This is a genomic window from Erwinia sp. JH02 (genome assembly GCF_013074405.1).
GTDB classification, from domain to species: Bacteria; Pseudomonadota; Gammaproteobacteria; order Enterobacterales; family Enterobacteriaceae; genus Erwinia; species Erwinia rhapontici.
Window position 1 is genome coordinate 1 of the sequence record NZ_JABANZ010000002.1, and the last position, 461,373, is coordinate 461,373.

Genomic DNA, 461,373 nt, shown 5'->3' on the forward strand with positions numbered 1-461,373 from the left:
ATCCCTGAATAACCTGACGCCGGAAGAATACAGATTGATGGCCGAAAACACGGAAATCTCAAAAAGTGCGTGGAACTAAAACGGGTGTGCTTACAGTAGGACCATCATAAATGTTTATCGTATAGTATTTAAAGAAATCAGAGAACACACCATTCTGTACTTTTAGATTCTTCTGGTTATCCCATTGTAATTGAAAATCGCCCGAATCAGTGACATAAAGGCCATCTGTTGCGTTAGCAAGGATCAACCCTGTCACCGATGGCATTGTAAAGTTAAAGGATGGGATCAATCCATTAATCGTGAGTCTACTTGATAGTAATCCAAGATTATTATATGCTACAACTGAGAAATCATATTCTTCTGTATCTGATAATCCAAATAAATCATAGTCTGTTTTTAATGGTGATGTACTCCCCGCATATGTCCAATTCATAGCTGATGATAACTTGTAATAGACATAATAACCACGTAGATATGGGTCTACCGAAGCAGTCCATGACATGGATACCGCACTACCAGTTGAAGTAGTACCATAACGTGTCACATCCAGATCTGTTGGTGGAATTACGGTTAGTTCTGGTAATGCGATAGTACCGCCCGGTGACCATACACCCTCGTCGTCAGTATCGTCATAAATCCCATTAGGGGCTTCAACAGCAGTGATAGTTACATATCCTGCATTTTCTTGATCTGTTGATACATCTTTTGAAAGTACTTTAAACTTACCACTAATGGATAATTCATCATTGGATACTGTGATAGTATCCCATACCTTCACATCCCACCCTTCTGATGTAGTGAAGCTAATAGTACGAAGTGCATATTTTGCTTTACGTATTTCAGTATTAACTAAGCGAGTCACCGTGGCTTGATCATAGCACCATGAATAATCACGACTAAGAGTAATCACCTGACCATCAGATCGGATCACTTCATCCTGTGAAATGTCACTTGGAATACGAAGAATATCAGTTGTGTACATACTTTCAGTTGCCGTATACTTGGCATCAATAGTATTGAAATAATCAGTACTACCAGATGTAGATAACTGAACTGCACCAAACATATTACTTTCATTATATGAATGTACTGATAATGTCTTTCTGTCGGTTGTCATGCATATTTGACCAGCATGAACATACATAATACCACCGAAGGATTGAAGTACACCTTCTATATTCTCTTTATAAGTACTTTGATAACCCATTGAACCGTTTGCATAGTATCCATATTCTTTACAGTATTCAGCAACAGTACGGAATGTATCGATATTAATCAAACCAGGATCAATTGACATACCATAAATGCCATTGGTCAAATAATCATAAATGATACTTGGTGGATTGGAAGTAGCGAATTTAGTACCAGTACTTAAATCATCAATCACTTGACCTTTCATTTCACATGTCAATGTGAATTCATCATTAACAAGTCTGTTTTTTTCTAATGATTCCTGAGTCTTTTTGATTACAACAGAGATACTAACAACACCCTTTCCAAGAAATCTATTAGTCCATTTACCGCCTGCATATTGTGCCGCAAGTGATTTAGTTGAGGTATAGTTCCCACCGAATCGTACTTCAAGTTGAAGATTATCACGATATATCCCCGCTATATTATTAAGCGGTACAACACCATCAGCAGTGATAGGACCATTTAGTACTGGTTCATTGTCTATGTAAATCTGATTGATGTACTTCTGTACACCCGTATAAGCTACTGCCTGTTCACTGAATAGATATTGTGAAGAACCACCTGGTATGTTGTACCAACCATTGATTGAACCTGACAGTACGAATGAACCACCACTAACACCATTTTTATGTGGTAGCTGACCACCGTAAATTACTGGCAATCCAGTGTTTGGGGATACCGAACGTGTAGCACTTGTAGATACGTCCTGACTTGCCGATAAGCCAATTTGACTCAACATGCTGGACGCTACTAATGATACCGCACCCGCCGCAGCCCCCCAACCAACAGCAGCCAATGCCGTACCGCCAGAGAAGTATACCGCAACTGCTACAATTACTGCTGTTACTATTGCACCTAATACATTACCCAGTTTTCCCATGATGTTTCCTTACTCTATAATATCTTCCATTTGTTGGTAATCTTTGTAGTTCAAATCCATCATGTGTTTCATTTACACCAAGAATCCGTTCACTAACTACTACTGCCATCACTAATGGATTATCTGGACATAACCAGATATCCCCATCGATAGGCACTTCTACGGGGTCACAGTACGCTTCAACTATCTCGCCCGTATGATTCCATCCTTCTTTTTTAAGCCCTGCTAATCCTTGTTTAATTGTCTTATACTTACGATCCGCAATAGTAGTACCTGCAAATAAATCAATTACTTTCATGACAGTTAAGTTACAATCATTAGTACCGTTTTCATGTGGTGTTTCTAATGACCATTCGATGATTTTGATAAGTTCTTTATGTTTCATTACTTGTATTTCCATTCTTGTGATTGGTTAACCTGACCAAGTAGACTGAAGTACTGGTCACCTTTGTAATAAGATTGATAAACTGAATTAGCTGCTAACAGTGGCGGTTGTCGGTCAAGTTTCTTATAAACACTATTGACATATATCACCATCTCATTTGTTTTTTCATTTGGATTAGCAGTTGCCTGTACATAGTCAATGAACCCAGAAAAGACCAACATCGAATCAAGTACTGAACTATCCCAGGGATTTAAAATTACTAAGCGTATATTCATCTTGGCATCTTTGAAGAAACCCCCAAGAGCAAGTGATCGTACTGCCTGATTCACGTTAGATACTTTGAAGTTCACAGAATCATTATTGATATTTTTCACTTCTGAAAATGTAGGTAATGAGTCGTTTATGATTTCTGGAAAACTGATATAGGGATTACCGTTTAATTGAATATCAACAAGTCCATCAGTCCAGTAAAAAGCATTTGAACCATTCGGTATTACATCAAAACATGAAACATGAACACCAAGACTCATTACCTCAGTTTCGGTTAAACTTGTCTTAGAAGTACCCCTAACTAATTCCCAGTACTTTAATAAATCACTATTTGTTAATAATGCACTATTCATTAGATGATGTTCTCCGTTGCTTTAAGTTGGATTGACATTACCTTTTGAACACCCAATGTATAATCATTATCAGGATCTAATACGGCTTCAATCATAAGGTTGTTGTATTTGATTGGTTCACTCACTTGTATTGTGTTCTGTAGTGCGGGGAATAGTGTTAATGTGGTATCAGTACGGTCGATAATTCGATATAGTTTATTGTGATTTGAAAATTGAATCATTTCTCCAACTGCCATTGAGTTATTATCAGTAGTGATTAAACGCGTCCCTTTGGCGGCTGTTGCGGCACTTGTCAATGCACCAACCTGTGAACCTCTATACGTTGATATGTGCCCTAAACTAAGGGTGAAAGGCTTACCCTGTGAATACTGAGCTATAAAGTTATTGTATTCACTAATATCTTCAACATTAAAAGCCAATTGAAACTGAATCTGAAAGTACTGAATGCCAGTACTACGCATGATACGTTGTCCTGTCCATGTCTGGTTTGAATAAATTGGTTCAACACTTTTCAATTGAAAGTTTGAAACCTTAATGTTTTTTGAAAAAACTGTCATAAAAAGAGTCCTCTTAATTTATATTGTATTTATACGAGAAAAGGACTATACCCATAAGATATAGCCCTTCTATTATGAATTGCGTTTCTGACTGCTTCGCAATGCCTGAGTGACTGAGTTAGAGTGTTTCTTAAGCATTTCATTGAACTTGGCATCATCACCAGCCACATCACCCTGTATGATTAGGGGGGCATTAACCGTGATATCACCTGCTGTGGATTGACCACTATTCTGTTTATCAAGGAAAGCGGTTAGCTTTTTGTTAGCGGCTGGCTGTACAACACGTTCACCTGCTTTAAGTACGAATGATTTGTTATCATAACTACTTGGCAATTCATCCACACCACCGTGGAACTGACCTGATGATGCACCTTTGGCAGTACTGATAATCGACATACCCAATGTTGCCACCTTTGCGTAAGCCGCAAGTGATGCAGGGAACGGTGTTGCCAGTGCCTGAGCAAGAGCTGACTGAATAGACAAGATTGTCTGAGCCATCGTAATACCCTTGCTGATAGCGAATGCCGCCTGAGCTGCACCAGAGGATTCACCAAAAGCCGCAGTCATACCAGCCGTTAAACTGGTCGCCGCATCAGAGAAGATCTGTAGTTGTGCCTGGCTGTTTTGATTACTAATCGTGATTGCCTGTGCGTTGTACTTGGCCGTGATCTCTGCCTTGCGTTTCTCGTAGTCTTCATGCCCTTTAAGTAGTAAATCATTCTGAGCAAGTTCAGCATTCATCGCGGCAGTATTGTTCTGTTGATCTAATGTCTGTTGATCACTGGCAGCACTACTAAATGGATTATCACCACTAATACGCTGGTTCTGTTGGTTAGCAAGAAATGACTTTTGACCATCATTTAAGTTACCAGATGCGATTAGACTATTAGTGTCTTTGATGCCCTGATTTGGGTCTGAGTAACCAATCATCGAATTAGTCATATCAAGACGTTTTGCCGCACCACTTGCCATTTGATCGTTTAGAAGACCAGAAAGTTTATCATCTGAAAGTCCAAGAGTTTTGGCTGACTTCTTGATTGAATTAACAAGTTCCATTTGCTGACGGTCGAATTCTGCCAATTGACGGGCATTAGAACCGATGGTCATGTCACTAATGGCTTTGTTGAGTGAGGCTTGTGCTGTTAAACGATCTGTCGCTATCTTCTTATTGAGTGCTTCTGCTTTCTTTGCTTCTGCTTCGGCAGTTTTAGAACGTTTCTCAGCGGCTTTATCTTCATCAGCAGTAAGCTTTTTGACTAAAACTTCACGATTTGATTTATAACCCTGGGCAAGAGTATCTAAATCTTTTTGCATCTTATTCTGGTCATTGCCATATGCCCGTACTACTGACTTTTCAATAGCCTCTTTTGTCTGTTTGTATTGGACGTCAAGAGCATCAATCTTTGCCTGTGTCTTTTGCTTTTCAGTTTGGAATGTCTTCATTGAAGCGGTGATAGTACTTTTATCAATACGTTCATTATATTGCTTATTCAAGGTTTTGATATCGTCTTGCATCTTTGTAGCCATATCAATAGAACTGGAAATATTATCCTGAAATGCTTTCTGATCTGCTTTCTGTTGATCTACTATCTGTTTTCCGTATATAGAACTATTAGATAGAAATTCCTGTTGTGATTCCTGTTGGTACTGTTTAACGAGGTCTATACCTTGTTGACTCGCAGCCGTAGCCGCCCCCGCAACAGGTTTACTGTTCAGGATCTGTGTGATTAGGTCGAGAATACCCGCTAAACGTTCGGCAACTGGTGCCAGTGCGGCGTTGTTCCAACTCTCCCATGCATTACTGAGTGCTAATGTTGATTTGCGATATTCTGCGAATTGGTCTGATTGTTGTTCAGTTAATTGTACCGATTGCCCAGCCAGTGCATTCTGATAGTCCTGTTCATTGTTAAAATCCTTGAGTACTGTCAAACGTTTAGCAGCGTCATTACCCATCGTTTCGAACATGTTGACCATTTGAGATGTACTAAGTCCCTGTGATTTTGCCGCAAAGTAAATCTTCGCATAGACATCATCACCGGCATCTGCCATCTTTTGTAATTCCAGGATGTTCAACTTTAGCGGCTGGATTACATCCGTATACATACTGCCTGCCTGATTAGTCAGGGCATCCCCAATACGATCTTTGATATCCTTTTGATGGTCAGCAATCTGCTCCATTGTAAGCCCGACTGAGGCATACATGTTTGCCATTTTCTGTACTTGAGTGATACCCATCTGAGATAATGAGGCATTCTGGAATACTTCAAACGCCCGTTCCGCACGATTCTGTACAGCAGTAAACGTACCAGCAATGGCAAGTCCCGCAATCCCAACAGCACCAGCAAGACCAGTAACGGCCATCCCTGCTTTGGACATACCACCACTAAATTTACTGGCTACGTCACCTACTACACCACCAGTACTTTTACCAAAATTATCAACCGACTTGGCCCCACTGTCTAATGCTGTTTGTAAGGGCTTTGCATCACCATCAATTGTTATTTTAATACTATTATTTTTTGCCATTACTTCCCCCGGCCATTTGTTTAATCATCTTCCCTAATTCAGAAACACTATTAGATTGTTTTTCGAGTTTTTCAGCTTCACGCTTTACATGTTTTTCATGTGCGGTTAATTCTGGATTATTGAGAATATCCATGAAGTCAAAATCAATCGGTTTAAGCGACTTTCGCATTTCGGTTGTTAAGTTAGAATTATTAATTGTCGTGTTATATAAACTTTGGGTATGAAAATGCATGTCATACATGATACCGCTTGGTTCAATAAACTGATCGAAAACCATTAAGTATTCAAATAGACCATCGGGTAATGCGTCGAATTCTACTGGAGTAAGGCCGCGTTTGTTGATCATCTTTAGTACATAATAAAGTTCTCGATCAGACCTTACTTTTTTTCAATATCACCAATATCACTTTTAATAACAAGATTTGAAATCGCTTCATATAGTTGGTTCTGATATACATAATCGATTGAACCAATATTAATACGACCTTCAATGTCTTCATCTGCGAAAATTGGATCACCATTCTCATCTTTAGTACAAAGAATTACGGTACTTGCCATATCAGTACATTTTGCTAAATCACGACCAGTGGGACGATGAATGTAGAGTTTAGTACCTTCAAGATCGATTTCTATAAGTTTAGGTTTTAGTTTGTTCTTTAGTTCATTAATGTTCATTATTCACTTCCAAAAAAGGGGGCTTTCACCCCCTTGTTAGTTATTATTATAATTATGGTACTACTGGTAGTACGCCAGATTTAACCGCACCGCCATCTACGGCAAGTGTAAATGCCTTAGTTACAACGGCATCTTTATCACCTGCGATAGTTGTACTCGATACGAAGCATTGATATACAACGTAGAAACCAGTTGTATGAGTAGCATCTTCGTAATAACTTAGACGTACTTGACAGCGTTTTTGTTCATCAGCAAGAGTTTCCATTTGCTGATGTACTTCATTATCTGCCAAATAGTTAACTTGAAGTTCAATATCAGGGATAGACTTAGTACCCAATAGTTTGCGATTAAATGCACTATTAAATGTAACAACATCGATAACAGTACTTTCAAAACCAGAGGTTGTGAATGCTGCCACTTCGGGTACAATTTCAAAATCGGTTGCTAATGTAGTTCCGGCGGTTCCTACTTCAACAGTAAGATTAGCACCAGACATGATATCCATAGCCATGTTTTTATTTCCTTATATAAGAGGGGGAATCCTTTCCCCCATTGGTATTATTATTTATAGTGGTGAGACAGGCCATTCAATATCAGGGGCGGTAGTTAAATCTAATTGATCTAAAGCATCCATATAATCCAGTACTGCATTGTACGATGTCTTGTCTTTCTCACTTAGCCGACCAAGTGCTAACTTACTCGGCCATTGTTTTGAGTTGATGAAGCTAAGAGCATCATCATATAGTTGATCCTTCTGACCTTGTGCTTCTTCTATGTAATCACGGTCTGGGATAGGATCACTTGTCCATATTCCAGTATTTGGATCGTAGGTTTTATTACCGCCCGAAAAATCTTCAGGCACAATAACTTTAATTACATTTCCATTCCATAGTTCAGAACTGAATCCATATGATCTATGGTCCTCAGTACTTACGTAAATTATCATTGTGTTACCCTCCATACATGAATTCTTACCGGGGATGGTGTGGCGTAGTTTGCACTGAGGCCCGCAGAGCATGTTGCATTAGTTAAGAATGACGTGGACCCCGTTAGAAGTGATATGCCTTCTGATTCAACATAAAAGGCTTCACATGCGTGCCACGCTGATGCGGATAAGAACAAGATTTCGCCGGATAACCATTTATTTAGAGTTGCGTGATAAATCTCAGCTTTACATATAACAGGAACATTATTCCCGAATGGGTTAGTGAAAATCAGTCTTGAATTTAATGCGACATTACCCGATGAGCTTATTAAAGCATAACCAATTCTATTGCTAACTGCTGTAACGGACTGGGCAACTTCTTCAATTCTATTAGCTAAAGCAAGTGCATCAATACTACCTACATTATTAGCCACACCAGCATATTGAATGATATAACAACCCACAATACTATTCATTCGAACTTCTGTAGTACCATCACGACCATAAGCATCATTGGAACGGGAAGCATCGAAACTATAGTGTGTAGGTATCTGAGCTGTTCCAGTATTATGTTGAGCGGCATAGTAATTATTACCAGAGGCACGGAAGGCACCTGTAAGAGTTTGTAAGGCAACTGCCGCCGCTGCATCCATATCCCCTGTAATGTTAGGTGATGCGTTCTGTTGTGCTGTACCATCAACTAATCCACCATCCCCACGTAATACAGGTGCGGCGAATGAACCATTTTGCGTACCATTATAATCTGGTAGACGGAAAGTACTTGAACCATCACCAGTTGAATAGAAACCACGCTTAGTAGGATCTGCTAACCAAACTGCCTCAGTGACACTTGGTAGACGTCCGGCACTTACCTCAGCCCACAAATCACCATATATACCCAAACGGTTGACAACTTGACCATCACCAGCAACTAAACCACCCGGAATACTTGAACGTAAGGGATGCCATGTAGTTTTACCAAGATATGAAGTAATAGTAACTTTTTGTACTTGAGTTGCGATTGTTTCAATTCGGTTTGATAGTGCTAAAGCATCAATACTGCCAGAATTGTTAGCAACTCCTGCATATTGAATAATATAACAACCGACAATGCTGTTACTGCGTACTTCTGTAGTACTGTCGCGTCCATAAGATAAACTTGATTTACTCGCGTCAATACCAAACTGGTGAGCGTACTGAGCAGAAGAGTTGGCAGTACCAAGAGCGGCATATCTATATCCTGGTGATTCAGTTGCTGCCCCTCTCGATAATATCCACGCTCCTAACGTTGCAGCCGGGTTATTTGCTTCAGCCGTATCAGCAATACCTGCATAAGATCGATAGAATCCAGTAATGTTAGGTGCGGCGTTCTGCTGAATAGTACCGTCAGTCAGACCACCGTCACCACGCCAAACTGGGGCAGCAATTGAACCACTTTGAGTACCGTTATAATCTGGTAGACGAAAAGTACTTGAACCATCACCAGTTGAATAGAAACCACGCTTAGTAGGATCTGCTAACCAAACTGCCTCAGTGACACTTGGTAGACGTCCGGCACTTACCTCAGCCCATACACTGGCATATGTTCCAGTACGGTTTACGGTTTGACCATCTGCGACGACTTGACCACCTGGTACGCTCGAACGTAATGGATGCCATGAGGGCTTACCGACATAACCACCAGAATTAGCATTCACTCGGTCATCAACATACTGTTTAGTGGTGGCGTGCATATTTTCTACTGGTGCTGCCACTAATGGTAATGGTAATGCGTTTTGTAGATTGATTAGTGCCTGTGCTGCTGTTGTAGCACCAGTACCACCTTTTGCTATTAGTACTGTACCTGTTACATTACTTGCGGTTCCAGAAATGTTACCAGTAATTGTATTAGTAAAGGTCTGTACTCCTGCCCATGTATTGGCAGTACTCAATAGTGGTATTACTGATCCAGATGTACCAGTATTCACTGTTGCTGCTGTACCTAAACCAAGATTAGTACGAGCTGTTGCTACATTAGCAAGATCACTTAGATTATTTGCCTTTAGTAGTGAATCAGTACTAACTCCGATATCAGCGGCAGTAAGAACGATATTACCTGATAGTGGTTTGCCGTTTACAGTAGTAGTCTTTGGCACGTAATCAGTTTTTATGTTTATAATGTCAGTACTATTCACTGTTACATTCGCATTGGTAGTAGTGAACTTACCATCGACTTCTGTTTTTGAATATACACTTAGATTACTTCTTGCGGTTGCAACATTATCAAGATCACTTAGATTATTAGCCTTTAGAAGGGTATCAGAACTTACACCAATATCTGCTGCTGTTAGTACAATATTACCTGATAGTGGTTTGCCGTTTACGGTTGTTGCCTTTGGTACATAATCAGTTTTTATTGCTGTGATATCATTGGTATTGGTTGTAATGTTAGTTGCATTAGTAGAAATATCAATTGTATTCTGTGCAATCTTAGTAGTATTATCGCTGATATTATTTGTGTTGGCAGTGATGGCTGTAGTATTTGAATCGATATTGCTTTGTAAAGTACTAACATCACTATCAACTTGATCTATAGAATATACCCCAAGATTAATACGAGCTGTTGCTACATCACTAAGATCACTTAGATTACTTGCTATTTTCAATTGTGGAGCGTTGACTACATCACCAAGTCCAATATCATGATTGGTTAGTACTATATTATCCGTTAATGGTTTAGCATTGATAGTACGGGTTAGTGGTACATATCGACCATCAATCTGTGTTGCTGTGTAGATGCGAGTCCATGCGGTACTACCATTCTTGACGAACACCGCTAATGAACCGGTTTTGCTAATTGCTAAACCTGAGATAGTATTATCATCAACAAGTCCAATACCCATCATATCAGCACCCAGAGGATTCCCCGCCTGACTTGCTGGTACTTTGATAAAAGAGTTACCTGATGGCGTAGCAGTATCATATTGTGGGATCAAAGAACCATTTGAGCCAACACCATAATCACCCTGATATAGTGGTGCTAATAGGTTAATAGAAGTACTTCTTTGTACTAACTCAGTTGGTGTAAATTGGTATGTCTTGGACAGTACCGCATCTTTATCACCAGCAACAGCAGCACCAGTAATGACACCATTAAGAATTGCGTACTGGATGGTTTCGCCATCTTCCTTGTAAATCAATACAAGTTGAAATTCATCCTGTGAATCAGATTGTGAATCAAGAAATGTATGTGTTTGTGAATCTGGTAGATAATTAACAACAATCTCAATTGTATTGATGTTAAATTCTGCCAGTAGTTTTTGTTGGTAATCATCATCGTATGTTTCAATATTAGAAACACTGCTGTCGATAGTTAGTACCGGGAATGCTGCTAATTCTTCAACCGTAATATTACCAGAACTTTGTGGGGAACGATTTCCCGTGTCTGTGTTGTATGCTACTTTGAAATTAGTCCCTGTGAAAATCCCTGTCATTTGTTATCCTTATCTTGTTTTCTCCGTCACTCGAATATTTATACTAAAAGCAAGTGATACTGTTCCCGTAATAGGATCAGTTACGATATCGCTATCTTCATATGCGTATGAAATAAGTATTAGGCCCGAATCTACGAATGCTAATGCTTTTGCTTCATCAAAGGATGTAATGATCTGGTCATAGCTTATTGATGGTGCGGTATTAGTACTTTCTGGTTTTGGAGAGACTACATATTGAATAGTGAAGTTACCAACCTGACGTTGTACACCGAATGTAATACTTTCCATATTGTAATTAAATGCTGATTCAACAAAGATATCCGTATCACGTCCTGTGGTTAAGTTCTTGGTAGCACCAATTAGTGTTTTCATGGTTTTTCGAACTTTGTTTACTATTTCCATTAGTAATCCTCTGCGAATGATTGTCCTTCTTTAGTACGGAAATATGCGTTTACCATCCCTGATAAGTCATCAACGATGTTATAGATTTCATATTCAATAGTTTCGATTACTATTTCAGTACCTATGTGTATTTGATTAGGTATCAAATCGACCGTTTTAAATGTGATGTAATTCTCAATACCTTCGACATAACCACCACCAGTATCAATAGAAACGGGAACGGCCTCTACAATTGCTGTAAATTCCGCTCCCGTTGAGGTTTTAATAGTTTGTCCGAAGGCTTTTAAGAATGTATCACCCTGTGATGTACTAAAAGCCCTCATAGGTCATTACGCCAATTTAACTACGTAGAATGCTTCTGCGTGTGCGACTGCGTGGTCGATGTATGCGAAGGTACGTAGAATAATGCCCTGTGATGCACGTAGAGTTGTGTCGTCACGATCTACGGTTAGACCACCCCAAGATGCCAATACGACATTAGAGAAGTCACCAAGAACGATTGAGCCAGCAGCAACCTGAGTACTCTCGATTACGCGTACTGAATCAGCTAACCAAGCGTCAAAGCGGAAACCTTCGATCATGTACTTAGCCGCAGTGTTCGCACCGACAAGAGTAGAACGTAGAACCGCAGCGGTAGCAGGGTGTACGATTGCCACAACATCAGAGATACGGACGTTAGCAGTAGCAAGTACAGCCAATGCTTCCTGAATGTCTTCCTGAGTAGGAGCAGCAGTTAGGGTAGTACTTGGAGCAGCAGTAACGATTTGAGTCAAGATTTCCTTCTCAAGTCTCAAACCAGCACCGCGTACCATTGCATCCTGGGTATAGCGTTCTGCTGTATCCGCAGATTTGATTAGAGTACGGGTCAATGGCACAGAACCAGAGAAAGTCTTAGGAGCAAGTACGATCTTTTCGTATGACGCATCAACTAATGGACTATCAGCACCTTCAGCAATGAAAGCGAACATTTGAGTAAAGTCGCTGGAAAGTTTTGGTAGTACTAAATTACCTTCACCTTCAAGACCAGAATAGGTTTGAATAGGTAGTTGTGCGAAGATAGAATTTGCACGTAGTACATCGATATAAGAATCTACATATACTTCTTTAACTAATGCAGCACCGCCAACGGTAGTTGAAGTACGTACTAATTGATTTACTGGTACTTCAAGACGAGCACCTTCGAATGGTTTACCTTCAGCGGCAGCACGGATTAGACCATTGATTACAGATTTTTCCATTTTGTTATCCTTAACGTTATTGGATTTATTTGAATTTAATGAACGTTTAAAATCAGAAATTGAAATTCCTTTTTCAATTGCCTCTGACACGTCGATTTTTAATACTACACCAATAGAATTTAGTTCCCGTTTGCGTTCAGTTTCTTCTTCACTTTCGCGTTGATCTTCAATTTCACTTGGTTCTTCTTTATTTAGGGTTTCTACTTCCACCCCTTGTTGTAGTTTCTTCATTAAGTCTGGACGTTTAGAGATCATCTCTTCTAATTCACCATCACTTAATTCAATATTTGCTACACCACCTTCTTCATCATTGACAACTTCAAGAGTTTCTTTAATGTCATATGCTTCTTCATCAAGGCGGGTTTCTTCCATTTCTGGTTGTTCTTCCATGAGATGTTCCCCATCATTAGTATCTTCTGTACTATTTATGGATTCATCTTCATGTGCTTCTGAGAGTTCTTCGGCGAAATCATCATCGCGACCTTCAGAACGACCAATAGAACAATTAACATCGGCGGGAACAGTAACTAAACTAATTTCTGATGGTTCCCAACGAGTAACATAAATGTTGTTACCATCCATGCGGTAATCGTAAATGTTATAACCTACGGATACATGACTTAGAATTCCTTCTTCAATCATTGCCCACATAGTACTTCCAAGTCCTACATTACTAATTTTTAGTACAGCACGGCATACTTTATCAGCATCGATTGAAGTACTTACTACTGTTCCTAATAGTTTGTCTCTGTCATGATTGAATAGAACGGCACCTTTATTATTAATTCTCGTTAGGTCTACGGATAGATCATCACATAATAGAATTTCATAATATAGTTGTTCATCTATTTCACGACTAACGGGGGTTTCTGTTGCGAATGCTACTTCAATAGTACGGTTGTCAATATTAATTGCCGTTACTGGTAGGTTCATCTCCCGCTTCTGGTTCTTCTTTAGATTCAAATCCATTTGATTCTATTTCCTTATTTTGGTTTTTCTCTTTTTCAATTTCCTCTAAAGTAATTCGAGGGTCGCCACCCATTTCACTAATGATCTGTGTCTTTGATTTAAGTCCGGCATCAAGTAGCATAATCTCAGCCTCGATATCCTTTACCGGGTCTAATGAGATTGGTTTCACTGGTATGTAACGAGCACAAATCAATTCATCAAAATCTGAGAAAGAAAGATTAAGATCATTGTTTGTAAGCATTTCATTCTTTAACCATGCAATGTAAATCGGCTTCAGTACTTTATTAATTAGGGTATTAGTACGAGTACGGAAAGTTGTAGCCTGTAGTCGTTCTGCCAATTTAGCAGCACTGAATGAAGCATCTGCTGTACTTCCCATTAGTGACTGCTTGGTTACGTTCAATCCCATACTGATCTGATCCATTAGTTCACTGCTGAATTCGCTGATGTTATCAACACCGCTACTTGGGTTTACGGTTTTAATGTCTTGGTCATTTGAAAGTTCAAAGACAGCACCCGGTTCTAAGTACTCTGTATAGGTTGCAGTTACATTAGATTCACCAGCGGTTAGTTGTACTTCATCAGATTGACTGTTACTGTTCGTGATAAACGCCGTGGTACTGGCTGCTACACGTTTAGCGATCAATGCTGCTTCAGTAAAGTTCTTCAAATCTTCCATTGTCTTTGAAGTTGAAATCATATCTGGAATACCACGTTCCTGACCTGCTTGATCGGGGATGAAGTAATGATAGATTTCACTTGCTGGTACTACATCAAATGCGGTTGCATCGTATGTATAGGTGATTGGATTGTAGATACAGAAGTTATAATTCACTGGTCTGTGATATTGATTATATTCAATGCCGTTGCTTATGTAGTTGCCATTATCTAACCACTGGTTATTCAATTGCGTTAATCTTGCGGTGTCCATTATTTCAAGTTTAATTGTGCCATTGATATTATGTATTCTGATAAAACATTCACCGTCTTGCACGCGGATCTTTTCAATCGTTTGTTGGAATATATCGAACTGCATTGAACCATCAAGGCTAAAACGTTCGGCATTATAAGCCCAACGGTCAAACCGCTTTTCAAGTTTCTGTGATAGTTTGTGTAGTTCTTCCTGGTCTATGTCAAGTTCTGGACTTGGTTTTACGTAAACCCCTTCAGCACCTACAACGCCATCAACAGACAAGGACATATACTTACGTCCAATTGGATTCTTAATGATTGCTTCGCGGCTGGTGTTTCGCCAGTCACTCAAGAACCAACGAATTAAGTTATTAAGGTTTTGTGAACCAGTACCGGAAGTAAAACCGAAGTTGATTACTGGAGTACTCATTCCGCGTACTGCCTGTAAGTCACGCTTTAGTGTTTGTTGTGGATTATTCACATAACGCTTTTGAACTGATGGTTTATTATGAGGGTTAAGACTCATTTTACGTTGTCTCATTATCGTGTACCCCATCTATTAGGATAATTAGGATCACGAAACACCGTTACACTTTTGAAAGGTTTACCGTTCCCATTTACTGGTTCATCATTCATACTGGCCCATAAGGCATTAGCTCGTTTGATATAACGGATACGCATATTTTCAAGATTAGTTAATGTTTCACTTACTAATGTTTTATTATTGATTGTCATGCTGTATACACCACCACCTTTGATACGTACTGCTATCACTTCTTCAATCTCACTTATAAGTTGAATTAGTTGTGAATACTCAGTAGTAAATTTAGTAGGGTCGATTAGTTCAGAGACAAAGTTTGATGTAGTACCGTTAGCATTATTAAATAGAATACAAAACATCTTGTCATTACTACCCGTAATTTCAAAGGTGATTAGTGTTGCTTCGGTTGTTGTCTTGAAGTTCTCGATTGTTGTACTCTTACCGTTAGAAAGGTAATTAACGATTAAAGTACTATGTGGTGGCATGTTTACGTAAAAATCATATGGGTTATTGGTCATATAGATTTTTTCTGGTAATAGGTTCGCCATTTATTATTCCTTTATTTGCCGAACCAGTTATTTCTACTTCTCCGTGGTTGTTTAATTGGAGTTGCTTTATTTACTTCTTGTTCGACTTTGGTTTCTGTAGTATTTATAGTTACCGTTTCACGTTCTGTTGCTCGGTGTTCTCTTAACTTTCTATATGGTTGTACTGTACCAAGCTTACTAACTGCGTATTCGCGTGCTATCAATGCATAGCAAAGACAGTCAAGAGCTTCGTTTCTTTTGATACCTTGTTTAAGTCTCCACTGTAATTTACCACCACGCGGTTTTAGTTCTTCGGCGGTTAACTGTTCAAAGTAATCTTGCGGCAGGGAAGAACTGAAATGTAGTTGTGTTGGTGCTAATTCAGGTTCATCTGATAGTTTATGGTTTAGTAGTTTACGAATTGCTAACTTACCTTCATGTACATTCAGTATCTGTAGTTTGTATCCTGCTTCGGTTGACTTCTTAAACAATGGTGAAGTAGTAGAGCTTGAACCTTTGATTGGATGGTACTTAACCCAACGACTTGTGAAGCGTTTTACGGTTTCTGTGGCATTACCATTAGAACTATCAACAAACACGGCTAAGGTGGGTATGGTGCGTCCTGATGGTGTTTTAAATTGCTGTCTACAGAACTTATCTAAATTGCCCCAGGCTGGTGATTCAATTTTAGTACAGTCATGTCCATAGAAGAATTCATGACCGATTACCCATGCATTTTTTTCATCGAATGCGAGTACTGTTGCTTCAAGTCGGTCTAATTGCTGGTCTACTGCGATTACGATACCTAAACTTTCTTCGGGGATATTATGAAGGTTGATTGAATCATCACGACTCTGTTCAAGTGCGATTACATCAAGTTCCTTTTCATACTCGTTTTCATAAATTTCACCCAATTCGTTATTGAAGAAGGTTTGTAAATTGAAGGTATAAAGAGCATCAGCATAACGTGATACCATTTCTTCGATGGTTCCAAGTGGTGAATACATACGGCTGATCTGATACCCAACTACACCTTTTTCACCATCTGGATTAGTTGCGATCCAACGTCCCGCATTAACCATTTGATGCCGTGTGTGTTCATCAATTTCTTGATTACAATGAGGACATAATAGTTTAGTAGTAGTAGAATCTGGTATTGCTCGGTTGTTTTCTATTTGCTTGAACTTGAAACTTACTTGTTCCCATTCGAATGTGTATTCATGACCGCATGTATGTGTTACGTGCCATCGACGCTGATCACTTAGATTGTATTCAGCATTAATTAAATCGTTCTTGTATAGTGGAGTACTGGCAACTACTACTAACGCATCATCACCAAATGTACTGGTACGTGCCTCGGCCAACTTAATTGGGTTTCCTTGTTCACCAATTTCAACGTTTGATACTTCATCAAGTAGTACTACGCGTGTCGTAATACCGCGAAGGTTGCCAGGTGTATTGAGGTTTAACCAGTAAATGAATGTTCCCATTTTGGTTTCTGTTTGCTTGGCGTTGTTCGCGGCGTTCTTGTCTGCTTTGTCAGTGATTAGTTCTGAAAGTACTGAACTCATTTCAATGGCTGGCATGAACTTACCAAGACGAAACTTTTTAATTTCATCTGCTGAACTTGAAGCGAATGCGAAATTTGCTGGATCATTGGCAAGTATGTTAAAAGAAATGGCAGTTAGTACCTGGGTCTTTAGGAGCTGGGAACAAGCCTGTAGAACTATCTTCTTTGTACTACGTTCCTGAGCGATATCCATTGGTTCACGTTGAAAAGCAAATGGTATGAATGGCATTCCCATGCCAGGACCATCAATTAGTTTAACTATCCCCGTCGAGATCCAATCCGATGTTTTCTGTATCTTCGGTGGATTGATCGTCGGTACTACTTTCTTCAATAATGTTGTCAGTTTCTTCTGGTTCTGGTTCTTCATGTTCTAAAATATCCATATCTTCTGGTAATTCGAATTCCATTTCTCCCAAATTAAATAGTGTCTGGTCGATTTCTTGTTTTAGTCTATCCCTTAGATCCTTGGCGTCAGTCATTGCGAATAACTCAAGATAGATTTGATTTGGAATAGTTCTTAATGTTGTTTTGATTTGATGAAGGTAAGCAGTTAGTACTGTTTCAACATATCCAATGTCGATAATCAGTCCTTCCTTTTCTTTCAATTCAATCTGAGTTAATGCCGTTTCGGCAGTAATCTTTTCAAGACGTTTATTTTCAATCTGTTCTCTAACATCCGTATTTCGCAATGGTTTTAGTATGTTATCGCATATCCACTGATATACTTCCTGGTCTGATTTAGTAACATCCAATCCGTTACTAACCCAAATTTTCCGTATAGTTGATTCATCGTAACCATATTGTTTTGCCAATTGATTTATTGAAATCATATTTGTATAATCCTTTTCTGTTTAATTATATTTATAAGTATATCGCATGAGTAATTACGATTTTGAAACTGTCAAAGATTCGCTGTATAAATTCTTCTCAGACAAAAACACAAAAGTTAAGCTCGCACATATTTTAGATAAAGGCACAAATGATTGGGAAAAATGGTTTCAAATTGAATACGAATTCTTTTTAGAGAACAGTTTAGACTACAAAGCAAAACGTGAACTTAGAGCAATTGCAGATAGAAGGCATCAAACAGGCAGATCACATATGTTTGTAGACCTAATTTTCAGAAAAAAAGGGTCACGTCTTGATAGGTTTATCTATCTTGAATTCAAACTTGGTAAAAAACCAACAACTTTAGTTAACAATATGAAAGAGGATTTATTTAAAAATTATGAAATTGTTGAGTCTCACTATAAGAAAACAGGACTCAAGCGGAGGTCTGTATGGAGCATTGGTTTTTATCGAAACTTTAGTACGCTGACGATTAATCGAGCTGAAGATGAATTGAAATATATTCGCAGTAAGCACTTTTCAGTTTTACACGATACCTTATATATATGTAAGTGCCGTGGTAAAAATCATACTGATGAATGTCACAAATTAGGCTTAGTAATAATCGGTTCGGGCACATGATATTATTTCATTTATAAGTAAAACAAAGCGTGGCCGAAAACTCGCGATCAAGCCCAGCCCCAGAGGGACCCAAAAATAAAGTAATGAAAATTAATGATTTATGTAACTGGCTAACATATTGCATCATTTTGGTGCGTTCTTGATAAGCTGTCATGATATGCAATCAAAGTGAATATTCATTCTTTATCAACCCGCTCGTTATAGTCACGTAGTGTGATCATTCATTGTACTGTGTGAGTACTGTACTTATTCGCCAATCATTGATCGGTACGCTGTCGAGTGAATTTTGTTGTATCAATTCTTCTAAAAGAGTATTCATATTGGTCAGGTGTTTATGCTCTTGATTACTACCCATAGCGGTTAATGGGTAACGCCAACGCCCTACGGTGAAGTACTTACCATGTCTTATGTGAATGTATTTATATCTAATCGAAATGCCATGTGGATCTAAATCAATGGTGTAGGCTTGATGTTTGATTGTGATTGATTGGAAGGATTCAGTACGTGATGGTTCATAGCCTTGATGATTGCCATCGGTGTGATGTGAAGTGTGCGATCCTTGAAATGTTTGTAGATGTCCATGTCAATACCTCGCGTTTGTTTAGTATTTACCTCATGAATTAAGATCAAAAAAAAGGCCCTACATGGCCTTTTATGTATTGTCGCTTGAGCACCGGATCTGCGTGAAATCGTTAGCGTTAACCCAGGGATATAAGAATCCTGGGGAATCGGTGCGGTACTCATACGAACATGGATTATGCTGTACTGTTCTGATACGTCACCCTGCCATGTTTTGCAGAACATCCCATCAATGATGGCAGCAGGGTGACGACCGAAGTTTACTAATTTTCTGAAAGTACACAAGGTTATCAGCACACACTGCCCAAATTTTAAACTACTTATCATCTTCACTAATCCTATGTTTTATGGTATCTATGTTAATACTGAAGAACAAACCCATCCGCAAAAATGAAAATCAATCTGTCTAAGATATGGAACGTCTTCTTCCACGCATTAATTGTATGCACTCTGTTACTTTGTTTATTTATGATGACTAAGTACTTTTTTTTCAAAGATAATAAACCTCTTGAACTAGGTAATCTCAGCGACTGGGTTAGTAGTTTAAGTACTCTTGGTACTCTGGTTGTCGCATACAAAGCATTTAAGGCGGCCCCAAATTGGTTATCACAGAAATTTGATGAAGAATCTTTAAAAAGTGGACTTTCCATTAACAGAATTATAAAAGTTGATTATAAAAATGCTGTGATAAATTTAAGAAACTACCTTTCTACTAACAAAATAACTGAAGATGTTCATCTTTTATACTACCACAACACTTTAATACACAGCGAAAGAATAAAAATAATCAACACATCGTTTAATAAAATAAAGTTTTATCTGCGTTTTAATATTTGCCACGAGGTTTCAGAAGTTACTAATAAACTCGAAAGTGAGATTACTAAACTAAACATGATTGAATGGCATATTCTTCCAGAAAAAAACATCAACATTAATTCCTTACATGAAAAAATAAAGAAAATAAAAAAACTGGAAATGAAAGCTAAAGAAATAATTTCAGTAATTTTTGATCAAACAGAAACAGGCTTTTATAACTACAAATCACAAAAGATTGAGATTGATAATTTAGAAAATATCCGTGATGAAATAATATCAATTGAAGCAGAAATCCATTCATTAACACGTGAAATTATAGAATGCATCGATGAATATGGAAGCACTAAATCTTTTCGTTCATATTTTCATAGAATAATTGAATAGGTGGTAACCATGCACTGGTATGAACATTGGTATGACTACACTGGTACGTTAGCAGACTGGGCTATGGCAGGGTCTGCTATAGGTGCTTACTTTCTTGCTCGTGATTATTTCTCTGATATAATCAAAAAAGATGGATATGAATTAATAAAGAAACTTCATTTGGAATTACTGCCTAGTCTACAAAAGAATAATACATTAGCAACCATCAATGCACTAAACATTGATGTATTATCTTACATAAATGGTGGTGTTGGTGTATTTGATGATGATGATGATGGTGAGGGTAACTGTCGGTTACGGGCTAGTCTGACGGAGGACTTACAAACAATTGATCGTCAATGGAAAGAAAGCATTAGACTTGAGAGAGAAATTAATGAGTTAATCCAATCTTTAGAGACTTATGGTTGGCATATGGTGAAGGAAAAAGAAGATGAATTACTAAAAGCACTTTTGATAGTTAAAAAACTTTATCGGTACGTGCATAGTATAATAATCTATCTCAGAGAAATACTCTCTCGTGAAGCACCGCATTTCTTACCCCTGGAGAAAAATGCAGTTTTTTCGAATTATAATTCAGATGATCCTAATTCTCCCTTAGACTGTCAGAGTATAAATTTGCTCAGTCGCAAATTAGCAGGGTATCATCAAAAACTCTACGATCCTGAAAAAGAGACACCCTACACGCAGGCGATATCTTCACTGAACTTATACTTCAAAGACGGTAAACATCTAAAAATATTCTTCAAATATAAACTGTGATTTTTATTCATTTTTTTAATTAAGGAAAATTTATAATGACAACTGTAAATGGTGTTAATCCTCCAATTCGAGTTGGCTTAACCAAATCTACTTCTGAACATTTCGAAGATAACAAAGCATACTTCAAATCTTTATTGTCTAAAGACTTTAGCGATCTCAATACTCAAGTTGAGCCAGAAGACCTTGACAAAATCAAAGAAGCATACGAGAAAGCACATAAAACAAGAGAGTTCGAAATCGGGCTGTACTGGCAGAGATTGAATTACTTATGGGCCATTACTGCTATATTATTCGCTGGCTGGGGTGTATTAGTAAACAACCTTTTCCCAACCGGAGATGCTGCAAAAGATCCTTCTTCTTTAGTGTATCTAGCAGTATTTCTTGTGTCAATAATTGGCGTAACACTTACAATACTTTCCAGCTTCATTACTGCGGGTGGCAAGTACTGGCAAGAAGTTTGGGAATATCACCTTTTAATGCTCGAACCTTTTGAGTCTGGGAAATTGTATGGTATGCAGTTCCAAGATATAAGTGAAGGTAAGGTAAATAGGAAAAGACCATCAATTAGTAGATCAGTTCATGCTTTTCATATTGGACTATTACTTATATGGACAGCATCGGCAGCTTTATCAATAGCAATTTCCTTTAAGAACAACAATATATTGTTTCTTTCTATAGAAGTATTTTCATCAATTTTAATTCTCGCTATTTACTTTATTGTGCGTAATTCTGTTTGTAGCAGTACTGACCTATCAGTAAAACCAAAAACTCAACAGTAAATCGAACATACTCAGTGACGTTTTCACCATCATATTAGAGATGAGATTATAGATGTTTCACTCTGTATGATGGTTTTTCTTTAACAGATGTTCACATTTAAAATTTTCCATTTTACCATCATCTACTGATGATTTTAGAAAACCCCGGCTATCTTCTAAAAACCATAAAGTGAGATGTGTTTTCAATTGAAATTAATCGCAAGGAAAATACAAGTGAAGTTTTTAAACTTTAAATTCATATCCATTCTTTTGATAATTATTCTATTGCTTCCTGTTTTCATTGTTTCTGTCTTCCTCGTTAAAAACAGCGTTTTCCCTACATGGGAGGGTGGTAACTTGTCCGATTGGGCTAGTACTTTATGTAATTTGGTTATGGCTGTAAGTGCTGTATACGCCATCATAAAAGCAAAAGACTTTTTAAGTGCCAAGTTACACTCAGATGCTTATGAACTATCAAAAAAAATAATAGTCTTTCAAACAAATGATTTAATTTTTGCATTAACTACATCGCTTAGAACATGTAATAAAATCAAGGATGTTTTTAATAACATACCTCTTGGAGAAACAAACAGAATTGCAGATAAACTTGAGGAATTACTAGATCATATATCGTCAATTGGTAAAATCCAAAATGATATTACTTCAAATCTAAGAGTTTTAAATAAACTAGGATTCAGCATGAATTTAGACTGTAAACCTCAATATGAAGAATATATCAGAAATATCGATTCTTTTGTCGATTGCGTTATTGATTGCTCAGACACGTTTTTATCAATAATTAAAGACAGTAACAATATAGAGAAAATTGAATGTTCAAACAATGAAATAGAGCACCTTACTACTTTACACCGTGAATGCTCTCAATCTCATGCGTGTTTCTATTATCATAAAGATGGTTTTTTTGAATATTTCACTCCTAGAAAATAAACTTCATCCATAAGGAATTAATATGGCTTTTTACGATTACAGTGGTACTTTAGCTGATTGGGTTATGGCTGGTTCAGCATTCTACGCAGCATGGAACGCTCGTTCGTGGTTCAAACAGTCTCAGATAAATTTGGGGTTTGAACAAGCAAATAATTTCATATTAAATCTTGAAAAAGCAGTACTCACAGCTGTTAACGAATCTTATTCCATACATGATGATATCTATACCTTCAGGAAAAATGAACTCAATCCAGATCATGACGTCCAGATCAGGATGGGTAAAAAGTACCAAGATACTGCTGAATCAGTAATTGCACTTAGAGTATCACATGACAACTTAGTACGAATGGGAATCGAAGAAAAGAAATCTATACGGTTACGCTTGATAGTAGATAATTTATTAGAGTGTGCCTTTAACAATCAACACGCTTTCTACAGTTGCATCTATAGTGAACTTAAAAATCACGAATTAGAGAACGCTCGACCACTCGCTAACAAAGTCGATAAATTATTCAAAGACACGTTTAAAGATAAAAAGGCAATATGGGACTTTTTTGAAGTTTCAAAATAAAACCATGTACAAGTATCCATTCTGCGGCGTGACACGGTGGCTAGTTCGGGATATTTTCTGATTACTTTGAAGTACTTATTAAGTATTTTCTGTGAGTTCAACACGAGCACACAAGGCAAAGCCGCGTAGTTACTCCAAAAGACGGCAGACCCAATAACTTCTTCAGTAGTCGAAAGACAAGAACATCACGTGCGGGTTTTGGTAGTTCCTTCAGGGACTGGCAAAAACGCAATTATCGATCTTATTATTGAGTTTTACAGAGACTACCGACCAGAGGGAGATAGGCTCTATGAGACTGAAAAATATGTAAGTCGAATACACTTTAAGGTAATGGGTATGGGTTTATATTATATTAAGTTACGGCTATTCATGATTGTGCATAAAAGCACTATATATAGTACTAATAACGACTAAAAACACTATATATATGCATAATTATGCATAGTGAGATATAATAACCGTATTGGAGGTGTTTTCAATACGGTTATAGTTACGGTTATTCATAGTAGGGATTGAAGGTAAGCAATACGCTCTTGTACTGACATCTTGCCTACTGACATCTGTACGTATACTGCTTCCTGTTCATCTGTAAGCATTTTAGCAGGCTTAAACCTATCCATGCCGTTCAAAGAAATGCCTTTATCTAAAAGCTCTCCAAATGCGATACAGACCAGTGTAACGACTCTTTTGTACTTCTCTATCGAAGATTCGCCATGTATAGTGTTCTTGTTCTTATTATGGCGGTATGCATTCAAATGATACTCTACTAATTCTTTACTGATTTCATAGCAACCACGCACAAGATAGTACACGTCACCTTCTGGTACTTTATTCTTACCTAAGAATGTACAGGATTGAATTGTTTCTCTCAGTACTGATTTCGCTTCCTTTGATAAGGTAGTGAATGACTGCTTATCTAAACTTTCGAACAAACGCCTATTATCAAAAATTATTTCTTTCTTTGCCACAGTAATACTCTCCATTTAAAATGGGTAACATACTCCACATGTCACCCTTGTTTACTTAGTTCTTTGCTATTTTTGTATATGTTGATCTTGCTGTTGTTCTTCCCCATAGTTTATTACAATATTCTGTAATCTGCACGCAAGACATGCCTCCAGTATATAAATCTTTTATTAACTGTAGTTGTTGCGTTGTGAATTTTGGATTTCTTGATTTTCGTGAATTCAAAGATAACTGTACATTCTCGCTTTGAGTAACCCAACGAAGATTACTTAGATTGTTGTTCAATTTATCCTCATCTTCGTGATGGACAACTTTACCAGCCTGAGAACCTAAGAATGTAACAGCTACTAAGCGATGTACTTCTATTGGTTTTGATTTCCCACCTACTGATAGCGTTACTTTATAGTATCCGTTACTTCTTCCTAGACTATTTGTTAGTATCTTACCTGTCTTTGAATTCCTTACATTACCTAGGTTACTTACTTCATAATTTACATACTGAGTGTTTTTCCAAATTTCCATTTATCATCCATGAATATTTTAGGTAACATCCTGTCACCCGCCCATACTTTTCTAATGTGAAAGTATAAAAACCATTTCTTGCTTTACTTACCTTTTATAGCGTAGTTATTAATCAAGTACTGAATAGCACCAGAAACAGTTTTCGCAAGTCCCTGTTGAATAATGTGCTGTAACGTTTTTTCTTGTGTGCCACTCAGACGGACACCAACACCTTTCGATTTTTGTTCCTTCATTTATGCTTCCTTTTTTGTTCACATTTTTCGTTTTCTCAAAAAACAAAAAAAGCACCCCGTAATGTTACTAACGGGGCTACCTTATATTGGAGAGATAACTATATTATACCAGAACATTTTTTTTCGTTCCGTTTTTCTGCTTTATGTTTATTCATTTTTTTCATTACTGAAGATATGACTTATCAGTACTGCCAGTACTATTCCGCACCAAACAAAACCTACTACTACTATTGCCCCTGAAAAAACTAACCAAGTACCGATTATCAGTACTGCCATTGTTACTATTAAATCAAACATAAACACTCCTATTCTATAGAAGTATTTATCTGGAAACTTAAAAAATGGGTTATAATAAAATTACTGTAACCCATGTCCCAAATCGAATGGATGGGGTTAAACTTTATTGGCCAAAACATCCTGTGCGAATGCAACATAAGAATGGAACCATTCAGGATCAACCTCAGTTTTCACCTCCCCGTCTACGTAGGTGGCAATGTTCCCATCCCCACGAACAAAATAGAAAGAATCATCTACGTGATTGTGCTGAATAGTACAACCCTCTTCGAACTCGTAAACTGTCTGTATTGGCTCCCCTTCGAATGGGGAGTCAGACTTCTTCCCTTTCACGTATTCTTGTTCTACACCTTCCTTACAGGTGTACGTAAGGAAACCATTAACCCATACTTCTTCATCTTGTTCTTCAACGTGGGTTTCCTGTGAAAAGTAAACGCGTTTCTGTGTGTTATTCATTATTCATTTTTCCTATATAAGATAGCCGCTACAGTTAAGTAGTGGAATTGGGTAATTTTTTATTTAATCAAGTAGTTTACTTGACGATGATCATAATAAACGGTGCCCTCCGAAACTCCAAATTTGACTTAAGCACAAATAAAACCAATTTTTGACAAAATTGGATCGGATCTGATATTATTCTCGCGAGTAAACTCTAACCTTTAATAGGTGGGAGGATGTGATATCTTAACTTGACTTTTATCACACTTGCTGTTCTTAGCACCTGGTATCAATAGACCCAACCTATCAATTTATTTTCCTTTTTTTTAACCCTTCTTTTAGCACAATATTCCAAAACTCAATCTAAAATATTGATTACAATGCATTTCATACGCTCAAATACTTCCTGTAACGCATTCTAAGCCCAACGCCCACAAAGCCACATCAGCACACCCCATACGCAAAAAAGCCCCGCATACGAGCGTACACGAGGCCAAAACTTGAGTATGTCTATCCATCAACGATTAAAGAGGAAATTTAGGTTGTTGCGTAGCCATATTGCGAGGATGTCAGACTCTGATGCATCTGCGTAGTTGAGTAACATCGAATAATCAATAAGGCTGATGGGTTCTTCCCCAGTATATGTCTCAATCAGACCATCAGATTTGACCAGTATGCCAAAACTCGGCGTATAGTACGCCATATCATCCCCAGTACGCTCTATACGCACCTGAGAAACCATTGCCGTACCTTTTATCATAAGTACGTGTTTCAGTACTCCCAAACTTTTGTAGCTAATTTCAAGGATATACGCATCACCATATCGATAGAGCATAATCACATCTACAATCTTTCCGATCTCACGTTCTACCCTACTACGTACCTCAACATTAGACACATCATACAGTTCATCTGTTGATACAGATGCAAGTACATCAGTATTCACATTAATTTCTTCAAACACCAATGCAGACTTTTCAAGTTCATCAAGACGAGCTATCGCATCTTCCAGCTCACTAAGGATATCGAAAGAAACCTTTTTACCTTCAGCCCTTCTTTTGTTGATACCCCTTTCATAATCTTCAATATGTCGTCTTTCTTCTTCAATTTGTATCCGTACTAACTCAACTTCTGGATTAGCCTCATTTGGTTTTATGATCTGGCTGAAATCCATACCTTTGATATGTTCTACTAAGTACTTTTCGATAATGTCATACTTCAATGATTTATTATCACAAAGTTTATCACGTTCACCAAGACAACGAATGTATCTGTATTCTTCAGTAAATTCACCACGTTTAACCGACTTTCGTTTAGATACAACCACATTGTGATACATCGGTTCACCACACATTCCGCATCTGAACATACCACCAAATATGTTAGACTTCTTTATTTCCTTACCTGTATTAACTTCCAGTTCAATTACATTACCTTCGCGGTCACGATATGGTTTACCATGAAAATCATAATATTTCTTAGTAAAAGTACCACCTTGTATACGACCATTACCCGGCCTTCTACTTGATAGTAACTTACCTACCAATTCAAATTCTTCTTTTGAAATGATTACTGGATAAACATCAGCCTTTGATGTTTTTGGGGTTATTGGATCGCCTGATTTTTCAAAATTACGCACACTCTCAGAGATGAATATAGTACCCGTTACTCTCTCGTTCTTCAGTATCTTGTGTACTGCTTCCCCTCTCCATTTACGGCCAGGGGACATCCTCCATTCAGTACCTTTATCCTGTAACAATTTAGCAATCGTCGGACATCCAATCCCTGTTTGGTACAATCTGAAGATTTCACGAACGATTAAAGCTTTATCATTCAGTACATACTTATCATCTACAACATCTATCCATGCTGGACGTTTGTGAGTAACTACTGAACCGTTCTTTAATGCATTCTCTCTACGTGCTTTCCAACCTGCTCTAATCCTGATGCTTTTATACTTACTCTCATCGTATGCCCGTTGTGCATTCATTGTCACCATTGATAGCAACATACTATTCTGATAACTAATAATCATATTAGCATTCACATCATGAATGCTAACTCCATGTTCTATTAACTCAGAAATCCAGGGAACTACCGTAAACGGATTCTGGCGACTAAAGCGGTCGATGTTCTCCACCACGAGTACCGAATCATCCCACATCCCCTTCCGCACTTGCTCCATCCATTGGCCTAACTCACCGTGCGTAAGGTTGTGCCCCTTAAACGCTGAAATACCACCATCAGCAAGTATAATAGGTTCAGGATCATCCATCTCTGAACATAATCCAGTTCTGATCAGATATGAATCAAGTAAATCAGCCTGACGTTGCATTCCCGAACCATCAGTTTGCTGGTCAGAACTAACCCTATGATAAACAAAGCATCTTTTCATTAATCACCACACACCTAAGTTTTGTATAGCGTACCACTCATTTGTATGATTATCAGGCAAAAACAGTCTTGCAAAGTGACCCGTTGCCCAAAGAACAGGCGCTGCGCGTGATTGAGATGCTCGACACCGCGGGGATCCACGGTCTGCTTTACGTCGATGATGCGATGCTGTACCAGACAGAAACCGGCCATGTGACGCGCACCATTAACTGGGGGCTGTCACTGCCTGAAGCCCAGCGTCCGACATTCTTGCAGGTCAATAGCCTGGCAGATGCGGCAAGAAATGCGCAGTCGATCTGGAAATTTGCCCTGTCTCATGCAGACACCACAGCGCTGCAACAGTTCGCTGAAAAGGTCGAAGCCGAGATGGGCCTGGCCTGTGAATGGTCATGGCATGATCAGGTGGATATCGCCAAAGCGGGCAACAGCAAGGGTAAACGACTGGCGCAATGGGTGGCCGCCAACGGTTACCAGATGAGTGACGTGATCGCTTTTGGCGATAACTATAACGACCTCAGTATGCTGGAAACCGTGGGGTTAGGCGTGGCCATGGGCAACGCCGACGAAGCCATTAAAGCGCGGGCAAAACGCGTGATTGGCACCAATCTGGAAACCGGGATTGCCGACACTCTCTATCAGGAAGTGCTGTAATCAGGTGGTGATCGACACGCTTTTGATTTGAGCAAACAGCCACATATTCGGTTTTATCATCAGTTCATCGCGAGCCCAGGGCGTGATACGCGCCCATAGCTCGCTTTGCCCCACCAGCAGCTTCACTTCCACCTGGTTATCAATCTCCAGCAGTTCAGCCACCTGCGCCGGGATGACGTTGCGGATGCTACTGTTCACCGGTGGCTTGAGCACCAGCGATACATCTGCTGCCTGGATACGGATACGTAACGGCGTGCCCGCCGGGGAATCCACCCGATTCACCCAGATATGCTGATCGCCCAGCGACAGCGCCGTCATCTGATAATGCGGATGCTGTTCCAGCACCTGCACGCGCAGAATGCTGCTCTGATCACTTCTTGGCAGCCACGGACGCATGGCGCTGCTGGCCCAGACTCTCTCCAGTGCACCAAACGCTTTTACCTTCCCCTGATCGAGCACCATGACGTTATCGGCCAGATGCAGCAGTTCATCCAGGCTGTGGCTGACATAGAGGATTGGCGTAGAAACCTGGCGCGCCAGCGTTTGCAGCCAGGCCAGCAGTTCGCGCTTACGCGGTAAGTCGAGGGACGCCAGGGGTTCATCCATCAGCAACATGTCCGGGGCGGTCAGCAGCGCCCGGCCAATGGCAACGCGCTGTTTCTCACCACCGGATAATGACCACGGAAAACGATCGAGCAGGGATTCAAGCCCCAGCAGTTTGACCAGTGCATCGAACTGCGGGCGCATGCTTTTTACCATGCCGTATTCCAGATTACCGCGCACCCGGTAGTGCGGGAACAGGCGGGCATCCTGAAAAACATAACCAATACGCCGCTGCTCCGGCGGTAACCAGATGCCGGTGGCCGTATCACTCAGCACCCGATCGTTCAGCGTAATGCTGCCCTGCTGCGGTACGGTTAGCCCGCCAATGGCATTGATTAGTGAGGTTTTTCCCGCACCGGATACGCCAAAAATGGCCGTGACACCGCTGGCATGCAGACTGGCCTTTACCGTCAGGGTGTGGTCGCCCTGCTGTTGAGTAAAATCGAGGATCAGCATCAGAGCCCTAAACGCTTACGACCCCAACGGGTCAGCCATTCGGAAAGGAGCAGGGAAACCAGCGCCAGCAGGATGGCGATCACGCACAGGCGCGCTGTCGCCCCTTCGGCCCCCGGCGTTTCAATCAGGGTATACATGGCAGAAGGCAGCGTACGGGTTTCGCCCGGAATATTGGAAACAAACGTAATGGTGGCGCCAAACTCGCCCAGCGATCGGGCAAAACCCAGCACCGTACCGGCAATAATACCCGGCAGCGTGAGCGGCAGGGTAATGGTGAAAAAGACCCGCCAGCGCCCGGCCCCGAGGGTACGTGCTGCCTGTTCGAGTTTGGTATCCACGGCCTCAAGCGCCAGACGGATAGCGCGCACCATCAGCGGAAAAGCAATCACCGCTGAGGCCAGTGCGGCACCGCGCCAGCTAAAGGCAAAACTGAAGCCGAACCAGTCATAAAGATATTCGCCAATAAAGCCGCGACGCCCGAATCCCAGCAGCAGCAAATAGCCCACCACCACCGGTGGCAGCACCAGCGGTAGATGGATAATGCTGTCGAGCAGGGTTTTTCCAGGGAACTGACGGCGCACCAGTAGCCATGCCATCAGGATCCCAAAAGGCAGACTACAGGCGACTGCGACCAGAGAAACTTTAAGACTCAGCGCTACGGCCTGCCATTCAGGATCGCTTAAAAACATCGTTTTAACCTTTATCTTTTAACCTGCAGCAGTGTTGGCTGCACTCCCTCACCCCAGTCACTGACTTTAGTCAGCTCCTGGGGATTCACTCACTTGCCGCCTTGCTGCAGCTTAAAATATTTTGGTTAATTTATCTTTTTAACCTGCAATTATAATGGCGCGAACCCGTACTTTTTGAACACAACCGCCGCTTCCGGCCCTTTCAGATAGTCATAAAACGCCTTCACACGGGCATTGTTATGGTCGGTGACGATCGCCAACGGATACTCAACCGGTTTATGGCTCTCTTTCGGGAAGATGCCGACCACGGTGACTTTCTTACTGGCTATGGCGTCAGAGCCGTAAACAATTCCGTAAGGGGTTTCATTACGCTCCACCAGCGCCAGCGCCGCACGCACGCTGTTACTGCGCGCCATTAGCGGGGAAAGTTGCTCCCATGCGCCCAGGTTTTGCAACGCTTCTTTGGCATAAATTCCCGCAGGAACATGGTCCGGGTCCCCGACGGCCAGACGCTGACCTTTTAGCAGGCTTTTCCAGTCGGTTGTTTTACTGATGTTCACCGGCTGTGGCTGACTGGCCGTTGGGGCCACCAGCACCAGGTCGTTACCCAACAGGGTCACACGACTGCCATTATCGATCGTTTTCTTCTCGCTGGCATAGTCCATCCACTGCTGATCGGCAGAGATAAACAGATCGGCCGGCGCACCCTGCTCAATCTGGCGAGCCAGCGTTGATGAGGAGGCAAACGAAGAGACGATTTTCACGTCCTTGCCCTTCTCATACTCGCTGGCAATATCCTGCAGCGCATTGGTCAGTGAAGCTGCCGCAAATACAGTCACGTTTTCTGCCGCGATGGCATGGCCACCAACGCTCAGACTGACGGCGGCGGCGGCCAGCCAGTGATTCCATTTTACAGACATGTTTTCTCTCCAGTGGGTTCGTTATGTACTGAATAATATAACGATGCACTGGGATCTGTAACCGTAATTATCGGCATCTGAGGCGAGAAGTTTAGTGGGGCAGAAACGACAACGCCCGGCAGAGCCGGGCGCCGATCAGAAACAGGAGAGATTTACTGGGTAATCTGGTTTTTTTTCGCTGGCTGGTCTTTGCGGTGACCAATTTTGGAAATAACGTTGAATACTTCGCCCAGACCCCAAATCAGACCGAGGATAATCGCCATGACGATTGGCACCATGATAATGGCAACGGCAAGGCCTTTCAGTAACTCCAGCATGGAAACCTCATCTTACGGGACAAAAGAAGCATTGTAGCGGGCATGGTTAAGAAAGCACTGACCTTTTGTGCCTTCGTGCGCAATTTATTTGCCGCGCACTGATAGAATCAACCCAGACCCTTTATCTTGCCCCCTTCCGGAGTTCCTATGCAGGCCGATATTTCCCTGATCCTGAAACTGCAACAACGACTGTTTGCCGACCCACGCCGTATTGAACTGCTGCGCCAGGTGAAAGAGAGTGGCTCGATCAGCCAGGGGGCCAAACTTGCGGGCATCAGCTATAAAAGTGCCTGGGATGCGATTAACGAAATGAATCAGCTGGCCGACCGGACGCTGGTGGATCGCGCCACCGGAGGAAAAGGCGGCGGCGGTGCCGTGGTCACCGCCTACGGCGAGCGCCTGCTGCAACTGTATGCCCTGCTGGAGCAGATTCAGCAAAAAGCGTTTGATGTCTTGCAGGATGACGCACTGCCAGGCAGTCTGTTAGGTGCCATTGCGCGCTTTTCACTGCAAACCAGCGCACGCAATCAGCTTTTCGGCACGCTTATCGCCCGCGATGAGCGTCCGGTGCAGCAGCATATAAGAGTGCAACTGGCCGACGGGCAGACACAAATCCAGGTCGCCCTGACGGAAGTAAGTGCCAATCGTCTGCAACTGACCCACGGCAAAGAGGTGCTGGTGCTGATTAAAGCGCCGTGGATTGAGGTGACTCGCGCTCCCACCCAGGCGGATAATCAGCTGGCCGGAACCGTGAGTCAGATTGAGCAGGGGGAAACCCACAGCGAGGTGTTGATTGCCGTGGGAGGCGGTGAAATCCTGTGCGCGACCGTGGATAATCTGCATATTGTGCAGCAAAAAATCGAACCGGGCGCCACTGTGACCGCCAGTTTTAATGCCGACCGCGTCATCATCGCGACGTTACTGTGAATCGAAAAGGGAAACGAGAATGCCAGTATTGCAGATTCGCCAGGGTATCTTCCGTCTGAACGATACCCGGGTACTTAACCTCAACGACCTGACCCTGACGGCCGGTGAAAGCTGGGCGTTTGTCGGCGCTAACGGTAGCGGTAAGTCCTCACTGGCCCGCGCCCTCTCAGGTGAACTGCCGCCCTCGAAAGGCAGCGTGACCAGCCAGTTTCAACGCCCCACCCGTTTATCGCTGGAGCAGTTACAAAAACTGGTAGCCGATGAATGGCAGCGTAATAACACCGATTTGCTGAGTGCTGATGAAGACGATACCGGCCTCACTGCCAGTGAAATTATTCAGGAAGCGGTACGCGATAACGTTCGCTGCCAGCAACTGGCTGCTCAGTTTGGTATTGAGCACCTGCTGACACGCCGTTTTAAGTATCTCTCGACCGGGGAAACCCGCAAAACGCTGCTCTGTCAGGCATTGATGGCGCAGCCCGATCTGCTGATCCTCGATGAGCCGTTTGACGGTTTAGATGTGGCGTCACGCGCCAACCTTGCCGATGTCCTCGGCAACCTGCAACAGCAGGGATTAACGGTGGTGCTGGTGCTTAACCGTTTTGATGATATTCCTGATTTCATCGATCGGGTGGGCGTGCTGGCTGAATGCACCCTGACCCACACCGGTGAACGGCAGGCGATCCTGGCGGAAGCGCTGGTGGCGCAGCTGGCGCACAGTGAACAGCTGGCGGGCATGACACTACCGGAAGCCGATGATGCCAGCGCGATCCCATTACTGGCGGAGGACGCACCGCTGATTACGCTGCGCGATGGCGTGGTGTCTTACAACGACCGTCCCATCCTGCATTCTCTCAGCTGGCAGGTGGAACGTGGCCAGCACTGGCAGATCACCGGCCCTAACGGTGCCGGAAAATCGACACTGCTCAGCCTGGTGACAGGCGATCACCCGCAGGGCTACAGCAACGATCTGACGCTGTTTGGCCGCCGCCGTGGCAGCGGGGAAACTATCTGGGATATCAAACAGCATATTGGTTATGTCAGCAGCAGTCTGCATCTCGACTATCGTGTCAGCAGCAGCGTGCGCAATGTGGTGATTTCCGGCTACTTTGACTCCATCGGGATTTATCAGGCGGTGTCCGACCGTCAGCAGGCGCTGGCAAAACAGTGGCTGGCGCTGCTGGGCATGAGCGGAGCCGTGGCGGATTCCCCTTTCCACGATCTCTCCTGGGGTCAGCAACGGCTGGTATTGATCGCCCGGGCGCTGGTGAAACATCCGGCGCTGCTCATCCTCGATGAACCTCTGCAAGGCCTGGACCCGATAAATCGCCTGCTGGTGCGCCGCTTCGTTGATGTGCTGATTGGAGAAGGCCGTACCCAACTGCTGTTTGTCTCGCACCATGCGGAGGATGCTCCGCAGTGCATTACTCATCGTCTGAGCTTTGTCGCTGATGGCGAGGGATATCGTTACACGCAGGACGCGTTGTCACTCTGACCTTTCGGGTCGATCGGAAAAAACGATCGACCCCTGCAGTTCGTGGCAACCTGACCGTTGCTTTTTTGGTGTAACCGCTACCATTATTCACCCCACCCTGCCTGATAACTCTCCAAGCCCGCACTATTTTTATTGATACTTCGGATTTTTCAGCTTGTGTAAACGATTCCATTTATACAAACTCGATCACGCTTTCAGCGCGTAGATTGTGCTATTTTTCTTTGCAGTTCAGAAATGCATAAACCCGGTTATCAGGACACAACATGCAGAAATTTAATCCGGTCGATCACCCTCATCGACGTTATAACCCGCTGTCCGATCAGTGGATTCTGGTTTCCCCTCACCGTGCCAAACGACCATGGCAGGGTGCACAGGAAACACCGTCGCAGGAAAAACTGCCTGCACACGATCCCGATTGCTTCCTTTGCCCGGGAAATACCCGTGTGACCGGGGATAAAAATCCCGATTACACCAGCACGTACGTTTTCACTAACGACTTCGCTGCGTTGATGACCGACACCCCTGATGCGCCAGAGAGCGACGACATCCTGATGCGTTGCGAGAGCGCACGCGGCACCAGCCGGGTGATCTGCTTCTCTCCGGACCACAGCAAAACGCTGCCCGAACTGACGCTGGCAGGCCTGGTCGATGTCGTAAAAACCTGGCAGGAACAAACGGCGGATCTGGGCCAGCACTATCCCTGGGTACAGGTGTTCGAGAACAAAGGCGCCGCAATGGGCTGCTCTAACCCGCATCCGCATGGCCAGATCTGGGCCAACAGTTTTCTGCCGAATGAAGCGAAGCGTGAAGACGATCTGCAACGCGCGTATCTTGCGAAACATGCCTCCCCGATGCTGGTTGATTACACGGCTCGCGAGCTGAACGATGGCAGTCGTACCGTAGTGGAAACGGAGCACTGGCTGGCCGTGGTGCCGTGGTGGGCGGCATGGCCGTTTGAAACACTGCTGCTGCCGAAAGCCCACGTGAAGCGCCTGCCCGACTTGAGCGAGGCACAACGCAGCGATCTGGCGCTGGCGCTGAAAAAGCTCACCAGTCGCTATGACAATCTGTTCCAGTGCTCTTTCCCCTATTCCATGGGCTGGCATGGCGCGCCGTTTAATGACGATGCCAATGACCACTGGCAGCTACATGCACATTTCTATCCACCGCTGCTGCGTTCAGCCTCGGTGCGTAAATTTATGGTCGGCTATGAAATGCTGGCTGAAACCCAACGTGACTTAACGGCCGAGCAGGCAGCAGAACGTCTGCGCGCCGTCAGCGATATTCATTTCCGTGAGGCGGAATAATCATGAGCTTACAGACCGCTACCCAACAGATTTTCAGTACCGTGTTCGGCTACGCGCCAACCCATACCCTTCAGGCACCGGGCCGCGTCAACCTGATCGGTGAGCATACCGACTACAACGACGGTTTTGTGCTGCCCTGTGCCATTGACTACCAGACTGTTATCGCCTGTGCAAAACGCAGCGACCGTCAGGTGCGGGTGATTGCCGCCGACTATGACAATCAGCAGGACATTTTCTCGCTGGATGAAGCGATCGTCAGCCACCCGGATCAGATGTGGTCTAACTATGTACGCGGCGTGGTAAAACACCTGCTGAAGCGTGCACCCGATTTTGCCGGTGCCGATATGGTGATCAGCGGCAATGTGCCACAGGGTGCCGGATTAAGTTCCTCAGCCTCGCTGGAAGTGGCCGTCGGTACCGTGTTCCAGCATCTGTATGAACTGCCTCTGGACGGTGCCGCCATTGCGGTAAACGGACAGGAAGCTGAGAATCAGTTTGTCGGCTGTAACTGCGGCATTATGGATCAACTGATCTCGGCATTGGGTGAGAAAGATCACGCCATGCTGCTCGATTGCCGCACGCTGGGCACGCGCCCGGTGCCGATGCCATCCGATATCGCGGTGGTCATTATCAACTCCAACTTCCGCCGCAGCCTGGTAGGCAGTGAATACAATACGCGCCGCCAGCAGTGTGAAGCCGGAGCACAATTCTTCGGCGAAACCTCACTGCGTGATGTGGAACTGAGCCAGTTTACCGCGCAGCAGGATCAGCTTGATCCGCTGGTGGCCAAACGTGTTCGTCATGTTCTGACGGAAAACGCTCGTACCCTTGAAGCCGCCGATGTCCTGGCGCGCGGCGATCTGGCCCGCATGGGCGTGCTGATGGCCGAGTCGCACGCCTCAATGCGTGATGACTTCGAAATCACCGTACCGCCGATCGACCAGTTGGTTGAGATTGTCAAAGCCACGCTCGGCGATCGCGGCGGCGTGCGCATGACCGGCGGTGGTTTCGGGGGTTGCATCGTAGCGCTGATGCCGTTCGATCTGGTGGACGAGGTCAAAGCCGCCGTAGCAGAACAGTACGAAGTAAAATCTGGCATTAAAGAGACCTTCTACGTCTGCAAAGCCTCAGCAGGAGCCGGCGAATGCTAACCCCAAATTCTCACGCGCCCGATGGGCAACCGTGGCGCATCACTACCCTGCGCAATCGCAATGGGATGGTCGCGACATTTATGGACTGGGGTGCCACCTGGCTCTCTGCCCGGGTCCCGATGGGCGATGGTCACGTTCGTGAGGCGCTGCTCGGCTGCGCCACGCCGTCAGACTATCTGGCACAGAGCGCTTACTTAGGTGCGACCGTAGGCCGCTATGCCAACCGCATTGCCCATGCACAGTTGCAGCATGACGGCCAGCGCATAGCACTCGCTGCCAATCAGGGTGCGCATCAGTTGCACGGAGGCCCGGAGGGCTTCCACAACCGTCGCTGGCAGATTGTTGGTCAAAGCGACAGCGAAGTGGAATATCGCCTGGACTCTCCCGATGGCGATCAGGGATTCCCGGGCACGCTGCTGGTATCGCTGCGCTACCATCTGGATGATGACAACACGCTGTCGATTCAATATGACGCTACCGTGGATAAAGCCTGCCCGGTTAACTTGACGAATCATGCCTATTTCAATCTGGATGCGGAACACGGTGATGCACGTCAGCATCGCCTGTACCTGAATGCCGATCATTATCTGCCGGTGGATAGCGAAGGGATCCCCAATGCCCCACTGAAAGCCGTGGCAGGGACCAGTTTTGATTTCCGCCAGGCAAAATCGGTTGCACAGGATTTCCTCAGTGATGCCGATCAGCGTGCGGTAAAAGGCTACGATCACGCCTATTTGTTAAATGACAGCGCGACACAGCCCGCTGCCACGTTGTGGTCTGCCGATGGCAAACTGCAACTTAATGTCTTTACCAGCGCCCCGGCATTACAGCTTTATAGCGGGAATTATCTGGAAGGTACTCCGGCGCGCGAACAGGGCGTCTATACTGCTTTCCAGGGTATTGCGCTGGAGAGTGAGTTCTTACCCGACTCGCCTAACCACCCTGAGTGGCCACAGCCCAACTGCTGGCTGCAACCAGGTGAATCGTATCAGTCGATAACGCGTTATCAACTGACTGCGGTTTGACAAAGCGCATGAAAATCGCGCATCGCGAGCGTTACGGACTTACGCGCTGCGCAGAATTCAGCTATGGTAATGCACATTAAAATTGCCGCGTTGTCGTCTCCGGCAGTTTACCGGTCACCATTATCATAGAAACGTAAAGTTATTAAGGAGTTAAGCTATGGCTGTAACTAAGCTGGTTCTGGTACGTCACGGCGAAAGCCAGTGGAACAATGAAAACCGTTTCACCGGTTGGTATGACGTTGATCTGTCAGACAAAGGCCGCACCGAAGCGAAAGCTGCTGGTCAGTTGCTGAAGAAAGAAGGCTTCACCTTCGATTTCGCTTACACTTCTGTGCTGAAACGTGCCATCCACACGCTGTGGAACATCCTGGATGAAGTGGACCAGGTGTGGCTGCCAGTGGAGAAATCCTGGCGCCTGAACGAGCGTCACTATGGTGCGCTGCAGGGTCTGGATAAAGCTGAAACCGCGAACAAGTACGGTGATGAGCAGGTTAAGCAATGGCGTCGTGGTTTTGCCGTGACCCCACCAGAACTGGATCGTGCGGATGAGCGTTTCCCTGGCCACGACCCACGTTATGCATCACTGACCGCTGAACAGCTGCCAACCACCGAGAGCCTGGCGCTGACCATCGATCGCGTGCTGCCTTACTGGAATGAATCTATTCTGCCACGCATGAAAAGCGGTGAGAAAGTGATTATCGCCGCCCACGGTAACTCCCTGCGTGCGCTGGTGAAATACCTGGACAACATGAGCGAAGAAGAGATCCTGGAACTGAATATCCCAACTGGCGTGCCATTGGTGTATGAGTTCGATGAAAACTTCAAACCTATTAAACATTACTACCTGGGTGATGCTGACGAGATTGCTGCGAAAGCCGCTGCCGTTGCTAACCAGGGTAAAGCGAAGTAATCCTTTAGCAATAGAGGATTCGCTGATATAAAAAACCCGCCAGACGGCGGGTTTTTTTATGTACGTTAACGGATTAACCGCGACGTGTTTTCACCGCATCCGCCAGTTGACGCAGCACGGTTTCAGTATCTTCCCAGCCAATACAGGCATCGGTGACACTTTTGCCATAGACCAGCGGCTCACCGCTCTCCAGGCTCTGATTTCCTTCAACCAGATGGCTTTCGATCATCACACCAATGATTGCGCGATCGCCGCCCGCGATCTGCTGTGCCACATCCGTTGACACCTCCAGCTGCTTTTTAAACTGCTTGCTGCTGTTGGCATGGCTGAAGTCGATCATTATCTGTGGATCCAGACCGGCTTTTTCCAGGCCGGATTTTACGGCGCTGACGTGGTGAGCACTGTAATTAGGCTCTTTGCCGCCACGCAGGATAATATGGCAGTCTTCGTTACCGGCGGTCTCAACAATCGCCGAATGCCCGTATTTGGTCACCGAAAGGAAGCAGTGAGGGGCGCTGGCTGCGCCGATGGCGTCAATGGCGACCTTGATGGTGCCGTCAGTACCATTTTTGAATCCTACCGGGCAGGAAAGGCCGGACGAGAGTTCACGGTGCACCTGAGACTCGGTAGTACGTGCGCCAATGGCGCCCCAGCTCATCAGGTCGGCGACATACTGCGGGGTGATCATATCGAGGAATTCCCCCGCCGCTGGCAGGCCGCTGTCGTTGATCTCCAGCAGCAGCTGACGTGCGATGCGCAGGCCATCGTTGATCTGGAAGCTGCCATCCATATGGGGATCGTTGATCAGCCCTTTCCAGCCCACCGTGGTGCGCGGTTTTTCAAAGTAGACGCGCATCACGACTTCCAGCGAGTCTTTCAACTCTTCACGCAGCAATAGCAGGCGAGAGGCGTACTCTTTGGCCGCCGCCGTATCGTGAATCGAGCAGGGACCAATCACCACTAACAGACGGTCATCCTGTTTTTTCAGAATATGATGAATGGCCTGACGGGCCTGGGAAACGGTGCTGGCCGCTTTGTCCGTGGCAGGGAATTTTTCAAATAACGCAACCGGAGGTAAAAGTTCTTTTATCTCTTTGATTCTTAAGTCATCGTTCTGATAATTCATAATATTTCCATGTTATTTCATTGCCGTACTGCACACCAGGCGCATCGCCTCCAATCTATCGCGACTCCCCAGCCCTGTAAATCGCATTACATTGGTTAACCCACACTCAGATTTGATTTATCCCTGTCGTGAACTACACTTTTACTCGTTAACTCTTGCATTAAACGCATTTGTACCACTTACGATTTCACCCTGACCTTTTTACAGGATTTTATTCTGAAGATAATGAAATCGCGTAACTCATCGAATCGAGTTAATGAGTCAGGCAACATTCAATAATTAACGGAGCATAATGATGAATAAGTTTGCAATCGTATTTCTGACAGCAGCAATGACCCTGGGCAGCGGTGCGGCAATGGCTGCCGATAATAACGGTTCAGCGAATGCAGCCGCAGATGCCGGTGCAGTGGCCCCAGGTTCTAATGAAAAAATTGCCCCAAATAACGTTGATAACAGTAAAATTAACACTGACGGTACGGGTACGCACAAAGATATGAAGCACCATAAAGGCATGAGTGCGGATGAAGTGAATAAAAATACCCAATGTAAAGATGGCAAATGCCCCGACATCAACAAAAAAGTCGGTAATGAAGCTGATACCAAAACCGATGGTACCAGTCAGTAATCTGTTATAACGTCAGATTCATTAAAGGAGAGCGGGTGCTCTCCTTTTTTCTTTCTCGTTTTCTTCGGCCATCCCATCAGCTATCCTGAATCCCCTGTTTCACTTCGGACTTTTTCATGGCCACGTTGCTGCTGATTGACGATCACCCGCTGGTGCAGGTTGCACTGGAAGCCGCTCTGGTTCATGCGCCATTCCCTCTGACTTTATTGTCTGCTGAAAATCAGCAGGATGCACTGGCGTTACTCGACAGTCAGCGTGTCAGCCTGGTGATACTCGATATTGGTCTGCCTGACAGCGACGGTCTGCAACTGCTTAAACGTATCAAACGGCTTGCCCCCTCACTGCCCGTGGTGATCTACTCAGCGCAGGAAGAGCGTGTCTGGCCGCGTCTGGCAGAAGCGGCTGGGGCATCGGGTTTTGTGGCAAAACGCCAGCCTTTAAGCCAGCTGTTATCGGCCGTACTCGCCGTGCTGGGGGGACAACGGGCTTTCCCTGCCCAGCAGCAGGATGAAACGCTGCATGAACAGCTCACCGCTAAAGAGTTGCAGATCCTTGCTCTGCTGGCACGGGGTCAGTCCAATCTGCAAATTGCCGAACAGTTGCATATCAGCAATAAAACGGTCAGCACGCATAAAAAGAATATTATGGATAAAACCGGGGCACAGTCGGTGGTTGAACTGGCACAGCTGTGGCAGTCGCGCCAGTGATAGCCAGACCACTGTTGCTTATCCTGCTGCTGTTCGTCAGTAGCGTCAGCGCCAGTCTGCGGCCCATCAGCAGTATTGCCCTGCCACAGGAGATGATGCCGCTGGCCTCGCCTGCGTCAGAATCGTTAAAAAACCTGCGCATTGGTGTGCTGGTTGGCGGCAGTTCTCCGTGGAATATGGTGGTGGGCAACGATCTTTACGGCATTAATGCAGACTATCTGGTGGCGTTACAGCAAACCAGCGGCCTGAGTATGAGCGTACAGGGCTTTAATCGCCTGCCCGATATGCTGGAAGCCTTACAGCAGAGGAAAGTGGACGTGCTGTTCGGCGTGCCTCAGCACCCTTTGCCCCCCGGCATCAGCGCCACACAGCCCTGGTTTAGCAGCCCACTGCGCATCTATCGTAATCGCAACAATCTGCGTCCGGTGATGTTTAATTCCAGCGAAGCACGCATCAGCGTCAGCCGTGATACGTTGGCACGCGTCAATCCCGCCTTTGTCCAACAGCATCGCTGGCAGATCGTTGACAGCGATGTTCAGGCACTCTCAGGTCTGTTGAATCAGCACAGTGACTATGTGGTCGCGGATGAAACCAGCGCAGGTTTCCTGCTTGGTCAGTTACAGCAGGGTGAAATTTACCAACTGGCCTCGCCCCTTGATCCGGGTATGTTGCAAATCAGAGCAGTAACCCGGAGTCCGGCACTGACGCAGCAGTTGGACGATGCCATTCGTCAGCTCCCTATGGAGGTAGTCAACGGCATCCAGGCACGCTGGAGTAGCACACTGCCGCGCTATCAGGACAGTAATACCGCCCGGCTCACTCCGATGGAACGCAGCTGGATCGCCGAACATCCGATGATTATTTACGCCGCCGTCAGTGATGATTATCCGTGGAGCTACCGCAATGCCAGCGGTCAGCCCGCCGGTTACAGTGTGGATCTGCTCAACAGCATTGGCCAGCTCACCGGATTGCGCTTCCAGCCTTACTGGGTCAGCAATGCTCAGCAGGCGGGTACGCTGGTGACGCAGGGTCGTGCCCTGATCCAATTGACGTTACCCCTGACCGGCAATGACGCCATGCTGAATAATACGCAGCCCGTCTGGCGAGCGCTATGGGGCGTTTACGTTCGCCCATCGGAACAGAGCATCAGTAGTTGGGCAGACCTTAATGGCAAGCGCATCGGGGTAAAGCGTGGCGATATTGCTTCCCGCCTGTTGCCTGCGGGCACCGAGCCTCAGGTGTTCGATGACACAACCCGCCTGTATGACGCGCTGGCCAGCGGTCAGATTGATGCACTGGTGGACAATGTGCTGTCGGCTCGCTGGCGTATCCAAAGCCGTTATGTCAATACGCTGCAACTGGCGTTTACTGCCAGTGATACTGCCTGGCCCATTACCCTGGGCATTGCCCCTGACCAGCCGCTACTGCGGGCATTACTGAACAATAGCCTGCAACAGATCCCGGCGGAAAGCTGGCAGCGGCTGCGGGAAAACTGGGGCAGCACACCGGAAAGTGTTGATGACGGTCATCAGGGAGCCATGCGACCCATATCGCTGTTCGTGCTGGTGGCGGCGCTGTTTGCCATTGTCTTCCTGCTGATCCTGCTGCTGAGACGCTATCTTGACCAGCGTCGTGAACGTCAGCAGCGGCAACGGCTGGAACAGGAGCGCGAAGTGGCTCTTCGGGAAAACCGCATGAAAAGCCAGTTCCTGGCCACCGTCAGCCACGAGCTGCGCACGCCAATGCAGGCAGTGCTGGGACTGCTTGAACTGGAGCTGGTACAACAACCTCAGCGCCATAATTTATCGTTGATCTACAGCAGCGCTGCCAGCCTGCTGACGCTGCTCAATGATCTCCAGGATCATGCCAGAGTAGAGAGCAACAGCTTCAACCTGGTGCCGCGCCCGCTGGAACCGGAAAGCTGGCTGAAGCATCTGGCCGTTTTTTATCCCCCTCTTATTCGCCGTAATGGACCGCAGCTGAACGTCAGTGCATTGACGACCCTGCCCGACTGGGTGCTGATTGATGGTGAGCGTCTGCAACAGATCGCCAATAATCTGATGGGGAATGCCATTAAGTTTACCCCGCAAGGCGAGATCCATCTGACGCTGGCCGCGCTGGAGGATCCGCCCCGCCTCTGTCTGCGGGTCACTGATACCGGCAGCGGCATTCCTCTGGCTGAACAGCAACGGCTGTTTGAACCCTGGTATCAGACGCCTTCCGGCCGTCAACTGTCAGTGCAGGGCAGCGGGCTGGGGCTCTCTATCTGCCGTGAAATTGTGAGTCGCATGGGCGGGACCATTGACCTGCAATCGGCACCTGGCGAAGGCACCTGTGTCAGCGTCACGCTGCCGTGGCAGGTGATCAATCCACCGCAGCCTGTGGCGTCACAGGCGGGTCCTGTTGCGGCGATGACCCACCATTTACGGGCGGCAATTATCGATGATCATCCCACTAACCTACTGGTGATGCAGCAGCAGCTGGCACACTGTGGCATTCAGGCTGACACCTTCGGCAATGGACGCGCACTGCTGGATGCCGCAAAACAGGCGCAATGGGATTTGCTGTTTATCGACTTCAGCATGCCTCATCCGGATGGCCTGACGCTGGCAAAAATCCTGCGCCGCCGCGAACGCCATCAGCCGCACCGTACGCGCATTGTGCTCTGTTCGGCTGATGCGCATATTCTTAACCATCCGCAGGCACAGCAGGTTGCCGATCATCTGCTGCTCAAGCCCGTGTCTCTTGCGGATATCGCTACGCTGTTGCAGGCCGATGCACCTGACCTGTTTGCGGATATCACCCAACGTCTGAACCAGCTTGCCCACAATGACGTGCACTATTTTCAGCGCCTCTGCCAGACACTGAGTGAGACATTAGCGCGCGATGTCGAGGCGATGAATCAAGCCATTGCCGCTGAGGCCTGGCCTGTACTTGAGAGCGCTGCTCACCGGATGAAGGGAAGTTGGCTGCTGCTGGGTTATAGCGAAGGGGAACGACTTTGCCAGCAGATCATTCAGTCGGCAAAAAACCATCAGCCCCCTAAATCTGCGCTAACTTTATTGATATCATTAAGCGATAAGTTATTAACTCAACTGGAATCTTATGGCTCACAACCACGGTGAAACCGACACCAACCGATCCCGTCTGCTGGCCGCTTTCGCCGTCACCGCCATTTTTATGGTGGCGGAAGTCGCGGGTGGACTGATCTCAGGCTCGCTGGCGCTGCTGGCCGATGCCGGGCACATGCTCACCGATGCCGCTGCACTGCTATTGGCGCTGCTCGCTACCCAGTTTTCCCGGCGCAAACCGACGGCACAGCACTCATTTGGTCTGTTGCGTTTAACCACGCTTGCCGCCTTTGTGAATGCGATCGCCCTGCTGGTCATTACTGCCCTGATTGTCTGGGAAGCGCTGGTGCGTTTCCGGCAACCGCAGCCGATTGCAGGAGGTATGATGCTGATCATTGCTATCGGCGGGCTGCTGGCGAACCTGCTGTCGCTCTGGCTGCTGCGCAGCGGCAGTGAAGAGAAGAACCTGAATGTACGGGCCGCAGCACTGCATGTCCTTGGCGATCTGCTTGGCTCAGTCGGTGCCATTGTTGCTGCACTGATCATCATGCTCACCGGCTGGACGCCCATCGACCCTATTTTATCGGTTCTGGTGTCGTTACTGGTACTGCGCAGCGGCTGGGCGTTGATGAAAGAGAGCGGTCGCGAATTGCTGGAAGGTGCACCACGGGATATTGACGTGGATAAGCTGCAACGCGCCCTGGTCCGCAGCATTCCTGAAGTCCGTCACGTGCACCATGTGCATTTATGGCAGGTGGGGGAGAAACCGGTGATTATGCTGCATGTCCAGGTGATTCCCCCGCGGGATCATGATGCTCTGCTGCACTGCATTCAGGATTATCTGCGTCAGCACTATCATATTGCGCATGCAACGGTACAGATGGAGTATCAGCGCTGTGAAGATGACGACTGTGGCCTGCACGGGGCTCAGGAGAACCACAGCACACATCACCATCATTGAGATGCCTGGAATGAGGGTATCCATGGCTCAGGGCGGACCAAAACAGACGGTCTGCCCTGAGCCAGGCATCAGCGCTGACGGGCGCTTTTCACCCACAGCCACGAACCGTTGAGGGCGATTAATGTCAGCACGGCATATTCCAGCGCCATCGCATAAACCCCCTGGCGGGCGAAAATCATCACGCTGATCACGTTGATAATCACCCACAGCAGCCAGTTTTCGACATATTTACGTGTCATCAATACCATCGCCACAATCGACAGCACCATCATGCAGGAGTCCCAGAAGGGGAACGCATCCGGCTGTAGCTGCGGCATCACCACGTTCATGCCCAGCCCCTGCATCAGCGATACGGCGGTGTGCGTCAGGAAAGCAAACACCGGATCGATATAGCGCGTCATCAGGGCAATCGCCACGACAATTACCGCGCCCCAGCCGAGCAGTTTAGGCAGCGGTAGCCAGCGTATTTTCAGCGCCTGCTGATTATCACTGGTTTGCCGGCTCCAGGCGTACCATCCGTAAATATTGGCAACAAAGAAGAACAGTTGCAGCAGCAGGCTGGCATACAGCTGGATCTGGAAGAAGATCACCGCAAACAGGGTGACGTTTATCAGGCCAAACGCATAGTTAGCGATCTTTTCAAGGCTGGCAAGCCAGATACACAGCAGGCCCGCAATGGTACCGATCGCCTCGATCCATGACAGGTCGTACCCGCCCTGACCCAGAGGAATGTGAACCAGAATATTCGAGGTACTAAAAAAATCCATATTGAAATTCCTTCAATTTTATCGATTATGCGTTGCCCTTAATTTTTAATTTAAGGTCTGCGGCAAAGGTTAGCATACGATTCAGCGGGATCAATGCAGCTTCACGCAGCGCATCATCAACAAAAATTTCATGTTCACTCCCCCCCTGCTCCAGACCATCAGCAATCGCTTTCAGGCCGTTCATCGCCATCCACGGGCAGTGAGCGCAACTACGACAGGTGGCACCTTCGCCGGCCGTCGGCGCTTCCAGCAATTCTTTGTCCGGACACGCCTGCTGCATTTTATAAAAAATACCGCGATCGGTGGCGACGATCATTTGCTTATGCGGCATCGTCTGCGCAGCATGGATCAGCTGACTGGTAGAACCAACGGCATCGGCCAGATCGACGATCGCCTGCGGGGATTCAGGATGGACCAGCACCGCCGCCTCCGGGTAGAGCATCTTCATGCGCTGCAGTGCTTGCGTTTTAAACTCGTCATGAACGATACAGGCCGCCTGCCAGCAAATGACATCTGCGCCACTTTTTCGCGTGACATACTGTCCAAGATGGCGATCGGGCGCCCAGATGATTTTCTCTCCCAGACTGTCGAGATGCTCAATCAATTCCACGGCGATACTGGAGGTGACCACCCAGTCAGCACGGGCTTTTACCGCCGCAGAGGTATTGGCATACACCACCACGGTACGGTCAGGGTGGGCATCACAGAACTGGCTGAATTCTTCGATCGGGCAGCCGAGATCGAGTGAACACTCGGCCTGAAGAGTGGGCATGAGAATGGTTTTTTCAGGGCTGAGTATTTTGGCCGTTTCGCCCATAAAACGTACCCCGGCAACCAACAGAGTGGAAGCGGAGTGCTGGCTGCCAAAACGCGCCATTTCCAGAGAATCGGAGACGCAGCCACCGGTCTCTTCTGCCAGGGCCTGAATTTCCGGATCGGTGTAATAATGAGCGACCATGACCGCATCACGCTCTTTCAGCAGGCGTTTGATTTTTTCACGGTAGAACTGTTTTTCATCAACAGATAAACGTGCCGGTTTTGGCGGGAAGGGGTAAACAGCGGCTTCGGGATCAAACATCAGGCTCATAAGGCAACTCTCGTTTCTTCAACTTAACCGAATTAACGTAGAAGGCCCATCTGGTGCCAACTCTACGGCTGGTTTGTTTTATATGCTAAACACGATAGCTGAAAAATGAACCTATGTCGCCGGATTTCTAACTTTTGCCTCAGGATGTGATGCCGATCATCAAAGAGACTCCTCCGCCCACAACTGCCCCCCTTCCAGACGCAGTAAAAAGGCTTTGGCTGCCAGGCCACCGGCAAATCCGGTCAGTTTACCATTGGCGCCAATCACCCGGTGGCAAGGGGCAATAATTGAGAGTGGATTTTTTCCATTGGCTGCGCCCACTGCACGAACAGAGTTGGGGTTGCCGATCTGGTGGGCGATTTCCCCGTAGCTGCGCGTTTCACCAAAGGGGATGGTGATCAACGCCGCCCAGACCTGCTTCTGGAACGTCGTGCCGATGAAATCCAGCGGCAAGCTGAACTGCTGGCGATGGCCGGCAAAATATTCGCGCAGCTGCCGTTCGGCTTCGAGCAAGGTTGCGTTGTGGGTGTCTTCCAGCTGTGGCCTGAAGCGCACACGTTTGGGATCATCATTTTCCCACAGAATAGCGGCGAGACCCTGTTCGCTTGCCACCAGTTTCAACTCACCAACCGGGGATTGCATCATTTTATAGTAGAAAGCCATCTTCCCTCTCCTTCTCTGTCTGGGGTACGCGCTATTATGCCCTGGGGATGGCATATCACTGGCCGTTTTCGGACATCAGTACAGAATAATATTGTGTCCGCAAACGGCGAGTACTGGATGCGCTAAACACCTAATCTGAAGTGAATTCTGTGCGACAGGACATAACGATGATTGACCCAATCTCAGCTTACCGCGCCCTCACCTCACGCGATGCGCGTTTTGACGGCATATTCTACGTGGGTGTAACCTCAACCGGCATTTATTGTCGTCCCGTTTGCCCGGTGAAGGCACCACGTGCGGAGAACTGCCTGTTTTTCGACAGCGCTGAAGCGGCAGAAAAAGCCACCTTTCGGCCCTGCCTCCGTTGCAGACCCGAGCTGGCTCCCGGCCATGCGCCTGTCGATCACAGTCAGCGTATTGCCGAACGGTTGATGCAGCGTATTGATGAAGGGATGATTGAGCAGGTCGACAGCCTGGAAGAGATTGCTGCCAGTTTTCATCTCAGTCTGCGTCAACTTCGCCGCATTGTTCATAAAGAGCTGGGCGTTTCGCCACAGGAGTTACGCCAAACCCGGCGATTGCTGCTGGCTAAACAGTTATTGAGCGAAACCCATTTGCCCGTCACGCAAATTGCGTTTGCCAGTGGGTTTTCCAGCCTGCGTCGTTTTAACGCTGCGTTCAGCAGCCAGTATCGTATGCCCCCTTCGCATTTGCGTAAGAACATGAAGATCAGAGAAGGAGGCATCGACAGCAACGACACGTCAACATTGCAGCTCAGCTATCGCCCTCCTTATGACTGGGAGGCGATGCTGGCCTTCCTGCGCCGTCGTGCGCTGCTGGGCGTAGAGAGTGTAGATGATGTCAGTTATGCCCGTACCGTGCGTCTGGGGCCGCATTATGGATGGATAAGAGTGACGCAGCAGGCAGAGAAAAATATGCTGCAGGTTGAGTTCACACATTCACTGAATGCCGTTTTGCCTGTGCTGCTGCGCCGACTGAGAAATCTGTTTGACCTGAATGCCCGCCCTGACCTGATTGCAGAGCACCTGGGACAGGACCCGTTGTTGCACGCCTCGGTGCTGGCGCATCCCGGATTACGGGTTCCCGGTGCGTTCGACGGTTTTGAGATGGCCGTGCGTGCGATTCTCGGCCAGCAGATCACAGTGAAAGCCGCTGCCACATTGGGTGGACGCTTCGCCACCGCACTGGGAGAAGAGATCGCCACGCCCTTTGCCGAACTGACACATCTTTCTCCCCTGCCAGCCCGGGTGGCGCAATGCAGTGTGGATGAGATTGCCCGCCTGGGGATTGTCAGTGCCCGCACCCGCTGTATCCTGGCGTTGGCGGAACAGTGTGCTCTGGAGAAACTGCAACTGGATATCGTCAGCAATCCTGACGATACGATTGCACAACTGTTAGCCTTGCCTGGCATTGGTGACTGGACGGCGAAATACCTCGCTATGCGCGCATTACGCTGGCCTGACGCGTTTCCGGCGGGAGATATTGTGGTACGCAATAATCTCGGTGGTCTTAGCGTTAAACAGGCGGAGGAGTGTTCACAGGCGTGGCGTCCGTGGCGCAGCTATGCGGTGATGCATATCTGGCACAGTGGAAAATTGGTATAAAGGAACGGGGCGACCGGACACTCAAATCGCAGACAGCAAAAAGGCGCCTTTAGGGCGCCTTCTTACATTGGTGGGTCGTGCAGGATATGCCTCGCATCATATTGATGCTCGCCCTGCGGGTGATGCTGGCGCATCAGCACAAAATTGCAGTGCAATTTTGTCGAACCTGCTGCAGGTTCTCATCCTGCACGTTAAGCTTCACCGCACAGAAACGAAAAAAGCGCCTGTTAGGCGCTTTTTTCTGAATTGGTGGGTCGTGCAGGATTCGAACCTGCGACCAATTGATTAAAAGTCAACTGCTCTACCAACTGAGCTAACGACCCGATATGGTGGGTGATGACGGGCTCGAACCGCCGACCCCCTCCGTGTAAAGGAGATGCTCTACCAACTGAGCTAATCACCCATATCAGAACTGCTACGCATGTTTATCTCTTAAGAGATGGTGGGTCGTGCAGGATTCGAACCTGCGACCAATTGATTAAAAGTCAACTGCTCTACCAACTGAGCTAACGACCCGCAATGCGGTATATCTGTACTATGCTATCTCTTACTACTTTGAAGTGGTGGGTCGTGCAGGATGACTTCGCCCTTCGGGCCGTTGCTGAAGCAACGTTGTCTCGCTTTCGCTCGACTCGAACCTTTTACGGTTCTCATCCTTCACGGTTTACACCGCTTACGACTTTGAAGTGGTGGGTCGTGCAGGATTCGAACCTGCGACCAATTGATTAAAAGTCAACTGCTCTACCAACTGAGCTAACGACCCGATATGGTGGGTGATGACGGGCTCGAACCGCCGACCCCCTCCGTGTAAAGGAGATGCTCTACCAACTGAGCTAATCACCCATATCGAAACTTCAAAGCACGGTTTACACCGTTTTAAAACTTAATACTGGTGGGTGGTGCAGGATGACTTCGCCCTACGGGCCGTTGCTGAAGCAACGTTGTCTCGCTTTCGCTCGACTCGAACTTTTTACGGTTCTCATCCTTCACGGTTTACACCGTTTAAAACTTAATAGTGGTGGGTCGTGCAGGATTCGAACCTGCGACCAATTGATTAAAAGTCAACTGCTCTACCAACTGAGCTAACGACCCACTTTTGTGCTGCTGGCGTCTCTTAACATATCCCCCGGCAACGGCGGCATATATTACTGATTTGAATTTCCAGCGCAACCACTATTTCAGGATAAGTTGTTCAACTGCTTAGCTTTCACGCGGTAAGACCATATTTCAGGCTAAAATGAGCTCAATCACGCCAATCAGAGTGCCGCTGAGCGCTTTTGTGCCTGTTTTGCGGCTTCACTGTTAGGGTACAGTTTGACCACCTGCTGATAGACCGCTTTGGCTTTCGCCTTGTCGCCTTTTTCCTGCATGATCACCCCCACCTTCAGCAGCGCATCTGCACTCTTCGGTGATTTTGGGTAATTTTTGACAACAGTCGCGAAATAAAACGCGGCATCGTCTTTTTTGCCTTTGTTGTAATTCAACTGACCAAGCCAATAGTTCGCGTTAGGCTGAAAAGTCGAATCCGGGTATTTCTTCACAAAGGACTGAAATGCTGCGATAGCCTGATCGTACTGTTTTTTCTCCAGTACCAGCGCCACTGCCGCATTGTAATCGGTATTCGCATCCCCACTTTGGGTCGGGGCAGCAGCGGCAGCAGGAGCTGCTGCCGCTGCATTGCTGCCGTCAGAGGACGTATCGGCGGCTGCCGCACCCGCACCTGACGCGGCCGCTGCACCGGCGTTTGCACCACCGCTGCTGAGACTGTCAATCTGCTGGTAAAGTCCTTTCTGACGCTCCACAACCTGATTCAGCTGATAGCTGTTTTCCTGAATTTGACCACGTAGTGAGTCAATATCATTTTGAGTTTCGGAAAGTTGCTGCTGAAGTTGCTGGAGGAGTTGCGCCTGAGCATTAGAAATACGCTCAAGTGTAGTGACACGGTCTTCAACCGAGCCGGAGCCAACGTTACTGATTGTTGCCTGGGCATTAGCGGCCCAGGGGGCCGCTACGCCAACCAGTAACGACAGACTCAACAGGTGAGTTCTGAAGCTACTAATCATGTGATTCTCTTAGTAAACCAGTACTGCACGACGGTTTTTAGCATAAGCTGATTCGTCGTGACCCAGTACTGCAGGTTTTTCTTTACCGTAAGAAACGATAGAGATCTGGTCAGCAGAAACGCCTTTACCCTGCAGGTACATTTTAACAGCTGAAGCACGACGTTCGCCCAGGGCGATGTTGTATTCAGGTGTACCGCGCTCATCCGCATGACCTTCTACGGTCACTTTGTATGATGGGTTGCTACGCAGGAAGTTAGCGTGCGCATCCAGCATCTGAGCGAAGTCAGAAGCGATGTCATACTTGTCCAGACCGAAGTATACGATGTTGTTTTTCTGCAGTTCTTGCATCTGCAGACGTGCCTGCTCGTCAGAAGACATGTTACCGCTGTTCATGCCGCTGTTAGAACCGTCACCAAGACCGTTAGTCTGGTCGTTGTTGTTGTTCTTATGAGAGCTACATGCAGCCACTGCGATTACTGGCAGTGCCAGCATTAAGCCTTTCAGCACTTTGTTCAGTTGCATTATTTAATTCCTATTATAGTTTGCCATACATATTTACACATGCATCACAGATACGGCGACCAGGCAGGAAATTTGACCTGTCCATCAGTTGCCGGAAGACGCGCTTTGAAACGCCCATCCGTCGAAACCAACTGCAATACGGAACCCATACCCTGAGTAGAGCTATAGATTACCATTGTGCCGTTAGGTGCGAGACTTGGCGTCTCATCCAGGAACGTGTCCGTTAATTGTTGAACGGCTCCCGTTACCAGATCTTGTCGGGCGATGTGTTGAGCACCGCCATTGGTGCTGACCATCACCATTGATTTGCCATCAGAGCTGACGTCTGAGTCCTGGTTCTGAGAACCTTCCCAGGTAATACGTTGAGCTGTACCGCCGCTTGCGCTGATTTTATAAATTTGTGGACGACCTGCCTGATCGGAGGTGTAAGCCAGACTCTGGCTGTCCGGGAACCAGGTTGGTTCGGTGCTGTTATAACGACCATCAGTGATCTGACGAATCTGACCAGAACCAATGTCCATCACATACAGATTCAGGCTACCCGTTTTTGATAACGCAAACGCCAGTTTGCTGCCATCTGGAGAGAAGGCTGGCGCACCGTTGTGACGTGGGAACGAAGCAACCTGCCTGATCGCGCCATTCGCCAGCGTCTGGATAACCAGTGCAGACTTACCGCTTTCAAAGGTCACGTAAGCCACTTTGCTACCATCTGGAGACCAGGCTGGTGACATCAGTGGTTCTGGTGAACGATGCACAACAAACTGGTTGTAACCATCGTAATCAGATACGCGCAGTTCATACGGGAATTGACCGCCGTTGGTCTGCACTACGTAAGCAATACGGGTACGGAATGCCCCTTTGATGCTGGTCAGTTTTTCAAAGCTTTCATCACTGGCTGTATGCGCCGCATAACGTAACCACTGTTTTGTCACTTTGAACTGATTCTGCGCCAGTACCGCACCCGGGTTAGCCGAGGTATCGACCAACTGGTAGGAAACGGTGTAACTGCCGTCAGCACCTGGCTGAATCTGGCCTACCACGACGGCATCAATGCCCAGCGCACTCCATGCAGCGGGCTGCACTTCGGCAGCAGAGGTTGGCTGCTGTGGTAGACGTGAACGATCGATTGGATTGAATTTACCGCTGTTACGTAAGTCGGCAGCAACAATGCCACCAATATCTTCCGGTGCGGCACCTGGACCATCCCATTTAAACGGCACAACGCCGATAGGACGTGCGGAATTCACACCCTGAGTAATTTCAATGCGAACTTCTGCATGCGCAACCGCGACAAACAGCATTAAAAAACTCAGCGCTACACGAAATGCCTGCTTCATTCTTTCTCCCTTACCCGGGCATAGCACCCACGATAATTAGCCTTGTATCAAGAAACCTAAGAGTACGGCATGCAAAACATAGTTCAACATGCCGCTGATGACCGAATTCTTACAGTTTAAACTCGACTGTCGCTTCTTTCACCGCCTGCCAGACATCCTGGGTAGGCGGTTTTGGAATTTTAGCAGTACGAGCAGCACTTAACGCGGCCTGACAGAGCGCAGCATCACCACCGGCCGTCGTCGCTGAAATCAGCAGCCCGTCCGGAGCCAGTTTGATGCGGATATCGCAGGTTTGCCCTGCGAAAGTATCCGCATTATACAATTTACTTTGAATCGCGCCTTTAACCTGTCCAAGGTAACTGTCGATAGCTGCACCGGATGCACCCGATTTTTTCTGCGTACCCTGCCCTGCAGCACCACCGCCGCCAGCAGCATTTGCGGATTTCGGCGCATTTTTACCTGAGGTCAGGTCACCCAGTAAGTTACCGACATCACCCGACTCTTTCGCGGCTTCAGCTGCTGCTTTCTTCTTGGCTGCGGCATCGGCTTTGGCTTTCGCTGCGGCATCAGCTTTCGCTTTTGCAGCCGCTTCCGCTTTTTCTTTGGCAGCAGTCGCCGCTTTCTCTTTGGCTTCTTCCGCTGCTTTTTCTTTCGCCTCAGCCGCCGCCTGTGCTTTGGCTTCCTGAGCAGCAGCCTTCGCATCCGCCGCCGCTTTTGCCTCAGCAGTCGCTTTGGCTTTTGCATCCGCTGCCGCTTTCACTTTAGCGGCTTCCGCAGCGGCCTGTTTCGCTTCTGCTTCGGCTTCTTTCTTCGCATCAGCAGCCGCTTTTTTCGCTTCTTCTGCAGCTTTTTTCTGTGCATCAGCAGCAGACTTCGCCTGGGCATCCGCCTGGGCTTTCGCATCAGCTTTGGCTTTTGCCGCGGCGGCTTCAGCCTGTTTCTGCTCCTGCTGTGCCTGCTTCGCCGCATCCGCGGCTTGCTTCTGCTCGGCGGCCTGTTCTGCCGCCTGCTGTTTGGCATCTTCCTGCGCCTGCAGACGTTCTTTCTCGATCTGTTTCAGCCTTTGCTGTTCTGCGGCCTGTTTCTGCTGCAACTCTTCCGCCTGCTGTTTAGCCTGCTTCTGACGTTGTTGCTCGGCACGCTTGCTGTCGCTCTGCTGATTTTGCTGACGATTGTACTGTTCTACCACCGCGCCAGGATCGACCATGACTGCATCAATATCGCTACCGCCACCACCGCCGCTGGCGTCGATGTTTTCGTCAAACGAACTCCATACCAGCACGGCCACCAGAATAATGTGGAAGATGACTGATATTGTTATCGCTCGTTTTAACTTTTCGTCTTGCTCGGTTGCCTTCGACACTCTCGGTTCCCAAAAACGGTTCGAATGAATTAAATCGGCTGCGTCATTAATCCGACAGACTTCACGCCTGCCTGATGCAGCAAGTTCAGCGCCTTGATGATTTCCTCGTAAGGAACCTCTTTGGCCCCGCCAATCAGGAACACCGTTTTCGGGTTAGCCGTAATGCGGCGCTGCGCTTCGGCCACCACTTGTTCCGCTGGCAACTGCTCCATCCGATCGTGATCGACCACCAGGCTGTACTGCCCGACACCCGCGACTTCAACAATCACAGGAGGATTATCATCGCTGGAGACGGTTTTAGAATCTGTAGCGTCCGGGAGATCAACTTCCACGCTTTGAGTGATGATCGGCGCCGTTGCCATGAAAATCAGCAACAGCACCAGCAGCACGTCCAGCAACGGAACAATATTGATCTCGGACTTGACGTCGCGGCGACCGCGACCACGCCTTCTGGCCATGCTAACCTCCGACTTACTTGCTTACGTCGCTAGAGAACGCCTGACGATGCAGGATAGCCGTGAACTCTTCCATAAAGTTGTCGTAGTTCTGCTCAAGTTTGTTCACACGCTGCGTCAGGCGGTTGTAAGCCATGACCGCAGGGATGGCCGCAAACAGACCAATTGCAGTTGCAATCAGTGCTTCAGCAATACCCGGTGCCACCATCTGTAAGGTGGCCTGTTTCACCGCGCCCAGCGCGATGAAGGCATGCATAATCCCCCATACCGTACCAAACAGACCAATATAAGGGCTGATGGAACCTACGGTACCCAGGAAAGGTATATGGTTTTCCAGCGCTTCCAGTTCACGGTTCATGGAAATACGCATGGCACGCGTCGCCCCCTCCACGACCGCTTCCGGCGCATGGTTGTTAGCACGATGCAGACGGGCAAACTCTTTAAAACCCGCATAGAAAATCTGCTCAGAACCGCCCAGCTCATCGCGACGGGCCTGGCTTTCCTGATAGAGACGAGACAGTTCGATACCGGACCAAAACTTATCTTCGAAGGCATCTGCATCACGCGTGGCCGCATTCAAAATACGGGTACGCTGAATGATTACAGCCCAGGAGGCGATAGAAAATCCGATCAATATCAACATGATAAGTTTGACCAGAAGGCTCGCCTTCAGGAACAAATCAAGAATGTTCATGTCAGTCACTGCTTGAACTCCGCGACAATAGACTTGGGAAGCGCTATCGGCTTCATTAGATGTGGATTGATGCAGGCGATCAGGACCTCTGCTTCATTGAGCACACGGCCTTCTGCATTAACGATGCGTTGTGCGAATGTCATGGTCGTTCTGGTCATGCCAATAACCTCGCTTTGCACATCGAGCATATCGTCGAGGCGTGCAGCTGCAAGGTAATCAACCGTGATACGACGCACGACAAAGGCCACCTGCTGTTCCAGCAGAACCTGTTGATTGAAATGGCGCTGGCGCAGCATTTCAGTCCGTGCCCGTTCATAAAAAGCGACATAGCTGGCGTGGTAAACCACACCACCGGCATCGGTATCTTCGTAATAGACACGCACCGGCCATCGAAACAGCGTTGTACTCACTCTACATCCCGGTAATGCTAACGTTGGTACAGGAAAACGTTGCTACTATACGCAAGAGCTAACCTGTTGGGAATGGGTTGCCAGAGGCTGACGAAAATAATTATCCCTGCGTAACAACTTCACTAATTTCAGGACATTTGTTAGACAAATATTGACATAAACGCAGCTAAAAATAGCTTCAGCGACATTTATTATGGCGAGGGACAAAGAGGAAAACAGAGGGACAGATGAATCTGTCCCTCTGCACGATCAGAGGAAGAAAAAAACAACGCCACTCATGGCAACTAACAAGGCAGGAAGTGGAGAGAAAAATCCGCGCCAGCGTAGACGATGCGGGCGGAACCCCACACCGTGAATTACGCCCGTGCAGACCGCCCACATCAGCAACAGCCCCTGCCAGATAGCCAGCTCACTGCTGTTCGCGGCAAAGCGCGATGGGTTCCAGAACATACACCCCGCCAGCAGTAACGCGGCCACCAGGGAAAGCGCCCTCAGCGGGCCCTTGTCCATCAGTTGATAGAGACGAGCGATGCCCTCCCCCATCACAGTTCCTCTTTACTCGCGGCTGACGCTTCAGCTTGTTCCAGCGCCAGAGCGGTAATGATACCGAAGGCACAGGCCAGCAGCGTGCCAAGAATCCAGGCAAAATACCACATGATGTCGCTCCTTCTTTAGTAGAGAGAATTACTGTTATTTTCAATCTGTTCTTTGGTCACACGGCCGAACATTTTGTAGTAACACCAGGTTGTGTAAGCCAGGATAATTGGCACAAAGATAGCCGCTACCACGGTCATGACGTTGAGTGTCAATACCGTCGACGTAGCATCCCACATGGTCAGGCTCACATTCGGTACGGTACTGGATGGCATAACGAACGGGAACATCGCAATACCGGCCGTCAGAATGACACAGGCCAGCGTCAGTGAAGAAAACAGGAACGCCCAGGCCCCTTTCTCAATACGCGAGAAGAGGATAGTCAGTAACGGCAGTACCACGCCCAGCACCGGAATGGCCCAGAGAATCGGCGCATTATTGAAGTTCACCATCCAGGCACCCGCCTGACGGCTGACTTCTTTCACCAGTGGATTAGACGCACCGTTATGATCGAGTGCCGAGGTCACCACATAACCATCAATGCCGTACACCACCCAGACACCCGCCAGCGCGAAGCAGACCATCATCACGGCAGCAGAAATCTGCGCGGCTTTACGGGTACGCAGATGCAATTCACCGACGGTGCGCATCTGCAAATACGTTGCACCCTGGGTCAGGATCATCGTCAGACTGACAATCCCCGCCAGCAGACCAAACGGATTCAGCAGTTGGAAGAAGTTGCCGGTATAGAACAGGCGCAAATCGTTGTCGATGTGGAAAGGTACACCTTGTAAGAGGTTACCAAAGGCGACACCAATGACCAGCGGCGGGACAAAGCTGCCGATGAAAATCCCCCAGTCCCACATCCCGCGCCAGCGCATATCTTCAATCTTGGAGCGGTAGTCAAACCCGACCGGACGGAAGAATAATGAGGCCAGCACCAGGATCATCGCCACATAAAAACCGGAAAACGCAGCGGCATAAACCATCGGCCAGGCAGCAAACAATGCACCACCAGCCGTGATCAACCAGACCTGGTTACCGTCCCAGTGTGGGGCGATACTGTTGATCATAATACGGCGTTCAGTATCAGAACGCCCCAGGATGCGGGTCAGCATGCCAACGCCCATATCAAAACCGTCAGCGACTGCAAAACCGATCAGCAAAATACCAATCAGCAACCACCAGAGAAAGCGCAATTCTTCATAAGTTAACATGTATGGACTCCTGTCTTAGCGTGCCGGCTGCGAGGCGATGCTGGACTGCTCATAGTGATAGCGTCCGGTTTTCAGGCTGCTAGGACCCAGGCGGGCAAACTTGAACATCAGGTACATTTCAGCCACCAGGAACAGCGTATACAGACCACAAATCAGCCCCATCGAGAACAGTAGATCGCCTACAGTCAGTGATGAGTTCGCTACAGCGGTGGGCAGCACTTCACCAATCGCCCAGGGTTGACGGCCATATTCCGCAACAAACCAGCCAGATTCAATCGCAATCCACGGCAGCGGAATGCCGTACAGCGCGCATTTCAGCAGGAGTGGGCATTTACCAATGCGATTACGAATAACGGTCCAGAATGACAGCCCGATAATCAGTAACATCAACACGCCACAGGCGACCATGATGCGGAAGGAGAAGTAGAGTGGAGCAACGCTGGGAATCGAATCTTTCGTTGCCTGCTGGATCTGAGCTTCGCTGGCATCCGCAACGTTCGCTGTATAGCGTTTTAACAGCAAGCCATAGCCCAGATCCTGTTTGGCCGCATTGAATGCAGTACGCACGGCTGGGTCCTGGTTGCCGGTACGTAGTTCCTGCAGCAGCTGGTAAGCCTTCATCCCGTTACGGATGCGCACTTCATGCTGCTCCATCAACTCTTTCAAACCGGTGACCTGTTTGTCGACGGAACGGGTCGCGATCAGGCCGAGCGCCCAGGGGATCTGAATAGCATAGTTATTCTTCTGTGCTTCCTGATCGGGGATACCGAACAGTGTAAAGGCGGCCGGCGCTGGCTGCGTTTCCCACTCGGCTTCTATCGCGGCAAGCTTGGTTTTCTGCACATCACCAATTTCATAGCCCGATTCATCACCCAGTACGATAACAGACAGGATAGCGGCCATACCAAAGCTGGCAGCAATCGCGAATGAACGTTTGGCAAAAGCGATATCACGGCCGCGCAGCAAGTAGTAAGCACTGATACCCAGAATAAACATCGCACCACAGGTATAACCGGCTGCCACGGTGTGCACGAATTTCACCTGTGCTACCGGGTTTAATACCAGTTCGGAGAAGCTGACCATCTCCATACGCATCGTTTCGAAGTTAAACTCAGAGGCCACTGGATTCTGCATCCAGCCGTTTGCCACCAGAATCCACAATGCGGAGAGGTTGGAACCGAGAGCCACCAGCCAGGTCACGGCCATGTGCTGTACTTTGCCCAGGCGATCCCAGCCGAAGAAGAACAGCCCGACAAATGTCGACTCAAGGAAGAATGCCATCAGGCCTTCAATGGCCAGCGGGGCACCGAAGATATCACCCACATAGTGCGAGTAATAAGACCAGTTAGTGCCGAACTGAAACTCCATCGTAAGCCCGGTTGCAACACCCAGGGCAAAGTTAATACCAAATAACTTGCCCCAAAACTTGGTCATATCTTTGTAGATTTGTTTACCCGACAACACATATACCGTTTCCATAATGGCCAGTAAAAACGCCATACCTAGCGTTAAAGGCACAAACAGAAAATGGTACATAGCAGTCAAAGCAAACTGTAATCGCGACAGTTCGACAATATCAAACATTCTGACTCCTTGCTCCGCAAGTGGGTTCCGACAGAAGAATACCCGAGTAAATTACTCAGAATTACCTGGAGACATCCCAATAAATAAAAAAGAAAACGTAATCCCGTAAAGTGTCTCCTGACACAGGGAATCATCCCAGCCATAGGGCTAAAAGGGTTAGTAACAACCTTAGAAGATCCAGAAAGACATCCCGGCTTCCATAATACGCCTTTATACACACAGCTTTAAAGTGGTTTTGTGACGACAGTATTATTTTTAGCAGGCTGTATCAACTTTTAATGAGATAGCGGAAACAACCTGAATTTGATGTAGCGCAATTTAAACCAAAAACGCACAAAGACTCCAGTAATATACCCAATAAATAAGTCTGCTTTTCTTGATCTAAATTAAGATTGAGATCTCATATATTGTGGTAGCAAGGTTTGTTTGTTAAAGGTTTGTATGCGATTACAGGGGGAAGGTTAAAATATAAAAACAATGGAGTGGCAATTTAACGTTAAATTACATCTGAGAGCTTTAATAATAATTTAACGTTAATCACTAACAGTAAAAAGTGTGGCAGACAACCATAAAAAAGGCCACCCTCAGGTGGCCTGTATTGCAGTAAACAAGCGTATTACTGTGGCAGTACCGCTTTTACGGCCTCGCCGATATCAGCCAGGCTACGCACGGTTTTCACGCCTGCTGCTTCCAGCGCTGCAAACTTCTCGTCTGCTGTGCCTTTACCGCCTGCGATGATAGCCCCTGCGTGCCCCATACGTTTGCCCTTAGGCGCCGTCACACCGGCGATGTAACCCACTACCGGTTTAGTCACGTACTCTTTGATAAACGCAGCAGCTTCTTCTTCTGCGCTACCGCCGATTTCACCAATCATGACGATGGCTTCGGTCTGTGGGTCATCCTGGAACAGCTTCAGGATATCGATGAAGTTAGAGCCTGGGATCGGGTCACCACCGATACCGACGCAGGTAGACTGGCCGTAACCAATATCTGTCGTCTGCTTCACGGCTTCATAGGTCAGCGTACCGGAACGGGACACGATGCCAATGCGGCCTGGCTGGTGAATATGGCCAGGCATGATGCCGATCTTACAGGCTCCCGGGGTAATAACACCCGGGCAGTTTGGACCGATCATACGCACACCGGCTTCATCCAGCTTCACTTTCACGGTCAGCATATCCAGCGTTGGGATGCCTTCAGTGATGGTGATGATCAGCTTAATGCCCGCTTCAATCGCTTCCAGGATACCGTCTTTGCAGAACGGAGCCGGTACGTAAATCACGGATGCTGTCGCACCTGTTGCTTCTACCGCTTCGCGCACGGTGTTAAATACCGGAAGACCCAGATGCTCAGTGCCGCCTTTACCTGGCGTTACACCGCCGACCAGCTGAGTACCATAGGCTAGCGCCTGTTCGGAGTGGAAAGTCCCCTGACCACCGGTGAAGCCCTGGCAGATAACTTTGGTGTTTTTATCAATCAGAATAGACATTATTTACCCTCCGCTGCGGCAACAACACGGTGCGCCGCATCGCTCAGGCTGGTTGCTGCAATAATATTCAGGCCGCTGTCTGCCAGTTTTTTGGCACCCAGCTCGGCATTGTTCCCTTCCAGACGCACCACCACCGGCACGTTTACACCCACTTCTTCCACCGCCCCGATAATGCCGTCAGCAATCAGGTCGCAGCGAACGATACCGCCGAAGATGTTAACAAAGACCGCTTTAACCGCGTCATCTGACAGGATGATTTTAAAGGCTTCGGTCACGCGCTCTTTGGTCGCACCGCCGCCAACATCAAGGAAGTTAGCAGGCTGGCCACCGCTCAGTTTCACGATGTCCATCGTACCCATCGCCAGACCCGCACCGTTGACCATACAACCGATGTTACCTTCCAGCGCCACGTAGTTCAGTTCCCACTGCGCTGCATGTGCTTCGCGGGAGTCTTCCTGGCTTGGGTCGCGCATTTCGCGCAGCTCTGGCTGGCGGAACAAAGCATTGCCGTCAGCCGTCAGCTTGCCGTCCAGGCAAACCAGGTCGCCCTGCTTGGTGATCACTAACGGGTTGATCTCAACCAGCGCCAGATCACGCTCCAGGAACAGCGTTGCCAGACCCATAAAGATCTTGGTGAACTGACCAACCTGCTTACCAGTCAGACCTAGTTTAAACGCCAGCTCACGACCCTGGTAAGGCTGTGGCCCGGTGAGGGGATCCAGCGCCATTTTGTGAATCAGGTGCGGGGTTTCTTCCGCCACTTTCTCAATTTCCACGCCGCCTTCGGTTGACGCCATAAACACCACGCGACGGGTGCCACGGTCAACGACTGCGCCCAGGTACAGTTCCTGGTCGATATCGGTCGCGGATTCCACCAGAATCTGGTTAACCGGCTGGCCATGTGCGTCAGTCTGGTAGGTCACCAGACGTTTACCCAGCCAGTTTTCAGCGAAAGCGCGGATCTCTTCTTTACTGTTAACCACTTTCACACCGCCCGCTTTACCGCGGCCACCGGCATGAACCTGACATTTCACTACCCACGGGCCGGCACCAATCTTAGAGGCGGCTTCTTCTGCTTCGCGTGGCGTGGTGCAGGCATAACCGGTTGGTGCCGGTAAACCATACCGTGCAAACAACTGTTTTGCCTGATATTCGTGTAAGTTCATGATGTTCTATCCATTCAGGTCTGAAAAGACTTAGCCGCCAGAAGCGGCTACACATAGGGTTGGGTACGACAATATACTGCCGTACCCCAGGGGTTTAGACATCCAGCAGCAGACGCGCCGGATCTTCCAGCAGCTCTTTGATCGCCACCAGATAGCCCACTGATTCGCGGCCATCGATCAGACGGTGATCGTAAGAGAGTGCCAGATACATCATTGGCTGGATAACGACCTGGCCATTCACCGCCATTGGGCGATCTTTAATGGCATGCATACCCAGGATCGCGCTCTGCGGCGGGTTGATAATCGGGGTAGACATCAGGGAACCGAAAACACCACCGTTAGTAATGGTGAAGTTACCGCCAGTCAGTTCGTCAACAGTCAACTTACCGTCGCGTCCTTTCACTGCCAGCTCTTTAATTTTCTTCTCAATGTCAGCCATGCTCAAAGCATCAACATCTTTCAGCACCGGAGTCACCAGGCCGCGCGGTGTGGAAACCGCAATGCTGACGTCGAAGTAGTTGTGATACACCACTTCTTCACCATCGATGGACGCATTCACTTCCGGGTAGCGTTTCAAGGCTTCAACAACGGCTTTAATGTAGAAGGACATAAAGCCCAGACGCACACCGTGACGTTTTTCGAAGGCATCACCATACTGCTTACGCAGTGCCATGATGGGCTGCATGTTGACTTCGTTGAACGTGGTCAGCATTGCCGTGCTGTTTTTCGCTTCCAGCAGGCGTTCAGCCACACGCTTGCGCAGGCGCGTCATTGGCACACGCTTCTCGCTGCGGTTGCCCAGAGAAGCAGCCGGTGCGGTAGCAGCAGGTGCCGCTTTCGCTTCAGCAGCTTTCGCCGGAGCATTTGCCAGATGTTTTTCCACATCTTCACGGGTGATACGACCACCCACGCCGCTGCCTTTGATTGCGGCAGCGTCAAGGCTGTGCTCGGCAATCAGACGGCGAATCGCCGGGCTGAGCGCATCGTTGCTCTCTTCTTCAAGTGAGGCCGTTGCGCGCTGCGCAGGGGTCGCCTCTTTGGCTTCGGCTTTGGCAGAGGTTTCTTTGCCGCCGCTATTACCTTCTTTCAAGCGACCCAGCGCCTGACGAGACACCACGGTGGCGCCTTCATCTTCGAGGATAGCTTCCAGTACGCCATCCGCCGAGGCAGGCACTTCCAGAATCACTTTGTCTGTTTCAATTTCTACCAGCACTTCGTCACGTTTGACGCTGTCGCCCGGTTTTTTGTGCCAGGTTGCCACGGTGGCATCTGCCACGGATTCAGGCAGGTCAGGAACAACGATATCTACGCTACTCATTCTATTTCCTTAATTATTCAACGTTCAGCGCGTCATTAACCAGATCTTGCTGCTGCTGCTGGTGAACGGACATATAGCCAACTGCCGGAGATGCAGATGCAGGGCGACCGGCATAACGTAATGAAGCCCCAAACGGCACGACTTCGCGGAAGTGATGCTGGCTGCAATACCAGGCACCCTGGTTCAGTGGTTCTTCCTGACACCAGACAAAATCATGCACATGAGAATACTGCTGCAACACATCCTGCACCGCTTTGTGCGGGAACGGATAAAGCTGCTCAATACGCACGATAGCAACGTCGGTTTGCTCATTCTTACGACGTTTATCCAGCAGGTCGTAATACACCTTACCGGAACACAGCACGACACGTTTGACGCCTTTAGGGTCGAGATCGTCGATTTCACCAATGGCAGGCAGGAACGCACCGCTGGCCAACTCTTCCAGTGAAGATACCGCCTGCGGATGACGTAACAATGACTTCGGTGACATCACCACCAGCGGACGGCGCATACCGCGCAGCGCCTGACGACGCAGCATGTGGTAAACCTGCGCAGGTGTAGACGGCACGCAAACCTGCATGTTCTGCTCTGCACAAAGTTGCAGGTAACGCTCCAGGCGCGCAGAGGAGTGCTCAGGGCCCTGACCTTCATAGCCATGTGGCAGAAGCATCACCAGGCCACACATACGGCCCCACTTCTGCTCGCCGGAGCTGATGAACTGGTCAATCACGACCTGCGCCCCGTTAGCGAAGTCACCGAACTGTGCTTCCCAGATGGTCAGGGTGCGCGGTTCTGCGGTGGCATAGCCATATTCAAACGCCAGCACGGCTTCTTCTGACAGCACGGAGTCCCATACTTTGAAGATGCCCTGCCCGTTATGCACATGCTGTAACGGAGTGTAGGTCGACCCATTCGCCTGGTTATGGATAACCGCATGACGATGGAAGAACGTACCGCGCCCCATATCCTCGCCGGAAAGACGGCATGGAATGCCTTCATCCACCAGCGTGGCGTACGCGAGGTTTTCTGCTGCGCCCCAGTCGAACGGCTTATTTCCGGCCGCCATTTCAGCGCGATCGTTGTAAATCTTGGCCACACGGGACTGCATTTCGACAGATTCCGGTACCGTGCTGATGCGTTTTGCCAGTGCCTGCAAACGCTTCAGTTCGATAGATTCCGGGTAGCCTTCATCCCAGTCATGGTTTAGATACGGCGACCAGGTGAAAGAGTGGAGGCTCATTGGGCGCCATTCCGGTACCACGCACTCACCTGCATCCAGAGCATCACGGTACAGGTTGACCATTTCCGTGGCATCTTCCAGGCTGGCGACCTTTTCGGCTTCCAACTTGTCAGCATAGAGTTTACGCGGCGTCGGATGTTTCTTGATCTTCTGGTACATCACAGGCTGCGTGGCGCTTGGCTCATCAGCTTCGTTATGACCATGACGGCGATAACAGACCAGATCAATAAACACGTCGCGTTTAAAGGTGTTACGGAAATCCAACGCCAGACGGGTGACAAAGGCAACCGCTTCCGGGTCATCCGCGTTGACGTGGAAGATCGGGGCCAGCACCATTTTACCAATATCGGTACAGTACTGAGTTGAACGTGCATCTTTAGGGTTTGAGGTGGTGAAACCAATCTGGTTGTTGATCACGATACGTACTGTACCGCCCACTTCGTAACCCCGGGCCTGCGACATGTTCAGGGTTTCCTGCACCACGCCCTGCCCGATAACGGCAGCATCACCGTGAATAGTGATAGGTAAGACTTTGTTGCTGGCAGGTTCATCAAGACGGTCAAGACGGGCGCGGACAGATCCCATGACCACCGGGCTGACAATCTCGAGATGTGATGGGTTAAACGCCAGCGCCAGGTGAACCATGCCGCCTTCAGTTTCCACATCCGATGAGAAGCCCATATGGTACTTCACGTCACCCGTGCCAAGATGCTCTTTATGCTTACCAGAGAATTCGTCGAACAGGTCCTGTGGCTTTTTGCCCAGCACGTTGATCAGCACGTTCAGACGGCCGCGGTGTGCCATACCCAGCACCACTTCGCGCGTACCGCTCTTACCGGCATGACGAATCATCTCATTCAGCATCGGCACCAGCGCGTCACCGCCTTCCAGTGAGAAGCGTTTAGCACCAGGGAATTTCGCGCCCAGATAGCGCTCCAGACCTTCTGCTGCAGTCAGCTGCTTGAGGAAGCCCTTTTTCTCTTCAACAGAGTAAGATGCCTGCCCCACCACCGATTCCAGACGCTGTTGGATCCAGCGTTTTTCTTCGGTGTTGGTCATGTGCATATATTCCGCACCGATCGAACCGCAATAGGTTTGCTGCAGCGCCGCAAACAGATCCGCCAGCTTCAGTGTCTCTTTACCAATGGCAAAGGAACCGACATTGAAACTTTCCTGGAAATCGGCTTCGCTCAGACCATGGTAGGCTGGGTCGAGATCCGGTACAGCTTCCTGCTTCCACAGGCCTAACGGGTCGAGGTTTGCTTGCTGATGTCCGCGGAAACGGAAGGCGTTGATCAGTTGCAGTACCTTAACCTGTTTAGCATTGGTTTCAGGATCGCTGACGGAGGCGGTATAGCGCGAAGCATCTTTCGCCAGACGGCGGAAATACTCGCGGGTGGTGGAGTGAAATTGCTCAGGTCTAACCCCAGTTCCAGGAAGCTGCTGGAAAAGAGACTTCCAGGCCACATCGACAGAGTCAGGATCGGTTAAAAAGTCCTCATAGAGCTGCTCTATGTAGGACTGGTTCGCGCCGGCCAGCCAGGAGGAGTCCAGCCAGGGTTTCATCGCGCTGTTCTGCATTGTGATCCCTTAAGCATATTTGTGCTTTTTTTTTCGCCGTGGTTGGTTAATGGAACCTTTGCAAGTCCCGCGCCGCGTTAACGGCTTACCGTGGTACGGTTCTTCGATACGAGCGACCGGCCCGTAAGGGAACCTTTGCAAAGGGTTTCCGGCAACTTCACTCTGCCGAAAACACCTTACAAAGATGACCTGGTAAAACACCGGGAACCCGCAGGCTCCCGGTACGTCAGTGTTAAGCGCCCCGCTGCAACAGCATCGACTTAATATGGCCGATGGCACGCGTTGGGTTTAGCCCTTTAGGACATACGCTCACACAGTTCATGATACTGTGACAGCGGAATACACTGAAAGCATCGTTCAGATTATCAAGACGCGCATCGGTTTCGGTGTCACGGCTATCAATCAGGAAACGGTATGCCGCCAGCAAACCTGCCGGACCGATAAATTTGTCCGGGTTCCACCAGAATGACGGGCATGAGGTCGAGCAACAGGCGCAAAGAATACATTCGTACAGACCATCCAGTTTTTCACGCTGTTCCGGCTCCTGAAGATGTTCCCTTGCTGGTGGTTTTTGCCCATTATTCAACAGGTAAGGCTTAATCTTCTCATACTGAGCATAGAATTGCCCCATGTCCACCACCAAATCGCGGATCACCGGTAAACCGGGCAGCGGGCGGATCACAATTTTCTGTTTACCATTACCCAGCGCAGAAACGGGGGTAATGCAGGCAAGGCCATTTTTACCGTTCATATTGAGACCGTCAGAGCCACACACCCCTTCACGGCACGAGCGGCGAAACGCTAACGTCGGGTCTTTCTCTTTCAGACGCATCAGCGCGTCCAGCAACATCATGTCACGGCCGTCTTCTGACTCCAGCGTGTATTCCTGCATACGCGGAGCATCATCGACATCCGGATTGTAACGATAGATGGAAAATTCGAGTCTCATGGTGTTATCTCCGCAAACTAGTATGTACGTGCTTTCGGCGGGAAGGCCGCACGCAGTTTCGGCTGCATGTTCACTTCACGGCGCGTCATGCTTTCAGTCAGCGGCAGATACACGCTGTGACATAACCAGTTTGCATCGTCACGTTCAGGATAGTCGAAGCGGCTATGTGCCCCACGGCTTTCCGTACGATAGTTGGCTGACACCGCTGTGGCGTAGGCCGTCTCCATCAGGTTATCCAGCTCCAGGCACTCAACACGCTGGGTGTTGAAATCGCTGGAACGGTCATCCAGACGGGCATTCTTCAGACGCTCGCGCAACACTTTCAACTCTTCCAGACCCCGCGCCATCGCATCACCTTCACGGAAGACCGAGAAGTTATTCTGCATACAGGCCTGCAAGGCTTTACGCAGATCTGCCGGATCTTCACCCGTGACGTTGTTATTCCAGCGGTTCAGTCGGGCCAGAGAAGCGTCAATTTCTTCTTCCGTGGCTTCGCGCAGCTCACCCTGCTCGGCAATGGATTCCTGCAGATGCACACCAGCAGCACGGCCAAACACCACCAGATCGAGCAGCGAGTTGCCGCCAAGACGGTTAGCCCCGTGGACGGATACGCAGGCAATTTCACCCACCGCAAACAGGCCCGGAACCAGAACATCTTCACCTTTCTCGTTCACCGTCAGTGCCTGACCGCTCACACGCGTTGGAATCCCCCCCATCATATAGTGGCAGGTTGGGATGACCGGGATCGGTTCTTTCACCGGATCAACGTGCGCAAAGGTCCGCGACAGCTCAAGGATGCCCGGCAAACGCGCTTCCAGCACCTCTTTACCCAGGTGGTCCAGCTTCAGCTTAGCGTGTGGACCCCACGGACCGTCACAGCCACGACCTTCACGGATTTCGATCATGATAGAACGTGCTACCACGTCACGACCCGCCAGGTCTTTCGCATTTGGCGCGTAACGCTCCATAAAGCGTTCGCCGTGTTTATTCAGCAGATATCCGCCTTCACCACGGCAACCTTCGGTCACCAGCACGCCCGCACCCGCAATACCGGTCGGGTGGAACTGCCACATTTCCATATCCTGCACTGGTACACCGGCACGCAATGCCATACCGACGCCGTCACCGGTGTTGATATGCGCATTGGTTGTAGACTGGTAAATACGTCCGGCACCGCCGGTCGCCAGCACGGTGGCACGCGCTTTGAAGTACACCACTTCACCATCTTCAATGTTCAGCGCAGTACAGCCGACAATCGCGCCATCGGCGTTTTTCACCAGATCCAACGCATACCATTCGGAAAAGATAGTGGTGTGGTTTTTTAGGTTCTGCTGATACAGCGTATGCAACAATGCGTGGCCGGTACGGTCAGCGGCTGCAGCCGTTCGTGCCGCCTGCTCACCGCCGAAGTTTTTCGACTGGCCACCAAACGGACGCTGATAAATACGACCATCATCCAGACGGGAGAATGGCAGGCCCATATGTTCCAGCTCAAGAATCGCTTCCGGACCGGTTTTACACATATATTCAATCGCGTCCTGGTCACCGATATAGTCGGAACCTTTGACCGTGTCATACATGTGCCATTCCCAGTTGTCTTCATGGGTATTACCCAGCGCAACGGTAATACCGCCTTGCGCAGAAACGGTATGAGAACGGGTTGGGAAAACTTTGGACAACAGAGCACAGGTCTGGCCCGATTGGGAAATCTGTAAGGCGGCGCGCATACCTGCACCGCCTGCGCCGATAACCACGGCATCAAATTCTCTGACTGGCAAACTCATCACGCACCCCACACAACAACGGTTCCATAAATTGCATACACCAACAGGGCTACCACAATCACCAGTTGCAGCATCATGCGCAGCGCCAGTGGTTTAATGTAGTCAGTCAGTACCTGCCACATCCCAATCCAGCCATGCACCAGAATGGAGAACAGCGTCAGAAGGGTGAAGACTTTCGTGAAGTTTGAGGCAAAAAAACCACGCCAGATGTCATAGGTCAGGGTCCCTGACATCACGATAAAGCCGAGGATATACAGCACATAGAGGGTCATAACCATGGCGGCAGCACGCAGCAGCAACCAGTCATGAATGCCGTTGCGACCCAGTGCAGAAGCATTGCTTACCATACGAGGACTCCAGCCAGGATTGAGAGCACGACAGTGATACCGAATGCAATTTGCGCGGAAAACTTACCCGTTTCTAAGGTTTCACCGAGGAAACCAAAGTCCATCATCATATGGCGAATGCCGCCAGCGATATGGTACGCCAGTGCGGTTAAGATGCCCCACATGATGAATTTGGCAATAAAGCTATCCATGACGGCAGAAGCCTGAAGGAAGCCTTCGGGAGAAGAGAGAGACAGACCCAGTAACCAGAGCAGAATCCCGATCGACACAAAGGTGATCACGCCGGACACGCGGTGGAGAATGGACGCAATTGCGGTTAAGGGAAACCGGATCGTAGTGAGATCCAAGTTGACAGGTCTTTGTTTTTTCACGGTTTTGCCCACACAGCTTTTCTTATTTTGCTTCCTCCGGTCCTGAAGGGGGGTCAGACAGCGTTATCTAAGTTGACCATTCGCGCCAGGCACCAAAACTACAACGTCCAGTGTCAAAAACGACGCGTATGAAACGCTGGGTGGCTCCTACTGCAGGGGAAATCCGGAGACCTGGCGGCAGTATAGGTGGATCACATTCTCATTACAATTCCCCTACAAACTCTTTGGGAACATTTCAGCGGAACAGTGATCACTCTCACGGTTTTCATAATTGATACAATTTTAATTATCTGATTTGACAAAAGTTCAACATTCTTGTTACAAACGGACGAATAAAAGTTCTATGATGCACAAAAGTTATGGGGATACACTTTCCCCTAAGCACAAGTTATGTAACATTGGTTGGGATTACCCATAAAGCATCAGGTTTTGACAATAACGTAAGTCATTACCAAACCGGGTCTTTATACAACCATGCTACGCATCAGTAATATGTCATCCCGGCCAGCACGCGCCCGTCACTCTGTACCCTGCACGCAAAAAGATGCCACAGAGATGATGACCTTCTGCGCCAGACACAAGGCTGGGGAATATGACTTTCCTGGTGATAAAGATCCCTAAAATACGGCGCTAAGGAGACTGTAAATGGCTGATAAAAAAGCAACACTAACCCTGGATGGCGAAGATCCTATCGTGCTCGATGTACTGAAAGGTACGTTGGGTCAGGAAGAAATCGATGTCCGGAATCTGGGTTCCAAAGGGTATTTCACCTTTGACCCCGGCTTTACTTCTACTGCATCCTGCGAATCTAAAATTACCTATATCGACGGTGATGAAGGCATTCTGCTGCACCGTGGTTTCCCGATTGACCAGTTAGCGCTGCACTCAAACTACCTGGAAGTGTGTTACATCCTGCTGAATGGTGAACCACCAACCGAGAAAGAGTTTGAAGAATTCAAACTCACTGTGACGCGCCATACAATGCTGCATGAGCAGATTCACCATCTGTTCCGTGGCTTCCGCCGTGACTCACATCCGATGGCAGTCATGTGTGGTGTTACCGGTGCGCTGGCGGCATTTTATCATGATGCTATGGACGTCAACATTGAGCGCCATCGTGAAATCGCTGCGTTCCGTCTGCTGTCTAAAATGCCAACCATGGCGGCAATGTGTTACAAATATTCCATCGGTCAGCCGTTTGCCTATCCGCGCAACGACTTGTCCTATGCCGGCAACTTCCTGCACATGATGTTTTCTACGCCGTGTGAAGAATATGTGGTGAACCCGGTGCTGGAACGCGCCATGGACCGCATTCTGATCCTGCACGCCGATCATGAGCAGAACGCATCAACCTCTACCGTGCGTACCGCCGGTTCGTCTGGCGCCAACCCGTTTGCCTGTATCGCTGCAGGTATCGCCTCCCTTTGGGGACCGGCGCACGGTGGTGCCAACGAAGCCTGTCTGCGCATGCTGGAAGAGATCAGCACCGTTGAGCACATTCCTGAGTTCCTGCGCCGCGCGAAAGACAAAAACGATTCGTTCCGTCTGATGGGCTTCGGCCACCGCGTTTACAAGAACTACGATCCGCGTGCCACCGTGATGCGTGAAACCTGCCATGAAGTGTTGAAAGAGCTGGGCATGAAAGATGACCTGCTGGAAGTGGCGATGGAGCTGGAACACATTGCGCTGAACGACCCGTACTTCATTGAGCGTAAACTCTATCCAAACGTCGACTTCTATTCAGGCATCATTCTGAAAGCAATGGGCATTCCGTCTTCCATGTTTACGGTTATCTTTGCGATGGCACGTACCGTGGGCTGGATTGCACACTGGAAAGAAATGCATGACGATGGTGTAAAAATCGCCCGTCCACGCCAGTTGTACACTGGCTACGATCAGCGTGATTTCTCGTCAAACATCAAGAAATAATCTTCCGGGTCGGGCATGCCCGACTCCTGCAGATATGACCCGTTGGGGCGAGGCATGCCTCGCCCTGATTTATTTCTGGCATCCCGCACACCAGTAAAACGGCCGCGATGACAGCATCGTACGCTCAATCATCCCGCCACAGCGCTCACACGCCTGCCCTGCCCGGTGAAATACCTTAAAACGAAACAATGCACCATGATGATGGTTCTCATCCACCTGTCCGCGAGTCTGATAAGAGAGACGCGGTACTGCCAGTAATGCGGCGACCAGCGCATCAAGCTGGGCTTTGTTTAACGATTCTGCTTTATGGTGTGCGGCCAACTGCGCCTGCCAGAGTATCTCCACGCGCAGATAATTACCCAGCCCGGCCAGGAAAGCCTGATCCAGCAGCAGGCCGCTAAACTGACGGCGGCGAAAACGCGGCGATAACAGCCGCTCACGCACCGTCTCTTCAGTCAGCGACATATCAAGGACATCCGGTCCGATCTTTAACAGGAAGGGATGACTGGCCACCCCGTCAGCATCCAGCAGCGCAATCTCCGATGCGCTGAACAGCAGCAGCGTCTTGTCTGCCGCGGCCAGACGAACACGCAGAATGCGTTTTCCTTCCGGTAGACTGCCGGTTTTCACCACCCGCCAGACGCCGTACAACTGATTATGGCTGTACAACGTCAGGCCATTGGAAAAATGGGTCAACAAGGCTTTCCCACGGGTTTCTATCGAGACAACACGTTCGCCGATCAGCGCCTGCTGATACGTTTGCAGTGCCGGATATGCGAACCAGACATCGGTCAACACCTTGCCTTGTATTGCCTTTTCCAGTTGATCCGCCGCTCGGCGAATTTCCGGGCCCTCAGGCATAGATCCTCACTCTGAATTAATGGGTTGCGCCGCCTTCGAGGCGGATATCGTCTTCAACCGTCAAGGCAATACTGATCGCCATTTCCAGCGCCAGCACCACGGAAGCCTGCGACATGCTAGGGACGCCGGGATGCTTGACGGCCTGCTCCGGCAGATATGGGATATGGATAAAACCACCGCGCGTTTTGCGCCGCCGCAGATGGTGCAGCAAGCCATACATTATTGCGTTACAGACATAGGTTCCGGCAGTCTGCGATACCGAGACAGGTATCCCCGCTTCACGGATACCCGCCACCATCGCTTTCACGGGTAGCGTGGAAAAATAGGCTGCGGGTCCCTGCGGTTCGATAGGTTCGTCAACCGGCTGCACACCGGCATTATCAGGGATGCGTGCATCGATCACATTAATTGCTACGCGCTCAATACTGATATCAGCCCGCCCACCCGCCTGCCCAACCGCAATCACCAATTCAGGTTTAAGCTCATCGATCAGACGGGTTATCTCATCAACCGCCGCACCAAACACACAGGGTAGCTGCCGGGAGACAACTTTGGTATTACCAATCAAGCGATCGTTAAGCTGATTTACCGCCTCCCATGAGGGGTTTAACAGCTCGCCATCAAAGGGCTCAATGCCCGTAATCAGTACCGTTTTCATCGTTCCTCACAAAAACATCAGGAAATACAACAGGAAGATATTGGCTATTAACAGTAGCACGCCCGTCGGAATCTGTGCCTTGATCACTGCGTTACGGTCAGGCAACTCCAGCAGTCTGGCGGGCACAATATTGAAGTTTGCTGCCATCGGCGTCATCAGCGTGCCGCAGTAACCACAGAACATCCCAATTGCCGCCATGACGGCCGGATTACCATGATGTTGCAGCACCAGAATGGGAATACCGATGCCCGCCGTCACAATCGGGAAAGCCGCAAAGGCATTGCCCATCACCATGGTCAGCAACGCCATACCGCCCGCATACAGCACCACCGCAATAAAGCGATTATCCACGGCGAGGTAACTTTCGGTCAGATGGGAAATTGCCGTTCCCACGCCCGCACTGGTGAACAGCAGCCCTAACGTCGCCAGGATCTGCGGCAAGATAAATGCCCAGCCAATCGAGTCCAGCAGACGCCGGGCCTCCTGTAAGGACTGTGCCGGGGATTCCCGCGTCATCCTCAGTGCCAGCAACCATGCCAGCAGACAGCCAACCGACATCGAGAACAACGTAACCAGTGTGGCATGATTCCCGGCCCCGAAGACCGTCTGTTGCAGACCAGGAATATTGTTGAACATCAGAACCCCAATCACGGTGACCACCGGGATGATCAGTGCAGGCATAAACAGGCGGTTCCCCAGGCGCTCTGCCCGTTCAATACGCTGTTCCGGGGTACGCTGTGAGTAACTGCCGAGCTTAACGCCCCCCAGACCGGCAATCAGCGCCATCACGACAACCCCCACGCCAATACTGATATGCAGAGCACGCGCCCCCACCAGATCCGTGGCCCATTCCCCCACAAAGAACACCAGGCCATACAACGCCCAAAACAACCCGGTCGTCAGTCGGCGGGGATTGGTTTTATCACGCCACGACATCAGCGCCACCACCAGCAGGATGCTGCCCGCCAGCCAGTACAGATAATTTTGCTGGAACATTAGCGTCCCCCCTTCTGTTGCAGCGCACTGGCATTCAGCTTACTCAACTCGTTCGCCAGCGTTTTATCGAGGCGATGCAACCGTACTGCATGAATTAAAAACGCACAAAGCGCGGTAGGGATCCCCCACAGGGCAATATGCAGCGGTTCGGTCTGGATCCCCGCGGACTCCTGCATAAAGTTATGCATAAAGATAATCGCGCCAAAGGCGACAAAAATATCCTCACCAAAGAACAGCCCGACATTATCGGTGGCGGCGGCCATAGCACGAAGCCGGTAGCGCACCGCCGGAGGCAGTTCGCCATAACGGCTCTCAGCGGCACCTTCCGCCATCGGTGCCAGCAGTGGACGCACCATTTGGGGATGTCCGCCGAGGCTGGTCAGCCCCAGCGCTGCGGTAATTTCACGTGCAAACAGATACACAATCATCAATCTGCCCGCCGTGGCGCTTCGAATGCGCGCAATCCATGCCTGGGCACGCTCTTTCAAACCGTTGCGCTCCAACAAACCGATGATTGCCAGAGGAAGTAACAGAATAAACGGTAAATTACGGGTATTAAGGAACCCGGCACCCAGTTTTTCCAGAATATCGGCGATCGGCATCTGTGCCGCCAGACCCGTGATCAGCCCGGCAACCACCACCACAATGACCGGGTTGAACCGTAAGAGAAAACCCACCACGATGGCGGCTATCCCCGCAAGGGGCCAGAGATTAACAGCAGCGTCCATATTGACTCCTGAAACAGAAAAAAACGCCCCAACCGTGGTCAGGGCGTATAATAAGTAATCGGTATTAGCAGCTGGTCACCACAATCTGCTGCTGGCTGAATGCCTGCCGGAGCTGTCGGGCAAAATCCAGTGCGTGTGCGCCATCACCGTGCAGGCACACTGTGTCGGCCTGCACCTTCACCCATTCTCCACTCAGGCTTTGAACCTGCCCTTGTTGAATCATCGCCAGCGTTTGGGTAATCGCCTGCTGGTTGCTGTCCACCAGCGCACCGGGCTGGCCACGAGGAACCAGTGAGCCATCGGTTTGATAACCGCGGTCGGCAAACACTTCCTGCCGGGTGATTAATCCGTGCCGCACGCCTGCGCGAATCAGCTCGCTGTTGGCCAGGCCGACCAGCATCAGTCCGGGATCAACGGCGTTAACCGCTGCGGCAATCGCATCCGCCAGCTGCGGGTCGCAGGCCGCCTGGTTGTAAAGCATCCCGTGCGGTTTAACATGAACCAGCCTGCCCCCTTCACTTTCGGTCAGTGCTTTCAGCGCGCCAACCTGGTAAACCACCTGCGCATACACGGTTTCTGCAGGAAGTTGCATGGCCGTACGGCCGAAATTTTCACGGTCAGGAAAACTGGGATGGGCACCAATGGCGACACCGAACTCCCGTGCCCAGCGAACGGACTGCAACATCGTCTGCGCATCACCCGCATGGAACCCGCAGGCAATATTGGCTGAAGAGACCAGTTGCAACAGCTCGCGGTCACATGCCGCTCCTTCCCCGAGATCGGCATTAAGATCGACGTTCATCTGCTAACCCCCAGGCCATTTGATCCAGTGAGCGCTGCTGCTCATTCTTGGCATGCAGGGCATCGGACAGCGTACAGTGCACAAAATGGATCGGTTCTCCCAGACGCAACTGCGCCAGATGATAAAGATCCGCTTCGATCACGCAGGCAATACGCGGATATCCCCCGGTGGTTTGGGCATCGGCCATCAGCACAATAGGTTGCCCATTAGGTGGCACTTGCACCACGCCAGGCACCAGACCGTGTGAGAGCAGGTCACGGGTAGCATCACGCTGTAATTTCCGCCCCTGTAAACGATATCCCATACGATTACTCTGTGGGTTAAGCCGCCAGGCAGTGCGCCAGAACGCTTCCTGACTGTCTTCACTGAACTCATGATATTCCGGGCCTGGCATGGCACGCACCCGATTGCCCCACAGCAACTGACGCACCCCCGCCGGCTGGTGGAACTGGCGTGTCGGTTCGCCCAGCGGCAAAATATCACCGTCTTCCAGCTTACGTCCGGCAAAACCACCGAAACCGGCTTTCAAATCGGTACTGTCCGATCCCAGCCGCTCATCAACACGGTAACCGCCGCTGACAGCCAGATAGCTGCGCATCCCACGTAATGGCAAACTCAACGTTAAACGCTGGCCTTTTTTCACCTCGGTGCGCCAGCCGGTCCAGACGGCTTTACCATCCAGTTCGGCGTGACAGCCTGCCCCCGCCAGCGCTATCCAGCCATCGCGCTGGAATTCAGCACAAAACTGGCCCAGGGTGATTTCCAGCACCGCACTGTCGCGGGGATTGCCCACCAGCATATTGGCGGTTTGCATCGCCGGATGGTCCAGCACGCCGCCCAGGCTGATACCGTATTTTCGCCAGCCAACACGGCCGCCATCCTGAATGCTGGTGCTCATACCGGCACGAATAATCTTTAACATACCCCCTCCTTTTGCGGCACAAAGCGCACGCGGTCGCCGGGACGCAGCAACACCGGAGGGTGCGTATCCGGGGTAAAAAGTGCCGTTTTAGTGTGGCCAATCAGCTGCCATCCACCCGGTGCTGCCAGCGGATAAACACCGGTCTGGCTGCCACCGATCCCGACCGAACCGGCGGGAACCTGTACACGTGGCTCGGCGCGCCGTGGCGTATGCAACCGCTCATCTAACCCACCGAGGTACGGAAATCCGGGTTGAAAACCGATAAAATAGACCACGTAGTCCACCGAGGCATGGCAGGCCACTACCTCAGACGTACTCATGCCACTGTTGCGGGCAACCTCATTAAGGTCCGGGCCTGAATCACCGCCATAGACCACCGGGATTTCTATCAACCGGGATTCCAGCGTCAGTGATTCACTGGCTTCCCACCATTGCTGTAACCACTCAATCGCATCCAGCGCGGTCTGCTGTGGATCGCTGAGCATCACGGTGATGTTGTTCATGCCCGGCACCACTTCGATCACTTCCGGGCGATCCTGCAATCGCTGCGTCAGGCCCCAGATACGTTGCTGGCTGGCGAGCGATATTGGCGGGTCCAGCTCCAGTACGACTGCGCGTTCGCCTAACAGATAACAACGTGCTCGTTGCAAAAGGCGCCTCCTGAAAATAAGAAAAGGGAAAAAACCACTCACTCCAATGGCAAAACAGAATGGCCAGTAAGAAGGTGAGTCTGGTTAATTGCAGATATGACAGACAGTTATGCGGAATTGTTGTAACGGAGTCAACCTTCAGCGCATTCCATCAGAACGCGCTGAACGATTGGAAAGGCTCAGACAGGGTTATGAATGTCGATAAATGTCACGTCCAGGCCGTGCTCGTTTGCCAGCCACTCCCCCAGCGCTTTAATGCCGTCACGTTCGGTCGCATGGTGGCCCGCAGCAAAGAAATGCAGGCCCTGCTCACGTGCGCTATGGATTGTCTGCTCAGACGCTTCACCACTGATAAAAGCATCAACACCGAAAGCAGCGGCCTGATCGATATAGCCCTGACCGCCACCGCTGCACCAGGCCACGCGACGAATAAGCGCGGGTGCATTGTCGCCACAGTGCAGTGGCTCGCGGCCCAGTACCGTCGTGATACGTTGGGCAAACTGTTCCCCACTGACCGGCTCAACCAGTTCACCCCAGGGCAGCAGCAATGCAATTTCACCTTTTACATCAATGCCAAACAGCCTGGCAAGCTGAGCGTTGTTGCCGATTGAAGGGTGTCCGTCCAGTGGCAGATGCCAGCCAAACAGGTTGATATCGTTAGCCAGCAGCGTTTTCAGGCGCTGACGTTTCATGCCCCTGATAGCTGGCGCTTCGCTTTTCCAGAAATAACCGTGATGCACCAGCACAGCATCGGCCTCCAGACGCACGGCCTCATCGAGCAGCGCCTGACAGGCGGTGACACCGGTAATCACTTTTTTAATCTCGCGGCGTCCCTCAACCTGCAACCCGTTCGGGGCATAGTCTTTGTAATCCGCGCTGTTGAGTAACTGGTTAACCAGGTGTTCGAGTTCAGTATTTAGCATAATCAGTCCGTCTGTTTTCGTGCTGCTTCAAAGGCATCCAGCGTTTGCTGGCGCGCCTGTTTATGTTCCACGATCGGCAGCGGATAATCGAGACTTTGCTGATTTTTCTTTGCCCACTCATGCGGCTGATGGATATATTTTTCCGGCACCGCGCGCAACTCTGGCAACCAGTGGCGGATAAACTCCCCACTTTTATCAAAGCGCTCACCCTGGGTGGTAGGGTTAAAAATGCGAAAATAGGGGGCGGCATCGGTCCCTGTGGAGGCTGCCCACTGCCAGCCCCCGTTATTCGCCGCCAAATCACCATCCAGCAACTGCGACATAAAATAACGCTCGCCTTCGCGCCAGTCGATCAGCAGGTCTTTCACCAGAAAGCTGGCTGTAATCATGCGCAAACGGTTATGCATCCAGCCAAGGCTGTTGAGCTGACGCATCGCTGCATCGACAATCGGATAGCCGGTTTTCCCCTGTTGCCACGCCAGCAGCCCCTGTTTATCGTCCCGCCATTTCACACCTCGGGTCCAGCGTGTAAAAGGCTGATGCCGGCACAATGACGGCCAGGCCACCAGAAGATGACGATAAAACTCACGCCAGATTAATTCATTCAACCAGACAAACACCTGCTGATCTTCCAGCCCACGTGGGTGCTGTTTCAGTAACCGGTGCAGACACTGACGCGGAGACAGTACACCGGTCGCCAGATAGACCGACAGGCGGCTGGTGCCATCGCGGGCGGGTAAGTCACGCTGCTCGGGGTACTCCGTCACAGGCTGCTGACAAAACTCGCGCAATCGCGCAATCGCCGCCTGCTCTCCTGCCGGGAAAAGGCGGGCGTCCACCGCTTCGCGCGGGTAATCAAATGCCTTTAAGGGACGATCATCGGTTTCGATCGCCCCGCATTTCCTGACATCAGGAGCAGGCAGACACTCAGGTAATCCCTCTTTCAATCGCTTCACAAACGCCCGGCTGAACGGCGTAAACACTTTGTACATCTCACGGTTGCCGGTCAGCACGCTGCCGGGTGGCAGCAGCAGGCTGTCGTCAAATCCCTGTACCATGACATCCTGATCAAACAGCGTCTGTTCTACCATTGCATCACGCTGACGCTCGTTCACTTCATACTGATAGTTATAGAACAAACGGTCGACACGTTGATCCCGACAAAAGTCCTGTAACAAAGCCACCGAGGCAGTGAAATCATCACACTCAGCGATATGAAGAGGAATGCCTTTTTTGGCCAGTGAGCGCTGGACGTCAAGCAAGCTCTGCCAGATAAACTCCGCCTGTTTCGGCGCCATATGGTGCTGCGCCCATTGCCCGGGAGTGGCGATAAACAACGCTATCACCCGGGCATTTGCTGAACGGCAGGCGGCATGGAGTGCGTAGTTATCGTTGATACGCAGGTCATTGCGCAGCCAGACCAGATGAGTTGTCATAGTGCTCCCTGAGATTAATGCCCGTAGCGCAGACGCAGAGCTTCCGGATAAGGCGCAAAATAACGCTGTCCGGCCAGCCACGGATGCGGGAATTCCGCCATATAGTGTTTCAGTAAGGTAATGGGTGCCAGCAACGGCTGGATCCCCTGACGATAATGGTCAATCAGCCCGGCCAGCTCCTGACGCTGAGACGATGTCAGATCACGACGGAAATAGCCCTGAACATGCATCAGTACGTTGGTGTGATTGCTGCGGGAGGCCACCTGCTTCATCAGGTCCATCAGCCGCTGCCGATACTCTACTGCAAAATCCTCCAGCGATTCCCATTGATCCATTTTCGCGACAAAGGGCCCGATTTCACGGTAGTCGGGCTGAGAGTGTGCCAGTAGCAGCAGCTTGTAACGCGTATGAAATGCCATCAGTTTGGCGCGGGTCAGCCCGCTTTGCCAAAGCTGGTTAAATTCATGCAGGGCATAGACTCGCGCAACGAAATTTTCGCGCAACAGCGGATCGTGCAGGCGGCCATCCTCTTCTACGGGCAGCCAGGGCATCTGTTCCATCAGTTCCCGGGTAAAGACCCCGGTTCCGGCTTTGCGGTTATTGTTATTATCTGGCTGGTAAATGCGAACCCGTTCCATGCCACAGCTGGGGGATTTTGCGCAGACAATGTAGCCACAGAGATGATGTAGATGGCTGATTTTCTCCTGCGAGAAAGATGCCATTTTTTCTGTAACAGGGGCATCCTGTCCGTTGCTGAAACAGAGTGACACCTCCCCTTCCCCGGCTTCAGTGAGGCGCAGTGCGGGCCTGGGGGTAGGTAAACCGATAGCCATTTCCGGGCACACGGGCTCGAAGTGTAAAAAGGGCGCCAGATGTTCAGCTGCGAATTCATTGCGTTTGTGGCCGCCATCAAAACGCACCTTCTGACCTAACAAACAGGCACTAATACCCACTGGAATTTTATCGCCCATAATTATACAACCTCAGATATCTTGTACAGATTTGAGTGTAGCGCAAAACACGGTGTAACAGGCAAAAAAAATCCCGCCAGACGGCGGGATTTTTATGAATGCGAGGTCAGTTAATAGAAATCACACCCGGCAGCTTCTGCCTGTGCCAGCCAGACGGGCTGATCGCTGGTTTTCACCCAGACGCGATGCAGGTAACTGTAAAAGCGGGCACGATCGGCGCGAAACAGCATAAATGGCAGCGCAGCGATGCCGATAACCAGCACCGCAGTGCGACGCATGAAAATCCGAGCAGATGAATAGTTATGATAAAGACTCATACGTCCTCCTGAGATGATTAAAAGGGTTGTGTGTAATCTGAACAAAATATACGCCTTCAGATGTAATTTTACTACTGATCCGACCACTTTTGTCGAAATAAAAACCACCAACCGCCTAAAAAATGAAAGAAGGTTACATATTCGTTAAATATTAACCTTATAATGTGAAAAATATATCCTTTCTTTAACATCAGGGGTGAGCGCAACAATCACAGACGCCCTTCGTTCTTTTTGCTAAATTAGCCCTGTTATCATTTTTCCCGTCGTCGCGCCGCTTAGCTACTGAGGTTCTGTGTCCACAATTCTGATTGTTGAAGATGAAAAAGAGATCCGCCGTTTCCTGCGCATGGCGCTGGAAGGGGAAGGTTTTCGCGTGGTTGATGCCGAAACCCTGAGCCGGGGTTTAATCGAAGCCGCCACGCGCAAACCGGAACTGGTGATACTTGACCTCGGTCTGCCAGATGGTGATGGGACAGAATTTATTCGTGATATGCGCCAGTGGAGCAATATCCCGGTGATTGTGCTCTCGGCACGCAGTGATGAGCAGGATAAAATCACCGCGCTGGATGCTGGCGCTGACGACTTCCTGACGAAACCCTTTGGTGTCGGTGAGCTGATGGCAAGAGTGCGTGTCGCCTTACGTCATCGCCCACAGCAGGGTAACGACAGCGTGGATGCGCCAATTAATATTGGTAGCGTCACGGTGGATATTGCCGCCCGCCGGGTGATGCGCGACGGTGCGGACCTGCACCTGACGCCGATTGAATTTCGTCTGCTGGTCAGCCTGATTAACCACCCGGGTAAGGTGATGACTCAGCGACAGCTGCTGACTCAAGTCTGGGGGCCGAATGCGGTTGAGCACAGCCACTATCTGCGTATTTATATGGGGCATCTGCGTCACAAAATTGAACGCGACCCCGCCAGACCCCAACATCTGCTGACCGAAACCGGTGTGGGCTATCGCTTTATGCCATAAAAAAAGGGCTCACTGCGTGAGCCCTTCTCTTCACTGCCTGATATCTCAGGCGTTTTTCAGTACCGCACTCACAATCTCTACCGCTTCTTTCTCAATCTTCTCGCGGTGTTCAGCACCCAGGAAGCTTTCGCAATAGATTTTATAAGCATCTTCCGTACCGGATGGACGCGCAGCGAACCAGCCGTTTTTGGTCATCACTTTCAAGCCGCCGATAGAGGCACCGTTACCCGGTGCTGCCGTCAGACGTGCCGTGATAGGATCACCCGCCAGCGTGTCAGCACTGACCATTTCCGGGGACAGTTTTGACAACGCAGCTTTCTGCGCGGAAGTGGCCGGAGCCTGGATACGGTTGTAGCTTGGTGCGCCAAAGCGCTGTGCCAGTTCGTCGTAGTGCTGCTGCGGGTTCTTACCCGTTACCGCAGTAATCTCCGCAGCCAACAGACACATGATGATGCCGTCTTTATCGGTTGACCAAGGCGTGCCGTCGAAGCGCAGGAACGAAGCACCCGCACTCTCTTCGCCACCAAAACCGAAACTGCCATCGAACAGACCATCAACAAACCATTTGAAGCCAACCGGCACTTCTACCAGCTTGCGGCCCAGATCGTCGACTACGCGGTCAATCATCGCGCTGGACACCAGCGTTTTACCCACCGCGACATCTTTGCCCCACTGTGGACGATGCTGGAACAGATACTGAATCGCTACTGCCAGATAGTGGTTTGGATTCATCAGTCCCGCAGGCGTGACGATACCGTGACGGTCATAATCAGGATCGTTGGCAAAGGCCAGGTCGAACTTGTCACGCAACGCCAGCAAACCCGCCATCGCCGACTCAGACGAGCAGTCCATGCGGATCACACCATCGTGGTCAAGGTGCATAAAGCGGAAAGTCTGATCGACAGCATCGTTAACGATGGTCAAATCAAGATTGTAGAACTCCGCAATACGCTGCCAGTAGGCAATCCCTGAACCGCCCAGCGGATCAACGCCAATCTTCAGACCGGCTTTCTGGATCGCCGGAATATCAACGATCTGAGCCAGACCTTCAATATAAGGCTGGATCAGATCTTTTTCCGTCAAGTGACCGCTGGCCCAGGCCTGATCCAGCGTTATGCGTTTCACTTCTTTCAGGCTGTCTTTGATCAGAGCGTTAGCGCGATCTTCCACCACTTTCGTGACGTTCGTATCGGCCGGGCCACCGTTTGGTGGATTGTATTTAATACCGCCATCTTCAGGTGGATTGTGTGAAGGCGTGATGACGATACCATCAGCCTGAGCACCACCGGTTTTGTTGTGTTCAAGGATCGCATTGGAGATCGCAGGGGTCGGCGTATAGCCGTTATCCTGCTGAACGATCACATCAACACCGTTAGCGGTAAGCACTTCCAATACCGAGATGATGGCCGGTTCAGACAACGCGTGCGTATCTTTACCCACAAAACAAGGACCGGTTACACCGTTCTTTTTGCGTTCTTCCGCAATCGCCTGCGCGATGGCCAGAATGTGCGTCTCGTTGAAGCTATGACGGCCCGCGCTACCGCGATGGCCGGAAGTGCCAAATTTCACCGCATGCTCTGCGTTACCCAGTTCAGGCTGCAGGACATAATATTGAGATGTTAATTGTGCAACGTTAATCAAATCGCTCTGCTGGGCGGGTTGCCCGGCACGGGGGTGATTGGCCATTGGCGCTTCTCCCTGACGCTTCAGTTAGAGGGTACCGCAAACTTTCTCTGTCAGCTCCACCGGGAACTGCATCGACAACATAATGTGTTCCACCATGCTGCGCTTACGGTCAGTATTTGTGTTGGTGATCACCCAATACGGTGTGCCCGGAACGTGCTGCGGCTTGGTATGGGTGCCATTCTCTACCAACGTTTGCTGGTTGCCCGCGAAGTAAACACGCGTACGACCTTGCAGAGACTCAGTCGCTGCGCCAAACGTTTTGGCATCCAGACTGTATAAAGTCGATAGAATCAGCATAAAGCGATTCACTGCACGCTTCTGCTCCGCGTACTCATCCGAAAGCAACAGCTCACGTACCGCACGAACACGATCCTGCGGTCGGGATTCAGATTTAATACCTGCAGCGGCAGGTTCTTTGGCTGCCGCTGCAGCATTCGCCGCCACAGGAGCAGTTTGACCCGCAGTGAACTTCAGCATACGGCGCAAAATATCGGATGCGCTTTCACCAATATGCTGAGTGTGGCTGGCAATATAACGGTATAGCTCTTCGTCGACTTCTATCGTTTTCATCTTTATCCAGTACGGTTGTTGCTAGTATCAGAACCGGTTGTTCGGGGACAACAATCCACGCAACCATCATGACGTTGAGCCGATCCAGTTCTAACATCAGGATTATAAAGTTAAATCCCGCCAGGGTGTAGCGCCAGACCCGTTTCAGGGCAAAAGTCGGAATATGCCGCAAAAAGATCATACCCGCCATTCGCGCCAGCGGCAGAAATTGTGGGATCCATGATACCCTAAGCCTTGGTGCCAACTGTAAGAACTTTCTCTATGAATTTGAATTTTCGCCTGCAATCTGAACAATCCGCCACTGACGGGCTTCCACTGGTATTGATCCACGGTTTATTTGGTAGCCTGGATAACCTCGGCGTACTGGCCCGGGGATTAAAAGACGATCGCCGTTTGATTCAACTCGATGTCCGAAACCACGGTTTGTCTCCGCGTGCGCAAAAGATGGATTATGCGTTAATGGCTCAGGATGTCCTGGACACGCTTGACGCGATGCAGGTCGATCGTTTCAGCGTGATCGGTCACTCGATGGGGGGGAAGATCGCCATGGCGATTACCGCACTGGCGCCCGATCGTGTTGAGGAGATCGTAGTGATTGATATCGCTCCTGTGGCCTACACCACGCGTCATCATGACGATATTTTTGCCGCACTGAATGCGGTGACTGAGGCCGGTATCACCACGCGCAGCGAAGCTACTGCCCTGATGCGTCAAAGTATCAGTGAAGAAGGCGTTATCCAGTTTTTACTCAAGTCGTTCCACGAGGGTGTTTGGCGTTTCAACGTTCCGGCGCTGCTGGCATGTTATGAAAACATCATTGGCTGGGAGCCATTGGCCCCCTGGTCACATCCTGTGCTGTTCATTCGTGGGGAGCGTTCTCCCTATTTGGCCGATGCATATCGCGATGCACTGTTAACCCAGTTCCCGCAGGCGCGTGCCCATGTCATCACCGGCGCAGGGCATTGGGTACATGCTGAGAAACCCGATGCGGTATTACGTGCAATCCGACGTTTTTTAGCGCTGTGAAAACCATTTTCGCTGGGGTATGATGGCGCGCTAAAATTTTGCCGCTGCTGATTATCAGACGGCATAACGGCCCTATTCATCAGCAATCCAGCCTTTCAGTATTACGATTCCTATGGCAAAAGAGAACACGGACCGCACAACGATCGATCTGTTTGCAGATGAACGACGTCCGGGACGACCCAAGACTAATCCGCTGACGCGTGATGAGCAGTTGCGTATCAACAAACGCAATCAGCTCAAGCGCGATAAAGTGCGCGGCCTGAAGCGTGTCGAACTGAAAATGAACAGCGACGCGGTTGATGTCCTGAATCAGCTAGCTTTCGAGCGCAATATCAGCCGCAGTGAACTGATCGAAGAAATGCTGCTGGAACAGTTGCAACGTCATCCGTCCTGATGGTATCAGGGCCTTAGCACTCAGCGACAAAACCGGCAGCATTACTCATTTATCCGCTCACGACGGTCTGTTATCATTAGCGATATCTGCGAAAAAATCAGCAGTCACCATATCATTAAGATTCAAGAGGTTATTAAACTCATGGCACTCGTCGGCATTTTCTTTGGTAGCGATACAGGCAATACCGAAAACATTGCAAAAATGATCCAGAAGCAACTGGGGAAAGATGTTGCAGAAGTTCGTGATATTGCTAAAAGCAGCAAAGAAGACCTTGAAGCCTTTGATATTCTGCTGCTTGGCATCCCAACCTGGTACTACGGTGAAGCCCAGTGCGACTGGGATGACTTCTTCCCAACGCTGGAAGAAATCGACTTCAACGGTAAACTGGTTGCGCTGTTTGGTTGCGGCGATCAGGAAGACTATTCCGAGTATTTCTGCGATGCAATGGGCACCATCCGCGACATCATTGAGCCGAACGGCGCAGTGATTGTCGGCCACTGGCCGAGCGAAGGTTACCATTTCGAGGCCTCGAAAGGCATGGCAGATGATAACCATTTCCTTGGCCTGGCCATTGATGAAGATCGCCAGCCAGAGCTCACCAACGAACGCGTTGAAAAGTGGGTAAAACAAATTTTTGATGAACTTCAGCTAAAAGATATCATCGAAGCATAACCATAGCCGCTTGATGTGGGAGCTATCTCACATCAAGTAAGTGGTTTTTCCTATAGAAGTAATAGATACATGTTTGTAACTTTCATCTGCAAAACTGTACAATAACCCCATCGGTTACCCGCTTACTCAGCACCTGCCCCACTCTTTGAGGATGTGAGTCGCCCAAAGAGCGGTGAAGATGATGCAGATTGAAATGTTAACCCAGCCTAATTCGGGCGCGTGCTACCCTGGATGTAATGACACTTATCCTTACATCCATTGCGGTTTCAGGCACCCCTTATGGTTTTCATTTCGGAGTATCAGTTCTATACTGAGACGCACTCATCTTTTAGCGTCGACCGATGTTCAGGGCTTTTCAGCCACTAAGTGACTAGCAAAGTAACAGGACAATATCCGCATGACTGACAATAACACCGCATTAAAGAAGGCCGGCCTGAAAGTCACGCTTCCCCGACTGAAAATTCTGGAAGTGCTTCAGGAACCAGAGGGCCATCATGTCAGTGCGGAAGACTTGTACAAACGCCTGATTGATATGGGCGAAGAAATTGGTCTGGCCACCGTTTACCGCGTGCTGAACCAATTTGATGATGCGGGGATCGTTACCCGCCATAACTTTGAAGGCGGTAAATCCGTTTTCGAACTGACTCAGCAGCACCATCACGATCACCTGATCTGCCTGGACTGCGGTAAAGTTATTGAGTTCAGAGACGAATACATTGAGGAACGTCAGCGTGAAATCGCCACGCGTCACGGTATCAAACTGAGCAACCATAGCCTGTATCTTTATGGCCATTGTTCTCTGGGTGACTGTCGTGAAGACGAGACTCTGCACGACAAATAATCTGCACTGTTCAGTGTAAAAACCGGTGGCTTGCCACCGGTTTTTTTATGCCTGCGTTATAGCGATTCCTCCCGGCTAAAACGCTGCCCATCTGTCTCAAAAGGTTATCGCGTATAGAGCGGCAGCCAGCCACCATATGAAAGCAACGAGACCATGGCATTCAGTGCACCAAACAGCAGAACCAGCACAATCGGTGCCATCCCCCCTCTGACTCGCCACATGGCAGTGGCAAAACGTCGACGTGACTGCCAGGCTAGTAGCGCTGGCGTGACAACAGCCCACAACGTCGCGGCCAGCCCGGCATAACCGATTGCCAGCAGAAAACCGTTGGGCCAGATCATCGCGGCCGTTAGCGGCAGAATAAACGTCAGCAGCGTGGTTTTTAATCTTCCGGACGCGGAGTTATCCAGTTTAAAGAGATCGGCAAGGTAATCAAAAAAGCCAAGACTGACACCGAGGAATGAACAGGCAACGGCGAAGTTAGAGAAGATATCCAGTAACAGATTCAGAGAGCGATTGTGCAGTACGCCGGATAACGCCCCCACCAGTACGTCAATATTACCGCCTTGCGCGGCAATCGCTTTAAATTCGCTGCGGGGAATATTGCCCATCGTGCCGATGATCCAGATAAAGTAAATCATCAGAGCCAGCAGCGTGCCGTAAATCAGGCAACGGCTCACGCGGCCTGCATTCTTATGGTAGTAAGTCGTCAACCCGGCAATGTTGCCATGGTAGCCGAAGGAGGCCAGACAAAACGGCACCACTATCCAGAGATATCGCAGATAATCGCGATCGGCTCCCTGGCTGTCGAGCAGAATAGCCGGCTGAACATGCCACAGCAGGCCGCCAAAAATCATCAGAAAGGTGAGGATCTTCGCGCCGAGAAAAATCAGCGTCATCCGGCTGACAACCGCTGTTCCCAGCCAGATAAACAGCGCCACCAGTAGCGTAAAGAGCAGCCCAGCCATACGTGCCGATATTCCGACATTTAATTGATTGAGGCTGTGCTGAATAATCGCGCCACTGGCAGAAATGTACGCATAGGTGAGGATCCCCAGCACAAAGACCACGGACAAACCGTTGATCAGGTTCCAGCCACGCCCAAGTAAATCGCGTGTGACCGTATCAAAACTCGCCCCGATGGGATAATGCAGGCTGGCTTCCAGATACAGTAATCCGGACAGCAGCATACAGAACCAGGTCACGATCAACAGCGCGGAGGACCAGGCAAACCAGGCACCGGACATCACTACCGGCAGCGAGAACATCCCGGCACCAATAATGGTACCACTGATAATCAACGCCCCCCAGAGTGTTGACGGCAGACGAACAGCAGAAGCAGGTGTAGCCATGAAATCCCTTAGCGAATGCAATAAATAACATGCCATAAACCGGGATAATCCACTGGCTAAACGGCAAGAATGCCGCATAGTCTACACAGAATCACACTCACGAACTAGTACAGTAATTAACTGACCACCATTGTTTCCTGCAAATAGCGCCAGCGAGGTGGCGTACAACCGCAATCAATCACCGCCAGTGAAATACGGTGGGTTTGATTATCCCCCTGCCGTTGCCACTCGTGATATTGGATCGCCACTTCCTGGCCAAACTGAGAGATCACTTTGCAGTTTTCAATCGTGATAGCAACACCCTGCCGTTCGCCGACCAGACGAGTGAACAGCGCAGTCACCTCCTCCATCGACAGACTTTTTCCGCTGGGCGCGACCATGATAAAATCGGGTTCAAAATGTCGCAACAGCTCAGGGACAAAGCTCCCATCTCCGTGAAACACTTTCTCAATAAGCTGATGCAGTACAATGATACTTTCACAGGCTTTTTCGGTTAACGCTGACATACAACATCCTTATGACGGGCGTGGCGATAAATCATCCACAAGGGGAACAGGCCGGTAACTGCGGCAACAACAAAGACCTGATGATAAGACTGAGCAGCAGAATAGTGGCGGCTCATCAACGTAAACAGCAGTGTAAACAATGCGGCGCCGAGGCTGAATGAAAGCTGACGATTAATATTCCATATCACACTGGCCCGCGTCATCTGCTCATCGTGAAAATCAGTCAGAGCACTGGTTTGTGCCGTATTGGCACTGATTCCACCGCCAATCCCCATCAGCAGATAAGCCGCATTCAATAGCATCACCTGTTCGGGACTCTGTACCAGCGCCAGCAGCACGATGCCGCCTGCATGTAAGACCAACCCACAGCTGAACAGGGTCAGTGCGCCCAGACAATGGTAAAGACGACCACATACCAGCATCACCACCAGTGCCCCACCACCGTACAGCAGCATAAATGCTCCACAACGTTCGGCAGAAAAATGCAGGCACTGTTGCAGATAAAAAATGTTGAGCAGGTTCACACCGGTGAAGATGCCCGGCACGGCGTAGTAAATGACCACCGCCAGCTTTAGCCGGGGATTACGCAACAGCTTCAAATCAATCACCGCCTGGGGTTGACGATGGTAATGGCGCAAATAGCCGATAGCCAGGCCCAACGCGGCCAGCAGCCATAACGATGCAGAAATAAGAGACCCCGCCTCCGCAAGCTGCGACAACCCAAGCAGAACGGCAGCCAGTGCCAGGCACACCAGCAGAATGCCACGGATATCAGGCCGGACTGCCACCCGCGTTTCACGCTGCACCCACAGCGCGGCCAGCGCAGCGGCCATCAGGCTGAACGGAATATTGCACCAGAAAATCCAGCGCCATGAGAGGCTGTCGACAATCATGCCGCCCAGCAGCGGCGACAGTGCTGGCGCAATCAATGCCACGCTCATAATCAGGGTCGATATGGTTGCCCGTTCCTTGCCCTTAAACAGATTAAATGTCAGAGCCTGCCCCACCGGGATGAGCAACCCTCCCGCCATACCCTGTACAAAACGCCACATTACCAACGTGATAAACGTATCTGCCAGACCGCAGCCCAGTGCCGCCAGGCTGAACAGCAACATCGAGGCCACCAGCACCCGGCGAGCACCATAACGCCCGGCAAGCCAGCTGCTGATTGGGATAATCACCGTCAAGCCGAGTATATAGCTGTTGGCCACCCAGCCGAGCGAACCGCTGGCTATACGCAGTTCTCCCGCCATCTCCGGCAGCGCAATCGCCGACATAAAAATATTAATACAATCAATAAAGAAGCCGAGCAGGAAAATTACTGCTATGCGGTAGCGATAGCTCATAGTCATACCTCCGGGCGCAGCATAGCGGCGATTGACCACGGAGATCGACTGGCATACAGTGAAAAGATTGTTCGATATAAGTAAACAATCCCATGCATGCTCAACTGGATAAAATTCACACTTTTTTTGCGGTCGTGGAAAGCGGCAGTTTTACCCGCGCCGCCGATAATCTCGGCTTAAGTAAGGCGATGGTCAGCCTGCATATTAAGACACTGGAACAGGTACTCGGCGTCGCCCTGCTGACGCGCAATACCCGTAACCTGGCGCTGACAGAGAGCGGAAGCCAGCTCTACCAGGATTTTAAGGGGATCTTCTGCGATATCGACCTTGCCGTAAGTCGCATCACCGATGACAGCCAGCCGCTATCGGGGGAACTGCGTATCACCTCCACCTGGGAGTATGGCCAGCAGTTCCTGATGCCACCCGTAGCCCGTTTTTGCCAGCGTCACCCCGCGCTCACCCTGAGCTATAACGTCGGTGCCTCGCTTGATGACCTGGTGAGCAACAAACTGGATGTGGCTATCCGCCTCGGCACACTGCGCGACTCCTCGCTAAAGAGTCGCAAATTGGGGGAATACCGTATTGTGCTGGTGGCGTCGCCGCTGCTGATGGCCCGCTATTCGCTGCAACAGCTCAGTGAGGTGGGCACCCTGCCATGGATACACAACAGTAATCTCTCCCATCCCGGCCGCTGGCATTTCCAGCGCGGGCAGGATCGTTGTGAAGTGAAAAGCGAAGCACGTTACAGCGCCAATTCTGCGCAGATTATGCGCCAGATGGCACTGGCCGGAATGGGCGTGGCGGTGCTGCCTGAATGGCTGGTGACAGACGATCTGGCCAGCGGAGAATTACAGCTTCTGTTCAATGACTGGCAGCTACCGGTACAGCCCGTCAGCGCTGTCTTTGCCACCCGCACCGCTCTGCCGCGTAAAACGCGGATGTTTATTGATTATCTGTGTGCCGAATTATAAGTAGCAGACGAAAAAAAGGCCGCATCGGCGGCCTTTTATCAGCAAATAGCGGTTTACTCGCCCACTTTTGCCCAGGTATCACGCAGGCCAACGGTGCGGTTAAACACCAGATTGCTGGCACTGGAATACACGCTATCGGCACAGAAATAACCTTCGCGCTCAAACTGATACGGCGCAGAGGCTTCCGCCTGCTGCATACCCGGCTCAACAAAGCCCTGGCGGATCACTAAAGAATCCGGGTTGATGCTGGCGAGGAAGTCTTCTGCCGCTGCCGGGTTCGGCACGCTGAACAGGCGATCATAAAGACGGAACTCCGCTGGCAGCGCATGAACAGCCGATACCCAGTGGATCACGCCCTTCACTTTACGGCCGTCAGCCGGATCTTTGCTCAGAGTATCCACATCGCAGGTACAGAACAGGCAGGTGATGTTGCCTTCGTCATCTTTCGCCACACGCTCGGCTTTGATCACGTAAGCGTTACGCAGGCGGACTTCTTTGCCCAGCACCAGACGTTTGTACTGCTTGTTCGCTTCTTCACGGAAATCAGCGCGATCGATATAGATCTCACGGCTGAACGGCACTTCACGTGTTCCCATTTCTGGCTTGTTCGGATGATTCGGCATGCTAATCATCTCGTCATGATGCGCAGGCAGGTTTTCAATCACCACTTTAACCGGATCCATCACCGCCATCGCGCGCGGTGCATTTTCGTTCAGGTCGTCACGAATACAGGATTCCAGCGCAGCCATCTCAACGATATTATCCTGTTTTGTCACGCCGATACGGCGGCAAAACTCACGGATAGACTCAGCGCTGTAACCACGGCGACGCAGACCAGAAACAGTCAGCATGCGCGGATCGTCCCAGCCTTCCACCACATTCTCAGACACCAGCTGGCTCAATTTACGCTTAGACATAATGGCGTATTCGAGATTCAGACGGGAGAACTCATACTGACGCGGGTGAACGGGAATAGTGATGTTATCCAGCACCCAGTCGTACAGACGACGGTTGTCCTGGAACTCCAGCGTACACAGGGAGTGGGTAATGCCTTCCAGCGCATCCGAGATGCAGTGGGTAAAGTCGTACATCGGATAGATGCACCAGGCGTTACCGGTCTGATGATGTTCAGCAAATTTAATACGGTAAATCACCGGATCGCGCAGCACGATAAAGTTGGAAGCCATATCGATTTTAGCGCGCAGGCAGGCGGTGCCTTCGGCAAAGCCACCGGCACGCATTTTGGCAAACAGCGCCAGGTTCTCTTCCACACTGCGATCGCGGTAGGGACTGTTTTTACCCGCTGACGTCAGGCTGCCACGGTATTCACGGATCTGCTCAGGCGACAGTTCGTCAACATAAGCCAGCCCTTTGGTGATCAGTTCAACAGCATAGTTATGCAGCTGTTCAAAATAATCAGATGAGTAGCGTACTTCACCGCTCCACGTGAAACCCAGCCATTGCACATCGCGCTTGATCGACTCAACAAACTCCAGATCTTCTTTCACCGGGTTGGTGTCATCGAAGCGCAGGTTGCACTGCCCCTGATAATCTTGTGCGATGCCAAAGTTCAGGCAGATCGATTTCGCATGACCAATATGCAGATAGCCATTCGGCTCAGGCGGGAAGCGGGTATGCACTGAGCTGTGCTTGCCGTTCGCCAGATCTTCGTCGATGATCTGACGAATAAAGTTAGTTGGGCGGGCTTCAGCCTCACTCATCTCAATTTCCTCAATAGTGCATGGCTTAAATTAGCTATGAAATAACGGAGTATGATCCACAAAGCAGAGAGGGGAAACAACCGTTTGTTGCGGGAATCACATAAAAAAAGGGCGGGAATCGCTTCCCGCCCTGTCACAGTCGCATCAGTCGACGGTGTTAGCCATTAATTTCAACGATTCGGGTCTCACCCGCTACCACGGTTTCACCGGCCAGCAGCGTTAATCCCGCGAAATCATCAATGTTGCTGATCACCACCGGACTGATCATCGAACGGGCATTCGCATTCAGGAAGACAAGGTCCATTTCCAGTACTGGCTGACCCGCCACTACCGTTGAGCCTTCTTCAGCCAGACGCGTAAACCCTTTACCTTCCAGTGCAACCGTATCCAGCCCCATGTGCACTACAATTTCGACGCCGTTTTCGGTTTCAAGACAGAATGCATGGTTAGTATTAAAGATTTTCACCAGCGTACCGGAAGCCGGAGCAACAACGGTGCTACCGGTTGGCAAGATGGCCAGGCCGTCGCCCACGGCTTTGCTGGCGAAGGCTTCATCAGGCACCTGGTCAATGGCAACAACCTTACCGCTAACCGGTGCAACCAGTGTACCGATCACCCCTTTAGCCGCATTGGGTATTGCCTGCGGAGCGGCGACTGGCGCAACAGGTTTCGAGCTCGCCGCTGCGGCAGCAACCGGGCCTTTAGCAATCTGCTTTTTCATCTCTTCGGCGATGGATTCTGCTTTCGCACCCACAATCACCTGAATGGTCTGCTTGTTCAGTTTCACCACCCCGGAAGCCCCCAGGCGTTTACACTGTGCATCATTCACCAGCGATGCATCTTTAACGGACAGACGCAGGCGAGTGATGCAGGCATCAATAACATTAAGGTTATCCGAGCCACCAATCGCACCAATATACTGGCGGGACAGGTCTGCCAGGCCCTCTTCGGTATTGCTGTTCGCTTCATCTTTTACCAGCAGGTCGCCTTCATCTTCGCGGCCTGGCGTTTTCAGATTGAGCATACGGATCACTGCGCTGAACAGAACGAAGTAGACTACAAAGGCCACCAGCCCCATCACCAGCAGCAACCACACATTCTGGCTGGCCGCAGGCAATTTATACATCAATACATAGTCGATGGCGCCCGCAGAGAAAGAGAACCCGGCATGAATGCCCAGCGTTGTCGCCACAAACAGACTGATGCCCGTCAGCAAGGCGTGGATCAGATACAGCATCGGCGCCAGGAACATAAACAGGAATTCCAGCGGCTCGGTCACACCCGTCAGGAATGCGGTCACCGCAACAGAAAGCAGCATACCGCCAACCATTGGACGGCGCGCTTTCGGTGCAGCCAGATACATCGCCAGTGCAGCACCCGGCAGACCAAACATCATGATCGGGAAGAACCCGGACATGAACATCCCCGCCGTGCCGTCACCCGCATAGAAGCGGTTGATATCACCGTGGACCACAGCACCGGCCGCATTGGTGAACTCACCAATCTGGAACCAGGCAATAGTGTTCAGCACCTGATGCAAACCGGTTGGGATCAGCAGACGGTTAACGAAACCGAAGATACCCGCACCGAAAGCCCCCTCAGAGACAATCCACTCACCGCCGGAATGAATTGCCGCCTGAACCGGAGGCCAGACATAACCAAACACCGCCGCCAGCACCAGACAGAAAAAGCCCGTCGCGATAGGTACGAAGCGTTTACCGCCAAAGAAGCTCAGGAAGTCAGGCAGTTTGATGTCAGCCCAGCGGTTGTAGGTCATACCGGCTATCAGGCCCGTAATAATCCCCGCCAGCACACCCATATTGACCGTTGGGTTGATGGTCACCATCGCTTTGGTCAGAATAAAGTAACCCACAGCACCAGCCAGCGCGGCAGCACCGGCGTTGTCTTTAGACCAGGTCGACGCCACACCGATAGCAAAAATCAGTGCGAGGTTGTCAAAAATCGCCCCGCCGCCCTGTGCAATAAACGGCATATTGAGTAAATCAGGCTGGCCGAAGCGCAGCATCAGTGCAGCAACAGGCAGCACGGCTATTGGCAGCTGTAACGACCGCCCTAATCTTTGAAAGAATCCTAAAATATTCACCATTTCCCCCTATGAGACCCGTTAAGGCGGCAAAAACCGTCTGTTTTTTTTCACGGTTTTTTTTGTCAGCCCGACACTACACACCACGAAACGAAGTGTAAAAAAAAATTAATTCGCTTCGCAAATTAAACCGTCATATATGTGATTAAAATCACCTAAAAACGCATTATTCTTAGCATATGGCTGGTCAACAGCACAAACTTATTTTATGATTCGAAAAATCAAAACGGACAAATCCCTCTGTTGCATGATGGTAATCGCGTTACGCTTACCAGAACAACGACAGAGCACCGTTTTAACTTAATACCTAACTCTGCTTATATACGAGGTGCAACATGAGACTGATTCCTCTGGCAACACCAGCCCAGGTCGGAAAATGGGCGGCACGCCATATTGTAAATCGCATCAATGCGTTCAATCCTACCGCCGATCGTCCGTTTGTCCTGGGCTTACCCACTGGAGGCACACCGCTGGAAGCCTATAAACATCTTATTGATATGCACAAAGCGGGCCAGGTCAGCTTCAAGCATGTTGTGACCTTCAATATGGATGAATATGTCGGCCTGCCGAAAGAGCACCCGGAAAGTTACCACAGTTTTATGTTCCGTAACTTTTTTGATCATGTTGATATTTCAAGTGAAAACATCAACCTTCTCAATGGTAATGCACCGGATATTGACGCAGAATGTCGCCAATATGAGGAAAAAATCCGTTCTTACGGCAAAATTCACCTGTTCATGGGTGGCGTAGGAAATGACGGACACATTGCCTTTAACGAACCCGCTTCCTCTCTGGCGTCTCGTACCCGTATTAAAACGCTGACTCACGATACCCGCATCGCCAACTCACGCTTCTTTGGTGGCGACGTCGACCAGGTGCCAAAATATGCCCTGACGGTGGGTGTGGGTACATTACTGGATGCAGAAGAGGTGATGATTCTGGTCACGGGCCATCTGAAAGCTCAGGCGCTGCAAGCCGCAGTAGAAGGCAACGTGAATCATATGTGGACCATCAGCTGTTTGCAGCTGCACGCGAAAGCGGTCGTGGTGTGTGATGAACCGTCCACGATGGAGCTGAAGATGAAAACCGTGAAGTATTTCCGCGAGATGGAAGCTGGAAATATTAAAGATCTGTGATCATCCCTGGTCGCTGTCGTCATTTCAGACCGGTGCCTGCCGGAGGGTTAGCGCCCTGCCGGCAGGACAAGAAATATCAGGAAAGTCAGGAGAACAACTATGTACGCATTAACCCAGGGCCGTATCTACACAGGCCATAAAATCCTCGATCGGCATGCGGTAGTGGTTGCCAATGGCCTGATCGATCGTATCTGCCCGCTGGAGGATCTGCCCGCTGGCATTGAAACTCGTCAGGTTGGCGGTGCGATTATTGCCCCTGGCTTTATTGACCTGCAGCTGAATGGCTGCGGCGGCGTGCAGTTTAACGATGATATTTCAGCGATCAGCGTAGAAACCCTGCAAATCATGCAGAAAGCCAATGAGAAGTCAGGCTGTACCAGCTTTCTGCCTACGCTTATCACCAGCACCGATGAGCTGATGAAACGTGCCGTTGAAGTGATGCGTGCCTGGCTGGCGCAGAACAGCAACCAGGCGCTCGGCCTGCATCTGGAAGGCCCCTGGCTCAATCCGTTGAAAAAAGGCACCCACAATCCAGACCTCATCCGTGCTCCGGATAGCGCGCTGGTCGATTTCCTGTGTGCCAACGCCGATGTCATCAGTAAGATTACCCTCGCGCCAGAAAAAGTAGACGCCGCGGTTATTCGTCAACTGCGTGATGCCGGGATTATCATCTCTGCGGGCCATTCCCACGGTACTTATGACGAAGCGCTTGCCGGGATTGATGCCGGGGTCTCCTTTGCCACGCATTTATATAACGCTATGCCGACCACCAGCGGTCGTGAACCTGGATTAATCGGTGCGTTGTTTGATTCACCGGATGTCTGGTGCGGTATCATCGCCGACGGTTTACATGTCCATTACGCTAACATTCGTAATGCTAAACGAATCAAAGGCAACAAACTGATCCTCGTTACCGATGCCACGGCACCGGCGGGTGCTTCTATTGATCGGTTCATTTTTGCTGGTAAAACAATATACTATCGCAACGGGCTGTGTGTTGATGAGAACGGCACTCTGAGCGGATCTGCGCTAACTATGATTGAGGCTGTAGCAAACAGCGTCGAACACGTGGGCATTTCCCTTGACGAGGCGCTGCGTATGGCAACACTTTATCCGGCCCGCGCAATGGGGGTAGACACGCATTTAGGGTCAATTGAAGCCGGGAAAGTGGCTAATCTGACGGTGTTCACCCGCGATTACAAAATCACCCGGACTATCGTTAATGGTAACGAGGTCTTAAGCGAGTAGATATTTAATGACCACTGGCGGCCAGGCTCAAATTGGAAATGTTGATCTTGTTAAACAACTTAATGGTGCAGCCGTCTACCGGCTCATCGATCAGCAGGGCCCTATCTCACGAATCCAGATCGCCGAGCACAGTCAGCTCGCCCCCGCCAGTGTCACCAAGATCACGCGTCAGCTCATTGAGCGTGGTCTGATTAAAGAAGTTGACCAACAGGCTTCTACCGGGGGGCGCCGGGCGATTTCTATCATTACGGAAACCCGCGGATTTAATACCATTGGCGTGCGCCTTGGTCGCAACGATGCCACCGTCACCCTGTTTGATTTAAGCGGAAAATCGCTGGCGGAAGAGCACTACCCACTGCCAGAACGCACGCAGGAAACCCTCGAAAACGCGCTGTTTAAGGCCATTGCTGACTTTAGCGAACTGCATCAGCGCAAACTGCGCGAACTGATTGCGATCTCCGTCATTCTGCCAGGTCTGGTCGACCCGAAAAACGGTATTATTCGTTATATGCCACACATCAGCGTCAGCCACTGGCCGCTGGTCGCCAACCTGGAAAAACGATTCAATGTCACCAGTTTTGTCGGCCATGACATCCGTAGTCTGGCCCTGGCAGAGCACTATTTTGGCGCATCGCGCGATTGTGCTGACTCCATTTTGGTGCGTGTTCATCGGGGAACAGGTGCCGGGATTATTGCTAACGGTCAGATTTTCCTCGGCAGCAACGGCAACGTGGGTGAACTGGGGCACATCCAGGTGGACCCGTTAGGCGAGCGTTGCCACTGCGGCAACTTTGGCTGTCTTGAAACTATCGCTGCCAACAGCGCCATTGAACATCGCGTGCGCCATCTACTCACGCAGGGTTATCCAAGTAGTCTCACCCTTGATGATTGTCAGATTCAACTTATCTGCCGTGCCGCCAATCGCGGAGATGCGCTATCAAGTGAAGTGATTGAACATGTTGGCCGTCACCTCGGCAAAGCGATCGCCATTGCCATTAATCTGTTCAATCCACAAAAAATTGTCATTGCCGGTGAAATTACGGAAGCAGATAAAGTGCTGCTGCCGGCAATTGAAGGCTGCATTAATACTCAGGCACTCAAAGCCTTCCGTAAAAATTTACCCGTTGTACGCTCGGAGATCGACCACCGATCGGCCATTGGTGCTTTTGCACTGGTGAAACGCGCCATGCTCAACGGAATTCTGCTTCAGCGCCTGCTGGAAGGTTAATTGAATGATGGACTCTGAACGCATGACGATAAAGAACGTAATCTGTGATATCGACGGCGTGCTGATGCACGACAATACTGCCGTCCCCGGCGCGCGTGAGTTTTTACAGCGCATCGTCGGCAATAATATGCCGCTGGTGGTGTTAACAAACTACCCTTCCCAAACCGCGATGGACCTGTCTAATCGCTTTGCCTCTGCCGGCATTGAACTGCCGGACAGCGTGTTCTATACCTCTGCAATGGCCACTGCGGACTTCCTGAAGCGTCAGGAAGGAAAAAAAGCCTATGTGGTTGGAGAAGGCGCGTTGATCCATGAGCTGTACAAAGCCGGATTTACGATTACCGATATCAATCCTGATTTCGTTATCGTCGGAGAAACCCGTTCCTTTAACTGGGACATGATGCATAAAGCCGCTTTCTTCGTGGCCAATGGTGCACGATTCATCGCAACTAACCCGGACAGCCGTGGACATGGCTTCTCACCAGCCTGTGGCGCGCTTTGCGCAGGTATCGAAAAAATATCCGGTCGTCAGCCTTTTTACGTCGGTAAACCCAGTCCGTGGATTATGCGTGCAGCACTGAATAAGATTCAGGCGCACTCCGAAGAAACGGTGATCGTGGGTGATAACCTGCGCACCGATATTCTTGCTGGCTTCCAGGCCGGGTTGGAAACCATTCTGGTTCTGTCGGGAGTTTCCAGCCTGAGTGACGTTGACGCGATGCCGTTCCGTCCTACCTGGATCTACCCTTCCGTTGCCGATATCGACATTATCTAGTTTTCTGCCCGGTCCGCCGGGCACCGCCCCCACGCTGTGCACTTCTTGTTCACTTTTCACCATTCATTATCGATTCGTCAATAAAACTCCATTTAATTTGCATATCCACTAAGAATTCACCCTGGTCAACAGGCTATTTTTCACCTAATGACTAAATTACTTGCATCACCTCACTGGTTAGCGCATTTTCTTATACATCACGCGATATCTGTCGCTTTAAACCAATATCATCACCGCAAGGTAAGTCGTTAGGGAGCTGTTTATGTGTTCTATTTTTGGTGTACTCGATCTGAAAAGCGATCCTGTTGAACTGCGCAAGAAAGCCCTGGAGCTTTCACGTCTGATGCGTCACCGTGGCCCGGACTGGTCCGGCGTGTATGCCGATGACAAAGCGATCCTCGTCCATGAGCGTCTGTCGATCGTTGACGTTAACAACGGCGCACAGCCGCTGTACAACGCAGCGCATACCCACGTACTTGCGGTGAACGGTGAAATTTACAACCATCAGGCGCTGCGCGCTGAACTGAGCGATCGCTATGAGTTCCAGACCGAGTCTGACTGTGAAGTGATTCTCGCGCTGTATCAGGAAAAAGGCATCGATTTCCTCGATGACCTGCAAGGCATGTTTGCCTTCATTCTGTATGACAGTGTGAAAAACACCTGGTTAATCGGCCGTGACCATATCGGGATTATCCCGCTGTATATGGGCAACGACGAGCACGGTAACCTGTATGTCGCTTCCGAAATGAAAGCGCTGGTGCCTGTATGCCGCAGCATTAAAGAATTCCCACCGGGAAGCTATCTGTCCAGCACCGATGGCGAGATCCGCCGCTACTGGCAGCGTGACTGGTTTGACTATGCCGCAGTAGAAGAAAACGTCACTGATGCAGCGGCGTTGAAAAACGCACTGGAAGAGTCCGTTAAAAGCCACCTGATGTCAGATGTGCCTTACGGTGTCCTGCTGTCCGGTGGTCTGGATTCTTCGATTATCTCTGCCGTGACCAAACGTTTTGCGGCGAAGCGCGTAGAAGATCAGGATAAAAGCGAAGCCTGGTGGCCACAGCTGCACTCCTTTGCCGTTGGCCTGGAAGGATCGCCGGACCTGACCGCGGCGAAAGCCGTGGCAGAACATCTGGGTACCGTGCACCACGAAATTCATTTCACCGTGCAGGAAGGTCTCGATGCGATTCGCGATGTGATTTACCACATCGAAACCTATGATGTGACCACCATCCGCGCGTCTACGCCGATGTACCTGATGTCACGTAAAATCAAGGCAATGGGCATTAAGATGGTACTGTCCGGTGAAGGTGCTGACGAAGTGTTCGGCGGCTACCTTTACTTCCATAAAGCACCGAACGCCCGTGAATTCCACGAAGAGAACGTGCGTAAATTGCATGCACTGCATATGTTTGACTGTGCTCGCGCTAACAAGGCGATGTCAGCCTGGGGCGTGGAAGCGCGTGTACCGTTCCTGGATAAAAAATTCCTGGATGTGGCAATGCGCATCAACCCACAGGATAAAATGTGTGGTAGCAACGGTAAAATGGAAAAACACATCCTGCGTGAGTGTTTTGAATCTTACCTGCCAGCCAGCGTCGCATGGCGCCAGAAAGAGCAGTTCTCTGATGGTGTGGGCTACAGCTGGATTGATACGCTGAAAGAAGTGGCTGCAGAGCAGATTAGCGACCAGCAGTTGCAAACCGCCCACTTCCGTTTCGCGTACAACACGCCAACGTCTAAAGAAGCGTATTTGTACCGTGAAATCTTTGAAGAGCTGTTCCCGCTGCCAAGCGCAGCAGAATGCGTCCCTGGCGGCCCGTCAGTGGCCTGTTCGTCCGCTAAGGCCATAGAATGGGATGAAGCGTTCAAAAACATGGACGATCCATCAGGTCGCGCCGTAGGTGTGCACCAGTCCGCTTACTAATACGTTCGGATAAATCACCGCTAACGGGCCCTTGTGGCCCGTTTTTATTTAGCCGTTGCGTCTGTTAGCATCAGAATTCGTTGATTTTATCGTCATCCTGCTCACAAGGCAGTCAAACAACACGATTGTGACAAAAAACGGGAAAAAACTTGTTGACGCTTTTAGGCCAACTCCGCATAATGCGCCCCGCAACGCCGCAGAAGGTTACGCGAAAAAAGAAGGCTACTTAGCTCAGCTGGTTAGAGCACAGCACTCATAATGCTGGGGTCACAGGTTCGATTCCCGTAGTAGCCACCATCTTTTTTGCGCGGGAGTGGCGAAATTGGTAGACGCACCAGATTTAGGTTCTGGCGCCGCAAGGTGTGCGAGTTCAAGTCTCGCCTCCCGCACCATTTCCATAAGCGGTTTTGCACGGATGGGGTATCGCCAAGCGGTAAGGCACCGGTTTTTGATACCGGCATTCCCTGGTTCGAATCCAGGTACCCCAGCCATTTTTTTAGAAGTATGTTAGTATTGTAAAGCAGTAAAATTAGGCTACTTAGCTCAGCTGGTTAGAGCACAGCACTCATAATGCTGGGGTCACAGGTTCGATTCCCGTAGTAGCCACCAATTTTATTGGGGTGTCGCCAAGTGGTAAGGCTCTGGTTTCTGATACCAGCATTCCGGGGTTCGAATCCCTGCACCCCAGCCATATAAAGACGGCTGGTAGTACGAGTCGCAAAGAAGAAGACGCCTGGTTCGCCAGTCGCATAAAAAATTGGGGTGTCGCCAAGCGGTAAGGCACTGGTTTCTGATACCAGCATTCCGGGGTTCGAATCCCTGCACCCCAGCCATAAAGTATAAAAGCCTGCGCAAGCGGGCTTTTTTACGTCTGTAGTAAATCCAAACTAACGATCATGCAGGGGTTGGCCTTCTGTTTCGGTCAACCCGCAATCTCACAATCCCAGTGCGTACTTCAGCGCCTGCCGTTTTAACACGCCAGAATGCTGCGCCACTATCAGCCCCAGATTACGCACCACTTTAAGCGGCGCAGACTGATTACTGAAGGCGAAATAGAACAGGTCCATACCACTTTGCATCAGCAGATTATCTTTCTGTCGTTTACGCTGATAACGCTGTAATACCGCCGTCGACGCCCAATCCTCTGCCCGCAGACGCGACTCGCTTAATACACTGATTAATGCATCAACATCACGATAGCCCAGATTTACGCCCTGTCCGGCCAGCGGATTAATGGTGTGCGCAGCATCACCCACCAGCGCCAGGCCAGGGAGGACATAACGCGTGGCGTGACGACGAACCAACGGGAATGATCCAGCCGCAAACGGCGTAACCTGGCCGAGACGTGCCGGGAAATGCGCCTGAATCTCTTTTTGCAGCTGTGGCATCGTCATTGCTTGCAGTTGGCGAATACGCGCCGGGCTGTCGTACCACACCAGTGAAGCCCAGCGGTCAAACAGCGGCAGGAAAGCACGTGGCCCCTCCGGGGTAAACTGCTGCCAGGTGGTATCCCCGGCATCCTGCTCACAGCGAACGCTGATTAGCATACAGGACTGAGCATAGTTCCAGCCGTGAATACCAATGCCCGCTAACTGACGTACCTGCGAATTAGCACCATCGGCCCCCACTGCCAGCCTGGCGGTGACGGTCTCACCGCTCTCCAACGCCAACTGCCAGCCGCCATTAACCTGCTGTAAATCGCGCAGGCGGGCCGGGCATAACAGCGCCACCTCCTGTTGTTGCAAACGCTGCCACAGCGCACGCTGCAATACACTGTTTTCAACCATATAACCGAGCTCAGGTAAGCCGAGCGATTCAGCATCGAATCCGACATGCGCGGTCTGCCACTCCCAGGTCTCCAGCTTACGATAAGGGACGCAGCGCATACCGAGTACCGCAGGCCAGACATCCAGCTGCTTCAGCAGTGCGACAGAGGCCGCACCAATGGCCGAAATTCGCACGTCAGGGTGGCTGGCAGCATCAAACGCGGCCGGTGCCGCCTGCTCCAGTACCGCGACCTGAAAACCCTGCTGTGCCAGCCCACTTGCCAGCGCGGCGCCCACCATGCCGCCACCGACGATGGCCACATCTACTTTATGTTTTTTTTCCGTCATTTTTTTTCCTTCTCCGGCCGTATCACGCGTGCTGTGCAGCTACACCTCACCGGCAGAATTCTGTTATCCTGATCGTTCGTAAGTGTACCGGATTTTTCTGTGACATTCAGAACACCGGCCTCACTGGCAGCGAAGCACTACAATACGCGCCCCGCTCTCCTTTCTGCATGACAAATGGCAAGTCGATGACAAAAAAACTGCATATTAAAACCTGGGGCTGTCAGATGAATGAGTATGACTCATCCAAAATGGCAGACCTGTTAAACAGCACTCATGGTTATACCCTGACCGATGCGGCAGAAGATGCCGATGTCCTGCTGCTCAACACCTGTTCGATTCGTGAAAAGGCCCAGGAAAAAGTTTTTGCTTTGCTTGGCCGCTGGAGAAAACTGAAGGAGTCTAATCCCGATGTGATTATCGGCGTCGGCGGCTGTGTGGCATCACAGGAAGGCGATCAGCTGCGCCAGCGCGCCAGCTGTGTGGATATTGTTTTTGGCCCGCAGACCCTGCATCGTTTGCCGGAGATGATTAATACGGTGCGTGGCACGAAAAGCCCGGTCGTGGATGTCAGCTTCCCGGAAATCGAAAAATTTGACCGCATGCCCGAGCCGCGTGCTGATGGGCCGACCGCATTTGTCTCGATCATGGAAGGCTGCAATAAATACTGCACCTTCTGCGTGGTGCCTTATACGCGAGGTGAGGAAGTCAGCCGCCCTTCGGATGATATTCTGTTCGAGATCGCCCAACTGGCCGCACAGGGCGTGCGTGAAGTGAATCTATTGGGTCAGAACGTCAATGCGTATCGCGGTGAGACCTTCGACGGCGGCATCTGCTCATTCGCTGAACTACTGCGCCTGGTTGCCGCCATTGATGGTATTGACCGCATTCGCTTTACCACCAGCCATCCTATCGAATTTACCGACGATATCATTGATGTCTACCGCGACACACCAGAGCTGGTGAGCTTCCTGCACCTGCCGGTACAAAGCGGTGCCGACCGCATCCTGACGCTGATGAAGCGTGCGCACACGGCGCTGGAATACAAAGCGATTATTCGCAAGCTGGTTGCTGCACGCCCGGATATCCAAATCAGCTCTGACTTTATCATCGGTTTTCCTGGCGAAACGCAGGCAGACTTCGAGCAGACCATGAAATTGGTCGGTGAAATCAATTTCGATACCAGCTACAGCTTTATCTATTCAGCCCGCCCGGGAACGCCCGCTGCCGACCTGCCGGATGATGTCTCCGACGACGAGAAAAAACAGCGCCTCTATATTCTGCAGGATCGCCTTAATCAGCAGGTGATGGCCTGGAGTCGCCGTAAGCTTGGCACTGTGCAACGCATTCTGGTCGAAGGCACTTCACGTAAAAATGTGATGGAGCTGTCCGGCCGTACTGCATGTAATCGCGTGGTGAATTTTGAAGGCACGCCAGAACACATTGGCAAATTCGTTGATGTCGATATAGTCGATGTCTATGCCAACTCACTGCGCGGCATTTTTGTCCGCGGTGAAGCTCAAATGGACCTGCGCAGCATCGAGACCCCAGCCTCCGTTATTGCGCGCACGCGCAAAGAGAACGAACTGGGCGTCGGCACCTTCCAGCCTTAATCCCTCAATAATGCGGCGAGCCTTCCGGGTTCGCCGTATGATTTCATTGCGTTACACTTGCTTTCTGAAAGACGCGCCCAAATATCCACTCGGACGCTTGCAGCTTTATGTGCTGCCATAAATAATTCATTTATGGCGCTGAAGCCAGACAGTCATCCATTTCTCAACCTGGCCCTGTGTGACCCAAAGGATTAGTTTGAATATTGAAACACGTGAAGTAACGCTGGAACCTATTGATAACGCGCGGCTGCTGAGCCTGTGCGGCCCATTTGATGACAATATCAAACAGTTGGAACGCCGACTGGGTATTGAGATCAACCGCCGTGAAAACGCCTTTAAGCTGGTGGGACGTGCGCTGAGCGTTCATGCTGGCGTAGACATTCTGCGTCATCTTTATGTGGATACCGCCCCTGTACGAGGCCATATCCCGGATATCGACCCGGAACAGATTCATCTGGCTATCAAAGAGAGCGGCGTGCTTGAACAGACCGCGGACAGTGTGCCCGAGTTCGGCAAAGCGATTCATATTAAAACCAAACGCGGCGTGATCAAACCGCGTACGCCAAACCAGGCGCAGTATGTCGCCAACATTCTCGACCATGATGTTACGTTTGGTATTGGCCCTGCGGGAACCGGTAAAACGTATCTGGCGGTCGCAGCCGCGGTGGATGCCCTGGAGCGCCAGGAGATCCGTCGTATTATGCTGACCCGTCCTGCCGTTGAAGCCGGTGAAAAACTCGGCTTCCTGCCGGGGGACCTCAGCCAGAAGGTGGACCCCTACCTGCGCCCTCTGTACGACGCTCTGTTCGAGATGCTGGGCTTTGAACGCGTGGAGAAGCTGATCGAGCGTAACGTGATTGAGGTGGCACCGCTGGCCTATATGCGCGGTCGTACACTGAACGATGCGTTTATCATTCTCGATGAAAGCCAGAACACCACCATCGAACAGATGAAGATGTTTCTGACGCGTATTGGATTTAACTCGAAAGCGGTGATCACCGGTGATGTGACGCAGATTGACCTGCCACGTAACCTGAAATCCGGCCTGCGCCATGCTATTGAGGTGCTGTCCGATGTGGATGAACTGAGTTTTAACTTCTTTCACAGTGAAGACGTGGTGCGCCATCCTGTCGTTGCGCGCATTGTCGTTGCCTATGAAGCCTGGGAAGCTGCCGACCAAAAACGGCGTGATGCCCAGGCAGAAGAACGTAAACGTGAAGCACTGGCTGCCCAGCAGGCTTCACAGGAGAACAAATGAGTAATGTTATTCTGGACCTGCAACTCGCCTGTGAAAGCGAGCAGGGTCTGCCGGCTGAAGCCGATTTTCAACGCTGGCTGGAGGCGGTACTGCCGCAGTTCCAGCCAGAAAGCGAAGTCACTATCCGTCTGGTTGATGAAGCGGAAAGCCGTGAGTTAAACCACACCTATCGCGCAAAAGACAAACCGACTAATGTGCTGTCCTTCCCATTTGAAGCCCCTCCGGGCATCGAACTGCCCCTGCTGGGCGATTTGATTATCTGTCGCCAGGTGGTGGAAGCGGAAGCTACCGAACAGGAAAAAACGCTTGAGGCCCACTGGGCGCACATGGTGATCCACGGTAGCCTGCATCTGTTGGGTTATGATCACATTGAAGATGACGAAGCCGAAGAGATGGAATCGCTGGAGACCGAGATAATGCTTGCTCTTGGCTATCCCGATCCGTACATTTCGGAGAAAGAATAAGTACCTGGCTTGTATCGCCTGAAAATGAAGGCCACTGCGGCTTCAGATGACAGATTTGTACAAGCCATCACGCCTGCCCCACCTGGGGCAGCCGATTTTATTGATAGAGAGACAAACTCAAAAACGCCATGAGCGATGACCATTCACAAAACAATGACAGTCCCAGTACCAAAAAGGGATTTTTTACGCTGATTCTCAACCAATTGTTCCACGGTGAGCCGAAAAACCGCGATGACCTGCTGGAGTTGATCCGTGATTCTGAACAGAATGACCTGATCGACCCGGATACCAGGGACATGCTGGAAGGTGTGATGGATATCGCCGAACAGCGTGTACGCGACATCATGATCCCTCGCTCTCAGATGGTCACGCTCAAGCGTAACCAGACGCTGGAAGAGTGCCTGGCGGTGATTATTGAGTCTGCCCACTCACGTTTTCCGGTGATCAGCGAAGACAAGGACCATGTTGAAGGCATCCTGATGGCCAAGGACCTGCTGCCATTTATGAGCAGTGAGTCTGAGCCGTTCAGTATGGAAAAGGTACTGCGCCCAGCGGTGGTGGTGCCGGAAAGTAAGCGTGTCGACCGGATGCTGAAAGAGTTCCGTTCACAGCGCTATCATATGGCTATTGTGATTGATGAATTTGGTGGCGTGTCCGGCCTGGTGACTATCGAGGATATCCTTGAGCTGATCGTCGGTGAAATTGAAGATGAGTATGACGATGAAGAAGATCGCGATATTCGTCAGCTCAGTCGCCACACTTACACCATTCGCGCCCTGACGCCGATCGAAGATTTCAACGAAGTCTTCAACACCCACTTCAGCGATGAAGAAGTGGATACCATCGGCGGCCTGGTGATGCAGGGCTTTGGCCATCTGCCGGCACGGGGTGAAAGCATTGAGATCGATGGTTACCAGTTTAAAGTCGCGATGGCAGACAGCCGCCGTATTATTCAGGTCCATGTCAAAATCCCGGAAAATTCGCCGCAACCGACTCTGGAAGAGTAACCGACTTATGGCAATTGCCTTATTCTGCCAGCGCCAGCAGGTTCGCCTGCTTTTAGCGCTTATCACGGGTGCCATTGGCACCCTTTCTTTCTCCCCCTATGATTTCTGGCCTGCGGCACTGGTTTCACTGATCGGCTTACAGGCCCTGACGTTAAACCGCAGCACGCGTCAGGCCAGTGCCATCGGCTTTGTCTGGGGCATGGGACTGTTCGGTAGCGGCATTAACTGGGTTTACGTCAGCATTGCCACCTTCGGCGGAATGCCTGGTCCGGTCAATGTCTTCCTTGTGATCCTGCTGGCAGCCTGGCTGTCTCTCTATCCCCTGCTGTTTGCTGCCCTGCTCAACCGCCTGAGCCCGAAAACCACGCTGCTGCGCCTGGCGCTGGCGGCTCCGGTGCTGTGGCAAATGACGGAGTTCCTGCGCGGCTGGGTACTGACCGGTTTCCCGTGGTTGCAGTTTGGCTACAGCCAGATTAATGGCCCGCTGAAAGGCCTGGCGCCATTACTGGGTGTGGAAGGCATCACCTTCCTGCTGATGATTATCGCCGGCCTGGCGGTGTATGCCGCACTGAAACGCCATCTGGCTGCTGGTGTCGCCGCCCTGGCATTACTGTTGCTCCCCTGGCCGCTGCGTCAGATCAGCTGGTTCCAGCCTTTGCCCGAGCGGGCAGTGGATGTGGCGCTGGTACAGGGCAATATTGAACAATCGATGAAGTGGGATCCGGATCAGCTGGTAAATACGCTGAAAACCTATACCGCGCTCAGCCGTCCGTTTGTAGGGAAAGCGCCGATCATCATCTGGCCAGAGTCGGCGATTCCTGACCTGGAAACTCGCCAGCAGCCGTTCCTGAAAGCCGTGGATGAACAACTGCGGGCTGGAGGCAGTAGCCTGGTGACCGGCATTGTTGATTCACGCCTCGAAAGCAATCGCTACCACGACTACAACACCATCATCGTGCTGGGCGGACCGCAGCCTTACAACTATTTCAGCAAGAACCGCTACCAGAAGAATCATCTGGTGCCTTTTGGTGAGTTCGTTCCGCTGGAAACCCTGCTGCGTCCACTGGCACCGTTCTTCGACCTGCCAATGTCTTCCTTCAGTCGGGGTGACTACGTGCAGCCACAGCTCCAGGTTGCGGGTTACAACCTGACAGCCGCCATCTGCTACGAAATCGTACTGGGCCAGCAGGTGCGTGACAACTTCAGGCCCGATACCAACTTCCTTCTGACAATCTCGAACGATGCCTGGTTTGGTCACTCCATTGGTCCGTGGCAGCATCTGCAAATGGCGCGTATGCGTGCACTGGAACTCGGCCGCCCACTGCTTCGCAGCACCAATAACGGAGTGACAGCAGTGGTGAATGCTGAGGGTGAGATTGCACAGATTATTCCACAGTTCAAAGCGGAAGTACTGGCAGCCAAGGTCACACCGACGACCGGGCTGACACCTTATGCCCGAATCGGCAACTGGGGTATCTGGGCTGTGACATTACTGTTTGCCCTTGCTGGCGTCCTCTGCGCCTGGCGTTCACGCCGTTCATAACTCTCTCCGGGCGAGGCATGCCTCGCCCCTATCTTTCTCCCCCCATCCCCAACAGCTTATGCTGCATTTCTGTTAAAAAACCGCCGTTGGCACGATGATTGCAAAATATTTCCGTGAAACGTGTGTCAGCCCGATATCAAGTCGCTACGAAATCGTTCGCGCACCGTCATGGCGCAGATATTGCACCCATGCGAAGCATTGTCGAAAGAATCGCACTTAATTGGTGCGGGTTGCATCGCAAAAAAGAAACTTTTCCGTATCACTTCATTAACATTCAGCTATGTTATGGAGGAATGACACCGTTTTCGCTATGGATAAAACAGATAACTAGCAGGAAATACACACATCACATCACGTCGGCGTGGGTTTATTTCGCGCCACAACTGCAAAGGAGTTGGAACATGAAATTACGGAAACTGGGGCTTTGCCTTGCACTGGCAGGATTCGCCTCTGGTATCGCTCACGCTGAGGACGCAAAACCACAGGCAGCAGCTGATGCACAACAGCAAGCATCTACTCTGGAAAAGATTGCTAAAAACGGCGTGATCGTCGTTGGCCACCGTGAATCCTCCGTCCCGTTCTCCTACTACGACAACCAGCAAAAAGTTGTGGGTTACTCTCAGGATTATTCCAACGCGATTGTTGAAGCTATCAAGAAAAAGCTGAACAAACCTGACCTGCAAGTAAAAATGCTACCGATTACCTCGCAGAACCGTATTCCGCTGTTGCAAAACGGCACCTACGATTTTGAATGTGGCTCTACCACCAATAACCTTGAGCGCCAGAAACAGGCCAGCTTCTCCGACAGCATCTTCGTCGTCGGTACGCGTCTGCTGGTGAAGAAAGGCGGCGCGATTAAAGACTTCGCCGATCTGAAAGGCAAAAGTGTTGTTGTGACTTCAGGTACCACGTCAGAAATTCTGCTGAACAAGCTGAACGACGAGAAGAAACTCGACATGCGTATCATCAGTGCAAAAGATCACGGTGACTCTTTCCGCACCCTGGAAAGCGGCCGCGCTGTCGCATTTATGATGGATGATGCTCTGCTGGCAGGTGAACGAGCTAAGGCAAAAAAACCGGCTAACTGGGAAATTCTTGGCACTCCACAGTCTCACGAAGCTTACGGCTGTATGCTGAGAAAAGGTGATGGCGAGTTTAAAAAGCTGATGGACGACACAATTGCCCAGGCACAGACGTCTGGCGAAGCCACTAAGTGGTTCGACAAATGGTTCAAACAGCCTATCCCACCAAAAAATATGACGATGGACTTTGACCTGTCTGACGACATGAAAGCATTGTTCAAAGCGCCTAACGACAAGGCAATGAATTAATAAAGAAAAAACACGCACTGATTCGCGTGTCAACAGGGCGGTACGCTGCCCTACGATTGTTGAACACAGGCTCGGACAGACACAGTCAGGCGGACAGGGCTTACGTTCTGGCGCCTGACGAAGATGCAAACCGGTCGTTCCCCGGTGCGCATATCAAAATATTCTCCCGAAACAGGGAGAGTATTTGAGCCTCTCATCAATCTTCAGGGTAGCGGTCGCTACCCTTTTTTTCCGGAGTATTTTATGTCTATTGATTGGAACTGGGGAATATTCCTGCAAGAGGCCCCATTCGGTAATACAACCTATCTTGGTTGGCTGTGGTCCGGTTTTCAGGTCACCATCGCCGTCTCCGTTTGTGCCTGGATCATCGCCCTGTTAGTCGGTTCCCTATTCGGTATTTTGCGAACCGTTCCTAACCGTTTACTGTCCGGTCTTGGCACCTGCTACGTTGAGTTATTCCGTAACGTGCCGCTGATCGTGCAATTCTTTATCTGGTATCTGGTGGTGCCGGAGCTGCTGCCGGAAGGTCTTGGCATGTGGTTTAAATCGGAAATCGATCCGAACATCCAGTTCTTCACCTGCTCCGTGCTGTGCCTGGGTCTGTTCACCGCCGCCCGTGTTTGTGAACAGGTTCGTGCCGCTATTCAGTCACTTCCCAGCGGCCAAAAAAATGCCGGACTGGCCATGGGGCTGACGCTGCCACAAACCTACCGCTATGTGCTGCTGCCTAACGCCTATCGCGTGATTGTGCCGCCGATGACCTCGGAGATGCTCAATCTGGTCAAAAACTCAGCCATTGCTTCCACCATCGGGCTGGTTGATATGGCGGCTCAGGCGGGAAAACTGCTGGACTACTCCGCACACGCCTATGAATCTTTCACCGCAATTACCCTCGCCTACATCGCTATCAACGCGGTGATCATGCTGCTGATGGGGCTGGTTGAACGTAAAGTCCGCTTACCGGGGGGCAAATAAACAATGTATGAATTTGACTGGAGTACCATCGTCCCCAATCTTCCTTACCTCTGGGCAGGGATGGTTGTTACGCTGAAAATCACCGTGACGGCGGTAATTTTTGGCATCATCTGGGGCACCCTGCTGGCGGTCATGCGCCTGTCATCCTTCAAACCTATCAGCTGGTTCGCCAAGATCTACGTTAACCTGTTCCGCTCCGTTCCGCTGGTGATGGTGTTGCTGTGGTTCTATCTGGTGGTGCCGAGTTTCCTGCAGCAGGTGCTGGGGCTGTCGCCGAAGACAGATATCCGCCTGATCTCTGCGATGGTGGCCTTCTCGCTATTCGAAGCCGCGTATTACTCAGAAATCATCCGTGCGGGTATTTTGAGTATTGCTCGTGGTCAGGGTAGCGCTGCACTGGCACTGGGTATGACGCAGTGGCAATCGATGCGGTTGATCATCCTGCCTCAGGCGTTTCGCGCCATGGTGCCGCTGCTGCTTACCCAGGGCATTGTTTTATTCCAGGACACCTCGCTGGTCTATGTTCTGAGCCTGGCGGACTTCTTCCGTACTGCCGATACCATCGGTGTGAATAATGGTACTGAGATTGAAATGGTGCTGTTTGCCGGTGCGATTTACTTCGTTATCAGCCTTAGCGCTTCGCTGTTGGTCAGCTATTTAAAGAAAAAAAGGACTGCGTAAATGATTACCCTGAAAAATGTTTCTAAGTGGTATGGTCACTTTCAGGTGCTGACCGACTGCTCAACCGAAGTCAAAAAAGGTGAAGTGGTGGTGGTGTGTGGTCCTTCAGGCTCAGGGAAGTCGACGCTGATCAAAACGGTGAACGGTCTTGAGCCTATCCAAAAAGGGCTGATTGAAGTGAATGGCACCCCCGTCAACGACAAGAAGACCAACCTTGCCCAACTGCGTTCTAAAGTTGGCATGGTGTTTCAGCATTTTGAGCTGTTCCCACATCTGTCGATCGTCGAGAACCTGACGCTGGCACAGGTAAAAGTCCTGAAACGCAATAAAGAAGAAGCGCGTCAGAAAGGGCTTAAGCTACTCGAACGCGTTGGACTGTCCGCCCATGCCAATAAGTTCCCTGGACAGCTCTCCGGTGGTCAGCAACAGCGTGTAGCAATTGCCCGCGCGCTGTGTATGGATCCTATCGCCATGTTGTTCGACGAACCCACTTCAGCGCTGGACCCAGAAATGATCAATGAAGTGCTGGACGTCATGGTCGAACTGGCGAATGAAGGCATGACAATGATGGTGGTGACGCACGAAATGGGCTTCGCCCGTAAAGTGGCCAACCGGGTGATCTTTATGGATGAAGGAAAGATTGTCGAAGATTCACCGAAGGATGAGTTCTTCAACAATCCACAGTCTGAGCGTGCTAAAGACTTCCTTGCGAAGATTCTGCATTAATCCGTAGGGAGCCAGGTATGCCTGGCTCTGGGTCGGGCATGCCCGACCCCTACATTAATCCGTTGTGCCATTGTCCTGCGTTCATTTATGGCTCAAAGGGCTGACGTACAAACTGGTCATGATTGCACTCCGGGCAACGTTTCAGAACCTCGGGTGTGTAAATCGCCCGCGTATACTGACAGTTCTCACACACCAGATTGCCCAATCCCACCACTTCACCACTTTGATAGACACCATGATGGTTGAGGTCCTGGAAGACCTCGCGCCACTCAAGCTGACTCTTATCCGTAATATCAGCCAGCTCCTTCCACAGGCTCTGACGGATAACCCGCATAAACACGCTATCGCTTAATTCTTCCTGGTTCTCCGCATAGCTGCGGGCAAACTCTTCGAGATCACGACGAACGGCACGACTGACTTCATCAATTTCGCTACGGGTCAACTCACCCCGGTTTTGCATGCGCTGTCGGGCACTCTCCACCAGGGTATCGATGTCACGTTCCCCGCGCTCCAGGCGTTGGGTCAGCGAGGACACCAGCTCGCGATAATACTGAGCAACCTTGTTCATAGACACTCCTTATTGATAACGAAAGCGTTTCTCCTCATTCTAGTTGCTGATGGCAAATATCCACATTTTCGCACTGAAATTTGCCGCCGCGCTTCCAGCTTGTAGAGAAATGCCCCGCGGCAGGACGCTTACTGTTGTTGCCTCGGGGCCGAATCAGCTATGCTATGCGGATCTGAACGAACACGAAAAAATTGATACAAAGGACTACTGGCTACTATGCAAGAGCAATATCGCCCGGAAGAGATAGAATCCCATGTTCAGCAGCAATGGGATAACAAGCAAACGTTCAAAGTGACCGAAGAAGAAGGTAAAGAGAAGTACTACTGCCTCTCCATGCTGCCCTATCCTTCTGGCCGCCTGCACATGGGCCACGTACGCAACTATACCATTGGCGATGTGATCTCCCGCTATCAGCGCATGCTGGGTAAAAACGTCTTACAGCCTATCGGCTGGGATGCATTCGGCCTGCCCGCTGAAGGAGCCGCAGTTAAAAACAACACTGCGCCTGCGCCATGGACTTACTCCAACATCGACTACATGAAGAACCAGCTTAAACTGCTGGGCTTCGGCTACGACTGGAACCGTGAACTGGCGACCTGTCAGCCAGAATACTATCGCTGGGAACAGTGGTTCTTTACCAAGCTGTATGAAAAAGGCCTGGTCTATAAAAAGACCTCTGCGGTTAACTGGTGTCCACACGATCTGACCGTTCTGGCTAACGAGCAGGTCATCGATGGCTGCTGCTGGCGTTGTGATACCAAAGTTGAGCGTAAAGAGATCCCGCAGTGGTTTGTAAAAATCACGGATTATGCTGACGAACTGCTGAATGACCTCGACACGCTGGAAAGCTGGCCTGAACAGGTTAAAACCATGCAGCGTAACTGGATTGGCCGTTCTGAAGGCGTGGAAATCGAGTTTAATGTCAGCAACAGCCCGGAAAAGCTGCGCGTATATACCACACGTCCTGACACGTTCATGGGTGTGACTTACCTCGCTGTGGCTGCAGGCCATCCTCTGGCTGCACAAGCAGCAGCAAGCAACCCTGCGCTGGCTGACTTTATCGCTGAATGCCGTAACACCAAAGTTGCTGAAGCAGAAATGGCAACCATGGAGAAAAAAGGCATGGCCACCGGCCTGTACGCACAACACCCGCTGACGGGTGAGGACGTGCCGGTATGGGTCGCTAACTTCGTGCTGATGGAATACGGCACAGGTGCTGTGATGGCCGTTCCTGGCCACGACCAGCGCGACTGGGAGTTCGCCACTAAATACGACCTGCAGATCAAACCGGTTATCCTGGCTGCAGACGGCAGCGCACCGGATCTGAGCGAAGCGGCAATGACCGAAAAAGGCACGCTGTTTAACTCCGGTGAGTTTGACGGTTTGTCTTATGAAGAAGGCTTCAACGCCATCGCGACGAAACTGGCCGATAACGGCGTCGGTGAGCGTAAAGTGAACTACCGCCTGCGCGACTGGGGTGTGTCTCGTCAGCGTTACTGGGGCGCCCCAATCCCAATGGTCACCCTGGAAGACGGTACCGTTATGCCAACCCCGGAAGACCAGCTGCCGGTGATCCTGCCAGAAGACGTGGTGATGGATGGCATTACCAGCCCGATTAAAGCCGATCCTGAATGGGCAAAGACCACCGTCAACGGCCAGCCTGCGTTGCGTGAAACCGACACCTTTGACACCTTTATGGAATCCTCATGGTATTACGCGCGTTACACCTGCCCGGATTACGATAAAGGCATGCTGGACCCGGCTGCCGCCAACTACTGGCTGCCAGTGGACCAATATGTTGGCGGCATCGAACACGCCATCATGCACCTGCTTTACTTCCGCTTCTTCCATAAACTGCTGCGTGATGCAGGCCTGGTGAACTCGGATGAACCCGCAAAACGCCTGCTGTGTCAGGGAATGGTACTGGCAGATGCCTTCTACTATCTTGGTACCAGCGGAGAACGTAACTGGGTTTCACCGGTTGACGTGACCGTTGAGCGTGATGAGAAGGGCCGTATCACCAAAGCCAGCGATGCCGAAGGCCATGAGCTGGTGTATGCCGGCATGAGCAAAATGTCGAAGTCGAAAAACAACGGCATCGACCCACAGATCATGGTTGAGCGTTACGGTGCAGATACTGTTCGTCTGTTTATGATGTTTGCTTCACCAGCAGAAATGACGCTGGAATGGCAGGAATCCGGCGTGGAAGGGGCTAACCGCTTCCTGAAACGTGTCTGGAAGCTGGCGTTTGAACATACAGAAAAAGGTGCAACGGTTGCCCTGAACGTTGATGAACTCAACGACGATCAAAAAAGCCTGCGTCGTGACTTGCATAAAACCATCAGTAAAGTGTCTGATGATATCGGCCGTCGTCAGACCTTTAACACCGCGATTGCGGCAATTATGGAGCTGATGAACAAACTGGCACGCGCCCCACAGGAGAGCGAACAGGATCGTGCGCTGATGCAGGAAGCGCTGCTGGCCGTTGTACGCATGCTCAACCCGTTTACCCCGCACGCCAGCTTCGTGCTGTGGCAGGCGCTGGGTGGCGCCGGGGATATTGACAACGCACCGTGGCCGCAGGCAGACGACGCTGCAATGGTAGAAGATTCACTGCTGGTTGTGGTACAGGTTAACGGCAAGGTGCGCGGTAAAATCACCGTAGCCGCTGACGCTAATCAAGAACAGGTGCAGGCTCGCGCTGCGCAGGAGCATCTGGTGGCCAAATATCTCGATGGCGTCACCATTCGTAAAGTGATTTACGTACCGGGCAAGCTGCTTAACCTGGTCGTTGGTTGATGTCTGGAGGAATTGTGCGACATCCTATAGTCTCTCTGTTACTCAGCCTGGCGGTGTTGATCACCGCCGGTTGTGGTTACCATCTGCGCGGCACCACATCGGTGCCGCCGGAAATGAAAACCCTGATTCTCGATACCGCTGACCCGTACGGTCCACTGACTCGCGAGGTGCGTGAACAGTTAAGACTGAACGATGTTAACATTATTGATAATCCGCAAGAGCGCACCGATGTCCCTTCCCTGCGTCTGATGGGCGAAACTCGGGGTCGTGATACCGCCTCGATTTTCCAGGACGGTAAAACGGCGGAGTATTCAATGGTGATGACTGTTAATGCTCAGGTACTGGTACCCAATAAGGGCATCTATCCAATCAGCGCCACGGTGTATCGTTCATTCTTTGATAACCCACTGGCAGCGTTGGCGAAAGACTCTGAACAGCAGATCATTGTCAATGAAATGCGAACTCAGGCCGTGCAGCAGCTGGTGCGCAAGCTTCTCACCGTGCATGCGGCTGAGAACGATGCGTCAATCAACACGCTTGGCAATACCCCCTCAGCGGTCGACCGTTTACCGACTGATCCGGGCAGTATGTCGGACAGTTCTTACACACGATGATCAGGATTTACCCTGAACAGCTAGGCGCGCAACTCCGTGAGGGGCTGCGCGCCTGTTATTTATTGAGTGGTAATGAACCGCTGCTGCTGCAGGAAGCGCAAGATGACATTCGTGCCGCCGCCCAGCAGCACGGCTTTACCGAACACTTCAGTGTCACACTGGAAGCGAGCACCGACTGGCAGGATATTTTTGCCATCTGTCAGGCGCTCAGTCTGTTTTCCAGCCGCCAGACACTGCAACTGACTTTGCCAGAAAATGGCCCCAATGCCGCGACAGGTGAACAACTGCTCACCCTGTCGACACTGCTGCACAGCGATATTCTGCTGGTGCTGCGAGCCGCCAAACTGACCAAGGCGCAGGAAAATAGCGCCTGGTATAAAGCGCTCAGTGCACAAGGTGTTGTGGTTCCCTGCCAGACGCCGGAACAGGCGCAACTGCCGCGCTGGGTTTCTGCACGCGCCAAAAAGCACCAACTCACGCTGGATGATGCCGCTAATCAGCTGTTGTGTTACTGCTACGAAGGCAACCTGCTGGCTTTGTCGCAAGCGCTGGAGCGGCTTTCGCTGCTGTGGCCGGACGGAAAGCTGACGCTACCCCGCGTTGAGCAGGCGGTAAACGATGCTGCGCACTTTACCCCTTTCCACTGGGTAGATGCCCTGCTGGCAGGTAAAAGCAAACGCGCCCTGCACATCCTGCACCAGATGCATTCCGAAGATAGCGAGCCGGTGATCCTGATGCGAACCCTGCAACGCGACCTGCTGCTGCTGGTGACGTTACAGCGACAAATGGCACAGACGCCGCTCCGCACGCTGTTCGATCAGCATCGCGTCTGGCAGAACCGCCGTACGCTATTCAGCGATGCATTACAGCGACTGAGTGCCATGCAACTCGCCCAGGCGGTAAGGCTGCTAACGCAGATTGAGTTAACACTAAAACAGGATTACGGCCAGTCTGTTTGGTCTGAGCTGGAAACCCTGGCGCTGATGTTATGCCATCCATCATTCCCGGCGAGTTTTTGTGATGTCTGATCGCTACGCGCTCCATGCGCTGTTCGGTGGCACATTTGACCCGATTCATTACGGTCACCTGAAACCAGCAGAAGCACTGGCCCATCTCACCGGGCTGGAAAAAGTGACATTATTGCCGAACAACGTCCCGCCACATCGTCCACAGCCGGAAGCCACACCAGAACAGCGTGTGGCGATGGTAAAACTGGCGATTAGCGATAACCCGCTGTTTGACCTTGATCTGCGGGAAATGCAGCGCGACACGCCGTCTTATACTATCGACACGCTGGCAGCCCTGCGCCTTGAACGCGGTGACCGACAGCCACTCGCCTTTATCATTGGTCAGGATTCCCTGCTCACCTTACACAAATGGCATCGCTGGCAGGATTTACTGTCACTTTGCCACCTGCTGGTCTGTCAACGCCCCGGCTATCGCAGTGAAATGGAGACACCAGAGCTGCAACGCTGGCTTGACTGTCATCTGACAACACAGCCACAGGTGCTACAACAATCGCCCGCCGGTAATATTCTTCTGGCTGAAACACCGTTGATTGATATTTCCGCCACGGAAATCCGCGCTCGCCGCCATCGGGGCCAGTCGGATGTCGACCTGCTGCCCCCGGCAGTCAGCGACTACATCGATCGCGAGGGTTTATATCGTAACCTCTAACAGCGTGATATACTGCGCCGCTCAAATTTTCAGGGCGTAAGCCCCGCAAACACACAATGTTACGGTTATCATTTCGGCTGACATAGCTTATATGAGATAACCCATCAGACTTAAAATCCCAAGGGGGAACCTTTTGCAAGGTCAAGCACTCCAAGACTTCGTCATTGATAAATGTGACGATTTAAAAGCTCAGGACATCATTGCTATCGACGTTCAGGGCAAATCAAGCATCACCAGCTGCATGGTTATCTGCACCGGTACATCTACACGTCATCTGGTTTCAATCGCAGAACACGTGGTACAGGAAGCCAAGCTGATCGGTCTGGATGCATTTCGCGTGAACAGCCGTGCCCCAAGTGACTGGGTAGTGGTTGATCTCGGTGAAGTCATTGTTCATGTGATGGAAGCTGAGAGCCGTAAGCTCTACGAACTGGAAAAGCTCTGGAGTTAAACCGTGAAGCTTCAACTGGTCGCCGTCGGCACCAAAATGCCTGACTGGGTACAAACTGGTTTTATGGAATATCTGCGGCGTTTTCCCAAAGATATGCCCTTTGAACTGGTTGAAGTGCCCGCCGGAAAGCGCGGTAAAAATGCGGATATCAAACGCATTCTGGAAAAAGAAGGCGAACTGATGCTGGCCGCCGCAGGAAAAGGCAACCGCATCGTCACGCTGGATATACCCGGCCAGCCGTGGGAAACCCCGCAGCTTGCCAGCCAGCTGGAGCGCTGGAAGCAGGATGGCCGTGATGTCAGCCTGTTTATTGGCGGACCGGAAGGCTTGTCACCCGCCTGCAAGGCTGCGGCGGAACAAAGCTGGTCACTCTCGGCGCTAACCCTGCCCCATCCGCTGGTACGCGTATTGGTTGCAGAGAGTTTATATCGTGCATGGAGCATTACTGCGAATCATCCTTATCATCGCGAATAGCGAATAAGGCTAACCGGACTGACAAAGCAGCGGATGAAATTACAACGTAACTCCTTTCGTGACTACACCGCCGAGCAGACTCTGTTTGTTCGCAGGGCTCTGATTGCATTTTTTGGCATTATCACACTTTCCGGTGTTCTGGTGGCCAATCTTTACCACCTGCAAATCATCCGCTTTGATGACTACAGCACGCGCTCCAATGAAAACCGCATCAAGCTGGTTCCTGTCGCACCGAGTCGCGGTATTATTTACGATCGTAATGGCGTCCCGCTGGCGCTTAATCGCACCATTTATCAGCTTGAGCTGATGCCCGAAAAAGTGGAGAACCTGCAGCAGACGTTGCAGGAACTTAAACCGATTATCGATCTCACCGATGACGATATCGAAGCCTTTCAAAAAGAGCGCAAACGCTCGCGCCGCTTTACGTCTATCGCGGTGAAAACCAGCCTGAACGATGTCCAGGTGGCGCGTTTCGCCGTGAACCAATATCGCTTCCCCGGCGCTGAAGTCAAAGGCTACCAGCGTCGCTATTATCCCTACGGATCTGCCCTGACCCATGTGCTGGGTTACGTGTCGAAAATTAACGATCGTGACGTCGAGCGCCTGGACAAAGAGGGTAAATGGCCGAACTATGCTGCCACTCATGACATCGGCAAACTGGGTATTGAACGCTACTATGAAGATGTTCTGCACGGTAAAACCGGCTACGAAGAAGTAGAAGTTAACAATCGTGGCCGCGTGATCCGCCAGTTGCATGAGCAATCCCCTCAGGCCGGGCGTGATATCTACCTGACCATTGATCTTAAACTTCAGCAATATATCGAAACCTTGCTGGCGGGTAGCCGTGCGGCAGTGGTGGTAACGGATCCGCGGAATGGCGAAATCCTGTCGATGGTTTCCATGCCAAGCTATGATCCAAATCTGTTTGTCGATGGTATCTCGAGTAAAGATTACAACGGCCTGCTGCATGACGAAAACCGCCCATTGATTAACCGTGCCACCCAGGGTGCCTACCCTCCCGCCTCGACGGTGAAACCGTATATTGCGGTCTCCGCCCTGACGGCAGGTGTTATCACCCGCAATACCAGTTTGTTTGACCCCGGCTGGTGGCAGCTGCCCGGTTCTGAGAAGCGCTTTCGTGACTGGAAACGCTGGGGTCATGGTCGTCTGAATGTCACCAAATCGCTGGAAGAATCTGCCGATACCTTCTTCTATCAGGTCGCCTATGATATGGGCATTGACCGTCTGGGCGAATGGATGAGCAAATTCGGTTACGGTCATCTTTCGGGCATCGATCTGATCGAAGAAACCCCGGGTAACATGCCCACGCGCGAATGGAAAATGAAGCGCTTTAAGAAACCCTGGTACCAGGGTGATACCATCCCGGTGGGCATCGGCCAGGGTTACTGGACCGCGACACCGGTGCAGATGAACAAAGCGCTGATGATCCTGATTAACGACGGTGTGATTAAAACGCCACACCTGATGATGGACACCATGCAAGGCTCGGTGAAAGTGCCGTGGCGTCAACCCCCGGCTGCGCCTATCGCGGATATTCACACCGGATACTGGGAAATTGCGAAAGACGGGATGTATGGCGTGGCGAACCGTCCAAACGGTACGGCGCGTAAAAGCTTTGACGATGCGCCCTATAAAATTGCCGCCAAGTCCGGTACCGCGCAGGTATTTGGCCTGAAAGCGAACGAAACCTACAACGCCCACAAACTGACTGAGCGCCTGCGTGACCATAAACTGATGACCGCGTTTGCGCCTTATGATCACCCACGCGTGGCCGTCAGTATTATTCTCGAAAACGGCGGCGCAGGCCCGGCAGTCGGTACGATCATGCGCCAGATACTCGACCATATTATTCTTGGCGATAACAATACCAACCTGCCTGACGCTGCACCAACGCCGCCAGGCTATGAAGGCGAATAACCGGTTATGAATGATAGCCATCAAAAACGGACAATCTGGACTCGCATCCACGTTGATCCTCTATTTTGCCTCATCATTACCGCGCTGCTGATCTACAGTGCGCTGGTGATGTGGAGTGCCAGCGGCCAGGATCCCGGCATGATGGAGCGCAAGCTCGGTCAAATCGCCATGGGCGTGATTGTCATGCTGGTGATGGCGCAGATCCCACCACGCGTCTACGAAGGGTGGGCACCCTATCTGTATATTGTCTGCGTGATCCTGCTGATTGCGGTCGATGCGTTCGGTCATATCAGTAAAGGCGCACAGCGCTGGCTGGATCTCGGCGTGGTACGATTCCAACCATCGGAAATCGCTAAAATAGCCGTACCACTGATGGTGGCGCGCTTTATTAACCGTGATGTCTGCCCGCCTACGCTGAAAAATACCGCTATCGCGCTGGTACTGATCTTTATGCCGACCCTGCTGGTGGCTGCACAGCCCGATCTGGGAACGTCGATCCTGATTGCCGCTTCCGGGCTTTTTGTCCTTTTCCTGTCTGGCATGAGCTGGAAACTGATCGCTGTTGCGGTGCTGCTGGTCGCCGCGTTTATCCCGATCCTGTGGTTCTTCCTGATGCACGACTATCAGCGCGATCGCGTGATGATGTTGCTGGATCCGGAAAGTGATCCGCTGGGGGCGGGTTACCATATTATTCAATCGAAGATAGCCATCGGCTCTGGTGGCCTGCGCGGGAAGGGGTGGCTGCATGGAACCCAGTCACAGCTGGAGTTTTTACCGGAGCGTCACACGGACTTTATTTTCGCCGTACTGGCCGAAGAATTAGGATTAGTCGGGGTGCTGGTTCTGCTGATACTCTACGTGCTGCTGATTATGCGCGGCCTGATGATGGCCGCCCGCGCGCAGACAACCTTTGGTCGCGTGATGGCTGGTGGAATGATGCTGATCTTCTTTGTTTATGTTTTTGTTAACATTGGCATGGTGAGCGGCATTCTGCCCGTTGTTGGGGTACCGTTACCGCTGGTGAGCTACGGGGGTTCCGCGCTGATCGTCCTGATGGCCGGGTTCGGGATCATTATGTCGATTCACACCCATCGAAAACTGTTGTCGAAGAGCGTTTAAGAGGCATAAACATGCGTAAGGATTGGCTTTGGATTGCCCTGGCTTCAGCATTGCTGGCAGCCTGTACTACTGACAGCGACCAGCAGGCGCCCGTCACCCAACAGCAAGCGACCTATAACGGCCCGGTGGTCGAGATTGGCGGTGCGGAGCCTCGCTATGAACCGATTAATCCCGGCACCAGCCAGGATTATTCGGTCAACGGCAAAAATTATAAAATTGTCAAAGATCCATCGAACTTCAGTCAGGTTGGCCTGGCTGCATGGTATGGCGAAGAAGCCAACGGCAACCGTACCGCAACGGGCGAAACCTTCGATCCGAACGCCATGACGGCCGCACACCCCACGCTGCCTCTGCCCAGCTACGTCCGTGTGACCAATATTGCCAATGGCCGTATGATTGTGGTGCGCGTCAACGATCGCGGCCCTTACACGCCAGGCCGTATTATTGACCTGTCTCGTGCGGCAGGCGACCGCCTTAATATCTCCAATAACAGCAAAGTCCGCGTCGATTACATTGCTGTCGCACCGGATGGCAGCCTGTCAGGCCCGGGGACGGTTGGCACTACCGTGGCGAAACAGAGCTATGCACTGCCCTCGCGCCCGGAAATTGGTGGCGGTATGACAATGGGCGGCGGTGCTGCTTCGACACCCGTGATGTCATCATCACCATCACAGCCCGCACAGTACTCCAGTCCGCAGCCACAGGAAATGGAACAACAGTCACGTCCGGTGGATAACGGCTCGCTGAACAGTGATAACACCATGGGCGCTCCCGTGCGCAGCAGTGGTTTCCTTGGCGCGGCACAACCCTTACCGGGCGGCGTACTGGAAAGCAGTGAACCGGTCGCGGTAACACCTTCCGCTTCTTCAGCCCCTGCTGCTGTCGCGGCCCCAACGGCAGCAGCAGCAGCTTCACGCCCTGCAACGGGTGCCACCGGCAATTATGTGGTGCAGGTTGGCGCACTGAGCGATGGTCCACGTGCACGCCAGCTGGCAACCAGTTTGGGTAAACAGTTCGGCGTTCCCGGCTCAGTAGACAGCCGTGGCAATGTGTATCGCGTCCAGCTTGGTCGTTTCACTTCGCGCCAGCAGGCCGCCGCATTACAGCAGCGCCTGGCGAGTGAAGCACAGCAACAATCGTTTATTACTGTCGCACCTGACGCAATGTAATTCTCCACCGATCCGCCAGATTTAGGCGGGTCGTGGCAGGATGATTTTGCTATAGTGAGTCACTTTTTTTAACCTAGCCCATGGATGTTGTTGTCCTTACATGAACACTCTGAAGCCATCCCGACTGCTCAAACGCCTGACTACAGGCACGCTTATCGCCCTCAGCCTCAATGTTGTCGCTTATGCTGACGACCTGAACATCAAGACCATGATCCCCGGCGTACCGGAAATTGATGCTGAAGCCTATGTCCTGATCGATTACAACTCAGGGAAAGTCCTGGCTGAGAAGAATGCCGATGCGCGCCGTGACCCGGCGAGTCTGACAAAAATGATGACCAGCTATGTCATCGGCCAGGCGGTCAAAGCCGGTAAAATCCATCAGGATGATATCGTCACCGTCGGGAAAGATGCCTGGGCCACCGGCAACCCGGTGTTCAAAGGTTCGTCTCTGATGTTTCTGAAGCCTGGCGACCGCGTACCGGTCTCCCAGCTGACGCGCGGTATCGTACTGCAATCAGGTAATGATGCCTGTGTGGCCATGGCCGATTATGTTGCCGGCAGTCAGGATGCGTTCGTGGGCCTGATGAACAACTACGTGAAAGCGCTGGGCCTGCAAAACACTCACTTCCAGACGGTCCACGGTCTGGACGCTGAAGGGCAGTACAGCTCTGCGCGCGATATGGCACTGATTGGCCGCTCACTGATCCGTGATGTGCCGGACGAATACGCTGTTTATCACGAGAAAGAGTTCACCTTTAATAATATTCGCCAGACCAACCGTAACGGTTTGTTGTGGGATACCAGCCTCAACGTTGACGGTATTAAAACCGGCCACACCGATGCGGCAGGTTACAACCTGGTGGCCTCTGCGACCGAAGGCCAGATGCGTTTGATCTCCACCGTGATGGGCGGCCACACCTACAAAGGGCGTGAAACCGAGAGCAAGAAATTGCTGACCTGGGGCTTCCGCTTCTTCGAAACGGTGGCACCACTGAAAGCCGGGAAAGAGTTTGCCTCTGAGCCTGTATGGTTCGGTAACAGCGATCGTGTGCAGCTGGGCGTGGAAAAAGATGTGTTCCTTACCATCCCTCGTGGCCGCATGAAAGACCTGAAAGCCAGCTATACCCTGAGCAATACCGAGCTGCATGCTCCCTTGCAGAAAAACCAGGTCGTCGGCAGCATCAACTTCCAGTTGGACGGCAAAACCATTGAACAGCACCCACTGGTGGTGCTGAATGATATGCCGGAAGGTGGCTTCTTTGGCCGCATCATTGATTATATCAAACTGATGTTCCACCACTGGTTCGGTTAACCACAGATCCGGGTTGGGCATGCCCGACCCCTACGCGATCGCTCACATCTTGAAATTAATCTCTAATATCCCCATATTGTGAGTATCTGTTTACTCCCGCTGCGGCGGGAGTCCTTGTTGGTGTCACCGGAGTCCATATGAAAACCAATCTTAAAGAACTGCTCGAATTCCCCACCTCTTTTACCTATAAAGTGATGGGTCTGGCACAGCCGGAGCTGGTCGATCAAGTGGTTGAAGTGGTGCAGCGTCATGCACCAGGTGACTACTCTCCGGATGTTAAACCAAGCAGCAAAGGCAATTATCATTCGGTGTCGATTACCATCACCGCCACCCACATCGAACAGGTCGAAACCCTGTATGACGAGTTGGGTAAGATTGAAATTGTCCGCATGGTGCTGTAACCCTGACGTTGGCGGGGGCAAGCTGGCTCTTGCCCTGTGCCAACGTTATACTGTTCCCCTCGTTACCCAACCGGATTGTCCGTTTTGCCTCACACTAGCCTGATTATCCGCCAACTCGGCATGCAGCCCTGGGCGCCTGTTTCTCTCGCCATGCATCAGTTCACCGACCAGCGTGACGATAATACGCCGGACGAGATCTGGCTGGTGGAACACCCCCCGGTGTTTACTCAGGGGCAGGCAGGAAAAAGTGAACACCTGTTAATGCCCGGCGACATTCCAGTCATGCAGAGCGATCGTGGCGGCCAGGTGACTTATCATGGCCCCGGTCAGCAGATCATGTATGTGATGGTGAATCTGAAGCGTCGTAAAACGGGCGTACGCCAGCTGGTTACCGCCCTTGAACAAACGGTGATCGATACACTGGCGCATTTTTCCGTGACCGCCAATGCGCGCCCCGATGCCCCGGGTGTCTATGTTGACGGCAAAAAAATCTGCTCATTAGGGCTGCGGATCCGCAATGGCTGCTCCTTTCACGGCCTTGCGCTGAATATTGATATGGATTTAACCCCTTTCCTACGCATTAACCCCTGCGGCTATGCCGGAATGGAGATGACACAGCTGGCGGCACTCACTGCCTCTGCGACACCTGCCGATATCCAGCCGTTGCTGATCAAAAATTTTGCTCTTCAACTGGCAATAACTGACGTTTCCTGGAGCGAAAGTACGGAACTCCCGCTAAGATAGGGGGCAAATACGTATGTTGCTTTACAATTCTGCAACGCTTTCTCGCACAGTCAGGCTGAATCTGCTGCGAGGAGATGATATAATTTTTGCGCTTTATCAAAAAAAGTTGAAAATCACCAACTCATTGAGTGTTAGCGGCTGTTTTGTATACGAATAGATTGCCGCAATCCAACCTGGAACCTGCAAGAATATGAGTAAACCGATCGTGATGGAACGCGGTGTAAAATACCGCGACGCAGACAAAATGGCATTGATCCCGGTGAAAACCGTGATGACCGAGCGTACGGAGATTTTACGTAAGCCAGACTGGATGCGTATTAAACTTCCTGCCGATTCCAGCCGTATTCAGGGCATCAAAGCCGCGATGCGTAAAAATGGTCTGCACTCCGTTTGCGAAGAGGCTTCCTGCCCTAACCTGTCTGAATGTTTTAACCACGGCACGGCCACCTTTATGATTCTGGGCGCCATCTGTACACGCCGCTGCCCGTTCTGCGATGTGGCCCACGGCCGCCCGGTAACACCTGATGCCAATGAACCCGGCAAACTGGCACAGACCATCGCGGATATGGCACTGCGCTACGTGGTGATCACCTCGGTTGACCGTGATGACCTGCGCGATGGCGGAGCACAGCACTTTGCTGACTGTATCCGTGCTATCCGTGAAAAAAGCCCTGCGATTAAAATCGAAACGCTGGTGCCTGATTTCCGTGGTCGTATGGACCGCGCACTGGAAATTCTGATTGATACACCACCGGATGTGTTTAACCACAACCTGGAAAACGTGCCGCGCGTTTACCGCCAGGTACGTCCGGGTGCTAACTATGACTGGTCACTGAAATTGCTGGAGCGCTTTAAAGAAGCTCACCCGGACGTTCCAACCAAGTCAGGCCTGATGGTGGGATTGGGTGAAACTAATGCAGAAATCGTTGAAGTGATGCGTGATCTGCGTCGCCATGGCGTGACCATGCTGACCCTCGGGCAATATCTGTCGCCAAGCCGCCACCATTTACCCGTACAGCGCTATGTGAGCCCTGCTGAGTTCGACGAAATGAAAGAAGCCGCAATGGATATGGGCTTCACCCATGCAGCCTGTGGCCCGTTCGTACGTTCGTCATACCATGCTGATCTGCAGGCGAAAGGGTTGGAAGTAAAGTAATCCTTCTGCCCGGAGCAAAAAAAACGGATGACAATGTCATCCGTTTTTTTTGAGCAGAATTACTCTTTGTGAGAGATCTGTCCGGCGTTTTTCTCTTCTGACGAGGCTTTCTGCGCAGAAGAATCATCGTCATTCATCGCCTTCTTAAATCCCTTTATGGCCGAACCTAAATCCCCTCCCAGGGTGCGCAGTTTTTTGGTTCCGAATAACAGGACGATTAACGCGCCAACGATCAGCAATTTGCCAAGACTGAGACCTTCCATACTTACCTTCTTTCATTTATCTGACCGTCACAACGGTCGGTAACAGGCGAGTATTAACGCGCTGATGGCGTGAAATTACAACTGCAATCTGTAACAGAATATGCGCTGTATTGGCGCAGCGTGGCTGACCAGATTTAACGTCCCCAGCATCAGCGCAATAGCGTGTTATTTCATTACTGAGTCTTCCCACAATCAAGTTCAGGGCGGGCAAAGCGACGATTCTCTAATACAGGCAATGCACGGCGTGCATCGGCAATACGCTGTGGGTCGACCTCGGCAAACACCAGTGCCGGGCCTTCTGCGGCTTTGGCAATCGCCACACCGAGCGGGTCAACCACCAGGCTATTGCCGATATTACGCGGGCCGCACTCACCCACCGCGACCACATAACAGGTATTCTCCAGCGCTCGGGCGGTCACCAGCACCTCCCAGTGCATCTCTTTCAGCGGCCCTTTCACCCAGGCAGCAGGCAGTACCAACAGGTCAGCACCGTCCAGCGCCAGGCGACGTGCCAGCTCAGGGAAGCGGACGTCATAACAGGTCATCAACCCGACCTTCAACCCGTCCACATCCACCAGCGAAGGGACATTATTGCCCGCCGTGACATTGCGCGACTCCTGCATCGCAAAGGCGTCATACAGATGCAGTTTGTCGTAACGGGCAATAATCTCACCGTTACGGATCGCCACCAGCGCATTCAGCGCCCGTCCATCCGCCGTCGGTACGTGCACCGTCATCATCGTCGTCAGCGTATTCGCCCGACTGGCGGCCAGGACCTGGCTGAGGAACGGACCATCAAGCGGCTGCGCCGCTTTTAGCACCAGGTCCGGGTCGGTAATATCACGCGCCAGCACCCCTTCTGGCAGCACCAGCAGTCTTGCTCCCTGCTGCTCTGCCTGAGCCATTAAGCCAATGCAGATATCGGCGTTATCTTGCCACTCACGGCTCACGGCGAACTGTCCTAATGCCACTTTCATCGTCATCGTTATGCTCCTGGGGCGGTCAGGTCAAATCTTTGATGTGGTAGCGTGGTGATTCCTGGTAACCCTCGCGCGCGTAAAACGCATTCGCCTTTTCACGACGCTCATGGCAGTGTACCTCGACCCGGTCACAGCCACGCTCCATTGCCAACTGCTCAGCATGTTGTAACAGCTGCTGCCCGGCCCCTTTGCTGCGCTCACCTTCGGCAATGCAGAAATAGCTGATACGGGCAAAATCCCCTGCCAACGCAAGCTGTGGAATAAAATGCAACGACAGAAACCCCAATACCGTATTTCCCTGTTCGGCAATAAGAAGTTGTTCAGTCTCGTCGATCATCAGTTGAGCCAGCCTGCGTTCAATAAAAGGCGCGGTATCCGCATAGCCCAGTTCTGTTAACAATGCGCTGAGGGCAAAAGCATCTTTCGATTCAGCCAGACGAATATTCATGGTCATTCTCCGCAATATGCCAACAAGCCGGGTGAACAGGTGAAAACTTCTGCCTATGTTTATAGCTGTAGCAAGGCAGTCCCTGCAAGGAGCCAGATCACAGGGTAATGTTACAAAAGCTAATTCGTGTAAGGATCCCCTTAATTATGGCGTGCAACCCCCTATTTTAATGTTTCCTTAATAATCGCACGGCACACTGGTCATCATTCAGCCAACAGAGATGATCGCCATGAACCTTCTTCCCCGCCACAAAAATGAGTATCTTGCCGTCCTGCTGGCCTGTACTGCGACTGTTGCCTGGCTAATGCAGTATTTCAACACGTAGAGACATACTGTGCCCCCGGATCGCAGGCGAAAAAAAACCCGCCATTGGCGGGTTTTTAAAAATTCTGTCTGATAACTTAAATAGCGGCAACGTTAGCAGCAGATGGGCCTTTGGCACCGTTGGTGATTTCGAACTCTACGCGCTGACCTTCAGCCAGAGTTTTGAAACCATTGCTCTGGATGGCAGAGAAGTGTACGAACACGTCTTTACTACCATCTTCAGGAGTAATGAAACCGAATCCTTTGGACTCATTAAACCACTTAACGCTACCTTTGATCTTAGACATCTATATTACCTTTACATGAAAAATGGACACTAAACTGTGTCGGGGGTTAGTACAGCAATTGCCAAGGCTTTTGTCCAGTAGCCGAGGACGAAAAAGTGATAAATATCGCCTTTTTTTACCCGACATCATTTTTACGACAAACCCCGGAGATTAAAACTGCCAGCGCAGCCAGGCGAAGAAAACATTGCCGTTATTGTAAGTTCCTGGAATGTAAGTCATCTGGAAAGTTGCAGGCCCATAGCCGACTGAGGCCAGCGGCAGCACCAGTGGGATCGGGATGTAGTTCCAGTTATCACGCATTGTTACCCCGGCGGTATAACCCAGACCAAGGCGGAAGTCAGGGTCATTAAGCGGTCGCCAGGTTTTCTCCCAGCCATAACCGCCAATCGGTTCCCACTTATTATAAGAGTCCTTAAACACCATCAGATAGATGCCATTCCAGTTACCCTTTTCGTCATAACGTGAAACACCGCCACCCGCGCCCCAGGGACGTTCATTGTAGCGGTCCGTTTTCTCTTTGTCGTAAGTCCAGCGGTTATGCCAGGTAATAGCAGGGACATAGAGATCGACAGTTTGTGGTTCATTCCATGTCTGGCTAACGTTATCACTGAAGGAATGCCAGGTATCAGCAATCCCATCTCCGAGAGTTGCCGCATGCGCGCTGCTCAGAGTCAGCCCACCGAGCAGGGTTGAAAGTAATAAGGCCGGTTTTGTGTTCACGATAAATTCACTGCTCCCTGGATGATCGCTGTATGCAACATCCTCAACGTTAGTCAGAAACCCTGACCAAATGTATTACCCGTTCTGGTAATAATTATAAACAAAGCACTTAAACACTCCATTAATCACCGAAATATATCCCATCAGTAAAAAGAGCATTCCCGTTATTTCACATTATAAAACATCGGTGTAGGTAAGAAAAAATATAATTCAGCTGAGAAAATATCACACCAGGAAAACTCGTAAACTTCAGCAGTAATCTTTCCAAAAAGTGAAAAAAACCTTCACAACGCTAATCAATCAGTAAAAATTCGGTGAAGTTTACTTGATGAAAATCATTGTACAGTGAATGAAATGACTGTTTTTATCCTCAATAATTCGAAAAAACTGATAAAAAAACCGTAAACACTACAAAAATCATACTATTAGCCGTTAATTCACAAAGCTAATTAATGAATATTATTTATAGATCTCCTCGGAATTTTTGATAAGATAATTCTCATTGAATAGCACTCAGGAAGAGTAGAGGTTGTGAAAATGCTAAGGTGTGGCAGGTGCGGAAGTTCAAAATTTATATTCACGACGCGTAATGATAGTACTGAATATCACGGGGCTGCTTGTGCAGTCTGTCATAAGCGTCTGAATCCACATGATGTCTGCATCCGTTCTGCGGAATCGGTTTCAGTATGGCCAGCGAAAAAAGGCGATAAGCATGCCGTATGCTACTTTACGGATAAACCCTTACGCGGCTGATGTTGACGGAATGACGTTGAGTACGGGGCCAGCAAACTGCTGACCGCCGTGTTAAAACGGAATAATGCTTATCCACATACCGTTAGAAAATAAGCTTGAATACACCGGTAATAGTCAGCAGACCGACAATAAAGATGATCGCAATAATCCAGAGAATAATTTTCATTCCATGCCCTCTTCTCATAAAAAAAGTCACTACAACGTAGTGACTTAAGTATAGAAGAAGATTGATTCTTCGCGTGGTGAAACCGATCAGACAAACACTACAGCACCAGAGACAGCATCCATACCAGCGCAAAACCGGTCAATCCCATCGCCGTTGTCAGCACGGTCCAGGTTCTCAGACCGTCGGCGACCGACAGGCCAAGATAACGCGTCACCACCCAGAATCCGGCATCATTCACATGCGACAGCCCCAGGCCACCGAAGCAGGCAGACAGGGTGACCAGCACCAGTTGTGTATCACTTAACCCGGTGACCGCCTGCGTCAGCAGGCCACTGGTCGTCAGAATGGCAACGGTCGCCGATCCCTGCGAGGCACGCAGTGCCAGCGACAGAATAAAAGCAGCCGGAATCAACGGCAGATGGATAGTTTCCAGCGACAGTGCCAATGCTTTACCGACGCCTGATTCCACCAACACCTTACCAAACGCGCCCCCTGCACCTGCTACCAGAATCACCCCTGCTGAACTCGGAATAGCGCGGTCCAGCAATTCGCTGAGCTTTTCTTTGCTCCAGCCACGGCGCAGACCGAGCAACCAGGCAGAAAGCGCCAGTGCGATCAGTAATGCAATGGCCGGCGTCCCCACCAGCGTCAGGAACTGGCGCAGGCTGTTGCCTTCCGGCAGCACGCTATGTGCCAGTGTACCCACCACAATCAGGACAATCGGCACCACAATGAGCGATGAAATCATCCAGGCACCCGGTGGCAATTCCTGATTCTGACGCGGGCTACTTTCCGGTTTCGCCAGTTGAAGCTGCTCCAGGACGTCCAGCGATAAATGATACTGACGGCGGTTCATCACTTTCGCGACAAAATAACCCACCACACCGACCGGAATCGATACCGCGATACCCAGCAACATCAACCAGCCCATATCAGACCCTAACAACCCCGCCGCTGCCGCCGCCCCCGGATGAGTAGGCAATGCGACGTGCACGGTTAACATCACGCCCGCCATCGGCAAACCATATTTTAGCGGAGAGACGCGCGCCACTTTGGTGAAACCGTAAATCAGCGGGATAACAATAATGAACCCGACTTCGAAGAAGACTGGAATCCCGAGGATAAACGCCGCCATAGTCAGTGCAGCGACGGTGCGTTTGACTCCCAGCGTATGGGTAAAGCGCTGTGCCAGCGACTCCGCCCCGCCGGACGATTCAATGATCGCACCCAGCATGGCGCCCAGCACGATAATAATGGTAATCGAGCCGAGCAGCCCGCCCATACCGGAAACAATCACCTTCATAATGTTATCGGCAGGTATACCGGTCGAGATCGCCACTAACAGGCTGACGACCAGCAGAGCAACAAACGGATGAACTTTGGCTTTAATCACCAGCAGCAGCAGGATCAGCACGCTGGCAACAGCAATGGTTAATAACAGGGCAGTAGACATCTTTGCAGCCTCGTAGGGTTTTATTTTTTACGCAGTGCTCTACAGCACCGTTTTATTTCATTTTCCCCGGCTTTACCGCCTGATTCAGGCAGCAAAAAGCCAGCGCTGCGCGCCAGAACACGCAGCGTTCATCACAACAGGTCCTGTTATTTAAAGGCGTTAAACCAGCCCAGTCCTTCCAGCGTGGTGGTGCGCGGGAAATACTCGCAGCCAATCCAGCCGCTATATCCGCTACGATCGAGCAGATCGAACAGCCACGGATAGTTAATTTCACCCTCGTCCGGTTCATGACGATCCGGTGCGGAAGCAATCTGGATATGCTGATACTGCCCGATATAGTCAGTAATCAGATGGCTCAGGTTGCCATCTACCAACTGCGCATGGAACAGATCGAGCTGGCTGAACACGCCTGGGCGGTCGATACGTTTGATGATATCCAGCACCTGATACTGGCTGGAATAGAGATAATTGGGTTTCGTCTTTGGATTCAACGCTTCCAGCAAAACACGCACGCCATGCGGAGCAAAGCGCTCTGCGGCATAGCGCACGTTATCGATGAAAGTGCGGCAGTAAGCCTCACGGTCAGCCCCTTCCGGCACCACTGACGCCATGATATGAACCTGGCGGCAGTTCAGCGCCAGCGCATACTCCAGCGCCCGATCGATATCTTTGCGGGCATCCACTTCACGGCCGGGGATTGCAGAAACACCCCACTCACCCGCCGCTGTATTACCGGGCGCCGTATTGAACAGCACCAGTTCCAGATGATTGCGGGTTAACGCCTGCTTTAACGTATCGGCGTCGTAATCATAGGGAAAAAGAAACTCTACCCCATGAAAACCAGCTTCAGCTGCGGCATCAAAACGCGCCAAAAATGGCAGTTCGTTAAACAGGGTGGACAGATTGGCAGCAAATTTAGGCATGTTCAGCTCCGTAATTCAGCCACTTCGTCATCATTAAGATAACGAATCGGGCGGTCGCCCAGCGTAAAGATCAGTCGGGCAGTCTCTTCCAGTTCTTCGGTATTATCAGCGGCTTCACGCAGGGTTTTCCCCACCACCACCGGACCATGATTCGCCAGCAGAAACGCCTTGTAGTGCGGGGCCAGTTTCGCCAGGTCCTCTCCCAGGCGCTCATCGCCCGGGCGATAATAAGGCACCACGGGGACATCGCCCACGCGCATCACCACATACGGCGTGAATGGGCGAATACAGTTTCTCGTGTCCAGCCCTTCCAGGCAGGAGAGCGCAGTAAGATACAGGCAGTGCAGGTGAACAATCGCCCCACATGCCGGATTATTCAGATAAATAGCGCGATGAAAGCTGATCTCTTTCGACGGTTTATCACCGCCAATCCACTCTCCTTCCGGGGTCACTTTCGATAGCCTTTCTGCGACCAGCTCACCCAGGCAGGAGCCGGTGGGCGTCGCCAGCAACGTACCATCTTCCAGTCGCATAGACAGATTCCCGGCTGAGCCCGTGGCATAGCCACGCTGGAAAAACGAAGCGCCCAGCCGGACCATCTCTTCACGTGCTTGTTGTTCAGTCATACTACGAACTCCGTTTGTGCGCGGGCAAAAAAGTTTTCATCGCCGAAATTACCGGATTTCAGCGCCAGCGAAACGGGCTGCCCGAGGGCGCGCACCCAGGGCACGCCTGGCGAAATCACCGGGCCGATATGAAATGCATCAATGCCTAACGTCTGCGCTACTACGCCGGAGGTTTCCCCTCCTGCCACGATAAAACGCTGCCAGCCACGCTGTTGCAGCTCACGCACCACAGCGGCAAACAACTGCTCAACGGCTTCACTGCTGCGCGCGGCGCCATACTGCTGCTGAATACGTTGCAGGGTTTCCGGGTCTGAGGTCGCGAACAACAACGGGGCCAGTGCATCCGATTCGTGCTGCACCACCCAGTCGCACAGTTCGCTGGCGTAACGGTCGCGCTCATGCAGCGCACGTTCCACATCAATCGCCGCGGCTGCAGCCTGCTGGCGATAACGCGCCACCTGGCGGTTGGTCATGGTCGAGCAGGAACCAGACAGCACCACTGCGCGCTGGCCCTGCGGCGCACCCGCGGCCTGAGCACGCGCACTATCGTGCCCGGCACTGGCCCACTGGCGCGCCAGGCCGATTGCCAGCCCTGAGCCGCCCGTCACCAGGCGGCGATCGCGCAGCGCTTCTCCCTGGGTCAGCAGATGCTGCTCATTCAGCGCATCCAGCACTACATACTGCACGCCCTGCTGTGCCAGTTCCTCCAGCGCCTGACGCACTGCATCGGCGCCCTGATCCAGCGTCTGACTGTTAATCAATCCCGCCTTACCGCTGGCCTGCGCTTCCATCAGCCTTAACAGATTGCTGTCGGTCATCGGCGTTACAGGGTGATGACGCATACCGGAATCTGACAGCAGCTGATCCATGACAAAAAGATGCCCCTGATACACCGTGCGACCATTCACCGGCAGTGACGGAGAGATAATGGTTTGTGACTCACCCAGTGCCGCCAGCAGCGCATCGGTGACCGGGCCAATATTCCCCTGTGCGGTACTGTCAAAAGTGGAGCAGTATTTAAAATAAAAACGTTCGCACCCCTGCTGCTGTAACCAGGCCAGCGCCTGTAACGAATCAGCCACCGCTTTCTCCGCTGCACAGGAGCGCGACTTCAGACTGACAACAATGGCATCAGCCTGCGACGACAGTGGCCCTGCTGGCACGCCATTGACCTGCACGGTAGACATGCCGTTCTGTACCAGGAAACTGGCAATATCCGTCGCCCCGGTAAAATCATCCGCAATCACCCCCAGACGCATTATTTCTGCTCCTGTTTTACGGGCAGCGTAATGCCGCTGAAAATCTTAATCACTGCGCTGTCATCTTCGCGGCCAAAGCCCGCGTTACTGGCGGAGGTAAACATATTGAATGCCGTGGACGCCAGCGGCAGTGGGAAATGCAGCGCTTTCGCCGTGTCAGCGACCAGGCCGAGATCTTTAACAAAAATATCGACCGCCGATTTCGGTGAATAATCGCCGTCAACCACATGACGCATACGGTTTTCAAACATCCAGGAGTTGCCTGCGGCGTTGGTCACCACGTCATACATGGTATCCAGAGGAATACCGGCGCGGGCGGCCAGTGCCATCGCTTCTGCGCCTGCGGCAATATGAACACCGGCGAGCAACTGGTGAATGATCTTCACTGTCGAACCAAGACCAATCTCGCTGCCAATGCGATACACTTTTCCCGCTACCGCGTCCAGCACGGGCTGTAACCGATCAAATGCCTCATCACTACCGGAGGCCATCACGGTCATTTCACCGGTTGCCGCTTTCGCTGCCCCTCCGGATACCGGTGCATCGAGCATAATTAACTGGTGTGCGGCCAGCTGCTGTTCAATCGCCTGTGCATCCTGCGCAGAGATCGTCGAAGAAACCATCACCACAGTGCCGGGTGTTAAGCGTGACGCCAGTCCGTGCTCCGCAAACAAAATCTGTTTCACCTGGGCGGCATTCACCACCAGCAGCAGCACCGCATCAAGCTGGGCTGCAAAGTCATTGGCCGAGTTCTCCGCCGCCTGCGCACCGCTGTCGCGCAGTGTTTGCAGAGCCTGTGGGTTAAGATCCACGCCCCAGGTTTTCAGGCCCGCTTTGATACAGGACTGCGCAGCTCCCATCCCCATTGAACCGAGGCCGACGACACAAACCGACATTGATGTTGCCTTAGACATACGCACTCCGTGTTAATTTTGGTGATTATTTGTTTTGATATGTGAAGTATAGGCGCTTTTATCGGCACTTTTGGTGACGTGCATCACAACAATTAACCGTAAAAAAGGAAGGAATAACAAGAATTAACACCGCAGCACGATAACCGTGATATAAAAATACTCATTTAAATTCATAAAGATAAAAACAAAACCATCGATATATGGGAAGGAAAACGTCTTCTTTCCGTGATAAATTGATAAAAATTGTGGTGCAGACGCCGGGTACGCTCCTTTACACTCTGGTCAAGCCAACTCCCCTCTCAACAGGAATAATGATGATCCCGGTAGAACGACATCAACAAATATTAACGCTGGTACAAGAGCGGGGAGTCGTGAGCATTGCTGAACTGACTGAACGTCTGGCCGTATCGCACATGACCATTCGCCGCGATCTGCAAAAGCTGGAAGAACAGGGAGCCGTGTTACTGGTGTCAGGCGGTGTCCGTTCCACAGAACGCCTCTCCAGCGAGCCGACGCATCTGGATAAAACCAGTATGTTCAGCCTTGAAAAACAGACCATTGGTGCCGCCGCCGCCCGCCATATCCCGCGTAACAGCTGCATCTACCTGGATGCCGGCACCACCACGCTGGCCCTGGCACGCGAATTGGGCATCCGTGATGACCTGCTGATCATCACCAACGATTTTGTGATTGCCAATTTCCTGATCGACACCAGCCAGTGCCGGATGATCCACACTGGCGGTACACTGTGCCGCGACAACCGCTCCTGCGTAGGGGATGCTGCTGCTCAGGCGCTGCGTGGCCTGTCCGTAGACATCGCATTTATCTCCGCCTCATGCTGGGGAATGCGTGGCACCTTTACCCCGGATGAAGAAAAAATCGCCGTTAAACGCGCCGTCAGTGAAGTCAGCCGAAAACGTGTACTGCTGGCCGATAGCTCAAAGTACAACAAAATTGCCACCTTTCTTGCCCTGCCACTGACACAGTTTGACAGCATCATCACTGACCCACACCTGCCTGCCGCTGCACGTCAGGAACTGGCTACGCTTGAACTTGACGTCACCCTCGCGGGTTAACGACGGACAGATAATGCCCTGCAACATGCAAAAAATTTAGCGACCACGCTCACGATCTTTCACTTCTTTACGCTCAGGACTTAGAGGATCGCGCGCAGCCTGGCTAGACTTATTCAGGTCATTTTATGGACTCACTTGCTACCCTTTCCCCCTGAAAATGTTACAAGGAGATCTTATGAGCACGATAAATACCAGCATGGGTCGTTACAGTTTGACCGCGAAGAATGCGGGCGATCATATTAAAGGATCGATTGCGATCAACGATGAAGGTGGTGGTCAGCTGACCGCACATGAATTTAATGAGCACTATCTGGATGATGTGATCAATAACGTGATCTTTCCGGTCACGGGGGGCAACCGGGTGATCACCAGTGCCCTGCGCGAACAGATGGTTAAAGCAGGATTTGAACAACCGCATTAGGCTGTTATTGACGCCACTTAGAAGCGCATTGTGCGATTTCTCTCTATCTTTGTATCGCCTGCTTCACATTTTGACTATCAATCGGTTTTTCCGATCGATCACTAAAGATCGATCTGTATAATCACTTATTTTTATTGTGGGATTAGTGCGATGATTTATTGCCGTAATTATTATGGCAAAGTCAGATGAATAGCTTTAGTTGCCCACTTTACGTGGGCTTTTTTTATACGGCTGGCGGGGATGCCGGGTTCTCTTCTGGCACAGAAGTGGCCGACTCTTCCCTCTCCTTTTTGTTGCGGCTGCGTAAACTCTGTCGCACAAGGAAAACAGGTGCAGCGAGCAGCAGCAGCAGCGCGCCGGACATCCCGCAGATCACCAGACTAATCAGACCTAACCAACCCCCGCCCGCCGTCACGCCTGCTGCCACCAGTGAGAGCAGGAAAAAGAACGTCAGGGTCATCGTCACCGGCCAGAGATTCACGATATCCATATCGCTCAGCGCCATTTTCACCGGCTTAGCCGCCAGCAGCGCTTCCTGTTCTTCCACTTCTATTTTCTGTTGCAGCGCCTGTAAATCCACGCAGGGTGCGACAAAATCCTCGGCGGGTTGAGGATGATGTAACTCGTCGAAAATTCGTTCCGTGGAGGGAAACGTCTGAGGCCAGACGGCGCTATGCACTCCATAACTGCTCAGTGCCGGCAGCGTAATACGCGGCCACTGAATCGCCTGTAAATAGCGATCATTCAGCACTATCCAGCTCTGCCGGGTGTTGCCACGGCTAACATGGTAGAGCTTGAAACGGTCGGCGGGGGGGTAGGAAAGATACGTTACCCGCGCCGTAATAAGCGGAATATGCCGTTGTCGGCAATAATTCACCCTGCTCTGTCCCTGCACCGCCAACAGCACAGCCAGTGCGGAAATAAAATAGTAAGAGGTACTCTCGGCAGCATTGGGGCCGTTCAGATGCTCACGCAATTTCTCTTCGCTGTTACCGCTAAGGTGGTCGGGCCACCAGCGCCAGCTTCGGCCAATCACCCGCTCGGTCGGCACCTGATAGATCCCCATCGGCTCAGTTTCTGAAGGCAGGATCGCAAAGGGAAAAATCTTACTGAAAAAAGTCAGCGCATCGTCCGGGCCATTCCATTCGCCGCTAGCTTCCAGACCGTGCAGGTTAGCCGTCAGCTCACCCCAGCCGACTTTCCCCAGCATATCAATCTTATATTTGGTATCTGCCAGCCGTTTACCCAGCAGCAGCATCTCGCGCGAAATCGCAGACAGATCCAGTAAAGGAATACTGTTAGTGCTGGTGGGTTCTGTGTGTTCACTTTCCATACGGCTGTTTTACCCCAGGCGGCGTCTGTCCGAGCAAAGAAAATTTGGCTTTAGTTAAAAAAGTCAATACATATCAATGCAATAGTATACTTAGCAACCGATGAAATTAGCAATATATCGAACAGGGATGTCGCGATATTCATCGAAAAAGAAGCCTGGCGTGCAGAAAAATTAAACGGACAAAAACCAATTATTCGTTTAAAAATAAGCAGTAACCTTCATTATTTTAAGGAAAAAAAATGAACCAGATTCAGGGTGACATTTACATTAATCACACCATTTTACAGCAGATGGTGCAGAGTCTGTGGCAGCACGCAGGCAGCAGCAAGCAGGAAGCGCAACGCGTCGCCGAGCATTTGGTGGCAGCGAACCTTGCCGGGCATGATTCTCACGGCGTTGGGATGATCCCAAGTTATATGCTCTCAAAATCCCAGGGACATCTGCAGCAGAACCAGCAGCTCAGGATCGCTAAAGACGCCGGGGCGGTGCTCACCGTCGACGGCGGCCAGGGCTTTGGCCAGGTGATGGCCGCTGAAGCGATGGATCTGGCGATTGCACGTACCCAGAAGCTGGGAATGTGTGCCATCGCATTGCGGAACTCGCACCATATTGGGCGCATTGGTCACTGGGCGGAGCAGTGCGCACGCGCCGGTTTTATCTCCTTTCATTTCGTCAACGTTGTTGGCGATCCGATGGTTGCGCCGTTTAACGGCAGTGACCGACGCTTCGGGACCAACCCATTTTGCGCCATCTTCCCGCGCCCCGGCCAGCCACCGCTGCTGCTTGATTTCGCCACCAGCGGCATTGCTTACGGTAAAACCCGCGTTGCCTGGAATAAAGGTGTCAACGTCCCGCCTGGCTATCTGATCGATCATCAAGGGAAGCCGGACATTGACCCTGCGGTGATGCATGAAGCGCCATTTGGTTCCCTTCTGGCCTTTGGCCTGCATAAAGGCTATGCGCTGGCGGTGATGTGCGAAATCCTCGGCGGGGCGCTTTCCGGTGGCCAAACGACCCACCCACAGTCACTGAAAAATACCAGTGACGCTATCTTTAACTGCATGACCACCGTAGTACTTGACCCGGCAGCATTTGACGCACCGGACATGCAGCAGGAAGCGGAAGCCTTTATTGCCTGGACGAAAGCCTCACCGCAGGCGGGTGACAATGCAATCCTGATCCCGGGTGAGTGGGAGGAAGCACAGCGCGCCGAACGCCGCCTGCACGGTATTTCGATTGATGCCAATAGCTGGCAGCAGATTTGTCAGGCGGCGCGTGATGCCGGAATGCCGGACAGTGAACTGGCCGGTTATCAGCCTCAGGCATAAGGCACGCCGGAGGCCCGGCGTACGGTTAACGTGAAAACAGCAGCTTCACGCCCGCCGCCGTGAAAAACAGCGCGAAAATGCCTTCAATACTGCGGCGGCATTTCTGATACCCCCGGCTCATCGCCGGGGTGGAGAACAACAGCGCGTAGCTGCTGAACACCATTATCCCCAGTAACGCACAACCACCGACAATCAACGGCAGTACGGAAGGGGCCGCATCCGGGTGAATCCCCAATGACATTATCGCCGTCCACACCAGAATCGCCTTTGGATTTCCCAGATGCAGCAGCAAACCACGGCGGTAGAGGGAAGCGGCTGCCCCCCCTGCCGCCAGCGGTACAACGCTGTCTTCCCCACGACGGGCAGCACTCCGTGCCGCTTTCCACGCCAGCAAAAGCAAATAGAAGCCCCCCACCACTTTGATCACCACAATAGCCTGAGCGTAAGCCAGCAGCAGCGTGGATAAACCGGTCGCAACCAGCAGCGCCCAGCACAGTGACCCCGTGATCACACCCGCCGCCAGCATCAATGCCGGACGGCGCCCCTGGCGCATCGCGACACCCATAATCGCCATATTGCTCGGGCCTGGGCTGGCCGTGCCCAGCAGATAGGCAACATATACGGGTAACAACATCATAAAGGTATCCATTTGACTCCCGAGGCTGACAACGTTTTTTTGGTTATAGCACGCACGGCACCCACTCACCACAAGCATCATTATTCAGACGATTTCTTGATTCGCCGCAACGATCGGCGATAAAAACGCCAGAAATTTGTAACTAAATAATTCAATTTACATATTTATGTGTATTACACCCTTAACATTTACAGGGAGGAGAGAGACGATTGGTCACGCAGAGGGATTGATAAGCCAATCCAAATAGTGGGAAAAGGTCATTTAAAATTAATAGAACCAAATAATAACATTAAATCTACATATTATTCATAAGTCATGAAAAACTATAGGGTTATTATAATAATGATGCGTAAACATCCTTTTTTATAGCCCTGTTAGCTATATTGGATGTACGCCTCACCAGAGGTTTTCAACGCAGAATAACGATAGTCACCTGACGAACCCCGCCGACGCACCAACGAAAAAAATGCTTTTACGACAGAAAGATACAGCATTTTCACATATGAGCATCATTCTTCTATCCTGCATTAACATTATCTTCCGTTGATTTAACCTGTTGACGAAACAATTACTCGTAATAATCGTTACTGTTATAGGCCAGTTCACTATTACTGTTGCTACTTCTTCACCTGCTTTGGTCTTAGGATCAAATCTCCGATGAGAAGTCCCCCGGCTGACACATTTTCTTTTTTGCTATATGTCACCTATTTGTTAACCGTGGGTAAAAAAATAAAAGGCAGTTGTTCATGTTAGATCGAGGTAAGCAATGTTCGGATTAGATGCGTTCCATCTGGCGAGGATACAGTTTGGTTTCACCGTAGCCTTCCACATTCTCTTTCCCGCCATCACCATTGGCCTGGCCAGTTTTCTCGCCGTGCTCGAAGGTCTGTGGCTGAAAAGCAAAAATGAGGTCTATCGCGACCTTTATCATTTTTGGTCAAAAATCTTTGCCGTTAACTTCGGTATGGGGGTGGTATCGGGTCTGGTGATGGCCTATCAGTTTGGGACCAACTGGGCAGGATTTTCGCAGTTTGCAGGCAGTATTACCGGCCCGCTCCTGACCTACGAAGTGCTTACCGCATTCTTCCTTGAAGCTGGCTTCCTCGGGGTGATGCTGTTTGGCTGGAACCGTGTCAGCCGTGGCCTGCACTTCTTCGCGACCTGTATGGTCGCGCTGGGCACGATTATCTCCACCTTCTGGATCCTGGCCTCCAATAGCTGGATGCAGACGCCGCAAGGTTACGCGCTGGAAAACGGCATTGTGATACCGGTGGACTGGTTCAAAATTATCTTCAACCCGTCCTTCCCTTATCGCCTGCTGCATATGTCCGTCGCCGCTTTCCTGGTGACTGCCTTCTTTGTGGGTGCCTCTGCCGCATGGCATCTGCTGCGTAAAAACGATACGCCAGCGGTGCGTAAAATGCTGTCGATGTCTCTGTGGATGGCACTGATCGTCTCGCCGATTCAGGCAATGATTGGCGATGCCCACGGCCTGAATACGCTGGAACATCAGCCTGCAAAAATCGCGGCGATTGAAGGTCACTGGGAGAATCCTCCGGGAGAAGCGACCCCGCTGATCCTGTTCGGCATCCCGGATATGAAAGAAGAGCGTACCAAGTACGCGCTGGAGATTCCTTACCTCGGTAGCCTGATCCTGACCCACAGCCTGGATAAACAGGTACCGGCACTGAAAAGCTTCCCGAAAGAAGATCGTCCTAACTCCACCGTGGTGTTCTGGTCGTTTCGCGTGATGGTTGCGCTGGGTATGCTGATGATTTTGCTGGGTGTTGTCAGCCTGTGGATGCGTCGCGGTCAGCGCCTGTATACTTCTCGTCCTTTCCTGTGGTTTGTCCTGTTGATGGGGCCTTCCGGTCTGATTGCTCTGGTGGCGGGTTGGATTACCACCGAAATTGGCCGTCAGCCGTGGGTTATTTATGGCCTGCTGCGCACGCGTGATGCCGTATCGCTGCACAGCACGCTGCAAATGAGCATCAGCCTGATCGCGTTCCTGCTGGTGTACTGCGCCGTCTTTGGCGTCGGCTACAGCTATCTGGCGAACCTGATTAAGAAAGGCCCGCAGGCCGGTGAAGGTGACCATACGCCAGAAGGCGGCCCAGGCACATCACATACTCCGTCTCGCCCGCTGTCTGCGGTGCAGGAAAAATTACATTCGCCGCAGGAGGAGAAGTAAGGTGGGCATCGATCTCTCAATTATCTGGTTTACTATCATCATCTTCGCCACCCTGATGTATATCATCATGGATGGTTTCGATCTGGGTATCGGTATCCTGTTCCCGTTCAATAAAGATCCGATTGAGCGCGATATGATGGTTAACACCGTTGCCCCGGTATGGGATGGCAACGAAACCTGGCTGATCCTCGGGGGGGCTGCACTGTTCGGTGCTTTCCCGCTGGCCTACGCGGTGATCACCAGCGCCCTGGCGGCCCCGCTCACCATCATGCTGATCGGTCTTATTTTCCGTGGCGTGGCGTTTGAGTTCCGTTTTAAAGCAACGGAAGAACACCGTCCGTTCTGGGATAAAGCGTTTATCGGCGGTTCTTACGTGGCAACCTTCAGTCAGGGTGTGGTGTTGGGCGCATTTATCAACGGCTTTGAAGTGACCAACCGTACGTACAGCGGTCCGGCACTGGCATGGTTGACGCCGTTTACGCTGTTCTGCGGTGTTGGTCTGGTTCTGGCCTATGCCCTGCTGGGTAGCACATGGCTTATCATGAAGACCGAGAATGAACTGCACAGGAAAATGACGGCGCTGACCAAACCGCTGCTGATCGGCCTGCTGGTCGTGATGGCCATCGTCAGCATCTGGACACCGCTGGCACATACCAGCATTATGCAACGCTGGTTCACCCTGCCTAACCTGTTCTGGTTTTTACCGGTTCCTTTACTGGTTATGGCGGCATCCTGGGCACTGTGGCGCGCACTGCAACGCCACGCGCACTACACGCCATTCCTGCTGACCCTGGCGCTGGTATTCCTGGGCTTTACCGGACTGGGTATCAGTATCTGGCCGTATATCATTCCCCCTTCCATCACCATCTGGGATGCCGCCTCCCCGCCGCAGAGTCAGGGCTTTATGTTAGTCGGTGGTCTGCTGATTATTCCGGTGATTCTGGTCTATACCTTCTGGAGCTACTATGTGTTCCGCGGCAAGATCAAGCCGGACGAAGGCTACCATTGATACCCTGAGTCTTATGCAGAATATCACTGGCAGCACGGGAGCTTAACGCTCCCGACAAAAGAGGGCAGATCGTTGATCTGCCCTCTTTTTTGTCAGTATCTGGCACCTTCATTCATATTTTTACACATAAGTGCTCCGGCAAAGCGCGACAGATGAACTACGCTTAAAGTCGTTTCAGGAAATCATGCCATCAAAAGGAGGCACAATGAGTCTGTTTGATAAAGCGAACGATAAAGCGCAAGAAGCCGTCGGCAAAGGGCAGGAAGAGTTTGGTAAAGCCGTAGACTCGCCGGAGCATGAATTCAGAGGAAAAGTGCGTCAGCAGGCAGCAAAAGCCTCTTACGCCGTGGATGATGCGCTGGACTGCGTGAAAAGTAAAACCCAGGATTCCCCCCTGGTTTCACTGGCGATTGCCGCCGGTGTAGGCTTCCTGGCCGCCAAGATTTTTGGCCGCCGCTAAGCTCGATCTGACCTGATCACACTCTGAACGCCCCTCGTGGGCGTTTTTTATGGGCGCTCTCCAGAGCACTTAATAGCGAAACGGGTTAACCACATTGTGATGTACTTCATCGGGCTAAAAAACCGATTAGATAATCATAATAAGAGGTGAACTCATGGAAAGAATAGCCTGTCTTAAACAGTGTCTCGGTATTGCCACGCTGTTCATGGTGGCTAACGCATCTGCCCTGCCAGAACGTTTTTATCTGCATCAGCCGCCGCCACCATCAACAGAAATTATTTCCCCTCAGGCAGATACGCCGGCCATTCCTGAAGAATATCGCGATAATCAACCGCAACCGCTGATGCGGGGCGACGGATTTAATTACAACCTCTATTACAACTACCGCTTAACGCCTCACTTGATACTGCGGCCTAACCTGCAATCCAGCACCAAGCCCGGTGCTGTGAGCGAAAATTCACATCTGTTTGTGGGCGGACTCGGCGCGGGTATTAATTTCTGACGCCTGGATGCCCAAAATGCTTGTTGGCAAGACGATTATTCATAACAAGGAGAGATAAATGAATTATTACGGTGTTTTTCAATGGACGAGCAAACGTGCCATGCTGATGATGTGCAGCAGCGCACTGTTATGGGCCTCTGACTCCGCAGAGGCAGAAATGCACCCTCTCAGTCTGGATTCGGACTATCTGTTTGGTGACTGGGGCGGCTATCGCAGTGAATTAAAAAAGGAAGGTGCTGATTTCCAGGTCAACTACACCATGGAGTCGGCCAGTAATCTCGCCGGAGGGTATAACACCTCCACCACTGCCCGTTATACCGATCAGTGGGCCTTCGGCACCACTCTCGATCTGGAAAAACTCCTCAACTGGGATGACACACAGGTCCAGTTCACGGTGACCAGCCGGAACGGTCGCGACCTGACCCAGCACATCAACGATCCGCGGACCGGCGGCTTGTCCTCAGTGGAAGAAGTCTGGGGGCGTGGGCAGACCTGGCGTCTGACCCAATTTTGGGTAAACAAGGGTTTCTTTGATCATCGTGTTGAAATCAAAGCCGGTCGCGTGACCACGGGTGAAGACTTTGATGCATTCGACAGCAAATTCCAGAACCTGGCCTTTGGCAGCGGTCAGCCGGGTAACTGGCGCGGAGACCGCTGGTTTAACTGGCCGGTCTCACAATGGGGCGGTCGCGTAAAACTGAACCTGCCGGACGACATGTTCTTCCAGGTGGGCTTTTATAACCAGAACCGTAATAACTACGATCGCGGTAACGGCTTCTACCTCGACGGCAGCCCGAGCCTGGGTAACCTGGTCCCCTTTGAATTTGGCTGGACACCCCTGCTGGGTGCCAACAAGCTGCCTGGGAACTACCGTATCGGTGGCTACTACTCCTCGGTTAACGGGGATAAATACGCCAGCTACCATAATGGCGGCTACGGCGGTCAGGCGAAAGCCTATGGTGGTTATGTGCTGCTGCAACAGCAGTTAACTGCAACCGACGGTGATGTCAACCGGGGCCTGGGCTTAACCGTACAGGCGGTGATGAACGATCATAAAACCTCGAAAACCGATCATTACCAGGCGGTATCCTTCACCTGGAAAGGACCCTTTGCGGCACGTGCGCAGGATGAGATAGGTGTCGGGGCCGCGCGTATTCACGTCAACAGTGACTACGGTAAAATGCAGCACGAAACCAATCAATACAACGGCGAGTCCCGTTATAACAGCCCGACGTATCTGCCCGTTCAGCACGGCTCCGAATGGAACTACGAAGTTTACTATAACGTCCACGCCACTAACTGGCTGAACCTGCGCCCTAATCTGCAATATGTCGCCTCTCCCGGCGCGGTCAGTGGGGTTAAAGACGCGTTTATAGGTGGCCTGAGCGCCAATGTGAATTTCTGATGTCAGCGACACTGCCGGCATAGAAATGTCATGGCCGACCGGAAAAAATGGTCGGCCATGACGGGTGCCAACGATTATTTCAACTGCACGCGTGCGGTATAAAAACGGCGGGCCGCCAGATAACCTGCAATGATGGTCGACAGGCTTGCGGTGCCGAGCAGCATAAAGGTCACCATAATCTGATACTTAATGGCTTTTACCGGATCAATACCGGCAAAAATCAGACCGGACATCATGCCCGGTAAACTCACCAGACCAACCGTTTTTGCTGCATCGACCGTGGGGATCATGGCTGCGCGTATGCTGTCGCGCACGATAGACGTCGATGCCCGCTTTGCACTCGCTCCCAGACTCAGCATCTCCTCTACCTTCTGGCGATTATCACTAAACCGCTGATTCAGATTACTGAAGCATAACCCCACCGCCACCATCGCATTGCCCGCAATCATTCCCGAGATCGGGATCACCTGCATGGGCATAAACTCAATCGCGCCACTGAGCAGCAAAATGGTCAGCGTCAGCGTAGTACCCGAGGTGATGGCAATAAACGAAATCAGAAAGCCTCTGTCGATGGCGCGGCTGCGCTTTTTGGCATTCAACGCGGCATTTACGCAGATAAACAGCACCATCAACACGGTCAGCCACTGATTGTTCAGATCGAAAATATACTTGAGCACATAGCCAACAATCACCAACTGCACAATGGCGCGCGCCACGCTCCAGATGATGTCTTTTTCCAGCCCCAGCCGCTCCTTGCTGCTGACCAGCAGTGCAATCACCACCAGCATTAAGGCCAGCGCCAGTGATTCATTGGTAATATTATGCTGGTTCATACTGACCCTCCGTTGCTGCAGGCGACAGCCGGAGCTGCCGTCTGCCATCATCTGTTTCTACGCTGTCGTGACTGATCCAGATCGCCGCACTTCCTTGCGCGACCTGCTGGTCGATCAACTGCGCTACCCTCCGTTTATTCACGTCATCCAACGCGCTACTGATTTCGTCCAGTAGCAGGATATCCGGGCGAAACTGTACATTGCGCAGCAGCGCCACACGCTGTTTTTCCCCACCGGAGAGTTGATCAATTGAGGTATCCAGCATTGCGGGTGGCAGCCCCAATCGCTCCAGCTCGTCGCCGAGATGCTGGCGAACTACGGGCTGCTGGCGGATCTGATAGGGCAGAGAGAGATTGTCATACACCGAACGGCCAAACAGCTGGGGGGTCTGAAACACGTAGGATACCCGCTGGCGATACTGTTCGGGTTTCAACTCAATAATCGGCTGACCGTTAAACCTCACTTCACCGCCGGACGCATCAAGCAGGGAAGCAATAATTTTCAGCAGGGTACTTTTACCTGCCCCGGATGGCCCCGTCAGCCAGAGGAATTCGCCCTTGTGAAGCTCAAAGGAAACGGGCGACAACAGCGTTTTACCCTGACGCACAAACGAGACCTCCCTGACCTGCAGGAGGGGGAGTGAAGGGTTCATGTTTTTAACAGACTCTGTGTAATGAATCGCGCGATGATAGCATTATCTGTGGGCCTTTTTCCCCGGCCAGAATATCAATAGCAGCCCGACGAGGATCAGTGCCGCGCCCATCAGCTTGCCCCAGAGAAAAATTTCATTCATCCCAGGCAACCACAGTGCTGCCGTCCATACCAGCAGATAACTCAGACTCAACAGCGGATAAACCCGGCTCAGCGGCAGACGCTGTAAGGCCAGTAACCAGCACATCATCGACAGAGCGTAGGCCAGCAGCCCGCCGGAGAGCACCAGCGTGGGTAAAGAGACGCTGAGCAGCGCCGCGCTGAATAGCGCGAGCTGATCGATAGCGGGAAGCTGTACCATCGCCCACTTCATCATCAACTGCGCGGCACTGATCAGCAGCACACTGCAAAAAGCATACAGCAGGCCCATCAGGTATAGCTCCCCATCACCGCCACGCCGGCCACAATCAGCACAATGCCCAGTCCATGACGCCATGAAATCGCTTCCTGCCACAGCCAGCGCGCGGCTAAGGTCACAAAAATAAAGTTAAGACTCAGCATGGGGTAAGCGACCCCCACCGGCACAGTCTGCAACACACGCAGCCACACCAGCAGCGCCATCCCCAGCAGCAATATGCTTGCCGTCAGCCACACCAGAAAATGACAGCGACCCTCACGCACCGTCGCCTGCTTCTGGCACAACTGCCCGCCACAGCTCAGCAGGCTGGCCAGGACAATCAGCAGCATATTCACGGCTGCTGCCGATAGAGATAAAACAGCATCCGCCCTTGCTGGTAGAGACGGTCAGGTGCAGGGATACGCTCATCCACCTTGTTGTCCTCAGAGGCTAATTTCATCATCAACGATACATTACCTTCACGCCGATGCGCGCTCAGCCACTGCGCAAAATCCGCAGTAGAAATAAGACGATCGGCACCATCGGCATAGCCCAAACCGTAGGCCAGCTCACCCGGTTGGTCTAATAATAAAATATCGCTGCGCTTCAGTTCCCAGGCCAGCGCCGATGCCGTACCAATATTGTTCGACAGCACAAAGCGGCTCTGCTGCAAATCCCGGCTGAAATCGGCAATAAACGGCTGCGGCTGTTTGGAATTGATCACTTTATCGGGGATCGCCGCCCCCACCACCAGCGCCAGCCCCAACGGACACAGCGCCGCCAGCCGCCAGTGCTTCGCGCCCTCCACCAGGCTGGCCGCGCCCACCAGTGCCCAAAAGAGAAATGCTGTCGCCCCCAGCAGTACTTTAATCACCTCATGTCGGGCATACACCGGCTGCCTGAGCAGGCCCCAGGGGGCCACGATCAGCACCATCGCCAGCAGCAGCACAATCCCCACCACCAGATTGATCACGCCGTTGGCTTTCAGCCCGCGTCGCCCCGCGGCGGAGAGTGCCATCGCATGATGGGCCAGCAGCATCGCCAGCGGTGCAAAACAGGGCAGGATATAGGTCGGCAGTTTGCCTTTCGCCACACTGAAAAACAGCAGCGGCATCACCACCCAACCGAGTAAATAAGCGGAACCCACAGCGCCCTGCCGTTCCCGCCAGGCCCGATGTAGCGCCCCCGGCAGTAGACCAAGCCACGGCAGTGCCCCGGCAATCAGTACCGGAATGTAATACCAGAACGGTGCTTTGTGTTGAGCATCATTCTCAGCAAAGCGCTGAATATGCTCCACCCAGAAGAAATAATGCCAAAAGTCGGGTTCCTGTCGGGCAATACTGATGGCCCAGGGGGCCGAGATCAGCGCCGCGCTGAGCAAGGCCAGCGGTCCCCATAACATCAGCTCTTTCACACGGCGCTGCCAGACCATCCACGGCACAATTGCCACCACCGGAACCGCCAGCGCCAGAAAGCCTTTGGTCATAAACCCCATACCACAGGCCAGCCCCAGCAGTAACCAACCCGCTGTTTTCTGCCGCCGGCTTCCCCCCTGCCCAACCAGCCAGAAGCTGCACATCGCAGCCGTCAGCCATAGCGTGATCATCGGGTCCAGCACCGCATAAGTCCCGATGCAATAGACCAACATGCAGGTGAGGAAAATCACCGCAGACAACAGCGCCGTCGCACGCTTACGCCACAGACAAAACGCCAGCCAGTAAATCAGTAATGCACTGAGTGACACAGAAAGCACTGAGCCAAAACGCACGGCGAAGTTGTTGCCGCCAAAGATCCACTGACTGAGGTTATTGATCCAGTACCCGGCGATCGGCTTCTCAAAATAGCGCAGGTCAAGAAAGTGCGGCACCACCCAGTTCCCACTGACCAGCATTTCACGGCTGATCTCCGCATAGCGAACTTCATCCGGCTGCCACAGCGCCCGGAACTCAAGAGGGAGCAGGTAATAGAGTGCATACAACAGGGGCAGTAATAATGCATAACGGGTGTATTTCATCCACAATCACTCAGCGAGTTGCTGGCATCCCAGCCAACCTTCACGGCCGGGGAAGCTACCCCGAATCACTTTGCCTGTCGGCAGTTGCGAGAGGTCCTGCGGCAGCAGCTCGCCCAATGGACAGAAACGAATCCCCCGCTGTCGCGCCTCCGTCAGCAGTGCATCAAATTTGTCCGCCAGCACGATCCCTTCCGCTTCCGCATGGATGGTGTAAACCGGCACGCCCGGCTGGCGAGCGATCTCATCAAGGATGAAAGCGTTGTAGTGCGCAGGATCGACACGCGTCCCAGCCACTTCGTCCCACGTCGGTAACGTCACCGGGATTTGCACGGTTCCCAGCCGCCCATCTGGCAGTATTGGCCGGAAAGGCTCTGTGCCCCGACAATCGCTGTTATAACGAAAGTCAAAAGCCTGTTTAGCGGTGAGGACACGGCCATCGGCACGCCAGCCCGCTGCGGCTGAACAGGTTACGGGTTGCCCGGTCAGTTCGCTGAGTGCCTCAACGCCCCGGCGGACCTCTTCACTCAGCTTCCCTGCAGGCCATACGCCCGCCCAGGTCTGCCAGGCAAAATGATCCCAGGCGTGCATCCCTGTTTCATGCTGCAAGCTTGCCTGACGGATCGTATCGGCCAGCCCCTGGCCGATACGTCGTCCGGGCCAGGCTGTACCCGCCAGCAGAATGTCCCAGCCGTAGAGTGAAGCCGCGTTTGACCTCAGCATCTTCCACAGAAAGCGCGGTTTTAGCAGCCGCCATAAATGGCGGCCCATATTATCCGGCCCAACGCTGAAGAAAAAGCTGGCGCGGGTTTGCTGACGTTCAAGAATGGAGAGCAGGCGCGGCACACCGTCCCGGGTGCCGCGCCAGGTATCCACATCAATGCGTAAACCCACATTGATCATTCGACAATCTCGCCCTGTTCAACGGTTTGCAGGAAGAAGTCGAGCGTGGCATCAATGGTGTAGTTCATCGCCACCTCCGGCTGCCAGTTCAGCAGACGCTTCGCATTACGGATCGACGGTTTACGGTGCTCCACATCCTGATATCCCTTGCCATAATAGCTGCTACTTTCCACCTCGCGAAAACCGGCAAATGGCGGGAATTGGTGACGCAGCGGGTGCCGTTCAAAACTGGCCAGCAGCTGTTCGGCCAGCTCTTTAATACTGGCTTCGTTATCCGGGTTACCGATATTGATAATCTGACCATCGCAGTTCTGCTGCTTATTCTCGATAATCAGGAACAGCGCTTCAATGCCGTCACGGATATCGGTAAAGCAGCGCTTCTGCCGCCCGCCGTCAATCAACTTAATCGGCGATCCTTCCACCAGATTCAGGATCAACTGAGTAATGGCACGCGAGCTGCCGATACGTGCCGCGTTAAGGTTATCCAGGCGCGGTCCCATCCAGTTGAAAGGCCGGAACAGCGTAAACCGCAACCCCTCTTTTTCTCCATAAGCCCAGATCACCCGATCCAGTAACTGTTTCGAGACGGAATAGATCCAGCGCTGTTTATTGATCGGCCCGACCACCAGATTCGAGTGATCTTCATCGAAAGTGTCATCCGTACACATGCCATAGACCTCCGAGGTGGAGGGGAAAATAATGCGCTTTTTGTACTTCACACAATCGCGAATGATCTTCAGATTTTCTTCAAAATCCAGTTCAAACACGCGCAGCGGGTTGCGGGTGTATTCGATCGGCGTGGCAATCGCCACCAGGGGTAATACCACATCACATTTCTTAATGTGGTACTCGATCCACTCCGAGTGAATACTGATATCCCCTTCGACAAAATGAAAACGCTCGTGGCCCACGAAGCGGCTGATGGCATCAGAGCCAATGTCCAGCCCGAAAATTTCGAAATGATCATCGGCCAGCAGGCGCTCAGTCAGGTGGTTACCGATAAAGCCATTGACACCAAGGATCAGTACACGGGTTCTGCGTTTTGCCGCTGCCACCGGCTGGTTATGCAGCAGGGCACCGGCCACCAGCCCAAGGGTTTGCGCCAGTTGGCTGCCCTGCATGTAGACACCGCTCTCGCTTTGCCCGGTTACCACTTCCAACGCACCCTCTGCGCAGGCGACCACAAATGGCGAAACGGAAAGTACCGTACCGGGCTTTGTCACCGGCCAGTTGTGGCAGATTTTGGACTGCCAGATGATAAACTTCGCGGCCCCCACATAGCTGAACGCCCCCGGCCAGGGATCGGTGACCGCACGTACCAGGTTATGGGTACGTTGAACTGGCTGCTGCCAGTCGATGCGCCCGTCTTCCGGGGTCCGTCGTCCGACATAGGTGGCTTTGCGTTCATCCTGTTCGACGGCAATAAAACTGCCACGCAGAATGTCTGGCAGGCTGCGCATCAGCAGCTGTTTCGCACTCTCACACACTTTATAATGCAGCGTCAGCGCAGTATCTTCCGCCGCAATCGCCACCTTCTCACAGGCGATAATCGCCCCGGCATCGGCGCGTTTCACCATGCGATGCAGCGTGACACCGGTTTCTTCTTCACCGTCAACCAGCACCCAGTTCAGTGGCGCGCGGCCACGATACTTCGGCAACAATGAGGCATGCAGATTAAACGCCCCCACTGGCGCACAGGCGAGGATCTCGTCGCTCAGCATCTGGCGGTAGTGGAATGAGAAAATCACGTCAGGTTTCATCTCGCGGATGCGGTCAATCCACAGAGGATGGTTAACCTCCTCCGGCGCATAAACCGGCACACCCAACTGCGCGGCGGTACGTGCGACGGACCCGAAGAAGTGATTCTCGCCGGGATGATCCGCGTGGGTAAAAATCGCGCAGATGTCAAAACCCGCTTCAGCCAGCGCCCGGATCCCGGTGCAGCCCATATCATGGTAGGCAAAAACTACGGCTTTCATGATGATTTATCCTGTGTGGAGTTGGCGTCGCGGCTAACAACGCGCTGAATAAAATAACGGGGACGGGCGCGCACATCGTTGTAGATACGCCCGATATACTCGCCAAGCAGCCCCATGCCAATAAACTGTGCGCCGACAAAAATGAACAGCACGGCAAACAGCATAAATACCCCTTCTGCTGCCCACTGCGGGCCAAGGAACAGGCGCAGTCCAATCAGCAGCAGGGAAATTGCAAAACCCGCCAACGCAATCACGCTGCCAAACACGCTTAACAGCCGCAGTGGCGTGGTTGTCAGGCAGGTGATCAGGTCATACATCAGGTTGATCAGGCGCATCAGGCTATATTTGGAATCGCCAAATTCGCGTTCGGCGTGCAGCACCGGGATCTCTGTGGCCCGCCGGGCAAAGGTGTTCGCCAGAATAGGGATAAAAGTACTGCGCTCATGGCAGTGCAGCATGGCATCGACAATATGACGTCGGTAGGCTCGCAGCATGCAACCGTAGTCACCCATTGCTTTACCCGTGGTGCGTTGAATCAGATGATTGATCAGGCGTGAAGCACGCTTACGGAACCAGCTGTCCTGACGGTTTTGCCGCACGGTGCCCACCACGTCGTAGCCCTTCCGGGCCGTTTCCACCAGGCGCGGGATCTCTTCAGGGGGGTTTTGCAGGTCGGCATCAAGTGTGATAATCAGGTCACCGCTAACATGGCTGAAGCCGGCCATGATCGCCGAATGTTGGCCGTAGTTACGGTTCAGCAACACCGCCACAATATGGCTATCCGGTGCCTCTGCGGCGGCAGTGAGCATCTCGGCCGACGCATCGCTGCTGCCGTCATCGACCAGTAAAATTTCATAATCGATAGCCAGTTGCGCGCAGGCAGCCTCCGTACGGCGGAGCAGTTCGGGCAGGCTTTCCTGCTCGTTGTACACCGGGATCACAACGGAGAGTTTGTTGATCGGTTGTTCTGTCATCTCTTATCTCTTTGCCAGCTTACGCAGTGCCACAATCACGCGGCGGCCATCGTCGTCAGTCATTCCCGGAAACAGGGGAATCGAGCAGATACGCTCTGAGTTCCATTCGGTCTGCGGCAGGGACAGGTGAGGGAAGCGTTCACGATAATATTTCTGCGTATGCGCCGCCCGGAAGTGAAGCCCGCTGCCGATACCCTGCTCCTTCAGCGCCTGCATGAGTTCATCGCGGCTGATACCGCACAGCTCAGGGTCAACGCGCAGGATAAACAGGTGCCAGGCGTGGTGATGGGGCCAGTCAGGTTGTGTCAGAGGCAGGAACGGGGTATCGGAAAGCTCCTCGAGGTAACGCAACGCAATTTGCTCACGTCGGGCGTTGTTGGCTGTCAGCTTATCCAACTGCACCAGCGCAATCGCCGCATTGATATCGGCGAGGTTATATTTGAAGCCGGGCATGATCACTTCGGCCTGCGGCGCACGACCGTGGGTCTGACGATCAAAGGCATCGACACCCAGCCCGTGGAATTTCAGACTGCGCACGCGATCCGCCAGGGCATCATCATCGGTAACCACCAGCCCGCCTTCGGCACAGCTCATATTTTTAATCGCGTGAAATGAGAAAATTGCCGTACCGCGGCGACCCACATGCTGCCCGCGATAGTGAGTACCTGCTGCATGGGCCGCATCCTCGATAACCGCAATCCCCCGCTGTTCAGCCAGCGTGCGAATGGCATCGATATCAACCGGTGCTCCGGCATAATGTACCGGAATAATGGCTTTGGTCCGTGGGGTGATGGCCGCCTCAATCAACGCCGGTGTCACCATCAGCGTATCGCGGTCCACGTCGATCATCACCGGAGTCGCCCCCAGCAGAACGATCATATTCAGCGTTGAAACCCAGGTCAGCGAGGGGGTGATCACTTCATCACCCGGCCCTATTCCCAGTGCCATTAGCGTGACGTGCATCCCGGCCGTTGCCGAGCTAACGGCAATCGCATGACGATTCCCGGTAAGCTGGCAAAATGCCTGTTCAAGCTGCTGATTTTTGGGCCCGGTGGTGATCCATCCTGAACGCAACACCTCGGCGACGGCGGCCAGTTCTTCCGCACCCATTGCCGGACGTGAGAAAGGCAAAAAGTCTGTCATTGATTACATCCATTAAACAATTAACACCACGAATGATGAGTGAGGATAGCAGAGGCTGCGATTCCCCTCTCTCAACCCTGAACGAATCACTGCCTATTTTTCATTCTACTGGTCGTTATGCCCCCCCGTCTCATTTGAACAATAAAACGCCAATCATTGCCATGCAGCGTCAAAAGCGAGCAAAAAAGCATAGCAACATCCGGATATATGGAGCTTAAATGAAAATACTTAGGGGAAGATTAAGAGAAGCCAACTGAGGAAAGATTAAATCAGTCTGGTTGATGGATGGTTTAGCTATAAAAGGGGTTGTGTACTTATTCGCTTAGGAAAAACCTAAAATATAAAAAAAATTTCATTATTTTGTTGCAAAACATATTGGGATATACAGAAATGATAGTGGGCCAGCGGCACAAGGCCGGTGACCCGAAGCGGTATTATTTACGCGCATCCAGCAGCTGGGTGGCATTATCCGAAGTCACTTCCGTCCAGGGTACGGAGTAGCGTTTTGCTTTGCCATCATCCCACGCCATCTTATCGGCGTACTGTTTCCAGATAGTGGACTGCGGCTGGTAACTCTCCCCTTTCACCGCACGCACCGCGACATCAATCGAACCCTGCATCTGTGCGTGGGCATCCTGCAAGATGGACACCATCTCACCCGCCTGCACCGCGCGGATAGCGTCAGACACACCGTCTACCCCGGCGATAGCAAAATCTTTCACATTCAGATTGGCTCCTTTTATCGCTTCAATGGCACCCAGCGCCATTTCATCATTCTGCGCGATCACGCCGTTAATCTGGCCCCGGTGCTTCTGCAGCCAGTTCTCCATCAGCGGTAGCGCTTCAGCACGTGACCAGTTTGCGGTTTTGCGCTCCAGCACCTTCACATTCCCGGCGCCACATTCGGCAATGGCTTTATCGTTACCCTGACCGCGCTGGATCTCGCCGCTGCCGCCCTTCGGCCCTTCAATAATCACCACGTTGCCTTTGCAGTTGATTTTTTTCAGCACGGCCTTCGCTTCCAGATAGCCACCCAGCACGTCATCGGATACCACCTCAGAGGTCATTTTGTCGGTATTCAGTCGCGCATTGGTCACCACCACCGGAATTTTGGCTTCGTTGGCCATTGTCACCACGTCAATATTGGCTTCATAGTCCATCGGGTTGATGATGATGGCATCAACATGGGTCTGAATGGCGGTTTCTGCCTGATTATTCTGTACCAGCGGATCGTAACGGCCGTCATACACCGTCAGCTGTACTTCGCCGCTTTTTACTGCCGGGTGTTCTTTACCTGCTTTTTCCATCAGCTGTACAAATTCAGCTTTCATACCGTACATCAGTACCGCTATTTTAATCGGTGCGGCCTGGGCAATCACGCTGCTGCCCATTAACAGACCGGACGTCAGCAACGCTATTTTAGTCAACTTATTCATGAAAACTCCTGGTTATGTAGGGTGATATTTTTATGTCATCAGGAAAATATGATTAATCGCGTTGTTGTTTACGCGACGGGTCAAGCAACACTGCCACCACAATTAATGCCCCTTTAATAATCTGCTGGTAATAAGACTGAACGCCCAGCAGATCCAGGCCATTATTCATGACGCCAATAATTAAAATACCGAACAGCGTGCCGACCAGCGTACCCACGCCGCCCGCCATACTGGTGCCACCAATCACCACTGCCGCTATCGCATCCAGCTCATAGGCAGCCCCGGCATTGGTCTGCGCCGAGCCGGTGCGTGCCGTCAGGATAAGGCCAGCAATCCCCGCCAGCGCGGCACACAGGGTGTAGACCAGCACTTTGATTTTCACCACGCTGATCCCGGAGGTGCGGGCACTTTTTTGATTCCCCCCGACGGCATAGACATAGCGGCCAAACAGCGTTTTATTCAGCAGTATCCAGGCCAGTGCAAACAACACGATAAAAATAATCACCGGTAGCGGGATGCCCAGCAGATACCCGTTACCCAGGGCGCGAAAGTCAGGGTTTAGCTGTGATACCGGATTACCATCGGTGGTCAGCAGTGCCAGGCCACGCGCTGCCGACAGCATTCCCATGGTGACAATAAACGGTTGCAGGCGGTAGCGAGCCAGAATCGTACCGTTCAGCAGGCCACAGACAATGCCGATCCCCAGCGCGACGATTAACGGCATAATGACCGCATGTGCCGTATCACCGATGGCCAGCCCGCTGTTGGTGGTGGCAAAGCGCGCCGCGACAATGCCGCTTAGCGCCAGAACAGAGCCGACCGACAGATCCACCCCGGCGGTAATAATAACAAAGGTCATTCCGATGGCGAGAATGCCATTAATAGACACCTGGCGTAATACAATCAGCGTATTTTCATGACTGAGAAAATAATTACTGCTCCACGCACCGTTCGCGACCTGCACTTCACCAATTACGGTGACAATCAGGCACAGCACAAAAAAGGCGATAATAATGCCGTATTTATGCATCCGGCGTTTATTACGCGTAAAGAAAGACAGCCCTGGAGTCAGAGAAGATGTCGAATTCATTACAATTACTCTCTCGTTATAAAAAGATTATTACACCGCCAGCTTCATTAATTCAGCCTGGGTGGCATTTTCAGCCGACAGTTCTCCGGCCAGCGCGCCATCTTTAAAGACTAATATACGGTCGCTCATTCCAATAATTTCTGACAGTTCGGAGGACACCATAATAATGCCGCGATCCTTGAGCGCGAATTCCGACATAAAACGGTAGATCTCTTTTTTGGCTCCCACATCAATCCCGCGCGTCGGCTCATCCAGCAGCATCACCTGAGGTTCCAGCAGCGCCCAGCGCCCCAGCACCACTTTTTGCTGATTACCCCCGCTGAGATTGCCCACCAGCTGGTCGCCATCGGGGGTTTTCACATTAAAACGCGCAATCATCTCACGGGTACGCTGGCGCTCTTTGCTGTCACTAATAAACCCGGCGCGGCTGATGGCGGGAAACGAGGCGATATTAATGTTCTCATTCACCGAACGGCATAGCACCAACCCGGTTTCTTTCCGATCTTCAGTGACATAGGCAATCCCACTGTCGATAGCCTCTCTGGGCGAATGCCGCCCGAGGATCTTCTCCCCCAGTTGAATGGTGCCGCTGTGCGCATGTTCGATTCCAAAGATCAGATCGAGAAATTCGCTGCGCCCGGAACCCACCAACCCGTAGATCCCGAGGATCTCACCGCGCCTCAGCGTCAGGCTGATATCGCGCACCTTCTTGCCCCAGCACAGGTTATTCACCTGCATCATCACTTCTTCACCTGGCTGGTTGAACTTGGCAAATTCACTGTCAAATTCGCCGCCAATAATGTGCTCAATCAGCTGTTCACGAGTGATATCGCCCAGCAGCCCTTCATGGATATAGCTGCCGTCACGGAAGATGGTATAGCTGTCAGCAATCTGGAAAATTTCTGCCAGGCGGTGAGAAACATAAATAATCCCTTTGCCTTTCTCCGCCAGCCGGGTGATGGCCTGGAAGATCTTCTGCACGTCCTCTTCACCGATGGCCGAGGTCGGTTCATCCATAATGATGATATCGGCGTTGGCGTGTGACAGGGCTTTAGCAATCTCGACCAACTGCTGTTCAGCCACGCTGAGGTTGCGCATTTTTTCCGTTGGCGACAGGGTAAAATGCAGGTCAGCCAGCAGCTCCGCCGTTTGTCGGTTCATCCGGCCAAAATCGACAAAGCCAAAGCGACGCGGCTCGCGACCCAGCCAGATATTCTCCGCCACCGTCAGGTCAGCAATGGTGCTCAGTTCCTGCTGCACAATAGCGATCCCTGCGGCAAGCGCTTCTTTCGGGTGGGAGAATTCACAGCGCTTTCCATTAATAAAGATGTCGCCGCTGTCCGGCTGAATAAAGCCCATCAAGATGCTGAGAAAGGTCGACTTGCCGGCACCGTTACCGCCACACAGCGCATGGATCGAACCACGACGCAGACAGAACTCTGCATTTTTCAGCGCCACCACCGGCCCGAAGCTCTTTTTCACCCCGCTGACTTCCAGCAGCATGGCAGCCTGGGATTCATCTGCTAACTGACTCATAACGTCACCTCATATTCTTTCTGCAACCGATGCAGATAGCGCTGATAAAGGTCAGCATAGCGGCGCTGCCGTTCAGCGTCTGGCCGGGCACGGGTGCTCTCATCCAACTGTACAAACTGCTGGCACAGCCGGGCCAGCAGTGCGGCGGCAGGCTGAGGGCTGCCCGACGCCAGACGGTGGCACCAGATAGCCTGGATCGCGGCGCCCAGCGCCGCGCTCTCTTTCTCCTGCGGGCAGACCACGGGGCAGTTCATCACATCGGCAACAATCTGCCGCCAGCGCGGGCTGTTGGCTCCGCCCCCGGTGAGGCGGATTTCACTGACCTCAATGCCCTGCTGGCGAAACAGATCCAGTCCATAACGCAGACCGTAAGTCGCCCCTTCCACCACCGCCAGGCAGAGGTTGGCCGGGGTGAAATTATTACTGTCGAGGTTGTACAGACTGGCCCGGGCTCCGGGCAGCTCCGGCACACGTTCGCCGTTAAAGAATGGCAGCATCAGCATGCCGCCTGCCCCGGGTTCCGCCTCTTCCAGCGCACGATTAAACGCCACCACATCCTGTTGCAGCAGGTTCTGTACCGCGGTACTGGCCGAGGTCACATTCATGGTGCAGATCAGCGGCAACCAGCCATTACTGCTGGAGCAAAAACCGGCGATCATCGCCGAATCCGCCACCACCGGGCTGTCAGCGCAGGAGAACAACGTCCCGGAGGTGCCGAGACTCATGGTCAGCATGCCCGGCTGGATATTGCCAGTGCCGATGGCCGCCATCATATTGTCGCCGCCGCCGCTGGCAACCAGCGTACCGGCACGCAGCCCCAGCACCTGAATAGCACGTTCGCACACGATGCCAACAGGCTGTTCTGCCGACACCAGTGGCGGCAGCGCACGCCATAAACGCCCGCTGTTATCAATCAGCTCGACGGTGCGGCGATCCCAGCAGCGCTGGCGAATATCAAACAATCCGCTACCCGAGGCATCGCCATACTCTGCGCGCCGTTCACCGGTCAGCCAAAAATTCAGATAATCATGCGGTAGCAGCATGGTCGCCAGCCGCTGCCACAGTTCCGGGTGCTGCTGACGGAACCATAAGATTTTCGAGGCGGTATAGCCAGTGGCCAGGGTGAGCCCCAGCTGCGCCAGCGATCCCTCCTCTCCCCCTAACTGCGCCAGCAGCCAGGCATTTTCTTCGGCAGTGCTGGTGTCACACCACAGCTTGACCGTATGTAGCACCTCTCCCGCCTCATCCAGCGCCACAAAGCCATGCTGCTGCCCGGAAACCGCCAGCGCAGCGATCTGCGCCGGGTCGATACCCGCTGCTGCCACGGCCTGGTGAAAAGCCTCTTTCAACGCCGTAATCCACCATTCAGCCTGCTGCTCACGCCTGCCGGATGCGTCGCTGATCAGCGCGTGGGGTGCACTGCCGCTCCCGAGAATAGTGCCGTGCTGGTCATCAACAATCACCACCTTGGTGCCTTGCGTACCACAGTCAATGCCCGCATACAGCGCCATGACTTACTCCATTTCCAGCATGATTTTGATATCGGTCGGGTTGCCTGCGGCTGCGCGTTCAAAGGCGGCCACACTGTCGGCAAATTTATAGGTCTGGGTGATCAGCGGCTGCACCCGCAGCTTGCCGGAACTCAGCAGGCGCAGGGTACGCGGATACATATTGGCGTAGCGGAAAATGGTCTTAAAGGTCACTTCTTTAGCCTGAGCCGCGACAATATCCATCGGCGCGGCATCCACCGGCATACCGACCAGCACGGCTGTTCCCCCCGGTGCAATATGCTGGCTGATGCTGGCGATGGCCGGTTTGGCCCCGCTGCACTCAAACACCACATCAACGCCGTTGCCACTGGTCAGCTGCGCCACTTTTTGCGCCAGAGCATCCCCTTTACTGTTCACCGCATGCAGGCCGGTATAGTTGGCCGCCACCTGCAGTTTTTCGTCGAACAGGTCACAGATAATGACATCCGAGCAACCGCCCGCCAGAGCAGCCAGGGCAGTGACCACGCCAATCGGCCCGGCACCGATCACCAGCGCAATATCGCCGGGTTTGATCGCGGCTTTGGTCGCCGCATGCATGCCGATCGCCAACGGTTCCACCATGGCGCCTTCGGCAAAGCTGACGTTATCCGGCAGTTTGAAGGTAAAGGCCGCTGGGTGGATCACCGTTTCACGCAGGCAGCCGTGAACCGGCGGTGTTGCCCAGAAACGCACGGCCGGGTCAAGGTTGTAGATCCCGGCGCGCGACTGTGCCGACTGCATATCCGGAATACCTGGCTCCATACACACACGATCGCCAGGCTGCACATGCCGAACGGCGCTACCCACTGCCAGCACGACACCTGAGGCTTCATGGCCCAGCACCATCGGAGCGTTAACCACAAACGGCCCGATGCGACCGTGTTGATAATAGTGAACGTCACTGCCGCAGATACCCACAGAGTGAATTTTGATCTGCACATCGGTATCGCCCAGATGTTCGCTGAACTCCCGATCCTCGATGGCAATTTTACCTGCCTGCTGCAGTACCAATGCTTTCATGGATGACTCCCTGTTGATAATAAAATGATACCGTTAACATCAATATGACGCCGATAGTAAAAGAAATGCCGTGATAAATGTGTGAGCACGGTTAAAATTTTAGCATTTTTGTAACTCAGGGAGAAAAAACGGGGCAATAATGGCATCAGACAAGCGATAAAGATCAAAAACACTCACACAAAAAATGATATCGATAACAACACAATCATTAGAGGATCATCATGAGCGCACATCAACAGGCCATCAGCCAGACCCTTCACTACCTGCGGGAAGCGTCGATATTGCTCACCGCGGCTGAGCAACAGCAGATCGAGATCGCCACCTTTGGCCTGCCAGACTACCCCCTCTCCGGCCTGCAACTGCTCACCTATATCAACAGTCCGCGCTACTGCGCCAAGGAGCTGGTACTGTTTCCACACCAGACCTGTCCGGAGCATCTGCACCCGCCGTTTAACGGCACACCCGGTAAACAGGAGACATTCCGCTGTCGATGGGGCGAGGTGTGGTTATTTGTTGATGATGAGAGCCTGACCCTGAATAACGGCACCTGCCAGCCACCGAAAGGGGCGGAACAGTGGTATACCGCACAGCACTTTATTTTGCTGCGGCCTGGCGAGCAGTACACCATTGCCCCCAACACCCGCCACTGGTTCCAGGCCGGCAAGCAGGGTGCAGTGGTGTCGGAATTCTCTTCGGAAAGCCGTGATGACCTTGATGTGTTTACGGACCCGCGCGTTAACCGCCTCGGCTGAGCCTGTAGCGGATTGATTCGCATCATGTCTGGGGATCTGTCATGATACATCAATGGTACAAAATGATTTGATATCCAGGAGTTCACCTTGCCGTCAGGCCGGAAAGTTAAAGCCACGCTCTCAAGCGTGGCAGCAGAAGCAAACGTCAGCAAAATCACCGTCTCCCGCGCCTTTACCCATCCGGAAAAAGTGCATCCGGACACCCTGAAACGGGTGCTGGCCACCGCCACAGAGATGGGCTACGTGGTGAACACCGCAGCGCGTAATCTGCGCGCGCGTGACAGTAAAACCATCGGTATTGTAAATCCGGATATGAACAACCCGTTTTTCGGGGGGCTGACCCGGTTGATGACGCTCGAAGCGGAAAAAGCGGGGTACGATACGCTGATTTTTGATTCGCGGGAGTCGCAGGAGCATGAGAACCGTATCATCGATAAGCTGATCGGCTATAACGTTGATGCCATCGTCCTGTCGGTAATCTCGTCAGACTGCAACTACCATCCCGCTTATCTGCACCGGCTGGAAACGCTGAATATCCCGGTGATTCTGGTCGATAGAGAGCTGGATGCCAGCGCCTGTAGCGGCGTTTATATTGATAATCTTGACTGCGGCCTGCAGGCGGGCCGTTATCTGCTGGAACAGCAGGCGCAGCGTGTGGTGGTGGTTTCCGGGCCACAGGACTCCAACGTGGCACGCGAGCGCGTGACCGGCCTGAGCGCGGCCTTGCAGGGAAAAATCGCCAGTTTCGAGGTCCTGTACGCCGATTTTTTGATGGACGTTGCCGCCAGAGTCACCAGTGAATATCTTGACCACCACACCCCACCGGACTATTTCGTCGGCTGTAATAACCAGATATCGCAGGGGATCATTAAATCCTGCATCGATCATCAGCTGAATCCAATGCAGGACGTTTCGCTGTTCAGCATTGATGAGATCTCACATGCACCGATATACGGCTTCCACTTCCCGTGTATTGCCCATGATTTGCATGAGATGGCCTGGCAGGTGATCAATCTGGCGGTCCGCCGGGCCACCGAAAGTGAAGTCAAACCGGGTAAAGTGATTGTTCGTGGTAAAATGGTCGTACCCTAATCAACTGAAGGAACGACTGATGAAAAACCCTACACTGCCGCCTGCTCTGCTGACCCTGCTTGACGGCTCAATACCTGAAAGCCATCGGTATCAGGCGATTCGTCTGTCCAGCGTGGGTGAAAATGGCTGGCCCTATGCGGCACAGCTGAGCCTGGGGGAAATCATTGCCTGCTCCCCGAATGAGCTGCTGTTTGCCATCTGGCCAGACTCCACCACCACGCGCAATCTGAAGCGGGATGGCAGGATCACGCTGGCACTGGTGCTCAATGATGCGGTGGTGGAGATTCAGGCACTGGCAGAGGCACGCCCGGAAACGCTGACCGATCTTAAACTGGCGGTATTCAGCGCTGAGGTTAAGCAGGTGATCGCCCATCGGGCACCTTATGCCACGGTGACCAGTGGGTTAACGTTCAGTCTGAACGATGAAGTAGCGGCGCTGGCCCGCTGGCGGGAACAGATTACGGCGCTGAAAGCGCTGGCATAAAAAAAGGGCGACTTCACAGTCGCCCTTTTGCTTTGCGGGTCAGGCATGCCTGACCCCTACAGGATTGTCGTCGGTACGAGTCAAACAGGCCGGACATACCCGGCCCCTACGAAGAGCGATCTTGCTTTGCATCATTCGTAGGGGCGAAGCATGCCTGCCCCCTACAGGATTGTCGTCGGTACGAGTCAAACAGACCGGACATACCCAGCCCCTACGAAGAGCAATCTTGCTTTGCATCATTCGTAGGGGCGAAGCATGCCTGACCCCTACAGGATTGTCGTCGGTACGAGTCAAACAGGCCGGACACGCCCGGCCCCTACGAAGAGCGATCTTGCATTGCATCGTTCGTAGGCGCGAGGCATGCCTCGCCCGAGGTTAACCGCCGTTATTTGCTGTCAGGCAGCGCATAAGCTTTCACGTAATCACCCAGCTTGGTGCCGAACGAACCGTGGCCACCCGCAACGATCAGCACATACTGCTTACCGTTCACTTCATAGGTCATTGGTGTTGCCTGGCCGCCTGCTGGCAGACGCGCTTCCCACAGCTGTTTGCCGTTAGAAACGTTGAAAGCACGCAGGTAGTTATCGGCGGTGGCCGCAATGAAGAACACGTTACCGGCCGTCGTTACCGGTGCACCCAGCATTGGCATACCCATTTTAAACGGCAGCGGAACCGGTGAGCTGTCGCGCACGGTGCCGATACGTTTTTTCCACACGATATCGTTGGTTTTCAGGTCAACCGCAGAAATATAGCCCCATGAAGGCTGTTTGCAGGGGAAGCCCAGCGGAGACAGGAACGGATTCAGCGTCACGCCGTACGGCAGGCCGTACTGTGGCTGAACGCCGGACTCAGTACCGGTACCGCCCTTATCATTCTCATCCGGCTCAATCGGGTTACCCGGACCACGTGGGATCAGACGGGAAACAAACGGCAGCGCCATTGGGTTAGTGACCGCAACCTGACGATCGGTATCCACGGCGATACCACCCCACTCGAACATACCGAGGTTACCCGGGAACACCAGAGTGCCCTGCTCAGATGGCGGAGTGAACGGACCTTCATAACGTAACTGGTGGAACATCACACGACAAATCAGCTGATCGTAGATAGTGGCACCCCACATATCTTTCCCGGCCAGCTGGGCTTTCGGGCGGAAGCTCAGTTCAGAGTAAGGCTGCGTAGGGGAAACGTGATCGCCCTTGGCTGCGCCACCCGGAACCTTCATTTCCGGTGCCGGAACAACAGGCTTACCGTTGGTACGATTGAGCACAAAGATGTCACCGGTTTTGGTCGGAATGTAGATGACCGGAACCTTGTTACCGTCTTTGTCGTTGATATCAGCCAGCGTTGGCTGTGCCGGAACGTCCATATCCCACAGATCGTGGTGAACCGTCTGATAGAACCAGGCCAGCTTACCGGTGGTGGCATTCAGTGCCAGCATACCCGTGGCGAAGCGCTCCATTTCCGGGGTACGGTGACCGCCCCAGATATCAGGGGTCGAAACACCAATTGGCAGGTAAACCAGGTCCAGTTTGGCATCGTAAGACGCCGGAGCCCATGAGTTCGGAGAGTTCGGCGTGTAGTGCTGCTCGCCTTCCGCAATCACGTTCGGATCTTTCGCGCCGGTATCGAAGGCCCACAGCAGTTTACCTGTGTTGACATCGAAACCACGGATCACACCGGACGGCTCTTTGGTTGAGTAGTTATCGGTGACCGCACCGGCCATCACAATAGTGGTGCTGGTGATGATAGGCGGTGACGTTGGTTCGTAAGAACCCACTTTATTGTAAGGCAGATTGCTCTGCAGGTTCAGCTTACCGTTGTCGCCGAATTCCGGGCACAGAGCGCCGGTTTCAGCGTCCAGCGCATACAGACTACCGTCATTGACCGGCAGTAACACGCGGCGTGAGCACAGCGCAGGCTGAGTTCCGGCCGGGGTCGCTGCGGCTTCTGGCGTCTGGTAGTAAGACACACCACGACAGGTCACATGCTGGAACGTCGGGTCCGTCTTCATCTTCGGATCAAACTTCCACTTCTGCTTACCCGTCGCCGCATCCAGCGCAAACAGCTGCTGGTGCGCAGTACACAGATACAAAGCATCGCCGATTTTGATTGGCGTGACTTCGTTGGTGATCTCACCCGGATCGTTAGGTGTTTTCAGGTCGCCGGTCTGGAAGGTCCAGGCTTCCTGCAGCTTATCAACGTTAGTGTCGTTAACCTGCTTCAGCGGGGAGTAACGCGTACCGCCCTGCGTACGACCATAAGCCGGCCAGTCACCTGCCGGAATACCGTCGTCAGCCGGGGCCGCCGCGGCCTGATCCTGGCTCAGCGTGCCGTTGATTTCCTGCGGGTCGTTAAACACCGAGTAAGCCAGCACCGCGACCACAAACACCAGCACGGCTGAAAGTGCCACGCGAGGGAATGTACCCGTTGAACCCAGGCCACGCCAGATGAACGGCAGCACCATCCACAGGCCGAGGAAGAAGGTGACGTCCAGACGCGGTGTCAGCGCCCAGAAGTCGGAACCCACTTCCCACAGTGACCAGATAGTGGTCGCCAGCAGAAAGAGTGCGTAGAACAGCAGCGCTGCGCCACGGCGGCGATACAGCATAAAAGCTGTGATCAGCAGAACCACACCAGCGATGATGTAGTAGAGCGAGCCACCCAGTTTAGCCAACCAGATACCGCCAATTAACAGATACAGACCACTCAGAGTGGCGAAAATCGCTGTTAACAGGATCAGTATTCTTGATGCTTTACTTTGCATAGTTTGAACCTTACCAAAATTTAAAGTCATCGATTAAGCGAGAGCCCAATCTTTTAGTTTTATACTTCCTATCCATACGGTGTCGTTGGCCCGCCACTGCAGGCGCTTCAGCAGGCCATTACTGGATTCGTTGCCGTATTGTCTTCGGCGAAATACTCAGAACTGATACGTCATGGTGGCACCGCCGCCCCAGTTACGCCCCGGTGCAGGTTCGTAGTAGCGGTTATTGCCTTCATTCACGATAACGGAGCCGACGTACTCACGGTCGAACAGGTTATCGACGCGGCCAAACAGGTCCAGCGACCACTGGCTCCAGTTGAAACGGTAGCCACTGTTTAGGCTGGTCACGGCGTAGGACGGTGCCTGCGCATCGTTCGCATCATTGGCCTGAATGTCACTCATATAACGAATATCGGCACCGGCATGCCAGCCGCTTTCCGGTGCATACGCCAGTGAAGCGTAGCCCATATTGCGCGCAATACCGGGCAGGCGGTTACCCGCAGGGGTACAGCTTGTACCTGTCGCATTACAGGTTTCATTGCGGTACGTGGCATCCAGCAATGTCCACGCCAGCTTCAGGTGCCAGTCCATCGCGAACTGCTGGTCAAAGCCCAGCTCCAGGCCACGACGGCGCGTCTCTCCGGCATTTTTATACACGGCACGCCCACCGGAGCTGCTGTCGACCACCAGCTCGTTATCGGTATTGGTCTGGAACACAGCGGCGGTCAGCAGGCCATAACCGATGCGGGTTTTACTGCCCAGTTCAACGGTGTCGCTGGTCGCGGGTTTCAGCCCCAGGTTCAGACCGGTCTGCGTACCGGAAGTCGAACGGTAAGAAAGCTCATTAATCGTCGGGGTTTCAAACCCACGCCCGGCAGAAGCATAAAGATTCCATGCATCGGTCACCGCATAGTTCACCGAGCCCATCGGCAGCAGCTTGTGATAGCGCGCGCTGCCGCTGTCATCACCGTTAACACTGGTTATATAGTAGTCGGTGGAATCAAAGTTCACCGTGCTGTAGCGCAACCCGGCATCCAGCGTCCACTTTGGCGTCAGCTGCCAGCTAGTTTGCAGATAGGGATCGAGGTTCCACATGCTGTTTTTTTCGTTACGGCGCTGCTCGCCCTTTTCACCGAACTGGTTAACCCCGTTGACCGTATTGTAGTTCTGGAAGCCCTGACGGCGTTCGGTCATGGTTTCATAGTCGAGGCCGCCAATCAGCGTCACCGGTACAGAGCCGAGCTGACCGTCGTGCTTCCAGCGGGTATCCACTCCCTGATATTTACGCTCCAGCACAATGACGCCGCCCGGATAGGTAGCGAGCTGCTGAGTACCATAAGGGATCGACTGATATTGCGTAGTGTGGCGCTCACCGTGCCAGGTGGTCAGCGTCAGTTGGTCATTTTCACTCATCTCACGCTGATAACGCAGGCCGACCTGAGTCTGGTCGAGGCTCTTACGGGTATTAAAGTTATCGCCACGCGGCGACTGGCGCGGATTGGCTTTATATTCTTCTTCCGTCAGACCACCGGGATCGTTAGCATCCACGGAGACGCTGTTAAACATCAGCGTCAGGGTACTGACATCATCAAGACGCACGCCGAGCTTACCGTTACCGAGGCTTTTCTGCGTACCGCTGTGGTCGCGGAAGCCGTGGGTGGTAAAGCGCGAACCGGAAATCGTGTAATTCACGTCCCCCGCCTGGGTGCCATCACCGGTGGCGCCGCTGGCTTTGACGCTGTTACGCCATGAGCCGTAGCTGCCGAAGTAAGTGCCCGCTTCCAGCGTGGTGGGCTGGCTGCCTGTTTCGCTGTCAATATTCACCACGCCGCCGGACGCATTGCCGTACAGCGCAGAATAAGGCCCACGCAGCACTTCCACCTTGCCCACCGAGTTAATATCAATGTTCGACGTCTGCCCCTGCCCATCCGGCATGGTGGCGGGAATGCCATCAACATACAGCCGCACGCCGCGCACACCGTACATGGAACGGCTGCCGAAGCCGCGCACGGACAGTTGCAGATCCTGAGCATAGTTCTGGCGATTCTGAATTTGCAGCCCCGGCACGCCGCCAAGGTTTTCGGAAAGGTTCACCTGAGCGCTGGCACGGCGCAGCTCGTCGCCGTCCACCACGCTGACCGCTGCCGGGGTATCCAGTTCGGACAGGCCCGTGCGCTGTTTAATCACCATCAGGGACGATTCCTGTCCCTGAACAGGGGCGGCATCGGTAGACGTTTGTGCATAGCTGACAGCAGCAGGCGTCATCAGAAACAGAGGCGTCAGAAAGTAAGCAGAGGTTTTATTATTCACTGGAATTATTCGATAAGTAAAAATAATGCTAAAAGTCTTACCCGGCCCAGCCCGGTAAGCGCCCGACGTTCCCTGACGTACACGGCTTTGTCTTCACCAGGCAACCTCGTCAAAAGTATATAACCCCTGGTCAGGTTTGCTCAGTTCATCGACAAAGAACGCTTCCCTGTTACGCGCTGACGTCTTTTTCTGTGCGGCAGTTACGCGTCCCTGCCAGCACTTATGTGATGCATGTCACAAAACGGTGGCGATTGTAGCACTCATTAATTTGCTTGCGAACTATTGTTAACGTTTTGGCTGAATTGATTCATTTTAACGTTACAAAATAGAGGGTTATTGAATCTTATGCTACACAGCGATAGTGAACACTAACTATCCAGAGAAGCATGACTCTACAATGACGTTATTATCGGGCCGGGCTATAATCAGTCGCATCACACCCAATGTGGAACCGCCACTAACAGGATGTACTATGCCGAATTCAGGACACTGGCTGTTGCCCTCTCTCCCTTCACCGCAGCGTGCCATCCGTATACTGTTGCCTTCGCTGGTCTTTCTGCTTGCTGCGTGCTCCTCAGACTATAAAGGTCAGTCGTGTCCCGGGGAGATACAAACCTTGACCGGGCAACCGCAGGGGGCCACCCAGGCGATGATTATTGACCGCTTCAGCTCATTCTCCGTTGAGTTGCCAGACCTCAGGCTCGACAGCGGGCCACTACAGTCCAACGATCGCCAGCTCTATATTCCCTCAGCCACCACGCCGGATGGCTGGCTGGCACAGCGTATTTCCGATCATCGTTTCGCGATTATTAACGCCCCGAAAGACCAGGCGATCACCTTTACCTGCCCTTAACCTGCGAGAACTTCTGCCGATGTCCACCCGTCAATTGATTACTAACCGACACACTTTTTTTGGCCGCGGTAGCCTGCAACAACTGGTCCCGCTGCTGAACGATCCGCTATTGCCCACGCTGCTGTTCTGTGGCCGTTCGTTTCTTAACGGCAGCGCCTGGCAACAGCTTCAACCCCAGCTGGAGCCCCTGCTGTGCGGCGTGGAAATCGTCAGTCATGAAGCTTCCCCTGATGAGATCGATGCCTGGGTGGCACGCTGGCGTGATAAGGCTAAACGCGTGGTCGCTATTGGCGGCGGCAGCGTGCTGGATGCTGCCAAAGCGGTTGCCGCACTCAGCCAGCATCCGCTTAATACCCTGCGCTATCTGGAAAAAGTCGGCGATACCGCCGTGAGTGGTGCCACACTTCCGCTGATTGCGATCCCCACTACGGCGGGAACGGGCAGCGAAGTGACGCAAAATGCCGTGATCACCGACAAAAATAAGCTCAACGTCAAAGCGTCATTACGCCACGCTAACTTTGTGCCGCAAATAGCGATCCTCGACCCAGACCTGCTGCGCGGTGCGTCAGATCATGTGCTGGCCTGCTGCGGTATCGATGCCTTTACGCACCTGTTTGAAGCTTATCTCTCCCAGAACGGCAATGCCTTTACCCAACAGACCGCCATCAGTGGGATGCGGGCCTTTATGCGCGGCTGGGCGGCGCTTAATCAGGAGGATGAAGCTGGTAATGAGGCGCGTGAACAGATGATGATGGCGTCATGGCTCGGCGGGCAGAGCCTGAGCATGGCCGGGCTGGGCGTGATCCACGGTATCGCCGGAGAGCTGGGTGCTATCAGGGATTTCCATCATGGGGAAGTGTGCGGTCGCCTGCTGCTGCCGTTCCTGCATCTGCTGAATGAGAGCGAACATCCGCAGCAGATCGCCCTGATGCAGCAGCTGGGTGCGGCCCTGTTCCCGCTGGGAGAAGGGGCAACGGCAAGACGGCTGGCCAGTTGGCTGACCGATAACGCGATTCACCCGTTCTGGCAATCTCCTCCCGCCCTGAACAAACAAGAGATCGACTGGGTTCTGGCCCGTTCTAACAGCAAAAACAGCCTGGTGACCTACAGCGTGGAACAACAGCGCTGGCTGCTGGAGCAGGCCTACCCGGGCGCAGATTAAGCACGGATGCCGGACACACTGTGGAGAGGTGCCCGGCATTGCGTTAAGGAAGTTTAAAGATTCCGTTAAACCCGGCGACTTCAGACTTTTACCCTTGTTCAACCGCCCGCCAGACGCCACATTCCTTCTGTCTGAACATTGATTCAATCGCAAGGAATAATAAGATGAAAAAGATCGCCACGATTGCCCTCTCGGTCATGATTTGTGCCAGCAGCAGTCTGAGTGCCTTTGCTCAGGGTCCCGGTAATGGCCCAGACCAGCAGCAGCCGGTCAAACATCCACAGCAGCCACAGCATCAACCACAGCAGAAAAGCCCGCAACAAGGTCATGACGCACGGCCCCAGCATACATCGCAGCATCAACAGCGTAGTCACCAGCAGGCAGAGCATCAGCAGAAGCCTGACTTCCGCCGGGGCCACGCCCTGCCGCAGCAGTATCGGGGGAAAGGGTATCAGGTCAGTGACTGGAAAAAACGCGGATTGAAATCGCCGCCATCCGGTCATCGCTGGATGAACGTTGACGGCAATTATGTCTTGATTGCGGTGGCGACCGGCGTAATTGCCTCGGTGATTGCACACCAGTAATAATAGAGGGCGAGGCGTGCCTCGCCCCTACAAATACCGCCTCCCGCCAGGGGTCGGGTATCCCCGATCCTACAAATACCCCCTCCCGCCAGGGGGCGGGTATCCCCGATCCTACAAATACCGCCTCCCGCCAGGGGTCGGGTATCCCCGATCCTACAAATACCGCCTCCCGGTAGGGGTCGGGCATGCCCGACCCTTTCCATCAACGCTTAGAAAGAACTCCAGTTATCATCCACAGCTGCCGCCGCAGGTTTCGCTAAACGCGCGGCGGGCGCAATGGCCGGTACTTTCTTCTGATGAGTTTCGACCGGAACACGGCGATCGGCCTGCAACCTGAATGCCGATACCAGTTGGCTCAGGGTCGATGCCTGCTCCTGCAACGACTGCGATGCCGCCGACGCTTCTTCAACCAGCGCGGCGTTCTGCTGGGTCACGCTATCCATCTGACCAATCGCCAGGTGAACCTGCTCGATGCCCTGGCTCTGCTCAGAGGTCGCCGCAGCCATTTCACCGACAATATCCGCCACCTGACGAATTGACCCCTGCACCTTAGCCATGTTCTCACCGACGTCGGCCGCCTGCACTGCGCCACTCTCCACCAGCTGCGCGGAGGTGACAATCAGATCTTTAATCTCACGGGCAGCGGTTGAGGAACGCTGGGCCAGGTTACGTACTTCGCTCGCCACCACGGCAAAACCACGCCCCTGCTCACCGGCACGTGCCGCTTCTACCGCCGCATTCAGTGCCAGGATGTTGGTCTGGAAGGCAATGCCTTCAATCAGCCCGGTGATGTCAGAAATTTTACTGGAGCTGATTTTGATTTTATCCATCGTGCCGACCATCGCAGCAACGGCATTCCCACTGTGGACTGACAGATCGTTAGCGGTGCTGGCAAGAGAGCTGGCCTGACGGGCATTTTCGGCGCTCTGTTTGACCGTATCGTTCAGGGTGCTGATGCTGGCGGAGGTTTGCTCCAGTGAGGCAGCCTGTTCTTCGGTACGCGCAGAAAGATCTTCGTTACCCGCAGCAATCTGGGTGGATGCAGAACTGACAGACTGAGCGGAAGAGGTCACCGAGCCAAGCACGCCGGAAACACGCGCCATCAGGCTGTTAAAGGCTGCAGCCGTTTTACCAATCTCATCGCTACGCGTCGCATCTGCCTGCTGGCTGAGATCCAGCGTCTCGCTGACCGACACCATCAGGTTCTGAAGACCGTTCAGGCTGTTACGCACGCTGAAGATGGTTTTCACCGCCAGCAGGCCCAGCACAATGATCGCCGCAGCGGCAAAAATCAGCATGCCCCAGAAGACCTTGCTGTAAATCTCGGCATTCTCGCGGCGCAGATCGTTACCGATATCAATATTGACCTGAATCTGTGCTTTCAGGCCTTCAGACAGTTTACGTACCACGGCACCCACACCGTTTTCGCCCTGCAATAATGGCAGAGATTTCGCATCATCGTGGGCACGTGAAACGCTGTAAAACGCCGGTAACGATCCCTGGATCGCGGTAATCGTCCCCAGCGCTTCCTGGGTCATCGTGCGGTCGAGGTCGCTGGAGATGTCATTAGCCATGTAGTAGTCGGTCAGCGTTTTCAGTTGGCCGACAATCTGGTCAATTTTAGCTTCGATGGCGGGCTGCTTGCTGTCGTCGTTCTCACTTTGATGCTCATACAGCGCCAGGCTCAGTTCACTGGCCGCGCTGATGGCTTTATCCAGGTCTTTAATACTGGGAATGGCGTTAACCTGCACATACTCAAAACGGGACTGGAAGCCGCTTATCGCTGAAAGGGAATATGCCGACAGCGCGATCAACGACAGCGCCAGTAAGGTGAAAATCAAGAACAGCCGTTTAGTTATGGTCATACGATATCCCCGGTGTGTTTACAGATAAATTGGACGATCTTTGTCGTCCATCAGCACAGGGTTATCGGTAAACCAGCGGCGTAACTTTATTCATTTACCGTTGGTTTACATTTTATTTTTACATTTGGGTTACAGGCACGCTGGCTTCCTCAAGCCAGCCGGGGCGCATTTCCGGCACTGCCCGCAGCAACTGCGCGGTATAATCATCCAGCGGTGCGGTGAATACCTGCTCCAGACGTCCCTGGCGCACCACGCTGCCATAACGTAACACCATGACTTCATCGGCTACGGCTCTGACCACATGCAGGTCGTGGGTGATAAACAGCAGTGAAACGCCGGTTTCCTGTTGCAGTTTTTTCAACAGCGCCAGTACCTCACGTCCCACCAGCGGATCGAGCGCCGAGGTGGGTTCGTCACAGACAATCAGCTCCGGCTCTACCGCCAGCGCCCGTGCGATGCAAACACGCTGCTTCTGCCCGCCGGACAGCGAATGGGGGTAGCGCGCGGCCAGCAGTGGCGACAGGCCAACTTTCTCCAGCAGTTCCCCCACCCGGGCCTGTCGCTGCTGTGCCGTCAGCGACGTCAGACAGACCATGGCACGTTCAATTTGCAGACCAATCGTCAGACGGGGGTTAAGCGCCGTATCGGGATGCTGGTGAATCATCTGGATAGTTTGCATCTGCTGACGCGAGCGCTGGCGTAGCTGTGGGGGCAGCCGCTGACCGTTAAAGGTGATATCCCCTTCTGAGGGTGCCACCAGGCCACATACTGCCCGGCCGAGGGTTGATTTACCCGCGCCGGATTCGCCGATCAGCGCCAGCGTGCGTCCCCGTCCGACCGTGAGCGAGACCGCGTGCAGTACCGGGTCGCCATGATAGCCAATGCTGATATCGCGCAGGCTCAACAGCGGCAATGTCGCGCTGCGCGGCTGATGCGGTTCACCGTGACTGTGCAACAGGTCGCGGGTGTAGTCCTGAGCGGGCTGCGTCAGCAGCGAGACCGTCTCACCGCTTTCCACTTCACGGCCGTGGCGCAGGACCATAATGCGCTGGCTGAGCTGGGCCACCACCGCCAGATCGTGGCTGATATACAGTGCCGCCACGCCGGTCTGACGAATAACCTGCTGAATCGCCTTGAGCACTTCCAGCTGAGTGGTCACGTCCAGCGCCGTGGTCGGCTCATCAAACACAATCAGTTCCGGCCCGGCGCAGATCGCCATCGCAATCATCGCCCGCTGAAGCTGCCCACCGGACACCTGATGCGGGTAACGGTGGAAAAACACCTCCGGCTGCGGCAGTTGTAGCTGGGCGAAGATCTCAATCGCGCGGCGAATGGCAGCCTGTCGGTTCATCACCCGGTGACGAAGCGTGCTTTCAATCACCTGCTCACCGATTTTCTTCGCCGGGTTGAAGGCGGCGCTGGCCGACTGCGCCACGTAGGCAATTTTCACCCCGCGGACTTTGCGCCACTGGCGTTCCGATAGCGCAGTCAGTTCCTGCCCGGCAAAGTGGATGTGCCCACCGCTCAGAGTCATTCCGTGGCGAAAATGCCCCAGAACGGCCTGGCCGATGGTCGATTTCCCGGCACCTGATTCGCCGATTAACCCCAGGACTTCCCCTTTGCGCAGGGTAAAGGAGATATCGTCAACCAGGACGGCATCTCCCGCGGTCACCCGCAGTTTATTCACGCTTAATAGCGGTTGTTCACTCATCTTCTACTCCTGCCAGCTACGGCTATGCTGGCTTAACAGCCAGTCAGCAACACTGTTTAATGCCAGTGCCAGCAGGGCAATTGCCGCGCCGGGGATCAGTGCCGCCCAGACGCCAAACAGGATGCCATCTTTATTATCACGCGCCAGGCCACCCCAGTCGGCGGTTGGCGGCTGGATCCCTAATCCCAGGAAAGAGAGTGCCGACAGGAATAAAAGAATGAAGATAAAGCGCAGGGCAAATTCCGCAATCAGCGTGGTAAAGGCATTTGGCAGGATCTCACGCCACAATACCCAGCCCAGCCGTTCGCCGCGCAAACGGGCGACTTCAATAAATTCCTGTGCCGCGATATCCAGCGCCAGCGAGCGTGATACGCGCAGCACACGGGTTGATTCGAGGATGCCCAGCACCGCCACAATCACCGGAATGGTTTTTGGCAGCATCGCCAGCACAACCAGGGCTAAAATCAGCGTTGGGATCGCCATCAAAATATCATTAACGCGCGAGATCACCTGATCGACCCAGCCACGGTAATAGCCCGCAATAAAACCGAGGAAGGTGCCGATGGCAAAGGCCAGCAGCGTAGCCACCGCACTGACGCTCAGTGAAGTACGGGTACCCCAGATCAGACGAGAGAGAAGATCGCGCCCGAGGTTATCGGTGCCCAGCCAGTTTTCCGGCGTCACGCCACTCCAGGCGCTGCCCACCACGTCGCCGGGCGCATACGGTGCCAGCCACGGAGCCAGAAGTGCCACCAGTACAAACAACACCAGCCCGATGGCACCGGGCAACACAGCAAGTTTCAGCCTAAACATCCACATCAGTTCCTTGTAAAACCCTGCCAGCCTCAATCAGTGCTGTCAGGGTGTATAGCATGACTATTCGTTAGCGACTGTGGCGCAGGCGCGGGTTTGCCAGCAGGGCGACAACATCGGCCAGCAGATTCAGCAGGATATAAATACCCGCCAGCAGCAGTGCACAGTCCTGGATAACCGGGATATCACGCTTACTGATACTGTCCACCATGTACTGGCCGAGACCAGGGTAAACGAAAACGTTTTCCACAATCACCACACCGACCATCAGCCAGGCCAGGTTCAGCACAATCACGTTAATGATGGGCCCCCAGGCGTTCGGTAACACATGACGGAACAGAATGGCGGAGGGCGATAACCCTTTCATCAGGGCGGTATCGACATACGCGGCATTCTGCGCACTGACCAGCGCAGCACGCGTCATGTTGCTCATATGCCCGAGAATGGCGAAGATCAGCGTCATACACGGCAAAGCAATGGCCAGCAGGCGATCGCCCAGCGGCATATCGTCAGCAATACTGCTGTTACTCGGCAACCAGAACAGGGTGATAGAGAAGATCAGGATCAGCAGATAGCCGGAGAAAAATTCCGGCAGCGAAACGGCAGCGCGAGTAAACAGATTCAGCAGCCGATCGATCCAGCTTCCCTGGTAGCGCGCGGAGATAAAGCCAATCGTCAGTGCCAGCGGCACCGCGACAATGGCGGTGAAAAAGGCCAGTGACAGGGTATTGGCCAGACGATCAAGCAGCACCGGGGCGATCGCTTCACGGCTGGTAAAGCTGTGACCAAAATCGCCGTGCAGCACGCCGCCCAACCAGGCCAGATAGCGGCCCAGCGCAGGCTGATCCAGCCCCAGCTGTTGATTGAGTGCAGCCACCGCCTGTGGCGTGGCCGTTTGACCGAGGATCGCCGTGGCGGCACTGCCCGGCAGCAACTGGATGCCGGCAAAAATCAGTATCGATACCACCAGCAGCATCACCACACCGGCCAGCAAACGCAGGGCCGTCAGTTTTAACAGGGGAAAGTGACCCTTCCCCCGACGTTCACTAAAATGACTCATTCGCTGTTATGCAAACCACACTTTTTCAGCGGCACGGTTACCGCTCATGGTAAAACCAGGGATAGCAACAAAGCCCTTCACTTTGATACTGGATGCATCAAGCGCATCGGCGTACAGAGGGATAATTTCACTGCCCTTCTCCACCAGCATCACCTGAATGTCATGATAGATCTGACGGCGCTTCTGCTCATCTTGCTCACCACGCGCAGCAGTGACTAACTGGTCAAACGCGGGCTCTTTCCACTGCGACTCGTTCCACGGGGCATTGCTGGTGAACACCAGCGACAGCAGCGCATCGGCCGTCGGGCGCAGCGACCAGTTGGACGAAACAAAAGGTTTCTTCATCCAGACGTTATCCCAGAAGGCATCGTCCGGCACGCGTTCCACTTTCAGCGGAATGCCAGCACGTTCAGCCGAGTTCTGATACAGCTGGCCAGCATCGACCGCACCCGGGAAGCCTGCTTCGGCCACCGACAACACCAGCGGACCGCTGAAGCCACTTTTCTGCCAGTGATATTTCGCCTTTTCCGGGTCATACGGACGCTGCGGAATGTCTTTAGCAAAGTACGGGCTGGACGGGAAAATCGGGTTATCGTTCGCAACAGTACCGTAGCCACCCAGCACGGTTTTAATGATCTGTTCGCGGTCGATGGCGTATTTCAGCGCCAGGCGGCCATCCAGGGTGTTAAAGGGAGCGGCAGTCGCCAGGCCCGGGAAAGTGAAAATCTGGCTGTCGCGTGAGCGCAGCAGCTGAATAGTCGGCATGTTTTTCAGGCGATCAACAATGCGCGGGTTCACACGGTTGATGATGTGCGCAGAACCGCTGGCAAGGGCCGCCACTCGTGCCGTGGAGTCATTCATTGCCAGTGTTTCAACGGAGTCAACGTGACCGCGCGCCGGGTTCCAGTGGTTTGGATTACGCTTCACCAGCGTACGCACGCCGGGCTTAAAGCTTTCGAGGATGAACGCGCCCGTCCCGATGCCTTTATCAAAGTTCTCGTTTTCTGCGGTGATGGCAAAATGGACATCGCTCAGCAGCGCAATAAACTCCACATTGGGTTCTTTCAGCTTGATGGTCACCTGGTCAGGTGAGGTAGCCTCCAACGAGACGACCGGCTCCAGATAGCCTTTGACCGATGAGCTCGATTTCTCATCACGGTGATGATTCAGTGAATAGACCACGTCTTTCGCCGTCAGCGTGCGGCCATCGTGGAACTGGACCCCTTTACGGATATTCAACACCCAGGTTTTGCTGCCATCGTGGGTTTCCCAGCTTTCCGCCAGTGAAGGGGTGATTTTGCCCTGCTCATCCACTTCGGCCAGGCAGTTAAACAGCTGTGAACCGACAAAATACATATAGGATTCAAACCAGAATGCCGGATCGATGCGGTCAGTGCTGGAAGCGTTATCCATACCGACAATCAGATGCCCCCCTTTTTTGGGGGTGGCCGGTGCGGCTTCAGCCGCCCACAGCGATTGTAATGGCAGACCGGAACAGGCCGCCGCAACGGAGAGCGCACCGGTAGTTTTAATAAAGTCGCGACGATTCATGATGTTGTTTTTTCCTGGTTTTTTATTATTTTTTTCCGCCGAAGCGGTAAAGAATAGCGTATTTACTTCAGCGCAGAGGCCAGACGCTGAATATGTTCAGGGCCAATCCCGCAGCAGCCCCCCACCAGCGTAGCACCCGCGCCCACCCACTCCTGTGCCCAGTGCAGATAGCCTTCCGGGTGAGTGTCTTTACGTAAACCACTCAGACCTTCGTTCGCCCCGCCACCGTTGCTGCCGTGCTCAAACGCATTGGCATAAACGCCAATACCCGCCGGGGAGCCAAGGCGTTTCAGGGTCGTCGCCGCCTGCTGTACAGCAGAGATCATCACTTCCGGGTGGCTACAGTTAAACAGGACGTTGGCCGCCCCCAGCTCGACCGCTCGGGTGACGGCGGCGGAGACGCTTTCCCCTGAACGCAATGTACTGTCGGCCTGCGGCTGGTCAGGATCGTCGTGCAGACTGAATGACAGCCATAAAGGCTGGGGCTGACCGGATATCGCTTCGTGAATAGCCTCGGCTTCGGCAATGGAACTGATGGTTTCACCCAGCCAGATATCCACATAAGGCGCCTGGGCGTTGACCAGCACGCGATGGATCTCCAGCGCACGCGGCGCGTTAAACAGATCGGGACGGTAGGATCCCAGGGCCGGAGGTAAGCTGCCTGCAACCTGTACCGGATGCACTGCGGCATCGGCGGCCTGACGGGCCAGTTGCCCTGCCAGGGTGGCCAGGCGCTGAGCATCAGCGGCAAAGCGTTCGTCACCAATATGGAAAGGAACAACCGCATAGCTGTTGGTGGTGATGGTGCCTGCCCCGGCAGCAATATAGCTGTCGTGCACTTCGCGCACGCGCTCAGGGGCTTCATACAGGGCCAGTGCCGACCATTCAGGTTGACGGAATGGTGCGCCCACCCGGGCCAGTTCACGCCCCATTCCTCCGTCCAGAATCTTTATATGCTGCGTCATTGGCCTGTTCCCATTCAGAATTTTCTAATCTCTGCATGCTACATAAATTGATGGCTACATGTCCAGACGTCTATAAGCTTAAATTCAGGAGTGTTTAGTACACAGAGGCAAGTACGCAGATAAATGATGAGCAAGGAAGAATTAAAACAGCAGTTTTGCCAGCCCAAGGCCCAGGGCAAGCAACCCAAGCTGCGAGGAGGCAAACCACTTAGTTTGCAGTGCCAGTGACTGATGCAGTTCGGTACGCAGACTTTCCATTTTAAGGTCGATCTTTTTATCAAGCCGCATAATATCCTCCCTGGTGGCATAGTTGGACTTAATTACCGCCACATCGATTTTCAGCGTGCCCACATCCTCCTTGAGTTTACTGACATCCCCTTTCAGGATGTGCACATCGTCTTTAAGACGGCTGACATCGTGCTTTAACAGACCAACATCTTGCTGTAGCAAGCCAACATCCTTCTGTAAATTACCGACATGTCCTTCCAGTTTTCCTACACGAGTATCCATTCTTTTTCTCCCTGATATGAATGTTTTTCATACTAACAGGGCCAATAATAAGTGAAGTCAGGGAGCGATAACAAGCCAGATGAGGGGATATTTTGCGGCCTGCGCCGGGAAAATGGAATGTAACGCCATGCAACGAGAAAAATATAAACACGAATTAAATGAATAATTTACGGTTTAAAGTAAGCAATCAGGATAAGAGGGGGGAAGGTTAATTGTCGGTGGCGGGTGCCACCGACAGCGGTAGATTAACGATGGCCTAAAACATTGCCGAGAATGATCGAGGTGATCACCCCGGTGGCTGCCGCAATCAACACATAATTACCGTCAACATAGGCCCAGTGTTCGCCGCGTGGCGGTTCATACAGGCCACGATGGTGCCAGTCATCAACGCGGTAATCATCCCCGCGAAAGCGCTCGGGAGCAGGATGACCACGACGGAAATCATGGCCGTTCCAGGCAAAATGGTCACGCTCATCAGGGCCACCCCGGCCACGATCGCCATGACCCCGATCGTTATGGCCGCGATAGTTATCATGATCGCCGCCACCACGACGGTCGTCTCCGCGGTTGTCGCGCCCGCGATCCTGATGCCACTGTTGATCAGGGCCGTTGCCCGGCCCCTCTGCATGGGACAGGGTGGAGAAAAGGCTGCTTGCTGTGAAAAGACTAATCATCAAAGTCAGTGTTGTTTTTTTCATCTTGATATCCTCAGTTGCTCACGACCTGCGAACTGCCGCAACATCAATATCGGGGATACCACAACACTTCCCTATCTCACGAACTCCTAAACGGCGCTAATTAGCGTGTTTTTTTCACAGCCTTAACAGATTCCTTACCTTCACGCGGTGAGAACCTCGGGTTCAGGCTTAATTTTCCAGCTGATAGTCGAGGGTAATCTCAGCACTGAGCAGTTTTGACACCGGGCAACCCGCTTTTGCCTGCTGAATAATCGTATCAAAAGCCGCTTTCTCAATACCGGGAAGCTTCACCTTACTTTGCAGGGCCACTTTGGTGATGGCAAAACCGCCCTCCACTTTGTCCAGGGAGACATCAGCGGTGGTATCAATGCTTTCAGGTGTGTGGCCCGCATCGCCCAGCATCAGCGATAGCGCCATGGAGAAACAGGCAGCATGTGCGGCCCCAATCAGCTCTTCGGGGTTGGTCCCCGCTTTACCTTCAAAGCGTGTATTGAAACCATAAGGCTGTTGGCTTAACGCCCCACTTTCGGTTGAGACGGTGCCTTTCCCCTGCTTGATATTGCCTTCCCAGTGCGCCTGTCCTTTCTTATGAATGGTCATTGTTATCCTCCGGTTATTTAACATCAGCTACCAGTATAGACGCTTTCACCGGGAACGACGGCACAGCGGCGCGCCACCAGCAGGCGCTGTCCGCAGAATGCCATGGGTGACGCCGCCTGCGGCCACACCTGAAGTAATTCAAATCCAGACTGTTGCAGCACCTGATGACAGTGCGCTTCCGCACCGCTCCCCCCGCGGAAAGCGGGTTGCCCATACGCCAGCGCCTGCACGGCCGCAGGCGTGACACGATGCAGCAGATGCTCACCGGTATTTTCCACCAGAATTAACGTCGCATTCGCTTTCAGCCAGGTATGCAGTTCCGACAGGCGACGGGCGGCGTCAGGCTGCACCAGCAGATCGCTGGCAAGGACGGCATCATGCCGGGCATCCTGTGGCAATTGGCTGTTGAGGGACTGCCCGGGTTCAGCCGCTATCCATACTGCACCAGCGAGATCGTCAATGGCAGCGCACGCACCCAGCGTCAATAAGCGGGGTGTATCGCACGCATCCAGCAGGCAGGGCAGCACGCTGGCGATGATCCCGGTAAAGTAATCATCAATAATCCCCGCATGGTGATGTAACTGATGCAGGCCTGTCAGGCTGGCTGGCTGCAAAGCCAGAGAAGGCGTGCGCAGCCAGTCATCGATGCATTCATGCTGGCTGAACAACGCCTCGGCCAGCGGTTCAGCATCGTCAAGCCAGGCCATCAACTGACGCAGGCGATGCCGGGCGTCATCAATTCCCTGTTCCAGCCGCATCTCAGCAGGAGCGCAGTCTGCCAGCGACCAGCGCTCATCCTCACATTCCAGCATCCCCTCCTCTTCCAGCACCTGATGCCAGTGTTGGAGCAGTTCGCTGTAGCAATCCGCAATCCGCAGCTGCTGGCTGCGTGATGCAATGTGCCAGCTTCCTGCATCACAAAATCCCAGGCGTTGCAGGGTTTGTAACATCAGTAGCGGTGCCAGACTTTCACTTTCGGCGAGAAAAGCAGCCAGCGACGCACGCCGCTGGCTGTCAGGCAACTGCGCCGCGGCAGCTTCTCCGGCACGCTGCCAGTCGGGGATGAGGCTATTGTTGAGCGTTGTCATTGTCGTTCCTGTGCGTGACCGCCCGTTATCCGGGGATAAGTGAGGGTAAGTTACTGGTGATAATGATTGTTATTTCGCTTTATCGTGCAATGTTCGTGGAGGGGGTGCAAGGATTTTGTTCGAGGGGGCAGATCACGATCACAGGCCGACCATCACTGAAGGTCGGCCTGTCAGGCAAGAGAATAAAGGGGATGTTGAAGCGCTTACTTCACGCTATTTTTTCAGACTCTCCCTGACCTCTTTGACTTGATCCGCGCTCACCGCATCCGCCTTATTACTCCAGCCCTGACGAATAAAGGTCGCCAGTTGCGCCACCTCATCATCGCTCAGGCGGCCGGCAAAGCCTGGCATTACCAGCGTGGAGGGGGCTTTTGCCGTAGAGGGCTGCTGTGCCCCGGCCAGGATGGTGTGGATCAGCCCGGTCGGGTCGCCAGCATTGACGATAGTCGCCTGATCCAGCTCAGGGAAGATACGTGGTGCGCCCTTACCGGTGACAAAGTGGCAGGCACCACAGTTATCCAGATAGAGACGCTCACCTGGGGTGAGGTTCTTCGCCGCGGTCAGTTTCGCTTCCGTAGCACTGACTGTCGTACTTGCCGCCGCGGGTGCTGCCGGATTACCGCCAATAAATTTCAGATAGGCGCTGATGGCTTTCAGATCCGCTTCGGTCATCCACGACGTGCTGTGCTCGATCACCGAGGTCATCTCACCGCCTACCGCTGCTTTATCGTTACGCCCGGTCGCCAGATATTCGACGGTTTCCTGCTCGCTCCAGCGCGGCAGACCGCGCAGAGAAGGCACTTCCCAGCCGTTCAGGCTACCGCCGGAGAGGAATGTACTGTCGCTGCTGTCGAGCGCTTTCTCATTCATCGCCAACCCACGCGGCGTATGGCAGCTGCCGCAGTGGCCGAGGCTTTCGACCAGATACGCACCGCGATTCACTTCTGCTGTTGCGCCGCCAATCGGCTGGAAGGGCTTATCGCTGGCAAAAGCCCAGTTCCAGAAACGCATGCCCCAGCGCTGGCTGAACGGGAAGCTGAGATCGGTTTCTGGCGGCTGCTCGTCACTCGCTTTCACTCCCTGCATAAAGTACGTGTACAGCGCATGCATATCCGCGTCGGTGATTTTTGCGTAAGCCGGATAAGGCATCGCCGGATAGAGACGCGTCCCGTCAGGCAACACGCCTTTACGCACGGCATCCGAGAACTGCTGCTCACTGTAGTTGCCGATGCCGTGCGCTTTATCCGGGGTAATATTGGTGGAGTAAATCGTCCCGAGGTTCGACTCAATCGCCAGCCCACCGGAGAACGCCGGTTTACCCGGAATAGTGTGGCAGGCACCGCAGTCGCCAAGCCGGGAAATATACTCGCCCTGTTTCACCAGACTATCATCGGCCTGGGCCATCGAAGCAAAAGTGCCTGCCAGCAGGACGGCATTCGCAAGCAGTAAACGTTTGAAATTGATCATCGTCATCTCCTTATGCCTGCACCATCGGGCCGGGGTTTTTCAGGTAAATCTCTTTGATCGCCTGCGCCGCCATCAGCGTGATCGCCCCGATGGTATCGGTCGGATTCGCCTGGAAGTTCTGCGGGAAAGCATTGCCCCCTGGCACAAAGACGTTATGCACATCCCAGCTTTGCAGGTACTTGTTCAGCGCCGAGGTTTTCGGGTTATCGCCCATCACCGCGCCACCAACGTTATGGGTGGAGACGTATTTGGTCAGGTCAAAGTGGGCATCCATCGGCAGGAAGCTTTCGCTGTAACTGTCCGGGTTAAGCTCTTTAGTAATGTTGCTGACGATGCCTTTCAGGTGCTGCTGTAATTTCAGCTCGTTCTGTTTCCAGTCGAACGTCATACGCAGCAGCGGATAGCCATAGTCATCGGTGTAGTTCGGGTCGAGATCGAGGTAGATATCGCGATACGACATGCAGGTGGTGGTGATGCTGATCTTCATCGAGTGGCCGTACCACTCTTCCATCCCTTCTTTCCAGCCTGCGCCCCAGGCCGGTGTCCCTTTTGGCAGTGCGGTACTGATCGGCGTACCGGTGGCCTGTGAACTGTGGATCTTGGCTCCGCCGATGAATCCCAACCCCGGGCCATCAAAGTTGCCCGGTGAGATGTCGTTAAACATCTGCCCTGTGGCCCCCGCCGTAGCGAACGGATTGAAGTTTTTATCTTTGAAGAACAGCGTGGCACCGCCGTTGCTGAGGAAAGCGTAGTTACGTCCAATCACGCCCTCTTCCGTCAGCGGGTTATAAGGCTGGCCGATGCCGGAGAGCAGCATCAGGCGGACATTGCAAAACTGGAAGCTGCTCAGCACCACAATCTTTGCAGGCTGGAAGCATTCGTTGCCGTCTTTATCGATGTAGATCACGCCTTTCGCGGTTTTCTTATCATCATGCAGCACCACTTTCATCACGTTGGCGTGGACTTCGTAGGAGAAGTTATCCATGCGCTTCAGTGCATCCATCACCGCCGTCTGCGGTGAGGCCTTAGAGTAGTTCAGGCACGGGTATTTACTGCAATAACCGCAGTAATTACACGGCGCAATCTGGTTACCGTACGGGTTAGTCCAGGCACGGGAAACGCAGGCTGACGGGTTGGGGAACGGGTGATACCCCAGCTTCTTCGCCGCCTTAACAAACATCGTGTTGTTCAGCGTATCATCCAGCGGCGGCAGCGGGAACGGATTCGCACGCGGGCCTTCGAACGGATCGCCCCCTTCGAGGATCTGCCCGCGCAGGTTACCGGTTAAACCGGACTGGCCGCAGATCATCTCAAACTTCTCGTAATAGGGTTCGATCTCTTCCCAACTGAACGGGAAGTCCATAATGCGCATATCGTCCTGCAACACGCCCGGTCCGTAGGCCTGATCAGCATAGGTTTTCAGCTTAAGATCGGTCGGTGTCGGACGGATCAATACCGCCGTCCAGTGCAAACCCGAACCGCCCACGCCGTTACCCGGGCAAAAAGCGCCCCATTTGCGCGTTGGCAGCGCGGTCTGGCTCATGTTGTAACGCACCGTCACCGCCGCTTCTGCTGGCGTGGCCATCACTTTGTTACGCACGGCGTAGGCATATTCATCGGCCGGCTTGGGGTAGGCAAACTCTTCGTAACCGCGATCGGCTCCGCGCTCCAGCGCCCGCACTTTCAGCCCGGCCATCGCCAGCTCAATGCTCATCAGCGAGCCAGCCCATCCCAGGCCGACAACGACAACGTCGACTTCTTCTTTATTAATTTGTGACATATTCAACCCTTTCAACCCTTCATTTTTCGCGCCGCAGATGCGTTGGCTGCCTTCATTCACCCTGGTCACTTACTTCAGTAAGCTCCCAGGGATTCATTCAATTGCCGCCTTCCTGCAACACGAAATATTTTGGGTGTCATTTACAAAAATACGAAAAAAGTCTCAGTGAACTCAGGCGCGTTCGCCCTTGATGCTGACCGGGCCAAGTGGATAGGGAATGTTGTGCTGCTTCACCCATTCCAGATAACTGGCACGGGCGCCCGGGAAGCCGATAGCAATCCACGCTTTCATCCCTTTATTGCCGCCGTACATTGGATCGGAGAGATAGCCGTGTTTGGCATCGGACAGCAGCCCGCTGAAGAACTGAGAGGCTTTCAGGTCGGCTTCGCCCAGCTCAGCGAAGTGGATATCGTTTTTTTGCAGTTGGGTCAGAACGCTGTCTTTATCCTGCGATGACAACTGATGGAACGGTTTCTGGTAGGTCTGCTGGCACCACTGGTTAGCCAGTTTGATACCGGTTTTATAGATCTGCTGCGGGCGGAACGGGATCTGGTAACCCATGGTGGCAGGCGCTTTGGTATCAAACGGCCCTTTCATATAGATCTCATCACCGAGATCGCCATGCATCTGTTGATCGATAAAGATCGGCACATTGGTTTCCAGCGCGCCCGGCGCTTTGCCTTTGCCTCCGGCAGGGATCAAACAGTCACAGGCGGCAAGAATAAACTGCCATTCATCCTGACTGAAAAAGATTGGCTGATAATCTGCCAGTTCCGGCGCTGCCATCTCGGCTGCCTGTGCGGCGGTCAGGCCTTTAAAGACCATCTCACCTAACGGCAATGCCAACAGCGACCCGAGTAAAAACTTACGGCGGGTAGTTTCTTTTTGAAGGAGCATTTTGACGACTCTCACACACTCAGAAAAAGACACCGATGGAGCACGTGTCATTAAGGTTAAAGAACTGTTTTTATCTGTTTACATTGCCGCAATGTTAACGATACAAAAGTGTCAAAATGTAACAATTGAAGTGGTGATATTTAAACTTAAGATGAAGTGTTTCTTCTAACATTTCATAACAATGCCATTATAAAGAGAAGGGATTAAAGCCGGGGATTTATCGGAAATTCAGGGATAGTAAAAGAAAAAAAAGCCGTAAAACGGCGCTTATTTGATTACAGTGGGAAATAATACCCACACAAAATAAAGTTATATAATGATTGTTTCATTCCAGCGTAACACTGCCTGCCAGACGTTAACCGGAGTCACGAACCACCATGGTGAACCCTAAATCGACCACCGCCTCTGCGGGCATGACGCCTTCTATTTTATTAGCCAGCAGCATCGCGGCATCTTCACCCATTTTTACCCTGTCGATAGCTACTGTCGTGATCGCGGGCCGGTTGGCCGCGGCGAACGCTAAATCGCCAAAGCCGATAACAGCAAGCTGATCCGGTACACTCAGCCCACGTGCTTCAGCCTCCATGATCACGCCCTGCGCTAAGGTGTCAGAACTGCAGATAATCGCATCGAACTTATCCCCCTGAGCAAGTAACTGATGCAAACCCTGTCGACCGGCACCGAGCGACGTTGGCACCGGGGCATTGACCCCGCGAATACGGCTTCCTGGCAGCCCCTGCATCACATCGGATAGCCCTTTACGCCGCTGCCGGGCACGACGATCGCCGGCCCACACCAGACCCAGGCTCAGGTAGCCCTGTTGCAGACAGTAGTGACCCAGTTGGGTGCCTACTTTTTCATGAGAAAACCCGACCAGCATGTCCAGCGGCGTTGGCGTGAGATCCCAGATTTCCACCACCGGCAGGCCAATATTGAGAATGGTTTTGCGCAGTTCAGGACTGTGATGAATGCCGGTCAGTATCATGCCGTCGGGGCGGCGCGAAAGGATGGTGGCAACAATAGACGCTTCGCTGTCCGGAGAGTATCCGGTGACACACAGCAGCATATGGTAGCCACGCAAGGCCAGACGATCGCTGATCGCCTGTACGGTATCGACAAACATACTGTTGTTAATTTGCGGAATCACTACGGCAATCAGGCGGCTACGTTTGGACGCCAGCCCCCCTGCCAGCATATTGGGGATATAGCCGGTGATCTGAATCGCTTCCATCACCCTGGCAACGGTGGCAGGCCGTACCACCTGCGGTTTGTTAATGGCACGGCTGACGGTCATCGGAGATAATCCCGCGACACGGGCAACATCCTCAAGCGTAGGGGTTTTTACCGTGGCAGGGTCAGGATTTTCCATCTGGCATCCGATAACTAAAATGTTTGCGCTATCATTTTGCCACAAAACCGCACAGTGAAACAGGGCTGAACAACATGCCTGAGGGCGGGCTGACTATGTTACACTCAGCGCCGCCCGAAAGCCTGGCTCCCGGCTTTCCCCCGATCCCATTGTGAAAGGTGTTATGCCGTGAATAAAAGAGCAATTGCCCCTGGCCTGATTTTTGTTGCTGCGATGGCGTTTCTGGTGTGGTTTATCGCCTCCGGCGCGGCAATGCCGGGAAGCTGAGATCAGCTTTCCGGATCTGACGGGCTGACGGCAATGCGCGTGCCTTCAGGAAGATCCCTGATCTGCACGGCAAACTGCGCGCGGGTACGCATGGCATCTTCACTACGTACCGCCTGGAGGTTATCCGGCACGAACTCACCGCCAACAATAAACGGTGTTTTCGGCACCAGGCGATAACCCGCCGGTAATGCCCCGTGCTGATCCTGCCAGTCCAGCGCCAGCGGATAACCCGTTAACACTGAGTACTCTTCCAGAATCAGGGCACTCCAGTGCTCCAGACTTGCCGCCAGCCAGGTGAATTCGCCGGTTTCCGGCTCAAAGCTGAACACCCCGTCCTGCCGCAGACAAAACTGCACGCCAAAGATATCTTCAGCAAAGAACAGCGCATCCAGCGCCATATCCTGAAACGCCGAAATCCACAGATCAGGCTGGTTCCACTGTTGCAGGCCAGGTTCACTCTCCGTTGCCTGCCAGGGAAAGATATGCAGCGCAGAAACAAAACCATAGCAGCCGTTTTTAATCGCCAGCAGTTGACGCAGTTCTTCGAGCAGCGCGGGATTAACCGTGGCGCTGAAGTGCATGTCCTGTGGGGCGGCAGCCAGGCTGTCACTACAGAGAGAGAGAAGTTTTGCGGTTGAGGTAGTCATCATACGGCCCTGAGATGTCGACATTTAACAGTGATAAGCCGCTAAGGTTAACATCAACAACAGGCCAGGGGAAAACGCTCGACGGGTTTAGTTCTGTATCGCAGTGGCAGGCAGACAAACCATCTGGGATTTACAGAAAATACAGTTGGCACCATGGGGATTTTTTGCGGTGATACTGAAAGGCGAGAAGCGGTACTGACATCCGTGACAAGACGGACACTGATATTTAATATTTTGGATAATAGACCTACATATTTTTATTTTAAGAGAAATTTTTATTGGTACGGGCAAGACGTTAACACAGTTTTTACATTCCGTCTGTTTTATCTTCGCGATGCAGTAAATCCTGATAGAGCTCACTCAGCACGCCATCTGGGGCAAACTGCTGTTTTATCCACAATGCGACCTGTCCGCTGGCGGGCTGGCGGATAGCCAACAGCAGCCGTGAATCCTGGCGGGGGTTCATCACCTCACGCGTTACCAGCTTCTCCCCGGCGTCGCGCACAATATAGTCCGGCAGAAAGCCAATGCCCTCCCCCAGAATCTGACACTGACATTTGGTGTTGAAATCAGGCACCAGAACCGCCTCCTGCCCGTGCAGCAGCCAGCCAACACGCTGGTTCAGCATCTGTGCCGTGTCGGCCACCATAATATTGGTATAGCGCCGCATCTGACCTTCACTGATGGGCTGAGGCAATGCGGCCAGCGGATGATGGGGCGCGATCGCAAACTGCCAGTGCACATAGCCGATATCAAGACAGTCAATGCCATCCCTGTCCAGCGGCACATCCGGTGCCCCCATCGCCAGCGTTGCCTGGTGATGGATAAACGCATCCCAGACGCCGTTATACACTTCCTGAGTGACCGTCACCTGACAGGTGGGGAACTGCTTTTTCAGCAGTTGTAGCAGCCGGGCAGTGTGATGCGGGGTATACAACAGATGGTTGATGCAAATACGCACCCTGGCCTCTACGCCCTGGGCGATAGCATCGACACCGTATTGAATGGCACCGAAATCGTTAAGTAGCGTCAGCGCCTTACGATAAAAGTAGTCGCCGGACTCCGTCAGTTCAATCCGGCGGGGATGGCGCACAAACAGCGGAACACCCAGCCCGGTTTCAATGCGTTTAATGGTGTAGCTGACCGCTGAAGTGGTGACCCCCAGCTCAATCGCCGCCTTACTGAAGCTGGCACACTGCACCACGGTGACAAACACCTGCAAATTCTCTTCACTAAAAATGGAGTTCATCGCACATTCCCTCGTGTTCCGGTTTCATTGATTATTATTCAACAAGAAAGGCCTTTCAGGTGAATTATTTTTACACGGATATCACCGTCTTTCACTGGCTGCTATTGTCGTTTCCTGGACCATCACTTGCTTATCCGGGAACCTGTATGTCATTTGCACATCCTGACTTTTCCACCTCCAACGACACACTACAGGCACGCTTCCTCCGTGCTGCCCAACAGGGCGAGCAGGATATCTTGCAGCAGTGTCGGGATCAGGGCGTGGATCTCAACGTCACCACCGCGCAGCGCACCAGCGCCATCACGCTGGCGGCACAGCACCAGCACTATGCCTGTGTCGCCTGGTTGATCGAGGCGGGCGCCGATATTAATCAGCAGGACGATACCTGTTTGAATCCGTTTTTGCTCGCCTGCCTGAATAACGATCTCACTCTGCTGCGCCTGCTGCTGCCTGCGGCACCCGACCTCACCCGGGTGACACGCTTTGGCGGCATTGGCCTGACGCCCGCCAGCGAAAAAGGCCATGTTGAGATCGTGCGCGAGTTACTGTCCCGCACCACCATCAACGTCAACCACACTAATTTCCTCGGCTGGACACCGCTGCTCGAAGCCATCCTGCTGAATGACGGTGGCGCAAAGCAGCAGGAGATCGTTCAGCTATTACTGGATAACGGTGCCAGCCCGCACCTGACGGATAAGTACGGTAAAACCCCTCTGCAACTGGCGCGTTCACTGGGTTATGACGCCATTGCTATACAGTTAATCCATGCAGGAGCCCGTGATGAATAAGCCCGATCAGCAGCGTCGTACCTTTCTCAGCCACGGCAGTAAAATGCTCGGTGCCTGCGCCATCCTCGGTGCAGGCCCCCCGCTTGCCATTGCCGCCGGATCGTCTGTCTTCACCGAACAGGAAACGCCCATGACCACCGTTGGCGCCCGCCACTATTACCTTGATAACGTCCTGCTGGAAACCGGCTTTCACTACCAGGAGGGGGAAGTGGTCGCCACCCGCACCGCGTTGCACTGCCTGGAAATCAATAACGGCAAGATCGTTGCTGTACGTGCTAACGCGGTACGCCCGGATGCCAGCCTGACGCGGGTTGATGCCGAAGGAAAACTGCTGCTGCCCGCCATGCGCGATATGCATATCCATCTGGATAAGACCTTCTATGGTGGCCCGTGGCGCGTGCAGTCACGCCCGGCAGGGACCACCATTAAACAGATGATTGCACTGGAGCATCGCCTGCTGCCAGAGCTGGCGCCCCACACACAGGAGCGGGCGGGTAAACTGATCGACCTGCTGCAATCAAAAGGTTCCAGCGTGGCGCGGAGTCACTGCAATATCGAGCCGGTTTCCGGACTGAAAAATCTGGAAAACCTGATGGCGGTACTGGAACGCCGTCGATCCGGTTTTACCTGCGAGATCGTCGCCTTCCCCCAGCACGGGTTGCTGCTGTCAAAATCTGAACCACTGATGCGCGAAGCGATGCAGGCCGGAGCGCACTACGTCGGCGGGTTGGATCCCACCAGCGTTGATGGCGATATGGAAAAATCCCTCGATACGATGTTTCAGATCGCCGTCGACTATGGCAAAGGCGTGGATATCCATCTGCATGAAACCAGCCCGGCCGGGGTGGCCGCCATCAATTATATGATTGACCGGGTGGAAAAAACGCCGCAGCTGAAGGGCAAAGTCACGATCAGCCACGCATTTGCACTGGCCACCCTCACACCACAGCAGGTAGAAGAGACCGCACAGCGTCTGGCCGCGCAGCAGATCAGCATCGCCTCAACGGTGCCGATTGGCACGCTGCATATGCCGCTGAAACAGCTTCAGGATAACGGTGTTTTTGTGATGACCGGCACCGATAGCGTGATCGACCACTGGTCGCCCTATGGCCTGGGCGACATGCTGGAGAAAGCCAACCTGTACGCTCAGCTCTATGTGCGCCCGGGTGAACTGGCGCTGTCGCGCGCGCTGGCAATTGCTACCGGGAACCGCCTGCCGCTAAATGATAAAGGCGAGCGCGTCTGGCCCGTGGAACAGGACGAGGCCAGTTTTGTGCTGGTCGATGCCTCCTGTTCGGCAGAAGCGGTGGCGCGCATTTCACCACGCACCGCCACCTTCCATCAGGGGAGTTTGGTCTGGAGCACGCTCAATAAGGTGTAATCCCCCGGTAGACAAAAGTTTACATGCGTAACCATTGTTAAACGCGACCGTTTGATTAAGATGGTCGCTCTTTTCAAATGGGGCGGGTAATGGCAACACGACAACGCATCGCAATGGGCTTTCTGGCGCTCGCCTGCCTGGTCATACTGGTCTGTATGGCACAGCGCATGGCAAGCCTGCACGCCCTGCAAATGCCTCCAACCACGTCGTTCAGCCTCAGCAATACCGCCCCGGACAACGCAGATGACGCGTCGATAACCCCTTGTGAACTCAGCGCCAAAACGCTGCTGCTGGCTGCCCCGCTGCTGTTCGACAGCGTCCTGCCTGCCACGGTCATTCTCCTGTTAGTACTGGCACTGTGCTGTCTTCTCCCATTGATTTTTCCTCCGGCACGCCCCTGTCGTGCGCCGCTACTCCGTATCCATCTGATTAACTGTAATTTCCGCGAATGACACACCGTTCCACCGGTGTCTTTTAATCATTTACGGAGAAATAACATGTTTACGCTTATCAGGAGCTTTGCTCTCCTGCTGCTATTCTGGCTGCCCGCATTGCAGGCCGCTGACAGTGGCTGGCTGCAAAACCCCCAAAACAGTCACGCTCAGGTTCGCCTGCGTGCCGATGCCTCACAGGCCGACCGCACTCGCATCTTGCTGGATATTCAGTTACAGGATGGATGGAAAACCTACTGGCGATCGCCGGGTGAAGGCGGGATTGCCCCGACCATTCGCTGGCAGAATGCCGTAACCCAGGCACACTGGTTCTGGCCTTTGCCGCAACGTTTTAACGTCGCGGGGATCACCACTCAGGGTTATCATCAGCGCGTTACGCTGCCGATTGAACTGTCCGGCCCGGCCCCGAAAAGTCTGGTCGGAACGCTGACGCTCTCCACCTGTAGCAACGTCTGCATCCTCACCGACTATCCGTTCACTATTGATATGACGTCATCTGTTGATGCGTCGTTTGAACATGATTATGCCCAGGCGATGGGCAGCGTACCGATTGAACGCGGCCTTGCTGACACCCTCGTCGCGGGTTATCAACAGGGAGAGCTACAGATTGTTGCCGAACGTCAGGACGGCTGGCAGCAGCCTGCGCTGTTCCTTGACGGGCTGGAGGGTGCCAGCTTTGGCGAACCACGCTTTACCCTCAGAGGTTCAATGCTGATAGCCCGCGTGCCGGTCAGCGATGAATGGGGTGACAACGCACCCGATATCACCGGAAAGAACCTGTCTCTGGTACTGGCGGATAACGGCCTGGCGCAACAGATTACCCTGTTGGTTGATGAAGGATGGGGACAGCGCTCCCCGGTGTTGCCGCTGTGGCAGATGCTGCTGACGGCACTGCTGGGAGGCTTTATTCTCAACCTGATGCCTTGCGTACTGCCGGTGTTGGGCATGAAACTCGGCAGCATTGTTAATACGCCACAGCGCGACCGCCGCAACGTGCGACTCCAGTTTATCGCCTCCAGTGCCGGAATTATCACCTCGTTTATGGTGCTGGCGCTGCTGATGACGGTACTTCGTCTGGGTAATCACGCCCTGGGCTGGGGTATTCAGTTCCAGAATCCGTGGTTTATTGGCTTCATGGTACTGGTGACCCTGCTGTTCAGCGCCAACCTGTTTGGCCTGCTCTATCTGCGCCTGCCATCAGGCCTGAATACCCGTCTGGCAACGTACTCTGGCCGTGGTCCTGGCGAGCATTTCTGGCAGGGTGCATTTGCCACGCTGCTGGCCACCCCGTGTTCAGCTCCCTTCCTCGGTACTGCGGTGGCATTTGCCCTGGCGGCACCGCTGCCACTGCTGTGGGTGATGTTTGCCGCCCTCGGCATCGGCATGAGCCTGCCCTGGTTGCTGATTGCCGCCTGGCCCGCCCTGGCGCTGAAGCTGCCACGCCCCGGGCGCTGGATGAATGGAGTACGTATCGCCCTGGGGATGCTGATGCTGGCCTCCTGTTTCTGGTTGATCAGCCTGCTGGTGAATCATATTGGCCTGCTCGCCACACTGGCTGTTGCGACCGCGATCGTACTGGTATTGCTCGTCACACTGGTGAAACAGTTCGGCCTCCGGCGGGCGGCACTGGTCACGGTAGTGCTGTTGCTGGTGGCCGGTGGCGTGTTGCTGGCGGGTACATTCAGCGCGACATCAGATCAGCACAGAATGCAGGATCGGCTTACCTGGCAGCCGCTGACAGAACAGGCGATCCGCCAGGCTCTGGGCGCGAAAAAACGGGTGTTTATTGATATCACTGCCGACTGGTGCGTGACCTGTAAAGCCAATAAATACAACGTATTGCTGCGCGATGATGTGCAGCAGGCGCTATTAGCAGATGATGTGGTGACCCTGCGCGGTGACTGGAGTCGTCCGTCTGAAACGATCACCCATTTCCTGCAACAGCGCGGCAGCGTGGCCGTGCCGTTTAATCAAATTTATGGACCGGGTGCTCCCCAGGGCGTGGTGCTTTCTCCGCTGCTTGACCGTGCCACCCTGCTGAAAACCCTGAATAATGCCAAAGGAATTGAACAATGAAAAAATCTCTGATTGCCCTGTTACTGGTTGCTACACCGCTGTGGGCTGCGGCCCCGTTTACCCCGGAGCAGGAGGCACGGATTAAGCAACTGATCCGCGAAACACTGGTGGAAAATCCACAGATTCTGGCTGAAGCCGCCAATGCTTACGATAAACAGGCACAGGCGCAGCAGGCCAATGTGACTGGCCAGGTGATTGAACAGAACAAGGCGGCACTGTATGACGATGCCGGATCGCCGCGCCTCGGTGCAAACAATGCGAAGCTGACGCTGGTATCGTTTACCGACTACAACTGCCCTTACTGTAAACAGTTCGATCTGCTGCTGGAAAAAATTGTGCAGCAGTACCCGGACGTTGCCGTGATCATCAAACCGCTGCCATACCGTGCCGAAAGCTCGATGACCGCTGCGCGCGAAGTACTGACGCTGTGGCAACAGCAGCCGGATCGCTGGCTGGCACTGCACCAGCGTCTGATGGCAAAGAAGGGCAACCATGATGACGCCAGTATTCAGGCCGCAGAGAAAAAGCTGGGCGTGACGATAACGCAGCCGGATAAACAGAGCCTGGAGACGGTGAATACCAACCTGAAGCTGGCACAGCATCTGGGCATTGAAGGCACGCCAGCCACGCTGATAGGTAACCGTCTGCTGCCTGGCGCCGTGTCGTATGAAGAGCTGGAGCGTCTGGTGAAACAGCAGCTGGCACAAACGCCATGAGCCGCCTGAAACGTTGGGCACGTGAGATACTGGTACTGGCGCTGCTGCTGGCCGGGGGGATGTGGGTGATGGACAGCTGGCGCGCGCCAAAGGCACCGCTGGCCTTTGCTGACCAGCCATTGCTTACCCTCGACGGGCATGAGGTCACGCTAAAGGCGTTAAGCCAGCAGCGCCCGCTGCTGGTCTATTTCTGGGCCAGCTGGTGCGGTGTCTGTCGCTTTACCACGCCAACGGTGGCTGATATGGCACAGCAAGGCCGCAACGTTATCGGCATTGCGCTACGTTCCGGTGAAAATGACAAGGTGCAGCGCTATTTACAAGCAAAGCAGTATCACATGCCGCTGGTGAATGACCCGGAAGGCAGACTGTCTGCCAACTGGCATATCAGCGTGACCCCAACGCTGGTGATTATTGATAAAGGCAAGGTGGTGGGCACCACTACCGGTTATACCAGTGGCTGGGGCATGCAGCTGCGGCTGTGGTGGGCGGGCCTGAGCTGACCGTCAGAGGTGGATGAGCATTCGCTTGTCCGCCTCACTTAGCACAGGCAATCACCTGACAGCTTGAATTTTTGCTATGCTTTTCCGCACGATCCCTACGCTTCCGACATGACATAAGGCATTCTCATGACAACCCCACAGGCTTTGATTATTGGCGCTTCGCGCGGCATCGGTTTAGGGCTGGCAACGACTCTGGCCGATCGCGGCTGGCAGGTTACCGCCACGACGCGCAAGGACACGCCGGACAGTGCGGCGTCCATCCACTGGCTAACGCTGGATATTAACCTGGCGGATCAGAGAGAAGCGCTGGTGGCGGAGTTGGCTGGCCAGCAGTTTGATGTGGTGTTTATTAACGCAGGCGTCTATGGACCGGAGCATCAAACGCTGTCGCGTACCCGCGACGAAGAGCTGATGGCGCTGTTTATGACCAACACCTTCTCGCCGCTGCGCTGCGCTGAAGCGCTGCTGCCACAGGTCAAACCCCGCAGCGGCATTCTGGCACTGATGACCTCGCAGCTCGCCAGTCTGAATGAGAATCCTGATGCAACGTATCCATTGTATGCGGCCAGTAAAGGCGCGTTAAATATGCTGGCACGCGGGTTGTCGGCGAAGACGGATGCCCAGGGCCAGACGCTGCTCTGCGTTCACCCGGGCTGGGTGCAAACCGATATGGGTGGGACAAATGCCCCACTGACGGTGGCGCAAAGCGCGGGTGGCATTGCCGATCAGCTGGTCGCCTGGCGTGGCAAAGGCGGGCACCACTACATTGATTACAGCGGAAAACTACTCGCCTGGTAAGGCCTTATCGGCATCGACCAGCAGTAATGTGCCGCTGCTGCCGGGCAGTACCCGATGAGGGCTGCCCGGCGGTATCACAAAATAGTCCCCGCTTTTCAGCGCCACGATCTGCCCGTCAATCGCCAGATCCATCTGCCCGTCAATCACCACCAGTAGCTCGGCAAAATGCTCATGCACTTCATCCGGTATCCCCTCTCCGCCCATGCGGATCAGTTTCACATTCGCCTGGCCAATCTTGCTGATAATGGCAGAACGCCACACATCCGGCAGCGCTGCGGCCCCGGTTAATAATGATGCTGCCTGAAACATACCATCCTCCTGTCGGGTGACAGACAGAGATACCCGAAATTTCGCACAGCAGGAACGAAGATATTTCACTAAGCTTTTCCACACGGCAGTTAGTGACAGTGAAATGACAGTAAGATGAAAGCGTGACTAAAGAAATATTCAGGGAAGACTAAAGTGGAATATCCGATGTGTTAACGTAATAAAAATTAGCTGGAAAACATCTCGTGTAAACAGCAACAATCAGAACATAATCTGTTTTTATCATTGATGATGTTTATGTTTATTGGGATTTTTCTCAATTGACATTAACATCGGCCATCCAATACTCCTTGCTTACCGATGAGTTGTTTTATGGCTAACCGTATCGTATCAGGATTAACAGGCATTATTCTGTTAAGCCTGTCACCTTTAACACAGGCAGTCAGCACGGTGTTATCACCGAAAGAAGCCGACTGGGTTGCACCGGAATTCACCTTTAACAGCGGTGAGAAGCTGAAAGACCTGCGCATTCATTACTACACGCTGGGCGACAGTAGTAAACCTGCTATATTATTACTTCACGGAACTAACCAGCCAATAAAAGCACTATTAGCCGAGGGATTTGGCGGCGAATTATTTGGTGCCGGCCAGGCACTGGATATCAGCAAATATTTTATTATCATGCCGGAAAGTATTGGGTCCGGAAAATCATCCAAGCCGTCCGACGGTTTGCGTATGGCGTTTCCGCACTACGATTATAACGATATGGTCACCGCGCAATATCGTTTAATCAAAGAAGGGCTGGGCATTTCCCATTTACGTCTGGTCATGGGGTATTCGATGGGGGGTATGCAAACCTGGCTTTGGGGTGAAAAATACCCTGGCATGATGGATGCCCTGGTGCCCATGGCTTCGCAGCCTGCTGAGCTGTCCGGTCGTAACTGGATGATGCGCCGTATGTTAATTGAGTCCATCAAGGGCGATCCCGCCTGGGCTGAGGGCAATTACCGTCAGCAGCCCCCTGCGCTGAAAACAGCCAGCATTATGTTCAGTATTGCCACCACTGGCGGCACACTGGCCTGGCAGCATAAAGCACCAACGCGTGCGCTGGCCGATAAGCTGGTTGACGACCGCCTGGCTACCCCGCTTACCGCTGACGCCAACGATTTTATTTATATCTGGGGTTCGTCAGCGAATTATAATGCGCAACCCGCATTAAACCGTATCACCGCCCCCATGCTGATCATTAATTCGGCAGATGATGAACGTAATCCGGTGGAAACCGGCACGCTGAGCCGCGAATTAAACAAGATTAAAAAGGCCGAGCTGTGGCTTATTCCGGCCAGTGCAGAGACCAGCGGGCATGGCACCATGATGTCGGCAAAATTTTATAACGAGAAACTGAAGTCATTTTTAGCCAGCACCAGGGAACACGCGAATAATTAACAGCCGTACCTGACCGGAAGTGACCCATGTCGCCTCCGGTCTTTTATTTTTATTATGCCTTTATTTCCGACACCACTCTTTTTCCTCATTATCAAACCGGCAACAGGGAATACGCTATGTTTCGTAAAATAAAGATCCGTACCGCACTGAGCATGATGATTTTTTCATTAGCCGCATTATTACTTTTTGTCGGTATTCTGGGATTAGTTGCGGTGCAGTCTGGCAATAAATCCTTTGCCCGCGTGGATACCGAAGTGCTGCCAGGGCTGGTTGCACTGAATGAAAGTTCCGAGCTGCTGCTGCGTGGACGATTAGATTTGCGTCTGTATGAATCACTGATGGTCAATGGCGACACCGAGAAAGCCAAAGTCGCCTTAGAACGAGCCAGAGGTAAAGTAGACAGTGCCGGGGCGAAATGGCAGGACTATCTGAAATATCCGCAATCAGAAGAAGAGCAGGTGATTGCCACAGAAATGGCTGCCGCACGCGATACCCTGATGAAAACCTTTATTGACCCGGCGTTTTCCGCGCTGGAAGCGGGTAATCTTGACGACTATCGCCAGCGCGCCGGGAAGTCGACGGCACTCTATGCCGCCTTTGATAAAGCCTCAAAAGCGCTGGTCGCCTTTAAGCTCTCAAGCATTGATGTGGCGTATGAAGACTCCAGCGATCGGGTGAGCACTATGCAGTTCATCCTCTACTGCGCTATCGCCTGTGCCCTGCTGTTGGCTGGACTGGCCTGGTCAGTGATGACCAACCTGGTAGTGAAACCACTCAACAATGCCGTTACCGTGTTTGACCGCATTGCTGAAGGCGATTTACGTGCGCGTATTGATGCCAGCGGAAAAAATGAGATCGCCCATCTGTTTGCCGCCGTGCAGCGTATGCGTGACGGACTGGAAAATATGGTGCTTGTCGTGCGTAACGGTACCGATGCGATTGGCGCGGGCGTAGAGGAGATTGCTTCCGGCAATATCGATCTTTCCAGCCGCACCGAACAGCAAGCCGCCTCGCTGGATGAAACCGCGTCGAGCATGGAACAAATCATGGCGACGGTTAAAAACAATGAGGACAACACCCGCAAAGCAAACGAACTGGCGCAAAAAGCCTCAGCATCGGCTTCACGCGGTGCCAGCGTTGTCTCTGATGTCGTGTCGACTATGAGTGCCATCGAACACAGTTCGGCCAAAATCGGTGATATCGTCGGCGTGATTGATGGCATTGCATTCCAGACCAACCTGCTGGCGCTCAACGCCGCAGTAGAAGCGGCACGTGCAGGCGAAGCCGGTCGCGGTTTTGCGGTCGTCGCCTCTGAAGTACGAGTACTGGCCCAGCGTAGCGCAACGGCGGCGAAAGAGATCGGTTCGATGATCGATAACTCTCTCAGCCGTATTGAACAGGGCGTCGGGCTGGTGAAAACGGCAGGCAACACCATGAATGAAGTGATGGTCGACGTGAAAGAAGTGGTGGACATCATGGATGAAGTGATGCTGGCTTCCGGGGAGCAGACGCGCGGTATCTCGCAGATTAATATTGCCATTCATCAGATGGACGGCGTGACACAACAGAATGCCTCACTGGTCTCTGAGGTGGCAACGGCAGCCAGCTCCCTGCAACAGCAGGTGGTGAATTTGCAGCAGTCGGTCACCCGCTTCCAGGTCGAGGATGAGAAAACCACGCTGGAAAACGACCTGTTTAAAGGGCCACAAGATATGGCGTTAGTTAACCTGCGATAAACTCAGATGGGCCGGATGATGACGGCCCTTTTACCCATAAGATTATTCCCAACTACTCAATTTGCATTCTCCCCTCAATGTTTTTCTTTTCAGTCCGATGATAAACTCAGTGACACAAGGCCGGAGCACATTTATATACGCTCCTAAAACTAAAAATTATAACGAACAACATTGTTTTGACGCCTCACTTTCTCTTTTTGAATATCAACACCATGTCCGGGAAACTGACCTATGAAGGAAAATTTGATTGAGCGCATTTCAACGGCGCTTGGATCGGAAAAAACGCTCGAAGGTTTTGTACGCCAGCTGCTAGAGATGCTGGAGCTGGTCACGGATATGGAATCCACCTACCTGACCCATATTGATGCAGACGGTATCAAGCAACACATCGTTTATGCGCGCAACAGCGAAGCAATGCAGATCCCTGAAGGGCTGTCTGTTCCCTGGGAAGATACCCTGTGTAAACGCGCTCTGGACGAGGGCCGCAGTTATACCTGCGATGTTCCGGCAGTCTGGGGGGATTCCGAAGCCGCGAAAGCGCTGGGGATCACCACTTATGTCAGTACCCCGGTGTGGCTGGGTGACGGCGCGATTTATGGCACGCTATGCGCAGCAAGCTCAGAGTCTCGGGAACTGTCAGATCGCGCTGAACAGGTGCTTCAGCTCTTTGCCGAGCTGATTTCCCAGTACATTCGTAAAGAACAGCTGCTGGAAGAGCTGCAGGAAGCCAACGCTGCGCTTACGGCAGTGAGCCACACCGATGAGCTCACGGGCCTGCCAAACCGACGGGCAGTGTTTGCCAACCTGCCAAAGCTGTTTGCACACGCGCGTAACGATACACATCATCTGATGATGGCCTTTATCGATCTTGATGGATTCAAGCAGATTAATGACCGTTACGGGCACAAAACCGGTGATGAATTTTTGCAGGCCATCGGCGAGCGCTTGAAAGAGTTGGTGCACGAGGATGACGTTCTGGGACGCCTGGGGGGGGACGAATTTATTATTGCCACCCTTGATGCCTCAGATGCTCAGACCGCAGCCGCGACGACATTCAAAAACCGTATTTCTGCACTGTTGAGCGGACGCTATCATCTCTCGGGCACAAGGATAGACTATGCTGGTGCCAGCATCGGCATCATTCACGTGGACCCATCGCTCAGCACCCCGGACAGCGCCGTGCGCGATGCGGATGCCGCCATGTACGAAGATAAAGGGCGCCGCAAACAGCGTCAGGTCTGTGGCCAGTCGCTTTAGCAGACCCTATACATTGCCTGAACTTGCCGATTTCCGGGCAGGTATCCCTAAAGTTTCAGTGAAAGAGACCGATGTAAGTAGCACTCATCCTGAATTGTACGGACCTGTCATGTACCTGATTAAACCTGCAGAGCTGATTCTGCTGTCACTGACACTGGCATACTGTCTGGCAACGTATGTATGGTTCTAGCCCTCAAGGGATGAGGCATGAGCAGCAATACTCATGTTTTTTGCTAAAGTATTTTACCGCCCTGCCGATGAAATTGAAGTCGGGGGGTTGCTGGAGAGACAGAAATGTCGACGACGGCAACCAGGTAAACCTGATGGCATAATACTTGAGTATCTGCAAAATTTAGCCGACAGATGAAGTCGGTTTTTTTGTGTCCGAAAAATGGGAAAATGCAGGGAGTCAGGTTTTATTAACGGTATAGCTTTTCACTTTGCCATTCATCAGTCGGATGGTCAGGGTTCTGCCTTCGGTGGTACTCATGGCTTTTGCCTGGCTCCAGGTCCACATCAGAATGCTTTGCCCCTCCGGGAAGGGCGTCTCTGAGGAAGGCTCGCCAAACAGCGAAATAAGATCCTGTCTGGTCGTTTTGTCATACTTGATTTGTGCCAGCTTGCTGTCATCAAAGTTCTGTCCCACCGAAGCGGTACACCCCACCAGCATCAGACATAACATTATCGTTTTAAACATCATTTCCCGGTATCACTGTCATTTTTACTCATTCTTGCACAGTTCCTCACCGCTGCATAAATTAACCACGCACGTCAGGTAGCCGTCATGACAGGGTTGGTACAGGGTAAAGCGCCGTGCCGCTGGAAGTTTTTTGATATTACTCAACTTTTCCACTGATCATTGTGCTAACATCCTGCGGCACGGACGTTGAGCAAACGCTTTTCTCATCCGACACCTCACACCAGGCGGCCATCGTATAATGGTATTACCTCAGCTTCCCAAGCTGATGACACGGGTTCGATTCCCGTTGGCCGCTCCAGTTTTACCGCTGCATCAGATTTTCCTCCTTAAGCAAAATTTCAGTTAAAACTTCCCTGCAGACTGCCGATAACATTCATCAGATAAAATCATCAGTGAGCATGATAATGCTAACCCTTAAAACCAATACGTCGGCCCTTGTTGTACAACAGCAATCGATGAAAAGCGCCTCTGCGCTTGATGAATCTATCCGTCGTCTCTCGTCCGGGCTGCGTATCAACAGTGCGAGTGATGACTCTGCCGGGCAGGCTATTGCTAATCGTTTAACCAGTCAGCAGAAAGGGCTGGAACAGGCGCAGCGCAACGCCGCTGATGGCTTATCGTTGGCAGAAACAGCCGAAAGCGTACTGAATGAAATCAACAGTCGTTTACAGCGTATCCGCGAACTCGCCGTGCAGGGACTCAGTGAAACTTACTCACAGACCGACAGTGATGCGATTCAGGCGGAGATCAATCTCAACCTGAAAGAGATCGATCGACTCAATACCACCTCCCGCTTTAACGGCATCAGCCTGCTGAACGGCAGTGCGGGTAAAGTAGGTATACAGGTGGGTGCGAACGATAATAATAAAATCGACCTCGATTTATCACAGGGTTTCAGTGTTGAACAGCTGGGTTTAAAGGACCTGATTATCCGCGGCATCAGCGGTTCAATTACGCCAGCGAATACCATTATCGGCATCGCCAATAATATCTCGCTGAACAACGGCAGCGTCTCGGTGAACTACTCGACGCCAGTGACGCTGACATCGCCGCAGCTGGTGAGAAGCAACATCACGAACCAGCTTTATATACAGGGTGCCGCCAGCGACGGCACGCCAACGTTTTACCCGGCGTCTTATAGTGCAACGTGGTATACTGCCACCGGAAGCGGCACGATTTCTGTTGGCACCTCCAGTAACGTTCCGCTGTATAGCGGCGTCAGCGCTATCGCCGCTCGATCCCTCCCTTCCGTTAACTATCTGGACGACAACGGAACTGCATTGAGCAACAGCCCGCCGCCGACCCTGACAGAAAACAACGGTCAGTATTATATCGAACAGAACGATATCTATTACGCGGCTGATATTCACTTCGCCACCAGCGGTGCTGTGACCGCGCAGATAACCAACGCCAGCGGCCAGCCGGACACGGACTTCACACCACTGCCGACCCAGGTTTCAGCCACTCCGGCAATCGACACCAGCACCGCGACGCTCACCTTTACGGATGCAAATGGCAATGCCGTGGCAAACAGTGATGCACGCCTGGTGAAATACGGCAGCCAGTACATGATGGAAGTCGGTGACGGCAGCGGCAACTATCAGTATTACAACGCCAGTGTCAATGCCACGAGTGATGGAACGCTCACTTCGCTGAGCGTGACGGCCAGCAGCATCGCCAGCCAGAACAGCTTTACCGCGGTATCGACCGTCAATGGAACGTCCGTGGTGACGCTTGACCCGGCAAATGTTGAAACCCGCTACACCGAAAACGGCGGCCAGAGCTTTAGTGATGTGCTGCGTCTCGATGCGGAGGGTAATTATTATATGAATGTACACGGCGGAACCGTCAACAAGACGGCAACGCTGGTCACGCTGAATGACGGCAATAATACCCACCTGTTGAAAACGCTGGAAGGAGTGGGTGATGTACAGATCTTCTTCACCACGACGATGGCTGCCGTCACGGATGCTTCCACAAACAACACCCAGATGAGCATTGCGGAAACGGGTTCTGAAATCCGGCTGCGTAATCCGGATGACCCGTTAGCGACCCTCGACAGAGCCATCAGCCGTATCGATAGCCAGCGTTCATTGCTCGGGGCCGCTGCCAACCGTCTGACATCGGTGCAGAACGTGCAGAGTGCCACGTCCACCCATTTTGCTGAATCACGTTCACGTATTGAAGATGCCGACTATGCCGTCGAGGTGTCCGCAATGGCCCGGGCACAAATTCTGCAACAGTCCAGCGCCTCGTTACTGTCGAAGGTGATGACGACCACGCCACAAATGGTGCTGTCGTTGCTGGAGGGATAATTCAGAGGGTCACTGCCGCTAACGTCCTGCCAACACCTGATCAACCCGCGCAATACCAATGTTTTACTTATGCATAATTTAGCAGGTGATAGACCTTTTTGTTTGTAGCCGTCATTTTTCCTTTATGTAACGCTATCAATCCTAAAAGAAAATAATAACGATCACCTGCCTTCAGGAAAACGGGGTTATCCCCCCTTTCGGACTATACATAAGGAAAAACTATGATTATGGCGACACACAACAACCGCTCATTCCATAAAACCCGCCTTTCTGCTGCACTGCTGCTGGCACTGACCAGCATCACCACTTTTGCCGTGCATGCTGACCAGCTGGCGGATATCAAAAAAGCCGGCGTGGTGAAAGTCGCCACCTTTGACGCCAATCCGCCGTTTGGTTCAGTGGATGCCAAAACCCACGAAATCGTCGGTTATGACGTCGACTTCGCGAAAGCTCTGGCAAAAACCCTGGGCGTGAAGCTGCAACTGGTACCGACCAACCCGGCAAACCGCATCCCCCTGTTGCAGTCAGGTAAAGCGGACCTGATTGTGGCCGATATCACTATCACGCCTGAGCGTGCAAAAGTGATCGATTTCTCAGTGCCTTACTTTGTCACCGGACAGCAGTTCCTGGTGCCCGTCAGTTCACCGGATAAACTGGATGGCTACGCGACGGCACGCATTGGTGCCGTAAAAGGCACCACCGGCGAACAGGAACTGCATAACCGTTTCCCGCAGTCACGCGTGCTGTCGTATGACGATATCCCACTGGCGCTGTCTGCCCTGCGTAATGGCAACGTGCAGGCAATTACTCAGGACAGCACCATTCTCGCTGGCCTGCTGGACGGTGCACCGGATAAAGCCAAATACAAAGTACTGCCTGAGTTACTGAGCAAGGAAGAGATTGGCGTAGGGGTGAAAAAAGGCGAAGCCAGCCTGCTGAAAGTGGTCAATGACGAACTGTTGAACCTGGAGAAAAACGGTCAGGCGGTGAGCATCTACGACACCTGGTTTGGCCCGCAAACTAAATCGCCACAACCCCGGTTATTCAAAATCGAAGCAAAATAATCAGCCAGGTATCACACATGCAGCAAGAAAATGTATCAACCGCAGCGGCGTCTGCGGTTTTTTCACATTCATCGCCGGGACAAAGTACCGCCGTCGAATTCCGCCAGGTCAGTAAGTCGTTTGGTCACCATCAGGTGATCACCACGGTCGATCTCAGCGTGGCCAGCGGTGAAGTCGTTGCCGTTTGTGGCCCGTCAGGTTCCGGTAAGTCGACGCTGATCCGCCTGATTAACCAGCTGGAAACCGTGAGCGATGGCGAGATCCTGATTGACGGTAAGCCAACGCGTGGACTGAAAGGGGCAGCACTTCAGCAACTGAGAACACATATTGGTTTTGTGTTTCAGCAGTTCAACCTCTACGCCCATCTGACCGCACAGGACAATGTCAGCCTGGCGCTGATCAAAGTACACGGCTGGAAGAAAACGGAGGCACGGGCAAAAGCGTTGGCCTTACTGACGCGCGTCGGCCTGGCCGATAAAGCACAGCATTATCCTGAGCAGCTCTCCGGCGGCCAGCAGCAGCGCGTGGCGATTGCCCGGGCGCTGGCGACTGACCCGAACATCATTCTGTTTGATGAACCGACCTCGGCACTTGACCCGGAGATGATCGGAGAGGTGCTGCTGGTGATGCGCGAACTGGCACGCAGCGGTATCACGATGATTGTGGTGACCCATGAAATGAGCTTTGCCCGCGAAATCGCTGACCGGGTGATCTTTATGGACGGCGGTGAAATTCTGGAGCAGGCCAAACCGGAAGATTTCTTTACCCGTCCCAACCACCCGCGCGCCAAGCGTTTTCTGCAGAAAGTGTTGTTCCCACTGCATCCTGAATCGCAGGTGGGCCTGTGAACTGGCAGCCCGACTGGGCAGGCGTGCTGACCGGGCAGCCTCTGCAATGGATTATCTCCGGTTTTTTAACCACCTTTTACGTCAGTCTGATTGCCAGCCTGTTCAGCACACTGTTGGTGGTGCTGCTGCTGGCCATGCGTCTGAGCCCATCGCGGATCGCCCAGGGCGCGGTGTCGGTATTTGTTTCCCTGTTTCGTAATACACCGCTGCTGGTACAGCTGTTGTTCTGGTATTTCGCCGCCTGGGGCGCGCTGCCGCAGAACTGGCGTTTTTACATCGGGGATATTCATCCCTGGGCAACGTTTCCTGGCGATATCAGCTGGCTGACGCCGGAGTTTCTCTGCGTTGTCTGGGGGCTGGGGCTGTTCACGGCGGCATTTTTAGTGGAAGAGGTTCAGGCCGGGCTCAACTCCGTGCCAAAAGGCCAGCGCGAGGCAGCGATTTCACAAGGCTTCAGCCGCTGGACGCTGCTGTGGGACATTTTGTTGCCCCAGGCGCTGACCAATGCCTGGCAACCTGTCGCCGGGCAATATCTGAACCTGATGAAGCTCTCCTCGCTGGCAACCGGTATTGGCTTTTCCGAACTGACCTATCAGGTCAGCCGTATTGAAAGCTACAACGCGCACGCCTTTGAAGGCTTTGCGGTGGGCACCGCACTGTATCTGTTACTTGGCCTTATTTTGGGTGGACTGTTAACCGTGATCGGCCCTAAACGCCAGCCGCGCCATCAACCAAAACGGGTGGAACCCGCCCTGTCGGAGCGTTCAAAAGATGGAATTTGACTACTCAGTACTGCACGATAATGCTGGCTACATGCTGTGGGGAAGAGTGGCGGAAGGTGAACCGGGCGGCGTATTACTGACGTTAATTATGGCCGTCTCTGCCGGTTTTCTGGCGCTGTTGCTGGGTGTGCTGATGGCTACGCTGGCCTGGCGCTACGGCGGCTGGACGCGCAGAGCGCTGTTTCTCTGGGCCTCCTTTATCCGAGGCATCCCGCTGATTTTTGTTATTTTCTGGCTCTACTTTCTGCTGCCGGTGGTGTTTGGCGGTTCAATCCCCGGCCCGCTGACGGTGATTATTGCGCTGGCATGGTTTACCTCAGCGGCGGTCATGCACTCAACGCTGGCCGGGCTGGAATCTCTGCCCGCCGGGCAGACAGAAGCAGGAGTTGCGTCAGGCTTCAGTAAAATAAAAATCCTCACCGTGATTCTTCTGCCGCAGGCGTGGCCAAATCTGCTGCCCTCATACCTGGGGTTACTGATTTCGCTGCTGAAGGACACATCGCTGGCATTTATTGTGAACGTCCCTGAACTCACAACGGTTGCCGGACAGGTTAACAATCGGGTGCAGATCTACCCTGCAGAGATCTTTCTGTTTGTTGGCGTCATCTATTATCTGCTGTGCAGTGCGCTGGCCTATCTGGCAGGAAAGGGATTAACACGGCGGCGTCTGGCTCGCTGATAAGCGCCTGCAAAACGGGCCGCCAGGATCAGGGTGTGACGGCCCGTTGTCTGACGGCACAGCGCAGGTTAACTGCCCTGTGCCGGCGACAGCCGTTTGCTGAACATCGTGTTCATCGCCAGTAAGAGAAGCCCCATGCCGATAACTATCAGGAAAAAATACCCCAGCCAGTGGAACAGCCAGATACCGGCCACACCGCCGATAAGAAATGCCATCACCGTATAAAAATGCAGACGCAGGCGTTCCATATAGAGAGGGGCATTCTGAGGTGACTCTTTACGCCGCAGAACATCAAACAGCATCGCCAGCTCGATGCCGATATCCGTTGCCGTTCCCGACACATGCGTTGTTCTGACACGCGCGTTGGAAATGCGTGTCACCACCGCATTCTGCAGCCCCATCAGGAAACTCAGGCTGAGGACCAGCAACGCGCCCGGAGAGGCCAGCGTCAGTCCGATCTCTGCTGCCCCCAGCGCCATCAGAGCCAGGCCTTCAATAAAGATATTTACCGCATAGATGGTACTGATGCCCCGCCTGCGGCCCGCATTAATGATCAGCGTTGAGCACACGGATCCCGCGATAAACAGGAATACGATAGCCAGAAAGAAGATGCCTGCACTGAAGTTGATTTTCGCCAGGTGATCGGACAGTGAAGAGATGTTCCCTGTCATATTGGCGGCAAAAAAACCCACACTTTCAAAAGCGGCGGTGTTCAGCGCCCCGGCGACGGCGGCCAGGGTGCAGGCAAGACGGCTGTCCGTATTAAACGTCCTTGCTGCATCGGTGGTGATTAACATTTAGCGAACTCAGGTCAAATGCGGGATGATGAATGATCCCCTTGTTTGTCGTGACAAACAAGGGGCCAGACAGCGTCTGAATCAATGTCTGGCAGGAACGATGCCAGGTCAGCAAAAAAGTGGGCACAATACCACCCGATTACCCCATGCGGGGATCGAAGAAGCATGTGAAAACTAATGCAGGCGATCAACTATTGGCTTCACCACTTTTACGCCATGCTGACCGTAAAATTGATATAACGTGTCGGAAGCAGCCTGGGTCAGAACCATAATTTCAATGCGCCGATTGCGTGCAGACAGGGGATCGTCAGGGACCAGCAGCATGCGATCGGCCATCGCGTTAACCTGAATGACCCGCTGTATTTCAAGGCCACCTTTTTCTAATACACTTCTGGCGGCCAGTGCACGGTCACCGGACAGATTCCAGTTGTTATATCCCGCGCTCTCAGGATAGGTCGCTGAATCCGTGTGTCCGTTGATGATCACCTGGTTATCAATACGATTGAATACCGGTGCCAGTTCACTCAACAAGCGAGTAAAGAAAGGCGTTATCTTTGCACTACCGCGCGGGAACATCACCCGGTCTTCATCATCCTGCAGCAAAATGCGCAGCCCCTGCGGCACTTTTTCCAGCGACAAATTTCCCTGTGCGTTTAATTCCGCGGTGATGCGTGCAATGGCCTCGCTAAGTTCATTTAACTCCTGATCCGAACGCGACAAGACGGTTTCCAGCGCCTCAGGCTGAGGGGGGGTCTGCGCGTCCAATTCTCTCTCTGCATCAGCCATAGCAGGTACAGAAGAGATGAGTGGCAGAGGGCCTCCGCCAGAAGCGGGATCGTTGACAGGACTGAAGGCCCCGCCATCAAAAATAGACACACCGTTCAGATGGGCAACAATTTCCCTTCGCTCCTCTTTCGATACGGAACTGACGATCAACTTCGTGGTGGTGACCAAGGGGGCGGAGCGTATTTCCGAAGTCTCGGCACGTTTCACCCTGGACGCCCTGCCCGGCAAGCAGATGGCGATCGATGCGGATATGAATGCCGGGTTGATTACGCAGGAACAGGCGCGAGCACGCCGTAAAGACGTTGCCAGTGAGGCCGACTTCTACGGTGCCATGGACGGTGCCTCCAAGTTTGTACGCGGCGATGCGATAGCCGGGATTATGATCCTGCTGATCAACGTGGTCGGCGGTATTCTGATCGGTATCTTCAAATATAATCTGGATGCCGGACAGGCCTTCGATCAGTACGTTCTCCTCACTATCGGTGATGGTCTGGTGGCGCAGATCCCTTCCCTGCTGCTGGCGACCGCCGCCGCCATTATCGTCACCCGCGTCAGCGACGATGACAGTGCGGGTATTTCGGATGACATTCAACGTCAGCTGCTGGCGAAACCCGGTACCCTTTATACCGCTGCCTTTGTGATGTTTGTGCTGGCCGTGGTTCCAGGGATGCCACATCTGGTCTTCCTGGTCTTCACCGCGTTACTGCTGTTTACGGCCTGGCGTCAAAGCCGACAGGTCGAGAAACCCGCCAGACATGAGCAAGATATGGCGGCATTAAGCAACGCACTGGAAGACAGCGACAGTATTAATATCTGCTGGCAAAGCATTCCCATGATTGAACCACTGGGGCTGAACCTCGGTTATAAACTGGTCACGCTGGTCGATAAAGCGAAAGGCAACTTACTGACCCAGCGCGTGCGTGGGGTACGCCAGGTTGTCTCGGAAACCAGTGGGGTACTCCTGCCGGAAATCTCTATCCGCGAAGATTTCCGTCTGAAGCCCGCACAGTATGCCATTAAGGTGAATGGCGTTCGCACGGCGGTCGGTGAAGTGCATCCCGATCGTCTAATGGCCATCCCCGGCGCAGAACAGTACGGTGAAATAGATGGGGTTCTGGATACCGATCCGGCGTACGGTATGGCTGTCACCTGGATCACCCCGGACATGAAGCCCCAGGCGCTGAACCTGGGCTATCAAGTGGTTGACTGCGCCAGTGTCATCGCCACGCATATTAACCGGGTGACACGTGAACATTTACCCGAACTGTTTAACTATGACGATATTACTCAGCTGAACCTGCGCCTGGCTGGGGTGGCCCCTAAACTGGCAGACGATCTGAACAGTGCGCTGAATTTCAGCCAGCAGTTGAAGGTGTATCGCCTGCTGCTACAGGATCAGGTGTCGCTGAAGGACATCGCCACCATTGCCACAACGCTGGTTGAAAGCGCTGCGGTCACCAAAGATGCCATTCTGCTGGCCTCCGACGTGCGCTTTGCGCTGCGCCGGGCAATGGTGGCGGCTATCGCGCCAGACAGTAAACCGCTCTCTGCCTATACGCTGGATAACCAGCTGGAGAACCTGCTGCTGGGTTCACTGAATCAGGCCCAACAGGCCGGAAAAGTGAGTCTGGACAGCTTCCCGGTGGACCCCAATATTCTCACCCAGCTGCAATCGACGCTGCCAGTGGTGCTGGAGCAGTTGAAAGCACAGAATCTGACGTCAGTGCTGTTGGTGACGCCACAGCTGCGCCCACTCATCGCCCGCTACAGCCGCCTGTTTGCTGCCGGTCTGCATATACTTTCCTATAACGAAGTGCCTGATGAAGTGGATTTACGTATTGTCGGTACGGTGAGCTGAGGAAGAAAAGAGGCTGTATGGGCTTTTCCCATCATGCTGTGTTCGTTGTATCAGGCACTCAGCCGTCCACGACCCGAAGACCTGAATCGGGTATAGTGCACCTCTTTTCTGGCTGAGTGCCGCAGTGGCTAATGGTATGACCCTCAATCGCTTTTGTTATTTTATTCTGATTCTGGCTGCTGCGGGCAGTGCGTTCTCTCTACATCCCTTTATAACGTGGGCCCTGCTCGCCAGCGCGCTGACGCTGATGGTTTATGGCATGGACAAAATGGCGGCCCGTAAAGCCTGGCGCAGAATCCCTGAGTCCACCTTGCTGATATTGGGTGTTGTCGGTGGCTGGCCTGGCGCCATTCTCGGCCAACAACTCTTTCGCCATAAAACGCAAAAGCAACCGTTTAAAACCTGGTTCTTCATCAGTGTGATAGTGAATATTATGGCGCTGGCGGCGTTGTACCTGTTCTGTACAAGGTGAGGTTGTGGCTGACAGATATAAGTGGAACTGACGGACCAGAACCTGACTTCGATCAGCCAAAATATGCTTAAGAATATGGCGAGACATCCCGCCAACTTGGGTTTAGCTAGTCAGCGAATTTTTAAACAACTAAGTTACTATTTTTATCGTCAAAAACAATATAATAGAAAACCCTGGTACATTCTCACGGCTAACCCGAGAATCAAATAACATGAATCATTATAAAAACATTAAAACGTACTTTTCTGTTTTCCTGGGTGATGACGCTGATGCTTATGGAGAGAATTACCCAGAAGTAGTGAATTCTTCAATTGAATATTTTGGCGGTATTGATGATGCACTGGTCAGTGAGATTGATCAGTTTTTAAAAGAATTCCCAACAAATGATCTCGCCGTAACGGCAATGAATATCATCACTGAAAAACGGCATGGTGACTGCGCTGATTATCCTCCTACCTTGATCGACTTCCTCTCCTGGCTATCTGCCTACCTGAAGCAAAAGCGTAAAGAATATGACGCTAAATAATTTGCAATCGCTTTAGTGAGTTGCATGACACGGCGCACGGAAAAGATCAGACATTGCAAGCTTCAGGTTTCAAGACTTGAGATACACGTGGGCAGGTTAGCTTTTTCAGTCTGGAGTTCGGCTTTCTGTGTTGCTGGAAATGGAGGGCTGAGAGTCAATGGTGCGGAGATATGCTCAACTGAAGCCGAACCACCGGCGAATGTGCACGAAAAATTGACGCGCTTTTGGCGCATGACGACACAAATACGACACAGGGAGAGAATCAGGCAGGCTTGAGAACAGCCTAAGTCATTGAAAAATATTGGTACGCCCTACAGGATTCGAACCTGTGACCTACGGCTTAGAAGGCCGGTGCTCTATCCAACTGAGCTAAGGGCGCATTGTGATTGCGTCGAATTATACGGTGGGATCCTGCTGAGTCAACGTTTTTACCGCCTGGTGCTCCCTAATGCTGAAGTTATGAACAGTATCTAAGCTTTATCTCATAACGAGCAGGCAATCAGAGTAAGCGGTATGCGTTTTGTCTGTCGCCACAGAGGCAGAAGCAATAAGGCGCCCATAAAAAAACCCACCTGACGGTGGGCTTATCTTCTGAATAACTGAACAGAGCGCCTTAGTTGGTCGCTTTGTTTTTCAGCTCTTCTGCACCCTGCTTGGTTTTATCCCAGCCTTTTTCGGTGCCTTCTTTGGTTTTGTTCCAGGCCTTTTGGCTGCCTTCAGAAATCTTGCTGCTGGTTGAGTTGCTCTCACCTTCTGCAGCATGTTTGGCCTTCAGCTTCATCTCAGCCCCCTCATTCTGGGACTTATGCAGCTTCTCTTTGGCGGTATCGGCACCTTTATGCGCTTCAGCAACGGTGTTATCGGTGGTCGTTGCGGCGAAAACCGGAGAAGCCAGCAGCAAAGCAGACAGTGCAATAATAGTCTTTTTCATTATTCCCTCTTTCTCTTTTTAGATGATTTGCCGTGTTACAACGTCATCCTGGCACAGTTAGTACCAGAAAGATTTAGGAATAAACCGGGAATGACCCGGTAAGTGTGGTTGTGGCTTAGTGGAACACCTCTGTCGCTGGACGAATGCACCTCAACGATTGAATCTCTGCCTGACAGCGGGGCGCGCTTCTGACAAAATAGGCGCAATCCCCGATTTAACTCAAAACAGATGGATCCCCTCTCTGATGGCAGCAAAAATTATTGACGGTAAAACGATTGCGCAGCAGGTGCGACAAGAGGTTGCAGAACGTGTTCAGCAACGTCTCGCAGCAGGTAAACGTGCGCCTGGTCTGGCCGTGGTTTTGGTGGGCGAAAACCCGGCTTCGCAGATTTATGTTGGCAGCAAGCGTCGTGCCTGCGAAGAGGTCGGTTTCCTCTCACGTTCTTACGACCTTCCCGCCACCACCAGCGAAGCGGAACTGCTCGACCTGATTACCAAACTGAATAACGACGCAGAAATCGACGGCATTCTGGTGCAGCTTCCGTTGCCTGCGGGCATCGACAACGTGAAAGTCCTGGAGCACATCGCGCCAGAAAAAGACGTCGATGGCTTCCACCCTTATAACGTGGGCCGCCTGTGTCAGCGCGCACCGAAACTACGCCCGTGCACGCCGCGCGGTATTGTTACGCTGCTTGAGCGCTATAACATTGATACCTTCGGCCTGAATGCCGTTGTCGTCGGTGCTTCCAACATTGTTGGCCGTCCGATGAGTATGGAACTGCTGCTGGCCGGTTGCACCACCACCGTGACCCACCGCTTCACCAAAAATCTGCGTCACCATATCGAACACGCCGATTTACTGGTGGTTGCCGTCGGTAAACCTGGCTTTATCCCCGGTGAGTGGATCAAGCCAGGCGCGATCGTGATTGATGTCGGTATTAACCGTCTGGAAAGCGGCAAAGTGGTGGGCGACGTGGAGTTTGATGTGGCGTCTGAGCGTGCCTCTTACATTACGCCAGTGCCTGGCGGCGTGGGGCCGATGACGGTTGCCACCCTGATCCAGAACACCCTGCAGGCCTGCGAAAACAACGACAATGGAGCAACAGCATAATGGCAAACTTCTCTCTGGGCGATCATCCCCATGTCGACCTGTGCGACCTGATGAAACTGGAAGGCTGGGTAGAAAGCGGCGCAATGGCGAAAATCATGATCTCTGGCGGTCATGTTACGGTGAATGGCGTAAAGGAAACCCGTAAGCGCTGCAAAATTGTGGCGGGTCAGAAGGTTGAGTTTGACGGTGAAAGCGTTACCGTGACGGCCTGACTTTCCGGCTGTGAAATAAAAAGGCGACCCGCGGGTCGCCTTTTTTTATGCTGCATCCGCAACGGGCCTGCGGCCCGTCGGCAGATTACTTACGGCGCCAGCTGGTACCGCCTGCGGCATCTTCCAGCACGATGCCCATCTCATTGAGCTTGTCGCGTGCCACATCGGCCTGCGCCCAGTTCTTTGCCGCACGAGCATCAATACGCATCTGGATCAGCGCTTCAATCTGCGCTACTTCTTCATCATTGATGTTCACACCGCTTTGCAGGAACTGCTCCGGGTCCTGCTCCAGCAGGCCCAGCACGCCAGCCAGAGTACGCAAGCGCGCAGCCAGGCCGTTCGCCGCTGCTTTATCGGTGTCTTTCAGGCGGTTGACTTCACGCGCCAGGTCAAACAGCGCCGAGTAGGCTTCCGGCGTATTGAAGTCATCGTCCATTGCGGCGCGGAAGCGGGCTTCGAACTCTTCCCCACCCGCTACCTCAGCGCTGGCATCGGTGTTACGGATAGCAATATAGAGGCGCTCCAGCGCGGAACGTGCCTGATTCAGGTTATCTTCGCCATAGTTCAGCTGGCTACGATAGTGGCCGGACATCAGGAAGTAACGCACGGTTTCCGCATCGTAATGCTCCAGCACATCACGCACGGTAAAGAAGTTGTTCAGCGATTTGGACATCTTCTCGCGATCAATCATCACCATGCCGGAGTGCATCCAGACATTCACATACGGGCCATCGTGGGCACAGGTAGACTGGGCAATTTCGTTTTCGTGATGCGGGAACATCAGGTCAGAACCGCCGCCATGGATGTCAAAGTGCTCACCCAGCTGTTTGCAGTTCATCGCCGAGCACTCAATGTGCCAGCCCGGACGGCCCATTCCCCATGGAGATTCCCAGCCGGGTTCGTCCGCTTTCGACATTTTCCACAGCACGAAGTCCATCGGGTTGCGTTTAACGTCAAGAGCCACTTCAACACGCGCACCGGCCTGGAGCTGTTCCAGATCCTGGCGTGATAACGAACCGTAGTTAGGATCGCTGTCGACGGAGAACATCACGTCGCCGTTGCTGGCCACATAAGCATGTTCACGCGCGATCAGTTTGCTGACCAGCTCAATGATCTCAGGAATATGGCGTGTCGCACGCGGTTCCAGGTCCGGCGGCAGGATATTCAGCGCGGCGAAATCCTTGTGCATCTCGGCAATCATACGATTGGTCAGTTGCTCAATGGTCTCACCGTTTTCATTCGCACGTTTGATGATTTTGTCATCAATATCGGTGATGTTACGCACATAGTTAAGCTCATAGCCGCTGTAACGCAGGTAACGCGCGACCACATCAAATGCCGCGAAGGTTCTGCCGTGTCCGATATGACAGAGGTCGTAAACGGTAATGCCACACACGTACATACCGATTTTACCGGCATGGATAGGTTTAAATTCCTCTTTTTGACGACTCAGGGTATTGAAAATCTTTAGCATTGAGACATTCCGTTTTAGCGTGTGCGGGATTAGCGATGAAGAGTTAATGCTTTATTCTGCCGTATTCTTCACGTTAGCGCCACGCTAATGCCAATGAGAGTGAGCCCCCCAAAATAATTCATGTTGCAGGAAGGCGGCAAGGACGCTTATCCCCGGGAACATAGATAACTTTGTGACCGGGGTAAGTGGATGCAGCCAACGCATCTGCAACGTGAAGAATGAAGGGGGAGGCTGACGAGCCATCACATTTTGTGATATAAGAGCCGTCTGTCGCACGGAACAGACGTGAGTCTCAGCTTCCGGCGCCCAATGTTAAATACTCCAACCCTGACAGGATGAGAATATGGTCACTTTCCAGACTAATCATGGCGATATCGTCATCAAGACTTTCGATGATAAAGCACCGGCTACCGTTAAAAACTTCCTTGAATATTGCAGCGAAGGTTTTTACGACAACACCATCTTCCACCGTGTGATCAACGGTTTTATGATCCAGGGCGGTGGTTTTGAACCGGGCATGAAGCAGAAAGACACCAAAGACGAGATCCGCAACGAAGCCAGCAATGGCCTGAAGAACACCAAAGGCACCCTGGCAATGGCTCGTACCCAGGCGCCACACTCTGCTACTGCCCAGTTCTTCATCAACGTGGCTGACAACGACTTCCTGAACTTCCGTGATGAAAGCCTGCAGGGCTTCGGTTACTGCGTTTTCGCTGAAGTGGTTGAAGGTATGGACGTTGTTGAGAAAATCAAAGCCGTATCTACCGGCCGCAGCGGCATGCACCAGGACGTACCAAAAGACGACGTGATCATCCAGAAAGTCACCGTCAGCTAATAATGTCGCACACGCTGTTTATCGCAGATCTCCATCTGTGTACTGAAGAACCGGCAATCACTGCCGGTTTTCTGCATTTTTTACGCCGTGAAGCACAGCATGCTGATGCGCTGTACATTCTCGGTGACCTGTTTGAAGCCTGGATTGGCGATGACGACCCGAATCCGCTGCATGCGGAGGTCGCGACGGCTCTGCGCCAGTTGGCTATCCCTTGCTACTTTATTCACGGCAATCGTGACTTCCTGGTGGGCAAGCGCTTTGCAACAGCCTGCGGTATGACGCTGCTGCCGGAAGAGCAGGTGCTGGATCTGTATGGCAGACAGGTGCTGATCATGCACGGTGACACGCTGTGTACTGATGACGAAGGCTATCTGCGCTTTCGTGCCAAAGTACAACAACGTTGGTTACAGACGCTGTTCCTCGCCCTTCCCCTGTTTGTGCGCCAGCGTATCGCGCTGAAAATGCGCGCCGGAAGCCGCGAAGCTAACAGCAGTAAATCCCAGTCGATCATGGATGTGAATCCCCAGGCTGTTGTGAACGTGATGGCCCGCCATCAGGTTCAGTGGCTGATCCACGGTCATACTCATCGCCCTGCAGTGCATCCTCTGCTGATCAACGGGAAAGCGGCTGAACGCCTGGTTCTGGGGGCCTGGCATGAAGAAGGCTCGATGATCAAAGTCAGTAGCGATGAAATAAGCCTGATTTCCTTCCCGTTCTGATTCAAAAACCTGGCGAAACCCGCCGCTATTTCGCGCCACGCAACCGTTTTCCTTGCCGCTCAGTCGTGATATTCTCTGTGCCCTTCCCACCTGGTAAGCCTACAGCGCCATTCAGGTGAAGTATCACAATCACAGGAGTCAGACCCGCATGTCATCCAACGCCGCACCGGCCCGCATTGCTATTGTTATGGGTTCCAAAAGTGACTGGGCAACCATGCAATTTACCGCGGAAATTCTCACCAGCCTTGATGTTCCGTTTCACTGCGAAGTGGTGTCTGCACACCGCACGCCGGACAAACTGTTCAGTTTTGCCGAACAGGCAGCGGATAATGGCTATCAGGTGATTATCGCAGGTGCAGGCGGCGCGGCGCACTTGCCGGGTATGCTGGCAGCAAAAACGCTGGTTCCGGTACTGGGCGTGCCCGTGCAGAGTGCCGCACTGAGCGGTGTCGACAGCCTGTATTCTATTGTGCAGATGCCACGCGGCATTCCTGTGGGCACGCTGGCGATTGGCAAAGCCGGTGCCGCCAATGCCGCCCTGCTGGCCGCACAGATCCTCGCGCTGCATGATGCCGAACTGGCAGGCCGCCTGAATCACTGGCGCCAGACCCAGACCGATGAAGTGCTGAATAACCCGGACCCACGGGTGGATGCATGAAGCCGGTCTGTGTATTAGGCAACGGTCAGTTGGGACGGATGCTGCGCCAGGCGGGTGAGCCGCTGGGCATTGCCGTCTATCCGGTGGGCCTGGATGCGGAACCCGACTCCCTGCCCATTGCGCAGAGCGTGATCACTGCCGAAATCGAGCGCTGGCCTGAAACGGCATTAACCCGTGAACTGGCCAGCCATAACGCCTTTGTGAACCGCGATATCTTCCCGCTGCTGGCCGACCGTCTGACCCAGAAGCAACTGCTGGACCGGCTGGGCCTGGCAACCGCGCCGTGGCAGTTGCTCTCCAGTGCAGATGAGTGGGCGCAGGTGTTCACCACACTCGGTTCCCTTGCCATCGTTAAGCGCCGCACCGGCGGCTATGACGGACGTGGCCAGTGGCGCCTGCGTGCAGATGAAACCGCATCACTGCCTGCTGATTGCTACGGCGAGTGTATTGTTGAGCAGGGAATTAACTTCTCTGGTGAAATGTCGCTGGTCGGCGCACGTGGCCACGATGGCCGCACGGTGTTCTATCCGCTGACGCACAACCTGCATCAGGACGGTATTCTGCGCACCAGCGTAGTATTGCCGGATGTGGATGCGCAGCATCAGCAGCAGGCCGAGCGTATGCTCTCCGCCATCATGAACGAACTGAACTACGTCGGCGTGATGGCGATGGAGTGTTTCGTGGTACCGGAGGGTTTGCTGATCAACGAGCTGGCACCACGCGTACACAACAGCGGTCACTGGACGCAGAACGGCGCATCGATCAGCCAGTTTGAGCTGCATCTGCGGGCTATTCTCGACCTTCCACTGCCAACGCCTGTCGTCAGCACACCCTCGGTGATGGTCAACCTGATTGGCACCGACGTCAATCTGGCATGGCTGGAGCAGCCGCTGGTGCACCTGCACTGGTATGAGAAGGAAGTGCGTGCCGGGCGTAAAGTGGGCCACCTGAACCTGTCTGACGTCAGCCCACTGGCCCTCAGCCATGCGCTGAACGCGCTGGTGCCGCTGCTGCCGGAAGAGTACGCCAGTGGGATTGCCTGGGCGGTTGAGAAGCTGGATTAATCCCTTTGCCTTGCGGGCTGACCGAAACAGAAGGTCAGCCCCTGATGAATCCCCAGAAAAACGATCAGGGCGTTATTGCGCGCAGCCTCTTAACCGGTTCCCGGAGGAAGGGCTGCTTGCTGCAACGGCATAAACACGTCCCAGAGGCCTGCCGGCCTTTCCTGGCCGGCAGCCTGCTGCAATCAGCCCTTCCTCTTTCACCTGCAGGCATTGGCGTGGCTGTTTTTAAAACCCACAGCGGGAACGAATGGTTGAGGGGATGGGGCCCGTGTGCTGTGCATTCAGCCAGAAACCATTTGTAGGAATATCTCAGAGTTCACCCCCTGCGTGCAAAACCTACAGAGTAAGGACTTTATTGGTAGCCCTTAATGCTGAAAATCGATAGTACCTGACTGTACTAAAGTACAGCTAACAATCACTACCAGAAAAAAGTAATCTATTAAACACATCTAAAAATCTCATAAATATAATTTCAATTAAGCGATAAGAAGATTATAACTCCTTCACGCTTATAAAAAATTTCCAATAACCGCTATAAAACAATCGATTTACTTGGAATGTAAAAACATCAACACGCGTCATATATTCATTTTTTTACTTAGAGAAATTATGGGAAGCTCTGAGTCATGACATAAAAATATTTTTAATTTATCATTATGAACAAGGATGAGAAAATGACCAATATATTTACGGATAATGATACAATTAACAACTCCATTAGGAGTTTTCTGGAAAGAAAACTTAAGTTTTATGGCGACTTTAGATATGCATACTTGGTGATGAATAAAAGAAATACGGCACAAGTAAAAATAATATCTAGCTACCCAAGTGAATGGGTTGAGTTATACAAAACAAACAAATTACAATACATTGATCCTGTGATTATCTCTGCACTTCACAAAATAATGCCTTTTTCATGGGATGAAAATGTAAAAATAACCACAAATGGAAAGTTAATCAGTATTTTCAACCATTCTAAAAAATACAACATCATCAATGGATATACATTCACCCTCCATGACCAGCACCACAACCTTGCAATTCTCTCTCTAATAATTGATGATCAAGGAGATCATGGCATTGAGGATATGATAGAGAGTAATAAAGAAAAAATTCAAATGCTGCTAATAAAATCTCATGACAGAATGCTCACTATGTATAGGAGTACATCTAATAAAAAAAGCCAAAAAAAACCAGACACGGAAAATACATTCTCCAAAAGAGAGAATGATATTCTTTACTGGTCAAGTATGGGGAAAACCTACCATGACATCTCATTAATACTCAATATAAAAGTTAGCACCGTAAAGTTTCACATGGGTAATGTTGTCAAAAAACTGGGTGTGCTTAATGCCAAACATGCAATACGTCTAGGAATTGAACTTGACATTATCACCCCTCCCTGAATTTTTATTCATAAAAGTTTTGATTTTTTTTATAATCGTCTGCTCACTTTCATTATCTGTCGGGAGTTTAACGACATACACTTTTTCTTTTTTTTCTGAAATCCCTTCTTGAATTATATGAGCATTCCAACCGGATAAGTGTAATATTTTTAGCATCTGATGACTCACCAGTGTCAGTATTCCGTCATAGTTATATTTTTTGGAATACCTTATCATCGCAAGATAGAGTTGAAGGCTAGCTGGAGGCTGTTTAGTCATCGTTTTTTTCGATCTGACTTTATCAACAAAAAAACGACTTGATTCAATATAATTACCATCAGGCATATTCAAGTTTTTGAAAAAACATGCAAAGGTTCCCATAATCATATTTGGAAATTTAATCTCTCTAAAACGCACACCACAAATAACCCCTCCATCAGAATACCCCAAAAGATAGCTTGCATGCTCATTATCATATTCATCAAATTCCTTATCATCAATACAATTAACTGACCAGTTCAACCTGTCTTTGAACGTTTCTTTTCTACGGGAAAAAAGTTCATCCAACTGCCTAAAGGATAAATGACAATATTGACACTCCACGATCTCCAACATAATTCACAAACTCCCTGTTGAATATAAACCTGCAATAAAAAAATAATTAGAAGCTTTGAAAAAAAATACCAATTAAAACCCCATAATTACCAGTAATCAAAAAAGAAAAAATAAAATACTAGTCTTAAGGGCCAGTAGTTAACTATACCTAAATTCATCTTCAACAAGCAACCATACATGATATAAATCCACCAACACACATCGTGCAATCATCCTAATTAATTAGGCGGATAACCATGCACTTACATACTGGATTGGAAAAAAGGATTAAATATGTGCAAAAAAGAAGTCGAACATGGCTGGCATCGGGCTGACATTCTCGCCGCAGTCAGAAAAAAACATCATTCTCTGGCCGCGTTATCCAGAGCTAATGGATTGAATTCATCGACATTAGCCAACGCTCTAGTGCGACCATGGGCAAAAGGCGAGGAGATTATCGCAAAGGCAATAGGAGTGAAAGCTCAAGATATATGGCCAAATCGTTATAAAAACCATAAAGGGGAAGTCATCAAACGCTTGCGAAAAAACACCTGTGAGCCCACTCATTAAAAACACATTTTACTTATTTAAATATTTAACCAATAAACTCCAAAAAATAATCTTAAGACTCTGGAAGTTTAAAAACTCATCAATGTAACAGGCCGGCTTTCACCGGCCTCCTTTCACTATCCTGCGTAATACCCTCTGAATAGCGCTTTCCCTTTCAGCAAGCGCACACCCAACCAACCGCCGCACAATGAGAGCAGCAGCGCGCCGGTCAGCGGCAGCACCAGCCACAGCACGAAGTCAGGCTGCCACGGGAAGTCGAACACTTTGCGTTGCAGCCCCCACAGCGCCGCTTCGGCACCAATAGCCGCTGCAACACCGGACACCACACCAAGTAGCGCAAACTCGCACCACAGCGTACCGCGCAGCAGCTTTTTACTGGCACCCAGCGTACGGTAGACCACCAGCTCCTGACGTCGCTGACGCATGCCCACCTGGATTTGCGCCAGTAACAGCAGCACGCCGCAGGCCGTCACCAGGATCACCATAATCTCCAGCGCCTGGCTGACCTGCGCCAGCACCTGCCCTATCTGCTTCAGGATACTGCCAATGTCCAGCAGACTGAGCGTCGGGAACTGACGATTAAGCTGTGCCAGCGTGGCATTGTCATTATCCATACGGAAGCTGGTCAGCCACGTTTGCGGCTGTCCATCAAGCGCGCCCGGAGGGAAGATAAAGAAGAAATTCGGCTTCAGGCTTTCCCAGTCGACTTTGCGCATACTGCTGATTTTCGCGCTGAACTCCTGGGTATCACCGGTAAAGGTCAGCGTATCTCCGAGCTTCACGCCCAGACGGTTTGCCAGCTCCTGCTCAATGGACACCTCCCCATTTTTTGGCGGCCAGCTCCCCGCTGTCATCGGGTTGTGATCCGGCAGATCCTCCAGCCAGGTCAGGTTCAGCTCGCGGTTCAGGGATTCATCCTGCGCCGGATCGGCAGGCTGCTGATTGATCCCGGTCAGGCGTACTCGCGCTACAGGATAGAAGGTTTCTGCCTTCACCTGATGCTGTTGCAGGAAGGCCTGCACCTGCGGCACCTGCGGCTCGGTAATATTTAACAGGAAGTAATTCGGGCTACCCGGCGGCAGTTGCTGCTGCCAGCGATCCAGCAGATCGCCACGCATCACCAGTAGCAATGCCAGCAGCATAAACGACAGCGAAAACGCCGCCAGCTGGCTGAGCGTAGTCCAGGGCTGACGCAGCAGTCGATTCACCGCCAGACGAAAGGCCAGATTACGCAATGTCAGACGGCGCAGCAGCAGCAGGCCGCCCCAGCCAATGGCACCCAGCAGCAGCGACAACAGCACAATACCTGCCACCAACGCCCACAACAGTTTGCTGCCCCCCACCAGCAGAGCCAGCAGGCCAATCACCACCACCGCCATCGCAGGCAGATACAGCTTCAGCGGCCAGATATTCGCCACGGCATCGCGGCGCAGGACGCGCAGCGGTTGGGTCGCCAGCAGTAAGCGATAAGGGCGTAACCCGACCAGCAGGGAGATGACAAACAGCGATCCCACCGCCCACAGCCACGGCCAGGCACTGGCGGCAGGAAGCTCACCCGGCAACACCGGACGCAGCATCCGCAGCAGCAGTGCTTCAAAACCCAGCCCAATGGCACTGCCCACCACCGCCGCCAGCAGCAGCACTGCCAGCCACTGGCCGATAATCAATTTACGCAGTGCCGTGCGGTTAGCCCCGAGCGTTTTCAGTACCGCCACCAGATCGTAGCGGCTGCGACAGTAATGGCTCATCGCCACGGCCACGGCGGCAATCGCCAGCATCAGCGTGAGCAGTGCTGACAGCAGCAGGAATTGCTGGGCGCGCTGCATGGATTTCCCCAGCGCATCCTCACTGTTTTCCACGCTGATCCAGCGCTGGTCGGGCGTCAGCCGCGCTTCAATATAACGGTCATAACGCGCCAGTTGCGCCGGAGTGCCGGAGAATTTATAGCGCCAGGTGATGCGGCTGCCGGGCTGGATAGCCCCGGTTTTCTCCACATCGGCCAGGTTCATCAGCAGACGCGGTGCGGTCTGGAACGGGTTAAAGCCCGCATCCGGCTCCTGGATCACTTCCCCCCCAATACGCAGAGTGGTATCCCCCACGTCGAGTTGGTCCCCGGCTTTACGCTCCAGCAATGCCAGCAGGCGTGGTGCGGCCAGCACGGTACCCGCTGCGGGTTTAAGCCCGACGGGTGCGGTCGTCAGCTGGCCGAACATCGGATAGAGATCGTCCACCGCCTTTACCGACGCCAGCTGCGGGGTCTCTCCGGCAAACGTCATGGTCATAAAGCTGAGCTGACGCCCTACCTGCAATCCGTCAGCACGCGCCTGCGCCAGCCATTCATCAGGTACGGCTTTGCTGCTGCGCAGCGTGCGGTCACCCGCCATAAAGTCACGGCTCTGTTGGCTTAAGCCTTTTTCCATACGGTCACTGAGTGAGCCCAACGCCAGCACGCAGGCCACCGCCAGTGTTAACGCCAGCCAGACAATCAGCAGCGAGGGCGATTTCCACTCACGCCAGAACCAGCGCCAAATCATGCTTCCTCCCACAGCTTGCCATCACGCAGCCGCAGCCGACGATCGCAGCGCGCCGCCAGCTGTTCATCATGAGTGACGAGGATCAGCGTGGTGGCATAATCACGGTTCATCGAAAAAAGCAGATCGGCAATACGGTCACCCGTTTTGCGATCAAGGTTACCGGTCGGTTCATCGGCAAACAGCAGCGCCGGGCGGCCGTTAAAGGCGCGGGCCAGCGCCACGCGCTGCTGCTCTCCGCCAGAAAGCTGAGCAGGAAGATGGCTGAGACGCTCGCCCAGCCCAAGTTGCGCCAGCAGTGCGGCTGCCTGCTCACGGCTCTGACGATCGCTTTCACCGCGCAGCAGTGCCGGAAGTTGTACATTTTCCTGAGCATTCAGGGTCGGCACCAGCATGAACGACTGGAAAACAAAGCCGACATTCTTCGCCCGTAATTCAGCCCGCTGCTCCTCGTTCATCTTGTGCAGCGGCTGGCCGAGCATCATCACCTCTCCTTCGCTGCCGTCGTCCAGCCCGGCCAAAATTCCGAGCAGCGTCGACTTACCCGATCCCGATTCACCGATCAGGGCGAGGGTCTCAGCCGGTTTGACAACCAGCTCAACTCCGGTAAGGATGGAAAGCTGATGCTCACCCTGACCGACGGACTTACTAAGACGATGAACTTCAAGAATGTTTTCCGCTGGCATTACCCTTTCCTGTTCTTATTGGCTTTTATGACGCTGCGCGCAACGGCGGCAGATACGCTGCTGGTACTCGGCGACAGTCTGAGCGCCGGTTACCGCATGTCTGCCAGTGCTGCATGGCCTGCGTTACTCAATGATAAATGGAAAAAATCCCCCACCATTATTAACGGTAGCATAAGCGGTGACACCGCGACGCAGGGGCTGGCTCGTCTTCCTGCACTGCTGAAACAACATCAGCCGCGCTGGGTACTGATTGAACTGGGTGGTAATGATGCATTACGCGGTTTTGCCCCACAGCAGGTGGAGCAGGACCTGGATCAGGCGATTAAACTGGCGCTGGCCGCCAAAGCGCAGCCGATTCTGATGCAAATACGTATACCGCCAAACTACGGCAAGCGTTATACCGAATCCTTTGCGGCTATCTACCCCAAACTGGCTCAGGAACACGCCATTCCGCTGCTGCCGTTCTTTATGGAACAGGTTTATCTGAAACCGGAATGGATGCAGGACGATGGCATTCATCCTAACCCTGCGGCCCAACCGTTTATTGCCGACCTGATGGCTAAAAACCTGGCTCCCCTAGTTAAGCATGAGTGACCCGGCTCTGAGTGCCGTGACAGGTAAAGTTATGCAAAAAAGTATTGTTATTACGGGCAGTTCCAGCGGGATTGGCCTGGTGGCAGCCAACGATCTGCTGCGCCGTGGCTACCATGTTATCGCGGCCTGCCGTAAACCGCAGGATGTCGAACGCATGAACGAACTGGGTTTTAGCGGTGTCTTGCTGGACCTGGATGACGCCACCAGCGTCGAGCATGCTGCCGGGGAGATCCTTGCGCTGTGTGATGGCCGCCTGGCAGGCCTGTTTAATAACGGGGGCTTCGGCGTTTATGGTCCCTTGCAGTCGGTATCGCGTCAGCAGCTAGAACAGCAGTTCGCCACCAATCTGTTCGGTACCCACCAGCTCACTATCCTGCTGCTGCCTGCGCTGATCGCCGCCAGCGGGCGCATTGTGAATACCAGTTCGGTGATGGGACTGATCTCAACACCAGGGCGTGGTGCCTATGCCGCAAGTAAATACGCGCTGGAGGCCTGGTCTGATGCCCTGCGGATGGAGCTGCACAGCAGCGGTGTGCGCGTCAGCCTGATTGAACCAGGGCCAATTCATACCCGCTTTACCGATAACGTCCGGCAGGCGCAGCAGGATAAACCGGTGAAAAATCCCGGGATCGCCGCCCGCTTTACGCTGCCGCCGGAGGCGATTCTGCCGAAGCTGCGGCATGCGCTGGAGAGCCGCCACCCACGTTTGCGCTATCCTGTGACGATGGTGACCCATGTCATTACGCTGTTGCGCCGTTTGCTGCCAGGCTGGATGATGGATCGGTTTTTACGCCAGAATTAGTCGCCGGGCCTTGAAGCATCGCCCCTCGCCCCAATACAGTAAGAAACTTACGTGAAAAGAGACGAATTCATGTCACCACAAGCCGCTATTGTCGAAATTAATGAAGCCAACCTGCAACAGACGCTGGAACAGTCGATGCAGATCCCGGTGCTGTTTTACTTCTGGTCAGAACGCAGCCAGCACTGTCAGCATCTGACGCCGCTGCTGGATCGTCTGGCGCAGGAGTATGCCGGGCAGTTTGTTCTGGCAAGGCTGGACTGTGACGCGGAACCAGCGGTTGCGCAGCAGTTTGGACTGCGTTCCATCCCGACGGTCTACCTGTTCCAGAATGGTCAGCCGGTCGACGGTTTCCAGGGTCCGCAGCCGGAAGAAGCCGTGCGTGCCCTTTTAGAGAAAGTGCTGCCGAAAGAAGAGGAGCTGAAAGCCCAGCAGGCGATGCAGCTGATGGACGAAGGCAAACTGATTGAGGCTCTGCCGCTGCTGAAAGATGCGTGGGCACTGAGCAACCAGCGCAGCGACATCGGTTTCCTGCTGGCCGAAGTGCTGATCGGGCTGACCCGCAGCGAAGAGGCCGAAGCGGTACTGAAAGTGGTGCCTTTGCAGGATCAGGATACGCGCTACCAGGGTCTGGTAGCACAGATCGAGCTGCTGAAGCAGGCTGCGGACACACCCGAAATCCAGCAACTGCAACAGCAGATCGACGCTGATCCGGACAATGCCGAACTGGCTACCCAGCTGGCATTACAATACCACCAGGTCGGGCGCAACGAAGAAGCGCTGGAACTGCTGTTCTCTCATCTGAAGAAAGATCTCGCCGCGGCCAACGGTCAGGCGCGTAAAATTTTGCAGGACATTCTCGCCGCGTTGGGTACCGGCGATGCGCTGGCGGCGAAATACCGTCGTCAGCTCTACTCTCTGCTCTACTAAAACACAGCAGGCCGGTGGCACACCCATCGGCCTGCCGTATATCAATAACATCCCGGCTCCCCCTTCCTCTGCTCGTACTCTGTAGCACTCCTCACCATCATTAGTCTTAATCCAGTCTGAAAGAAAATATATCTCTGTTAAAACGGATACCTGGGCCTGATTTTTGAGTCACGCTATTTACCCTGCCATGAACTGACCTTGACTCACCTTCCCGGTGAAGAATGGCCTGCACCGCTGACGCCCACAAGACTAACTAAAGACTAATAAAATCAAACACTCACTATTAAGACTTATGGGAAATTATAAATACCGTCAAAATATTGACTAAAGTCAATTAACAGAGACAACAATAAGACTAGCATTACTCACATAGCGAAGTCACAAAAAGTGACACACCACAGAACAAAAAGCCACATAAAAGTCAAAAGGATAATGACAGTTAAATCTGCGTGTTCAGTGTCAGAATTCTGGTATCGCAACGTTATTAACTCTTCATATCTACTGGAAAAAAATCATGAAACGCACGATGATCGCGCTTACTGCCCTGGCCGTTCTCTCCTCTTTTAATACGTCTGCTGAAGATCAGTCCCACGCCTTTAATGATGCAGTATCAACTCTGCATCAGTTGCAGGATCAAGAAAAAGACAATCTGGCACATTACAACGAAACGGACAGCAATGATGGAACAGGTCGCTTTAACGCCGATGGATCTTTCAATGACTCTTTAGCAATGCAAGGTGACAAGATCCGTGCCGACCGTCGGGCTGCACAGAGACAAGTCAACGGAACAACGTATCGCAATCAGGTACAACAGCAGCAAACCGATGCTAAGGCGGCCGACTTGGCAAATACGGTTGCCCAGAGTAAGGAACGCGTCAACCATGATGACCGTTTACTGGGCGCAATGGCCCGCCAGCCAATGGCGACCCTGACCCCTTCATTAGCGGCCATTGGCCCGAACCAGCGGAAAAACTCAGATATGGCAGTGGCGCTGGCGGATGCCCGTCAGGCTGATGCAGACAGAAGAGCCAAAGAGGCGACAGCCTATAACCGCAATGCCACTGCTGATAAACTGGGTCAGCAGATGCAGCAGCAGAAAATGGTGGATCACGCCCGGATTGCGCGTGATGCCGCCATTGCTAACTTCGATGCGCAGCAGGCAGTACGGGATCAGCAGGCCATTAAAATGTCCGGAATGGCCCGCCAGCCAATGGCGACACTGAGCCCGGCAGTGAACATCGGTGTCAAAACACCCGTCCAGTCGATGCCCTCAGTCATCTTAAATAAACCCGTCTCCGTCTCGAAAATCACGTTCGCTACCGGCAAAGGTAACGCCGGAGGTCAGGGCGGCCATGCTTCACACGGTGGTTCTGGCAATCGCGGTGGCGATAATGCGCACAGTGCCGCTTTTGGTGGTCACGGTTACGGCCATGACAACTCGCGCTCCGAAGGTTTCGGTGGTCATTCGCACTTCCACTAAAAGTGCACAGGCTTTTCCAATGGGTCAGGTCATCACCTGACCCCTTTCGAAACGACAATGGAGAGTGACTCAAATGATACCGGAACACCTGGCGCTGATTGCAGAAGCGCGTTCGATCTTGCTTAAGGCGCTCTCGGACAGCGAACAGTATCGAAAAGAACATCTTTCAGCCTGCCTGCAACTTTCACAGGCAGCGAGCCACGCACTCTCGCTTACGATAAAACTGGAGCGAGGGTCTGCTGCAGAACAGATTAATTATGCGGAACTGCTTGAACGACAGATGGTCTCTGTTCGGGCCTGTCAGGCAACATTAACGAAATTATCCCATGGGGTAACGCAATGACCCGATTTTCACAGCCGATTGAAGACAAGGTAAACGTTGAGAAACATCACCGGATGATGGATCACATCTCATCAGAGTTCGGGGATGAAATGTTAAGGACGATTCTGTTGCTGAATGCCCGTCTGATGACGTTGAGTATGGATGATCTGAAGTCTGTGGTGGTCAGCGTTGTTGCCCGGGATGATGCAAAGCTCACGATGAAACGTGACAGCACCGGAATTGACCTTAAAATCGGATTTTAACGAAGGCAGTCTATTAAAAAGTCTCTGCATTGCGTTGCCCTGTTCTTCGCTCACAGGCCGCTGACTTTCACACTCGAAGATATGATATTATGACTTCCCCCGGGAAACAGGAAGTTAATAATATGTCACATATTTTCTTTGAGTTTGATCTTGAGCCTGGCGTGAAGTCAGTGGCCGATTTGAACTATGTCCTTCGTGATAGTGACAAAAAAACAGCATTTGTGATGAGTGCTGAGGTGGCAAAGTTTGTCAAAGATGCGCTGATCATTAATGACACCATTATCAGCTTTAAAAACTGCTGCTTCGCTTTCGAAAAAGGTGCAGAGTTCGTCGAATTTGACCGCAAAGGTCAGTCGGTACGTTTCTCTGAACCTGTCCCCGCCTGGTTTATTAAGCCAGCCCTGTTTGCGCGGTCCGACTGGCTGGATAATCATGCGCTGGCCGATCTGCCTGCTCCTGAGTTCATCAAAGCCTTCAATGAGAAGTTCCCGGATCTGCAGGAGCGCAGAAAGCACGCGGATTACCTTTTTGACCTTCAACTTCACAAGACAACCTCACCTCATCAGGAAGTCACCAGGACGGTGGGAAACACCAACGGTAAATCAACCAAACCCAAAGTCACCGATCTGGGGTCATTCCAGCTGTTTCAGCAGTTCTTCGACAGGCTTAAGTCTGCGGTAATGGCAGATGAGTTCCCCACCCTCAACGTTTTGACGGCATCTGAGAATGTGAATAAGGTGCCAGGCAGCTATCGCCAGGCACTGCGTACCGCGATGAAAGCAGTGACCAACGAGTTGCCCGTCAACAATAAGCGCCAGGCCGCAGGCAATCCGGCCCTGTTCTGCGCCCCTATTCGCGACAAAATTGCGGAGATTGAAGCGATTGGGCTTGAGCCCTATTACCAGGCATTGTCAAAAGCGATCGCACAGGCCGAGGGCAGCTACATTGCTGATTTCTCTTTCCAGTTCACCAGACAAAAGAGTTAAGCGCTAACAATACCAACAACAGCAGGATGGCGCTGTCATGGGTGTTACAATATCATCAGATAAGGTGCAACCCGGTAGCGCTGTGCTCTGGTGGACGGATTCGAGTGTCGAAGGGGCGTTCGGGCTAAAGGGTCGCCCAGTAAAGTGATGAATAATAACAATCTGGAGGTTATTTTTATGTTGGCTGTGATTCCCGTCATTATCATTCTGGCCCTGATCCTCGTCTGGTCAGGTATCAAAATCGTCCCACAAGGTTTTCAGTGGACCGTTGAACGCTTCGGCCGCTATACCAATACACTCCAGCCCGGCCTGAATCTGGTGATCCCGTTTATGGATCGCGTGGGCCGTAAAATCAATATGATGGAACAAGTGCTGGATATCCCCTCGCAGGAGATCATCTCTAAAGATAACGCCAGCGTCACCATTGATGCCGTGTGCTTTATTCAGGTGGTTGACCCGGCGCGCGCCGCCTATGAGGTCAGCAATCTTGAGCTGGCAATCATCAACCTGACGATGACCAACATGCGTACCGTGCTGGGATCGATGGAACTGGATGAAATGCTGTCGCAACGTGACAACATCAATACCCGCCTGCTGCATATTGTCGATGAAGCGACCAACCCATGGGGCATCAAAATTACCCGTATTGAGATCCGCGATGTTCGCCCACCGGCTGAACTGATCGCCTCGATGAACGCCCAGATGAAAGCCGAACGAACCAAGCGTGCCGATATTCTGGAAGCGGAAGGGGTTCGCCAGGCCGCGATCCTGCGTGCTGAAGGGGAAAAACAGTCGCAGATCCTGAAAGCAGAAGGTGAACGTCAGTCTGCATTCCTTGCTGCGGAAGCGCGTGAACGTAGTGCTGAAGCCGAAGCGCAGGCAACAAAAATGGTATCTGAAGCCATTGCCGCCGGGGATATTCAGGCGATTAACTACTTTGTAGCGCAGAAATATACTGATGCCCTGCAAAACATCGGCTCCTCCAGCAACAGTAAAGTGGTGATGATGCCGCTGGAAGCCAGCAGCCTGATGGGATCTATTGCCGGGATCAGCGAATTGCTGGGCGAAAGCAAAGCGGAGCGTAACCGCCGATGATCGATGAACTGCTCGCCAACCCGTGGTGGCTGTGGCTGACCTTCGGCGGCCTGCTGCTGGCGGCGGAGATGCTGGGTGCCAGTGGTTATCTGCTGTGGAGCGGCGTTGCTGCCGTGCTGGTCAGCCTGCTGGTGTGGCTGGTGCCGATGCCGTGGGAGTGGCAGGGGCTGAGTTTTGCCGTACTGACCATTCTCGCTGCACTGTGGTGGTATCGCTGGCTTAAGCACCGCGACCGCCGAAATCCTCCTTCGACGTTGAATCAGCGGGGTCAGCAGATGATTGGCCGCCAGCTGACGCTGGATGCCGGGCTGGTCAATGGCTTCGGGCATGTGCGTATTGGTGATGGTAACTGGCGCGTCCAGGCAGAGGAAGATTTGCCCGCCGGTACGCAGATCACCGTGGTAGCGGTCGAAGGGATCACGTTACGCATTGTCCGTCGCGACGTTTAACCCTGCTTAGCGCTGTGGCAGCATCCGGCCAGGTGATTAATGATCGGGCACTCGGCGCTGTCATCGCCCGGGCAACTGGCGGCGAGATCGAGCAACTTCTGGCGCATTAGCTGGAGTTCACTGATATGAACTTCGATCTCCCGCACTTTGCTGAGCGTCCTCGCCTTCACATCGGCGCTGTGGCGTTCAGGATCGTTAAACAGGCTGACCATCTCGCGGCACTCATCCAGATTAAACCCGACCTGGCGGGCCTGGCGCAGCAGCGTCAGCTCCTCCAGGTGTCTGGCACTGTAGCTGCGATAGCCATTTTCGGTACGCAGCGGCGGCGTCACCAGCCCTTTTTCTTCATAAAAACGGATCGCTTTGCTGGTTAATCCGGTTTTCTTTGCCACGTCGCTGATATTCATTATTCCTCCGGGCGGCTTAAGCAGGATCCATAACTAATCCAATTTTCTGCCCCAGTCAAACAACAGGTCTTCGTCCCCTCTACTTTGGTACAGGTTGCTGCCGTTTACTTTGACATCCTGCATGCCAATCACAGACAGTCGACAAAATAAACACGTGAAGAGGACGGCACGATGCAGGAGAGTTTAATGCTGGCAGGGCAAGCTGTTTTGTTGGGAACCGGCGCAACACTGGTGATGGATCTCTGGGCATTATTGCAAAAGCAGTTATTCAAAATCCCCTCTCTGGACTATCGGCTGGTCGGGCGCTGGCTGGGGCATATGCGTCATGGGACGTTTAGCCACTGCACCATTTTGCAAGCCACTCTGGTCAGGGGTGAAGTGGCCGTCGGCTGGGGAGCACACTACTTGACGGGGATAATGTTCTCTGTGCTGCTGATTGTCCTCGTCGGCCCACAATGGCTTTCGGCGCCAACATTCCTGCCCGCGTTGCTGATGGGGATAGTCAGCGTAGTCGCACCGTATTGCCTGATGCAGCCTGCGTTTGGCTTCGGCTTTGCGGCGGCCAACACCCCTGCCCCCTGGACCGTACGCTGGCGCAGCCTGGTCGCCCATACCTCCTTTGGCATTGGCATCTGGCTGACAGCATTAGTAATGAGTCAGAGTTAACAATCCCCCTGGTGGGTGACCAGGAGGATTGAGGTCAGATAAGGGGGGTAAATTTCGCGGATGTCAGTGATTCGACGGGAGGTGAAGAAGCCAAAGGAACGGCAACCTCCGCACTGGCAGGCGAAGAAGGTGCCTCATCGTTTGCTGCGGGTTGATCGCTGTCACTCGCCTGGGCCGCCACTAGTCCCGCCGTCAGATCGTTGAGCGATCCTCCTGCCAGACCCACTTCCTTCAGCAATGAGTCCAGAATGGGCGCATGGGCACGATAAGAGAGTGCAGCAGACAGCGCCTGTTCCGCCAGATTTCCCCCGGCCATCGTGGCAGTCCCCGAGGAAGCCCCACCTGAGGTGCGATTTAAACCATCCACCTGGATGATTTTGATGCCTTCAATGGCTTTCATCGGCTCCACGGATTTTTCAATAACCGCTGGCAGCGCCTGTAGCAGAGCAAGTTTAAATTTCAGGCTGGTCTGGTCGCTGGAGAGCATATTAACGGCATCATTCAGCGCACGCTGGGCTTCCGCTTCCGCCAGGCCTTTTCTGCGCGTTGCTTCTGCCAGCTGAATAATGGCCGCCGCCTGCAATTCTGCGGCTTCTTTCTCTGCACGGGCACTCAGGGTTAACTGTACCGCTTTGGTTTCAGCGTCCTGAGTGGCCTCGATCAGGGCAACCTGTTTGGCACGATCGGCCTCCGCGGTTTCACGGGTGGTCACCACGTTTTGTTCGGCTTTCACGGCTTCTGACAGCGCAAGGTTAGCCTGCGCCTGGGCCTGAGATTGCTGTTCAGATTTTGCCGCAATCGCAATGGCTTTATCCTGCTGTGCAATTTCAGTGACACGGGTTTGTTCAATCTCTTTGACCTGAACGTCCCGGCTGGCTTCCACTTCGCGGGTTTTCAGCACCTGCTTACTTTCAATTTCCGCTTCCTGGATCTGACGTTCGGACATGATCCGGCTCTGCTCTGCTTCGCGGCGACGTTCGGCCTCATAGGTCGCAATTTTCGAGGACTGTTCGGCGCTGCGTGTCTTGATCTGCTGTTCCTGATCTAAAGACATGAAAGATTCCTGCTGTTCAATTTCCAGCTTGCGCGCCAGGGCATCACGGTTTTTTTCACGCACGGCAACTTCAACATCCTGCTCAACTTCGTTGCGTTCCCGGCGTCTGCGCTCCGTTTCCTGCGTCAGCTTGGTCAGACCCTCGGCGTCAAAGGCGTTATTCGGATCGAAAAACTCCTTCGAGGTCTGGTTAAAATTGGTCAGAGAAACGCTTTCCAGCTCAAGACCATTTTTGCTCAGATCTTCCGCCACCGTGTTTTGTACCCCCTGGACAAATTTTTCACGGGTATCCTGCAAATCCTGCATCGTCATCTGTGACGCGGTCGAACGCAGCGCATCAACAAATTTATCTTCCACCAGGATGCGCAGATCCTCAGGGGATAAAGTACGTTGCCCCAGCGTCTGAGCCGCGGTTGAAATACCTTCCACCGTCGGTTTTACCCGCACAAAAAAAGCGACAACGACATCAACACGCATACGATCTTTGGTGATCAGGCTGTCCACTTTAGAACGGCTCACCTCCAGTTTTAGCGTATTCATGTTAATCAGAATAATTTCATGAAATACCGGCAGAACAATGGAACCGCCGCTAAGAACCACTTTTAGTCCTCCCAGACCAGTTCTGACAAAGGATTGTTCCGCAGAGGCTTTTTTATACAGCCGGGAGAATATAATCCCCACAATAATAAGGACGACAAAAACGGCTAATGCAATTTCACCCCAGAAATACCAACTATCAATGTTTGTCACTTCTTCCATTACAATCCCTTAGTTAAAAATAGACGTGTGAGGCAGTGTTACCGATGTTCAGACCAGGGATGAGACATCCCTTCGAATAAAGATGAGGTGAGACGCGCCGTAATGATAATGGTCTCGCCAGGGGAGAAAATGTCATCCTCGCTGTCTGGCTGTACGCGTAAATAATGCGTTTGCTGAAACTTATCGACCAGCCGACACTGGGCAGGATGCCCCATGCTGGCCGTTCCTCCCACCACGGTCGCCATACAGCCAATAAAACTCTCTTCAGACAGTGCGCTGCTTTCGTATTGTGGTAAAAAACGCGCAAGGACGGCGCTTATTTTTCGCACGAAAAGCACAGAGATTACGCCCGCTGGTAACGCCACCAGCCCGCCAGGAAGAGGTTTGCCCAGCGCGTACAGCAGTGCCCACTGTAAAACCATTCCGCTGATAGAAAAGCAGGACAGCAAGAGAATAAACAGAATGAATAAAGGGACTTTGCCAATATTTAACCAGTCCAGCCCCTGAGAAAATAAAGACTCACCGGCATGAATATGCGGCGACAGCAGGGTATCAGTATGTGAGAAAACACTCATGCCAAATATAATGGCAAGAATTTCCACCAGACCAAATAACAGGATCAACGCGAAGGTGATAAGAAAAATGGCATTTTCAGGTAGTAATATAAAATTCATTGCAGACGCCTCCCTGTCTGATAATACCCGGCTAAAGGTGACGCTGCGCCTGAGTAATAAGCTGAAACAGTTTACGTGCTCGGGAAAGGCAGATCCAGATGTAAATCCGGTTATTTATGCCCTCAGGCCTGGGGATAAATATCGTTACACTGGCTTGACCTTACCCTTGCGGGAAGGTTTAACCTGAGCTTCGGTGACATATTCACTCAGGAGAAAATCATGACACACACCACGTTACTGGCGCTGGACGGACTGACCTGCGGCCACTGTGTTAAACGGGTTAAAGAAGCGCTGGAACAGCGTGACGACGTGGAGCAGGCGGACGTCACGGTGACGGAAGCCCGCATTACCGGTGATGCCAGCGCCGATGCGCTGATTGCCGCCATCGAACAGGTGGGTTATCACGCCAGCCTGCCAGAAGGGGCTTCTCACCCAAAGCCTGATACGCTGACAGAATCAGAACCTCAGCCGGAAGCGCTGACAGCGTCCCTGCCAGAGCTTCCGGCAACGACTCCCGCTTCCGATCCCGACAGCTACCAGCTGTTGATTGACGGCATGAGCTGCGCCAGCTGCGTTAGCCGCGTACAGAGTGCGCTGCAAAATGTCGCTGGCGTCAGCCAGGCGCGGGTTAACCTTGCCGAACGCAGCGCGCTGGTGCTGGGTTCGGCTTCCCCCGCCGCACTCATCGACGCCGTGAGCCGTGCAGGATATGGTGCGGAAATCATTGAAGATGACGTGAAACGTCGGGAAAAACAGCAGCAAACCGCGCAGTCTGCGGTAAAACGTTTTCGCTGGCAGGCGATCCTGGCGCTGGCGCTGGGTATCCCGCTGATGGGATGGGGAATGATCGGCGACAATATGATGCTGACCGCCGACAACCGCAGTGGATGGCTGGTGGTGGGCGTACTGACCCTGCTGGTCATGATCATCGCCGGGGGGCATTTTTACCGCAGCGCATGGCGCAGCCTGCTGAACCTTAGCGCCACCATGGATACGCTGGTCGCACTGGGTACTGCCGCCGCCTGGCTTTACTCCATCACCGTGAATCTGTGGCCCGATCTGTTTCCGATGGCGGCACGCCATCTTTATTACGAAGCCAGTGCGATGATTATCGGTCTGATTAATCTCGGCCATATGCTGGAGCAGCGCGCTCGCCAACGCTCGTCAAAAGCGCTGGAAAAATTGCTGGATCTGACCCCGCCCACAGCGCGTGTTGTCACGGAAAACGGTGAGCAGATCCTGCCGCTGAGTGACGTGCAGTTGGGGATGACGCTGCGCGTCACCACCGGCGATCGGGTACCGGTCGACGGCACGATCCTGCGCGGTGAAGCCTGGATGGATGAAGCCATGCTGACCGGCGAAGCCATCCCTCAGCAGAAGTCATCGGGTGATGCGCTGCATGCCGGGACGGTATTGCAGGACGGCAGCGTGCTGTTCAGTGCCACCGCCATCGGCAAGAACACCACCCTGTCGCGTATTATTCAGTTAGTCCGCCAGGCGCAAAGCAGTAAGCCGGAAATCGGCCAACTGGCGGATAAAATTTCAGCGGTGTTTGTCCCGCTGGTGGTGGCGATAGCCCTGTTCAGCGCTGCTGTCTGGTATCTGGTCGGCCCCGCACCGCAGATGGTCTACACCCTGGTGATTGCCACTACCGTACTGATCATCGCCTGCCCTTGCGCACTGGGGCTGGCTACGCCGATGTCGATTATTGCTGGCGTTGGTCGTGCCGCCGAGTTTGGTGTCCTGGTGCGTGATGCCGATGCCCTGCAACGTGCCAGCACCCTGAGCACCTTAGTCTTTGATAAAACAGGCACCCTGACCGAAGGTGCGCCGCGTGTCGTTGAAGTCCTGCTGTTTAACGGGGCTGACCGGCAGACCGTGCTGCGCCAGGCTGCGGCCCTGGAGCAGGGTTCGAGCCATCCGCTGGCACGCGCCATCATTGAGTACGCCGCTCTGGCGACGCTGCCCGAGATTGAGCAATTTCATACAATACCGGGGCTGGGGGTCAGCGGCATACTCGCTGGCACTCCGCTGCTGCTGGGTAATCCACCGCTGATGGCGCAGCAGCAAATCGCGACCGGGGCGATCACCGGGCAGGTGGAACAGCAGGCAGCAAGCGGCGCTACCCCAGTACTGCTGGCAGCCGGAGGGGAAATTGTCGCCCTGTTTGCCATCCGTGATCCTCTGCGTAAAGAGAGCGTCAGTGCGCTACAAAGACTGCATAAACGCGGTTATCAGCTGGTGATGCTGACAGGCGATAACGCCATTACGGCCAATGCCATTGCGCGTGAAGCAGGTATCGATCGTGTGATTGCCGGGGTGTTGCCGGAAGGCAAAGCCGATGCGATCCGCGCCCTGCAACAACAGGGCCAGCAGGTGGCGATGATTGGTGATGGCATCAATGATGCTCCGGCCCTTGCGCAGGCTGATGTGGGGATCGCAATGGGTGGCGGCAGCGATGTGGCCATCGAGACAGCGGCGATTACGTTGATGCGTCAGGACCTGAATGCGGTGGCCGATGCTCTGGCGATTTCCCAGGCGACGCTTCGCAATATGAAACAAAATCTGCTTGGGGCATTTATTTATAACGCCTGTGGCATCCCGATTGCGGCCGGGGTGCTGTATCCCCTGACGGGGACCCTGCTCAGTCCCGTGGTGGCGGGCGCGGCGATGGCGCTTTCATCCATTACCGTGGTGAGTAATGCTAATCGTCTGATCCGCTTCCGCCCGCCGCAATCGTAAGTCGGCTAATGAGTGCTGCGTTTTGCCCTGTCCGTCAGCGACTTATCACGCTAGCATAGTGTGATTGACAGCATGAGGCAGAAAACGATGGCAAATCTTTTGCACAGATTTCAGATGTTGTGGCGCAGGCTGTGGTCGGTAAGTTACCGCTACCCGGCCCTCGATATCACGTTGGGTCAGCGACATCTGCATCTGGTGGGCAGCATTCATATGGGTACCCGCAATATGATGCCCCTGCCAGCGGTGCTGTATGAACGGCTACAGCAGGCCGATGCTCTGATTGTTGAAGCGGATATCACCGGCGGGGCATCCCCCTTCAGTGAAAGTGAGAGTTGTCCGCCGCTGGCTGAACGCCTTTCTGCAGAGCAGTGGCCACAACTGCAACGCCGCTGTGAAGAGTTAAGCATCGACCCGGAGCGCGTCGATACGCTGCCCGCCTGGCAGGTGGCGCTCATGCTTCAGGCGCAACAGGCGCAACGTCTTGGGCTACGCGCCGACTGCGGTATCGACTATCAACTGCTCCAGGCGGCGCGTGAACGGCAGAAAAAAGTGATTGAGCTGGAAGGGCCGGAAACCCAGCTGGCACTGCTGAAATCGCTGCCGGACAACGGCCTGCCGTTACTCGAAGATACGCTACAGCACTGGCAAACCAATGCACGCCTGCTGCAAACCATGGTGAGCTGGTGGCTGGAAGCCCCACCGGGCAGCATCGGAAAACTGGCCTTGCCCAGCACGTTCAGCAGCAGTCTGAATGACCTGTTAATGCATCAGCGTAATCAACAGTGGTGCCAGTTTTTACGCCAGCTGCCACCCGGGCGCTATGTGGTTGCGGTGGGTGCCCTGCACCTTTACGGCGAGGGAAATCTGCCAGGTCTGCTGATTCAGCGATAAAAAAAAGGCCGATATCTCTATCGGCCCGTCAATAAGGACATATTTATGATTTTTGTTATCGTCTCAGCGGTTACGCTGACGCGGGCAAGATTGTCGCTCAAAGCGTAATATTTCGCCAGCATTTTTGTTCATCAATTGTTCACTCGTTCATGGAAAATACGACAGAAGGTTAGTGACTATGACACCTGCGGTAAAACTGCTGGAAAAGCAAAAAGTCGCCTTTACGCTGCATTCTTATGAGCATGACAGCAGCGAAACCCACTTCGGAGACGAAGCAGTACGCAAGCTGAATCTCGATGCGGATCAGGTGTATAAAACCCTGCTGGTCGCGCTGAATGGCGATAATAAAACGCTGGCCGTGGCGGTGACGCCGGTGGCCGGGCAGCTCGATTTAAAGAAAGTCGCCAAAGCGCTGGGAGCGAAAAAGGTCGAGATGGCTGACCCATTGTTTGCCCAGCGCAGCACGGGTTATTTACTTGGCGGCATCAGTCCTTTAGGGCAAAAAAAGCGCCTGCCAACGGTGATTGACCACCTTGCGCAGCCGTTTGCTACGATCTTCGTCTCCGGCGGCAAGCGCGGGCTGGATATTGAACTGAAGCCGCAGGATCTGGCGCAACTGCTTAATGCCAGCTTTGCCGATATCGCCAAACGCGGCGATTAACGCGGCTTTACGCAGAGCGCTGGGCCAGCAACTGATCGATCATCCAGCGCCCTGCAGGGCCGGGTGGCGTACGGCGTGACCAGATCACATCAACCTGAATACTCTGCGGCCAGCCGTCCACCGGCAGTTCACGCAGTGTCTGGTGACCAAACTGCTGGGTCAGCCAGCGCGGCAGAATACTCCAGCCGAATCCCTGTTCAGCCATTTCCAGCAACAACAGATAAGACTGCGCCAGCCACACTTTTCCGGTCGGCGCAGGCGTGCGCTCCACCCAGGTATTTAGCCGAAGCTGGCGCAGCCCTTTCAGCTCCTGCTCAGTCACCTTATCCTGCTGCGCCAGCGGATGATCCTGATGGAGAAAAATCGCCATCTGCGCTTCTACTTGCAGGCGTTTCACGCAAATGTCCGACGGATAATGCTCCTGCACCCGCACCACGCCGATATGGGCTCGCTGGCTGTTTAACAGATCAATTACGTCGGCATCTTCGGCAATCATGCATTCGAATTCGATATCCGGATAGCGACTATCAAAGCGTTGTAGCAGTGACTCATGATAATCAGCCTGCCAGAAATCGGAGATCGCCAGTCGCAGACAGGGCTCTATTTCGCCGGAAAGCCGAATAGCCAGCTCGTCCAATTTTGCTGATGCATTGAGGATCTCTTTGACCTGCGCCAGCGCACGCTGCCCGTTTTCAGTCAATACCGGGTTACGTAGCTCACGGCTGAACAGTGTAAAGCCCAGATCGTTTTCAAGATTTGCTATTGCCGTACTGATGGTTGACTGGCTTTTGCGCAGCGCACGCGCCGCCGCCGAGAAGGATCCGCTTTCCACGGTTTGCACAAAAGCTTCCAGTGATTCCGGTGAGTAACGCAAAGATGTATCGCTTTTATCGATGGATAGTCATTTTATCTTAGCAAATAAAACGTGGAAAATAGCGTCCATAGAAAATTAAGGAGGATGTATGTCTGGTCGTACGCTAAAAGAACGTTTTTTCCATGCCGCAGGTTTCGAAGTGCTGGCGATTGCACTGGTGTCACCTTTAGCCGCGTGGATTATGGATAAACCCCTGTTTCAGATGGGTGCGCTGGCCATCATGCTGTCGACGGTAGCGATGATATGGAACATGATTTATAACGCCGGATTTGATCGTCTGTGGCCGCGCGAAAAAGTGACTCGCGGTATCGGCCTGCGTATTCTGCATGCACTGGGCTTTGAGGGCGGCTTTATTCTGATCGGTCTGCCACTGGCAGCCTGGATGTTGGGTATCAGTCTGTGGCAGGCGTTGATCATTGAAATCGCCTTCTTCCTGTTCTTCCTGCCCTACACCATGGCGTATAACTGGGTCTATGACAAAGTACGTGAGCGCATCATGAATTCACGCCAGCCACAGCCAGTGAACAAACATGGTTAATGGCACTGCGCAGAGGTTGTTGTTGGGGTCGACCGGAAAAAGTCGTCGACCCCATGGGTAACACCGTTATTGCTTCGCCGTATCCAGTTTCGCCGGACGCCACTGTTTAGGGTCTGCCGGTTTCTCGCTTTCTGCTGCTTTCTCCGGTGCCTTCTCTTCTGATTTCACTTCTGCTTTCTGATAGACAATTTCCCCGGCAGGCTGATACTTCGCCACATCGAGCGGAGAGTGACTCTGGATGTACTGTTTCAGCACTTCGGCATCCACAAAACCGGTATTCACATAGCCTGGCAGCTTATTCACCAGCGGATAGCCATCACCGCCCGTGGCATTAAAACTCAGGGTGGCCATGCGATAGGTTTTATCCGCTTCCAGCGGTTTACCGTTGATGAGGATGTTACTGACGCCGGTGCCGTCTGCCGTCAGGCTGACGCGCGCAAACTGTGCATAGGCACCTGAATCAACCTGTTTATTGGCCACTACTGCGAGATACTTCTCAACTTCGCTGCCTTTCATATCGACATACACCAGCGTATTACCAAAAGGCTGCACTTTCAGGACATCTTTATAAGTGATGGCACCGCCCTCAATCGAGTCACGCACACCGCCGCCGCTCATGATGGCAAAGTCAGCTTTGGTCCGTTCGATCTGTCCTTCCAGAATCAGACGCGCCATGCTGGTCTGCACAAAACGCACTTTGCTGCGATCGCCCTCCAGCCGTCCGTTAACACTGCCGATTTTCACGCCCAGTTGCGCCTCACCCTTTTTCTGGAACGGAGTCAGCAGTTTTTGCATGGCCGGGTTTTTCGCGATCTCGGGGGTGTAATTGACCCAGGTGGTGCTGCCGTCAGCATTCTTCACTTTATGCTTCAGGTTAATCGGCACCAGCTCATAGTGATCCAGCGTCAGCTTGCCGTTCAGGAAGGTGAAGTCCGCACGGCCGATGTATTTCCCCCACTCGTGAGCCTGGACAATCCAGGTACCGTTCTGGCGATCGGGCGTACAGGGTGTTCCGGGCACATAGTCAGCCTGCTTCACATTCTCTTTCGCCATGCACACCGGATCCTGCGAGTGCCCTCCCACGATCATATCGAGGTAACCGGCTGGCAGTTCACGCGCCATTTCCACATCACCCGGCGCATTCGATCCGTGATGACCGTTGTCGTAATGGCCCATATGTGTGGCCGCGATAATCACATCGGGCTTCTCTTTCGCCCGCAGCTGTTCGACCACCGCTTTTGCTTCGGTTGCCGGTTTATGGAACAGGATGTCGGTAAAGTTTTCCGGGTTGCCGATTTTCGCCGTATCGTCGGTGGTGAGGCCAATAACGGCAATTTTCAGCCCCATACGGTTAAACAGGGCGTAAGGCTGGAACAGCCGCTTTCCGGTGCTTTTCTGATAAATATTGGCGGAGAGCAGCGGGAATTTAGCCCATTTCTGCTGCTGACGCAGCACGGAGAGCGGATTATCGAACTCATGGTTTCCAATCGCCATTGCGTCATAGCCAATCAGATTCATCCCGCGAAAATCGGGTTCCGCGTCCTGCAAATCAGATTCCGGCACGCCGGTATTAATGTCACCGCCCGAGAGGATCAGGACAGCACCGCCGTGCGCCTGCACGTCATAACGGATCTGGTCCATCATGGTTTTTTGCGCCGCCAGGCCATATTCGCCCTGTTCGTTATTCCAGAAACGCCCGTGATGATCGTTGGTGTGAAGCACCGTGAACTTATAAGTCCGGTCTTTCACCCACGCCTGGGCCATCAATGGGGTGCTTAATAACGCCACCGTCAGAACGCTGGCGAAACTTCTTTTCAATAATGGCACTGTGACCCTCCTTGTTGAACAACTCTGACAACAGAAAATGAATGGCTGATACCCAAAATATTTGACGGGTATGATTATGCCGCAGGCTTAACGCTAAAAGATAATTACTGTACCTTATGTTATTAGCAAGCTAAGGGCTTTCTGCACCCTATAAAAACACAAGACAATGACAGGTTAACTTAATGGCAAGCGAACACACCCTTTCCTCTTCAAAGACGCCGGTCCGGCGTACCTCATTTGGCATACTTGGCGCGATCAGCGTTGCCCATTTGCTTAATGATATGATTCAGTCGTTGATTCTGGCGATTTATCCTCTGTTACGCGAAGACTTTTCGCTGAGTTTTGTGCAGATCGGTATGATCACCCTGACCTATCAGATGACAGCCTCTCTGCTACAACCATTGATTGGCCACTTTACCGATAAACACCCGCAACCCTGGTCGTTGCCTGTGGGTATGGGATTCACCCTTTGTGGGCTGGTGCTGCTGTCGATGGCCAGTACTTTCCCGATGATCCTGGTGGCAGCAGCGCTGGTTGGCACTGGCTCCTCGGTGTTCCATCCAGAATCTTCGCGCGTGGCAAGAATGGCCTCCGGTGGACGCCATGGGCTTGCACAGTCACTGTTTCAGGTAGGCGGTAACTTTGGCAGTTCTCTTGGGCCGCTGCTGGCTGCATTGATTATCGCCCCTTATGGTCGCGGTAATGTCGCCTGGTTCTCGCTGGCCGCCCTGCTGGGGATTGTCGTACTGTTGCAGATTAGCCGCTGGTATCAGAACCAGAACCGCGTTGCCAAAAGTCAGACTGCCCCGGCAGTGAGCCTGCTGCCTCGTCGTCAGGTGGCCTTTGCCATCACGATTTTGCTGGTGCTGGTTTTCTCAAAATATTTCTATCTCACCAGCCTGAGCAGCTACTACACCTTCTATCTGATGCATAAATTCGGGCTTTCCGTGCAGAATGCCCAGCTACATCTGTTTATCTTCCTGTTTGCCGTCGCGGCGGGCACGGTCATTGGCGGCCCGATTGGCGATAAAATCGGTCGAAAAAGAGTGATTTGGGTGTCTATTCTTGGCGTTGCCCCCTTCACGTTGATGTTACCTTATGCCAACTTGTGGTGGACCGGTGCGCTGTCAGTCGTGATTGGCTTTGTACTGGCGTCGGCGTTTTCCGCCATTCTGGTCTACGCCCAGGAATTGATGCCGGGCCGTATCGGTATGGTTTCCGGGCTATTTTTCGGTTTTTCCTTTGGCATGGGTGGGCTGGGTGCCGCCGTATTGGGTGTGGTCGCCGATCATCAGGGCATTGAACTGGTCTATCAAATCTGCGCTTATCTGCCACTTCTTGGAATTCTGACGGCTTTCCTGCCTGATAACCGACATAAATAGTCCCATCCCGGTGCGAATCAATGCAATTGGCACCGGGTCACCGGCTTGTAACGTCTGACCTGCACACTGATAACTGTCTAAAATCGCACTCTGTGCGAACTTTCTCTCAATGATTCAGATTTTTTGCCGTTATAACCAATAATGACAAGCGTCATCCTGTAATATGCCATACACTGAAAACTTACAACTGGACACATTTACACTCTGGATAATTTAAGTTGCTGAAAAACGGCAAGCCTGCGGGTCTCCTGGAGCATAGTCAGTCCTGTGAGCCGGCACTGCCAACGTCGTTACAACTTGAAGTCTCTTGAGTATGCACACAAAAGGAGACAGGCATGCACCACACCACCCCGCTTATCACCACCATTGTAGGAGGCTTAGTTCTGGCCTTCCTCTTCGGTATGCTGGCTAATCGCCTGCGCATCTCTCCTCTTGTCGGTTATCTGTTAGCTGGCGTGCTCGCCGGGCCCTTTACCCCAGGTTTTGTTGCTGATACCAATCTGGCACCGGAACTGGCCGAACTGGGTGTGATCCTGCTGATGTTCGGTGTGGGTCTGCACTTCTCCCTGAAAGATCTGATGGCTGTAAAGTCCATCGCCATCCCGGGTGCCATTGCACAAATCGCCGCTGCCACACTGTTAGGCATGGGGCTGTCGTGGGCACTGGGGTGGCCAATGATGACGGGTCTGGTATTCGGACTCTGCCTTTCAACCGCCAGTACCGTGGTGCTGCTGCGTGCGTTGGAAGAGCGACAGTTAATTGACAGTCAGCGCGGGCAGATTGCTATCGGCTGGCTGATCGTGGAAGACCTAATGATGGTGCTGGCACTGGTGCTGCTGCCTGCGATTGCCGGGCTGTTTGAAGAAGGTAAAGCCAGCGTCACGATGGTGCTGTTCGACCTGCTGATTACCATCGGCAAGGTGGCGGCGTTTATGGTGCTGATGATGGTGGTGGGAAAACGCGTGGTGCCGTGGATCCTTGCGCGCAGTGCTGCGACCGGTTCACGCGAACTGTTCACTCTTTCCGTGCTGGCGCTGGCGCTGGGTATTGCCTTCGGTGCCGTCGAGTTCTTTGATGTCTCCTTTGCACTTGGGGCTTTCTTTGCCGGTATGGTGCTGAACGAATCGGAGCTGAGCCACCGGGCCGCGCACGATACGTTGCCGCTGCGTGATGCTTTCGCCGTGCTGTTCTTCGTGTCCGTTGGCATGTTGTTTGACCCAATGATCCTGATCCAGCAGCCGCTAGCGGTGCTGGGTGCACTGGCGATTATCGTCTTAGGCAAGTCATTAGTGGCGCTGTTCCTGGTGATGCTGTTCGGTCACTCCAAGCGCACCGCGCTGACCATCTCCGTCAGCCTGGCACAGATCGGTGAATTCGCCTTTATTCTTGCCGGCCTGGGTATCTCCCTGAATCTGCTGCCGGACAGCGGGCGCAATCTGGTGCTAGCGGGGGCAATTCTGTCGATTATGCTGAATCCGATTCTGTTTGTGCTGCTGGAACGCTACCTGAAAAAGACTGAGACCATTGAAGAACAGACGATGGAAGAAGCCATCGAAGAAGAGAAGCAGATCCCGGTGGATTTGTGCAATCACGCGGTGATTGTCGGTTTTGGTCGCGTAGGCAGCCTGCTGGGCAGCCGCCTGATGGAAGCCGGTATTCCGATTGTGGTAGTGGAGAACAGCCGTCCACGCGTCGAGGCGTTGCGTGAGCAAGGGATCAAAGCGGTACTGGGCAATGCCGCGCGTGGCGATATTATGGAGCTGGCGCGTCTGGACTGTGCACGCTGGCTGTTGCTGACCATTCCTAACGGTTATGAAGCCGGAGAGATTGTCATTGCTGCTCGCGAAACGCGCCCGAATATTGAGATTATCGCCCGTGCGCATTATGACGACGAGGTGGATTATATTATGGAGCGTGGCGCAGACCGTGTGGTGATGGGCGAGCGGGAAATTGCCAACAGTATGCTGAATTTGCTGCTGTTGAGCCCGGTGGAAACCCCGGCTGAGTGCCCTATTTAAATACTACGGGCCGATCGATGTAGAAGATCGGCCCCTACAGAGTATTGTCGGGTGCGACCCTTTTTTCCGGTCGCCCCCTGCCGATGATTGGCACCCGACGAAATGCGTTTTCAGCCGTTTGGTTTTTCCCTGCCCTATCGTTCCCAGTATGACTCTTCCAGACTGTCTTCCCGCTCCGGCAACCCACGGGTTAAGCGCGGTGCATGCTGGTTCAGCACCTGATAGCTTACCCGGTTAGCGTATTTACATACCTGTGCCAGCGAGGAGTAGGTGAGGTAACTCCGTCCATGCTTGCTGGAGTTCGGCACATTCGAACGGTGGAAGTTGTTGGCGGTAATATCGTGCAGCAGCGCCGCCAGTGCGCCATCCCCGGCACCATTGGTATTCATGATCTTTTCCGGCCCGCCCATATAAGGTGCGATATGGGAAAAAATACGCAGCGGCTGGGTGCAGTCCTGATGGCGCATGGCGCGGCTGAACTCATACTGGTTAAACTCCGGGATCGCCCCCGGCAACAGCGGATGCTGCGTGGTACGCTTACCAGATTCCTCAGTAAAGGCCGCCATATACAGGCCGTTTGGTCCGGCAGTACACAGCACCAGATCCACCCAGTCGAGGGCACTATTCGCCGCCTGCAACGGATCGCGTTCACCGGTCAGCTCGAAAGCTTCATCTTCATTCATGGCCACCACAGAGACATGATCACGCAGGAAATCACGCCAGAACTGCGGATTATCGGCAATCACATACTTGGTTCCCAACGTCAGCACCACCGGGACGTTATGTTTCTTTGCCCAGTGGATGGCCTGCATGGTCGCTTCCGGCATCGGCTCGCCAGGCTTGCAGCGCACCAGATAAGAGGTCAGCACCAGTGCAGATGCTCCGGCAATCACCTCTTCGGGAATGCTTTGTGGGCGCAACTGGTTCATCATCCCCGGGCTGATGGCGAAGGTACGCTCACCGTTATCGCCGATAAGCGTGAAACAACGGCCGATCGCCCCGTCCACACCCTGCAAATAGTTCAAATCGGTTCGGCTGGAGGTATTACACAGATAACGGTAAGCGTAACCGCCAATCTGCACGTTATTACACATCACGCCCAGAAGCACCGAGCGGTCATCCGCCAGTACCGAATAGTTGTGCAGCGTATTGCCAATCGTGCCACCGGCAAACTGATGGGTGATCAGGTTATTATCAACCAACTCGGCATACAGCGCCTCGGCCACATCATCCTCAATCACCAGCGAATGCCCAAGGCTCAGGCCATAACGCGCCACAAAGCCATCATCCACTTTGGCTTCAATATCAACGAGAATCTGATCAATACCGACAATCCAGCTGTTGGCCGCATCGTTTTCCGGCTGAACCGGCTGTAGTAAGGGATCACGCGCACTGACGGGGAAATAATGTTTGGATTTACGTTTACCGGGGAATTTCATCATTGCAGGCTACAGAAGGGGCTCAGAGCGCAATCATAGCACAATTGCGCTCTGTGACGATCACAGAGGAGAACATGGCCTCCCCTGTTTTAGCGGTACTGGTTGACCAGCTCCAGCATCATGGTGATATGAGCTTCATCATCATTCAGCGCCGGAATGTATTCAAAACGCGTCCCCCCCGCATGGAGGAAGATCTCACGGTTCTCACCGTTAATCTCCTCCAGCGTCTCCAGGCAGTCAGATGAAAAGCCCGGGCTCATAATCTGCACATGCTTCACGCCTTTGGCGGGCAGGGATTTCATGGTTTCATCGGTATAAGGCATCAGCCACGGCTCACGTCCAAAACGTGACTGGAACGTCAGCATCGCTTCGCTGCTGCCCAGCCCCAGTGAGGCCGTAAGCGCGTTAAAGGTGTCATAGCAACGCTCGGGATAATCATCACCTTCATCGGCGAAGCGTTGCGGGATACCGTGGAACGAGGTGACCAGCAGGTCAGGCTTGCCGTGCTGGGCAAAAGAGCGTTCTACCGAGGCTTTCAAGGCAGCAATATAGGCCGGATGTTCCGCATAATCACGGATAAACTGCACGGTTGGCAGGCTGCGGTAACCGGCGAACACGTCGGTAATACCATCCCATACCGCCGCGACGGTCGAACAGGAGAACTGCGGATAGAGCGGAAGGACAATAAGGCGATTCACCCCTTGCTGCATCAGACTATCGATAGCACTTTTCAGGCTCGGATTGCCATAGCTCATCCCCAGCTCCACCGGCATATCCAACCGCGCGGCCAGCGCTGCTTTCTGACGCTGACTGTAAACCATCAGCGGAGAACCTTCGTCCATCCAGACGGAAGCATACAGTTTTGCTACTCGCGGAGAGCGCAGCGGCAGAATGCCAATATTCAGGATCGGCCACCACAACCAGCGCGGGGTATCGACCACTCGTCTATCGCTAAGGAACTGTTTAAGATAACGTTTTACGGCAGGTGTCGTTGGGGCATCAGGTGTGCCTAAGTTAACCAGTAATACGCCAGGCTTATCTTGCCTCATTGTTATTCCTTTTTACGGCATCGTCGGAGATGAAAACGAGACTTATTCTAGCGGAAAAAAGCGGGGGATAAACCAATTGCTGTCATTGAGCCAGGTTATCCCTGGCTCAAAAAGCACTAACCGAGGATTTTGGCCAGCTCTGCGCTAACTTCAGCCACTTTACGGGTGCCATCGATCTTGTGGTAAGCCGTGTTACCTTCGGCCGCTTCTTTGCTGTAGTAAGCAATCAGCGGAGCCGTCATCTCATGGTATTCCACCAGACGTTTACGTACGGTCGCTTCCTGGTCATCTTTACGGATGGTCAGTTCTTCGCCGGTCACATCGTCTTTACCTTCCACTTTTGGCGGATTGTAGGTGACGTGGTAGACACGACCAGACGGCGCATGGACACGGCGACCGACGATGCGATCAACGATCAGTTCGTCAGGGACGGCGAATTCCAGCACGTTGTCAACTTTAATGCCCGCTTCCTTCATGGCATCAGCCTGAGGAATGGTGCGTGGGAAGCCATCCAGCAGGAAACCATTACGGCAGTCTTCCTGAGCAATACGCTCTTTGACCAGCGCGATAACCAGTTCGTCAGTCACCAGTTTACCGTCGTCCATAATCTGTTTGGCTTTCTGACCCAACTCCGAGCCCGCTTTAACAGCGGCGCGTAGCATGTCACCCGTAGAGATCTGCGGAATACCGTATTTCTCCATAATGAACTGAGCCTGAGTCCCTTTACCTGCACCCGGAGCTCCGAGCAGAATAATACGCATTGCGTAAATCCCCTTGCGAATCGCTTAATTGATCACTTTATCTGAGGGCAAGAACATACCATTTTGGCCCGCTATCCACAAGGAAGGGCGCGGTTATCCTGCATCCGCGTAACGTTGTAGCGATACCTGTCGGCGGGCATACAGCGTTTGAGAAATCACCGCAACGATAATAATTGCACCACCAATAACTGCCTGAATTGTTGGGATTTCGTCCATAAATAGAAACATCCACAATGGCGCCAGCGCAGTTTCAAGCAGTAAAAACAGCCCGGCATTGGCCGGAGAGACAAAACGCGTGGATAACGTGATTAACCCCATCGCCAGCGGCATAATTAACGCCCCTTCCGCGATCACCCACCCATATTGCGCAGCCGACAACACTTTCAGACTATCGACCATGTTTGAGTCCGGCCACAGCACAATCAACACCGATGCCAGCACCGCCCCCAATGACGGTAAACCCGCCGAGCCACCACTAACGCGTGAGGTAAAGATAAACGCCAGTGCCATAGAGACTGCCGTGCCCAGCGCATAAACATTGGCGATGCCATTATGGCCCAGACCACGGCCTGACATCACAATCACCACGCCAACAATGCCCGCCAGTGATGCCAGCATCACGCTGCGATCGATAGCCACTTTGAAGAACAGCCGGGTAATCAGGGCCGAAATAAACGGCGTTGAAGAGATAATCACCAGTACCGTGGCCACATTGCCCCGGTTCAGTGCATTAACGAAGCAGGCGGAAGCGATGCAAAAAAACAGCGCCGACAGCACATTGTCTTTGGTCAGCCACGGCGTGCCAAGAGTGGAGCGGCTCTGGCGCCAAAAGGCCCACATCAGCAGGCAGACACCCCACATGCAAAGGCCGCGCAGGGCCACAATCAGCCAGGAATTTTCAATGCCCATCATGCGGATAAACACCGAATCCGTACTGAGAATCACACCGCCCATGATGCCAATCATATTGCCATTCACGGCAAAGGTACTTTTCATTTTGCCTCCCACAGGGTGCTCAGTTTGTTTTCTACCTGTTCCGTCATATCGACAGGCTCACTGCCGTCACCCCTTACCCAGCACGACAAACGCAGGGTTTTGGCATGAGGGAAATAGCTGGCCCCTGCTGCTTTCACCTGCTGTTGCAGACTCTCGCTGAGCGCAGGTACCGGGAAACAGCTAAAGGGCAAATCCGGTGCACTGATTGAGGTGAAATCCATACCTGCGACATCGTTCAGCTGCACAGGCCCAACCTGCGCCACGTTATACGGCTGCCATTGGGTGCTACGGATGTTTTGCAGTGCTTCTTCCAGTGGTTTTGCCGACGAGGTGGACTCTTCAAACAAACGCAACTCACTGCGCATCAGGGTACTAAAGTCCTCGGGACGCAGGGCAATAATCGCCAGACCGATAGTTAACGAGGCATGTTTATGGAGAGGGGCGACAAAAATGGAACTGTCCGCAATCAGCTCACCGTGGCGGTTGGTGGCAAAACTGTGCGAGGCATCCACTACGCCTTTACCTTTACTGTTTTTCAGACTGTTGAGTTCACCGGTATACGGATTGACGTGAGTAATGATACGCACGCTGCCAGGCTCGGTAAAATGTGAGGCCGGAGGGCTGAACAGCTCAGTGATGGGCTGATAGTGCGCATGTTTGGCCAGGCACAGCGTGGTTTCCTGCTTATGAAACAGATGCGATAAGATCACCAGTCCAACGCGAACCGACTGAACAAAAAACAGATCGTACTCTTGCAGCTGATATATGCGGGTTAACTCTTCCCGGAGTTCATCTTTCAGCATAGAAACTCGCTTATAAAACCGATCGCCATGGATCTGCTGTAACTGAGGGGAAAGTGAGGATGCGTCCATTAATTTATCAACTCTTGCTGGAAAAGCAGTGGCATAACGTTGTCACGGAAGATCGATCCGACCGCGATTTCACAGGGAGGCCTGCGATAATTCACCCAGGCAATCTCTTCGATTTCGCTGCCTGCGCGCGGCTGCCCGTCGATTTCAACGTGGTAGACATGGTTCTCTATCGCCATGGCTTCAAATTCGGCCTGACCATGAAACAGGCCAAAAGGCCGGAAGCCTTTAATCTGCACACCCAGCTCTTCCTGAAGCTCACGCTTCAGGCAACTCAGATGGTCTTCTCCCGCATGTGGCTTACCGCCGGGGGAGATAAAAATCTCGGTGCCGCGTTTACGGGTCAATAACAGCGAACGCTGATAAATAATAATGGCCGCGCATTTAACGATTATTTTCATCTCAGACTCCGGGTGACGTAACCCGCAGGCTACGCCACCTCTGACGTTCAGATTCAGGCAGCAGCGCTGGTTTTCAGCACAGGCGTCATCAGGGTTTCACCTGACAGGAAACGGACGATGTTGTGTGCCAGTGGCGCTTTGTCATGCAGATATGCGAGGATCACCTCATCATTCGGCGTCGAGAAGCTGTCGGCGAAAATGCTGATCCCTTCCAGCGATTTGGTCGAAATCCCCAGCTGCAGCAGGCGGTATTTCACGTCATCCGCTGACTGAGCAAACTCATAAATCGGCGACTGATAGTTGATGTCGTACTGCGCCATCATCTCCATCAGGAAGGTTTTCGCTACCTGACGCTGCTCCGGGAATTCCATCTGATAATGGGTGATGCCATCATTAATGGTGTTAATGTCGTTGCGGTGGCAGAAATCGACCAGATGGGCATGGATTGCCAGTTTCTCTCCCAGCAGCACCAGGTTTTTACGATATTTCAGAATGTCACTTTCCAGGTGTTCAATCGCAATTGAACGGAAAGCACCGCTGATATCGGCAATGGTATGGGCGACGACTAAGTCGCCAAACCGGCTTTTCAATTCATCAACACGGTGCGACAAAATGCCACGATGCAGTGAACATCCGCTGTTTCCTGACCAGAGGTGTACAGGGATACCCTGTAACATCAGATAACACGCTGCCAGGGTGCTATCACGACCGCCGGTAAACATGACGAGCTGTGTTTTTACAGAATGCTGATTTGTCATTTTCCTTTCCTTCGCATTGATGATGAATGTAATCGTGGGCTGACAAGGGGAAAATACGGCTGTGTAACGAGAGAAACCAGAAGGGGGCGTTTGCTGGTGGCTGACAGGACAGCACCCCGACCTGGAAGCCAGAGTAGGGAAATTATGCTGGACTTGAAAATGATATAAACAGACACTCCTTGTTAGTTTTTCTAACAAGGTATGATTATGTCTGGCCTTCCTTCACTGCGTGCCCTGCGCTACTTTCATCAGGCAGCACAGCATCAAAGCTTCAGCCTGGCGGCGCAATCGCTAAACGTGACGCACAGCGCTGTTAGCCACCAAATCAAACAGTTAGAAGAGTGGCTAGGCAAACCGTTATTTTTACGGGTGAACGGACGGGTGCAGTTGACCCCGGATGGCGAACGGCTAAAAGTGTGTTGCATACAGACCTTTCGCGAGATCGAATTGACCTGTGAGAAAATTCGCGCACGCAATTTGCACAGCCTGACCATCTCCTGTGCCCCCAGCTTTCTGGCACAGTGGCTGATCCCGCGTATCAGTCGTTTCTCAGAACGGCACAGCGATATTGCCCTCACCTTTCAGACCCATGTTGATATTGAGCGGGTGCGCAGCGAGCATACCGATGTGCTTATTGTCAGCCACGAGCAGCCGTTGCAGGAGGATATTACCGCCACGCTGATTACCGTCGACTATATTGGCCCGGTATGCGCCCCGAAGTTCAGTCATCGCTTTACCTACGAGACAGATTTTTCCACTCTGCCACTGCTACATGCCGATACCAAACTGCATGCCTGGGCGGAGTGGGCAAAGAAAACCGGGGCAAGAGGCGATTTTTGGGCGGGACGTCATTTCGATAATCTGACGCTGGCGATTCAGGCGGCACGTAACGGAATGGGAATTATTATGACCCCGCAGATTCTGGTCAAAAAAGAGATACGTGACGGGTCTTTGATTGCTCCGCTGGGGTTTGCAGAGGTGGATCGCGCGACATGGATGATGGTCAAAACCGCCCGTAAAGAAGAAGCTGAGATTGAGTTGTTTCGGCGGTGGTTGTTAGAAGAGGCGTCGATCGCGGGATAAAACGGGTCAGGCATGCCTGACCCCTACAAAAATCATCAACAACATCCGGCCGGGTCGGGCATGCCCGACCCCTACAGATTATTGCGGCTTAACGCACGCCTCGCCCGAGACAACATCGCAGCATAGCGTAGGGGTGAGGCACGCCTCGCCCGATACAGCATCGCGGTATATCGTAGGGGTGAGGCATGCCTCGCCCGATACAGCATCGCGGTATATCGTAGGGATGAGGCATGCCTCGCCCGTTTTTTTGCGAGCCGTGCTGACGATATTTACTCCGAAAATACGCAATATATCCGGTACTGATATGCTCCCAAAAAAGGAGGATGTCATGCAACAAAGGAAATCTCTGCGCCTTAAACACTACGATTATCGCCAGGCCGGATACTACTATCTGACACTGTGCTGTCAGCAAAGAAGGCCACTGTTCGGCCACTGCTTAGATTACCGCAGCTATCTCAATCCATACGGTATCATCGCCCGGGACTATCTTTACGCATTACCGCACCATTTTCCCGGTTGCCAGATCGACAGCAGTATCATTATGCCCGACCATCTGCACTGTATCTTAGTGATACCGGAAAGGTATCAGTTTTCGGTGGCGACACTCGTGGGCAGCTATAAATCGGCAGTGACGAATAGAGTACGTCGAATACATGTGGGGTTAACGGTATGGCAGCGAGGATATTGGGATCGGGTGATTCGCGACAAGGATGAGTTGTCTAACGTGCGGGAGTATATGTTGAATAACCCATTGCGTTGGTGTTTACGGGAATAGAACAGGGTCGGGCATACCCGACCCCTACAGATTATTGCGGCATAACGCAGGGGCGAGGCATGCCTCGCCCGTGGCTCGTTATCCCAGCAGCAGCTGATTCATACGGCGGATAAACTGGTTAGGATCCTCCAGCGATCCCTTCTCTGCCAGCAGTGCCTGCTCCAGCAGCAGCTCAATCCACTCGGCAAAGCGAGCTTCGTCCTGAGTATCGGCAGCACGTTTCACCAGCGCATGGTCTGGATTCAGCTCAAACAGATATTTCACCTCAGGCACGTCCTGACCCGCAGCAGCAAACAGTTTTGCCATCTGAGTGGTCATTTCGTTAGCTTCAGTGGTGACGATGGCCGGAGTATCGGTCAGACGGTGTGTCAGACGCACCTCCTTGACGCGCTCACCCAGCAGCGTTTTCACACGTTCTACGAACGGCTCCAGCGCTTTTTCCGCCTCTTTCTGCTCTTCGGTTTCTTCATCAGCCAGTTTGCTTAACGCGTCATCCGCTTTGCTCACTGACTGGAAGGTTTTCCCGTCAAACTCAGTCAGGTAGCTCATCATCCATTCGTCAATACGATCGGAGAGTAACAGAACCTCGATACCTTTCTTACGGAACAGCTCCAGGTGCGGGCTGCTTTTCGCGGCGGCATAGCTGTCGGCAGTGATGTAGTAAATCTTCTCCTGCCCTTCCACCATGCGGCTGACATAGTCTTCCAGCGACACGGTTTGCGCCGGGCCTTCGCTGCTGGTGCTGGCAAAACGCAGCAGTTTCGCGATGGTTTCAGCATTGCTGCTGTCTTCTGCCGGGCCTTCTTTCAGGACCAGACCAAACTGCTGCCAGAATGATTGGTATTTTTCCTCGTCATCTTTCGCCACTTTTTCCAGCATTTGCAGTGAACGCTTGGTCAGCGCACCGCGCAGGCTCTGAGTTATGCGGCTGTCCTGCAGGATTTCACGCGAGACGTTCAGCGGCAGATCGTTAGAGTCAATCAGCCCTTTGACGAAGCGCAGATAGTTCGGCATAAACTGTTCGGCATCGTCCATGATGAACACGCGCTGCACGTACAGTTTCAGCCCATGTTTGTGGTCACGGTTCCACATATCCCACGGCGCCTGGGCAGGGATATAGAGCAGGCTGGTGTACTCCTGCTTGCCTTCTACCCGGTTGTGGCTCCACGTCAGCGGATCGGTGAAGTCATGGGCGACATGTTTGTAGAACTCTTTGTATTCGTCAGCACTGATCTCAGACTTGTTGCGCGTCCACAGCGCCTGCGCCTTGTTGATTTTTTCCCACGTGGTGGTGTTGTCTTCTTCATTGTGGGTTTCGATCTCAACCGGCAGTGCAATGTGGTCTGAGTATTTGCTGATGATGCTGCGCACGCGCCAGGCATCGAGGAACTCATCTTCGCCTTCGCGCAGATGCAGAGTGATTTCGGTGCCGCGATCGGCTTTTTCAATGTCGGCGATGGTGTATTCACCTTCACCGGCTGACTCCCAGAACACACCTTCTGACGCGGCAGCGCCTGCGGCGCGAGTCCGTACGGAGACTTTATCGGCGACAATAAACGCAGAATAGAAGCCAACACCGAACTGACCGATCAACTGGCTGTCTTTCGCCTGGTCAGAACCCAGCGATTCAAGGAAAGATTTGGTGCCAGATTTCGCAATGGTACCGAGATTTTCAATGACTTCATCACGACGCATACCGATGCCGTTATCACTCAGCGTCAGCGTACGATTTTCCTTGTCGACAGAGACGCGTACACGCAGTTCGCCATCACCTTCATAGAGATCCGGGGTGGATAACGCGCGGAAGCGCAGCTTATCAGCAGCATCTGAAGCGTTAGAGATTAACTCACGCAGGAAGATTTCTTTGTTTGAATAGAGTGAATGGATCATCAGGTGCAGAAGCTGTTTTACCTCTGACTGGAAGCCACGTGTCTCTTGTCCTTTCATGGTCATTGCTACCCTCAACTAAAAAACAGATGATGAACGTTGAGGTATTAAATGGGGGTGACATAAAGGATTTCAAGACGGCACGAAGGACTCGTGCCGTTGATTGCTCAGAATTTAAACTTTTGACGCCCGGCCAGTGAGTGCGAAAGCGTCGTACCGTCAACCATTTCCAGCTCTCCGCCCACGGGAACACCGTGAGCAATACGGCTGGCTTCCACGCCATACTGTTCACACAGGCTGGCAATGTAGTTAGCGGTCGCCTCCCCTTCCACCGTTGGGTTGGTGGCGAGGATAACTTCAACAATCGTCTCTTTTTCCAGACGCTGTTCCAGGCGGTCGAGGCCAATATCATTCGGCCCGATGCCATCCAGCGGTGACAGATGCCCCATCAGCACAAAGTAACGCCCGGCAAACTGCCCGGTCTGTTCAATGGCATGGATATCCGCCGGGCTTTCCACCACGCAGATCAATCCATTCTGCTGCCGTCGTGGGTTGGCGCAGATGGTGCAGATTTCCTGCTCGGTGAAAGTACGGCAATCAGAACAATGGCCGATTTCCGACATCGCCCGCGTCAGCGCCTGTGCCAGACGCATGCCACCGCTGCGGTCACGCTGTAACAGCTGGAACGCCATGCGCTGCGCCGACTTCGGCCCAACGCCTGGCAGGCAACGCAGCGACTCCATTAATGTTTCAAGGAGTGGGCTGGTTTGCATCAGAATGGCATCTTGAAGCCAGGTGGCAACTGCATACCGCTTGATACCGCCGCCATTTTCTCTTTCTGGGTTTCAGCAACGCGGCGCGCCGCATCGTTGAAGGCCGCAGCCACCAGGTCTTCCAGCATGTCTTTGTCATCTTCCAGCAGGCTTGGGTCTACTTCCACACGACGGCAATTGTGAGCGCCGTTGATGGTGACTTTCACCAGGCCTGCGCCTGATTCACCGGTCACTTCCATGGCAGCAATCTCTTCCTGCACCTGGGCCATTTTATCCTGCATTTGCTGGGCCTGCTTCATCAGGTTGCCCAATCCGGCTTTACCAAACATAAGTTCTCTCTCTTCAGCTCAGGCCGCATCAACGTAACTGCGATGCGGCGGGTTAAACAGGTCGGATACTTTCTTCATCCACATCGGCATCGAAAAACCGACGCAGCGTCTGAATATGAGTATCAGTGATAATCGACTGACGCGCCTGCGCCAGCTTCTCTTCATAAATTTTTTGCCGCCATTCCAACGGTGTCAGCACCGAAGGATTATCATCTTCCACCACGGTTAATTCAATGGGGTGCCCGGCAGCAGCATTCAAGGCATCATTTAGCGCTTTTTGCGCAGAAGGGGAATTCAGGTGACGCTGGCTGGAACGCAAATGCAGGCAAATACCACTCTCGGTCTGCTCTTTCCAGGCATTTAACGCAAGCTGTTGAACCAGTTTTGGTATGACCAGCACCGCAATTTCGCCAGCCCACGGGTCGCGTTCTAGCGATTCCGCCACCAGCTTCACCATCAGCTCAGGATTCTTCTCATGTTCCAGTGCCGTACGAAGCGCCTTTGGCGTTGCAACCGCTTCTGCCTTCACTTCCGTTGGGTTTTGCGCTTTCCAGCGATACGCCTCTTCTTTTACAGGAACCGCTTCTGCCGCTGCCTGTTGCAGACGTTGCTGCCCGCGTTCGGTAACCGCAGCAAGACGCTCCAGTGCCGAACTTGCCGGCCGCGCACCCTGCGCTGCCGGCTCAGTCTTTTTTGGCTTACTCGCCCCCTGATGGCGCAGCAGTTGCGTTCGCGCCTGTAGGAGCTGGCTGGTAGAGTCAGATAATCCCTGGTGAGGTGGTGGCGCGTCCTGAATCGGGGACGCCGATGCCGTATGGGGTACAGGCTCTGCTGAGGGTGCTGCCGGGGTCTGTAATGCCATGGTTGGGCGTGCAACCGGGTCAGCGATCACGGCTTTGGGGTGAAAAGCCAGTGCGCGCAGCAGCGTCATTTCCACACCCATACGGCGGTCCGGTGCCAGCGGCAACTCTTTGCGGCCAACTAGCAGCGTCTGGTAATAAAGCTGAACATCTGCGGGCGGAAGTACCCGTGCCAGTTCACGCAACCGCTGTTCAATGGCGGCCATATCGTCGCCCAGCGCAGAAGGCAGTAGTTGAATCATTGCCACACGATGCAGCAGCGTAAGCATTTCTACCAGCAGCGCTTCCCACTCCACACCCCGCGCAGCGGCCTGGTTGAGCAAAGCCATGACTTCTGCACCATCGGCATGGACCAATGCTTCGATCAACGCCAGTGGCTGTTCATCGTCTAGCGTGCCCAGCATGTCATTAACCGTGGAGGTCGTTACCTGCCCCTGCCCCATCGCAATTGCCTGATCGGTCAGGCTCAGCGCATCACGCATACTGCCGTCAGCAGCGCGTGCCAGTAATTGCAATGCGCGGGTTTCAGCACTGATCTGCTCAGCTTGCAATACATGCTCAAGCTGACCACGGATCTGCTCCTGATCCAGCGCTTTCAAATGGAATTGCAGACAGCGCGATAAAATCGTTACCGGCAGTTTTTGCGGGTCGGTGGTCGCCAGCAAAAATTTTACATGTTCTGGTGGCTCTTCCAGCGTTTTCAACAGCGCGTTAAAGCTGTGACGCGAGAGCATGTGGACTTCATCGATCAGGTAAACTTTAAAGCGGCCACGTGCCGGAGCGTACTGCACGTTATCCAGCAGATCGCGCGTATCTTCCACTTTAGTTCGGGAAGCTGCGTCAATTTCAATCAAGTCGACAAAACGGCCCTGCTCAATTTCACGGCAGTTATCACACTTCCCACAAGGGGTAGCGGTAATGCCTGTTTCACAGTTCAGTCCTTTTGCCAGTAGACGGGCGATGGTGGTTTTTCCGACGCCACGGGTGCCAGAAAAAAGATAAGCGTGATGGATGCGGCCAAGGGACAAACCATTAGCCAGCGCGGTCAGAACATGTTGCTGACCGACAACCTCAGTAAACGCTTGCGGACGCCACTTGCGGGCCAGTACCTGATAGCTCATTAAGACTTCATCATTTTTTAAAAAATTACTTACCCAAACCGTGATAAACCGCAGTTTAGCCTGTTGACGAGTATCGGCAAGATCAACCGTGTTCACGGCCAATAAGCGGATTAAGGGAAGGTACTATAACAGAAGGTCTACCTGTCGCCATGCTGTTACACGCTTATTTTGCCACGCAGACTTGCTCTTTTTCGATGAAAACGGGTGAATAAAACCCATCAATTCATAAAATATCCAAAAATCGTTTTACCGCTACACGTAACACGAAATGCTAATTTCCCCCTCCGAAGTATGTGGCAAATTGCCCATGTTTTCCGCAAAAGCACAGGATGTGCTTTCTCCCAGCATTAAAGGAATAACAGTGCAAAAACGTTCACCACGCCTCTGATACGCAATCATCCGGGTTTCCATTTTCCGGCGAATTGGTGCCGCCTTTTTTTCAAAAAATTGCAGCGCCACAAGGATCTCCACTGATTAACGGATTAATTTATGAAACATACAACAGCTAAACAGCTCGTGGATCTTCCGCTTAAAAAGCACCGTCTGCGTTCTTCCATTTCTACACTGGCCTTGCTCTCACTGCCGATATTCAGCGCCGTCCCTCTTGCATCGGCTGCCGCTGCACCTGGCACGAACGAAACCCAGCCCCTCAGCGAGATGACAGGACGTCACACTATTACGCAAGGAGATAAAGGTGGTAACGGCAGTGATGGCGCCGATGCAGGCCAGAGCGGCAGTGCAGGTAATGGAAGTAACGGGGGCAACGGTGGTGATGGCTACGATGGCCAGAACGGTAGCTCCTCTGCCGGTGGCAATGGCAACCCGGGATCACCAGCCGGACTGGCAACGAATGGCACCAGTGGCACTCGCGGCCCCCAGGGAAGTGATGGTTCTTCGGGTCAGGCGGGGGGATCAGGAACACTGATCGTCGAGGGTGATGATGCCTCCTTGGGTTCAGTCACTCTGGGGGGGAATGGCGGAGATGGCGGTGTGGCGGGTCAGGCCTCCGCGGGAAGTGCTGGAGGAATGGGCGGCAAAGGGGGGAGCGGCGGCAACGCTGGCGATGGCGGACAGGGCGGCGCAGGGAGCAACACCGATATCGACGGCTATGGTGGTAACGGCGGCAGAGGTGGCGATGGAGCAGCGGGTGCTGCAGGCGGCCTCGGTGCCGCAGGTGCGTCAGGATCACTCGGTGGCCAAGGCGCTCAGGCTGCAAGCGGGGGGAACGCAGAACTCACGCTGACTAACGGTAATTTTTATGCTGACACGATCCTACTTGGCGGCACGGGTGGAAAGGCAGGCGCTGCCAGTAACGGGTCTGCGGGGGGCCGGGGTGGCGACGGTGGCAGCGCGGGCTCCCGGGGCCAGGATGGCATTCAAGGTGAGAACGGCTCTGACGGACTGGCCAGCAGCGGTGGCCTGGGTGGTCAGGGCGGCACCGGGGGGACCGCAGGTCGCGGTGGCAACGGCGGAGACGGGGGTGCCGGTGCCGCGGGAAGCAACGGCGGCAACGGAGCGCAAGGTGGCTATGCTGAACTGAGCCTGAACAATGCCGATTTAACAGTCAAAAACAACCTGCAGGCAGGGGGGGCTGGCGGCCAGGGTTCTCGCGGCGGTAATGGCGGAGAAACCGGCCTCAATGGCGCATCATTGTCCGGTATCGGTGGTATTGGCGGCGCAGGAGGGGATGGTGGTACAGGTGCCATTGGTGGTGATGGCGGAAACGCAACCATCAACATCGCTACCAGCCACCTTTCTATTCATTCGATAACGCTTGGGGCTGATGGAGAACGTGGTGGGGCTGGTGGTAATAGCGCATCCGATGCTATCGGTGGCCAGGGAGGTGCAGGCGGTCACGGGGGCAGCGGCACCTTGAATGTTGAGGATAGTCATATCACCAATAGCAGCTTCCTCCAGCTGGGGGGGAACGGCAGCCAGGCAGGAACTAGCGGCACCACTTCTGGCGGCACTGGTCCAGGTCTCGGTGGCAAGGGTGGCAATGGGGGCACCGGTTCTGCTCTGTTTAAAAACAGTAGTGGCCATATCGCTACTGATATCGTGCTCGGCGGCAACGATGGCGGACAGGAGAATGAATCAGGCCTGGCGGGCAATGGGCAGCTCACCATCGAAAGCGGTAACTACACCGCAGACAGCTTAACCATCGGCCAGGCAGACACCCGCTACGGTAGTGAAAACCAGTACCTGCAAACTGGCGGCATCTTCACGGCCGACAATACCGGGTTGCGCTCCGGTGCACTACGCGTTAACGGTGGAATGTTTGCCAGTACGCACCTTGATGCCTCACGAGGGCAGATGGATGTCATGGGCAAAGGCACCGCGATTATCGGAACACGTGAACTGAACGCTGAACTCTGGCAGCAAGGCGCCGGATGGATGGCACAGCAGCAGTCTGAACCGTTTGCCGGAACGCTGGCTATTGCAGCAGGTGAAACCGTCGATTTGTCCAGCCCGGATCTGCACTGGAGTATTGGCAGCGACAGACATCTCAATCGATTCGATGATGCATCACTGACGATCGTTTCCGCAAAAACCTACGTGGACCAGGGTTCATCCGCCCTGCTGATCGGGGACGGGAGCGTGGCCCTGACGGCGAAAATGCTGGTCATCACCGATGACAATCTCAAAACGGGGGAACGCTTCATCGCCAGCGAAGGAGGCAATACGACGGAGGGTTTCTGGCAGCAGCAGAATATTACCAGCAGTAGCCGTCTGTTTAAGATGGGCAGCAGCGTGGAGGGCAATGCCCATCATCTGACCGCTGCACAGACCAGCCAGCCGCTTTTGCCACCGGACACACAGGACCTGATGGCCAATATGGCTAAAACGCAGGGTGTTAATACTCACTCTGACGATGCAGGCCAGCGCTTTATTTCGCAGTCGATGGATATTCGTTATATCCGCGAAGAGGTTCTCGCCAGTAAAGTCGTGCAGTCAGCATTACATATCGCCTCTGTGGTGGGTGTCCAGCACAGCACCTTTATGGCGCTGTCAGCGGCTCGTCATGCGGTTGAGCATCATCTCTCTGGCATTGCATCAATGCCCGGGGCACAGGCTGCGACAGGCGTTAATCTATGGGCGACGCTGCTGTCTGATAACAGCCGTTCTCATGGGTTTTCTTCAGGACGTTGGCAGGCTCGCTCTTCTGCAAATCTCGGTGGACTGGCATTAGGGAGTGATTTCCGTTTTGATGCCGGCGACTTCGGCATGATGACTACCGGTATGGCGCTGAATACGGGCGGGGGCAAAAGTACCAGCCATGGAAACGTGAGCCCAACGCGTAATGACTTCAACTTTTGGGGAAGCTCACTCTACAGCAGTTGGCAACGGGGCGCGCTGAATGTGATGGCAGATGTCAGTTACACCGGCAGCCGTAACAGAATGAAACAGCAAAGCCCGGCTGAGATTGAGGGTGGGTCGCTGCGGGCCAGAATGAACAGCTGGGCGCTGAGCAGTGGTATCACGGCCAGTTACCAGTGGAATAACAAACTGGCCGATGTGACGCCACATGCAGGAATACATTATACGCGACTGAAAAGCGAGGCCTTTACTACGCATAACGAGCTGGGAACGATGTTTGAAACAGCGGGTGACTCACAGAAAATCTGGTCATTCCCGCTGGGCGTTTCGCTGTCCAGGACGTTCACAGCCAGTAAAGGCTACCAGGTTAAGCCTTTACTGGACCTGACGTGGACCGGCAACAGCGGGGACGTCAAAGCGAAAAGCCGTAGCTGGCTTCCGGGCGAGGAAGCCAGCTACTCAATGACCGATTCAAGTATTACCGATCATTCCGTGTTCACCAGTAACATTGGCATTGAGCTGTCGCACGACGCATTGTCTTACAGTCTTAACTATCAGTTGAATGCGTCATCGCACATCACCGACAACACCATTTATGCCGGGATCAGGTTCGCGTTCTAATGATTATCAGGGGCAGCTTCGCTGCCCTTTCTACTCTTCGTATCCCCATCAGAATCGATAACCTATCCCAACATTAAACCCGTTGCTGGACGTTTTCTGCACGTGCCCGGCCTGGTAGCCAACATCCACCGCTACGTTATCAATCAGGTTGAACTGCACCCCTGCTCCCCAGGCAAAACGCGCATCAAATATTTTATAGCGCCCGGTACTGTCCCCGCCTGGGTTATGGTAGTCAGTCTGGTTGCTGCTGCTTTCCCAGCCCGCCCCTCCCAGCAAGTAAAGGCTGGCCCAGCTCGTCGCCCGCCAGGCAGGCCCGACCATCAGGCTATAGTAACGCACGCGGTGGTGCTTCACTTCTCGGGCATCGCTTCCTCCGACACTCTGGCTACCCCTGCCGCTCATGCCGCTGAAAGAGACCATCGCGCTCAGAGGTAATTCCGGGATTTCATAGCGATACTTCGCATTGACCCCTTTCATGGCTTTGAAATGTGAGATGTGGCTTTCAGTGTAACCCAGCGTGAAAGTATGCCGCCCGCTAAAGCTTTCCGGCGGGTAGGCCTGCTGTAACGGCTTTTGTGCGGTGCTGGCAACAACGTCTTCAGCCCCGGCAAGCAGAGGAAAAAACAGCAATACAGTCATGGTTTTTTTCATTTCACTCTTCCCTGACGCCTGTGAAATCACAGCTTGATGTTGGCTGTCGTATTTTAGAGCAGAGAATCAACCGTTCGCCGCGAATCGTGCCGAACAGCGGGCGAGCGCATTTTTAGTATTGATAAAGGGGCGGGAAGCGAAAAGCGGGAAAAAGAAGAGAGTCGTAACAAGGCCGGGGTTAACCCGGCCTGATCAAGCTTAGTGACCGGGGAAGTTCACCAGGCTGTAGCTTTCAATACCCTGCGCTTTCAGGCGAGATTCGCCGGTCAAATCAAACAGGTTAATGATAAATGCAGCGTCTTTTACGCTGCCACCTGCACGGCGAATCAGCTTCACCGTTGCTTCAATAGTGCCACCGGTTGCCAGCAAGTCATCGATCACCAGAACAATATCACCCGGCTGAATCGCATCACAGTGCAGTTCCAGCGTGTCTGTGCCGTATTCCAGCTCATAGGTTTCAGCAAAGGTTTTACGTGGCAGTTTGCCTGGCTTACGTACCGGCACAAAACCTACTCCCAGTCCTAGCGCAACCGGTGCACCGAACAAAAACCCTCGCGCTTCAGTGCCCACTACTTTGGTGATGCCAGCGTCACGATAGCGTTCAACCAACAGTTCAATGCTCAATGCAAACGCTTTCGGATCTTCCAGCAGGCTGGTCACGTCACGAAAGAGAATACCCGGCTTTGGGTAATCCGGGATGCTTTTGATACTGTTTTTAATCAATTCAAGCTGCTGCGCAGTCGCGGTCATAATGTTATGCCTGGTAAATACAAATCTGACTCGCGCAGCTTCATTCCACTCTGCGGCAGGGTTGCCGGGTGAAATTCAGACGTTGAGGGGAAGCCGCGCACGAAAACGACCAAATCTATGCAAACCGCCGGACAATTGCAACCGTGTTAAGCAAAATCACCGCTTTTCTTGCCCTTCATCAACCACGGGTATACGAATCATAAAGACCAGCAGCGCGCAGAGGATCGCCAACAGTAACAGACGCACCCAAAGGATCTTGACCATCCACAGCGAAAAAGCAAAAGTGATCAGAATAAACAGGATCGCCCTGCCCTTAGCACCTGGAGGCATCGCCCGGTGTTGCTGCCAGTGACGCAAATATCGACCAAATACCGAGCGGTGCAGCAGCCAGTAATGAAAACGCGGTGAAGAACGGGCAAAACACCAGGCGGCCAGCAGTAAGAATGGCGTGGTGGGCAGCAACGGCAACACCACTCCCAACGTCGCTAACACCACAGCAAGCCAGCCTAAAACAATAAGAATATAACGTTGCATGGCACACCCGGAAAAATGTCTCAGAATCAGGGTATCATACAGAGCATTACCGCCACGGAGAATAAGATGAAAAGCGCAGGTTTACTGCAACAACTCGATATGCAACTCGAACAACTTGCGCACGCCGTGGAACCTCATGCCAATAATCGCACTGCACAGGCACGCTTCGATATTAAATTGTTTCACTGCCACACCACCCGACTGGGCGATTATTTACTGGAAGTTCGCCAGACGATGGCACAGCTGAAACAAAGCGTACGTGATAACCGTATGGAGAGCGTGGCCTGGATGGCTGAACGGGTAGTGATGCAGATGAGCGCCCTGCAACGTGAGCTGGCAACGCAGAAAATGCGTCGCAGTGAGTCTCGCCCTGTTCCGGTCAAAGAGAATTTATATGAGAAACTGGCCGAGCATCAGGATTTCGAACGTCGCTTACGTGCCATGATTATCGACCGGGAGAGTTTGCTGGCCGTTCAGGAAACCCTGGCACAACAGCAACAGTTGCAACGGGAAGTCGCTGCTCTGGAAGGACGGTTACAGCGATGTTTGCAAGCCCTCAAGCGAATTGAACGCGCCATTGAAAATCGCGAACGTAGCAGCTAGCCTCGTCTCATCCCCTGCCGAATCGGGGACTATAATAGTCACATTGTCCTGTAACTGGAGAGCGAAAATGGGTCTGATTTCCTGGATAATCATCGGTCTTCTGGTGGGTTTTATTGCACGCTATTTTTTTCCTGGCCGCCCGGGCGGGCTGGTGCCCACATTAGTACTTGCCGCCGTGGGAGCGTTGATTGGCGGCTATATCAGTACCTATATGAATAACGGCACGCTGGCCACCCTCGACCCACATACGATGCTGACTTCACTTATAGGTGCACTGGTGATGACGGGTATCGTCAAAATTTTACGTATCTGACCGCTGATTGTCTGCATTCAGAAATAAGGAGCAAGTATGTCACTGGAAACCGCGCCGGAAGAAATCAAACTCGCCGTCGATTTGATTATGCTGTTGGAAGAAAATCATGTTGCACCAGAAACCGTTCTGGCTGCGCTGGCGATCGTACAGCGGGATTTTGAACAGAAAGTCGCCAGCCAGTCATAATCGGCGGTTAAACTGACTGACGTAACGTCGGACAGAGCGCCAGCATATCAATGAGCGTTTCCACTAATTGCGGCGCATCACCGGCTAAATCAAAACTGCCCGGCATAAATAACCAGTTTTCCATGATGCCACTGATGTAGCCACGCATCACAACGGCAGCACGCCGGGTATCCAGATTTTCGGGGAGTTGTTTTGCATCAATGCACTGCGATAAAACCTCTTCTATCTTTTCATAACATTCAAGATAGAGATTTTGTTGCATCAGTTGTAGGGTAGTCATTTCTCCAACAAACTCACATTTGTGGTAAATAATTTCCATAAGTGCACGCCTTCTTGGGTCACTGGCTGCTGCGTCAAGGACATACAACAACATTGCGCGCATTACAGATAGTGGATCAGAAGGATATTTTGATTGATACTCAAGCTCCAGGTCCGCCATTCCGGATTCGGATTGCGCCCAGATTTCATTCAGCAAATCAGTTTTATTTTTGAAATGCCAGTAAATAGCACCCCGCGTCACGCCAGCACTTGAGGCAATATCCGCCAGTGACGTTTTGGATACGCCATGTTCAGAGAAGCGCTTAATTGCGGCATCAATGATGTGATTGCGCGTTTCCTGCGCCTGTTGTTTGGTATTTCGTGCCATGAGGGTGTGATTTACAAAGAGTTAGACTTACATACATTTCCGAATGTATGTACCATATCACGACCATAATTTAAACGCAGCAATGGGTTTATGGGTTTGTAATCCATTGAACAATCGATATCGGACACTCGAGGTTTATTTATGAACAAAAACAGAGGGTTAACGCCTCTGGCGGCCGTTCTGATGCTCTCAGGCAGCTTAGTGCTAACGGGTTGTGACAACAAAGAATCTCAGCAAGCCGGACAGCAACAGCAGGCACCTGAAGTGGGTATCACAACGTTGAAAAGCGCCCCGCTTAAAATTACTACCGACCTGCCAGGTCGAACCTCATCGTTCCGTATTGCAGAAGTTCGCCCACAGGTATCTGGCATTATTCTGAAACGCAACTTCGTTGAGGGTAGCGATATCAAGGCTGGCGAGTCTTTATATCAAATTGACCCCGCCACATATCAAGCTGCTTATAGCAGTGCGAAAGGTGATCTGGCACAGGCACAAGCCAATGCACAGATTGCCGCATTGACGGTAAAACGCTACAAGCCCCTGTTGGGTACTAAGTACATCAGCCAGCAGGACTACGACCAGGCAATGGCAACGCAAAGCCAGACCGCCGCTGCCGTTCAGGCTGCTCAGGCCACTGTAGAAACAGCACGCATCAACCTCGCCTATACTCGAGTGACCTCACCTATCAGCGGTCGCATCGGTAAATCGTCGGTGACGGAAGGCGCTTTAGTTGCCAGTGCGCAAACCACTGCGTTGGCAACCGTACAGCAACTTGACCCTATCTATGTTGATGTGACCCAATCCAGCGAAGATTTCATGCGCCTGCGTGATGAACTTAATTCCGGCAAACTTCAGCAGACCAATGGTAAAGCTGAAGTCAAACTACTGATGCAAAATGGTAGCGAATACGCGCAGAGCGGAACATTAGAATTCTCTGATGTCACTGTGGATGAAACCACAGGTTCGATCACATTACGTGCCGTGTTCCCTAACCCTGATCATAGTCTGCTGCCGGGTATGTTTGTGCGTGCCCGTCTGGATGAAGGCACCAACCCGAATGCACTGTTGGTTCCTCAACAGGGTGTGACCCGTACGCCAACCGGTCAGGCAACTGCCATGGTTGTGGGCGCGGACAATAAGGTTGAAGTCCGTAATCTGACTGCCGACCAGGCATTTGGTGATAAGTGGCTGGTGTCTGCCGGTCTGAAAGATGGCGATCGTGTGATTGTGACCGGTCTGCAACGCGTGAAACCTGGTGCAGCGGTAACGCCTCAGGAAGTCAGCGATGACAGCGCCAAAGCAGGTTCCGAGTCTCAGGCGAAGTCTGAACAACCGAAGTCTTAACAGGAGCCACTGAGACATGGCTAAGTTTTTTATCGATCGCCCCATCTTTGCCTGGGTAATCGCCATCATTATTATGTTGGCGGGTGCGCTGTCGATTCTTAAACTACCGATCGAGCAATATCCAAACGTTGCTCCAACGGCAATTGAGATCACAGCAACCTACCCTGGCGCTGATGCGAAAACACTGCAAGACTCCGTCACGCAGGTTATCGAACAAAACATGAACGGCATCGACGGCCTGATGTATATGGGCTCCAGCAGTGACTCCTCCGGGACGCTGCAGCTGACGCTGACCTTTGAATCAGGGACTAATGCTGACATCGCTCAGGTACAGGTGCAGAACAAACTGCAACTGGCGATGCCGCTACTGCCGCAGGAAGTGCAACAACAGGGGATTAAGGTTCAGAAATCCTCGAGCAGCTTCCTGATGGTCGCCGGTTTCATCAATGACAACGGCACCATGACCCAGAACGATCTCTCCGACTATGTCGGGTCGAACATTAAAGACCCTATCAGTCGAGTGTCAGGCGTGGGTGATACACAGCTGTTCGGTGCACAGTACGCCATGCGCATCTGGATGGACCCTCACAAGCTCAATAACTACTCGCTCACGCCCGTTGATGTCATTAGTGCCATCAATACCCAGAACGCCCAGGTGGCAGCGGGTCAGCTCGGCGGTTCTCCGCCTGTTGCCGGCCAGCAGCTTAACGCGTCTATTATTGCGCAGACACGCCTGACCTCGGCGGAAGAGTTCGGCAAAATTCTGCTGAAGGTGAATACCGACGGTTCGCGTGTTCGTCTGAGTGATGTCGCGCATATTGAGCTGGGTGGTGAAAACTACGAGATTATTGCGCGTTATAATGGACAACCGGCTTCCGGTCTGGGGATTAAGCTGGCAACCGGCGCTAACGCACTGGACACCGCCGCAGCAGTGAAAGCGGAATTGACTAAGCTGGAGCCTTTCTTCCCTGCCGGGATGAAGGTGGTTTATCCGTATGACACCACGCCATTCGTTAAGATTTCGATTAACGAAGTGGTGAAGACGCTGGTCGAAGCTATCGTGCTGGTGTTCCTGGTCATGTATCTGTTCCTGCAAAACTTCCGCGCAACGCTGATCCCAACGATCGCCGTGCCAGTCGTACTGCTGGGAACGTTTGCCATTATCAGCGCCTTCGGATACTCGATAAACACGCTAACGATGTTCGGGATGGTGCTGGCCATCGGCCTGCTGGTGGATGACGCCATTGTGGTGGTGGAAAACGTCGAGCGCGTCATGGCCGAAGAGGGCCTGCCACCGAAAGAAGCCACACGTAAGTCAATGGATCAGATCCAGGGGGCGTTGGTTGGTATTGCCCTTGTACTGTCGGCTGTATTTATCCCGATGGCATTCTTCGGCGGCTCTACCGGCGTTATCTACCGTCAGTTCTCAATTACCATTGTTTCTGCGATGGTGTTGTCGGTAGTGGTGGCGTTGATCCTGACCCCGGCACTCTGTGCAACGATGCTGAAACCGATTGCGAAAGGCGATCACGGTAAGACGACTGGATTCTTCGGCTGGTTTAACCGCCTGTTCGACAAGAGTACCAATCATTATACCGAAAGTGTTGGCCACATCGTTCGCAGTACCGGTCGTTATCTGGTGATTTACCTGCTGATTTTCGTGGGCATGGCTTTCCTGTTCCTGCGTCTGCCGACCTCCTTCCTACCGGAAGAAGATCAGGGTGTGTTCCTGACGATGGCCCAGCTCCCTGCTGGTGCGACTCAGGAGCGTACTCAGAAAGTGCTGGACCAGGTGACGGATTACTACCTGAATAAAGAAAAAGCTACGGTTAACTCTGTGTTTACTGTTAACGGCTTTGGCTTTGCAGGTCGTGGTCAGAACACCGGCCTCGCCTTTGTCAGTCTGAAGCCGTGGGATGAACGTCCAGGTGCCGACAATAAGGTTCCTGCAATTGCCGGGCGGGCAATGGGCGCACTTTCCGTCATTAAAGATGCGATGGTGATTCCTTTCAACCTGCCAGCCATTGTTGAACTGGGTCAGGCAACAGGCTTCGACTTCCAGCTAATCGATCAGGGCGGTTTAGGCCATGAAAAACTGACTGCCGCACGTAACCAGCTGCTGGGTATGATTGCCCAACATCCGGATGTACTGGTGGGTGTGCGTCCTAACGGACTGGAAGACACTCCGCAGTACAAACTGACTATCGACCAGGAAAAAGCACAGGCGCTGGGGGTATCGCTGTCTGATATCAACACCACACTGGCAGCCGCCTGGGGTGGCTCCTATGTCAATGACTTCATTGACCGTGGTCGTGTTAAGAAAGTCTACGTGATGGGTGAAGCACCTTACCGTATGTTGCCTGGTGATATCGGCAACTGGTATGTGCGTTCTACCAGCGGCGAAATGGTGTCATTTAATGCCTTTGCGTCAGCCAACTGGGTTTATGGTTCGCCACGTCTGGAGCGTTATAACGGCCTTCCATCCATGGAGCTGTTAGGGCAACCAGCACCGGGTAAAAGCTCCGGTGAAGCCATGGACCTGATGCAGGATCTGGCCTCTAAGCTGCCAACCGGTATCGGCTATGACTGGACGGGCATGTCTTACCAGGAGCGTTTATCTGGTAACCAGGCTCCAGCGCTGTACGCCATCTCACTGATTGTGGTGTTCCTGTGTCTGGCAGCGCTGTATGAGAGCTGGTCAATTCCGTTCTCTGTCATGCTGGTGGTGCCATTGGGTGTGGTCGGTGCGCTGATCTTCACCACCCTGCGCGGGTTAAGTAATGACGTTTACTTTGTTGTGGGGCTGCTAACAACCATAGGGTTGTCGGCGAAGAACGCCATCCTGATAGTCGAGTTTGCTAAAGACCTGATGGAAAAAGAAGGCAAAGGGCTGGTTGAGGCCACGCTGGAAGCGGTGCGCATGCGTTTACGTCCGATTCTGATGACCTCTCTAGCCTTTATCCTGGGTGTTCTCCCGCTGGCTATCAGTAGCGGTGCAGGCTCCGGTGCTCAGAACGCCGTTGGTACGGGCGTAATGGGCGGTATGGTCACTGCAACCGTCCTGGCAATCTTCTTCGTTCCTGTGTTCTTCGTGGTGGTCCGCCGCCGCTTCAGTAAGAACAAAGAGGAGCTGGAACACAGCCATCCGGTTGATTCACAGCATCACTAATCAACGCTGAGTTGATGTGAATAAGAGGCTGCCTTCGGGCGGCCTTTTTTTTTGCTATTTCCCTGCCCTTTCTGCGGTTGCAATTTAAAAAGCGGCAGCGCATAATATTGTTATAGTATAACATTACATTAAGGGTAGAAAATGAAACAGGGTATTCATCCTGCTTACCGCCAGGTGGTATTCCATGACACCACGGCTGATGCTTACTTTGTGGTGGGTTCCACCATCAAAACTGACCGTACAATCGAACACGAAGGCAAAGAGATGCCATACGTCCTGCTGGACGTCTCTTCTGCCTCACACGTTTATTACACCGGTAAACAGAAAGATTTTGCTAAAGAAGGCAGTGCAGCACGCTTCAGCCAGCGTTTTGGCGGTTTTCTTGGCGCGATGAAAAAATAAGGAGCCATCATGCAGGTATTAAGTTCTCTGGCTTCGGCCAAAAAGCGTCACAAAGATTGCAAAATTGTTCGCCGTCACGGCCGTGTATTTGTCATTTGTAAGAGTAACCCCCGCTTCAAAGCCGTACAGGGCCGGGGCGGAAAGAAACGCTGATTGCTGTAGCCATGTCGTCATGCCAAAGGGGATAGCTTGCGCTATCCCTTTTTTTATCTTTTCGACCAACAGTATCAGCCAAACTACCGTGGCCGGGCGTACCCGGCACACGGTTTACTTCATACTGTTGACCATCGCATTCACATTGTGTTTGAACGCTGCGACATAACTGTCAGCAGCACCGCCCTGAGCAGTCAACGCCTCAGGATAAAGCTCTCCGCCTGATGTGGCGCCACCCGAGGCCGCAATCTGCTTCACCAGGCGCGGGTCGGTCTGGTTTTCAATAAAGTACACGTGGATTTTTTCGTGCTTCAGCTGGGTAATCAATCCGGCAACGTCAGAGGCGCTGGCTTCTGACTCCGTGGAGAAACCCACCGGCGACAGGAACTTCACGCCATAACGCTGGCCGAAATAACCAAACGCATCATGGCTGGTCAGCACCTTACGCTTCTCTTGAGGGATCGTACTGAACGCCTTCTGCGCCCAACTATCCAGCTGTTTCAGCTGCTCAATATACGCGCTCCCCTGTTGACGGAAATAATCCGCATCCTCCGGATCAGCGGCAATCAGCGCATTCATCACATTGGTGGCATAGGTCACACCATTCTGCATACTGTTCCATGCATGCGGATCGGTAATAGTCTGTCCATCCTCTTCCATTTTACGGGTATTGATGCCACTGGATGCCACCACAGTCTGGCCTTTATAGCCAGATGCCGTGATCAGGCGGTCCATCCACCCTTCCATCCCCAGGCCACTCACAAAAACCACATCAGCATGGGCAAGCGCCTGGCTGTCTTTCGGCGTTGGTTCAAAGCTGTGCGGATCGCCATTTGGCCCTACCAGGCTTTTGACGACAACATGCTCACCGCCAACATTTTTCACAATATCAGCCAGCACGGTAAAGCTGGCTACCGCCTCAACTGTTTTTGCCATCGCCAGTGGGGTGGCCATTAATGCTGATAATGCCAGCGCTACAGGTAACTTCTTCATGCTTACTCCTTCACCATAGACAATGTTTTGCGTGAGGAAAAAATTCCGCCGCAAGGTCCGATTAAAATAGAAATAAAGAATAAAATTGCCGCACTGAGCACCACAGCAGGCCCGGCGGGTAATGAGAGATAAAATGAGGCGTACAGACCGCCAAAGCTGGCGAGGGTCGCCAGTAGCATTGCAGCTGCCAGCGTGCCGGAAAGATGCCGACTCCAGAAACGGGCGCTGGCAGCGGGCAGCATCATCAGCCCGACACTCATCAGCGTGCCGAGGACCTGAAAACCTGCCACCAGATTGACTACAACCAGTACAAGGAAAATACCGTGAACCAGTGGTGAGGCCCAACGGTTCTGAGCGCGCAAAAAAGTGGGGTCAAATGCGTCAATCACCAGCGGCCGATAGATCAGGGAAAAAATGAGCAGAGAAACGCCACTGATGGTACTGACCAGCACGATAGAGGGAACATCCACCGCCAGCAGCGAGCCAAACAGCACGTGCAGCAGATCCACGCTGGAACCGCGTAATGACACCAGCGTAACGCCCAGCGCCAGTGAGCCGAGATAGAAACCGGCAAAGCTGGCATCCTCGCGCAAAGGGGTATAACGACTCACTGCACCTGATAAAAGCGCCACCGTCAGTCCGGCAATGGCACCACCAATGCCCATCGCCACCAGTGAGAGACCGGAAAGCAAATAGCCAATCGCCGCACCGGGAAGAACCGCGTGGGACAACGCATCCCCGACCAAGCTCATGCGGCGTAGTAAAAGAAAGACTCCCAGCGGAGTGGCACTGAGAGACAACGCCACACAGGCAACCAGCGCACGACGCATAAAACCAAATTCAATAAACGGGTGTAGCAACATCATGCGCTGGCTCCTCCGCTGCGTCCGAAGTTCAGCCCGGTCACCCCACAGTCGCGGCATGACCACTCGCTGTGCTGTTCTTTCAGGCGTAATACCTGAGGAAAATGCTGTGCCACCGTCGCCATATCATGCAGAACGACGATGAGTGTGCAGCCCGCGTGATGGCGCTCTGCTAACAATGCCAGTAGTAGCGCAATGGTGTCGCTATCAACGCCGCTAAAGGGTTCGTCAAGTAACAGCAATTCCGCATCCTGCACCAGCAGTCGGGCAAACAGTACACGCTGGAGTTGCCCCCCTGATAGGGTCCCAGGTGCCGCTTCCGCAAAGGGAAGCATGTTGACACGATCCAGCGCCGACAGAGCCTGTTGACGCTGCTGACGGGAGATCCCTCTGAACCAGCCGCAGTGCCGCCAGAACCCCATCACCACCAGATCAAACACCGTAAGCGGAAAACTTTTTTCAATGTCAGAATGCTGTGGCAGCCAGGCTATGGAAGGGCGTGGCGTGGTAAAACTGACCGAGCCACTGACAGCAGGCAGCATCCCACATAAGGTTTTCAATAGTGTTGACTTGCCACAGCCGTTTGCGCCGACCAGCGCCGTCATACTGCCACGGGCAAATTCACCGCCCAGCACGGGGCTCACTGCACGGTGCTGATAGCCAACAACGAGTTGATTGAGTACGATCATCAGATAATGGCCCACCAGGTTAGCAGAACCAGCAGACTCACCAGCAGCGCGGTGAGGACCATGCGCAGCCACGCCGGGCAACTCAACAATGTGCCAAGACGTAAAAACACGGGGGAGGAATTCATGGAAATGACACTTTAATGTTATAACATAACAACAAAATAGCGCGAATCGAGCGGTAACGGTAAAGCAAAAATGTATCTAAGTATTTCACTTTACGATAAGGAATATGTCCCTATATATATTAAAAAAACTCAACAAGTCTTTACGCTAGTGACAACCAGAGCATTTAGCGACAAAATAATTAACTGACAAATCATCACCATAGACTACACTTCATTTATACAGCGGTCTATTTTACCATCAGAAGCAATTACCCTGATTAGTAAACATTAACTCTGTGGAGAAAAAATGCGCAAAACCTTACTGTTAAAATATCGTCAAGACGAGCTTAATCCACTAGAATTAATGCAAGAGATACAACAGATAATTCCCAAAATAGAAGATGACCTTGTGGGATCTCTTCAATGGTATTCATCAAATGCGCGATATGTTCCCGACAGTATCAGAATTATTTCCCTGGAACATTTGGAGCAATCGCGTTATAAACTTAACTATAGTTTTCACTGGAACGTGTTCAATGCCTGCCTGGATATTGATACGTTTGAAACAACCAACCAGTCAGTCAATTTTAGCTGGAACGCAGATGCGCTGGTGTTTGATTTCATTGATAACGATCGTAATGCAATGTCAGATGAATTGTAATAATGAGTCAAACATCTAACGTTTATTTTAATTTTAGTTATATTTTGTATAGATAAATTTAGTTGAGATGTATTTATCACTTCCTGGCACACCATGTTTAAAAGTGCAGTCAAATAGCATGTTTCGCAAGCTTAGGAGGGGAAAAAGATGGACGAATACTCGCCGAGAAGGCATGATATTGCCCAGCTTAAATTCTTGAGTGAAAGCCTGTACGATGAAAGCCTTGCAACGTTAGGCGACAGCCATCACGGCTGGGTTAATGATCCTACCTCTGCTGCCAATCTACAGCTTAACGATCTGATTGAGCATATTGCGGCATTCACGATGAATTACAAAATTAAGCACATTGAGGATAGTGATCTGATAACTCAGGTTGATGAATATCTTGATGACACCTTCATGTTGTTCAGTAATTACGGCATTAATGCTCAGGACTTACAGCGCTGGCAGAAATCAGCAAAGAGACTGTTCAATATTTTTGCAGAAGAATGTGCAACAAGTCGGACCCAGGCCAGCCATTCCTTTTAGCAACCCATTACTTTTTCTACGGTTTAATAATGACAGACAAACTTTTAACGAAAACTGATTATCTTATGCGCCTCAGACGTTGTCGTTCTATCGACACGCTTGAGCGCGTGATTGAAAAGAACAAGTACGAATTATCTGATGACGAATTAGCCATATTTTATTCTGCTGCCGATCACCGTTTGGCGGAACTCACAATGAATAAGCTTTATGACAAGATACCGGTAGCGGTCTGGAAGTTTGTGCGTTAATGAGTGTGGCTGGTTTGAGTAAGGCGGGAAAAGCTGGTAAGGGCAGAATTGGGTGGGGGCCCTGCCAGCTACATCCCGGCACACGCGTCATCTGTTACGGCTGCTTCCTTCCGGATCTGACCGAGTTCACAAATTAGCATTGCGGGAGAACCAACCGGGCCCCCATTGAGTGCCCTGGGTAACCAGAGCGCAGGCATTATCAATGATGCCCCTGCCAATTGCAAGCAACCCCGGGATGACCGTTGGTTTCTTGCACGATCTGCAGTTTATTTCCCCGGTACGGAACACCATGACCTTCGAAGACGATAGCTTTCAACAACGCATCTACACTATTGTCGCCGCCATTCCTTTTGGCTATGTGACCACTTACGGTGAAATCGCTCAGCTAGCCGGTTCTCCTCGTGCCGCACGTCAGGTTGGAGGCGTACTGAAACGCCTGCCTGCGGGGAGTAAACTTCCCTGGTATCGCGTGATTAACCGTAAAGGAGAAATCTCGCTGGTGGGGGACGATCTCGGTCGACAGCGCAGAGCACTAATAGACGAAGGGATTGAAGTCTCCCAGGAAGGAAAGGTCGATCTTAAACGTTATCGCTGGCAACCATGATAACGCCCCTTTCGGGGCGTAAAACTACGTTACAGTGAGGTGGGTGCCGGTACGGCAGAAGAAGGGGAAACCTGCGTTGGCGATGTTAATGGCACCGTCGTGGCAGCTCCGCTCTGCGTTGGCACGGCAACGGAAGGTACTGGCACCAATGTCAGATCCTGATGTGTTCCACCCGTGGTCACTACCTGCTTCACCGTATCAGTAATAAACAGCATTTTACCGTCGACCGTCACGGCGGCACTCAGCAGAATGCGTGCATTGGGTTGAATGTCTGCCGGATTAAACGGCAAGGTAAACTTGAAAGGCGCCTGCTTACCTTCAGTACGAACAGCACGCTGGGATAGCACCTTCGATGGTGCATCCGCCAGCGAAGCATCCGACAGTGTCACTGTCAGTACCGCATCCGGCGGCAGAGCCACCTTTTGGCGGATCCATACTGTACCGCTCACGTTAGGCTGTTTCATCGTCGTCTGCTGGCCCGCCACCTGGGAGCCGAGCGTCGGCGTCGGCACATCTTTGCTTTTATCAGCACAGCCTGAAATTGCTACAACCAGCGCCGCACCACTTAATACATGCCAAAATTTCATTGATAGTTTCTCCTTCCGATCAATGCTTACGGCAGTCACTTCGCCGCACAAAGACAGTTTTTACTGTCTGCGTAGCTTTAATTCTGGCACAAGTTGCTGATTTTTTCCTGGAAGCACCGCAAGTCTGGCTTTATCAGCTTCCCACACAGATCGCATAAACAGTCGTTGACGCTAACTGGTCGGATCTCGCAAACTGGTGGCGATAAAACTATTGAGGAACAGAATATGGGCCAGGCGTTACAAAACTTGTTAAATCTTCTGGACCTGGAGACGCTGGAAGAGGGTCTGTTTCGTGGGCAGAGCGAAGATCTGGGTTTGCGCCAGGTGTTTGGTGGACAGGTGGTCGGCCAGGCGTTGTATGCGGCCAAACAAACCGTTCCACAGGATCGCATTATTCACTCCTTCCATAGCTATTTCCTGCGCCCGGGCGATAGCCAGAAAGCGATCATTTATGATGTGGAAAATCTGCGCGATGGCCAGAGCTTTAGCGCCCGCCGGGTAAAAGCCGTGCAGAACGGCAAGCCCATTTTTTATATGACGGCCTCATTCCAGGGGCCAGAAAGCGGCTTTGAACATCAGAAAACAATGCCTGAGGTTCCAGGGCCGGATAACTTGCCCTCTGAGACAGACATTGCTCGCCAACTGGCGCAATACATTCCAGAGAAGGCTCGTGATAAGTTTTTATCCGAAAAACCCTTTGAGATCCGCCCGGTGGAGTTCCATAACCCACTCAAAGGACATGTCAGTAAACCCGCCCGCTATACCTGGCTACGCGCCAACGGCAGCATGCCGGAGGATAAACGCATTCATCAGTATCTGCTGGGCTATGCGTCTGACTTCAACTTCCTGCCTGTTTCATTGCAGCCTCACGGAAAAGGTTTTCTGGAGCCAGGTATGCAAGTCGCCACCATTGACCACTCGATGTGGTTCCACCGTCCCTTTGACCTCAACGAATGGCTGCTGTACAGCGTAGAGAGCACTTCTGCCTCCAGTGCCCGTGGTTTTGTGCGCGGTGAGTTCTGGAACCAGCAGGGTGTGCTGGTGGCATCGACGGTGCAGGAAGGGGTGATCCGCCAGCGTTCATAATCAGAGGCATAAAAAAGCGGGCCATGATGGCCCGCTTCGTCTTTTATTATTTTTTAGCGCACTACTTTTCTTCAGCCTTCAGCACAGCAATCACTTACTGGTTGTAAGCATTCTCGCCATGGCTATTGACGTCCAGACCTTCACGCTCCTGATCTTCCGGAACACGCAGGCCCACAATCATATCGGCAACTTTGAAACCGATGAAGGCAACAACCGCAGTCCAGACGATGGTCAGACCGACGCTGAACAGCTGTACCCAGACCTGATGGCCCATGGTGACGCCTTCTGCATAACCCACGCCGCCCAGTGAAGAGGAGGCAAATACGCCGGTCAGGATGCAGCCTACGATACCGCACACACCGTGAACACCGAACACATCACAAGGGTCATCAACACGCAGCCATTTCTTCAGGATGGTCACACCCCAGAGACCGGCTAATCCACCAACCAAACCAATAATCAGTGCACCGCCCACACCCACATAGCCGCAGGCTGGGGTGATAGCCACCAGGCCGGCAATCACGCCAGAGCTGACGCCCAGCAGAGATGGCTTACCGCGCAGCGCCCACTCACCGAAGGTCCAGCTCAGCATCGCACCTGCTGTAGCAATCACGGTGTTGAGGAAGGCCAGACCCGCGATTTCGTTAGCAGCGCTGGCAGAACCTGCATTGAAGCCGAACCAGCCAAAGTACAGAATAGCCGTACCGGTGAACACCATCGGCAGGTTATGGGGTTTGAAAGCTTCTTTACCGAAACCAGCACGTTTACCCACCAGGTAAGCACCCACCAGGCCTGCTACCGCGGCGTTAATGTGAACAACAGTACCGCCCGCAAAGTCCAGCGCGCCGTCAGCCGCCAGGAAGCCGCCTGCCCATACCATGTGTGCAATTGGCAGGTAAGCGAAGGTCAGCCAGATTACAACGAAGATCAACAATGCAGAGAAACGAATACGTTCTGCGATGGAACCGACAATCAGACCCACGGTGATACAGGCGAAGGATGCCTGGAACGCCACGTGGATGTACTGATAGTAAGACCCCATCACCGCAGTAGGGGTGATATTTTTCAGCATTGCCCAGTTGAAGCTACCGAAGAAGGCGTTGCCCTCGCTGAACGCCAGTGAGTAGCCGTAAACCATCCACAGCACACAGACCATCGCGAAGGTCATGGCAACCTGAGTCAGCATCGACAGCACGTTCTTGGCGCGAATCAGGCCGCCGTAGAACAATGCAATACCAGGGATTGTCATAAACAGCACCAGCGCGGTGCAGATCATCATAAAGGCGTTATCAGCTTTGTCGGCTACTGCAGGAGCAGCGGCCATTGCCAGCGACGGTAAAAGAGCAACACCGGCGAGGCCTAACTTAGCGAGTTTTTTCATTTTGTCCCATCCCATCACAATTCTGAGCCCCGAATTACAGTGCTGCTTCGTCAGTTTCGCCGGTGCGAATACGGATGACACGTTGCAGTTCTGCAACGAAGATCTTCCCGTCACCAATTTTGCCTGTGTAGGCCGCTTTACTAATCACATCAACCACTTCATCAAGCTGGTCGTCAGCAATAGCAATATCAATTTTTACTTTTGGCAGGAAGTTCACGCTGTATTCAGCACCGCGATACAGTTCTGCATGCCCTTTCTGGCGGCCGAAGCCTTTGACTTCAGTGACGGTCAGACCCTGAATGCCGATTGACGACAGTGCTTCACGCACGTCTTCCAGTTTGAACGGTTTGATTACCACGGTAACCAGCTTCATACGATCCCCTCCAGGTAAAAAAATAGGTTGTTTCAGCGACACGAAATGATTAAAGCAAAGGCTGTGCCAGAGTTTAAAAATCTGAATTTTTCAGACGATTAGTCAGAGCTGGTCTGAGTCGTAGCTGAGACGCAGATCACAGAGAAAAGAAAGGCACAGAAAGGAGTATAGAAAAAACGCACCAGAAAGGTGCGCTATGCGTTAGAGCGGTGCATTTGTAGGGTTATTGAGTGTTTATTCGCCTGAATTTGGTGCAGCGCAACGGCAGCGATTTAGCTGCTCTCTGCCACTGCCAGCTCCTCACCCGCAAGTTGTAGTTGGTACATCTGCCAGTAGCGCCCTTGTGCAGCCAGCAGTTGCTGATGGCTGCCACGCTCCACTGCCTGCCCACGGTGCAATACCATAATGGTATCGGCTTCGGTGATGGTTGACAGTCGGTGAGCAATCACCACCAGCGTAGTACGCTGACGCACGATCTGCAGGGCTTTCTGGATAGCCTGTTCCGTACCGGAATCGATATTCGCGGTCGCTTCATCCAGGATCAGGATCTGAGGTGTGGCCACCAGCACCCTCGCCATTGCCAACAGCTGTTTCTGTCCAACGGAGAGATTATTGCCCTGCTCCCCTAAGCGCGTATGGATCCCTTCAGGTAACTCACGTGCCAGTGCCGCCAGCTGTACCGTTTCCAGCGCCTGCCAGACGGCATCCTCGCTAATATCCCGTCCCAGCGTGACATTGGCAAAGAAAGTATCGGCCAGCACCACCGGATCCTGTTGTACCATCGCCACACTCCCCCGCAACGCGGCATGGCTGAGGGAGGCGAGTGGACGTCCGTCCAGTTTGATTTCGCCCTGGCTGAGCGGGTAATACCCCATTAGCAGGTTAGCGAGCGTACTTTTTCCACTGCCGGTGTGCCCGACCAGCGCGACAAAATGGCGCGATGGCACAGACAGGTTAATATCCGTTAACACCGGGCGGCCAGTGCGATAAGCAAAGGTCACATCACGAATATCGATACTGCCGCTGGCAAGTGGCGTGTTGTCATCGCCATATGGCTGACGTGGTGCATCCATCAGTTCAAAGATACGCTCACCCGCCACCACCGCCTGTTGCAGCATCGATTGCTGGGTCGTCAGTTCGATTAGCGGCTCATTCAGGCGCCCGAGGTAGTTGATAAAGGCATATAACACGCCGACCTCAATCGACCCTACAGAAGAAAAACCGAACAGCATCATCAATCCGCACAGGATCATGGCAGAAAACAGGCTGAGCAGCGGTCGCAGGAGAAAACCATCCAGCCTTAGCGTCTGCATACGCGCCATATAATGAGAGCGGCTGGCCTCCCCCATACGTTCACCGAAACGAGCCTGCTGGCGAAACTGCTGGATCACACTCATGCCATTGATGACTTCATTGAAGCCGTTATTGATTTCTGCCAGATAGCTGCGCACCCGGCGCACAATCGGCGTGCTGTAACGCTGGTAAATCAGCATAACGATCAGTACCGCCGGGAAAATGGTGATGGCAACCAGCGCCATGCGCCAGTCAAGACTGAACATCGCCACCAGCATCGCCCCCACCAGCGCTGCACTGCGCAATACAGTGGCAACAACGGTCACGTAGAGATCACGTACCACCTCGGTATCATTGGTAACACGCGAAATAATCTGCCCGACCGGCTGGGTATCAAATGCGCCCAAAGGCTGGCGAAGTGCAGCATCCATCACATCAGTACGCAGGCGCTGTACCACGCCAACGGCGGCCTGATTAAATAACAGTGCCTGACAATAATGCAGCGCCGCCGCCAACAGTTGCAACAGCAGAAAACTGACCACAAGGCCAGCGGCCAGTCCAACAGGCATACGGTGTTTTGCCACCATATTGTCGATAAAGTAGCTGACTAAAACAGGTCCCAGCACTTCGGCGGCAGCGGCCACCCACAGCATCAGCACGGCCAGGCTCAGGGACTTACGCCACGGCGCACCGTAGGAGAGCAGCCGTTTAATGGTTGGCCACAATTGAGTGACATTAGCCATGCGCAGCTCCCTGTTCTGTTTCATCGTCGTCCAGTGCCGCTTCCAGCTGTTGGTAACGGTACATATCGCGATACCAGCCTGAAGCGGCGGCCAGTTGCTCATGATCGCCACGCTGCGCAACCTGCCCGTGTTGCAGGACCAGAATTTCACTGGCCTCGGTCAGGGCAGAGAGACGATGAGCGCTGATAATAATCGTACGTCCTTCGCCCCAACTGCGCAGGTTATGCAGGATTTGGTGTTCAGTGCGGCCATCTACCGCAGAGAGGGCATCATCCAGCACCAGAATCTCGGCATTCAGCAGCAATGCCCGGGCAATGGAGATACGTTGTTTCTGCCCACCCGACAGCATCACACCACGTTCGCCCACTTCAGTTTGATAGCCCTCAGGGAGCCGTAAAATGTCGTCATGAACAAAGGCAAGCTGTGCAGCGTGCTCAATCTCACTTTGCGTTGCACCAGGACACCCCAGCGCAATATTGTTAGCGACGCTGTCGGAGAACAGGAATGGCGTCTGACTGACTACCGCCAGTCGGCTACGCCAGCCATCGAGCTGCAACTGCGGCAGAGGGATATCGTGGTAACGAATATCGCCCTGATCAATATCGAAGTGACGCTGGATCAAACTGAGTAAAGTGCTTTTACCCGATCCCGTTGGGCCACAAAGCCCCAGCATTTGCCCTGGATTAACCTGAACCTTCAGATTACGCAACGCAGGTTGCTGCGCCCCGGGGTAACAAAACTCCCGCACCGAAATCTGCAACAGGCCGCGCCCCTCTGGCAACGGTTTGTCTCCATCAACCACTGCAGGCGCTTCTGCTAACAATGCCTGGATTCGTGTCCAGGCGGCGCTGCCACGCTCGACAATATTAAACATCCACGCCAGCGCCAGCATGGGCCAGATCATCAGCCCCAGATACATGACAAAGCTGGTGAGCTGCCCGAGGGTCATTGTGCCGTGCCAGACCATCCAGCTGCCGCCGCCAATCGCCAGCAGATTTGACATGCCAATAGCGATGTAGATCGTCGGATCGAAGCGTGCATCCACCCGCGCCACGCGCAGATTCTTCTCTCCGGTGTCTTTAGCAATCGCCGCAAACTGGCCTGACTGATGATCTTCCAGCCCGAAGGCTTTAATCATACGGATGCTGCTCAGGCTTTCCTGCGTCTGGTCGTTTAGCGAGGAGAAAGCAGCCTGGGCTAGCTTAAAGCGATGATGTAACTGGTCGCCGTAACGTTTGATCACCAGCGCCATGATCGGCATCGGTAACAGGGCAAGCAGGGTTAAGGTACCGCTAATCTGGGTACTCATCACAATCAGTACGGCCATGCCCATCACCAGTGAATCCACCAGCGTCAGTACGCCTTCGCCTGCCGCGAACACCACCCGGTCAACATCGTTAGTGGCACGGGCAATCAGATCACCGGTACGATGGCGTAAATAGAATCCGGGGTGCTGACGGCTGAGCTGGCGATAAAAATCTTCACGCAGTTCTACCGCCAACTGATAGGAGGCACCGAACAACAGCACGCGCCAGACATAACGCAATAAATAGACGATGATTGCCGTAGCCAGCATCACGCCAACCCACATCATCAGTTGGCCGTTGCTCATCCCATCGCGACTGACGCCATCGACGATCTTTCCCACCACATGTGGTGGCAGGAGTTGCAGCAAGGCAATCACGATTAACAGCAAAACCGCACCGAGATAGCGGCGCCATTCGCGCAAAAAATACCAGCTTAGTTGGCTAAAAAGTCGCAAAAAAATGTCCTGATTATCGGCTGGTTAAAGGGCAACCGGCAAAGCGGTGGTGTATTTTATCTCTTCCATCGCAAAACTCGAAGTGACATCGATCAGACCCGGTACGCCGTTCACCAACCGTTTGTAAAAACCATCGTAGCTTTTCATATCTGCAACCTGCACGCGCAGCAGATAGTCATACTCTCCGGCCATCCGGTAGAAACCCATGACTTCCGGCATCGCCTGTACCACATCAACAAATTGCTGATACCACAGGCTGCTGTGCTGCTGAGTTTTGATTAGAACAAAGGCGGTAAGGCTCAGTCCAAGCTTTTCACCATCGAGTAAAGCAACCCGGCCGCGAATATAGCCTTCATCCTCCAGTCTTTTCAAGCGCTTCCAGCAGGGAGTGGTGGTCAGGCTGACGGCATCAGCCAGCGCCTGCAGAGAGAGCGTGCAATCCTGCTGGAGCAGGTTTAACAGCAAGCGATCTTTTTTATCCAGCGGTATTGGTAGCAAAATTTTCTCCTACAAGCCAAAAATGCAGCACTATTATAGCAACCTTTTCCCCTGCCGTTTGGTTAATCTGGTGACTCACCATTAGCTCATTCAGGGATGACCATGATGCATACCAACACTTACCGTAACCTGTTGATCATAGCTTTATTCAGCGCCGTAGCTCTCACATGGGGGACCACATGGATGGCGATGAAAATAACCGTTGCTACCGTTCCCCCTGTCTTTGCCACCGGTCTGCGCTTTCTCTGCGCCGCCCCGCTGCTCCTGCTGCTGGCGCGTTATAAAAAAGCCCCGCTATTGTTTCCGGCAGGCCAGCGAAGTTTTCAACTCTGCGTTATGCTGTTCTATTTCGCCATTCCATTTACGCTGATGATCTATGGCGAACGCTATACCTCTTCCAGCCTGGCGGCGATTATCTTTGCTACCATGCCCGCCGCCGTCCTCGCGGCTTCCCTGCTGTTTCTGCGCGAACGAACCTCGCGTCAACAGTTGCTCGGGCTGGCCATCAGTCTTGGCGCATTAAGCACGATCCTGTGGCATGAAACCCGCGACAGCGGCGAAAGCCAGATACGTGGAATTCTGGCCCTGGTCGCTGCCGTGCTTATTCACGCAGTGATGTACGTTCAGTGTAAAAAGCGCTGTGGCGGAATTTCAGTGCTGAGCTACAACGCGCTGCCCTGCCTCGGTGCGGGATTAATACTGACGCTGGCAGGGCTGACGGAAGCTCCCGATGTCACTACCTTTGCTCCGCAGGCGCTGCTGGCTATCGCTTATTTGGGTGTCGTCGCTGGCGTGGGCGGTATTCTGGCCTACTTTGCTTTGCAGCAGGTCGCCCGGCCGTTTCAGGCATCACTGGTTTTTCTGGTGTTCCCGCTGATCGCCATCACGCTGGAAAGTGAAATCAATGGCAGTAGTATCAGCCGCGAATCGTTACTACTGCTGTTGCCATTTTTACTGGGGATTTTACTCACACTGTATCGTGGTGCGCGAAGCCACCCGCCTTCACGGGTGGCAAATCCCGTCTTGCGCCGTTAAAAACGAAAAAGCCGGACATCCTTGTCCGGCACACTGACCAATGAACTGATTATTCGGGGGAATAGACCAGGTGTGGTGTGGTAAGCCAGTGGTTGAGGTAATGAGACACGCCCTGTGTCGCACAATCGCCAATAACCGGTAAATGGGGCAGTTGTGATTTCAGTTCATGCATCGCATTGCGCATAACGAAACCGTGACCCACGCGCCCCAGCATCTCCAGATCGTTCATTGCATCACCAAACGCCATGCACTCCGCCATCGACACGCCGAGCCTCGCAGTCAGATGTGCCAGCGCCGCCCCTTTGTTACAGTCCAGAGGCAGTACTTCGAGACAATCCTGCGCGGAAAAACAGAGGTGAGCGCTGTTTCCCAGAGCCTCGCGCAGCTGAATTTTTAGCGCGCACAGCTCCTGATAATCAGCGATAAAGCAGACTTTAGTCACCTGGTGTTCGGGAAGAGTACGCAGATCAATGACCTGATAACAGAAATCAGACAGCTGATGGGCTTGTAAAATCTCCGGGAGCTCGTCGTGAGTAAACCAGCCGCTGTCGTTAAAAACGTGAAGGCTGGCACGCGTATCCCAGTGGCTATGGATCACCCGCCTTGCCACCGCCGGTGGCAAATCGCTGGCATAAAGCAGCTCACCGAACGGATCATGAATACGTGTGCCGTTACCGCTGATAAGAAAAGCCGGCAGATCGTAATTCCGCATGAGCGGCTGCATCTCCATAAAGTGACGCCCGGTGGCAAAAGTGAGCTGTACCGGGTGCGCCTGGAGCGCGCGCAGACTGAGCAGGGTTTGTTGCCCCAACTGATGGTCAGGCATCAGCAACGTACCATCCATATCAAATGCAGCAAGACGCACCATTTTCTCTCCGGTTGATGGGTTTTTCATCTGCACTGAGTATCCACTGGCATTTACGGAACTAATAGTGAATACTTTTTTTAAACTGTTCCGGGTTTAAGGTGAGATGAGACAACTCAATCGTTTGAACCAGTATCAGCGTTTGTGGCAACACAGCGCCGGGCAACCTCAGTCAACCAGTGTCGCTGATATCGCTCAGTGCTGTTTTTGCAGTGAGCGGCATATACGCACCCTGCTGCGCCAGTGGCAGTCATGCGGCTGGCTGACGTGGCATGCCTCATCCGGGCGTGGAAAACGTGGCCTTCTGACCTTTCTGCAATCTCCCGCCACGCTGCGCAGTGAACTGATGTTGCAGCAGCTCGATAACGGCCATCCACAACACGCTCTGCAACTTGTGCCTCTGGCCCCGGAGCAACTCAGTCAGCTCCTCCAGCCTTTTATGGGCGGACAATGGCAGAACAACCAGCCAACGTTACGTATTCCCTATTACCGCTCGCTTGACCCCCTGCGCCCGCTTATGCAGCCCGGCCGTGCTGAACAGCATCTGGCCCAGCAGGTCTTTGCCGGATTAAGCCGCCTGTCAGGAGATGACGCCGTGCCGGATCTGGCCCATCACTGGCAAGTCAGTGATGATGGCCTGAGTTGGTTCTTTTTTTTGCGCCCGCAGTTGCGCTGGCATCATGGCGAAGCGGTCACCACCGGGCAACTGCAACAACGGCTACTCATGATCCTGGACAGCCCGGTCGGTCAGCGTCTGCTGTCCAGCGTCAAAACGGTTATCCAGGCCCATGCACTGTGCGTGCGCATCGATCTGCATACGCAGGACAACTGGCTGGCACATCGTCTGGCAAGTGTCCCCTGCCTGCTGCCGCACCCGGATAATCCGGATATTGGCACCGGGCCGTGGCGGTTGATGGTCAATTCGCCTGCTTTGCTGCGTCTGGAAAGTCACGGCTGGTATCACGCTACACATCCACTAATGCAGGCGATTGAATACTGGATTGCACCACAGCTTTTCGACCCCGGACTGGGCACCAGCTGCCGCCATCCTGTTCAGATCGCCATTGGTGCGCAGCAGGATTTAAAAGCCCTTCAACCGGTTAGCCAGCGTATCAGCCTCGGATTCTGTTATCTGGCGATAGGTGAACGCGCGGGGCTCTCGCCCGCTCAGGCCCGGCACATTATGTCGCTGGTACATCAGTCCGGCATTATTGAACAGCTGCCATTAGAAGAAGGACTCATCACGCCCAGCAGTGAAATGCTGCCGGGCTGGCACATACCTGACTGGCAACCCGAACCCGATATCATCCTGCCTGCACAACTTAGCTTGCACTACCACCTGCCGGTGGAGCTGCACGCTATGGCGGCAAAGCTTCAGCAACTGCTTGCCACTCAGGGATGTCAGTTGACGCTGCATTTTCATCCACAAAAAAACTGGCAAGATTATCCGTTACTTGCACAGGCTGACCTGATTATGGGCGACAGGCTAATTGGCGAAGCGCCGATGTTTACGCTGGAGAGCTGGCTGCGGCTCGACCCGATGTGGCCGATATTATCCGGTGCCGCAGGTTGGAAAATGCTGCTGACACAGTTAGATGACCTGCAGCGTTACCCGGATCTGGAGCAACGCCACCAGCGGTTAAAAACGTTGTACCAGCAACTGATGTTGGATGCGGTGATCACCCCGCTGTTTAACTATCGTTATCAGGTCAGTGCACCGCCGGATGTTGAAGGCATACGATTAAACGCCTGGGGCTGGTTTGATTTCTCCCGTGCGTGGATACCGCCGCCCGTCGACATCGTCTGAAGAGGGGATACCTTTCTGTGTGGCAAGGTATTACCATAGCTGGCAGAAACTAACCGGGAAAGATTAAGTATGAAACGTGCAGTGGTGGTATTCAGCGGTGGACAGGATTCAACAACCTGTCTGATTCAGGCCTTACAGCAGTACGACGAAGTACACTGCGTGACTTTTGATTACGGCCAACGTCACCGTGCGGAAATCGACGTTGCCCGGACACTGTCACTATCGCTGGGCGCCCGCGCGCACAAAGTGCTGGATGTGACCATGCTCAACGAGCTGGCTGTCAGTAGCCTGACACGCGATAACATCCCGGTCCCGGCTTACGACCCGACAGCCAGTGGCCTGCCAAGCACCTTTGTACCAGGCCGTAATATCCTGTTTTTAACCTTCGCAGCAATCTATGCTTACCAGATTGAGGCCGAAGCGGTGATCACTGGCGTCTGTGAGACAGACTTCTCCGGCTATCCCGACTGCCGTGACGAATTTGTTAAAGCACTGAACCATGCGGTTAACCTCGGTATGGCGCGGGATATCCGTTTCGAAACGCCGCTGATGTGGCTGAATAAAGCGGAAACCTGGGCACTGGCAGATTACTGGCAGCAACTCCCTCTGATTCGTCACCAGACACTGACCTGTTATAACGGCATTCAGGGTGATGGTTGTGGTGAATGTGCCGCCTGTCATCTGCGTGCCAATGGCCTGCATGACTACCAGCAAAACACGGCTGCCGTTATGCAGGCAATGAAAACCAAAACCGGACTGGTTTGATTTCTTCCAGGAGCGACGTATCTCTCGCTCCTACTGATTAATGGTTTCCAGCTGCAACCGAAGTTCGCCCTCCAGCGGCAGGGCTTTCTTCGAGTTCAGATCGATGCAGACAAAGGTGAGCAATGCATCGGCGATGGCACTGCCATCAGATTGCAGGGAAACCCGCTGATCAATGACGCCACTCTTCCCCCCCAGTGTCATCAGTTGACTGTCGATAACCAGTACATCCCCCATGACCGCCGGGCGGCGATAATTGATATTGATATTCACCACCACAAACGCCATGCCGAGCTTATTCATCCAGTGAAACGCCTCGCTCTCTTCCAGCCAGGCCCAGCGGGCTTCTTCAAGGAACTCAAGGTAGCGGGCATTGTTCACATGCTGATAAACATCCAGATGGTAGCCGCGTACTTTAATGGTGGTCTGCATCGTGCTGCGTCCTCTGTCATAAAAAAAGGCCACACCAACTGGTATGACCTCATCAATATTAGCAGTCAGACGGATCGACTTGCAGTAAGACTTGCCGACCCTGGATGCAGATCACAATTTAAGATTCGCAATATTCCGTTCCACCAACGTGTTACCCATGCCAGGCACTTCCTTTAATTGCTCGAGATCGGTGAAGGGGCCATATTTCTCACGATAACTGACAATAGACTCCGCCTTTTTTATCCCAACGCCGTTCATCACCGCCATTAATTCCTGGGCGCTGGCGCTATTGATACTGACCTGCGCTGCATTTTCAGCCGGCACTTTCGCAGGCGCCATTTTAGTGGCAGGTGCAGCAGTGGGAGCGGCACTGACACTGATGGGCAACGTCAGTCCGATGGCCAGAGCGAGCGAGAGAGCCTGTAAGGTACGATTAATCATGCTGTTTTCCTCCATGTGTTTGACAGCAACGCTACCCTAACGCCCCACCGCCACACCGGCAAACGGCAGTTTTCAAAAATGGAAAAGGCCGCATAAGCGGCCTTTTGTGTTGCAAGCAGTTGCAGTAGAACTGCGAGGCTTACTGTGCTTGAGCGGCGGCACCGTATTTGATTTTGGCGTCCTTACGCAGGTTGCTCAACATGGCTGCGAAAGCCAGCTGTGCATTGTTCTGCGTAATGCCCTGAACCAGAGCCTGCTTCTGCGCTTCAGGCATGGTGCCCTGCTGCACTTTATCAAGTGCCATCACGACGACGTTGCCCTGCGCATCTTCACTGACACCGAATGAAGGTTTACCTTCTGATGGCAGAGGAAGGGTAAAGGCTGCCTGAGACAGCGCATCCTGACCGGTACGTGACAGCGTCTGCTGTGCACCAAAGGTCAGGCCTGCCGCTTTCAGAGCTTCATCACCTTTGCCTGCTTTCAGTTCAGCCAGCAGTTTGTCAGCCTGTGCTTTCGCTTCCTGCTGTGCTTTCTGCTGCTTCAGGGTATCGGTAATCTGTGCAGTCACTTCATTCAGTGCTTTCACGGCTTCCGGCTTGTGTTCGCTGATGCGCAGCACAAAGGCACGGTCACCATCAACGGTGATGATGTCTGAATTACTTCCCGGCGTACCGTTTCCACCCACCAGATTACCGCTGAAGATCGCATCCTGTACGGCTTTAAAGTTCAGCTCGGCAGGCAGGCTGTCATGACCAAACCAACCTGTTTCAACAGCTTTAACACCGGCAACCTGCTCAGCACTGGCCAGAGACTCGTTATCGTTACTTGCGGCATCGCTCACTTTCTGCTGCAGTTTGTAGTAAGCGTCGACCGCTTTTTCCTGCTTCACTTTTGCGGCAATATCATCATGCACTTCTGCCAGCGCTTTGATTTTTTCAGGCTGAATGTCATCCAGACGAGCCACGATAAAGCCAACCGATGACGAGATCACACCCGATAACTGACCTTTCTCTTTCAGGCCTGCATTCGTCAGCTCATCCGGCGTGGTGGCCGGTTCAAGCCAGCCCATATCACCACCGTTGCGGGCAGAAATAGGATCAGATGATTTCTCTTTCGCCAGAGCAGCAAAATCACCGCCCTTCTTCAGTGCATCCAGTACTGACTGCGCTTCGGCTTCAGTTTTGGTCTGAATGATGCTGTAGCGATTGCGCTGCGGCTGGGTGTAATCCTGCTGATGTTGATCGTACCAGCTCTGGATGTCGCTCTCGCTCACCGGTTGCTGCATGCTCGCCGCATCCAGTTTGATGTAGCTAACGCGGAACTGCTCAGGCGTCATAAAGCTATTTTTGTTCTGCTGGTAGTAGTTGTTGATCTCTTCCGGGGTCACGGTTTGCTTTGCCACCAGCGCGTTGACGTTAATCGTCACTTCACGCACCAGACGCTGCTGAGAAACCAGTGCCGCCAGAGAATCGGTTTCATTAGCCAGCACAAAATCTGTTCCGGTAACGGACTGGATAAGCTGCTGAGTGGTCAGTTGCTTACGCAGGGCTTCAGCATACTGATCGGCAGAGAAGCCCATGTTATTAATGATGCCCATGTACTTGGCATTATCAAATTTACCCTCAGTCTGAAACGCAGGCTGAGTAAAGATGGCCTGTTTGATTTGCTCGTCACTGATGGCCAGGCCGATATCTTTGGCATACTGGTCCAGTAACAGTTCATCAATCAGCTGTGAGAGCGCCTGTTGACGGATCTGCTGCATGTAACCTTCGTTACCTGCCAGAGCCGAGAACTGTTCGCCCAGCATCTGCTGCTGACGCGCACGTTCGCTGCTGAAAGCACGTTCAAGCTGTGCACGACTGATTTCCTGGCCGTTGACTTTGGCTGCGTAATCACCGGAACCGCCTGTCAGATACCCGCCTACGCCGGTAAGGACAAAAGACAGGATGATCAGGCCCAGTATAATTTTGAGCACGACATGGTTCGACGCCGCGCGTAAATTGTCCATCATGGTGTGACAACACTCCGCTGTAGTGTGAATGTAAAACCTTGCGCTGCCGTCCCGCGTTCCCGAGGACGCACTTAGCCATTTTAGACAACCGCAGCACGCGTTTGTCATTGAAACATAAAAAAAGGCACATCAAGTCTCTGATGTGCCCCGTATGTTACATGAGAACGCGTTGGCGATCCTCAATACGCCGAAGAAATCTGCTCCTGCGGCGGCTTAATGCACTTAATTTACAGAGTCTTTCAGCGCTTTACCGGCACGGAAGCCAGGTACTTTACCCGCTGCGATAGTAATTTCTTTGCCGGTTTGCGGGTTACGGCCGGTACGCTCGGCGCGTTCACGCACGGAGAAAGTACCGAAGCCGACCAGCGCAACTTCATCGCCAGCCTGCAGAGATTCAGTAACTGAACCGATAAAAGCATCTAATACACGTCCCGCTGCAGCTTTAGAAATATCGGCGTTTGCAGCAATTTTGTCGATCAACTGTGACTTATTCACTCACTCATCCCCTCTTTTATTTTTACACCGTGAACAGGCTTTCTGCCGGACACGTACGTGCGTGATTTGTTATGGCTGTTTAGCCCGAGCTTGTTGAGCCTCAGCAACCCGCAACCTTTGCCGTCACTGGCTTAACAGCATCCTAACTTAGCGGCACAAAAAAAAGCTGGCAAGCACCAATTCACTTACCAGCCTTAGTTTTACAGTGAGTTTGCCTTAAATCACTATTTTGCCGTAACAACCTGCATGCCATACGGGGCATTTTGCAGGGCCAGGGCTAATACTTCTTCAATGCGTTTCACCGGATGAATGTCCAGGTCGGCAATCACGTTATCCGGAATTTCTTCCAGATCGCGCTTGTTCTCGTCCGGGATTAAGACCGTCTTGATGCCACCACGGTGTGCGGCAAGCAGTTTTTCTTTCAAACCACCAATCGGCAGAACCTGACCACGCAGCGTAATTTCGCCCGTCATCGCCACGTCTGCACGCACCGGGTTACCGGTCAGACACGAAACCAGCGCGGTGCACATTGCAATACCGGCACTTGGACCATCTTTCGGCGTTGCCCCTTCAGGCACGTGAACGTGGATATCACGCTTCTCATAGAAGTCAGCGTTGATGCCCAGTTTCTCTGCACGAGCACGCACCACCGTCAGCGCCGCCTGGATGGATTCCTGCATCACTTCGCCCAGTGACCCCGTATAGGTCAGCTTGCCTTTACCCGGCACACAGGCGGTTTCAATGGTCAGCAGATCGCCCCCAACTTCCGTCCATGCCAGACCAGTCACCTGGCCTACGCGGTTTTCGCTATCGGCACGGCCATAATCGAAGCGCTGCACGCCGAGATAATCTTTGAGGTTATCGCCGTTAATTTCGATGTGTTTAATGGATTTGTCCATCAGCAGCGTTTTGACGGCTTTGCGGCACAGCTTGGACAATTCGCGTTCAAGGCTACGCACGCCCGCTTCACGAGTGTAATAGCGAATAATGCCAACAATGGCGCTATCGTCCACGGTCAGTTCATTTTTCTTCAGTGCATTACGCTCAATCTGCTTCGACAGCAGGTGCTGTTTGGCGATATTGAGTTTTTCATCTTCGGTGTAACCCGACAGGCGAATCACTTCCATACGGTCCAGCAAGGGGGCTGGAATGTTCATCGAGTTAGACGTTGCGACAAACATCACATCGGAGAGATCGTAATCTACTTCCAGATAGTGATCGTTAAAGGCAATATTCTGTTCTGGATCAAGTACTTCTAACAGAGCAGATGCCGGATCACCGCGCATATCCGAAGACATTTTGTCAATTTCATCCAGCAGGAAAAGTGGGTTTTTAACGCCAACTTTTGCCATCTTCTGGATCAGTTTGCCCGGCATGGAACCGATATAGGTACGACGGTGACCACGGATTTCTGCTTCATCACGTACCCCACCCAATGCCATACGCACATATTTACGGCCAGTGGCTTTGGCGATGGACTGCCCCAGCGAGGTTTTACCCACGCCAGGAGGCCCTACCAGGCACAGGATTGGGCCTTTGATTTTGCTGACGCGGCTCTGTACTGCCAAATATTCCAGGATGCGGTCTTTGACGCGCTCAAGGCCGAAGTGGTCCATATCCAGCGTTTCTTGCGCCTTCAGCAGATCTTTCTTCACCTTGCTACGTGCATTCCATGGCACCTGAACCATCCAGTCAATATAACCACGTACAACGGTGGCTTCGGCAGACATCGGCGACATCATTTTCAGCTTCTGCAGCTCAGCTTCCGTTTTATCACGCGCTTCTTTCGGCATTTTTGCCGCATCGATTTTGCGTTTCAGCGCTTCGTTTTCATCCGGCGCATCGTCCATTTCGCCCAGTTCTTTCTGAATGGCCTTCATCTGCTCATTCAGATAGTACTCACGCTGGCTTTTTTCCATCTGCTTTTTGACACGATTACGGATGCGTTTCTCAACCTGTAACAGGTCAATCTCCGACTCCATCATCGCCATCAGGTATTCCAGACGCTCGTTGATATCTGACATTTCCAGAACAGACTGTTTATCAGCCAGTTTCAGCGGCATATGGGCAGCAACAGTATCGGCCAGACGGGCAGCATCATCGATGTTGTTCAGTGAGGTCAGGACTTCTGGGGGGATCTTTTTGTTCAGCTTGATATAGCCTTCAAACTGATTGATCGCCGTACGCACCAGCACTTCCTGCTCACGCTCTTCAATTTCAGGCGACTCCAGGTACTCTGCCTGGGCAGTAAAGTGGTCGCCGTTATCGGATAAGGTGGTGATGTGTGCACGCTGTAAACCTTCAACCAGCACTTTAACGGTGCCGTCGGGGAGTTTCAGCATTTGCAAAATAGAGGCAACAGTCCCGACTGAGAAGAGATCGTTGATGCCAGGTTCATCCGTTGAAGCTTCTTTCTGAGCGACCAGCATGATCTTTTTGTCATGATCCATGGCGGCTTCAAGGCAGCGAATTGATTTTTCACGACCAACAAACAACGGAATGACCATGTGCGGATAAACCACTACGTCACGCAACGGTAACACAGGGATTTCAATGCGTTCAGAACGCTCAGGATTCATAGAGCTCTCTCTTAGTTTAATTTCCGCCAGGGTAAGGGGAACCGCATCATCCAGAAAAAGTGCAGTTTGACCCACAGGTATCTGAGTATATGGGGATGAACGGAATAGATTCAATGTTGGGGTAACGAGAAAAGTAAAAGGGGGAACATTTTCCCCCTTTTCGATAACTGACTGGAATGATTTGGTTATTTATTCGCCAGACGCCTGCTGTGCTTCGGGCTTGCCATAAATCAGCATCGGCTCGCTCTCACCACCAATGACCGATTCATCGATCACCACTTTCTCGACGTCATCCATCGACGGCAGGTCGTACATGGTGTTCAGCAGTGCGCCTTCCACGATAGAACGCAGCCCGCGGGCACCCGTTTTGCGTGACATTGCCTTTTTGGCAATCGCCGTCAATGCTTCCTCACGGAACTCCAGCTCCACGCCTTCCAGATTGAACAGCGCCTGATACTGCTTGGTCAGCGCATTTTTCGGCTCACGCAGGATCTGAATTAACGCATCTTCACTCAGCTCCGTCAGCGTCGCCACCACCGGCAGACGGCCGATGAACTCCGGGATCAGACCAAACTTGATCAGATCTTCCGGCTCCACCTGTGCCAGCAGCTCGCCTTCTGTCGCTTTCTCAGACTTGCCCTTCACCGATGCGCCAAAACCGATACCGGTGCCGGTATCCACGCGCTGTGACACCACTTTATCCAGGCCGGCAAACGCACCGCCGCAGATAAACAGAATTTTCGAGGTATCCACCTGCAAAAACTCCTGCTGCGGATGCTTGCGCCCGCCCTGCGGAGGAACTGCCGCCACCGTGCCTTCGATCAGCTTCAGCAGCGCCTGCTGCACGCCTTCACCGGAGACATCTCGGGTGATAGACGGGTTGTCTGACTTGCGTGAAATCTTGTCGATCTCATCGATGTAGACAATCCCGCGCTGCGCTTTCTGCACGTCGTAGTCACACTTCTGCAGCAGCTTCTGAATGATGTTTTCCACATCCTCGCCCACGTAACCGGCTTCGGTCAGCGTGGTGGCATCGGCCATGGTGAACGGGACGTCCAGCAGGCGGGCCAGCGTTTCGGCCAGCAGGGTTTTACCGCTACCGGTCGGGCCAATCAGCAGAATGTTACTTTTCCCCAGCTCAATACCGTTGCTGGTGTCGCCGTTGCGCAGGCGCTTGTAGTGGTTATACACCGCCACTGCCAGCACCTTCTTCGCCCGCTCCTGGCCGATAACGTAGTCATCGAGGTGGTGGCGGATTTCGTGCGGCGTGGGCAGTGAGCTACGCTCACGGTGTGGCGCAACTTCTTTGATCTCTTCGCGAATGATGTCATTGCACAAATCAACACATTCATCGCAGACATACACAGACGGGCCGGCGATCAGCTTGCGCACTTCATGCTGGCTTTTGCCGCAAAAAGAGCAGTACAGCAGTTTACCTGAACCGTCTTTGCGTTTATCAGTCATTTACTTCCCCCTCATTGTCACACTCACCTTCCCACCAGGGGTTAGTTACGCGGCCGCCACCAGAGCTATCCGCGGAGGCAACGGCACCATGTCACAACATGTTTAATCAGTTACGCTGGGACAGCACAGAATCCACTAAGCCGTACTCTACGGATTCGCTGGCCGACAAGAAACGGTCGCGGTTGGTATCGCGCTCAATGGTTTCGATCGTCTGCCCGGTATGTTTTGCCATCAGTTCGTTCATCATCTGCTTAGTCTTGATGATTTCACGGGCATGGATGTCAATATCTGACGCCTGCCCCTGGAAACCGCCCAGCGGTTGGTGAATCATCACGCGTGAATTCGGCAGGCAGTAACGCTTGCCTTTCGCTCCCGCGGTCAGCAGGAAAGCGCCCATCGAACAGGCCTGGCCCATACAGATGGTGCTAACGTCAGGTTTGATAAACTGCATGGTGTCATAAATTGACATCCCTGCGGTGATGACGCCACCAGGAGAGTTAATGTACAGGTGGATATCCTTTTCTGGATTCTCCGCTTCCAGAAACAGCATCTGCGCAACGATCAGGTTGGCCATGTGGTCTTCGACCTGGCCGGTCAGAAAAATAATGCGCTCTTTCAGCAGGCGCGAGTAGATGTCGTAAGAACGCTCTCCACGAGAGGTTTGTTCGACCACCATTGGCACCAGAGCCATATGAGGTGCAGTTAGTTCACGTTCGCCGCTGTATGACATTATCGTCTCCTGGATAAATTTCATTTGGCAACACTCTGTAGCGATTCTACTTGAGAGCGATCAGGAACACTATGATTCCAGGCCTTACACCCGATGCCGTCCGGACAGTTATCGGGCCTGATGACTTCGTTGTACCAATTTGGGGATGATCCCCTGCTGTTTCAAGCATAACAACGTTTTTATCAACTGCTAACCAGGAAAAGTAGCTTAGTCGATAATTTGCAGATTAAATGCGCAAATAGCCTATAAAAGCAGTGGGATTTTACCCCATAAACGACAAAAGCCCGCTGCCAGAAGGCAGCGGGCTTAACGTCAACTAACAGAGTTCAGAATCAGGCCGTAGCAGTCTGGTTCATCAGTTCCTGGAAGTTAGTGGCTTTTTCAGTCACTTTCGCTTTTTCCAGCACGGCTTCAACAGCCTGCTCTTCCAGCGCAACGTTACGCATGTTGTTCATCAGCTCGTTATTTTTGCTGTAGAACTCGATCACTTCTGTTGGATCTTCGTATGCAGAAGCCATCTCTTCGATCAGCGCTTTAACACGGTCTTCGTCAGCTTTCAGCTCGTGAGTACGAATCACTTCGCCCAACAGCAGACCGACAACTACGCGGCGTTTAGCCTGCTCTTCGAACAGTTCACGAGGCAGCTCCAGAGCTTGCTTTTCGTTACCACCAAAGCGCTGTGCAGCCTGACGCTTCAGCACGTCAATCTCACCGTCAATCAAAGCAGCAGGAACATCGATGTCATTGGCTTTCACCAGACCGTCGATTGCCTGAGATTTCACGCGGTTACGCACGGCACCTTTCAGCTCACGCTGCATGTTCTTGCGCACTTCTGCACGCAGACCCGCGACAGAACCATCTTCAACGCCGAAACGCTTGATGAACTCTTCAGTGAACTCTGGCAGCTCGCGCTCTTCAACTTTCTTCAGTACGATTTCAAACTTCGCTGCTTTACCTTTCAGGTTCTCAGCGTGGTAATCGTCCGGGAAGTTAACGTCGATAGTAAAGGTCTCGCCCGCTTTGTGGCCAACAACACCTTCTTCGAAACCAGGGATCATACGACCCTGGCCCATTGCCAATACGAAGTCAGACGCTTTGCCGCCTTCGAACTCTTCACCATCTACAGAACCGGAGAAATCGATGGTTGCACGATCTTCAGCAGTCGCTGCAGCGTCGGTTTCTTTCCAGGTGGCCTGCTGCTTGCGCAGAGTGTCCAGCATGGTATCAACGTCAGCATCAGTCACTTCAACAACCGGTTTTTCAACTTCGATTGCTTCCAGACCCTTCAGCTCAACTTCCGGGTACACTTCAAATTCAGCTGAGAATGTGAAGTCTTCACCGGTTTTGTATTCGCCTGGTACGTACTGCGGTGCGCCAGCCGGATTAATTTTTTCTTTGATGATCGCATCGACAAAGCCGCGCTGCATCAGATCGCCCAGGACGTCCTGGCGAACAGAAGCACCGTAACGCTGTTCAACAACAGTCATCGGTACTTTTCCTTTGCGGAAACCGTCGATGCGCACTTTCTTAGCTACGCTGACCAGCTCACTTTTCACCGCGTTTTCGATCACATCTTTATCTACGGTAATCGTTACGCGACGGCCCAGGCCCTGAGTTGTTTCTACTGAAACTTGCATCTTATTACCTCAAAAAATCACGTGCTCGGTCAACTTCAGACAAACACCACTGGATGACCAGGGTGTATCTAAGAACCGGGACGGCTTCTGATGTCAGAACCACATTCCCTGTTTCACAGAAGCATCCCGAAGACATTCCGGAAAAAAATAGACGCAGCATTATAGCGGCAACGTCTTAATGAGTCGAGGCTACACTCTCGCCCGGACCCCGCTACTTTTTACATTTTTGCTGCCAAATCGCAAGAATTTGCTGACTGCCACATTTTTCTGGCTCTATAAATGAAAAAACGGCCAACAGGCCGTTTTCAGTTTTTTGCGTCGGGTCAGGCCAGCGTACCGGCACCACGGCAGTTAGGTGAGGATGGAACGGTATCTTGTAAACCCTCCCACTCTTTCAAGGTATAACTGTGAAGTGCCAGTGCGTGCACACTGCCGGCCAGCTCATCCGCCAGCACCCCGTAAATAGCCCGGTGGCGGGTTAGAAAACGCTGATCGTTAAAGCTGTCACTGACAATCACCACCTTGAAGTGACTCTCAGCGCCCGCAGGCACATTATGGCGATAGCTTTCATCATGCACCTCAAGATGCACAGGAGAAAACGCCGTTCGTAACTTTTCTTCTATTTGTTCACGGATCATACCTGGACTCCTTTGATGCAGAGAACTGCGCCCCATCCCTTTAAATCGTAGTCGGTTTTTGTGTAAAACCGACGCACTTTAGCGTTTTTTTCCTGATGGCATTTACTTTTCAATCACCGCCATGCAACACATCGCCTATCACGAGGTCGAATGCCTGAGTCTCATTAAGTCTGAAAATTCCGCAACGCGATGAATTTACGCTCGATCGGGGCTTCCCCTGCCGACAGGCAATGATATGATGACCGCAGTTTTGTCAGCAATACTACTCACGTAATCGAGAAAATAAGCATGTTAAAAAAATTATTTTTCCCTCTGCTGGCCGTGTTAATTCTGGCTGGCTGCGCAGGGAGCAGCAATACGCTCGACATTTCACCAAAAATTCAGCTGCCACAGCGTGATCCAAGCCTGATGGGCATCACTATCAGCATCACGGGTGCCGATCAGCGTAGCGATCAGGCGCTGGCGAAAGTTAACCGCGACGGCCAGCTGATCACCCTGACCCCGTCTCGCGATCTGCGTTTCCTGTTACAGGAAACACTGGAGAAGCAGATGACCGCACGCGGTTATATGGTCGGCCCAAGCGGCGCTGTTGATCTGCAAATCGTGGTGAATGGCCTGTACGCTGACGTTACCCAGGGTAATGTGCGTTACAGCATCACCACTAAAGCGGATATTTCTATCATCGCTACGGCTAAAAATGGCAGTAAGCAGGTGAAAAACTACCGCCAGACCAGCAGTGTTGAAGGTGCGTTCGCCGCGAATAATCAGAAAATCACGAATGTCGTCAACAGCACCCTCGGTGACGTGATTGCCGATATGGCGCAGGACACCAGCGTTAACGACTTCATCAAGCAAAACGCGCGTTAATCCCTCTGGCCCGGCAGGACGCCGGGCCTGATGTAAGGTCCGTATGCCTAACCACTATCTGCACATCTTTACCCGACGCAACTCTGCCCTTCTTTTATTCCTCGGCTTCGCTTCTGGTCTGCCGCTCGCGCTCACATCGGGTACGCTTCAGGCGTGGATGGCCGTTGAGAATATCGATATTAAAACCATCGGATTCTTTTCCCTCGTCGGACAGGCTTACGTCTTTAAGTTCCTCTGGTCACCGCTGATGGACCGTTACACGCCGCCATTTCTTGGGCGCAGACGTGGCTGGTTGTTAGTCACTCAGTTGTTGCTGATCGTCGGGATCGCACTGATGGGCTTTATGCAACCTTCACGCGATTTGACTCTGCTGGCAGCGCTGGCGGTGCTGGTCGCATTTTGTTCGGCCTCTCAGGATATTGTGTTTGATGCCTGGAAGACGGATGTGCTGTCCGCCACTGAGCGCGGTAGCGGTGCGGCAATTAGCGTACTGGGCTATCGGCTGGCAATGCTGGTCTCCGGCGGGCTGGCACTGTGGCTGGCAGATCGTTTTCTCGGCTGGCAGGCGATCTGGTGGCTGATGGCCGCAATGATGCTGCCGGGTGTGATAGCCACCTTACTGGCTAAAGAGCCAGATGCTACCGTTGATCGCCCACAGACACTGGAAGAAGCCGTTATTGCCCCACTGCGCGATTTCTTCAACCGCAATAATGCCTGGCTGATTCTGTCACTGATTGTCCTTTATAAGCTGGGCGATGCTTTTGCTGCCAGCCTGACCACCATTTTTTTGATCCGTGGCGTCGGATTTGATGCAGGTGATGTTGGATTGGTCAACAAAACACTCGGCCTGGTCGCCACCATCATCGGTGCACTGGCAGGCGGTGTGCTGATGCAACGTCTTAACCTGTTTCGCGCCCTGATGCTGTTCGGTATTTTACAAGCGGTGTCCAATCTGGGTTACTGGATCCTGTCAGTCACTGACAAGCACCTTTACAGCATGGCAGCCGCAGTGACCGTGGAAAATCTGTGCGGTGGGATGGGTACTGCTGCCTTCGTGGCGCTATTGATGACGTTGTGTAACCGTTCGTTTTCGGCGACTCAATTTGCCCTGCTCTCTGCGCTCTCAGCGGTGGGTCGCGTCTATGTGGGACCTGTGGCGGGATGGTTTGTTGAGTCCTGGGGCTGGCCGACGTTTTATGCCTTCTCTGTGGTGGCAGCACTGCCCGGACTGCTATTACTGCTCGGATGCCGTTCGACGCTGGAATATGCACAAACTCATCCTGACTTTCTGCCGCGAACCGCCTATCGCTCCGGCTATCGCTGGGCAGTGCGCGGACTGATTGCTGGCTGTGCACTGCTGGCTGTCTGGCTGCTGGTGCTGGCGATGGATGCGCTGGACTGGTTCTCCTACCCCGAGTTGAGTACCCGTCTGTTTGAAGCAGGTATTCTGCTGGTACTGGGCGGGATTGTGACGGGAACACTGCTGGACTTCCTGGCGCTGCGGAAATCCCATGCAAACATCGTAAATCAGCGATAATGTCTTTGCATTCGAGAAATGTTAAGAAAATTATTTAACCAACAATGGGTTAACAATTCGAGTGACTTTTGCCGCACAGGGAGTGCGGCACGCAGGTAACACATCAGAAAAGTTGATGGCTTGACGAGAAATATTATTTTTATCCTTTATTAAGTCGTTTAAAAAAAATCCTGACGAATCTTCCCCCTCATTTTCAGGTATTAAAACCCGGTGCGTAATTAAATTTAGTTAATCAATATCACACAATTGATAATGAGATGTTAAATAAATGGTGCATTAAATGCCTGGTTATAGCAGATACAATTTTTGTACGGTTTTTTCTATTGGATTTTGTTATATTGATGCCAACCCTTTGCCAGCATTCATATTTTGTCACTTACGGCAACATATGTGACAGTCTTTGCAAAAGGTGTCAACACCCCGCTGACACAACCTGTTGCAGGTTTACAGTACTGAAACCTTCCCGTAAAATGCCGCCACACTTAAACGACAATAGAGCCCTTGTCATTGAGGTCGTTAAATGAGACTCAGGAAATACAATAAAAGTTTGGGGATTTTGTCATTAATCGCAAGCATGATTTTGTTAAGTGGTTGTGATAGTGCGTTATTAAATCCCAAAGGACAGATTGCAATGGAGCAACGTTCGCTGATTTTGACGGCCTTCGGCCTGATGATGATCGTCGTGATCCCCGCAGTCTTGATGGCCGTGGTGTTCGCCTGGAAATATCGGGCATCTAACACCAATGCGAAGTACAGCCCAAACTGGTCCCACTCGAACAAAGTGGAAGCCGTAGTATGGACTGTGCCGATCTTGATCATTGTCTTCCTTGGCATTCTGACGTGGAAATCAACCCATGCACTGGAACCAAGCAAGCCACTGGCATCTGACGCGAAACCTGTCGTGATCGAAGTTGTCTCTCTTGACTGGAAATGGATGTTCATTTACCCGGAACAGGGTATTGCCACCGTTAATCAGATTGCTTTCCCGGCTAACCGCCCTGTGAGCTTCAAGATTACCTCGAACACCGTCATGAACTCCTTCTTCATCCCTACCCTCGGTAGCCAGATTTACGCTATGGCGGGCATGCAGACAAGATTGAACTTGATTGCTAATGAAGCCGGCACCTTTGACGGTATTTCCTCGAACTTCAGTGGTCGTGGTTTCTCTGGTATGAAGTTTAAAGCGATTGCTACTCCTGACGAAGCGTCTTTCGAGCAGTGGGTTGCTAAAGCAAAACAGTCACCAGACACCCTCATGACAATGGATGATTTTAATAAGCTGGCTGCGCCTAGCGAAAATCACCCGGTTGAATTCTTCTCAAGTGTGAAACCTGGACTGTTTAAAGACATTATCGGTCAGTTCAAGATGAACCACGGTGGAAGCATGGACATGTCCCACGGCGAAGGCCATGAAGGCATGGATATGAGCAATGCCGCTCACGCGGGAGCCGAGGAATAATACGATGCTTGGAAAATTAACACTGGATGCAGTGCCGTATCATGAACCGATTATCATGGTTACGGTTGCCGCCATTATTCTTGGCGGTCTGGCGCTGGTCGCCGCACTGACTTACTTCGGTAAGTGGAAATATCTGTGGACCGAGTGGCTGACCTCAGTTGACCACAAAAAACTCGGTATCATGTACATCATTCTGGCATTTGTCATGTTGCTACGTGGCTTTGCCGATGCGGTAATGATGCGTACTCAGCAGGTGCTTGCCTCCGCGGGTGAAGCCGGCATTTTGCCACCACACCACTACGATCAGATTTTCACCGCCCACGGCGTGATCATGATCTTCTTCGTAGCGATGCCGTTTGTTGTTGGTCTGATGAACATTGCTGTTCCATTACAGATCGGCGCACGCGATGTGGCCTTCCCGTTCCTCAACAACCTGAGCTTCTGGTTCACCATGGTTGGTGTGGTTCTGGTTAACCTGTCACTGGGTGTGGGCGAATTCGCACAGACCGGCTGGCTGGCATACCCACCACTTTCGGGGGCGGAATACAGTCCGGGGGTCGGTGTTGACTACTGGATATGGAGTCTACAGCTTTCCGGTATCGGTACGACCCTGACAGGTATCAACTTCTTCGTGACCATCATGAAGATGCGTGCACCTGGCATGACCATGTTTAAAATGCCGGTGTTCACCTGGGCTTCCCTGTGCACCAACGTGCTGATCATCGCCGCGTTCCCGGTTCTGACCGTGACCCTGGCTCTGCTGACCCTTGACCGTTATCTTGGTTTCCATTTCTTTACCAATGATATGGGCGGCAACATGATGATGTACGTCAACCTGATTTGGGTTTGGGGTCATCCGGAAGTTTACATCCTTGTGCTGCCGGTCTTCGGTGTGTTCTCGGAAGTTGTTGCTACCTTCTCGAAAAAACGTCTGTTTGGCTATACCTCACTGGTTTGGGCTACGGTAGTTATTACCATCCTGTCCTTTATCGTGTGGCTGCACCACTTCTTCACCATGGGTGCAGGTGCCAACGTTAACGCCTTCTTCGGTATTATGACGATGATCATCGCCATTCCGACCGGTGTTAAAATCTTCAACTGGCTGTTCACCATGTACCAGGGCCGCATTGAAATGCACTCCTGTATGCTGTGGACCGTTGGCTTCCTGGTCACCTTCTCTGTAGGTGGTATGACCGGGGTACTGCTGGCCGTGCCAGGTGCAGACTTCGTGCTGCACAACAGTCTGTTCCTGATTGCCCACTTCCATAACGTGATTATCGGTGGTGTGGTGTTCGGTTGCTTTGCTGGTGTGACTTACTGGTTCCCGAAAGCATTCGGCTTCAAACTGAATGAAACCTGGGGTATCCGCGCGTTCTGGTTCTGGATTATTGGCTTCTTCGTTGCCTTTATGCCGCTGTACGTGCTGGGCTTCATGGGCATGACCCGTCGTATTAGCCAGGACATCGATCCTCAGTTCCACTCAATGTTGGTTATTGCCGCATGTGGTGCTGGTCTGATTGCTTGTGGTGTTATTTGCCAGATCACTCAGTTCTATGTTTCGGTCCGTGACCGTGAGCAGCTGCGTGATGTGACCGGTGACCCGTGGGGCGGACGTACTCTGGAGTGGGCAACCTCTTCACCACCACCGTTCTATAACTTTGCTGTTGTTCCTGAAATTCACGAGCGTGATGCGTTCTGGGAAATGAAGGAAAAAGGCGAAGCCTATAAGCAGCCGGCTCACTATGAAGAAATTCATATGCCGAAAAACAGCGGTGCTGGTGTCGTCATTGGTTTCTTCTGTGCGGTCTTTGGTTTTGCAGCAATCTGGCACATCTGGTGGCTGGTAGGCCTGTCATTCCTGGGCATGATCGTGTCCTGGATCGTCAAGAGCTTTGACGAAGACGTGGATTACTACGTTCCTGTTGCTGAAGTTCAGAAAATCGAAAATCAGCACTTTGACGAAATTAGCAAAGCAGGTCTGAAAAATGTCGACTGAAACTGTGACTAAACACCACGACGCCCATGCGGAGCATGGGCATCATCACCACGATACAGGCGCCAACAAAGTCTTCGGCTTCTGGATCTACCTGATGAGTGACTGCATCATCTTCGCAACGCTGTTTGCGACGTATGGTGTGATGGTTAATAACACTGCGGGCGGTCCGGCAGGCAAAGACATCTTTGAACTGCCCTTCGTCCTGGTGGAAACCGCCCTGCTTCTGTTGAGCTCCATTACCTATGGTATGGCTGTTATCAACATGAACAACAAGCAGAAAGGTGCAGTTATCGGCTGGCTTGCGATGACCTTCCTGTTTGGTCTGGGCTTCATCGGTATGGAAATCTATGAATTCCATCACCTGATTAAAGAAGGCTTCGGTCCGGATCGTAGTGGCTTCCTCTCCGCGTTCTTCACGCTGGTGGGCACCCACGGTCTGCACGTGACTTCAGGCCTGATCTGGATGCTGGTGTTGATGTATCAGATTGCTAAACGTGGTCTGACTGATAGCAACCGCACCCGTATTATGTGTCTGAGCTTGTTCTGGCACTTCCTGGATGTGGTGTGGATCTGCGTATTCACCATTGTTTACCTGATGGGGGTTATGTAATGAGCCATTCAGCAACTGAGCATGGCGCTTCTCATGGTAGCGTGAAGTCTTATATGATCGGCTTTATCCTGTCGATCATTCTGACGGGTATCCCATTCTGGATGGTCATGGACGGCGGCGCTTCTAAAGCGACCATCCTCGCCGTTGTTCTGGTGTGTGCGGTAGTCCAGGTGCTGGTGCACCTGGTCTATTTCCTCCACCTGGACAGCAAGTCTGAGGGCGGCTGGAACCTGATTGCTATCGTGTTTGCAGCACTTATCATCCTGATTGTTGTTGTCGGCTCGCTATGGATTATGTGGAACCTCAACTACAACATGATGAGCCACTAACAGAGCTACTGTGATGATTAAGCAATACCTGCAAGTAACAAAACCAGGAATTATTTTCGGAAATTTAATTTCTGTCATCGGGGGGTTTCTGCTGGCTTCTAAAGGCAGCATTGACTATTCCCTGTTTCTCTTCACCTTAGTCGGCGTCTCGCTGGTGGTTGCATCAGGTTGTGTTTATAACAACTTTATCGACCGTGATATCGACAAAAAAATGGAGAGAACCAAGAATCGGGTGCTGGTTAAAGGCCTTATCTCTCCGAAATTAAGCCTGGTTTATGCAACCGTTTTGGGTATTGCTGGCTTCGCAATGCTGTATTTCGGAGCAAATCCGTTGGCCATGTGGCTGGCGGTGATGGGTTTTGTGGTTTATGTCGGCGTTTACAGCCTGTACATGAAGCGCAACTCCGTATACGGCACTCTGATTGGCAGTCTTTCCGGAGCTGCGCCTCCAGTGATTGGCTACTGCGCCGTCACCAACCAGTTTGATGCTGGTGCATTGATTCTGCTGGCTATCTTTAGCCTGTGGCAGATGCCGCATTCTTATGCGATTGCTATCTTCCGCTTTAAAGATTATCAGGCGGCCAATATCCCGGTTCTGCCGGTGGTGAAAGGTATCTCTGTGGCGAAGAACCATATCACGCTGTATATCATCGCGTTTATGGTTGCCACACTGATGCTGACGCTGGTGGGCTATGCCGGGTATAAATACCTGGTTGTGGCAGCTGCGGTCAGCGTCTGGTGGCTGGGTATGGCACTGTCAGGTTACAAAACTCAGAACGATCGTGTCTGGGCGCGTAAGCTGTTTGTGTTCTCGATTGTTGCCATCACCGCGTTAAGCGTGATGATGTCTGTCGACTTCATGACCCCCGCCTCCAAAGACCTGCTGACGTACATCAGGTAACAGTAAGCACATCACTACTAAGGGCGCGATTTCGCGCCCTTTCTTTTTGTTACGACTGAATAAAAAGTAATGTTTTACCCGCCCTCCCCTCACACATAAACTATGTGCATACGACAGACTGAGGTAGTAATGAACGATAATAAAATGACTCCGATCGAGCTGCGCGCGACCTGGGGTTTGGGGACGGTTTTTTCCCTGCGGATGCTGGGAATGTTTATGGTATTACCCGTTCTTACCACTTATGGCATGGCATTACAGGGAGCCAGTGAGGCATTAATTGGATTCGCCATTGGCATCTACGGTTTAGCACAGGCTATATTTCAAATTCCCTTTGGACTTCTATCTGACCGCATTGGCCGTAAACCGCTGATTGTGGGTGGGTTATTGATTTTTGTTTTGGGTAGCGTGATCGCTGCCATGACTACGTCAATCTGGGGGGTTATCCTCGGGCGTGCCTTACAGGGCTCCGGCGCCATTGCTGCTGCGGTAATGGCTCTGCTGTCGGACCTGACGCGTGAACAGAACCGCACCAAAGCGATGGCGTTTATCGGTATCAGCTTCGGCGTTACCTTTGCCATTGCGATGGTACTCGGCCCAGTGATTACTCACGCTTTTGGCCTGCACGCATTGTTCTGGATGATTGCATTGCTGGCTAGCGCTGGGATCGTTATCACCCTTCTGGTGGTGCCATCGACGTCAAACCACATGCTTAATCGTGAGTCCGGCATCGTTAAGGGCAGCATCCGTGATGTATTGACCAACAGCCGCCTGGTGAAGCTGAATATCGGTATTCTGTGCCTGCACGTTCTGCTGATGTCGAGCTTCGTTGCTCTACCCGGGCAATTTGAGCAAGCAGGGCTTCCTCCTGCCGAGCACTGGAAAGTATATCTGGTCACCATGCTGATCGCCTTTGCCAGTGTGCTACCGTTCATTATCTATGCTGAAGTCAAACGCCGTATGAAGCGCGTCTTTGTCGGCTGCGTAGTATTGATGCTGATAGCCGAGGTGGTGCTGTGGGGTGCCGGTAATCATTTCTGGACGTTAGTGATTGGTGTACAGCTGTTCTTCATCGGCTTTAACCTGATGGAAGCGATTCTGCCTTCTCTGGTAAGCAAAGAGTCCCCTCCTGGTTACAGAGGGACAGCGATGGGGCTTTACTCCACCAGCCAGTTCCTCGGTGTGGCGATTGGTGGCAGCATGGGCGGCTGGGTGTATGGTCACATTGACGCACAAAGCGTCTTTCTGATTGGCGCGTTGATAGCCGTCTTCTGGTTGCTGGTCAGCCTGAGTATGCAGGAGCCGCCTTACGTCAGCAGCCTGCGCATCACTCTGGAAGCGAGTCATGAAGACAAAGAGGTTCTGGAGCAACGTTTGAAAGCCCAGCCGGGCGTGGCCGCAGTGTTTATCGTGCCGGAAGAGCGCAGTGCTTACGTGAAAATTGACAGCAAGGTGACCAGCCGCGCCGAAATAGAAAAGCTGATTGCCACCGCGGCATAATACGCAAACGGGCGGACCGAAAGAGAAGGCCCGCCCCTTATATCGACAATGATCAGGTAAAAAAGACCCGTTGTGGTCGACCCTTTTTCCGGTCTACCTCTCTGGATAATCGTTTTTCCCGACCGGTCAGATCACTAGTCTCGGAAGTTTTTGAACTGGAACGGCTGCCCCAAATCCGCTTTACGCACTAATGCCATCGCGCCCTGCAAATCGTCACGAGATTTACCGGTTACGCGCAGTTCATCACCCTGGATCTGCGTCTGTACTTTGATTTTGCTGTCTTTGATCTGCTTAACCAGTTTCTTAGCGATGTCGCTTTCGATGCCTTTTTTCATTTTGGCCTCGACGCTCCAGCTCTTACCGCTGTGTACAATCTGCTCAGGAACGTCCAGTGCAGCCCCTTCAATCCCGCGCTTCAACAGCTTTTCACGCAGAATATCCACCAGCTGCTTCACCTGGAAGTCAGACTCACTTAATACTTTGATGGATTCGTTCTTCTCAATCAGCTCAAAGCTGGCTTCTACACCGCGAAAATCGAAACGGGTAGCGATTTCACGGTTAGCAGTATCTACTGCGTTACGCACTTCCTGCATATCAATTTCAGAAACGATATCGAAAGATGGCATGATCTATTCTCCTGATACTAAAGTGACAGGCATAATACCTGCTTGCAGCAGGTAAATAAAACCGCTGGCGCTGAAAGCTATAATAATGAGCAGGACGGTTAACTCAACCCGCACGCGGGGAGGAACAATGAAAATTACCGTACTTGGATGCGGAGCTTTGGGGCAGATCTGGCTGGCTGCACTTGAACAACAGGGACATGACGTTCAGGGCTGGTTGCGGGTTCCGCAGCCTTATTGCTCGGTGAACGTAGTCGGCCTGAATGGCGAGACAGCGAATAAAACATTCATTGCTAATGACCCCACCTTTCTCGCTGACAGCGAATTACTGATTGTCACGCTAAAGGCCTGGCAGGTTTCAGAATCGGTAAAGAATATGCAGTCTGTCCTGCCCGCGCACTGTCCGGTGCTGCTGTTGCATAACGGCATGGGTACGCTGGACGAGTTGAAAGGCCTGCCGCAACCCCTTTTACGAGGTGTCACCACCCATGCCGCCAGACGCGATGGCACTGTCATCGTGCATGTTGCTTCCGGCATTACCCATATTGGCCCCGTCACGACTGCGGGAGCCGACATGAGCGAACTGGCAGAAGTGCTACATCGCGCATTGCCTGACGTTGCCTGGCACAATAACGTTGCCTCCGCCGCCTGGCAAAAACTGGCAGTTAACTGTGTGATCAACCCACTGACTGTCTTCTACGACTGCACAAATGGTGAACTGGCCGAACATCGCCCAGAGATCGAAGCCTTAAGCAATGAGGTTGCCGCCGTCATGGAGCGCGAAGGCCAGCACACCTCACGTGAGTGGTTGATCGACTATGTGCTGGAAGTGATTCGCAGTACGGCGGGTAACACATCGTCTATGTTGCAGGATATTCGCGCACAACGGCGCACCGAAATTGACTACATCAATGGCTATGTTATCCGTCGTGCGCGCGCACAGGGGATCACTACCCCGGAAAATAGCCGTCTTTACGAATTTATTAAGCGAAAGGAACAAGATTATGACCGCGAATCCATCGGTTCTGGTTTGCCTGGCACCTGGGAGTGAAGAGACCGAAGCCGTCACCACCATAGATTTACTGGTGCGTGCCGGGATCAAGGTGGTCACTGCCAGCGTCGCTGACGATGGCAACTGCGAAATCGTCTGTTCGCGCGGCGTCAGACTGCTGGCCGATGCACCGCTGGTGGAAGTGGCCGACGATGACTATGCCGCCATTGTGCTGCCCGGTGGCTTGAAAGGCGCGGAATGCTTCCGCGATAGCCCACTGCTGGTAGAGACCGTACGTCATTTTAATCAGGCGGGAAGAATTGTGGCCGCGATCTGCGCCGCCGCAGGCACCGTGCTGATACCGCACGATCTGTTTCCCGTCGGCAATATGACGGGGTATCCGGGTCTGAAAGAGACCATTCCGGAAGAGAAATGGATGGATCGTCGCGTGGTGTGGGACAGGCGCGTTAATCTGCTGACCAGCCAGGGGCCAGGCACCGCGATTGATTTTGCACTGAAGCTGATCGATTTAGTGGCAGGAAAAGAGAAAGCGCGGGAAGTGGCAGAGCAGATGGTGCTGGCTGCCGGGATTTACGATTACCGCGATTAATATTTTGTAAGTGTGCGACCGGACACACCAGACGTCGGCGGCGCAGCCAGTTCGCGTCCGGCCAGCGCACAGCCACCGCAGCGTACATCAGTACGTGAGGATGGCGAGCACTGCCCGGACGCGAAATGGCAAGTAAGCCAGGATGGAACAAACTTAAGGACGATACACTTTAACGTTTTTAAAGCCCTGCTCATGCAGGTAGAGTGCCTGCAAGCGGCTCATCACGCCACGTTCACAGTACAGCAACCAGGTTTTACTCTGATCGAGGTCGCCAAACTGCGTCCCCAGTTTATAGAACGGCAACGGTTTCACTTCCACGCCATCCAGCGCCAGCGGTCGTGCATCCTGCTCATCGTTAGAGCGGATATCCAGAATCACATCGTTGTCAGAGAAAGAAGCCACAGTTTCGACTTCAACCACTTCTTCTTCTGCCTTCTCCGCGATCTGGCGAATATCGACGTTGGTCGCTTCATCCACCATACGATCCAAAATACTGAAGTCAAAATTCTGCTCTTCAGCTTCGATCTTCGCTTTAACGGCTTTCACTGTCGGGCTTTTAGAGATCACACCGCAATATTCCGGCATCGTCCGGGCGAAATCTTCCGTTCCGATTTCACGAGCAATCTTGATGATGTGTTCTTTGTCATGTGAGATCAGCGGACGCAGGATCAGCGTATCGCTGGCGTTATCGATCAGACGCAGGTTGGTCAGCGTCTGACTGGATACCTGACCTAAGGCCTCACCCGTTACCAGCGCCTGAACACCGTAGCGCTCTGCGACTTTCGATGCCGCACGAACCATCATACGTTTCAGCACCACGCCCATCTGACCATCATCGACTTTTTCGAGGATCTCGCCTACCACCGGCTCGAAGTTAATCGCGACAAAACGCACGCGGTGCGAGCTGCCGTAACGCTTCCACAGGTAGTGCGCCACCTGGCGAACACCAATTTCATGGGCAGCGCCACCGAGGTTAAAGAAGCAATAATGCACGCGACACCCACGGCGCATCAGCATATAGCTGGACACGCCGGAGTCAAAACCACCGGAAATCAGCGATAACACATCTTCCTGGGTGCCGATTGGATAACCACCGATCCCTTCATAGCGAGCAGTCACCAGAATCAGGCGATCGTCTTCAATTTCCAGATTCACGGTCACTTCAGGCCGGTTAAGCTGGACCTGAGCCGTTGCGACATGCTGATTCAGACCACCGCCGACGTAGCGTTCCACATCTTGCGAGCTGAACTCATGCTTTCCACGGCGTTTCACACGCACGCTGAATGTCTTGCCTTCAATGCGCTCGCGGTTCATTTCCAGAACCTGCTCAAAAATATGATGCACATCGGTGTATGAACGGTCTTCCACCGCCAGCACATGATGAATGCCGGGGATGCGCGTCAGTTCAGCGACAATCGCCGCTCGCTGGTTTTCATCTTTGGCACGGACTTCAATGTTGTCCCAGTGGCGAACCACGGCGAGGGTTTCATCGTAATGTTTGAGAACGTTGCGGATGTTACCGGTGAGGATTTTGATAAAGCGCAGGCGTACAGACTGACTTTTGATCGTAATTTCAGGGAATAACTTAATGATAAACTTCATGGCGGCATGTATTCGTCAGGTAATTAAGTGCTGAAAAGGAGGGCACTTAACTGATAAAATCAGAGTCTTGCAAATTGGCTTACGCCCTTTGCATCCAGGCGCAGTAGTATATCATCTTTGTACAGTGGCTGCTTCTTCATCTGCGGCCCTGATTCCCCTTCCCGGCAACACGAAAAATGCAGGGATATTTTGCTAATCATTTAGAGTCAGCTACCATGAGCGCTCACTGATGAAAATGATAAGTCAGGACCCAAAATGCCGAAAAAAGCCGAACAGCCCGTCAGTTTCGAAACCTCACTGCAACAGCTTGAGCAGATTGTCACCCGCCTCGAAAGCGGTAACCTGCCGCTGGAAGATGCGCTGAATGAATTTGAGCGGGGCGTACAGTTGGCCCGTACCGGGCAACAGACGCTGCAACAGGCTGAACAGCGCGTACAGATTTTACTGAGCGATGACAAGAACGCCGACCTGACGCCTTTCACGCCGGAAAATGACTGATGGATTTCAACGTGTTACTCACCGCGCACTATCAGCGGGTGAATGCCGCACTGCAACGATTTATTGCGCAACTTCCCTTTCAGAGTACTCCTCTGGTGAATGCCATGGAATATGGTGCATTATTGGGGGGTAAGCGGTTGCGCCCATTCCTGGTGTATGCCACGGGTGAAATGCTACATGCTGACGATGCTGCGCTTGATGCGCCAGCCGCTGCCGTTGAATGTATTCACGCGTATTCCCTGATCCACGACGACCTGCCCGCGATGGATGATGACAGTCTGCGACGTGGCCAGCCCACCTGCCATATTAAGTTTGGCGAAGATTCTGCCATTCTTGCAGGGGATGCGTTACAGACTCTGGCCTTTTCTATCCTTGCCGATACACCGATGCCCGGTGTGGCGGCTGAAGCGCGTATTGCTATGCTGTCGGAGCTGGCTCAGGCCAGTGGTGTGGCAGGCATGTGCGGGGGCCAGGCGCTGGATCTCGCCGCCGAAGGCAAGCAGGTCAATTTACAGGAGTTGGAGCAGATTCATCGCCATAAGACGGGCGCGCTGATCCGCTCTGCCGTTCGCCTGGGTGCACTGGCTGCTGGCGAACCCGGGCGTGCAGCACTGCCCGCGCTTGATCGCTATGCTAATGCGATCGGCCTCGCCTTCCAGGTGCAGGATGATATTCTCGATGTTATTGGCGATACTGCCGTACTCGGCAAACGGCAGGGAGCCGATCAGCAATTAGGTAAGAGCACCTACCCGGCACTGATGGGACTTGACAGTGCGCGGGCAAAAGCATGGGATCTCTATCAGGAGTCCCTCAGCGCATTAGAAACGCTTGCCGCACAGTCTTACAACACGGCCCCACTGCGGGCGTTGGCAGGCTTTATAATTGAACGCGATAAATAACTTCAAATGAGTCACTGATGAGTTTTGAACCTGCAAAATACCCGACGCTTGCTCTGGCAAGCACGGTGCAAGAATTACGTTTGCTACCGAAAGAGAGCCTGCCAAAACTCTGTGACGAGCTGCGCCAGTATCTGCTCGACAGCGTCAGCCGCTCCAGCGGTCATTTTGCGTCTGGTCTTGGCGTGGTGGAACTTACTGTGGCACTGCATTATGTCTATAACACGCCGTTCGATCATCTGGTGTGGGATGTGGGCCATCAGGCCTACCCGCATAAGATCCTGACCGGACGACGCGACCGTATCGGTACTATTCGCCAGAAAAATGGCCTGCACCCGTTCCCATGGCGCGATGAAAGTGAGTTCGACGTTCTCAATGTCGGCCACTCATCCACCTCGATCAGTGCCGGGCTGGGAATGGCGGTGGCAGCAGGTAAAGAAGGTAAAGATCGCCGTACCGCCTGTGTTATCGGCGACGGTGCCATCACCGCAGGTATGGCTTTCGAAGCCATGAACCATGCGGGCGATATCAAAGCTGATTTGCTGGTGGTACTGAACGACAACGAAATGTCGATCTCAGAAAACGTCGGCGCGTTAAACAATCGCCTGGCGCAGATCCTCTCCGGGAAAACCTATTCACGCCTGCGTGAAGGGGGCAAAAAGGTGCTGGGCGGTCTGCCACCCATCAAAGAGCTGGTCAAGCGCACGGAAGAACACCTGAAAGGGATGGTGGTGCCAGGCACGTTATTTGAGGAGCTGGGCTTCAATTATATTGGCCCGGTCGATGGTCACGACGTACTGGCCTTGGTGCATACATTGCGTAATATGCGTGCCCTGAAAGGCCCGCAGTTCCTGCATGTGATGACCAAAAAAGGCAAAGGCTACGCTCCGGCAGAGAAAGATCCCATCAGCTGGCATGCCGTACCAAAATTCGACCCGGCCAGTGGCCTGCTACCAAAAAGTGCCGAAGGCCTGCCAAGCTATTCGAAAATTTTTGGCCAGTGGCTGAGTGAAACCGCCGCTGAAGACAGCAAACTGATGGCGGTAACGCCTGCCATGCGTGAAGGCTCCGGTATGGTCAGCTTCTCGCGTGACTATCCACAGCAGTATTTTGACGTGGCGATTGCCGAGCAGCACGCGGTAACCTTTGCCGCCGGGCTGGCGATTGGTGGTTACAAGCCGGTGGTGGCGATTTATTCCACCTTCCTGCAGCGAGCCTACGATCAGCTGATTCATGATGTCGCCATCCAGAAGCTGCCCGTGCTGTTTGCTATCGACCGTGGCGGCATTGTCGGTGCCGATGGCCAGACCCACCAGGGGGCATTTGATATTGCCTTCCTGCGATGCATTCCCAATATGGTCATCATGACCCCAAGCGACGAGAACGAATGTCGCCTGATGCTTTACACCGGCTATCACCACAACAGCGGTCCAAGCGCAGTACGTTACCCGCGTGGTAACGGCACGGGAGCAACCATTGAACCACTGGCGGCTCTGCCTCTGGGCAAAGCTCGTAAGCTGCGTCAGGGTAGCTCACTGGCTATCCTCAACTTCGGGACATTACTGCCAGAAGCGGCGGCAGCGGCGGAAGCCCTGGATGCCACGCTGGTGGATATGCGCTTTGTAAAACCGCTGGATGACGCGTTAATCCTCGAACTGGCGGCCAGCCATGATGCACTGATTACTCTTGAAGAGGGCGCAATCAAAGGCGGTGCTGGTAGCGGCGTCAACGAATTACTGATGGCAAAACGTACGCTGGTGCCGGTGCTGAATATTGGTCTGCCGGATGAATTTATTCCGCAGGGGACTCAGGACGAGGTCCGCACGGATTACCTGTTGGACGCTGCCGGGATCCGTCAGCAAATCGACGCCTGGCTGGCACAGTAACTCGCCCCCTGTGATACAAAATGCTCCTTTTACCGGGAGCTTTTTTTTGCCTGCTATGATTACCACAGGACAAATAGCAGGAGCCAATATGAAAACCCTACAGTTAGCCAATACGGATTTGACCGTTTCCCGCCTTTGCCTGGGCTGCATGACCTATGGTGAACCCGATCGGGGCAAGCACGCCTGGACACTACCCGAAGAGAGCAGCCGCCCGCTGATTAAGCAGGCCCTGGATGCGGGAATCAACTTTTTTGACACTGCCAACAGCTACTCTGACGGCAGCAGCGAAGAGATCGTGGGCCGTGCACTGCGAGATTTTGCCCGCCGTGACGAAGTGGTGGTAGCCACCAAGGTCTATTTCCCAATGAGCAACCTGTCTGGTGGTCTGTCGCGTGCCAATATACTGCAATCCATTGATGACAGTCTGCAACGCCTGGGCATGGAGTACGTCGACCTGCTGCAAATCCACCGCTGGGATTACGACACGCCGCTGGAAGAGACGCTGGAAGCCTTGCACGACGTGGTGAAGGCCGGTAAAGCGCGTTATATCGGGGCCTCCTCCATGCATGCCAGCCAGTTTGCCACGGCGCTGAGTACCGCCGATCGCCACGGCTGGACTCGCTTCGTCAGCATGCAGGATCAGTACAACCTGATCCAGCGAGAGGAAGAGCGGGAAATGCACCCCCTGTGCCTGAAAGAGAACATTGCTGTTCTGCCGTGGAGCCCACTGGCACGTGGCCGCCTGACACGCCCGTGGGGCGAAACGACCGCCCGTTCCGTCTCCGATGAGTACGGTCAGACGCTCTATAGCCAGAGCGAGGAAAATGACGGTGAGATCGCCCAGCGCGTGGAGAATATTGCCAAAGATAAAGGCGTGAGTCGTGCGCAAGTTGCTCTGGCCTGGTTGCTGAGCAAACCCGCGGTCACCGCACCGATTATTGGCGCATCGCGCAGCGAACAACTGGAGGATCTGGTGAAAGCGGTAGAGGTGGAGTTAAGTCAGGAAGAGATTATTGAACTGGAAAGTGTTTATAAGCCGCATCCGGTGGTGGGATTCGAATAACGGATAACGGCTCGTAGGGGTCGGCATGCCCGACCCGATACATTCACATCAGCCAGTAGTGCGCGCCGGCAAACAAAATTCCGGCGGAGATAACCCCGGCGATAATATCGTCGACCATTATGCCCATGCCGCCGTGGACGTTGCGGTCAAACCAGCGTATAGGCCAGGGTTTCCAGATATCCAGCACTCGAAACACCAGGAAGCCCGCCAGTACCCACTGCCAGCTGTTCACCGGGATCGCCATCAGCGTGATCCACATCCCGATAAACTCATCCCAGACAATGCTGCCATGGTCATGTACGCCCATATCCTTCGCCGTGCGATGGCAAAGATAGACGCCAATGCTGATACCCAGCAACAGCGCCAGGGAATAGAGATCCTGCGGCAGTAAATTGAGCAGATACCAGAAGGGGATGGCCGCCAGTGAACCTGCTGTTCCTGGCATCCACGGGCTCAGGCCACTACCAAAACCGGTCGCCAGCAGATGCCACGGATTACTCATCTTCAGGCGACTTTTCGCCACATCTTTAGCGCGAGCCAAAATGGTCAAATCCTTTCAGGTTCATCTCTACCGGCTTATCACCCTGCAACAGCGTTAGCCCTTCCGATTGCGGAGCAATCTGTCCGATACAGGTAAACGGCACGCCCAGATAGCCCAGCGCCACGTCCAGCGCACCACGGTTAATCTCAGGAACGGTAAAGCACAGCTCATAATCTTCGCCGCCGCTCAGCGCCCAGTGCAACGCCTGCTGAGGTTCAAAATGCTGTTTCAGCACGGTCGACAGCGGTAGTGCATCAAGATTCAGACGTGCCCCACAGTCGCTGGCTTTGAGAATATGGCCCAGATCGGAGATCAGTCCATCGGAGAGGTCGATCGCGGAACTTGCCAGATCGCGCAGCGCCTGCCCCTGAAGGATGCGCGGCATCGGCCGCAGATGGCGTTTGATCAACACTTCATGAGCAGCCGGATCGTTAATCTTGACATGATGCTGCAACAGCTCAAGACCCGCAGCGCTGTCGCCCAGCGTACCGGTCACATAGATCCAGTCACCGACGCGTGCACCACTGCGTTTCAATGCCCTGCCCTGCGGCACCAGACCGTGAATGCCCAGCGTCATACTGAGGGGACCGCGCGTGGTATCACCGCCAATCAATTGCATATCGTAGTAATCGAGCAGTTCAAACAGGCTGTCGCTAAAGTCTTTCAGCCAGTCTTCATTAATGTCTGGTAACGTCAGAGCCAGCGTCAGCCATGCAGGATCGGCGCCCATGGCAGCCAGGTCACTCAGGTTTACGGCAAGCGCTTTGTATCCGAGGTCGGCGGGATGAATATCACGCAGAAAATGCACACCTTCTACCAGTGTGTCAGTGCTAATAGCCAGCGTCTGTTTTTCCGGTACGCTGAGTAATGCGCAGTCGTCACCGATGCCTTTTTCAACATCACGACGGGAACTGGTCACACGGTCAAAATAACGCGCGATCAGTTCAAATTCGCCACAGGCCATAATGCATTCCGGGAGTAAAAAAACAGGCCGTGATTAGCGGCCTTAGAGAATTATTTGCGGTTTGGGCGGATGAACGGGCCAGCTTTATCCAGCACGCCGTTGACAAACTTATGGCTGTCTTCAGCGCCGAACACTTTAGCCAGTTCAATCCCTTCATTAATCGCAACTTTGTAGGGAACGTCTGAACGCTTGCTGAGCTCAAACAGAGAGATACGCAGGATAGCCTTCTCAACCTGCCCCAGCTCTTCCAGCTGACGTGACAGGTAAGGTTGCATCAGGCCGTCGAGGTATGCACTGTTAGTTGCAACGCCGCCGACCAGCTCACGGAAGTAAGTAATATCGACGTCTTTAACGTCCTGTTCCGCCAGAAACTGGTATTCGACATCAGCGATGTCGTTTTTGGAGATTTGCCAAGAGTAAAGTGCCTGAACAGCACATTCACGGGCGCGGCGACGAGCAGCAGGTTTCACGAAATTCCCCTTAAAATCAGGCTTTGATGGCTTTCAATACGTTAATCATTTCCAGAGCGGTCAGGGCTGCTTCAGCACCTTTATTACCCGCTTTGGTACCGGCGCGTTCAATGGCCTGCTCGATGTTTTCGGTGGTCAGTACGCCAAAAGCAACCGGGATATCGCTGTTCATGGCAACGCTGGCCAGGCCAGAGCTGGCCTCACCTGCCACATATTCGAAATGGGCTGTACCACCACGGATTACGGTGCCAAGTGCAACAATCGCATCATGTTTGCCAGCGTTAGCTAGCGCACGTGCAGTCATTGGCAGCTCATAGGCACCTGGAACCCAGACAACGGTGATGTTTTCATCTTTGACCTGACCAATACGCTTCAGGGCATCGATTGCACCGCTCAGCAGGCTGTCGTTGATAAAGTTGTTGAAACGCGCAATAACCAGAGCAACGCGCGCATCAGGGGTAGCAACAGCAGCTTCAATAACGTTCATAATCTTCCTTTCAGGGTTCTGTTTGGCCCCGCAGGGGGGCGGATTCTATCACACTCTTTACCGGTCTGCTTGTTTTTGCGCAAACCGCTATAACGGGGTCAGCGTCAGGCGTAAGTCCGGCCCAACCTGACGAACATCACTAAAGGCAAAGGCAGGCGCATCGGTAAGATGCTCAAGGCCCGGCAGTTGACAAAGGCCGCGCCCATTATCGCCCAGAAGTTTGGGGGCGAGATACACAATCAGCTCATCCACCACACCGGCCTGCAACAATGCACCTGCAAACTGCGCTCCGGCTTCCACCCAAACGCTATTAATGTGTTTTCTTCCCAGCAGCATCATCATCGCCACCAGATCAAGCCGCCCGTTATGACGGGGCACGCTGAATTGAGTGACGTTATCAGGCCACGTCTGTTCATCGCAGTCGGTACGCGCCAGCCAGGTTTCCCCGGATTGTGCAATAAGTTGATGCTGCGGTGTGACGCGATTCTGGCTGTCGACAATAATTCTTACTGGCTGACGCAACAGGTCTACTGGGTAATCGGCCTGGGTTGCGCTATCCAGCTCGTGGTAGCGCACCGTCAGCGACGGATTATCAGCCAGCACCGTTGCGCTGGTGCTGAGAATGGCAGAACTTTGCGCACGCAGACGCTGAACATCGCGTCGCGCCTGTGGCGACGTGATCCACTGGCTTTCACCACTGGCCAATGCGGTGCGGCCATCCAGCGATGCGCCCAGCTTCAGCTGTACCCAGGGGAATCCGGTACGCATACGCTTCAGGAAACCACGATTAAGCGCTTCCGCTTCCTGCATCATCAGACCGTGGCTGACGTCAATTCCTGCCTGCTGTAAACGGTACAGACCGCGACCCGCCACTTCCGGGTTCGGATCCTGCATTGCCGCCACGACCCGGGTCACACCGGCGCCGATCAACGCATCGCAGCAGGGCGGCGTGCGCCCGTGATGGCTGCACGGCTCCAGCGTGACGTACGCGGTCGCTCCCTGCGCTTTATCACCCGCCATACGTAGCGCATGCACTTCCGCGTGGGGCTCACCGGCACGCAAATGATAGCCTTCACCCACTATCTCGCCGTCGCGCACAATGACACAGCCGACATTCGGGTTGGGGGTCGTAGTAAAACGGCCACGGCTCGCAAGGGATAGCGCACGTGACATAAACACTTCATCACGCATCGCGTCAGTCCTGTAAACGGGCGATTTCTTCGCCAAATTCGCGGATATCTTCAAAGCTGCGGTAGACCGAAGCAAAGCGGATGTATGCCACTTTATCCAGTTTTTTCAGCTCATCCATCACCAGACTACCGATCAGTTTACTAGCCACTTCACGCTCGCCCGTAGCGCGTAACTGACTTTTGATATGGCTGAGGGCTGTTTCCACCGCGTCTGAATTCACCGGGCGTTTCTCCAGTGCTTTCATCAGACCGCTGCGCAGTTTGTCCTCATTGAAAGGTTCACGCACGTCATTGCTTTTCACTACGCGCGGCATCACCAGTTCCGCGACCTCAAACGTGGTAAAACGCTCATGGCACATCAGACACTGACGACGACGGCGTACCGAGGTGCCCTCCCCGACCAGGCGGGAGTCGATCACTTTCGTATCCACGGCAGAACAGAATGGGCAATACATGACGCGTCCTGATTATCCTTAATAGTGTCAGCTAGTGTACCGCGAACCCGGCGATGTGCCAAAGGTGCGTCAGAAAAACTGTCCTGATTTTATGGGGCTTACGCAACAAAATGCCGTATTTCTTTGCAGGCGATCAAGACCCGTTTGCTCTAAGATAAAGTCATTCGCGTTAATCAGAAGGAAATGAACAATGACAAGCGCTTATCTCAAATTGTCACTGGGATCACTGTTACTGCTGGCGGGCTGTGCCAGTACGCCACCGCAACCGAAACTCAATCAGTTGCATAACGAAGTCGGGAAACTGACCCAGGAAATGCGCCAACTGACCAATCAGGCCGCCGCGCTGGAGCAGCAGGGGAATCTTAACAGCGGGTCGGCACAGGGTGCATGGTTACTGCCAGCGGCGAATACCGGGGTGATACTGAAAAGCCAGGCGGGTGAACTGAAGCTGTCATTGAGTCATGTCCAGGCGGAAGCCAACGGCACGCGCGCCCTTCTACATATACGCGCAACAGGCGATGCGCCGCTACCCGCGTTTACCGCTCAGGTCGAATGGGGTGAGTTGGATAGCACGACCAGCAAGCCACTGACGGTAAACAGTCAGGTGCAACGTATTGAGGTCACCCGCGCGCTGCTGGCGAAAAGTGAAGCCACGGTGCCATTACGTTTAAGCAACCTGCCGCCGGAACAATTGGGATATGTGCGGGTACATGATGTAGTGCTCAGCACTGAGCCGCCAGCGACCAGCACACCATAAAAAAAGGGCCACGCAATGCGTGGCCCTTCCAATCGGCTCCAGGGGGACACCTGTTTTGGTCCGCCCGGGATTAAGGCAGAATCGAAGGCTGATCTGCGCCCTCTTTTTCCACTTTCTGCTGCAGCATATGCTCGCGTTTCATGCCCAGCTTCAGCGCCAGCGCGGAAGAGACATAAATCGACGAGATGGTACCGATAGTGATACCGATCAGCATGGTCAACGAGAAGCCTTTCAGCAACGCGCCACCGAACACAAACAGAATCGCGACCATCGCCAGGGTGGTTACCGAGGTGATAATGGTACGGCTCAGCGTCTGCGTCAGGGAGACGTTGGTGATATCGTAAGACGAACCGCGACGGATCTTGCGGAAGTTCTCACGAATACGGTCCGAGACCACGATTTTATCGTTCAGCGAGTAACCGATAACCGACATCAGTGAGGCGATGATCGTCAGGTCGATTTCAACCTGGAACAGCGCCAAAATGCCGGCGGTTATGATCACGTCATGGGCCAGTGCCAACACAGTACCCAGTGCCAGACGCCACTCAAAACGGAAACCAATGTAGATCAGGATGGCAATCAGCGCAGATAATAGCGCCATACCGCCAGCCTGAGCCAGATCGCTACCCACGCTTGGGCCGACGAACTCAATACGTTTTACCGTTGCATGCTGCTGGGTTGCCTCGTTGATCGTTGCCAGCACTTTCGTGCCCAGCTCCTGACCGGCATTCCCTTCGCGCGGTGACATACGAACGATCACGTCACGGCTGCTGCCAAAGTTCTGTACCTGCGGCTCATCAAAACCTGATTTTTCCAGGCTGGTGCGCAGCATATCCAGTTCTACGGGTTGCTCAAGGTTAATTTCAATCACCGTACCACCGGTGAAATCCAGACCCCAGTTAAAACCACGCACGCCCATAATGGCAACGGATGCAATCAGCAGCAGTACCGAGATGGCAAACGCCAGCGTGTCCCAGCGCATAAAGTCATAGACTTTACGGCCGTGGTTCAATTGTTCAACACTATGTTCCTGTGACACAACGCACTCCTCAGATAGACAGCTTGTTGATGCGTTTGCCGCCGTACAACAGATTGGCAATGGCGCGAGTACCAATAATTGCGGTAAACATCGAGGTCGCAATACCGATTCCCGTGGTGATCGCAAAGCCTTTGATTGAGCCAGTACCGACTGCGTACAGGATCAACACTTTAATCAGCGTCGTGACGTTAGCATCAACGATACTGGAGAACGCGCCTTTATAGCCTTCATGGATCGCCTGCTGAACGGAACGTCCGTTGCGCAGCTCTTCCTTGATACGTTCGTTAATCAGTACGTTAGCATCCACCGCAACCGCCAGCGTCAGCACAATACCGGCAATTCCCGGCATGGTCAGCGTAGCACCCGGCAGCAGCGACATGATACCGACAATCAGCACCAGGTTAGCCAGCAGCGCACTGGTCGCAATCAGACCAAATTTCTTGTACCACACCACCATAAAGATGATGGAAGCGATAAGGCCCCACAGGCAGGCTTCCAGACCCTGAGTGATGTTCTGCTGACCCATTGTCGGGCCAATAGTACGCTCTTCAACAATCTGGATCGGTGCAATCAGCGCCCCGGCACGCAGCAGCAGAGACAGCTGGCGCGCTTCGTTCGGGTTATTGATGCCGGTGATACGGAAGCTGTTACCCAGACGAGACTGGATATTCGCCACGTTAATCACTTCTTCCTGCTTCTCAAGGATTGAGCGACCGTTGGCGTCTTTCTTCCCGCTGTCTTTGTACTCAACAAACAGGGTTGCCATCGCTTTACCGACGCTGTCCTTGGTGAAGTTGGACATGATGTTACCGCCAGCGCTGTCCAGGGAGATATTAACCTGAGGCTGATTGTATTCATCGGTGCTTGAGGTGGAGTCGGTGATGTGGTCGCCGGTGAGGATCACACGCTTGTACAGCACAACAGGCTGGCCATCACGGGTGTCTTTCACTTCAGAGTCGCCCGGAACGCGGCCGTTCGCAGCGGCAGTGGCATCCACAGAGGTATTCACCAGACGGAATTCCAGCGTTGCGGTTGCGCCGAGGATCTCTTTCGCGCGTGCAGTATCCTGAATACCCGGCAATTCCACGACGATACGGTCAGAACCCTGACGCTGTACCAGTGGTTCTGCAACACCCAGCTGATTCACACGGTTACGCAGAATATTAATGTTCTGCTGTACCGCGTATTCACGGGCTTCACGCAGTCGCTCATCAGACATGACAGCCGACAGGGCATTGCTGCCACTGCTGTTGATGACCATATCGCGGTGACGGCCTGCCAGATAGCTGACGGCTTGATCACGTGCTGCGGCATCACGGAAACGAATTTCCAGACCGTAATTATTGATTTTGCGAACGTTAACGTAAGGGATGCTTTTATCACGAAGGTCACTTCGCAGGTTATCGATGTTCTGTTCCTGGAGTTTACTCAGAGCAGTATCCATATCGACTTCCATCAGGAAGTGAACGCCACCGCGCAGATCGAGACCGAGTTTCATCGGTTCCGCATTGAGCATGGCTAACCAGGACGGTGTTGCGGGAGCGAGGTTAAGCGCCACGACGTAGTTATCGCCCAGCGTTTTAGTAATCGCTTCACGCGCGCGCATCTGCACGTCCGTGTTGGCGAAACGCGCCATAATAGCGCCATTTTCCAGCGCGAGTGATTTGCTCTGGATATTATCTTGTTTTAATGCGGTCTGGATCTGAACCAGCGTTTGCTCACTGGCGGCGCTTCCGCGCGCACCAGTGATCTGAACGGCCGGATCCTCACCATACAGGTTAGGAAGTGCATACAGCAGACCGACGAGTAACACGACGATCAGCATGATGTACTTCCACAAAGGATAACGGTTTAACACGGCAGTTCCCTTAGGGAAATCGAAAATTAAAGCGCTTTCATTGTACCTTTCGGCAGAACGGCAGCGACGAAGTCACGTTTGACCACAACTTCAGTGGTTTCGTTCAGTGCGATAGCAACATAGCCGGTTTCAGCAACTTTAGTCACACGGCCCACCAGGCCACCGGTGGTCAGCACTTCATCACCTTTAGAAATTGAGTCCATCAGTTTCTTGTGCTCTTTCGCACGTTTCTGCTGAGGGCGCAGGATCATAAAGTAGAAAATCAGACCAAACACAACCAACATAATCACCAGAGAGTAAGGACTTCCCTGAGATGGTGCTGCGGCTGCTACGGCATCAGAAGTGAAAAAGCTCATTAAATTTCCCTCATTGTTTAATTATCAGACGGTAAAGGCGGAACCGCCAATCCTGTCCGTTGGTAGAATTCGGTCACGAAGAGCGCTAATTTACCCTCTTCGATTGCCTGGCGTAAACCAGCCATCAGGCGCTGATAGTAACGCAGATTGTGGATGGTGTTCAGACGCGCACCCAAAATTTCGTTACAGCGATCAAGATGATACAGGTAAGCACGGCTGTAGTTGCGGCACGTGTAGCAGTCGCATTCAGCATCGAGCGGAGACGTGTCATCTTTATACTTCGCATTGCGGATTTTTACCACGCCGTCGGTCACGAAAAGATGTCCGTTACGTGCGTTGCGGGTGGGCATCACACAGTCAAACATATCAATACCACGGCGCACGCCTTCCACCAGATCCTGCGGCTTACCGACGCCCATCAGGTAGCGCGGTTTATCCTCAGGTAACTGTGGGCAAACATGCTCCAGAATACGATGCATATCTTCTTTCGGTTCACCGACCGCCAGGCCGCCCACAGCGTACCCATCAAAGCCAATATCTACCAGTCCTTTAACGGAGACATCACGTAAATCTTCGTAAACCCCGCCCTGGATAATACCGAACAATGCGTTCTTATTTCCCAGAGAATCAAAGCGATCGCGGCTACGTTGTGCCCAGCGTAGAGACATCTCCATTGAACGCTTCGCGTAATCCCAGTCAGCCGGATACGGTGTACATTCATCAAAGATCATCACGATATCAGAACCGAGATCGTACTGAATCTCCATTGATTTTTCGGGATCGAGGAAGATCGCATCACCGTTGATTGGGTTACGGAAATGGACGCCCTTCTCGGTGATCTTACGGATGTCACCCAGGCTGAACACCTGGAAACCGCCGGAGTCCGTCAAGATCGGGCCTTTCCACTGCATAAAGTCATGCAGATCGCCGTGCAATTTCATGATCTCCTGGCCCGGACGCAACCATAAATGGAAGGTATTGCCGAGGATGATCTGTGCACCGGTATCGATCACTTCTTCCGGGGTCATGCCTTTTACCGTGCCGTAGGTCCCCACTGGCATAAATGCCGGGGTTTCTACCACGCCGCGCTCAAAAACCAGACGGCCACGGCGTGCGCGACCATCAGTAGTGTCTAATTCAAACTTCACATTGCCTCCACCAGAGAAACAGTCTGATGTAATGGTTAAAAGAGGGTCAGGCATGCCTGCCCCCTGCGGGAAAATTACTGGCCCGGGATCTCGGCGTACGCCTCAGGATTACGGGTAATAAACATCGCATCACCATAACTGAAGAAACGATATTTTTCAGCCACGGCCTGCTGGTAAGCCTGCATCGTGTGTTGATATCCGGCAAACGCCGACACCAGCATAATCAGCGTCGATTCTGGCAGGTGGAAATTGGTCACCAGCACATCAATGACTTGATAGTGATATCCAGGGTAGATAAAGATTTTCGTATCGCCGAAGAACGGGGCAATCAGCGCATCCTGCGCCGCCTGCGCGGCGCTTTCCAGCGAACGCACCGAGGTGGTGCCGACCGCGATCACCCGGTTGCCGCGTGCTTTACAGGCGAGCACTGCATCCACCACATCCTGCGGCACTTCGGCGTATTCCGCGTGCATAATATGATCTTCGATGGTGTCAACGCGCACCGGCTGGAAGGTCCCCGCGCCAACATGCAGGGTGACAAACGCTGTCTCAATACCTTTCTCACGCAGCGCAGCCAGCAAAGGCTCATCAAAATGCAGGCCCGCTGTTGGGGCAGCTACCGCCCCTGGTTTCTGGCTGTACACCGTCTGATAAAGTTCGCGGTCGGCGTCTTCATCCGGGCGATCAATATACGGCGGCAGCGGCATATGGCCAATGGCGTTCAGAATATCGAGAACCGGCCGCTCATCATGAAACTCAATTTCAAACAACGCATCATGACGTGCCACCATGGTGGCCTGCACATTTTCATCATCACCCAGCAGCAATTCAGTGCCTGGCTTAGGGGCTTTCGAGGAACGTACATGTGCCAGCACGCGTTTATCATCGAGCATGCGCTCAATCAGCACCTCGATTTTTCCACCGCTGGCCTTACGGCCAAAAATACGTGCCGGGATCACCCGGGTATTATTAAACACCAGAAGATCGCCGGGATTGAGCTTATCCAGCAAATCGGTGAATACCCCATGCGTCAGTTCGCCATCCGGGCCATTCAGCGATAGCAGGCGGCACCCGCTGCGCTGGGCTTGCGGATAGTGGGCAATCAAAGATTCGGGCAACTCAAAAGTAAAATCGGCAACGCGCATGGTCATTCACAGTCTGGGAAATCAGGGCGCACATTCTAGCTGAAAACTGCTCATAGCTAAACAATCTGCTTAATATCGACAGAAACTACGCTAGAATCGCGCCATGAACTATCTTGCTCACCTCCATATGGCCACCCTTGCCAACAGCTCGCTGCTGGGCAATATGATGGCAGACTATGTGCGCGGCAACCCGCATCAGCAATGGCCTGAAGCTATCGCTGACGGTATTGCACTTCACCGCCGGATTGATGCACTGACCGATTCCTTGCCGGAAGTGCGCAGCGCCCGCCAGCTTTTTCGCAGCAATACTCGCCGGGTGGCACCGATTACGCTTGACGTCATCTGGGATCATTTTCTGTCATCTCACTGGGATAAGCTGGTGCCGGAAATTTCTTTGCCAGCTTTTTTGTCACAGGTGAAAAGTGTGATCGAACCGCAACTTGGGACAACCCCGGAGCGATTCCAGAATCTTAATCACTACTTATGGACCGGACGCTGGATGGAGCGTTATGCCGATGCTCCTTTTCTGCAAGAGGTGCTGCGCGGAATGGCGAGCCGCCGTCCTAAACTGGCGGCACTGGAAGACAGTTATCAAGATTTCGTTGATAACTATCAACAGCTTGAAGTGTTATTCTGGCAGCTTTACCCGCGTATGATGGCGCAAGCTGTTCAGCGAAAGTTGTGAAACATCTTGCCCAGTTTTACACCTTGCCCTTTTTTTAAAAAAGGTTATTGTATGAAACTGCTTGATAATTACTACGATTTTGATAGGTATAGCCTATCTTAATAATCGGTACAGCACGCTGGTCCCTGACAGGGCACGCCCCGTATACTGCCCGCGTATTGTCACCTTATTTCAACTTACTTTTACAGGAGTGAACATGGTCCTGGTAACTCGTCCAGCCCCTGATTTTACCGCCGCAGCCGTACTGGGCAACGGTGAGATCGTAGAAAACTTCAACTTTAAAAAACACACCGCTGGTAAAGCCACCGTTGTGTTCTTTTGGCCAATGGACTTCACCTTCGTATGCCCTTCTGAGCTGATCGCTTTCGACAAGCGCTATGCAGAATTCCAGAAACGCGGCGTGGAAGTGGTTGGTGTTTCCTTCGATTCAGAGTTCGTGCACAACGCATGGCGTAAAACTCCGGTTGATAAAGGCGGCATCGGCGAAGTTCAGTACGCAATGGTTGCTGATATCAAACGTGAAATTCAGAAAGCCTACGGCATCGAGCACCCGGATGCGGGCGTGGCTCTGCGTGGTTCTTTCCTGATCGACAAAGCCGGTGTGGTTCGCCACCAGGTGGTTAACGATCTGCCACTGGGCCGTAACGTTGACGAAATGCTGCGCATGGTTGACGCGCTGCAATTCCACGAAGAGCACGGCGAAGTGTGCCCGGCTCAGTGGGAAAAAGGAAAAGAAGGTATGGGCGCATCTCCAGAAGGTGTTGCTAAGTACCTGACTGAGAACGCCTCTAAGCTGTAATTGCTTGTGCGTTTTCCAGGAAAGCTCGCTTCGGCGGGCTTTTTTTTCACCTCAATTTCCCGCCCCCCATCTTTCGTCACACCTTTAGACGAAATTTTGTCATGATGCCCACTGACCTGTCCCCCATCACAAGGATGATCCCGATGAAAAAGAGTGCTCTGCGTTTTTCCCTCGCCACCCTGTTCAGTTCACTGAGCCTGATGGCCCAGGCCGCGCCTCACTATGTGCTGGAAAAAGTGGTGGAAATCAGCCGCCACGGCGTTCGCCCGCCAACGGTGGATAACCGTAAAGAGATGGAGACCGGCAGTGATCGCCCCTGGATAAGCTGGTTAACCGCCGACGGTCAGCTCACTGGTCACGGCTACAGCGCGGCATGGCTTAAAGGCCAATATGAGGGAAACCAGTATCGTCAGCTTGGCCTGCTTGGCGCAGGCTGCCCGACAGAGAAAGATATTTTTGTCTGGGCCAGTCCGTTACAGCGAACCCGTGCCACTGCTGAAGCCCTGACTGACGGGGCCTTCCCCGGCTGTGGCATCACTATTCATCACTCCCCGGAAAAAAACGATCCGCTGTTTCAAAACCAGGGTCCGGGATATGCCACCCTCGACCAGGAGCAACAGCGTCAGGGGGCACTGACCGCCCTGGGCGGCACGCCAGCCGATGCACAAAAACGGCTGCAACCAGAGATCTCCCTGCTGAAAAAGGCCGTCTGCCAGCCAGATAAGCCCTGCCCAATCTTTGATAAAATGTGGGAAATAAAATTCGCCTCCGATGGCCGTATTATGATCACCGGTCTGGATACCCTGGCGGCTATGGCAGAAACCCTTCGTCTGGAGTGGAGCGATAATAAACCGCTGAGTCAGGTGGCGTTTGGTCACGCCGACAGTGCCGCACAGATCGGCAAGCTCATGGCATTACTGACACCGAAATACGATGCCACCAACGATCAACCCTACGTCGCCCGGCGTGGCGGTTCCTTATTGATGGAGCAGATTGCCAAAGCATTGCAACAGGGCGTGACGCCGCAACAGGATGCACCGCCGGAGGCTCGCTGGCTGCTGTACGTCGCTCATGACGTCAATATCGCCTATCTGCGTACGTTGCTGGATTTCAGCTGGCAACAGGGTGACTATCCTCGTGGCACTGTCCAGCCAGCAGGAAGCCTGGTATTTGAACGCTGGAAAGAGACACAAAGCGGGAAACGTTTTATCCGCATTCTGTTCCAGGGGCAGAGTCTTGATCAGATTCGTCAACTGACACCCATCGACCGCCACCACCCGCTACTGATCACCGAGTTAAAATTTGCCGGCTGTGAGAAAACCGAAGCAGGTACTCTGTGCCCTTACGACAGCGTACTGCAACACCTTAACCAGAATATAGACCGGTCACTGATTCGCCCGGTAAGCTATCAGAATCAACCCGCATCACACTGAGAAACGCCATGACTTTCCGCAGTATTGCGGTAATACTCAGCGGCACATACAGAGGGAGTGCCGATGGCGTCTGAAAACAAAAGTTGGGTTACTGCGGCCGATGTTGCACGCCTTGCCGGTGTATCACGTTCTGCCGTCTCGCGTACCTTCACCCCTGGCGCTTCCGTTTCTGAACCGACGCGCCAGAAGGTGATGGCCGCCGCCAGTGAGCTGGGCTACCAGGTGAATATCATTGCGCGCACCATGATCACCGGTAACAGTAATTTTGTCGGGATCATCACCGCCGGCTTCGATAATCCTTTTCGCAGTAAACTGCTGGCCCCGCTGGTACATCATCTGGCGTTACAGGGGTTTATTCCTCTGCTGATGAATGCCGACGATCCCCAACAGTTAGAACCCTCACTTCGCCAGCTGCTCAGCTACCATGTGACGGGAGTAATCATCACCTCCGGCGCGCCTCCACTGTCGCTGGCCGAAGAGTATCTGGCAAAAAAGATCCCCGTGATGTTAATCAATCGTCACGCCGACCTGCCCGGTGCCGATCGCATTTGCAGTGATAATGCGCAGGGTGCAAAGCTGGTAGCCGCCCTGTTCAGGGAACAGGGCCTGCAACGGCTGGCCTTTATCGGGGAAGAGGCGGAAAACTTCAGCACTGACCAACGCTGGCAGGCCTTTCGTGAACAGGCGCCGCAGGCCATTGCCCTTTTCTGCCCACGAGGCGGTTATCAGGCGGGTTGGGACGCCGCAGCTAAACTGCTTGCTGATTATCCCAATTTACAGGCGATCTTTTGTGCCACCGATATGCTGGCGATGGGCACCCTGGATTATTTGCACCAGCATCCTGCTTTCTCTGCGATTAAAGTCGCAGGATTTGATGACATCCCACAGGCCGCATTCGCTGCGTATCAACTGACGACGATCCAGCAAGATACCGACAAACTGGCGCAACTTGCCGTTCATTCTCTACTGGAAAGGCTGAAAAACTTCACCCAGCCTTCGCAGCAAAAATCTGTTCCTGTCACACTTATCCGCCGTCACTCCGCCTGATTTGGACAATTTGTTTTATGTTATAACGATCACGGAATCATTTTTTCATTCTGGTCATTATTCTGTCACAACGTTGTAACACGCCTTTTTTACACTTGTAATTGCACACGTGTGCATAGAGGATCATTATGTTAACGATACAGACGGTATTGCCACGCCTGGTGTTTGCCCTGGCCATGGTGCCGGTATTCAGTAGCCAGATAGTGCAGGCAGAAACATTTCACCTGGAAAAAGTCGTGGAGATCAGTCGCCATGGGGTCCGCCCGCCCACGCCGGATAACACCAAAGCAATGGAGGCAGGGACAGATCGCTCCTGGCCACAGTGGCTGACCGCCGATGGCGAACTGACCGGGCACGGTTATGCCGCTGCGGTATTGAAAGGCGGATATGAGGCAAACGGCTGGCGTCAGGCCGGGTTGCTGACGTCGGGATGCCCTGACAGCAAGACACTGTATGTCTGGGCAAGCCCGCTACAGCGCACAAAAGCGACGGCGAAAGCATTAACCGATGGTGCATTCCCGGGGTGTGATGTGACGGTGCACAGCGTCAGCGGTGACAGCGATCCCTTGTTCCAGAGCGATAAGATGGGGCTGGCACCACTGGACGAAGCACAAGCCCGGGCGGGAATTGAAAAGGCTATGGGCGGGAGCGTTCAGCAGGCAGAGCAGCGTGCAGCCCCGGAGATCGCCCGTTTGAAAGCAACCGTGTGTCAGGCGGACCATCCCTGCCCTATCTTCGATCACCCATGGAGTATCAAGCGTAGCAAGGACGGGCGTTTTGAGGTCGAGGGACTCGCGACGCTGGCGAATATGGCAGAGACTTTCCGCCTGGCATGGAGCGAAAATCAACCTTCTGCCAACGTGGCTTTTGGCCACGTTCACTCCGCCGCTGACGTGGCAAAACTGATGCCGCTGCTAACCACAAAATATGATTATATCAACGATGTGCCTTATATCGCGCAGCGTGGCGGATCGATATTAATGGATCAAATCGCCAAAGCGCTGGCAACCCAACCGGTAAAAGGAGGGCCGCCCGACGTGCGATGGCTGCTGTATGTCGCGCACGACACCAACATTTCCTGGCTGCGTACCATGCTGAACTTTAGCTGGCAGCAGGCCAGTTATCCGCGAGGCAACATTCCTCCGGCGGGCAGTCTGGTGTTTGAACGCTGGCGCGAGACGCAGACCGGAAAACGTTATATCCGTCTCTATTTCCAGGCGCAGACACTCGATCAAATTCGTTATCTGACACCGCTCAACGCCACTCAGCCACCGCTGATCAGCGAGCTGGGATTCGACGGCTGTAAAATCACCAAGGTCGGTACGCTTTGCCCTTATGAATCAACGCTAAACCGTATCAGGAAAAATATCGATCACGAGGTGCTGGCACCGGTCAGCTACGAACAGTAAGAGATAGCGACAATCATCAGGGTGAACGTATATCGTTGCGTTCAGCGTTTCCGATTACACCAGCCTGACTCCTGACACCGGAATAAATACGTTAACTTTTTATTTATTCCGGTTGAATGGAAAAGCCAGGGAATTATTCGTCCTGATACGGTTTCACACTATAAGCACAGCGCCGTGACTGGCTGAGAATATGTTCCACGCGGACCACCTCGGCCTCCAGCACCTCAGTGAAAATGGCCTGTTCTGCACGACAAAAGCCCTGACAGGTCGCCGCGGCAGCGCAGATGGGACAGTGGTTTTCAATCAGCAGCAGGCTGCCATCATCCATTGTTTCGTATTCCGCCATATAGCCTTCAGCGGAGCGTATCTCTGCCAGTCGTGCAACCCGTGCGGTTAAACCTTTCAGATGACCAAGCTCCTGCCAGTAAAGCTCCCGGGATTTCTGCTCACGTTTCGCAATCAATATCTCAATGGCCTGTTCACCAAAAGAATCGCGAACCACTTCCAGCAGTTGTACGGTCAGTTCAGGGTGTGTATCAGGAAATTGCTTTTCCCCTTCTGCGGTAAGCTGCCAAAACTGCGAAGGCCGCCCAACACCTTGTGACCGGGAAACAGCGGTCACCAGTCCCTCTGTTGCCAGTTTGGTGAACTGTTGGCGCGCGGCTTCTGCTGTCATTCCCAGCGCCTTTCCCGCCCCGGAAGACTGCTGAGGCCCACGAGTTTTCAGCATGTACAACAGACGCTTTGATGACGATAAGTGCTCTTCAGACGTGGCAGGCAAGTGATTTATTGACAAGTTTTTCTTTCCCCCCCTTAATATTCAAAGCATTTACTTGTTTTATTATTTTACCTCAGGGCTGTGCGGCCGACAACCCCAGGGTGACTCACTGCAGGGTTTAAAGGAGCCATTATGTCATCACATGAAGGAAACTGGGGAGATCTTCTCTCCGGAAAGAATGCCGCACGCTCGATTGCGCTGTCGGGAGGAGTGGCACTGCATGCCATTAATATTTACATCGCGACCACCGTGCTACCTTCGGTCGTCAAAGAGATTGGCGGGCTACATCTTTACGCATGGAATACTACGCTGTTTGTGGTGGCCTCCATACTTGGCTCGGCGCTCACCAGTCGGACGTTGAGCCGGACCGGGTCTCGCGGCACCTATGCTATTGCTATTCTGTTGTTTATCGCGGGTTCTCTGCTGTGTGCCCTGGCACCGAGTATGCTGATGATGTTGCTGGGACGCACCGTTCAGGGGCTAGGTGGAGGGTACCTGTTTGCACTTGGCTACAGCATGATTTATTCAGTATTTGAACGTTCGCTCTGGACACGTGCCTTCGCGCTCATTTCTGGTATGTGGGGAGTGGCGACCCTGGTCGGTCCGGCTATTGGCGGAATTTTTGCCGATATCGATGCATGGAGGCTGGCTTTTGGTTTTCTGCTACCGGTGACATTCATCTACGCATGGGTCGTCTGGCGGGCTTTACCCGATGATAGCGAGGAGCGCAGGCCCGCCACTCGCCTGCCGTGGGTACAGCTGATGCTGCTTACCGCTGCGGTGCTGGCAATCAGCATTGGCAGCACCAGCTCAGCACTCACTGACAATCTGATCGGTGTCGGGCTGGCAGTCCTGATGATGGCACTATTAATCCGCCAGGAGTTGCGCAGTGATGCCTGCCTGCTGCCACGTAACGCACTGCGCCTGAGTTCCCCTCTGCTACCACTTTATCTGACTATCGGCCTGCTGGTTGTCGGCATGACCAGTGAAACCTTTGTGCCCTACTTTCTACAAAATCTGCACGGGCAGACTCCGCTGATGTCCGGCTATCTGGCGGCACTGATGGCGGCGGGCTGGACGCTGGCCGAAATCTGGAGCTCCGGTTGGCGCGCCAGGCGTGTTTCGCTGGCGATCATTACCGGACCCATACTGGTTCTGGCCGGAATGGCGATACTGTCATTCTCCCTGCCGGTACAAAGCGACTATGGGCGAACGCTGGTGGTCATCATTTCGCTGGGATTACTGCTGGTTGGCTTTGGTATCGGGCTGGGCTGGCCCCATCTGCTGGCACGGGTGCTGGATGTCACACCGGAAGAGGATCAGGATGCCGCAGCGACCTCAATCTCCACGGTACAACTGTTTGCCACTGCGCTGGGCGCCGCACTGGCCGGGATGTTGGCGAATCTGGGAGGGCTGAATATACCCGGTGGAATAGAAGGTGCCAGCAATGCAGCATGGGTGATGTTTATCGTACTGGCTGTTGCTCCGCTGTTGGCGATCTTTAGCGCAAGACGATCAACACCAGCTTAAAAAGAGACAGAAGATAATGCTGGCCATCTTACTGGCCAGCATTAACAAACGTCGCTCACATGCTGTCTAACGATTCTTACGTTTCACCCATTGCCAGCTCACCAGCAGCAACAGGATCCACCCCATCCCGACGTAAAGTGAAATACGGGTATCCGGGAAATAACCAATCAGCCCAATCACAAACATCAGAAACAGAATCCCCACTACGGCAGTGGCCGTGCCACCCGGCAGCGAAAACTTCAGCGCTTTCTGTTGCTCAGGCGTCAACGTACGACGGAAGCCGATCTGCGAGAAGAGGATCATAATCCACACCCAGACGGTAGCAAACGTGGCCAATGAGGCAATCACCAGGAACACTTTCTCTGGCATCAGGTAGTTGAGGTATACCGCCACCAGCATCGCCATCATCATCGCCAGCACCGTGACCCACGGCACGCCTCTGCGTGATACGGAAGCAAACACTTTCGGCGCATGTCCCTGCTCTGCCATACCGTGGAGCATACGCCCCACGCCAAACACATCGCTGTTAATCGCAGACAGGGAGGCGGTAATCACCACAAAATTAAGAATTGTTGCGGCGGCGGCTATGCCCAAATTCTGGAAAGTCAGTACAAACGGACTACCGTTCGTCCCCACCAGGTTCCAGGGGTAAATGGACATAATCACAAACAGCGTACCGACATAGAACACCAGAATACGCAGCGGTACCGTATTAATCGCCAGAGGAATCGACACCTGCGGATCTTTCGCTTCACCGGCTGTGATGCCGATAATTTCAATACCACCGAAGGCAAACATCACTACTTGCAATGACAGCACCACGCCTATCCAGCCATTGGGGACAAAACCGCCGTGGGTCCACAGATTACTGATCCCCGTTGCCTGGCCACCGTTGCCAATGCCCCAAAAAATAATGCCAAAACCGGCCACGATCATCACGATAATGGTGGCCACTTTAAACAGTGACAGCCAGAATTCGACCTCACCAAACACCTTTACCGTCGCGAGGTTAAGCGCGCCGATAATCAGCACCACGCTCAATACCCAAATCCAGTGCTGAACGTCCGGGAACCACACGCCCATATAAATGCCGAAAGCGGTGACATCGGCAATGGCAACAATCAGGATTTCAAAACAGTAGGTCCAGCCGGTGATATAGCCTGCGAGCGGGCCGAGGTAATCACGTGCGTAGCGGGAGAAAGAGCTGGCCTGTGGGTTGTTAACGGACATTTCACCCAGGGCGCGCATAATAATATAGGCCGCGAGCCCACCCACCATATAGGCAATCAAAACGCCAGGACCAGCCATTCTGATGGCGTCAGCCGAACCATAAAACAGTCCGGTGCCAATGGCAGAACCCAGAGCCATAAACCGGATATGGCGGGTACTCAGTCCCTTTTTGAGTGTTGTACTTGTCATATTTACACCTGTCGGCCCCTTACCGGCAAGGAGGTAAGGGGGAGTTTTTACAACGCTATTGCTGATGCGCAGTAACCGACTGGCGGCCTGTAACGCGATCGTACACGGCTACCAATACCAGCATCACCAGTGAAGGTGGCAACCATGCCAAACCTTGGTCTGCCAGTGGCAGATTCTGGGTTACTGCTGGCAGAAGTGCCTTTAAGTTCGTACTTTTGATTGCATCAACAATGCCGAAAACCAGGCTAACCAGCATCGTTGGCGCAATAATCCTTGAGCTTTTTTTCCACCATTTTAAAGTGAAGCTCAACAGTACCAGTACGATGCAAGGTGGGTAAATCGCAGTTAACACTGGAATTGAAATTTGAATCAAATGACTCAGACCCAGGTTAGACACCACCATCGAGAACAGACCAAGAATAAACACCAGCTGACGATAGCTAAGAGGCAAGTAGTGCTCAAAGAACTCCGCGCAGGCACAGGTCAGGCCGACAGCGGTCACCATGCAGGCAACAAAAATCAGCGCCGCCAGGAAGAAGCTGCCCATACCGCCAAAGGTATGCTGTACGTAGGCATGCAGAATGGCCGCACCGTTAGCGTTCTGGTCAACAATGGATGCACTGTCGGAACCCAGTTTAAACAGTGCCAGGTATACCAACGTCAGACCCACACCCGCAATCAAGCCGGCTATCACGGTGTAACGCGTGAGTAACTTCGCTTCTGTGATGCCGCGTGAGCGTGCTGCATTGACGATAACAATACCGAACACCAGCGCGCCGAGGGTATCCATGGTCAGATAACCGTTCACAAAGCCGCTCGAGAACGCCGCACGCTGATAATCAGCCGTTGCCGGTGCAAGACCGCCCGCAGGCCACAGCAGCGCGGCCAGGCCCAGAACAGCCAGTGCGAAAATTTTCAGTGGTGCCAGTACGTGCCCCACGGTATCCAGCAGTTTGCCAGGATAGAGGGAAATGCCAATCACCAGGGCGAAGTAGACGACGCTGTAGATCATCAGCGGCAACGCACCATCACCGGTCAGTGGGGCAATCCCCACTTCAAACGACACGGTCGCCGTACGCGGTGTGGCAAACAGCGGGCCAACGGCCAGATAGCAGACGGTGGCCAGCACGATGCCAGCCGCCTTGCCAATCGGTGAGCTGAGGGCATCAATGCCACCACCCACGCGCGCCAGCGCAATCACCGTAATCACCGGCAGACCCACAGCCGTGATCAGAAAACCGATAGCGGCCATCCAGACATGTTCGCCAGACTGAATCCCCACCATAGGGGGGAAAATGATGTTTCCCGCACCGACGAACAGGGCAAATGTCATAAAGCCCAGCGCCAGGATATCTTTCGAAGTTAAACGATGTGTCATAAGAAATTGTGTTGCCCGTGATGGTGTGAAAAGTCGTAATGTCAGGCTCAAATTGAAAACCTGTCCCCCTGCTCGCTCTAAAAACGCCGCCGAATCAAACCAATACAGTGGAATGCACTTTGTAATACCGGGTTGACAGCGAATGTGAGCTGATTATTTTCTGTATGCAGGGGGATGACGAAAAAACGGGGGTAAGTAGAACGTTTATAGCGAAGAAAGGCAATACGGGATCGGAAAAGCAGGATGATATAGCGCAAAAGACTGCATAACCAGTGCATATATTTAGATCTGATGAAGAATGCCTTACATGATTTGTATCTTTTTCGTCCGACACAACGTTAATTTCTGCAATAAACCCTCGTCATATGCACAAAAGGCGCGGAAAACCGCGCCCTGTACACAAAATGATGCAGTCATTACCAGATGCGGCTGGCGACATCCACCACCAGGCGCAGCTTAGCCCACTGCTGCTCTTCCGTCAGGCTATTGCCCTCTTCCGTTGAAGCAAAGCCGCACTGAGGGCTCAGGCAAATTTGATCCAGGGGGACAAACTGTGATGCCTCGCGAATGCGTTTTTCCACCGTTTCAGCGGCTTCCAGCTCCCCTATTTTCGTGGTGATCAGGCCCAGAACCACCTGCTGTTTGCCCGGTTTGATAAAGCGTAATGGCTCAAATCCACCAGAACGCTCGTTATCGTACTCCAGGAAAAAAGCATCAATGTTGACGCCGCCAAACAGGATTTCGGCCACCGGCTCATAGCCACCTTCGGAGATCCAGGTGGATCGGAAGTTGCCACGACAGACATGCAGGCCAATGACCAGGTCATCCGGCTTCCCTTCGATGGCTTTATTCAGTACACGGGCATAGGTGCGGGCCAGCTCTTCCGGGTTATCGCCACGTTCGCGGATCTGCTGTTTCTGATCGTCAGAACACAGATAGGCCCAGACAGTATCATCCAGTTGCAGATAACGGCAGCCAGCATCATAGAAGGCTTTAATGGCGTCACGATACGTCTGCGCCAGATCGTCAAAATAGACATCCAGATCAGGATAAACCTCAGCATCAATCACTTTACGCCCACCGCGGAAGTGCAACACACTGGGGCTTGGAATGGTCATCTTAGCCACGGCATCGCCACTGATGCTTTGCAGGAAACGGAAATCTTCCAGCATCGGATGATTGCTAAAGCCCAGCTTACCGGTCACTTTCACACCCCGTGCTTTTGTCTGCACACCGTTAAACTGAATACCCTGCTCGGCCTCATAACGCTCCACGCCATCCAGACCATCGAAGAAGTCGAAATGCCACCAGGCGCGGCGGAATTCGCCATCAGTCACCACCTGCAAACCGTTTTCACGCTGATGGGCTACCACCTTACGGATCGCTTCATCTTCCACCGCACGCAGTGCCGCAGCATCTATCTCACCAGCCTCAAACTGCTTACGAGCCTGTTTAATCTCAGCCGGACGCAGGTAGCTGCCAACCACTTCGGCACGGTATGGGGTAAATGTTGTCATGATGAAAACTCCTGGCCTGCACGCGGCGCATAATTTAGTGACGTAATAATTACATCAGGTTATTTTTAGACATCTGGATGTCTATATGTCTGTTGAGCTAAAGGTCTCATGAGAAACCTTCAGCGGCAACCGAAGAAATTTCACGGCAGATGAATAATTTTCATGATGACTGAGTGAGGGTCAGGCGTGCCTGACCCCTACAAGGTGGGAGCAATATATTGTAGGGGCGAGGCACAGTGACAGGGTCAGGCGTGCCTGACCCCTACGAGATGGGAGCAATATATTGTAGGGGCGAGGCACGGGTACAGGGGGCAGGCGTGCCTGACCCCTACGAGACGGGGACCCATGTATTGTAGGGGCGAGGCACGCCTCGCCCGAAGGCACGGTTACTCGGCCAGCATCGCACGGGCGCGCTGCATCTGCTGCTCAGACAGGGGCAGATACCCAGCCTGGCTGACCAGCGCCTGGCCCTGTGGAGAGAGCGCTAAACGCAAAAAGGCAGCCGTCAGAGGCTCCAGTGGTTTATCGGGCGCTTTATTGACATAGATATAAAGAGGACGGGCATAAGGATAGCGGCCGCTGCGAATATTCTCGGCGCTTGGCGCGATCCAGTCATTGCCATCACGCGCCACCGGCACGGTTTTGACGCCGCTGATATGAAACCCGGCACTGGCATAACCAATGCCATTCAACGTTCCCGCAACGGCCTGCACCACAGCGGCAGAGCCGGGATATTCTCCGACATCATTACGGAAGTCACCGTTACACAGCGCCTGCTGTTTGAAGAATCCCCAAGTCCCGGAGGCCGAGTTACGGCCAAAGCGCTGTAATCCCCGCGTCGCCCAACCGGGCTGAGTTAACTGTAAATCCCCCCAGGTTTTGGGCACGGATAACCCGCCACAGCGACGCGTCACCGAGAAAATGGCGTCCAGTTGCTGGGCATTCAGGCCGGTTAACGGGTTATCCTGATTGACCACCACCACCAGCGCATCCATCGCCACCGGTACAGCCAGCGGCTGATAACCGTAACTGTCTTCAAATAACTGGCGTTCTACCGCCTGCATCGGGCGGCTCATCGCACCTAGCTGAGCAGCCCCCGCGGCAAGCGCAGTCGGCGCAGTCGACGAACCGGCCGCCTGGATCTGCACATTCACACCGGGATACTGACGATTAAAACTCTCACCCCACAGCGCCATCAGGTTACCCAGCGTATCCGAGCCAACGCTGGTGAGATTCCCCGCCAACATGCCCTGCTTCGCCGGGACCTGCGAACTGACCAGCACCAGCGCCAGCGCGATTAACATTTTCATTGCATGGGTTCCGTGAGACTTAATGCAACGCATTCTCGACCAGTTCGGCACTGACAATCAACCTTGGTGGCAATTGAAAGCTGAAACAGGTTTCAGCGCCGGGCGTACTGCTGATATCCAGGCGCGTATTGTGGTGGCTGAGCGCATGCTTCACGATAGCCAGCCCTAATCCGCTACCGCCCGTCTGTCGGGAACGCGCTTTATCAACCCGATAGAAACGCTCGGTCAGACGAGGCAGGTGTTCCGGTGCAATCCCGGGTCCATTATCTTTAACCTTAAACTGTGCCCCCTGCGGGCTGCGCAGCCAGCTGATATCAATACGCGTGCCATCCGGCGTATGGTTAACCGCGTTATACACCAGATTGGAGATCGCACTGCGCAGCTGCTCGTCGTTGCCAAACACGCGCAAATGCGGGTCGGTATGGAAATAAATATCATGGCGGCCGTTACTGAGCGTTTCCGCTTCACGCTGCAACACCCGCAGCATCATCGGCACATCCACGGTTTCCTGCAAATCGATTGCCGGGGCAGCTTCAATGCGTGACAAGGTCAGCAACTGTTTCACCAGGCTGTCCATGCGTTTAGTCTGCTCCTGCATGGTGTGCAGCGCCTTATCGCGCAGACTGCCCTCCAGCACGGAATCGTTCATCATCTCCAGATACCCCTGCAATACGGTGAGCGGCGTACGCAGTTCATGGCTGACATTAGCAAAGAAGTTACGCCGGGCCCCTTCCAGCTGATGCATCTGGGTGACATCACGCGCCACCAGCAACCATTGCCCTTCACTGTAAGGCATCACACGAAATTCAAGATGGCGATGGCTGTTCAGCACCAGCGTAAGCGGGCGAGAAAAATCACGCTGACGCAGATAGCGGGTAAACTCGGGGTAACGCAGCAGATTGAGGATATTCTGCCCGTTATCTTCCGGCCAGCGCAGCCCCAGCATCTGCTGTGCGAGGCCGTTGCACCAAAAAATCGTCCCCTCTTCGGTGGTCAGTACCACCGCATCAGGCAGAGATTCTGCACCGCTACGAAAACGTTTGATCAGATGACCGAGTTCACGGCGGCGGCGGCGGTTACGCGCCTGCATTTGATACAGGCCGTAAAACAGCGGTTCCCAGCTGCCACGGCCGCTGGGAGGTGTCATGCTGCGGTCAACCCACAGCCAGTGAGAGAGTCGAAGTAAGTTGTTGAAATGAAAGCCCAGCACACAGAGTACTGAGATTAACAGCAGCCAGGGGAGCCAACCCACCAGCAGCCCGAGCAGTAACGCGGGCAAACCGGCAAGCAGCAGCTCAAACAATAATCTCTTCCAGGAGAGGCGTTCCAACACGGTTCAGACTCCAGCGCGAACAATCAATAGCGTGCAGAGAAACGATAACCTGTTCCGCGAACCGTCTGCACCATACGATCGTGCCCGGTCAGTTCCAGCGCCTTACGTAAGCGACGAATGTGCACATCAACGGTACGATCTTCGACGTAAACGTTAGTTCCCCAGACATGGTTTAGCAACTGCTCACGGCTGTAAACACGCTCAGGATGCGTCATAAAGAAGTGCAGCAATTTATATTCGGTCGGCCCCATTTCCAGCGGTTGCGTGTCAGACATCACGCGATGCGATGACGGATCAAGACTCAGCCCCTGCATTTCAATCACCTCTTCCACCGCCATCGGTGAAATACGGCGCATCACCGCTTTAATACGGGCCACCAGCTCTTTGGGTGAGAAGGGTTTCGTAATGTAATCGTCGGCACCCACTTCCAGGCCACGGACGCGATCTTCTTCTTCGCCACGCGCGGTCAGCATCATAACCGGAATATCCCGGGTCATGGCTTCACGCTTCAGATGCTTAATAAACTGAATGCCGGAACCACCCGGGAGCATCCAGTCCAGCAGGATTAAATCCGGCCACGGCTCAATGAGCATACTTACTGCGCTGTCATAGTCCTCGGCTTCGATCGGTTGATAGTCATTTTGTTCCAGAACGAAACACAACATCTCACGGATTGGGGCTTCATCTTCAACCACCAGAATGCGCTTGGCCATTATTGCTCCTGCTACAGTGACAGGTTGTCACGGGGATATGCGGCGCCATTATGCGTCAGTTTTATGACACTTTTATGAAAAAAGCACCCCCTAAAAGCATTGATGGAATTAAATAAAATCCCCTCCTCATCAATATGTTTATCTGCTCTGAATAATTCGGGATGCAGGACAGGTATAATACTCCCCACGCTTTCTGCCATGAAAGGACCCCCATGCGCATCATTCATACTGCCGACTGGCATCTTGGCCAGTTTTTCTACACCAAAAGCCGGGCAGCCGAGCACCAGGCATTTCTTGACTGGCTGCTGGTGAACGCAGAAGCACAGCAGGCGGATGCGATTATTGTGGCAGGCGACATCTTTGATACCGGCTCTCCGCCGAGCTACGCGCGTGAGCTGTATAACCGCTTCGTGGTCAATCTGCAGCAGACCGGCTGTCAACTGGTGGTACTGGGCGGCAATCACGATTCAGTCGCCATGCTGAATGAATCCCGCGAGCTGCTGGCCTGCCTGAACACTCGGGTGATCGCCGCCGCCTGCGACGATGTTCGTCAACAGGTTCTGGTTCTTAATCGCCGCGATGGCCAGCCAGGAGCACTGCTGTGCGCCATTCCATTTTTGCGCCCGCGCGATATTCTGCGCAGCCAGAGCGGGCAGTCAGGGCGTGAAAAGCAGCAAAGCCTGCTGGAAGCCATAACTGAACACTATCAGCAGTGCTGGCAGGAAGCGCTGAAACAACGTGATGCGCTGGGCCTGCCGCTCCCGATTATTGCCACCGGCCATCTGACCACGATGGGCGTGACCAAAAGCGATGCCGTGCGTGATATCTATATCGGCACGCTGGATGCCTTCCCCGCCGATTGTTTTCCCCCTGCGGACTATATCGCCCTGGGGCATATCCATCGCGCTCAGCGCATTGCCGATAGCGATCATATTCGCTACAGCGGCTCGCCGATCCCGCTCAGTTTTGATGAGCTGGGTAAAGCCAAAAGCGTGTTTCAGGTCGACTTCAGCGACGGCAAACTCAGCGCGGTCGAAGCCTTACCGATCCCGTTATTCCAGCCAATGCAGATGATCAAAGGCTCTCTGGAACAGATTGAGCAGCAGTTGGCGGCTCTCACGGCCGATCCACAGGGTGGCACCATCTGGCTGGACATTGAAATCGTCACCGATGCTTACCTCAGTGAGTTACAGCGCCGTATCCAGGAGCTGACCGAATCCCTGCCCGTAGAAGTGGTGCTGCTGCGTCGCAGCCGCGAACAGCGCGAACAGGTGATCGCCCGACAGAACAATGAAACGCTGAATGAATTGAGTGTTGAAGAGGTGTTTTCCCGCCGTCTGGCGCTGGAGGCCGAGGAACCTGAACGGCTGGAACGCGCCAGAGTGCTGTTTGCTCAAACGCTGGAAGCCGTTCGCCATGAGGAGCAGCCATCATGAAAATTCTGACGCTGCGCTTTAAAAACCTCAACTCGCTGAAGGGTGAGTGGAAAATCGACTTCACCGCAGAACCTTTTGCCAGCAACGGCCTGTTCGCTATTACCGGCCCGACGGGCGCAGGTAAAACCACCCTGCTGGATGCCATCTGCCTCGCGTTGTATCACGAAACACCGCGCCTGAAAGGCATCACTCAGTCGCAAAATGATCTGATGACCCGTGACACCGCCGAGTGCCTGGCTGAAGTGGAATTTGAGGTGAAAGGTGTTGCCTGGCGCGCTTTCTGGAGCCAGAGCCGCGCTCGCGGCGCCGCCGATGGCAACCTGCAGGCACCGCGGGTTGAGCTGGCACGCTGTAGCGATAATCACATCGTGGCCGACAAGGTCAAAGATAAGCTGGAGAGGGTAGCCAGTCTGACCGGGCTGGACTTCGAACGCTTCACCAAATCGATGATGCTGTCACAAGGGCAGTTTGCCGCGTTCCTCAATGCCGATGCCAATAAACGTGCCGAGCTACTGGAAGAGCTGACCGGCACCGAAATATACGGTCGACTGTCGGCGGCGGTGTTTGATCGCCATAAACAGGCGAAGGTGACGCTGGATACCCTGCGCGCCCAGTCCAGCGGTATGAGTTTGCTCACCGAAGAGCAGTGCGCCCTCCTTAACAGCCAGCTGGCACAAAGTGTGGAGCAGGAGCAGGTGCTTACTTCACAACAGCAGATCCAACTGAAAAAAAGTCAGGAACTGCAACAGATTGAACGCTTGCAACGGGAGCAGCAACAGCTGACCGTCAGCGCGCAGCAGCTGGATCAACAGCGGGAGCAGGCACAGCAGGCGCTGGTTCTGGCCACGCAGCAGCAAGAGCAGATCGTGCAGGCGCAGGCGCAACACCAGACGCTGCGTTTGCAACAGGAAACCCTGATCGCCGAACAGGTCCTGCCGCTTGATTTGCAACTGGCCACATTGCGCGAACAGCAACAGCAGCTGGAGCGTGAGCGAAGTGAACACCAACTTGCACTCACCACGCGCCAGCAGGAAAGCGCTAAAAACCAGCAGACTCAACAGGAAAAACAGGCGCAACAGCAGCAGTTAAGCACCTGGCGTGAGGCACATCCGTCGTATGCGCACTATGGCGAGCATCTGCCGCTGTGGCGTGAACGCTTTAGCCAGCAGCAGGATAGTGAGCAGTCACTGACCGCACAACGCTTGCGACTCCAGGCCCAGCAGCGCCAGGTACAGGAGTGTGAGCAGTCCAGCCAGCAGTTCCAGCAGCAGCAGGCCCCGTTACAGCAGCAGCTGGCCGCCGCACAGACCAGCCTCGATCAAGTGCAGCAACAGCTGGCCTCGCTACAACAGCTGCACCCCGAAGAGACGCTGCGCGCCGCCCTGGAGCAATTTGCCCGCCAGCGCCCGCAGCGGTTATTGCTGGCCACCCTGCTCCCGCAGTGGCAGCAGTTGAACATACGCCTCACGCGCTTACAGCAGGAGCGCCAAACGCTAACGCAACAGATCCAGCAAAACAGTGAGCAGTTACTTACCCTGCGGGCCAGCTGGAAAGAGAAATATCAACATCAGCAGGACCTGGAAAAGCGCTGTGAGCTGGAGCGGCGTATTGCCGATCTGGAACAGCACCGGGCACAGCTGGAAGCGGGCCAGCCCTGCCCGCTGTGCGGTTCAGAAAACCATCCGGCCGTACAGCAGTATCAGGCGTTACAGCTGTCGGAAAATCAGCAGCGGCTGGGCGCATTAAAGCGTGATGTTGAACAGCTTAAAGATCAGGGCAGTACCTGCGCCGCGCAGCTTAAACAGGCGCAACAGCAGGACGAGCGCCAGTTGCAGGAAGAGGCGGAACTGAACCGTCAGATGCAGCAACTGGAGCAGCAATGGCAGTCCGCCACCGCCGCCCTGGCGCTGTCACTCAGCCCGCAGCAGCATCAACAGACCAGCGACTGGCTGGCACAGCAGGATGAGCAGGAAACGGCAAAGCAGCAGCAGTTACAGCAGCTGGAGCAAGCGTTGCGCCACTGCCAGCAGCAAAAAGAGGCGCTGTATCAGCATCAGCAGGCCTGGCAGGTCCTGCAACAGCAGATCCAGCTTCAGCAGCAGCAGTTTACTGCCGCCACGCAGACGCAGAGCGAACAGCAGCAACAGCTCACCCTGGATGAACAGCGCGCACAACAGTTGCGCATCAAGCTGGCAGAAGGGGTTGCACCGCTGGGGCTGACACTGCCGCAGGATGGTGATTACCAGCGCTGGTTGCAGCTGCGCGAAACGGAGTGGCAACAGTGGCGCAGCAACAGCGAGGCGCTGGCTGCGCTGGTCCCTGAACTGGCGACACTCTCCAGCCGCCAACAGGCGCTGGAAGAAGAGTTACAACAACAACAGGCACGCCTGGCTCAGCTCGACCAGCGTCTGCAACAACAGCAGGAAACGCTGAAGCACTGCCAGCAGCAGCGCCAGGCATTGTTTGGCGATCGCGACGTTACGACTGCACAGCAGCAGCTGCGAACAGAGACGGAACAGCATGCGCAGGCCGTTCGCCAGGCGCAGACTGCGTGGCAACAGCAGCAGGACAGGATAAATACCCTGACCGGACAGCATAAATCACTAAATGAGCAGTTGATTAATCTACAATCGCAATTAGACGAAATGGTGAACCAATCAGGCCATTTTGATGACCTGCCTGCACAACGGATACTACTGGAAAGCCAGCTGAGTGAGTTAAATCAGCAACTGCGCGAGCTGGCCAGCCAGCAGGGTCAGCTACGTCAGCAACTGCGAGATGACAGCGAACGGCGCACACAACAGCAGACATTGCTGGCTGAGATCGCCGCTAACGAACAGCAGCTGGAAGACTGGAGCTACCTCAATCAGCTTATCGGTTCCAAAGAAGGGGATAAATTCCGCCGCTTTGCCCAGGGGCTGACGTTAGATCATCTGGTGTGGCTGGCCAACAATCAGCTTAACCGTCTGCACGGTCGCTATCTGTTGCAGCGCAAATCGCAGGAAGCGTTAGAGCTTCAGGTTGTTGATACCTGGCAGGCTGACGCACAGCGTGATACCCGCACGCTGTCCGGTGGCGAAAGCTTCCTTGTCAGTCTGGCGCTGGCGCTGGCCCTTTCCGATCTGGTCAGCCATAAAACCCGTATTGAGTCACTGTTCCTGGATGAAGGCTTTGGCACGCTGGATGCGGAGACACTCGACAGTGCGCTTGATGCGCTGGATGCGCTCAATGCCAGTGGCAAAACGATTGGGGTAATCAGCCACGTTGAGGCAATGAAGGAACGTATTCCGGTGCAGATAAAGGTGAAAAAGATTAACGGACTGGGTTACAGCAGACTGGAAACACCGGGGCAATAGCAGCAAACAGGGGCGATCCTCTGCGATCACCCCTGTTTGCATCAGCGTTATAACGCCGTTTTCACTTTGGCGCGCGGCCCTGGCAGGATACTGCCGTTGCGACCATCGGCAGAGAGCATCGTGCTCCCGGCAATAATCGCTATATCATGACTTTTGTCGGTCATATTGTTGGAGATTTGCTTCACCGCTGCCGTTATCAACATGCCCACCAGGCCGTTGTTACTGTTGTCCTGAGCATCGGACGCAAAGCCTTTACCCGCCCAGATCTGTTTACCGGTACGCAGGTCAACCAGACGTGCTACTGCGCTGACCTGAGTCGCACTGTCCACGACCCTATATTGGGTGCCGTAGCTGATCACTTCAACATACAGCGCCGCATCAGCATGGAAAATCTCGTGTAGTTTAGCGGTGCTGACACCCTGAGCATCATCGGCACTGGCCAGGCCGTTCTGCTCAAAGGTTTTATCTACCACCGCCACCGGGAACACATAATAACCGGACTCGGCCAGCGGCGCGGTTATCACCGACACCAGACTGTGGGCAGCCTGAATATCCGGGCTGCTGTTCTTCGCAGGCAACACCACAATCGAGGTAGGTTTGCTGGCACGAAAAGCCGTATAGTCATAAGGCGTCTGTTTAGCACAACCACTCAGTACCAGCGCCACAGCTGCGGCAATAAAGATCCGTAATTTCATTATTTCTTGTCCTTATTGCGCATCAGAAAATCCATATAAGCGGCTGATTCCGGGAACTGTGATTTTTCGGCATTGAACTGCTGAAAAGCCAGGTCTGGACGGCTGGTTTCCACATATAGCAATCCTATCTGGGCATGCAAGCCAGGAGGTACGGGTTTATTTTTTGCTTTCGCCTGCTCAACCACCGCGTTCAGCGATTCAATCTGTTGTTCAGGTGATTTGTCACGTTTGTAATAGCTATAAAGTGAGGACTGGTAATCCCCCCAGTAATAGACCGTTTCTTTTTTTTGGGCACAGGCCGTCATTAGCAGCGCGGCGGCAGCCACGCAGACAACGTTAATCATCTTCACTGTTAATTCCTTATTATTTTATTTAACCGGACGCCATGCGCCAGATTCGATTCCATTCACCAGATGATTCACTGCTTCGCGTACCGCTAAATCCATCACTTTACCATTCAGCGTGGAGTCATAGCTGGCGGTACCACCAAAGCCAATCACTTCGCGATTAGACAGAGTGTATTCACCTGCGCCCTGAACGGAATACACCACTTCTGAGGTGGTGACATCCACCACATTCAGGTTCACTTTGGCATAGGCGACCTGAGACTTACCGCGGCCAAGAATGCCCCACAGCTGCTGGTCGCCCACTTCTTTACGACCAAACTCGGTAATATCGCCGGTGATAACATAGTTGGCACCTGTAATGGACTGCTGGCTGCCTTTGTACTGCGCTTCGGCTTTCAGCTCATCAAGGTTAGCGCGGTCCAGCACATTAAAACGGCCAGTCTGCTGCAAATGGGTAATCAGGATGGTTTTCGACTGGTTACCTAACCGATCGACACCGTCAGAAAATATGCCATTCATATACGCAGAGCGGTTATCAAACTTACCGACAGCAATCGGGCTTTTTACGCCCTGATAGTGTGGCTGAGTCGCAGCTGCAACCTGAGGGGCTTCAATAGAACGTGAGGATTCCGTCGCGCAGCCGGTGATCACCGACGCGCTTAATAAGGTTAAAACAACAAGGCATTTGGATTTCATTTCATATCCCTGAATGAATTCATAACTCAAATAAAAACCCTGATCCGGAATGAATATCCAGAATATAATCAGCACGGGTTATTATAAAATAAAGGCAGGACGCCTTTGGCACGGAAGACTACCACAGAGAAATTATAAAAATAAACTGAAATGTTTAATTATTTTAATTTATCACGGTAACAAATCACATGGGGGATGTGAATCATAGTCATTTAACTAAAATAAGCCACGTCATCTTGATGCAAATATAAGGATTATCCGAGCCTTCAGTGATACCTTACTCGTGACCTCATACGATGGCTTATCCTGTCAGCTCATCCTGTCGCCACTGACGTGGGCTGATGCCAAACCAGCGACGAAAAGCACGGGAGAACGCACTGACCTCAGAATATCCCAACAACAGGGCCATTTCGGAAATCGGCAGCTGACGCTGCTGCAAATAGTGTTTCGCCATTTCGCAGCGTACGTTATCCACCAGCGTGGTAAAACTCAGCCCTTCCTCGCGCAGGCGTCGCTGTAATGACCAGCTCGACAACCCCATTTTTTCCGCCACATCATCCAGTACAGGTTCCCCTTGCAGGATCACCAGATGAACCTGCGCCCGCGCCTGATCGACGATATTCTGCTGCGGCGTACTGCTGTTCAGACGCTGGATAGCATCCTGCATTACGCTCAGTAATAAGGGATCGCTGTCCGGCATCGCACGGAGCAAATCGCGTTTCGGGATCAGTAAGGAGTTGAAAGGTTGATCGAAATAGACAGGGGCATCGAACACTTTACAGTGCTCATGCCATTGTGAGGGACGTGGGTGTTCGAAATGCACCTCACGCGGCGCCCAGTTTTTTCCTGCCACATGGCGGATCAGGTTAAGGAACATGCCGAGCGTGAGTTCCGCATCCTGGCGACGGCAGAGGATAGCACCGTGACGCACCTGATAATCCAGCCGCCAGCAGTCCCCCTTATCCACCAGCCGCGTCAGCGTATCGTGCTGGTGCCACGGAAACGCATTCGCCACATTGTGCAGTGCCTGTTCCAGCGTGGCGCTGCACAGACCGATGTAGCCAATCAGACCTAATGACTGCGGTTTAAACTGCCTGCCGTAATGTAAACCGAAATTATCACAACCTGAATACCGTGCCGCTTCTTCCATCACCCGGCAATAGTTGATTAAGCCCAGACTGAGCGTGGGCTGTGCCAGCAACTCCGGGTCGATACCGCTGACGCCAAAAATTCGATCAACATCACCGCCGCTGTGGCAGATAAACTCGCTCAGTCCACTGGCAGCAGCAGCCAGGACCCCACGATTGCAGGCGCTGGCACTGTGCAGAACATGGCTGGTTTCTGAACGGGCCAATGGGTTGGGTAACATGATTAATGCCTCCTGCTGCGGTGTGGGCTCTTTACTCCTCTTTACACAGCAAATTGCGTACCAACCACAACATCGGACAAAATCAGCGTGTTAGCCTACGGCTCAGTGCGAATAAGCACTGTGGAGGCGCAGCGTTGCCCGTCCACGGTGCAGTAACATGAGGGTTATACGCCAACAGGCAGATCGCGCGTCTCCAGGTAGCGGTGGCACAAACGCACAGAATGATCCGCCCACTGTGGCCCAAGACTTTGCGCCATCTCCGTTTCCGCATGCGATCCCGCCCAGGCCAGCAGCTGGATCCGGCGCTGGATCAGTAGCGCGGGTATCCTTTCCATCTCAGCATCGGTGATATGTGCAACCTGCTCGTAGCCCCGGATCCAGTGTTCAACCCATTCTGCGGCACGCGGATGGTGCTCGACAAAACTGATCGCCGCCGCCAGATCGTGCAGATACCAGCCGAAACCGCAGTCATCAAAATCGATCACCCGGGTTTCGCCTTTATACAGCAGCAGATTCGTCAGTCGCAGATCGGCGTGGATCAGCCCGTAGTTGCGGGGCTCCTTGCCGAACTCTGCCAGCGTCGCTCCCACTCGCGCGATCGTCTCCTCCACAATGCCGTGATCCTGGACGTGCAAATTCGGCGCATCGCGCCAGTCGCCCCAATGGCTTTGCGGGCTGACCATGGTGTGATGATCCCAGATGATACGCTGAAAACCCGCCGGGCGCTGCCATCTGCGGCTGTGCTGATGCAGGCGAGCGGTAATATTCCCCAGTTGCTGAAAGGCACGCGGATCAACATCGGTCCCCGGCATCTCCCCCTCGATCCAGTGGAACAGCACGGCATGACGTACCGAACCCTCCTCCAGCATCAGCGTTTGTACGCGTTGTCCTTCACGATCGACGACCGCCTGCGGCACATCAATGCCGGTTTCACGTAGGGCATCCAGCCACTGCAACTCACTTTCAATATCGGCACGCTGGTGATAATCCGCCCGGTGCAGGCGCAAGGCATAACGTTTGCCACCCGCTTCGAGTAAAAAGGTCGCGTTTTCTGAACGGCACAGCAGGCTAAGTTTGCCCTGTAACGCTGCCGGATAGCGCAACAGTGTCATTTCGGCGAGGCGCAGCAGTGCGGTATTGTTCAGGGTGTCATATTGTTTTGCGGTCATAGTCTGGCTCCGGAGTCAGTTTCAGGCAGTGCTTCTTTGCCTGACAGCATCCTATCGCTTGCCCTCTTCCGGCTTGACAGCAGACGACCCTGTTTTGACCGCAGCGTACACCTGGCACTTTTTTTGCGAGTGAGTTGACCCGCGAGCACAAAAATCATCATGCCCGCGTCAAGTTTCCCCCAACGGGCAACGGCATTATCGAATAACGCTCTCCAACCGCCTCTACGCCACAAACATCTGCGGCGTAGGGGATGAAGGGGAAACACACTCACGGGGATAACGACATGACAACGAAATTAAAGCCCACGCTGGGCACCATACATTTGTGGGGCATTGCAGTCGGTTTGGTCATTTCAGGGGAATATTTTGGCTGGAGCTACGGCTGGGGCGTGGCGGGAACACTCGGCTTTTTGCTGACAACGCTAATGATCGCCACCATGTATACCTGTTTTATCTTCAGCTTTACCGAGCTGACCACCGCGATTCCACATGCGGGTGGCCCGTTTGCCTACAGCCGTCGTGCATTTGGTGAGACCGGCGGCCTGATTGCCGGTATGGCCACGCTGATTGAATTCGTCTTTGCTCCTCCGGCGATTGCGATGGCCATCGGTGCCTATCTCAACGTTCAGTACCCGGAACTCAACCCGAAGTACGCAGCGGTGGGTGCCTATATTGTCTTTATGACGTTGAATATTCTGGGGGTGAAACTGGCGGCGATGTTTGAGTTAGTGGTCACCGTACTGGCGGTGTTCGAACTGCTGGTGTTTATGGGCGTGGTCGCACCGGGCTTCAGTATTGCCAACTTTGCCGCTAACGGCTGGGCAGGCGGTGAACACTTCGGCATGCCGGCACTGTCAGGTATCTTTGCCGCGATCCCATTTGCCATCTGGTTCTTCCTCGCCATTGAAGGCGCAGCGATGGCAGCAGAAGAAGCGAAAGATCCGAAACGTACGATCCCGCGTGCCTATATTGCCGGGATCCTGACGCTGGTGGTGCTGGCCCTCGGGGTGATGCTGATGGCCGGGGGGGCTGGAGACTGGCGCGTACTGTCTAACATTAACGATCCGCTACCGCAGGCAATGAAAATGATCGTGGGTGAGCACTCTAACTGGATGCACATGCTGGTGTGGATCGGTCTGTTCGGTCTGATTGCCAGTTTCCACGGTATTATCCTCGGCTACTCACGCCAGTTCTTCGCTCTGTCTCGCGCTGGCTATCTGCCTGCGGGCCTGGCGAAACTGTCACGTTTCCAGACCCCTCACCGCGCCATTATTGCGGGTGGTGTGATCGGTATCGCCGCTATTTTTAGCGACAGCTGGATCAACCTGCAGGGCATGTCACTGACCGCAGCGATGATCACCATGGCGGTATTTGGTGCCATCGTGATGTACATCATGAGTATGCTGAGCCTGTTCCGTCTGCGCCGCACTGCCCCGGAGCTGGATCGCACCTTCCGCGCACCAGGTTATCCGATCGTTCCCGCGATTGCGCTGGTACTGGCTGTGGTGTGTCTGATTGCGATGCTGTGGTTTAACGCCCTTATCGGTGTGCTGTTTGTGGCGCTGATGCTGGCAGGTTACCTGTGGTTCCTGATGACCAAAAGCCAGCGTGACAACGCACCACATGATGCGATGCTGCATGGCGAATAAGGTCAGATTGCATTAACTCGCCGTTGGGGCCGATCATTTTCCGATCGGCCCTTGTTTTACGCATTACAACGGCCACAACCAGGCCGCACCGCGCACGCCGCTGGAATCACCGTGAACAGCCTGCCGGATGGGCGTTTCAAACTCTCCGCCAAACACCCAGTTTTTCACCAGCAGTGGCACCGTCTGATACAACCGCTCGACGTTACTCATTCCCCCACCCAGCACAATCATGTCCGGATCAAGAATATTCACCACGTGGGCCAGCGACTTCGCCAGGCGCAGTTCATAGCGGCTCATCGCCAATTCGGCCACCGGGTCCTGTTGTGCCACCCGCTGCATAATCTCCGCGCCTTTTAATGACACGCCGCTCAGGCGCTGGTAATCCGTGGCAAACCCGGTTCCGGAGATAAAGGTTTCAATGCAGCCTGCCTTACCGCAGTAGCAGGGAACCTCTTCCCGGTAGCGCAGCTCATCTTCATCCATCCACGGCAGCGGGTTATGACCCCACTCCCCCGCATTGCCGTTGCCACCACTGTGTGCCTGGCCATTCAGCGCGACTCCCGCACCGCACCCGGTGCCAATAATCACCGCGAACACCGTTTGTTTGCCTGCGGCCGCACCGTCCACGGCTTCAGACACCGCCAGGCAGTTGGCATCATTGGCGATACGCACCTCACGGCCCAGTCGCTGCTGTAAATCTTTATCCAGCGGCTGACCGTTGAGCCAGGTGGAGTTAGCATTTTTTACTCGCCGGGTATAAGGCGATAGCGTACCGGGGATCCCCAGCCCCACTGTGCCCTGCTGGCCCGTCACTTCTTCTGCGCGGCGTACTAACCCGATAATGTTTTCCAGGGTTTTTTCATAGTCGTCACGCGGCGTGGGGACGCGATAGCGGAACAGTTCCTCCCCCTGGTCGGATAAGGCAATCACTTCTGTTTTCGTGCCACCTAAATCGATACCGATACGCACTTGTTATTCCTCATGATTTGACGGTGAGATTATTACCTTAGAAGGAGCGGTGCTGAAAGGCAATGAAACCCCGCCGCCGATTCGCTATCATGCGCGCTGACTTTGAACTCGCGCGCCTTTTGCGCGTCCGGAGAGGGAATGCAGCATGCTGTGGTTTAAAAATTTGATGGTTTATCGTCTTAATCGCGACATTCCGCTGGTAGCAGACGAGATGGAAAAACAGCTCGATGCCTTCTCTTTCACCCCCTGCGGTAGCCAGGATATGGCCAAGACCGGTTGGGTTTCTCCCATTGGTCCACGTAGCGACGATCTGACGCACGTCACCAACGGTCAGATTCTGATTTGTGCGCGTAAAGAAGAGAAAATGCTGCCATCGCCGGTGATCAAGCAAGCACTGGAAGCGAAAATAAGTAAACTGGAAGCTGAGCAATCGCGCAAGCTGAAAAAAACAGAAAAAGACTCTCTGAAAGATGAAGTGCTGCACAGCCTGTTGCCACGCGCCTTCAGCCGTTACAGCCAGACCTATGTGTGGATCGACACCGTTAACAACCTGATTATGGTCGACTGCGCCAGCGCGAAAAAAGCAGAAGATACGCTCGCCCTGCTGCGTAAAAGCCTCGGCTCACTGCCCGTGGTGCCGCTGACGCTGGAAAGCCCGATTGAACTGACGATGACAGAATGGGTGCGTTCCGGTGAACTGCCGGCAGGATTTGCACTGATGGATGAAGCTGAACTGAAAGCGATTCTGGAAGATGGCGGCGTGATCCGCTGCAAGAAACAGGATCTGGTGTGCGACGAGATCGCCAACCATATCGAAGCCGGAAAACTGGTGACGAAACTGGCTCTCGATTGGCAGGAACGTATTCAGATGATCTTGTCTGATGATGGTTCGATCAAGCGCCTCAAATTCTCAGACATCCTGCGCGAACAGAACGACGATATTGATCGGGAAGATGTGACAGGACGTTTTGATGCTGACTTTATTCTGATGACGGGCGAGCTGGCTGCGTTAATCAGCAATACTGTGGAAGCGTTAGGCGGCGAAGCAGAGCGTTAATGCTGTTGCGGGCGACGCATGCGTCGCCCCTACACGTAGGGGTCGGGCATGCCCGACCCTGCTTAAATCAATCTTTCAGATAACGGCACAGATACGCAGAAGGCTCAGCCACCTGCAAATGAAACTCACTGTGGCCCGGCACGTTAAAGATCTGGCCTGGCTGATAGAGTTTCCACTCAACTTCCCCTGGCAGTAACACTTTCAGGGAACCACTTACCACGGTCATCTCTTCTGCCTGAGCCGTACCAAAAGTGTACTCGCCTTCAGCCATCACACCCACACTGGCACGACCTGTGCTGGCGCTCTCATAACCAATCGACTTCACTTTACCGTCGAAATACTCACTAACATTGAGCATATAATTTCCTTAAAATCAGAGACAAAGGTAAGTTTGCAGTGTAGAGCCATAATTAACAGGCTGTCACGCACTATTGCGTACCACGCACTGCAATCGTGACTTATACCAACAGTTCTGCCGCCAAACGGGCAATCAGCATGTTAGACAACAGAACCGGAATACCGAGAAGTGCCTGTAAAAAATCGCGATGACGCGGGTGATAGCCCATGCAGTCCAGCACCACCACATCGGCACCTTGCTCCTGTAATGATAATGCGGCCTCAATAAGCGGCTCATCATTGGCATGATACGGGCTGGCAACGGCAAAACAGGGGGGATGCTTCAGGTTTTTCCATTTATTCTTCTGAGCATGAATTTGCCCGGCAACCGATACCACGATCCCGACCTGATGCCCGCCAACAATGGCCTTCACCAGCGGAGGGACCAGACGGTCAGGCTCCAGCAGCACAGCGGTACTGGCGTAAAGGGGGCCGCAGTCACCCGAACACAATAGTAGGATAGTGTCGTACCCGCACTCTTCTAACATCAGAATGCGCTGCTGCAATTCCGTTGTGATTTTCTCAGCCGACACGCAGACCTGGCTACCGTCATTCAGCCGGATAACCTGCATTTTGCCCCCTGTGTCGGGCGCATATTGCCGCTCAATTTGCGCATGCGTCAGGTCATCAAGCAGCCCGACATGAACGATTTGCTCTTCAGGAAGATGCTCCAGCAGCAGCGGCAGAATGTCGGTGCGTGGAGACTGCCCACAAGAGAGAGTAACCAGAGATGGCTTCATAGTGCATAGTTCCACTGACAACAGGCTATCATCCTGCTTAATCTTTGGCGGCTGCTTAACCTCTCCCCCTGGGGCGAGGGCGCAATGGCCTTTGGTATTCTCTACTGAATAATAGCAGTAACCCCCCGACACCCTTTGATTATCCTTGAACCTGATCTCATCAATGTGCGACCCCACACAGAAACAGGGGTTAGATCACATTGAGCAACGTCAGTTTCAGGCAAAAAAGAGAGATCCCCTGAGGTATCAGGGGACCCCTTCTGGGGATGATCATCCTGCCTCTGACGGGCTGTTTCAGATAATCATGTCACTACGTGGTACTGCAGGTGCCCTGGTGGAGGCGTACTTCATATCCGAAAAGGAGATGAGGTAATTACTGCAGGGCAGAGGTCATATTGCCTCCCTGCCCTGCGCGGTCACCGTATTTCCCCGCCAGCTCACGCGTCACAATCTGTAATGCGTCCAGCGCGGAGGAAGAATAAGGTGACGCATGATGCTCAGACGGAAACGACAGGCAAAGTGCGACCGTTTCCCCCCGATGTTTATTGGTAATCGTGGTGGATACCGCACTGATCCCCTGTAAGGTTTCATTGCGGGCCAGCGCCCATCCTTGTTGACGAATACTGGCCAGTTCAGTGAGCAATTCATCCAGCGTCTGCGGTGAATTCGGCGAGTTCACCTGCCAGCTTCCGGCATAAAGTTTTCGGACATAATCATCGCTATAACGGGAGAGGATCGCCCGACCAACCGACGTTTCTGCCGCCGGCAGACGGCTCCCTGGCGGAGTAACAACCTGAATGAACATTCGGCCCTGGAACATGCGCATCACCATAATCTCACGCCCTTCCAGCACGGAGATATAGCCCGTACAGCTGGATTCCGCAGCCAGCCTCGCCATCATTGATGACGCACCATCCACCAGCGGCGTGGAGAGATAGTTACTGGCCAGCGTCAGCAGCATATGCCCGACATGAAAGCAGCGGGTATCGGGATCGCGCTCCAGCAGACCTTCGCTTTCCATGGTAGATAGCAGCCGCGAAACGGTGCTTTTCGGCAGCCCCAACGCCTGGGCAATATCGGTAAACGTCAGGCCTGGCTGGCCCTGGCTCACTCCACTTCGATTAAAAAGTTTCAGTACCGCCGTCGCATTCTCTAAGGTGGTCATACCTTTTGTTCCACTATTAGGAACTCCTGTTCCTGTTTTACCGTTTTGATAAACCTACGGCCAGGGTGAATCAGGGTCAAGCATTAATTTGGGTGCAGGAGGAAGGTCACCGATGTGATCATTTTGTCAGGACTGAAGGTGATACTTCAATATGCCAGAGAGGGCGAAATAGTGAATATTTATGGCGATAAATCCCGTAGCAGCAGGCATTTATGCTGTGACGGCGCGAGGTTAAAAGTAAGATTATTCGTAAGAAATTGCGACAATAGTGCGGAGTAAAACGGATGTCGGCATCCTTGCCTGTACACACCATTTTTTATTCTTTCGACTGGTCTTCATAGCGTTTTTTAGCATCCAGCGCTTCCTGCTCGGTTTTGTGCTCGCTGATCAAAGAATCAGGTTTCGGATGGTCGGCACGGAGTTCATACCAGATCACCGATTTGCCGGGCGCGCCTTTCTCGACCGGTATGATGTTCGCTTCTCGTGGATATGGTGGTCTGCCTGGCATAGTGCCCCCTTTTGATGTCAGTAAACGTGCGCGGCCAGTATGATGACCTTACCTGAGTATAGACAATCGAAACGGTTTATCTGCGGGACAAGGGAGAAAGCAGGCAAGAGGGGTGCAGGCAACGCTGCACCAACAGAGAATTTAGCTGGCGCGGGCGAGAGAAAGCACGCTGAGGATCTGGCTGACGACGCCGTCAGGGGACTGCATAGCGTTAATAATATGGTGCGCAGTCTGGCGATATAACGCATCACGCGCCGCCAGCACTTCAACCATCTCTTCCGCAATCGGCCGCCCGGTCAGTGTCGGACGCTGTTCGGCTTCAGGATAGGCTTCAAGACGATCTGCCAGAACAGCGGCATCGGCATTCAGATAGATGACCTGCCCATGTTCACGCATAAACTGACGATTTTCTTCGGATAAGACCATGCCGCCACCCGTGGCGATCACCGTTGAGGGTGCAGTGACGGTTTTCAGCGATGCGGTTTCACGCAGGCGGAAGCCCGGCCATCCTTCACGAGTCACAATATCCGCAACGGTTTGCCCACTGGACTGCTGCAATGCGTGGTCGGTGTCAAAGAAGGCGTACCCTAATGCCAGCGCCAGTGCATGTCCAACGGTTGTTTTTCCGCAGCCACGTGCGCCGACCAGATAGATGGGTAATGACATAACAGGCACTTCCTTTAGCAAACGCCGACGCCGATAATTAGGCGCAGCAGGCCAACCAATGAATAACGTTGCAGCGCATAATACCCGACATTTTCCCGGCGGGCCAGCAGTAACGTTTTATTTACAGCAGTGCATGCACACCAACCCATTAAGCTTTTGTTTAATAATCAATTATTGGTGTAATAATTTATTTACACATAGTGAACACACGCCTTTCTTGCCGCAACATTTCCTTACGCCAGCATGATTTACTTTCCCTGCGGTCTTGCCACTATAAACGCTGTCGCCCGTTTCCGGAGAATCCTTATGCAGAACGAAGAACAGCAGTTAATTGACAGCCTGTTTACCCGATTGAAACAGGCGGAGTCACAGTCCGGCCCCCGTGACAGTGCGGCAGAGAAACTGATCCAACAGCAGGTGCAGCAGCAACCCGGAGCGCCCTACTACATGGCGCAAGCCCTTCTGATTCAGGAGGCGGCGATGAAACAGCTAAACGCACGCGTTACTCAGCTGGAAAGCGAGCTGACGCAGGCCCGGCAACAACCGCAACAACCGCAGCAGAGCAGCGGAGGTTTTCTCTCCGGTCTGTTTGGCGGGGGGAACCGTGCGCAACCCCTACAGCAGCCCCCCGCGCCCACACAGCCCTGGAATAATACGCCAGCCCAGCCACAGCAACCCGCTTATGCCGCAGCGCCTGCTGCGGGTCGGGGTTTCCTCGGCGGTGCATTACAGACCGCGGTTGGCGTCGCCGGGGGGGTCGTCATGGCCGAGATGCTGACCAGTATGTTCCATCACCAACAGCCGGAAGAGATCGTCAATATTATTAACGAACCGGCGCTACCAGACCCTGATCTCAGCAATAACCTCGACACGTTTAATAACGGCAGCGACAATTCGTCGTTCCTGGGGCAGGACAACGGTCTGCAACAGGATTATGCCAATGACGATTTCAGTAATGACAGTTTTGATGACAACGATTTTGATGATGACAGTTTTGTCTGACGACTGATTATGCCTCTCCTGCAATGCGGGAGAGGCTATCGATCATTTACGCTGTTGTTGTAACCATTTGTCCAGTTCATTGGCAAACTGCTGGCGGTCACGCTGGTTAAGCGTGGGCGGTCCCCCCGTCTGCACGCCACTGGCGCGCATCGTATCCATAAAGTCACGCATCGTCAGACGCTCACGAATAGTCGCTTCGCTGTAGCGTTCACCGCGTGGATTCAGCGCTATCGCGCCTTTCTCCATGACTTCCGCTGCCAGCGGGATATCCGCCGTGATCACCAGATCGCCTGCTTCCGCACGCTGCACAATTTCATTATCTGCCACGTCAAACCCTGCCGGAACGCGCAGAGTCCGCAGAAAACGCGACGGCGGCACGCTCAGTGACTGATTAGCGACCAGCGTTACCATCATCTGCTCGCGCTCTGCTGCACGGTACAGCACTTCTTTAATCACTTTCGGGCACGCATCGGCATCCACCCAGATTGGCATCGCCTTCTCCTTTTACTGAGAGTCGAGAATAATCACGATCTTCAACATTGTTTCCCACAATGGCAACCAAAAATTCAGGCATCCTTTGAGGTTTAAGCCAGACTGAAGCTGAGTTAAGGTGGAGGAATGGCATCAGCCAGATTCTGACAGACTGAATAACCAGGGAGATCGTCATGGATAAGAAAGTAGGCTTTATTGGCTGCGGTAATATGTCTAAAGCCATCATTGCGGGCCTGGTCGCTGCGGGTCAGGTCAAACCTGAAAATATTCTGGTTTTCGACCGTAAACCCGCCACCAACCAGGCGATGCAACAGCAGTACGGCATCACCCCGGCAGAGAGTGCCGAAGAGGTCGCCCGCCAGTGCGATATCCTGTTTGGCGCGGTGAAACCCAATGTGATCCTGTCTGTATTGAAGGATATCGCTGGCAGCCTGCACAAAGAGACGGTGATCGTCTCCATCGCTGCAGGTGTCACTTTGGACTCGCTGGCCACGGTGCTGGGGCATGATCGCAAAATTATACGTGTGATGCCAAATACCCCGGCGCTGGTCAACGAAGGCATGACCTCGGTAACACCCAACGTGCTGGTCACCGCCGAAGAAGCCGATGAAGTGGTGCAAATATTCAACGGCTTCGGTAAAGCCGCGCTGGTGCCGGAATATCTGATTCATGCAGTGGTCGGCGTCAGTGGCTCAGCGCCAGCCTACGTGTTTATGTTTATTGAAGCGATGGCGGATGCCGCCGTGCTGGGGGGAATGCCGCGTGCGCAGGCCTATCAATTTGCCGCGCAGGCGGTAAAAGGTGCGGCGCAGATGGTGCTTGAAACCGGTAAACACCCTGGCGAGCTGAAGGATATGGTGTGCTCTCCGGGCGGTACGACCATCGAAGCCGTAAAAGTGCTGGAACAGAAAGGTTTCCGTTCTGCAGTGATTGAAGCGATGCAACAATGTATGGCGAAATCTGAGCAGATGAGCAAACAGTAATTGACCTGGTGCCGTACCTGCGGCGGCACCGTTCCCTTTCTTAACTCATCACGCCAGGCAAAATAATCAGCAGAAAAATCACCACAATCAGCATGCGCTTCACCGCGTAATACAGTGTGCGATTGCGTTTTTTCAGGTTCTGCCCTGCATCCCGGGCACGGTTAACGTATTTAAAGATACGGTTGATGCCGCCAACACGATCCCCATCATCATTCGGTGAACTGGCCGCCGACATAATTTTTGCCCCAACCCAACGATTCACTGCCTGCGCCCAGGGCCATTTCATCGGGCGTTCCACGTCACAGAACAGAATAATGCGTGTCTCCTCACTCGCATTTTGCGCCCAGTGCACGTAGGTTTCATCGAAGAACACCGCTTCGCCATCACGCCAGCTGTGCCGTATTCCATCCACCTCAATAAAACAGCGGTTATCATTTGGCGTTATCAGCCCAAGGTGATAGCGCACCGATCCAGCGTAAGGATCGCGGTGTTTACCCAAATGGCTCCCCGCGGGAAGTTCGGCAAACATGGCCGCTTTAACACCGGGGATCTCACTCAGTAATGCACTCGTTAGCGGGCAAAGTTGTTGCGCCGAAGGATGCGCATCGCCGTACCATTTAAGATAGAAGCGTTTCCAGCCGCGCTTAAAGAAGGTATTGAATCCGGCGTCATTAGGCGACTGCGCGGCTTTAATATGATCCTGTAAACGCACCGCCTCCTCCCGAATAACCTGCCAGTTATCGGTCAGCTTTTTTAATTCGGGAAAAACGTCATGATCAAAATAAGGCTGCTTACGCGGCAGCAGGCACAGCCCGGTCATAAACATATTGATGGGTGCCATAAAGGTTGAGTGGTCGAATAACTGTCGTGAGAACTTCAGCTTTATCCGGCCACGCGAGTGGGCATAGATCACGCTAATAATAAAAATACCGATAATGATGAAAGCCACCATACAACACATCCTGTAGTTGTTAGTGAATAACGCACAACAAAGGCCCGGCAGACCGCTGAGGCGTTGGAGAGGAAATAGAGTTTAGGAAAAGAAAATGGCACTGACATTAACAATCAGTGCCACTGATAACCTGAGGCGATAAAAAAGGCTCAGGCGGCCCATCCACGGGACGGTAGCCCACGATGTATTAGCTTTTTTTCAGGCAATTGCTCATAAAGGTTTTGCGCTCGTCGCCTTTCAGGTTTTTTTCACCTGCCCCGGCATTACAGGTTTTCATCTTCATTTGCTGCGGCGTCATGCCATCCATCTTGCTGTCTTTCTTCAGACAGTTGCTCATAAAGGTTTTGCGCTCATCCCCTTTCAGGGCCTTATCTCCTGCCTGCTGATTACAGACGGTCATTTTTTGCTGCTGTGCGGTTTTCTCTGCGGCGCCAGCATAACTGGCAGCCGTCAGTGAGAACAGGGCAGCCGCTATCAGTAACTGAACTTTCATTCGCATACCATCCCATTATTGTTATAAGCACAATGATCAGTGTGGCACGGCTTTTGTTTTCAGCGAGTGGGTAAACAGGAATATTTTCAAAAAGTGATATGAAAGCGCCCATCACCACATACATGTGAGTTCGATGTGCGTTTAATTGAATCGTGGAACTACTGTCGGGGATGGTGTAACAGGCGATGAATATAACTTTCCAACAAAGAAGCGTCTTTCTTATAATCTGGAGCCATTGCGGTTGATGCCGTCTGCATCGCTTCAGAAATATGGGTATTAATTTGCTGAAGCTGTTCGCCATCCAGTTTACGCAGCAGTGCCGTCACGACGATTTCCAGCGCTTCGACCTGAGCCACCAGTTCTTTCGACTCTTCTTCTTTTTCCGCCAGCCTTACCAGTAATTCAGCAATGAGGTTTTTCATGCGACTGTCTCAGCGAGTTAAAGCAAGACGTTATCATCCACATCAAAAAAAGAAAACTGATATTCGCTTTATATTTTCGTGAGTTATGCCCCAAAACAGAGCAATTAAAGCGATGTTTTTTTCGAAACGTTTCGCTGGTGCTCTTCCTGTTTAAACGCTGGCACTCACTTTCGGGGACCTGTCGGCCCCCGAACTGTCAGGTTTTAGCGCCCCTGTTCCATAAAGCCACCGCGAGGCCCACCGCCACCGTGTCCTCCACCGCCGCCATGTCCTCCTCCCCAGCCACCGCCTGGAGGTGGGAACAGGCATCCGCTTAATGCTGCAACCAGCGCAATGATACTTACCGCTTTAATGACACGAATCATGTGAATCCCTCGTACAACTGTGAATGACAACTGGCGCTGATAGTAAGCGTCGCGTATGCCCCTCACAATGCAGAATTCTCTGGTTCCGGGGCCTTTTTACCCGGCGTAACGACGCTTAACGTTTTCCTGCTATTTCCCCGCTACAACCCTGCGAACGGCGGGCTATTTACAGATTTTCTTTACCCATAAATGTTGCGACCAGCATCGCATTCCCTACTCTTTTTGCTTTACTTCATTCCGTTTCAGCATCAATGTGAGCGCATAACATTTATAAGGAATCTGGCATGACCGACTCTGCACAACTCACTCTGCAACAGCGACTTTCTCAGCGTCACTGGGAAAACCCGGCGGTCACGCAGCTCAACCGTCTGCCCGCTCATCCGCCTTTTTCCAGCTGGCGCCAAAGCGATGCTGCACGGGACGATCGTGCCAGTGAGAGTATTCAGTCACTGAATGGAGAGTGGCGCTTTAGCTATTTCACTCGCCCGGAAGCGGTGCCTGATGAGTGGGTGGCTGCCGATCTGCCCCTGGCTGATTGCTTAGCCGTTCCGGCGAACTGGCAGCTGGCGGGATATGACGCCCCGATCTATACCAACGTGCAGTACCCCATCCCGGTTGATCCTCCCCGCGTTCCTGCCGATAACCCTACGGGATGTTACTCGCTCACATTCGAGTGTCAGCCTGAGTGGCTGGCGACGGGACAGACGCGAATCATTTTTGACGGCGTGAACTCTGCCTTTTATCTGTGGTGCAACGGCGAGTTTATCGGTTACTCGCAGGATAGCCGTCTGCCGGCAGAGTTTGACCTCAGTACCAGCCTGCATGAGGGTGAAAACCGCATTGCGGTGTTGGTGCTGCGCTGGTGTGACGGCAGCTATCTGGAAGATCAGGATATGTGGCGCATGAGCGGGATTTTCCGTGATGTCAGCCTGCTGCATAAACCGACCGTACAGCTATGTGATGTCCAAATTGAGACCGTTCTCAGCCCGGAATATCGTTCTGCACAGTTAAACATCCTGGCACTCACCTCACTGATGGACGCCAGCAATTATCAGCTCCAGGTAGCGCTGTGGCGTGAAGGTCAGGAAATCGCGCATCATCATCAGCCATTTGGCACGCCAGTCATCGACGAGCGCGGACGTTATCTCGACCGCACCCTACTGACATTGCATGTTGACCAGCCCCTGCTGTGGAGTGCCGAAACGCCCCATCTTTATCGCGTTGTCGTTTCCCTTCTGGACGCCAGCGGTACGCTGATTGAAGCAGAGGCGTATGACGTCGGCTTCCGCAAGGTCGAAGTGAGTGGCGGCCTGCTGAAACTCAACGGCAAAGCGCTACTGATCCGCGGGACTAACCGCCATGAACATCACCCGGACTTCGGCCAGGTGGTCGATGAAGCCACCATGATCAATGATATCCTGCTGATGAAGCAGCATAACTTTAATGCGGTGCGCTGCTCACATTATCCAAACCATCCATTGTGGTATCGCCTGTGCGACCGTTTTGGTCTGTATGTGGTGGATGAAGCGAATATTGAAACCCACGGAATGCAACCGATGAATCGACTGTCGGATGATCCAACATGGTTTAACGCCTTCAGCGAACGCGTCATCCGCATGGTGCAGCGCGATCGTAACCACGCCTGCATTATCATCTGGTCACTGGGCAACGAATCTGGCCATGGCAGCACCCATGATGCGCTCTATCGCTGGATCAAGAGCCAGGATCCGAGCCGTCCGGTGCAGTACGAAGGCGGAGGGGCCGATACCGCCGCGACCGATATTATCTGTCCGATGTATGCCCGCGTCGATCAGGATCAACCCTTCGATGCTGTGCCAAAATGGTCAATTAAAAAATGGATCGGGCTGCCGGAAGAAAACCGACCGCTGATCCTGTGTGAATATGCGCACGCCATGGGCAACAGTTTTGGCGGTTTTGATCGCTACTGGCAGGCTTTCCGCCAGTTCCCCCGTCTGCAGGGCGGTTTTGTCTGGGACTGGGTAGACCAGAGTCTGACGCGCCTGGACGAAAACGGTGAGCGCTTCCAGGCTTATGGCGGTGACTTTGGCGACACACCCAACGATCGTCAGTTCTGTATGAATGGGCTGGTGTTTGCGGACCGCACGCCTCATCCGGCACTGTTTGAAGCCCAGCGCGCCCAGCAGTTCTTCCAGTTTGAACTGACCTGCACTGCGCCATTAACCGTACGTATCGCCAGCGAATACCTGTTCCGCCACAGCGACAATGAACATTTGCACTGGCGTATTGAGCATCAGGGAAAAGCAGTAGCAGAGGGACAACATACGCTGGATGTCGCCCCGGAAGGCAGCATTGAATTAACGCTGGGCGCTCTGCCCTCGCTGACCGGCGAGCTGTGGCTGCGGGTTGAGGTGATTCAACCTCTCGCCACCGACTGGTCACCTGCCGGTCAGCGTGTAGCATGGGATGGCTGGCGCCTGCCTGCGGCCCTGGCTCTACCTGAACCGCAGACCGCGGGGGAAATGCCACAACTGAGCCAGGAGCCGCAGTGGATTGAAGTTCGTCGTGGCGAACAATGCTGGCAATTCTGCCGCCAAAGCGGTGAGCTGGTACAGTGGCTGAACGGCAGTGAACCCCAGTTACTCTCTCCACTGCGCGATCTCTTTGCCCGCGCCCCCATTGATAATGATATCGGCATCAGCGAAGTGACACGTATCGATCCGCACGCATGGGTAGAACGCTGGAAACGAGCAGGCCATTATCAGCTGGAAAGTCAGTTGCTGCGTTTGCAAGCCGATGCGCTGAGTGATGGGGTGCAGATCAGAACAGAGCACGCCTGGTTGTCTGCCGGAGAGTTACGTTTCCTCAGCCGTAAATGCTATCGGATTGATCCGCAGGGCGTAATGCATATTGAAGTTGAAGTGGACATTGCCGCCGGACAGCCGGAACCCGCACGCATTGGTCTGCGCTGTCAGCTGGCAGAAGTGGCCGGCAATGCAAGCTGGCTGGGCCTTGGCCCACATGAAAACTATCCTGACCGTCAACTGGCAGCCGAGTTCTCCCGCTGGCAGTTGCCGCTTGACCAATTGAGCACGCCGTATGTCTTCCCCGGTGAAAATGGCCTGCGCGGCGGCACTCAGCAGCTGGCCTACGGTCACTGGCGGCTCAACGGTGAGTTCCATTTCTCACTCAGCCGCCACAGCCTGGAACAGCTACGCGAGACTTCACACCGTCATCTGCTCCGTGACGAACCAGGGTGCTGGCTGATTGTTGATGGCTATCATATGGGCGTTGGTGGCGATGACTCCTGGAGCCCGAGCGTCAGCCCGGACTTCCTGTTGTCTGAACGCCAGTATCGTTACCAGATGAGTATGTCGCTCGCCCGCTAGACCTTCCCATCCCGGCGCAGCACTGCGGTGCGCCGGGACTGACGATAAACCCAAATCAGTTGCACGCTGTTCACCAGGACCACCACCGCCGTCGCGGCAAATACCCAGCGAAAACCGCCGACAGCGGAGATAGCCGACCCCATCAGTGGCCCGATGACGTTACCGAGGTACATGAAAGACTGGTTATAGCCAAAAATACGCCCGGTCACCTGGTCACTGGAATAGCGCAGCAGCAGCGTCTGCACCGCGGGCATCATCGCACCATCGGCGAAGCCGAGCAGGAAACGGAATATCCCTAACTCCACGGCACTGTCTGCCCACGACATCCCCACAAACAGCACCACGGAAAAAATCAGCGCTGCAAACAAAATACGTTCGGCACCTATTCGGTCACCGAGCTTGCCCAGCGTTGGCGCTGAGAGCAGCGCGGACACACCGGGGATAGCAGCAACCATTCCGCTGACAAAAGCAATATTCTGTACGTTCGGCTCCAGTTCACGCACAAACAGCGTCAAAATGGGGCTAATCGAACCATTACATAACTGGATCACCAGCGTGGTAACGAACAGGCTGATCACTAATCCCGGGCGACTGAGGGTATGAAATACCATGCTGCCAGTAAGCTTGTCCTCTTTCTTCACCCGTGGCGGGCCGCCCTCTTTAATCAGAAACAAGGTGATGAGGAAACTGATCAGCAGCAGCCCGGAGGTGATCAGGAAGACCGCCTGTAGCCCAACCCAATCCGCCAGCAGTCCCCCCATCAACGGCCCCATAATAACACCGCAGATTTGCGCGGTACTGACCATACTCAGTGCCCAGCCACTGCGTTCACGCGGTACCTGCGCGGCGACCAGCGCCATTGCATTGGGGATATAACCGGAAGTCAGCCCCATCAGCGCCCGCAGGGCCAGAAGCTGCCACACGTTGGTGACAAAAGCCTGCAACAGGATCACCACCCCCATTCCCAGAGAAGCACGCAGCAGCATCAGCTTGCGGCCTTTACGGTCGGCAAGGCTGCCCCACATGGGCGAGACAATGGCGGAAACGAGGAAGGTGATGCTGAAGATCAGACCTGACCATAATGTCAGTGCGCTGGGATCCGTAACGCCCAGTTGCTCAACGTACAGCGGGAGAAACGGGATAATCTGGCTGATGGCCAGCCCGGTAAATAAACAACCGAACCAGACGGAGATGAGGTTAACTTTCCAGGATTCCATCGTGCTGTGCGTATAACCTGTCGCGGAGAGCTGAGATTCGAGTGTAACAACACTCCCCTGAGTCGTCAGGTTATTCTCGGTATGTGTCTGATAAAAAGTGTGAGTAAAAAAAATCGGGCGGTATTTAAACGCAAAAAACCCGCCATAAGGCGGGTTTTTTGATTTCGTTTCGTATGATTCAGGTTTAACGCTGTGTCATACTAACGAACATTCACTATCTTACAGAGCAGTTACGTTAGCAGCTGCTGGGCCTTTCTGGCCATTTTCGATAGTGAAAGATACTTTCTGACCTTCTTCCAGCGTCTTGAAGCCGCCGTTCTGGATTGCAGAGAAATGTACGAATACATCTTTGCTGCCGTCAGTTGGGGAAATGAAGCCGAAACCTTTCTCAGCGTTGAACCATTTTACTAAACCAGTCATTGACATGGGTCTTTCCTTCAAAATTGTAGTAAGCCACAGTGGGCACAGGGTTTGTCAACAGGGGTTACTATGAGGCACTCAGAAGGAAGTCAGGAAGAAGCTTAGGCTAACGCTTGAACTGAAGACTGCTTTACTAAAATTGCTCGCATACGTGGGTCTGTATCAAAACCGACAGGAGCATTTACTCATAACCCAGGCCTGAGTACAAGTGCTGCTATAATAAAAACGAGATAAAAAACACAACAAATTGATTTTAAACAAAAAATAATTTTAACTTTTTGTTTACCTCAACAGGGCTCATACCTCTCATACTGATTTCCATCCGGCCTTATTACCACGCAGAGTCAATTCTGCCTGTTGTAATTCAGTTACGCTTCGCATCACGGTGGGTATAATGCATCATGGCCTACTCCCCCCTATTTAATTGCATGCAAGGATCCCAGCAATGTTAGAACTGATGAAAGCCATTAGCCTTGGCCTGGTGGTACTGCTGCCTTTGGCAAACCCACTCACGACGGTGGCGCTGTTCCTGGGACTAGCAGGCGACATGAATTATCAGGAACGCAACCGTCAGGCCGCGCAGGCCTCACTTTATGTATTTCTCATTATGGCCATCGCCTATTACGCCGGAAATGTGGTGATGGATACCTTTGGTATTTCCATCCCAGGGTTGCGTATTGCGGGTGGCCTGATTGTGGCATTTCTGGGTTTCCGCATGTTATTCCCGCAGCAACACATCGAGCACTCGGTGGAAGCTGAGCATAAAAAGGATGAGTTGAGCGAACATAAAGCGGTGAATATTGCGTTTGTCCCGCTGGCGATGCCCAGCACTGCGGGTCCTGGTACCATTGCCATGATTATCAGTAGCGCCTCAACAATTCATAATGGCACCACATTTTCCCCCTGGGTGGTTACTGCGGCGCCACCGCTGGTCTTTGCTGCCGTCAGCCTTATCCTCTGGGGATGTCTGCGCAGTTCTGGTGCGATCATGCGTCTTGTCGGTAAAGGCGGTATTGAAGCTATTTCTCGTCTGATGGGCTTTTTGCTGGTGTGCATGGGGGTGCAGTTTATGATTAATGGCATCCTGGAAGTCATCAGCACTTACCACAGCTTGCCGATTTCGTGATAACAGCAGTAAAAAAAAACTGTTTGTGACTGGCGTTCCAGCGCGCGCCATCTAGAGTAATTAATAATCTTATCTGTTTATTTTCCAGGCAACTGGCGGACTGTTGTTCTGACAGTCCGGTTCAATGTCGATGACGTCATTATCTCACCCTTCAGTGGCCATGTGGCCACAGACGGCGCGTTTGTGGAGGTTAGCCATGAGTCAGCCACTACCCGGCGCCGGACGCGCCATCACCGATTATTTTAATAGTCCGTCATTTCATGCACCGAAAGAGAGCGAATTGCTGGAAGCGATCATGCAGGAGTTGATGCAGTCAGGCAGGACGCCAAGTAATAAAGCCATTATTGCGAATGTCATTGACCGTCTGGAACGGGAAGTCGACGAATCCGTACTGGAAGGATATCGCAACCTGCTGGCACAGATTTTGGAAGGCACGGAATAGCATTATTCATGAATGGCATCGCAGGCAAAAAAAATCCCGCACAGGGCGGGAGAAGACGAACATTGCATATTTTCAGAGTGACGAGGAGATCACTTTTCAGCTGCCTTACCCTACCCCACTGAAATTGCAGCAAGATGACAGTCCACCGTCTCGACCCGTGATTCATTATTCCCTATACGAATGTTTACACGCCAGGCGATTGCCATTCGTCATGGCCTCGTTAAGATAAGCGCCGTACGCAGGCGGAGACGGGCAATGCGCAACTGGCACAACACACTGATAAACCAATTTAAGAAGGTCAGCTTTTATCTGCTGCTTCCCCTCTTATCCCTGATTCTATTTATTCGTCTGATAGATGGTATTCGTGCCCCGGATCTTCCCGCTGATATCGCCGGACAAATGCTGCATACCATTGACGGTCAAAACCTGACGCTTGCGGAGCTCAGTGAGAAAACCCCGTTACTGGTCTGGTTCTGGGACCGCTGGTGCGGAACCTGTCATGACACCCTCCCACTACTGATGAGTCTGAATGACAAACGGACACGTGTACTGACTATTGCCAATCGCTCAGGTGGCGACATCAACATTGTGCGTTACCTGAACGGACAACATCTGACGTTACCGGTCGTCAATGATCGAAACGGCGAGCTCGCCGCGAGCTGGGGAGTGACGACAACGCCAACACTGTTGATCGTGGCAAATGGGGACGTGGTGGGGACGACCAGCGGCTGGACCAGCTCAGTCGGCATTAGTTTACGACTCTGGTGGGTTAGAAAATGGCACTACTGACGCAGGGCGACCGTATCATCAGGCCGCCCGCACTGAACGGGATAGCGATTTCAACCACAGTTACCCGCAGTAAACCTTGCTGATCGCGCCCTGCTTATCACCCATGAAATTGATCCGATTAAGATTAAAGTCCATTGTCACTGCAGAGTTATAAGGGATGGCACGCACCGCGTGTTCAAAACGGAGAGATTCAATGGCTGACAGCGGTTTACCCACATACTGCTGATACTGCGATGCACCACACTGGTCCATCTCCGGATCGACCGGCGTTGCTGACACCGTTTTTTCACTGGCCGACTGACAACCCGACAACGCCATTAGTGCGGCAATCACGGTTATTTTCCCATAATGTTTCACGGTTATTTCTCCTTTCAAAGCATAGATAAAACGACAATGCCTTTGAAAGGTTAACAGATTATACCGTTATTGCGCAGCCAGATTTACCCAGGAGACAGTGTGCTTTACCCGTATCAGGCGCACACCCTGTTTATAAAGAAATTCATCATTAGCTATAATTTTAGGACTAATCCTTACAGAGGAGCGTCCTGTGGAACTCGTTATCTTTGTCGCCTTTGCAGTCTTCATGACTCTGGTTGCAGTCAGAGTCCGTTAACCCTCTGCCCGCGCTTCTGCCTCACTCAGGAGCGCGTCAAATCATCCCTCCCGCTGCCGTCACTCTCTGCTACAGGCTTATCCAGCAGCAAATTGAATGCCTCCAGCGGAACGGGCCGCCCGAGCAGATACCCTTGTCCTGCATAACAGGCGCTGCGTTTTAACTCTTCCAGTTGCTCCTGGGTTTCAATACCTTCGGCGGTGACCTCCAGAGAGAAAGCCCTACCCAGCCCGATAATTCCCTCCACGATAGCGTGCGCCTGCGCATCCTGTGGATACCCTTCCATGTAGGATCGATCCATTTTCATGCTGTCAAAAGGAAAACTCTTGAGATAGCTCAGTGAGGCAAAACCCGCGCCAAAATCATCCACGGCGATTTTCACCCCCATCGCTTTCAGCTCACCCATTATTGCCAGGGCGCTTTCCGGGTGATCCATCGTAATATTTTCGGTAATTTCCAGCTCCAGTCGGGAAGCCTCAAGCCCACTGTTTTCCAGCGCGGCGGCAACCCTCAACGCCAGGTTACCCGTGCGAAACTCAATCGGTGAAATATTCACCGAGACGGAGAGCGCCTGAGGCCAGGATGTGGCATCGTGGCAAGCGCGATGCAGCACCCAGTTGCTGATTTCGACAATCAAGCCGGTTTGCTCTGCCAGCGGAATAAAACTGTCCGGCATCACCAGAGCGGGCGGCTGCTGTGCCCAGCGAATCAAGGCTTCGGCACCTTCCAACTGGCCACTTTCCAGATGGTAACGCGGCTGATAGTGCAGCCGTAACTCACCGGCAGCTATGCCCCGACGCAGCTTACGCTCCAGATCGCTGCGACGTGCCAGCAGTTGCGACATCTCTCCGGTGTAAAACACCCAGCGGTCGCGGCCCTGGCGTTTCGACTTATACAGGGCGATATCAGCCAGACGCAGCAGTTCATCCGCCTCCATGGCATCCTGTGGCGCCCGCGCAATACCGAGGCTGGCACCGATATACAGCTCCTGATCCCCAATAAAGAAGGCGCGGTGCAAATCGTCCAGCAGCCGCTGACAGCATGCTTCAATATCTGCCGTTGTCCTGAGATCGGTCGCAATCAGAATAAATTCATCGCCACCGAGGCGTGCCACCAGATCGCCGGCAGTGAGGCAAGCGCGTAAGCGACGCGCGACGTCAATCAGCACGCTGTCACCTGCCGCATGTCCCCAGGTGTCGTTGATCGGTTTAAAACGGTCGAGATCGAGGCTGATCATCACCAAAGGATGCGAAAATGTGGGCTGTGAACGCAATTTTTCCTGAAGAAACTCCTGCATAAACAAGCGATTTGGCAGCCCGGTCAGTACATCATGTTGTGAAAGATAGTGAACCCGTGCCTGCGCCTCCACTTCATGCGAGATGTCCGACACCGTGCCGCGATACCCCAACAGCTTGCCACGCAGCATGATCGGCTTCGCGACAAGGCTACAAGTGCGCAGCCCGTGATGTACAGATTGCAGATAACAGCGTAGCTGGCTGCGTGGCCCTCCGCTGCGCTGCTGCGCCACCCACTCACTGATCGCCAGCGCGTCGTGACATAAAATTTCGTCAAGCAAGCGGCCTGTAGACATATTCAGACCAAAACCCGTCACAATGGAAAAGCGCCGGGAAAGATAGGTAATACGGCACGAGGCATCCGTTTCCCAAATCCAGTCGGACGTCGCTTCAGCCACATCACGAAAGCGCGCCTCACTGGCTGCCAGCTCACGCTGACTGTGCATCAATTGCAGGAAACGCGTATCCGATAACATCGCCGTATTCATGGCATGATTGATGACACGCCGCGTGACCACGCCAATAACCAGCGCCGCCAGTGCCAGCAGCGGCAGCAGGAATAACAACAAATTCCGCCCAGGCTGGCTCGGGTCCCAGCGCAGCACCAGCGGCTCTCCCTGACTGACATTTTCTTCAATAAAAGGTGAGGTGTAGCGATCGTGTGCATCGTCCGGCACGCGCGCATTTTCCACGCCGACCGCATTACCGAATGCACGCAGTTTGTCGGGGGTAAAACGATAAACGAAGACCATCACTGAAGGTGTGGCTGACAATGTCTCTTCATGGGGCATTTTCCCTCGGGTGATCGGTGCCGCTGCTACCAGCGCCGGGGTTTCACCCATCATGATATTTTCACTGATGACTTTTTGCCCACGCATCTGCTGGCGCGCCCGTTCGACCAGCAGCAACGCCCGATCGCCCAACCACGCTTCCAGAGTGAGAGAAGACAGCTTGCCATCGATCATGGCATAGCGCGTGCGGTTGTCGACATCAACGACAAACACGCCGTTGTAGTGATGCTCACTGAACAAACCGGGGCCCAGATTTTGCTGATGCCACGCCCAGTCAGGGTCAATGGTCAGGTACATATGCAGCCAGGCTTCCTGCCAGAAAGCATAGTCACGCAGTTCCGTCACCTGCGTACGCTGCTGCTCCTGCCAGGCATTGTGCAAGAGCTGGCTTTCCCGAGCGACAGATTCCTGATTCTGATTCCAGGCCACGCCCACGACCATCAGCATGGAAAGAAACAGGGCACTGATGAGCAGCAGCGCCAGTGCCATCAACGTTCTGCGGGCGGCTAGCGTGGCTTTTTGCCCATCGGCTAATTCATACGCCAGCACAGGAGGATGATTCATAATGAAAACCCCTTTATGAAACCACTCGAACCCTTCCTTGTTCGTTTGACGCGCTTATGGCGCTGTACGTTGAACGTCAGTGCCTGTCCCCAGAAAAAAGCTATTCATTAATATCGGCAACAATAGGAAACTATTTAGATATTTTGATGTAAACCGCCATAACTGGCGTATCTCGACAGCCTCTGTCGTGCTTGCTAACATCGCACTCCTTCAGACGCTAAAGAGCCTTACGACCATGACACCATCGACCGACCGGGTCAGCCACACTCTGCTTTGTGCAGGCGTATTTATGGTCTGGTATGCCATTACGGTGATGGTCAGCAGTTTTCCTCATTTCGAGATGCTGAAAAGTCGCGGCCTGCTGATGCCGATCCTCTGCCTGCTGGAGTTCGCCGCCCTCGTGCCGCTTTATCGCTGGTATCAGCAGCATCATAAGGATATTCCTCTGGGCAAGCTGAAACTGCGCCAGATGCTGTTATTTACGGGTCTGTTGCTGGCGGTGATTGCCAGCCAGTCACTCTATCTGCGCCAGGAGGGCTGGATCGGCGAGCAGCTCAGCCATAGCGATCTGACCCTGGTATGGTTTGCCTTTGCGGTGGTGATACTGGCTCCGGTATTTGAAGAGATCCTGTTTCGCGGTTTTATCCTGCAGGCATTCCTGCTGTGGGCGCCGCGCCAGCGCATCGCCTGTGCTCTGCTGGCCTCGATTATTTTCTCCGCAATGCACACCCAGTACGCCCATCTGCAAACCGTGATTGCCCTGATGGTGCTTTCGCTACTGCTGTGCGCCGCACGCATGGTATCCGGTGGTCTGAAACTGCCGATTTTTCTGCATATGCTTAACAATCTGCTGAGTATCGCTCCGTTGCTGTGGCAAATGTTCAGCCAGCCATGATGCCTGGTACACATTAGTTCTATAACCGTTTCCTTCAACTTATAACTTTCAGGCATAACGATAGCGAATAATCTACTATTGTTCTTATCCCCTGTTCCCTTACACTCGCGAAAAACGTCACTTCAGGAAACGTCATGAAAATTGCAGTCCCTTCTGTTATCGCCCTGGCACTGGCAGCATCGTTTGCTGCGTCGGCTGCGACCCCTGCTGACACACTGGTGATCGCCCAGTCTATTGATGATGCAAAAAGCTTCGATCCGGCCGACGGCTTTGAACTGACCTCCGTACAGGCTTTCACCAACCTTTATCAGCGCCTGGTGCAGTCTGACCCGCAAAACCCGATTGACCTGAAACCAACGCTGGCCAGCAGTTGGACACCGGGCAGCGATAACCGCAGCATGACCTTTACTTTGCGCGAAGGGGCAAAATTTGCCTCCGGCAACCCGCTGCGCCCTGAAGATGTGATCTTCTCACTGTCACGCGTTGTTAAACTGAACCTTGATCCGTCCTTTATTCTGACTCAGCTTGGCTGGACCAAAGAGAACGTTGACGCCCAGTTCAAGAAAATCGACGATACCCATGTGCAGATCAGCTGGAGCGCAGACGTCAGCCCGACCTACGTTCTGAGCCTGCTGGCAGCGCCAGTGTCGTCTATCGTTGACGAAAAAACCGTGATGGCCCACGAACAAAAAGGCGATTTTGGCAACAAATGGCTGGCACTGAATTCTGCAGGCAGCGGCCCGTATCAGATCCGTAAATATATTCCGCATGAAGTGGTGTTATTCAGCGCGAACCCGACCTCTCCGGCCGGCGCACCGAAGCTGAAGAATGTGTTAATCAAAAACGTACCGGAACCCGCGGCGCGGCGACTGCTGCTGGAACAGGGTGATGCCGATATCGCGCGTAACCTGGGCGCCGATCAAATGGCCTCTCTGAAAGATAAGCCGGGTGTAAAAACCCTCGCGGTGCCGATGGCTTCCCTGTATTACATTCAGTTCAATATTGATGCCAACCCGGTGCTGAAAAACCCGGCATTGTGGGAAGCATCGCGTTACCTGTTCGACTATAAAGGCATTGCCAACGACCTGCTGAAAGGCCAGTTCCAGGTACATCAGTCGTTCCTGCCGGAAGGTTTCCTCGGTGCGCTGAACGAAAACCCGTACAGCTACGACCCGGAAAAAGCCAAAGCAATTCTGAAGAAAGCAGGCCTGAACAACGTCAGCTTTAAGCTGGCCGTCAGCAACCAGCCACCGTACCTGGACATTGCCCAGGCCTTGCAGGCCAGCTTCGCTAAAGGTGGCGTGAAAGTTGAAGTCCAGCCTGGCATCAGCTCTGAAGTGGCTACCCGCGTGAAATCACACCAGTACGAATCCACGCTGAACGCCTGGGGTGCCGACTATTTCGATCCGAACACCAATGCCGCCGCCTTCGCCTATAACCCGGAAGACGGTAGCAAAACGCTGGCATGGCGCTCTAACTGGCACATTCCGGAACTCAGCAAGCAGACGCTGGCGGCCACGGCAGAAACCGACAAAGCGAAGCGCGTTGAACTGTATGAAAAAATGCAGCGTGAAGTGCAGAAAAATTCACCGTATGTCATCGGTATGCAGGCCCGTAATCTGGTGGCATTGCGCGATAATCTGAAAGGCTACGTGCAGGGGATTAATCCGGATATGGTTTACTACAGCCAGGTCACCAAGTAATGGCAGCAGCCGAAAACAATGCCGGGCCTTCTGCCCGGCTTTTCTGGCGTCGCAGCGGTGGGGCACTCGGTGCCCTGCTTTCGCTGGTGGTGACATTGCTCGGACTGCTGGTTTTCACCTTTGCGTTGTCCCATCTTTCCCCGGTTGATCCGGTGCTGCAAATTGCCGGCGATCACGCCAGCGAATCGACCTATGCCCAGGTGCGTGCCAGTCTTGGGCTGGACCAGCCAGTACCAGTGCAATTCTGGCACTATCTGGAACATTTAGTCCGTGGCGATCTCGGTATTTCCAGCATCACCAATCAGCCGGTGGCCAGCGATCTGCTGCGTACCTTCCCTGCCACTATTGAACTGGCCACCTGCGCGATGATCTTTGGCGCTGTGTTTGGCATCCTGCTGGCCCTGCTGGCCGCATGGAAACCCGGCAGCGTGCTGGATAACGTGGCGCGTATGATCTCCCTGCTCGGTTATTCGGTGCCAGTATTCTGGCTCGGCCTGCTGGGTCTGTTGCTGTTTTACGCCGTGCTGCACTGGTCTGCCGGGCCTGGTCGTCTGGATGATATCTGGATTTATACCCTTGAACCGAAAACCGGGCTGGTGCTGATTGACAGCTGGCTCTCCGGGGATATGGAGATGTTCCGCAACGCCATTGCCCACCTGTGGCTGCCCGTGGTGGTGCTTGGCCTGCTATCGATGGCGACCATTACTCGTCTGCTGCGCGCAGCATTGCTGGAAGAAAGCAGTAAAGAGTACGTCACTCTGGCCCGCGCTAAAGGTGCCAGCCGTGGACGCATTCTGCTGCTGCATATTTTTCCTAACGTACGTGGCACGCTGATCACTGTACTGGCGCTCTCTTACGCTACCCTGCTGGAAGGCTCAGTGCTGACGGAAACCGTCTTCGCCTGGCCTGGCGTCGGGCGCTACATGACCACGGCGCTGTTCGCCTCCGATACCCCGGCGATCCTCGGCTCCACCCTGCTGATTGGTAGCTGCTTTATTGCCATCAATGCACTGGCCGATGCGTTAACCTATTTGACCGACCCGAGAACACGATGACGCAATCTCTCTCTGATGCTGAAAGCGTCAAACCGCGCACGCGGCGACCACGTCGTCATATCACATTGACCCTCGGGCTGAGCCTGGTGGGTCTGCTGATTTTTGCTGCGCTGTTTGCCCCGCTGCTGGCCCCGTTTGATCCTAACGCCCAGGAAATGGGCATACGTCTGATGCCGCCGTCCGCCAGCCACTGGCTGGGCACGGACGGTTTTGGCCGCGATCTGCTTTCCCGGGTGATTTATGGTGCCCGCCCTACGCTGCTGCTGGTCTCGCTGATCCTGGTGCTGACCATCCCCGTTGGCATGCTTATTGGTATCAGCGCCGGTTATCTTGGCGGCTGGAGTGAGCGTGTACTGATGCGCATCACTGATATTTTCCTGTCACTGCCCAATCTGGTCATTGCACTGGCACTGGTCGCCATGATGGGGCCTGGGCTGATGAACGGCGCGCTGGCGCTGGCGCTCACCAGCTGGCCGCCGTTTGCGCGCCAGGCGCGTGCTGAAACGCTGGCGCTGCGCCGCAGCGACTACCTTGCCGCTGCGCGCATGCAGGGAATTAATGGTCTGCGTCTGATGTTTGGTCATATTTTACCGCTCTGCCTGCCCACCGCCGTGGTGCGTGCAGCTCTCAGCCTCGGCGGGATTATTCTCTCGGCGGCGGGCCTGGGTTTCCTTGGCATGGGCATTCAGCCCCCGACCGCCGAGTGGGGTTCTATGGTCGCCGAAGGCAGTAAAGTGATTTTTGACCAGTGGTGGGTCGCCGCCGTTCCCGGTGGTGCGATTCTGTTTGCCAGCCTGGCATTTAACCTGACAGGCGATGGCCTGCGTGACCGACTGGATACCCGAAATGGCAACTGATTCTTCTGCACCCATCGTGGCAGACGGTTTGACGATCCGCAGCGCTGACGGTACGGCGCTGGTGAAAAATATCAGCTTTACGCTTGGCCGCGAGCGCGTGGCGCTGGTCGGGGAATCCGGTTCCGGCAAATCCCTGACCGCGCGTGCATTAATGGGGCTGCTGGCACCGTCTCTTCAGGTACAGGCGAATACCCTGAGCATCGCCGGAGAAAACGCCCTGACGCTGAACGAACGGCGCTGGAGCCAGCTGCGCGGAAGCCAGCTTGGCATGGTGATGCAGGACCCGAAATATGCCCTGAATCCACTGCGCACCATCGGCTGGCAGGTGGCAGAACCGCTTAAGCTACACGGCCATTTCAGCCGGGCGGAAATCAAAGAGAAAGTCTGCGACATGCTGGATGCTGTTGGCCTGCCACAGCCCGCAGAACAGATGAAGCGCTACCCACACCAGCTCTCGGGGGGGATGGGCCAGCGTGTGATGCTGGCAATGGCGCTGATTGCAGAACCGCGTTTTCTGATTGCTGATGAACCTACTTCCGCACTCGATCACGCCATGCGCGATCAGGTACTCAGCCTGATCCGCAACCTGGTGGAACAGCGTGACATGGGACTGCTGCTGATCAGCCACGATCTACAACAGGTTTCCGAACATTGTGAGCGTGTGATGGTGATGTATCAGGGTGAAGTGCTCGACCAGCTGGCAGCGGCCGAATTACCGCATGCTACGCATCCTTATACCCGTACGCTGTGGTCCTGCCGTCCAAATAAATCGACCCGGGGTAAACCCCTGCCGGTGCTGGATCGCGCGGCGCTGACACAAGGGCAACAGCATGATTGAGTTATCCCAACTGAGCGTGGCTCACAAACAGGGCTACGACCTGCGTACCGTCGTGCATGATGTCACGCTGTCGGTCAATCCGGGTGAATGCTTTGGCCTCGTGGGTCCCTCCGGCTGTGGCAAATCATCACTGCTTTGGGTCATGGCCGGTCTGAACCCACACTGGCAGGGTGAGATGCAGCTTGCAGGCCATCAGGCGCTGCCGGGTAAGCCGTTTACCGGACAACTTCGGCGCGACGTGCAGATGGTGTTTCAGGACCCTTACGCCTCCCTGCATCCGCGTCATCGCCTGCGCCGCACCCTGGCAGAGCCGCTGAAACTGATTAAAGCGGATAATATTAATGACCGTATCGATCAGGGTTTCCGTCACGTTGGGCTGGATCCGGCGCTGGCCGATCGCTACCCGCATCAGCTTTCGGGCGGCCAGCGTCAGCGCGTTGCGATTGTGCGTGCCCTGCTGCTTGAGCCGAAAATTCTGCTGCTGGATGAGCCCACCTCAGCGTTGGATATGTCGGTACAGGCGGAGATCCTCAACCTGCTGAATCAGCTCAAGCAGCAGGACAATCTGACGATGGTACTGGTCAGTCACGATCCTGACGTGATCGACCACATGTGTGACCGCGCCGTACAGATGGATCAGGGCCGCATCGTCGGTTAAAGCAGGTTGTGTTTTTAACAGCTAACCATAGTCAGATCCGGCATTTCTGATCCACAGTTATACGCCTATAGTCCTGATATCGCTCCCGATTCAGGACTCCATCATGCACAAGATTCTTCCTTTATTAATCGCCAGTACCCTGGCATTGACCCATGGCGCCCAGGCTGCCACTCCGGCCGATACGCTGGTGGTGGCCATCTCGCTCGACGGGATTATCAGCTTTGATCCGGCGGAAAGTTTTGAAACCGTCAGTAACAGCAGTCTGCGCAACGTCTACCAAACGCTGGTCTCCCCGGAGATCCGCCATGAACGTAATCTGGTCCCGGAACTCGCCAGCAAATGGGAAGCAGGTAGCACCGAACACAGTCTGCTGTTCACGCTCAACGCCGGGAAAAAATTTGCCAGCGGCAATCCGGTCACCAGCGACGATGTGATTTACTCGCTAACGCGTGCGGTGAAACTGAACAAAACGCCGGTCTTTATTCTGGGTGAGTTTGGCTGGACACCGGAAAATATTGATGCGCAGTTTACCAGGAAGAGCGATACGCAGTTTGAGCTCCGGTGGCAGTCAGCTATCGGCCGCGACCTGGCACTGAGACTGCTGACCTCTGCCGTCGCTTCAACAGTCGACAGCAAACTGGTGAAACAGCACGTCAGCCAGCAGGATTACGGTAATAACTGGCTGAGGACACATTCGGCAGGCAGTGGCCCTTATGCCATCAGCAAGTACGTGCCGCAGCAGGCGCTGGTGCTGGAACAGAATCCTAACGCACAGCCAGCCCCGCATCTGAAACGCGTGCTGCTGAAAAGCGTTGCCGATGCCGGTTCACGCAGACTGTTGCTGGAAAAGGGCGATGCAGATGTGGCATACGATCTGGGCGCAGACCAGTTCGCCACGCTGAAAAAACAAACCAACGTGCGTGTTGCCAGCTATCCCTCCGCACTGATTTACTACCTCGGTTTCAACACTCAGGATAAACAACAACCTGCGTTGGGTAACCCGGCGCTGTGGCAGGCCGCACGCTGGCTGGTCGATTACAACAGCCTGTCCACGCAGCTGTTAAAGGGCCAGTATCAAACACATCAGACCTTCCTCCCTGCTGGCTTTGACGGCGCGCTGGACAACCAACCTTTCTACTACGATGTGGCAAAAGCGAAAGCGATTCTGGCGAAAGGAGGGATCAAGCCCGGCACCCGCTTCTCTCTGACCATTATCAATCAGCCACCGTACAGTGACGTGGCGCAGGCGTTGCAGGCCAGCTTTGCCAAAGCGGATATCCAGATTGATATCCAGCCCGTGGCAGAGTCTGAGCTCTGGGGAAAAATGCGTGGACGTAACTTCCAGTCCATCTTTATCTACTGGGGCGCGGATTACGTCGATGCCAACAGCAACGCCAGCACCTTCGCCTACAACGTTGAGGGCGGGCCGAAAACACTGGCCTGGCGCGTCGGCTGGACTATTCCTGAGCTGAGTGCCAAAACACGTGCGGCCGCCGCAGAGAGCGATGTGAAAAAACGCACGGCGCTTTATCAGGAACTGCAAACCGACATCCAGCAAAACTCGCCGTATGTGGTGTCATTACAGGGGCAGAAACAGGTGGGGCTGGGCAACAATGTCCAGGGCGACTATCAGGGCGTGGGCAACAGCCTGCTCTATTTCGATCTGGTCAGTAAAAAGTAGTGCATTTCAGCTACGGGCCTTGCCCGTAGCTGAACGTCTGGTTATCTGAAACGAGTCTCAGGAAATCGCGGAGTCAGACGCGTGCTTATGTTTTTCAGCTTCAAAATGCGTCTTAAACTGCTCATAGATCGAGATCATATTGGCCGCATCGCCCTGCAACGGGCTCAATTTCCCGGCGCGAACCAGTTCAATCACCAATTGTAAGGCAGCCTGCTTCGGGCTGTTGGACGGGTGTGCAATTTCATTCGACATATCAAATTCCGCTAAACCAGTGAAAAAAAGCACTTTAGCAAGTTTGATCGTCCTCCGTCATCCTTTTTGCCTCTCCATACAAACCACCAAATCTATGCAAAAAAAATATTCTTGTACAAGTTTGGCGAGGCATGTACAGTAGCCCTGTAACGAATCATGCATTTGCATGGCCTCAGGAAGTGTTGCTGGGTTTCCCACTTCCCGAGGCTCATTTTTATCCGCTTCTCTCTGTCGCTCCCCGCCTCGCTTGTCTTAATGTGCCTAAACCTCAATGAATTTGATTCAGGACAAGATGAACTCGTGTTTATAGGTTAAATTTTAATCACGCGATTTGGTTCAGGAGGGGATATGAAACGACAAATTGTTGCCTCATCTGCAATTCACTCTGTCGGCTACGATGCTGACAAACGGATACTGGAAGTTGAATTACTCGGTCATGGGACGTCGACTTATCGCAATGTCCCTCTGACGACCTGGCATTTTTTTATGGCGGCTCCCTCTAAAGGCGCCTTCTTCTACAAACACATCAAGCATCAGTTTTTACAGCATTAATCGCTGTGTCTTCGCGCGGGAACGCAATTGTTTCCGCCTTTACTTCAGATCCAGATAAAATGAGAGTATTCTCATAGAGAAGCGCCCCCATTAACACCGATATTGCCTCCGGTTTATAACAGGTTACGGTCGTAGTGCGAAAAGGTCATGGTGACCTGCGCTTATTGGCTACGACCTAACACAGGCTAATGGAGGGCACGCTATGTCGCAATTTAGCGACAAAATAAAATTCACTGAACGCTACCCGCTATTTCTCTTGTTTGCGGGTTTGATCCTTTTGACGCCTTTTTCCATGGCAGAGAAAACCGTTATTTCTTTATCACAGGAGCAGGATGGCGGTGATGCGGGCCGGGCTTGTATCTATGTTCATAAGGGTAAAGCAGAGTTCCGCATCGTCAAACCGGGTGAATCCTGCGCCCCGGAAATTATCATCAATAATCAACGCAGTTAAAACTGCGGGCGTTTTTGCAGGTAAAACATCAGACTTGCCCCAAAATATGTTACCTTTAAGGCAGTGAATACCTGCAGATGCCATGCAGTGTAGCCCTCTGGCAAAGGAAACCGTTGTTTGAAAACCCTCAATATTAAACTGTTGACGATCATCGCTACTTATCTGGTCGTTCTGTTGCACACGGCGGCGGTACCGTTCAGCACATTTCATAGCGCCTGGTCAGTCGCGGTGATGTACGATGCGCTGGGACGAATTTCATTTCCCTTGTTTTTGCTGATCGCCGGTTATATCTCACTGAATAAAAATGAATCATTGTTAAGCACGCTGAAAACTCGCGTGTTGAATTTGTTGTTACCCCTGATTGCCTGGACAGGTATTTATTTTATTTACGACCGCTTAATCAACGACAGCACGACCCTTTTCAGCTTACTGGATCTGCTGAGCACCCCAGCCTACGAGCATTTGTGGTTTATCTATACCCTGATTCTGCTGTTCCTGGTGACGCCGCTGCTGAATACGTTTATTCAAAACGGAAGTCAGAAGAGAATTAACTACATTATTGCCGTCTGGTTTGCGCTGGCCTCCGTGTATATGTTATTTGATAACTTCAAAGAGACCGTACTGGAAAACCGGATAGCACCCACGCCCAGCAATATCGACATGGTGGTTTATCTCTCCGGATTTTATATTATTGGCGGGGTGGTTCGTCGTTATAAGCTGTCGCCCAAAGTCACCATTGCGGCGATTATATTTATCCTCAGCGCAGTATTAACGGCAGTGATGGGGTATTCGCTGTCGAAAAGCATTGGTCAACCTAATGAGATTTTCCTGTTTTATTCAGCACCCACGATTGTCACACTCGCATTAGCCTGCTTCTTTATGCTGCTGCATGCTCCTTTGCAGTTTTCACGGCGCGTGAATCTGATCATCCGCAATCTGGCCAGGCTTAGCGTAGGGGTTTACTTTGTGCACATGCTGGTACTGGAAACGCTAATGCGGTTGTATCCCATCAGCTTTGATAACTATTCTTCGGTACTGACGATCCCAGCCATAGCGCTGGTCAGCTATCTGCTGTCAGTACTGCTAATCTCGTTGATAGACCGCGTTCCGGGGCTGAAACGTCTTATCTGATGCAATGACCGTTCAGGTATTGCCTGAACGGCCGTTGTCGTCCGGTAGCAAATGTACCGTTTACAAGGCAAGTATCAGAACCTTGCCTCCGCAAATTTATGCGGTTGATTGATGGCCCTGCGGGCAATCCAGTAGAGTAAAATACGTTCGTCATCCTGATCCTGATCGGCCATCGCCAGCAGCTTTAAGCCCAGCGTGGATTTGTTAACCGGCTGACCCGTAATACTCAAGTCAACCACGGCTTTACCGATGATAGTACACACTTCTTCTTCACTCGAAATTGGTACTGCTTCTTCAGTGCTCATCTTGTCCTCCTCTTGGGTTAAAGATTAAGCATAGCAAAGCTGCACCAATAACAAGCCAGAGTCAGATCAATCTCATTTAACGTCCACGACTGGCCCAGGGTAACTGCGCCAGCGAATGGCCACGATAGACCCATGCCGGGGGCAGATTCGCCAGTACTCGCGTGCGATTCCAGGCGAAATACCCGGAGAGCAACGGCTCGCAAAGCGAGGTGTACTGGAACTGGATAAAGACACCATTGGCACTCAGCTGTGAGGCAGCCTGCTGCAAAATACGATGACGAACCTCATGCGGCAGCGATAACAGCGGCAGGCCGGAAAAAATCGCATCAAACTCTCCGCACAACGTCTCCGCTGATTCGCCACTCACCTGCAAACGCGCATCCTCAAGTGCCGCCAGCCGAGGATGAAAACGTGGGTTCGTTTCAAACGTCAGCAGGCTGGCATCCGGGCGCATTCGGGTCAGCAGGTGACGGGTTAACACACCGTCCCCTGCCCCCAATTCTGCAATTCGCAGGCAATGCTGCCAGTCGACGGCATCTGACATGGTTTTACACAATGCCTTAGACGAAGGGGCAATCGTGCCCGTTTTACGGGGGTCTGCAATAAACTCCTGGAGATACCCGGTTTTATTTTTGATATAGGACAGTGCAGATAGCAACATAAACCCTCGCTTCAATACGGCAATCTTCAGTAGGCCATAACTGGCTTAACAAGTTCTTAAAAGCTGGGCTATTTGGCAAAAACCAGGATTAATCGCACACTGCGCGGGCATCCAGGGAAGGAATAATGATGCTAAGAGGATATTCTGAAAATAAGTGCGGTTTTCCAGCCACAGGCGGCCACGTTTCACAGCCAGTATTAATCGTACTCAGCGCGAGAAAGTTCTCATCGCATTTTCGCCGCTGCGCTAATCCCCACTATGACAGTATTGTGACAAGAAGACAGAACAGTTATGACTGGATCTTTTTTCCTGCCACTGCGACTGGAGTCCCGCTGAAACCGCTGTGAGATGCCCATATCACAACACAATAAATCTCATTATCCTTCTCTGGCAGCACCTGCTGTCTCCAGACCTTAGGATAATAAAATGAAATATGTTAAATCAGTTTTTCTGCTGGTATTACTGGCAGGCAGCGCCAACACCTGGGCCGTTACTGGGGCAGGTGAGGCAGCAGGTAGTAGCGCATCATCCATGTCAGATGGCACTTCAGATGCCGTCGGCGTGGGCGCAGTCGCTGCTCTGTTAGGCGTGGCTCTCGCGACTTCCGGCGGCGGTGATGGCTCCAATACCGGAACAACGACCACCACAACCTCTACCGTTTCACGTTAATTATTCTTTCACACAGCAAGTAGAAAGCCGGTCTCATAAAGCTTTCAATGGCCCTGCGAACCCGCAGGGCCATTTCTGCTACATCACTCCACATCCGGTAATGCATGCAACACCTGCTCAACCTGTCGACACTCGGCACTGTTCAGCCCCAATAACGGCCGTGGCAATACGGGCTGGCAAATCCCCAGAATATCTGCGGCGGCATACATCACTCGCAGGCTACTCAGCGTCTGAAACAATTGCCACAACGGCGCCAGCTGCTGGTTGAGTTCTGCAACGCGATCCACCTCTCCTCCCTGCGCAGCACGGGTTAGCGCCAGAGCCTGTTGCGGTAATAATCCTCCCAGCACGCTAAACCACACATCGCCCCCGGCCAGCAATGCCCCTGCCGCATGCCAGTCACCGCTGTAGCCGACGGCAAACGTTGTTGGAAACAACGCTCGCAGCTCCGCTACATCGCTCTGACGCATATCGGCCTGTCCGGGCTGCTTCAGCGCCTGTATCTGCGGCAATGTTGCCAGCCGCTGTAGTAAGCCCTGCGTGAAGGTAAAGTGCGTCGTGCCAGGATTGTTATAGATACAAATGGGCAGATGACTGGACTGCGCCACGGCAGAATAGTGCTGGAAAACTTCCTCTTCACGCAGTGGCGTATAGGAAACCGGCGCCAGTAAAATTCCCTGAGCGCCGGCGCGTTCAGCATCCTCAGCCAACAGGCAAGCCTCATCAGTACGCAGCGCTCCCGCGCTGGGAATCACCGGGATGTCCGGGCCAAGACAGGCCACTGCAGCCTCAATGGATCGCTGCTTCTGTTCACGACTGAGATAGGCATACAACCCGGTACTGCCGTGTAACCCCACTGAATCGACCCCCGCTCGTTTCAGCCTGAGCAGCAGTTTTTCCAGAGCAGGAATATCAACCACGCCAGACGTATTTAGAGGCGTTATGGGGAAAGCAGAAAGTCCGCGAAACAGCATGACAAAAGCTCCTGAAGTTGCAGAAATGGTGCAATAACAGTAACCCAAACAGCTCAGCACAAGCGGATTACACGCACCTTAACTTGTCGCCTATACTGAATATCAGTCCCTGATCGGTCAAAGGAGTGAGTGATGTTAATCGGCTTCGTATTACTCGTCAGTGCCTGTGGATATGATGCTTGTGACGCACTTCCGGTTTCCGAGCATATTTATCCCACCCGATACGCCTGTGAAGAGATGGCCGAACGGATCTTAAAGCGGCGCCCCAATGTGGTGCTGCTGTGTGGGGAGGTTTATCGTTAGCTGTCTTCTGTTGATGCAGCATCATCCACATAACGGGTCACCGCCAGCAGGCGGTTGACATGGGTCAACAGCAAATCCACATCAGTTTGTAGAAAGCCATCGCCACTGCGTGACGCAGTGAGTACTGCATTCTGAATATTTTCAGAGATCGAGGATGATCCCTCTTTGCCTGCGGTCAACAACAGCGCGGCAATCAGCAGGGATTGTGCTTCAACCTGGGCTGTCAGCTCTTTCGTATCCACATCCATTTTGGCGAGCTTCATTAAAATATCGATGACCAGTTGCTTCATGTCGCTATTATCCTTATCAGATTATCCGTATGAAATTACCACTCTCCCCAATCCGGGTAAACAGGACAGACCGCAAGATAAGGCAAATGATCGCGATTTCCAGATAATCCCTCAGTGTGTTTTCGCCTTCATCTGATAGCGGAAATGCCACTCTGCTGCCAGGCTTCCCCGACACCCGTTGAGGAGAAACTATGTTCCGCTTTATTTGCTCTTTGTTTTCCAGCCCCGAGTCCCTGTTGCAGGTGATGAGTCAACGCGATATTGCTGAGTCGATCGAAGAGGGTGAACGTATTCTGATTGATGAAGATGGCAGCGCGATGGTCAATTTTTCCAGCCCGGAAGTCCATGAAGACTTTGCCCGGCACGTTAATGCACTGAAGAGGGCCTGAGATGGGAACGGCGATCTTTATGGTGTTAATGGTCTGCGGCTACTGGTACACCAGCCGCGACCTCTCTACACGTTTCAAAATCAAACGTTCATTTGGCTGGGATGTTTACTTCCTGGTGGCGCTGTATGGCTGCATTTTTGTCCTGCAGGGTGTTTTGGCCACCGGACTGATCTGGTTAGTGCTGCTGGCCGTATCGGCAACCTTTAACGCCATTCCGTCACTGGCAGATGGCCTGCATCATCAGTGGCAAATCGAATTTATGACCTGGAGCTTTTTAGGCATTCAGGCACCCGTGGTCATCATGCTCACCTTTGCTGTGGCCTTTTGCATTTACCGTTCAAGCTGGTCAGGCAGCGCCCGACTGGATAGCTCTGGCCGCAAAAAGCTGTACAAGAAGCTCTCCCGCGCCAATGGCGTTGAGGGATTACTGTTTCAGTGCATGGAAGAAGGTGAGCTTGCCTGGATCACGCTGAAATCGCGGCGTATTTATATCGGTATGATCCACGCCGCCTCTTATGACAATGTCGCGACAGCCAATGTCGTGCTGATCCCGATGCTGAGTGGTTACCGCGATGGCAAAAGCCTGAATTTATGCATTGAGCATAATTACAGCCGCTGGTATGCCGAACATGGCATCACGCTTGATTCAGAACCGAAATCGGCCATGGCTTTTCGCAAAGTGATCATGCTGGAGCAGATAGAAAGCCTGTCATTATTTGATGAGGCCAGCGCCAGTGCGCTGGCACGCTAAATCAGAACAAAAGAGACATCAGCCAGAACCCGGCGAAGGTCATCAACAGCGATCCGAGCACATGCACCAGAATCGAGGTCATCGCCCACAGATAATTTCCTGCCTGCAATAGCGTCACCACCTCCAGCGAGAAGGTGGAAAATGTCGTCATGCCGCCGCACAGCCCGGTGGTGATCAGCAGCTTCCAGGCCGGATCAATCCCCGGGTGGCGCACAAACCAGGCCACCGTTGCGCCAATAATAAAGCCGCCCACCAGATTCACCAGCAGCGTGCCCGGTGGCAGGTTGGGGAACAGGCTATTCAGACGCACGGCCAGCAACCAGCGGATCACGCAGCCCGCACAGCCGCCAATCATGACAGCCAGTAATGGTTTCAACATAAAATCCTCAGAAATGGAGAGGAAGGTGCCAACAGGCAAATAATACACGGCCTGATACACCGACCTCTGGTTAAACAGAGTCAGGGTTATCAGGCGTCATCAGCCCTTACAGTCAGGGCGGTTGGGAAAGGTGGAACACCATCACCTTATGGCATTTAAGATAAGCAGCGCCTACAGGTTTTGCAAGTGGCCTGTTAAACGATATCCTCGCTTAAAATCAACAAAATGTTGATAGCTAAACATCCTGTTGATAACCTACTGCATTCTGTTCTCTTACCCTCGTTGAGTCATTATGACAGCACATTCCCCAGATATTGCCCGCGAACGCGCACTGATCCTGCAAACCCTGAACGCCGCAATCACAGCCCTGGGCAGTGTGGTTGGGCGTAATACTGAAATCGTTCTGCATGACCTGGAACACCCGGAAAAATCAGTGCTGGCCATCACTCACGGTCATATCACCGGCCGCGTGCCAGGCAGCCCGGTACTGGCTGTTCCCTTAGAGGATCAGGGGCTGCGCGCGCTGCTCAACGATAACGCACAGGTGAGCAATACGACGCCGACAGTGATCCCTGACTATCCCACCCGGGGTAAAAACGGCCAGACCCTGCGCAGCGCGACCGCACTTTATCGTGACAGCAATGGTCAGCCGTTTGCCGCACTCTGCATCAATACTGATAACAGCGAACTGTTGGCGGCGAAACGCTGCCTTGATAGCCTGCTCAACGCAGACGCGCCGCCCCCTCAAACAGAAGAGAGCGTGGATATGGGGCAGCTAATGGCGGATATCATTGCTGACTCGCTGAGTGAACTGAATGGCAACCTGCGCGTGTCGCGTAAGCAGGCCAAACTGGCGGCGGTTCGAAAAATGCAGGATCGCGGTATGTTTATCGTCAAGGGCGGGATTGAGAAAGCCGCAGCAGCGCTGGGCGTCACCCGCTACACCATTTACAACTATCTGGATGAAATCCGCGACGAACAGTCAGGGAGCACCTTATGAGCCTGCATATCACCACCCCGCTTCTCTCTTCACGCCCGTTAAGCCTGCTGGCAGGCCGCGAAGTGATGCTGAAAATGGAGGCGTTACAGCCGCCCGGTTCCTTTAAAATCCGTGGTATTGGCCTTGCCTGCGAAACCTGGCAGCGCCGGGGGGCACAGCGTTTTGTCTCTTCGTCAGGGGGCAATGCCGGTTTGGCCGTGGCCTGGGCCGGGCGCCATCTCGGTGTGCCCGTCACCGTTGTGGTGCCGGAAACCACCCCGTTGCGGGCACAGGAGCTGTTGCGGCAGGAGCACGCTGAGGTGATTGTACACGGCAGCTCCTGGCAGGAAGCGAATCAATATGCACAGTCACTGACGGGCAAACAGGATGCGTTTCTGCATCCGTTCGACGATCCGCTGCTGTGGCAGGGGCACGCAACGATGATTGATGAAGTGGCGCAGAGCGGGATGAAACCTGACGCCGTGCTGCTGTCGGTGGGCGGTGGCGGCTTGCTGGCGGGCGTGGTGGCCGGGCTACAGCGTAATGGCTGGCAGGACGTTCCTGTGCTGGCCGTTGAAACAACAGGCGCCGCATCTTTCCATGCGGCGCAGGCCGCCGGGAAGAGCGTCGAACTGGCGGAGATCCGCAGTATTGCCTCTTCGCTGGGCGCAAAGCGGGTGTGCGACCAGGCGCTACGCTGCGCCGGTGAACATCCGATACACAGCCTGCTGGTGTCAGATCTTGCCGCCGTCACCGCCTGCGAACGCTTTCTTGACGATCACCGGGTGCTGGTAGAACCGGCCTGCGGGGCCAGCCTTGCCGTGGTTTATGACCAGCATCCGCAGATCGCCGCTTATCAAAACCTGCTGGTCATTGTCTGCGGCGGTGCCACCAGCAGCCTTGAACACCTGCAAAAAATGGCCGCCGCACTGCGCGGCTGACCCTCAGTCCAGTTCGTACTGAACGGATAACTGCCCTTTCTTCTCTTTGGCACTGGTGATGCGCACCAGGCCAACCTGCGCGGTCGACAATACGTGCGTACCGCCGCAGGCGTAAGCAGGCAGCGCTCCCCAGGTGACTTTACGCATCCCTTCCTGCTCACTCAGCACGCGTGGCAAATCTGCCGCCACCAGCGCCTGGGTCAGGCGCTCCAGTTCTGCCACGTCCACGGCTTTCACAGGCTGTTCTCCCGGTGCAAAAACAATGCGCCCGGCACCGGGGCGATGATCACCTTTGGTGGCATACCAGCCAAACTGCTCGCCGACGACACCGATCAGATGCCCGGCCGAGTGCATGCGGGTATGGTGCACGCGCACCTGCCCATCAACCTTGATCGCCACCGGCCCGAGCGGCACGCTGGTTGCCAACAGATGGATCACCTGCCCCTCTTCCTGGCTGGCTTTCACCACCTCAATCCCCCCGAGCGTTCCCTGGTCAGAGGGCTGCCCACCGCCCTGCGGATGAAACAGCGTTGAAGAGAGGATCACCCGGTACTGACCATTGTCATCCGGCTGGCAGCTGATCACTTCGCTGGTCATTTCGAGGCTGTCGTTGTGGTAATACGCTCTGTCCGTCATCAATCAGGTTCTCAACAGTGAGGAGATTATCGCCCAGCAGGTTAGCATTCCACTCCAGAAAACTAAACGAAATGTTGAAATTTAATCTCTGAAATCTTGATTAATCAACAAAATAGATAAATAGCGTCTTTGACGCTCTGCTCTGCTTAAAAGGGGAAATTTGTCAGCGAATTCAGCAGTTTTTTATCTCGTGATTTTAGTCCATGCTGGATGCCACTCCCTTCACAGAGACAACCCGATGACCAAAAATCTGAATAAAGACACCCAGGTCTGCATGTCACTGGCGGCACGGCCCGGCAATTTTGGCACCCGTTTCCATAACTATCTCTATGACGCCCTCGATCTCGATTACCTCTACAAAGCGTTCACCACCAAAGACTTAAGCGCGGCGATTGGCGGCGTGCGGGCGCTGGGTATCCGTGGCTGTGCCATTTCAATGCCATTTAAAGAGGCCTGCATTCCCCTGCTGGATGAGCTGGACGCCTCCGCCAAAGCCATCAATTCGGTGAATACCATTGTCAATACCGAGGGTTACCTGAAGGCTTATAACACCGACTATATTGCCATCCATAACCTGTTGAAACAGTATCAGGTCCCCACCGGACTGACCTTCGCTCTGCGTGGCAGCGGTGGCATGGCAAAAGCGGTGGCCTGCGCCTTAAAAGACAGCGGTTTCCATCAGGGCTATATTATTGCACGCAACGAAACCAGTGGGCGCGAACTGGCGGAGCTGTACGGTTTTGAATGGCGTGCTGACCTGGAAGGGCTACAGCCTGGGCTGCTGATCAATGCCACGCCTACCGGAATGGCGGGCGGTGCAGATGCCGATGCATTGTCATTTGATCGTGCGACTATTGACGCTGCCAGCGTGATTTTTGAAGTGGTGGCGTTACCGGAACTGACACCGCTGGTACAGTACGCGCGCAGCCAGAAGAAGACTGTCATTACCGGTTCTGAAGTGTTTGCTATTCAGGCAGTGGAACAGTTTGCGCTGTATACCGGCGTTCGGCCCGATGATGCCCTGTTCCGCAAAGCGGCGGCGCATGCACGACAGGGATAGATGACGTGTGGGCTGCCCTGCCGGGCGGCCCGTTCAGCGTTTATCCATCACCATTTTGACCGCCAGCCCCGCCAGTACCGTTCCCATCAGCCAGCGCTGGGCTTTCTGCCAGCCGGGGCGGCCGGCAAGGAAGGTAGCAATAGTGCCAGCGGCAAAAACAATCAGGCTGTTCACCAGCATACTGGTGACGATCTGCGTGAAGCCCAGCGTCAGGGATTGCGCCAGAACATTGCCCTGCTCCGGGTGGATAAACTGTGGCAACAGGGTGAGATAGATCACCGCCGTTTTGGGATTCAGCAGATTGGTCAGCAGCCCCATAGTAAACAGCTTACGCGAGCTGTCCGGCGGCAGATCGCGCAGTTGAAACGGGGATTTCCCCCCGAACAGTGCCTGCCATGCCATCCACAGTAAATAGGCCGCACCGGCTAAGCGCAGTGCGTCATAAGCCATCGGCACCGCCATCACCAATGCCGTAATCCCCAGCGCAGCGCAGCGCAGACCATGTAAAACATAAAGCCCAGCGCCACACCGCACAGAGAGATGTACCCGGCCCTGCGTCCCTGGCAAAGAGAGCGCGAGATCAGGTAAATCATATTGGGGCCGGGGGTTAACACCATCCCAAGGGCGATGGCGGCAAAGGGTAAAAGCTGGGAAAGCGTAACCATTTCAACCGCCTCTTTTTATCCGTTAAACACGCACCGTATCGTCGCCATACGCCACCCACTTATAGGTGGTCAGTGCTTCCAGGCCCATCGGGCCGCGGGCATGCAACTTCTGGGTACTGACCGCCACTTCAGCGCCAAGACCAAACTGGCCGCCATCGGTAAAACGGGTGCTGGCGTTGACGTAGACGGCCGATGAATCCACTTCGTTAACGAAGCGGTCAGCATTCTGAATGGTGCGCGTCAGAATTGCATCAGAGTGCTGCGTGCCGTACTCACGGATATGGGCAATGCCCTCATCCAGTGAGTCCACCAGCTTGACGTTCAAATCCAGCGCCAGCCACTCATCGCGATATTGCGCTTCAGTGACCGCACTGACGCTGGCCAGACCGTTGCTTAACAGCGGCAGCGAGCGCGGATCCGCATGCAGGCTGATGCCTTCCTGCGCCATCCGGGCGCTCAGGGCAGGCAGGAACGTGTCGGCAATCGCCGCATCAATCAGCAGGGTTTCCACCGAGTTACAGGCGCTTGGACGCTGTTTTTTGGCGTTAACGATCACCTTCAGTGCCGCATCCTGTTCAATGCTGCGATCAACATAGATATGGCAAACGCCGATACCGCCGGTGATCACCGGAATGGTGGACTGCTCACGGCACAGCTTATGCAGCCCGGCACCGCCGCGTGGGATCAGCATATCCACGTAACGGTCGAGCTTCAGCAGTTGATTCACCAGCTCACGGTCCGGGCTTTCAATCGCCTGCACCGCACCTGCTGGCAGACCATGCTGTTTCAGGGCATCCTGAATCACCCGCACGGTGGCACCGTTGGTGCGATACGTCTCTTTGCCACCGCGCAGGATCACCGCATTACCGGTTTTCAGGCACAGGCTGGCAACGTCCACGGTCACGTTCGGACGCGCTTCATAAATCACGCCGACCACACCCAGCGGCACGCGGCGGCGCTCAATACGCAGCCCACTGTCGAGCTTACCGCCGTCGATCACCACACCCACCGGATCGGCCAGACGGCACACCTGACGCACATCATCGGCAATCCCTTTCAGGCGCGTCTGATCCAGCATCAGGCGGTCCAGCAGTGCGGCACTCATGCCGTTATGGCGTGCATCTGCCAGGTCGAGTTCGTTGGCGGCCAGTATGGATGCGCTCTGCGCTTCCAGATGGTCAGCAATCGTCATCAGCACCTGATTTTTCTGTGCGGTCGACAGCACCGACAGCTGATACGAAGCGGCCTTGGCGGCCTTACCCATTTGTTCAAGCATGCGTATTCCTTAAGAAACAATCATATCGTCACGATGTATCGCCACCGGACCATATTCATAACCTAAAATTTCGCTGATCTGCTGGGAGTGATGTCCGGCAATCATACGCATGGCATCGCTGTTATAGCGCGATACGCCGTGGGCAACATCGCGCCCCTGCAAACTGCGAATACGGATCACTTCACCACGGGAAAAGTTACCGCTAATTTCACGAATACCTTTTGGCAACAAGGAGCTACCGCGTTCCAGAATGGCTGACAGCGCCCCATCATCCACCACCAGCTCACCGGCCGGAGGCGCACCGAAGATCCAGCGCTTGCGATTTTCCAGCGGGGTTTCAAAGGCGTGGAAGCGAGTGCCAACCGGGTTGGAGGCAATCACATCACCAATCACACCAGGACGGTTACCGGCCGCAATAATGGTATCAATACCGGCGCGACAGGCCACATCCGCCGCCTGGAGTTTAGTCGCCATACCGCCCGTTCCCAGGCCTGAAACACTGTCACCCGCCAGCGCACGCAGCGCATCGTCGATACCGTGAACATCGCGGATCAGTTCGGCTTCCGGATTATTACGCGGATCGGCAGTAAACAATCCCTGCTGATCGGTGAGCAGCAGCAGCTTATCGGCACCAGCAAGGATAGCCGCCAGCGCAGAGAGGTTGTCGTTATCACCCACTTTGATTTCAGCGGTGGCGACCGCGTCATTTTCGTTGATGACAGGCACGATATGGTTATCGAGCAGCGCGCGCATGGTGTCACGGGCGTTAAGGAAACGCTCGCGATCTTCAAGGTCTGCGCGGGTCAGCAGCATCTGGCCGATATGAATACCGTAGATCGAGAACAGCTGTTCCCACAGCTGGATCAGACGGCTCTGCCCCACCGCAGCCAGCAGCTGCTTAGAGGCGATGGTCGGGGGCAGTTCAGGATAGCCAAGGTGCTCACGTCCTGCCGCCATCGCGCCAGAGGTCACAATCACAATCCGATGGCCCGCGGCATGTTGCTGTGCGCACTGACGCACCAGCTCCACAATATGGGCCCGATTCAGCCGACGCGATCCGCCGGTCAGTACGCTGGTCCCCAGTTTCACCACCAGGGTCTGGCTGCTGCTCATTATTTCCTGCCATTTCGTAAAAAAGAGTACAAAGAAACGTTTTAGCAGGTGTGGTGCCCGAAGCCAACAGCCAGCGCGGGAAAAGGGCGAAAAAGCCCTGACCACTTGCTAGTCCAAAAGTTCGCAATTAACAAGAAGTGTTGAAAACTGTAATAAAACTTTAATGGAGAAAGGGTAAAAAGTCCGTGCTTCGAACAGAGCCTTCGGGCCGTTTATTACTTTTACTCTTTCGGGATTGATAGCAAAATGATGAAGAAAAGCGCACTGGCAATCTTAACCGCAGCTCTGGCCCTGTCCACCGCTGCACAAGCCGCAGAAGTCTATAACAAAGACGGCAACAAACTGGATTTCTACGGTAAAGTTAAAGCAATGCGTTACATGAGTGAAGCGGACACCAATGCCAGCAACAACGCTGACAAGTCCTACGTCCGTATCGGCTTCAAGGGCCAGACCCAGATTAACGACCAACTGACCGGTTACGGCCAGTGGGAATACAACTTCAGCGCCAGCAACTCAGAAGGCGGTGCTGATGCGCAAGCCGGTAACAAAACCCGTCTGGGCTTCGCCGGTCTGAAACTGAACGATTTTGGTTCTATCGACTACGGCCGTAACTACGGTGTGATCTACGACGTGGAAGCCTGGACCGATATGATGCCTGAGTTCGGCGGCACCGGTTACACCCGCGCTGACACCTATATGCTGACCCGTGGTAACAGCATGCTGACCTACCGTAACAACGACTTCTTCGGTCTGGTCGATGGTCTGAAATTTGCCTTGCAGTATCAGGGTAAAAACGACGCTTCATCAACACGTGCGGGTAACGTGAGTAACGGCGATGGTTACGGCGCATCTCTTTCTTATAAAATCATTGATGGTCTGAGTGTCAATGGGGCGTTTTCTTCTTCTAACCGCCTGATCGCCAATGAGACTACACCAGGCCTTGGCCAGAAAAATGCGGCATTCGGTTCTGGTGACAAAGCGGAAGCCTGGGCAACCGGTCTGAAATATGACAACAACGGTGTATACCTGGCAACGACCTACGCTGAAACGCGTAACATGAACCCAATCAACAGCGGTGCAACCTTCACTCAGGCTAACGGCACAACAACCGCCGTGTCAGGTTATGTGAATAAACTGTCGAATTTTGAAGTTGTGGCACAGTACCAGTTCGACTGGGGCCTGCGTCCATCACTGGCCTATGTGCAGACGAAAGGCAAAGATATGGAAAATGGCGTTGGTGATGCTGATCTGTACAAATTTGTTGATATCGGTGCGACGTACTACTTCAACAAAAACATGTCTACCTTTGTCGATTACAAAGTTAACCTGTTGAGCGATGACAACAAATTGAACCTGAACACCGACGATATCGTTGCTGTAGGTGTGATGTACCAGTTCTAATCCCTTTGACGCTGTGACACGCCACTGCCACAGCGATAAATGATTTACCCCTCGTTATGTGTCTAAAACAAAGGCTGGAGCAATCCAGCCTTTTCTTATGGGGGGTCAGGAATGAACAGGCAGGACTACGCGGTCAGTTTAACCGGCTTGTCAGCAAAACCGGCTGCCGGGACCAGGCCCAGCTCGATCTCTGCTAACTGCGCCTTTAAACGCTCATGGAAGTTACGTAACGTCTCTTCAAGACGGGCATTATTATCCTTACCCTTTACCGTGCTCGGCTTCCAGTTGCCTTCTTTATCAAACAGACCAAAGTGATACTCATAGGTGAAATGGTCAGTCTGGGCTTCCAGCTCCATCCACCAGCCCCAGAACTCACGCAGTTCCGGTTCAGGTTTCACATTGACGCAAACGGCCAGGCAATCAAAGAAGAAGCGGTCGCCTTCACATTTGCCTTCACGGATGTAAGGACCCAAAGAGTGAAAGCGCTTGATCAGCCGACTCTTAGGATGTCCACTCGGTAACGTCATCGTTAAAACCTCCATAATTGAGTCTATAGTTGTAGCAAACTATTGAATATTAGCAACTCATACGTCTAAGCGCTGCGCCAGCCAGTCACAAATGTCACGCAGGCCTTTATCAAAATTCGCCATCGCCGGGGAGGTGTTAATCTTTAACAAACGCCCGGCGCTGGAGGAATTGGTGATCAGCCGTGATTCTTCTTCCGGGCTAAACGGGTCATGAGCCCAGTAACCGGACAGCATCGGCGTCGGGCAACGGCGGCCCAGCAGTCCCTGAATTTTCAGTGAGAAACGGCTCAGTTCAGTGCGTAATGCACTGTCGGATGTCCCTGACATGCCAAGGCGACTGGCCAGCATATCCATATACATTTCAGGTACGCGATCCTGTAAGTTGGTATCGCTAAGCAGGCTGTGTACCACTGGCCCAAGGCAGGCTACGCCGCGCAGGCGCTGGCTTTCCAGATAGGCCAGTCTGACCGCCACGTTAGCCCCAAAACGGAAACCAAAGGCGGCGACGCGCGTGTGATCAACCCAGGCCACATTTTCCAGCTGACGCAGTACCTGTTGGTGCAGGAAGCTGGAATCCTGGGTCAGTTTCCATTTAGAGGAAAAGCCCACCGATGGCATATCCAGCGTCAGCATCGCAATGCCACGCGGGGCAAGGTAGTCATGAAAAAGACGGTAATGGTCGCTTTGCAGCGCATCCAGGCTACCACACAGCAGCACCGTCGGATAAGGGGCTTTCACGTCCGGCGGCATATGCAGGAAACCGGTCACCGGGCTGCCACCAGCAATAGCAAACTCCAGTGCTTTCAGTTCGCCAGGCAGACGGTGGGTGGCTTCTTCATAAGCGCGGCTGGCCAGCACCTGCGCCTGCTCTGCCAGTTCATCCTCTTTCAGATGCGGATAGCCCGCCACGCTGTAAAGGTGTGCCGCATGGAGCCAGTACTGGCCCGCTTGCGCGTCATCGTCACATTCGGTGGCCTTCTGCTGCCAAAGCGCCGCCTGCTTTGACCACTCATAGATCCAGTTGCCGCCGCGATAGCCAATCACCGTATCCAGCAGTTGATCATCGGTATGTTCAACGGTGCTGACGGCGATACGTGCCAGCACTTCACTCACTTCCTGCGGCGTCAGTCCACGCCAGGTCCACAGCAGGCGGTTAATCATCCGATACCAGCCGGCATGGGTTTCGCCATCCAGCGCAGACTGGATGCTCAACGGGCGATGATGATGCAGACGTCGCACCAGCGATGAGGTTTCCGGGTGTTTAAAACGCGGCTTGAAGAGTTCTTCGCTGAGGTTTTTCGGCGACATAACAGGGCGTTCCTCTGGCGTACGGGTAGGATTTGAGTCTACCGTAGCAGGGAGTTTCACGCGAAGGGTAAAAACAAACACGCCCGACAGAATCGGGCGTGTTTTGATCTAACACACTAAATGTCTCTGATGACAGAGTGAATCAATCAGCTTTTTACCAGCGGGGGAAGGTAGGCAATGCCCATGTCCCACGGCTGTTCAATCCAGGTGTTTTGCGGGATGTCGATAACATAATCATCCACCAGCGGGCGTCCGGCTGGTTTAGCGAAAATCGTCACGAAATGCGCTTTCGGGTACATCTCACGGATAGCCTGTGCAGTGCCGCCGGTGTCCACCAGGTCATCGATCACGATGAAACCTTCACCATCCCCTTCTGCACGCTTCAGCACGGTCATTTCGCGCTGGTTATCGTGGTCGTAGCTGGAGATGCAAACCGTGTCGACGTGGCGGATACACAGCTCACGCGCCAGTAAGGCGGCAGGTACCAGACCACCACGGCTGACGGCAATAATGCCTTTCCACTGTTCAGCGGGCAGAAGGCGCTCGGCCAGTTTACGGGCATGGATTTGCAGCATGTCCCAGGTGACGATGTATTTTTCACTCATTAAAAGAATCCCGGCCAATGAAATTGGCTTAAAAATTGTGCAAGGGGAGCGGTTGCGCGAAATTATAGTGATCTGAGGCACTAAAAACCAGCCCGCTGCACCTTGTATCCCCCTTTTTTCCTGGGGCATCGTGAGCATGTGTCAGAAATCGGTGATATTCTTTTGCCATCGCGTCAGATTCGCTGACGGGAATTTTCCAACCGATATCAGCGCATGCTTCCTGCCTGCACGGCAGAAAGGGAGTGCTGACACAGGAGAGTTATCGTGTCTGAATTGTCTCAATTATCCCCACAACCCTTGTGGGATATTTTTGCCAAAATTTGCTCCATTCCCCATCCTTCTTATCATGAAGAACAACTGGCTGCCCATGTGATCGCCTGGGCGACGGAGCAGGGTTTCTGGAATGAGCGCGACCAGGTGGGTAACATCCTGATCCGTAAACCTGCCACGCCGGGTTATGAAAATCGTAAACCCGTGGCGCTTCAGGCGCACCTTGATATGGTGCCGCAGAAAAACAACGACACGGTGCATGACTTTACCCAAGACCCGATTCAGCCCTGGATCGATGGCGAATGGGTAAAAGCACGCGGCACCACGCTGGGTGCCGATAACGGTATTGGTATGGCTTCAGCTCTGGCCGTGCTGGCTGATAACAGCCTGGAACATGGTCCGCTGGAAGTGCTGCTGACCATGACCGAAGAGACCGGCATGGTCGGTGCCTTCGGATTGAAAGCAGGCTGGTTGCAGGCCGATATTTTGATTAACACCGATTCCGAAGAGGAAGGTGAGATCTATATGGGTTGTGCTGGCGGTATCGACTTTACCAGCACACTGCCGCTGACCCGTGAAGCGGTTCCGGCCGGTTATCAGACGGTGAAACTGACGCTGAAAGGCCTGAAAGGCGGTCACTCCGGTTGTGATATTCACGTGGGTCTGGGGAATGCCAACAAACTGCTGGCGCGCTTCCTGTTCTCCCATGCGGCGGATCTTGACCTGCGTCTGGTGGATTTCAGCGGCGGTACGCTGCGCAATGCGATCCCACGTGAAGCCTTCGCCACGCTGGCGGTTCCTGTTGCCAGCCTCGATAAGCTGAAGTCACTGGCAGCCGGCTATCTGCTGACGCTGCAAAATGAGCTGAGCCTGAAAGAGAAAAACATTGCCGTGGTGGTCGAGGATCTGGCCCATGCGGAGCAGGCTCTGAGCACCACCAGCCGTGATGCGTTTATCGCCCTGCTGAACAGCACACCGAATGGCGTGATCCGTCAGTCAGACGTGATGAAAGGCGTGGTGGAAACCTCACTGAACGTCGGTGTGGTGACGTTTGAAGGCAATGAAGCGAAGATCAACTCACTGATCCGTTCACTGATCGACAGCGGCAAAGAGTACGTGGTGGAAATGCTCACTGCGCTCGGCCAACTGGCCGGGGCGAAAACCCTCGCCAAAGGCAGCTATCCAGGCTGGCAGCCGGATGCCACCTCACCGGTGATGGCGCTGGTGCGTGAAACCTATGAAAAACTGTTCGATAAAACCCCGAATATCCAGGTTATCCACGCCGGTCTGGAGTGCGGTCTGTTTAAAGAACCGTACCCACAGATGGACATGGTATCGATTGGGCCGACCATCACCGGGCCACACTCCCCGGATGAGCAGGTGCATATTGGAAGCGTTGACCTGTACTGGCAGCTGCTGACTGCGCTGTTGAAGGCGATCCCGGTTAAGTAATGCTGCGCATATGATACGGGCGAGGCCTGCCTCGCCCCTACGACAGCCTCTATACAGGCATGCCCCGCGCCCTGTCACAATCGCGACACTCGCAGGGGTCAGGTATGCCTGACACGCTCTTACAATCCCAATAACAATTGCCTTTCCAGCTGCGGGTCCAGCAGCGTCACATGCAATCCCACCAGCCTCACGCCGCGCCCTGCACGCCGTTCATCCCAGCTTTTTCGCGCAATCTCAATCAGATCGGCCTTATTCAGTACCTGCCAGACATGCTCCTGCGTGGTCTGCTGGAAATCATTAAACTTCAGTTTTACGCCCTGACGGGCAATCTGGCGATCCGGCTTAATGTTATCCAGCCGTCGTGCCAGCTCATCGTACAGCAGGTCGATAATTTCCAGGCAGGCTTCCCAGCTATGAATATCCTCCGACAGCGTCCGCTCCACGCCAAGAGATTTACGCTCACGGGTAGTGATGACTTCCCGGTCATCAATGCCATTACTGCGCTCCCACAGCACGCGGCCAAACTTACCAAACCGCCTCAGCAAGGTGACCAAATCGGTTTTTTGCACATCGGCACAGGTGTTCAGCCCCATCTCTTCTAACTTACGCGCCGTGACTTTTCCCACGCCGGGAATTTTCGCCAGCGGCAGGGCCAGCAGGAAGTCAGGCATCTGCTGCGGCGTAATGACAAACTGGCCGTTAGGTTTATTCATATCGGAGGCGATTTTTGCCAGGAATTTAATCGGCGCTATCCCGGCTGATGCGGTGAGATTCAGCTCCTGCTGGATCGTATCGCGGATCTCACGCGCGATCAGCGTGGCCGATCCATGGCAATGCTGGCTGTCAGTGACATCCAGGTAAGCTTCATCAAGCGACAGGGGTTCAATCAGGGCAGTATAGCGGGAAAAGATGTCACGAATATGGACGCTGGCTTCTTTATAAGCGTCATAGCGGCCCCGAATCACCGTCAGGTGCGGGCAGAGCTTAAGCGCCATCGCCGTTGACATCGCACTGTGCACACCAAATTTCCGCGCAGGATAATTCGCCGTGCTGATGACGCCGCGCTGTTTTTCGCTGCCGCCAATCGCGATGGGGATATCACGCAGGCTGGGGTTATCGCGCATTTCCACTGCGGCAAAAAAGCAGTCCATATCCACGTGAATGATTTTACGCATAGCCCCCTCCGATAATACTGTATAAGTATACAGTCAAAAAGCCAGAGTTCAATACGCAACGGAACGCACATAAATTAAGGTTTTTATTCTTCGCTATCTTGATAAAAAAATAGACAATGCTAAGGTGACGCAGCGATAGCGGAATTATCCGATATTGTCAGTACAGACGCCTTCCGGCGTTGCTTTCAACCCCTACATTTCAAGGGAACCAGAATGGGCAAAATCGCACTGCTGTTTGCGATGATTTTTCTGCCAGCCGTTGTCTTCGCCAGCGTACCGGATTCGGTTACCCCACTGGCCCCGGTAAGCAAAGAGTTAAAGAAACAACTGATTGGTACCCCCGTGTACCTGCAAATCTTCAAAGAAGAACGCACGCTGGAACTGTACGGCAAAATCGGCAACGAATTCCGCCTGCTTAACAGCTACCGCATCTGTAATTTTTCGGGTGGATTGGGGCCAAAACGCGTACAGGGCGACTTCAAAAGTCCGGAAGGTTTTTACAGCGTGGGACTTTCCCAGTTAAAACCAGACAGCCGCTTTTATCGTGCGATTAACGTCGGCTTTCCGAACGAATACGATCGCCAGCAGGGTTATCAGGGGAAATATCTGATGATCCACGGCAACTGCGTGTCAATTGGCTGCTATGCCATGACCGATGCCTATATGGATGAAATTTATCACTATGTAGAAGCCGCGCTGCGCAATGGCCAGCCGCGTGTTGAAGTCAGTATTTATCCGTTCCGCATGACCGACAGCAACATGCAGCGCCATCGCTACTCCACTTACATCAATTTCTGGAAGCAATTGCAGCCGGGTTACACGCAGTTCGTGCAGACCAAACAGCCTCCGGCGGTCAACGTTAGCGATGGCAAGTACGTACTGAGCCGCCCGATGACAGGCAACTCAGCCGTACAGGAATCAGCGCTCGCGCTCACCCAGGCAAAATAACGCCCATTCACCTGGCTCAATCTTGTGCCAGGTTTCATTCGCCGTCAGCGGCTGAGTGGCCACCACTGTGACCACGTCATTTGGCGTGGTCTGCTTCTGAAAATCAATTTCCACATCCTGATCCAGCAATTTGGCTTTGCCGAACGGGGCACGTCGGGTGATCCAGAACAGATTGGTCGAACAGAACGCCATCAGATAGCGGCCATCTGACAGCAGCATGTTAAACACCCCTTTCTCACGCATCTCTGCCGCCAGTTCCGCAATATAGCGGAAGACGGCTGGCCAGTTGCCCGGCGTACGCGGATAGCGAGTGGTCAGCTTATGCAACAACCAGCAGAAGGCAATCTCACTGTCGGTTTCACCCACGGGGCGATAAGGGCCGGTATCCAGGTTTTTATAGCCTTTAAGCTGCCCGTTGTGCGCGTAAGTCCAGTTACGTCCCCACAGTTCGCGGGTAAACGGGTGCGTATTTTCCAGCGATACTTCACCCCGGTTCGCCTGGCGAATATGCGCCACCACCGAACAGGACTTAATCGGATATTCCTGCACCAGTCGGGCAATCGGCGATTGAAAACTGGGTTGCGGATCTTTAAATGTGCGGCAGCCTTTCCCTTCATAAAAGGTAATGCCCCAGCCATCTTTATGCGGGCCCGTTCCGCCACCGCGCTGCACCAGCCCGGTAAAACTAAAACAGATGTCCGTCGGGACGTTCGCGCTCATCCCAAGTAGTTCGCACACAGGATTACCTCGTGAAAATAGATTCTATCCCCAATGGATTTCACGTTGCAGGAAGGCGGCAAACGAGTGAATCCCCGGGAGCTTACACGAGTAAGTGACCGGGGTTCACGAGAGCAGCTAACGCACCTGCGGCGTGAAAGATGAAGGGGATTATTTGACCATTTCTTTTTCGATGAGCAGCATCAAGATATGAATCACTTTGATGTGAATCTCCTGAATACGGTCAGCATAACCGAAGTGCGGCACACGAATTTCTACGTCGGCCACGCCATCCATTTTGCCGCCGTCTTTACCGGTCAGGGTGATTACTTTCATCCCTTTGGCACGCGCAGCTTCAACCGCTTTAATAATATTACCGGAGTTACCCGATGTGGAGATCCCTAACAGCACATCCCCTGCTTTCCCCACCGCTTCAATGTAGCGTGAGAAAACAAAATCATAGCCAAAGTCATTACTGACGCAGGACAGGTGGCTGACATCAGAAATCGCGATCGCCGGATAGCCAGGGCGGTTTTCACGGTAGCGCCCCGTCAACTCCTCAGCAAAATGCATCGCATCGCAGTGGGAACCGCCATTACCACAGGAGAGAACCTTACCACCTGCTTTAAATGAATCAGCCAGCAGCACGGCCGCACGCTGGATCGCCTCGATGTTTGCATCTTCACTAAGAAATTTATTCAGCGTCTCTGCCGCTTCGTTCAGCTCGGCGCGAATGATGTCCTGATACATAGGGATGTCCTTTTAGGAAAGAGTTACTGTAGGAGTTTATCAAGTTGCCAGAGAGCCGGGAAGCGATCTCCCCGCCCCCCAGAGGGATTAACGCTTCGTGCCACCGCTTTGTGAGCCAGGTTGTAATTATTATGTAAACAGATTGCACCTGACGCCGTGGTAATCTAAACATATACCCAACAGGTCGGACCTCTTACTACTTACGGAGCACATGTTATGATGGTTCTCAGTATTGTGGCGACGATCGTGCTGATTGGCGCCCTGTTTTATCACCGTATTAATCTGCTGGCTGCCAGTGCTGCGTTGCTGCTCTGGACCGCTGTGCTCGGACTGGCAGGGCTGTGGACACTTTGGCTGCTGGTCCCGCTGGTGCTTATTCTGCTGCCGTTTAATCTCCTGCCCATGCGCCAGGCACTGTTCAGCAAACCCACGCTGAACACCTTCCAGAAAGTGATGCCGCCGATGTCACGCACCGAAAAAGAAGCCATCGATGCCGGTACCACCTGGTGGGAAGGCGATCTGTTCCGTGGTACACCGGACTGGAAAAAACTTCATGCCTATCCGCAGCCGCGACTGACGCCGGAAGAGCAGGCGTTTATTGACGGTCCGGTAGAAGAAGCCTGCCGTATGGCAAATGACTTCCAGATCACCCATGAAATGGCCGATCTGCCGCCTGAGCTGTGGGCGTATCTCAAACAGCACCGCTTCTTCGCCATGATTATCAAGAAAGAGTACGGCGGCCTTGAATTTTCGGCCTACGCTCAGGCGCGCGTGCTGCAAAAATTGTCAGGGGTTTCCGGGATTCTGGCGATCACGGTGGGTGTGCCTAACTCCCTTGGCCCGGGCGAACTGCTCCAGCATTACGGGACCGAAGCGCAGAAAGATCACTACCTGCCTCGTCTGGCACGCGGCCAGGAGATCCCCTGCTTTGCCCTGACCAGCCCGGAAGCGGGTTCCGATGCCGGTGCCATCCCGGATGTTGGCGTGGTATGCATGGGTGAATGGGAAGGTCAGCAGGTGTTGGGTATGCGCCTCACCTGGAACAAACGCTATATCACCCTCGCCCCTATCGCCACTGTGCTCGGCCTGGCGTTTAAGCTTTCTGACCCCGACCATTTGCTGGGCGAAACGGAAGAGTTAGGGATCACCTGTGCGCTGATCCCCACGCAGACACCGGGCGTGGAAATTGGTCAACGGCATTTCCCGCTCAACGTACCGTTCCAGAACGGCCCGACACGCGGCCAGGATATCTTTGTGCCGATTGATTTTATTATCGGTGGCCCGGAAATGGCCGGACAGGGCTGGCGAATGCTGGTTGAGTGTCTGTCAGTGGGCCGTGGCATTACTCTGCCGTCCAACTCCACCGGCAGCCTGAAAAGCATTGCTCTGGCGATCGGGGCCTATGCGCATATTCGTCGTCAGTTCCGCCTGCCGATTGGCAAGATGGAGGGGATTGAAGAACCGCTGGCACGCATCGCCGGGAACACCTATGTGATGGATGCCGCCGCCACGCTGATCACCAGTGGCATTATGCTTGGTGAAAAACCGGCGGTGCTGTCCGCCATCGTGAAATACCACTGTACTCATCGCGGTCAGCGGGCAATTGTTGACGCCATGGATATTGCGGGCGGTAAAGGCATTATGCTCGGCAGCAGCAACTTCCTTGCCCGCGCTTATCAGGGGGCGCCGATTGCCATTACGGTGGAAGGCGCCAACATTCTGACCCGCAGTATGATTATCTTCGGCCAGGGTGCTATTCGTTGCCACCCTTACGTGCTGGAAGAGATGGCGGCAGCGCAGAATAATGATGTGACAGCCTTTGATAAGGCGCTGTTCAGCCATATCGGCCACGTGGGCAGCAATACGCTGCGCACCCTGTGGCTGGGACTCACGGGTGGCCGCACCAGCGCCTCGCCGACTCGCGATGCCACCCGTCGTTACTATCAGCATCTGAACCGCGTCAGTGCCAACCTTGCACTGCTGTCGGATGTCTCAATGTCCGTGCTGGGCGGCAGCCTGAAACGCCGCGAGCGCATTTCGGCGCGCCTTGGCGATATCCTGAGCCAGCTCTATCTGGCCTCGGCAGCGCTGAAGCGTTATGAGGATGAAGGACGTAACGAAGCCGATTTACCGCTGCTGCACTGGGGCGTTCAGGATGCGCTGAATCAGGCAGACACGGCTATCGACGACCTGCTGCGCAACTTCCCGAACCGCCTGGTGGCGGGCCTGGTGCGCGCCGTGGTGTTCCCGACCGGCCGTCACAGCCGGGCGCCGTCCGACCGCCTGGATCATCAACTGGCGCTTATTTTGCAGGTGCCATCCGCCACCCGCAACCGCCTGGGGCGCGGTCAGTATCTCGCACCGAGTGAACACAACCCGGCAGGCCAGCTGGAAGAAGCGCTGCACGATGTGATGGCCGCAGAAGCGATTCATGACCGCCTGTGTAAACAGCAGAAAAAACATCTGTCGTTTACCCGTCTGGATGCACTGGCAGCACAAGGGCTGGAGGCGGGATGGGTCACCCAGGAAGAAGCCGATATTCTGATCCGTGCTGAAGTCAGCCGCCTGCGCTCAATTAACGTGGATGAATTTGACGCCGATGCGCTGGCAACTCAACCGGTAAAAGAGGTAAAGCCACCACGTAAAATCGAAGCGGCATAAAGTAACAAGGCCGATCGACGTTATCGATCGGCCTTTATTCACTGAGAGGCAATAAAACGTTAACCGTTCTGGCGGATACGTGCAATCAGTGCTTCCACATCCGGCACATGATCAGCCAGCAGGATCAGGCTGCGCCCCAAGATTATCGCCTGGCGCACGCATTCGATGCGCATCGCTTCATCTTCAATCTTCTTGATATCTGCGACCTGCGACATCCCCACGGTACGGCGGATAAGTTCAGTGCCGCAATAGCCGATGGTATCGCTCCACACCTTACGCAGGAATTCACGGGAGTAGCCCGGCACGGCCAGCGCACGATCGCGGCTCTTCTCTGCCGCCAGCGCCAGGAAACCCTCGGTGAAACTCAGCCATACTTCACGCACATCGTTAAGACGATTTTCACGCGCGGCGGCCGCTTCACGCGGTGGCAGCAGGCCCGGTGCTGCGCAGTAGCTGATCAACAAATTGCCCAGTGCGCTGCCGATATCAAAGCCCATCGGGCCGTAGAAACCGAACTCCGCATCAATCACTTTCAAGCGGCCTTCTTTCACAAAAATCGAACCGCTGTGAACATCCCCATGCAGTAAGGCTTCTGCGTGGCAGTAGAAGCGATGCTTCAGGCCGCCAACGGCGAGCCTTAAGGCCTGATCATCACGCAGGGATTCAGCCAGCGGCTCCAGCGCACGCGGATAAGCATTTCGCTCATGAACCTCGTAGGGTTCATTGAAGAATAACTCTTCGGTGATATCGCACAGCTCCGGATTGGTAAAACGGATCACGTCCGCTTTTTTCTGGTACGGATGCTGGAAAAAATCAGAGGTATGGAACAGGGTTTGCGCGAGATACTCACCCAACTGCCCTGCCGCCTGCGGATATTCAACACCGTTCACCAGCTCGGTACGCCAGATCGCATGGTCAGAGAGATCTTCCATCACCATCACCGCCAGTTCCGGATCGTAGTGAAGGATGTTGACCGTATGCTGCGGGCAGAATTTTCCGTGCTCAATCAGCACTTCAGCTTCCAGACGCGCACGGTCAAGGGTGAGAGGCCAGGATTCGCCCACGCAGCGCACATAAGGTAGTGCCTGCTTGACGATCACCCGGCTGACGCCTGCCGTATCAAAAATCTTGAACACCAGGTTGAGATTACCATCGCCGACTTCCTGCGAATCAACCAGCGTTTCGGGGTTCGCCACGCCGCCAAACTGGCGAGCATATTCCACGGCATCCGCTGCGGTGAACGTACGGTATTGCGACATTGATCTGCCCCTCAAAAATAACCCATGTTTCGTTGTAATAAGCCGTTCAGACGTCTATACATCCGTTAACCATGTTGGCACAATATGATGCATTAAAGCAACCAGGATTTAACTCATGCAAACACTCAGTACCACCAGCTTACAGGTTCGTGATAATCAGCTCTGGATCCTCGACCAGCAGGCCCTGCCGCAGCAGAAAATCTGGTGCCCGACGCCGGACGTTGCCGGGCTGGTGGGTCATATTAAAGCCCTGCGTGTGCGCGGCGCTCCGCTGATCGGGCTGTCTGCCAGCCTGTTGCTGGCCCTGCTGGCCGAAAATGGCATGGCAAAACCGCAGCTGGCTGAGGCGCTGGAGGTGTTGCGTGCTTCGCGCCCGACGGCGGTGAATCTGATGAATAACCTTGATCGCATGAAGCTGGCCCTGGCGCAGGATGATTTCGTTAGCGCGCTGGGCACAGAAGCACTGCGTCTGATCGATGAAGATAAAGCACTGTGCGACAGCATTGCTGTTGCCGGTAGCGCACTGATTACGCCCGGTAGCCGTTTGCTGACCCACTGCAATACCGGCGGGCTGGCCACCGCAGGCGTTGGCACGGCGTTAGGAGTGATTGCACGTGGCTGGCAGGAAGGCACGGTCGCCAGTGTCTGGGTGGATGAAACCCGCCCCCTGTTGCAGGGTGGCCGACTGACCGCCTGGGAGCTGGGTGAGCTGGGTATCCCTTACCGCCTGATTTGTGACTCGATGGCCGCCAGTCTGATGGCTCAGGGACAGGTTGATGCTATCTGGGTAGGCGCTGACCGCATTGCTGCCAACGGTGACGTGGCCAACAAGATTGGCACTTACAGCCTGGCGGTACTGGCGAAGTATCACAACATTCCGTTCTACGTTGCGGCACCGCATACCACCCTGGACCGTGAATGCCCGAACGGAGAGGCCATCCCGATTGAACAGCGCGCTGCCCGCGAAGTGACCGGTGTAGCCGGAAGCTTTGGTGATGTGCAGTGGGCGCCAGACGATGCGCAGGTGTATAACCCGGCGTTTGATGTGACGCCTGCCTCACTGATTAGCGGCTGGGTGCTGGATACCGGGGTCGTCACCCCTGTGCAGGTAGAAGCGGGTGAGTTTCAGCCACGGCTTTAAGAACGATGAATTCCCTAAATTATTCGAGTTGCAGCAAGGCGGCAAAGCTGTGAGTCCCTGGGAGCATAGGTAGCTATGTGACCAGGGTGAGCAGCTGCAGTCAACGCAGCTGCAGCTGGAAGAATGACGGGGATTACGGTAAACGCGGATACGCATCGGCGATGGTGTCACCGGTAAACTTCGCGACCCAGCCTTCCTGGTTATCGAAAATACGGATAGCAGTGAAGTTGGGTGACGATCCCATATCAAACCAGTGCGGCGTTCCGGCGGGTACCGAAATCAGATCATTCTTCTCACACAGGATCTGGTAGATGTGCCCGTCAAGGTGCAGACAGAAAAGCCCCGCCCCTTCCACAAAGAAACGCACTTCATCTTCACCGTGGGTGTGCTCAGAAAGAAACTTGGTGCGCAGCACCTCTTTCTGCGGGTTATCTGCACGCATGCTGATGACATCCCAGCTCTGATAGCCTTTTTCTGCCACCAGACGATCAATGGCATGCTGATAGGCGTTGATCACCGTTGCGGCATCCGGATTTTCACCCAGGTCACGGTCCGCTTCCCAACGCTCAAAGCGCACCTCTTTACTGTGCAACTTGTCGGCAATCTCTGCCGCATCGGTGCTGTGCCAGACCGGTGTGGTCGCTTCGCTATCGGTAAAAATAGTCAGTGCACTCATGAGTTCAACAGCTCCTGGTTAATCTGATCAAAACCTGCAACCTGACGATGACGGCTCTCAGTGTCCGCGTCGCCGCGTATTAACTGCACGGTGTTCCAGCCTGCATCCTGTGCGGCGTCCAGCTCCTGATGAATATCGGATAAGAACAGCAAATTCTCTGCGGGCAACCCAATCTGGCTGGCAATGTTGCGATAAGCATCGACTTCACGTTTGGCACCCACATGGGTATCAAAGTATCCGCTAAACAGGCCAGTGATATCACCGGCGTCGCTGTAGCCAAATAACAATTTCTGCGCAGCTACGGAGCCAGATGAATAAACATACAGCGCCACGCCCTGCTGCTGCCACTGTTTTAATGCAGGCAGCACGTCGGCATACAGATGGCCGGTAAAACTGCCATTCTCATAGCCCGCACGCCAGATCATGCCCTGTAAGGCTTTCAGCGCGGTGGATTTACGATCCTGATCCATATAACCGAACAGCACCTGCACCAGTTCATCCGGTGTCGCCTGCGGATTGCCGGCCTCCACACGCAGATCGTCAAGCGCCTGGGCCACCGCCGGTTGCTGCTGATGTTCAGTAATAAAAGCGGGAAGATGCTGACGCGCATAAGGGAACAGGACGTTATGCACAAAGCGAATATCGCTGGTGGTGCCTTCAATATCAGTGATGATGGCGCGGATCATGATTTCTCCAGAACGCGACGTTGTAATTCACACTGGAATAAAAACTCCAGCCCTTCAAGATGACGGCGCGCTTCATTGACGTCTTTGCCCCAACAGGTCAGCCCGTGACCGCGCAGCAGAAAACCATAACGCAGCGGGGTATGGGTCGCAAACTGTTCAATACGCTGTGCCAGCGCGTCAATATCCTGGTCGTTATCGAACAGGGCAATCGGCACCGCATCAAGATGCGAGTGTTGTCCGGCCAGCGTCTTCTGCATCTCATAGCCCTGCAACGTCAGCGCCGCACTTTTCTCCACACGCGACAGCACGGTGGAATTCACCGTGTGGGTATGCAGCACCGCTCCCGCATCAGGAAACAGGCGGTAGATCAGCGTATGCAGACCCGTTTCCGCCGATGGCTTACGCCCGGAGGGGACAAGATTGGTAGCAATATCGACCTGGATAAAGTCGTCACGCGTCAGGCTGCCTTTGTCTTTGCCGGACTCACTCAGCAGGCAGAACTGCGCATCCTGGCGCACGGACATATTACCGCCCGTGGCCGGGGCCCAGCCGCGAGCACCAATCCAGTGACAGGCAGCAACTAATTGATCTAACTGAGAGCTTTGCGTCATCTCTTTCCTTAGTGTGAAAGATGATAAAGGTAGATATAGACGTCTAAGCGTCTTGATTGCCAAATAGTAACATCGTGTTATATTGGCAGCAATACAGGACTCCAACATCACATTTCTGCGTTGCAAAAGGGTTATTACTGATGAGCCAGACGCCGTTCACCCCAGAGAGCAAACTGCCTGCGCTGGGCACCACCATTTTCACTCAGATGAGCGCGCTCGCGCAGCAGTACAACGCCATCAATCTGTCCCAGGGTTTTCCCGACTTTGACGGCCCGCAGTATCTGCAACAGCGTCTGGCACATCATGTCAGCCAGGGCGCAAATCAGTATGCCCCGATGACAGGAGTCGCCCCGTTACGTGAAGCGATTGCGAAGAAAACCGCCGGGTTGTACGGCTACGCGCCGGATGTAAACACCGAAATTACTGTGACCGCTGGCGCTACCGAAGCACTTTATGCTGCAATTACCGCGCTGGTCCGTCCGGGCGATGAAGTGATCTGCTTTGACCCGAGCTACGACAGCTATGCGCCCGCCGTTACGCTGGCTGGCGGCGTGATGAAACGCATCGCCTTGCAGCCACCTGGCTTCCGCCCTGACTGGCAGACGTTTACCGCACTGCTGTCGCCAAAAACGCGGCTGGTGATCCTCAATACCCCACATAACCCGTCAGCCACCGTGTGGCAGAAGAGCGACTTCGCCCAGCTGTGGCAAGCCATTCGCCAGCAGGAAATCTACGTTCTCAGCGACGAAGTGTATGAACACATCTGTTTCGATGCGAACGGTCACGCCAGCGTGCTGGCACATCCTGAGCTGCGTGCCCGTGCTATTGCGGTGTCTTCATTTGGTAAAACCTTCCATATGACCGGCTGGAAAGTGGGTTACTGCGTGGCCCCGGCGGCAATCAGTGCTGAAGTACGCAAAGTCCACCAATACCTGACCTTCTCCGTCAATACGCCTGCGCAGCTGGCTATCGCGGATATGCTGGAAGTTGAACCGCAACACTATCGCGAACTGCCGGACTTCTACCGTGCGCGCCGTGACCGCTTTGTGAAAGCTCTGTCGGGCAGTCGTTTCGAACTGCTGCCGTGCGAAGGCACCTATTTCCTGCTGGCCGATTACAGCGCCATCTCCGATCTGGATGATGTGGCATTCTGCCAGTGGCTGACCAAAGAAGTGGGCGTGGCCGCCATACCGCTGTCGGTATTCTGCGCTGATGCCTTCCCCCATAAACTGATCCGCCTGTGCTTCGCCAAACAGGAAGCCACGCTGGACGCTGCCGCGGAGCGCCTGTGTCAACTTTAAACATTACCGTCCTTCAGCAGCCGCTGGTATGGATGGATGGCCCGGCTAACCTGGCCTTTTTCGACGGTCTGCTCGCCGATATTCAGGATCGTGACCTGATTATCCTGCCGGAAATGTTCACCACCGGATTTGCCATGGAGGCGGCGGCGAGCTCACTGCCCGAAAACGAGGTGATTGCCTGGCTGCAGGCGAAAGCCGCCGCGGCCCATGCGATGGTGGCTGGCAGCGCCGCGATTCAGGTGGAGAAAGGCGCGGTGAACCGCTTCTTCCTCGTGGAACCTGAGGGCAAGGTGCATTTCTATGACAAGCGCCATCTGTTCCGTATGGCCGGGGAACATGAACACTATCTGGCGGGCGATCGCCGTGAGGTGATCGAGTGGCGTGGCTGGCGTATTTTGCCGCAGGTCTGTTACGACCTGCGCTTCCCGGTGTTTTCCCGCAATCAGAACGATTACGACCTGGCGCTGTATGTCGCCAACTGGCCAGCGCCGCGTACGCTGCACTGGCAGACGCTGTTACAGGCGCGCGCCATTGAAAACCAGGCGTATATCGCCGGATGTAACCGCGTGGGCACCGATGGCAACGGCCACGCCTACAGCGGTGACAGCCGGATCATCAGCCCGCAGGGAGAAATCTTAGCCCAGGGTGAACCGCATCAACCTGCCCGTCTGGATGCCACGCTGTCGCTGGAGAACCTGCGCGAGTACCGCGAGAAATTCCCGGCATGGCGTGATGCGGACAGTTTTCGTTTGTGATTGTCACGGGCCGATGAAAACAGAGTGGGCGACCCTTTTTTCCAGTCGCCCCAATTTATGAACCGCGATAGGTGGACCACGACCACGGGGTGATCAAAAAGGGTAAGTGGTAGTGGCCGGTGGTGGCAATCACGAAATCAATCTGCGCGTTGACGTACAGGGTTTCACGCCCGTCGGCAGCAAAATAGTCGCCGATTTCGGCCGTCAGACGATAGTGGCCCGGTGCCAGCGGCTGCGGCGTCAGATCGCCAATACGGCCGTCAGCATTGGTGACACCAGAGGCCAGGAGCTGCCAGCCTGTCGGGCTGTTTTGTTCAAGGGCAATCGTCACACCTGCCGCCGGTTTCCCCAGGGCAGTATCAAGAATATGCGTGGTTACTGTGCTCAACGGAACGTTTCCTCTAAGCGTAATAACGTGATGTCGCGTAGCTGTTGCAGCGCTTCGTGCTGTTCCTGCTGCGCATCGTTTTGCAGGCGGCGTTGCAGCTCCGTAAGGATCTGCTCACCGCTGCGGCCTTTGGCGCGGATCAGAAAGACCTGGCTAAAGCGCTGTTCATAGATGGCGTTACCTGCCTGTAATGCCTGCGCCAGTGGAAGGTCCGCAGCATTGACCTGCCCCTGTTCACCGCGGGACAGTGCAGCCTCTTTGCCAGATCCGCTCGCCCGTTCGCCAATACGCGGATGAGCAGTGAGTGCCTGGGCTAGCGCAACGCTATCCCAGGTCTGCGACAGTGATTCAGCCTGCGCCAGTAGCGCCGCCAGCGAAGCATAAGGCCGGGCATCTACCACTGCCGCAGCCCACTCAGGTAGCGCGACACAATGTTCAATACTATGCTGCGCATCGGCAGCGCTGACCTGGTTGAACTGCGTCAGGTTCATAGTCATCACTCCACCAAGCCGGGTCGGGCATGCCCGACCCCTACGAAAGCCTGCCCCCTTACGAAGACCAGGCCGTATGTCCGACCCCTACGAAAGCCTGCCCCCTTACGAAGGCCAGGCCGTATGTCCGACCCCTACGAAAGCCTGCCCCCTTACGAAGGCCAGGCCGTATGTCCGACCCCTACGAAAGCCTGCCCCTTACGAAGGCCAGGCCGTATGTCCGACCCCTACGACAACCTCTACGTAGGCCTGCACCGCCAGCGCCACGTCTTCCGTCATCACGGATTCCGCCGGATGGTGGCTGATACCCCGATCGCAACGCACAAACAGCATCCCTACTGGCCAGCGTTCGGCAATGGCAATCGCATCATGCCCGGCACCGCTCGGCAGCGACAGACTACGCCCCTGGACGGTGGTCACCGCACGGCTCAGCGCCGCCTGCAAACCGTCATCACAGCGTGTGGCCGGGATCTGATAATACTCTTCAGCGCTAAAGCTCAGTCCGCGACGCAGCGCAATGGCTTCGCCCTGAACAAGCAGTTCAGACAGCAATTCGGCCAGCGGCCGATCTTCCGGTCCACGCACGTCCAGCGTCAGGATCACCTCTCCCGGGATCACATTGACCGCACCCGGATGGCACTGGAGTGTCCCGACGGTCGCCACCAGCTGCGGGTTATGCTCCGGGGTGCGTTGCTCAATAAACACCATCCATTCGGCGGCGGCGGCCAGTGCATCTTTCCGGTGGCTCATCGGCACCGTGCCGGCATGTCCGGCTTCGCCGGTAAAACGACAGTTCAGGCGGCGGGCACCGTTAATGGCCGTAACCACCCCCAGCGCCAGCTGCTCCTGCTCCAGGCAAGGCCCCTGTTCGATATGCAGTTCCAGGTAGGCAACGAAATCTTCGACGTCACGCGCAGCCTGCCACAGCAGATCCGGGTTAAAGCCGATATCCCTCATCGCCTGCCCCACGGTAATGCTGTTGCCGTCCGGGTGCGTCAGCCAGCTGTCGGGCCAGGTGCCTGTCAGACCACGGCTGCCGAGCAACGTGATGCCGAAGCGTGTCCCTTCTTCGTCGGCAAAACCGATGATCTCAATCGCCAGCGGCAGGCGTTCGCCGCGATCGTGCAGATACTGCACGGTTTCAATCGCCGCCAGCACGCCGAGCATACCGTCGTAGCGCCCGGCATTACGCACGGTATCCAGATGCGAACCCAACAACAGCGCTTTCGCATCCTGCCGCTCGCCTTCATAACGCCCGCAGATATTACCCACGCTGTCTTGCCACACCTGCATTCCGGCGGCTTTCATCCACTTGCCCACCATGGCATTGGCACGCAGATGCTCCGGCGAAAGGTAAACGCGGGTCAGGTATCCCGGGGTTTCACTGATTTCTGCCAGCGCATCACAGCGTGCCATCACGCGCGCAGCGGCGGCGGCGGCGGCAGTGGCATTCATCAGGCTCTCACTCATCCGCGGCTCCCGTTGTAGTGATCCCAGGCCGCCTGCATCGCTGCACCCTGAGTACTGCGGAAACCGAGGTAGTTCAGCACCGATTCCAGTGCGCTCAGGGTCTGCATCACGCAGTCTTTACGCGCGTTGTACCCCATGGTGCCGATGCGCCAGACCTTGCCGATCAGTGGGCCAAATGAGGTGCCGATCTCGATGCCGAAATCTTCCAGCATCAGCTTACGGACCTGATCGCCGTTGACACCCGGCGGTATCATCACGCCGAGCACGTTATTCATTTTGTGTTCGAGGTTACCGAAGGTGTCCAGCCCCATTCCCTGGATGCCCTTAAGCAGCGCATCGCCGTGCAGCTTGTGGCGGGCAATGCCGTTATCCAGCCCCTCTTCAAGGATCAGACGCGCACATTCACGGGCGCCAAACAGCGCCGAGGTGGCTTCCGTATGGTGATTCAATCGCTCAGGGCCCCAGTAGTCCATGATCATGCCGAGATCGAAATAGTTGGAGTAGATCATCTCGTCATCGCCGTCCTGATGCGCATCAGTGCGGATCCCGGCTTCCACGCATTTGCGTTGGCGGATCACCGCTTCCATTGCCGGACTCAGCGTGATCGGCGAGGTGCCGGACGGGCCACCGAGGCATTTCTGCATCCCGGCGGAGACAGCATCTAATCCCCAGGCATCGGTTTCCAGCACATTTCCGGCGAACGAAGCGGTAGCATCGGTATAGAACAGCACGCCATATTTTCGGCAGATGGCACCCAGTTCTTCCAGCGGTTGCAGCATCGTGGTGGAGGTGTCGCCCTGCACTGTCAGCAGCAGGCGCGGCTTCACTTTTTTAATGGCATCTTCGATCTGATCCGGGGTGAACACTTCGCCCCACGGCACGTCAATGGTGTGGACTTCAGCGCGGCAACGGCGGGCGATTTCACACAGCAGATGGCCGAAACGACCAAATACCGGCACCAGCACTTTATCGCCAGGGCGGATCGCCGACAGCAGGATGGCTTCGATCCCGGCGCGTGACGTGCCGTCGATCAGCATCGTCCAGCGATTTTCAGTGCGAAACACGCCGCGATACAGCGCCATCACTTCGTTCATGTATTGCGTCATCGCCGGATCGTACTGGCCCAACAGCTGGCTGGACATGGCACGCAGCACGCGCGGATCGGCATTGATCGGTCCCGGCCCCATCAGCAGGCGCTGCGGCGGGTTAATTTGGGTAAATGTAGAGAGATCCATCATCGATTCCTGTATTGAAATAACCCCTTAGGCGTTACTGGTGCAGGCAGTTTGAACACGGACAGCGCGCAAGAACCGGAGCGTACACGTAGTACGTGAGGATTCTGAGCACTGCCCAGGTTCAAAATGACAAACAAAGTAGCCTAAAGCCCACGCACCGAGGAGATAAACTGTTTTAATTCATTTGTTTGTGGGTCAGAGAAGACTGTTTTACTGTCGCCCTGCTCCCATACCCGCCCCTGGTGCATAAACACCACGCGGTCACCGACTTCACGGGCAAAATTCATTTCGTGCGTCACGAGGATCAGCGTCATGCCCTCTTTGGCCAGCTGCTCAAGCACTTTCAACACTTCACCCACCAGCTCCGGGTCCAGCGCGGAGGTGATTTCATCACACAACAGCACCTTGGGTGACATCGCCAGGGCACGGGCGATCGCCACGCGCTGCTGCTGGCCACCGGACAGATTGGCAGGATAGTAATCCATTCGGTCGCCCAGACCGACTTTTTCCAGCATCCGGGCCGCCAGCTCGCGGCACTCGGCGTCTTTTTTCTTCAGTACCCGGCGCGGTGCCAGCATCACATTTTCCAGCGCAGTCATGTGCGGGAACAGGTTGAAGTTCTGAAACACCATGCCGACGGAGCGGCTGATATCGCGGGCCTGGGTATCCCGATCGGTGATGGTCATCCCGCCCAGCTTGATACTGCCTTCCTGGTAACCTTCCAGCCCGTTGATGCAGCGCAGCAGGGTACTTTTACCCGAGCCACTGCGACCAATGATGGAGATCACTTCACCCATTTCGATGTCGAGATCCACGCCTTTCAGTACGTGGTTGTCGCCATAATATTTCTGCACCTGATTAATGGTGATGAGCGGCATTGAATTTCTTCTCCAGATACTGGCTGTAGCGTGACAGCGGGTAACACATCAGGAAGTAGCCGAGGGCGACTAATCCGAACACTTTGAAAGGTTGATAGGTGACGTTATTCAGAATGGTGCCCGCCTTGGTCAACTCGATAAAACCGATAATCGAGGCCAGCGCCGTTCCTTTCACCACCTGTACGGCAAAGCCCACCGTGGGGGCAATGCCAATGCGCAGCGCCTGCGGCAGCACCACGCGGTAAAGCGTCTGGCCAACACTCAGACCGAGGCAGCGGCAGGCTTCCCACTGGCCTTTTGGCAGGGCTTTGATGCTGCCGTGCCAGATATCAACTAAAAAGGCACTGGTGTAAAACGTCAGGGCCAGCGAGGCCGCCGTCCAAGGCGACACATCTATGCCGAACAGCGCCACGCCGAAGAAGGCAAGGAACAGCTGCATCAGCAACGGCGTCCCCTGGAACAGTTCGATATAGCAGCGGATAATGCGGTTCGGCCATTTACGCCCGCTGAGGCGCACCATCACCAGCGGCATCGCCACCAGCGTGCCACCGAAAAAGGCGGTCAGAGAGAGCGCAATCGTCCAGCGCGCCGCCAGCAGCAGATTGCGCAGGATGTCCCAGTCGGTAAAGGTTGTCATCATGGCTGCTCTCCAAACCACTTACGGCCCGCCGCCAGTAGTAACTGGCGCATGGCAATCGACAGCGCCAGATACATCAGCGTGGTCACCAGGTAGACTTCAAAACTCAAAAAGGTGCGCGACTGGATCAGGTTGGCAGCAAAGGTCAGCTCTTCATAAGAGACCTGCGACACCACCGATGAACCGAGCATCACGATAATGCACTGGCTGACCAGCGCCGGATAAATACGCTTCATTGACGGTGGCAACACCACCCGAATAAAGGTCTGCGTGCGCGTCAGGCCCAGCACCCGCCCTGCTTCCCACTGCCCTTTTGGCGTCACCTGTATTCCGGCGCGGATAATTTCCGTGCTGTAAGCGCCCAGGTTAATCAGCATCGCCAGCAGCGCCGCTTCCCCTGCCGTGAGTTTCAACCCCAGATTGGGCAAGCCAAAGACGATAAAAAACAGCTGGACCACAAACGGCGTATTGCGGATCAGCTCGACATATACACCCCAGATACGGCTCAACGTCGACGGTTTACCGCTGCGCAGCGCCGCGCCGAAGATACCCAGCGCTACCCCGCCCACCGTTGCCATCACCGTTAGCTGGATCGTCACCCACAGGCCGGAGAGAAGCTCCGGCCAGAAGGGCCACAGTGCAGGAAAATTCAGTTGCCCCATCATCAGTCAGCCCCAACTAGCCCAGATCGGCTGGCAGTGGTGCTTTCAGCCACTGCTCAGAGAGACCGTTCAGGGTTTTGTCCTGAATCGCCTGCTCAATCAGCGCATCGACTTTGGCCTTCAGTGCCGGTTCATTCTTCTTCATGCCGATAAAGCACGGTGAATCCTTCAGCATAAATTTCGCCACGGGCGCTTTATCCGCGTTCTGACGAGCAATGGCTGCTACCACCAGGTTGCCGGTGGCCACATATTCCACCTGACCCGACAGATAAGCCGACAGCGTGGTGTTGTTATCTTCATAACGTTTCACCTGTGCCTCTTTCGGCGCGATGCCGGTCAGCACCATATCTTCCACCGCCCCACGGGTGACGCCGATCGATTTGCCGCTCAGTGCAGCCGCATCTTTCAGCGTGCCGTCTTTCGGGCCAAACACACCGAGGAAGAACGGCGCGTAGGCACGGCTGAAGTCGATCACTTTCTCACGTTCCGGGTTTTTGCCCAGGCTGGAGATCACCAGATCCACTTTATCGGTTTGCAGATAAGGGACGCGGTTGGCGCTGGTCACGGGCACCAGCTGCAACTTAAGTTTCATCTGTTTCGCCAGGTACTTCGCCATATCGATGTCATAGCCCTGCGGCTGTAAATCGGTACCGACGGAACCAAACGGCGGGAAGTCCTGAGGGACCGCGATGCGGATAACGCCACGTTTTTCAATGTCCTGTAACTGATCGGCATGCGCCGTGATGGCCTGAGAAAACAGCACGGCACCTGCCAGTAATGCGATTAAACCTTTTTTCATCTTCACTTCCCCGGTTAATACATCATGAAACGAAAGATTCTTAAAGAATTTAATTGCAACTAATGTGCCAGCGCGTTATCTGCCTCACATTTTTTACGCGATGGTAAAACCGCAGAAAACAAAAAGTGTGTTAAATCCAAACATTAAGCGTTATTACAGGCCAAAAAACTGATATTCAGTACAGAAAAACCGGGCAAAAGAGGGAAACACTGGCGGGAAAAAGGGTCCGAAAAAGGGCGCCTTGCGGCGCCCCAAAACCATGCAATGCACCAGAATAGCGCCCCATTAGCGCTGTTCCAGCTCATCCAGCTGGGTGTAGAGGTCAGCAATCTGATGAATACGCTGACGACCGTCACTGAGCAATTCGTGCAGTAATGCGTTGGCCAGCAGGTTGATCAGGCTGTTGGCCGCTGCATAGCTGTCGAAGGCAGAGACACTGTCCAGCGGCGCGCACAGCTGCCAGCGCGCCAGGGCAATCACCGCCTGCGCCTGGGGTTCACACAGTGCCAGCACAGGAATGCCGTTGTGCTGTAGCTGCTGTAACAACGGGCGGATAATGCGTGGGCGGCGCCGGAACGCCATCACCACCACCATATCCTCCGGTGTCAGATCCACCAGCTCTTCAGAGAGCGTCTGCCCCGGCTGTGGCAGCACCTGCACCTGTGTTCTGGCCTGCAATAACTGCTGGCGCAGGTGCAGCGCCACCGGGTATGCATTACGCATCCCAATGATAAAAATACGTTTACTGTTTGCCAGCGCCTGAACGACCTCGCCAAAGTGCGCCGCATCAATCCCGTTCACCCACTGGGTGAGGTTGGCCATCTCCTGCTTATAGTGACGGGCCAGCAACGTGTTGCCCTGCACCGCATCACGGTGGTCAGTGAGCGGCATCCCGCTCTGGCGCAGGGTGCGCAGTTCGTCGCGCATATCTTTATATTTTTCATAGCCCAGGCGCTTAAACAGACGGCTTACCGTGGCCTTGGACACCCCGCTGAGACGTGCCAGATCGGCACTGTTGTAGCTGATCAGGTCATCGAAATGATCGAAGGCAAAATCAGCGATACGTTGTTCCTGCGGCGAAAGCTGCGCGTAGTGGCTGCGCAGGCGTTCATCAAGCTGCATCATGTGATTAACCCTGTAACGTTTGTTTCATCCTCAGAATGATATACAAATAACGTGCCTGTCTGTAGCTCACACCGTTGCGGGCTGAAAATCGGCCGGTTTTGAATCAAAAACCGGAGCCATACGACAGATATTCAATTGTTAACATTCTGCCGCTCGACAAACTGGAACGGCTATTGCTTTAGTCAACCTATCAGCTATCTGAACGACGGGAATGGAATGAATCAAAGTAATATGGCCCCGCTGGGCATGGCGGTGACGCCGCACCATCTGGCCAGTGAAAGCGCACTGGGTATTTTACGCGAAGGGGGGAATGCCATTGAGGCGATGGTGGCTGCTGCCGCGACGGTTGCCGTTGCCTATCCTCATATGAATGGCCTGGGAGGCGATGGCTTCTGGCTGATTGTCCCGCCGAAGGGTGACCCGGTGGCGATCGATGCCAGCGGTGCGGCAGGTTCGCTGGCGACAATCGACTTTTATCAGGGCAGCAGCAGCATTCCCCATCGCGGCCCGAAATCGGCCCTGACGGTGGCGGGTACGGTCAGCGGCTGGTCAGAAGCGCTGGACATCTCCCGCGAACTGGGCGGTCAGCAACTGCCATTGCCGCGCCTGTTGGCGGATGCGATCCGCTATGCCGCCGATGGCATTCCGGTCACCGCCTCCCAGGCGGCCGCCACCGCCAGTAAACAAGCCGAACTGGTGAATCAACCGGGATTTGCCGCCACCTTCTTACCCGATGGCGAAGTGCCGTCGTGTGGCAGCCGTTTTACCCAGCCCGATCTGGCAAACACCCTCATTCATCTGGCCGAAGCCGGGCTGGACAGCTTCTATCGCGGCCCGCTTGCCCGTCAGCTCGCCAGTGAGATGTCACGGCTGGGAATGCCGGTCACGCTGGAAGACCTGAACCGTCAGCAGGCTAAACGCCGGACGCCACTGCGTATCCACCATCAGTACGGCGATGTCTTTAATATGACACCGCCCACGCAGGGCCTGGTATCACTGGCGATCCTGGGGATCACCGACCATCTGAATATGGCCGATGCCGATGAGGCACAAACCATTCACCGCATTGTGGAAGCCACCAAGCTGGCCTTTGGCCTGCGCGACCGTTACATCACCGACCCGCAGCATATGCGTGAACAGATGCAAACACTGCTCGACAGCGATCGTCTGCAACAGATGGCGGCGCAGATCGATGTCAATCAGGCGGCGCCGTGGGGCACGGGTAAAGGGCCGGGCGACACCGTGTGGATGGGCGTGATGGACAGCAGCGGGCTGGCCGTCTCCTTTATTCAGAGCATTTATCACGAATTTGGTAGCGGTGTGGTGATCCCCGGCACGGGTATTACCTGGCAAAATCGCGGCGCGGCTTTCAGCCTCGATCCCGATCACCTGCTGGCGCTGATGCCGGGTAAACAGCCATTCCACACGCTGAACCCAGCGGCAGCACGGTTGAACGATGGCAGGACGATGGTATACGGATCGATGGGCGGCGATGGCCAGCCACAGACTCAGGCGGCCATTTTTACCCGCCATGTGGTACAGGGCATGGGATTGCAGCAGGCGGTGAGTGCGCCACGCTGGCTGCTGGGGCGCACCTGGGGTCAGGCCTCCGATTCACTCAAACTGGAAGGTCGCTTCCCGCCAGAAACCATTGCCACGCTGCGGGCGCTGGGCCATGAAGTTGAGCTGTTGCCTGATTTCAGCGAAGCCGTGGGCCATGCGGGCGCGATTGTGCGTCACAACAACGGGATGCTCGAAGGGGCATTCGATCCGCGTAGCAACGGCAGCGCGGCCGGGTTTTAAAAAAGAGGGAAACTGAGATGAGTATCAAGCAAACGGCGCCCGACTGGGCAGCCTATGTCACACAGATGGAGCAGGTGCTGGCACTGGAACTCGACGACGCACGCCGTGCCGAGCTGCTGACCCAGTTCAACCGCATTGCCGGCATGGCCGCGCCGCTGATGGCCTTCCCGCTGGACGATCGCCTGGAAGTGGCTGGAGTGTATAAAGCATGAATCTGGCCGCACTGTCGATTGCCGAACTGACCCAACTGCTGGCTAAAGGTGAGTTGAGTGCACGCGAGATCGCCCTGCATACGCTGTCGGCGATCTCGCAGCATAACCCTGAGCTGAATGCCTGGACCCAGATTACCCAGGAGCGCATGTTGCAGGAGGCGGACCGGGTTGATCGCCTGAAACAGGGCAACCTGCCGCTCCCCCCACTGGCAGCGGTGCCTTACGCAGTCAAAAATCTGTTTGATGTGGCCGGACACGCGACGCTGGCCGGGGCCAGTTTATTCAGCGATCGTCCGGTGGCATGTCAGGATGCCTGGGCCGTGCAGAAGCTGGCAGCCGGCGGCGGACTGCTGTCCGGGATGCTGAACATGGATGCGTATGCCTACGGTTTCACCACCGAAAACAGCCATTATGGTGCCACGCGTAATCCACACGATCTGGCGCGGATTGCCGGGGGATCGTCGGGGGGGTCGGCCGCCGCCGTGGCCGCCGGGCTGGTCCATTTCTCCCTCGGTTCGGATACCAACGGCTCGATCCGCGTTCCGGCCTCACTGTGCGGAATCTTTGGTCTGAAGCCGACCTACGGTCGCCTGTCGCGCAGCGGCAGTCATCCGTTTGTCGCCAGCCTTGACCATATTGGTCCGTTTGCCCGCCGCGTCAGCGATCTCACCCACGTCTACGATGTATTACAGGGCAGCGATCCTGCCGATAGCTTCCAGGCTGATAAAGCCATGCAGGCGGTCAGCCCTCTGCTGGAGCGCGGTAGTGAAGGGCTGCGCTTTGGCGTGCTGGGCGGTTACTTTCAGCAGTGGTGCGATGACGACGCCCGCGCTGCGGTGGCGGTTGCAGCCAGCGCACTGAATGCCAGCGAAGAGGTCGTGCTGCCGGAGGCCGAACTGGCACGTACGTCGGCGTTTATTATCAGCGCATCTGAGGGCGGGAATCATTACCTCCCCGCCCTGCGCCGTGCACCTGAGCGCTTTGAGCCTTTGTCGCGTGAGCGCCTGCTGGCCGGGGCGATGATCCCCGCCGCCTGGTACATTCAGGCCCAGCGCTTCCGCCGCCACTTCCAGCAGCAGGTGCTGCCGCTGTTCGATCATGTGGATGTGTTGATTGCACCGGCTACCCCCACCAGCGCCACGTTGATTGGCCAGGAGACCATGCACATTAACGGCAGTGACCTGCCGATCCGCGCCAGCATGGGCATGTTAACCCAGCCCATTTCGTTCCTCGGCCTGCCGGTGACCACGGTGCCATTACGTACCCGTAGCGGGTTACCCATCGGTCTGCAACTGATTGCCGCCCCGTTTAATGAAGCCGCCTGCCTGCGTGCCGCCAGCGCGCTGGAGCAAATGGGCATTACGCACGCGGCCCCTGCGGATAGGGAGCATTGATCATGAAAAGTGAACATATTGACCGCCCGGCGATCCTCGCCGAAGTTACCGCCGCGTTTTATCGTTACGAAGAGGCGTTAATCAGTAATGACATTGCGGTGCTGGATGAACTTTTCTGGCACGACGAACGCACAGTGCGCCTGGGTGCGGGAGAGAACTTGTACGGTATCGATGCGATTCGCGAATTTCGGGCTGCACGTCCTTCAGCCGGGTTATTCCGTCAGTTACAGAATACGGTGATCACCAGCTACGGCGATGATTTTGCGGTGTGCAGCACAGAGTTCACCCGCGAGGGCAGCGACAAAATCGGCCGTCAGCAGCAGACCTGGGTCAGGCTCCCCTGTGGCTGGCGCATTGTGGCGGCGCAGGTCAGTTTGATGAGCTGACAGGTACGCAGAGACCTGGTGGTCTCTGCGATAATACAGGACGGGCTCAGGGCAGCGAGGCAAGCCTCGCTGTCAGCATTACGCTTTCGGTGCCGGGTGGGTTTTCACCCAGTGGTCAGCGATTTGCTGGCGGGTACAGATCCACACCCCTTCATGCTGCTGGATATGGTCAAGGAAGCGCTGTAAGGCGCGGAAACGGCCTGGGCGGCCCAGCAGACGGCAGTGCATACCAATCGACAGCATTTTCGGTGTGCTGTCCCCTTCTTCGTACAACACATCAAAGCTGTCTTTCAGGTAGGTGTAAAACTGCTCCGCGGTGTTAAACCCCTGCGGCGTGGCAAAACGCATATCGTTAGTTTCTAGCGTATAAGGGATGATCAGATGCGGTTTCACCGTGCCATCCTGACAGGTGACCTGCGTCCAGAACGGCAGATCGTCGCCATAATAGTCGCTGTCATAGGTCAGGCCGCCCTGTTCCACGACCAGACGCCGGGTGTTGGGGCTGTCGCGACCGGTATACCAGCCCGTTGGCGTCTTGCCAAACAGGTCGGTCAGGGTATCCAGCGCCAGCTGCATATGCTGGCGTTCTGTTTTTGCATCCATGCCTTGATAGTGGATCCAGCGCCAGCCATGACTGACGACATCGTAATCAGCGGCTTTGATCGCCTCGACGATCTCCGGGTGCCGTGCCAGCGCCATGGCCACGCCAAAGACCGTCAGCGGCAGGCCACGTTTTTGAAATTCGTTATGGATGCGCCAGAATCCGGCGCGTGAGCCATATTCATACAGTGAATCCATCGACATATGGCGCTCAGGGTAGCTGGCCGCCCCAATGATATCGGAGAGGAACTGCTCGGAGCCTGTATCACCATGCAGAACATTATTTTCGGCGCCCTCTTCGTAGTTGAGGACAAACTGCACCGCGATCTTCGCGTTACCCGGCCAGGCCGCATGGGGCGGGTTGCCCGCATAGCCGCGCAGGTCACGGGGATAGTTTTTGTTGAAGCTGTACTCTTTTTTTTCCGAAGTGTTGCTCATCGTCTCAGTCCTTAACGTCGCAAAAAGAAATGGGACCCGACTGTTCAGTTTAGGCGCTCAAACTGGCCCGACAGGTTTTTTCGTATCGGGTAGTCAAGATCGCCGTGCTTACTGGTGTTCAGACCTAATGCTACCAGCGACTCCACCATTTTCACGGCAGCCGTCACGCCATCGATCACCGGTACGCCCAGTTCACGTGTCAGCGATTGCGCCAGATCGGCCATACCACCGCAGCCGAGCACGATGGCACCGCAGCCATCTTCGCGGATGGATTGTATACAACGCTGGCGCACTTTCTCCTGCGCCAGCCCGCTGCCATCTTCCAGTGCCAGCACCGGCAGGTCGATGGCGTGCAGGGCTGCACAGTGATGCTCAAAGCCATATTGCTGAAGCAGATGGCGGGCAATAATCAGGGTTCGCGGCAGCGTGGTGACGATGGAAAATCGTGTGGCCACCAGGGTTGCCATATGCATCGCGGCTTCGGCAATCCCGACTACCGGTCCCTGCGCCATCTCGCGTGCGGCCAGTAATCCCGGATCGCCGAAACAGGCAATCACATGGCCACAGACGCCCTGCTCACGGCCGATTTTGATCTGCTCCAGCACGCCAATGGCAGCGATAGCCTCATCAAAATGCCCTTCAATCGACGGCACGCCCTGCGTCGGGCACACCGCCAGGATCTCGGTATTCCCTGCCGCCACCGCACGTGCCGCTGCACCGATGGTTTCCGTCATTGCCAGGCTGGTGTTGGGGTTGATCACCTGAATGACCTGTTTGCTACTCATCATCATGCTCCTTTTGACGCAAACAACCGGGAAAAGTCCGGCAGCGTTTCGCCGCTGCGTTCAAAGCGCAGACTGGCGACGATATGATCGAAATGTTGCCGTAGTGCGTCAGTCAACTGGGTCAGTGATTTTTCCCGCAACAGCACCACCAGCCGATCGTGATCGTCACAGCGGCAGCCCTGCTGCCAGGGCGCACCATATGCCGCAACCACCAGCGAGGAGCGCTGGGTCAGCCGCGTCACGATTTCGGTCAGCACCTGGTTGCCCGAAATCGCCTGTAACTGAATATGGAATGCCGCTGAGAGGCGGATCGCCGCTGCACCATCGTGATTTTCGTGGGCCTGCTGCTCCTGGAGATTGAGTTTCTCCAGGGCAGCAAGATGAGGGGCCTGGCAGTGCATTAATACCTCAGACAGGTTCGCGCACTCAATCAGGCTGCGAGTACGGAAGATATCCTGCGCCTCCTCAACGGTTGGCGTGGCGACCTGCGCACCACGTTTGGGCGTCAGCGTGATCATTTGCACTGCGGCGAGGCGTTGCAGCACTTTACGAATGCCGGTACGGCTGACGCCGAACACCTCGGAGAGTGCCTCCTCCGGTAATTTACTCCCCGGTGGTAACTGATGTTCCACGATTGCCGTCATCAGCGCCTGATAGATAGGCTCATCCTTGTCACTCAGGTCGGAGGCCGTTTTCAGCCCGGTTTCACTCTTCATTCCCTACTCCGGTAAACATCATTTCCGTCAAGAATCGTACACATGAAAACTGACTTTTGTATACATGAAATTACATTCTGGCCTGGATCCTGCAATGTCTCCTGTAACCCGGTTTATTGATAACTGTATTCACAGGAGCAGGTTTCATGCCAAATAGTCATGGTTCTTCCCCGGCAGCGGCGTCAGACGCCACCGTCAACTACAGCCCACGGCTGTGCAATGAGGATCTGGCGCCAACGCGTGACCAGAACTGGAGTTGGTACAATATCTTTTCTTTCTGGATGTCCGATGTACACAGCATGGGTGGCTATGTGGTAGCCGCGAGCTTCTTCACGCTGGGCCTCGCCAGCTGGCAGGTGCTGCTGTGTCTGCTGGTCGGCATCTGTATTGTGCAGGTCTGTGCTAACCTGGTGGCGAAACCCAGCCAGATGGCGGGCGTACCCTATGCGGTGATCTGTCGTCAGGCATTCGGCGTATTTGGTGCCAATATCCCGGCGGTGATCCGCGGGTTAATCGCCTTTGCCTGGTACGGCATTCAGACGTACCTTGCAGCGAATGCACTGATGCTGGTCTCGCTGAAGTTCTGGCCTGCGCTGTCGTCACTGACGCACGCCTCCTGGCTGGGATTATCGCAGCTCGGCTGGATCTGCTTCGGTATTATGTGGCTGTTGCAGGCGATGGTGTTCTGGCACGGAATGAGCGCGATTAAGCGTTTCATTGATGTGGCTGGCCCGGCGGTGTACGTGGTGATGGTGGCGCTGGCAGGATGGATTGTATACAAAACCGGGTTTGACGGTATCTCCTTCACCCTGGCAAGCAAGACGCTGACGGGCGGCGAGCAGGCATGGCAGATGCTGACGGCTACCGCGCTGGTGGTGTCGTACTTCTCTGGCCCGCTGCTGAACTTCGGTGATTTCTCTCGCTACGGTAAAAGTATGGGTGAAATCCGCCGGGGAAACCGCTGGGGCCTGCCGTTTAACTTCCTGCTGTTCTCGCTGGTCACCGTAGTGATTGTTTCGGGTACACAGTCGCTGTTTGGCCGAATGATCACCGACCCGATTGAGACAGTGAGTATGGTCGGTAACGATCTGGCAGTGGCGATTGGTCTGCTGACAATGATTACCGCCACCATAGGCATCAACATCGTGGCCAACTTTGTTTCTCCGGCTTTCGATTTCTCCAACTGTTCGCCACAGAAGATCAGCTTCCGCACCGGCGGGATGATCGCAGCGGTCGGTTCCGTGCTGCTGACGCCGTGGAATCTGTTCCAGTCACCGGAGCTGATCCACTATACGCTGGATGTGCTGGGCGCGTTTATCGGGCCACTGTTCGGCATCCTGCTGGCCGATTTCTATCTGATCAAACGCAGCCAGATCTCCGTTGATGATCTGTTTGATGCCACGCCAAAAGGTAAATACTGGTATCGCGGTGGTTTTAACCCGAAAGCGATTGTGGCGCTGCTGCCATCGGTAGCCATTGGCCTGGTGATCAGCTTTATTCCTTCGCTGCATGCGGTGGCAAACTTTAGCTGGTTTATCGGGGTGGCACTGGGCGCAGGCAGCTATCGCTGGATCGCCCGTGGCGATGTGGAGAATGCCGCAACACAAGGCTATAACGCGAAAGTCGCGATGCAGAAAGAGTGATATGACCAGGGGCCAGAGATTTTCTGGTCCCTGGGCTTTCTTGTTGTACCGTAAGCCTGCCCGCAGTTACGGATACAGGGTATACAGAATGCGCTCATGGCTTAATGAAAAAACAGCAAGTTCAGCCTTTGTCATTTTATTAGCGTTAATAAGTTTCTCTTTCTCTGCCAAGAAACGTTGATCGTCCGCAAAATACAGCGCGGTAAGATAATCACTATCCAGGATGTTTTTCTCTTCAGCGATCGCAATGACAGACTGGTAACACCCTTTGTCTTTCTTACCCACCCTTTCTTTCAACATACATTCCGGTAGTAAGAGCACCGGGCGCGGATTTTTTTTATTCAGCATTTCATATTGTGAGATGGCACTATCATATTTTCTGTCAGAGACTAGCAGGTTGGCATACATCCGTCTTACGTTAACATTATCAGGGTTTTTGGTAGAGAGCACTTCCAGTCTGTGCAGAACCTCAGCACGCTCCGCCACCGACGATATGACATATTGCTTCATGAGATCCGATGCTTCAGCAGTAGGTTTATCGGCATAAACGGGGGCCGCTTGTAATCCGGATGCGAGTGTAACGATCAGTAGTACGGTGAAGAGAAATATCGGCTTTATCATCGCTCCTCCTTGAACGGTTTAATCTTCATCTTTTTTCTTATATCAGAGGGATGGAAAGTGATACATCGACTCCCGGTCATTATCTATAGATATTTTACGATATAAGGTGATTCACCGCGCGGCAGCACGATAACGATCGAAAGGATAAGCAGACAGGATGGGTGAGATATTCAGGAAGGGCATCATCGTCGTAAAACGAAAAAGGCCGATTCTTTCGAATCGGCCTTTCTCTAAATGCTTGGCGGAACGGACGGGGCTCGAACCCGCGACCCCCTGCGTGACAGGCAGGTATTCTAACCAACTGAACTACCGCTCCACCGATGTTCCCCGTCGGGAACGAGGCGCATATTACGGGGCGGCCTGCGCTGCGTCAACGCTTTTTCTGTGGAATTATCTCAACTGCTCTCTTTTTCACCGAAAGTGCGTTTTCGCCTGCTTTTTAATCACTTATACATCACTGGCATCGATCGGGCGCCATAAACAACTGCCGCCCTTTTTCTGCACCAGATCAAGACGCGCCTCATGCGCGATCCGCTCTTGCTCGCTGGCACGCACCACGCGCAGCCCCGAGGATGGCCGGGTAATGCGGTGAATGGTTTCGCCATCATCCTGTTCTTCACGATCCCCTTCCATTGAGAAGGTCAGCGAGGTCTGCCCGCCGGTCATGATCAGGAAGACTTCGGCCAGTATTTCGGAGTCAAGCAGTGCGCCGTGCAGCGTACGTTTGCTGTTGTCTATCTCATAGCGTGAACACAGCGCATCAAGGCTGTTACGCTTGCCGGGGAACATCTTACGCGCCATCGCCAGGCTGTCGGTGATCTGACAGAAGGTTTCGGTTTTGGCAATGCCACGCTGCAGTTTGGCAAACTCATAGTCCATAAAGCCGATATCGAACGACGCGTTATGGATCACCAGCTCTGCGCCATCAATATACGCCAGGAAGTCATCTGCCACCTGAGCGAAGGTGGGTTTATCCAGCAGGAATTCGTCTGCAATACCGTGTACGCCAAAGGCTTCCGGGTCCACCAGCCGATCGGGCTTGAGATACACATGGAAGTTATTGCCCGTCGGGCGGCGGTTAATCACCTCAACGGCACCAATTTCAATAATGCGATGCCCTTCATAGTGGACACCAATCATGTTCATACCGGTGGTTTCGGTATCGAGAACGATGATCCTGTCATTAGTACTTTGAAAACTCACTATTCGTTACTCACTATAATTGAATGCGTGCCTGGCTCAAGGATGCTGCGGCGTGTTGAAAGGGGGATACGCCACACAGAATAGCATCTGCCATGTGCTCAAGTCATGCTTCACTGCTCAGAGCAACGAACCAGCGGCATCACAACACCGCTGGCTGATCAGACGATGATGGGTCGAATCAGAACCACGCTTCCCACATCGCGCCGACGTTGAAGGAATCAAGGCGAGTGTCCTCAGTGTCCGTGGTGCGCGCCGTATGCTGGTTATCCACTTCCCCCCCGGTGACATAGAAACGCAGCATTGGTCTGAAGTCTGGCCCCATAGCAAAAGAGATATTTTGCGAAAGCGTCATCTTCCACCCTTTGTTGCTTCCCCCTTCTTCGTAGTTAACGCGCTGATAGCCGCCTTCAAGCCAGGTCGAATGTACTTCGTTCCAGAAATACATTGGGCGGATTATCGCGGCGTAGTTTCTGCGGTTATCCTCACTCAGTTCGCTGTTACGATAGTCCTGGAAGGCCAACAGATACCTGACGGTGGTCTGAGGGTTAACGGTGTAGACCCCATCAAAGCTGGTATAAATCGAGCGCAGCGCGTCCGTTTTGTTATAAACGCTATTATCTGCGTTGTCTGAATAGCGCGTGATGAACTGGTTCATTGAGCGATCGGTCGTGTGGCTGAGTACTACGGCCCCCTGCCACGCTTTGGTACGTTCATCGCTTTCTACCGCTTTTGAGTCAAGCCCGTAGTTGGCGTACAGCGCCACATCAACCGGACCGACTGTGATGCCATGGATTTTTGACGTCAGCGCATAATTGCCTTTTTCACCCGTGCCGGCCCCACCCGTACAGGAAATTCGCGAAGGATTATCGCCATCTTCTACCACCCGTGCGTCACAGGACTCCACCGCCCCCACGGCGGCCAGATCAAACAGCACGCCGTTGAGATCGAGATTCTTAATCCCCGCCCCCTGCCCGTCATGGCTCATCCACATGTAGTCATTCAGCTCCTGCTGTGGACGTTGATGGAAATCACGTCCGGCCCAGAGATACGCATCGGGCTGCGATTCAAACAGGTTGGTAACGCCAACGTAGGCTTTCTTTAAATTAAGCTCGTCGCTCCAGTGATCGATCATCACGTTGGCATCCCAGATGGCGCCATTTTCCGCTTTAAAGGTTTTAGACAGCTGATACTCCCCGCCGTAGCCTTCGTTCCCCAGGCGACCAATACCCGACGAACCATTATAGGAACCATCCACCGCGATATATTTTTGGTCACCGCCCTGGAAATGGGCACCATAGCGGGCATACGCGGAAAACTTCAGTCCGTAAGGGATGGCCATATCGGCGGAGGGTGTGACGGCAACAGGGAGAGCTTCTGGCGCAGCGGATGTTGCAGCAGCAGGGGCAGCCGCTGGCGTTAGCGTTGGCTGCGTTGCGGCACTCACTCTTGCTTCACGCTCTGCCAGCGCTTTTTCCACCGCCTGAGCGACAATCTTATCTAACTGCTGCTGGCTAATCATTTGCTCCGCAAGAGCAGAAAACGGGCACAGCGCGGCAATGACCGCCACCGTTAAGGGTAGTTTTTTAAATGTGTTCATTATTATCTCTATCTATTATTTTTTTCAGATAATAAGCACCCCTCCGGCTTTGCCGGAATGATGCTTATTATCAACAGAGGGTGTTATTTATAAATAAAAAATAACGTGCTTAGTTTCCATTCGAGACAAACGCATAGTGCCCGGATCCTGCTAACACTTTAACGTAACCACTGCCCTCAGAAATAAACTGAATATCCTTCACCGTATTTAATCCCACACCGCTTTCTTTAATGTCATCGATATGGCGGGCTGGAATATAAATAAAGGCTTCCGTATTCGCGGGAATCACGACATTCAAATGCCAGATCTGATTGTTCACCTCAAACGAAGCGCTAATCTCTCCACGGATAGTCGGAACGGTGATGTCGGCCTTTGTCAGGCCTTGCAATATCGGTTTGATCTGAAACTGCTCATACGCGGGTTTGAGGGGTTTTACGCCAAAAACCCCCTGAGAAGCGACAATGACTGGTGCCGTCCCCCACGGATGAGAGTGGCTGACGGTAAGGTCGTCAGACTCATTCCAGGCTTCCATGGTAGAGCCTGATCCCTGTTCCATCATGTGCCGCCAGTTATGGCTATTTTGACGGAGCGTTCCATCACTGTTCAGGCCCGTTATCTGATTGATAGCTTCCATTCCCTGGCCGTTTTCTGCCATCGCACTCAGAGCAAACAGCGCGCTATATACACTGCCTTCCAGCATCTTTTTATCTGCCAGGAATGTCGCCGCATGGCGGGCCTCTTCAGGCGTCGCAAGACCGAACGCCACACCAAATGCATTCGCCTGGCTGGAGAGATGATGTTTACCGCCAATATTGTCTTTAAAGGCCTGAGCCCCGGCGTCATAAAAGCCCGAACGGAAGCCACGGGCTGAGGCATCCGCCAGCTGGCGATAATGCTGCTGGTCCTGACGTTCACCTAATGCCCCGGCGATGTCCGCCAGCGTCTGCGTTCCTTTAGAAAAGAACGCATTGGTCACATTGTGAGTATTGGAGAACTGATAACCGGCACGTAATGAGGCAGGCCAGTCCACGATGTCATGATCCGGTCCCGGCGCCCCATCGCCATAATTCGCTGTCACCCGCCCGGTTTTATCATCAAAACCTGCGGTCAGCTTCGCCGGAATTTTACCTTTGAGCTGCGAATAATACGTGCGGATCAGACGATCATCGCCGGTGTACAGGTAATCATTCCAGGCATTGAGGATGTTGTAGACCTTCCATTCCATCGGCCAGGTCGAGTGGTCGATCAACCATTCCGTGGAAAAGCGCGCCAGCGGGTAACCCTTGTCGAGTTGGTAATTGCTCAACTGCTGGATGTAAGTATCCGCTTCGTAAGGCGCACGTTCACGGTTAGGAGAATCAACGTAGAGATCGTGATTCAGTACCTTGATTGACGCTTTTGAGAACGCCCAGATATCATTCAAAGTCTTATTCGATGAGCTGAATGTGGCCGCACCGTCATCGAACGGATAACGTAACGCCTGCGTTGTTAGCATTTCACCCAACTGACTGGCAGTCAGTGCATCCGGCAATCCAGAAATTTCCGCATAGCGGAAGACGCGGAAACCAAAATGTTCAAGCGTCTGTTTGCCGGGTTTTAGCTGCCATTTATCGAGGTTGTTAATTAACGCGGCAGTCTGCCATTTTACGGCGCCATCGGCGGCCAGTATCTCCCCCGTTTTGATCGTGACGTCGTTAGCGATCGACTGTCGGTTATCCAGGGTCAGCGTCATACCACCGACGACCGTCGTTCCATAATCCAGCAGGAAGTGGCCTTTACCCAGTGATGTCACCTTACGCGGCTTCACCTCTATCTGTGTCAGATTCTCTGCCGGGTAACCCGTCAGATTATCAATCGGTGACTGTACACGCGGTGCTGACCAGGTCCTGTCGTCAAAACCCGTGACGTCGAAACCGGCTGGATAATTTTTAGCGACGATATTTTCATGGGGATAGCGGAAACCCACCCAGGATACCGCCTCCTGAGCATGAACATCGCCTGCATAAGGGAATGCCGCTGTGCCATCCAGCACTTTCCAACGCTCATCAGTAGCAATCGTCTGCACCTCTCCATCCTGATAATGGATGCGCAGTTCCGCCATAAAGCTTTTCTTTTTACCGTAGGTAAACGCCAGTGCCCCCAGCGCGTTGTCTTGCCCTTGACGCAGCAGTGCCGTGACATCAAAGGCGTTATAGAAATGTTGGTTGTTGTAGCCTCTGACAGGCCCCAACCCGGCAAACGTACCATTCACATTCACCTTATAGACATACTGTCGGGTATCTTCGGGCGTCTGGCCTGTCGCATAAAGGATCGCGCGGCTGATGGGTTTATTTTTTGCCCGAAAACTGTGTCGGAAGAAGGCCCAGTTGGGCTGCGCTTCAGACCAAATGGGTTTTGCCTGCCAGCCCGCTTTCAATGCGGTATCAAAGCGAGAGAGAGGAGCAAACGCCGATGCCTGTCCTTGCCGATCCCACACCTGTACTGACCAGTAATAGCGGGTAGCACGGCTGAGTTGCGGCCCGCTATATGGCACCGCCGAAGATTGCGCAGAGGGTATTTTTCCGGAATCCCAGACAACGTTTTTTTCTCTGGTCAAACGACCCGCAGGGTTAATCACCGCGTCACTGGTGGCCACGATAATGCGGTAAGCCGTTTGCTTTTCACTCCGACCACTGCCTGACAGTGCCCAGCTAAATGCCGGATGACTTAAATCCTCAACCAGCAAGGGCTTTTGTTGCAGTTCGGTCAGCAAACTGTTTTGTATGACGGATAAATCTGCCTGTGCGTGATACGTGGTAATACTGAGGCTTATAAACAGAGTAAGGGACAGAGAGGTTCTTTTTTTCATCTTCCAACCTTTATTATTGAGCGACCTCCCTGTCGCGTATGATGTCATCGTTTAATATGGCTCAGAGCGTATCGCCGTTGCTGGCAATCACCTTTTTATACCAGTGAAAACTTTTCTTTTTCGACCGAACAAAGGTGCCGCTGCCGTCATCATTTTTATCAACATAGATAAAGCCGTAGCGTTTGCTGTATTGCCCGGTGGTGAAGGAGACACAGTCAATGCAGCCCCAGGGGGTGTACCCCATAACGTCAACGCCATCCTCAAGAACAGCTTTTTTCATTTGCTCAATGTGAGAACGGAGATAGGCGATACGATAGTCATCATTGACCTCGCCGCTTTCCTCTTTTACATCCACCGCACCAAAGCCGTTCTCGACAATAAACAGCGGTTTCTGATAACGCTCATACAGAATATTGAGCACATAACGCAAACCCACCGGATCGATTTGCCATCCCCAGTCTGAGGCTTTGACATGCGGATTAGGCACACTGCCTTCAAACCCTGACAGGGCAGAACCGCTGCCGGCCTGTTCGCTGCTGACGGCATTGCTCATGTAATAACTCAGGCCAATATAATCGGCGCAACCTTCACGCAGGATTTGTGCGTCACCCGGCGCCATCACAATGTCATACCCTTTACGCTGCCACTCTTTCAGGATGTACGACGGATAATAGCCGCGCATATGTACATCACCGAACAGGAAGCGCTCCCTCATGGCTTCCTGAGCATACATCACATCGTCGGGATGGCAGGAGAAGGGATACAACGGCACCATGGCGATCATGCAGCCAATCTGTAACTCCGGGTTAATCTCATGCCCGAGTTTCACCACCTGCGCACTGGCAACGAACTGGTGGTGCAGCACCTGGTACATGCATGCTTCCGGGTTCGGCTCCTGGGTGAAGATCACCCCGGAACAGCAGTAGCCAAACAACGGGGTTTTCCAGTTACGCTGATTGTTAATCTCATTGAACGTCATCCAGTATTTCACTTTATGCTGGTAACGCTTCAAGACTGCCGCACTGAATCTGACAAACAAATCCACCACTTTGCGGTTTTTCCAGCCGCCATATTCCGTGACCAGATGATTGGGCATCTCGAAATGTGAGAGCGTAATGACGGGCTGAATACCCTGTTTAAGCAGCGCATCGAACAGCGCGTCATAAAAACGCAGCCCTTCTTCGTTCGGCTCCAGTTCATCACCGAGAGGGAAAATGCGTGACCAGGCAATTGAAGTGCGGAAACACTTGAACCCCATATCAGCAAACAATGCGATGTCGCCAGGATACTGATGATAGAAATCCACCGCGTCGTGATTGGCGTACAGAAGGCCCTCCTTGATACCGTCTGTAATCACACGATCCACACCATGTGCTCCGCTGGTCAGGACATCAACAATACTCGGGCCTTTGCCCCCCTTGTCCCATCCGCCCTCGACCTGGTGTGCGGCAACCGCACCACCCCACATAAACTCTTTTGGTAATTTATTGTTCATCATTCACTTCTTTTTCAGTCATTCAGACAGCGTTGACATTAGCCATCACACGTTTTTCTGTCGGGATCTCTTCTTTAAATCCACCCAGCCAGGCGAACACCACGCCCAATACAAAGGCCACGCTCACAGACAGCAGGAAGCCGAGAAATTGCGTCATATGCCCTTCTTTAAAGAACACCGGTAAGACCGCAATACCCGGTATGCAGTAGCTCCATGACACTGCATTGAATGCCCCGGCGATGGCGCCACCGATAGCCCCGGCCAGACATCCACAAATCATCGGGCGCTTGAGACGCAGTGCCACGCCATAGATAGCCGGTTCCGTAATACCAAACAGAGCGGTGATCCCGGCAGAGAGCGCAACGCGTTTCAGTTCATCGTCTTTGGCTTTCAGATAGACACCAAAAACGGCGCCGGCCATGCCAAACACGGCTGAAGCCTGTAATCCGGTAAAGGTGTCGTAGCCCAGCGTGGCGTAGTTGCCTACCGTGACCGGGGTAATGCCCCAGTGAACCCCCAGGGTGACCAGTGGCATCCAGACAGCACCGACAACAAAACCAGCAATGGACGGGCTGAGATGGTACAGCGAGTTGTAAACACCACCGATTGCACCGCCTATCATGTTGCCGACAGGTCCGAACGCCAGCAGCGTTAAGGGCACCATAATGGCGAGGCAGAACATTGGGGTGAACATATTGCGGATGACGATGGGCAGCACGCGTTCAAAGAAGCGCTGCACATAAGACATGATCCATACCATCAGGATGATAGGGATCACCGAGGAGGTATAGCTGAGATACTGCACCGGCAAACCGAGGAAGGTGAGGGGATCAGCGGTCAGCGGAATACCTGCTACCTCGACCAGTACTTTGGCAATTTCCGGGTTATCGACCGCCGCTTTCATCAATGCCTGCAACGCAGGATCGGCAGAGTTCGCCAGCAGGATCTTATTGGCCGTCAGCATGTTGATGTAGTCAGGTGAAACCAGGGCACAGGCGGCAATGACTGCCGTGAAAGGATTTACATTGAATTTTTTCGCCGCGGTGAAAGCCACCATCACGGGCAGGAAAGTAAAACCAGTCCAGGAAACAAAGTTAAGAATGCGGTAAGTGCCGCTGGCAGGGTCCATCCACCCCAGTGCAGCGAACAATGAAATCAGCCCCTGTAATACGCCACATGCCGCCAGTGGATAGAGGAAGGGGGCGAAGATGCTGGAGATAATATCCATCAAGCGATTGACGACACCGACATTGGGTGCACTGACCGCCACGCTTTCGTCGATATTCAGCAGGTGCTGTACTTCGCGATAGGCATCTCCCACGTGATTGCCGATGACGACCTGCAATTGACCGCTGGATTCAACGGCGGTAATCACGCCCTTAACGCGCTTTAAGGTGTCTTTATCTACCTGAGAATAATCTTTAAGGACGAATCGTAATCTCGTGGCACAATGCGTGACACTGATCACATTATCATCACCACCAATCAGAACGACGATCTCTTTCGCCGATTCAGCATAGTTAATTGCCATCACGTGTCTTCCGTTGCCATTAGTTTAATTTAAGTCGTTCGCGCTTAAATATTTAGAAATTAATGGTAAAAAAAGACACTGTTAAAGTCACGTTATAACAAAAACACAGGCTCGTCATTTGTCACAAGAAAGAAACACCCTGTGACATTTCCGGCGTCATTTTATTAGCCAACTGACGACCAATAGATTCAAGGATATAAATCACTGGAACCTGCGTCGTAATGTCATATTCATTCGCGATTAACACTCTGGATACATGATAGGAAACATTAAAGTCAGCCATTAAGGCAAGAGTGGATTTGTTATTACTGGTTATGCTGACAATTTTGCATTGATGAATGAGAAACTGTTTGGCTAATTTAATAATTTCAGGGGTTTCACCCGAAACTGATAGCACGATAGCCACCGCATTTTTGTACATATCGGTGCTGACAGGATAGTAGGGATCATCAATATGGTTGCTGAACTTGCCAATGTTAGAGAAGAAGCGTGCCCCATACTTACCCAGTGTACCTGAGCTGCCTGCACCAACGAAGATCACACGCTCAGCCGCGACAATATGTTCTGCTGCACTGATAATTAATTCATCGAAGTCATTATTATTAATACTTTTAAAGAAGCTAAGTATTTCATCGGCACCATGTGGCAACAGTATTTTTTTATCCTGCTCCAGATACATTCTCAGATAGGCTTTGAATTCAGAATATCCATTGAAGTTTATCTTCTTGCAAAAACGCAATACCGTTGCCGTCGACACCTGAGAACTGTTTGCAAGCTCTCTGATTGTCATGTACACAACAGTATTCAAATTTTTAATTACAAAATTATAAACTTTATTCTCCAACGCGTTTAAAGTGGATATCGTCTTGTTGGTAAACATTCATCAATCTCTTTATCAATGGCGAAAGAAACAGCAATTAACCCTGTAACACGGTGTGACACCGTAGTTTTTTTGGCGCTTTGTTCCCAATAGAAACCGTAATCAATATTCAAATTTGTGATTCAGAGCACAATTGGAGCAGGCCCTGCTTTTATCGTTAATCCCATTTCACGGTCCTGCAGATATTTTGTATACAGGCCACACCCCGTTGAAGACGAAAGGGCCTTTCGTGGAGCGGGTGAACGGTATTTACGGTGCTCATCAGGCGCATTTATGGCAGACTTGGCGTTTTTCTACAGGGAGTCTACCAGAGATGCTTAAGCAGGTAGAAATTTTCACCGACGGTTCGTGCCTTGGCAACCCTGGCCCCGGGGGATATGGCGCGATTATGCGCTATGGCAAGCATGAGAAAACGTACAGCGCAGGTTTCCACCTGACCACCAACAACCGCATGGAAATGATGGCGGCGATTGTGGCACTGGAAGCGCTGACACAGCCTTGTGCGGTGGTGCTGAGTACCGACAGTCAGTATGTTCGTCAGGGAATTACCACCTGGATACATAACTGGAAAAAACGCGGCTGGAAAACCACCGATAAGAAGCCGGTTAAGAATGTCGACCTGTGGAAACGGCTGGATGCGGCCCTCAGCCACCATGAGATCACCTGGAAGTGGGTTAAAGGTCATGCGGGCCACGTTGAGAATGAACGTTGTGATGAGCTGGCACGCGCGGCGGCCGGGAATCCCACGTCCGACGATGTCGGCTATATTTCCGAGCTTTAAGAGGGAGGGAGGGGCTGACCTTTTTCAGCCAGCCCCTCTACCCGATAAGAACTGGCCTTAGGCGTTATCGTTTATTGCCATCATCCGACCACGTTATCTCAGCGGCCGCCCGCCGCATCAATAAATGTTCCGGTAATGTATGACGCCTCATCACTGAGCAACCAGGCAATCGCGCGCGCGATCTCTTCCGGCTGGCCACCGCGCTGCATTGGAATGCCGGGTGCCAGTCGATCGACCCGCTGCGGTTCCCCCCCGTCCGCATGCATGTCGGTGTAAATAAAGCCCGGACGCACGCCGTTCACTCTGATACCCTGCGCCGCCACTTCCAGCGATAGCCCTTTAGTCAGCGTATCCATTGCCCCTTTTGATGCGGCGTAATCAACATATTCACCCGGCGCCCCCGTTCTGGCGGCCGCCGAGGAAACATTGACAATCGCCCCGCCGCTCCCACCGTGATGGTGGCCCATGCGCTTAACCGCTTCGCGACAGCAAAGAAAACTGCCCGTGACGTTGGTGGCAAAGACCCGGTTAATGCGCTCTGCCGTGAGCTGTTCCAGCGTGGCCTGCTGAAACAGGATACCGGCATTATTGACCAGCGCCGTCAATTGCCCCGGCTGACGGTCGATGTCAGCAAACATCGCCATCACCTGCGCTTCATCAGCGATATCCGCCTGAAGGGCAAAAGCACTGCCTCCCTGCTGCTCAATCATATCCACGACTTCAAGCGCAGCATCGGTGCGCCGGGCGTAGTTGACGGCGACCCGCCAGCCCATTTGTGCCAACAGAATGGCGGTAGCCCGGCCAATGCCGCGACTGCCGCCTGTCACTAATGCGATTTTCATGCTGTTTATCCCATAAAAAAGGGTTGACCGAAACGAAGGTCAACCCTTACAGATTATCCGCCGCTGATCACGATGCGGTTATTCGTATTCGCTCATCGGTACACAGGAACAGAACAGATTACGGTCACCGTAAACATCATCCAGACGTTTCACTGTTGGCCAGTATTTATTCGCGCTCCCGGCCGGGAATACCGCCAGTTCACGCGTATAAGGATGGCCCCACTCGCCGACAATTTCCATCTGGGTATGCGGTGCATTCACCAGTGGGTTATCTTCCAGCGGCCATTCACCCTCGACGACACGGTCAATTTCACTGCGGATCGCCAGCATGGCATCGATAAAGCGGTCCAGTTCGGTTTTGCTCTCTGACTCAGTCGGTTCCACCATCAGCGTACCGGCCACCGGGAATGACATGGTCGGCGCATGGAAACCGTAGTCGATCAGGCGTTTAGCGATATCCAACTCGCTGATGCCGGTCTGCTCTTTCAGCGGGCGGATATCCAGAATGCATTCGTGCGCCACGCGGCCGTCACGTCCGGCGTAGAGGATTGGATAAGCCGATTGCAGACGGTGAGCAATGTAGTTGGCATTGAGGATCGCCACGGAACTCGCCTGCTTCAGCCCTTCCGCGCCCATCATGCGGATATACATCCAGCTGATAGGCAGAATGGAGGCGCTGCCAAACGGTGCAGCAGAAACCGCGCCCTGTCCGGTCAGCATGCCTTCAATCTGTACCACACTGTGGCCCGGAACAAACGGTGCCAGGTGCGCCTTGACGCCAATCGGTCCCATACCTGGCCCGCCGCCGCCGTGCGGAATGCAGAAGGTTTTGTGCAGGTTCAGATGCGACACATCTGCGCCGATATAGCCCGGCGTGGTGATCCCCACCTGGGCATTCATATTGGCACCATCGAGATAGACCTGGCCACCAAACTGATGAACGATCTGACAGACCTCACGGATCGTCTCTTCATAAACACCGTGGGTCGACGGGTAGGTCACCATAATGCAGGAGAGCGCGTCGCCCGCCTGTTCGGCTTTCAAACGCAGATCGTGGAGATCGATATTGCCCTGCTTATCGCAGGCTACTACGACCACTTCCATGCCCGCCATCTGTGCAGAAGCTGGGTTGGTACCGTGTGCTGAGCTTGGGATCAGACAGATATGACGCCCCGCTTCGTTGCGGCTTTCGTGGTAACGGCGGATCGCCAGCAGACCGGCGTACTCCCCCTGCGCCCCCGAATTCGGCTGCATACAGAGTGCATCGTAACCCGTCAGCTGAACCAGCCAGCGGGAAAGCTGACCGATCATTTGCAGGTAGCCGCCTGCCTGCTCTGCCGGGCAGAACGGGTGCAGTTCGGCAAATTCGGGCCAGGTGATGGGGATCATCTCCGCCGCCGCGTTCAACTTCATGGTGCAGGAGCCGAGCGGGATCATTGCCTGGTTCAGAGCCAGATCTTTACGCTCCAGGCTATGCATGTAACGCATCATCTCGGTTTCACTGTGATGACGGTTAAATACCGGATGGGTCAGGATCGCTTCCTGACGGATCATCGCCGCCGGGATCGCCTGCGCGTCGGTATCCAGTGCATCGATATCCAACCCATGTTCATTACCCAGCAGCACAGAGAACAGTGCGGTCACATCTTCACGGGTGGTGGTTTCATCCAGCGTGATGCCCACGGCATTCAGAATGTCGCTGCGCAGATTCATGCCAAAGCTCAGCGCCCGATCCAGCACCGCCGCTTTATCGCTGACTTCGACCGTCAGGGTATCGAACCAGGTTGTATGGCGCAGTTTCAGACCGCGCTGCTGCAAGCCCTGCGCGAGGATATCGGTCAGGCGGTGGATGCGACTGGCAATCCGCTTCAGGCCAACGGGACCGTGGAAAACCGCATACAGGCTGGCAATATTGGCCAGCAGTACCTGCGAGGTACAGATGTTGGAGTTGGCTTTCTCGCGGCGGATATGCTGTTCGCGGGTCTGCATCGCCATACGCAGTGCGGTATTACCGGCGGCATCACGGGATACGCCGATAATGCGTCCTGGCATCGAGCGTTTATGCTCGTCACGCGCAGCAAAGAAGGCAGCATGTGGGCCGCCGTAACCCATTGGCACGCCAAAACGCTGGGCAGAACCGAAGACAATATCTGCGCCCTGTTTACCCGGTGCCTGTAACAGCACCAGCGTCATCATGTCGGCCGCCACGCTCACGACCACTTTGCGGCTTTTCAGCTCGGTAATCAGGTCAGCATAATCATGCACTTCCCCGCCAGTCCCCACCTGCTGTAGCAGCACACCAAAGACATCGTCCAGCTCCAGCACTTTTTCCGCTTTGTCCACCAGCACGTCAAACCCGAAGGTTTCCGCACGGGTACGCACCACATCCAGCGTCTGAGGATGAATATCATCCGCGACAAAGAAACGGTTGGCGTGTTTCAGTTTGCTGACGCGCTTCGCCATCGCCATCGCTTCGGCTGCGGCGGTGGCTTCGTCAAGCAGGGAGGCGGAAGCAATATCCAGCCCGGTGAGATCCAGCGTCAGTTGCTGGAAGTTCAGCAGCGCTTCCAGTCGCCCCTGCGACACTTCCGGTTGATAAGGGGTGTAAGCGGTGTACCAGCCCGGATTTTCCAGCATATTGCGCAGGATCACCGGTGGTGTCAGCACGGGGGTATAACCCATGCCGATATAAGATTTATAGCGTTGGTTCTGCGCTGCAATCGCTTTCAACTCGGCCAGCGCCAGATGCTCCGTCAGCGCATCACCCACCGCGGGCGGGCTGGGAAGCTGGATGTCGGCGGGCACAATCGAGGTTATCAGATCGGTCAGTGAGGCCGCGCCAATAGCATGAAGCATGGCGTCCTGCTGTTCCTGCGAAGGTCCAATATGGCGCTCGATAAATGCACCGTGATGTTCAAGCTGGCTGAGTTTCTGGGTCATGATCGGTCAATCCTGCATCGGGCATAAGTGGTAGGTAAAAATGGCCAACTCGCTAACAAAGCAATATGACATAGCGTTATCGGCGCAGTCAGTTCGGGTGCGGACAGCGCGCAAGAACCGGAGCGTACACAAAGTACGTGAGGATTCAGAGCACTGCCCAATCCCGAAATGACAAGTAAGATAGCGATGGGATCGCTTATTCAATCAGTCCCTGATAGGCGGCCGCATCTAACAACGTCTCAAACTCGGTATCATCAACCGCTTTGATGCGGAACAACCAGCCATCGGTGTACGGGGAGCTGTTGACCAGTTCCGGCTCTGAATCCAGACCGCTGTTCACTTCCACGATTTCACCACTTAACGGTGCATAAATATCTGAGGCTGCCTTGACTGACTCTGCCACCGCACAGTCTTCGCCCTGGCTGTAGGTGTTGCCCACATCCGGCAGGTCAACAAACACCATGTCACCTAACAGTTCCTGCGCGTGTTCGGTAATCCCAACGGTATAAGTGCCATCGGCCTCTTTACGCACCCATTCATGGCTGTCACGGTATTTCAGTTCTGCTGGTACATTGCTCATCAACATGCTCTCCAAAAATCGTCTTATCTTTATACGCCGCAGAAGTTCTGCGGCGTGGAATCACTATTTTGTCACCGGTTTACCGGCACGAACAAAAACAGGTTTAGTGACGCGCACCGGCATTTCGCGGTTGCGGATTTGCACCACGGCATGTTCACCAATGCCCGCAGGGACACGCGCCAGGGCGATGCTACAACCCAGCGTTGGGGAAAATGAGCCGCTGGTAATAATCCCTTCACGCAGGTTGCCATCGGCATCGGTAAAATGCACTGGCAATGCGTTACGCAGCACACCTTTCTCCGTCATGATCAGACCCACCAACTGTTCCGTTCCCTTCTCGCGCTGAAATTCCAGCGCTTCGCGGCCAATAAACTGGCGGTCGGTGGGTTCCCAGCTAATGGTCCAGCCCATATTGGCGGCCAGCGGAGAAACCCCTTCGTCCATTTCCTGGCCGTAGAGATTCATTCCGGCTTCAAGACGCAGGGTATCGCGCGCGCCCAGCCCCGCAGGTTTCACCCCCGCAGCCAGCAGTTGTTGCCAGAAGCCGACCGCCTGCTCATTGGGCAGGGCAATTTCATAGCCAGACTCCCCGGTGTACCCGGTCGTGGCAATAAACAGTTCGCCGGACTGAACGCCGAAGAACGGCTTCATGCCGCTGACTGCCGCACGCTGTTCTTCATTGAATAAGGTTTGTGCTTTTTGCTGAGCATGAGGCCCCTGTACGGCAATCAGCGAGAGGTCATCACGCTCTGTCAGCAGGACACCGAAGGCCGCTGCATGCTCGCCGATCCACGCCAGATCTTTTTCACGTGTGGCGGAGTTAACCACCAGTCGGAAAAAGTCTTCGCTCATAAAGTAAACAATCAGATCGTCTATTACGCCAGCGGATGCATTGAGCATGGCGGTGTAGAGGGCTTTGCCGGGCTGAGTCAGCCGGGCGACATCGTTGGCCAGCAGATAGCGTAGAAACTCGCGGGTGCGCGCACCGCGCAGATCGACGATGGTCATATGGGAAACGTCAAACATCCCGGCATCAGTACGTACCGCGTGATGTTCATCCATCTGAGAGCCGTAGTGAAGCGGCATCATCCAGCCATGAAAATCGACCATGCGGGCACCACTTACATGGTGTTGTTCGAATAACGGGGTCTGCTGAGTCGGGGTTTGCTGAGTCATAGTTTTCCTGTGCCATCCGGTTGCTGACGAGTGTTTTTTACCGCCTGCTGCGGCCAACGCAATCGTTACCTTCGCTACGAACTTACCACTGAAGTTGTCAATTAACCATAAGATAAACGAGGTCGAATTCGCTCTGAGCCAAAAAGGAGCAGAACCCATTTTCTGGTTTTTTCCGCTGGAAAAATGCGTTATCACACACAAAGATGGCAATTAATGGGGAACAGGACAGTTAAAAGACATAGTGATGGCATTCCTGGCCTAAAAAATGACTTCCGCAGAATAGCGCTGACATTATTAAAAGTAATGCGAAGTGACAGGTGAAATTAGAATTTTTCAAACGATGTGCAAAAAGGGGGCAACCCTTGCCCTCTGATTGCGCAGCAGGAGAATGACGGAATAACAGGCGTAAAAAAGGGGAGCCTCAGCTCCCCTGCTCTTTCATTCAGCTCAACGCAGCCACTCAGGAAGGTCGTGCAGGCCCATCGCCTGTTTCAACAGACGCGGCTTCACGCCTGGCAGGTTATCTGCCAGGGCAAGACCCACATCACGCAACAGTTTCTTCGCCGGGTTGTTGCCGTCAAACAACTCGCGGAACCCCTGCATGCTGGCCAGCATCACGGCGGCACTGTGCTTGCGAGTGCGCTCATAGCGGCGCAGATAAAGGTGCTGTCCAATGTCTTTGCCCTGCTGTTGCAGGCGCTTAACCTCACCGATTAGCGCGGCGGCATCCATAAAGCCAAGGTTAACGCCCTGCCCGGCCAGCGGGTGAATGGTATGTGCCGCATCGCCTACCAGTGCCAGACGATGTGCCGCAAAATTACGCGCATAGCGCCCCATCAGCGGGAAGGTTTGACGTTCACTTGAAAGCGTACACAAGCCAAGCTTCATATCGAACGCCACCGATAGCTGCTGGTTGAACACCGCTTCCGGCATCGCCTGTAAGCGCGAAGCCTCCTGCGGCGACAGCGACCAGACAATCGAACAGAGGTGCGGATCGCGCAGTGGTAAGAAGGCCAGAATACCGTCACCGTGAAACACCTGACGGGCTACCGACTCATGGGGCTGCGCCGTGCGGATATTGGCGACCAGCGCATGGTGCTGATAATCCCAGAAGGTCAACGGAATATCGGCTTTGTTGCGCAGCCAGGAGTTGGCACCGTCTGCGGCCACCAGCAGCCGGGCGGTCATCATGCTGCCATCCTGCAACGTGACAAAGGCTTCATTATCACCAAATGCTACCTGCTGAAGCTCCGCTGGGGCCACCAGCGTGATATCGCTGAGGCTTTCTGCCCGTTGCCACAACGCCTGGTGAATGACCCGGTTTTCAATAATATGCCCGAGGTGCGCTAATCCCTGCTGCTCATCATCAAAAGCAATATGACCAAAACTGTCACGGTCCCACACTTCCATGCCGTGATAGGCACTGGCACCGGAACTGAGGATCGCATCCCAGACGTCAAGATGCTGCAACAGGCGTTCGCTGGCCGCATTAATCGCAGAAACGCGTAACGCAGGAGGGGCGGCATTATCCAGCGCCTGCGGTATTTCGCGCTCCAGTACCGCAACGCGCAATCCGCTGCCCTGTAGGCCACAGGCCACGGCCAGCCCAACCATTCCGCCACCGGCGATGATCACATCATAGGTTTGCATGACTGCTTTCTCCTCAACGCTTAACCCAGCCCAACGTGCGCTCGGCCAGCAAATTACGTAATGGCGGCAGATGATCCATCGCCATCAGCCCCAGGTTGCGCCCTGCAACCAGCGGCGTATATCGGTTTGCAAACAGTCGGACCAGCCCGTCGGTGATGCCGATCGTGGCCTGCGCGTCCGGCTGACGTCGTTGCTGATAGTGGTTCAGCGTGGCATACGCCCCGACCCCTTGCCCGGCACGCCATGCGGCCGCCAGCGTTTCCGCCAGCGACATGACATCACGGATACCGAGGTTAAACCCCTGACCGGCAATCGGATGCAGCGTTTGTGCCGCATTACCGACCAGCGCCAGTCGATGGGAAATATGCTGCGCAGCGGTTTGCAGTTGCAGCGGATAACTGTCGCGCTGCCCCACCTGGGTGATGCGCCCCAGCCGCCAACCAAAGGCTTTCTGTAATTCCGTGAGGAAGCGCGCATCGCTCCAGCTATCGACCGCCGCTTTCTGCGCCAGCGGATGGCACCAGACCAGTGAGCTACGCCCCCCGGACATCGGCAGCAGTGCCAGCGGCCCATGTTCAGTAAAGCGCTCAAACGCCTGCCCCTGATGCGGTAATTGGGTCGAGACGTTAGCGATGACGGCCACCTGCTGGTAATCCGCACTTTGCCACTGTAAACCGCAGGCAGCAGCCACACGTGAACGAGAACCATCGGCCGCCACCAGCAGATCGCCCGTCAACCGCTCACCGCTCTCCAGTAACACGCTGACGCTCTCCTGAGTGCGTTCCACCCCGGCGACTTTGTCCGGGCAGCGCAGGGTGATGCCGGATGCTTTTTTCAGACGGGCGAACAGTCGCTGCCCAACTTCATGCAGCTCAACCACCTGGCCCAGCGCCGACACATCGTAGTCAGCCGCCGCCAGCGAGACAAAACTGGCATGCCCGCGATCGCTGACATGCACATCGGTGATCGCGGTCGCAGCCGATGCCAGCACCGGCCAGAGGCCGATAGCGGCCAGTTGCTGACAGGTGCCTTCGGCCAGAGCAATCGCCCGTCCGTCAAAGCCGGGATGGGCACGGCTGGCAGGCTCTGTTCCCTCGACCAGCGTTACCGCCAGTTTTCCTTGCGTCAGGTGTGAGATCGCCAGTGCCAGCGTAGCGCCAGCCATCCCTCCCCCTGCGATAATTATGCTCATGAACGCTTCGCTGCCGCCATCAATGCTTCAATCTCATCGGCATCTTTCACCACCGTATCTGTCAGGTTTTCGTTACCTTCAGCGGTGATAATGATGTCATCTTCAATGCGAATCCCAATACCACGGTACTCGGCGGGTACATCGGCATCTGGCGCAATGTATAAACCCGGTTCGATAGTCAGCACCATGCCCACTTCCAGAATACGGTCCCGGTCCACACCGTAGTCACCCACATCATGCACGTCCAGCCCCAGCCAGTGGCTCAGGCCGTGCATAAAGAACTGACGGTGGGCATTTTCAGCAATCAGCATGTCGACATCGCCATGCAAAATGCCCAGTTTCACCAGGCCGCTGACCATGACGTTAACCGCCGCCGCCGTGACATCACGAATGCTGGTGCCGGGACGATACAGCTCCAGTGAGCGGTAAAGCGCCGCCAGTACAATGTCGTAGATGGCGCGCTGCGGTGCGGTAAATTTGCCCCCCACCGGGAAGGTTCGGGTGATATCGCCCGCATACCCCTGGAGTTCGCACCCGGCGTCGATCAGCACCAGCTGCCCCTCGCGCATCTGACTTTCGTTTTCGGTGTAGTGCAGAATACAGCCGTTATCGCCCGCGCCAACGATGGTGTTGTAGGACGGGAAGCGGGCACCGTGGCGGTTAAATTCGTGATGAATTTCCCCTTCCAACTGGTATTCATACATCCCGGGGCGCGACGTTTGCATTGCGCGCGTGTGGGCCAGTGCGCTGATGCGCCCGGCTTCACGCAGCACCGCCTGCTCTTCAGGTGATTTAATCAGACGCAGCTCATGCACCCATGGGCGCCAGTCGGTCAGCGTCGCGGGCGCAGAGAGGTTCTGTCGTGAGCCACGGCGCAGTGTCTCCAGTGCTTTGAAAACAACGGCGTCAGCAAAGTCATACTGGCCCTGAGCATGGTAAACCACATCCAGGCCGTTCAGCAGCAGATGCAGCTGATCGCCAATGTCATCCCACGGCAGAGCACGGTCAACGGCCAGGGTCGCAGGTGCAGCATCCTGACCCAGACGACGACCAAACCAGATTTCTGCCGTCAGATCCCGTACGCGGTTGAACAGGACGCTGTGATTATGATTGTCAGCGCTTTTAATCAGCAGCAGCGCGGCTTCCGGCTCGTTAAACCCGGTGAAGTACCAAAAATCACTGTTCTGTCGGTAGGGATACTCGCTGTCGTTACTGCGCGTTGCTTCCGGTGCGGCAAAGATCACCGCCGCGCTGGCCGGAGCCATCTTCGCTAACAGCGCCTGACGGCGGCGCAAAAACTCTTGCTGGGTCATTTGACCTCCTGAATGCTGTTCCGTTAAATCACCACTGGCGGCCGGGATGGCCCAGCCCTAGTGCAGCGTTGGCTTTTTCATCACGACATTGGTCGGTATCGCGCGGGTAAAGGTATCGTGACACAGCAGTGCGGCGACGCGCACATACTCGATCACCTCTTCCAGCGACTGTTCAAGCTCTTCCTGATCTTCATCTTCATCATAACCGAGCTGTGCGATAGTACGCAGATCGTCGATGGCTTCACCGGTTTCCCCTTTGACCTGACCAATTTTTGGCTGCGCCACTCCCAGACCCAGCAGGAAATGGTTCACCCAGCCGGCCAGTGCATCAGCACGGTCGAATACAGTGATGTCGTCATCTTCAGGCAGATAAAGCTGGAACAGGAAGCCTTCATCTTCCAGTGAGTTGCCGATCGCTTCGTGCATCTCCTGCAAAGGCTGCGCCAGGGTTTGTGAGAACGCCATGCCTTCGTTTGTCAGGTCGTGCACCAGCGTTTGCCAGTTGCTGTCATGGCTGCCGCCACAGATCAATCCACTGATCAGGCCATGCATTTCTGCAGGGGTCATTCCTACGCCCTGCTGCGTCAGTACTGAGGCCAGCGTGTTGTAGCCCGGCATTATGTTGGTTAGTGACATGAGTTTTGATCGTCGTTGGCTGGATAAGTTCGTGATATGCTACCACCAGGTGCCTCAACGATTCCAGAAAGGGGTTGTTTCTTATATTAGGGGTAGTTATAGTGGCGCCCCTCCCAAGCCCTTGAGCGGTAAGGGTGATTGCGGGCGCAGTAATCAGTCAGGATGGTGGCATGTCTGCACAACCGGTAGATATTCAAATTTTTGGCCGTTCATTAAGAGTAAATTGTCCGCCCGAACAGCAAGATGCGCTGAATCTGGCTGCCGAAGACCTCAATCAACGGTTGCAAGACTTAAAAGTTCGCACTAGAGTCACAAATACAGAGCAACTGGTATTCATTGCAGCACTGAACATTTGCCATGAACTCGCGCAGGAAAAAGTCAAAACCCGTGACTATGCGTCGAACATGGAACAACGAATTCGGATGCTACAACAGACCATTGAACAAGCATTGCTTGAGCAAGGTCGCATAACTGAACGTACCGGTGCGAAGTTCGAATAACACTTTAGCGTTACCTGTGATAGAGTGACGGTGAAGTAAAAAATTCTCTGAGATGTTTGCAAGCGGGCCCGTCCCCTGAGCCGATAATTAATACCAAACAGAGTGTGACGCTCTGTAACCTGTGCGCAAGCTCGGTCCGTCCGAGAAGCCTGATGGTTACGACGGCATACTCACCTTGAACCATGGGTTCAAGGGTTACAGCCTGCGGCGGCATCTCGGAGAACCTCCCTTTTTTGTTCTCCCCTCCCGATCGATTTCATTTTTCTCTAAGCTATCCGGCACGCTTCTGTACGATTTCATGGAGTCAGCCACGTGATGAACCCCACATTGATGCTTCGTCAGGATATCCGTAAGCACGTACGCAATTTGCGTCGTGAAATCAGCGATGAACAGCAGCAACTTGCCGCAGTGCAGGCGGCAGACCATGCCCTGAATTTTGCCCCGATACAGCAGGCGCAGCATATCGCACTGTTTCTTTCCGTCGATGGCGAGATCAATACCCGACCATTAATCGCCAAACTGTGGCAGCGAAAGCAGCAGGTTTACCTGCCCGTGCTTCATCCTTTCTCGACGGGTCAGTTACTGTTTCTGCGTTACGATGAGAAGACTGAACTGAAGATAAACCGCCTGCGTATTCCTGAACCGCCGCTGGATATCCGCAATCTGTTGCCGTTAAGCGAGCTGGATGTGCTGATCGTGCCACTGGTGGCGTTTGATGCCGGAGGACAACGTCTGGGGATGGGGGGCGGATTTTATGACAGGACGCTACAGAACTGGCAGCAGCACGGCTTTATGCCGATAGGGCTGGCGCATGATTGTCAGCAGGTAGACACCTTGCCGGTAGAGCAATGGGATATTCCCTTACCTGCGTTGATTACGCCTTCAAAAATCTGGCAATGGTAATACCCTTTATCTTTCACACCACAGGTGTGTTGCCTGCCCTCACAAACCCCGGTCACTTACTTCAGTAAGCTCCCGGGGATTTGTTCAGTTGTCGCCTTCCTGCGGCGAGAAATCTTGCGGGTATTCATTATCCATCAGGCTGAATCAATGCCTCAAGGTTGAGGCATGAACAACACGACAATCAGTACAGCAGACGTGCGCGAACGGTACCAGGAATTGCCTTCATCAGCTGCAGTGCTCTATCAGCCACATCTTGCGGTGCATCAACGTCGATGACCACGTAACCCATCTGCGGTGTCGTTTGCAGATACTGAGCGGAGATGTTGATACCCTGGTCAGCAAAGATCAGGTTGATCGCCGTCAGTACACCTGGACGGTTCTCATGGATGTGCATCAGACGGCTGGCATTCGCACCGTGCATTGGCAGCGAGGCTTCCGGGAAGTTAACCGCCGACAGTGTAGAGCCATTGTCAGAGTACTTGGCCAGTTTACCCGCGACTTCAATACCGATGTTCTCCTGAGCTTCCTGGGTCGACCCACCGATATGGGGTGTCAGGATCACGTTGTCGAACTCACACAGCGGTGAATTGAACGGATCGCTGTTGGTCGCAGGTTCTTCCGGGAAAACGTCAATCGCCGCGCCCGCCAGGTGCTTAGTGGCCAGCACGTGGCACAGCGCAGGAATATCCACCACGGTTCCGCGCGAGGCGTTAATCAGCAGTGCGCCGGGCTTCATCAGCGCCAACTCTTCCGGGCCCATCATATTCTGGGTGGACTGCGTTTCAGGCACGTGCAGGCTCACAACATCGCTCATATTCAGCAGGTCAGAGAGATGCTGTACCTGCGTGGCATTACCCAGCGGCAGTTTGCTCTCAATATCGTAAAAGAACACATGCATACCCAGGCTCTCGGCGAGCACACCCAGCTGCATACCGATATGACCGTAACCAATGATGCCCAGCTTTTTGCCGCGTGCTTCATAGGAACCCACAGCCAGTTTATGCCACTCGCCACGGTGTGCTTTCGCATTGGCCGCCGGAACACCGCGCAGCATCAGCAACAGCTCACCGATCACCAGTTCAGCTACGGATCGGGTATTGGAGAAAGGTGCGTTAAACACCGGAATACCACGCTTCGCTGCCGCATTCAGATCAACCTGGTTTGTCCCGATGCAGAAACAGCCAACGGCAACCAGTTTTTCTGCCGCAGCAAAGATCTCTTCGGTAAGGTTGGTGCGCGAACGCAGCCCGATGAAGTGCGCATCACGGATGGATTCTTTCAGTGTTTCGCTATCCAATGCGCCCTTGTGAAATTCAATGTTGGTGTAGCCAGCAGAGCGCAGATTATCAACTGCACTCTGGTGAACGCCTTCCACCAGCAGGAATTTAATTTTGTCTTTCTCCAGTGATACTTTTGCCATTTCCCGACCCTATTTAGCAGACTTCAGATGTGGCTTAATCCCTGTCATTGTTCTCGTTGACCAACATAATCGCTGTCGGCTGCAATGGGAAAAACGCGGGGATATAAGATAGCCTTCTGTCAAAATAACAAAATCTACGCTGGCGGCAATACAAACGATTGCCTGGCCTCCAGCATGGCGCCCCCGACTCACAGAACATTGCGGCAGAAAATCATGGTGCAACGTGAACCTTCAGGAGGATCGCGCCTCAGGCAGCAACTATGTGACATAAGTCACTAAATTTCGCCTGCAAAAGAAAAGATGTTTTTCGCATAAAAATAACCGGCACCCGCGGGTGCCAGAGAGATCATTTCTGAATAGTTTGCACGCCGTTGGCTGTACCGATCAGCGCCACATCGGCACCACGGGCACCAAACAGACCCACAGTGACTACGCCTGGCAGCGCGTTAATTGCTGCTTCCAGCCGAATGGGGTCAATGATTTTGATATTATGAACATCAAGAATAATGTTTCCATTGTCGGTCACCACGTTCTGGCGGTACTCCGGCTGACCACCGAGCTTCACCAGTTCGCGAGCAACGTACGAGCGCGCCATCGGGATAACTTCTACCGGCAGAGGGAAACGCCCCAGCACATCGACCTGCTTGGATGCATCCGCAATACAGATAAAGCGGTCGGCAACGGCTGCAATAATTTTCTCGCGCGTCAGCGCTGCGCCGCCGCCCTTGATCATCTGCATCTGCCCGTTAATCTCATCGGCACCGTCAACATAGACCGCCAGCTGATCGATCTCGTTAAGATCGAAGACATGGATGCCGTAGCCTTTCAGTTTGGCCGTGGAAGCTTCTGAGCTGGAGACCGCTCCTTCAATCTGATGTTTAATCGACGCCAGTGCATCAATGAAATGGGCAGCAGTCGACCCGGTGCCAACGCCAACGATAGTGCCCGGAGTGACGTAATCCAGAGCTGCCCAGCCGACAGCTTTTTTCAGTTCGTCTTGTGTCATGGTATGTTTAAAACCTGTGAGCCACTGTGTGCGCGTAGTATAAAGCAAGGCTGGGCAAAATCACCGCCTTCCACGGCGTTTGATTCACAGGATTGGAACACACCCCACAAAGTGGTTGATTCGTAAAGTGGCGTAAGCTATACCCCCAATCTATGGCATAGTGCACAACCACACCTGAAAGAGAGTAGAACGATTAATGAAACGCCCGGATTATCGAACGCTTCAGGCGCTGGATGCAGTGATTCGCGAGCGCGGCTTTGAACGTGCCGCGCAAAAGCTCTGTATTACCCAGTCTGCGGTCTCACAGCGCATTAAGCAGCTTGAGAATATGTTTGGCCAGCCTTTGCTGGTGCGAACCGTACCGCCGCGCCCAACGGAACAGGGCCAGAAACTGCTGGCGTTATTGCACCAGGTAGAACTGCTGGAAGAAGAGTGGTTGGGTGACGATAATAGCGGCACCACGCCGTTACTGCTGTCGCTGGCGGTGAACGCCGACAGTCTCGCGACCTGGCTGCTGCCCGCGCTGAAAACCGTGCTGACTGATTCGCCAGTACGCTTGAATCTTCAGGTGGAAGATGAAACCCGCACCCAGGAACGCTTGCGTCGTGGTGAAGTGGTCGGTGCCGTCAGTATCCAGCCACAGCCGTTGCCGAGCTGTCTGGTCGATCAGCTCGGTGCGCTCGACTATCTGTTTGTCGGTTCAAAAGAGTTTGCTGCCCGCTACTTCCCAAATGGCGTGACGCGCTCTGCGCTGCTGAAAGCACCCGCCGTGGCGTTTGACCATCTGGATGATATGCATCAGGCGTTTTTACAGCAAAACTTTGATCTGTCACCGGGCAGCGTGCCCTGCCATATCGTCAACTCGTCAGAAGCTTTTGTGCAGCTGGCCCGTCAGGGAACCACCTGCTGTATGATCCCGCATTTGCAGATTGAGCGCGAACTGGCGGAAGGGGAATTGATTGATTTAACGCCGGGTCTGTTACAGCGCCGGATGCTTTACTGGCACCGCTTTGCCCCAGAAAGCCGCCTGATGCGCAAGGTGACCGATGCCCTGCTGGCGCATGGTCATCGTGTGCTGCGCCAGGATACAGAATAACCCGGCCAGGGGGCGGCCAGAAAAAAGGCCAGCCCCTACGACATTCTGCGTAGAGGCTGGCCTTCTGTTGCGGTCAGACTGCGTGGATTAAGGGTTACGCTGCAATTCAAATACCACGTCAACCTGGTCGTCGAAATGGATACTCTGCTGCTCATAGGTCTGGGCGGCAGAGGTCATTGGCGCAGCATCAGCGGCTTTGTACATCCGTGCCATCGGCATTGGCTGATAGTTAGCCACGTGATAACGAATGCTGTAAACCGGGCCCAGCTTCGTACCGAAGCCCTGTGCCAGATCGCCCGCCTGCTTTGTTGCATCATCAATAGCAGCTTTGCGCGCTTTCGCTTTGTACTCTTCAGGGTTTGCCACACCCAGTTCAACCGAACGAATTTCGTTCAGGCCTGACTTCAGTGCGCCATCGAGCAGTTCATTCAACTTATCCAGCTGACGCAGCGTGACCTGAACCTGACGCACAGCACGGTAGCCTTTCAGCACCGATTTACCGTCTTTCAGATAGTCATATTCCGGTTGAGTACGCAGGTTGGCAGCGTTGATATCTTTCTTCTCTATGCTGTTTTTATTCAGAAAATCAAAATATTGCTGAACACGACTGTCTGCCTGTTTTTTCGCTTCACCGGCATCTTTAGCAGAAACACTCACCTCGATAGCCAGTGTTGCGATATCCGGCGTGGCATCAACGCTCGACTGCCCGGAGGTCACCACGTGCGGGCCATTGGGTAATTCATCAGCCTGCACTGCTAAGGGTAAAGTACCCAATCCAATCATTGCGGCCAGGGCCAGTTTCGTTAGCTTCACTGCTTCCTCCATGGGGTCTGTCATTATCTTATCGATAGCGCCATCGGTCAGTCGATAGCGAATTATTCCGTCAAAATGCGGCGGTACAACATATTTTAGGGCACATTAGCGCATCACACTATGACATCGATTCTGATAGTGAGTTCCCGCTACGCTATCCCGAGCGCCTGTAGCGCCAGCTTCAGCGCAATTGCCCACATCACCAACCCCACAAGCAGATTGATAATGCGCTGGGCACGCGTGGTGTTCAGCAGCGGTGCCAGCCAGGCGGCTAGCAGCGCGAGGCCGAAGAACCACAGTACTGAGGCGCTGGCGGAGCCTAAAGCAAACCAGCGGCGCGCTTCATCCGGTAGCTGCCCGCCCAGACTGCCCAACACCACAAAGGTATCCAGGTAGACGTGCGGATTGAGCCAGGTCACCGCCATCATGGTCGCGACAATGCGCCAGCGTCCCTGCTTTAAAACAGCGGCAGACGCCAGGTTGATATCGCCACTGAACGCTGTTCTCAGCGAGCCCCAGCCATACCACAGCAGGAAAGCCACTCCGCCCCACGTTACCAGATTGAGTAGCAGCTCGGATTGGTTAAGCAATGCGCTACCACCAAATATTCCGCCACAGATCAGCACAATATCACTCAGCGTACAGAGTGCAGCGGTCATCAGATGATACTGGCGGCGCACGCCCTGATTCATCACAAAGGCATTCTGCGGGCCAAGCGGAAGAATAAGCGCTGCGCCCATAGCAACCCCCTGAAAATAAACGGATAACATCACAATCGCCTCACCATTCAAGATTTTCGGCAAGTGTATAGCGGCAATATCATTAGGGGAAATTGAAAGATTTAATGGTTAATAAGAAAGGCTAATACTGAGAGGGGCAAAGTAAGATAAGGGCCGACCGGAAAATGGCCGGCCCTGACAGGATTATTCCGCTTTCGCCACTTCTGCTTCTGGCGCTTTGACCTGGTGCAGATGAACATCCATCTGCGGGTAAGGAATACCGATGTTGTTGGCATCCAGCGTACGTTTGAAGTTTCTCATCAGGTCCCAGTAGACATCCTGTAAGTCACCCGCTTTGCTCCAGCAGCGAATCACCACATTAACCGAAGAGGCGGCCAGCTCGTTCAGGCCAATCTGCACACCGCGCTCCTGCAGAACGCGAGGCTCGGCATCCACCACGCCGCGCAGCAGTGTCAGCACTTCATCGATATCAGCATCGTAGGCGACGCCAATAATAAATTCATTGCGGCGTTCTGGCTCGCGGGAGAAGTTAATGATATTCCCCGCAATGATTTTGCCATTTGGCACCACAACAATTTTACCGTCAGCACTGCGTAATGTGGTCGAGAAGATCTGTACATTAAGCACTGTTCCCATCACACCGCCCAGATCAACAAACTCTCCCGCGCGGAACGGACGGAAGGTGACCAGCAGTACACCCGCGGCCAGGTTCGAGAGCGAACCTTGCAGAGCCAGTGCAAACGCAAAGCCTGCGGCTGCCAGTGCAGCAATCACCGAGGCTGTCTGCACGCCTACACGCCCCATCGCAGCAATCAGCGTAAAGGCAATGATGCCGTAGCGCACCAACCCGGACAGGAAGTCAGCGACAGTAGGGTCAATTTTTCGTGCTACCAGCAGCTTATTCACCGTCCCGGAAATAAATCGGGCAGCAATCATACCGATAATGATAATCGCAATGGCCGCAACGATATTGACCGCATAGCTCAACAACAGCGCCTGGTTACGCACCAGCCAGCCACCCGCATTATTGATGCCGTTTACCACATTTAAATCATCCATTCCCCTGTCCTTTTTCAGGCCCAAAATGGGCATTCGAATATCTGCCGTTCAACCAGCAGCCGATGGGGTTAAGGGTAAACAAGAAAAGGGGGTTGTGCCAAATAAGCGGCGAAATTACCTGACAATTCAGAACTGAATGCATAAAAAAAGGCCCCTCAGGGCCTTTTTTAAACAGAGCGGGAACTTACAGTACGTCGACTGCGTTCAGCTCTTTGAATGCCTGCTCCAGGCGCACGATCATGGAAGCCTGTGAAGAGCGCAGCCATACACGTGGGTCGTAGTATTTCTTGTTCGGCTTATCAGCGCCTTCCGGGTTACCCAGCTGCGCCTGCAGATAGCCTTCGTTCTTTTTGTAGTACTGCAGGATGCCGTCCCATGTTGCCCACTGGGTATCGGTATCAATGTTCATTTTGATCACGCCGTAACCGATAGATTCTTCGATCTCAGCTGCTGATGAACCGGAACCACCGTGGAACACGAAGTCCAGTGAGTTCACTGGCAGGCCGTGTTTTTCGCTGACGTATTTCTGAGAATCACGCAGGATGGTCGGGGTCAGTTTCACGTTGCCTGGCTTGTACACGCCGTGCACGTTACCGAATGAAGCAGCGATAGTGAAACGCGGGCTGATAGCGTTCAGCTTGGTGTAAGCGTAATCCACGTCTTCTGGCTGAGTGTACAGAGCAGAAGCGTCCATGTGACTGTTGTCCACGCCGTCTTCTTCGCCACCGGTGCAGCCCAGTTCAATTTCCAGGGTCATGTCGATTTTCGCCATGCGCGCCAGGTATTTGCTGGAAATCTCGATGTTCTCTTCCAGAGACTCTTCAGACAGGTCGATCATGTGAGAAGAGAACAGTGGCTTACCGGTTTTAGCGAAGTGCTCTTCACCCGCATCCAGCAGACCGTCGATCCACGGCAGCAGTTTCTTAGCGCAGTGGTCAGTGTGCAGAATAACAGGCACGCCATAGTGTTCAGCCATCAGGTGAACGTGATGTGCGCCAGAGATGGCACCAAAAATAGCCGCAGCCTGTGGCTTGTCAGATTTCAGGCCTTTACCCGCGATGAAACCTGCACCACCGTTGGAGAACTGAATGATAACCGGCGCTTTAACTTTCGCTGCGGTTTCCAGAACGGCGTTGATGGAGTCAGTGCCCACGCAGTTAACTGCTGGCAGAGCGAATTTGTTCTCTTTCGCTACCTGGAAGATCTTCTGCACGTCGTCACCGGTGACAACGCCTGGTTTTACGAAATCAAAAATTTTAGACATGTTAGCTTGTCCTGTTTCTTCGGTCGTATTAAAGGATTCAGTTCTCATGCGGGGTACTTATACCCCGCTCTGAGGTTTAATTACTTCTGCTTTGCACGCTCTTCAAGCATGGCAACCGCAGGTAAGGTTTTGCCTTCCACGAACTCAAGGAATGCACCGCCACCGGTAGAGATATAAGAGATTTTATCTTCGATACCAAACAGGTCGATAGCGGCCAGCGTATCACCGCCGCCGGCAATGGAGAATGCGTCACTGTCTGCAATCGCGTTCGCGATAATTTCGGTGCCTTTGCGGA

General features: G+C 53.0%; 446 protein-coding genes, 15 tRNA genes, 5 other RNA genes, 4 pseudogenes, 1 riboswitch and 1 other annotated feature (1 of these 472 only partly in view). Of the genes and pseudogenes, 199 read left to right on the forward strand and 271 right to left on the reverse strand.

The features are described from left to right. Positions 1–79: pseudogene (locus tag HHI26_RS04535) on the forward strand (integrase); the annotation flags it as partial. On the opposite strand, the gene HHI26_RS04540 reads toward HHI26_RS04535, so the two are convergent. From HHI26_RS04540 to HHI26_RS04620, 17 genes are all read right to left on the reverse strand, one after another. After that, positions 59–2,074, reverse strand: a complete 2,016-nt coding sequence (locus tag HHI26_RS04540) for a fibronectin type III domain-containing protein (RefSeq protein ID WP_171148699.1) — start codon at positions 2,072–2,074, stop codon at positions 59–61. The pseudogene HHI26_RS04535 and the gene HHI26_RS04540 overlap by 21 nt on opposite strands. Continuing rightward, positions 2,058–2,459: an ornithine carbamoyltransferase gene (locus HHI26_RS04545; protein WP_171148700.1), complete on the reverse strand. Its 402-nt coding sequence runs from the start codon at positions 2,457–2,459 to the stop codon at positions 2,058–2,060. The genes HHI26_RS04540 and HHI26_RS04545 overlap by 17 nt, the downstream gene beginning before the upstream one ends. Beyond that, entirely contained in the window at positions 2,459–3,082 is a 624-nt protein-coding gene (locus tag HHI26_RS04550; RefSeq protein ID WP_171148701.1) for a DUF2163 domain-containing protein, read from the reverse strand. The genes HHI26_RS04545 and HHI26_RS04550 overlap by 1 nt, the downstream gene beginning before the upstream one ends. Continuing rightward, positions 3,082–3,639, reverse strand: coding sequence for a hypothetical protein (locus HHI26_RS04555; protein WP_171148702.1), 558 nt, complete (start codon positions 3,637–3,639; stop codon positions 3,082–3,084). The genes HHI26_RS04550 and HHI26_RS04555 overlap by 1 nt, the downstream gene beginning before the upstream one ends. A 72-nt stretch (positions 3,640–3,711) precedes the next feature. After that, a complete protein-coding gene (locus HHI26_RS04560) occupies positions 3,712–6,165 on the reverse strand; it encodes a hypothetical protein (protein WP_171148703.1) in 2,454 nt (817 codons plus the stop codon). Next, positions 6,152–6,511 carry a hypothetical protein gene (locus HHI26_RS04565; RefSeq protein ID WP_171148704.1) on the reverse strand — a complete coding sequence of 120 codons (360 nt, stop codon included), beginning with the start codon at positions 6,509–6,511 and terminating at the stop codon, positions 6,152–6,154. Before HHI26_RS04565 ends, HHI26_RS04560 begins: the two co-directional genes overlap by 14 nt. A 32-nt stretch (positions 6,512–6,543) precedes the next feature. Next, the gene (locus tag HHI26_RS04570) at positions 6,544–6,840 is read right to left on the reverse strand and encodes a hypothetical protein (protein WP_171148705.1); all 297 of its coding nucleotides are present in this window, start codon (positions 6,838–6,840) and stop codon (positions 6,544–6,546) included. Between the two features lie 52 nt (positions 6,841–6,892). Further along, positions 6,893–7,351, reverse strand: coding sequence for a hypothetical protein (locus HHI26_RS04575; RefSeq protein ID WP_171148706.1), 459 nt, complete (start codon positions 7,349–7,351; stop codon positions 6,893–6,895). Between the two features lie 54 nt (positions 7,352–7,405). Next, a complete protein-coding gene (locus tag HHI26_RS04580) occupies positions 7,406–7,786 on the reverse strand; it encodes a tail fiber assembly protein (RefSeq protein WP_171148707.1) in 381 nt (126 codons plus the stop codon). After that, on the reverse strand, positions 7,783–11,238 hold the full coding sequence (locus HHI26_RS04585; RefSeq protein WP_171148708.1) for a hypothetical protein: 3,456 nt from the start codon (positions 11,236–11,238) through the stop codon (positions 7,783–7,785). The genes HHI26_RS04580 and HHI26_RS04585 overlap by 4 nt, the downstream gene beginning before the upstream one ends. 9 nt (positions 11,239–11,247) lie before the next feature. Continuing rightward, the gene (locus tag HHI26_RS04590) at positions 11,248–11,640 is read right to left on the reverse strand and encodes a hypothetical protein (RefSeq protein WP_171148709.1); all 393 of its coding nucleotides are present in this window, start codon (positions 11,638–11,640) and stop codon (positions 11,248–11,250) included. Further along, complete coding sequence (locus tag HHI26_RS04595; RefSeq protein WP_171148710.1) at positions 11,640–11,963, reverse strand: hypothetical protein; 324 nt, start codon at positions 11,961–11,963, stop codon at positions 11,640–11,642. The genes HHI26_RS04590 and HHI26_RS04595 overlap by 1 nt, the downstream gene beginning before the upstream one ends. A gap of 6 nt (positions 11,964–11,969) precedes the next feature. Beyond that, positions 11,970–13,811 (reverse strand): phage major capsid protein, encoded by a 1,842-nt coding sequence (locus tag HHI26_RS04600; RefSeq protein WP_171148711.1) that lies wholly within the window; start codon positions 13,809–13,811, stop codon positions 11,970–11,972. After that, positions 13,786–15,300: a phage portal protein gene (locus HHI26_RS04605; protein WP_171148712.1), complete on the reverse strand. Its 1,515-nt coding sequence runs from the start codon at positions 15,298–15,300 to the stop codon at positions 13,786–13,788. The genes HHI26_RS04600 and HHI26_RS04605 overlap by 26 nt, the downstream gene beginning before the upstream one ends. Beyond that, the gene (locus HHI26_RS04610; RefSeq protein WP_171148713.1) at positions 15,300–15,848 is read right to left on the reverse strand and encodes a hypothetical protein; all 549 of its coding nucleotides are present in this window, start codon (positions 15,846–15,848) and stop codon (positions 15,300–15,302) included. The genes HHI26_RS04605 and HHI26_RS04610 overlap by 1 nt, the downstream gene beginning before the upstream one ends. A gap of 11 nt (positions 15,849–15,859) precedes the next feature. Further along, positions 15,860–17,764 carry a terminase gpA endonuclease subunit gene (locus HHI26_RS04615; RefSeq protein WP_171148714.1) on the reverse strand — a complete coding sequence of 635 codons (1,905 nt, stop codon included), beginning with the start codon at positions 17,762–17,764 and terminating at the stop codon, positions 15,860–15,862. Further along, complete coding sequence (locus tag HHI26_RS04620; RefSeq protein WP_241008225.1) at positions 17,652–18,227, reverse strand: hypothetical protein; 576 nt, start codon at positions 18,225–18,227, stop codon at positions 17,652–17,654. Before HHI26_RS04620 ends, HHI26_RS04615 begins: the two co-directional genes overlap by 113 nt. Before the next feature lie 46 nt (positions 18,228–18,273). Between HHI26_RS04620 and HHI26_RS04625 the strand changes: the two genes are divergently transcribed. From HHI26_RS04625 to HHI26_RS04650, 6 genes are all read left to right on the forward strand, one after another. Further along, entirely contained in the window at positions 18,274–18,867 is a 594-nt protein-coding gene (locus HHI26_RS04625; protein ID WP_171148715.1) for a hypothetical protein, read from the forward strand. Between the two features lie 1,047 nt (positions 18,868–19,914). Then, entirely contained in the window at positions 19,915–20,646 is a 732-nt protein-coding gene (locus HHI26_RS04630; protein WP_171148716.1) for a hypothetical protein, read from the forward strand. Between the two features lie 9 nt (positions 20,647–20,655). Next, a complete protein-coding gene (locus HHI26_RS04635; protein ID WP_171148717.1) occupies positions 20,656–21,405 on the forward strand; it encodes a hypothetical protein in 750 nt (249 codons plus the stop codon). 35 nt (positions 21,406–21,440) lie between these two features. Further along, a complete protein-coding gene (locus HHI26_RS04640) occupies positions 21,441–22,184 on the forward strand; it encodes a hypothetical protein (RefSeq protein WP_171148718.1) in 744 nt (247 codons plus the stop codon). 213 nt (positions 22,185–22,397) lie between these two features. Continuing rightward, positions 22,398–23,111, forward strand: coding sequence for a hypothetical protein (locus HHI26_RS04645; protein ID WP_171148719.1), 714 nt, complete (start codon positions 22,398–22,400; stop codon positions 23,109–23,111). 22 nt (positions 23,112–23,133) lie between these two features. Continuing rightward, positions 23,134–23,682, forward strand: coding sequence for a hypothetical protein (locus HHI26_RS04650; protein WP_171148720.1), 549 nt, complete (start codon positions 23,134–23,136; stop codon positions 23,680–23,682). A gap of 500 nt (positions 23,683–24,182) precedes the next feature. Here the strand turns inward: HHI26_RS04650 and HHI26_RS04655 are convergent, their stop codons facing one another. The 6 genes from HHI26_RS04655 to HHI26_RS04680 all read right to left on the reverse strand — a co-directional run bounded on the left by HHI26_RS04655 (position 24,183) and on the right by HHI26_RS04680 (position 28,530). Continuing rightward, positions 24,183–24,650, reverse strand: a complete 468-nt coding sequence (locus HHI26_RS04655) for a hypothetical protein (RefSeq protein ID WP_171148721.1) — start codon at positions 24,648–24,650, stop codon at positions 24,183–24,185. Between the two features lie 55 nt (positions 24,651–24,705). Beyond that, the gene (locus HHI26_RS04660) at positions 24,706–25,170 is read right to left on the reverse strand and encodes an NUMOD4 motif-containing HNH endonuclease (protein WP_171148722.1); all 465 of its coding nucleotides are present in this window, start codon (positions 25,168–25,170) and stop codon (positions 24,706–24,708) included. An 83-nt stretch (positions 25,171–25,253) separates the two neighbouring features. Then, positions 25,254–25,403 carry a hypothetical protein gene (locus tag HHI26_RS04665; protein ID WP_171148723.1) on the reverse strand — a complete coding sequence of 50 codons (150 nt, stop codon included), beginning with the start codon at positions 25,401–25,403 and terminating at the stop codon, positions 25,254–25,256. Between the two features lie 147 nt (positions 25,404–25,550). Beyond that, positions 25,551–25,700: a hypothetical protein gene (locus HHI26_RS04670; RefSeq protein ID WP_171148724.1), complete on the reverse strand. Its 150-nt coding sequence runs from the start codon at positions 25,698–25,700 to the stop codon at positions 25,551–25,553. 96 nt (positions 25,701–25,796) lie between these two features. Beyond that, positions 25,797–26,153 (reverse strand): hypothetical protein, encoded by a 357-nt coding sequence (locus HHI26_RS04675; protein ID WP_171148725.1) that lies wholly within the window; start codon positions 26,151–26,153, stop codon positions 25,797–25,799. A 499-nt stretch (positions 26,154–26,652) separates the two neighbouring features. Further along, positions 26,653–28,530, reverse strand: coding sequence for a recombinase family protein (locus HHI26_RS04680; protein ID WP_171148726.1), 1,878 nt, complete (start codon positions 28,528–28,530; stop codon positions 26,653–26,655). 35 nt (positions 28,531–28,565) lie between these two features. On the opposite strand from HHI26_RS04680, the pseudogene HHI26_RS04685 reads away from it, so the two are divergent. After that, positions 28,566–29,180 (forward strand): annotated as a pseudogene (locus HHI26_RS04685) (pyridoxal phosphatase); the annotation flags it as partial. Here the strand turns inward: HHI26_RS04685 and modC are convergent. The 4 genes from modC to HHI26_RS04705 all read right to left on the reverse strand — a co-directional run bounded on the left by modC (position 29,181) and on the right by HHI26_RS04705 (position 32,165). Continuing rightward, on the reverse strand, positions 29,181–30,239 hold the full coding sequence (gene modC, locus HHI26_RS04690) for a molybdenum ABC transporter ATP-binding protein ModC (RefSeq protein ID WP_171148727.1): 1,059 nt from the start codon (positions 30,237–30,239) through the stop codon (positions 29,181–29,183). It abuts the pseudogene before it with no gap. After that, on the reverse strand, positions 30,239–30,928 hold the full coding sequence (gene modB, locus HHI26_RS04695) for a molybdate ABC transporter permease subunit (RefSeq protein ID WP_133841201.1): 690 nt from the start codon (positions 30,926–30,928) through the stop codon (positions 30,239–30,241). Before modB ends, modC begins: the two co-directional genes overlap by 1 nt. 149 nt (positions 30,929–31,077) lie before the next feature. Then, positions 31,078–31,848 (reverse strand): molybdate ABC transporter substrate-binding protein, encoded by a 771-nt coding sequence (modA, locus tag HHI26_RS04700; RefSeq protein WP_159337422.1) that lies wholly within the window; start codon positions 31,846–31,848, stop codon positions 31,078–31,080. Between the two features lie 152 nt (positions 31,849–32,000). After that, complete coding sequence (locus HHI26_RS04705; RefSeq protein WP_133841203.1) at positions 32,001–32,165, reverse strand: AcrZ family multidrug efflux pump-associated protein; 165 nt, start codon at positions 32,163–32,165, stop codon at positions 32,001–32,003. A 147-nt stretch (positions 32,166–32,312) separates the two neighbouring features. Between HHI26_RS04705 and modE the strand changes: the two genes are divergently transcribed. The 6 genes from modE (at position 32,313) to gpmA (ending at position 38,980) form a co-directional block, all read left to right on the forward strand. After that, entirely contained in the window at positions 32,313–33,092 is a 780-nt protein-coding gene (gene modE, locus HHI26_RS04710; protein WP_133841204.1) for a molybdenum-dependent transcriptional regulator, read from the forward strand. A 19-nt stretch (positions 33,093–33,111) separates the two neighbouring features. Beyond that, positions 33,112–34,587 (forward strand): molybdate ABC transporter ATP-binding protein ModF, encoded by a 1,476-nt coding sequence (gene modF / locus HHI26_RS04715; RefSeq protein ID WP_133841205.1) that lies wholly within the window; start codon positions 33,112–33,114, stop codon positions 34,585–34,587. A gap of 263 nt (positions 34,588–34,850) precedes the next feature. After that, a complete protein-coding gene (gene galT, locus HHI26_RS04720; protein ID WP_133841206.1) occupies positions 34,851–35,894 on the forward strand; it encodes a galactose-1-phosphate uridylyltransferase in 1,044 nt (347 codons plus the stop codon). 2 nt (positions 35,895–35,896) lie between these two features. Then, positions 35,897–37,045 carry a galactokinase gene (gene galK / locus HHI26_RS04725; RefSeq protein ID WP_133841207.1) on the forward strand — a complete coding sequence of 383 codons (1,149 nt, stop codon included), beginning with the start codon at positions 35,897–35,899 and terminating at the stop codon, positions 37,043–37,045. Then, positions 37,039–38,070 carry a galactose-1-epimerase gene (gene galM / locus HHI26_RS04730; RefSeq protein ID WP_171148728.1) on the forward strand — a complete coding sequence of 344 codons (1,032 nt, stop codon included), beginning with the start codon at positions 37,039–37,041 and terminating at the stop codon, positions 38,068–38,070. The genes galK and galM overlap by 7 nt, the downstream gene beginning before the upstream one ends. A gap of 157 nt (positions 38,071–38,227) precedes the next feature. Beyond that, positions 38,228–38,980 (forward strand): 2,3-diphosphoglycerate-dependent phosphoglycerate mutase, encoded by a 753-nt coding sequence (gpmA, locus tag HHI26_RS04735; RefSeq protein WP_012441996.1) that lies wholly within the window; start codon positions 38,228–38,230, stop codon positions 38,978–38,980. A gap of 73 nt (positions 38,981–39,053) precedes the next feature. Here gpmA and aroG read toward each other — a convergent pair whose 3' ends face one another. Next, the gene (gene aroG / locus HHI26_RS04740; protein WP_133841209.1) at positions 39,054–40,106 is read right to left on the reverse strand and encodes a 3-deoxy-7-phosphoheptulonate synthase AroG; all 1,053 of its coding nucleotides are present in this window, start codon (positions 40,104–40,106) and stop codon (positions 39,054–39,056) included. 292 nt (positions 40,107–40,398) lie between these two features. Between aroG and HHI26_RS04745 the strand changes: the two genes are divergently transcribed. From HHI26_RS04745 to zitB, 4 genes are all read left to right on the forward strand, one after another. Beyond that, entirely contained in the window at positions 40,399–40,731 is a 333-nt protein-coding gene (locus HHI26_RS04745; RefSeq protein ID WP_133841210.1) for a YbgS-like family protein, read from the forward strand. Between the two features lie 116 nt (positions 40,732–40,847). Beyond that, positions 40,848–41,438 carry a response regulator transcription factor gene (locus HHI26_RS04750; RefSeq protein ID WP_133841211.1) on the forward strand — a complete coding sequence of 197 codons (591 nt, stop codon included), beginning with the start codon at positions 40,848–40,850 and terminating at the stop codon, positions 41,436–41,438. Next, positions 41,420–44,563, forward strand: coding sequence for a transporter substrate-binding domain-containing protein (locus HHI26_RS04755; protein ID WP_244290432.1), 3,144 nt, complete (start codon positions 41,420–41,422; stop codon positions 44,561–44,563). The genes HHI26_RS04750 and HHI26_RS04755 overlap by 19 nt, the downstream gene beginning before the upstream one ends. Beyond that, complete coding sequence (gene zitB, locus HHI26_RS04760; RefSeq protein ID WP_171148729.1) at positions 44,544–45,470, forward strand: CDF family zinc transporter ZitB; 927 nt, start codon at positions 44,544–44,546, stop codon at positions 45,468–45,470. Before HHI26_RS04755 ends, zitB begins: the two co-directional genes overlap by 20 nt. Before the next feature lie 68 nt (positions 45,471–45,538). Here zitB and pnuC read toward each other — a convergent pair whose 3' ends face one another. The 3 genes from pnuC to HHI26_RS04775 form a co-directional block, all read right to left on the reverse strand. After that, complete coding sequence (pnuC, locus tag HHI26_RS04765; RefSeq protein ID WP_171148730.1) at positions 45,539–46,237, reverse strand: nicotinamide riboside transporter PnuC; 699 nt, start codon at positions 46,235–46,237, stop codon at positions 45,539–45,541. A 25-nt stretch (positions 46,238–46,262) separates the two neighbouring features. Further along, positions 46,263–47,324 carry a quinolinate synthase NadA gene (gene nadA, locus HHI26_RS04770; RefSeq protein WP_171148731.1) on the reverse strand — a complete coding sequence of 354 codons (1,062 nt, stop codon included), beginning with the start codon at positions 47,322–47,324 and terminating at the stop codon, positions 46,263–46,265. 159 nt (positions 47,325–47,483) lie between these two features. Continuing rightward, positions 47,484–47,987: a methylated-DNA--[protein]-cysteine S-methyltransferase gene (locus HHI26_RS04775; protein WP_133841215.1), complete on the reverse strand. Its 504-nt coding sequence runs from the start codon at positions 47,985–47,987 to the stop codon at positions 47,484–47,486. A 167-nt stretch (positions 47,988–48,154) separates the two neighbouring features. On the opposite strand from HHI26_RS04775, the gene HHI26_RS04780 reads away from it, so the two are divergent. Next, entirely contained in the window at positions 48,155–49,612 is a 1,458-nt protein-coding gene (locus HHI26_RS04780; RefSeq protein ID WP_171148732.1) for a DNA-3-methyladenine glycosylase 2, read from the forward strand. 68 nt (positions 49,613–49,680) lie between these two features. Here HHI26_RS04780 and HHI26_RS04785 read toward each other — a convergent pair. From HHI26_RS04785 to sdhC, 28 genes are all read right to left on the reverse strand, one after another. Continuing rightward, positions 49,681–49,816: non-coding RNA, RtT sRNA (locus HHI26_RS04785), on the reverse strand. Between the two features lie 43 nt (positions 49,817–49,859). Further along, positions 49,860–49,935, reverse strand: a tRNA-Lys gene (locus HHI26_RS04790). Positions 49,936–49,939: 4 nt separating this feature from the next. After that, positions 49,940–50,015, reverse strand: a tRNA-Val gene (locus HHI26_RS04795). Between the two features lie 37 nt (positions 50,016–50,052). After that, positions 50,053–50,128, reverse strand: a tRNA-Lys gene (locus tag HHI26_RS04800). 45 nt (positions 50,129–50,173) lie between these two features. Further along, a non-coding RNA gene (locus HHI26_RS04805) (RtT sRNA) lies at positions 50,174–50,287 on the reverse strand. A 12-nt stretch (positions 50,288–50,299) separates the two neighbouring features. Then, positions 50,300–50,375 (reverse strand) — tRNA-Lys (locus tag HHI26_RS04810). 4 nt (positions 50,376–50,379) lie between these two features. After that, positions 50,380–50,455 (reverse strand) — tRNA-Val (locus tag HHI26_RS04815). 47 nt (positions 50,456–50,502) lie between these two features. Beyond that, positions 50,503–50,616: non-coding RNA, RtT sRNA (locus HHI26_RS04820), on the reverse strand. 12 nt (positions 50,617–50,628) lie between these two features. Further along, positions 50,629–50,704 (reverse strand) — tRNA-Lys (locus tag HHI26_RS04825). Positions 50,705–50,868: 164 nt separating this feature from the next. Next, entirely contained in the window at positions 50,869–51,675 is an 807-nt protein-coding gene (cpoB, locus tag HHI26_RS04830) for a cell division protein CpoB (protein ID WP_159337428.1), read from the reverse strand. 9 nt (positions 51,676–51,684) lie between these two features. Next, positions 51,685–52,197 carry a peptidoglycan-associated lipoprotein Pal gene (gene pal / locus HHI26_RS04835; protein ID WP_133845490.1) on the reverse strand — a complete coding sequence of 171 codons (513 nt, stop codon included), beginning with the start codon at positions 52,195–52,197 and terminating at the stop codon, positions 51,685–51,687. Positions 52,198–52,241: 44 nt separating this feature from the next. Beyond that, positions 52,242–53,534 carry a Tol-Pal system beta propeller repeat protein TolB gene (gene tolB / locus HHI26_RS04840; RefSeq protein WP_171148733.1) on the reverse strand — a complete coding sequence of 431 codons (1,293 nt, stop codon included), beginning with the start codon at positions 53,532–53,534 and terminating at the stop codon, positions 52,242–52,244. Positions 53,535–53,643: 109 nt separating this feature from the next. Further along, on the reverse strand, positions 53,644–54,897 hold the full coding sequence (tolA, locus tag HHI26_RS04845; protein WP_171148734.1) for a cell envelope integrity protein TolA: 1,254 nt from the start codon (positions 54,895–54,897) through the stop codon (positions 53,644–53,646). Positions 54,898–54,926: 29 nt separating this feature from the next. After that, complete coding sequence (tolR, locus tag HHI26_RS04850; RefSeq protein ID WP_062748479.1) at positions 54,927–55,355, reverse strand: colicin uptake protein TolR; 429 nt, start codon at positions 55,353–55,355, stop codon at positions 54,927–54,929. 13 nt (positions 55,356–55,368) lie between these two features. Continuing rightward, on the reverse strand, positions 55,369–56,046 hold the full coding sequence (gene tolQ, locus HHI26_RS04855; RefSeq protein WP_171148735.1) for a Tol-Pal system protein TolQ: 678 nt from the start codon (positions 56,044–56,046) through the stop codon (positions 55,369–55,371). Positions 56,047–56,051: 5 nt separating this feature from the next. Further along, positions 56,052–56,456 carry a tol-pal system-associated acyl-CoA thioesterase gene (ybgC, locus tag HHI26_RS04860; protein ID WP_133845496.1) on the reverse strand — a complete coding sequence of 135 codons (405 nt, stop codon included), beginning with the start codon at positions 56,454–56,456 and terminating at the stop codon, positions 56,052–56,054. Positions 56,457–56,705: 249 nt separating this feature from the next. After that, entirely contained in the window at positions 56,706–56,999 is a 294-nt protein-coding gene (gene ybgE, locus HHI26_RS04865) for a cyd operon protein YbgE (RefSeq protein WP_133845498.1), read from the reverse strand. After that, on the reverse strand, positions 56,999–57,112 hold the full coding sequence (gene cydX / locus HHI26_RS04870; RefSeq protein WP_133845500.1) for a cytochrome bd-I oxidase subunit CydX: 114 nt from the start codon (positions 57,110–57,112) through the stop codon (positions 56,999–57,001). The genes ybgE and cydX overlap by 1 nt, the downstream gene beginning before the upstream one ends. A 15-nt stretch (positions 57,113–57,127) precedes the next feature. Next, the gene (gene cydB, locus HHI26_RS04875; protein ID WP_133845502.1) at positions 57,128–58,267 is read right to left on the reverse strand and encodes a cytochrome d ubiquinol oxidase subunit II; all 1,140 of its coding nucleotides are present in this window, start codon (positions 58,265–58,267) and stop codon (positions 57,128–57,130) included. Between the two features lie 15 nt (positions 58,268–58,282). Continuing rightward, on the reverse strand, positions 58,283–59,851 hold the full coding sequence (cydA, locus tag HHI26_RS04880) for a cytochrome ubiquinol oxidase subunit I (protein WP_133845504.1): 1,569 nt from the start codon (positions 59,849–59,851) through the stop codon (positions 58,283–58,285). 616 nt (positions 59,852–60,467) lie between these two features. Next, positions 60,468–61,340, reverse strand: a complete 873-nt coding sequence (sucD, locus tag HHI26_RS04885; RefSeq protein ID WP_062748464.1) for a succinate--CoA ligase subunit alpha — start codon at positions 61,338–61,340, stop codon at positions 60,468–60,470. Next, the gene (gene sucC, locus HHI26_RS04890; protein WP_062748462.1) at positions 61,340–62,506 is read right to left on the reverse strand and encodes an ADP-forming succinate--CoA ligase subunit beta; all 1,167 of its coding nucleotides are present in this window, start codon (positions 62,504–62,506) and stop codon (positions 61,340–61,342) included. The genes sucD and sucC overlap by 1 nt, the downstream gene beginning before the upstream one ends. Before the next feature lie 94 nt (positions 62,507–62,600). Next, positions 62,601–63,824 carry a 2-oxoglutarate dehydrogenase complex dihydrolipoyllysine-residue succinyltransferase gene (odhB, locus tag HHI26_RS04895; RefSeq protein ID WP_133845506.1) on the reverse strand — a complete coding sequence of 408 codons (1,224 nt, stop codon included), beginning with the start codon at positions 63,822–63,824 and terminating at the stop codon, positions 62,601–62,603. Positions 63,825–63,837: 13 nt separating this feature from the next. Next, on the reverse strand, positions 63,838–66,645 hold the full coding sequence (gene sucA, locus HHI26_RS04900; RefSeq protein WP_133845508.1) for a 2-oxoglutarate dehydrogenase E1 component: 2,808 nt from the start codon (positions 66,643–66,645) through the stop codon (positions 63,838–63,840). A 232-nt stretch (positions 66,646–66,877) separates the two neighbouring features. Further along, entirely contained in the window at positions 66,878–67,594 is a 717-nt protein-coding gene (locus HHI26_RS04905) for a succinate dehydrogenase iron-sulfur subunit (RefSeq protein ID WP_133845510.1), read from the reverse strand. Between the two features lie 17 nt (positions 67,595–67,611). Beyond that, a complete protein-coding gene (gene sdhA, locus HHI26_RS04910; RefSeq protein WP_133845512.1) occupies positions 67,612–69,378 on the reverse strand; it encodes a succinate dehydrogenase flavoprotein subunit in 1,767 nt (588 codons plus the stop codon). Then, positions 69,378–69,725 carry a succinate dehydrogenase membrane anchor subunit gene (gene sdhD / locus HHI26_RS04915; RefSeq protein ID WP_133845514.1) on the reverse strand — a complete coding sequence of 116 codons (348 nt, stop codon included), beginning with the start codon at positions 69,723–69,725 and terminating at the stop codon, positions 69,378–69,380. Before sdhD ends, sdhA begins: the two co-directional genes overlap by 1 nt. Beyond that, a complete protein-coding gene (sdhC, locus tag HHI26_RS04920; RefSeq protein ID WP_133845516.1) occupies positions 69,719–70,108 on the reverse strand; it encodes a succinate dehydrogenase cytochrome b556 subunit in 390 nt (129 codons plus the stop codon). The genes sdhD and sdhC overlap by 7 nt, the downstream gene beginning before the upstream one ends. A gap of 633 nt (positions 70,109–70,741) precedes the next feature. On the opposite strand from sdhC, the gene HHI26_RS04925 reads away from it, so the two are divergent. Beyond that, entirely contained in the window at positions 70,742–72,025 is a 1,284-nt protein-coding gene (locus tag HHI26_RS04925) for a citrate synthase (RefSeq protein WP_133845518.1), read from the forward strand. Between the two features lie 69 nt (positions 72,026–72,094). On the opposite strand, the gene nei is transcribed toward HHI26_RS04925, so the two are convergent. The 11 genes from nei to HHI26_RS04980 form a co-directional block, all read right to left on the reverse strand. Beyond that, positions 72,095–72,886: an endonuclease VIII gene (gene nei / locus HHI26_RS04930; protein WP_133845520.1), complete on the reverse strand. Its 792-nt coding sequence runs from the start codon at positions 72,884–72,886 to the stop codon at positions 72,095–72,097. Positions 72,887–72,902: 16 nt separating this feature from the next. Continuing rightward, positions 72,903–73,544 (reverse strand): pyroglutamyl-peptidase I, encoded by a 642-nt coding sequence (gene pcp, locus HHI26_RS04935; RefSeq protein ID WP_133845522.1) that lies wholly within the window; start codon positions 73,542–73,544, stop codon positions 72,903–72,905. Between the two features lie 6 nt (positions 73,545–73,550). Continuing rightward, entirely contained in the window at positions 73,551–74,540 is a 990-nt protein-coding gene (locus HHI26_RS04940; RefSeq protein WP_159337432.1) for a DUF979 domain-containing protein, read from the reverse strand. Beyond that, entirely contained in the window at positions 74,540–75,268 is a 729-nt protein-coding gene (locus HHI26_RS04945) for a DUF969 domain-containing protein (protein WP_133845526.1), read from the reverse strand. Before HHI26_RS04945 ends, HHI26_RS04940 begins: the two co-directional genes overlap by 1 nt. 64 nt (positions 75,269–75,332) lie before the next feature. Continuing rightward, positions 75,333–76,070 (reverse strand): 5-oxoprolinase subunit PxpA, encoded by a 738-nt coding sequence (gene pxpA / locus HHI26_RS04950; protein WP_133845528.1) that lies wholly within the window; start codon positions 76,068–76,070, stop codon positions 75,333–75,335. Continuing rightward, positions 76,054–76,992, reverse strand: a complete 939-nt coding sequence (pxpC, locus tag HHI26_RS04955; RefSeq protein WP_133845530.1) for a 5-oxoprolinase subunit PxpC — start codon at positions 76,990–76,992, stop codon at positions 76,054–76,056. The genes pxpA and pxpC overlap by 17 nt, the downstream gene beginning before the upstream one ends. Beyond that, positions 76,986–77,642: a 5-oxoprolinase subunit PxpB gene (pxpB, locus tag HHI26_RS04960; RefSeq protein WP_171148736.1), complete on the reverse strand. Its 657-nt coding sequence runs from the start codon at positions 77,640–77,642 to the stop codon at positions 76,986–76,988. Before pxpB ends, pxpC begins: the two co-directional genes overlap by 7 nt. Positions 77,643–77,821: 179 nt before the next feature. After that, positions 77,822–78,565, reverse strand: a complete 744-nt coding sequence (locus HHI26_RS04965) for a type 2 GTP cyclohydrolase I (RefSeq protein WP_133845534.1) — start codon at positions 78,563–78,565, stop codon at positions 77,822–77,824. 2 nt (positions 78,566–78,567) lie between these two features. Continuing rightward, positions 78,568–80,001 carry a deoxyribodipyrimidine photo-lyase gene (gene phrB / locus HHI26_RS04970; protein WP_171148737.1) on the reverse strand — a complete coding sequence of 478 codons (1,434 nt, stop codon included), beginning with the start codon at positions 79,999–80,001 and terminating at the stop codon, positions 78,568–78,570. Positions 80,002–80,015: 14 nt separating this feature from the next. Beyond that, positions 80,016–80,972, reverse strand: a complete 957-nt coding sequence (locus HHI26_RS04975) for a 2-thiouracil desulfurase family protein (RefSeq protein ID WP_133845537.1) — start codon at positions 80,970–80,972, stop codon at positions 80,016–80,018. Between the two features lie 110 nt (positions 80,973–81,082). Beyond that, entirely contained in the window at positions 81,083–81,289 is a 207-nt protein-coding gene (locus HHI26_RS04980) for a YbfA family protein (RefSeq protein WP_133845539.1), read from the reverse strand. A 292-nt stretch (positions 81,290–81,581) separates the two neighbouring features. Here HHI26_RS04980 and kdpE point away from each other — a divergent pair, with 292 nt between their 5' ends. Beyond that, positions 81,582–82,265, forward strand: coding sequence for a two-component system response regulator KdpE (gene kdpE, locus HHI26_RS04985; protein WP_133845540.1), 684 nt, complete (start codon positions 81,582–81,584; stop codon positions 82,263–82,265). 45 nt (positions 82,266–82,310) lie between these two features. Here kdpE and pgm read toward each other — a convergent pair whose 3' ends face one another. Both pgm and seqA read right to left on the reverse strand, forming a co-directional pair. After that, entirely contained in the window at positions 82,311–83,951 is a 1,641-nt protein-coding gene (gene pgm / locus HHI26_RS04990; protein ID WP_133845542.1) for a phosphoglucomutase (alpha-D-glucose-1,6-bisphosphate-dependent), read from the reverse strand. 24 nt (positions 83,952–83,975) lie between these two features. Beyond that, positions 83,976–84,521, reverse strand: coding sequence for a replication initiation negative regulator SeqA (gene seqA, locus HHI26_RS04995; RefSeq protein WP_133845544.1), 546 nt, complete (start codon positions 84,519–84,521; stop codon positions 83,976–83,978). 261 nt (positions 84,522–84,782) lie between these two features. Between seqA and ybfF the strand changes: the two genes are divergently transcribed. The 4 genes from ybfF (at position 84,783) to fur (ending at position 87,454) form a co-directional block, all read left to right on the forward strand. Further along, on the forward strand, positions 84,783–85,547 hold the full coding sequence (ybfF, locus tag HHI26_RS05000) for an esterase (RefSeq protein ID WP_133845546.1): 765 nt from the start codon (positions 84,783–84,785) through the stop codon (positions 85,545–85,547). Positions 85,548–85,659: 112 nt separating this feature from the next. Further along, positions 85,660–85,941 carry a LexA regulated protein gene (gene ybfE / locus HHI26_RS05005; RefSeq protein ID WP_133845548.1) on the forward strand — a complete coding sequence of 94 codons (282 nt, stop codon included), beginning with the start codon at positions 85,660–85,662 and terminating at the stop codon, positions 85,939–85,941. Positions 85,942–86,082: 141 nt separating this feature from the next. Next, entirely contained in the window at positions 86,083–86,613 is a 531-nt protein-coding gene (fldA, locus tag HHI26_RS05010) for a flavodoxin FldA (protein WP_133845550.1), read from the forward strand. Between the two features lie 397 nt (positions 86,614–87,010). Continuing rightward, positions 87,011–87,454, forward strand: a complete 444-nt coding sequence (gene fur, locus HHI26_RS05015; protein ID WP_062748415.1) for a ferric iron uptake transcriptional regulator — start codon at positions 87,011–87,013, stop codon at positions 87,452–87,454. Between the two features lie 104 nt (positions 87,455–87,558). Here fur and mtr read toward each other — a convergent pair whose 3' ends face one another. From mtr to HHI26_RS05030, 3 genes are all read right to left on the reverse strand, one after another. Continuing rightward, complete coding sequence (mtr, locus tag HHI26_RS05020; protein WP_171148738.1) at positions 87,559–88,806, reverse strand: tryptophan permease; 1,248 nt, start codon at positions 88,804–88,806, stop codon at positions 87,559–87,561. Positions 88,807–88,922: 116 nt separating this feature from the next. Further along, on the reverse strand, positions 88,923–89,312 hold the full coding sequence (locus HHI26_RS05025) for a hypothetical protein (protein WP_171148739.1): 390 nt from the start codon (positions 89,310–89,312) through the stop codon (positions 88,923–88,925). After that, entirely contained in the window at positions 89,300–90,658 is a 1,359-nt protein-coding gene (locus HHI26_RS05030; RefSeq protein WP_171148740.1) for an MFS transporter, read from the reverse strand. The genes HHI26_RS05025 and HHI26_RS05030 overlap by 13 nt, the downstream gene beginning before the upstream one ends. Positions 90,659–90,750: 92 nt before the next feature. Between HHI26_RS05030 and HHI26_RS05035 the strand changes: the two genes are divergently transcribed. Beyond that, complete coding sequence (locus HHI26_RS05035; protein ID WP_171148741.1) at positions 90,751–91,629, forward strand: LysR family transcriptional regulator; 879 nt, start codon at positions 90,751–90,753, stop codon at positions 91,627–91,629. A gap of 53 nt (positions 91,630–91,682) precedes the next feature. On the opposite strand, the gene glnS is transcribed toward HHI26_RS05035, so the two are convergent. Then, entirely contained in the window at positions 91,683–93,350 is a 1,668-nt protein-coding gene (gene glnS, locus HHI26_RS05040; RefSeq protein WP_133845560.1) for a glutamine--tRNA ligase, read from the reverse strand. Positions 93,351–93,507: 157 nt separating this feature from the next. Further along, on the reverse strand, positions 93,508–95,454 hold the full coding sequence (gene nagE, locus HHI26_RS05045; protein ID WP_133845774.1) for a PTS N-acetyl glucosamine transporter subunit IIABC: 1,947 nt from the start codon (positions 95,452–95,454) through the stop codon (positions 93,508–93,510). A gap of 335 nt (positions 95,455–95,789) precedes the next feature. On the opposite strand from nagE, the gene nagB reads away from it, so the two are divergent. The 11 genes from nagB (at position 95,790) to HHI26_RS05100 (ending at position 102,601) form a co-directional block, all read left to right on the forward strand. Then, complete coding sequence (nagB, locus tag HHI26_RS05050) at positions 95,790–96,590, forward strand: glucosamine-6-phosphate deaminase (protein WP_133845562.1); 801 nt, start codon at positions 95,790–95,792, stop codon at positions 96,588–96,590. A 99-nt stretch (positions 96,591–96,689) separates the two neighbouring features. Then, positions 96,690–97,838: an N-acetylglucosamine-6-phosphate deacetylase gene (gene nagA, locus HHI26_RS05055; protein WP_171148742.1), complete on the forward strand. Its 1,149-nt coding sequence runs from the start codon at positions 96,690–96,692 to the stop codon at positions 97,836–97,838. 7 nt (positions 97,839–97,845) lie between these two features. Next, positions 97,846–99,066 carry an N-acetylglucosamine repressor gene (locus tag HHI26_RS05060; RefSeq protein ID WP_133845566.1) on the forward strand — a complete coding sequence of 407 codons (1,221 nt, stop codon included), beginning with the start codon at positions 97,846–97,848 and terminating at the stop codon, positions 99,064–99,066. Positions 99,067–99,088: 22 nt separating this feature from the next. Beyond that, a complete protein-coding gene (locus HHI26_RS05065; protein WP_133845775.1) occupies positions 99,089–99,841 on the forward strand; it encodes an HAD-IIA family hydrolase in 753 nt (250 codons plus the stop codon). Between the two features lie 262 nt (positions 99,842–100,103). Then, positions 100,104–101,768 (forward strand): asparagine synthase B, encoded by a 1,665-nt coding sequence (gene asnB, locus HHI26_RS05070; RefSeq protein ID WP_133845568.1) that lies wholly within the window; start codon positions 100,104–100,106, stop codon positions 101,766–101,768. Between the two features lie 220 nt (positions 101,769–101,988). Continuing rightward, positions 101,989–102,065: transfer RNA gene (locus HHI26_RS05075), tRNA-Met, on the forward strand. 10 nt (positions 102,066–102,075) lie between these two features. Beyond that, positions 102,076–102,160: transfer RNA gene (locus HHI26_RS05080), tRNA-Leu, on the forward strand. 24 nt (positions 102,161–102,184) lie between these two features. Next, a tRNA-Gln gene (locus HHI26_RS05085) sits at positions 102,185–102,259 on the forward strand. 41 nt (positions 102,260–102,300) lie between these two features. Beyond that, positions 102,301–102,377: transfer RNA gene (locus HHI26_RS05090), tRNA-Met, on the forward strand. A 7-nt stretch (positions 102,378–102,384) separates the two neighbouring features. After that, a tRNA-Gln gene (locus HHI26_RS05095) sits at positions 102,385–102,459 on the forward strand. A gap of 67 nt (positions 102,460–102,526) precedes the next feature. Beyond that, a tRNA-Gln gene (locus tag HHI26_RS05100) sits at positions 102,527–102,601 on the forward strand. Between the two features lie 102 nt (positions 102,602–102,703). Here the strand turns inward: HHI26_RS05100 and ubiF are convergent. Then, the gene (ubiF, locus tag HHI26_RS05105) at positions 102,704–103,882 is read right to left on the reverse strand and encodes a 3-demethoxyubiquinol 3-hydroxylase (protein WP_171148743.1); all 1,179 of its coding nucleotides are present in this window, start codon (positions 103,880–103,882) and stop codon (positions 102,704–102,706) included. A 185-nt stretch (positions 103,883–104,067) separates the two neighbouring features. Here ubiF and miaB point away from each other — a divergent pair, with 185 nt between their 5' ends. The 9 genes from miaB (at position 104,068) to HHI26_RS05150 (ending at position 113,477) form a co-directional block, all read left to right on the forward strand. Then, positions 104,068–105,492, forward strand: a complete 1,425-nt coding sequence (miaB, locus tag HHI26_RS05110; RefSeq protein WP_133845572.1) for a tRNA (N6-isopentenyl adenosine(37)-C2)-methylthiotransferase MiaB — start codon at positions 104,068–104,070, stop codon at positions 105,490–105,492. Between the two features lie 196 nt (positions 105,493–105,688). Beyond that, a complete protein-coding gene (locus HHI26_RS05115; RefSeq protein WP_133845574.1) occupies positions 105,689–106,750 on the forward strand; it encodes a PhoH family protein in 1,062 nt (353 codons plus the stop codon). Next, positions 106,747–107,214 (forward strand): rRNA maturation RNase YbeY, encoded by a 468-nt coding sequence (gene ybeY / locus HHI26_RS05120; protein WP_133845576.1) that lies wholly within the window; start codon positions 106,747–106,749, stop codon positions 107,212–107,214. Before HHI26_RS05115 ends, ybeY begins: the two co-directional genes overlap by 4 nt. 128 nt (positions 107,215–107,342) lie before the next feature. Beyond that, entirely contained in the window at positions 107,343–108,221 is an 879-nt protein-coding gene (corC, locus tag HHI26_RS05125) for a CNNM family magnesium/cobalt transport protein CorC (protein WP_133845578.1), read from the forward strand. A gap of 7 nt (positions 108,222–108,228) precedes the next feature. Then, a complete protein-coding gene (gene lnt / locus HHI26_RS05130) occupies positions 108,229–109,764 on the forward strand; it encodes an apolipoprotein N-acyltransferase (protein ID WP_133845580.1) in 1,536 nt (511 codons plus the stop codon). 401 nt (positions 109,765–110,165) lie between these two features. Further along, complete coding sequence (locus HHI26_RS05135) at positions 110,166–111,095, forward strand: amino acid ABC transporter substrate-binding protein (RefSeq protein WP_133845582.1); 930 nt, start codon at positions 110,166–110,168, stop codon at positions 111,093–111,095. A gap of 243 nt (positions 111,096–111,338) precedes the next feature. Next, positions 111,339–112,070 carry an amino acid ABC transporter permease gene (locus HHI26_RS05140; RefSeq protein WP_133845584.1) on the forward strand — a complete coding sequence of 244 codons (732 nt, stop codon included), beginning with the start codon at positions 111,339–111,341 and terminating at the stop codon, positions 112,068–112,070. A gap of 3 nt (positions 112,071–112,073) precedes the next feature. Then, the gene (gltK, locus tag HHI26_RS05145; protein WP_062745345.1) at positions 112,074–112,751 is read left to right on the forward strand and encodes a glutamate/aspartate ABC transporter permease GltK; all 678 of its coding nucleotides are present in this window, start codon (positions 112,074–112,076) and stop codon (positions 112,749–112,751) included. Continuing rightward, positions 112,752–113,477: an amino acid ABC transporter ATP-binding protein gene (locus HHI26_RS05150; RefSeq protein WP_133845586.1), complete on the forward strand. Its 726-nt coding sequence runs from the start codon at positions 112,752–112,754 to the stop codon at positions 113,475–113,477. An 85-nt stretch (positions 113,478–113,562) separates the two neighbouring features. Here the strand turns inward: HHI26_RS05150 and HHI26_RS05155 are convergent, their stop codons facing one another. Further along, positions 113,563–114,045: a zinc ribbon-containing protein gene (locus HHI26_RS05155; protein WP_159337439.1), complete on the reverse strand. Its 483-nt coding sequence runs from the start codon at positions 114,043–114,045 to the stop codon at positions 113,563–113,565. Positions 114,046–114,261: 216 nt separating this feature from the next. Between HHI26_RS05155 and leuS the strand changes: the two genes are divergently transcribed. The 13 genes from leuS to lipA all read left to right on the forward strand — a co-directional run bounded on the left by leuS (position 114,262) and on the right by lipA (position 127,899). After that, positions 114,262–116,844, forward strand: a complete 2,583-nt coding sequence (gene leuS / locus HHI26_RS05160; protein WP_133845589.1) for a leucine--tRNA ligase — start codon at positions 114,262–114,264, stop codon at positions 116,842–116,844. 14 nt (positions 116,845–116,858) lie between these two features. Next, positions 116,859–117,458 carry an LPS assembly lipoprotein LptE gene (gene lptE, locus HHI26_RS05165; RefSeq protein WP_133845591.1) on the forward strand — a complete coding sequence of 200 codons (600 nt, stop codon included), beginning with the start codon at positions 116,859–116,861 and terminating at the stop codon, positions 117,456–117,458. After that, positions 117,455–118,486, forward strand: a complete 1,032-nt coding sequence (gene holA, locus HHI26_RS05170; protein ID WP_171148744.1) for a DNA polymerase III subunit delta — start codon at positions 117,455–117,457, stop codon at positions 118,484–118,486. The genes lptE and holA overlap by 4 nt, the downstream gene beginning before the upstream one ends. After that, positions 118,479–119,135, forward strand: a complete 657-nt coding sequence (gene nadD, locus HHI26_RS05175) for a nicotinate-nucleotide adenylyltransferase (RefSeq protein WP_133845595.1) — start codon at positions 118,479–118,481, stop codon at positions 119,133–119,135. Before holA ends, nadD begins: the two co-directional genes overlap by 8 nt. A gap of 133 nt (positions 119,136–119,268) precedes the next feature. Beyond that, positions 119,269–119,586: a ribosome silencing factor gene (gene rsfS / locus HHI26_RS05180; protein ID WP_062745328.1), complete on the forward strand. Its 318-nt coding sequence runs from the start codon at positions 119,269–119,271 to the stop codon at positions 119,584–119,586. 3 nt (positions 119,587–119,589) lie between these two features. Beyond that, on the forward strand, positions 119,590–120,060 hold the full coding sequence (gene rlmH / locus HHI26_RS05185; protein ID WP_056240011.1) for a 23S rRNA (pseudouridine(1915)-N(3))-methyltransferase RlmH: 471 nt from the start codon (positions 119,590–119,592) through the stop codon (positions 120,058–120,060). Positions 120,061–120,093: 33 nt separating this feature from the next. Beyond that, positions 120,094–121,998, forward strand: a complete 1,905-nt coding sequence (gene mrdA, locus HHI26_RS05190; protein WP_133845598.1) for a peptidoglycan DD-transpeptidase MrdA — start codon at positions 120,094–120,096, stop codon at positions 121,996–121,998. Positions 121,999–122,004: 6 nt separating this feature from the next. Then, complete coding sequence (gene mrdB, locus HHI26_RS05195; RefSeq protein ID WP_133845600.1) at positions 122,005–123,117, forward strand: peptidoglycan glycosyltransferase MrdB; 1,113 nt, start codon at positions 122,005–122,007, stop codon at positions 123,115–123,117. Positions 123,118–123,128: 11 nt separating this feature from the next. Further along, positions 123,129–124,286 (forward strand): endolytic peptidoglycan transglycosylase RlpA, encoded by a 1,158-nt coding sequence (rlpA, locus tag HHI26_RS05200; protein ID WP_159337440.1) that lies wholly within the window; start codon positions 123,129–123,131, stop codon positions 124,284–124,286. A gap of 100 nt (positions 124,287–124,386) precedes the next feature. Further along, positions 124,387–125,598 carry a D-alanyl-D-alanine carboxypeptidase DacA gene (dacA, locus tag HHI26_RS05205; protein ID WP_133845604.1) on the forward strand — a complete coding sequence of 404 codons (1,212 nt, stop codon included), beginning with the start codon at positions 124,387–124,389 and terminating at the stop codon, positions 125,596–125,598. A 137-nt stretch (positions 125,599–125,735) separates the two neighbouring features. Beyond that, positions 125,736–125,999 (forward strand): DUF493 family protein YbeD, encoded by a 264-nt coding sequence (ybeD, locus tag HHI26_RS05210; protein ID WP_062745316.1) that lies wholly within the window; start codon positions 125,736–125,738, stop codon positions 125,997–125,999. An 84-nt stretch (positions 126,000–126,083) separates the two neighbouring features. Next, on the forward strand, positions 126,084–126,743 hold the full coding sequence (gene lipB, locus HHI26_RS05215; protein ID WP_159337441.1) for a lipoyl(octanoyl) transferase LipB: 660 nt from the start codon (positions 126,084–126,086) through the stop codon (positions 126,741–126,743). 190 nt (positions 126,744–126,933) lie between these two features. Continuing rightward, positions 126,934–127,899, forward strand: a complete 966-nt coding sequence (lipA, locus tag HHI26_RS05220) for a lipoyl synthase (protein WP_133845608.1) — start codon at positions 126,934–126,936, stop codon at positions 127,897–127,899. Positions 127,900–127,958: 59 nt separating this feature from the next. On the opposite strand, the gene tatE is transcribed toward lipA, so the two are convergent. The 10 genes from tatE to ltnD form a co-directional block, all read right to left on the reverse strand. Further along, positions 127,959–128,162, reverse strand: a complete 204-nt coding sequence (gene tatE / locus HHI26_RS05225; RefSeq protein ID WP_133845610.1) for a twin-arginine translocase subunit TatE — start codon at positions 128,160–128,162, stop codon at positions 127,959–127,961. A 173-nt stretch (positions 128,163–128,335) separates the two neighbouring features. Next, positions 128,336–129,139, reverse strand: coding sequence for a deaminated glutathione amidase (locus HHI26_RS05230; protein ID WP_171148925.1), 804 nt, complete (start codon positions 129,137–129,139; stop codon positions 128,336–128,338). A 25-nt stretch (positions 129,140–129,164) separates the two neighbouring features. Beyond that, on the reverse strand, positions 129,165–129,590 hold the full coding sequence (locus HHI26_RS05235; protein WP_133845612.1) for a GNAT family N-acetyltransferase: 426 nt from the start codon (positions 129,588–129,590) through the stop codon (positions 129,165–129,167). 401 nt (positions 129,591–129,991) lie between these two features. Further along, the gene (gene cspE / locus HHI26_RS05240; RefSeq protein WP_004156612.1) at positions 129,992–130,201 is read right to left on the reverse strand and encodes a transcription antiterminator/RNA stability regulator CspE; all 210 of its coding nucleotides are present in this window, start codon (positions 130,199–130,201) and stop codon (positions 129,992–129,994) included. Positions 130,202–130,351: 150 nt separating this feature from the next. After that, positions 130,352–130,921 carry a lipid IV(A) palmitoyltransferase PagP gene (gene pagP / locus HHI26_RS05245; protein ID WP_133845614.1) on the reverse strand — a complete coding sequence of 190 codons (570 nt, stop codon included), beginning with the start codon at positions 130,919–130,921 and terminating at the stop codon, positions 130,352–130,354. A 1,016-nt stretch (positions 130,922–131,937) separates the two neighbouring features. Further along, positions 131,938–133,293: a GntP family transporter gene (locus HHI26_RS05250; RefSeq protein WP_133845616.1), complete on the reverse strand. Its 1,356-nt coding sequence runs from the start codon at positions 133,291–133,293 to the stop codon at positions 131,938–131,940. A 146-nt stretch (positions 133,294–133,439) separates the two neighbouring features. Continuing rightward, positions 133,440–134,216 (reverse strand): HPr family phosphocarrier protein, encoded by a 777-nt coding sequence (locus tag HHI26_RS05255; RefSeq protein ID WP_133845618.1) that lies wholly within the window; start codon positions 134,214–134,216, stop codon positions 133,440–133,442. A gap of 2 nt (positions 134,217–134,218) precedes the next feature. Beyond that, on the reverse strand, positions 134,219–134,842 hold the full coding sequence (locus tag HHI26_RS05260; RefSeq protein ID WP_171148745.1) for an aldolase: 624 nt from the start codon (positions 134,840–134,842) through the stop codon (positions 134,219–134,221). Further along, positions 134,839–136,101, reverse strand: a complete 1,263-nt coding sequence (otnK, locus tag HHI26_RS05265; protein WP_171148746.1) for a 3-oxo-tetronate kinase — start codon at positions 136,099–136,101, stop codon at positions 134,839–134,841. The genes HHI26_RS05260 and otnK overlap by 4 nt, the downstream gene beginning before the upstream one ends. Next, positions 136,101–137,015 carry an L-threonate dehydrogenase gene (gene ltnD, locus HHI26_RS05270; protein ID WP_133845624.1) on the reverse strand — a complete coding sequence of 305 codons (915 nt, stop codon included), beginning with the start codon at positions 137,013–137,015 and terminating at the stop codon, positions 136,101–136,103. Before ltnD ends, otnK begins: the two co-directional genes overlap by 1 nt. A 314-nt stretch (positions 137,016–137,329) precedes the next feature. On the opposite strand from ltnD, the gene ygbI reads away from it, so the two are divergent. Next, entirely contained in the window at positions 137,330–138,091 is a 762-nt protein-coding gene (gene ygbI, locus HHI26_RS05275) for a DNA-binding transcriptional repressor YgbI (protein ID WP_167864164.1), read from the forward strand. A 175-nt stretch (positions 138,092–138,266) separates the two neighbouring features. Next, positions 138,267–138,512: a hypothetical protein gene (locus HHI26_RS05280; RefSeq protein ID WP_133845626.1), complete on the forward strand. Its 246-nt coding sequence runs from the start codon at positions 138,267–138,269 to the stop codon at positions 138,510–138,512. A 223-nt stretch (positions 138,513–138,735) separates the two neighbouring features. Here the strand turns inward: HHI26_RS05280 and HHI26_RS05285 are convergent, their stop codons facing one another. After that, positions 138,736–139,845: a hypothetical protein gene (locus tag HHI26_RS05285; RefSeq protein ID WP_241008227.1), complete on the reverse strand. Its 1,110-nt coding sequence runs from the start codon at positions 139,843–139,845 to the stop codon at positions 138,736–138,738. A 239-nt stretch (positions 139,846–140,084) separates the two neighbouring features. Between HHI26_RS05285 and HHI26_RS05290 the strand changes: the two genes are divergently transcribed. Next, complete coding sequence (locus HHI26_RS05290; protein WP_171148747.1) at positions 140,085–141,173, forward strand: malate/lactate/ureidoglycolate dehydrogenase; 1,089 nt, start codon at positions 140,085–140,087, stop codon at positions 141,171–141,173. Between the two features lie 25 nt (positions 141,174–141,198). Here HHI26_RS05290 and HHI26_RS05295 read toward each other — a convergent pair whose 3' ends face one another. After that, entirely contained in the window at positions 141,199–141,822 is a 624-nt protein-coding gene (locus tag HHI26_RS05295) for a LysE family translocator (protein WP_197931286.1), read from the reverse strand. Between the two features lie 754 nt (positions 141,823–142,576). Between HHI26_RS05295 and HHI26_RS05300 the strand changes: the two genes are divergently transcribed. From HHI26_RS05300 to HHI26_RS05320, 5 genes are all read left to right on the forward strand, one after another. Continuing rightward, a complete protein-coding gene (locus HHI26_RS05300; RefSeq protein ID WP_133845630.1) occupies positions 142,577–144,001 on the forward strand; it encodes a cytochrome ubiquinol oxidase subunit I in 1,425 nt (474 codons plus the stop codon). A 1-nt stretch (position 144,002) separates the two neighbouring features. Further along, the gene (cydB, locus tag HHI26_RS05305; RefSeq protein ID WP_133845632.1) at positions 144,003–145,010 is read left to right on the forward strand and encodes a cytochrome d ubiquinol oxidase subunit II; all 1,008 of its coding nucleotides are present in this window, start codon (positions 144,003–144,005) and stop codon (positions 145,008–145,010) included. Positions 145,011–145,215: 205 nt separating this feature from the next. Beyond that, on the forward strand, positions 145,216–145,470 hold the full coding sequence (locus tag HHI26_RS05310; protein ID WP_133845634.1) for a CsbD family protein: 255 nt from the start codon (positions 145,216–145,218) through the stop codon (positions 145,468–145,470). A 154-nt stretch (positions 145,471–145,624) separates the two neighbouring features. Beyond that, complete coding sequence (locus HHI26_RS05315; RefSeq protein ID WP_159337448.1) at positions 145,625–145,972, forward strand: carbohydrate porin; 348 nt, start codon at positions 145,625–145,627, stop codon at positions 145,970–145,972. A 109-nt stretch (positions 145,973–146,081) separates the two neighbouring features. Beyond that, a complete protein-coding gene (locus tag HHI26_RS05320; protein ID WP_241008242.1) occupies positions 146,082–147,377 on the forward strand; it encodes a carbohydrate porin in 1,296 nt (431 codons plus the stop codon). A 74-nt stretch (positions 147,378–147,451) separates the two neighbouring features. On the opposite strand, the gene fetB is transcribed toward HHI26_RS05320, so the two are convergent. The 14 genes from fetB to HHI26_RS05390 all read right to left on the reverse strand — a co-directional run bounded on the left by fetB (position 147,452) and on the right by HHI26_RS05390 (position 162,879). After that, the gene (gene fetB / locus HHI26_RS05325) at positions 147,452–148,210 is read right to left on the reverse strand and encodes an iron export ABC transporter permease subunit FetB (protein ID WP_133845638.1); all 759 of its coding nucleotides are present in this window, start codon (positions 148,208–148,210) and stop codon (positions 147,452–147,454) included. Next, positions 148,197–148,817 (reverse strand): ATP-binding cassette domain-containing protein, encoded by a 621-nt coding sequence (locus tag HHI26_RS05330; RefSeq protein ID WP_346775676.1) that lies wholly within the window; start codon positions 148,815–148,817, stop codon positions 148,197–148,199. Before HHI26_RS05330 ends, fetB begins: the two co-directional genes overlap by 14 nt. A gap of 87 nt (positions 148,818–148,904) precedes the next feature. Beyond that, positions 148,905–149,291, reverse strand: coding sequence for a 4-amino-4-deoxy-L-arabinose-phosphoundecaprenol flippase subunit ArnF (arnF, locus tag HHI26_RS05335; RefSeq protein WP_171148749.1), 387 nt, complete (start codon positions 149,289–149,291; stop codon positions 148,905–148,907). Then, positions 149,291–149,614, reverse strand: a complete 324-nt coding sequence (arnE, locus tag HHI26_RS05340; RefSeq protein ID WP_171148750.1) for a 4-amino-4-deoxy-L-arabinose-phosphoundecaprenol flippase subunit ArnE — start codon at positions 149,612–149,614, stop codon at positions 149,291–149,293. Before arnE ends, arnF begins: the two co-directional genes overlap by 1 nt. Then, positions 149,611–151,272, reverse strand: a complete 1,662-nt coding sequence (arnT, locus tag HHI26_RS05345) for a lipid IV(A) 4-amino-4-deoxy-L-arabinosyltransferase (protein ID WP_171148751.1) — start codon at positions 151,270–151,272, stop codon at positions 149,611–149,613. Before arnT ends, arnE begins: the two co-directional genes overlap by 4 nt. Positions 151,273–151,278: 6 nt before the next feature. Beyond that, on the reverse strand, positions 151,279–152,172 hold the full coding sequence (gene arnD, locus HHI26_RS05350; protein WP_133845647.1) for a 4-deoxy-4-formamido-L-arabinose-phosphoundecaprenol deformylase: 894 nt from the start codon (positions 152,170–152,172) through the stop codon (positions 151,279–151,281). Next, positions 152,169–154,151, reverse strand: coding sequence for a bifunctional UDP-4-amino-4-deoxy-L-arabinose formyltransferase/UDP-glucuronic acid oxidase ArnA (gene arnA / locus HHI26_RS05355; RefSeq protein ID WP_167864123.1), 1,983 nt, complete (start codon positions 154,149–154,151; stop codon positions 152,169–152,171). The genes arnD and arnA overlap by 4 nt, the downstream gene beginning before the upstream one ends. Further along, a complete protein-coding gene (gene arnC, locus HHI26_RS05360) occupies positions 154,148–155,125 on the reverse strand; it encodes an undecaprenyl-phosphate 4-deoxy-4-formamido-L-arabinose transferase (protein WP_133845649.1) in 978 nt (325 codons plus the stop codon). The genes arnA and arnC overlap by 4 nt, the downstream gene beginning before the upstream one ends. Positions 155,126–155,128: 3 nt before the next feature. Next, positions 155,129–156,268, reverse strand: a complete 1,140-nt coding sequence (arnB, locus tag HHI26_RS05365; protein ID WP_159337453.1) for a UDP-4-amino-4-deoxy-L-arabinose aminotransferase — start codon at positions 156,266–156,268, stop codon at positions 155,129–155,131. A gap of 434 nt (positions 156,269–156,702) precedes the next feature. Beyond that, positions 156,703–157,704, reverse strand: a complete 1,002-nt coding sequence (locus HHI26_RS05370) for a substrate-binding domain-containing protein (RefSeq protein ID WP_159337454.1) — start codon at positions 157,702–157,704, stop codon at positions 156,703–156,705. A gap of 52 nt (positions 157,705–157,756) precedes the next feature. Continuing rightward, positions 157,757–158,794 carry an ABC transporter permease gene (locus tag HHI26_RS05375; protein ID WP_133845652.1) on the reverse strand — a complete coding sequence of 346 codons (1,038 nt, stop codon included), beginning with the start codon at positions 158,792–158,794 and terminating at the stop codon, positions 157,757–157,759. A gap of 30 nt (positions 158,795–158,824) precedes the next feature. After that, positions 158,825–160,330: a sugar ABC transporter ATP-binding protein gene (locus HHI26_RS05380; RefSeq protein ID WP_133845653.1), complete on the reverse strand. Its 1,506-nt coding sequence runs from the start codon at positions 160,328–160,330 to the stop codon at positions 158,825–158,827. Further along, positions 160,327–161,841 carry a xylulokinase gene (gene xylB, locus HHI26_RS05385; protein ID WP_171148752.1) on the reverse strand — a complete coding sequence of 505 codons (1,515 nt, stop codon included), beginning with the start codon at positions 161,839–161,841 and terminating at the stop codon, positions 160,327–160,329. Before xylB ends, HHI26_RS05380 begins: the two co-directional genes overlap by 4 nt. Positions 161,842–161,844: 3 nt before the next feature. After that, positions 161,845–162,879, reverse strand: coding sequence for an NAD(P)-dependent alcohol dehydrogenase (locus HHI26_RS05390; RefSeq protein ID WP_133845655.1), 1,035 nt, complete (start codon positions 162,877–162,879; stop codon positions 161,845–161,847). A gap of 221 nt (positions 162,880–163,100) precedes the next feature. Here HHI26_RS05390 and HHI26_RS05395 point away from each other — a divergent pair, with 221 nt between their 5' ends. From HHI26_RS05395 to HHI26_RS05405, 3 genes are all read left to right on the forward strand, one after another. Then, on the forward strand, positions 163,101–163,631 hold the full coding sequence (locus tag HHI26_RS05395; protein WP_171148753.1) for a D-lyxose/D-mannose family sugar isomerase: 531 nt from the start codon (positions 163,101–163,103) through the stop codon (positions 163,629–163,631). Between the two features lie 87 nt (positions 163,632–163,718). Then, positions 163,719–164,723, forward strand: coding sequence for a LacI family DNA-binding transcriptional regulator (locus HHI26_RS05400; RefSeq protein ID WP_205945424.1), 1,005 nt, complete (start codon positions 163,719–163,721; stop codon positions 164,721–164,723). A 19-nt stretch (positions 164,724–164,742) separates the two neighbouring features. Further along, positions 164,743–165,207: a pyridoxamine 5-phosphate oxidase gene (locus HHI26_RS05405; protein ID WP_171148754.1), complete on the forward strand. Its 465-nt coding sequence runs from the start codon at positions 164,743–164,745 to the stop codon at positions 165,205–165,207. 385 nt (positions 165,208–165,592) lie between these two features. Here HHI26_RS05405 and HHI26_RS05410 read toward each other — a convergent pair whose 3' ends face one another. Beyond that, positions 165,593–167,974 carry a glucose/quinate/shikimate family membrane-bound PQQ-dependent dehydrogenase gene (locus HHI26_RS05410; RefSeq protein WP_171148755.1) on the reverse strand — a complete coding sequence of 794 codons (2,382 nt, stop codon included), beginning with the start codon at positions 167,972–167,974 and terminating at the stop codon, positions 165,593–165,595. A gap of 156 nt (positions 167,975–168,130) precedes the next feature. Continuing rightward, positions 168,131–170,284 (reverse strand): TonB-dependent receptor PqqU, encoded by a 2,154-nt coding sequence (gene pqqU / locus HHI26_RS05415; RefSeq protein ID WP_171148756.1) that lies wholly within the window; start codon positions 170,282–170,284, stop codon positions 168,131–168,133. 472 nt (positions 170,285–170,756) lie between these two features. Here pqqU and HHI26_RS05420 point away from each other — a divergent pair, with 472 nt between their 5' ends. The 3 genes from HHI26_RS05420 (at position 170,757) to HHI26_RS05430 (ending at position 172,883) form a co-directional block, all read left to right on the forward strand. Further along, positions 170,757–171,137 carry a hypothetical protein gene (locus HHI26_RS05420; protein WP_133845659.1) on the forward strand — a complete coding sequence of 127 codons (381 nt, stop codon included), beginning with the start codon at positions 170,757–170,759 and terminating at the stop codon, positions 171,135–171,137. A 19-nt stretch (positions 171,138–171,156) separates the two neighbouring features. Continuing rightward, positions 171,157–172,299: an iron-containing alcohol dehydrogenase gene (locus tag HHI26_RS05425; RefSeq protein ID WP_133845660.1), complete on the forward strand. Its 1,143-nt coding sequence runs from the start codon at positions 171,157–171,159 to the stop codon at positions 172,297–172,299. Between the two features lie 164 nt (positions 172,300–172,463). Further along, entirely contained in the window at positions 172,464–172,883 is a 420-nt protein-coding gene (locus HHI26_RS05430; protein WP_167864116.1) for an RcnB family protein, read from the forward strand. Positions 172,884–173,092: 209 nt separating this feature from the next. Here HHI26_RS05430 and HHI26_RS05435 read toward each other — a convergent pair whose 3' ends face one another. The 14 genes from HHI26_RS05435 to HHI26_RS05500 form a co-directional block, all read right to left on the reverse strand. Continuing rightward, entirely contained in the window at positions 173,093–174,748 is a 1,656-nt protein-coding gene (locus tag HHI26_RS05435) for a methyl-accepting chemotaxis protein (RefSeq protein ID WP_133845662.1), read from the reverse strand. A 118-nt stretch (positions 174,749–174,866) separates the two neighbouring features. Then, positions 174,867–176,459 (reverse strand): ABC transporter ATP-binding protein, encoded by a 1,593-nt coding sequence (locus HHI26_RS05440; protein WP_171148757.1) that lies wholly within the window; start codon positions 176,457–176,459, stop codon positions 174,867–174,869. Between the two features lie 3 nt (positions 176,460–176,462). Next, positions 176,463–177,272 (reverse strand): ABC transporter permease, encoded by an 810-nt coding sequence (locus HHI26_RS05445; protein ID WP_133845664.1) that lies wholly within the window; start codon positions 177,270–177,272, stop codon positions 176,463–176,465. Positions 177,273–177,342: 70 nt separating this feature from the next. Continuing rightward, positions 177,343–178,332, reverse strand: coding sequence for an ABC transporter permease (locus HHI26_RS05450; protein WP_133845665.1), 990 nt, complete (start codon positions 178,330–178,332; stop codon positions 177,343–177,345). A 6-nt stretch (positions 178,333–178,338) separates the two neighbouring features. Further along, positions 178,339–179,883: an ABC transporter substrate-binding protein gene (locus tag HHI26_RS05455; protein WP_133845666.1), complete on the reverse strand. Its 1,545-nt coding sequence runs from the start codon at positions 179,881–179,883 to the stop codon at positions 178,339–178,341. A 62-nt stretch (positions 179,884–179,945) separates the two neighbouring features. After that, positions 179,946–180,848 (reverse strand): homocysteine S-methyltransferase family protein, encoded by a 903-nt coding sequence (locus HHI26_RS05460; RefSeq protein WP_171148758.1) that lies wholly within the window; start codon positions 180,846–180,848, stop codon positions 179,946–179,948. Positions 180,849–180,989: 141 nt separating this feature from the next. Continuing rightward, positions 180,990–181,358: a DUF1640 domain-containing protein gene (locus HHI26_RS05465; protein ID WP_133845668.1), complete on the reverse strand. Its 369-nt coding sequence runs from the start codon at positions 181,356–181,358 to the stop codon at positions 180,990–180,992. Between the two features lie 245 nt (positions 181,359–181,603). Then, on the reverse strand, positions 181,604–182,056 hold the full coding sequence (locus tag HHI26_RS05470) for an RcnB family protein (protein ID WP_171148759.1): 453 nt from the start codon (positions 182,054–182,056) through the stop codon (positions 181,604–181,606). A gap of 168 nt (positions 182,057–182,224) precedes the next feature. Continuing rightward, entirely contained in the window at positions 182,225–182,656 is a 432-nt protein-coding gene (locus tag HHI26_RS05475; protein ID WP_159337466.1) for an OsmC family protein, read from the reverse strand. Between the two features lie 23 nt (positions 182,657–182,679). After that, positions 182,680–183,744 carry a hypothetical protein gene (locus HHI26_RS05480; RefSeq protein ID WP_159337467.1) on the reverse strand — a complete coding sequence of 355 codons (1,065 nt, stop codon included), beginning with the start codon at positions 183,742–183,744 and terminating at the stop codon, positions 182,680–182,682. A gap of 213 nt (positions 183,745–183,957) precedes the next feature. Then, positions 183,958–185,217: a cytochrome c gene (locus tag HHI26_RS05485; RefSeq protein WP_171148760.1), complete on the reverse strand. Its 1,260-nt coding sequence runs from the start codon at positions 185,215–185,217 to the stop codon at positions 183,958–183,960. A 4-nt stretch (positions 185,218–185,221) separates the two neighbouring features. Beyond that, complete coding sequence (locus HHI26_RS05490) at positions 185,222–186,991, reverse strand: GMC family oxidoreductase (protein WP_171148761.1); 1,770 nt, start codon at positions 186,989–186,991, stop codon at positions 185,222–185,224. A gap of 171 nt (positions 186,992–187,162) precedes the next feature. Further along, entirely contained in the window at positions 187,163–187,888 is a 726-nt protein-coding gene (locus HHI26_RS05495) for a gluconate 2-dehydrogenase subunit 3 family protein (RefSeq protein WP_167864110.1), read from the reverse strand. 355 nt (positions 187,889–188,243) lie between these two features. Beyond that, a complete protein-coding gene (locus HHI26_RS05500; RefSeq protein WP_133845675.1) occupies positions 188,244–189,257 on the reverse strand; it encodes a LacI family DNA-binding transcriptional regulator in 1,014 nt (337 codons plus the stop codon). A gap of 168 nt (positions 189,258–189,425) precedes the next feature. Between HHI26_RS05500 and HHI26_RS05505 the strand changes: the two genes are divergently transcribed. Then, positions 189,426–189,524 (forward strand): YoaK family small membrane protein, encoded by a 99-nt coding sequence (locus HHI26_RS05505; RefSeq protein WP_227535840.1) that lies wholly within the window; start codon positions 189,426–189,428, stop codon positions 189,522–189,524. Positions 189,525–189,526: 2 nt separating this feature from the next. On the opposite strand, the gene HHI26_RS05510 is transcribed toward HHI26_RS05505, so the two are convergent. The 3 genes from HHI26_RS05510 to HHI26_RS05515 form a co-directional block, all read right to left on the reverse strand. Then, positions 189,527–190,171 (reverse strand): SMI1/KNR4 family protein, encoded by a 645-nt coding sequence (locus tag HHI26_RS05510; RefSeq protein ID WP_159337471.1) that lies wholly within the window; start codon positions 190,169–190,171, stop codon positions 189,527–189,529. 87 nt (positions 190,172–190,258) lie between these two features. Further along, entirely contained in the window at positions 190,259–190,414 is a 156-nt protein-coding gene (locus tag HHI26_RS25670) for a cold-shock protein (protein ID WP_133845783.1), read from the reverse strand. Between the two features lie 64 nt (positions 190,415–190,478). Continuing rightward, the gene (locus tag HHI26_RS05515; RefSeq protein WP_167864109.1) at positions 190,479–191,420 is read right to left on the reverse strand and encodes a LysR family transcriptional regulator; all 942 of its coding nucleotides are present in this window, start codon (positions 191,418–191,420) and stop codon (positions 190,479–190,481) included. A 146-nt stretch (positions 191,421–191,566) separates the two neighbouring features. Here HHI26_RS05515 and HHI26_RS05520 point away from each other — a divergent pair, with 146 nt between their 5' ends. The 7 genes from HHI26_RS05520 to HHI26_RS05550 all read left to right on the forward strand — a co-directional run bounded on the left by HHI26_RS05520 (position 191,567) and on the right by HHI26_RS05550 (position 198,131). Further along, positions 191,567–192,208: an ankyrin repeat domain-containing protein gene (locus tag HHI26_RS05520; RefSeq protein ID WP_133845678.1), complete on the forward strand. Its 642-nt coding sequence runs from the start codon at positions 191,567–191,569 to the stop codon at positions 192,206–192,208. After that, on the forward strand, positions 192,201–193,589 hold the full coding sequence (locus HHI26_RS05525; RefSeq protein WP_171148762.1) for an amidohydrolase family protein: 1,389 nt from the start codon (positions 192,201–192,203) through the stop codon (positions 193,587–193,589). The genes HHI26_RS05520 and HHI26_RS05525 overlap by 8 nt, the downstream gene beginning before the upstream one ends. Positions 193,590–193,678: 89 nt before the next feature. Next, positions 193,679–194,041 (forward strand): copper resistance protein, encoded by a 363-nt coding sequence (locus tag HHI26_RS05530; protein WP_133845680.1) that lies wholly within the window; start codon positions 193,679–193,681, stop codon positions 194,039–194,041. Between the two features lie 45 nt (positions 194,042–194,086). Next, positions 194,087–196,117 carry a protein-disulfide reductase DsbD domain-containing protein gene (locus HHI26_RS05535; RefSeq protein WP_159337475.1) on the forward strand — a complete coding sequence of 677 codons (2,031 nt, stop codon included), beginning with the start codon at positions 194,087–194,089 and terminating at the stop codon, positions 196,115–196,117. Next, positions 196,114–196,833, forward strand: a complete 720-nt coding sequence (locus tag HHI26_RS05540) for a DsbA family protein (protein ID WP_171148763.1) — start codon at positions 196,114–196,116, stop codon at positions 196,831–196,833. The genes HHI26_RS05535 and HHI26_RS05540 overlap by 4 nt, the downstream gene beginning before the upstream one ends. Then, positions 196,830–197,333 carry a protein disulfide oxidoreductase gene (locus HHI26_RS05545; protein ID WP_133845683.1) on the forward strand — a complete coding sequence of 168 codons (504 nt, stop codon included), beginning with the start codon at positions 196,830–196,832 and terminating at the stop codon, positions 197,331–197,333. Before HHI26_RS05540 ends, HHI26_RS05545 begins: the two co-directional genes overlap by 4 nt. Before the next feature lie 126 nt (positions 197,334–197,459). After that, positions 197,460–198,131: an SDR family oxidoreductase gene (locus HHI26_RS05550; protein ID WP_171148764.1), complete on the forward strand. Its 672-nt coding sequence runs from the start codon at positions 197,460–197,462 to the stop codon at positions 198,129–198,131. Here the strand turns inward: HHI26_RS05550 and HHI26_RS05555 are convergent. Continuing rightward, the gene (locus tag HHI26_RS05555) at positions 198,117–198,440 is read right to left on the reverse strand and encodes a cupin domain-containing protein (RefSeq protein WP_167864107.1); all 324 of its coding nucleotides are present in this window, start codon (positions 198,438–198,440) and stop codon (positions 198,117–198,119) included. The two genes, HHI26_RS05550 and HHI26_RS05555, sit on opposite strands and share 15 nt — an antisense overlap. Before the next feature lie 330 nt (positions 198,441–198,770). On the opposite strand from HHI26_RS05555, the gene HHI26_RS05560 reads away from it, so the two are divergent. The 3 genes from HHI26_RS05560 to HHI26_RS05570 all read left to right on the forward strand — a co-directional run bounded on the left by HHI26_RS05560 (position 198,771) and on the right by HHI26_RS05570 (position 202,837). Next, positions 198,771–199,844, forward strand: coding sequence for an alpha/beta fold hydrolase (locus tag HHI26_RS05560; protein ID WP_171148765.1), 1,074 nt, complete (start codon positions 198,771–198,773; stop codon positions 199,842–199,844). A gap of 116 nt (positions 199,845–199,960) precedes the next feature. Further along, positions 199,961–201,580, forward strand: a complete 1,620-nt coding sequence (locus HHI26_RS05565) for a methyl-accepting chemotaxis protein (protein ID WP_133845687.1) — start codon at positions 199,961–199,963, stop codon at positions 201,578–201,580. 231 nt (positions 201,581–201,811) lie between these two features. After that, a complete protein-coding gene (locus HHI26_RS05570) occupies positions 201,812–202,837 on the forward strand; it encodes a sensor domain-containing diguanylate cyclase (protein WP_133845688.1) in 1,026 nt (341 codons plus the stop codon). Positions 202,838–203,246: 409 nt separating this feature from the next. Here the strand turns inward: HHI26_RS05570 and HHI26_RS05575 are convergent, their stop codons facing one another. Next, a complete protein-coding gene (locus HHI26_RS05575; RefSeq protein WP_133845689.1) occupies positions 203,247–203,534 on the reverse strand; it encodes a hypothetical protein in 288 nt (95 codons plus the stop codon). 227 nt (positions 203,535–203,761) lie between these two features. Here HHI26_RS05575 and HHI26_RS05580 point away from each other — a divergent pair. From HHI26_RS05580 to HHI26_RS05605, 6 genes are all read left to right on the forward strand, one after another. After that, positions 203,762–203,835, forward strand: a tRNA-Gly gene (locus HHI26_RS05580). A gap of 106 nt (positions 203,836–203,941) precedes the next feature. After that, positions 203,942–205,852 carry a flagellin gene (locus HHI26_RS05585; protein WP_166653750.1) on the forward strand — a complete coding sequence of 637 codons (1,911 nt, stop codon included), beginning with the start codon at positions 203,942–203,944 and terminating at the stop codon, positions 205,850–205,852. Positions 205,853–206,076: 224 nt separating this feature from the next. Further along, a complete protein-coding gene (locus HHI26_RS05590) occupies positions 206,077–206,916 on the forward strand; it encodes an ABC transporter substrate-binding protein (protein WP_244874725.1) in 840 nt (279 codons plus the stop codon). Between the two features lie 17 nt (positions 206,917–206,933). Beyond that, positions 206,934–207,764 carry an amino acid ABC transporter ATP-binding protein gene (locus HHI26_RS05595; protein WP_205945425.1) on the forward strand — a complete coding sequence of 277 codons (831 nt, stop codon included), beginning with the start codon at positions 206,934–206,936 and terminating at the stop codon, positions 207,762–207,764. Then, entirely contained in the window at positions 207,761–208,546 is a 786-nt protein-coding gene (locus HHI26_RS05600) for an amino acid ABC transporter permease (RefSeq protein ID WP_171148766.1), read from the forward strand. The genes HHI26_RS05595 and HHI26_RS05600 overlap by 4 nt, the downstream gene beginning before the upstream one ends. Next, positions 208,536–209,225, forward strand: a complete 690-nt coding sequence (locus HHI26_RS05605) for an ABC transporter permease subunit (RefSeq protein ID WP_159337483.1) — start codon at positions 208,536–208,538, stop codon at positions 209,223–209,225. Before HHI26_RS05600 ends, HHI26_RS05605 begins: the two co-directional genes overlap by 11 nt. A gap of 68 nt (positions 209,226–209,293) precedes the next feature. Here the strand turns inward: HHI26_RS05605 and HHI26_RS05610 are convergent, their stop codons facing one another. Further along, complete coding sequence (locus HHI26_RS05610) at positions 209,294–210,022, reverse strand: YoaK family protein (protein WP_133845695.1); 729 nt, start codon at positions 210,020–210,022, stop codon at positions 209,294–209,296. 174 nt (positions 210,023–210,196) lie between these two features. Next, on the reverse strand, positions 210,197–210,787 hold the full coding sequence (locus HHI26_RS05615) for an OmpA family protein (protein ID WP_166653751.1): 591 nt from the start codon (positions 210,785–210,787) through the stop codon (positions 210,197–210,199). A gap of 37 nt (positions 210,788–210,824) precedes the next feature. Between HHI26_RS05615 and HHI26_RS05620 the strand changes: the two genes are divergently transcribed. The 4 genes and pseudogenes from HHI26_RS05620 to HHI26_RS25445 form a co-directional block, all read left to right on the forward strand. Then, positions 210,825–212,666 (forward strand): FHIPEP family type III secretion protein, encoded by a 1,842-nt coding sequence (locus HHI26_RS05620; protein WP_241008228.1) that lies wholly within the window; start codon positions 210,825–210,827, stop codon positions 212,664–212,666. A gap of 136 nt (positions 212,667–212,802) precedes the next feature. After that, positions 212,803–213,138 carry a DUF1294 domain-containing protein gene (locus HHI26_RS05625; protein ID WP_171148767.1) on the forward strand — a complete coding sequence of 112 codons (336 nt, stop codon included), beginning with the start codon at positions 212,803–212,805 and terminating at the stop codon, positions 213,136–213,138. A 211-nt stretch (positions 213,139–213,349) separates the two neighbouring features. Further along, positions 213,350–213,664 carry a hypothetical protein gene (locus HHI26_RS05630; RefSeq protein ID WP_133845699.1) on the forward strand — a complete coding sequence of 105 codons (315 nt, stop codon included), beginning with the start codon at positions 213,350–213,352 and terminating at the stop codon, positions 213,662–213,664. Positions 213,665–213,704: 40 nt separating this feature from the next. Then, positions 213,705–213,951 (forward strand): annotated as a pseudogene (locus tag HHI26_RS25445) (integrase); the annotation flags it as partial. A 15-nt stretch (positions 213,952–213,966) separates the two neighbouring features. Here the strand turns inward: HHI26_RS25445 and HHI26_RS05635 are convergent. Beyond that, positions 213,967–214,043: transfer RNA gene (locus HHI26_RS05635), tRNA-Arg, on the reverse strand. A 234-nt stretch (positions 214,044–214,277) separates the two neighbouring features. Beyond that, a complete protein-coding gene (locus tag HHI26_RS05640; RefSeq protein WP_133845700.1) occupies positions 214,278–214,595 on the reverse strand; it encodes a hypothetical protein in 318 nt (105 codons plus the stop codon). 244 nt (positions 214,596–214,839) lie between these two features. Between HHI26_RS05640 and folD the strand changes: the two genes are divergently transcribed. Together folD and ybcJ are read left to right on the forward strand one after the other, a co-directional pair. Continuing rightward, positions 214,840–215,706 carry a bifunctional methylenetetrahydrofolate dehydrogenase/methenyltetrahydrofolate cyclohydrolase FolD gene (folD, locus tag HHI26_RS05645; protein ID WP_167864084.1) on the forward strand — a complete coding sequence of 289 codons (867 nt, stop codon included), beginning with the start codon at positions 214,840–214,842 and terminating at the stop codon, positions 215,704–215,706. Further along, positions 215,706–215,918: a ribosome-associated protein YbcJ gene (ybcJ, locus tag HHI26_RS05650; protein ID WP_133845703.1), complete on the forward strand. Its 213-nt coding sequence runs from the start codon at positions 215,706–215,708 to the stop codon at positions 215,916–215,918. Before folD ends, ybcJ begins: the two co-directional genes overlap by 1 nt. Before the next feature lie 85 nt (positions 215,919–216,003). Here the strand turns inward: ybcJ and cysS are convergent, their stop codons facing one another. After that, positions 216,004–217,392 carry a cysteine--tRNA ligase gene (gene cysS, locus HHI26_RS05655; protein ID WP_167864083.1) on the reverse strand — a complete coding sequence of 463 codons (1,389 nt, stop codon included), beginning with the start codon at positions 217,390–217,392 and terminating at the stop codon, positions 216,004–216,006. Positions 217,393–217,735: 343 nt separating this feature from the next. On the opposite strand from cysS, the gene ppiB reads away from it, so the two are divergent. From ppiB to HHI26_RS05680, 5 genes are all read left to right on the forward strand, one after another. Then, the gene (gene ppiB, locus HHI26_RS05660) at positions 217,736–218,227 is read left to right on the forward strand and encodes a peptidylprolyl isomerase B (RefSeq protein WP_133845705.1); all 492 of its coding nucleotides are present in this window, start codon (positions 217,736–217,738) and stop codon (positions 218,225–218,227) included. 2 nt (positions 218,228–218,229) lie between these two features. Further along, the gene (gene lpxH, locus HHI26_RS05665; RefSeq protein WP_133845706.1) at positions 218,230–218,946 is read left to right on the forward strand and encodes a UDP-2,3-diacylglucosamine diphosphatase; all 717 of its coding nucleotides are present in this window, start codon (positions 218,230–218,232) and stop codon (positions 218,944–218,946) included. A gap of 148 nt (positions 218,947–219,094) precedes the next feature. Continuing rightward, positions 219,095–219,604, forward strand: a complete 510-nt coding sequence (purE, locus tag HHI26_RS05670) for a 5-(carboxyamino)imidazole ribonucleotide mutase (protein WP_159337488.1) — start codon at positions 219,095–219,097, stop codon at positions 219,602–219,604. Then, positions 219,601–220,668 (forward strand): 5-(carboxyamino)imidazole ribonucleotide synthase, encoded by a 1,068-nt coding sequence (gene purK / locus HHI26_RS05675; RefSeq protein WP_159337489.1) that lies wholly within the window; start codon positions 219,601–219,603, stop codon positions 220,666–220,668. Before purE ends, purK begins: the two co-directional genes overlap by 4 nt. A gap of 674 nt (positions 220,669–221,342) precedes the next feature. Further along, positions 221,343–222,074 carry a LuxR family transcriptional regulator gene (locus tag HHI26_RS05680; protein WP_171148768.1) on the forward strand — a complete coding sequence of 244 codons (732 nt, stop codon included), beginning with the start codon at positions 221,343–221,345 and terminating at the stop codon, positions 222,072–222,074. On the opposite strand, the gene HHI26_RS05685 is transcribed toward HHI26_RS05680, so the two are convergent. Beyond that, positions 222,039–222,668, reverse strand: a complete 630-nt coding sequence (locus HHI26_RS05685; protein ID WP_159337491.1) for an acyl-homoserine-lactone synthase — start codon at positions 222,666–222,668, stop codon at positions 222,039–222,041. The two genes, HHI26_RS05680 and HHI26_RS05685, sit on opposite strands and share 36 nt — an antisense overlap. Positions 222,669–222,941: 273 nt before the next feature. Here HHI26_RS05685 and HHI26_RS05690 point away from each other — a divergent pair, with 273 nt between their 5' ends. After that, positions 222,942–223,217, forward strand: coding sequence for a helix-turn-helix transcriptional regulator (locus HHI26_RS05690; RefSeq protein WP_159337492.1), 276 nt, complete (start codon positions 222,942–222,944; stop codon positions 223,215–223,217). 116 nt (positions 223,218–223,333) lie between these two features. Here HHI26_RS05690 and ybbP read toward each other — a convergent pair whose 3' ends face one another. Both ybbP and ybbA read right to left on the reverse strand, forming a co-directional pair. Beyond that, positions 223,334–225,751 (reverse strand): putative ABC transporter permease subunit YbbP, encoded by a 2,418-nt coding sequence (gene ybbP / locus HHI26_RS05695; protein WP_171148769.1) that lies wholly within the window; start codon positions 225,749–225,751, stop codon positions 223,334–223,336. Beyond that, positions 225,748–226,434: a putative ABC transporter ATP-binding protein YbbA gene (ybbA, locus tag HHI26_RS05700; RefSeq protein ID WP_133845711.1), complete on the reverse strand. Its 687-nt coding sequence runs from the start codon at positions 226,432–226,434 to the stop codon at positions 225,748–225,750. Before ybbA ends, ybbP begins: the two co-directional genes overlap by 4 nt. On the opposite strand from ybbA, the gene tesA reads away from it, so the two are divergent. From tesA to HHI26_RS05745, 9 genes are all read left to right on the forward strand, one after another. Continuing rightward, positions 226,405–227,028 carry a multifunctional acyl-CoA thioesterase I/protease I/lysophospholipase L1 gene (gene tesA / locus HHI26_RS05705; protein WP_133845712.1) on the forward strand — a complete coding sequence of 208 codons (624 nt, stop codon included), beginning with the start codon at positions 226,405–226,407 and terminating at the stop codon, positions 227,026–227,028. The genes ybbA and tesA overlap by 30 nt on opposite strands. A 31-nt stretch (positions 227,029–227,059) precedes the next feature. Next, positions 227,060–227,830, forward strand: a complete 771-nt coding sequence (locus HHI26_RS05710) for an SDR family oxidoreductase (protein WP_159337495.1) — start codon at positions 227,060–227,062, stop codon at positions 227,828–227,830. Positions 227,831–227,899: 69 nt separating this feature from the next. Further along, positions 227,900–228,757, forward strand: a complete 858-nt coding sequence (locus HHI26_RS05715; RefSeq protein WP_133845714.1) for a co-chaperone YbbN — start codon at positions 227,900–227,902, stop codon at positions 228,755–228,757. A 514-nt stretch (positions 228,758–229,271) separates the two neighbouring features. After that, a complete protein-coding gene (locus HHI26_RS05720; RefSeq protein WP_171148770.1) occupies positions 229,272–230,237 on the forward strand; it encodes a hypothetical protein in 966 nt (321 codons plus the stop codon). A gap of 73 nt (positions 230,238–230,310) precedes the next feature. Further along, a complete protein-coding gene (locus HHI26_RS05725; protein WP_159337498.1) occupies positions 230,311–230,580 on the forward strand; it encodes a hypothetical protein in 270 nt (89 codons plus the stop codon). Then, complete coding sequence (locus tag HHI26_RS05730) at positions 230,577–230,822, forward strand: hypothetical protein (RefSeq protein WP_133845717.1); 246 nt, start codon at positions 230,577–230,579, stop codon at positions 230,820–230,822. Before HHI26_RS05725 ends, HHI26_RS05730 begins: the two co-directional genes overlap by 4 nt. Positions 230,823–230,944: 122 nt before the next feature. Next, a complete protein-coding gene (locus HHI26_RS05735) occupies positions 230,945–231,808 on the forward strand; it encodes a hypothetical protein (RefSeq protein WP_171148771.1) in 864 nt (287 codons plus the stop codon). Positions 231,809–231,985: 177 nt separating this feature from the next. Beyond that, positions 231,986–232,903, forward strand: coding sequence for an SPFH domain-containing protein (locus HHI26_RS05740; RefSeq protein WP_133845719.1), 918 nt, complete (start codon positions 231,986–231,988; stop codon positions 232,901–232,903). Then, entirely contained in the window at positions 232,900–233,352 is a 453-nt protein-coding gene (locus HHI26_RS05745; RefSeq protein WP_171148772.1) for an NfeD family protein, read from the forward strand. Before HHI26_RS05740 ends, HHI26_RS05745 begins: the two co-directional genes overlap by 4 nt. On the opposite strand, the gene cueR is transcribed toward HHI26_RS05745, so the two are convergent. Then, positions 233,349–233,759 carry a Cu(I)-responsive transcriptional regulator gene (gene cueR, locus HHI26_RS05750; protein WP_171148773.1) on the reverse strand — a complete coding sequence of 137 codons (411 nt, stop codon included), beginning with the start codon at positions 233,757–233,759 and terminating at the stop codon, positions 233,349–233,351. The two genes, HHI26_RS05745 and cueR, sit on opposite strands and share 4 nt — an antisense overlap. A 171-nt stretch (positions 233,760–233,930) precedes the next feature. Between cueR and HHI26_RS05755 the strand changes: the two genes are divergently transcribed. Next, positions 233,931–234,425: a DUF2938 domain-containing protein gene (locus HHI26_RS05755; protein ID WP_171148774.1), complete on the forward strand. Its 495-nt coding sequence runs from the start codon at positions 233,931–233,933 to the stop codon at positions 234,423–234,425. A 34-nt stretch (positions 234,426–234,459) separates the two neighbouring features. On the opposite strand, the gene HHI26_RS05760 is transcribed toward HHI26_RS05755, so the two are convergent. Together HHI26_RS05760 and HHI26_RS05765 are read right to left on the reverse strand one after the other, a co-directional pair. Further along, complete coding sequence (locus tag HHI26_RS05760) at positions 234,460–236,238, reverse strand: flotillin family protein (RefSeq protein ID WP_159337500.1); 1,779 nt, start codon at positions 236,236–236,238, stop codon at positions 234,460–234,462. A gap of 38 nt (positions 236,239–236,276) precedes the next feature. After that, positions 236,277–236,912, reverse strand: coding sequence for an OB-fold-containig protein (locus HHI26_RS05765; RefSeq protein ID WP_133845724.1), 636 nt, complete (start codon positions 236,910–236,912; stop codon positions 236,277–236,279). Positions 236,913–237,131: 219 nt separating this feature from the next. Here HHI26_RS05765 and copA point away from each other — a divergent pair, with 219 nt between their 5' ends. The 3 genes from copA to ybaK all read left to right on the forward strand — a co-directional run bounded on the left by copA (position 237,132) and on the right by ybaK (position 241,206). Next, positions 237,132–239,654 carry a copper-exporting P-type ATPase CopA gene (gene copA / locus HHI26_RS05770; protein WP_171148775.1) on the forward strand — a complete coding sequence of 841 codons (2,523 nt, stop codon included), beginning with the start codon at positions 237,132–237,134 and terminating at the stop codon, positions 239,652–239,654. A gap of 87 nt (positions 239,655–239,741) precedes the next feature. Beyond that, on the forward strand, positions 239,742–240,545 hold the full coding sequence (locus HHI26_RS05775; RefSeq protein WP_133845726.1) for a TraB/GumN family protein: 804 nt from the start codon (positions 239,742–239,744) through the stop codon (positions 240,543–240,545). Positions 240,546–240,723: 178 nt separating this feature from the next. Continuing rightward, positions 240,724–241,206: a Cys-tRNA(Pro)/Cys-tRNA(Cys) deacylase YbaK gene (gene ybaK, locus HHI26_RS05780; RefSeq protein ID WP_133845727.1), complete on the forward strand. Its 483-nt coding sequence runs from the start codon at positions 240,724–240,726 to the stop codon at positions 241,204–241,206. Positions 241,207–241,213: 7 nt separating this feature from the next. On the opposite strand, the gene HHI26_RS05785 is transcribed toward ybaK, so the two are convergent. Continuing rightward, a complete protein-coding gene (locus tag HHI26_RS05785) occupies positions 241,214–242,080 on the reverse strand; it encodes a LysR family transcriptional regulator (RefSeq protein WP_133845728.1) in 867 nt (288 codons plus the stop codon). A gap of 88 nt (positions 242,081–242,168) precedes the next feature. Here HHI26_RS05785 and HHI26_RS05790 point away from each other — a divergent pair, with 88 nt between their 5' ends. Next, the gene (locus HHI26_RS05790; RefSeq protein ID WP_133845729.1) at positions 242,169–242,618 is read left to right on the forward strand and encodes a multidrug/biocide efflux PACE transporter; all 450 of its coding nucleotides are present in this window, start codon (positions 242,169–242,171) and stop codon (positions 242,616–242,618) included. A gap of 66 nt (positions 242,619–242,684) precedes the next feature. Here the strand turns inward: HHI26_RS05790 and ushA are convergent, their stop codons facing one another. Beyond that, complete coding sequence (gene ushA, locus HHI26_RS05795) at positions 242,685–244,445, reverse strand: bifunctional UDP-sugar hydrolase/5'-nucleotidase UshA (RefSeq protein ID WP_171148776.1); 1,761 nt, start codon at positions 244,443–244,445, stop codon at positions 242,685–242,687. 182 nt (positions 244,446–244,627) lie between these two features. Between ushA and HHI26_RS05800 the strand changes: the two genes are divergently transcribed. Beyond that, positions 244,628–245,827 carry an MFS transporter gene (locus tag HHI26_RS05800; RefSeq protein ID WP_159337505.1) on the forward strand — a complete coding sequence of 400 codons (1,200 nt, stop codon included), beginning with the start codon at positions 244,628–244,630 and terminating at the stop codon, positions 245,825–245,827. A 335-nt stretch (positions 245,828–246,162) separates the two neighbouring features. Further along, a complete protein-coding gene (ybaL, locus tag HHI26_RS05805; protein ID WP_133845732.1) occupies positions 246,163–247,845 on the forward strand; it encodes a YbaL family putative K(+) efflux transporter in 1,683 nt (560 codons plus the stop codon). Between the two features lie 134 nt (positions 247,846–247,979). Here ybaL and HHI26_RS05810 read toward each other — a convergent pair whose 3' ends face one another. The 7 genes from HHI26_RS05810 to HHI26_RS05840 all read right to left on the reverse strand — a co-directional run bounded on the left by HHI26_RS05810 (position 247,980) and on the right by HHI26_RS05840 (position 254,118). After that, complete coding sequence (locus HHI26_RS05810) at positions 247,980–249,284, reverse strand: inosine/guanosine kinase (RefSeq protein ID WP_133845784.1); 1,305 nt, start codon at positions 249,282–249,284, stop codon at positions 247,980–247,982. A gap of 89 nt (positions 249,285–249,373) precedes the next feature. Continuing rightward, complete coding sequence (hemH, locus tag HHI26_RS05815) at positions 249,374–250,333, reverse strand: ferrochelatase (RefSeq protein ID WP_133845733.1); 960 nt, start codon at positions 250,331–250,333, stop codon at positions 249,374–249,376. A 116-nt stretch (positions 250,334–250,449) separates the two neighbouring features. After that, positions 250,450–251,094 (reverse strand): adenylate kinase, encoded by a 645-nt coding sequence (gene adk, locus HHI26_RS05820; RefSeq protein ID WP_133845734.1) that lies wholly within the window; start codon positions 251,092–251,094, stop codon positions 250,450–250,452. Between the two features lie 93 nt (positions 251,095–251,187). Continuing rightward, on the reverse strand, positions 251,188–252,090 hold the full coding sequence (locus tag HHI26_RS05825; RefSeq protein WP_133845735.1) for a DMT family transporter: 903 nt from the start codon (positions 252,088–252,090) through the stop codon (positions 251,188–251,190). After that, positions 252,087–252,962 (reverse strand): DUF6024 family protein, encoded by an 876-nt coding sequence (locus tag HHI26_RS05830; protein WP_133845736.1) that lies wholly within the window; start codon positions 252,960–252,962, stop codon positions 252,087–252,089. Before HHI26_RS05830 ends, HHI26_RS05825 begins: the two co-directional genes overlap by 4 nt. After that, positions 252,962–253,360 (reverse strand): NUDIX domain-containing protein, encoded by a 399-nt coding sequence (locus HHI26_RS05835; protein WP_133845737.1) that lies wholly within the window; start codon positions 253,358–253,360, stop codon positions 252,962–252,964. The genes HHI26_RS05830 and HHI26_RS05835 overlap by 1 nt, the downstream gene beginning before the upstream one ends. 53 nt (positions 253,361–253,413) lie before the next feature. Beyond that, on the reverse strand, positions 253,414–254,118 hold the full coding sequence (locus HHI26_RS05840) for a hypothetical protein (protein WP_159337506.1): 705 nt from the start codon (positions 254,116–254,118) through the stop codon (positions 253,414–253,416). A gap of 207 nt (positions 254,119–254,325) precedes the next feature. Here HHI26_RS05840 and HHI26_RS05845 point away from each other — a divergent pair, with 207 nt between their 5' ends. Beyond that, the gene (locus tag HHI26_RS05845; protein WP_133845739.1) at positions 254,326–255,201 is read left to right on the forward strand and encodes a LysR substrate-binding domain-containing protein; all 876 of its coding nucleotides are present in this window, start codon (positions 254,326–254,328) and stop codon (positions 255,199–255,201) included. Positions 255,202–255,529: 328 nt separating this feature from the next. Beyond that, on the forward strand, positions 255,530–255,976 hold the full coding sequence (locus HHI26_RS05850) for a transposase (protein ID WP_166653752.1): 447 nt from the start codon (positions 255,530–255,532) through the stop codon (positions 255,974–255,976). Between the two features lie 78 nt (positions 255,977–256,054). Here HHI26_RS05850 and htpG read toward each other — a convergent pair whose 3' ends face one another. The 4 genes from htpG to dnaX form a co-directional block, all read right to left on the reverse strand. Beyond that, positions 256,055–257,929: a molecular chaperone HtpG gene (gene htpG, locus HHI26_RS05855; protein WP_171148777.1), complete on the reverse strand. Its 1,875-nt coding sequence runs from the start codon at positions 257,927–257,929 to the stop codon at positions 256,055–256,057. A gap of 101 nt (positions 257,930–258,030) precedes the next feature. After that, a complete protein-coding gene (recR, locus tag HHI26_RS05860; protein WP_133845742.1) occupies positions 258,031–258,636 on the reverse strand; it encodes a recombination mediator RecR in 606 nt (201 codons plus the stop codon). Then, positions 258,636–258,965 (reverse strand): YbaB/EbfC family nucleoid-associated protein, encoded by a 330-nt coding sequence (locus HHI26_RS05865; RefSeq protein ID WP_017799391.1) that lies wholly within the window; start codon positions 258,963–258,965, stop codon positions 258,636–258,638. The genes recR and HHI26_RS05865 overlap by 1 nt, the downstream gene beginning before the upstream one ends. Before the next feature lie 52 nt (positions 258,966–259,017). Then, positions 259,018–260,946 (reverse strand): DNA polymerase III subunit gamma/tau, encoded by a 1,929-nt coding sequence (gene dnaX, locus HHI26_RS05870; protein ID WP_133845743.1) that lies wholly within the window; start codon positions 260,944–260,946, stop codon positions 259,018–259,020. Further along, positions 259,618–259,679 (reverse strand) — a sequence feature (DnaX frameshifting element). It overlaps the preceding gene by 62 nt. A 489-nt stretch (positions 260,947–261,435) precedes the next feature. Here dnaX and HHI26_RS05875 point away from each other — a divergent pair. Beyond that, positions 261,436–264,885 (forward strand): autotransporter outer membrane beta-barrel domain-containing protein, encoded by a 3,450-nt coding sequence (locus HHI26_RS05875; RefSeq protein WP_171148778.1) that lies wholly within the window; start codon positions 261,436–261,438, stop codon positions 264,883–264,885. Positions 264,886–264,933: 48 nt separating this feature from the next. Here HHI26_RS05875 and HHI26_RS05880 read toward each other — a convergent pair whose 3' ends face one another. The 3 genes from HHI26_RS05880 to HHI26_RS05890 form a co-directional block, all read right to left on the reverse strand. Continuing rightward, entirely contained in the window at positions 264,934–265,536 is a 603-nt protein-coding gene (locus HHI26_RS05880) for an Ail/Lom family outer membrane beta-barrel protein (protein WP_171148779.1), read from the reverse strand. A 198-nt stretch (positions 265,537–265,734) separates the two neighbouring features. After that, entirely contained in the window at positions 265,735–266,286 is a 552-nt protein-coding gene (apt, locus tag HHI26_RS05885; RefSeq protein WP_133845746.1) for an adenine phosphoribosyltransferase, read from the reverse strand. A 156-nt stretch (positions 266,287–266,442) separates the two neighbouring features. Further along, positions 266,443–266,820 (reverse strand): DUF454 family protein, encoded by a 378-nt coding sequence (locus HHI26_RS05890; protein WP_133845747.1) that lies wholly within the window; start codon positions 266,818–266,820, stop codon positions 266,443–266,445. A gap of 66 nt (positions 266,821–266,886) precedes the next feature. Between HHI26_RS05890 and HHI26_RS05895 the strand changes: the two genes are divergently transcribed. From HHI26_RS05895 to rsmS, 3 genes are all read left to right on the forward strand, one after another. Continuing rightward, on the forward strand, positions 266,887–267,423 hold the full coding sequence (locus HHI26_RS05895) for a primosomal replication protein (RefSeq protein WP_133845748.1): 537 nt from the start codon (positions 266,887–266,889) through the stop codon (positions 267,421–267,423). 67 nt (positions 267,424–267,490) lie between these two features. Further along, positions 267,491–267,736 (forward strand): hypothetical protein, encoded by a 246-nt coding sequence (locus HHI26_RS05900; protein WP_133845749.1) that lies wholly within the window; start codon positions 267,491–267,493, stop codon positions 267,734–267,736. A gap of 36 nt (positions 267,737–267,772) precedes the next feature. Next, entirely contained in the window at positions 267,773–267,922 is a 150-nt protein-coding gene (gene rsmS, locus HHI26_RS05905) for a pleiotropic regulatory protein RsmS (RefSeq protein ID WP_133845750.1), read from the forward strand. Between the two features lie 7 nt (positions 267,923–267,929). Here rsmS and acrR read toward each other — a convergent pair whose 3' ends face one another. Continuing rightward, positions 267,930–268,568 carry a multidrug efflux transporter transcriptional repressor AcrR gene (acrR, locus tag HHI26_RS05910; RefSeq protein ID WP_133845751.1) on the reverse strand — a complete coding sequence of 213 codons (639 nt, stop codon included), beginning with the start codon at positions 268,566–268,568 and terminating at the stop codon, positions 267,930–267,932. 141 nt (positions 268,569–268,709) lie between these two features. On the opposite strand from acrR, the gene HHI26_RS05915 reads away from it, so the two are divergent. From HHI26_RS05915 to ykgO, 4 genes are all read left to right on the forward strand, one after another. After that, positions 268,710–269,912: an efflux RND transporter periplasmic adaptor subunit gene (locus HHI26_RS05915; protein WP_133845752.1), complete on the forward strand. Its 1,203-nt coding sequence runs from the start codon at positions 268,710–268,712 to the stop codon at positions 269,910–269,912. Positions 269,913–269,928: 16 nt separating this feature from the next. Next, positions 269,929–273,081, forward strand: a complete 3,153-nt coding sequence (acrB, locus tag HHI26_RS05920) for a multidrug efflux RND transporter permease subunit AcrB (protein ID WP_133845753.1) — start codon at positions 269,929–269,931, stop codon at positions 273,079–273,081. 141 nt (positions 273,082–273,222) lie between these two features. Beyond that, positions 273,223–273,483, forward strand: coding sequence for a type B 50S ribosomal protein L31 (locus tag HHI26_RS05925; RefSeq protein WP_133845754.1), 261 nt, complete (start codon positions 273,223–273,225; stop codon positions 273,481–273,483). A 9-nt stretch (positions 273,484–273,492) separates the two neighbouring features. Further along, entirely contained in the window at positions 273,493–273,636 is a 144-nt protein-coding gene (ykgO, locus tag HHI26_RS05930) for a type B 50S ribosomal protein L36 (protein ID WP_012442195.1), read from the forward strand. Between the two features lie 114 nt (positions 273,637–273,750). Here the strand turns inward: ykgO and HHI26_RS05935 are convergent, their stop codons facing one another. The 4 genes from HHI26_RS05935 to HHI26_RS25610 are packed head-to-tail and all read right to left on the reverse strand — an operon-like array spanning position 273,751 to position 276,306. After that, positions 273,751–274,629 carry a metal ABC transporter substrate-binding protein gene (locus HHI26_RS05935; protein WP_133845755.1) on the reverse strand — a complete coding sequence of 293 codons (879 nt, stop codon included), beginning with the start codon at positions 274,627–274,629 and terminating at the stop codon, positions 273,751–273,753. 2 nt (positions 274,630–274,631) lie between these two features. Beyond that, a complete protein-coding gene (locus HHI26_RS05940) occupies positions 274,632–275,495 on the reverse strand; it encodes a metal ABC transporter permease (RefSeq protein WP_133845756.1) in 864 nt (287 codons plus the stop codon). Beyond that, positions 275,492–276,181 (reverse strand): ATP-binding cassette domain-containing protein, encoded by a 690-nt coding sequence (locus HHI26_RS05945; protein WP_133845757.1) that lies wholly within the window; start codon positions 276,179–276,181, stop codon positions 275,492–275,494. Before HHI26_RS05945 ends, HHI26_RS05940 begins: the two co-directional genes overlap by 4 nt. Next, complete coding sequence (locus HHI26_RS25610) at positions 276,181–276,306, reverse strand: hypothetical protein (RefSeq protein WP_259151068.1); 126 nt, start codon at positions 276,304–276,306, stop codon at positions 276,181–276,183. The genes HHI26_RS05945 and HHI26_RS25610 overlap by 1 nt, the downstream gene beginning before the upstream one ends. Before the next feature lie 286 nt (positions 276,307–276,592). Here HHI26_RS25610 and HHI26_RS05950 point away from each other — a divergent pair, with 286 nt between their 5' ends. The 3 genes from HHI26_RS05950 (at position 276,593) to HHI26_RS05960 (ending at position 277,722) form a co-directional block, all read left to right on the forward strand. Then, positions 276,593–276,946 (forward strand): hypothetical protein, encoded by a 354-nt coding sequence (locus HHI26_RS05950; protein ID WP_133845758.1) that lies wholly within the window; start codon positions 276,593–276,595, stop codon positions 276,944–276,946. Between the two features lie 147 nt (positions 276,947–277,093). Next, a complete protein-coding gene (tomB, locus tag HHI26_RS05955) occupies positions 277,094–277,474 on the forward strand; it encodes an Hha toxicity modulator TomB (protein ID WP_133845759.1) in 381 nt (126 codons plus the stop codon). 29 nt (positions 277,475–277,503) lie between these two features. Further along, positions 277,504–277,722 carry an HHA domain-containing protein gene (locus HHI26_RS05960; RefSeq protein ID WP_133845760.1) on the forward strand — a complete coding sequence of 73 codons (219 nt, stop codon included), beginning with the start codon at positions 277,504–277,506 and terminating at the stop codon, positions 277,720–277,722. A gap of 59 nt (positions 277,723–277,781) precedes the next feature. On the opposite strand, the gene ffs is transcribed toward HHI26_RS05960, so the two are convergent. Next, positions 277,782–277,878, reverse strand: an RNA gene (gene ffs, locus HHI26_RS05965) — signal recognition particle sRNA small type. Positions 277,879–278,011: 133 nt separating this feature from the next. Between ffs and HHI26_RS05970 the strand changes: the two genes are divergently transcribed. Then, positions 278,012–278,326, forward strand: coding sequence for an MGMT family protein (locus HHI26_RS05970; protein ID WP_133845785.1), 315 nt, complete (start codon positions 278,012–278,014; stop codon positions 278,324–278,326). A 29-nt stretch (positions 278,327–278,355) separates the two neighbouring features. Here HHI26_RS05970 and HHI26_RS05975 read toward each other — a convergent pair whose 3' ends face one another. After that, complete coding sequence (locus tag HHI26_RS05975; protein WP_133845761.1) at positions 278,356–278,913, reverse strand: YbaY family lipoprotein; 558 nt, start codon at positions 278,911–278,913, stop codon at positions 278,356–278,358. A 225-nt stretch (positions 278,914–279,138) separates the two neighbouring features. Between HHI26_RS05975 and tesB the strand changes: the two genes are divergently transcribed. Then, on the forward strand, positions 279,139–279,999 hold the full coding sequence (gene tesB / locus HHI26_RS05980) for an acyl-CoA thioesterase II (RefSeq protein ID WP_133845762.1): 861 nt from the start codon (positions 279,139–279,141) through the stop codon (positions 279,997–279,999). Between the two features lie 94 nt (positions 280,000–280,093). Here the strand turns inward: tesB and amtB are convergent, their stop codons facing one another. The 5 genes from amtB to HHI26_RS06005 all read right to left on the reverse strand — a co-directional run bounded on the left by amtB (position 280,094) and on the right by HHI26_RS06005 (position 286,049). After that, positions 280,094–281,395 carry an ammonium transporter AmtB gene (gene amtB / locus HHI26_RS05985; protein ID WP_171148780.1) on the reverse strand — a complete coding sequence of 434 codons (1,302 nt, stop codon included), beginning with the start codon at positions 281,393–281,395 and terminating at the stop codon, positions 280,094–280,096. 19 nt (positions 281,396–281,414) lie between these two features. Then, entirely contained in the window at positions 281,415–281,753 is a 339-nt protein-coding gene (gene glnK, locus HHI26_RS05990) for a P-II family nitrogen regulator (RefSeq protein ID WP_007886947.1), read from the reverse strand. A gap of 272 nt (positions 281,754–282,025) precedes the next feature. Further along, positions 282,026–283,789 (reverse strand): SmdB family multidrug efflux ABC transporter permease/ATP-binding protein, encoded by a 1,764-nt coding sequence (locus HHI26_RS05995; RefSeq protein WP_133845764.1) that lies wholly within the window; start codon positions 283,787–283,789, stop codon positions 282,026–282,028. Next, the gene (locus HHI26_RS06000; RefSeq protein WP_133845765.1) at positions 283,782–285,551 is read right to left on the reverse strand and encodes a SmdA family multidrug ABC transporter permease/ATP-binding protein; all 1,770 of its coding nucleotides are present in this window, start codon (positions 285,549–285,551) and stop codon (positions 283,782–283,784) included. Before HHI26_RS06000 ends, HHI26_RS05995 begins: the two co-directional genes overlap by 8 nt. Positions 285,552–285,575: 24 nt before the next feature. After that, a complete protein-coding gene (locus HHI26_RS06005; protein WP_133845766.1) occupies positions 285,576–286,049 on the reverse strand; it encodes an Lrp/AsnC family transcriptional regulator in 474 nt (157 codons plus the stop codon). Between the two features lie 96 nt (positions 286,050–286,145). Here HHI26_RS06005 and HHI26_RS06010 point away from each other — a divergent pair, with 96 nt between their 5' ends. Continuing rightward, positions 286,146–287,084 carry a DMT family transporter gene (locus tag HHI26_RS06010; protein WP_171148781.1) on the forward strand — a complete coding sequence of 313 codons (939 nt, stop codon included), beginning with the start codon at positions 286,146–286,148 and terminating at the stop codon, positions 287,082–287,084. A 49-nt stretch (positions 287,085–287,133) separates the two neighbouring features. Here the strand turns inward: HHI26_RS06010 and cof are convergent, their stop codons facing one another. After that, positions 287,134–287,952: an HMP-PP phosphatase gene (gene cof, locus HHI26_RS06015; RefSeq protein WP_171148931.1), complete on the reverse strand. Its 819-nt coding sequence runs from the start codon at positions 287,950–287,952 to the stop codon at positions 287,134–287,136. A gap of 103 nt (positions 287,953–288,055) precedes the next feature. Between cof and HHI26_RS06020 the strand changes: the two genes are divergently transcribed. Both HHI26_RS06020 and queC read left to right on the forward strand, forming a co-directional pair. After that, a complete protein-coding gene (locus HHI26_RS06020; RefSeq protein ID WP_133845768.1) occupies positions 288,056–289,756 on the forward strand; it encodes an SgrR family transcriptional regulator in 1,701 nt (566 codons plus the stop codon). Positions 289,757–289,825: 69 nt separating this feature from the next. Continuing rightward, positions 289,826–290,521 (forward strand): 7-cyano-7-deazaguanine synthase QueC, encoded by a 696-nt coding sequence (queC, locus tag HHI26_RS06025; protein ID WP_133845769.1) that lies wholly within the window; start codon positions 289,826–289,828, stop codon positions 290,519–290,521. 30 nt (positions 290,522–290,551) lie between these two features. Here queC and HHI26_RS06030 read toward each other — a convergent pair whose 3' ends face one another. From HHI26_RS06030 to bolA, 9 genes are all read right to left on the reverse strand, one after another. Further along, complete coding sequence (locus HHI26_RS06030; RefSeq protein WP_337707281.1) at positions 290,552–290,950, reverse strand: YbgC/FadM family acyl-CoA thioesterase; 399 nt, start codon at positions 290,948–290,950, stop codon at positions 290,552–290,554. 111 nt (positions 290,951–291,061) lie between these two features. Beyond that, positions 291,062–291,391, reverse strand: a complete 330-nt coding sequence (locus tag HHI26_RS06035) for a helix-hairpin-helix domain-containing protein (protein ID WP_133845771.1) — start codon at positions 291,389–291,391, stop codon at positions 291,062–291,064. 139 nt (positions 291,392–291,530) lie between these two features. Beyond that, on the reverse strand, positions 291,531–293,402 hold the full coding sequence (ppiD, locus tag HHI26_RS06040) for a peptidylprolyl isomerase (RefSeq protein WP_133845772.1): 1,872 nt from the start codon (positions 293,400–293,402) through the stop codon (positions 291,531–291,533). A gap of 222 nt (positions 293,403–293,624) precedes the next feature. Next, positions 293,625–293,897, reverse strand: a complete 273-nt coding sequence (gene hupB / locus HHI26_RS06045) for a nucleoid-associated protein HU-beta (protein WP_062744954.1) — start codon at positions 293,895–293,897, stop codon at positions 293,625–293,627. A gap of 224 nt (positions 293,898–294,121) precedes the next feature. Next, a complete protein-coding gene (lon, locus tag HHI26_RS06050) occupies positions 294,122–296,476 on the reverse strand; it encodes an endopeptidase La (RefSeq protein WP_171148782.1) in 2,355 nt (784 codons plus the stop codon). 189 nt (positions 296,477–296,665) lie between these two features. Then, positions 296,666–297,940: an ATP-dependent protease ATP-binding subunit ClpX gene (gene clpX / locus HHI26_RS06055; RefSeq protein ID WP_171148783.1), complete on the reverse strand. Its 1,275-nt coding sequence runs from the start codon at positions 297,938–297,940 to the stop codon at positions 296,666–296,668. 106 nt (positions 297,941–298,046) lie between these two features. Continuing rightward, complete coding sequence (gene clpP, locus HHI26_RS06060; RefSeq protein ID WP_133846319.1) at positions 298,047–298,670, reverse strand: ATP-dependent Clp endopeptidase proteolytic subunit ClpP; 624 nt, start codon at positions 298,668–298,670, stop codon at positions 298,047–298,049. Positions 298,671–299,002: 332 nt separating this feature from the next. Next, positions 299,003–300,307, reverse strand: coding sequence for a trigger factor (gene tig / locus HHI26_RS06065; RefSeq protein ID WP_133846318.1), 1,305 nt, complete (start codon positions 300,305–300,307; stop codon positions 299,003–299,005). A 323-nt stretch (positions 300,308–300,630) separates the two neighbouring features. Next, positions 300,631–300,945: a transcriptional regulator BolA gene (gene bolA / locus HHI26_RS06070; protein ID WP_133846317.1), complete on the reverse strand. Its 315-nt coding sequence runs from the start codon at positions 300,943–300,945 to the stop codon at positions 300,631–300,633. Positions 300,946–301,233: 288 nt separating this feature from the next. On the opposite strand from bolA, the gene HHI26_RS06075 reads away from it, so the two are divergent. From HHI26_RS06075 to HHI26_RS06110, 8 genes are all read left to right on the forward strand, one after another. Next, positions 301,234–301,812, forward strand: a complete 579-nt coding sequence (locus HHI26_RS06075; protein ID WP_133846316.1) for a lipoprotein — start codon at positions 301,234–301,236, stop codon at positions 301,810–301,812. 43 nt (positions 301,813–301,855) lie between these two features. Continuing rightward, positions 301,856–303,349, forward strand: a complete 1,494-nt coding sequence (gene ampG, locus HHI26_RS06080) for a muropeptide MFS transporter AmpG (protein WP_133846315.1) — start codon at positions 301,856–301,858, stop codon at positions 303,347–303,349. 520 nt (positions 303,350–303,869) lie between these two features. After that, complete coding sequence (gene cyoA / locus HHI26_RS06085; RefSeq protein ID WP_133846314.1) at positions 303,870–304,808, forward strand: cytochrome o ubiquinol oxidase subunit II; 939 nt, start codon at positions 303,870–303,872, stop codon at positions 304,806–304,808. A gap of 4 nt (positions 304,809–304,812) precedes the next feature. Further along, entirely contained in the window at positions 304,813–306,804 is a 1,992-nt protein-coding gene (cyoB, locus tag HHI26_RS06090; RefSeq protein ID WP_133846313.1) for a cytochrome o ubiquinol oxidase subunit I, read from the forward strand. Beyond that, positions 306,794–307,414, forward strand: coding sequence for a cytochrome o ubiquinol oxidase subunit III (locus HHI26_RS06095; RefSeq protein WP_133846312.1), 621 nt, complete (start codon positions 306,794–306,796; stop codon positions 307,412–307,414). Before cyoB ends, HHI26_RS06095 begins: the two co-directional genes overlap by 11 nt. After that, positions 307,414–307,743: a cytochrome o ubiquinol oxidase subunit IV gene (locus tag HHI26_RS06100; RefSeq protein ID WP_133846311.1), complete on the forward strand. Its 330-nt coding sequence runs from the start codon at positions 307,414–307,416 to the stop codon at positions 307,741–307,743. The genes HHI26_RS06095 and HHI26_RS06100 overlap by 1 nt, the downstream gene beginning before the upstream one ends. A 13-nt stretch (positions 307,744–307,756) precedes the next feature. After that, entirely contained in the window at positions 307,757–308,644 is an 888-nt protein-coding gene (gene cyoE / locus HHI26_RS06105; RefSeq protein ID WP_133846310.1) for a heme o synthase, read from the forward strand. A gap of 129 nt (positions 308,645–308,773) precedes the next feature. Then, entirely contained in the window at positions 308,774–310,141 is a 1,368-nt protein-coding gene (locus HHI26_RS06110) for an MFS transporter (RefSeq protein WP_171148784.1), read from the forward strand. Between the two features lie 134 nt (positions 310,142–310,275). Here HHI26_RS06110 and HHI26_RS06115 read toward each other — a convergent pair whose 3' ends face one another. Further along, the gene (locus HHI26_RS06115; RefSeq protein WP_133846308.1) at positions 310,276–310,767 is read right to left on the reverse strand and encodes a YajQ family cyclic di-GMP-binding protein; all 492 of its coding nucleotides are present in this window, start codon (positions 310,765–310,767) and stop codon (positions 310,276–310,278) included. A gap of 127 nt (positions 310,768–310,894) precedes the next feature. Here HHI26_RS06115 and panE point away from each other — a divergent pair, with 127 nt between their 5' ends. After that, on the forward strand, positions 310,895–311,815 hold the full coding sequence (gene panE, locus HHI26_RS06120) for a 2-dehydropantoate 2-reductase (protein WP_133846307.1): 921 nt from the start codon (positions 310,895–310,897) through the stop codon (positions 311,813–311,815). Next, positions 311,769–312,365 (forward strand): protein deglycase YajL, encoded by a 597-nt coding sequence (yajL, locus tag HHI26_RS06125; RefSeq protein ID WP_133846306.1) that lies wholly within the window; start codon positions 311,769–311,771, stop codon positions 312,363–312,365. Before panE ends, yajL begins: the two co-directional genes overlap by 47 nt. Positions 312,366–312,518: 153 nt before the next feature. Here yajL and thiI read toward each other — a convergent pair whose 3' ends face one another. Next, the gene (thiI, locus tag HHI26_RS06130; protein ID WP_171148785.1) at positions 312,519–313,967 is read right to left on the reverse strand and encodes a tRNA uracil 4-sulfurtransferase ThiI; all 1,449 of its coding nucleotides are present in this window, start codon (positions 313,965–313,967) and stop codon (positions 312,519–312,521) included. 255 nt (positions 313,968–314,222) lie between these two features. On the opposite strand from thiI, the gene xseB reads away from it, so the two are divergent. The 4 genes from xseB (at position 314,223) to HHI26_RS06150 (ending at position 318,310) form a co-directional block, all read left to right on the forward strand. Further along, positions 314,223–314,465 (forward strand): exodeoxyribonuclease VII small subunit, encoded by a 243-nt coding sequence (gene xseB / locus HHI26_RS06135; RefSeq protein WP_133846303.1) that lies wholly within the window; start codon positions 314,223–314,225, stop codon positions 314,463–314,465. Then, the gene (gene ispA / locus HHI26_RS06140) at positions 314,465–315,364 is read left to right on the forward strand and encodes a (2E,6E)-farnesyl diphosphate synthase (RefSeq protein WP_171148786.1); all 900 of its coding nucleotides are present in this window, start codon (positions 314,465–314,467) and stop codon (positions 315,362–315,364) included. The genes xseB and ispA overlap by 1 nt, the downstream gene beginning before the upstream one ends. Before the next feature lie 17 nt (positions 315,365–315,381). Further along, complete coding sequence (gene dxs / locus HHI26_RS06145; RefSeq protein WP_171148787.1) at positions 315,382–317,247, forward strand: 1-deoxy-D-xylulose-5-phosphate synthase; 1,866 nt, start codon at positions 315,382–315,384, stop codon at positions 317,245–317,247. Between the two features lie 88 nt (positions 317,248–317,335). Further along, on the forward strand, positions 317,336–318,310 hold the full coding sequence (locus tag HHI26_RS06150) for an aldo/keto reductase (protein ID WP_133846300.1): 975 nt from the start codon (positions 317,336–317,338) through the stop codon (positions 318,308–318,310). 43 nt (positions 318,311–318,353) lie between these two features. Here the strand turns inward: HHI26_RS06150 and pgpA are convergent, their stop codons facing one another. From pgpA to nrdR, 6 genes are all read right to left on the reverse strand, one after another. Further along, positions 318,354–318,860, reverse strand: coding sequence for a phosphatidylglycerophosphatase A (pgpA, locus tag HHI26_RS06155; RefSeq protein WP_171148788.1), 507 nt, complete (start codon positions 318,858–318,860; stop codon positions 318,354–318,356). Then, positions 318,838–319,815 carry a thiamine-phosphate kinase gene (thiL, locus tag HHI26_RS06160; protein WP_133846298.1) on the reverse strand — a complete coding sequence of 326 codons (978 nt, stop codon included), beginning with the start codon at positions 319,813–319,815 and terminating at the stop codon, positions 318,838–318,840. Before thiL ends, pgpA begins: the two co-directional genes overlap by 23 nt. Before the next feature lie 50 nt (positions 319,816–319,865). Beyond that, complete coding sequence (gene nusB, locus HHI26_RS06165) at positions 319,866–320,285, reverse strand: transcription antitermination factor NusB (protein WP_133846297.1); 420 nt, start codon at positions 320,283–320,285, stop codon at positions 319,866–319,868. Positions 320,286–320,301: 16 nt separating this feature from the next. Beyond that, positions 320,302–320,772, reverse strand: coding sequence for a 6,7-dimethyl-8-ribityllumazine synthase (ribE, locus tag HHI26_RS06170; protein WP_133846296.1), 471 nt, complete (start codon positions 320,770–320,772; stop codon positions 320,302–320,304). Between the two features lie 87 nt (positions 320,773–320,859). After that, positions 320,860–321,963 carry a bifunctional diaminohydroxyphosphoribosylaminopyrimidine deaminase/5-amino-6-(5-phosphoribosylamino)uracil reductase RibD gene (gene ribD / locus HHI26_RS06175; RefSeq protein WP_171148789.1) on the reverse strand — a complete coding sequence of 368 codons (1,104 nt, stop codon included), beginning with the start codon at positions 321,961–321,963 and terminating at the stop codon, positions 320,860–320,862. A 4-nt stretch (positions 321,964–321,967) separates the two neighbouring features. Next, the gene (nrdR, locus tag HHI26_RS06180) at positions 321,968–322,417 is read right to left on the reverse strand and encodes a transcriptional regulator NrdR (RefSeq protein ID WP_133846294.1); all 450 of its coding nucleotides are present in this window, start codon (positions 322,415–322,417) and stop codon (positions 321,968–321,970) included. Positions 322,418–322,607: 190 nt separating this feature from the next. Here nrdR and HHI26_RS06185 point away from each other — a divergent pair, with 190 nt between their 5' ends. Beyond that, a complete protein-coding gene (locus HHI26_RS06185) occupies positions 322,608–323,174 on the forward strand; it encodes a DUF3251 domain-containing protein (protein WP_133846293.1) in 567 nt (188 codons plus the stop codon). A 70-nt stretch (positions 323,175–323,244) separates the two neighbouring features. Here the strand turns inward: HHI26_RS06185 and secF are convergent, their stop codons facing one another. From secF to queA, 5 genes are all read right to left on the reverse strand, one after another. Further along, positions 323,245–324,213 (reverse strand): protein translocase subunit SecF, encoded by a 969-nt coding sequence (gene secF, locus HHI26_RS06190; protein ID WP_171148790.1) that lies wholly within the window; start codon positions 324,211–324,213, stop codon positions 323,245–323,247. A gap of 10 nt (positions 324,214–324,223) precedes the next feature. After that, entirely contained in the window at positions 324,224–326,071 is a 1,848-nt protein-coding gene (gene secD / locus HHI26_RS06195) for a protein translocase subunit SecD (RefSeq protein WP_133846291.1), read from the reverse strand. A 26-nt stretch (positions 326,072–326,097) separates the two neighbouring features. After that, positions 326,098–326,427 carry a preprotein translocase subunit YajC gene (gene yajC, locus HHI26_RS06200; RefSeq protein ID WP_062747803.1) on the reverse strand — a complete coding sequence of 110 codons (330 nt, stop codon included), beginning with the start codon at positions 326,425–326,427 and terminating at the stop codon, positions 326,098–326,100. Positions 326,428–326,444: 17 nt separating this feature from the next. Continuing rightward, complete coding sequence (gene tgt, locus HHI26_RS06205; protein WP_133846290.1) at positions 326,445–327,575, reverse strand: tRNA guanosine(34) transglycosylase Tgt; 1,131 nt, start codon at positions 327,573–327,575, stop codon at positions 326,445–326,447. Positions 327,576–327,649: 74 nt separating this feature from the next. Further along, on the reverse strand, positions 327,650–328,720 hold the full coding sequence (gene queA, locus HHI26_RS06210; RefSeq protein ID WP_159337695.1) for a tRNA preQ1(34) S-adenosylmethionine ribosyltransferase-isomerase QueA: 1,071 nt from the start codon (positions 328,718–328,720) through the stop codon (positions 327,650–327,652). 103 nt (positions 328,721–328,823) lie between these two features. Here queA and HHI26_RS06215 point away from each other — a divergent pair, with 103 nt between their 5' ends. From HHI26_RS06215 to HHI26_RS06235, 5 genes are all read left to right on the forward strand, one after another. Further along, the gene (locus HHI26_RS06215) at positions 328,824–329,405 is read left to right on the forward strand and encodes an ACP phosphodiesterase (RefSeq protein ID WP_133846289.1); all 582 of its coding nucleotides are present in this window, start codon (positions 328,824–328,826) and stop codon (positions 329,403–329,405) included. 196 nt (positions 329,406–329,601) lie between these two features. Then, positions 329,602–330,204: a peroxiredoxin C gene (locus HHI26_RS06220; RefSeq protein WP_133846288.1), complete on the forward strand. Its 603-nt coding sequence runs from the start codon at positions 329,602–329,604 to the stop codon at positions 330,202–330,204. A gap of 143 nt (positions 330,205–330,347) precedes the next feature. After that, on the forward strand, positions 330,348–331,637 hold the full coding sequence (locus tag HHI26_RS06225; RefSeq protein WP_241008230.1) for a histidine-type phosphatase: 1,290 nt from the start codon (positions 330,348–330,350) through the stop codon (positions 331,635–331,637). 63 nt (positions 331,638–331,700) lie between these two features. Next, on the forward strand, positions 331,701–332,684 hold the full coding sequence (locus HHI26_RS06230) for a LacI family DNA-binding transcriptional regulator (RefSeq protein WP_133846287.1): 984 nt from the start codon (positions 331,701–331,703) through the stop codon (positions 332,682–332,684). Between the two features lie 128 nt (positions 332,685–332,812). Next, complete coding sequence (locus HHI26_RS06235) at positions 332,813–334,093, forward strand: histidine-type phosphatase (RefSeq protein ID WP_171148791.1); 1,281 nt, start codon at positions 332,813–332,815, stop codon at positions 334,091–334,093. 133 nt (positions 334,094–334,226) lie between these two features. Here HHI26_RS06235 and HHI26_RS06240 read toward each other — a convergent pair whose 3' ends face one another. Continuing rightward, positions 334,227–334,823 carry a transcriptional regulator gene (locus HHI26_RS06240; RefSeq protein ID WP_241008246.1) on the reverse strand — a complete coding sequence of 199 codons (597 nt, stop codon included), beginning with the start codon at positions 334,821–334,823 and terminating at the stop codon, positions 334,227–334,229. Positions 334,824–335,003: 180 nt separating this feature from the next. On the opposite strand from HHI26_RS06240, the gene HHI26_RS06245 reads away from it, so the two are divergent. Continuing rightward, positions 335,004–336,401 carry an MFS transporter gene (locus HHI26_RS06245; RefSeq protein WP_171148793.1) on the forward strand — a complete coding sequence of 466 codons (1,398 nt, stop codon included), beginning with the start codon at positions 335,004–335,006 and terminating at the stop codon, positions 336,399–336,401. Positions 336,402–336,467: 66 nt separating this feature from the next. Here the strand turns inward: HHI26_RS06245 and proY are convergent, their stop codons facing one another. The 6 genes from proY to phoB all read right to left on the reverse strand — a co-directional run bounded on the left by proY (position 336,468) and on the right by phoB (position 344,071). Further along, positions 336,468–337,820: a proline-specific permease ProY gene (proY, locus tag HHI26_RS06250; RefSeq protein WP_171148794.1), complete on the reverse strand. Its 1,353-nt coding sequence runs from the start codon at positions 337,818–337,820 to the stop codon at positions 336,468–336,470. A 55-nt stretch (positions 337,821–337,875) separates the two neighbouring features. Continuing rightward, positions 337,876–339,198 (reverse strand): branched-chain amino acid transporter carrier protein BrnQ, encoded by a 1,323-nt coding sequence (brnQ, locus tag HHI26_RS06255; RefSeq protein WP_133846282.1) that lies wholly within the window; start codon positions 339,196–339,198, stop codon positions 337,876–337,878. Positions 339,199–339,614: 416 nt separating this feature from the next. After that, on the reverse strand, positions 339,615–340,715 hold the full coding sequence (locus HHI26_RS06260; protein WP_171148795.1) for a cobalamin-independent methionine synthase II family protein: 1,101 nt from the start codon (positions 340,713–340,715) through the stop codon (positions 339,615–339,617). A gap of 386 nt (positions 340,716–341,101) precedes the next feature. After that, entirely contained in the window at positions 341,102–342,025 is a 924-nt protein-coding gene (locus tag HHI26_RS06265) for a PstS family phosphate ABC transporter substrate-binding protein (protein WP_171148796.1), read from the reverse strand. Positions 342,026–342,044: 19 nt separating this feature from the next. Further along, entirely contained in the window at positions 342,045–343,358 is a 1,314-nt protein-coding gene (phoR, locus tag HHI26_RS06270; protein WP_133846279.1) for a phosphate regulon sensor histidine kinase PhoR, read from the reverse strand. A gap of 23 nt (positions 343,359–343,381) precedes the next feature. Next, on the reverse strand, positions 343,382–344,071 hold the full coding sequence (phoB, locus tag HHI26_RS06275) for a phosphate response regulator transcription factor PhoB (protein WP_133846278.1): 690 nt from the start codon (positions 344,069–344,071) through the stop codon (positions 343,382–343,384). A 212-nt stretch (positions 344,072–344,283) separates the two neighbouring features. Here phoB and sbcD point away from each other — a divergent pair, with 212 nt between their 5' ends. Together sbcD and HHI26_RS06285 are read left to right on the forward strand one after the other, a co-directional pair. Beyond that, positions 344,284–345,507 (forward strand): exonuclease subunit SbcD, encoded by a 1,224-nt coding sequence (sbcD, locus tag HHI26_RS06280; protein WP_133846277.1) that lies wholly within the window; start codon positions 344,284–344,286, stop codon positions 345,505–345,507. Then, on the forward strand, positions 345,504–348,863 hold the full coding sequence (locus tag HHI26_RS06285; protein WP_171148797.1) for an SbcC/MukB-like Walker B domain-containing protein: 3,360 nt from the start codon (positions 345,504–345,506) through the stop codon (positions 348,861–348,863). The genes sbcD and HHI26_RS06285 overlap by 4 nt, the downstream gene beginning before the upstream one ends. A gap of 47 nt (positions 348,864–348,910) precedes the next feature. Here HHI26_RS06285 and HHI26_RS06290 read toward each other — a convergent pair whose 3' ends face one another. The 5 genes from HHI26_RS06290 to HHI26_RS06310 all read right to left on the reverse strand — a co-directional run bounded on the left by HHI26_RS06290 (position 348,911) and on the right by HHI26_RS06310 (position 353,139). Continuing rightward, a complete protein-coding gene (locus tag HHI26_RS06290) occupies positions 348,911–349,558 on the reverse strand; it encodes a DUF799 domain-containing protein (RefSeq protein WP_133846275.1) in 648 nt (215 codons plus the stop codon). Beyond that, a complete protein-coding gene (locus tag HHI26_RS06295; RefSeq protein ID WP_133846274.1) occupies positions 349,558–349,908 on the reverse strand; it encodes a DUF4810 domain-containing protein in 351 nt (116 codons plus the stop codon). Before HHI26_RS06295 ends, HHI26_RS06290 begins: the two co-directional genes overlap by 1 nt. An 18-nt stretch (positions 349,909–349,926) precedes the next feature. Next, positions 349,927–350,601 carry a CsgG/HfaB family protein gene (locus HHI26_RS06300; RefSeq protein WP_133846273.1) on the reverse strand — a complete coding sequence of 225 codons (675 nt, stop codon included), beginning with the start codon at positions 350,599–350,601 and terminating at the stop codon, positions 349,927–349,929. 301 nt (positions 350,602–350,902) lie between these two features. Beyond that, complete coding sequence (locus tag HHI26_RS06305; RefSeq protein WP_159337649.1) at positions 350,903–351,970, reverse strand: AraC family transcriptional regulator; 1,068 nt, start codon at positions 351,968–351,970, stop codon at positions 350,903–350,905. Between the two features lie 164 nt (positions 351,971–352,134). After that, positions 352,135–353,139 (reverse strand): phosphotransferase, encoded by a 1,005-nt coding sequence (locus tag HHI26_RS06310; protein ID WP_171148798.1) that lies wholly within the window; start codon positions 353,137–353,139, stop codon positions 352,135–352,137. Positions 353,140–353,423: 284 nt separating this feature from the next. Between HHI26_RS06310 and eat the strand changes: the two genes are divergently transcribed. After that, positions 353,424–354,788: an ethanolamine permease gene (gene eat / locus HHI26_RS06315; RefSeq protein WP_133846270.1), complete on the forward strand. Its 1,365-nt coding sequence runs from the start codon at positions 353,424–353,426 to the stop codon at positions 354,786–354,788. Between the two features lie 63 nt (positions 354,789–354,851). On the opposite strand, the gene mak is transcribed toward eat, so the two are convergent. Then, the gene (gene mak / locus HHI26_RS06320; protein ID WP_133846269.1) at positions 354,852–355,757 is read right to left on the reverse strand and encodes a fructokinase; all 906 of its coding nucleotides are present in this window, start codon (positions 355,755–355,757) and stop codon (positions 354,852–354,854) included. 145 nt (positions 355,758–355,902) lie between these two features. On the opposite strand from mak, the gene rdgC reads away from it, so the two are divergent. Further along, the gene (gene rdgC / locus HHI26_RS06325; protein WP_133846268.1) at positions 355,903–356,814 is read left to right on the forward strand and encodes a recombination-associated protein RdgC; all 912 of its coding nucleotides are present in this window, start codon (positions 355,903–355,905) and stop codon (positions 356,812–356,814) included. Positions 356,815–356,881: 67 nt separating this feature from the next. Here the strand turns inward: rdgC and ppnP are convergent, their stop codons facing one another. The 5 genes from ppnP to aroL form a co-directional block, all read right to left on the reverse strand. Then, positions 356,882–357,172: a pyrimidine/purine nucleoside phosphorylase gene (gene ppnP, locus HHI26_RS06330; RefSeq protein WP_133846267.1), complete on the reverse strand. Its 291-nt coding sequence runs from the start codon at positions 357,170–357,172 to the stop codon at positions 356,882–356,884. Positions 357,173–357,272: 100 nt separating this feature from the next. After that, positions 357,273–357,950 (reverse strand): AroM family protein, encoded by a 678-nt coding sequence (locus HHI26_RS06335; protein WP_167864055.1) that lies wholly within the window; start codon positions 357,948–357,950, stop codon positions 357,273–357,275. A gap of 373 nt (positions 357,951–358,323) precedes the next feature. Further along, the gene (locus HHI26_RS06340) at positions 358,324–359,115 is read right to left on the reverse strand and encodes an IclR family transcriptional regulator (RefSeq protein ID WP_133846265.1); all 792 of its coding nucleotides are present in this window, start codon (positions 359,113–359,115) and stop codon (positions 358,324–358,326) included. 316 nt (positions 359,116–359,431) lie between these two features. Next, positions 359,432–359,623: a YaiA family protein gene (locus HHI26_RS06345; RefSeq protein ID WP_133846264.1), complete on the reverse strand. Its 192-nt coding sequence runs from the start codon at positions 359,621–359,623 to the stop codon at positions 359,432–359,434. Positions 359,624–359,764: 141 nt separating this feature from the next. Beyond that, positions 359,765–360,289 (reverse strand): shikimate kinase AroL, encoded by a 525-nt coding sequence (gene aroL / locus HHI26_RS06350; protein ID WP_133846263.1) that lies wholly within the window; start codon positions 360,287–360,289, stop codon positions 359,765–359,767. Between the two features lie 306 nt (positions 360,290–360,595). Between aroL and HHI26_RS06355 the strand changes: the two genes are divergently transcribed. Continuing rightward, positions 360,596–361,291 carry a DUF2076 domain-containing protein gene (locus HHI26_RS06355; protein ID WP_171148799.1) on the forward strand — a complete coding sequence of 232 codons (696 nt, stop codon included), beginning with the start codon at positions 360,596–360,598 and terminating at the stop codon, positions 361,289–361,291. Between the two features lie 42 nt (positions 361,292–361,333). Here the strand turns inward: HHI26_RS06355 and HHI26_RS06360 are convergent, their stop codons facing one another. Continuing rightward, entirely contained in the window at positions 361,334–361,783 is a 450-nt protein-coding gene (locus HHI26_RS06360) for a YaiI/YqxD family protein (RefSeq protein WP_133846261.1), read from the reverse strand. Between the two features lie 173 nt (positions 361,784–361,956). Here HHI26_RS06360 and proC point away from each other — a divergent pair, with 173 nt between their 5' ends. Then, on the forward strand, positions 361,957–362,766 hold the full coding sequence (proC, locus tag HHI26_RS06365; protein ID WP_133846260.1) for a pyrroline-5-carboxylate reductase: 810 nt from the start codon (positions 361,957–361,959) through the stop codon (positions 362,764–362,766). Between the two features lie 40 nt (positions 362,767–362,806). Here the strand turns inward: proC and lpxO are convergent, their stop codons facing one another. The 4 genes from lpxO to HHI26_RS06385 all read right to left on the reverse strand — a co-directional run bounded on the left by lpxO (position 362,807) and on the right by HHI26_RS06385 (position 364,998). Further along, entirely contained in the window at positions 362,807–363,718 is a 912-nt protein-coding gene (gene lpxO, locus HHI26_RS06370; protein ID WP_133846259.1) for a lipid A hydroxylase LpxO, read from the reverse strand. A gap of 187 nt (positions 363,719–363,905) precedes the next feature. Further along, the gene (locus HHI26_RS06375; RefSeq protein WP_171148800.1) at positions 363,906–364,211 is read right to left on the reverse strand and encodes a PsiF family protein; all 306 of its coding nucleotides are present in this window, start codon (positions 364,209–364,211) and stop codon (positions 363,906–363,908) included. 158 nt (positions 364,212–364,369) lie between these two features. After that, positions 364,370–364,633: an anti-adapter protein IraP gene (gene iraP / locus HHI26_RS06380; RefSeq protein ID WP_133846257.1), complete on the reverse strand. Its 264-nt coding sequence runs from the start codon at positions 364,631–364,633 to the stop codon at positions 364,370–364,372. A gap of 203 nt (positions 364,634–364,836) precedes the next feature. Beyond that, complete coding sequence (locus HHI26_RS06385) at positions 364,837–364,998, reverse strand: hypothetical protein (RefSeq protein ID WP_166653759.1); 162 nt, start codon at positions 364,996–364,998, stop codon at positions 364,837–364,839. A gap of 284 nt (positions 364,999–365,282) precedes the next feature. Here HHI26_RS06385 and HHI26_RS06390 point away from each other — a divergent pair, with 284 nt between their 5' ends. Next, positions 365,283–368,366: a beta-galactosidase gene (locus HHI26_RS06390; protein ID WP_171148801.1), complete on the forward strand. Its 3,084-nt coding sequence runs from the start codon at positions 365,283–365,285 to the stop codon at positions 368,364–368,366. Here HHI26_RS06390 and HHI26_RS06395 read toward each other — a convergent pair. Both HHI26_RS06395 and cspA read right to left on the reverse strand, forming a co-directional pair. Continuing rightward, entirely contained in the window at positions 368,363–369,583 is a 1,221-nt protein-coding gene (locus tag HHI26_RS06395) for a multidrug efflux MFS transporter (protein WP_171148802.1), read from the reverse strand. The two genes, HHI26_RS06390 and HHI26_RS06395, sit on opposite strands and share 4 nt — an antisense overlap. 219 nt (positions 369,584–369,802) lie before the next feature. After that, positions 369,803–370,009 (reverse strand): RNA chaperone/antiterminator CspA, encoded by a 207-nt coding sequence (gene cspA / locus HHI26_RS06400; RefSeq protein WP_133846254.1) that lies wholly within the window; start codon positions 370,007–370,009, stop codon positions 369,803–369,805. Positions 370,010–370,448: 439 nt separating this feature from the next. Between cspA and HHI26_RS06405 the strand changes: the two genes are divergently transcribed. The 3 genes from HHI26_RS06405 to HHI26_RS06415 all read left to right on the forward strand — a co-directional run bounded on the left by HHI26_RS06405 (position 370,449) and on the right by HHI26_RS06415 (position 372,360). Next, a complete protein-coding gene (locus HHI26_RS06405) occupies positions 370,449–371,129 on the forward strand; it encodes a MarC family NAAT transporter (protein WP_133846253.1) in 681 nt (226 codons plus the stop codon). Positions 371,130–371,325: 196 nt separating this feature from the next. Continuing rightward, entirely contained in the window at positions 371,326–371,571 is a 246-nt protein-coding gene (locus HHI26_RS06410; protein WP_171148803.1) for a biofilm development regulator YmgB/AriR family protein, read from the forward strand. A 255-nt stretch (positions 371,572–371,826) separates the two neighbouring features. Next, on the forward strand, positions 371,827–372,360 hold the full coding sequence (locus HHI26_RS06415) for a redoxin family protein (RefSeq protein ID WP_238337086.1): 534 nt from the start codon (positions 371,827–371,829) through the stop codon (positions 372,358–372,360). Positions 372,361–372,420: 60 nt separating this feature from the next. Here the strand turns inward: HHI26_RS06415 and HHI26_RS06420 are convergent, their stop codons facing one another. After that, complete coding sequence (locus HHI26_RS06420; RefSeq protein WP_133846251.1) at positions 372,421–372,717, reverse strand: I78 family peptidase inhibitor; 297 nt, start codon at positions 372,715–372,717, stop codon at positions 372,421–372,423. A gap of 281 nt (positions 372,718–372,998) precedes the next feature. Beyond that, entirely contained in the window at positions 372,999–375,623 is a 2,625-nt protein-coding gene (locus tag HHI26_RS06425) for an EAL domain-containing protein (protein ID WP_241008231.1), read from the reverse strand. Between the two features lie 235 nt (positions 375,624–375,858). Here HHI26_RS06425 and HHI26_RS06430 point away from each other — a divergent pair, with 235 nt between their 5' ends. From HHI26_RS06430 to HHI26_RS06460, 7 genes are all read left to right on the forward strand, one after another. After that, positions 375,859–376,518 (forward strand): CPBP family intramembrane glutamic endopeptidase, encoded by a 660-nt coding sequence (locus tag HHI26_RS06430; protein WP_133846250.1) that lies wholly within the window; start codon positions 375,859–375,861, stop codon positions 376,516–376,518. Between the two features lie 134 nt (positions 376,519–376,652). Then, positions 376,653–378,221 (forward strand): ABC transporter substrate-binding protein, encoded by a 1,569-nt coding sequence (locus tag HHI26_RS06435; protein WP_167864051.1) that lies wholly within the window; start codon positions 376,653–376,655, stop codon positions 378,219–378,221. Continuing rightward, on the forward strand, positions 378,221–379,276 hold the full coding sequence (locus HHI26_RS06440; RefSeq protein WP_133846248.1) for an ABC transporter permease: 1,056 nt from the start codon (positions 378,221–378,223) through the stop codon (positions 379,274–379,276). Before HHI26_RS06435 ends, HHI26_RS06440 begins: the two co-directional genes overlap by 1 nt. Continuing rightward, positions 379,273–380,133 carry an ABC transporter permease gene (locus tag HHI26_RS06445; RefSeq protein ID WP_133846247.1) on the forward strand — a complete coding sequence of 287 codons (861 nt, stop codon included), beginning with the start codon at positions 379,273–379,275 and terminating at the stop codon, positions 380,131–380,133. Before HHI26_RS06440 ends, HHI26_RS06445 begins: the two co-directional genes overlap by 4 nt. Beyond that, the gene (locus tag HHI26_RS06450) at positions 380,123–380,971 is read left to right on the forward strand and encodes an ABC transporter ATP-binding protein (RefSeq protein WP_133846246.1); all 849 of its coding nucleotides are present in this window, start codon (positions 380,123–380,125) and stop codon (positions 380,969–380,971) included. Before HHI26_RS06445 ends, HHI26_RS06450 begins: the two co-directional genes overlap by 11 nt. Then, complete coding sequence (locus HHI26_RS06455) at positions 380,964–381,629, forward strand: ABC transporter ATP-binding protein (RefSeq protein WP_133846245.1); 666 nt, start codon at positions 380,964–380,966, stop codon at positions 381,627–381,629. Before HHI26_RS06450 ends, HHI26_RS06455 begins: the two co-directional genes overlap by 8 nt. Positions 381,630–381,732: 103 nt before the next feature. Next, positions 381,733–383,310 carry an ABC transporter substrate-binding protein gene (locus tag HHI26_RS06460; RefSeq protein WP_171148804.1) on the forward strand — a complete coding sequence of 526 codons (1,578 nt, stop codon included), beginning with the start codon at positions 381,733–381,735 and terminating at the stop codon, positions 383,308–383,310. Between the two features lie 57 nt (positions 383,311–383,367). Here the strand turns inward: HHI26_RS06460 and HHI26_RS06465 are convergent, their stop codons facing one another. Further along, the gene (locus HHI26_RS06465; RefSeq protein WP_133846243.1) at positions 383,368–383,562 is read right to left on the reverse strand and encodes a hypothetical protein; all 195 of its coding nucleotides are present in this window, start codon (positions 383,560–383,562) and stop codon (positions 383,368–383,370) included. Positions 383,563–383,910: 348 nt separating this feature from the next. Here HHI26_RS06465 and HHI26_RS06470 point away from each other — a divergent pair, with 348 nt between their 5' ends. Beyond that, the gene (locus HHI26_RS06470) at positions 383,911–384,114 is read left to right on the forward strand and encodes a KTSC domain-containing protein (protein WP_133846242.1); all 204 of its coding nucleotides are present in this window, start codon (positions 383,911–383,913) and stop codon (positions 384,112–384,114) included. Positions 384,115–384,433: 319 nt separating this feature from the next. Here HHI26_RS06470 and HHI26_RS06475 read toward each other — a convergent pair whose 3' ends face one another. Then, positions 384,434–384,649, reverse strand: a complete 216-nt coding sequence (locus HHI26_RS06475) for a hypothetical protein (RefSeq protein WP_167864049.1) — start codon at positions 384,647–384,649, stop codon at positions 384,434–384,436. A 33-nt stretch (positions 384,650–384,682) separates the two neighbouring features. Between HHI26_RS06475 and HHI26_RS06480 the strand changes: the two genes are divergently transcribed. Further along, complete coding sequence (locus HHI26_RS06480; protein ID WP_167864048.1) at positions 384,683–385,696, forward strand: acyltransferase family protein; 1,014 nt, start codon at positions 384,683–384,685, stop codon at positions 385,694–385,696. A gap of 74 nt (positions 385,697–385,770) precedes the next feature. On the opposite strand, the gene HHI26_RS06485 is transcribed toward HHI26_RS06480, so the two are convergent. After that, positions 385,771–386,001 (reverse strand): hypothetical protein, encoded by a 231-nt coding sequence (locus HHI26_RS06485; protein ID WP_133846239.1) that lies wholly within the window; start codon positions 385,999–386,001, stop codon positions 385,771–385,773. A gap of 76 nt (positions 386,002–386,077) precedes the next feature. Next, positions 386,078–386,659, reverse strand: a complete 582-nt coding sequence (locus HHI26_RS06490) for a methyltransferase (protein ID WP_133846329.1) — start codon at positions 386,657–386,659, stop codon at positions 386,078–386,080. 429 nt (positions 386,660–387,088) lie between these two features. On the opposite strand from HHI26_RS06490, the gene yjbE reads away from it, so the two are divergent. After that, positions 387,089–387,331, forward strand: coding sequence for an exopolysaccharide production protein YjbE (yjbE, locus tag HHI26_RS06495; protein ID WP_133846238.1), 243 nt, complete (start codon positions 387,089–387,091; stop codon positions 387,329–387,331). Positions 387,332–387,414: 83 nt separating this feature from the next. On the opposite strand, the gene HHI26_RS06500 is transcribed toward yjbE, so the two are convergent. Beyond that, positions 387,415–388,305, reverse strand: a complete 891-nt coding sequence (locus tag HHI26_RS06500) for a dihydrodipicolinate synthase family protein (RefSeq protein ID WP_133846237.1) — start codon at positions 388,303–388,305, stop codon at positions 387,415–387,417. Positions 388,306–388,604: 299 nt separating this feature from the next. Then, on the reverse strand, positions 388,605–388,898 hold the full coding sequence (iraP, locus tag HHI26_RS06505; protein ID WP_133846236.1) for an anti-adapter protein IraP: 294 nt from the start codon (positions 388,896–388,898) through the stop codon (positions 388,605–388,607). A gap of 191 nt (positions 388,899–389,089) precedes the next feature. On the opposite strand from iraP (HHI26_RS06505), the gene HHI26_RS06510 reads away from it, so the two are divergent. Continuing rightward, on the forward strand, positions 389,090–389,287 hold the full coding sequence (locus HHI26_RS06510; protein ID WP_133846235.1) for a hypothetical protein: 198 nt from the start codon (positions 389,090–389,092) through the stop codon (positions 389,285–389,287). 1 nt (position 389,288) lies between these two features. Continuing rightward, positions 389,289–390,038, forward strand: a complete 750-nt coding sequence (locus HHI26_RS06515; protein ID WP_133846234.1) for a hypothetical protein — start codon at positions 389,289–389,291, stop codon at positions 390,036–390,038. Between the two features lies 1 nt (position 390,039). Here HHI26_RS06515 and crcB read toward each other — a convergent pair whose 3' ends face one another. Beyond that, positions 390,040–390,417 carry a fluoride efflux transporter CrcB gene (crcB, locus tag HHI26_RS06520; RefSeq protein WP_133846233.1) on the reverse strand — a complete coding sequence of 126 codons (378 nt, stop codon included), beginning with the start codon at positions 390,415–390,417 and terminating at the stop codon, positions 390,040–390,042. Positions 390,418–390,500: 83 nt separating this feature from the next. Then, positions 390,501–390,572: riboswitch (Fluoride riboswitch) on the reverse strand. A gap of 137 nt (positions 390,573–390,709) precedes the next feature. Here crcB and HHI26_RS06525 point away from each other — a divergent pair. Both HHI26_RS06525 and HHI26_RS06530 read left to right on the forward strand, forming a co-directional pair. Beyond that, entirely contained in the window at positions 390,710–391,417 is a 708-nt protein-coding gene (locus HHI26_RS06525) for a PAS domain-containing protein (RefSeq protein ID WP_171148805.1), read from the forward strand. Next, positions 391,414–392,337 carry a pyridoxal-phosphate dependent enzyme gene (locus tag HHI26_RS06530; protein WP_133846231.1) on the forward strand — a complete coding sequence of 308 codons (924 nt, stop codon included), beginning with the start codon at positions 391,414–391,416 and terminating at the stop codon, positions 392,335–392,337. The genes HHI26_RS06525 and HHI26_RS06530 overlap by 4 nt, the downstream gene beginning before the upstream one ends. A 3-nt stretch (positions 392,338–392,340) precedes the next feature. Here the strand turns inward: HHI26_RS06530 and HHI26_RS06535 are convergent, their stop codons facing one another. Then, entirely contained in the window at positions 392,341–392,973 is a 633-nt protein-coding gene (locus HHI26_RS06535) for an alanyl-tRNA editing protein (RefSeq protein WP_171148806.1), read from the reverse strand. Positions 392,974–393,211: 238 nt separating this feature from the next. Between HHI26_RS06535 and HHI26_RS06540 the strand changes: the two genes are divergently transcribed. Continuing rightward, a complete protein-coding gene (locus tag HHI26_RS06540; protein WP_159337626.1) occupies positions 393,212–394,033 on the forward strand; it encodes a shikimate 5-dehydrogenase in 822 nt (273 codons plus the stop codon). A 33-nt stretch (positions 394,034–394,066) separates the two neighbouring features. On the opposite strand, the pseudogene HHI26_RS06545 reads toward HHI26_RS06540, so the two are convergent. The 3 genes and pseudogenes from HHI26_RS06545 to proB form a co-directional block, all read right to left on the reverse strand. Next, positions 394,067–394,698: pseudogene (locus HHI26_RS06545) on the reverse strand (LysE family translocator). A gap of 22 nt (positions 394,699–394,720) precedes the next feature. Further along, a complete protein-coding gene (gene proA / locus HHI26_RS06550) occupies positions 394,721–395,974 on the reverse strand; it encodes a glutamate-5-semialdehyde dehydrogenase (RefSeq protein WP_133846227.1) in 1,254 nt (417 codons plus the stop codon). Between the two features lie 9 nt (positions 395,975–395,983). Beyond that, positions 395,984–397,087 (reverse strand): glutamate 5-kinase, encoded by a 1,104-nt coding sequence (proB, locus tag HHI26_RS06555; protein ID WP_133846226.1) that lies wholly within the window; start codon positions 397,085–397,087, stop codon positions 395,984–395,986. A 246-nt stretch (positions 397,088–397,333) separates the two neighbouring features. Here proB and HHI26_RS06560 point away from each other — a divergent pair, with 246 nt between their 5' ends. Then, a complete protein-coding gene (locus HHI26_RS06560; protein ID WP_272952614.1) occupies positions 397,334–398,488 on the forward strand; it encodes a porin in 1,155 nt (384 codons plus the stop codon). Positions 398,489–398,613: 125 nt separating this feature from the next. Here HHI26_RS06560 and crl read toward each other — a convergent pair whose 3' ends face one another. From crl to gpt, 3 genes are all read right to left on the reverse strand, one after another. Then, positions 398,614–399,015, reverse strand: coding sequence for a sigma factor-binding protein Crl (gene crl / locus HHI26_RS06565; protein ID WP_133846225.1), 402 nt, complete (start codon positions 399,013–399,015; stop codon positions 398,614–398,616). A gap of 57 nt (positions 399,016–399,072) precedes the next feature. Further along, positions 399,073–400,323, reverse strand: a complete 1,251-nt coding sequence (gene frsA / locus HHI26_RS06570) for an esterase FrsA (protein WP_133846224.1) — start codon at positions 400,321–400,323, stop codon at positions 399,073–399,075. Positions 400,324–400,469: 146 nt separating this feature from the next. Beyond that, positions 400,470–400,928: a xanthine phosphoribosyltransferase gene (gpt, locus tag HHI26_RS06575; RefSeq protein WP_133846223.1), complete on the reverse strand. Its 459-nt coding sequence runs from the start codon at positions 400,926–400,928 to the stop codon at positions 400,470–400,472. A gap of 264 nt (positions 400,929–401,192) precedes the next feature. Between gpt and pepD the strand changes: the two genes are divergently transcribed. Further along, positions 401,193–402,650 (forward strand): beta-Ala-His dipeptidase, encoded by a 1,458-nt coding sequence (gene pepD / locus HHI26_RS06580; protein ID WP_133846222.1) that lies wholly within the window; start codon positions 401,193–401,195, stop codon positions 402,648–402,650. A 119-nt stretch (positions 402,651–402,769) separates the two neighbouring features. Here the strand turns inward: pepD and dinB are convergent, their stop codons facing one another. Beyond that, complete coding sequence (dinB, locus tag HHI26_RS06585) at positions 402,770–403,825, reverse strand: DNA polymerase IV (protein ID WP_171148807.1); 1,056 nt, start codon at positions 403,823–403,825, stop codon at positions 402,770–402,772. 213 nt (positions 403,826–404,038) lie between these two features. On the opposite strand from dinB, the gene dpaA reads away from it, so the two are divergent. Beyond that, entirely contained in the window at positions 404,039–404,773 is a 735-nt protein-coding gene (gene dpaA, locus HHI26_RS06590; protein WP_133846220.1) for a peptidoglycan meso-diaminopimelic acid protein amidase, read from the forward strand. Here dpaA and HHI26_RS06595 read toward each other — a convergent pair. After that, positions 404,744–405,511, reverse strand: a complete 768-nt coding sequence (locus HHI26_RS06595; RefSeq protein WP_133846219.1) for a class II glutamine amidotransferase — start codon at positions 405,509–405,511, stop codon at positions 404,744–404,746. The genes dpaA and HHI26_RS06595 overlap by 30 nt on opposite strands. Positions 405,512–405,661: 150 nt before the next feature. Beyond that, positions 405,662–406,240, reverse strand: a complete 579-nt coding sequence (gene lpcA / locus HHI26_RS06600; protein ID WP_133846218.1) for a D-sedoheptulose 7-phosphate isomerase — start codon at positions 406,238–406,240, stop codon at positions 405,662–405,664. 216 nt (positions 406,241–406,456) lie between these two features. On the opposite strand from lpcA, the gene fadE reads away from it, so the two are divergent. Beyond that, entirely contained in the window at positions 406,457–408,901 is a 2,445-nt protein-coding gene (gene fadE, locus HHI26_RS06605) for an acyl-CoA dehydrogenase FadE (protein WP_171148808.1), read from the forward strand. A gap of 59 nt (positions 408,902–408,960) precedes the next feature. On the opposite strand, the gene mtnK is transcribed toward fadE, so the two are convergent. Next, on the reverse strand, positions 408,961–410,160 hold the full coding sequence (gene mtnK / locus HHI26_RS06610; RefSeq protein ID WP_133846216.1) for an S-methyl-5-thioribose kinase: 1,200 nt from the start codon (positions 410,158–410,160) through the stop codon (positions 408,961–408,963). A 115-nt stretch (positions 410,161–410,275) separates the two neighbouring features. Here mtnK and mtnA point away from each other — a divergent pair, with 115 nt between their 5' ends. Next, on the forward strand, positions 410,276–411,301 hold the full coding sequence (mtnA, locus tag HHI26_RS06615; protein WP_133846215.1) for an S-methyl-5-thioribose-1-phosphate isomerase: 1,026 nt from the start codon (positions 410,276–410,278) through the stop codon (positions 411,299–411,301). Between the two features lie 133 nt (positions 411,302–411,434). Here mtnA and HHI26_RS06620 read toward each other — a convergent pair whose 3' ends face one another. From HHI26_RS06620 to HHI26_RS06630, 3 genes are read right to left on the reverse strand one after another with little or no spacing between them, the layout of a single operon-like run. Then, the gene (locus tag HHI26_RS06620) at positions 411,435–411,977 is read right to left on the reverse strand and encodes an acireductone dioxygenase (protein WP_171148809.1); all 543 of its coding nucleotides are present in this window, start codon (positions 411,975–411,977) and stop codon (positions 411,435–411,437) included. Next, on the reverse strand, positions 411,974–412,663 hold the full coding sequence (gene mtnC, locus HHI26_RS06625; RefSeq protein WP_133846213.1) for an acireductone synthase: 690 nt from the start codon (positions 412,661–412,663) through the stop codon (positions 411,974–411,976). The genes HHI26_RS06620 and mtnC overlap by 4 nt, the downstream gene beginning before the upstream one ends. Continuing rightward, on the reverse strand, positions 412,660–413,274 hold the full coding sequence (locus tag HHI26_RS06630) for a methylthioribulose 1-phosphate dehydratase (RefSeq protein ID WP_171148810.1): 615 nt from the start codon (positions 413,272–413,274) through the stop codon (positions 412,660–412,662). The genes mtnC and HHI26_RS06630 overlap by 4 nt, the downstream gene beginning before the upstream one ends. Positions 413,275–413,414: 140 nt before the next feature. On the opposite strand from HHI26_RS06630, the gene HHI26_RS06635 reads away from it, so the two are divergent. Then, entirely contained in the window at positions 413,415–414,575 is a 1,161-nt protein-coding gene (locus tag HHI26_RS06635) for a pyridoxal phosphate-dependent aminotransferase (protein WP_167864040.1), read from the forward strand. Beyond that, positions 414,563–415,330: an amidohydrolase gene (locus HHI26_RS06640; RefSeq protein ID WP_171148811.1), complete on the forward strand. Its 768-nt coding sequence runs from the start codon at positions 414,563–414,565 to the stop codon at positions 415,328–415,330. The genes HHI26_RS06635 and HHI26_RS06640 overlap by 13 nt, the downstream gene beginning before the upstream one ends. A 55-nt stretch (positions 415,331–415,385) precedes the next feature. On the opposite strand, the gene uraH is transcribed toward HHI26_RS06640, so the two are convergent. From uraH to hpxU, 9 genes are all read right to left on the reverse strand, one after another. Next, on the reverse strand, positions 415,386–415,718 hold the full coding sequence (uraH, locus tag HHI26_RS06645; protein ID WP_133846209.1) for a hydroxyisourate hydrolase: 333 nt from the start codon (positions 415,716–415,718) through the stop codon (positions 415,386–415,388). Continuing rightward, entirely contained in the window at positions 415,715–416,209 is a 495-nt protein-coding gene (uraD, locus tag HHI26_RS06650) for a 2-oxo-4-hydroxy-4-carboxy-5-ureidoimidazoline decarboxylase (RefSeq protein ID WP_171148812.1), read from the reverse strand. The genes uraH and uraD overlap by 4 nt, the downstream gene beginning before the upstream one ends. A 198-nt stretch (positions 416,210–416,407) precedes the next feature. Continuing rightward, on the reverse strand, positions 416,408–417,679 hold the full coding sequence (gene hpxK / locus HHI26_RS06655; protein WP_133846207.1) for an allantoate amidohydrolase: 1,272 nt from the start codon (positions 417,677–417,679) through the stop codon (positions 416,408–416,410). Next, positions 417,676–418,914, reverse strand: coding sequence for an alanine--glyoxylate aminotransferase family protein (locus tag HHI26_RS06660; RefSeq protein WP_133846327.1), 1,239 nt, complete (start codon positions 418,912–418,914; stop codon positions 417,676–417,678). The genes hpxK and HHI26_RS06660 overlap by 4 nt, the downstream gene beginning before the upstream one ends. A 143-nt stretch (positions 418,915–419,057) precedes the next feature. Then, on the reverse strand, positions 419,058–419,792 hold the full coding sequence (locus HHI26_RS06665) for an amino acid ABC transporter ATP-binding protein (protein ID WP_133846206.1): 735 nt from the start codon (positions 419,790–419,792) through the stop codon (positions 419,058–419,060). Next, entirely contained in the window at positions 419,773–420,429 is a 657-nt protein-coding gene (locus tag HHI26_RS06670; protein ID WP_133846326.1) for an amino acid ABC transporter permease, read from the reverse strand. Before HHI26_RS06670 ends, HHI26_RS06665 begins: the two co-directional genes overlap by 20 nt. Beyond that, complete coding sequence (locus tag HHI26_RS06675; RefSeq protein ID WP_133846205.1) at positions 420,429–421,094, reverse strand: amino acid ABC transporter permease; 666 nt, start codon at positions 421,092–421,094, stop codon at positions 420,429–420,431. The genes HHI26_RS06670 and HHI26_RS06675 overlap by 1 nt, the downstream gene beginning before the upstream one ends. A gap of 13 nt (positions 421,095–421,107) precedes the next feature. Further along, on the reverse strand, positions 421,108–421,890 hold the full coding sequence (locus HHI26_RS06680; RefSeq protein WP_159337607.1) for a transporter substrate-binding domain-containing protein: 783 nt from the start codon (positions 421,888–421,890) through the stop codon (positions 421,108–421,110). 285 nt (positions 421,891–422,175) lie between these two features. Next, entirely contained in the window at positions 422,176–423,015 is an 840-nt protein-coding gene (gene hpxU / locus HHI26_RS06685; protein ID WP_159337606.1) for a MurR/RpiR family transcriptional regulator HpxU, read from the reverse strand. A gap of 216 nt (positions 423,016–423,231) precedes the next feature. On the opposite strand from hpxU, the gene HHI26_RS06690 reads away from it, so the two are divergent. Genes HHI26_RS06690 through hpxZ form a run of 4 tightly spaced genes read left to right on the forward strand, consistent with a single transcriptional unit; the run spans position 423,232 to position 426,810 of the window. After that, the gene (locus tag HHI26_RS06690; RefSeq protein WP_171148813.1) at positions 423,232–424,818 is read left to right on the forward strand and encodes a gamma-glutamyltransferase; all 1,587 of its coding nucleotides are present in this window, start codon (positions 423,232–423,234) and stop codon (positions 424,816–424,818) included. Between the two features lie 17 nt (positions 424,819–424,835). Next, a complete protein-coding gene (gene hpxX / locus HHI26_RS06695; protein WP_171148814.1) occupies positions 424,836–425,030 on the forward strand; it encodes an oxalurate catabolism protein HpxX in 195 nt (64 codons plus the stop codon). Further along, positions 425,027–426,424: an AtzE family amidohydrolase gene (locus HHI26_RS06700; RefSeq protein ID WP_167864038.1), complete on the forward strand. Its 1,398-nt coding sequence runs from the start codon at positions 425,027–425,029 to the stop codon at positions 426,422–426,424. The genes hpxX and HHI26_RS06700 overlap by 4 nt, the downstream gene beginning before the upstream one ends. A gap of 2 nt (positions 426,425–426,426) precedes the next feature. Continuing rightward, a complete protein-coding gene (gene hpxZ / locus HHI26_RS06705) occupies positions 426,427–426,810 on the forward strand; it encodes an oxalurate catabolism protein HpxZ (protein ID WP_133846200.1) in 384 nt (127 codons plus the stop codon). Positions 426,811–426,888: 78 nt separating this feature from the next. On the opposite strand, the gene puuE is transcribed toward hpxZ, so the two are convergent. The 3 genes from puuE to HHI26_RS06720 are packed head-to-tail and all read right to left on the reverse strand — an operon-like array spanning position 426,889 to position 429,349. Continuing rightward, positions 426,889–427,848, reverse strand: a complete 960-nt coding sequence (puuE, locus tag HHI26_RS06710; RefSeq protein ID WP_133846199.1) for an allantoinase PuuE — start codon at positions 427,846–427,848, stop codon at positions 426,889–426,891. A gap of 44 nt (positions 427,849–427,892) precedes the next feature. Further along, entirely contained in the window at positions 427,893–428,633 is a 741-nt protein-coding gene (gene hpxA, locus HHI26_RS06715; RefSeq protein ID WP_133846198.1) for an allantoin racemase, read from the reverse strand. A gap of 2 nt (positions 428,634–428,635) precedes the next feature. After that, the gene (locus tag HHI26_RS06720; protein ID WP_133846197.1) at positions 428,636–429,349 is read right to left on the reverse strand and encodes a GntR family transcriptional regulator; all 714 of its coding nucleotides are present in this window, start codon (positions 429,347–429,349) and stop codon (positions 428,636–428,638) included. Between the two features lie 146 nt (positions 429,350–429,495). On the opposite strand from HHI26_RS06720, the gene HHI26_RS06725 reads away from it, so the two are divergent. Next, positions 429,496–430,992, forward strand: coding sequence for an NCS1 family nucleobase:cation symporter-1 (locus tag HHI26_RS06725; RefSeq protein WP_133846196.1), 1,497 nt, complete (start codon positions 429,496–429,498; stop codon positions 430,990–430,992). 66 nt (positions 430,993–431,058) lie between these two features. Here HHI26_RS06725 and HHI26_RS06730 read toward each other — a convergent pair whose 3' ends face one another. The 8 genes from HHI26_RS06730 to HHI26_RS06765 all read right to left on the reverse strand — a co-directional run bounded on the left by HHI26_RS06730 (position 431,059) and on the right by HHI26_RS06765 (position 441,167). Beyond that, positions 431,059–431,613, reverse strand: coding sequence for a hypothetical protein (locus HHI26_RS06730; RefSeq protein ID WP_133846195.1), 555 nt, complete (start codon positions 431,611–431,613; stop codon positions 431,059–431,061). Between the two features lie 239 nt (positions 431,614–431,852). Then, positions 431,853–431,929, reverse strand: a tRNA-Asp gene (locus tag HHI26_RS06735). A 131-nt stretch (positions 431,930–432,060) separates the two neighbouring features. Continuing rightward, the gene (gene dnaQ / locus HHI26_RS06740) at positions 432,061–432,816 is read right to left on the reverse strand and encodes a DNA polymerase III subunit epsilon (protein ID WP_259150958.1); all 756 of its coding nucleotides are present in this window, start codon (positions 432,814–432,816) and stop codon (positions 432,061–432,063) included. 178 nt (positions 432,817–432,994) lie between these two features. Further along, entirely contained in the window at positions 432,995–434,413 is a 1,419-nt protein-coding gene (locus HHI26_RS06745; RefSeq protein WP_133846194.1) for a carbohydrate porin, read from the reverse strand. A 109-nt stretch (positions 434,414–434,522) separates the two neighbouring features. Then, a complete protein-coding gene (locus HHI26_RS06750) occupies positions 434,523–437,261 on the reverse strand; it encodes a family 78 glycoside hydrolase catalytic domain (protein ID WP_167864035.1) in 2,739 nt (912 codons plus the stop codon). A gap of 61 nt (positions 437,262–437,322) precedes the next feature. After that, entirely contained in the window at positions 437,323–438,759 is a 1,437-nt protein-coding gene (locus HHI26_RS06755; RefSeq protein ID WP_133846192.1) for a 6-phospho-beta-glucosidase, read from the reverse strand. Between the two features lie 19 nt (positions 438,760–438,778). Further along, entirely contained in the window at positions 438,779–440,287 is a 1,509-nt protein-coding gene (locus HHI26_RS06760; protein WP_133846191.1) for a PTS transporter subunit EIIC, read from the reverse strand. Positions 440,288–440,408: 121 nt separating this feature from the next. Further along, positions 440,409–441,167, reverse strand: coding sequence for a MurR/RpiR family transcriptional regulator (locus tag HHI26_RS06765; RefSeq protein WP_133846190.1), 759 nt, complete (start codon positions 441,165–441,167; stop codon positions 440,409–440,411). A gap of 313 nt (positions 441,168–441,480) precedes the next feature. Between HHI26_RS06765 and rnhA the strand changes: the two genes are divergently transcribed. Continuing rightward, positions 441,481–441,948 (forward strand): ribonuclease HI, encoded by a 468-nt coding sequence (gene rnhA / locus HHI26_RS06770; RefSeq protein WP_133846189.1) that lies wholly within the window; start codon positions 441,481–441,483, stop codon positions 441,946–441,948. Between the two features lie 98 nt (positions 441,949–442,046). Here rnhA and HHI26_RS06775 read toward each other — a convergent pair whose 3' ends face one another. The 8 genes from HHI26_RS06775 to HHI26_RS06810 all read right to left on the reverse strand — a co-directional run bounded on the left by HHI26_RS06775 (position 442,047) and on the right by HHI26_RS06810 (position 452,277). Continuing rightward, on the reverse strand, positions 442,047–442,790 hold the full coding sequence (locus tag HHI26_RS06775; protein ID WP_171148815.1) for an SDR family oxidoreductase: 744 nt from the start codon (positions 442,788–442,790) through the stop codon (positions 442,047–442,049). A gap of 78 nt (positions 442,791–442,868) precedes the next feature. Then, the gene (gene gcvP, locus HHI26_RS06780; protein WP_171148816.1) at positions 442,869–445,730 is read right to left on the reverse strand and encodes an aminomethyl-transferring glycine dehydrogenase; all 2,862 of its coding nucleotides are present in this window, start codon (positions 445,728–445,730) and stop codon (positions 442,869–442,871) included. A gap of 196 nt (positions 445,731–445,926) precedes the next feature. Next, positions 445,927–446,310, reverse strand: coding sequence for a glycine cleavage system protein GcvH (gene gcvH, locus HHI26_RS06785; protein ID WP_133846186.1), 384 nt, complete (start codon positions 446,308–446,310; stop codon positions 445,927–445,929). A gap of 63 nt (positions 446,311–446,373) precedes the next feature. After that, positions 446,374–447,486 carry a glycine cleavage system aminomethyltransferase GcvT gene (gene gcvT, locus HHI26_RS06790; RefSeq protein ID WP_159337598.1) on the reverse strand — a complete coding sequence of 371 codons (1,113 nt, stop codon included), beginning with the start codon at positions 447,484–447,486 and terminating at the stop codon, positions 446,374–446,376. Positions 447,487–447,933: 447 nt separating this feature from the next. Continuing rightward, a complete protein-coding gene (ubiI, locus tag HHI26_RS06795) occupies positions 447,934–449,136 on the reverse strand; it encodes an FAD-dependent 2-octaprenylphenol hydroxylase (protein ID WP_171148817.1) in 1,203 nt (400 codons plus the stop codon). A gap of 13 nt (positions 449,137–449,149) precedes the next feature. Next, positions 449,150–450,328, reverse strand: a complete 1,179-nt coding sequence (gene ubiH, locus HHI26_RS06800; RefSeq protein WP_133846183.1) for a 2-octaprenyl-6-methoxyphenyl hydroxylase — start codon at positions 450,326–450,328, stop codon at positions 449,150–449,152. Beyond that, positions 450,325–451,641, reverse strand: coding sequence for a Xaa-Pro aminopeptidase (pepP, locus tag HHI26_RS06805; protein ID WP_133846182.1), 1,317 nt, complete (start codon positions 451,639–451,641; stop codon positions 450,325–450,327). The genes ubiH and pepP overlap by 4 nt, the downstream gene beginning before the upstream one ends. A 57-nt stretch (positions 451,642–451,698) precedes the next feature. After that, positions 451,699–452,277 (reverse strand): YecA family protein, encoded by a 579-nt coding sequence (locus HHI26_RS06810; RefSeq protein ID WP_133846181.1) that lies wholly within the window; start codon positions 452,275–452,277, stop codon positions 451,699–451,701. A gap of 170 nt (positions 452,278–452,447) precedes the next feature. On the opposite strand from HHI26_RS06810, the gene zapA reads away from it, so the two are divergent. The 3 genes from zapA (at position 452,448) to HHI26_RS06825 (ending at position 453,680) form a co-directional block, all read left to right on the forward strand. Then, complete coding sequence (gene zapA, locus HHI26_RS06815) at positions 452,448–452,777, forward strand: cell division protein ZapA (RefSeq protein WP_062744299.1); 330 nt, start codon at positions 452,448–452,450, stop codon at positions 452,775–452,777. 41 nt (positions 452,778–452,818) lie between these two features. Then, positions 452,819–453,003: non-coding RNA, 6S RNA (ssrS, locus tag HHI26_RS06820), on the forward strand. Positions 453,004–453,092: 89 nt separating this feature from the next. Beyond that, entirely contained in the window at positions 453,093–453,680 is a 588-nt protein-coding gene (locus HHI26_RS06825; protein WP_133846323.1) for a 5-formyltetrahydrofolate cyclo-ligase, read from the forward strand. A 181-nt stretch (positions 453,681–453,861) separates the two neighbouring features. Here HHI26_RS06825 and serA read toward each other — a convergent pair whose 3' ends face one another. Next, a complete protein-coding gene (gene serA / locus HHI26_RS06830) occupies positions 453,862–455,100 on the reverse strand; it encodes a phosphoglycerate dehydrogenase (protein WP_133846180.1) in 1,239 nt (412 codons plus the stop codon). Between the two features lie 346 nt (positions 455,101–455,446). Beyond that, a complete protein-coding gene (gene rpiA / locus HHI26_RS06835) occupies positions 455,447–456,106 on the reverse strand; it encodes a ribose-5-phosphate isomerase RpiA (RefSeq protein WP_171148818.1) in 660 nt (219 codons plus the stop codon). 196 nt (positions 456,107–456,302) lie between these two features. Here rpiA and HHI26_RS06840 point away from each other — a divergent pair, with 196 nt between their 5' ends. Next, complete coding sequence (locus HHI26_RS06840; RefSeq protein ID WP_133846178.1) at positions 456,303–457,202, forward strand: LysR family transcriptional regulator ArgP; 900 nt, start codon at positions 456,303–456,305, stop codon at positions 457,200–457,202. Between the two features lie 87 nt (positions 457,203–457,289). Here the strand turns inward: HHI26_RS06840 and HHI26_RS06845 are convergent, their stop codons facing one another. The 5 genes from HHI26_RS06845 to pgk all read right to left on the reverse strand — a co-directional run. Continuing rightward, positions 457,290–458,015 carry an oxidative stress defense protein gene (locus HHI26_RS06845; RefSeq protein WP_171148819.1) on the reverse strand — a complete coding sequence of 242 codons (726 nt, stop codon included), beginning with the start codon at positions 458,013–458,015 and terminating at the stop codon, positions 457,290–457,292. Between the two features lie 149 nt (positions 458,016–458,164). Further along, positions 458,165–458,785, reverse strand: a complete 621-nt coding sequence (gene argO / locus HHI26_RS06850) for an arginine exporter ArgO (protein ID WP_133846177.1) — start codon at positions 458,783–458,785, stop codon at positions 458,165–458,167. A gap of 153 nt (positions 458,786–458,938) precedes the next feature. Further along, positions 458,939–459,814 carry a small-conductance mechanosensitive channel MscS gene (mscS, locus tag HHI26_RS06855; protein WP_133846176.1) on the reverse strand — a complete coding sequence of 292 codons (876 nt, stop codon included), beginning with the start codon at positions 459,812–459,814 and terminating at the stop codon, positions 458,939–458,941. Between the two features lie 184 nt (positions 459,815–459,998). Beyond that, positions 459,999–461,078, reverse strand: coding sequence for a class II fructose-bisphosphate aldolase (gene fbaA / locus HHI26_RS06860; protein WP_133846175.1), 1,080 nt, complete (start codon positions 461,076–461,078; stop codon positions 459,999–460,001). 80 nt (positions 461,079–461,158) lie between these two features. Continuing rightward, positions 461,159–461,373: the 3' portion of a phosphoglycerate kinase gene (pgk, locus tag HHI26_RS06865; RefSeq protein WP_133846174.1), read on the reverse strand. 952 nt of this gene lie beyond the right edge of the window; 215 of the gene's 1,167 nt are visible here — the last part of the coding sequence; the start codon falls outside the window, past its right edge — the gene reads right to left on this strand; the stop codon is at positions 461,159–461,161.

What these genes read in the sequence shown, in the direction of transcription:
- HHI26_RS04540 (WP_171148699.1), bottom strand. Translation starts at nt 2,074, where the DNA reads ATGGGAAAACTGGGTAATGTATTAGGTGCAATAGTAACAGCAGTAATT.
- HHI26_RS04545 (WP_171148700.1), bottom strand. Translation starts at nt 2,459, where the DNA reads ATGAAACATAAAGAACTTATCAAAATCATCGAATGGTCATTAGAAACA.
- HHI26_RS04550 (WP_171148701.1), bottom strand. Translation starts at nt 3,082, where the DNA reads ATGAATAGTGCATTATTAACAAATAGTGATTTATTAAAGTACTGGGAA.
- HHI26_RS04555 (WP_171148702.1), bottom strand. Translation starts at nt 3,639, where the DNA reads ATGACAGTTTTTTCAAAAAACATTAAGGTTTCAAACTTTCAATTGAAA.
- HHI26_RS04560 (WP_171148703.1), bottom strand. Translation starts at nt 6,165, where the DNA reads ATGGCAAAAAATAATAGTATTAAAATAACAATTGATGGTGATGCAAAG.
- HHI26_RS04565 (WP_171148704.1), bottom strand. Translation starts at nt 6,511, where the DNA reads ATGATCAACAAACGCGGCCTTACTCCAGTAGAATTCGACGCATTACCC.
- HHI26_RS04570 (WP_171148705.1), bottom strand. Translation starts at nt 6,840, where the DNA reads ATGAACATTAATGAACTAAAGAACAAACTAAAACCTAAACTTATAGAA.
- HHI26_RS04575 (WP_171148706.1), bottom strand. Translation starts at nt 7,351, where the DNA reads ATGGCTATGGATATCATGTCTGGTGCTAATCTTACTGTTGAAGTAGGA.
- HHI26_RS04580 (WP_171148707.1), bottom strand. Translation starts at nt 7,786, where the DNA reads ATGATAATTTACGTAAGTACTGAGGACCATAGATCATATGGATTCAGT.
- HHI26_RS04585 (WP_171148708.1), bottom strand. Translation starts at nt 11,238, where the DNA reads ATGACAGGGATTTTCACAGGGACTAATTTCAAAGTAGCATACAACACA.
- HHI26_RS04590 (WP_171148709.1), bottom strand. Translation starts at nt 11,640, where the DNA reads ATGGAAATAGTAAACAAAGTTCGAAAAACCATGAAAACACTAATTGGT.
- HHI26_RS04595 (WP_171148710.1), bottom strand. Translation starts at nt 11,963, where the DNA reads ATGAGGGCTTTTAGTACATCACAGGGTGATACATTCTTAAAAGCCTTC.
- HHI26_RS04600 (WP_171148711.1), bottom strand. Translation starts at nt 13,811, where the DNA reads ATGAACCTACCAGTAACGGCAATTAATATTGACAACCGTACTATTGAA.
- HHI26_RS04605 (WP_171148712.1), bottom strand. Translation starts at nt 15,300, where the DNA reads ATGAGACAACGTAAAATGAGTCTTAACCCTCATAATAAACCATCAGTT.
- HHI26_RS04610 (WP_171148713.1), bottom strand. Translation starts at nt 15,848, where the DNA reads ATGGCGAACCTATTACCAGAAAAAATCTATATGACCAATAACCCATAT.
- HHI26_RS04615 (WP_171148714.1), bottom strand. Translation starts at nt 17,764, where the DNA reads ATGAAGAACCAGAACCAGAAGAAACTGACAACATTATTGAAGAAAGTA.
- HHI26_RS04620 (WP_241008225.1), bottom strand. Translation starts at nt 18,227, where the DNA reads ATGATTTCAATAAATCAATTGGCAAAACAATATGGTTACGATGAATCA.
- HHI26_RS04625 (WP_171148715.1), top strand. Translation starts at nt 18,274, where the DNA reads ATGAGTAATTACGATTTTGAAACTGTCAAAGATTCGCTGTATAAATTC.
- HHI26_RS04630 (WP_171148716.1), top strand. Translation starts at nt 19,915, where the DNA reads ATGATGACTAAGTACTTTTTTTTCAAAGATAATAAACCTCTTGAACTA.
- HHI26_RS04635 (WP_171148717.1), top strand. Translation starts at nt 20,656, where the DNA reads ATGCACTGGTATGAACATTGGTATGACTACACTGGTACGTTAGCAGAC.
- HHI26_RS04640 (WP_171148718.1), top strand. Translation starts at nt 21,441, where the DNA reads ATGACAACTGTAAATGGTGTTAATCCTCCAATTCGAGTTGGCTTAACC.
- HHI26_RS04650 (WP_171148720.1), top strand. Translation starts at nt 23,134, where the DNA reads ATGGCTTTTTACGATTACAGTGGTACTTTAGCTGATTGGGTTATGGCT.
- HHI26_RS04660 (WP_171148722.1), bottom strand. Translation starts at nt 25,170, where the DNA reads ATGGAAATTTGGAAAAACACTCAGTATGTAAATTATGAAGTAAGTAAC.
- HHI26_RS04665 (WP_171148723.1), bottom strand. Translation starts at nt 25,403, where the DNA reads ATGAAGGAACAAAAATCGAAAGGTGTTGGTGTCCGTCTGAGTGGCACA.
- HHI26_RS04670 (WP_171148724.1), bottom strand. Translation starts at nt 25,700, where the DNA reads ATGTTTGATTTAATAGTAACAATGGCAGTACTGATAATCGGTACTTGG.
- HHI26_RS04675 (WP_171148725.1), bottom strand. Translation starts at nt 26,153, where the DNA reads ATGAATAACACACAGAAACGCGTTTACTTTTCACAGGAAACCCACGTT.
- HHI26_RS04680 (WP_171148726.1), bottom strand. Translation starts at nt 28,530, where the DNA reads ATGAAAAGATGCTTTGTTTATCATAGGGTTAGTTCTGACCAGCAAACT.
- modC (WP_171148727.1), bottom strand. Translation starts at nt 30,239, where the DNA reads ATGCTGATCCTCGATTTTACTCAACAGCAGGGCGACCACACCCTGACG.
- modB (WP_133841201.1), bottom strand. Translation starts at nt 30,928, where the DNA reads ATGTTTTTAAGCGATCCTGAATGGCAGGCCGTAGCGCTGAGTCTTAAA.
- modA (WP_159337422.1), bottom strand. Translation starts at nt 31,848, where the DNA reads ATGTCTGTAAAATGGAATCACTGGCTGGCCGCCGCCGCCGTCAGTCTG.
- HHI26_RS04705 (WP_133841203.1), bottom strand. Translation starts at nt 32,165, where the DNA reads ATGCTGGAGTTACTGAAAGGCCTTGCCGTTGCCATTATCATGGTGCCA.
- modE (WP_133841204.1), top strand. Translation starts at nt 32,313, where the DNA reads ATGCAGGCCGATATTTCCCTGATCCTGAAACTGCAACAACGACTGTTT.
- modF (WP_133841205.1), top strand. Translation starts at nt 33,112, where the DNA reads ATGCCAGTATTGCAGATTCGCCAGGGTATCTTCCGTCTGAACGATACC.
- galT (WP_133841206.1), top strand. Translation starts at nt 34,851, where the DNA reads ATGCAGAAATTTAATCCGGTCGATCACCCTCATCGACGTTATAACCCG.
- galK (WP_133841207.1), top strand. Translation starts at nt 35,897, where the DNA reads ATGAGCTTACAGACCGCTACCCAACAGATTTTCAGTACCGTGTTCGGC.
- galM (WP_171148728.1), top strand. Translation starts at nt 37,039, where the DNA reads ATGCTAACCCCAAATTCTCACGCGCCCGATGGGCAACCGTGGCGCATC.
- gpmA (WP_012441996.1), top strand. Translation starts at nt 38,228, where the DNA reads ATGGCTGTAACTAAGCTGGTTCTGGTACGTCACGGCGAAAGCCAGTGG.
- aroG (WP_133841209.1), bottom strand. Translation starts at nt 40,106, where the DNA reads ATGAATTATCAGAACGATGACTTAAGAATCAAAGAGATAAAAGAACTT.
- HHI26_RS04745 (WP_133841210.1), top strand. Translation starts at nt 40,399, where the DNA reads ATGATGAATAAGTTTGCAATCGTATTTCTGACAGCAGCAATGACCCTG.
- HHI26_RS04750 (WP_133841211.1), top strand. Translation starts at nt 40,848, where the DNA reads ATGGCCACGTTGCTGCTGATTGACGATCACCCGCTGGTGCAGGTTGCA.
- zitB (WP_171148729.1), top strand. Translation starts at nt 44,544, where the DNA reads ATGGCTCACAACCACGGTGAAACCGACACCAACCGATCCCGTCTGCTG.
- pnuC (WP_171148730.1), bottom strand. Translation starts at nt 46,237, where the DNA reads ATGGATTTTTTTAGTACCTCGAATATTCTGGTTCACATTCCTCTGGGT.
- nadA (WP_171148731.1), bottom strand. Translation starts at nt 47,324, where the DNA reads ATGAGCCTGATGTTTGATCCCGAAGCCGCTGTTTACCCCTTCCCGCCA.
- HHI26_RS04775 (WP_133841215.1), bottom strand. Translation starts at nt 47,987, where the DNA reads ATGGCTTTCTACTATAAAATGATGCAATCCCCGGTTGGTGAGTTGAAA.
- HHI26_RS04780 (WP_171148732.1), top strand. Translation starts at nt 48,155, where the DNA reads ATGATTGACCCAATCTCAGCTTACCGCGCCCTCACCTCACGCGATGCG.
- cpoB (WP_159337428.1), bottom strand. Translation starts at nt 51,675, where the DNA reads ATGATTAGTAGCTTCAGAACTCACCTGTTGAGTCTGTCGTTACTGGTT.
- pal (WP_133845490.1), bottom strand. Translation starts at nt 52,197, where the DNA reads ATGCAACTGAACAAAGTGCTGAAAGGCTTAATGCTGGCACTGCCAGTA.
- tolB (WP_171148733.1), bottom strand. Translation starts at nt 53,534, where the DNA reads ATGAAGCAGGCATTTCGTGTAGCGCTGAGTTTTTTAATGCTGTTTGTC.
- tolR (WP_062748479.1), bottom strand. Translation starts at nt 55,355, where the DNA reads ATGGCCAGAAGGCGTGGTCGCGGTCGCCGCGACGTCAAGTCCGAGATC.
- tolQ (WP_171148735.1), bottom strand. Translation starts at nt 56,046, where the DNA reads ATGAACATTCTTGATTTGTTCCTGAAGGCGAGCCTTCTGGTCAAACTT.
- ybgE (WP_133845498.1), bottom strand. Translation starts at nt 56,999, where the DNA reads ATGGGGGAGGGCATCGCTCGTCTCTATCAACTGATGGACAAGGGCCCG.
- cydX (WP_133845500.1), bottom strand. Translation starts at nt 57,112, where the DNA reads ATGTGGTATTTTGCCTGGATTCTTGGCACGCTGCTGGCCTGTGCCTTC.
- cydB (WP_133845502.1), bottom strand. Translation starts at nt 58,267, where the DNA reads ATGTTAACTTATGAAGAATTGCGCTTTCTCTGGTGGTTGCTGATTGGT.
- cydA (WP_133845504.1), bottom strand. Translation starts at nt 59,851, where the DNA reads ATGTTTGATATTGTCGAACTGTCGCGATTACAGTTTGCTTTGACTGCT.
- sucD (WP_062748464.1), bottom strand. Translation starts at nt 61,340, where the DNA reads ATGTCTATTCTGATTGATAAAAACACCAAAGTTATCTGCCAGGGCTTC.
- sucC (WP_062748462.1), bottom strand. Translation starts at nt 62,506, where the DNA reads ATGAACTTACACGAATATCAGGCAAAACAGTTGTTTGCACGGTATGGT.
- odhB (WP_133845506.1), bottom strand. Translation starts at nt 63,824, where the DNA reads ATGAGTAGCGTAGATATCGTTGTTCCTGACCTGCCTGAATCCGTGGCA.
- sucA (WP_133845508.1), bottom strand. Translation starts at nt 66,645, where the DNA reads ATGCAGAACAGCGCGATGAAACCCTGGCTGGACTCCTCCTGGCTGGCC.
- HHI26_RS04905 (WP_133845510.1), bottom strand. Translation starts at nt 67,594, where the DNA reads ATGAGACTCGAATTTTCCATCTATCGTTACAATCCGGATGTCGATGAT.
- sdhA (WP_133845512.1), bottom strand. Translation starts at nt 69,378, where the DNA reads ATGAGTTTGCCAGTCAGAGAATTTGATGCCGTGGTTATCGGCGCAGGC.
- sdhD (WP_133845514.1), bottom strand. Translation starts at nt 69,725, where the DNA reads ATGGTAAGCAATGCTTCTGCACTGGGTCGCAACGGCATTCATGACTGG.
- HHI26_RS04925 (WP_133845518.1), top strand. Translation starts at nt 70,742, where the DNA reads ATGGCTGATAAAAAAGCAACACTAACCCTGGATGGCGAAGATCCTATC.
- nei (WP_133845520.1), bottom strand. Translation starts at nt 72,886, where the DNA reads ATGCCTGAGGGCCCGGAAATTCGCCGAGCGGCGGATCAACTGGAAAAG.
- pcp (WP_133845522.1), bottom strand. Translation starts at nt 73,544, where the DNA reads ATGAAAACGGTACTGATTACGGGCATTGAGCCCTTTGATGGCGAGCTG.
- HHI26_RS04940 (WP_159337432.1), bottom strand. Translation starts at nt 74,540, where the DNA reads ATGTTCCAGCAAAATTATCTGTACTGGCTGGCGGGCAGCATCCTGCTG.
- HHI26_RS04945 (WP_133845526.1), bottom strand. Translation starts at nt 75,268, where the DNA reads ATGGACGCTGCTGTTAATCTCTGGCCCCTTGCGGGGATAGCCGCCATC.
- pxpA (WP_133845528.1), bottom strand. Translation starts at nt 76,070, where the DNA reads ATGAACGTCGATCTTAATGCCGATCTCGGGGAAGGAGCGGCATGTGAC.
- pxpC (WP_133845530.1), bottom strand. Translation starts at nt 76,992, where the DNA reads ATGTTAAAGATTATTCGTGCCGGTATGAGCACCAGCATTCAGGATGGC.
- HHI26_RS04965 (WP_133845534.1), bottom strand. Translation starts at nt 78,565, where the DNA reads ATGCTAAATACTGAACTCGAACACCTGGTTAACCAGTTACTCAACAGC.
- phrB (WP_171148737.1), bottom strand. Translation starts at nt 80,001, where the DNA reads ATGACAACTCATCTGGTCTGGCTGCGCAATGACCTGCGTATCAACGAT.
- HHI26_RS04975 (WP_133845537.1), bottom strand. Translation starts at nt 80,972, where the DNA reads ATGGGCGATAAAATTCCAGTGGGTATTAGTGCCTGTTTGTTAGGTCAG.
- HHI26_RS04980 (WP_133845539.1), bottom strand. Translation starts at nt 81,289, where the DNA reads ATGAGTCTTTATCATAACTATTCATCTGCTCGGATTTTCATGCGTCGC.
- pgm (WP_133845542.1), bottom strand. Translation starts at nt 83,951, where the DNA reads ATGGCCAATCACCCCCGTGCCGGGCAACCCGCCCAGCAGAGCGATTTG.
- seqA (WP_133845544.1), bottom strand. Translation starts at nt 84,521, where the DNA reads ATGAAAACGATAGAAGTCGACGAAGAGCTATACCGTTATATTGCCAGC.
- ybfF (WP_133845546.1), top strand. Translation starts at nt 84,783, where the DNA reads ATGAATTTGAATTTTCGCCTGCAATCTGAACAATCCGCCACTGACGGG.
- ybfE (WP_133845548.1), top strand. Translation starts at nt 85,660, where the DNA reads ATGGCAAAAGAGAACACGGACCGCACAACGATCGATCTGTTTGCAGAT.
- fldA (WP_133845550.1), top strand. Translation starts at nt 86,083, where the DNA reads ATGGCACTCGTCGGCATTTTCTTTGGTAGCGATACAGGCAATACCGAA.
- fur (WP_062748415.1), top strand. Translation starts at nt 87,011, where the DNA reads ATGACTGACAATAACACCGCATTAAAGAAGGCCGGCCTGAAAGTCACG.
- mtr (WP_171148738.1), bottom strand. Translation starts at nt 88,806, where the DNA reads ATGGCTACACCTGCTTCTGCTGTTCGTCTGCCGTCAACACTCTGGGGG.
- HHI26_RS05025 (WP_171148739.1), bottom strand. Translation starts at nt 89,312, where the DNA reads ATGTCAGCGTTAACCGAAAAAGCCTGTGAAAGTATCATTGTACTGCAT.
- HHI26_RS05030 (WP_171148740.1), bottom strand. Translation starts at nt 90,658, where the DNA reads ATGAGCTATCGCTACCGCATAGCAGTAATTTTCCTGCTCGGCTTCTTT.
- HHI26_RS05035 (WP_171148741.1), top strand. Translation starts at nt 90,751, where the DNA reads ATGCATGCTCAACTGGATAAAATTCACACTTTTTTTGCGGTCGTGGAA.
- glnS (WP_133845560.1), bottom strand. Translation starts at nt 93,350, where the DNA reads ATGAGTGAGGCTGAAGCCCGCCCAACTAACTTTATTCGTCAGATCATC.
- nagB (WP_133845562.1), top strand. Translation starts at nt 95,790, where the DNA reads ATGAGACTGATTCCTCTGGCAACACCAGCCCAGGTCGGAAAATGGGCG.
- nagA (WP_171148742.1), top strand. Translation starts at nt 96,690, where the DNA reads ATGTACGCATTAACCCAGGGCCGTATCTACACAGGCCATAAAATCCTC.
- HHI26_RS05060 (WP_133845566.1), top strand. Translation starts at nt 97,846, where the DNA reads ATGACCACTGGCGGCCAGGCTCAAATTGGAAATGTTGATCTTGTTAAA.
- HHI26_RS05065 (WP_133845775.1), top strand. Translation starts at nt 99,089, where the DNA reads ATGACGATAAAGAACGTAATCTGTGATATCGACGGCGTGCTGATGCAC.
- asnB (WP_133845568.1), top strand. Translation starts at nt 100,104, where the DNA reads ATGTGTTCTATTTTTGGTGTACTCGATCTGAAAAGCGATCCTGTTGAA.
- ubiF (WP_171148743.1), bottom strand. Translation starts at nt 103,882, where the DNA reads ATGACGGAAAAAAAACATAAAGTAGATGTGGCCATCGTCGGTGGCGGC.
- miaB (WP_133845572.1), top strand. Translation starts at nt 104,068, where the DNA reads ATGACAAAAAAACTGCATATTAAAACCTGGGGCTGTCAGATGAATGAG.
- ybeY (WP_133845576.1), top strand. Translation starts at nt 106,747, where the DNA reads ATGAGTAATGTTATTCTGGACCTGCAACTCGCCTGTGAAAGCGAGCAG.
- corC (WP_133845578.1), top strand. Translation starts at nt 107,343, where the DNA reads ATGAGCGATGACCATTCACAAAACAATGACAGTCCCAGTACCAAAAAG.
- lnt (WP_133845580.1), top strand. Translation starts at nt 108,229, where the DNA reads ATGGCAATTGCCTTATTCTGCCAGCGCCAGCAGGTTCGCCTGCTTTTA.
- HHI26_RS05135 (WP_133845582.1), top strand. Translation starts at nt 110,166, where the DNA reads ATGAAATTACGGAAACTGGGGCTTTGCCTTGCACTGGCAGGATTCGCC.
- HHI26_RS05140 (WP_133845584.1), top strand. Translation starts at nt 111,339, where the DNA reads ATGTCTATTGATTGGAACTGGGGAATATTCCTGCAAGAGGCCCCATTC.
- gltK (WP_062745345.1), top strand. Translation starts at nt 112,074, where the DNA reads ATGTATGAATTTGACTGGAGTACCATCGTCCCCAATCTTCCTTACCTC.
- HHI26_RS05150 (WP_133845586.1), top strand. Translation starts at nt 112,752, where the DNA reads ATGATTACCCTGAAAAATGTTTCTAAGTGGTATGGTCACTTTCAGGTG.
- HHI26_RS05155 (WP_159337439.1), bottom strand. Translation starts at nt 114,045, where the DNA reads ATGAACAAGGTTGCTCAGTATTATCGCGAGCTGGTGTCCTCGCTGACC.
- leuS (WP_133845589.1), top strand. Translation starts at nt 114,262, where the DNA reads ATGCAAGAGCAATATCGCCCGGAAGAGATAGAATCCCATGTTCAGCAG.
- holA (WP_171148744.1), top strand. Translation starts at nt 117,455, where the DNA reads ATGATCAGGATTTACCCTGAACAGCTAGGCGCGCAACTCCGTGAGGGG.
- nadD (WP_133845595.1), top strand. Translation starts at nt 118,479, where the DNA reads ATGTCTGATCGCTACGCGCTCCATGCGCTGTTCGGTGGCACATTTGAC.
- mrdA (WP_133845598.1), top strand. Translation starts at nt 120,094, where the DNA reads ATGAAATTACAACGTAACTCCTTTCGTGACTACACCGCCGAGCAGACT.
- mrdB (WP_133845600.1), top strand. Translation starts at nt 122,005, where the DNA reads ATGAATGATAGCCATCAAAAACGGACAATCTGGACTCGCATCCACGTT.
- rlpA (WP_159337440.1), top strand. Translation starts at nt 123,129, where the DNA reads ATGCGTAAGGATTGGCTTTGGATTGCCCTGGCTTCAGCATTGCTGGCA.
- dacA (WP_133845604.1), top strand. Translation starts at nt 124,387, where the DNA reads ATGAACACTCTGAAGCCATCCCGACTGCTCAAACGCCTGACTACAGGC.
- ybeD (WP_062745316.1), top strand. Translation starts at nt 125,736, where the DNA reads ATGAAAACCAATCTTAAAGAACTGCTCGAATTCCCCACCTCTTTTACC.
- lipA (WP_133845608.1), top strand. Translation starts at nt 126,934, where the DNA reads ATGAGTAAACCGATCGTGATGGAACGCGGTGTAAAATACCGCGACGCA.
- tatE (WP_133845610.1), bottom strand. Translation starts at nt 128,162, where the DNA reads ATGGAAGGTCTCAGTCTTGGCAAATTGCTGATCGTTGGCGCGTTAATC.
- HHI26_RS05230 (WP_171148925.1), bottom strand. Translation starts at nt 129,139, where the DNA reads ATGAAAGTGGCATTAGGACAGTTCGCCGTGAGCCGTGAGTGGCAAGAT.
- HHI26_RS05235 (WP_133845612.1), bottom strand. Translation starts at nt 129,590, where the DNA reads ATGAATATTCGTCTGGCTGAATCGAAAGATGCTTTTGCCCTCAGCGCA.
- cspE (WP_004156612.1), bottom strand. Translation starts at nt 130,201, where the DNA reads ATGTCTAAGATCAAAGGTAGCGTTAAGTGGTTTAATGAGTCCAAAGGA.
- HHI26_RS05250 (WP_133845616.1), bottom strand. Translation starts at nt 133,293, where the DNA reads ATGTCTACTGCCCTGTTATTAACCATTGCTGTTGCCAGCGTGCTGATC.
- HHI26_RS05255 (WP_133845618.1), bottom strand. Translation starts at nt 134,216, where the DNA reads ATGCCTAAATTTGCTGCCAATCTGTCCACCCTGTTTAACGAACTGCCA.
- HHI26_RS05260 (WP_171148745.1), bottom strand. Translation starts at nt 134,842, where the DNA reads ATGACTGAACAACAAGCACGTGAAGAGATGGTCCGGCTGGGCGCTTCG.
- otnK (WP_171148746.1), bottom strand. Translation starts at nt 136,101, where the DNA reads ATGCGTCTGGGGGTGATTGCGGATGATTTTACCGGGGCGACGGATATT.
- ltnD (WP_133845624.1), bottom strand. Translation starts at nt 137,015, where the DNA reads ATGTCTAAGGCAACATCAATGTCGGTTTGTGTCGTCGGCCTCGGTTCA.
- ygbI (WP_167864164.1), top strand. Translation starts at nt 137,330, where the DNA reads ATGATCCCGGTAGAACGACATCAACAAATATTAACGCTGGTACAAGAG.
- HHI26_RS05280 (WP_133845626.1), top strand. Translation starts at nt 138,267, where the DNA reads ATGAGCACGATAAATACCAGCATGGGTCGTTACAGTTTGACCGCGAAG.
- HHI26_RS05285 (WP_241008227.1), bottom strand. Translation starts at nt 139,845, where the DNA reads ATGGAAAGTGAACACACAGAACCCACCAGCACTAACAGTATTCCTTTA.
- HHI26_RS05290 (WP_171148747.1), top strand. Translation starts at nt 140,085, where the DNA reads ATGAACCAGATTCAGGGTGACATTTACATTAATCACACCATTTTACAG.
- HHI26_RS05295 (WP_197931286.1), bottom strand. Translation starts at nt 141,822, where the DNA reads ATGGATACCTTTATGATGTTGTTACCCGTATATGTTGCCTATCTGCTG.
- HHI26_RS05300 (WP_133845630.1), top strand. Translation starts at nt 142,577, where the DNA reads ATGTTCGGATTAGATGCGTTCCATCTGGCGAGGATACAGTTTGGTTTC.
- HHI26_RS05310 (WP_133845634.1), top strand. Translation starts at nt 145,216, where the DNA reads ATGAGTCTGTTTGATAAAGCGAACGATAAAGCGCAAGAAGCCGTCGGC.
- HHI26_RS05315 (WP_159337448.1), top strand. Translation starts at nt 145,625, where the DNA reads ATGGAAAGAATAGCCTGTCTTAAACAGTGTCTCGGTATTGCCACGCTG.
- HHI26_RS05320 (WP_241008242.1), top strand. Translation starts at nt 146,082, where the DNA reads ATGTGCAGCAGCGCACTGTTATGGGCCTCTGACTCCGCAGAGGCAGAA.
- fetB (WP_133845638.1), bottom strand. Translation starts at nt 148,210, where the DNA reads ATGAACCAGCATAATATTACCAATGAATCACTGGCGCTGGCCTTAATG.
- arnF (WP_171148749.1), bottom strand. Translation starts at nt 149,291, where the DNA reads ATGGGCCTGCTGTATGCTTTTTGCAGTGTGCTGCTGATCAGTGCCGCG.
- arnT (WP_171148751.1), bottom strand. Translation starts at nt 151,272, where the DNA reads ATGAAATACACCCGTTATGCATTATTACTGCCCCTGTTGTATGCACTC.
- arnD (WP_133845647.1), bottom strand. Translation starts at nt 152,172, where the DNA reads ATGATCAATGTGGGTTTACGCATTGATGTGGATACCTGGCGCGGCACC.
- arnA (WP_167864123.1), bottom strand. Translation starts at nt 154,151, where the DNA reads ATGAAAGCCGTAGTTTTTGCCTACCATGATATGGGCTGCACCGGGATC.
- arnC (WP_133845649.1), bottom strand. Translation starts at nt 155,125, where the DNA reads ATGACAGAACAACCGATCAACAAACTCTCCGTTGTGATCCCGGTGTAC.
- arnB (WP_159337453.1), bottom strand. Translation starts at nt 156,268, where the DNA reads ATGACAGACTTTTTGCCTTTCTCACGTCCGGCAATGGGTGCGGAAGAA.
- HHI26_RS05370 (WP_159337454.1), bottom strand. Translation starts at nt 157,704, where the DNA reads ATGAATAAGTTGACTAAAATAGCGTTGCTGACGTCCGGTCTGTTAATG.
- HHI26_RS05375 (WP_133845652.1), bottom strand. Translation starts at nt 158,794, where the DNA reads ATGAATTCGACATCTTCTCTGACTCCAGGGCTGTCTTTCTTTACGCGT.
- HHI26_RS05380 (WP_133845653.1), bottom strand. Translation starts at nt 160,330, where the DNA reads ATGAGTCAGTTAGCAGATGAATCCCAGGCTGCCATGCTGCTGGAAGTC.
- xylB (WP_171148752.1), bottom strand. Translation starts at nt 161,841, where the DNA reads ATGGCGCTGTATGCGGGCATTGACTGTGGTACGCAAGGCACCAAGGTG.
- HHI26_RS05390 (WP_133845655.1), bottom strand. Translation starts at nt 162,879, where the DNA reads ATGAAAGCATTGGTACTGCAGCAGGCAGGTAAAATTGCCATCGAGGAT.
- HHI26_RS05395 (WP_171148753.1), top strand. Translation starts at nt 163,101, where the DNA reads ATGAGCGCACATCAACAGGCCATCAGCCAGACCCTTCACTACCTGCGG.
- HHI26_RS05405 (WP_171148754.1), top strand. Translation starts at nt 164,743, where the DNA reads ATGAAAAACCCTACACTGCCGCCTGCTCTGCTGACCCTGCTTGACGGC.
- HHI26_RS05410 (WP_171148755.1), bottom strand. Translation starts at nt 167,974, where the DNA reads ATGCAAAGTAAAGCATCAAGAATACTGATCCTGTTAACAGCGATTTTC.
- HHI26_RS05420 (WP_133845659.1), top strand. Translation starts at nt 170,757, where the DNA reads ATGCCGAATTCAGGACACTGGCTGTTGCCCTCTCTCCCTTCACCGCAG.
- HHI26_RS05425 (WP_133845660.1), top strand. Translation starts at nt 171,157, where the DNA reads ATGTCCACCCGTCAATTGATTACTAACCGACACACTTTTTTTGGCCGC.
- HHI26_RS05430 (WP_167864116.1), top strand. Translation starts at nt 172,464, where the DNA reads ATGAAAAAGATCGCCACGATTGCCCTCTCGGTCATGATTTGTGCCAGC.
- HHI26_RS05435 (WP_133845662.1), bottom strand. Translation starts at nt 174,748, where the DNA reads ATGACCATAACTAAACGGCTGTTCTTGATTTTCACCTTACTGGCGCTG.
- HHI26_RS05440 (WP_171148757.1), bottom strand. Translation starts at nt 176,459, where the DNA reads ATGAGTGAACAACCGCTATTAAGCGTGAATAAACTGCGGGTGACCGCG.
- HHI26_RS05445 (WP_133845664.1), bottom strand. Translation starts at nt 177,272, where the DNA reads ATGTTTAGGCTGAAACTTGCTGTGTTGCCCGGTGCCATCGGGCTGGTG.
- HHI26_RS05450 (WP_133845665.1), bottom strand. Translation starts at nt 178,332, where the DNA reads ATGAGTCATTTTAGTGAACGTCGGGGGAAGGGTCACTTTCCCCTGTTA.
- HHI26_RS05455 (WP_133845666.1), bottom strand. Translation starts at nt 179,883, where the DNA reads ATGAATCGTCGCGACTTTATTAAAACTACCGGTGCGCTCTCCGTTGCG.
- HHI26_RS05460 (WP_171148758.1), bottom strand. Translation starts at nt 180,848, where the DNA reads ATGACGCAGCATATAAAGATTCTGGACGGAGGAATGGGGCGTGAACTG.
- HHI26_RS05465 (WP_133845668.1), bottom strand. Translation starts at nt 181,358, where the DNA reads ATGGATACTCGTGTAGGAAAACTGGAAGGACATGTCGGTAATTTACAG.
- HHI26_RS05470 (WP_171148759.1), bottom strand. Translation starts at nt 182,056, where the DNA reads ATGAAAAAAACAACACTGACTTTGATGATTAGTCTTTTCACAGCAAGC.
- HHI26_RS05475 (WP_159337466.1), bottom strand. Translation starts at nt 182,656, where the DNA reads ATGACCATTCATAAGAAAGGACAGGCGCACTGGGAAGGCAATATCAAG.
- HHI26_RS05480 (WP_159337467.1), bottom strand. Translation starts at nt 183,744, where the DNA reads ATGACAACGCTCAACAATAGCCTCATCCCCGACTGGCAGCGTGCCGGA.
- HHI26_RS05485 (WP_171148760.1), bottom strand. Translation starts at nt 185,217, where the DNA reads ATGACGATGATCAATTTCAAACGTTTACTGCTTGCGAATGCCGTCCTG.
- HHI26_RS05490 (WP_171148761.1), bottom strand. Translation starts at nt 186,991, where the DNA reads ATGTCACAAATTAATAAAGAAGAAGTCGACGTTGTCGTTGTCGGCCTG.
- HHI26_RS05495 (WP_167864110.1), bottom strand. Translation starts at nt 187,888, where the DNA reads ATGCTCCTTCAAAAAGAAACTACCCGCCGTAAGTTTTTACTCGGGTCG.
- HHI26_RS05500 (WP_133845675.1), bottom strand. Translation starts at nt 189,257, where the DNA reads ATGGAAAATCCTGACCCTGCCACGGTAAAAACCCCTACGCTTGAGGAT.
- HHI26_RS05510 (WP_159337471.1), bottom strand. Translation starts at nt 190,171, where the DNA reads ATGACTACCTCAACCGCAAAACTTCTCTCTCTCTGTAGTGACAGCCTG.
- HHI26_RS05515 (WP_167864109.1), bottom strand. Translation starts at nt 191,420, where the DNA reads ATGAACTCCATTTTTAGTGAAGAGAATTTGCAGGTGTTTGTCACCGTG.
- HHI26_RS05520 (WP_133845678.1), top strand. Translation starts at nt 191,567, where the DNA reads ATGTCATTTGCACATCCTGACTTTTCCACCTCCAACGACACACTACAG.
- HHI26_RS05525 (WP_171148762.1), top strand. Translation starts at nt 192,201, where the DNA reads ATGAATAAGCCCGATCAGCAGCGTCGTACCTTTCTCAGCCACGGCAGT.
- HHI26_RS05530 (WP_133845680.1), top strand. Translation starts at nt 193,679, where the DNA reads ATGGCAACACGACAACGCATCGCAATGGGCTTTCTGGCGCTCGCCTGC.
- HHI26_RS05535 (WP_159337475.1), top strand. Translation starts at nt 194,087, where the DNA reads ATGTTTACGCTTATCAGGAGCTTTGCTCTCCTGCTGCTATTCTGGCTG.
- HHI26_RS05540 (WP_171148763.1), top strand. Translation starts at nt 196,114, where the DNA reads ATGAAAAAATCTCTGATTGCCCTGTTACTGGTTGCTACACCGCTGTGG.
- HHI26_RS05545 (WP_133845683.1), top strand. Translation starts at nt 196,830, where the DNA reads ATGAGCCGCCTGAAACGTTGGGCACGTGAGATACTGGTACTGGCGCTG.
- HHI26_RS05550 (WP_171148764.1), top strand. Translation starts at nt 197,460, where the DNA reads ATGACAACCCCACAGGCTTTGATTATTGGCGCTTCGCGCGGCATCGGT.
- HHI26_RS05555 (WP_167864107.1), bottom strand. Translation starts at nt 198,440, where the DNA reads ATGTTTCAGGCAGCATCATTATTAACCGGGGCCGCAGCGCTGCCGGAT.
- HHI26_RS05560 (WP_171148765.1), top strand. Translation starts at nt 198,771, where the DNA reads ATGGCTAACCGTATCGTATCAGGATTAACAGGCATTATTCTGTTAAGC.
- HHI26_RS05565 (WP_133845687.1), top strand. Translation starts at nt 199,961, where the DNA reads ATGTTTCGTAAAATAAAGATCCGTACCGCACTGAGCATGATGATTTTT.
- HHI26_RS05570 (WP_133845688.1), top strand. Translation starts at nt 201,812, where the DNA reads ATGAAGGAAAATTTGATTGAGCGCATTTCAACGGCGCTTGGATCGGAA.
- HHI26_RS05575 (WP_133845689.1), bottom strand. Translation starts at nt 203,534, where the DNA reads ATGTTTAAAACGATAATGTTATGTCTGATGCTGGTGGGGTGTACCGCT.
- HHI26_RS05585 (WP_166653750.1), top strand. Translation starts at nt 203,942, where the DNA reads ATGCTAACCCTTAAAACCAATACGTCGGCCCTTGTTGTACAACAGCAA.
- HHI26_RS05595 (WP_205945425.1), top strand. Translation starts at nt 206,934, where the DNA reads ATGCAGCAAGAAAATGTATCAACCGCAGCGGCGTCTGCGGTTTTTTCA.
- HHI26_RS05605 (WP_159337483.1), top strand. Translation starts at nt 208,536, where the DNA reads ATGGAATTTGACTACTCAGTACTGCACGATAATGCTGGCTACATGCTG.
- HHI26_RS05610 (WP_133845695.1), bottom strand. Translation starts at nt 210,022, where the DNA reads ATGTTAATCACCACCGATGCAGCAAGGACGTTTAATACGGACAGCCGT.
- HHI26_RS05620 (WP_241008228.1), top strand. Translation starts at nt 210,825, where the DNA reads ATGAGTGGCAGAGGGCCTCCGCCAGAAGCGGGATCGTTGACAGGACTG.
- HHI26_RS05625 (WP_171148767.1), top strand. Translation starts at nt 212,803, where the DNA reads ATGACCCTCAATCGCTTTTGTTATTTTATTCTGATTCTGGCTGCTGCG.
- HHI26_RS05630 (WP_133845699.1), top strand. Translation starts at nt 213,350, where the DNA reads ATGAATCATTATAAAAACATTAAAACGTACTTTTCTGTTTTCCTGGGT.
- HHI26_RS05640 (WP_133845700.1), bottom strand. Translation starts at nt 214,595, where the DNA reads ATGAAAAAGACTATTATTGCACTGTCTGCTTTGCTGCTGGCTTCTCCG.
- folD (WP_167864084.1), top strand. Translation starts at nt 214,840, where the DNA reads ATGGCAGCAAAAATTATTGACGGTAAAACGATTGCGCAGCAGGTGCGA.
- ybcJ (WP_133845703.1), top strand. Translation starts at nt 215,706, where the DNA reads ATGGCAAACTTCTCTCTGGGCGATCATCCCCATGTCGACCTGTGCGAC.
- cysS (WP_167864083.1), bottom strand. Translation starts at nt 217,392, where the DNA reads ATGCTAAAGATTTTCAATACCCTGAGTCGTCAAAAAGAGGAATTTAAA.
- ppiB (WP_133845705.1), top strand. Translation starts at nt 217,736, where the DNA reads ATGGTCACTTTCCAGACTAATCATGGCGATATCGTCATCAAGACTTTC.
- lpxH (WP_133845706.1), top strand. Translation starts at nt 218,230, where the DNA reads ATGTCGCACACGCTGTTTATCGCAGATCTCCATCTGTGTACTGAAGAA.
- purE (WP_159337488.1), top strand. Translation starts at nt 219,095, where the DNA reads ATGTCATCCAACGCCGCACCGGCCCGCATTGCTATTGTTATGGGTTCC.
- purK (WP_159337489.1), top strand. Translation starts at nt 219,601, where the DNA reads ATGAAGCCGGTCTGTGTATTAGGCAACGGTCAGTTGGGACGGATGCTG.
- HHI26_RS05680 (WP_171148768.1), top strand. Translation starts at nt 221,343, where the DNA reads ATGACCAATATATTTACGGATAATGATACAATTAACAACTCCATTAGG.
- HHI26_RS05685 (WP_159337491.1), bottom strand. Translation starts at nt 222,668, where the DNA reads ATGTTGGAGATCGTGGAGTGTCAATATTGTCATTTATCCTTTAGGCAG.
- HHI26_RS05690 (WP_159337492.1), top strand. Translation starts at nt 222,942, where the DNA reads ATGTGCAAAAAAGAAGTCGAACATGGCTGGCATCGGGCTGACATTCTC.
- ybbP (WP_171148769.1), bottom strand. Translation starts at nt 225,751, where the DNA reads ATGATTTGGCGCTGGTTCTGGCGTGAGTGGAAATCGCCCTCGCTGCTG.
- tesA (WP_133845712.1), top strand. Translation starts at nt 226,405, where the DNA reads ATGAACTTCAAGAATGTTTTCCGCTGGCATTACCCTTTCCTGTTCTTA.
- ybbA (WP_133845711.1), bottom strand. Translation starts at nt 226,434, where the DNA reads ATGCCAGCGGAAAACATTCTTGAAGTTCATCGTCTTAGTAAGTCCGTC.
- HHI26_RS05710 (WP_159337495.1), top strand. Translation starts at nt 227,060, where the DNA reads ATGCAAAAAAGTATTGTTATTACGGGCAGTTCCAGCGGGATTGGCCTG.
- HHI26_RS05715 (WP_133845714.1), top strand. Translation starts at nt 227,900, where the DNA reads ATGTCACCACAAGCCGCTATTGTCGAAATTAATGAAGCCAACCTGCAA.
- HHI26_RS05720 (WP_171148770.1), top strand. Translation starts at nt 229,272, where the DNA reads ATGAAACGCACGATGATCGCGCTTACTGCCCTGGCCGTTCTCTCCTCT.
- HHI26_RS05725 (WP_159337498.1), top strand. Translation starts at nt 230,311, where the DNA reads ATGATACCGGAACACCTGGCGCTGATTGCAGAAGCGCGTTCGATCTTG.
- HHI26_RS05730 (WP_133845717.1), top strand. Translation starts at nt 230,577, where the DNA reads ATGACCCGATTTTCACAGCCGATTGAAGACAAGGTAAACGTTGAGAAA.
- HHI26_RS05735 (WP_171148771.1), top strand. Translation starts at nt 230,945, where the DNA reads ATGTCACATATTTTCTTTGAGTTTGATCTTGAGCCTGGCGTGAAGTCA.
- HHI26_RS05740 (WP_133845719.1), top strand. Translation starts at nt 231,986, where the DNA reads ATGTTGGCTGTGATTCCCGTCATTATCATTCTGGCCCTGATCCTCGTC.
- HHI26_RS05745 (WP_171148772.1), top strand. Translation starts at nt 232,900, where the DNA reads ATGATCGATGAACTGCTCGCCAACCCGTGGTGGCTGTGGCTGACCTTC.
- cueR (WP_171148773.1), bottom strand. Translation starts at nt 233,759, where the DNA reads ATGAATATCAGCGACGTGGCAAAGAAAACCGGATTAACCAGCAAAGCG.
- HHI26_RS05755 (WP_171148774.1), top strand. Translation starts at nt 233,931, where the DNA reads ATGCAGGAGAGTTTAATGCTGGCAGGGCAAGCTGTTTTGTTGGGAACC.
- HHI26_RS05760 (WP_159337500.1), bottom strand. Translation starts at nt 236,238, where the DNA reads ATGGAAGAAGTGACAAACATTGATAGTTGGTATTTCTGGGGTGAAATT.
- HHI26_RS05765 (WP_133845724.1), bottom strand. Translation starts at nt 236,912, where the DNA reads ATGAATTTTATATTACTACCTGAAAATGCCATTTTTCTTATCACCTTC.
- copA (WP_171148775.1), top strand. Translation starts at nt 237,132, where the DNA reads ATGACACACACCACGTTACTGGCGCTGGACGGACTGACCTGCGGCCAC.
- HHI26_RS05775 (WP_133845726.1), top strand. Translation starts at nt 239,742, where the DNA reads ATGGCAAATCTTTTGCACAGATTTCAGATGTTGTGGCGCAGGCTGTGG.
- ybaK (WP_133845727.1), top strand. Translation starts at nt 240,724, where the DNA reads ATGACACCTGCGGTAAAACTGCTGGAAAAGCAAAAAGTCGCCTTTACG.
- HHI26_RS05790 (WP_133845729.1), top strand. Translation starts at nt 242,169, where the DNA reads ATGTCTGGTCGTACGCTAAAAGAACGTTTTTTCCATGCCGCAGGTTTC.
- HHI26_RS05800 (WP_159337505.1), top strand. Translation starts at nt 244,628, where the DNA reads ATGGCAAGCGAACACACCCTTTCCTCTTCAAAGACGCCGGTCCGGCGT.
- ybaL (WP_133845732.1), top strand. Translation starts at nt 246,163, where the DNA reads ATGCACCACACCACCCCGCTTATCACCACCATTGTAGGAGGCTTAGTT.
- HHI26_RS05810 (WP_133845784.1), bottom strand. Translation starts at nt 249,284, where the DNA reads ATGAAATTCCCCGGTAAACGTAAATCCAAACATTATTTCCCCGTCAGT.
- hemH (WP_133845733.1), bottom strand. Translation starts at nt 250,333, where the DNA reads ATGAGGCAAGATAAGCCTGGCGTATTACTGGTTAACTTAGGCACACCT.
- adk (WP_133845734.1), bottom strand. Translation starts at nt 251,094, where the DNA reads ATGCGTATTATTCTGCTCGGAGCTCCGGGTGCAGGTAAAGGGACTCAG.
- HHI26_RS05825 (WP_133845735.1), bottom strand. Translation starts at nt 252,090, where the DNA reads ATGAAAAGTACCTTTGCCGTGAATGGCAATATGATTGGCATCATGGGC.
- HHI26_RS05830 (WP_133845736.1), bottom strand. Translation starts at nt 252,962, where the DNA reads ATGGACGCATCCTCACTTTCCCCTCAGTTACAGCAGATCCATGGCGAT.
- HHI26_RS05835 (WP_133845737.1), bottom strand. Translation starts at nt 253,360, where the DNA reads ATGAAAATAATCGTTAAATGCGCGGCCATTATTATTTATCAGCGTTCG.
- HHI26_RS05840 (WP_159337506.1), bottom strand. Translation starts at nt 254,118, where the DNA reads ATGACAAATCAGCATTCTGTAAAAACACAGCTCGTCATGTTTACCGGC.
- HHI26_RS05845 (WP_133845739.1), top strand. Translation starts at nt 254,326, where the DNA reads ATGTCTGGCCTTCCTTCACTGCGTGCCCTGCGCTACTTTCATCAGGCA.
- HHI26_RS05850 (WP_166653752.1), top strand. Translation starts at nt 255,530, where the DNA reads ATGCAACAAAGGAAATCTCTGCGCCTTAAACACTACGATTATCGCCAG.
- htpG (WP_171148777.1), bottom strand. Translation starts at nt 257,929, where the DNA reads ATGACCATGAAAGGACAAGAGACACGTGGCTTCCAGTCAGAGGTAAAA.
- recR (WP_133845742.1), bottom strand. Translation starts at nt 258,636, where the DNA reads ATGCAAACCAGCCCACTCCTTGAAACATTAATGGAGTCGCTGCGTTGC.
- HHI26_RS05865 (WP_017799391.1), bottom strand. Translation starts at nt 258,965, where the DNA reads ATGTTTGGTAAAGCCGGATTGGGCAACCTGATGAAGCAGGCCCAGCAA.
- dnaX (WP_133845743.1), bottom strand. Translation starts at nt 260,946, where the DNA reads ATGAGCTATCAGGTACTGGCCCGCAAGTGGCGTCCGCAAGCGTTTACT.
- HHI26_RS05875 (WP_171148778.1), top strand. Translation starts at nt 261,436, where the DNA reads ATGAAACATACAACAGCTAAACAGCTCGTGGATCTTCCGCTTAAAAAG.
- HHI26_RS05880 (WP_171148779.1), bottom strand. Translation starts at nt 265,536, where the DNA reads ATGAAAAAAACCATGACTGTATTGCTGTTTTTTCCTCTGCTTGCCGGG.
- apt (WP_133845746.1), bottom strand. Translation starts at nt 266,286, where the DNA reads ATGACCGCGACTGCGCAGCAGCTTGAATTGATTAAAAACAGTATCAAA.
- HHI26_RS05890 (WP_133845747.1), bottom strand. Translation starts at nt 266,820, where the DNA reads ATGCAACGTTATATTCTTATTGTTTTAGGCTGGCTTGCTGTGGTGTTA.
- HHI26_RS05895 (WP_133845748.1), top strand. Translation starts at nt 266,887, where the DNA reads ATGAAAAGCGCAGGTTTACTGCAACAACTCGATATGCAACTCGAACAA.
- HHI26_RS05900 (WP_133845749.1), top strand. Translation starts at nt 267,491, where the DNA reads ATGGGTCTGATTTCCTGGATAATCATCGGTCTTCTGGTGGGTTTTATT.
- rsmS (WP_133845750.1), top strand. Translation starts at nt 267,773, where the DNA reads ATGTCACTGGAAACCGCGCCGGAAGAAATCAAACTCGCCGTCGATTTG.
- acrR (WP_133845751.1), bottom strand. Translation starts at nt 268,568, where the DNA reads ATGGCACGAAATACCAAACAACAGGCGCAGGAAACGCGCAATCACATC.
- HHI26_RS05915 (WP_133845752.1), top strand. Translation starts at nt 268,710, where the DNA reads ATGAACAAAAACAGAGGGTTAACGCCTCTGGCGGCCGTTCTGATGCTC.
- acrB (WP_133845753.1), top strand. Translation starts at nt 269,929, where the DNA reads ATGGCTAAGTTTTTTATCGATCGCCCCATCTTTGCCTGGGTAATCGCC.
- HHI26_RS05925 (WP_133845754.1), top strand. Translation starts at nt 273,223, where the DNA reads ATGAAACAGGGTATTCATCCTGCTTACCGCCAGGTGGTATTCCATGAC.
- ykgO (WP_012442195.1), top strand. Translation starts at nt 273,493, where the DNA reads ATGCAGGTATTAAGTTCTCTGGCTTCGGCCAAAAAGCGTCACAAAGAT.
- HHI26_RS05935 (WP_133845755.1), bottom strand. Translation starts at nt 274,629, where the DNA reads ATGAAGAAGTTACCTGTAGCGCTGGCATTATCAGCATTAATGGCCACC.
- HHI26_RS05940 (WP_133845756.1), bottom strand. Translation starts at nt 275,495, where the DNA reads ATGATGTTGCTACACCCGTTTATTGAATTTGGTTTTATGCGTCGTGCG.
- HHI26_RS05945 (WP_133845757.1), bottom strand. Translation starts at nt 276,181, where the DNA reads ATGATCGTACTCAATCAACTCGTTGTTGGCTATCAGCACCGTGCAGTG.
- HHI26_RS25610 (WP_259151068.1), bottom strand. Translation starts at nt 276,306, where the DNA reads ATGAATTCCTCCCCCGTGTTTTTACGTCTTGGCACATTGTTGAGTTGC.
- HHI26_RS05950 (WP_133845758.1), top strand. Translation starts at nt 276,593, where the DNA reads ATGCGCAAAACCTTACTGTTAAAATATCGTCAAGACGAGCTTAATCCA.
- tomB (WP_133845759.1), top strand. Translation starts at nt 277,094, where the DNA reads ATGGACGAATACTCGCCGAGAAGGCATGATATTGCCCAGCTTAAATTC.
- HHI26_RS05960 (WP_133845760.1), top strand. Translation starts at nt 277,504, where the DNA reads ATGACAGACAAACTTTTAACGAAAACTGATTATCTTATGCGCCTCAGA.
- HHI26_RS05970 (WP_133845785.1), top strand. Translation starts at nt 278,012, where the DNA reads ATGACCTTCGAAGACGATAGCTTTCAACAACGCATCTACACTATTGTC.
- HHI26_RS05975 (WP_133845761.1), bottom strand. Translation starts at nt 278,913, where the DNA reads ATGAAATTTTGGCATGTATTAAGTGGTGCGGCGCTGGTTGTAGCAATT.
- tesB (WP_133845762.1), top strand. Translation starts at nt 279,139, where the DNA reads ATGGGCCAGGCGTTACAAAACTTGTTAAATCTTCTGGACCTGGAGACG.
- amtB (WP_171148780.1), bottom strand. Translation starts at nt 281,395, where the DNA reads ATGGGATGGGACAAAATGAAAAAACTCGCTAAGTTAGGCCTCGCCGGT.
- glnK (WP_007886947.1), bottom strand. Translation starts at nt 281,753, where the DNA reads ATGAAGCTGGTTACCGTGGTAATCAAACCGTTCAAACTGGAAGACGTG.
- HHI26_RS05995 (WP_133845764.1), bottom strand. Translation starts at nt 283,789, where the DNA reads ATGGCTAATGTCACTCAATTGTGGCCAACCATTAAACGGCTGCTCTCC.
- HHI26_RS06010 (WP_171148781.1), top strand. Translation starts at nt 286,146, where the DNA reads ATGACCATGATGCATACCAACACTTACCGTAACCTGTTGATCATAGCT.
- cof (WP_171148931.1), bottom strand. Translation starts at nt 287,952, where the DNA reads ATGGTGCGTCTTGCTGCATTTGATATGGATGGTACGTTGCTGATGCCT.
- HHI26_RS06020 (WP_133845768.1), top strand. Translation starts at nt 288,056, where the DNA reads ATGAGACAACTCAATCGTTTGAACCAGTATCAGCGTTTGTGGCAACAC.
- queC (WP_133845769.1), top strand. Translation starts at nt 289,826, where the DNA reads ATGAAACGTGCAGTGGTGGTATTCAGCGGTGGACAGGATTCAACAACC.
- HHI26_RS06030 (WP_337707281.1), bottom strand. Translation starts at nt 290,950, where the DNA reads ATGCAGACCACCATTAAAGTACGCGGCTACCATCTGGATGTTTATCAG.
- HHI26_RS06035 (WP_133845771.1), bottom strand. Translation starts at nt 291,391, where the DNA reads ATGATTAATCGTACCTTACAGGCTCTCTCGCTCGCTCTGGCCATCGGA.
- ppiD (WP_133845772.1), bottom strand. Translation starts at nt 293,402, where the DNA reads ATGATGGACAATTTACGCGCGGCGTCGAACCATGTCGTGCTCAAAATT.
- lon (WP_171148782.1), bottom strand. Translation starts at nt 296,476, where the DNA reads ATGAATCCTGAGCGTTCTGAACGCATTGAAATCCCTGTGTTACCGTTG.
- clpX (WP_171148783.1), bottom strand. Translation starts at nt 297,940, where the DNA reads ATGACTGATAAACGCAAAGACGGTTCAGGTAAACTGCTGTACTGCTCT.
- clpP (WP_133846319.1), bottom strand. Translation starts at nt 298,670, where the DNA reads ATGTCATACAGCGGCGAACGTGAACTAACTGCACCTCATATGGCTCTG.
- tig (WP_133846318.1), bottom strand. Translation starts at nt 300,307, where the DNA reads ATGCAAGTTTCAGTAGAAACAACTCAGGGCCTGGGCCGTCGCGTAACG.
- bolA (WP_133846317.1), bottom strand. Translation starts at nt 300,945, where the DNA reads ATGATCCGTGAACAAATAGAAGAAAAGTTACGAACGGCGTTTTCTCCT.
- HHI26_RS06075 (WP_133846316.1), top strand. Translation starts at nt 301,234, where the DNA reads ATGTTAAAAAAATTATTTTTCCCTCTGCTGGCCGTGTTAATTCTGGCT.
- ampG (WP_133846315.1), top strand. Translation starts at nt 301,856, where the DNA reads ATGCCTAACCACTATCTGCACATCTTTACCCGACGCAACTCTGCCCTT.
- cyoA (WP_133846314.1), top strand. Translation starts at nt 303,870, where the DNA reads ATGAGACTCAGGAAATACAATAAAAGTTTGGGGATTTTGTCATTAATC.
- cyoB (WP_133846313.1), top strand. Translation starts at nt 304,813, where the DNA reads ATGCTTGGAAAATTAACACTGGATGCAGTGCCGTATCATGAACCGATT.
- HHI26_RS06095 (WP_133846312.1), top strand. Translation starts at nt 306,794, where the DNA reads ATGTCGACTGAAACTGTGACTAAACACCACGACGCCCATGCGGAGCAT.
- HHI26_RS06100 (WP_133846311.1), top strand. Translation starts at nt 307,414, where the DNA reads ATGAGCCATTCAGCAACTGAGCATGGCGCTTCTCATGGTAGCGTGAAG.
- cyoE (WP_133846310.1), top strand. Translation starts at nt 307,757, where the DNA reads ATGATTAAGCAATACCTGCAAGTAACAAAACCAGGAATTATTTTCGGA.
- HHI26_RS06110 (WP_171148784.1), top strand. Translation starts at nt 308,774, where the DNA reads ATGAACGATAATAAAATGACTCCGATCGAGCTGCGCGCGACCTGGGGT.
- HHI26_RS06115 (WP_133846308.1), bottom strand. Translation starts at nt 310,767, where the DNA reads ATGCCATCTTTCGATATCGTTTCTGAAATTGATATGCAGGAAGTGCGT.
- panE (WP_133846307.1), top strand. Translation starts at nt 310,895, where the DNA reads ATGAAAATTACCGTACTTGGATGCGGAGCTTTGGGGCAGATCTGGCTG.
- yajL (WP_133846306.1), top strand. Translation starts at nt 311,769, where the DNA reads ATGACCGCGAATCCATCGGTTCTGGTTTGCCTGGCACCTGGGAGTGAA.
- thiI (WP_171148785.1), bottom strand. Translation starts at nt 313,967, where the DNA reads ATGAAGTTTATCATTAAGTTATTCCCTGAAATTACGATCAAAAGTCAG.
- xseB (WP_133846303.1), top strand. Translation starts at nt 314,223, where the DNA reads ATGCCGAAAAAAGCCGAACAGCCCGTCAGTTTCGAAACCTCACTGCAA.
- ispA (WP_171148786.1), top strand. Translation starts at nt 314,465, where the DNA reads ATGGATTTCAACGTGTTACTCACCGCGCACTATCAGCGGGTGAATGCC.
- dxs (WP_171148787.1), top strand. Translation starts at nt 315,382, where the DNA reads ATGAGTTTTGAACCTGCAAAATACCCGACGCTTGCTCTGGCAAGCACG.
- HHI26_RS06150 (WP_133846300.1), top strand. Translation starts at nt 317,336, where the DNA reads ATGAAAACCCTACAGTTAGCCAATACGGATTTGACCGTTTCCCGCCTT.
- thiL (WP_133846298.1), bottom strand. Translation starts at nt 319,815, where the DNA reads ATGGCCTGTGGCGAATTTGAACTGATCGCGCGTTATTTTGACCGTGTG.
- ribE (WP_133846296.1), bottom strand. Translation starts at nt 320,772, where the DNA reads ATGAACGTTATTGAAGCTGCTGTTGCTACCCCTGATGCGCGCGTTGCT.
- ribD (WP_171148789.1), bottom strand. Translation starts at nt 321,963, where the DNA reads ATGCGTGATGAAGTGTTTATGTCACGTGCGCTATCCCTTGCGAGCCGT.
- nrdR (WP_133846294.1), bottom strand. Translation starts at nt 322,417, where the DNA reads ATGTATTGCCCATTCTGTTCTGCCGTGGATACGAAAGTGATCGACTCC.
- HHI26_RS06185 (WP_133846293.1), top strand. Translation starts at nt 322,608, where the DNA reads ATGACAAGCGCTTATCTCAAATTGTCACTGGGATCACTGTTACTGCTG.
- yajC (WP_062747803.1), bottom strand. Translation starts at nt 326,427, where the DNA reads ATGAGCTTTTTCACTTCTGATGCCGTAGCAGCCGCAGCACCATCTCAG.
- queA (WP_159337695.1), bottom strand. Translation starts at nt 328,720, where the DNA reads ATGCGCGTTGCCGATTTTACTTTTGAGTTGCCCGAATCTTTGATTGCC.
- HHI26_RS06215 (WP_133846289.1), top strand. Translation starts at nt 328,824, where the DNA reads ATGAACTATCTTGCTCACCTCCATATGGCCACCCTTGCCAACAGCTCG.
- HHI26_RS06220 (WP_133846288.1), top strand. Translation starts at nt 329,602, where the DNA reads ATGGTCCTGGTAACTCGTCCAGCCCCTGATTTTACCGCCGCAGCCGTA.
- HHI26_RS06225 (WP_241008230.1), top strand. Translation starts at nt 330,348, where the DNA reads ATGAAAAAGAGTGCTCTGCGTTTTTCCCTCGCCACCCTGTTCAGTTCA.
- HHI26_RS06230 (WP_133846287.1), top strand. Translation starts at nt 331,701, where the DNA reads ATGGCGTCTGAAAACAAAAGTTGGGTTACTGCGGCCGATGTTGCACGC.
- HHI26_RS06235 (WP_171148791.1), top strand. Translation starts at nt 332,813, where the DNA reads ATGTTAACGATACAGACGGTATTGCCACGCCTGGTGTTTGCCCTGGCC.
- HHI26_RS06240 (WP_241008246.1), bottom strand. Translation starts at nt 334,823, where the DNA reads ATGCTGAAAACTCGTGGGCCTCAGCAGTCTTCCGGGGCGGGAAAGGCG.
- HHI26_RS06245 (WP_171148793.1), top strand. Translation starts at nt 335,004, where the DNA reads ATGTCATCACATGAAGGAAACTGGGGAGATCTTCTCTCCGGAAAGAAT.
- proY (WP_171148794.1), bottom strand. Translation starts at nt 337,820, where the DNA reads ATGACAAGTACAACACTCAAAAAGGGACTGAGTACCCGCCATATCCGG.
- brnQ (WP_133846282.1), bottom strand. Translation starts at nt 339,198, where the DNA reads ATGACACATCGTTTAACTTCGAAAGATATCCTGGCGCTGGGCTTTATG.
- HHI26_RS06260 (WP_171148795.1), bottom strand. Translation starts at nt 340,715, where the DNA reads ATGACAACATTTACCCCATACCGTGCCGAAGTGGTTGGCAGCTACCTG.
- HHI26_RS06265 (WP_171148796.1), bottom strand. Translation starts at nt 342,025, where the DNA reads ATGAAAATGTTAATCGCGCTGGCGCTGGTGCTGGTCAGTTCGCAGGTC.
- phoB (WP_133846278.1), bottom strand. Translation starts at nt 344,071, where the DNA reads ATGGCCAAGCGCATTCTGGTGGTTGAAGATGAAGCCCCAATCCGTGAG.
- sbcD (WP_133846277.1), top strand. Translation starts at nt 344,284, where the DNA reads ATGCGCATCATTCATACTGCCGACTGGCATCTTGGCCAGTTTTTCTAC.
- HHI26_RS06285 (WP_171148797.1), top strand. Translation starts at nt 345,504, where the DNA reads ATGAAAATTCTGACGCTGCGCTTTAAAAACCTCAACTCGCTGAAGGGT.
- HHI26_RS06290 (WP_133846275.1), bottom strand. Translation starts at nt 349,558, where the DNA reads ATGAAATTACGGATCTTTATTGCCGCAGCTGTGGCGCTGGTACTGAGT.
- HHI26_RS06300 (WP_133846273.1), bottom strand. Translation starts at nt 350,601, where the DNA reads ATGAAATCCAAATGCCTTGTTGTTTTAACCTTATTAAGCGCGTCGGTG.
- HHI26_RS06305 (WP_159337649.1), bottom strand. Translation starts at nt 351,970, where the DNA reads ATGTTACCCAACCCATTGGCCCGTTCAGAAACCAGCCATGTTCTGCAC.
- HHI26_RS06310 (WP_171148798.1), bottom strand. Translation starts at nt 353,139, where the DNA reads ATGACCGCAAAACAATATGACACCCTGAACAATACCGCACTGCTGCGC.
- eat (WP_133846270.1), top strand. Translation starts at nt 353,424, where the DNA reads ATGACAACGAAATTAAAGCCCACGCTGGGCACCATACATTTGTGGGGC.
- rdgC (WP_133846268.1), top strand. Translation starts at nt 355,903, where the DNA reads ATGCTGTGGTTTAAAAATTTGATGGTTTATCGTCTTAATCGCGACATT.
- ppnP (WP_133846267.1), bottom strand. Translation starts at nt 357,172, where the DNA reads ATGCTCAATGTTAGTGAGTATTTCGACGGTAAAGTGAAGTCGATTGGT.
- HHI26_RS06335 (WP_167864055.1), bottom strand. Translation starts at nt 357,950, where the DNA reads ATGAAGCCATCTCTGGTTACTCTCTCTTGTGGGCAGTCTCCACGCACC.
- HHI26_RS06340 (WP_133846265.1), bottom strand. Translation starts at nt 359,115, where the DNA reads ATGACCACCTTAGAGAATGCGACGGCGGTACTGAAACTTTTTAATCGA.
- HHI26_RS06345 (WP_133846264.1), bottom strand. Translation starts at nt 359,623, where the DNA reads ATGCCAGGCAGACCACCATATCCACGAGAAGCGAACATCATACCGGTC.
- aroL (WP_133846263.1), bottom strand. Translation starts at nt 360,289, where the DNA reads ATGTCATTACCCATCTATCTGGTCGGCGCACGTGGCTGCGGAAAAACA.
- HHI26_RS06355 (WP_171148799.1), top strand. Translation starts at nt 360,596, where the DNA reads ATGCAGAACGAAGAACAGCAGTTAATTGACAGCCTGTTTACCCGATTG.
- HHI26_RS06360 (WP_133846261.1), bottom strand. Translation starts at nt 361,783, where the DNA reads ATGCCAATCTGGGTGGATGCCGATGCGTGCCCGAAAGTGATTAAAGAA.
- proC (WP_133846260.1), top strand. Translation starts at nt 361,957, where the DNA reads ATGGATAAGAAAGTAGGCTTTATTGGCTGCGGTAATATGTCTAAAGCC.
- lpxO (WP_133846259.1), bottom strand. Translation starts at nt 363,718, where the DNA reads ATGGTGGCTTTCATCATTATCGGTATTTTTATTATTAGCGTGATCTAT.
- HHI26_RS06375 (WP_171148800.1), bottom strand. Translation starts at nt 364,211, where the DNA reads ATGAAAGTTCAGTTACTGATAGCGGCTGCCCTGTTCTCACTGACGGCT.
- iraP (WP_133846257.1), bottom strand. Translation starts at nt 364,633, where the DNA reads ATGAAAAACCTCATTGCTGAATTACTGGTAAGGCTGGCGGAAAAAGAA.
- HHI26_RS06385 (WP_166653759.1), bottom strand. Translation starts at nt 364,998, where the DNA reads ATGATTCGTGTCATTAAAGCGGTAAGTATCATTGCGCTGGTTGCAGCA.
- HHI26_RS06390 (WP_171148801.1), top strand. Translation starts at nt 365,283, where the DNA reads ATGACCGACTCTGCACAACTCACTCTGCAACAGCGACTTTCTCAGCGT.
- HHI26_RS06395 (WP_171148802.1), bottom strand. Translation starts at nt 369,583, where the DNA reads ATGGAATCCTGGAAAGTTAACCTCATCTCCGTCTGGTTCGGTTGTTTA.
- cspA (WP_133846254.1), bottom strand. Translation starts at nt 370,009, where the DNA reads ATGTCAATGACTGGTTTAGTAAAATGGTTCAACGCTGAGAAAGGTTTC.
- HHI26_RS06405 (WP_133846253.1), top strand. Translation starts at nt 370,449, where the DNA reads ATGTTAGAACTGATGAAAGCCATTAGCCTTGGCCTGGTGGTACTGCTG.
- HHI26_RS06410 (WP_171148803.1), top strand. Translation starts at nt 371,326, where the DNA reads ATGAGTCAGCCACTACCCGGCGCCGGACGCGCCATCACCGATTATTTT.
- HHI26_RS06415 (WP_238337086.1), top strand. Translation starts at nt 371,827, where the DNA reads ATGCGCAACTGGCACAACACACTGATAAACCAATTTAAGAAGGTCAGC.
- HHI26_RS06425 (WP_241008231.1), bottom strand. Translation starts at nt 375,623, where the DNA reads ATGAATCATCCTCCTGTGCTGGCGTATGAATTAGCCGATGGGCAAAAA.
- HHI26_RS06430 (WP_133846250.1), top strand. Translation starts at nt 375,859, where the DNA reads ATGACACCATCGACCGACCGGGTCAGCCACACTCTGCTTTGTGCAGGC.
- HHI26_RS06435 (WP_167864051.1), top strand. Translation starts at nt 376,653, where the DNA reads ATGAAAATTGCAGTCCCTTCTGTTATCGCCCTGGCACTGGCAGCATCG.
- HHI26_RS06440 (WP_133846248.1), top strand. Translation starts at nt 378,221, where the DNA reads ATGGCAGCAGCCGAAAACAATGCCGGGCCTTCTGCCCGGCTTTTCTGG.
- HHI26_RS06445 (WP_133846247.1), top strand. Translation starts at nt 379,273, where the DNA reads ATGACGCAATCTCTCTCTGATGCTGAAAGCGTCAAACCGCGCACGCGG.
- HHI26_RS06450 (WP_133846246.1), top strand. Translation starts at nt 380,123, where the DNA reads ATGGCAACTGATTCTTCTGCACCCATCGTGGCAGACGGTTTGACGATC.
- HHI26_RS06455 (WP_133846245.1), top strand. Translation starts at nt 380,964, where the DNA reads ATGATTGAGTTATCCCAACTGAGCGTGGCTCACAAACAGGGCTACGAC.
- HHI26_RS06460 (WP_171148804.1), top strand. Translation starts at nt 381,733, where the DNA reads ATGCACAAGATTCTTCCTTTATTAATCGCCAGTACCCTGGCATTGACC.
- HHI26_RS06465 (WP_133846243.1), bottom strand. Translation starts at nt 383,562, where the DNA reads ATGTCGAATGAAATTGCACACCCGTCCAACAGCCCGAAGCAGGCTGCC.
- HHI26_RS06470 (WP_133846242.1), top strand. Translation starts at nt 383,911, where the DNA reads ATGAAACGACAAATTGTTGCCTCATCTGCAATTCACTCTGTCGGCTAC.
- HHI26_RS06475 (WP_167864049.1), bottom strand. Translation starts at nt 384,649, where the DNA reads ATGGCATCTGCAGGTATTCACTGCCTTAAAGGTAACATATTTTGGGGC.
- HHI26_RS06485 (WP_133846239.1), bottom strand. Translation starts at nt 386,001, where the DNA reads ATGAGCACTGAAGAAGCAGTACCAATTTCGAGTGAAGAAGAAGTGTGT.
- yjbE (WP_133846238.1), top strand. Translation starts at nt 387,089, where the DNA reads ATGAAATATGTTAAATCAGTTTTTCTGCTGGTATTACTGGCAGGCAGC.
- HHI26_RS06500 (WP_133846237.1), bottom strand. Translation starts at nt 388,305, where the DNA reads ATGCTGTTTCGCGGACTTTCTGCTTTCCCCATAACGCCTCTAAATACG.
- iraP (WP_133846236.1), bottom strand. Translation starts at nt 388,898, where the DNA reads ATGAAGCAACTGGTCATCGATATTTTAATGAAGCTCGCCAAAATGGAT.
- HHI26_RS06510 (WP_133846235.1), top strand. Translation starts at nt 389,090, where the DNA reads ATGTTCCGCTTTATTTGCTCTTTGTTTTCCAGCCCCGAGTCCCTGTTG.
- HHI26_RS06515 (WP_133846234.1), top strand. Translation starts at nt 389,289, where the DNA reads ATGGGAACGGCGATCTTTATGGTGTTAATGGTCTGCGGCTACTGGTAC.
- crcB (WP_133846233.1), bottom strand. Translation starts at nt 390,417, where the DNA reads ATGTTGAAACCATTACTGGCTGTCATGATTGGCGGCTGTGCGGGCTGC.
- HHI26_RS06525 (WP_171148805.1), top strand. Translation starts at nt 390,710, where the DNA reads ATGACAGCACATTCCCCAGATATTGCCCGCGAACGCGCACTGATCCTG.
- HHI26_RS06530 (WP_133846231.1), top strand. Translation starts at nt 391,414, where the DNA reads ATGAGCCTGCATATCACCACCCCGCTTCTCTCTTCACGCCCGTTAAGC.
- HHI26_RS06535 (WP_171148806.1), bottom strand. Translation starts at nt 392,973, where the DNA reads ATGACGGACAGAGCGTATTACCACAACGACAGCCTCGAAATGACCAGC.
- HHI26_RS06540 (WP_159337626.1), top strand. Translation starts at nt 393,212, where the DNA reads ATGACCAAAAATCTGAATAAAGACACCCAGGTCTGCATGTCACTGGCG.
- proA (WP_133846227.1), bottom strand. Translation starts at nt 395,974, where the DNA reads ATGCTTGAACAAATGGGTAAGGCCGCCAAGGCCGCTTCGTATCAGCTG.
- proB (WP_133846226.1), bottom strand. Translation starts at nt 397,087, where the DNA reads ATGAGCAGCAGCCAGACCCTGGTGGTGAAACTGGGGACCAGCGTACTG.
- HHI26_RS06560 (WP_272952614.1), top strand. Translation starts at nt 397,334, where the DNA reads ATGATGAAGAAAAGCGCACTGGCAATCTTAACCGCAGCTCTGGCCCTG.
- crl (WP_133846225.1), bottom strand. Translation starts at nt 399,015, where the DNA reads ATGACGTTACCGAGTGGACATCCTAAGAGTCGGCTGATCAAGCGCTTT.
- frsA (WP_133846224.1), bottom strand. Translation starts at nt 400,323, where the DNA reads ATGTCGCCGAAAAACCTCAGCGAAGAACTCTTCAAGCCGCGTTTTAAA.
- gpt (WP_133846223.1), bottom strand. Translation starts at nt 400,928, where the DNA reads ATGAGTGAAAAATACATCGTCACCTGGGACATGCTGCAAATCCATGCC.
- dinB (WP_171148807.1), bottom strand. Translation starts at nt 403,825, where the DNA reads ATGCGTAAAATCATTCACGTGGATATGGACTGCTTTTTTGCCGCAGTG.
- dpaA (WP_133846220.1), top strand. Translation starts at nt 404,039, where the DNA reads ATGGGCAAAATCGCACTGCTGTTTGCGATGATTTTTCTGCCAGCCGTT.
- lpcA (WP_133846218.1), bottom strand. Translation starts at nt 406,240, where the DNA reads ATGTATCAGGACATCATTCGCGCCGAGCTGAACGAAGCGGCAGAGACG.
- fadE (WP_171148808.1), top strand. Translation starts at nt 406,457, where the DNA reads ATGATGGTTCTCAGTATTGTGGCGACGATCGTGCTGATTGGCGCCCTG.
- mtnK (WP_133846216.1), bottom strand. Translation starts at nt 410,160, where the DNA reads ATGTCGCAATACCGTACGTTCACCGCAGCGGATGCCGTGGAATATGCT.
- mtnA (WP_133846215.1), top strand. Translation starts at nt 410,276, where the DNA reads ATGCAAACACTCAGTACCACCAGCTTACAGGTTCGTGATAATCAGCTC.
- HHI26_RS06620 (WP_171148809.1), bottom strand. Translation starts at nt 411,977, where the DNA reads ATGAGTGCACTGACTATTTTTACCGATAGCGAAGCGACCACACCGGTC.
- mtnC (WP_133846213.1), bottom strand. Translation starts at nt 412,663, where the DNA reads ATGATCCGCGCCATCATCACTGATATTGAAGGCACCACCAGCGATATT.
- HHI26_RS06630 (WP_171148810.1), bottom strand. Translation starts at nt 413,274, where the DNA reads ATGACGCAAAGCTCTCAGTTAGATCAATTAGTTGCTGCCTGTCACTGG.
- HHI26_RS06635 (WP_167864040.1), top strand. Translation starts at nt 413,415, where the DNA reads ATGAGCCAGACGCCGTTCACCCCAGAGAGCAAACTGCCTGCGCTGGGC.
- uraD (WP_171148812.1), bottom strand. Translation starts at nt 416,209, where the DNA reads ATGAACCTGACGCAGTTCAACCAGGTCAGCGCTGCCGATGCGCAGCAT.
- hpxK (WP_133846207.1), bottom strand. Translation starts at nt 417,679, where the DNA reads ATGAGTGAGAGCCTGATGAATGCCACTGCCGCCGCCGCCGCCGCTGCG.
- HHI26_RS06660 (WP_133846327.1), bottom strand. Translation starts at nt 418,914, where the DNA reads ATGGATCTCTCTACATTTACCCAAATTAACCCGCCGCAGCGCCTGCTG.
- HHI26_RS06665 (WP_133846206.1), bottom strand. Translation starts at nt 419,792, where the DNA reads ATGCCGCTCATCACCATTAATCAGGTGCAGAAATATTATGGCGACAAC.
- HHI26_RS06670 (WP_133846326.1), bottom strand. Translation starts at nt 420,429, where the DNA reads ATGACAACCTTTACCGACTGGGACATCCTGCGCAATCTGCTGCTGGCG.
- HHI26_RS06675 (WP_133846205.1), bottom strand. Translation starts at nt 421,094, where the DNA reads ATGATGGGGCAACTGAATTTTCCTGCACTGTGGCCCTTCTGGCCGGAG.
- HHI26_RS06680 (WP_159337607.1), bottom strand. Translation starts at nt 421,890, where the DNA reads ATGAAAAAAGGTTTAATCGCATTACTGGCAGGTGCCGTGCTGTTTTCT.
- hpxU (WP_159337606.1), bottom strand. Translation starts at nt 423,015, where the DNA reads ATGATGCAGCTTGATGAACGCCTGCGCAGCCACTACGCGCAGCTTTCG.
- HHI26_RS06690 (WP_171148813.1), top strand. Translation starts at nt 423,232, where the DNA reads ATGAATCAAAGTAATATGGCCCCGCTGGGCATGGCGGTGACGCCGCAC.
- hpxX (WP_171148814.1), top strand. Translation starts at nt 424,836, where the DNA reads ATGAGTATCAAGCAAACGGCGCCCGACTGGGCAGCCTATGTCACACAG.
- HHI26_RS06700 (WP_167864038.1), top strand. Translation starts at nt 425,027, where the DNA reads ATGAATCTGGCCGCACTGTCGATTGCCGAACTGACCCAACTGCTGGCT.
- hpxZ (WP_133846200.1), top strand. Translation starts at nt 426,427, where the DNA reads ATGAAAAGTGAACATATTGACCGCCCGGCGATCCTCGCCGAAGTTACC.
- puuE (WP_133846199.1), bottom strand. Translation starts at nt 427,848, where the DNA reads ATGAGCAACACTTCGGAAAAAAAAGAGTACAGCTTCAACAAAAACTAT.
- hpxA (WP_133846198.1), bottom strand. Translation starts at nt 428,633, where the DNA reads ATGAGTAGCAAACAGGTCATTCAGGTGATCAACCCCAACACCAGCCTG.
- HHI26_RS06720 (WP_133846197.1), bottom strand. Translation starts at nt 429,349, where the DNA reads ATGAAGAGTGAAACCGGGCTGAAAACGGCCTCCGACCTGAGTGACAAG.
- HHI26_RS06725 (WP_133846196.1), top strand. Translation starts at nt 429,496, where the DNA reads ATGCCAAATAGTCATGGTTCTTCCCCGGCAGCGGCGTCAGACGCCACC.
- HHI26_RS06730 (WP_133846195.1), bottom strand. Translation starts at nt 431,613, where the DNA reads ATGATAAAGCCGATATTTCTCTTCACCGTACTACTGATCGTTACACTC.
- HHI26_RS06745 (WP_133846194.1), bottom strand. Translation starts at nt 434,413, where the DNA reads ATGAACACATTTAAAAAACTACCCTTAACGGTGGCGGTCATTGCCGCG.
- HHI26_RS06750 (WP_167864035.1), bottom strand. Translation starts at nt 437,261, where the DNA reads ATGAAAAAAAGAACCTCTCTGTCCCTTACTCTGTTTATAAGCCTCAGT.
- HHI26_RS06755 (WP_133846192.1), bottom strand. Translation starts at nt 438,759, where the DNA reads ATGATGAACAATAAATTACCAAAAGAGTTTATGTGGGGTGGTGCGGTT.
- HHI26_RS06760 (WP_133846191.1), bottom strand. Translation starts at nt 440,287, where the DNA reads ATGGCAATTAACTATGCTGAATCGGCGAAAGAGATCGTCGTTCTGATT.
- HHI26_RS06765 (WP_133846190.1), bottom strand. Translation starts at nt 441,167, where the DNA reads ATGTTTACCAACAAGACGATATCCACTTTAAACGCGTTGGAGAATAAA.
- rnhA (WP_133846189.1), top strand. Translation starts at nt 441,481, where the DNA reads ATGCTTAAGCAGGTAGAAATTTTCACCGACGGTTCGTGCCTTGGCAAC.
- HHI26_RS06775 (WP_171148815.1), bottom strand. Translation starts at nt 442,790, where the DNA reads ATGAAAATCGCATTAGTGACAGGCGGCAGTCGCGGCATTGGCCGGGCT.
- gcvP (WP_171148816.1), bottom strand. Translation starts at nt 445,730, where the DNA reads ATGACCCAGAAACTCAGCCAGCTTGAACATCACGGTGCATTTATCGAG.
- gcvH (WP_133846186.1), bottom strand. Translation starts at nt 446,310, where the DNA reads ATGAGCAATGTACCAGCAGAACTGAAATACCGTGACAGCCATGAATGG.
- gcvT (WP_159337598.1), bottom strand. Translation starts at nt 447,486, where the DNA reads ATGACTCAGCAAACCCCGACTCAGCAGACCCCGTTATTCGAACAACAC.
- ubiI (WP_171148817.1), bottom strand. Translation starts at nt 449,136, where the DNA reads ATGCAAACCTATGATGTGATCATCGCCGGTGGCGGAATGGTTGGGCTG.
- ubiH (WP_133846183.1), bottom strand. Translation starts at nt 450,328, where the DNA reads ATGAGCATAATTATCGCAGGGGGAGGGATGGCTGGCGCTACGCTGGCA.
- pepP (WP_133846182.1), bottom strand. Translation starts at nt 451,641, where the DNA reads ATGACCCAGCAAGAGTTTTTGCGCCGCCGTCAGGCGCTGTTAGCGAAG.
- HHI26_RS06810 (WP_133846181.1), bottom strand. Translation starts at nt 452,277, where the DNA reads ATGTCACTAACCAACATAATGCCGGGCTACAACACGCTGGCCTCAGTA.
- zapA (WP_062744299.1), top strand. Translation starts at nt 452,448, where the DNA reads ATGTCTGCACAACCGGTAGATATTCAAATTTTTGGCCGTTCATTAAGA.
- HHI26_RS06825 (WP_133846323.1), top strand. Translation starts at nt 453,093, where the DNA reads ATGAACCCCACATTGATGCTTCGTCAGGATATCCGTAAGCACGTACGC.
- serA (WP_133846180.1), bottom strand. Translation starts at nt 455,100, where the DNA reads ATGGCAAAAGTATCACTGGAGAAAGACAAAATTAAATTCCTGCTGGTG.
- rpiA (WP_171148818.1), bottom strand. Translation starts at nt 456,106, where the DNA reads ATGACACAAGACGAACTGAAAAAAGCTGTCGGCTGGGCAGCTCTGGAT.
- HHI26_RS06840 (WP_133846178.1), top strand. Translation starts at nt 456,303, where the DNA reads ATGAAACGCCCGGATTATCGAACGCTTCAGGCGCTGGATGCAGTGATT.
- argO (WP_133846177.1), bottom strand. Translation starts at nt 458,785, where the DNA reads ATGTTATCCGTTTATTTTCAGGGGGTTGCTATGGGCGCAGCGCTTATT.
- mscS (WP_133846176.1), bottom strand. Translation starts at nt 459,814, where the DNA reads ATGGATGATTTAAATGTGGTAAACGGCATCAATAATGCGGGTGGCTGG.
- fbaA (WP_133846175.1), bottom strand. Translation starts at nt 461,078, where the DNA reads ATGTCTAAAATTTTTGATTTCGTAAAACCAGGCGTTGTCACCGGTGAC.